Source organism: Vibrio sp. TH_r3 (assembly GCF_033101115.1).
GTDB lineage: Bacteria > Pseudomonadota > Gammaproteobacteria > Enterobacterales > Vibrionaceae > Vibrio.
This window is the reverse complement of the sequence record NZ_JAWMPW010000002.1, coordinates 1-354,647: the sequence shown is the minus strand read 5'-3', so window position 1 is coordinate 354,647 and position 354,647 is coordinate 1. Positions and strand designations below refer to the sequence as shown.

The following is a 354,647-nucleotide window of genomic DNA, read 5'->3' as shown; positions in this document are numbered from 1 at the left end:
TACAAAACGGTCACGATCTGCCCACTGTGGGTTTTGTGGGTTATGGTTTAAATGGCCACGCCAAAGTACTTCAGCGATGTCAGCCATCCCCATTGGTGCGCCTGGGTGACCTGAGTTGGCTTGTTGTACGCCGTCCATGCTAAGCGCGCGAATTGCGTTTGCTAGCTCTTGCTGAGAAGGTTGTTGAATTTCCATGGGTCTAATTCCAAATATTTAAAAAGATAGGGTTCTATATTATCGACTCGGATAAAACAATGCCCCTTATGAAAGGAGCACGGTAGAGTTAGTATTGATATTAAAGTTTCTCAGCAATCATTTTCTCAAGTTTACCTTGGTCAACTGCGAAATTGCGGATACCTTCAGCCAGTTTCTCAACAGCCATTGGATCTTGGTTATGTTCCCATAAGAACTCAGCTTTCGTCATGCGCTCAGGGCGAGGTTTCACCTCGGTGGCCGCAACCAGTTTTTCTACTACGTCGCCTTGTGCGTCTTCAAGCTCTTGTAAAAGTTGCGGAGCAATCGTTAGACGGTCACAACCAGCAATTTCTAGAATTTCGCCAATATTACGGAAGCTTGCTCCCATTACAACGGTCTCATAACCGTATTCTTTGTAGTAATTGTAGATTTTTGTTACTGACAGAACACCTGGATCTTCCTGAGAATCGAAATCACGACCTTCTTTCGCCTTGTACCAATCCATTATACGGCCAACAAATGGAGAGATTAAGAAAGCGCCAGCTTCAGCACATGCGCGAGCTTGAGCGAAAGAAAATAGTAGGGTTAGGTTACAATTAATCCCTTCTTTTTCCAGTATTTCTGCTGCACAAATTCCTTCCCAAGTAGAAGCTAGTTTGATCAAAATGCGATCATTTGAAATGCCTGCATCATTATACATCTTAACTAACTGACGAGCTTTGGTTACACTGCCTTCGGTATCATAAGATAAACGTGCGTCAACTTCTGTTGATATACGGCCGGGAATCGTCGTTAGAATTTCTTTACCAATATTGACCGCGAGCTGGTCACATGTATCTTGAACTTGTTGGTTTTTGTCGTTGCTTTGAGATTTAGCATACTTAATTGCATCGTCAATAAGAGGTGCATATTGTGGTATTTGAGCTGCTTTTAGAATAAGAGAAGGGTTAGTGGTCGCGTCTTCTGGTTTGTATTTACGAATCGCTTCAATGTCACCTGTATCGGCAACAACGGTGGTTATTTTGCGAAGTTGTTCTAGTTTGTTACTCATATCCATTGTCCTATTCTGTAAGGCAAAACATGGTTAATTGCTATGTGATTAACCATAAGTGTCATCATTAAAATATTGTTCTTTTCAACCGCAAACAATGACCAGTGAACATATGGATCATTGCTGAGGAATTGATAACTCCAAACTAGCTGAATTATATCGAAAGTCAATTAGTTCGTTATATAAAAACTGCTATTAATCGATTTTCAAGCTATTTTTATACTATAAACGTTTTATCTGCGACTCATTTGAGCATTTTTAGTAAAAATCCTATAAATCTTATGATGATCATTTGTAATGCAATGTGTCATTTGTAATAGTAGTGGCGATGAAGTTAGCCTTGAATTTGGCATAACAATGTTTAATAAGGATGGCAGCAATATGACCAGTAAAAATCAACAGACGGTTGATAAAGAGACTGATCTTCTTACCGAGATATCAATTGCTTATTATCAAGATGGTGCGACACAGGAAGAAATATCTAAAAAATATGCGATTTCGCGTGCAAAAGTAGGTCGAATGCTTAAGCAAGCTCGTGATGAAGGTATTGTTGAAATTACGGTTAAATATCATCCCGTGTTTAGCGCCAAAATTGAACAGCGCTTAATGGAGCGATTTGGTGTGCAAAGGGCATTGATAGCATTAGATCAAGCTAATGAAGAAGCGCAGCGCATTCAAGTAGCAAGTCTGGTTTCAAACTACCTATCTAATACTTTAAAAGATGGAATGGTCGTTACCGTTGGACAGGGTAGAAATGTGTCTGCGGTAGCGCATCATGTTGGTGTAATCACGCCGAGGGATTGTAAATTTGTTTGTGGTATAGGTGGGATTCACCCTCGGGGCGGTATGTATAACGCTGATCATATTTGTCGGCAATTAGCTAAAAAATATGGTGGCACTTCAGAAACGCTGTATGCACCTGCCTATGCGGAGACCAGAGAACAAAAAACAGCTTTTATGGAAAATAGTACGGTAAAACAAACTTTAGATCTTGCCCGTAAAGCGGATGTCTCTTTAGTTGGTATTGGTGATATGAGCGAGAACAATTATATGGTGGATCTAGGATGGTTTACCACTGATGAAGTGGTTCAAGCAAGGTTACAACAAGGTGTTGTAGGAGACTTTGCTGGCTACGATTTTTTTGATATTCAAGGCAAGACGGCGAACACAGTAATGAGTGATAGAGTGATAGGTTTAAGTATGCAAGAATTTAAGCCGATTGCTGAAGTCATTGCTATTGCAGCAGAAAATAGTAAGCCGTTAGCATTGTTAGGTGCGTTGCGTACTGGTGTAGTTGATGTAATTGCAACCAGTGTGAGTAATGCATTAACGGTTTTGAACTTAGATGAGCAGTTAAAATAATTACTAAAAATCAATGCTATGATTTTTAGTTGGCTCCTCTAGATAACGTCGATCACTTTAATTGCATACAGGACAGTTTAGATTTTTGTTTAACTTCATTTCTCTCCAGCTTAGACTTATTGCATCAAATATGAGTAATCGGCCTTTTTTATGTTGCCCATAGTTGGATATGAGTTTAATCGCTTCTAAAGCTTGCATATTACCTATTATGCCCACAACAGGTGACATGACTCCGGCTTCTACACAGCTAAGGGCAGTGTTACCAAATAAAGTGCTTAAACATTCATAGCAAGGTTCGTCGTCTTGATAGGTAAAAACGGACAATTGCCCCTCCATACGAATGGCTGCTCCTGATACTAGAGGGACTTTTAATTGCTGACAAAGGCGATTCAATTGATTTCTTGTTTCAATGTTGTCGGTCGCATCTAAAACAACATCGTGCTTTTCTAGTAGCACTAAAAGATCATCATCATTCAGTTGTTTTGCTACGGTATTGACTACTAAGTATGGATTAAGCTTAACTAGGCTTTCAGCGGCGGACACAACTTTTAATTTACCGATATCGGCGTCCGTATGCAGAACTTGTCTTTGTAGGTTAGATGGCTCAACGGTGTCGAAATCAACCAGAGTGATTCGTCCAATCCCTGCTGCCGCAAGGTATTGACTCGATGCGCAGCCTAATCCTCCTGCACCAACGATTAAGACTGACGCTTGTTTTAACGCCTCTTGTCCTTCGAAATCAAAATTTTTCAGGATAATTTGCCGATTGTAACGCAGCATTTCTTGGTCGGATAGAATTTCCATTGATTGATTCCTAAACTTTAACAGACAAATAGCTGAGCCATATTAAACAGCGGCATTCTGTCAAAAAGACGCTGCCGCTTATGTCACTATTGATTAATGTTAAGTATGGTTAAATATTAATATTGAGTATGGTTAAAAGGTTGAATTTGTACCGTGTCGCCAATATCTACTCGTCCTCGATCATGCTCTAAAATTACGAAGCAATTTGCGACGCTCATTGACGTAAATGCGCCCGAACTTTGATTACCGGCGCTAACCACTTCAAACTTGCCATCTTTTACAGTGTAAACTCCCCGTTGATAATCCGTTCGTCCAGGCTTTTTATTGAACGCAGATTTTGTCGTTGCAGGGATGTTTTGTGGTGGAGCCCAGTTAGATTCTGCTGACAGTTTTGCTAGCATAGGCTGCACTAAAACATAAGTGGTAAGAGCTGCGGAAACAGGGTTGCCTGGTAAACCACAGAACCAAGCATCGTTTAGTCGGCCAAAAGCAAAAGGTTTACCCGGTTTTATGGCTATTTTCCAGAAGCTTACCGAACCTAGTTGCTCAAGTATGTCTTTGGTGTAGTCGGCTTCACCCACACTGACACCTCCAGATGTCATGACCACGTCAGCTATCTGTTGTGCGTGATTAAATGCGTCGCGCAACTTTTCTGGCACATCAGGAATTATCCCTAAATCAATGCCTTCACAGCCAAATTTTTCCAGTAATATTTTTAAACCATAACGATTACTATCGTATATCTGACCTTGTTTGAGTTCTTCGCCTAACGAAATTAATTCATCTCCTGTTGAGAAGAAAGCAACTTTGGGTTTATCGAAAACGGTTAGATGACTGATACCTAAAGACGCAATCATTGGGATATCTCTAGGGGTCAATCTTGAACCTTTGGCTAATACAATATCACCACGTTTAATGTCGTCACCAATAGGGCGGATGTTATTGCCAGCTTTGATATCGATATTATTGAATTCAATACCATTATCAGTTACCACGGTATCCTCTTGCATAACAACCGCATCGCAACCTTGTGGTATCTTCGCTCCTGTCATTATACGAATACACGTTCCAGTAGGCCAATTCCCTTCAAAAGGTTGTCCTGCAAAAGATTTACCAGCCATTTGAAGTACGTTTGTCGCCACTAAATCATTGCGTTTTATTGCGTATCCATCCATTGCCGAATTATCAAAAGGCGGAACGTTAATAGGGGATAGAATATCTTCTGCCAACACAAAACCAACGGTATTTTCTAATGCTAGTTGCTGAGTTGTCTTTATTTCCGTAACACTCGAGAGCATTTGTTCGATCGCATCATCAATTGGCATTAGACCGGGGGCGTCACAACATCCCATAGTAAATCCTTATTATCAGTAGCAAATTTTATGGGCGAAACCATACCACATATCGTCATTGGTCTATAGAGCGTCGAAATCACAATTTATAAAATAAGTGGCAAGTCTATGTAAATAGAGTAGAAGCATTGCTATCGAGCGGCTTAGTGGACAAATTTACTTTAAATATCCGTCAATCCTAGTATGCTTAGCAGCCTTAAATATTGGCAATTATAGTTGTGAGTAGGAGTGCATATGTCGGGTATTAGTGAATCAGCGAAATTGGTAAAGGATGCGCTGGAAAAAAGAGGCTTAGAAACCCCGATGCTACCGAACGAGGTGAGTCGAGAAGAGAAAAAAGACCGCATCGAATACCATATGCGTGAAGTGTTAAACCTGCTTGCATTAGACCTATCTGATGACAGTCTTGAAGAAACACCTGCACGTATTGCCAAAATGTACGTTGACGAGCTATTTTCTGGTTTAGATTATGCGAATTTCCCTAAGATTACGGTTATTGAAAATAAGATGAACGTAAGTGAAATGGTACGGGTAAAAGAGATTACCGTCACCAGCACCTGTGAACATCATTTAGTGACGATTGATGGTAAAGCTGCGGTAGCATATATACCAAGAGGGAAAATAATTGGTCTTTCCAAAATCAATCGTATAGTGCGTTTTTTTGCTCAACGACCTCAAGTCCAAGAACGAATGACACAGCAAATATTAGTTGCGTTGCAAACCTTGTTACAATCAGACGACGTGGCAGTAACTATTGATGCGACTCATTATTGCGTTAAATCGCGTGGTGTAATGGATGCAACCAGTGAAACTACCACCACTGCATTAGGTGGGATTTTTAAATCCAACGCGGCAACTAGACACGAGTTTTTATCTGGTTTGAAATAGTGTTTTGAGCATTGAGAGAACATAGACAAGTGATTTCTCTCAATGCAATGAGAGGGAGATTTATCCTCAACGATTTTCAAATCGATTGTAATCTAGTAAACCAAATTCTACTGGTTGATCGTCTTGATACCATTGATGGAGAGCATCACTAAATGGCCAAAATTGCTTAGAACTTCGACGTACCGCAAACCTATCCAGTAATTTGATGTAATCTTGCTCTGTTCTCATCACGCTTAGCATTTGATACAGCTCGCCAATCTCATCTTCCTTTACATGCCAAAAAGCGGCAGGGTAACTACCAATTACACCTCGTACTAGGGTTAAATCATCTTCAAGTGGCGTTCGTGTTTCTGCTTCATTGAATAAACTACTGATGTTTTTATGGGCATTGTTTCTTAATAAAGAGAATAGCTGTTGCTGTCCATTTTGTGCCTCAACCATAATCATGCTGATTTGTGGAAGGGCGTTTTCATCCATCCCAGTAATGTGGTCAAATTTCCTGAGTATCGCTTCGTTTTCAGCTTTTAGCCCCGTATTATTAATGGCATATCTCTGGTCTAGAACGGGAGACAATTTACTTTTAATCATCTCAAATAACTCAGCTTGATAATCAGTTGTTTGATAAGGCACTTGGCTTGGTTGATCAAAAGGCTGCACATTTCGAGTCATAAAATCATTTAACTGCTTACTTTTATCTTGATACCAAGACTGATGCACTTCGTGGCGTATCTCTTTAGGCAGCAAACTTAAAAAGTTACTTTCCCCTTCTAAACGTAAAAAGTCCATATATAGTCGAGTCACTAATTGATGTCCGTAATTACCATAAACATCAAAGCCAGCAACGAGTAAATAATGGATACGCTCTAATAATCCATAATCTATAATCCAAGCCGTTTTAGGTTGCGTACCTACCATCCCCTGAACTACTGAAGCGCTGTCAAAATGTCTAAAAATAGTCAGTGCTGCATTCGGGTTCACGTTATCCCCAGTCCAAAGAACATCCGTGGTTAAATTCGCGCCATTACTAAACCATTTATTAGTAAATTCAGATTTTGCTGCGAGATAATCAGCTTGTTGTTTAGAGTAAGAAATCCAGTTAGTAATAGGATTGATAATGGTTTCTTGTTCTCCAGGTAGCTTTAAATTTGCTTTTTGTTCTGTATAAAATTGATTGATTTCAGGTACATTGGCTTTTTCTGGATCAATGAAAAATACCCAAAATCGATCATTAATAACATTCAGTGCGAGTTGCCCACGACATACTGGCCCTTTAATAAACGCCATGATAGTTTTTTGAGCGTTATCGACTAAAAAATTAAACCGACTTTTAACTGGAAGTTGAACGAATGCCGTCATCGGATTGGCTGCTATTTCTGGTTGATAACTTGGCATGGCATCGACATTATATTCAGAGTCGATGAACCATTTGCTCCAATCGTTAAAACGTTGTTGATTGAGTGCATATGGCATATGCGTTTTATCTACAATAGTGGCCTGTTCGGGTATCAATCGATAATAAACTCGGTCTACCTGTGGCGGATCATAAGGGCGACGAGTGGATATTCGTTTTACTGGTTGGCTTGGTGGTGTCGATGACCGAACCAATGTAAAAAAACGTGGTTGTTGGTCTATTTCAGAAAAATACAGATGAAATAAAAATAGATGTTCGTACAAATAGCGTGCACTAAGCTGAGTTTTTAAATCGCTTTTGTTGAGAAAAGTCTCCCATTTAACAATATGTTGCTGTTCTTCATCAGAGATTGGTTTGTCACTCGGCATTAAACCACCTTGCTCCAACCAACTCATCAAGGTGTTGAACTCCGAGCTTGATAAATTAGGCATGCCATAAGGCATTCCCCATTCAGGGTAATCTTTCTGATAAGCAGCATGTTCTTCTACTGTTGGACATTGCTCATTTCTATAAATGGAAAAATCAAATCCTTCTAATTGCTCTTTTTCGGGTAATGGATAAGCTTCTTTCTGAAGCAACATTTTTGCCATTAATCCTGCTTCTAGATTCGCTTGGCGAGTTTGATTTCGTTCATTTAATACTGGATGAAATTCCGCGTCTCTCCATTGCTGAGTAGTTTGCGCGTCTTCGAATAGACGAGTAGGGGAGCTCGCTACCAATCGAGTACCATTATAAACTGGATTTTTACTTGCTCCGCGATCAATACCTTGCGTCGATGACATTTTATATTGACACGGCGAGTCGTAGCAGGCGTGACAAACCACACAACGCTGTTCAATAACCGGTTTAACGTTATTGACGTAATGCTCTGCTAACGCGGTGCCATAAGGTACTTGACGTTCTCTGACAGATTCTTCACCAAATAGTTGATCAAAATTGAGTCCAGCGTAAGTTGCGCAGCCAGAAAAGACTATAACGCTGAAAATAATAATGCTTTTACGTAGACTCATATATTTACCGTGTGTTATTTGATAATAGTTCAAAAGTTATAGGCTGAATCCTACGCAAAATCTAACGTTAATGTAAGTAATCTGAGTTAAATAACCTCAACTTATGGCAACTTAGCGATTTTGGGAAGGCGCTCTTTTTACAAAGTGAAAAGTTTAAACTTTACGCAATAGAAGCGATTATTGCGTTAAAACGGGCAATTTCATTAAATAATAGCAAACGTTTTCTTATGAGTTAGAGCCGGTTTTTTTAACCTTAGATTAAATTAATAGTAGGTTTTATATCAAAACTGTCATATAACAATGTTATCTCTATTCAAAGACGACTAAGAGGTAACACGTTATGAATGAACAATATCTAGAAACTGATGGATTAGAATTACTAGATGCACTAGAAATTGGTTTTGATTTGTCAGATTATGATTTGGATGATGATGCCTTTGATGAGGCGTTGTAAATGTAACCATCGCAATAAAAGCGAGCTAAAATTCGATAAAAATATAAACCATTTTATCAATTTTGATACTAATCCTTGATATCTGCTACACTCTTAGGCCAAATTTCTAAGAGCTATAAGCAGATGTCTAATTCCCAACTCTCTTTTTCTGATCTAAATCTTGATCAACACCTCATTGATACCTTAATTAAGCTTGGATTCAAACAGCCAACAACGATACAAGAAAAAGCGATTCCTCATGTGCTTCAAGGAAAAGATGTATTGGCTGGAGCCCAAACGGGAACAGGCAAGACAGCCGCTTATGGTTTACCTATTATCCATAATTTGATGCATCAAACTAAGCTGAATCAAGACCTTTCGGCACGAAGGATAAGAAGTTTGATTCTTGTACCAACACGAGAATTAGCGCAACAAGTATTTGATAGCTTAATAAGTTATGCGCAACATTGTGATTTGCGCATTGTCGTCGCGTATGGAGGTACCAGTTTACAGGTACAAAGAAATAATTTAAAAAATGGTGCTGATATTTTAGTCGCGACACCGGGGCGCTTGCTCGATCACGCCTTCACTAAAACAGTCGATTTACGCCAGATAGAAACCTTAGTTTTGGATGAAGCAGATCGTATGTTAGACATGGGGTTCCTGCCTGATATAAATCGAATTTTAAAATTACTACCGACTGAACGACAAACGTTGTTTTTTTCGGCGACGTTTCATGAACGAGTAAAGAAAATTGCTTATCAAATACTGACTAATCCACAAGAAGAACAAGTCTCACCAAGCAATAGTACTGCGCTTACTGTGTCTCAAATCGTTTACCCAGTTGATAAAAATCGGAAAAGTGAACTATTGGCGTATTTAATTGGCTCACGTAATTGGCAGCAAGTTTTGGTTTTTACTAAAACCAAGCAGGGCAGTGATGCATTAGTTGAAGAACTCAAGCTCGATGGTATTAAAGCGGCTTCTATTAATGGTGATAAAAGCCAAGGAGCACGACAAAAAGCCTTAGATGATTTTAAATCCGGTAAAATACGCGCTTTAATCGCTACTGATGTTGCAGCTCGAGGGCTCGATATTCATGAACTTGAATGTGTTATTAACTACGATATGCCATATCAAGCAGAAGATTATATACATCGTATTGGGCGTACAGGACGAGCTGGCAATACGGGTAAAGCAGTATCGCTATTGGCGCGCAATGAAGAATACTTATTGAAAGCAATAGAAGATTTGCTAGATGAGCGTTTACCGCAAGAGTGGTTAGAAGGCTACGAACCGAGTCTGATAGAGGAAAGTGAGCATGACCAACCGAAGCGTAAACAGAGTCGTTCTGCAGAGAAACGCAAAATGAAGTCAAAACTCAATATTCATCGTCAAAGAGGAAAGCGCAGTTAGGAATATTTTCTGAGTTCTTCGCTACAGGCTTCTGAATTAGAAAAATCACAAGCTATAGGCAACAAAAGCGAACGCAGATTAGTTGGCTGAAGCTTATCTTGTGATTCTATATTTAGCATTGTGGATATTTGCTGGTCAAATAGTGACCAGTGTTTGAGTAGTATTTCATCTTGATTAGCGGTTTCTGGTTGCCAAACTTTATTTAGTAATGGTTTTAAACTAATGGCAGCGTGGGCAGTATATATTAGTTGCCATTTCATTTCCCAAAGTACTATCTGATGATCTGGATTATTTTCGTTGTGTTCACAAATTAATTTTTGAGTGGCGTGTTCAAATGTGCCTGACTGGTCGATGAAATAATCAAAAAATTCACCTTCTTGCCTAACCGCGTCAGCGATAAATTGCAAAGGCTCAGGATTAAGTAACATATGCGCCATTAATTTCATAATGAAATTATATAGTACAACTTGTGCCGGCTTATCTTGAGGGAATTCATCTATTAAGGCTTGCAGATAGTTTTGCATGTAGGCATTTAACGTATCACTTACGGTATACCAGATTTGTTCTTTACTGCCAAAGTGATGGCGTATCAAGCTGTGAGATACCCCAGCACACTCACTAATATTGCGTAGCGATACTTTCTCATAGCCTAACTGGCAAAACATTTTTCCAGCAGTGGCTAAAATTAGGTGTTTCGTCTCTTCAGCCGTTTGTGCACTTCTTTTGCCTTGTTTTCTGCAAATCATAATCTTATCTCAAATGTTGAGTATGTATTTTAGTAAAAATAATCTGTGTCGTCATTACTTTATTATCCATTTGGAAAGTATAGTTAGTTTTTATTATCAATAAGTTGAACTTGATAACAGTTCAACCGTAATAGATTCTATGCCACTCTAAACACTACTGAGTTAAATAGCTTGGCAATAATGATTGCTTGATAAAAGTAATTTGAGCGAAGCGGTAGAGAACAGAGGTGACAATAGAATGACACCTCCGGAGAGACCTAGTTACACAATTTTTCGAGTTGTTCTAGTAGTTGGTCGATATCCTCAGAGTTTATATCTTTGTGAGTGGCAAATCTAATTGGGTTGCTTGGTGTGATGAGTATATTTTGTGTTTGTAAAGACTGCGCTATTTGTTCGAGATTGACTGCACTGTCTACTTTGGCGAAAACCAAATTAGTTTGGACATGTTCGGGCTTGAGTGAAAAGCCTTTGATGTTTACTAAGCCGTTAGCCAGTCGTTTCGCATTAGCGTGATCAGTAGACAACTGAGTAACTTGTTCTGTTAGCGCAAGTTTTGCGGCTACGGCTAACATACCGGCTTGACGCATACCACCGCCTAACATTTTTCGTATTCTACGAGCTCTCAAAATAAATTCATTTGAACCAAGCACGAGTGAGCCAATTGGGGCGGCTAATCCCTTAGACATACAGATAGTGATTGAATCAAAGTATTTTACGATTTCGGTTATATCCACATCTAAAGCAACGGCAGCGTTGTAAACTCTCGCACCATCTAAGTGCAGTTGTAACCCATGTGAATCCGCAAATTCTCTAGCTTGTTGTAAATAACTAAGCGGTAATACCTTGCCATTTATAGTGTTTTCCAGGCTTAGTAAGCGAGTGCGTGCAAAATGAAAATCATCCGGTTTAATGGCAGCACGTAATTTTTCGAAGCAGATCGTCCCGTCTGGATTGTTTTCTATAGGTTGAGGTTGGATTGAACCTAATACGGCTGCACCTCCAGCTTCATATTTATAGTTATGCGCTTGTTGTCCGCATAAATATTCGTCGCCTCGTTGACAATGAGCCATAAGTGCTAACAAGTTTGCTTGGGTACCCGATGTTGTGAATAAAGCCGCTTCGAATCCATGTCGTTCAGCGGCCCATTTCTCAAGTTCGTTAACGCTTGGGTCATCACCATATACATCATCACCGACAAGTGCCGTTTGCATTGCATCACGCATTGCTGCGGTAGGTTGCGTCACTGTGTCTGAACGGAAATCCATCATAAGTTTTCTCTCTTATTACCAGTTGTAGCCGAAAGTCGTTAAATATAACCGCAAAGCTTGGCTTTTGAGAGGCAAGCAATCGTCTTGGAATCAATAATATACCCTTCTACAATCATATTTTCGAGCTGCTTAACTGAAAGAGACATTACTTCAATAACTTCATCGTCATCGCAAGCATACCTTGAGGTTTTTTGTAGTTGGCTGGCAACAAATAAAGTTTGGATCTCGTTACAAAATCCGGCCAACGGAATGAGGTCACCAAGCGTTTTGAACGAGCCTGCACTGTATCCGGTTTCTTCTTCTAATTCTCGCTGCGCACATTGCAAAGGGCTCTCACCTTTTTCTACTGTTCCGGCAGGGAATTCATACAGCCAATTATTTATTGATGGTCGATACTGTTGAAGCAACAAAATTTCGCCATTGTCAAAAATCGGTAAAATAACCGCTGCACCAGGATGTTGGATAGTGGTGTGCAATACCTGTTTTTTATTGGGTAGGGTAATCTCATTTTCGACCAGAGATAAACTTTTCCATTGATGAATGAGTCGTGACATAGTGAGTTTCTTCTCGTTATTTAACTGCGCGATGAAAATGGACGTTGTGTAATGATTATTGTCGTTATTCGACTTATATTCGAGTCATAAATTTAATATTGAAAACAAACTATTCAAAATAATAATATTGTTTACTGTTATTATTTGCATTGTATTTATTTTACATATTGATATTTAGATAGGCTGATGTACAGATCACAGTGCCTAATAACACACTTATCTAGGTTACCGACTGGAATCTTAGTTGTTGTTCCGTGCCATTATAGGCAATACAATAACTTTAATGATACTACGTTCTGTAAAATAACAATATTGTTCGGTTTTCTATATACGTCACAACGATGGTTTTTCTATGACAACGTCTCAAACAACGTCTTATGCTAAAAAAGCACTATTGTCTGAAAGGATAAATAAATTGGTTAAAGCCCTTTCCTATGGGGTATATGAACGAGAAGATACCATTAAACTGTGTCTCCTAGCGGCATTATCTGGAGAGAGTGTCTTTCTGTTAGGGCCTCCGGGCATTGCAAAAAGTTTAATTGCAAAACGATTAATTCAAGCATTTGATCGTAGCAGTTACTTTGAATATTTGATGACGCGGTTTTCCACGCCAGAAGAAGTATTTGGCCCATTGAGTATTCAAGAATTGAAAGATAACGGACGATACGTTCGGCTTACTGAGGGGTATTTACCCCAAGCAGAAGTGGTGTTTTTGGATGAAATATGGAAAGCAGGACCAGCAATTCTCAATACATTGTTAACTGTTGTAAATGAAAAAACATTTAAAAATGGTAATGAAATAGAAAACGTACCGATGCGCTTACTTGTTTCTGCGTCCAATGAGTTACCTGATGAAGACAGTGGACTAGAAGCGCTTTATGACCGAATGTTGGTTCGAGTATTTGTTAATCGAATTCAAAATAAACAAAACTTTAAAGCAATGTTGATGGTGGGCACAGAACAAGAAACCAGTGTACCCACGGAACTTACGATAACCGATCAAGAATATCACTTGTGGCAGGCCGAGCTTGACAAACTTGAGCTAAACGACGAGTGCTTTGAAAAATTATATGAACTTAAACGCTTACTTGAAGAAAAAGACCAATCGGTGGATAGCGAATCAACAATCAGTGCGCTATACGTTTCGGATAGGCGTTGGAAAAAAGCAGTTAAGTTATTGAAAGCTAGCGCTTATTTCAATGGTAGAGACACAATAAACCCATTGGACCTTTTACTGCTTAAAGACTGTCTATGGCATAGCCCAGAATCACGTAAAGTTGTGCACGATGTTATTAGAGATTTCGCCACCAATTATGCTTTTGACCAACATACTATTAAGCAACGTATCGTTTTATGCCGTGATGGGTTAACAGACATTCAGCAAACACTGGAATCACAATTTAGTATCACCTTACAAGGGGAAGGTGCTTCAGGCCTTTTGAGAAAAGGCGGTTATACCTTTAACCTATCGAATGCAAAAAGCTATACCGTTGGCAGTGCACGAGGGTTGATAAAATTGGTTCTTTTACAAAGTAACATGTCGGTAAGTGAATCAGAAAAAGGCGATAGTCGTTGGGTCTATATTGCTAAAGGCGAGCTAGAAAAGGTGATCCGAGAAGGTGGAGGAGACGCTTACGGTTATGTGAACCAGAATACTAGTTTATGCCGATTACGTTTTGACACTAATGTTTCTGATAGTCTAGTGATTAAAGATATCGCCAATCGCTCAGTATTAGTCGGTCTGGTTACCACTTCTGGATTGGAACCTGCGCTGTATAGTGATTGGTGTGATCGTGCACAAAATGCAGTCGAACAACTGACTCAAGCGGAACATCATTTTCGTAAAGTTCGTTCTGATTTTCATGGTGCATTACCACACAGTTTTATTGATGCTGACTTACCTACTCAAATGGAAAGTAGCTTGCAGTCGTTAATGGATGAGTTAGAAGAGGTGAAACGGGACAGTGACAAAGTAACCCAGCGCATAATCAATTTGAACCAATTTTTTGCCTAGGGAAGTATTATGTTAGGAGCTGATGGTTTAAATTTAGTTATGATGGTAGCGGAATCTGGCATCATTGATAGTGCAGTAAACGATTTAATCGGGCGTTCTCAATTGCTTATGATACCAGAAAATAAAGCAATTCGAGCCTCAGTGAACAATCAGGTCAATAAGTGGCGCAATGGAATTAAGCGAAAAATCACCAAAGCTTGTGAAACCGATCGTCTATTAAATGAATTAAACACCTATCAAGAAGTGATTCATTTTGATGAAGACACTTTTTACCAAAAAATTGGCTCAATAGTCGAAAAGCTGGAATGGCACTCACCGTTTCATACCAAAGCGAAAAAGTTATTAGAGCGAAATAACGGGGTGCATAATCCTATGTTTGCTCACTATTTTTGTGAACAGTGGTATCAAAGTTTATCGAAAGCAATAAAAGAGGCTGAAATCGCTCAACTAGAGTCAGATAAAGAACAGTTTTTAGCGGATCTTTACCAACGTGTCGAAACTATGAAAGAGATGCAAAGTGTGACCGAAGAAGGTGATATTGCTAAACTTGGCCGTTTGTGGGATATGGCCGCTGCAAAATTATCAAAAAGTGATGTCTCCGCCATGAAGCGTTATGCTGATTTTTTGAAACGTAATAAAGAATTAAAGGGAATTGCAGAAAAACTAGGTCGAATGGCGAGTGAAGTGAATAACCCAGATCTATATAAAAATGCGGCTGAAGATTTAAAATTAGTTGAAGAAAAAAGCGATCATGCAGCAGATGATATTGTCGGTATCCACGAAAGTGATGATATTAGTCGAATGTTGCCCAATGAAACGATGTTTTTAGCTTACCCTGAACTTGAGGTGGTTTTTTATAAGCATTTAGTTGATAAAAGATTACTGAACTACAAAGTCAAAGGTAAAGCCAGAAAACTTAAAAAAGTCACTTCTCAAAAACCCAACGCCAGTCATATTGAAATAGAGAAGGGGCCGTTCATTATTTGTGTTGATGCTTCTGGATCCATGTCAGGTTTTCCAGAACAGTGCGCAAAAGCCATGGCTTATGCGTTAATGCAAATAGCATTGGCTGAAAAAAGAGACTGTTATGTTATCTTATTTTCCACCGAGCAAATTACTTATCAGTTAACTAAGAATGATGGCTTGCGTGAAGTCAGTGATTTTCTATCTTACCAGTTTCACGGCGGAACCGATTTACAGCCGGTATTAATAAAGTCGGTAGAATTAATGACCTCAGCCAGATACCGAAACGCGGATATGGTCGTGATTTCAGATTTTATTGCACCTACTCAACCAGACACGATTTTAGATATGGTGTCTTCTCTCCAGGCGAAAAATAACCGCTTTCACGCTATCAGTTTATCAAAGTATGGTAACCCTCAGTTGATGGCTATGTTTGATCACTGTTGGCGCTATCATCCGAATATGATGGGTAGACTACTTAAAAAATGGTAGTCACTTAGGTACTCTGATTATTTAAAAGAGTAGACTATTTATCATTTGCTCAATGATTGAACTGACTTCTTGAGCTGATTTTATAAAAATAAAGATATATAGAGGGCTATTTTGAGTGTTTTTTGAACATTTAATAAAATATTGTTTTATTGGATAACCTTATGAATATTATATTTAATATGGCGTTCGGAATACACTTGTACGCTCGAAAGTATTTGCATGGAATTGTGAACAAGGTCAAAATTAGGGGGTATCAAGCTCAGTCTATGAGCTTCCACTAGCAGAGGTTTTTATGAAAGTTGTTGATATTCTCAAGCACAGAGGAGAATCTTTGACCAAGCATCACTTGGAAATCAAAGAACTTATGTCGCCTGTGATTAAAGATTACTGGAGTGACTTTGTTAACAAAGCGAATCAAAGTTCTATTTTACATTGGTTTCGTGACAGTACATTAGTTCCAGCTATTAATGAAGAAATTAAGCCAAGTGAACAAGAAAGCTTTGACCTAAGTGATAACGCCATAGCATTTCTAGAGGAGATGCAGGAAAAAATTGGTGAAGAGATTCACGTAGGTGATTGGGTTAATATAAGCCAAGAGCGAATCAATTCATTCGGTAAAGTGACTGAAGATATGCAATGGATACATACTGATCCTGAAAGAGCAGCTAAAGAGTCACCTTTTAAAACTACTGTAGCACACGGTTTCTTAACTCTATCGATGCTTTCTAAAATGACCGATAGCGTTGATAGCGAAACACCGATGTTTCCTACCGCACGTTTAGTCGTTAATGTTGGCTTAAATCAAGTACGTTTTCCTTATCCGGTTAAAGCGGGCAATAATATTAGAACTAGAAGTAAATTACTGAAAGTCACGCCTATTAAAAAAGGTGTTGAAGTTGAACGTGAATTGAAAGTAGAAATTGATGGAGTAAGACGTCCTGGATGTGTAGTAGTGTCAGTTATCAGACTGTATTTTTAATTTAATATCACCACCTTGTCTCGTCGACATTTATCAGTACAGCTAAACAGAAACAAGTAAGCCACCGACTTAGTCTAAGTCAGTGGCTTTTTTATTGGTTATCTAAAATTAGCGTTTTTTACTTTTAAGTGCGAGTAGTATTAACTTTACAATATGGATACTACTTATTTTAAATAATCGAACGTTATCGAGCTAATTTAAATCAACTATTATTGGTTAGTAGGAATGTACCCGTATTGTAGGATCAGCTCTTTTGCTCGTTTGGACTGAACAAAATCGATGAACTTTTTACCATCTTGACTGATTTTTTCTGAGTTGTAGAAAACGATAAACGGTCGTGATAATTGATAGGATTTATTGGCGATGTTGCTGGAATTTGCTTCAACTCCTTCGAACATTATTTCTTTGATCGTGTTATCGACCGAACCGTCAGAAATAAAACCGATAGCTTGTGGGTTGTGATTGACGATAGTTTTTACCATGCTATTACTACTGACAACTAGGTTGGTTGGATTAATATCAGAAACCAGTTGGTTGTTTATTATTCTGGTTAATCCTAACAATGATTCAAAGCTAGCTCGAGAACCAGAAGATTGTTCGCGCGTAACCACAGCGATATCTAAATCTTTTCCGCCAATCTGTTTCCAATTAGTAATGGTTCCTTTGTATATATCAAAAAGCTGTTGACGAGAAATATCATTGATTGGGTTTGCGTGGTTTACCACGACACCTAAGCCATCATAAGCAATGGTTAATGTGGTTAAATCCTGTTTATATTCAGCCTCAGTTAAGTAACGTGAGCTCATACCAATTTCCGCAACACCTTTATCTACCATTGTGATTCCAGCTGTCGAACCGATACCTTGAACCGCGATATAACTGGAATCATGCGTTGTATTGAATTCTTCAGCTAATACATCCATGATGCGAGATACAGATGTTGATCCTGAAATGTTCACCTCTTTTGCTTGTGCTGAAGGTAGTAGTAAACTTGCAGACAATAGGGTGGTGAGTACAACACGGTACATAAAAACTCCTGACAATTATTTGGGTTCGATAAATTGTATTTCTATGGTATTACATTTTTATGAATAGCCATTAATTAGCGTGTTTGATAACGATAAATCCCACATTTCTTTAAATAGTAAGGATATAGGTTATACTCAAACAGGTCGATAATTGATTATGGAGATGTGAATGCATATATCTGAAATCGAGCAATTCCGTCTTGAGAAAGCGGTGAGAGCCATGTGCTCCAATAGAAATCAAAGTGTAGTTGCTGAGATGGGTAAAGTTCAATATGAGATATATTCCGAAGGCGTAATATTTTCCAAGTTATGTTTTTTGTTAGATTCATCACATGTGAATGAACAGTACTCTATCGCTAAGTTAGAATACGATTCGAATAAAAATGTTTGGTCGTTATATATTGCTCAGCGAGAAGAGGGTAGCTGTGAACTGTTAGCATGGAAACTTTATCCTCACTTAAAACCTAATGAAGATTACACACTACTGTTGAACGAAATTGAATCAGACCCATATCAATTAATTTGGTGATATAAAGAGAACAGTAGTGCTCTCTTTTTACTTATGGTTTGACATGTTGTCTAAACTCTTTCGGTGTCATTCCCTGCACACCTTTAAAAGCGGTACTAAAGTGTGCCGCACTTTTAAACCCAGACTCTGTAGCGATCTCAGCAATGGACTTATTGCTTAGCCTTAATTTAGTTGCTGCATAATTAACACGTTTAATTTTTAAAATTTGTGAGAAACTTAAGTTTTCAGCGGCGAGTCTTCTTTTAAGGGTAGCAATCGACATACCTAAAAAATGTGCTGTTGATTCAAGAGAGACATCGTTTTCAATATTAATCTCTATAAAAGCGATCACTTTTTCAGCCGTTCTTTGGTTGCATGCGCTTTCGATGATCGGTAAAAAACCCGGTTCGATCGATACAACTTCAGATAGTAATGCTTGCGCTAGTGATTCGAGTGTCGTTTCTGAACTTGTTTCAGTTTTTTTTGCATGTAACAACAATGCTAATATTTTTTGGGCAGTGTAATGCTGCTCAGTTAGTGAAAAATGTTGTAACTCATGTTGGTTAACAATTGTTGTGGATGGCTCTAACTTGTCACAAAACTGTCTAAGCAAACTCGGCTCAAATGTAACGATTTCTGCGCAAAACTGTCCAGCATCACAATGTGATTCAAGATGATCAAGGCGATCTGAATGGTAAATGGTAAATTCGCCAGCTTTGAGAATTCGAGGTTCTTGAGCTTTAGTTTGGTAAGTGACTTGTCCGCAGGAAACATAAATGATGCCGCATTGAGTTATTGGGTAGCGGTTGGTTTTTCTAGCAACAAAAACGTCATGCTTATAGACTTTAATTCGAGACATATATTCACATTGTTTTGGAAAAGGTGCGATTAACACACCTTTTAGTAGTTTAAGTGCGTAACTAGCGCGAATTAGTTACGCCGTTATGTTTAGCCAAATTGTTGAACTGGTTTTGCAACAATATTGCGACTTTCGATATTAACATCGCTCAATATTATTTCTAGCACATCACCAAGTTTGTAAACGTGATCATCGTCTATAGATACTATACCAAGTTCGCTATTGAAATTGATCCGTTCTTTATCTGCAACAATCAATGAGCTTGGTATAAAGGCAGTTGCGCCATTTTCTATAATACGAACTCTTACTCCGGCTCTGTTAATATCAAATATTTCACCACTATACTTGGTTGCCTTTTGTGGTTCATTAACTAAACTCCGAGCATATAGCCAATCGGATACATTTCTTTCCGCAAATTTATGATGCTTGCGGATCAATGCCAGTTCTTCACCTATGTTACTTTCTAGTGTAATGGTTGGCGATACGCCTAATATGTGCGCTTTTAGTAATCTATGATTAATCATGTCACTATATTTCCGAATTGGAGATGTCCAGGTTGCGTATATTTCCAATCCCATCGCGTAGTGTTCTGATGGCGCGGTACTTATCTCACTATAGGCTTGTGATTTTCTTAATCGATTATCTAAATAGGCTGTTTTTTGCGTTGTAAGCCAACGCCTTAACGCACTAAACCCTTCTAGTGTTGTTAGCTTTTCCTCAGTAAAGTGGTGTTCATCATCTGAATGGCTTAATTCGGAGTTAATTAACTGTACGACATCTTTCAGTTTTTCTGTTTTAAATCCTGAATGAGTATTGAAAATACCCGTCGAAAATTGTTGTTTTAGAATAATACCGGCACAAATATTAGCGGTGATCATGCATTCTTCAACAATTTTATTTGCCGTTCTTCTAATTTCAGTATGAATGGCAATAACGTCATTATCGTCACTTAACTCGAAACGGTAGTCTGGACGATCTTGGAAAACTACGGCATTATTTTTACGCCAGTTTGCGCGTGCGGCAGCTACTGCAGATAGGTCATTGATGACTTTCGCTTCTGTGCTATCAGGTTGCCAATTTGGGCTTGAACCGTTTTCAAGCCAATCTGATACATGATCATAAACTAAACGTGCATGAGATTGTATGCGAGCAGCGAAAAACGAGATGTCATCTTGTATAACTCCGTCTTTAGAAATCGTTACCGCGCAACATAAAGCAAGACGAGTCTGTTTTTCAACTAATGAACAGAGTTCATCGGCTAACTCTCTTGGTAACATGGGAATATTTCGCCCTGGTAGATAAATCGTAAAGCCTCGTTTACGTGCTACCTCATCCATTTCACTATCAGCAGGAATATAAGCGGTTGGATCCGCTATAGCGATCATCAACTTGAAGTCACCAGATTCAAGTTGCTCTGCATACAAAGCATCATCCATATCTTTGGTTGATTCACCATCTATAGTAACAAATGGCACATCAGTCAGATCAATTCTCTCTAGATTTTCATCATCGACTTGCTGCCACTCATCTATTCCGGCGGGTTCACAATTAGGAAGGTCGTTCTCGGCTAACGTCACCCACCATGGGGCAATTTTATCGTCGCCATCTGTAATCTTACTATTAATCTCAACGAGAAACCCTTTGTTATCGGATAAAGCGTGTTGAATAAGATGTACTACAACCCAATCACCATCATTTAATTGTTGTGGATTAAGTCCTTTTTTTGTTCTGGCTTTGAATGTGATGTTTTTAAATTGAGCTTTGTCGGCGACAACATTAAGCCGACCTTTAATCATTTTAATACGACCGATAAAACGGTCTAAATTTTGTTCGACTAATTGATCAGGTTCAGCAACTTCTTTGTCGTTTTCCGTTCTTATTAATGCCACTACTTTATCTCCGTGCAAGCATTTTTTCATGTACGGAGGCGGAATGAAGTAACGGGTTTTATTATCCACTTCAAGAAAACCAAAGCCTCGTTCGGTTGCTTTGATAATACCTTCTTTCTTTGGAATGGTTTCCTTTATTTGTTGCTTTAACTGAGCGAGTAGGGGATTGTCTTGAAACATGTTGTATTTGTCTACTTTGATGTACTGCGCGGTTAGTAGTTTGCGCAAACTAAACGGTAGTAACACTATATCACTGCAGTAATCTATTACTACTATCTATTTCTGATAGCACTGCCTATTTCTGATACTAGTCTCTATTTTTGACACGAACAGCTGTTTTAGATATTTATATCTTTTGTTTTATACGATTGACTATTTGCAAACAGACGCCGTTTACTACCAAATTTCTAATTATTAATATTGAATTAATTTGTGATACAAGGAGATTTGATTATATTGACGTTATGCCGTGACATGAAACTTCTTTACCGATTTTAAATTAGCGAATAACTGTCTATCTCAATGAATACTAATGAATTTTATAAGGTTATTATTAACTAGAATTCTGGAACATAGAGATTTATGTTTGATTTTGATGTTTTGTTGAACAAATTTGATTAAATTAGATAAAAGTGTGATGTATTTCAATTTTTTCTGGATTTTTTCCTCGAATTAGTGCATTATTCGCCCCCCTTAGATATGTCCCTAATGGCTTGATGCGTTTTTATACTCTTGGCTTCTGAATGGAATTGGTGCGAATGGTTCGTGCAATCATTGAAGTATTGGAATTGGAAGAGCACACGGGACCGATGAATTATTAGCAAAAATAGGATCCGAATGCAAGATTCCAATGTAAAGTTCAGTGATTTGACACTGAATGACCAATTATTGTCCGCGTTAAATGACATGGGCTTTGTTTCTCCAACTCCCATCCAAGCAGCTTCAATACCATTTCTTTTAGAAGGCCGTGATGCACTAGGCAAAGCACAAACAGGTACTGGTAAAACAGCCGCGTTTTCTTTACCGATTCTAAATAAAATTGAATTAAAACAGTATAAACCTCAAGCTATCGTACTTGCGCCAACTCGTGAGCTTGCGATTCAGGTAGCTGCTGAGATTAAAAATTTAGGCCGTAATATCAAGGGGCTGAAAGTCCTTGAGATTTATGGTGGCGCTTCTATCGTTGATCAAATGCGTGCATTGAAAGCTGGTACACACATTGTTGTTGGTACACCAGGGCGTGTACAAGATTTGATTAATCGAGATCGTCTGCATCTCGGTGAAGTAAAAACATTTGTTCTCGATGAAGCGGATGAAATGCTTAACATGGGTTTTGTTGATGATGTTACCGCTATTATGGAACATGCGCCTGAAACAGCACAACGTGTGCTATTTTCAGCAACAATGCCGCCAATGCTTAAGAAAATTGTTGACCGTTTCTTACGTGATCCAGCACGAGTTGATGTTGCTGGTGCCAACCATACTGTTGATAAAGTAGAGCAAAAGTATTGGGTCGTTAAAGGTGTAGAAAAAGACGAAGCAATGACACGTCTACTTGAAACTGAAGAAACAGACGCATCTATTGTGTTTGTTCGTACACGTCAAGACACCGAAAGACTAGCCGATTACCTTTCAGCACGCGGTTTTAAAGTCGCAGCATTACATGGCGATATACCGCAATCTCTGCGCGAACGCACTGTAGACCACATAAAGAAAGGCGTAATCGATATATTAGTAGCAACAGATGTTGTTGCACGTGGACTTGATGTCCCACGTATTACGCACGTTTTTAACTACGATATTCCGTTTGACGTTGAATCTTATATCCACCGTATTGGTCGAACTGGCCGTGCTGGACGTAAGGGAACGGCAATCCTACTTGTTCGTACCAATCAAATTCGTATGCTGCGTACCATTGAGCGTGTTACGAAATCAAGCATGAAAGAAATTCAACTTCCACTTCGTGATCAAGTGGCTGAGTCTCGTCTTGCTAAACTTGGTGCTGAGTTAGAAAGTGAAAAAGAAAACCCGTCGTTAGTTAATTTTTCTGAACTAGTTGAAAAACTGCAAACTTCTTTAGAAATTGACACCATGACTCTAGCCGCTATGCTGCTTCAACGTGCTCAAGGTAAAACACCTTTATTCTACAAAGGTCCAGATCCAATGATTGCCGCTATAGAACGTGATAAAAAACGTCGTACAGAGCGTCGTGATACTGATCGTCGAGGTGAGGGCCAAGGCCGTAGTTACGGTGGAGCAACCAAAGATTGGGATACATATCAACTGCAAGTTGGTCGTGAGCAAGGTGTTCAGGTTAAAGACATTGTTGGTGCACTAGCGAATGAACTTGGTTTAACCAAAGGTTCTATCGGTGCTATCAAGCTGGCTCAAGGCCACACTTTTGTTCAGCTGCCTAAAGCTATGAATTCAGATACGACAGGTAAACTACGTAAATTACGTATTAGACAAAAAGAAGTGTCTGCTGTTGTTTGTGATTTTTCTGATTTCCGCGAATCACGCGGTGGTCGAAGTGAAGGCCGTCGTGATGGTGGTGGTTATCGTGGTAACCGTGAAGGTGGACGCGGTGGAAACCGAGGAGCAGGCAAAGATGGCGAACGCCGTTTTGATCGCAACCGCGGTGGAGATAACCGAGGTAGTTACCGTGGTGAACGTTCGGCGCGTGGTGCCAATACCTCCGCCCGCAGAGATGCCTAATAGCGATTAGCTACAAATAACCAATAAAGCCGAGCCAATGCTCGGCTTTTTGTTACCTAAAACTTTACAATTCCTGTTCGTTAACGCCATATATATTCATACAAATTATATCCACTTCTTCTTTGTTAGTGGAGGTTTGTGTGCTCCATTAAATGTACTGTTTAGAAAAATATGTATGACTAAATAATAGTTATTGCATGTTTTTTGGGCCTCTGTGTTCTACTTCGCATATCAATAACATCATTAAATCCAATAAATTGAGCCTTGTCGTTCCAAAACGTTAAATACTTAAGTAATAAATTATTTGTTGAAAACGGTTATATTTTTAATTTGTATTGTTGTATGATTAATAAAGCGGTTTAATTTCATGCTAGTAAAAAATATAAACATGATCTTAATCAACAAAGTTGATGCTCAATGTGATTTATTTTCAATAAAAGTTGAAAGATTCAAAAATTATTGAATAATGGGCATAGGAAATGGGGCACTAAAGGTGCAGAGCTAGCTAACAAAGGATATCTGTCTTATGGCAAACAAGTTTGTACTCGTAATTAACTCTGGTAGTTCGTCTTTGAAATTTGCAGTAATTGAATCAGAATCAGGAGACGCATTATTAAGTGGCTTAGGCGAGTGTTTTGGTCTTGATGATTCACGGATGAGTTGGAAATACCAAGGTGAAAAAACAGAAGTTCCAATTAACGATGCTGGTAATCACCATCAAGCAGCTATCGCAATACTTGTGGATTTAGTAACTAAACTTGGCTTGACTGACAGTATTGTTGCTGTAGGCCACCGTGTAGTCCATGGAGGCGAAATATTTAAAAAATCAGTATTAATTGATGAGGCAGTGATAAAAGATATTGAAGCTGTACAAGACCTTGCTCCATTGCATAATCCTGCTAATTTATTAGGTATTCATGCTGCACTAAAAGCTTTTCCGTCGCTACCTCAAGTCGCTGTTTTTGATACTGCGTTCCATCAAACTATGCCTGCGAAAGCATTTACTGGTGGTATCGCCCATGAACTTTACGAGCAGTATGCGATACGTCGTTATGGTTTTCATGGTACTAGCCATTTTTATGTTAGTCGTGAAGCAGCCAAAATGTTAAATAAACCAGTAGAACAGTCGAGTTTTATTTCTGTTCACTTAGGTAATGGTGCGTCAGTATGTGCTATTAATAATGGCGAAAGTGTTGATACCTCTATGGGCTTTACACCGTTAGCTGGCTTGATGATGGGAACTCGCAGCGGCGACTTAGACCCAGGTGTTATTGAGTTTCTACTTAAGAAAGGTTGGAGCCAAGATGAAGTTTTCGACACGCTAAATAAGAAATCTGGTTTCTTAGGTGTCTCAGGCTTAACTAGTGACGCTCGTGGGATTCTTGATGCGATGGAAGAAGGGCACCAAGGCGCAAAACTAGCATTTGAAGTATTTACTTATCGAGTAGCTAAGTATATCGGTTCTTATATGATTTCATTAGACTCACTAGACGGTATTATTTTTACTGGTGGTATCGGTGAAAACTCGTTACCAATTCGCAGTGAAATATTGAGCTATTTGAATCTTCTAGGTTATAAAGAAGATCGTGCAAAAAACGAGGCTGCAAGATTTGGCGCGAGTGGTATTATTACTCAAGAAGGAACACCAGTCGCAATGGTGATCCCAACTAATGAAGAGTTAGTCATTGCCCAAGATGCGATTGCTTTAATCTAATCGATTGCTTCACTTTAAGTGATTGTGTTAACTGCATAGTATGGTAGTTAACAATATAAACATTTGTTTTATGAAAAAGCGGTTATCAATTTGATAGCCGCTTTTTCATGTATCTAGAATTAAGTTGTATCTGTAAACGTTACGCGGCCACTGACTATTTGTATGTTTAATCAATTTTAAATGTTGTTAGTTAGCAAAATTAATGTACTATCTGATGTTACATAAAAATTATGTATAATTTTTAGCCGATTATAATTTATGGCTATATTAATGGTGAAAGTAAAACGGTTTACATCATTTGGTTGAATATATGGATATAGTAATCGCTGGCTTGGGTATTGTTATGCTTGCTGGACTAATGTTGTTTAGTTATCACTTTGCGGCAACTAGAACCGCTATGAGTCAGCCTTCCACAGTAATTTTAAATGCTTCTGGTCAAGTACTTTATACAAGCAAATATCTTAAAGATACGACATGTTTTGGAATCTCATCGGAAGAACTTAAGCACCCAGATTCCGATTTTGTGCATTTTCTCCAGCAAAATTTAGATAAGTCATTTCACTATCAATCTCAAGTCTCTAATTACTATTACTCCTTTATTGGGCATAAGATATATTTTCGAGGGAAAAAATGTTGGCAAGTTACGGTTAGCATCGATTTATCTTGCGTACAACAGGCGGAACAATATTTAGATGATTGTTCTGCCCATAATAAGAAGTTTTTGCAGAACATAATTCGTAATATTCCTGATGCAGTAGGTATGACGGACGAAAGTTTGGTGTATGAAGCATGTAATCAAAGCTTCGTTGAAGCATTGGGCATAGATAATCCTGAACAGTTAATCGGAAAACGTTTAGACGAAGTAGCGGATAAAAGTATCGCTGATAAATTTTCTGATTCAGATCGAAACGTTTTGCAAACAGGAGAAGAGTTTCACATTATTGATGAGGTGGTTGATAAGTTTGGTAATAAACAATGGATTGAAGCTCGTAAATTTACTTATGTTGATGAAATGAGTAATAAGCGTGGGTTGTTTATTGTCGCTCGAGATATCACCGAGCGAGAGTTGGCGAAACAAGCATTGCAGAAAACCAAAGAAGAATTTAGACGTTTAAGCCTGATTGATGGCCTTACTAATATCGGTAATCGACGCTATTTTGATGAAACCTTGCATTCGGTTTGGAATTCACATTTTGCTCAACAAACACCTGTCACTATAATGTTTTGTGATATAGATGAATTCAAAGGCTTAAATGATAAATATGGCCATAGTGAAGGCGACCGAACCTTAATTAAGGTAGCAAGCGCGTTACAAAAATCAATAACTAATGAGCAAGATCGAGTGTTTAGGATTGGTGGTGAGGAGTTTGCATTTATATTGCCAAATACCGACAACAAACAAGCTGATATAATTTCTACCCGAATACATGAGCAAGTTGAAGCGCTTCAAATTGTTCATGATGAATCTAATATAAAACCTGTGCTAACCATTAGTGTTGGCGTTGTTACTTTGATTCCCCAATGTTTAGATTCTGTCGTTGATACGTTAGAAATTGTTGACCGAGCGCTCTATCAAGCTAAATCCAATGGTAAAAACCAAACCTCCTATGCGGCATGAATAACATAATTTCAATGTGAAGTTAACACATCTTCATTCCCTCTACAGGTTTACTATCAAAGATAGCATTTTGTGTTAGCGATGCGTATTACGTCGAATAATTAGGTCGGATAGCCGCAGAGTAATTTCAGTAAGACTAGAGTAACTACTATGACAAAAATTGATCTTGATAAAGACGTTGATAGGACAGGCAGTAATTCCCTGAAATGGGAGTTTATGACAAAAATCTCACCTCATGCTAATGAGGACACGTTGCCGCTATGGGTTGCTGACATGGATTTTCCTTGTGCTCCCGAAATTATTGATGCAATGAATTCTCGAGTTAATCAACAAATCTTTGGTTACAGTATGGCCGACTCAGAGTATTACGAAAGTGTACAAAGTTGGTTTCAGTCGCGGTTTAATTGGTTTGTTGATACTGATGATATAGTGACTACCAGTGGTGTCATTCCTGCACTAGAAAGTCTAATTTCTATATTTTCCCAGCCGAATGAGGGCGTGATTATTCAGCCTCCGGTTTATCATATGTTTGCCACTGTTATAAACAGAACAGGACGAGTAGTAGTAGATAATCCTTTGATCAATAAGCAAGGTATCTATTCAATTGATTTTGACGACCTAGAGAGAAAAGCTAAAGTAGCAAGCAATAAGGTGATGTTGTTTTGTAGTCCGCATAACCCGACTGGGACCGTTTGGTCTCCGGAAGATCTGATTAAAGTCGCAAATATTTGTTTGGAGAATGATGTATTACTTGTAAGTGATGAAATTCATTTTGATTTAGTCAGAAAAGGAGTAACACACTATCCTCTAGCATCATTACTCCCCAATGAAGATAAAATTATTACCTGCACAGCGCCTAGTAAAACATTTAATTTGGCTGGCTTACATATCTCGAATATTGTGATTCAAAACCAACACTTTAAACAGAAGTGGAATGAGAAAGTTGGTCTTTCGTTACCATCTCCTATCGCTATTTCAGCCGTTAAGGCGGCCTATGCTTATGGAGAACCTTGGTTAGAGCAGGTGATTGATTATATCGACAACAACTTTCATTGTGCTAAAAGATACTTAGAAAAAAACTTGCCGAAAGCTCAATTTATCGTGCCCGACGGTACCTATTTTATTTGGTTAGATTTGACTGCTTATGGTTTAACGCCAGCCAAGATAGATGATTTGATGATCAAAAAAGCTAACGTCTTATTAGAGGGCGGAACAATGTTTGGAAGAGAAGGCAAAGGTTATCAAAGAATCAATATTGCCTGCCATCGTGCGATTGTGATGCAAGCGTTAGAGCGAATATGCAGCGCTTTTAACGAGTAAATTATCAATAACTGATCTGTGCTCATCCGTCACACCAGCTTGTCGTTGGTATTTCGGTTGAGTTCTATCGTTTTCGAAAGGATGCTGCCATCCTAGGGTAGTCTCAATAAAATGAATCGCGAAATCTTCAGAAATTTCAAGACATCCGGCTAAAACCGTATCAACGTAGCTTTGCACAATGGGAGCATGTACAGTGGGGTTTTTTATACTGTTCGTTACGTAGACCCATACTGGCTTAGTTGAATCTAATTTAACGGACACATCAATTTTATTATGATTGATTTTAATACGAGAATAGCCTGCCTCTCTAATATCGAACTCACCGAGTGAGCTATCATCAACTTCGAGTAAAACACCGTTAACTTGACCCTCACCAATCTCTATCGCCAAAGGTGATAGTTGGTAGCTATCATCAATCAAACTCCAATGACGAACCAATCCACGGACAACTACTGGGATAGCATCACCAGTTTGTCCGGTCAGTAGGCGTGAGTGAGTGTTGAGTAAGCTTCCATAGCCAAATATATACATAGAGCGTCAGTTTCCTAATTAATATTAAATTACAGAATAAGGTCTTTTATTGTAAAAAATTTTCAAAGATTAAATTTGTACATTAATTGAACATGACTTACATCACATTAACAAATCAACTATGTGATTTATATCACTATTAATCTTGTGTAATGGGTTACAAATAATCATAATGTGATCTATATCTCAACATAATTTTTATTTAAATTTTATAAAGTGTGACATTGATTCTTATTTAGTTGTTGACTTTAACTAAATTAGATAAATGTAATTAAATTACATTAAGTTTTTGCAAGTTGAATCACTTTATTTTTTCTTTGTTATTTATTTATTGTGACTGCCATCACGAATGTTCGGCTCTGAATGAAAAACGCATTTTATGTGTTAAATTTATTGTGTCGAAAAAAAATACGGTTTTAGCGAACCGACAACATAAACTTTTAGAACATCGAACGGGGAACTCTTATGTTATCACCAGAAGCGAAGGTCAAAGTACAGAACTTTGGTCGTTTTCTCTCCAACATGGTAATGCCAAATATTGGTGCATTCATTGCTTGGGGTTTTATTACTGCTCTATTCATTCCAACAGGTTGGATTCCAAACGAGACTTTGTCTTCAATGGTTGGTCCAATGATTACTTATTTGCTTCCTCTACTTATCGGTTATACCGGTGGTAAAATGGTTGCTGGTGAACGTGGTGCCGTCGTTGGTGCTGTTACAACAATGGGCGTTATCGTTGGTACCGATATCCCAATGTTCATGGGTGCAATGATTGTTGGTCCACTAGGTGCACTTGCTATTAAGAAATTTGATGCAGCGGTCCACGGTAAAGTGAAAAGCGGCTTTGAGATGTTAGTTAACAACTTCTCTGCTGGCATCATCGGTATGATCTGTGCGATTTTAGCTTATGTTGTTGTTGGTCCTGCTGTTAAAGCGCTATCTACTGCAATGGCATCAGGCGTAAACGTTCTGGTTGAAACAGGTATACTACCTCTTACATCAATTTTTGTTGAACCAGCTAAGATTCTATTCTTAAACAACGCAATTAACCACGGTATCTTCTCGCCACTTGGTATCCAACAAGCAGAAGAAGCGGGTCGTTCAATCTTCTTCTTAATCGAAGCAAACCCAGGTCCTGGTTTAGGTTTACTACTTGCTTACATGGCGTTTGGTAAAGGTGCTGCAAAACAATCTGCTGCTGGTGCTTCTATCATTCACTTCTTGGGTGGTATCCACGAAATTTATTTCCCATACGTATTAATGAACCCTCGTCTAATCCTAGCTGTTATCGCTGGTGGTTCTACAGGTGTATTCGTTAACGTAATGTTTGACTCTGGCCTTGTTTCTCCAGCATCTCCTGGTTCTATCTTTGCTGTATTGTTGATGACTCCGAAAGCTGCATTCGTTGGTGTTATTCTTTCAGTAATCGCATCGGCTGCTGTTTCATTCTTTGTTGCATCGTTACTGATGAAAACTCAAAAACAAACAGACGATGACGATTCTCTAGAAGAAGCGACTAACCAAATGAAAAACATGAAGTCGACTTCAAAAGGCGCTGCTGGTGCAGACATCAACATGGCTCAAGTGACGAAAATCATTGTTGCCTGTGATGCGGGTATGGGTTCAAGTGCAATGGGTGCGAGTCTTCTACGTAAGAAAGTTGAAGCTGCTAACCTAGAAATTGAAGTTACAAACCTAGCGATTAACAACCTACCACAAGATGTTGATATTGTTGTTACGCACAAAGATTTAACTGATAGAGCGCGTAACCATGCTGCTTCTGCTAAACATATTTCACTGTCTAACTTTTTAGATAACGCATTATATGACAATTTAGTTGCTGAACTTGTTGCTGCTCAAGAGGGTGCAATAAAAAAGCCTGAAGCATCAGTAGACACAAACTCTAGTGATGAAGGAACACTAAAGTTATCAACTGACAACATCTTCTTAGGAATGGAAGCATCGACTAAAGAAGAAGTTATCAAGTTTGCTGGTGAACAACTTGTTAAGTTGGGCAATGTTGCTCCAGAATATGTTGCCGGTATGTTGGCTCGCGAAGAATTAGTTTCTACCTACTTGGGTGAATCTATCGCTGTTCCACACGGTACAATTGAAGCAAAACAACACGTACTAAAAACAGGTATTGTCTTCTGTCAGTTCCCTCAAGGTATTCAATGGGGTGAAGATGAGGATGATGTTGCTAAGATGGTTATTGGCATTGCGGCTCAAGGTGATGAGCATATCCAAGTTATCTCAGCAATTACAAATTCACTTGACGATGAAGAAGCGATTGAATGTCTGAAGTCTACATCTAACCCAGATGATGTTCTTCGAATTTTAAACGGCAATTAATTTCTTGTAATCGACGCTCCTAAGCGAAGTGAACGAGGTCGGCCTTTGCCCCCAATGGCTGACCTCATTTTTTGATTTTAATAACTTTTATTTTTTTGGAATACATATTATGAAAGCACTACATTTTGGCGCAGGTAACATTGGTCGTGGTTTTATTGGTAAATTGCTAGCTGATGCAGGGGTAGAAGTTACTTTTGCAGATGTTAACGAAGAAGTCGTTAATGGGTTGATTGCTCGCAACGAGTACCCTGTTAAGGTGGTTGGCGCTGACTGTAAAGTTGAAACGGTTACAGGCGTTACCGCGTTAAACTCTACTAGCCCTGAAATTGTTGATGCCATTGTAGCCTCAGATTTAGTTACTACAGCAGTTGGACCAACAGTATTAAAAATCATTGCGGGAACAGTGGCAGAAGCAATTGAAAAGCGCTTAGCTCAAGGCATTTCGACTCCGCTTAATATTATCGCTTGTGAAAATATGGTTCGCGGTACTAGTCAACTTAAAGAAGCTGTATTTGAAAAATTAAGTGACGAAGTGAAACCAAAAGTTGAGCAACTGGTTGGATTCGTTGATTCAGCGGTTGACCGAATTGTTCCTCCAGCAGAAGAGGGAGAAACCGATCCTCTAGCCGTTACGGTAGAAACATTCAGTGAGTGGATTGTTGACCAAACGCAATTTAAAGGTGACATACCAAATATTCCAGGTATGGAGTGTACAGATAACCTAATGGCATTTGTTGAGCGTAAATTGTTTACCCTTAATACTGGTCACTGTGTGACTGCTTATTTAGGCTGTCTTGCTGGTCACAATACTATACGTGAAGCTATTGAAGACCAAGCGATTAAGGCTGACGTAAAACAAGCTATGGAAGAAAGTGGTGAAGTTCTAATTCGTCGTTACAGTTTCGAACCTGCCGCACATGCCGCATATATTGAAAAAATTCTAGGACGTTTTGCTAATCCATATTTGGTTGATGAAGTTGATCGTGTTGGTCGTCAGCCATTACGTAAACTTGGTGCCGGTGATCGCTTGATTAAACCGTTACTCGGAACGATAGAGTATGGCACAGCAAACAAAACGTTACTTAAAGGTGTTGCAGCTGCATTGAAATACACCAATAATTCAGACCCACAAGCCGTAGAGCTACAAGAGTCATTAAAAGCTGAAGGTGTGAAAGCTACACTTGCTAAATATACTGGCCTTGACATTGATGGCGAAGAAATAGCCTACGTTGATGCGTTATATGCTCAGCTTTAAGTAATCTTATAAGGAGGGACACTGAGTCCTTCCTTATACTCTATGTAGTAAAGACAAAATATGGTAGATACAGTAGACGAAACAGAAGTAATTGAAAAACTGAATAGTACCACCTCTGTTAGGGCATTTTTTGTCGTAGCTGTCAGTGTTTTCAACGAAGCAGTTGAAGGTCTAATGCATAGAATATTTCAAAAAGATAACTTTGCCGTTCAGTCAGTTGTTGGTCCTTTGCTACATGATACTGGGCCATTGGGTGACGTTAGTGTAAGGTTGAAATTACTTTTTGGTTTAGGTGTTATTCCCGACGCTGTATATCATGATATTGAAGATATAATTAGGTTGCAGAATAGTCTCAACGCTGATTTGTCAGATCATGCATTTACAACTCCTATGGTTTTAGAGTCAATTCAAAACTTGAGGCTGATTAAAAAAATGGGCGTGGTTCATTTTGAACAGCTAGAGCCAGATGGTGATGTTGATATCGAGTTTTACCAAATGCAACAAGCTAGACAACAACAGGTTATAAAATCCAGTTTAGCACTTGCGGTGGTGGAGATATGTCACGAACTAAATAAGGATAGTCCTTTCTAATCTTGCTATGTAAGCTCCGAACAGTCATAGGAGACGTTTAGATTGGGAAGGGCATTTTTTACTATTTCATTTGTTTACCTCAAAAATTATACGTTCAAGTTATTCACCAATACTTAATTTACTTTCCTTTTCTATACTTAAATAATTTGACTGTATAAATACACAGTAATATGATTGCACTGTTCTGATTGATATTCAATCTGTGTGGCGGCAGTTCGCCTTACTTAACAATAAGTGTACATTATGGACTTTATTGAAACCCAGAATTATAAAACGCCCTATGGTGAATTGCTGCTTGCCAGTTTTCAAAACAAGTTATGCATGTGTGACTGGCGCTATCGAAAAATGCGAAGCGCTATAGATAATCGTATTGCAACGAAATTGGGCGCAACATTTGTCGAAAAAGATAATGTTGTACTTCAACAAGCTAGAAACCAGTTTGAAGAATACTTCCAATCAAAACGTCGTGAATTTGATTTACCTCTGCTATTTGTAGGCACAGCTTTTCAAAAGCAAGTTTGGCAGCAACTTATGCTAGTTGGATTTGGTGATACAGCGAGTTATTTAGAATTGGCGCAAGGAATAGGCAATAAAAATGCAGTACGTGCTGTTGCTAACGCCAATGGCGCCAATGCTTTGTCAATTATAGTTCCTTGCCATCGTATTATAGGTAGTAACGGCCAGTTGGTCGGTTATGCGGGTGGCTTAGAAACTAAACGAAAACTACTCATGTTAGAGCAAGATATGTTTGCTTCACTATAATTTCCAGTCTTGCTGTTTTAGCTCAAGTAATGAAGCATATAGAGGACGTCCGCCTATAGCTTGGGCTATAAATGTCGCACCGAAACAAGTGACCATAGTTGGTAGAATGAGTTGATAATTATTAGAAATTTCCACTACTAATACAACACCGGTAAGCGGGGTGCGTAAGCTTCCTGCTATTAATGCTCCCATACTAGCGACAGCGTAAATACCCGCATCAGTTGCAAGAGCAGGTGCAATATCATGGATAAGCACACCATAAGTTAAACCGAAAAATGTCCCTAAAGTTAAAATTGGGGCAAAAATACCACCCGGAGCGCCAGAACCAAAGCACGCAATCGTACCAAACATTCTTAACGTAAAAAACAGAGCCATCACCATCCAAGGAGCAGGTGTAGAAAACAGCTGAGTGATAGCTGGTAAGCTGCCCCCAGATAGAATTGGATAAGTCACATGTAATAGAGAGAAGAGAGCGCCAAACAAAGCGCCTGTAGTTACTAGACGAATCATGCTTGTTCCGTGGTAATGTTTGAACCAGCTGGTGGTACGAAGAATCGTTTTATTAAAGTAGACGCCAATGATTCCGAATAACATGCCCAAAGCCGCAAATGTAGGTAAAGATTGAAGTTGTGGCGTATCAAAGGTAGGAATTAATAAAACAGCGTTTTGGCCATTTAAATATTCCATCACAATAGTGGCGGCTATTACGGCTAACGTAACACATTTTACTGAGGTGAAATTATAACTAAACTGCCTTCGCATCTCTTCATTTACAAATAGAATGGCGGTTAAAGGAGTATTAAATGCGGCGGCAAGACCAGCAGCCGACCCTGCTGCCACTAGGATATGTTGGGCATGTTCAAATTTATGTGCCTTACTTGCTACCATTCGGCCAACTGCACCACCTAATTGAATCGAAGGCCCCCCCCTTCCTAAAATCATACCGGATCCAATCGCAAGTGTTGCTGATACAAACTTAACCGGCAAAATTCGATACCAACGGATATCGTGTTCGCCAGCCAATGCTCCTTCAATATGAGGAATACCACTACCTTCAGCTTCAGGAGCGAATCGATAAGTGAGCCAAAATCCGAGTGCAGCCATAGAAGCCCCACTGAAAACGATAGTGGCAGCTTGAACTAAGAATTGGTCTGGTGAACTATAATCAAGTAGAGATATGCGAAATTCCAGTATCCAATTAATAAAAATATTAAAGTAAGACACAACTATTCCGGCTAATGTTCCAACGATCCCTGATAATAGTACCACAGCAAAGTAATCACTTTGATTAGAGAAAAAATTAGGGATTCGTGTTGGCCGAGAAATTTTTGCCATAATATAAACATCATCTCTATAGTTGGTCGTTAAATGAAGCGTGCTGCATAAGTGACGAAATAATAACATATATTTCTAGTGGATTTATGCGTAATAATTTTTTAAAGCGGTAAACTTACATCACAGTTTTGCTATTTCATTTCGGCAACTATTGCTTTTTTGTAAATATCTACCAGACTTAAAAAGTAAGGCAAAGTCAACCTACTTACATGGAGTTAATTTAATCCGCCTTACATAGATTTTGTTGTTACACACAATATGGATTTAGTGAAATATTATTTATAATCCTCGTTATTTGTTGGAACGTTTTGTTGATTGATTCCATACGCGAACTCACGATTGAGTCTCGAGGTGTTTTAAGGCGTACACAAAGTTGTGCGCCTTTTGCATTTTATAATCGTCAAATATCTCTTATACTCCTTAGCCTATACAGGAGTACACTATGTCACAACAGGTTCCAACCAATATTATTACTGGCTTTTTAGGCACAGGAAAAACAACAGCTATTTTAAGTTTGCTCAAACGTAAACCAAGTAACGAATCATGGGCGGTATTAGTCAATGAGTTTGGTGAGATTGGAATTGACGGCGCAATGCTTTCTGATAGTGGTGCATTCGTAAAGGAAGTACCAGGAGGCTGTATGTGTTGTACTGCCGGCGTGCCTATGTCGGTCGGTGTAAATGCACTACTGCGTATGAAGCCTGACAGGTTAATTATTGAACCCACTGGTTTAGGCCATCCTAAAGAAGTCATAGCGATCTTAACTTCACCACAGTATCGTGATTATGTTGATCTTAAGGCTACTATTGCGTTGGTTGATCCAAGTTATTTTTCTGATGATAGATATACCACTAATCAAAACTTCAATGACCAATTGGATAGTGCTGATATTGTTATTGCTAATAAAGCGGATACCAGTTCAGATTCCGACTTAGCAGAATTTCAAGCCTGGTTTGATAAACAACAACCGAGCAAAGCCGCCTCGAGTCTGGCCACTCAAGGGGAATTTGATTTGCAATTTCTGGATATGGTTCGAAGTGAACAAAATCAACCTTCACATATCGAAACGCATCATCATGACCATGCCAGTATGGAGCCGCAATTTTCGATACCGCCAGGTCAAAACTACACTCGAAAAGAGAACAAAGGGCAGGGGTATTTTAGTTGTGGATGGTTATTTGCACCAGAAATAGTGTTCAGCTTTGACGATATGTTTTCAATGTTAAGTTCGTTAACAGCAGAACGAGTAAAGGGAGTGATCAACACTGAGAAAGGGTGTTTTGCCTACAATGTATCCAATGGCGTTGTGTCAGTAAATGAACTTTCATTAAGTGGTTTTGAATCACGAATTGAAGTTATTGATAGTTGTTTATTGCCGTGGGATCAATTGGAAGGCGTGTTATTACAACTAACAGAAATGTAATGCTCCAAAAATAGAATAATGAGAATTAACAATAGAGAGCTTGTGCCGAGCTCTCTATTGTTCAGTGATAATAATTACCTATTTGATAAAACAGAGTTAATGATGTTAACGTTTATTTCTTAAGTAACGCTTACGACGTTCTTCTTTTTTCTTTATCTGAGCTTCTTGTTTACGCGCTGTTTCAATTTCAACTTCAATCAATTCTTGAGTTATCATACTTGGTAACTCTAGTGTCACTTTACCTAATGTTCCGCTACGCAATTCATGCAACAAGATTTCTGATGCTTTATGGAGATCGACTCTGCCTCCCGCTCGTAAACAGCCACGTTTAGCCCCAATTGCTTCCATTAATTCAATTTCACTATCAGAGAGACTGTCAAGTTGGTAACGTTCTTTTAACAGCTCTGGATACTGTTTGGCTAAATATTCAACAGTGTAAAATGCCACATCTTCATATTCCATTGCCGTATCTTTCACTGCACCAGTTGCTGCTAACCTGAAACCACTATGAGGGTTTTCTACCTTTGGCCATAAGATGCCAGGCGTGTCCGACAATACAATGCCATTTTGCAGGTTGATGCGTTGTTGTCGGCGTGTTACCGCTGGTTGATTACCCGTTTGTGCAATCGTGCGGCCTGCTAACGAATTGATAATGGTTGATTTACCAACGTTTGGAATGCCCATAATCATAGTGCGAATGTTTTTTCCCATATCTTCACGATGAGGGGCAAGTTTACGACACAACTCCATAATTTTTTGCACTTCAGCAGGATTAGACGTGGTAATCGCCATTGCCTTAACGCCTTGCTCTTTTTCTAAGTGTTCGATCCAAAGCTGGGTTAACTCTGGATCAGATAAATCACGTTTATTTAAAACTTTGACACAAGGTTTGTCCCCACGAAGTGAAGATATCAATGGGTTCTCACTACTAAACGGTATTCGAGCATCTAAAACTTCGATAATGACATCGATCTGAGGAATAACTTCTTCAATTTCCTTACGAGCCTTGTGCATGTGGCCCGGAAACCATTGAATCGCGTTGTTAACCATTTGAGTTTATTACCTTTACGTTTTTATGTGTCGCTATGAGGTGCTAACAATTGAAATGAACCTCGATAGTAGCACCATTAGCAATTAAGAATTGTCGGCATTGTACCAGTAATGCTTTTTGAAAGACATTTGAAAGTATGCGATGAAAATTTACTACGAGGTGATTTGTACTAGATGCAACAAGTAAAAGTGGAATGCAATACCGACCAAATAATAGAAGTAACGAAGTGAAGAATATCGAAAGCTGATAGAAACGATAGTTTGTTTAAATCAGCTTGTATTGTTGTTTAGTTGTTATACATGTTGAGAAACGGTTGGTGTCGCATCTGTTTCTTTTTTCGCCCAATAACCGGCGAGAACTGAACCGCTAATGTTGTGCCAAACTGAAAAAATGGTTCCAGCAATTGCCGCGGTAGGTGCAAAGAATTTCATTGCTAACGCGGTTGCTAAGCCAGAATTTTGTAAGCCTACTTCGAAAGCAATCGTACGACATATCTTTTCATCGAAACCAATTTTCTTTGGTATCCAATACCCCATCAACAAACCAATAGAATTATGCAGTACTACCGCTAACGCAACCATAGGGCCGACTTCAACCAGTTTCCCTGCATTTAGAGCTACAACAATAGCAATAATAACCACAATCGCTGTCATTGATATTAAAGGAAATACTGAGTTGAATTTCGCGATGTGTTGGTGGAACAAAGAATTGATGACGACACCGATTAATACTGGAACCAGTACTACCTTTATCAAACTAATGATCATACCTGTTACCGGAATATCAACCGCTTTGCCTGCTAAAACCTCTACCAACAATGGGGTAAATATTACGCCAAGAAGCGTACTAATTGCGGTCATAGTTATAGAGAGTGCAACATCGCCTTTGGCTAAAAAACACATGACGTTACTGCTGGTACCGCCAGCCACGCAACCCACTAAAATTAAACCAACCGTCAAGTCGGCATCAAAGTTGAGTAATATCGCGATAGCGAGCGCAACCAAAGGCATAACGGAGAATTGCAAAATGATTCCAGTGGTTACGGCGCCAATATTTTTACGAATATTACTAAAATCTTTAGGTCTTAAAGTTAAGCCCATTGCTAACATGATAAGGGTTAACAATGGAACGATGGCGCTTTTTAGTCCAACGAACAAGTTTGGCTGTAGAAAAGCAACCGTTGAAAAAAGAATCGCCCATAAAGGGAATAAATTGGTAAACATCCTGATCATATTATTATCCAGTTAAAAGTGTTCTACGAGGGAGCATGTATTGATAACATGCTTTACTTACTTACGCTAGTTTCTCACCAGATAGTTGGATATATTTCTCAATAAATTAGTAAGTTATCAATAATTGTGCCTCATAGTTTAATCAAGCATCTTATTAGGGTTGCAACGCTAAGTCTGCATGCAGAAATATACCTACTCGTGTTAAATCATCTGATGGTGTTAAAGAATCGGATCATTTCAGCTTATCGCTTGGTGGTAACTAAACCAATTGTTGTCAATGTTAAAATCAAAACTATTATTGTTTTGTAACTCAATTTTGTGCATTTTTAGTTGAGCGTACAGTTGTGCGCTGATATTCTGGCGCACAACTGTTCTCTCAATTGATAAGGATAGCGGCAAAGGTTATGGATATAAGTAACAAACCACCGTTAATTTGGTTAAATGTTTTTGTTTTTGCACTAACAGCTATATTGGCGTTAGTTGCAGCCCCTGTATATGGATATTATCAAGGTTATGGATGGGAGCATGCAATTTGGCTAGCTATTGCTTACAGTTTTTGTAACTTATCTATTACCGCTGGCTACCATCGTTTATGGGCGCATAAAGCCTATCAATCACACTCAGCTTTACGTTATATTTACGCGATAGGTGGCGCATTTGCTTTACAAAATAGTGCATTGCACTGGGCGTCAGATCATCGTCCACATCATAAATTTGTCGACCACACAGATAAAGACCCTTATGCAGCAACCAGAGGTTTTTGGTATTCGCATATAGGTTGGATGTTGAGAAATTATTCTGAACAGGATTATGATGATTACAGTAATTGTCGCGATCTACAAAAAGATAACGTGGTTATGTGGCAACACAAGCATTACTTATCGCTGGCGTTACTGACTAATCTTGGTATACCGATCGTGCTCGGTCTTATTTATCAAGATGTGGTCGGTATGTTACTTATTGTTGGTGCTCTGCGCTTATTCTTGAGCCACCATTCTACCTTCTTTATTAATTCATTGGCTCATATTTGGGGGTCGCAACCTTACACAACCAAAAATACCGCACGTGACAATGGGTTTTTAGCTATTTTGACGTTTGGCGAAGGCTATCACAACTTCCACCATATTTTCGAAAGTGATTATAGAAATGGTATTCACTGGTGGCAGTATGATCCAACCAAATGGTTAATTAAAAGTTGTTCGTGGTTAGGTTTAGCTACCAATCTAAGAGTTACACCAACACTCAGAATTGAAAAAGCTAAAGCGTTAGCGTTATTAAGTAAAGTTAACCGCAAGTTAGATGCTGAGCCTAGTAATGCACAGATCAAAGTACGTTTACAGGAAGAGTGCGAGTTGTTGGTTAAATATATGAACGATTATTACGATATTAAGAAAAAGTTACTTGAAGGAAAGAAAGAGACGTTAATTAAACATTATGAACACTCTGTTTTAAAAGTAGAGTACCAACAAATTAAGATGCGGTTTTACCAGCAACGAGTGTCTTGGAATCAACTGGTAAAACAGTATGCATAAGATAAGCCGTTCCAATTATACAGACGCCAAGTACCAGATCTAAGCAAACGTTGTAGATGGCTACGATAGAAAACCAGAACGTTATTACGTTCTGGTTTTTTACTTATAGTGTAATTAATCTGTGTAATGGTAACTATTATTATAGGTGTTTTTGTGCATATATTTTTGTTGTTAAGTAGCTTTACACTTGAATTTATTAAGGTTTTTAAAAGGCCCTGCTTATAAGACTAATAGGCAGTTCCTAATTTAATTTAGTGCAATTAACCTGTAATCTAGGCATCTTAAAGTCTTGAGTATCGAACTAAGTTACTATACATTACTAATGTTACCCGTAACGCAGTGCTTGACTGAACGCATGCCTTTGATGTTTTGGTCGTATATATTTAACAAACCGACCCTAGGCTACAGACTCAAAAATGTTTCAATTAACAGTTAAAACTGTATGAGAGTACTATGAACAATATAGAAGATATAGTGAATCCAGAAAACAATACTATTGTAATATTCGGTGCTTCTGGCGATTTAACTCATCGAAAACTAATTCCAGCCTTGTATCATTTGTTTGCTAATAAAATGTTACCAGAAGACTTTGCCATACTTGGTGTCAGTAGAACATCATTTGATGATGCGACCTTCAAGGCTAAATTAAAGCAATCATTAATTGATAATGAAAAAGTCGATCTTGAGTTACTGGATGTATTTTGCGACCACTTGTATTACGTGGCCATTAATACTTCAGAAACGAGTGAATACGCCATATTGAAAGAAAAATTGTCGGCAATTAAAGATAAACATAACACTAATGGTAATACGGTCTATTATCTCTCAACTCCGCCTAGTCTATACGGAATTATTCCAGAATGTTTAGCCGAAAACGGTTTAAATGATGAAACTGAAGGCTGGAAAAACTTAATCATAGAGAAACCATTTGGTTATGATTTAGAGTCTGCACAAAGTCTTGATAAACAAATCCATGCTTGTTTTAAAGAACACCAAATCTATCGTATCGACCATTACCTTGGTAAAGAAACCGTACAAAACTTGTTAGTTATGCGCTTTTCCAACGCTATGTTCGAACCGTTATGGAATATGAGATTTATTGACCACGTTGAAATTACTTCTGCCGAATTTTTAGGAGTAGAAGAACGCGGAGGGTATTATGATGGCGCGGGCGCGGTTAGAGATATGTTCCAAAACCATTTGTTGCAAGTCCTTGCTATGGTCGGAATGGAACCTCCTGCAGTTATTAATGCCGATTCTATCCGAGATGAAGCAGTTAAAGTTATGCAATGTTTTAGGCCACTTAGTGAAGATGACCTACAGAACAACCTAGTATTAGGCCAATATACAGAGTCCGTCGTTCGTGGCAATTTGTTGCCAGGATACAGGGAAGAACACGGTGTTGCCGATGATTCTCGTACCGAAACTTACGTTGGATTAAAAATGTTTATTGATAACTGGCGTTGGGCTGGCGTACCATTTTACGTACGCACAGGAAAGCGTTTGCCAACTCGCGTAACCGAGGTAGTCATCCACTTTAAAAATACTCCGCATCCGGTATTTGGTATTAATGCGCCTGAAAATAAACTAATTATTCGTATTCAACCAGATGAAGGCATACTACTTAGTTTCGGTTTGAAAAAACCCGGTGCTGGTTTTGAAGCAAAAGAAGTATCAATGGACTTTCATTATGATGACTTAGAAGAAAGTAATATGCTTACTGCCTATGAACGCCTGATACTGGACTGTATGAAGGGGGATGCGACTTTGTTTGCTCGTTCGGATGCAGTTGAAGCTTGTTGGGAATTTGTGCAGCCAATTCTAGATTATAAAGAAAACCTAGAGCACTTATTTGGCTATGCTGCAGGTACTTGGGGACCGATAGAAGCGGACAAGTTACTCACCGATGACGGACGCAAATGGCGTTTTCCATGTAAAAACTTAACTAACACCGATTACTGTGAATTATAAATATGAACTATAAAGTATTCAAAACTCCTGAAGATGTTGTTAAATCTCTTGCTGACACAATGCAAGAACTGAGCTTAGAGAATCGAGCCATCCATATTTCACTTTCAGGTGGAAGCACGCCCAAGTTGTTATTTAAAACACTTGCCGCTGCGCCTTATAATCAATCAATTGAGTGGAAAAATCTCCACTTTTGGTGGGGAGATGAGCGATGTGTCGCTCCAACCGATCCTGAGAGTAATTATGGTGAAGCTAATTCACTGTTATTCAGTATTGTTGATATTCCTGAGCAAAATATTCATAGAATTATTGGTGAAGACGATCCGCAAGCAGAAGTCTCTCGATTTTCTGCCGAAATGGAACAACTTATTAACCATAAAAATGGCTTGCCGGAATTTGATTGGATTTTATTAGGTATGGGAACGGACGGCCATACTGCCTCTTTATTTCCAAAACAAACTGATTTTTCTGAACAAGCCATTGCCGTGGTTGCAACGCATCCAGAAAGTGGCCAAGTACGAGTGTCCAAAAGCGCAAGATTATTAGAAAACGCCAAGCGATTAACCTACCTTGTGTTAGGTGAAAGTAAAGCTGAAATTTTACGAGAAATAGAAACGACGCCAGCAGATGAATTAGTTTATCCTGCGGCAAAAATTCAATCAAACCATGGTCAGACGGAGTGGTTTTTAGATTTACAGGCAGCAAAAATGCTGACGAAAGGAGAGTAGAGAATGAAAGGTGATATCGGTGTAATCGGCTTAGCGGTTATGGGACAGAATTTAATCCTTAATATGAATGACCATGGCTTTAACGTTGTTGCATATAATCGTACCGTATCTAAAGTGGATGAATTTATTGAAGGGCCTGCTAAAGGAACGAATATTATTGGTGCATCTTCAATGCAAGATTTAGTCGATAAATTAGCCTCGCCTAGAAAAGTGATGTTAATGGTGAGAGCTGGTGATGTCGTCGACCAGTTTATCGACCAACTTGTTCCTCTTCTAGACGTAGGTGATATCATCATTGATGGTGGTAACTCAAATTACCCAGATACCAACCGTCGGGTTGCATCTCTTAAAGAAAAAGGCATTCACTTCGTCGGAACTGGTGTTTCTGGTGGTGAAGAAGGTGCTCGATTTGGACCTTCAATCATGCCAGGCGGTTCGCCAGAAGCATGGCCATTTGTTAAGCCTATTTTCCAAGCAATTTCTGCAAAAACTGAATCAGGTGAAGCGTGTTGTGATTGGGTTGGTAAAGATGGTTCTGGTCACTTTGTTAAAATGGTCCACAATGGGATTGAATATGGTGATATGCAACTGATAAGTGAAGCGTATCATTTTATGAAAGAAGGTTTACAGTTATCTCACCAAGAGATGCAAGCCATTTTCGAAGAGTGGAAGTCAACAGAATTAGATAGTTACCTCATTGATATCACTACCGATATTCTTGGATATAAAGACGAAGATGGTGAGCCACTGGTTGAGAAAATTCTTGATTCCGCTGGTCAGAAAGGCACTGGTAAATGGACAGGGATCAATGCACTGGATCTTGGTATTCCGTTAACTTTAATCACTGAGTCTGTTTTCGCACGTTGTCTTTCTTCACTAAAAGAGCAAAGAGTTGATGCTGAAGCACTATTCGGTAAAACCATTGCCCCAATAGAAGGTGACAAAAAAGAGTGGGTTGACGCAATTAGACAAGCACTTTTAGCGTCAAAAATTATCTCTTACGCTCAAGGCTTTATGTTAATTCGTGAAGCGTCAGAAGAAAATGATTGGGATCTTAACTTTGGTAACGTTGCATTAATGTGGCGTGGTGGCTGTATTATTCGTAGTGCTTTCTTAGGTAATATTCGTGATGCGTACCAAACCAATCCAGATATTCAATTCTTAGGTTCAGATTTGTACTTTAAAGAAATCTTGATGTCTTCTATGCCTGCTTGGCGTAAAGTTGCTTCTAAAGCAATGGAGATAGGCCTACCAATGCCAACGATGACTTCTGCATTGACGTTCCTTGATGGTTATACGACATCACGTCTTCCTGCAAATATGATCCAAGCACAACGTGATTATTTTGGCGCACATACTTATCAGCGCATTGACCAACCAAGTGGTGAGTTTTTCCACACTAACTGGACTGGTACCGGTGGTGATACAGCGTCAACAACTTACGACGTTTAATCACTCATTACCTTGTTAAATTAATAAGATTAAAAAAGGGATGTGGCTTGTTAGCCCATCCCTTTTAATTTATTTGTAGTAACTCACAGTGCTATGTTTGGTCTGATGGAGTTTTATGTGTGTACAGGCCGATCTAAAAGTTAAAACGGGTTTGAACCATTAACTGACTGCCGTAAACACCATTGTTAAGTAGTGACGCACCAACGACCAGCTGTTGGGTTGAATGGAATCTAGCTCCACCTTCCCAAATGAAATGTGTTTCTTCACTGTCTATCAACATGCCTGCTTTACCATGTAGTTCAATATTTTCTAAAAACCACATCCTAAGACCGAAATTAAATTCAGGTAAAATATCATCGCCAATTATATCGTGACTGTCGTCTTTGATATTATGAACTAACATTTGTCCAGTAATATCAAAGAACTGATCGATAGGACCATTAAAGCCAATACCACCAGCAAAATCATAGTCGCCTTCAAATTCACTATCTGCGCGAAGAATAAAATGGGCATTTTCCATAAATTGCATACTATAACCCACACCAAAGGTTGTTGGTCCAACACCCAACCTAAAGTCTAACGTATTGTAAGGAAAATTGTTTGCCGAAGCATTACTGATTGAAAATAAGCATAAACTTAGCAGTGCAAGTGTACGAGCCGTTGTTAACATGAAAACTCCATTTACGAATTAGGCATTATTATTTATCCCAAGCAAACTATATGCCAATGTTTGATGAATGATTTATTCCTTTGTACAACTGACTTCGCGATAATAACTTGAGAACAAAAAGTTGTTTTTTTGACGCCAATAGATAGATGACAATTACTTGACGTATTATTGACGTGACCGTTTGAAGCTTTAATGTTGATTAACTTCGTCAATATCATGCCTTTGCAATAGCAACACCTTTTGTTTCGTGATAGTTCTTGGTTCACCGATAGTTTGCCTTGTGCATTAATTTTAGTCACAACTCTAAATAAACACTAGTTTTGGCGAAAAATAATCGCGATTTAGTTATCATGGCGAATCACTGCAACTACATTGAACTTAATTGAAAGGAAAACAATGAGTAAACAAATCACATTGCTGTTAATGTGGGCTTGTTTAGCGCTTAATGCTAAAGCCGCAGAGACGCGGATCAACATTTATGCTGCCGCCTCGATGACCAATGTTATTTCTCAACTTGCCGAGGATTATTCTCAAAAGACGGGAACTCAAGTTGTAACCATTTTTGCCGGATCCTCGTCTTTGGCAAGGCAAATTCAAAACGGCGCACCAGCGGATATATTTATTTCTGCCAATAACAAATGGGTTGATTACCTAGTTGAAAAAGACGTAATTACCAAAGAGCACGTGCAAAAATTAGTGGAAAATGAGTTGATTTTAGTCAGTCCTAGTTCAAGACCCGTTGACGAATTTGATCTGTCGGACGCGGACCAATGGCGAGAGTTGTTGACCCATGAAAGGTTGGCTCTAGGACAGACCGAATCGGTACCTGCCGGTATTTATGCGAAGGAGTCACTGATTAATTTAGGTGTATGGCAACAAATAAACAACAGAATCGCACCAACTAATTCGGTTCGTTCCGCATTAGCTTTAGTTGAAAGAGGTGAAGCAGGCGTTGGTATTGTGTATAAAACAGATACTTTTCAAAATGATAAAGTAAAATTGGTTGCTGACTTTGCTAGTTCATTACACCAACCTATTATTTATCCGCTTGCACTATTAAATGACCAACCAGAAGTCAGGGCATTTGCCCAATACTTATTGAGTGATGAAGCTAAACAAGTGTTTGGTCAATTTGGATTTTACTAACTATCGGATGCAAATAATTATGCCTATTCGTCGTCAGGATAAATGGATTAAAAACGGAGTGATGAATCTTGTCTGACTTTGAAATACAAGCGCTCATTTTGAGTATGAAAATTGCCTTTGTTGCGGTTATCGGATTAATTCCTATTGGAATTTTATTCGCGTGGTTGTTAGCTAAAAAAAATTTCGTAGGCAAGCGGTTGTTAGATAGTGTTATTCATCTTCCTTTAGTTCTGCCACCGGTTGTGATTGGCTACTTATTACTGGTTTTAATGGGTAGAGAAGGTGTTATTGGTTCCTTTTTACTTGAAACGTTTGGTATTAGCTTTAGTTTTAGTTGGCGTGGTGCGGCTTTAGCTTCTGCGGTTGTCGCGTTACCTTTGATGGTTCGTGCGGTTCGATTAAGTATTGAATTGGTCGATCCTAAATTAGAACAAGCAGCAAGAACATTGGGCGCATCGTCTTTTAAAGTGTTTTATACCATTACCTTGCCATTAACATTGCCCGGTATTGTAACGGGTACCATGCTTTCCTTTGCTCGAAGTTTGGGAGAATTTGGTGCCACAATTACTTTTGTTTCTAATATCCCAGCAGAAACACAAACCTTACCTTTAGCGATGTATAGTTTTATTGAAACGCCCGGCGCAGAATTTGCTGCTGCTCGTTTATGTGTCATTTCTATTGCCGTGGCTTTAGTGTCGCTATTTATTTCTGATTGGTTAAGCCGTCGGACTCAAAAACGGTTAGGGAATGTAAAAGCACAATGATTAATATAAAATTAAACCACAAGCTTGGTGATATTTGTCTCGACGTGAATGAAAGTATTCCATCCCGTGGTATCACCGCAATATTTGGTCGTTCCGGCTCAGGAAAAACGTCACTGATTAACGCAATAGCAGGTTTGATTGTACCAGACCGCGGTCAAATAACCGTCAGAGAAAAGCGGCTATTTGATGATAAAACCAACCTTAATGTTGCAGTCAACAAGCGTAATATTGGTTATGTATTTCAGGATGCAAGACTGTTTCCTCATTATCGCGTCAAGGCTAACTTACTCTATGGTGCAAAGAGTTCTATCGAGCGGACTATGTTTGATCGTATTGTCGATCTACTCAATTTGTCACATTTATTAAAACGTTACCCTGCTGAGCTTTCTGGTGGAGAGAAGCAACGGGTTGCCATTGCGCGGGCACTATTTTCTCAGCCAGATATGTTATTGATGGACGAGCCATTGGCTTCTTTAGATTTACCAAGGAAGAAAGAGGTCATGCCGTTTCTAGAAAAACTAGCGCAAGAGGTTGATATTCCGATTTTGTATGTGACGCATAGCTTGAGTGAAATACTTCGCTTAGCCGATCACATTATACTGTTAGAGCAAGGGCGAGTTGTAACCAGTGGTCGCTTAGAAAATATTTGGGGCTCTGATGTAATGCGACCTTGGCAACCTTTTTCGGAACAAAGCTCATTATTTGAGGTAAGGTTACAACGCCATCATGACAAATATGCACTTTCACAAGTCAGTTTGAATAAGCAAACAAGTTTGTGGGTTCAACGTGTGCATCAACCGCTAAATTCGGCGTTACGCATGCAGATTAGAGCTAATGATGTGTCAATCATGCTAACAAGAGCACAGCAAACTTCTATTCGTAACATTTTATCCGCTAAAATTACCACAATCACCCCTATAGAAGCAGAACAAGGCGAGCAGAACATGGCGGTAAAACTCGACCTTGGCAATGATTGTTATTTGGTTGCAAATATCACTCGATGGGCATTTGATGAGTTAGCTCTTATTGAAGGACAAGCGGTGTTTGCACAGATAAAAGGAGTAAGTGTGACGCAAAAAGATATGGCGATGAAACCAGCAGTTATCGCTAATGTACTATAGAAATGCCCCTATAGAGATCACTGATAGACCTGTTGAGATAAATAGGTTGGCAAAGGGATTGAAGTCGATTTTATGTCTTTCAATCCCGTGTTGTTTTTAGATTATCGACTTCATCTATTACTGGATTGTAATTATTTGTTAAGTGCAGTATCAAGCCATTGATTAAACTGAGTCTTTGCCACCGCTCCGTTTAACATGTCTATTTGTTTACCATTTTTAAATAGCATTATCGTAGGAATACTTCTTATTCTATATTGACTAGCAATTGCTTGATTGGCTTCGGTATCCACTTTCACAAATCTCATTGACCCCATTCTTTCGCTAGCGACATCTTGAAAAACAGGTGCAAAACCAACGCATGGGTTACACCAAGGGGCCCAAAAATCTATCACTACAGGTTGCTCTGATGTTAAAAGGGCGGCCAAGTTTGCTTCTGTACCTTCTATTGGTTTTCCGTCGAATAGGGCAGATTTACATTTTCCACACGTAGCCGCTTCTGAAACCCGTTGTAACGGAACTCGGTTGAGACCGTTGCACGATGGGCATCGGGTGTTGAATGCTGTCATTATTTTCTCCTTTAAATTCACTCTTATAACTGAGCGTATATCAGCGTATACTTGTATAGTATAATCAAACACAAAAAAATAACATACGAGCAGGAGATTATATGGCGCAGCACTATGCAGAAATAACGGGGTGGGGAAAGTGTATCCCTCCAGCGGTTTTATCGAACGATGATCTTAGTACTTTTTTACAAACGTCCGATGATTGGATCCGCTCCCGCACCGGTATAGAAAATCGTCGTATAAGTCATGTCGATACATCTGAACTGGCAACAGTGGCTGCAAAACAAGCACTAGCGTGTGCAGGTATTACAGCCGATCAGCTTGATGTAATTATTGTCGCAACGTGTTCTGCTGATTCGCTTATTCCCAATATAGCGTCTAAAGTTCAACAAAACCTTGGTGTTGTTGGGGCCGCAGCTTTTGATTTGAACGCGGCCTGTACCGGGTTTGTTTATGGGTTGGAAACGGCCACTCGCTTAATTCAAGCCGGTAACTATAAACACGCACTGGTTATTGGCGCAGAAAGATTGTCGTTTTTTATAGATTGGAGTCAACGAGATACTGCAGTACTGTTTGGAGATGGAGCAGGTGCGGCTATATTAAGCCGAACAGAGCAACCGCTTGGATTACAGCAGGCGCGTATTGGCTGTGACTCGGCTGGCCGTGATATTTTATCCGTGCCTAAATTCGGTACGAGTATGGATCGATTTGCTGCGGAAAATGGCTATTTTGATTTTAACTTTATTGGACGAGATATATTCAAACGCGCAGTGAAAGGAATGGGAGGAGCCGCACAAACCGTTTTGCATTCGTCCGGTTTAAAAATCGAAGATATTGATGTACTTATTCCTCATCAAGCGAATATCCGTATTATTCAAACGTTAGCTGACTTGGCGGGTATCGATCAACAGCGTGCCTTTGTTAATATACAAAAATATGGTAATACTTCGGCTGCGACAGTGCCTATTGCACTATGTGAAGCGGTGGAACAAGGTAAAATTAAAGCAGGTGATAACATTTTGCTAGCAGCATTTGGTGCGGGATTAACTTGGGGCGCGGGCTTAGTTAAATGGGGTAATAGAGTCACAGCGATTAATCAAAGCGATGCAGCACTTCCTCCATGTGATAAAACCGCCTTACAACTGATAGCCGATAATAAAAATCACTGCTTTAACCGACCAGAATAGAGTAGTAGTTGGCTTAATAAAGTAGAAGTTTTAGTAAAACTGAGAGGTTCTGAAAATAGCTTTGTGAATTTACTAATTATTTGTAACAAGCCCACTTGGGGCTTGTTACATTTTGGTCAAACCGAACTTACTGTTGTGCAAACATAACCGTTCTGTAGCCACCAATTAAATTACGTGCTTGATAACCATTATTTACTAATTGACGGTAAGCGACGTTACCGCGTAACCCTACAGCGCATAAAATTATGATTTCTTTATCTTTATCCAACTCATTCATGCGATATCTCAGCTCATCTACAGGAATATTGATTGCACCTGAAAGAGTACCAAACTGTTCTATTTCTTCATGTACACGTACATCTAAAATTATGTGATTGTCTGTTAAGGTATCTAACTCATCGAAATGAATTGCTTTGGCATCGCCATTTTCAATGTTGTTAGCCACAAAGGCCGCTTGGTTAATGACGTCTTTTGCACTACCAAACGGAGGCGCATAAGTTAACTCAAGGTGCTGAAGTTGCTCGATAGTCATACCTGCACGTTGAGCTACTGCCATAATATCAATACGCTTATCGACGCCGTCTTTACCTGCTGCTTGAGCACCAAGAATTTTCTTTGTGTCTGGACAATAAAGCATCTTAAATGAAACAATCTCCGCACCCGGATAATAGCTCGCATGACTAGCAGTATGTACATACACTTTTTTGTACGGAATGCCTTCACGCTTTAGAGTCTTCTCGTTCTTACCAGTAGAAGCAACGGCTAAATCGAAAATCTTACAAATGGCTGTTCCTTGTGTCCCCTGATAAGTTTGCTGACGGCCAAACATGTTGTCAGCGGCCATTCGACCTTGACGATTAGCAGGGCCAGCAAGCGGAACGATAGTGGGATTACCTGTAATAAAATCGGCTTCTTCAATTGCATCACCCACTGCATAAATAGATGGATCGCTGGTTTGCATTGTTGGCGTAGTCCAGATACCACCTAGATCTCCTATTTTTAAACCTGCTTCTTGAGCTAGTTTTATTTCTGGTCGAACGCCAATAGCCATAACCAATATCTCAGTCTGGATTGTTTCACCATTGCTCAGGTTGAGATTCAAGTGTCCTTGGATATGAGGGTGTTGGTCTACTTCTCCGCTTTCAATGTTTGGTACGTGCGGTTGTTGAATATATTCCACTGCTTCTAGTGCAACGCCTAAACGTAAATCGACACCTTTCTCTTTGATTTCAGCGTGAGCAAAGCCCGCCATTTCACGGTCAACAGGTGTCATTACTTGGTCGGCTAATTCTACAAGCGTTGTTTTAATACCAAGTTGGTGAAACGCTTCCATCATTTCTAAACCAATGAAACCGCCGCCCACAACTGTGGCATGTTCTGGGCGATTCATGCGGATCGTATTTAAAATTTTGTCCATATCAGGGATATTACGCAGTGAGTGCGTAATGGGGTTATCAATACCTGGGATAGGGGGAACAATTGGGCCTGCACCTGGACTCAGTACTAAGAAATCGTAGCTTTCAGTGTAATCAGAGCCGTCTAATACATTCTTAACAGTAACGGATTTGTTTGCTTTATCTATGCCAACAACTTCGCTCATCGTACGAACATCAACATTGAATCTCGCAAGGAAACTCTGCGGGGTTTGCAGCAGTAAGTTTGCTCTTTCGGTGATATCGCCGCCTATATGATAAGGTAAGCCGCAATTGGCAAACGAAACAAATTCACCACGCTCAAACATAATAATTTCAGCATTTTCGCTAAGGCGGCGAGCACGAGCAGCTGCAGACGCGCCACCTGCTACTCCACCAATGATGACTATTTTTGTCATTGTTAATAACTCCAAATTATATAAAAAGATAAACAATAACTACGCAATATATAGGCGGTTATTGTTTATCTCTCCAAGTTAATATTTGTTGTGGATAGCCTTACGGTTTATTTTAGTCCAATCTTTTTTAATAAGAATGCAGCGGGGCAAAATCCAGTAAATGCACTTTGAACTAAGTTTAAACCGATAAAGACGGTTAACCATAGGAAAGAAGAGTGAACGAAAGTAGTCAAAATAACCGATAGTAAAATCATAATTCCTGCTGCTATTCTAACGCCATTTTCTATTGTCATAATATGCCTTCCTTGTTTTGTTGCTATTTTGTGTAACCGAAGAGTCTCAACTTGAACTGCAAAAACTATAAACCTCTAAATTAGAATTGTCTAATGTTATTTTTAAAAAATCCTAATGTTCTAATTAAGCATTGACTAATTAACATATATTAGTAAAATCTAAACAAAAAGCTTAACAATAAAAAGCTTTGTGCTCAACAGTTGCTACCAACAGTAACAATAGGCCGCTGCTGATAACAATGAGTGGTTAACTATCTTGAGAGAACAGTGTTATGGATATGATTAAAATGCAACAAAACACACAGAAAGTGTCTGAATTGCTGAAAACAATGGCGCACCCTGAAAGACTGATGGTGTTATGCCAATTAACACAAGGTGAAGTAGGAGTTGGCGAACTGCAACAGAGATCAGATCTTAGTCAATCTGCTTTTTCACAGCATCTCACTGTATTACGTAAGCATGGTCTGATTAATGCCAGAAAAGAGTCACAACATGTTTACTATTCATTGTCAGATCAGCGTATTTCAGCGTTGATTAATAATTTACATCAACTTTATTGCGTTTAATTAAGAGGTTACTAGAGGTATATGATGAGTTTTTCCATTCCGTGGGAGTCACTATTTGGCGGTGTACTATTAGGCATATCAGCTTCGGTGTTGTTGTTAATGAACGGCAAAATTGCTGGAATCAGTGGAATTGTATCTGGCTTATTAACCCCTAAGCGAAAAGATTATTCATGGCGTTTACTTTTTTTCATTGGAATGATGTTGGGCGGCATGTTGGCTGGGGTGATGTTTAATGTGTCTATCCCGGGGGAGTTTTCTGCTAGTCCGTGGCTGCTAGCGGTATCGGGGTTGCTAGTTGGTATTGGTACCAAGATTGGTAACGGTTGCACCAGTGGTCATGGTATTTGTGGTATCGGGCGTTTCTCGTTTCGTTCTATCGTTGCCACGTTAACTTTTATGCTGGTTGCTGCGTTAACGGTATTTTTTCGTCTACACGTCATATAACTCACGGTGTTTTGGAGCGATTATGTTTGCTTTTGTTTCTTTATTTTGCGGTATTTTATTTGGCTTGGGTATGGCCGTGTCCGGAATGGTTGACCCAGCTAATGTAGTTGGGTTTCTTGATGTAACTGGAAATTGGTCGCCCGACGTTATGTTTGTGATGGGCGGAGCACTTTCAGTGTTTATACCGGTTTACTTATTTGTTATTAAGACAAGGAGCAAACCGATTTTTGCAACTGAATTTGGTTTGCCTATCCGAGATAAAATTGATGCTCGCTTAATCATTGGTGCCACAATATTCGGGCTCGGTTGGGGATTGGTAGGTTTGTGCCCAGGACCAGTCGTTTCTTCTTTATTAGCAGGTAACATTGGTGTGGTGATTTTCTTTGCCAGTATGATGGTTGGGTTAGGGGCGGTAAGTTTATTGACCTATATCAATAACAATTCAAATTCAGCAGAGCAAGTTGTAACGAGTAGCTAATCTTTAACAAACAGCTTAATGAGTGAAACCTTGCGTCAATTGTTGAGGAGTACTAATGAAAAAGGAACTAAGTGGTGGATTTGTTCATAAAGTAATGAACAGTTATTTTCCACCAATATTGATTGTACTAACCTTGGCTATTGGCGTGATGTCGTTAATTCTGACGCCAAAAGAAGAAGATCCACAAATTATTGTTCCGATGGCGGATGTGATTATCCAAGCTCCCGGTTTAAGTGCCAAGCAAGTCGAGAAACAAGTTACAGAACCCATAGAAAAACTGCTTAGTCAAATTGATGGTGTTGAAACGGTTTATTCGACATCAATGCATGGCGCAGCACAGGTAATTATTAAGTTTTACGTAGGCCAAGATAGAGAAGAGGCATTGGTTAAGCTATACAATAAGCTTTATTCTAATCAAGATAATGTCCCGACATCGGTTACTAGTTGGATTGTAAAACCTATTGAAATTGACGATGTACCTATCGTTGTTGCGGCATTGTATTCAGAAAGTCCGGCTGATCTATCCAATTATGAATTACGACGTATTGCCCAACAAACCACTCAACGTTTAAAGGCGCTTGATAGCACCAATGTGGTTGAAGTGATTGGCGGTCAATCTAGGATCATCGAGATTGAACTCGATAGCTCAGCAATGGCAAGCCGAAAAACAACCATAGATGACTTAAAAAGTGCTTTTTCTGTTAGCCATACTAAGCAAGATGCAGGGTTGATTCATCAATCGGGTAACGCGTACCAGCTTGAGTCGGGACAATTTTTTACCCAGGCAAAACAGCTTGAAGCATTAGTGGTTAATGTAGTCGATGGTAAACCAGTTTTTTTGCGTGATGTTGCCGACATTTCAGATGGACCAGAAGAAGCGGTAAATGATACTTGGTTTCAGCTGTCCTCTAGCAATCGGGAGATAACTGAGCCATTACCTGCGGTATATATTTCAGTGGCTAAGCAGAAAGGAGCGAATGCGGTCTCTGTTGCGCATGACGTTCTACAAGAATTAGACCAATTAAGTTCTCGGCAGCTTCCCGAAGGCGTCAAGCTCAGTATTATTCGAAATTACGGTCAAACGGCTGACAATAAGGTCTCTAATCTAGTATCTAGCCTCGCTATTTCAATTTTAACGGTGGTGGTATTTGTCGGCCTATTTTTAAATTGGCGAAGCGCACTGGTTGTTGGTATTGCAATTCCAATCAGTTATGGTGCTGCGCTTGGTATGGACTTAGCATTTGGCTACTCTATTAATCGAGTCACGCTATTTGCCTTAATATTGGCGCTTGGTCTAATCGTTGATGATCCAATCGCTAGCATAGATAACATCGAGCGTTATTTAAAACAGAAATCAATATCTCGCACTAAAGCTATTGTATTGGCAATGATGGAAATTCGTAGCGCATTGCTAATGTCGACGGTTGCGATTGTCATTGTATTTACGCCGATGTTTTTTATTACAGGAATGATGGGACCTTACATGGCTCCACTCGCTTTCAATGTGCCCATTAGTGTAATATTTAGTACGATCGTTGCGTTTATGATTACGCCATGGTTAGCTCGTAAACTTCTAGTCAGAGCGACAAATGAAGGGATATATGATGTAAAAAATAGCCTCCTTTTCAAAGGTTATCAGGCTGTTTTGTTGCCGTTATTGAAAAGTCGTACCAGAAGTTGGCTATTTCTGGGGTGTGTTGCAGCGTTATTCATCGGCGCGGCTTTGCTTCCCGCTTTGCGGCTCGTTCCATTGAAGTTGCTTCCTTACGATAATAAAAATGAATTCCAATTGGTACTCAACATGCCAGAGCAAACCAATTTTGTAGAAACATCTAATGTGTTGCGTGATTTTTCGAATTACCTAGTTAGCGTACCTGATGTTGTTTCCGTGTCAGCATTTGCCGGTATTGCTTCACCGATGGACTTTAATGGTATGGTTCGACATTATTATATGCGCAACCAAGCTCATCAAGGTGAATTAAGAATTGTGTTGGCGGATAAAGATGAAAGGCGTCACCAATCTCATCAATTAGTTACTAGGCTTAGATCTGACCTAGAACGTATTGCTCAGCAATATAACGCCGATATTCAGTTAGTTGAAGTCCCTCCCGGTCCGCCCGTTATCGCGACACTGACTGCGGAAATTTACGCAGATGAAACCACAAGTTATCAGGATTTACAGGCGCAAGCGTTAAAAGTGGCGGCAAGATTAGAACGAGAGCAATTTGTCTCTGAAGTTGATACTTCAATTCAAGGTAAGTACGACACCTGGCGTTTTATTGTCGATCGTGAAAAAGCCGCCTTATCTGGTGTTTCTGTTTACGACATTAATCAAACCATCATTGCGGCCAACAATGGAGTGGTGTTGGCTAATTTACAAGCTGAACGAGAAATTACGCCGCTTTCAGTGAAATTAAGGTTGGCTCACAATGATCGTGACCAGTTGAATAAACTGACCGACTTATACGTGAGGGGCCGAGCTGGCATCGCTAAGAATGAAGTACAAGGTTCGTTAGTTGATGCGCCTCAACCTCTTGTTCAGCTTTCAGAACTGGGCACTTTTGTTAAGCAAGCCAGGCAACAACCTATTTATCACAAGAACCTCGAACCTGTTGTTTATGTTTATGCTGAATCAGTTGGTCGCGTACCCGGAGAAATTGTTGCAGACGTTTTAGCTGATCAAGATGAACCTGAATCGTCAAGTCAAACCAGTATAGCGCAGCGAACTTATTTTAATAACGGTGCAGGAGATGGTTGGAGTGTGGCGCAAGGTATCAAGGTAGTGTGGAGTGGTGAAGGAGAATGGAAGATAACGGTTGATGTATTTAGAGATCTCGGTATTGCGTATGCCGTTGCTTTATTAGGTGTGTTTGTCGTTATGTTAATTCAAACCGGTCTACCTGCGGTATCGGGAATTATTATGTTAGCCATTCCGTTAACAGTAATAGGCATTATGCCGGGGTTTTGGCTACTAAACTCGATAAGTGAAGATATAAATGGCTATCCAGACCCTGCTTTGTTTACTGCTACCGCAATGATCGGCATGATTGCACTTGCAGGAATCGTAGTAAGAAACTCTTTGGTTCTTATAGAATTTATTCAACAATCGTTAGCCGAAGGCAAAGCGCTCACCGAGGCTCTTGTCGAGTCGGGAGCGGTACGAATGCGACCGATTTTATTGACTGCAGGAACAACGTTACTGGGTAATGTTGTGATCACGTTAGACCCTATTTTTAATGGTTTAGCATGGTCAATAATATTTGGTATCACCGCATCTACTGTATTTACTTTGTTGGTTATACCTGTGGTGTATAAGCTCGCGTATGGCAATGTAAACGGCCACGGTCTATCGGTACAAGATGAGGATCTAACATGAACAAGTCAAAAATTCTTCTAGGCCTTGCGTCATTCACGGTTTTAGCGACTCTGTTTTTGTATATGTCGGGTTACTTTACCGATAAGTTACCTGAGCAAAGAATAGTGGTTGTTAGTGATTATCCAGAGTTAGAGACGGCGATAATCGAACAACAATTAATACCGGTTGATTATCAATTCACCGGCACCGTTGTAGCTGACCAAAAGGCGATCATCTCTGCACGACTAACAGCGAGTATAGCGGAGGTTATGGTTAATGTAGGGGCGAAAGTAAAGCAAGGCGATGTGTTAATGCGTCTAGAAAGTAGAGACCTGAATGCGAGATTACAACAAGCAGAGCAAACTCTCTTTTCTGCGCAAGCACAATTGAGCGCAGCAAAAAAAGAATATGACCGAGTAAAAGAACTGGTGGCTAAAAAACTACTATCGCAATCTCAATTTGATCAGGCGGAAAGCCAACTAAAAATCGCTCAAGCAAATGTTAAACAAGCGCAAGCAACCGTAACTGAAGCGGAAACAACATTAAGCTTTAGTGCCATAACAGCGCCGTTTGACGGTCTGATTACACAAAAAAATGTCAATATGGGTGATACCGCTTCACCGGGAATGCCATTGTTGACAATGTATAACCCCAATAGACTTCAGCTTGAAGTTTATATTTCTGAAGCACAAATTAAAAATGTCACATTGGGTATGAATCTACAGTATCAATTACCAACGTATGCTATTCAAGGTGAAGGCGAGGTTGTGCAAATTAGTCCTTCTGCCAATTCACTTTCACGAAGTTTTATGGTTAAGCTGAATATTGATTCATCAACCTTAATTTATCCGGGCGTATATGGAAAAGTGATAGTGTACGGAGAAAAACAACCCGCTTTGCTGGTACCTAAAAACGCAGTTTATCAAGTGGGCCAACTAGATTATGTCAAAGTGGTGCAGAATGGGCTGATTGCTAGTCGATTAGTACAAATCAACGATAATTTTTTGGTTAGAAAAGGGTTAGCTGTTGGTGATGAAGTTGTCTTACAACCCTTGCGTTATCATTAAATTAACTATGTCAATAAAAATAACTATGTCATTAAAAACAACCATGTCATTTACGTCGCTGTGTTACGTATATCGCTAAATCAAAAAGAGATGTAACTACGGAAATATAATGGTTGATAATGGGCAATGATCACTTAATCGGTAAGTTAGCACATCATCGGGTGAGAATATCTGCTGTTTAACGGCACCATGAGTTAAATGTTTACTGAGTAGAATATGATCAATAAGCGACCTAAATTGATAGGTGGCTTTGTTGTTTCTATTGGAACGGACGATACAGTTTGGTTGGCTAGTTTTACTGGCAAGATTAACGTGTTGTTTGATATCAGTACTTATATCGACATACAACCAATCATTTGGATAGGCGAGATTGTGGTTAAAATCTCCAGCAACAACGAACCTTTGTTTTGCTTCGACTCTTTGCTTAAGCCATTTATTAACTAACAAAGCCTGTTGTTTAAGTAAGTTACAGTCTCTGGTTCGTTTGTATTGAGCTGGACACCCTGCTTTTAAATGTACTGAAAGCAAATGTATATCTGAAGCCTCGTTTGAACCTTGTACGATTACATAGGATGCAAATCTCAATTTGCTAGTGTTTTGCGTCATTACGAGGTCGGCAGGATCGATAACATTGATAGTTTGTTTAATAGCAAAACCAGTGTACTGATTGATATCGTCGAATTGACGAGATTTGAAGGTCGGACTAGTACGATCGGACAGGTAGATAACGTAACGATTACCAACAATATTTTTTATCGCTTGAATTGAATCTACTTCTTGAAATGCCAATACGTCGGGTGAAACTTTGTTAAAGTATTGGGCGAGAACTTGCGTGTCTCGGCTATTTCTATTAGTCAAAGGGGCAACGGTATTCTTATCAGTGGTTAACCATTGTAAATTCCAACTTGTTACCACTAACGGTTTTGTGGATAACTCAAGCGCGGCATTCAGGGTTTGTGGATGAAATAGCCACAGTAGTAAAAATAGCCTGACATAGTTAAATTTGGTCATATTTTGTGCCATTGTAATAATGAGTTATCGATAACGCCCATCTTATCAAGAGATTAAAAATTTCAAGTATTTTTCGCTCAATTTTGCATAAATGATGTATTTATTTTCGCATTGAGATCTTATACAAAAAGATCGTCTGTTGTTGTCATTCACTTAGTTTTTATTGATCTAAATCAAGACCCTAGAAGCACTCATCCTTTTAAATACACGCACAATATGTAGTGTGCATTTTTAATATTAATACCCTATATTGTGCTTTGTTAGTAATCTGTGGATATCTAGGGTAAGGAGATACAGTGAATACAGTCGTGATTAAACGGGATGGCTCCCGTGCCCCATTTGCAAAGGATCGCATCGTTACTGCCGTTAAAAGTGCGTCGAGCTTTATTGATAATGATGTGACGGCCTATGCAGAACAAGTGGCACAGGCAGTAGAGACCAAACTACTTGATCACGCTGAAGTTGATATTGTCGAAATACAAACGTTAGTTGAAAACGAAATGATGCAGGGACCTTATAAGGGAATGGCACGTTCTTATATTGAATATCGTCACGATCGTGATATGGCCCGCGACAAAAAAAGCGCCTTAACTAAAGAAATTCAAGGCTTGATAGAACAAAGTAATGCTGATCTCCTTAATGAAAATGCCAATAAAGACGGCAAAGTTATTCCTACTCAACGCGATCTATTAGCCGGTATTGTCGCTAAACACTACGCTAAAACTCATATTTTACCGCGTGATATTGTTAAAGCACATGATGAAGGTGATATACATTATCATGATCTTGACTATGCGCCTTTCTTTCCAATGTTTAACTGCATGCTTATTGATCTCAAAGGCATGTTAACTCATGGCTTTAAAATGGGTAATGCGGAAATCGATACGCCCAAGTCGATTTCAACCGCAACGGCTGTCACTGCTCAAATTATTGCTCAAGTTGCGTCTCATATTTACGGTGGAACGACTATCAATGCTATCGATGAAATTCTAGAACCTTATGTACTTGCTAGTTATCAGAAGCACTTAAAGGTGGCTAAAGAGTGGAATATTGATAGTCCGGAGTCATTTGCAACATCACGCACAGAAAAAGAATGCTACGATGCTTTTCAATCGTTAGAGTATGAAGTAAATACTTTGCATACTGCAAATGGGCAAACGCCATTTGTGACTTTTGGTTTTGGTTTGGGAACCAGTTGGGCGGCTAAATTGATTCAAGCATCGATACTTAAAAATCGTATTGCGGGTTTAGGTAAAAACAGTAAAACAGCCGTTTTTCCCAAATTGGTGTTTGCTATTAAAGATGGCTTAAATCATAAAGCGTCCGATCCTAATTACGATATTAAGCAGTTGGCACTAGAATGCGCATCTAAGCGTATGTACCCCGATATATTGAATTACGACAAAGTAGTGGATGTTACTGGCTCTTTTAAAACTCCTATGGGGTGTCGCAGTTTTTTGAATGTGTATCAGGAAAATGACGAATTGGTTCACGATGGACGTAATAACCTCGGTGTGGTCAGTCTTAACTTGCCACGTATTGCAATACAAGCAAATGGAGATGAAGACAAGTTCTATGATTTGCTGGAGGATAAACTAAAACTTGCTCGCAAAGCACTAGAAACACGTATCAACCGTTTGGAGTCAGTAAAAGCCAGAGTGGCGCCTATTCTGTATATGGAAGGGGCTTGTGGTGTTCGTTTAAAACCCGATGATTCTGTGGCCGAAATTTTTAAAAATGGCCGTGCTTCTATTTCTTTAGGTTACATCGGCATTCATGAAACGATCAATGCGTTATATAAAAGCAAAGAACATGTTTATGATAATCCAACTTTAAATGCCAAAGCAATTCAATTGGTTAGAAGGATGAAGGATGCGGTTGATGCATGGAGAGACGAAACGGGCTATGCCTTCAGCTTATATGCAACGCCAAGCGAAAATTTGTGTAATCGTTTTTGTCGCATTGATGCTAAAGAATTTGGTGTGATAGAAGGTGTTACTGATAAAGGTTACTATACGAATAGCTTCCATCTCGATGTAGAGAAACAAGTTAACCCTTACGATAAAATAGACTTTGAAATGCCTTATCCAGAGTTATCGACTGGTGGTTTCATTTGCTATGGCGAGTTTCCAAATATGCAACGGAACATTGAAGCATTAGAAAATGTTTGGGACTACAGCTACAGTAGAGTGCCATATTATGGCACGAATACTCCAATAGACGAGTGTTATGAATGTGGCTTTACTGGCGAATTTGATTGTACTAGTAAAGGGTTTACTTGCCCTAAGTGTGGTAACCACGATTCGACTAAAGTATCCGTGACGCGACGCGTATGCGGATATTTAGGTAGCCCAGATGCACGACCTTTTAACTTGGGCAAACAAGAAGAAGTTAAACGCAGAGTTAAGCATTTGTAATTGTTATGAACTATTATCAATACCATCAAATTGACGTTGTAAATGGCGAGGGGACACGTTGTACTTTATTCGTGTCCGGTTGCGAACACAATTGTAAAGGTTGTTATAACAAAGCAACGCATAATCCAAACTCTGGTCTTTTATTCACTCAAGCGATGGAAGACCAGATCATTGCTGATTTGCAAGATACGCGAATTTATCGACGCGGACTTTCGTTGTCTGGCGGTGACCCTCTTCACCCGGCAAATCTAGCAGCAATTTATCAATTGGTGTTGAGAGTAAAGAAACAGTGCCCAGATAAAGATATCTGGATGTGGACAGGTTATACGCTCGGGGAATTGTCCCAACAGCAGCACAAAATTGTACAGTTAGTTGATGTATTGATTGATGGCAAATTTGAGCAAGACAAGTATGATCCAGAACTACTGTGGCGTGGTTCTAGCAATCAAGTTATTCACCAGTTCAAGTCAGATCAAATTTGAGCTTATTTTCATGTCGTTTCCATTATCAAAACAAGCTTTTTTACTTCGCTTCGTTTTTTGTTCGTATCACTCATATTTTTAGCTAGCGTTAAAAAAGTGGGGTGGTTATGAGACTTGGCGTTCATGGTTTAAAGTATAAATAGTCCTTTCACTTGGCTTAATCTATGTGTATGATTTTTCCATGCTTTAATTTGCTCAATCAAGGCGAGCGCAATAGTGTTTAGGCAGTATATTCGTTCGTGGTTATCTACTATTTATCAAGGAATGTGATTCAATGTTTGCATATTTACCAACGCCTCAGCAGGACGCTATTCTTTCTCTTTCAGTTGCTTATCGTAGTGATCCTCGCACAGAAAAAGTTGATTTAGGTATTGGCGTATATAAAAATAACTTAGGTGAAACACCAATTATGCAGGCGATTCAAGAGGCGCAAAAAAAGCTACTTGAAAGTCAAACCACTAAATCGTACGTAGGATTAGCGGGTTGTGAAGAATTCAACTCTAGTATGGTTAAGCTATTGCTCTCAGGAACTTCGGCGTTTGACCGTGTGAGTGCCATTCAAACTCCCGGTGCAAGTGGTGCTTTACGTATGTTAGCTGACTTGATGAAAGTGGCTAACCCTAAAACCACCGTTTGGTTGAGTAATCCAAGCTATGTTAACCATAAACCAGTGATGGAAGCGGCAGGTTTAAAGGTGAAATATTACCGTTACTTTAATCCACAGACTAAGCAGGTTGATGTTGATGGTATGTTAACCGATATCGCAACTGCTGGCCCTGATGATGTTGTTCTAATGCATGGCTGTTGTCATAACCCAACTGGGGCAGATGTTGATTTTTCGGTTTGGAAAACGGTAACTGAACTTTCGCAAAAAAATGGCTTTATACCGTTTGTCGATATAGCCTACCAAGGTTTTGGTCAAGGCTTAGAAAAAGACGCTGAAGGCTTGCAATTTATGGCGGACAATATTGAAGAAATGTTAATTACAACATCGTGCTCAAAAAACTTTGGTTTGTATCGAGAACGCACAGGCGCAGCCATGGTTGTTGGTAAATCATTAAAGCATGCAGTCAATGCTAAGGGTAAATTGCTTCAATTAGCTAGAGCCACCTATACCATGCCACCTGATCATGGTGCTGCATTAGTTAAAACCGTGCTCAACGATTCTGATTTGACTCGTATGTGGAAAGAAGAGCTTGTATCTATGCAGTTAAGGCTAGTGAATTTAAGAGATCTTTTGTGTAATGAATTACGTGTTTCTCATCAATCGGAACAGTTCGACTTTATAAAATCGCATCAAGGTATGTTTACTGTTTTAGGCTTTTCTGCTCAACAAATGCAGGTTTTAAAAGATGACTATGGTATTTACGGTGTTGCTGATGGCCGAATTAACATTGCTGGTTTAACAGAAAAAGATATTCCTTATGTAGCAAATGCTATTGCCAAAATAGCCTAAATTAGTAGCTATACTGTATAAAGATAACATAGAGTTAGAGGAATAAACCGTGAATAAATCCTTGTTACCAGTTTGTTTGTGTTTCGGTTTGGTTGCGTGTACGAGTAATCAATCCGATACTTCACAACAATCGTCTACGGATAATGTAGCGAAACAGATGGTTGTTGCTGAAAAAACCGATAATTCATCAGTAAGCGGAGTGTCTACTGGTGACAAAGCTGACGTTTCGCAATCAAATACTTCTACAGTGACAAAGGAAGTAGACAAACCTATAGTAAAAGCGAAAGCAAAGGCTGAACCAACAAAAACAGAACAAGGTAAACTTATTTTAGGCTCGGAAGAGTGGGTGTATCTTCCTGGCTTAGATAAAAGCTTTATGGCGAAAGTGGACACAGGAGCAACGACTTCATCCATTAGTGCCGTTGATATTTTACCTTTCGAAAGAGAAGGGAAGGAATGGGTTAAATTCCGAGTTGAGCACAAAAATATTTCTACAGATGAGATCAGCTTACCTGTTTTGCGTTGGGCAAAGATCAAACAAGCGAATAGTACTGAAGCCGAAAAGCGTCCTATAGTTACTGCATGGATACAAGTCGGTGACGTTAAAGAAAAGGCAGACTTTACTTTAACTGACCGCAAGCATTTATCTTATCCCGTTCTTTTAGGGCAAAGTTACGTGCGTGATATTGCAGTGGTGGATATAGGTCGCAAGTTAGTGCAACCTAAGAAAAAATAAGCATTTTAGCTGATAAAAAATCGCAATTCTTTTGCTCGGAATTGCGATTCTATTTGATTTTTTCAGTCGTTCGGTAAGTGAAAATAACTAAGGCAACTAATGCACCTAAGGTATCGCATAGCATATCTTTTTGCGCGTCCCATATATCGCCCTGAGACCCTAAAAAGGCAATACCTTCGTCACCTCCAGCAAGCTCTGCATACCACCACTCAATAATTTCATAAGCAGCGGCAATACTCATAATAGCGAAGAGACTAAATAAAGCAGCGATTAACTTATTACATTGATTATAGCGATACAGATATTCGGCAATAGGGTACGCATACAAACCAATTGAAAAATGGGCGACTCGGTCAAAATGATTACGTTCAGAGCCTACCAAATTATTGAACCAGTCGAATGGCACCTCAGCAAACGTGTATTTGGCACCAATTGTGTGTAAGCCAAGCCATATAAACATGCAGAAATAGGCAGTGGAGCTAAATTCTAGCGTTCTACTTAGTAGTAGAATGGCTAAAAGAATTACAATGACCGGTATGATTTCAGCAATCCACACTGCTCTCAACGCAGGGTCAAAGGCAGAAAATATAAAAACCAACCCATAAAGTGAAACCAGCGCTATCAAAGTATTACTAAAGCGTCGTCGTCGCGTAAAAGAGGTGTGATTCATAAGCTACCATGGTAATTAATTCTTAAAATTTGCTTTACGCATTCGGTTAAGAATAGCTAAAACCTCAAGAGCCCTTGGTTTGGCAAGGTCGCCATAATTAGGCATCGACAAGAACCAGTCTTCTTGTAAAAGCGTATTTATTTCTTGTAATGGCTGTTTTGCCCAACCGGGTTTTTGCGCTAATTGAAACCAAATCCAACCCACTGCATTAACTTGACTTGAACTTTCTATTTGAGCGAGTGCTGTGATATCGACAAACTCTTTACCAAATCTTAGCGACTCTTTTCCTTTAGCTGTCACCCTAAATTTACCATCGGATAAGATTTTCTGTAAGCCAAGTAAATGTAATGAACGCGGTGAAAACTGACCTAAAGATTGCTCGTTTTCTTGAAGACGTTGGCTAGGGTGAAGTTTTACCACTTGTTTCGCCTTGGCTGTCACGTCGATTGGTTGGTAGTCGTGCATTTGTATTACGGTATCAGCGTGATCGAGGTAATCGCCAGATCCCCCCATAACAATTAAAGTAGAAATATCACAATCATCTCTTAACTGACCAATTCTATCTACTAATGGTGTTATAGGTTCATCACCCTTATTAACGAGTGCCTGCATACGTTCATCGCGAATCATAAAATTGGTTGCTGAGGTATCTTCGTCGATTAAAATTGACGTTGCACCTGACTCTATAGACTCTTGTAGCCAAGCGGCTTGAGAGGTCGAGCCCGATGCGTCTTGAGTAGAAAAATCAGCAGTATCTTTATTCATCGGTAGATGATTAATGTAATTAGACAGATTTAGCGCGTGCACACAGCGTCCGTCTTCTGCCTTAATTTTCATTGCCCCCGCATCGGTAACAATGCCCTCTCGGCCATCACCAGGTATATGATTATAAATAGAACGCTCTATTGCAGTAAGCAAAGTTGATTTACCATGGAATCCACCACCAACAATTAAAGTGATCCCTTTTTTAATCCCCATTCCTGTCACAAGGCCTCTGTTTATCGTTTCCAACTGGACTTCAAGAGAGGCTGGAGTGGTAAATTTTACAGCATCCTTCATAGGTAAATCACTGTTACCAGCAAGTCTAGGCAATAAGCTGCCATTTTCGACAAAGGCAATTAAATTGTGACTGGCTAGCTGCTGGCGTAGATGATCTTGGTCTTCAGCGCATTGGCAGTGTTTGATAAGAGCATCTTTATCGAGCTCTCTTTCGATAGTCGATTTTCGAATATATTTTGGCAAGTGGAAAGTTAAAATATTCACCGCTTTCTTAGCTAGGATACTGCGTCCTTCCGCGGGTAATTTAATGCGGAATCGTAACTCAATCCCTTCTTCAGTAAATAACACGGTAGTACTATCAAGTATTGTTTGCCCTGACAATGCAATAGAGACACTGTTTTCTTGTGCCGCAAAAGACGCAAAGCTACGGGCAATGAAATCTCTTGCAGCAATTTGAAATGAACTTGATTGACCTTTTAACCATGCTAAGCCAGTCAGTGGCCAAGGCCTTACCGCTCGAACGCGAGAAGCGGATGCATAAGGGTCAGCCTGAACGTAGTCAATATAAAAAGTGTAATCATCAAAGGAGTACTGACCTTTAACTGACTGATAAGCCCGATAGTTTTGCTTTTCGAGTTTTTTTAATTTCGCTATTAGTTGATCCATAACTCAAATACTTCTATGTTCGTATGCGTCAGATTTGCACACTAATAATTATGTAGGTGGCGAATTATAGGTAACGACAAACAAGATAGCCAGTTTAATCTTATTTACGGATATTTTGAATAAAGTCACTATCCGTCATAGGCTTACCGTATAAGTACCCTTGAGCGAAATCACAACCTTCATTTAATAGAAAACGTTCTTGATCAATATCTTCTACGCCCTCAATGGTAACGTCTAATTCTAGCTTTTTCGCTATCTGCACTATTGAATGGACAATCTCTTGGTCACTAGAATTTTGAGTTAGGTTTTGCACAAAACTTTTGTCAATTTTTAAACTATTAAAAGGGTAGTTTTTAAGATAACTAAATGACGCATAACCGGTACCAAAATCATCGAGTGACAGTGTAATTCCTAGGTGGCTCAGTTTATTGAGTATCTTCCGTGCTAAGTATTCATTTGAAATTAAACAGCTTTCTGTTAATTCTAGTTCTAGTTTTGAGGCAGGAAAATCATAAGTTTGTAATAGATTCTCTACGTAGCTAACAAAGTCGATATTTTGTAACTGCATAGCAGAGACGTTAACAGCAATTTTAAAATCATCAGCTAGAGCCCATTCGCTGACGTTTTCTATTGCATTACGTAGAGCAAAATTACCCACCTCAAATATTAATCCATTTTGTTCAGCAAGTTGTATCAGGTTATCATTTGAAATCGTACCAAGTATTGGGTGGTTCCAGCGTATTAGTGCTTCTGCACCAACCCAAGCGCCAGTATTTAAGTTTACTTTAGGCTGATAATACAGCTCTATATCTTCATTTCTTACCGCTTCTAATAAATAACTTTCTATTTCATTGGTATGCATTCTTTGTTCTGTATCAGTTTCTGAATAGTAGCTATATTGACGTCCAGTATCTTTACATGCGAATGCGGCTTCGTTGGCAAAATAGACCAGGTCTTCTGCATCTGTTGAGTCTAGATTAGTAGAAACACCGATAAATGTATGTAAATGAACATGTTCTTGTTCAACCAGGAAGTCAGAATGGCAAATCTCTATACATCGGTGACAAAAGTGTTCAATGAACGGTTGAAGATGTTTACTGCGGATAACTAATATAACGTTCGCAATACCAATACGAGCGGTTACAGAGTTAATGCAATCTATTTGACCAATTCTGTCTCGAAATGCAGTAAGGAGCTCATCAAGTATGCTATCCCCATGACGCTCTTGAATTTTGCGTCCATTGGAAAAGTTGACATGCACAACGGCAAGCTTTTGCTGATTACTTTGCGCAACGGAGAGCATTTCGTTTGTTCTCTCTATTAATGCTTGTTGGTTGAGAAATCCTGTGCCGATATCATGACTCTTATGGTAACTAACCTGTTGTTCTGCCGCTTTGCGTTTATTAATTTCCTTGCTTAATGTGTAATTTAAATTAGCAATGTTTTTAGTTTTGTTGTCACTTCGAATTCTCAATTGTTCGGTTAATGATTCTATTCGAATGTGTTGATAAACGGTCTTTAAATGCGCTTCAATTGATTGCTTACAGCTTAATAATAGTTTTTCATTATCTACGATTGTTGGTATTTGACTATGATTACCAATTATTATTGCCCCAAAAACACTATTATCAGGCCAAAATAGTATCTGAGCGACATAATAAATAGTATCGTCTTCTGAGTTACTGTGGTTTTTTATGCTAACAGTGCCATGTAATGTGGTGCCATTTTTAGAGTGGAAATTTTGTGTAATGGTTTGAACTAGTGATGTTAATTTATCAGGAGATTGGTAAGGAAAGTTATGACTGCTACTAATAACAGAGGGTGAACGAATGTCTTGTACGATACATGAATAATTGGCTTTACCAAAGTCGTGTAACAACTCAACCAAATTTTTCAAACGACATATAACATCTGGAGGCAAATTAAACTCCGAGATATTTATATTTGTCATATAGTGCTTATTTACCATGTACTTTACACTCCCTAAAGTTAATCTATCCATTCCGTATGGCTTATGTTTATATGTATGTCGAATAACTAACTGTTTTTCATTAACTATATTGTGTAAGTATATGCGATAACTTTACTATTAATAGAAAAACCCTCCATAGTGGAGGGTTTGTTGCAAAATTGAGACTGGTTGTTTGCTTTGAAGGGTAACGCTATGGTTTGAGTTTTTTAAGCTGGTCTATATCGAAAACCTGTTGGTAATCGACGCCTTTTAGGCCAAAACCATTCAGTTTAAGGAACTCATTTTTGTAGCCGGAATAGTCTGCAAGCACTTTAAAATTGTCAGCATTCATTTCAGCCATAATTTGCTTTACTTGATTTTGTACATCTTTATCGAGTTCAAATTCATCCAGCCTCAACAATCTTTGGCCATCGACAGGTACCACACTTTGAAAAAGCTTATCGCTGAATAACCGTTGCATTTGTTGAATACAAGTTTCGTGTGTCCCTTTTTGTTTCATTACTTTATAAAGTGCTAAAATATAGGGGGTAAAACCAGGTATAAATACACTTGCTTTGGTTACCAATGCCTTACAAACGGTTGCGTATGCACCACCTGAATATTTGGCCAGTTTAAGATTGAGTGAGTGACTTGTTTGGTGCAGATCTACTTTAGCGCGGCCTAACGTTCCTTCATGGTAGATTGGGTAAGTGAGTTCGGGGCCTATATAGGAGAATGCGATAGTTTTGCACCCTTGTGCAATAGAGTCGGAATTAATTAATGTATCAATCCAAGACTCCCAGTCTTCCCCTCCCATTACTTTTATGGTGGAGTCGATCTCTTCGTCTGTTGCTGGCTCTACAGTAGTAGCGTGCCAGCTATCGTCTTCTAAGATAACACTGGAGCCCGTATAGCTCTCACCGATTGTTTTTATAACAGAGTGCCACATACCTTCACCTGAAGGTTTTGGTCTTACCCCTGTGGCTAGACTGTAAATGATAAGATCGACTTCGCCTTCAAAATAGGTTTCTATGGCCTCAATAACGTTGGCTCGGACTTCTTCTGAGAAAGCATCACCGACAATATTGATAGCTTTGTGTCCTTCAGCTTCAGCAAATTGACTAAAATAAATATTGTTATACCAACCAGCAGATCCTACCCCTTTTTCTGAAGGGGGGCGCTCAAAAGAAACACCAATAGTATCGGCTTCGCTTCCGCCAAATGTTGCTGCAATTCTGGCCGCAAGCCCAAACCCCGATGAAGCACCTAAAATGAGTACTTTTTTCGCGCCGTTGTTAGTCGGTTGTGTTGATTTAATATAGTCTATTTGTTCTTTCACTGCTTGTTTACACCCAGTAGGGTGTGCAGATTTGGCGATAACACCTTTAATAATGGGTTCTATTATCATCAGTCTGTATTCTCGGTTTTTTCGTCTGGACCTCCAATATATAAGTACGTTATGCGATAAGTTTTGAGCTAGGGCATTTTTTTGGCGACTAATCTAAATATAACGCTAAGCTATCTGCCACATAATTTGAAATCCATGGCTGAGCTACCTCTTTAGGGTGAAGGCCATCTTGTTTCATCCAATCGTCCTTTAAGATGATTTGCTCTAGGAAGAATGGTAAAAGTGGTATTTGGAACTGTTCCGCTAAGTTTGGGTATATATCTTCAAAGGCTTGACTGTAACGTTGGCCATAATTCGGTGGGATCTTTATTTGCATCAATGCTACTTTGGTACCGAATTGCTGACTAAGTGAAATAATTTGTTGCAAATTTTTAGTGATGATTTTTGGATGAAAACCGCGTAACCCATCATTTGCGCCTAGTTCTACTAGTATCCACTGTGGTTCATATTGTTTGAGAAGGTCAGGCAGTCTATCTAGCCCATTACCGGAGGTATCGCCAGAAATACTGGCATTGACCACATTGTAATCAAAGCCTTTTTTTGTAAGGTCTGACGACAGTTTTGTTGGCCAACTGCTTTCAATTGGCATTTGATAACCTGCACTTAAGCTATCACCTAACAGCAAAATTGTGTTACTACTTGCAGTACAGGAAAACAGTAGAAAAAGTAAAGAGAGTAATCGAGTCATGGCAAATCCCATTATAAAAGCTGAATCATTAAGTAAATTAGTTTCTACTAAACAAGAGCAATTAACAATCCTTGATGATGTAAATTTACAAATTGATGAAGGAGAGTGTGTCGCGATTGTTGGGACATCTGGTGCAGGTAAGTCAACATTAATGACCTTATTAGCAGGGCTAGATGTGCCGACTAAAGGCGATGTTCATCTAATGGGAAAAGCAATTTCTCAACTAGATGAAGAACAGCGAGCAGCAATACGTAGCCAGTCAGTTGGATTTGTTTTCCAAAGTTTTCTTTTAATACCTAGCTTAACTGCGATAGAAAATGTAACGCTTCCTTGTTTATTGAAAGGACAAAATGAAGATACAGCGAGAGCAACGGAGTTACTTGATTCTGTTGGTTTAGAGAAACGTATTGACCACTTACCATCTCAATTGTCAGGTGGAGAGCAACAGCGAGTAGCTCTAGCTAGAGCTTTTATGATCAAACCTAAAATTCTATTCGCTGATGAGCCAACCGGCAATTTGGATCAGCATACGGCGGAAAAAATTGTTGAACTGCTGTTCGAGCTTAATAGCAAGCACGGCACGACTCTGGTTCTTGTGACTCATGATCCAGAATTAGCCGAGCGATGTGACAAGACATTCCACATGCAAGCAGGCAAGTTGGTGAACTAACTATGACGCAGAAATCAATATTATCTCTTAATCGACGTTTATTCAGTTGGAGTATGGAAGAAATCCGCCATGGTCAGCTGTGGCCTATTTCTATTGCTCTAACTCTTATCATCGCGTGTGTATTTGCTTTGTCTGCACTCGCTGAGCGAATGGAGCAAGTTATTGTCAAACAGGGTAAAGATGCCTTAACAGCAGACCTTGTTTATGCTTCATCTAACCCTGTTCCAGATACTCTGTTTGATTCAATTCGTGCTCAGCCTGAAGTGTCTGAGTCACAATTGGTTAGGTTTTCCACCATGGCATTTAGCGAAAATGAAATGCAACTGGTTACGGTAAAAGCGGTAGATTCCACTTATCCACTGCGTGGCAACTTAATTTTAAACAATGGGTCTAGCCAATTACATCAAGTGAGTGCAGGGGAGCTTTGGCTGGACGAAAGAGTCTTTTCATTGCTCGATATTAAAGAAGGGGATACTGTCACCCTTGGAGATGCGGATTTTGTCGTTAACGGTAAGGTTGTACAAGAGCCTGGGTTGTCTTTTAATCCTTTCCAACAAATGCCGGCTGTTTATATCCATAGTTCAGATATAGAAAAAACGGGTGCTTTGCGCTTAGGTAGTCGAGTACGATTTAATTTATATCTAACGGGTAATGAACAGAGTTTAACGCAAATAAAAGATTCGGTGACGTTAACCCCCAGTGATCGCTGGCGCGATCAAAGTAACGGTTCAAGAAGTAATGAGATGTTTGAACGCACAACGCAATACTTGTCTCTTACGGTTGCTATTGTCATTATCATGGCTGCAACCACTTTGGTTTTAACTTGCCAAAATTACGTTGCAGGTAGACGAAAAACAATTGCGATGCTTAAAAGCTTAGGTGCGAGTAAATCATGGTTGAGGCACTGGTTGTTAATACAGGTGGTGATTCTTTTTGTAATAGGTACGGTTTTCGGTATTTTTTCTGGTTATTTATTGGAAATATTATTAAGGATCCCATTAACCGATTTGTTACCTGATCCATTACCGAGTTATGGAATAAAACCATATTTAGTAGCTATGGTTTCTTGCGTACTTATTGGTATCCCTGCGTTAGGAATACCACTTTTAGGGTTAATCAACACATCGGCAGCCAATGTGATGCAAGCTCAGGGAGATAAAAAGTCGTGGACAGCTTATTTACTTGTGTTGGTGCCAATTATTCCGATGATTATTGCTTATCACAATAATACATTAGTATGGATTGTTCTTGCAGGTATTGTGCTGCTATTTGCATTGCTAGGTGTTTTAAGTCTTCTCATCATAAAGCTAATTAATAAACTGCCCATTAGTGCCTCAATGAAACTTGCAGTCAGCCGAATTAATCGTTCTGGTTTAGCTAGTACACTTCAATTTGGAGCGCTAGGCCTGTCCTTAATGTTATTGGCGGTAATTTGGTTGGTTAGAACGGATCTATTACAAGATTGGCAGCAAGCGATTCCTGACAATGCGCCGAATGTGTTTTCTATTAATATCGCTCCTTACGAAATTGAAGATTACCTTAAAGTGTTAGATAGCGAATCATTAGAGCGCTCAAAGGCTTATCCAATAATTCGCGGTCGAATCAGTGAAATCAATGATGTAGCCGCAAAAGATTATCAAGGTGTTAAGCCTGATGCTGAATCATTAAGCCGAGAACTTAACTTCACTTGGGTAGATGATACGTGGGCAAATGATGCGGATAATCAAGCGACTATTATTGAAGGAGAATGGACTCCAAGTGCAGGTGTTTCGGTTGAATCAGAAGTCGCTGCCGATTTAAATATACATATTGGTGATCAAATGAGTTTTGTCATCAACAGTAAAAAGGTCAATGCGACGGTTAATAGCATTCGACACGTTGAATGGCGAGAAATGAAACCTAATTTTTACTTTATTTTTAGTGAAGATGTACTTGAATCATTACCGGCTACTTGGATGGTGAGTTATAAAGTAGACAATAATGACAACCAGCTACTCAGTGATTTGTCACGTAATTTTCCGACCGTTAGTCTATTGGATATTCGAGCCATGGGAGAAAAAATTCGAGGTTTACTCACTCAGCTTATTTGGTCGATTACTGTATTGGCATCGTTAGGAGTAGTTGCTGGGCTTTTGCTTATTTTTACATTATTACGATTAAGTTTATCGCAACGACAAGATGAAATACGTCTTTACCGGACTTTAGGTGCTTCTAAGCGAAGAATTAAAAGTACGATTTGGAGTGAATATGGTTTGATGGCGGTCGTTGCTGGCTTAGTAGCAAGTTTAGGGGCAGAAGTCAGTGTTGTTAGTATTATGAAGGTTGGTTTTGAACTAGAAGGGCGAGCACATCCTGTATTGTGGGTTGCATTACCTGTGCTTTCATTTATTGTTTTGGCTATTGTGATACGAACCTTGATTAAGCAATTATTGCTGCCGATAAAATCGGCACAATAATACTTTTTAACCAGATTATCCTCAATTCCTCATAGTAATGTGATAATTAGATGACGTTATTATGAGGGTGCACTTACAAGAAGTGAGGTTAATCGATTGTTTATTATAAAGTTAATTTATGTTAGAACTGTAAAATGTCATAATCATTGCTTGTTGGGTCAGTTATCCACAGATTCGGTGGATAAAGTTTTGGATAACTTTAGGTCAACTAGACTAAAATTTTTACCATCCCCCAACAGGCTTATTTCTCAGCAAAGCGCTTATACACAAACCAGAATAAATACGTTTTCACACAATTTGAGTCAAGTGTTTTTTTATAAAAAAATTAGTTTTTTTCAGTAAAATATTCCACTGAAAATAGGTTAAATTTTAGTGTTTATTATTAGTAATATCTCCCAAGGATAAATGAGCTTAGTACGTAAATGAACAAAACAAATAAAACGTCATCAGCACTTAAAATTGGTATAGTTGGCGGTGGTATCGCCGGCGCTACAGCTGCGATAAAGCTGGCCGAACTCGGCATACAGACATATCTTTTTGAGCGCAAACCTAGTTTAGTTTTTGGTCCACCAATATGCCACTTACACGCTGGTGGAAATTTATATCGCGACATAGATGAACAACAATGTATTGACCTGCTAAGACAATCGATACAATCAGTTAAGCTTTTTCCACATACTATTAATATACGTCCTACCATTATTGCCGTACCTAAAGTGGATCAAGGAGAGCCTGAATCTCTTATTGTTAGGTTAGAAGCAATTCAAAAGCATTATGCTGACTTAATAACAGTAGATGAAACCAACAAAGTGTTGGGTGAGCCGGATCAGTATTATAAAACCTATTCAAAACACCAATTGATAGCATTGAAAGGACAAGCGCAAAAAGGCGTCCCCAAAATTCTGGACGACTGGATGATACCTTTCGTCAATTCGGTTGATCTCGAATCGTTAAAGTACCCAGTTGTATTGGTGCAAGAGTATGGTTGGAGTCTATTTAGACTCGCGTCTACAACAAGGCTTATGTTGCAAGATTTTGCAAATGCACAGGTGTTCTTATCAACGGAAGTAACCGATATTCAAGCAACAGAAGACCAGTGGACCATTTGTTATAACAGGGAAGAAACAGGAAGTGCAGAGATTACGGTTGATTATTTAGTCAACGCATGTGGGTATGAAACAGGTACATTAGATAACTTGGTTAAAGCCCCACGGAATAGATTAGTAGAGTTTAAAGCCGCTTATGTTACTCATTGGGCAGAGAGTAATGATGTGTGGCCAGAAGTTATCTTTCATGGTGAACGAGGAACCGTTGATGGAATGGCACAGCTAACGCCTTATGCAGATGGTATTTTTCAACTGCATGGGATGACAGAAGATATTACCTTGTTTAAAGATGGGCTAGTGGCTAGTGATGCCAGCCGATCAGCACAACCTCAATTACCTGATCATTTATTGACTAAATTGAGAAAAGGGTGGGATAAAACTCAAACGAAGCAAAGAACAGAATTAGCCATCAAACATATGAGCAGGTTTATTCCTTCTTTTGCCAGTGCATCGATAGCTGGCGAACCTCTTTATGGTGCACAACAAATCCCAGGGTTAGACGCATCTTTACGCTCAGCTGATGTTTCTTTTCATGGTAATAACTACGCACGAGTAGAGATAGTGAAAGGTTCTTCTGCTATTGAAGCAGCGATGAAGATAGTAGAGCACCTACAAGAAAGTAATATTATCGAATTCAATGAACCACAATTTGTTACGCCGTCACTTAAAGAGGGTAATGTAGAGATGGATGCGGTGAAATTAGCCCAAGAACGTGGTTATCCAGTCGGACTTGCAAAAATCTGTGGTTTAAAAACTTGAATATCATAGCTGACATTTTAGTCTGTGACTAACTAGTTAGCTTACATTGTTAATAATGACTTAACGGATATTAATAACCAAATAGAATGGCCCAAGCACACCAAATATCTTGCAAGTGTTTGCGATTTCCACGTATAAATTTGACTTCTTGGCCTGGTTTAGCTTGCGCAATTCTTGCGTGATCAATTCGAGCTAATACGCCAATTTTTGGATAACCACCTAAGGTTTGACGGTCATTGAGTAAAATTATAGGTTTACCGTCGGGTGGAATTTGTACCGACCCTAGGGCGATTCCTTCAGATATTATTCCTTCGTTAGGGATATCAATTGGTGTTCCCTCGAGGCGATAGCCCATTCGGTCACTATGTTGACCGACTTGATAAGTTTGATTATAAAACTGATGTTTGGCTGATTTACTAAATAAGTTTGCTTGATAAGACTCAATCAGCCTTAACCGTAATGGCAAATTGTAATCGGGAGTGAAACGAAATGTGAGCTGTTTTGATTCTAGCGGGACAGAAAGTTTTCGGTAAGGTAGGCGATCATTTTTAGCCAGAGATCGGCCATCTTGATGAATACCGCCTAAAGATTCGCGCATTACAGTACTCGTGCTGCCTAGGTGCGGCTCTATTTGAAAACCATCGTTAATTGCTAAATACGCTCTTAATCCGTTTTTTGGTAGAGAAAATGTCAATGTTTGCCCAGCACGGACGTAAAAAGATGTCCAATTTCGTATAGCAACACCATCTAGTTTTGCTTGTAAATCACCGCCACAAATCGCGAGCATGCAATGATCACTGAATTGAAATTCAGCTTGGCCCAAGGTTATTTCAAGCGTAGAACAATTAGGTGGATTACCAAGTAAATGGTTTGCCCAACAATAAGCGTATTCATCAATTGGGCCACCTGGAGTTACACCTAAAGGTGAAATTCCATAGCGACCAAAATCTTGAATAAGACTAAGTTGGCCGGGCTTAATTACCTTTAAATAGCCCACAATTTACCTCCTAACTCGATGAAATGTTCTCGTGTTATTGATTCAAATTTCACTTTATCACCAACCCGAAATGGTGACAGAGTATCACTAGTTGGATCAAATAGTTTACTTGGACAATTTCCGATAATTTTCCAACCGCCTGGTGTAGCAGATGGATAGACCGCTGTTTGATTATTTGCTATTCCAACGCTCCCTGCCGCAACTTTTAATCTTGGGGTGTTATGCCGGGGTGATTCTAGTTCGGGAACCAGTCCAGAAAGAAAAGAGAAACCCGGGGAAAAACCTATCGAACATACTCTGTATTCAGGTTGAGTATGTTTGTCAATTAAGGCTTGTAACGTGATGGATTTGTCTTGTAATAGTGAAAGTAAATCAGGTGCGACATCTTCGGCGTAGTAGACGGGTAAATGAATGACTTTGCCGACTTTTGTTAATGTATCTGACTCGACCTTTTGTTCTATTTGAGCAACGATGATAGTTAAATTCTTTATTAATTCTTTTTCACCCGTTCTGTACGGCAAATAATCTATCAGTAACGTTGTGTAAGAAGGGGTTAAGTTCATTACGCAATCAGAATGATGGGAATATATTAACTCAGCAACTTGGTTAATTAAAATAGCCAATTGATCATCTATTTTATCTGAAAACCGAATTAATATGGATGACTCGGAGACGGCATCGATTGATATTGATTGTTTCAACATAGTCTCCTCATAATGTGGTTAGAGATTGTTTTATTTTCTGAATACAGGCAATAGAGTAAGGGTTATCGCCATGGATACAGACAGTATCTGCTTGTATGTCGAGTTTTTGACCGGTAACGGTTGTCACACTACCATATTTGGCTATTTGCATAACTTGATAGTAGATATCATCGCTATTGGTTAGAACCGATTGCGGATGATCTCGTGGAGAAAGTTGCCCATTATCGGAATAGGTTCTATCAGCAAACGCCTCAAAAAGGAGTGGAACATTAAATCCGTCTGCCAACTCAAGATATTGGGAGTTGTCCGCGCTCGCTAGAATCATTAATGGTAACGAATACACTTGTGCAGCTTTAGCAATGGCTTTAAATGTTGAGGTTGATCTCATCATATCATTATAAAGAGCGCCATGAGGTTTTATGTAATCAACGGTTGTCCCATGTAAATCTGCCAGTGCTTTAATCGCTCCGACTTGATACAAGATAAGATTGGTTATTTCTTTGTCGCTGTGCGGGATTGAACGTCGACCAAAACCTTGAATATCGAGGTAACCAGGATGTGCGCCAATTTTTACCTTGTGTTGTTTCGCCAACTGAATGGTATCGGACATAACATTGGGATCGGATGCATGAAAACCGCATGCGATATTGGCCATATCAATCCATGGCATAACATTGTGATCTTCACCGAGCGTCCAAATCCCGAAACTTTCGCCCATATCGCAGTTAATGGTTAACTGATCCGAATGCATTTAAACCCCTTGTCTGTTTGAAATATTGCCAATTGGAAATCATAGCGAAAAAAAAGATTATTTTCGGACACGGTCCCAATTGAAAATATCACCACTTATATGAAAGAAATACCCTTATTTAACTAACAATCATTGTTTTTATAACATTAGTAAGACTAATCTTTTAGATATAAGTCGATATTTATAATAAAACTTAGCATTTATGTGTATTTTAATTAATCAATCTGTTAATGTTGCGCCGATCCTTACTTACACTTTTTTAAAACACATTTTAAGGAAATATTATGGAACTGGCTCTTATAGTCACGTTTATTATCGCGGCAGCTGTAATGGTACGCAAAGAGATGAAAGCTAATAAATAGTCTTTGCACTCATAGTTAAAAAAGACCGTTATACGGTCTTTTTAATTTTCGGTTATGTTTAATTTAATATCAGCAACATATCGGCAGTTCCATCTTCAAATTGCACATCAATTTCAAATCCTAGTTTCTGCGCTAAAGTGAGCATGCCTCTATTGGTGGGCATTGTCATTCCAGATATCTGTTTGGTTCCCTTATTTTTACAAAAATCAATGATTCTAGTCATTAACAACTGACCCAAACCTTGTCCTTTTAGATCAGAGCGAATTAAGACTGCAAATTCCGCATCGGTATTTTCTGGATTAATTAACGCTCTAGAAACGCCCAGAATATCACCATTTTTTCTGACGGCGACAAAAGCAATTTCCCTGTCGAAATCTATTTGGGTTAGATTGGCTAATGCTTCATGGTTAAATTCGCCAACTTCAGTAAAGAAACGTTTGTATAAATCTTCTTTAGACACATTTTTTATAAATCCAGCGTGTGCGTGTTCATCTTCAGGAAGAATAGGACGTAATATGATTGTTTCCCCGTTATTTAAGGTGACTTTTTCCTCAAGTTCGACAGGATACGGCCGGATGGCTAACCTTTGATGAGGATCGCCCGAGAATGGTTTTAAGGTCAAATCGGCATCAATAATGGTCAGCGACTTGTTACCAACCAATAGCGGGTGAATATCTAATTCATGAATTTGTGGGTTATCGATAACCATTTGAGACAGCCTAACGATAAAATCGCAAAGAAGGTCGATATCGAGGTTACTGGTTTTTTGAGGCCGGATTGAATAACCTTTGATCGCTCGAATAATAAGATAGCGCGCCAACGCCATATTCAAAGGTAAGATTCCGACTGCAGCATCTATACTCTCGTCCCATTCAGATCCTCCTTCACCTAGCATAATGACAGGGCCGAAGGTTTGGTCCGTTTTTACTTTAATTCGTAGCTCATATGCACCGATTCGGCTCGCCATCGCTTGAACTAATAAGCCTTGGATATTTGCAGATGGGTAGTTAATTTGGACGCCATCTAAAATCGCTTGGGCTGCATTTTGAACTTCTGTTCGGTTACGTAAATTTAAAACAACACCGTTTACGTCAGATTTGTGGGCGATATCGGGAGAGCGAAGCTTTACTGCAACCGGATAGCCTATCTTGTCTGCAATATAGACGACTTCGGCTGGCTCTTGTGCAATCCATGTTTCTAATACTGTAAAGTTGTATTGTGCTAATAGTGGAGCAATTTCGTGGGTATCAAGAACGAAACTACGCTCACTATTACTTTCAAAACGCTCTCTAGTACTCTCATCTAAGTGTGGCATGTTGTTATTTGGAATTTGAGAAGTTATCCATTGCGATGCGAATTTTTTATTCTGTAAACTTACCTGTTCCGAGTTTCTAGGGGTTTCCATTAATTGTTTTTGGTTTCTCCTGTACTCGACTAAATGCATGTAAGCCACCACGGCACTTTCTGGCGTTCTGTAAGTAGGAATGCCTGCTTGAGTGAAGAGTAATCGTGCTTGTTTTGCTGTTTTTTCTCCGCTCCAATTAGTAAGAATATTGAAACGTTTATGCCTGGGATGAGCCTTGATACAGTCAATAATTGCTTGGGCTGTTTCTACTGAATGAGCGACAGCTGAAGGGCTATGCATAATCAATAGTGCATCAATGTCATCGCTATCAAGTAATGCTTGTATTGAATGAACATATCGATTCTTATCGGCATCACCGATCATATCAATGGGATTATGTTTTGACCAAGCAGATGGTAATACTTGGTCTAATTTCTCAATGGTTTCAGGGCTGAGTTGTGCGAGTTTACCACCTCTTTCTAGCAGAGTATCTACTGCCATAATAGAAGGACCGCCCCCATTTGTTATAATACCTAGACGTTCTCCTTTAAGAGGCACTGCATGAGTAAGAGTTTCTACCGCTGCAAACAATTCATGGGTATTGTTAACTCTTAACATGCCGGTACGTCTTATCGCTGAGTCATAAATGATATCTAAGGTATCATTACCACCAGTATGTCTTTGAGCAGCTTGTCTTCCCGCGTGGGTTCTACCACCTTTTAATACTAATATTCGCCGGTTTCGAGATGCTGCTCTAGCAGCTGACATAAACCGCCGAGCGTCCTTTATTGAGTCAATATAAAGGAGAATAGCGGAGGTTTTACTGTCGGTACAGAGATGATCAAGTAGTTCAGCAACATCAACATCCACACCATTTCCAATAGAAATAAACGCAGAAAACCCGATATCTTTATCATTAGCCCAATCCAGAATAGTGGTGCATACCGCAGCAGACTGAGATATAAACGCGATATTGCCACGAGCGGCACTGACCGGCGAGAAAGAGGCATTGAAATTTAGCCAAGGAAGGATTAAACCTAGGCTATTAGCTCCTAAGATACGAATATTATGTTGCTTAGCAATGAGTAGACATTCGTCTTCTATAGTTCGGCCAGGTTGGGTTTCCATATGCATGTCAGAAGACAAAACAATAGCGGCAGAGACTTTTTTCCTCGCTAAGGCTAAGAATATTTCTTTGTTCCGAGTTGCGCTGGTACAGAGAATGGCGACGTCAGGCGTGATTGGTAAACTGGATATATCCGAATAGGCTAACACTCCACATACCGCTTTGTATTTCGGTGTTACTGGCATAATTGCGCCTTGAAAACCACTATTGAGTAGGTTTTTCATAACAACTTCACCCGCTCTGTATGGCTTATTCGACGCACCGACAACGGCAACAGAAGTAGGATTGAGTAGTTTTGATATCGTATTCATGAGTAACCTCAGTATGTCGCTTTCTTAGTGCATAATAATCGATTTAATGTCGTGTGAGTTGTCTATACTTTAGACATGTGACCGAGTAGGCTAAGTTGTCATGTTATAGTGTGTCTCAGTTCACATACTCAATTGAATAGATCTAATTATCCGCTTGATTATATTGGATTCAGTAGGCATGATTTGCATAGAATAACAAAAGGAAATTGGTTTTTGCTATGAGAAATATTTCGATACTCGCATTGTCTGTTTTATTGACAGCTTGTTCTTCTGGGGAATTAATAACAGAAGTGACCAGTGAAAGTTACCAAGAAGAATATAACACTAAACAAGTAGTCGCTCCTATTAAAGAGATTGATGTTAATAAACAGTCAGAATCAATAAAAGCGAAACAGCAGGTTGTAGGTTCTAAAGCGAGTGATGTTCGCTCTACATCTGCAGCGTACTCCAATAATACAATGATCAAAATAATTCCACCTTCTGAAAAACAGAAAGTAGTAGCAATGCGATTTGGTTACACAATTCAAGTTGTTGCGGTCGGTACTCCTCAACAAGCGGAGAATTATGCTAATCAATTACCTGCAGGCAATTCTGTATGGGAACATCATAAAAAAGTTAACGGCACAGATTGGTATGCGGTGTTGTATGGCGATTACGCGACTAAGTCCGAGGCAACAGAAGCGATTCAAACGTTACCATCGAACATACGCGGCTTGAAGCCATTCGTTAAAAGTTTGGATGAAATTAAAATTTCGTCTTATCCTAAATTAGTTAAATTAAAATAATTTCGCTTAAGCCCAGTTGAAAAAGGATCTTATTAAAAAATAAGATCCTTTTTTTGTACGCTTTTTATTCGAAAAATAGCTTGGCTAAGGTTTATTGTTATATTTTACTGTACCTAAACGACCAAATGGTTATGATTGAAATTGGTTTAAATGCGTTGTTTTACGGGTTGTTTTCAAATGAATAAAATTTCTGTACTTCTTTTATGCGGCGGGGGCGGTTCTGAACATGAGGTTTCATTACTCTCTGTTGCTTTTTTAGCTGAACAACTCAAGATACACTCTGAGTTTGACGTTCATTTAGTCGAAATCACCCAAGGCGGCTGGTTTCTAAATAAGGAACATGTAAATTTAGATATCAATAAACGCGTTTTAGTTTGTGGTCAAAATGAACTGTCTATTGACTACATTATTCCGTGCGTTCACGGATATCCGGGAGAAACCGGAGATTTGCAATCAATGTTTCAGTTATCTGGGATTCCATATTTTGGTTGTGATTCAGAAGCAAGTAAAAATAGTTTTAATAAAATTACTTCAAAGCTTTGGTACGATGCGATTGGTATTCCTAATACACCGTATCTATTTTTAGTTGATCTCAAGACAAAGTCAGTGGATAGAGCTTATAAAGCATTTGAACAATGGGGCAGTGTCTTTGTTAAAGCGGCGAGTCAAGGATCTTCGGTTGGGTGTTACAGTGTAACAAGTAAGCGGGCATTAATACCAGCAATTGAATCTGCATTTAAATACTCAGACCAGGTTTTAATTGAAAAAGCGGTCAAACCACGTGAACTTGAAGTGGCGGCTTACCAATACCAAGGACAACTGTATATTTCTAAACCAGGAGAAGTTATTGCACCTGACAACGCTTTCTATAGCTATGAAGAAAAATATAGTCCAGACAGCCATTCCCAGACAGAGGTTGAAGCCAAAAATCTGACAGTAAAACAACTTGACGATATTGAGAAATACAGTCGTTTGGTTTTTCAGCAGATGAACTTAAAAGATTTATCAAGAATCGATTTTTTCTTAACGGAAACGGATGAATTGTTTTTAAATGAAGTTAATACTTTTCCCGGAATGACACCAATTTCAATGTTCCCCAAAATGTTAGAGAATAATGGCCATGACTTTAGTCTTTATTTGGCGAGTGCAATAAAACAGTCGGTTTGTTCTAATCCCAAGGCTTAATGATTTTAAATTTACTCATCTCTTGTTCTGCCATACGAGTCATCTGTAAATACTGTGCCGGCATTACAGGGCTTAGCCAACGACCAAAATCTTGAATATCTTTGATATTAAAACCCTGTCTTTTTAACTCTTGAGTAGCGCCAACACGAGCAGATTGACCAGTAAACCGGTGCGAGTGATCCAGTCCTAATAGGTCACTTGCTCGGCGTAATATTCGGTATATCGACGAATCATCAAGTTGATTACTACCGATATTATCATGCTTATCTATACGCCGAAAAATATAACCACTTGAATTATTTAAATAATCTAGCCAATTTTTTAAAGCTTTACTCGCCACTATACTTAATTTGTAGTGATGTCCTTTGATTATTAGTTCGTAGGATTGTTCCGACAATATTAAGTCATCGAGTAATACTTTTTTTAACTCAGAGCGTTTTAACGCACATTCAAACATTACGTAGTAAATAGCTAAATCTCGTATTGAACGTACTGAAGCGTCTTTCTTTAAAATGGAGTTTAGTTGTTCAAGATGTTGAATCGTTAGTGCATTAGCTTGTCTTGCATCCCCAGCCTTCATATTTCGCAATTGGGCCAAAGTAAAATGAATTTGCCTATGTGAAGTAGGGCACGGACAGTTGTGTAATTGATGGATTACTGTAATAGTTACGCTGTAACGTTTAATCGAAGCGAATTTACGTATCCTAGATTCACGTTCAAGAAACATACGTACGGCAGTGATTGATGCTGGTAGAGCGTGTACATGCTTACTCTGGCAGAAATCAACAAATCGGTTCCAGTCTGAAGTTAATGCTAAGATAGTACTAGAGGAATATTGATATTGTGTGAGTTTTTCTATTTCTACTTTGTTTATCTTTGAATTAAAAGTAGTAACACTTAATGCCCTCTGGGCACTATCACTAATTGGTTTAATATTTTTCTTAACCATCACGCACTATAACTTAATGTATTTGGATAAAATATACTTGAATATACAGATATTACAATTATTATATAAATATGAAAAATCAAATATAGATTCACTATGGCAACTAAGTTTCATAGAGGTTATTGTCTTCAATCAGGAAGCGGCAAAGATTTATGGCATGTTAGAATTAAAAAACAAATTTTGTCTGGCGAACTATCTGCGGTTAAAAAATCTATTGATTGGTGGTGCGACACAGCGACTATCATACAGCCAAGTGAGTTTTCTTCTCTTGCTCCGCCCAAAGGCGAAGTCTCAAATGAGCAACAAGAAGAATATAATGGAGAACTATTGAAAAGTGATTCAGGAGATAAAAATTCTTGGTATTGTTTTTTTAATGGTAAGTTAGTAAAAGGCTCTAAAGAAGCGATCAAAAAGCATATTGATAAACATTTAGCCGTAGCAGCAAAGAGAAATAAATAACATGTCATTAGTTTACTCAACAGAATTAGGCCGAATTAAACCAGAAGAAACCAAAGTAGAGCGTCCATCAGGCGATGGTATCGTTCGAATACAAAGAGAAACCAAAGGGCGTAAGGGGAAAGGTGTTTGCGTTGTCAAAGGACTAGATTTGGATGACGCTCCACTTAAATTGCTAGCCGGAGAATTAAAGAAAATTTGCGGCTGTGGCGGTGCAGTAAAAAATGGCGTTATAGAAATCCAAGGCGATAAGAGAGAAAAAATAAAAATGCACCTTGAGAAAAAAGGCTATAACGTAAAGTTAGCTGGTGGCTAGCAAGCGATTTACTCTTTATTATCAAACATACAAAAAGAAGAAGACTCCAATACTGTTGAATTCTTCTTCTTTTTTATTACACTGTAACGTTTTAGCTTTTTAAGGCTGTTCTGGAAAACTTAGCCAACCCAAAGAAGTATAGCTAACAACTGTGGCAATAAAATTCTTAAACACATAACTAATGGATAAACCGTAGCGTAGGATAAGGCGGAAGCCCCACTTGTGCTATGTAATCCATTAGCAAATGCTAACGCTGGTGGATCGGTCATAGAGCCAGCGAGCATCCCGCAAATAGTTAAATAATTCAGTTGTCCGAACATTCTAGCAATGACGCCAACTGTCATTAGCGGTATAAATGTGATTGCAATACCATAACACATCCAACTCAGTCCATCGCCATCAACTAAAGTATCAACGAATCCGCCACCTGATTTTAAACCGACGACGGCAAGAAATAGCACAATACCAATTTCCCTCAAGGCTAAGTTAGCACTTGGTGGCATAAACCAATATAACTTGCCGATACTACCGATTCTAGCGAGAACTAACGCTACTATCAAAGGACCGCCAGCTAAACCAAGTTTAATAGCAGCAGGCAAACCAGGTAAATAAATAGGAATAGAGCCTAATAATACACCAAGCCCGATGCCCAGGAATATGGGTAACATTTGCACCTGATTAAGTTTTTGTCGAACATTACCTACAATACTCGCAACCGATTCTATCGACTCTTTTCTACCGACTAAGTTTAATATATCTCCAAATTGTAAATGCGAGTCACCGGATGGAACCAACTCTACCCCTGAGCGGTTAAGACGAGAGACTACAACATCATATTTCTCTTTAAGGCCGAGTTCATTGATTTTCTTACCAAGAACTTTCTCATTGGTAACGACTAGACGTTGCGAACGCATATCGGTACCTTTGGTGGAAAGATTAGCATTTACTTCTTCACCAATGACTAATACGGCATTTTTTAGTGCTTTTTTGCTACCTACTAAATGAAGAAAATCGTTCAAATCAACACGGGTGTCTTCTCGAGGTACAATGAGTTCTTCACCACGTTTAAGGCGGGAACAAATCACGTCGTCACTAGTGAGGGCAGGGATTTCAGACAATTTTAGGCCAATTAAATTGGCGTTCTTGACTGACACGTTCTTTGAAAGCAAACCGTCTTTTTTTTGTCCGCTAGATGCGTCAAATTCCTGAGCTTCTTGTTCGAGATCGACTTTAAATACCACGCGTAATAAATACATAGTCAACAAAATACCGCATATACCAAAAGGATAAGCAACGGCATAGCCCATACCGGTCATACCTAGCATATGTTCGGTCACACCAAGTTCGCCCAATATTTGTTGGCCAGCACCAAGTGAAGGTGTATTGGTTACTGCTCCGGAAAACACGCCCAAGATAACAGGCAATGGTACATCGAATAATTTAAAAATAATTACGGTTACTATGCCGCCAAGAAGAACAATTAATGCGGCAAACCCGTTTAATCGTAGCCCCGAACTTCTTAACGAAGCAAAAAAACCTGGTCCAACTTGAATCCCGATAGTGTAAACGAATAAAATAAGCCCAAATTCTTGGATAAAATGTAAAGTATGACTGTCTAGGCTAACGTTCAACGACTGCGCAAAATGTCCAACGAAGATGCCGCCGAATAAAACGCCGCCAATGCCTAAGCCAACCCCTCTAATTTTCCAATTACCTATCCATAATCCAAGCACAGCTACTAGCGATAAAATGCTAATAGAAAGTGCAATTTCACTCATGATGAGCCTCCTATAGTTATTAAAACTTGCGATCCACTTTTGCGCCTAAAAAGCAGTGATAGACATAATATTCGTGGATTAATTTGTTATGGCAGCAGTGGTATCACTATATGCTCGGTAAGAACTGAATTCGTAATAGAGAACGAAAGGAGTGGTTAGAGAGTATTTTTAACTACTTTTGGTACTGTGTGCCACGTAATTTATAGGGAATATAATACGCTTTAAACTGAACCAACTAGTTAATGGGAATGTTGTTGTGTGCTGTAGAGCAAAAAGTAATGTTTTAAAGCGAGAGGTTGATCAAAATATTAGTGGCATAACAAATACTTTATTTAAGTTGCTGTATTTAAAGTCATTTAATTTATTAACATATAATTTAACATCTCAACATATTCTGTTTTAATTTTTACAATTTAGCTAAGACGCCAATCTTATAATGAGGAATGGGATTTATAAAAGCAAGTAGTGTGCGGATGTTATACAAGCTGATGTTATAACTATTTATTTAACATAATATACATAATGCGTACTTAATAGTATTAGTACAACGTTGCGATTTTAATGAACTGAAAACATGTATTTTATAATCGTACTCAATTCTTGCTCTCAGCTATATATCTAACAATGCTGAGAAAACTTGTATCAGTTTTAATTGATCGAGCCTAGCGTACTCACATGCTATTTTTATCATTAATGCAAACACACCATTATCAATTTAGGTTTAGCTATTCATCGCAAGTAATGGCTGAGATCAGTATTGATAAAATTAAACGGTGCACACATTTACTCACACAGAATATAAATACATCTGAAAAACCAACTCATAGTATATATGCAGAGCGGAATTTGCGATTTATATTCATTTATTAGAGGCGCTATCTAGCCCCAAATGTTGTTGAATTAGAATAATGACACTTCAAAAGTAACGCTAACATCGATAACTGTAATCTGCCGTAATCCTAGATACTTTCTAATTTGCATTGGTCAATATCGCTAATACTAATATGACTAAAAGGAATAGCAAGCGCTCACACCTAAACAGAGTAATACTGATTATGGAATATAAAGAATCAATAAAATCTGCAAAAGTAACAACGTTACATGTAGTTTTTTAAATGTCCATTTGCAAATTTTTTAACGTAATGAGAAATGCACCAATGCATATTTATGCACTGTTAAGTTATTGAAATAGTATAAAATGTACTGTGTATTGGAAAGATTATGCTGCGGACGTTTCTGATTAGCTTAAGTTTTTGTAGTGGCTTGATAATTTTATGTTTCATATACATTTAGTTATAATGCGCTAAGGTGTCGTGATACTTAGACTATGACAAAACTATCACTGTAGCTATTCTGCTTTTTCTTTCCGTATTTGTTCTGCAATAATTTTTATAGCTTCTGCGGTACTAATGCCCTGCTCCATTAATGCTTGAATTTTTTCTACTGCTTCTTGTTGTTCTTGGTGTGATAGTGAAGGTAAATCATTAAACATGTGTCAGCCCCTTTTCATTTAGGGGCTGACTATAAATTGATTTTTAATAGGTAGCAAGGAAGTTTGCATACGCCCCTACTGAGTTTTCATTCGTATAGCTTATTGCTAAATCTAACTCGAACAACCCTAAAGGTGATAAGCCTATTCCACCGGTAACAGTCCCCTCTGAATTATTGTAAGCGAGGTTTTTCTTATAACCACCTCGTAATTGAAGTTGGCGTAGAACATCAATTTCCATACCAACACGAATCCATTGAGTGTTATCTTCGAATTGATCAAATCTTTTGTCTTCATTAACATCATAGTCAACGCTTAATGAAAAGTAATCAGCAACAAAGCCTGCACCAACCGTATATTGAGGGCGTAATTGATAGGTATAAGCGCTTGATCCAGATGTGGTCGAGATAAGTTGAGTTTCAACATCACGCGATATTAAATTCACACCCGATACGCCGACTCTAAATGGGCCATAGAACCACATAGCACCTAAATCTAAATTGAAAATACTCTTTGAAGTACTGTTTTCAAATGCATCTAATAGATCATAGTCTTCTACCGAAGCAGAGTAAGCATAAGTATTGATTCGTTGAATTTTTGGTGAAAGACCAAAGGACATATGCTGACCAAATACAGTTTGATATCTTGCAAATGACGCTCCAGCCTCTAAAATACCGACCGAAACCATATTGATTCGACTTCTTTCTGCTTGGTCAACTGTGGCGGCGTTACCCGTTAGACTGCTGTCTTTGTTTGCTATGTCTGGGGCGACAAATGTTTCTGCGTAGGCTTTGCCAAAAATTGTCGTTGATAAGTACGGATTAGGGATACCGAACGCAGCAACCGCGCCAAATTCTAACTTAGCATTGTCCCCTTGCATATCGTTCATAACAGTATCAAGATCGTCAATATCTTGTGGTGTGTAGCTTGAAGAGTCACTAAGGTCTATGCTGTCAATAAAATCTACCATTGTATCAATATTATCAGCCAACATATTTTCATCACTGTAACTAATCCCAACACCTGGAAGTAACATACCTACATCATCATTTCTGCGATAAATAGCAGCCAAAGCAGGGTTATAGAAAGGAGCGGTAAGATACGTGGCAGAAACAACTCCTACTCCGCCCATCGCATCACCTCTAGCGTCTACTGCATAACTCGCTGCTAACGTTGGAGATGATGCAATTGTAATTACTATGACAGTAGTTAACTTTAGTTTATTCATTTATAGTGCCGATTTATCAAAAGATTTGATATGTTATCGGCGATTTAAAGCTAAACTTTAGGATTAATCAGCTGATATATCGTATGTTTTACTAATGATTTGTTGATCTTCTATAATGACAGGTCCTTGCCATCTATGGTGAGTTATTCCAACAGCTAACACATATCTATCCGCGTTAAGCTCACTGATAGGCAATTGTTTCGGATAGTTACTTTCATATTCTCTGTGCCAAACTCGTACATATTCGTCAGCGACGTAATCATACAATGACACAGTCAGTACCGGTAACACACAATACGGATTTAACAATCCAATTTTATCTACCGCCCAAGTATCTTTAGAGTCCCATCTTACTACTTGTTTTGAAATTGATTCTGACATAACAACCCATACACTCCAGCTATCGTTGTTTTGCGCTGTGACCTCGATACGATACAAACCATTAGCTAATCTCTGTGTTAAGTCATATGTCACCGTATAAGTATTTCTTTCATTCTCTTGCTGAACAACAAAATTACTCTCATTGGATACAGAACCATCGGGCCAATTTAACATTTTAACGCTAGTTATTTCTTCTGGAGATGTAATTTCAACAATTGCCCTTGCAACACTTCGTCCCGGACTTTGTATCGATTGTCTTTTTATAACAACACTGTGGATCCAAGCGGCTACTGGTTCATTAGATATGCTTTTACCACAATCACTTTCAAGCGATTTGAGAAGCAATTCATTTAAATGTTGTTTTACGTAGTCATCAGGATCCGCTTGCCACACATTGATTAAGTCCCGAAAGCTCCCTTCTAAATCATTGTTCAATAATTTTTGATGAGCTTGATTAAGAGGAGAACTGCTTTCGAACCACTCATTCGCGGCAATAGATGTATTAAAACAAAACGTAAACAATAACAAATAAAGACGCATGTTATTAAGCTTTCATTTTATAACCGACGCCACGTAGCGTTTCGATTTCTAGACCAGGGATTTTCTGTCTTAGTTGCAAAACGTGAGTATCAACTGTTCGCGTAGTCGGGAAATGGTTATAGCCCCACACATGGTCTAGCAGTTCATCTCTTGTGAACACTCGACCTAAATTACTGGCTAAAAACAATAGTAAATCAAACTCTGTTCGAGTTAGCGTAACGGATTCGCCATCTTGAAATACATCTCGGGTTAATTTGTCAATCGTAATAGAACCAGCAGTAACCGTATTCGACTCGTCATTTTCACCGTCTTCTTTTGGGTTACGTAACTGTGCTCGAATTCGAGCAAATAACTCTGCTTCAGCAAAAGGTTTAGTTAAGTAGTCATTGGCTCCAGCGTCTAAGCCAGATACTTTATCTTTGATTGTAACCAACGCAGTTAATAAAATAACCGGGACTATTTTCAACTCTTTCCATGAAGCTAAATGATCAACAGTATCTCCATCCGGTAATTGTCTATCTAAAATAACCAGGTCAGCTTGCTCCCATAATGGAGCGACTTCGGCAATAGTTTCAGCATGTAAGCATTCATAACCAGCCTGCTCTAAACTAACTAATAATCCATCCGCCAAATTCTTGTCATCTTCAACGAGTAGCAGTGTCTGTTTCACAGGGTATCTCCAATTTAAATGTCGTCGGTGGCCCAATTAGTGTCATTGTGCCTCCCATTCTTCCGACCATAGATTCAACAATGGTTAAACCGAGGCCTAAACCAGCCTTACTAACAAAAGGTTTCTTGACTGTTTTCCAATCTCTTTTAGTTAAGTTACCTTGATCAATAACACTAAACACCACCGAATTATCTTGTGAATCAACTCGTAATTGAATTGGTTCTACTCCATACTTCTTGGCGTTGTTTATCAAGTTATCTAAACAGGTTCCTAACCAGTACACATTGACTTTTACTGCTATATCTTGCTTTACAGCTAAGGTTACTGGTATTTTACTTTCTTCATATCGATAACCCAACCACTCTTCAACAGACGGTATCCATTCGGTTGCTAGGTTATGATGTTCAGATTGAAGATAATCTTTACTCGCTTCAGCGAGTTGCCTTAATCTTCTCGTATCTTCACATAATCGTCGAAATTCATCGTAAACTGTTTCCGGCAATCTCTCGAATTCTCGTCGAAACCCTTCAACAGTCAAGGATAAACTGGCTATCGGTGTGCGTAATTCATGTGTAAGTATCTGTAATACTAACATACGATTCTTTAGTTCATCGCGTTTTACATTCCAACGATATATTGTCCAGCCAATAACTAACGTAATATTTATTACGATTAAAGCGATCATACTTTGCATTACTAAATCAGATTGATCTGACAACTCCCAGCAAAGATTGCCTCGCTTGACAAAGCAATACACGTCTTTATCAACAATAGAAAATTTCATTTCCGACTTGATAACGTTTTCTTGCCAAACATCTTGCGGAAAAATGTAATATTTACTGCCTCTTTTTAACCAAAGATCATCATTATCAACAAACATTCGTTCGCCGGCTATCAATGCAAAAATAGCGTCATAACGCATCCTTTGTAGTTTACCAAGCAAGGTGTCAACTTCTGCTATAGGGCGCTCTTTAATGTGCATGTAAGAACGTAATTGCTCAAAATTTTCAGGGTAATCATTTACATATCGTTGCGCATACGTACCACCACCGGGATGAATTAACCCACTACGCGCAAACCATTTAGCTGTTAAAGGCGTTCCTCTACAAATAGCTCGCACAAATACAAGTGGTTCAGTAACCAATGGGCTTACTGGTAATGTGCCGGTGCAATCTGTCGATAATTGATACACCTGTTGAATATCTTTTAATGGGTATTTCGCCGTTTGAGGCAACATGTATTCTGGTGAAAGTAATTTTGTTGGAAAATCAGTTTGTAGATTACGTACATCATAACTGTCAATTGCTTTATTATAGTCAAATAAATCAATGAATTGGCTGATTCGTTCGGGCAACGTCATCGCTACCACCTGAAACGGAATTAACAGGACAACTACAAAACATACCATATAACGTAGTGACAATTTATCGGCCAAAAAATTTTTAAATACAATAGTAATAATATAAACCATTAACGTCCAAAAGCACATATATGTAAGGCAGTTAGCTAATAGTAAATAGATTTAAAAAAGCCAACCTAAAATAGGTTGGCTAATTCACAAATGGTAACTTAACAAGGCTCAGTTACAAAGCTTTTGAAATCGCATCGACGCTGTCTTTAGCGTCACCAAATAACATTTGGGTATTCTCTTTAAAGAACAATGGGTTTTGTACCCCTGCGTAACCGGTATTCATTGAACGCTTAAACACGATTACATTTTGCGCATGCCATACTTCAAGTACTGGCATACCTGCAATTGGACTATTAGGGTCTTCTAACGCAGCAGGATTGACTGTATCGTTAGCGCCAATAACTAACACGGTATCTGTAGTAGCAAAATCGTCATTTAACTCATCCATTTCCAAAACAATGTCATATGGAACCTTCGCTTCCGCTAATAACACGTTCATGTGACCGGGTAACCGACCAGCTACTGGATGAATACCAAAACGAACATCAACTCCTTGGTTCCGTAATTTTTCAGTTATTTCATGAACAGGATACTGAGCTTGAGCAACAGCCATCCCATATCCTGGAGTGATAATCACTGATTTAGAGTTTTTCAACATTTCCGCAACGTCTTCAGCGTTAATTTCACGATGCTCACCATAGTCAGTATCGGAATCAACCACTACTTCTTGACCAAAGCCACCGGCGATCACAGAGATAAATGAACGATTCATTGCCTTACACATGATGTAAGAAAGAATTGCACCAGAAGAGCCCACTAGAGCACCAGTGACAATCAACAGATCGTTGGCTAACATGAAACCTGCTGCTGCTGCTGCCCAACCCGAATAAGAGTTAAGCATAGAAACAACCACTGGCATATCGGCACCACCTATAGAAGCTACTAAGTGATAGCCAAACACAAACGCAATTAATGTCATTACAATAAGGGCAAACATACTGCCTTCTGCGTTAACAAAAATAATCATAAGCAGCAACGATGAAACAACTGCGGCTAGATTCCATTTATGTTTATGAGGAATATTTAAAGGTGACGAAGAGATAACTCCACGAAGTTTACCGAACGCTACTATCGAACCAGTAAAAGTTACCGCACCGATAAATACGCCAAGAAACACTTCAACTAAATGTATATTCAACATCGCTTGGTCAAGAATAATACCGTGATCTAAATAGCTATTATATCCAACCAATACTGCCGCTAAGCCAACGAAGCTATGTAAAATAGCAACCAGTTCTGGCATCTGTGTCATTTCCACTTTTTTAGCAAAGTGGATTCCTATCGCACCACCAATAATCATGGCAACAATAATCCACGCTAAGCCGGATGAATCTGGTGAAAAAATTGTTGCTATAAGAGCAATGGTCATACCGGTAATACCATAATAGTTACCAGCACGAGCGGTTTCTTGCTTAGAAAGTCCCGCTAAACTCATAATAAAGAGAACGGCCGCAACAATGTAAGCGGCTTGTACTAATCCTGCAGACATGTATTACTCCTTAGTCTTTACGGAACATTTCAAGCATACGTTTGGTCACAGTAAATCCACCAAAAATATTAATACTTGCAATTAAAACAGCAATAAAGGAAAGCACTGATACGGCAGTATTTCCTTGCCCAATTTGTAAAAGTGCACCTACAACGATAATGCCGGAAATCGCGTTCGTTACCGACATTAAAGGTGTGTGCAAGGCATGTGAAACATTCCAAACCACGTAGTATCCAACTACGCAAGCAAGGATAAAGACCGTAAAGTGAGCAAGAAATGCTGCAGGAGCAACACTAGCGATCCAAGCAAACGCACCAACCGCAATTGCAATGCCCGCTATTTTTTTAACAGGAGAGGTTGGTTCTTCTACTTTAACTTCCGCTTTCGCAGGCTCTTTAACTTCAACCTTAGGCTGTGCTGAAACTTTAATCGGTGGTGCAGGCCAAGTAATCTCGCCTTCTTTAACTACTGTGACACCTCGAAGTACCACATCATCAAAGTTGATGTCGATATTACCGTCTTTCTCTTTACAGAGCAGTTTAAGCAAATTAACTAAGTTAGTTCCGTATAGTTGAGATGATTGAGTCGGTAAACGCCCTACCATATCAGTGTAACCAACAATTTTTACGCCATTATCCGTGGTAATAACTTGATCTGCTACGGTGTATTCACAGTTACCGCCATTTGCTGCGGCTAAATCAACAATAACACTCCCAGAGGCCATGCTATCGACCATTTCTTTGGTAATAAGTTTTGGTGCTGGACGTCCAGGAATTAGAGCAGTCGTTATAATAATATCAACATCTTTTGCTTGTGCCGCGTATAGCTCTTCTGCTTTTTGATTAAAAGCGTCTGACATCTCCTTCGCGTAGCCATCTCCAGCACTAGTATCTTCCTCAAAATCCACTTCAAGGAATTCTGCCCCCATGGATTGCACCTGTTCTTTTACTTCTGGCCTTACATCGAAAGCACGAACCACTGCACCTAAACTACCGGCAGCACCAATTGCAGCAAGACCGGCAACACCTGCCCCTGCAACTAACACTTTAGCTGGGGGTACTTTTCCTGCTGCAGTGATCTGTCCGGTAAAAAAACGTCCAAATTCATGAGCAGCCTCTACTACCGCACGATAGCCTGCAATATTGGCCATCGAACTTAGCGCATCCAATGCTTGTGCACGAGAAATGCGTGGAACTGCGTCCATGGCCATAACATTAATATTTTTGCTTGACAGTTTTTCCATTAAGTCAGCATTTTGAGCTGGCCATATAAAACTGATCAAACTTGCGCCTTCTTTCAGAAAGCCAATTTCACTATCTGATGGCGCATTGACTTTCAGTATCAAGTCAGCCTGCCATACCTCTTCAGTTGTTACTACTGAAGCACCTGCTGCTGAAAATGCGTGATTGTCAAAACTCGCTAACGCACCAGCGTTTGATTCAACTGAGACGTCAAATCCCAATTTTATTAGCTGCTCAACCGTTTTAGGTGTTGCAGCGACGCGTGTTTCACCTGTGAGTATTTCTCGTGGCACACCAATTTGCATAGTTATTCCCTACTATTGGCACAATTAAAAAAATTTGTGTATAAATATAAACAACCTTTCAAGTTAATGCATTTTGTAACAAAAATACAATCATTCATGACAAGTCGGAGCTCATATCGAGGACATGATTATCTCTGATGTTTTCATTTTATTGATCGAAGTAATGTTTTTACCCAAATATCGAGTGACTAGTTTTGAGTTACATTAAAAACACAAAAGAGCCATCAGAATATACGCTAATGACTCTTGAAAAGTTGATAAAAATCAAATCGATTGTTTAATTATCTCGTTTAGAAGATCTCACCTCTCATTTGATCAATAAACATCTTCGCCTTAGTTAACATAAGCTCGTTAGCCGTTTCTTTTGAAGCAACAACGTCTGAACGAATAAAGTTATGCTCTTGAATTTCACCATCACGTTCTTTTGTTATTCGCCCTGCGATTCGGTATTGGCTTGACTCTGGTTTTGCGTCTGGATAAATGAGAAAACCTTCATATTCAACAGGCTCAACTTGAACCTTAGGTGAACTGACAGTATTTGAGCCAAACAACTTAGAAAAAAATCCCACATCTACTCCTAACGTTTATGTTGCACGTATAATTAATTGATACTTGTAACCTAAAAACAAATCCATTTGATGGCTGTGCATATGCGGATTAAACGATGCACTATCTATTATAAATAGACGTAATTTAATAAAATTATAACGCTTAACCATGACATACATTTGTTTAGCGACAGCACACCACACATTTAAATCAATTTGGTAATATTGGCTTTTCAAACCACTCTAGCGGACGATCATTAGACGAATGATTGCTATTAACAGAGTATAAAGAAAGATCATCTTGTTCTCTAACTTCTCGACGATCATTCGTAATCATTGTTTCTGCTGCTTCGATAGCGGCTTGGGCCTGCTGTTTAAATATCAACAATCTCTCTTCTGCTAAACGAGACAAAAAATCAATATCATAACGAATATAAACCGGACGTAGCTGATTGAGAGCAATACAGGCTAAGTCGGCAAGTTGCTCGTTACTATACTTAGTTATGAACTCATCTTCCGCAAGAATGGCCCCGACTAGCGTTTCCATATAATTGTGTACATCAACACTTATCTGCATACTTTACAATCCACCTGTCTCCGAGATAATACTCATTTAAAACTAGCACTATAGTCAGCTAACCTCAAGGTTAACAATTGTTAACACTGCTTGAAAAAAACACAACAATTAACTCTAACGCAGCAAAAAATAAAATTATTAAGCAAACTAGTTTTGCTATTGTGAAATTCAAAGTATGCTATACGAATAAAATATATCAATCACAGTTCTGATACCCGAAACATGTCTTTTATCCATTCGAACTTATTTAGACTCTTATTTCCTTTGGTCTTAACGTTAATACTGTTCGGTACAATGAACAATGTTGTTGTATTGGTGCAATCAAACTTTACTATTGCATCACAATTACCTTATTTTCTATTTGCCATATGTGTGCTCCTTTGCCAAGGATTTAATCAAGGTAGAATCGGTATGATTGCACTGACAATGGCACTCGCCTATTGGATTATACAAACGCAATTACAAAGTTCATTAACATCGGGTAGCACAAAAGTCGAGTTTCTCCTGTTAGCCTTCTCTTTTCCTGCGGCTTGCGTGTCTGTTTATCTTTTCCCAGAAAAACGTTTTTTCAGTTTGATCAGCTTACTGTATATCGTCATATTAGCTGCTCTTTGTGGTTGGGCGTATATGACGGTGCAACATGTCCAAAATAATGGGATGAGCGAATTATGGAACGATATATTGTTCGTAATTCCGCAAATTTCAGTTCTCCCGCTGGTGATAATTTTATATAGCACATTTTTGGTCGGTCTATTGGCTATTTTTGTATTAAGAAATAATCGCCCTGTTGATGTTGCAGTGTATTCGAGCCTTTGCATGTCAACGATGACGTTTATATTTTTTCAATATCCATTTATTTCTAGTATTTTGTTTTCATTAGGCGGTGTATTACTCATCGTTGATATTATTACCACGAGTCACCAACTAGCCTATATTGATCAACTAACAAATATTCCGGGAAGAAGAGCATTAGATACAGAATTAAAGCATCTCGGTAAGAAATTTACTATTGCCATGCTAGATGTTGACCATTTCAAAAAGTTTAATGACAATTTTGGCCACGACACTGGCGATGATGTTTTAAAATTGGTCGCATCTCTTATGAATAAGGTAAAAGGCAACGCAAAGGTGTATCGTTATGGTGGAGAAGAATTCGTCGTATTGTTCAAGAATAAAACCACTCAACAAGCAACAAACTACCTCGAAGATCTGAGAGAAAATATCGCGCAGTACCCGATGATATTGCGAAATAATGATGATAGGCCTAAAAATAATAAAGTTGGCGCCAAGAAACGGGTCCATAGTAATAGAACAGAAACCGTTAGCGTAACAATTAGTATTGGAGTTGCCGATAGCGCTAATATGCGAAATCCGGCCGACGTGATCACATTGGCTGACCAAGCACTTTACAAAGCTAAACAAGCAGGACGAAATAGAGTAGCACTGGCCAACGAACAACCATAATATGGGTAAATTATATTCGGTCTACCCGTTAGCACCTGTTAAAACTACTCACATATCTTTACCTTAGTTTATCGTTACATATCGACAGATTTTAGTTTAATAAAATAAAAGGAAACCTCAATGTTATATAAAGTCGCACTCACTCTAGTCTCTGCTCTCGTTGTTTTTATGCTTTATAAAAATAATACTACACCTTCTTACCTTGGCTTACACGATTCAAAGTTAGCACCAATGCCTTCTACTCCAAACGCTGTTTCGAGCCAAACTGATGATAGTGAAAAATACGTCGATCCTCTTTCTTTTGAATCAACTGAAGATGCAAAGAAAAAAGTGAAGCGTGTACTGGCTCAACTATCGAGTAACGTAGTACTGACTGAAACTGATAATTATCTACATGTTATATTTACTACCGATACAATGAGATATAAAGATGATGTTGAGTTGTACTTTGATCAAGACCAAAACCTCATTCATTACCGTTCACAGTCCCGTGTTGGTTATAGCGATAAAGGCCTAAACCGCGCGCGTTATAATAAATTTGCAAAACTGTATAACGAATTAAACTAACTCTTAAATAATATTTCTCGAGTTAAAAGCTAATCAATAGATATAAGTGCATAAGGTATGTTAGTCGCTCAAATAACACACTACTTACGTGACATTGTAACTTTTTTACTATTTAAACACGCACAAAATCATGTAAGCTAGCGGAATTAGTTGACTTTTACTCGGTTCTTTTTAGCATGGCTGCATCAATCCTAAAAACACGAAATTATTATGTCGAATGAAAAAAATATCTCTATTGATGAAAACAAAGCAACAGCAGATGTTATCGATCTAGAAAGCGTATCAGCAGAGCTGAAAAAAGTAATCGAATTTGATCAAGTGCCCGATGAAATGTTGAATATGGTTGTTTCTATTCACGAAGTATCGGAACAAGCCGTCCGGGAGTCATGGGACAGCTTGCCTGCCAGCGCACAAAATGTCTTAGACAATTTTGAGCAATTTCACGCGTTGATTTCAGTTAGCCAAGCTTTTGCAGGCATAAACTTTATGGATGAATACAAAGATCTGGAACTGCCTAAAGGTATGTCAGAACAGGAACAAGAAGATTATCGCACTCAGTTACTCGACCAAGTACTTTATAATTGCGTAAAAGACATGGTAAAGCAGATAAAAAAAGCGCGTAGAGACCCTGTTCTTAAGCGAGATTTTGTTAAAGTATTTGAAAAATAACGCTCAATAGAATTGCCATTATTAAACTTAAATTTCCGGCTAATGATTAAGCAGAACATCAGCATATCAAGCAATATCATGTATTATTCGGTCACCGACTCGTATTCGCCCTCTTTAGAATACGGTTTATTATGCTGAAAACATGGCTTGTTACGCTGAAAATACTGTTAGTTACAGCGAAAATGACGAATATGTGACCGAACGTTCAATAATATGGTCCTATATTAATTAAAATCGTTGACTATTATCCATGCTAGCTATTAAAGTTAACCCCGCCATAGATAGAAATGTAAGGTCGTATTTTGACTGCTAAAAGTAAAAAAAAGTCTAATGACAAAGGTAGCGTTTTGACTACAAAGAGTAAAAAAGAGTCCAATAAAAAGGACAGCCAATTAATAATTCGTATTAATGGCGAGCAGAGAGATAAATTTGTTTCTATGTGTGAGGATATGGATACCTCAGCAGCGAGAGAAATAAGGCGTTTTATTAAAACCTTTTTAGCAGAACATAAAGATACCGAACAAGAGTAATTACTAAGTAACAGTGGAGGTTCACACGCCTCTACGCCACAGCGGTGATGAATACAACAGTCATGTATAAAGCGGTAATTCTCGTTGACAATATGACAATCTACAGACAACTAACTTCAAAAATCGAATCAACTTATTGGGGTTTGACCCATACTTCACTAAAATCAAACCAACCTAAAGCATTGCAAGTTGCATTTTGTAATGTGCCAAATTGTCCTTTATTCACACCTAACCAACAATGAAACAACGGTATAATTTGTTGTGCTTCCACTAATTGTCTACCTAATGCTCTAGCGTCGAATTTTTCCGAACGTTGCTCACGCCAATCAAAAACTAATTTGCACCACTGTTGATACTCTATTGGGTCACTCATTTGGGCCAAATGACTATACTCCATTAACCACCCAACAAGCGCATCGTCCCTACTTGTGCCAATTCCCATCGGTTTTAACCATAAGTCGACAGAAGAAAAATCATCTAGCACATGTTTATATTTAACAAATTCTACCGTCAAACCATCGCTATTTAATAGTGAACCAATTTTCTTTGCCAACTCAGGAAAAACCGGATGCTCATCATGATAAGCAATAGTAATACTCTTGCTACCAGCTTCAGATAACCTATTTATTGGTGGCGGTAACTTCTTCGTGGGCAAAAGAGAATGCTGCCACCCCGGCTTTAAACCATAAGCAGGTAGCAATCCTAGGTCGGTAATAGTTTGCTCATCTAATAAACGATATAGATTTAGGCTTGTTAATGTTGAACAAAAGTAATGCGCCCATTGTTCATCTTTCGCTAATCCATTATTCCGATTTAATAATAAAAAGATACAACCTGGATCCAGTTTAACTTCATCGTCATTAGCCGAGCCACTATTAGACAAATTACCTTTCTTGTCTTGGATAGGATGGGAAAGGCTAGGAAAAACCATCGCAGAATACACTTCATCTATAACCCAAACTTCTACTCTATCGATCAATGCTCTATAACCAAAATATGAATCAAACGCTTCTAATATCAAGCGTTTATTATCATTATCGTTTACCTTGTACGGACCTGTTCCAATAGGTTTTAGGTCAAAGTCGTCGCCTCTCCAATCGATAGGCGGCATTATCTTTGCGTTCGTTTCTGTTAGTAATAGTGGCAACTGCCAATCGGTAGAGTTCAATGAAATATCAATAACCCAAGGTTGAGGAGATGTCACCGTTTTAAGATGAGCAAACATAGAGTAGTCAACTAATGCGGAAATAGAATCAATCACATGATCAATTGTTAACAAATCACCATTATGAAAACGAACACCTGAACGCAAGTAAAAGCGCCAATTTTTACCGTTATCTGATTCCCAATTATGAGCAAGGTCAGGCTGAAGTTCTTCATTGCCATCTAACTTGGTTAAGCCACTGAAGATCTGCCGGATAATATTTTGTTCTGAACGTCTATGCGGTTTAACTGGATTAAGCATAGATAATTGACGATAGTATGGCAGTCTGACTATTTGGCGACCTTCGGTATGAGAAACCCCTAAATAATCTTCAATTACTTTGGTTAGTTTACCGGTATCTTCATTTAGGACAGCAAACGCTCGCTCTATCCTACCTGTTTCTAAGTACTTCTTAGCTAAGTTTTCAATTACATCTTGTTGATTACGTTTAAAAATAATTTTTGAAAGATTACCTCGACCTGCGGCTGGATGCCATTCAATCCACCCTTCCTCAGACATTTTATTTAGAACTATGCGAGCGTTTCTACGAGTACAAAACAGTATAGAGACAATATCTTCTAGCTGAACATCACTATTTTTACCTTTAAAATGATCGAACAGTATTTCAAATTGGGTTCTAAGACGCGGGCTACTCATAAAGAGGAAATCTCAACAGGAATACTTTAATAATTAATGCCACTACTCTAACACATTACCAAACCAACGGTTATCTATTCCCATGCAATACCAATGGCTTGCGAAAGATTTTCTAACTGTTGTTGATTATCAAGTTTAACTGACCACTTACAGTCACCAGAATTGGCAACCACCACATTCGCTCCTCGGCCAAGCAACTGAATGGCTTCCACTTGAGCCTGCATGGACACACTATGTTCACCATTCAAACGAATAGATATTTCGTATTGATTAGCGACAATTTTGCCTAGTGAGAATTCAATTAACATTACGTTCTCTTTTATGTTTCATCACCGAAATTGTGAGCCGACTGGTACACACTAATCTATCTCGTTGGTCAACTATGTTAATCTGCCAAACTTGAGTACTTACACCAAGATGAACAGGTGTCGCTGTCCCCGTTACCGTTCCATTGCGCATTGAGCGGACATGATTGGCATTAATATCCAATCCGACACAAAAATATTCATTGCTAACACTAAAGTTTGCGGCTACAGAACCAAGTGTTTCAGCCAACACAACAGACGCACCTCCGTGCAACATTCCCAGTGGTTGATGCGTAAAATGGCACACAGGCATGGTGGCGGAAACAGAGCAGTCAGTTATTTCAGTGTATTGAATTTGTAAATGTTCAATCAATGTGTTTTTGGAACTATTATTCAGAGTATCTAATGAAATCGGCTTTTTCCATATAGACATAAATAATCCTTAAATGATATGTGAATAAAAATAGAGAGCTGTTATTATCCGGCTAAATTCACCTTAGCGCTAGGATGTTATACGTGATTAAAATTCAAAAAGCATTACTTTATACCCTACTACCTTTGTCCTTGATTAGTTGTAGTTCTTCACCCACGGGCCGATATCAACTGGTCATGTTTTCTGATCAGGAGATGAGTACCCTAGGCACTGAGTCTTTTGAATCAATGAAACAAGAACAAACTATCAGTACTGACCAACAGACTATCGACTACGTGCAATGCGTCACCAACTCTATTTTACCGTACGTAGATCCACAAGAAAGCTTTTCTGAATGGGAAGTCGTGGTATTTGAAAGCGAGCAGGTGAACGCCTTTGCTTTACCAGGTGGAAAAATAGGGGTTTATACTGGGCTGTTAAACGTCGCTAAAACTCCCGACCAACTCGCTACCGTCATAGGACATGAAATTGCCCATGTTTTGGCCGATCATAGTAATGAACGAATGTCTCAATCTCAGCTTGCCAACGTTGGTTTACAAGTAACCAATGCAACATTAAGTAATTCTGAATATCAGCAAGTCACCATGACAGCGCTTGGTCTTGGCGTTCAATATGGCGTCATTCTGCCATATGGTCGAACTCAGGAGTCTGAAGCCGATATTATTGGCCTTGAGTTGATGGCGAAAGCGGGATTTGACCCTTATCAGAGTATCGAATTATGGAAAAATATGGCATTAGCGTCGGGCGGCAGTCAACCACCAGAACTCTTGTCTACCCACCCGTCGCATGACACACGTATTAGTGATTTATCAGATAAAGCAGATACACTACCAGAGTCAGGTACTGGCTCGCCTAAATGTACTATTTAGCGTCTTCGTTCATTTACTATTTAGCGTCTTCGTTCATTTACTATATGTTTATTAGCGATAGCTACGTCAAAGGAATGAGATAATTTAATAAAACACCGTTTTGCAATAGTGATACTTTTGCTACTTCAATCCATTAAAAATTAAATAACCACTTTAATTACAAGCGATAAAGTGGATAATACAGCAAAATTTAAATTTACTTAGGTAATTACATTATGTCTACAGAAGCAACTCTACTCGAACGCTGTAATTCAGCATGTGAACTATGCGGCTCCACTACCACTTTAACGCCATATATCGTTGCTCCACACTCACAAGTTACCGTTGACCACGCAATTATGTTGTGTAAAACCTGTCAAAACCAAATAGACGAACCAGATACGGCTGACGCGAACCATTGGCGTTGCTTAAACGACAGCATGTGGAGCCAAGTTCCACCAGTACAAGTTACTGCATGGCGTCAACTAAAAAGATTATCGGATACAACAGACTGGGCTAATGACCTATTAGAAATGATGTATCTTGAAGAAGACATCGCTAAATGGGCTGAAATTGGCATGGATGACGACGATGAAAAGCCACGTGATGTAAATGGTGTTGAACTTAAGAAAGGTGACGACGTAACAGTTATTAAAGATCTTCCAGTTAAAGGAACAAATCAAGTGATTAAACAAGGTACGGTTATCCGTGGAATCAGCCTCGGTGATGATCCTCGCTTAGTTTCTGGTAAAGCAAATGGACAATCTATGTTCGTTATTGCTGAATTCTGCCGAAAAAAATAACTATTTGAATTGGGATTTCGTTTTTAGCAAGCTCACTTTAAATACAACGGCTACATTCGTTTACTTCTATGTAGCCGTTTATCATTACTGGCCTTTGTTGTTAACAATCTAGCTATTTAACAAAGCATGGTCAGGTCAATATTATCTAATCAATCCTAGATCTTTTTGCATGTGGCTAGAAAGCTCTGTTGTATAATAGCTTCTATCTAGTGGTTCTTTCACAAAAAAAATATCGATTAAATGCGTAATCAGTCCTTTGATATTAAGTGAATAACTTCTTCTGTCCGTAGAGGGTGTTGCTATGATTGTTTGCGTGTGTAGTACTTGCGTCATAATCGCCTCTTTGGTTAATCTTAATTACGATGAGTATGACGGTAAGTTTAAGCGGTTATTTATCGATATTTAAATGACATTATTTGGTTATTCGAATTAAAAAAACTAATGTCAAAAATAATCATCAAGCTAAAATTTAATTATGCATTAATAATGACATAATCTCGCATAAAACCTAATTTAAATGCATAAAAAGTCTTATTAATTACGATACCTGTGTAACGGTTAAACAATCTCTTTAAGAAAGATATTGTAAAACATGACATAACTTCAGTTTTAGATAAATAATAGTAATTAAATTCTGCTATTAAAGACCTGTTAAAGGAACAAAATAGACCAACACGGACCATGCAGCTACCCAGCCAACAATCATTAATGTATCCATCAAATCAGTACTCCACATAATAACACCCTCTGCAAATTGGTTTGGTTAAAACGGCAGCCACTTAAACAAATGTCAAAATAAACAGGTTGTTGATTTCGACATTTGTTCCGCTAAAGCATTTATGAAAAAACGACGTTCTTCTAATCCACAAATAAAGCAGCTGACAGTAAATAAAGCAAAATGGATGCCAGTCGATGTTACCTTACTGTTTTATTGTTTACTTAAACTCAATTATTTAATCATTGGTCTAAACAATTTAGCCTATCTGGTTGATCTGTTAATAGTCTAATAAAGCAATCTGCCATGGAGTATTGAGTAACAATTCCAGTTCCTTCCATTTGTGTTAGCGCGTGATAGCCCTCTTTACCTTTCATAGTGTACGCAGAAGATGTACCACAATAATAAACGTCATTCTCAACCGTGCGCCAGCCAAATTCTTTGTGATAAATCTTTAAACTCTGAATTCTTTCTCCTAACTTATTTTCATAATAGTATTTGAAATCAAGGTTATAGGTATATGGATAACTTCCTGACCCCGTTCCAGAAACACCATTGTTTAACGCGTTATTTATAGCTCCTTCTAACGCTAACGCTAAGTGTCTTCCTTTGATTTTATACAAACCGATTGGTACCACAAAAGGCAGTAGTTTGCCGGCAATATCGGCAATTGAAAGAGGCCCCGGAGCAATTGAGCTTCTTACACCACCGGCATTATGCAGGGCAAACTCAACGTTATGACCCGCTTGTTGTATGGTATGGTAAAAAGACTCAGTTACTAGAGGCATAATCTGACTACCACCCGTTTGATCTGGAATCCTAATATGTCTTAAATGCGTGGTCACATGCCCTACAATCGTTTGCTGTAGTTCTCTCACCTTTGGAATATACTTATCCTGTAACAAACTATGTACTGCGTGGTCTCGTTTACAAACCACAACATTTACGTTGTTATTTAAATATTCACCGGCCTTTTGATGTAACGTATCGGAGTTAACCTTTGATAAACTTGCGTCAATACATAGACGACGTCCAAACAGCAACTCGTTTTTACCTTCAAAGCGGCTCACGTTGCCATCAGCATCAAAATCTATTTCACAGTGCCCTAATGCCTGAGCATGTAAACCGGCCTGGACAATGCGAGTATTATTTATACATAAACCATATTCTCCACCATCATTTAATCCAATATTGCTAAAATCACCTTGTAAAGTATGAGAATGCCCACCAATGATAATCCCTAACCCATTAACGCTTTGCGCCAGTTGTTTATCTGTGTCAAATCCGAGGTGACTCAATAAGATTATTTTATTAATACCATCGGTTCGAATTGCATCTATGGTTTTTTGTACCGTTTCAAAAGTATTTTCAAAATAGGTATCTGGATCTGGATTAGAAATATCTGCCATTTGGTCCATCGATACACCAAATATCGCAATAGGTTCACCTTGTACTCGCTTGACTAACCAGTTGGCCGTTTTTTTTTGCGCACAATAGGACAATAGATTTGTCTGTTGTTGTAAGCGATGACTTTTATCATGCCGCTCGTCAGATAAATTCCAATTACCAGCGAGTAACGGAAAATTAATTCGTTGTAATAGCTCGGCCACAGGTTCATTACCCATGTCCAGTTCATGATTTCCTAATGCCATTGCATCAATTTCTAATGCATTCAATAGATCAGCATTGGCTTTTCCTTTAAACAGAGAGAAATAGAGTGTACCTTGAAAGCAATCCCCCGCATGAAAGAACAGATATTCTCGTCCTTCAGATAGCGCTTTGGCTTTAATTTGTTTAGCTCTTGTTGCTATACGCGCAAACCCACCGTTGCTAACGTATGGGGCAATGGATTGTCCGTCTATATTAATTTGAAGCTGTAGTGACTGAGGCTCAAAATACGAATGAGTGTCATTAATGTGTGCCAAGGTTAACTTAGCGGGTTTATTGTTTTTAGTCATAGTTCATTTGATTTTTTATCATACCCATTAATGGTAAACCTTCTTTTATGACAATGTAATGAATTATTGCTCTCGCCATAACCAAAAGTACAAATAGAAGTATTTGAATCGAACGTTTGATTTTAATTCTTGCAGGTCAGGTTGTTATGTCACTTTTTGTCGGTTAAAACACACACATAAATTTATTCTCATATAAAATAAATGGACGAGGGAGCATATATGCAAATACAAAGTATTGAGATCTCAGGTTTTCGTGGTATTCAAAGATTGTCACTCACATTAGATGATTTGACGACTTTAATAGGTGAAAATACATGGGGAAAGTCTTCACTGCTAGAAGCTTTATCCGTTGCACTACCATCCGATGCAAGTTTGTATCAATTTGCAAAGAAAGACTTCCATGTTAATTATGCCATTGCTCAGCCTCAAACTCAGCATCTGCAGATTATTATCACTTTTGTCACCACGTCCCATAACGAAGAACGATCTGGCCGTTACAGAAAACTCAAGCCTATTTGGTTAGATTCGCCATCTGGCTACAAAAAAATCATTTATCGGGTCAGTGCTACGCGTGAAACGCATAAGATTTACACGAGCTACGCTTTCCTCAATTTAGAAGGCAAAGTGTTTGGTTTACATGACCCAGAAAAATTGGCTAAAGAATTGGTAAGTTTACATCCCGTAATCCATATTCGAGACTCACGACGTTTTACAAAGAATCATACCAATACTTTAGAAAAATTTTCGAATTCAAAAACAGAACAACGATTAGAGAACACCTGTCGTCGTTTACTTTCCATGCCCGGTCACGTCAATAAAGGAGAAATGAAAAGTAGCCTAAGATCGATGGAGAATCTAATTGAGCATTATTTTTCATTCAGCAATAAAACCACGCTTAACCCTAAAGTAAAACGTGAAAGTTTATTGTTTTCTGCCTCGTCAGCCGGGAATAACAACCTTATGCAAGTGATAGAGAATACCAAAGATTCTCAAACTCGGCTGTTAATCTTAGTACTGCTCAATACTTATCTTAGAGCAAAAGGGCCACATCAATTACGTCGATATGCAAGACCAATTTTAATTATAGAAGATCCTGAAAGTCGTTTACACCCTACTCATCTATCCAGAGCATGGGGATTGCTACAATTAATACCAATACAAAAAGTACTAACCACCAATAGCGCAGAGCTTTTAGCCGCTGTACCTATTCATTCGATTCGGCGTTTAATAAGAAAATCGGACAAAACCGAAGCAAAATTTGTTTCGCCCCATTTACTCAGTAAAGACGAACTTCGGCGTATTAGTTTTCATATTCGATTTCATCGTTCGAATGCATTGTATGCTCGATGCTGGTTATTAGTAGAAGGAGAAACGGAAGTATGGTTATTTAACGAGTTAGCCAAGCTGTGTGGCTATAATCTTGCAGCAGAAGGTGTACAAATTATTGAGTTTGCACAATCAGGTCTTAAGTCTCTCATTAAAGTCGCAAAAGCCTATGAAATTGACTGGCACGTAGTGACCGATGGTGATGCCGCGGGAAAAAAATATGCGACAGCAGTAAAAAGCTTACTCGGTGTGGACTTAGAAAGGCATAGGTTAACCGAATTGCCAAACAAAGACATAGAGCATTATTTATACGTGAATGGCTTTGAACTATTTTTTAAAGATATGTTGAAAATTCCTTATGATCAGCCAATTCCTGCTAAAAAAGTCATCGCTAGAGTACTTAAAAAACATGCAAAGCCTGATGTGGCACTCGCCATCGTTTCCCAGTGTGAGGAAAAAGGCTCTACATGTATTCCGAAACTGATAAAGCAGATACTTAAACGCGTCATCATGATGGCGAATGGAAATGCCTAAAATTTGATGATTAAAACTAGAAAATATTGATCGTACAACAACTATCAATAAATCTTATAATTCAGTTTTTACTTGATTAGAACTTGTAGGAGTTAAGGACATTATTGATCGATGATTTTTATTTAAGCGTTGGCTCAATTGTAAACCTGAAGCTTTCATTAAATAACCAAAAATAGCGCCAATAACAATAGATGGTACAACTAGTTGCCAGTTTCCATCTGTGGCAAAAGTTGCGCACGACCCAATAAACGTACCGGGAATATAGTTAAGTAATACTTGTTTAGCCTGTATACACATAATAAATGCGATTAAACCTGCGACAACATAACTCATAACGTCGATAGATATATATTCAGAGCCATGAATGGCAACCATCGCCCAAAACACACCACTCAAATTGGTCAATAAGCTCATATATAATCCTTTAATCCCGTCAATCGGTGAAGCAAAAAAACTAGTGCAGCCTAAAAATCCAACCCAAGTTAACAGCCCGATAGTGACAGACAACCAGCCCCAAATACCAGAAAGAATGCCGGTTGTGATCGCAATAGCTAATAGTGTACTCATTGAATGGTTCCGCAAAATTTATATATTGATTTTATACAGCGGATATTAATGTAACGAAATCATTATAAATGAGATCTTCATCACTAAATCAGGATCGATTTTTCACTTATCTCATTAAAAGTGTGACGTAAACGTATGCGCAACAAAAACAGTAACTTGACAACGCCAAGTTTAACTACAATACGGTAGGCCTTCCCTTCATCATCCTCAAACCTTCACGTTTTATACAAGTTGCAAGCGGATTTTCTGCCATGTCTGCTCGCCAAATAAACGATAAGGTTCGTTCCATCTTTAACTCGGGTACGTTGAGCGCGACTAGTTGTCCATTTTCTATGTATTTTTCTACGTCTAAATACGGTAAGCAGGTAACATATGGTCCATTCGCTACCATACTGCGCAATACAGGTACATGTTCATATTCTCGCCACACATCTAAATCAGCAATCAAGTGATGAATAGAATTATCAAAGATCTCTCGTGTGCCAGAGCCTATTTCTCTTAATACCCACTTCGCTTGCTCTAATTGTGCCAAGCTGACGGTTTCTCGCTTAGCAAAAGGGTGATGAGAAGACACAACTACAGTGAGGTGGTCTCGGCACCATGTTTCTTGGTGAATACGGCTATCATCACAACGCCCCTCGATAATACCTAGTTCATATTTATAGTTGAGCACATTTTCAATCACCCCATCAGTACTTTTTACTGATAAGTTGATTCTGATTTCTGGAAAGTCATTATCAATTGTACTGATAAGGTCAGGAATCAAATGTTCTGCAGGTGTTTGACTGGCACATAAACCAATTTCACCACTAATTAAATGTTGCTCGGTGAACCCTAATTCTATTTGTTGTGCATCTTGTAATAGTTTTTTTGCTTTAGGACGTAACCACATTCCCCAGTGAGTTAACGCCATTCTCTTACCTTGCCTTTCAAATAGCGGTCGTCCCAACATTTTTTCTAACTGAGCCAGAGACATACTTGTTGCTGATTGGGTTAGAGCCAATTTATCAGCAGCTTGGCTTACGCTGGCGGTTTGAGCCACCGCTTCAAAAACAGCAAGCTGTTTTAGTGAATATCGCATCGAATCAACCTTATATATGTAGAACGTATTTTTAATGCTGTTGGTTGAAAATTATTATATCAGTAAATCTGATGTGATTTATATATATTATCAATTTTACACATAGTACCGCAGCGCATTATTCTTAATTAAAACAAACCCATTACCTTTAGAACTAAAACTTTCTTTATCTAGCAAGAGGCGATATATGCAAATTATAACAAGGAGCAAGAAATGAATTCTTCGAATGATGCAACGGAGTTAAAACAGTTGTTCTCTCCCAAAGAGATGATGCAGCAGGCTGAACTGTTTGCATTAAGTAAAACAAAAAAAAGTACCAGTATGACAGTAAGCCTAGCGATTATGGCTGGTTTGTTTATTGGTTTAGCTTTTCTTTTCTATATAACAGTCACGACTGGTAGCTCATCAAGCAGTTGGGGAATAAGCCGTTTTGCCGGTGGTTTAGCCTTTAGCATGGGGCTAATCCTAATTGTTTTAATGGGTGGAGAATTATTTACTAGTTCTGTTCTTTCAAGTATTGCTTGGGCTAACCGTCAAATTAGCTTCAAACGTATGGTCTTAATATGGGGCAAAGTATATGCGGGTAATTTTGTTGGTGCACTATTACTTCTAACATTAGTGTTGGCTGCCGGTCTATACCAATCAGGACATGGTCAATGGGGACTTAACGCGTTAAACATTGCTCAACACAAACTTCATCACACTCCAGTCCAAGCATTCTCTTTAGGAATATTATGTAACCTACTTGTTTGCTTAGCTATTTGGTTAACATTCAGTACCCAAAGTGCAATCGGCAAAGCGTTAATGGTTATGCTACCTGTTGCGATGTTCGTAAGTAGCGGTTTTGAACACTGCGTCGCAAACATGTTTATGGTTCCTCTTGGAATAATGATTCACGCAACTGCTCCTGAATCGTTTTGGTTAGAAGTTGGCGTATCTGCTAGCCAGTACTCTGACCTTACCTTCTCTAACTTTTTAACCGCTAACCTAATTCCGGTAACCCTTGGCAACATCGTAGGTGGTTCGGTACTGGTCGGACTATCTAACTGGACAATTTATGTTCGTCCAGAACTGAAACAAGCACAAACATTATCAATTAAAACAACTACTCTAACAACATCACTCAAGGAACTCGCTATGAACACTAATCTAACTGCAAACGATATTATGAATAAAGACTTCTATTCACTCCAAGCTGATATGCCAATTGAATTAGCTATCGATGCACTGACAGATAGAAATATTCAAGGCGCGCCAGTAGTGAATGTACAAGGTAATCTTGTAGGTTTTTTCTCAGTACACGATGCGATGGTTGATCTATGGTGTCAAGACTACCTTCCTTCTAAAGGACAAAAAGTGGTTGATTTAATGACTCGTGATGTTGTTGCGGTTAACCACAATGAATCGCTAGTTAATTTAGTTGAATTCTTGTGTATTGATAAAGAACAACTCTACCCAACGACAGGTATGGGTATTGCCACTCAATTTGCATCATTGTCTGTAGAAGAAAGAGCTAAAAGTATGAAAATCAATAAACCGCAAACGCTACCCGTGTTGAGCGACGGAATATTGGTAGGTGTAGTATCAAGAATGGAAGTAATGAAAACACTACGCTCAATATATGGCGAAAGGTTTAATGTTGTGGCGGAACAACAACAGCAACAAACACTAGAAACAGCGTAACGCTAGATATTTGACATAAACCGATACATTTATATCAACCTATGGTATCTGAATCGGTGACTGCTGTTAAACCGTACAGCAGCAAAATCGGGCTACAAATATCGGTTTAACATATCCAATTTTAGAGTAAATGTTGCGGAATAAAAGAGAGTGAATTTTCATTTAGAAATCACTCTCTTTTTCTATTTGATACAGTTCGTCATTAATGTCTAGTAACTTAGTATCCAGTATTTTCTGTGCATCTCGGACACCTTGGTTATAAAATGCAGGCCCTATTTTACTAGCGATGAAATCTAATAAGAAATCTGCATCAAACTGTTCCAATTCAAAATCTAATTCATCTTCGAAGTATTTTTGTAAAGCGAATACAATTTCTTGCTTCTGCTTATCGGTAAAAGATATTTCATTCATTTAACTTTCTCTTTTATGTTAAAAATCAGCTTTCTATAATCAAATTTCTGTCGCTAACTTTCTATAGTAATTCAGCGTAAACACAGTATTATAATCTAATTAATAATGTTCTACCTAAATTACCGACTGCTGTGGAGTATCAAATTGCAAAAGGATCTGGTTATACGTGCTATCCATGATTTTCAAAACGATTGTTTAAAGCTATGTGAACAGCATTACCCTACCGTTCACAATAGAGGAATGAGTGAACATCATTTAGGCCGAGCTTTTGCCAGACGACTGGCAAGCACGTTAGAAACGTTCAATTTACCCAGTCAATTTGAACCTATTGATACTATGCGTAATTCTGACCATCCGCATCATTATAGAATAGCGTCTAGTGAAGGTACCGTTTGGGTGTTAACGCACCACCTTGCTAGTGCGAGTAGTATATGCAAAGAACACCTTTTGTCCGATATCAGTGAATGGCAAGCGGAATATGGTTTTGCCATTCAACCAAATGACCTTTTAGTCTTGCTAGGCGACCACTGGATATCACGGAGTAAAAAAAGTAGAGAGCTTATCGACTGGTGGATGGGGGAAATACCTGATGATTTTTCAGAATATATCGCCCAAGGAATCACTTTATATAAAAGCGATTCAAAACTAGTTAATGAGCTCGATTGCCGTTTTCATATCCGTCCTTGCTATTTGCGGTTTGGTCATCCACTTGTTCGTTCGCAAGATCAACAACTCGTACGTAAATACATCCAGCTGTATGCCATCTTAGAATGGCAACATTAGCGATTATTCTATTCTCGTAACTTTTATTTCATATTGATCTGGCATCTTTAGTCTTTTCTAGCCAAATACATTGTTAAATAAGAGTTACTTTAGAGTGAAAAAACTGAAGCGCTACCAATACGAACGCTATGCCGTTTTGTGTAAGCTCGCTTATCCACGAGTTTTCAAACAAACTAATTACGGCTTTGATCCTACCGGTCAGCGAGTTATAAAAAACAAACATGGCAAAATATTGATCCGTATTTTGTGGAGTAAAAAGAACGAAGAAGTAGTGGTGGTTATCAAAGGCTCTCATAGTCTGTTTGATTGGTTAGTCAATCTCGCTTTTTGGTTAAAAAGTTGCCGAAAATACCAACTGAATTACTCTATCCACAGTGGCTTCTATCATCTAATGACACAAGAAAGTGTACCAGCACATAAACAAGATAGTCTCGGATTAACCGTATGGGAACGTTTAGAACAGATCCTTGAGCCGCTTATCAAGGACGGTAAAAGAGTCTCATTTACTGGACACTCTTCAGGAGGAGCGATTGGTTGTGTATTTGCCGACTATATTGAAATGAAACACCCGAAATCGGTAAAACGAGTCGTGACATTCGGACAACCAGCAGTAGGAAGTTGGCATTTTAAAACTCGTTATAACTTGGCACATAAAACCTATAGGGTATGCTGTGATATTGATATGGTTACTTTTATGCCACCCATACCAATTATATATTGGCACGTAGGTAAAATGCTGTGGTTATATAATGGTAGAATATATGAAAATACGCCATCACTAATCCGATTAAGTCGCTCGATAATCAGTTGGATTGTGCGACCATTTTCTTATCACTTGATGAGTAAATATATACGAAATAAAGATTTTTTTGATGAAAGGTAATGCACTGCTAGTTGAATATGATTAAACACATTAAAATGCACTGTTATTGATACTTGATTAACTCCTCTACTGGTACTGGTTTGGTATAGTAATATCCTTGACCATAACGACAGCCGTAAGACGCGAGCATATCTGCATGCTGTTGTATCTCGATTCCTTCAGCAACCACTTTTATACCTAACTCTTCCGCCATATTAATCATCGCTTTACAGAGTGCTTGGCTATTCATATCAGAGCAAAGGTTTTGCACAAACGAGCGATCAATCTTCAATATTTCTACATTGATTTTTTGTAAATAAGAGAGAGAAGAATGCCCTACTCCAAAATCGTCTATGGCAATATCAACCCCTAGCATTTTAAGTTGATTCAAACGTTCTCTCACCACTTCATCACTGGTCATAAGTAGATTCTCGGTAATTTCAAAACAGATCAACTTTGTATCCAACTGACTTTTTTCACAGTCACGTAACCATGAATCTATCCATTTAAAATCCCCTTTAAATTGGGCTGGAGAGACATTAATATTGATTTTGATTGGGCGCTGAAAAAGGTTAAATAAGATAGGCAGATGACGTGTCGCGTTTTTAACTACCCATTCACCAATATCGGTAATAATGCCAAACTCTTCAGCTAACGGAATAAAATCATCAGGAAATACTAATCCTTTTACGGGATGATTCCAACGAATAAGCGCCTCAACTTTGTCTACTTCACCAGTTTGTAGATCAACTATGGTTTGAAAATAGAGTTCAAATTGGTCTTGCTCTAACGCTATTTTTAAGTCGGCAACCGCTCGTCTTTTGTCAATTAATTTGTTCATCATGACAGAATCAAAGTAACTAAAACAATTTCTACCAATACTCTTTGCTTCATACATCGCAAGATCTGCACATTTGAGTATAGTTTCAACATTTGTACCGTTAACAGGACAAATAGCGATTCCAATACTTACGGTGACTACGACATCTTCGCCATTAATACAAAATGGGTCACTTAGCGTGTGATGGATAGCATTAGCTGTTTGTGTGATTAGTTCTTTATCAATAGTATTAGGCATAAGTACGGTAAATTCATCTCCACCTAATCGTGCAACAAGGTCAGATGAATCAATTACTTGCTGTAACCTATTCGCAACCGATACTAAGAGTTTATCACCTTGATCGTGGCCTAACGTATCATTAACTTCTTTGAAGCCATCCAAATCTAAGAACAAGATTGTAAAACCCTCTATTTCGCCAGAATTATACGAGATAACATATTGTTGCAATGACTCGTTCAAATAACGTCGATTAGGTAGATTTGACAAGCTATCAAAATAAGCCTGCCTGTGAAGAAGATCATTGGCATCTTTTAATTCAGTCGTTCTCTGTTTTACTTCTGATTCAAGTGTTTTATCTCGATATTCAATATTTTGCAGCATTAAATTAAAGTAATCAGTTAACGCGCCTAATTCATCATTAGTGGTTTTTACCGCACGCAAAGAATAATTATTACTTTTAGTTACTTGGTTAGCTAACTGCCCTAAACTAGCAATGGGCTTAACAATGTAGCGACTAAAAAATATCGCTAATACTAGGCTAATCGTCAACGTGATGGCACCAATGAACGCAATAAACAAAGAGTAAACATTAACGTGCTGTCTAATCGAAAGATCATTGGCTCGAATAACAAGTTGACCATAGTCGGTAGCATCTAAAATGAGCGCTTTATTTACCACAATAAAACGCTCATTCTGTATATTAGAATCAACATGAGGCGAGGTAATACTGATAAACGACTGACCTGTCGTTGCCGTAACATTGACATCCACAATAGTATGATCAGACATTAACGGAAGTAATAATTCATTTGCAGAATATTCATCTTCAAATATTACTGATGCAGTTAGAGCGGGAGCCAATATCTCTGCGATGGACTCTAAACGATGCAGTTCTTTCGCTTCCGAGTTATTTTTTTCATAATTAATAATGGTCAAGGCTGACGTCAATACAGCAAACAAGGCTATAACCATAAAGAACGCGATTACTTTTATTTCCAGCGAACGCAGTTTAGGGATAAAATTAATCACGTTTATTCCCCTTAATAACTCGACCCAATCGCAAAACTTTAGAGCTCATTTTTATATCAGCTTTATTAAGGGCATATGAATCCACCTCAAAACGAACTTTACCACCAGTAATAAAGAAATTGATATGTCCGCCAGACTTAACAAAATCTTTGCTCTCACCAATTAACATCGTTTTGGAAAAGTTAGGATTAGCCAGCACCTCACTCAGCATGTAGCTATTCTGATTACTAAAGAAAAATGTATTACAGTGACTACTAGAGATTCCATCTTGCGAAACGAGCTGTACTTCGACCAAGCGATTTTTAACTTTCTGGGACACTAACGTTTTTGCTGCAATTAAGACAAACTGAGGATCAAAACTACAAATAACATAACGCTGAGCAGTATTAGGATTAAACCAGTCTCCTTCACTGTAGCGAGCAAAATTATAAATAAAGCCGGATTTCACTGCATATTCTCGGTCATTAGCCATCGACAACGTCGGTGACATGAAAATGACAATCAAGAGTATTAGGCGAATCGATTTCAATATGTTACTCATCCTATTACATCAAAAACTAACAGAAATACGTGCAGCAATAGATTGCTCTATGTAAGTAGGGACTGTAAATGCCTCATTGGTATTAGCGTATTCCAAATGATCACCAGCAAGCAAATTGTTACCAGTAAGAGAAAACATCCAATTCGGGTCAAGCATCCATGACCAACTTATATCTAACACACCAAAATCATTAGTTTGATAAGCATCACCTTCTTCGTAGCGATAAAGTGCAAATAGGTAGTGATCAGGAGTTAATGCAAACGAAGACTTTAAAAACAGCTGAGACAAATACGCGTCAGAACCAATCGCAGCTTCATAGCCATCGTCTAAGTCATATTCTATCGAAGTAAAACTATAACCAATTTCAGCTTTAAATCTATCAATAGGTTGCCAACCAAACACGATTTCGGAACCATAAGATTTTAACTTAGCATTTGATACAAATGTATAATTCAGTGATGTCTGACTTAATAATGCCATTAATGTACTAAAATCATTGGTTAACATTGCCTGACCATAAGCAGCGATAAGTGCGCTACTATCGACAGCATTTTCATCAAAATCAAGTGCTAAGACATTGTCTGACTGATTGTGGAAAAAAGAAAGGTCAATATTCCATTTAGACTGTAAATAACGATAACCAATTTCACTGGATAAAGTGGTTTCAGCTTCTATATCTTGGCTACCATACAGATAAAAAGGTAAATGAATATTAGCAACAGAGTCAGAAAGTGTAACGTCGGTGTAACTAGAAACCACATCACCAACTCGCTTACCTGTCAGTCTTGTTTCCCCACTAAACTCAACCAATGAAGGAATTCTCACCCCCTGAGAAACAGAAGACCAAAAGACATGATGCTTATCGGGTAACCAAGTCAAACGAGCGATCGGTTGATGTTCCCAACCAGTAAAGTCGTTATATTCTGAGCGGTTACCTATAGAGAAGTTAAGTTGTTCTGGAATAAGTTCAAACTGAGCTTGTACAAAGGCTCCGTATGTCTCTGTGCTATTAAAATCGTCTGCATATGTCACATAAAATTTGTCGTCATCATTACTACTAATTTTACTGTATTGGTAATTTAATCCCCAATCAAAACGTACATTACTCAGTAAAGTGTTCATCTGATATTCAAGTTCAACAACATCAAAATTTTCATCGTTATAAGCCGATTCACTGTTTAATCCGCTATAACTGAGCTGAAGCATTTGATTCGACAAATCGCTCATTCTATGTTCAAGACGACTCATCAACTTGACATCATTACGCTGGTACTTCGATTCAAATATTTCACCTTCGTTAGTTTGAAGGTTGGCAAGTGACACTGTTTGGCCGTTATTTACCCTTGTATAATCACCTTGAAATATAAATGAAACATCATCACTGACTATTAGATCCGTTCTTAAACCAAAAGAACTGGTATTGCCATAATCACTCGGGTTTACGTTGTTGTCAGATCGTCGACTACGTAACCTTGACGAACTATCAGATTCTCGATCCGACGCATACACTCGAAATGAGCCTTTGTCACCCAAGTCGGAACCAAATCGTCCTACGACCTGATGTTCCAATTGAGAACCCATCTCTAGTTGAACTTTACTACCGCGTGTATCTTCAGAATGTTTAGTGATGATATTAACTACGCCACTGGTAGCATTGCTGCCCCACAACAAACCCGATTGGCCTCGTACCACCTCAATTCGTTCAATATCAAATATTGGAACATTGATGCTTTCCCAATCTACACCGGCAAAGCCTGGGTTATGTACACTTTGCCCGTCTACCATAACCAACAATTTACTGGAATATCTGCCTGCTGTGGCGCGTGCGGTGATCGCCCAAACGTTATTGTCTATTTTTCGAACTTGTATGCCCGGAACCATAGTCAATGCTTGAGGAATAGATGTGACACCCGATTTAACCAACTCATCATTCGACAATACATATATTGATGCCGCTGTTTCTGATGTTGATTGAAGCCTTTTCATAGCCGCAGTGACCTGAACGTCAGTAGCCATAAGGGACTCAAGATCCAAGCTAGGGATATCTAGCGAATCTTCATTTGCATATACAAAACCTGAAAAAGCCAATGGGGCTAAGTAAATAAAACGCATTAGCACTGCTACCCTAATAAATATTGTTATACTAGTTGTGAGCTTAAAATATAATTAAGCTATTTATAATTATGATATTCGACACTCTTTATATTTAATATACCAATAATATGAGCGATGTACCAATTTGAATCATTAAGATGTTTATGCGCTAGTAGACAGTATCCAATCGTAAAAATCATTTAGTTGCATTAGCGTTGCCAGCAGATAAGCTTAACCTATGTAGTCGGAACATATAGACGCTCAAAGCAAAGCACTTTATACTGTTTTTAATCAAATAATTAAAACAGAATAACAACCAATTATGGAAATACTATCTTGAATCGTAAAAAGAAAATTAATCAAACTTTCTTAAAAAAACAGAAAAAGAAAAATGCGAAATTACATAAAAGTAATAAAGAGAAGTATGTATCTAAAGCTGAGCGTGCAGCACTAGAGCAAACTGAAGTAGACAGAGAAAAGGATCATGAATAGATCCTTTTTGTCCTTTATTTAATCAATAAATTTTGGTCAATTTCAATAAAACGGCTCGATGATTCGATTAATGATTGGGCAGTTAAGTCTTTGACACCATAGACTTCCACTTGTTTTTGATATTTATTAGTAATTCTCTGAGCAAGCAAATCAAAGTCACCATCACCAGACAGAATAATTACCACATCAGCCTGCATAGCCAATTCTATCGCGTCCAGTGTGATACCGACATCCCAGTCCCCTTTTGCTGAACCGTCCATTCTTTGAATAAACGGCTTTAACTTCACATCAAAACCTATACCTCGTAGGATATGGTGGAATTGACGCTGCTTTGGATTATTGCTAGCAATTGCATAAGCATTTGCAGCGATGACTTGTCGATTTAAGGTAGCCTTTCGCCAAAAAGCATTGTAATCAAAATGACTATTAAAACGATCTCTGGTCGTATAATAAATATTTTGAACATCCACTAGTATTGCTACTGATTCCATTAAGATTCTCTTTTTAATTAATTTGTCCGTGCTATTCCCTGTTATACAGCAATTTATCTAAAACATTTGATTTGCAGCAATGTTTCAAGCTAATGCTATAAGTTTTTCCTTAATTGCGCTAGCGGATAGTCAAGACACTGAGGTATAAACCTACTTTTTTCAATTAACTATTGCGAAAATACTCTTTTTTACTATTTGATTTATATTAGTATTTACAATACATCAAATAGCAATAAGTTGAATTTAATGCTTCATTTTAAGCCGTTTAAAACGATTAGAAGCATTAACAGGTACAGTAGTTGGTACTTTGCGCTTTTCGTAAAATAGATGGCGCAATGCTAATAATGGATGAGATAAAAGCATTTGTGGTCCTGAGTAGCGCATAATGATTCGCATCTGTTCTTTGGGTTCAGGTTTGTAGCAATGAATAGGACATTTATTGCATGTAGGTTTTTCTTGTCCATATGGACAACGGTCTAGTTTAGTTTCGGCATACATAAGTAATTGATGACAATCCTCACATAGACCTTGTTTGGTCAAATGAACACGGCGACAATAATTTTCTACCATCGCGGAAACTGTTTTAAATTCGGTATTTAGCCGACCTTGTAATATCTCACTTTGCTTCATTTTTTTACCATATCACGCAATTTACATACTTAAAATTGCTGAAATTATTAAGCTACCATTAATTATTTTTGTTTTCATATAAATGATCAATTCTTATTTTATCATATATAAAAAACCGAGCCTAAGCTCGGTTTCGTCATATCACCAATTCACTAAAGCAGATAACTAAAAGTTATCACTCAAACCCTGTATTAAGGACACCAGCTCATCTTCTGTTTTCGGTTCTCGTTCTAGTAACACTTCCGGTGACGCTCCACCTCTTAAAATATATGCTTTTGTACCACAGTGATCATAATGGTACCAAAGTCCATTTACGCATACATCCGTATAGCATCTTGGGTCTTGCTTCAATTCCATAATACAACCCTCTTTAGATTCCTTTGCATTAAGCCTACTTTTTACATGGTTATATTTAACGTGAACTTCGCGTTTAATCTATACTCCTTTAGTATAATACCCATCCAAATGTGCGGTAATTCTGTAGAACGTTAAGCTAAATATTTCGATAACGGCTCGTAAATGTATAAAAAACGTTCAATCGCGTGTAATTACTCTATTGTTTGATTTTCTAATGCGTTAGTCTTAGCTGGTACACAGTTTTGGAAAACATAAGATGCATCCACAAAGCCTATCTCAACACTTAAATAACACCTTACCGCAAAGCATAAACAAGCCTTGGCTTGCTAGTTACCCTAATGACGTTCCAGAAACGATTGATTGCGATAAATACCAAAATATCACCGAAATGTTTGAAGCTACTTTCGCAAAAAATGCAGACAAAGCTGCGTTCGTAAATATGGGACATTCTCTTAGTTATCAAGATTTAGACGATAAAGCCACCGCCTTTGCTGCGTATTTGCAAGTCACTCTAAAAATGAAAAAAGGTGAGCGTATTGCTTTAATGATGCCCAATTTATTGCAATATCCCATCGCTATTTTAGGTGCACTTAAAGCTGGATTAGTGGTTGTTAATGTTAATCCGCTCTATACACCCCGAGAACTTCAACATCAATTGAGAGATTCAGGTGCAAAAGCAATAGTTGCAGTAACCAACTTTGGTAACAACTTGCAAAAAGTTATCAGCAAAACAAGCCTAGAACATGTCATCTTGACGCGCATCGGCGACGAACTGGCTCCATACAAACGAACACTAGTGAATTTTGCAGTCAAGTATGTGAAAAAAATGGTGCCAAAATACAATTTACCTGGCGCTATCTCATTCAAGCGAGCCTTAACACAAGGAAAAAATCTATCGTTTACGCCACCTGAAATAAAAAATAGTGATCTTGCTTATTTACAATACACTGGTGGAACAACTGGTTTAGCCAAAGGGGCTATGCTGACACATAGAAATATTATTGCTAATGTGTTGCAAGTCAATGGCCACTTTTTACCCAGAACATTAGGGGAAAATGAACACGCCGTTACCCCTCTCCCGCTCTATCATATTTTCGCTAACTCCGTAAGTATGATGCTCATTATGTATTTTGGCGGTACCAATTTACTGATTACTAACCCTAGAGATCTGGATAGTTTCGTCACCGACTTAAAGAATTATCCATTTACTATGATGTTTGGTTTGAATACCTTATTTAACGGTTTAAATAATCACGCTGGTTTTCGCTCTTTAGACTTTAGTAGTGCTAACTTTACTATTGCTGGCGGTATGGCGACGCAAAAACATGTTGCGGATGAATGGCAAAAAATCACTGGAATGCCAATAATCGAAGGATATGGTTTAACAGAATGTTCCCCTGTAGTAGCGGGTGGCGTGCATACTCAGCAATCTTTTGTTCCATCTATTGGTGTTCCTTTACCGAGCACAGAATTACGTGTGGTTGATCCCGAGGGTAACGCTTTAGCTACCGGTGAAATTGGCGAAATCCAAATTCGTGGCGCGCAAGTAATGAAAGGTTATTGGCAACAGGAACTTGAAAGTAACGAAGTAATGAAAGCCGATGGATGGATAAGTTCAGGTGATATTGGCAGAATGGATGAACACGGTTTCTTTTTTATTGAAGATAGAAAAAAAGACATGATACTTGTCTCAGGATTCAACGTATTTCCTACTGAGATTGAAGAAGTAGCCACGTTGCATCCTAAAATTGTTGAGGCTGCGGCTATCGGTATTAACGATGATATTGCAGGGGAAAGAGTGAAACTTTTCGTTGTTGCTAATGGACATGTCACCATTGATGACATCAAAAAGCACTGTAGGCAACATTTGACTGGTTATAAAATTCCTAAAATTATCGAATTCAGAGATGAATTGCCAAAGACTAACGTAGGAAAAATACTGCGCCGAGAATTAAGAGAAAGTTAACCTCTAAACGCCACATCAGCACTGAGTGTTCAATGTGGCGTTTGCATTTCTGCTCAAACCAACTAGTTCGTATGAACATGCATTTCTTGATCAGTTTACTGAAAAGTCATGGTTTAAAAAATCAACGAAAATAGTGTTTTCTCACACATTTTTATAAATCTCGCCAAAATTTATTTGTAAATTAATTTATTTGTCATACAATAATATGTAGTATTTATTTAATAAACCATCGACCAAAATTTTTAACCAGAACACAACTAGTGGTTGTTAGAGTTTTGGTTGGCTGAAACATCAATCAAGGAGAACATCAATATGTCTAAAAAAGTAGCGTTTATTTCTGGTGCAACAGGTGGTATTGGCTTTCAAGTTGCTTTGCGTCTTGGTAAAGATGGTTACGCCGTTGTACTTAACGGAATTGAAGATGACAAAGGCGCTGCCCGTGTAGCAGAGTTAAAAGAAGCAGGTATTGAAGCAGAATATTACGGTTTTGACGTAACGGATGATAAAGCAGTAACTGAAAATATTACGGCTATTGGTGAAAAATATGGTCACATCGACGTTGTGGTAAACAATGCAGGTGGTTTAGGTGGTCGTAGCTCTATCGAAGAAATGACAACCGAATTTTTCCGTTTCGTTATGGCACTCAATCTTGATAGCGCGTTCTTTGTTTCCCGTGCTGCTATTCCTTATTTGAAAAAGTCTGACAATGCGTCAATTATCAACTTTACATCAAATGCAGCTTGGAATGCGGGCGGACCAGGTGCGGGTATCTATGGTACATCTAAAGCTGCAGTTCACACACTAACTCGAGCGCTAGCGAAAGAACTTGCTCCTGCAAAAATCCGTGTAAACGCAGTTTCTCCAGGTACAATTGACACGCCTTTCCACGCACAAATCAAATCAACAAAACCAGAAGTTTTTGCATCTTGGGCTGATAGCATAATGTTAGGTCGTCTAGGTCAACCCGAAGAAGTAGCTTCTGTTATTTCTTTCCTTGTTAGTAAAGATGCTTCATTTATTACTGCTGAGACTCTACAAATTGGTGGTGGTCAAGCGTTAGGCATCTAAGGTTGTCTAATCTTTAACACGATAAACCTAGAGTTAATTACTTTCGATAATATCAAAGAGCATAAGGTCATTTATGCTCTTTGTCATTTTAGTTAACATCCTTAATAGAGGCAAATAAACAAACTGATTAGTCCATGCCCATTTATCGTTATTTACATAATTGACTTTGCTCACAAACTAGCGAGTTAATTATCAATTCTATGTCAAATTGCCCTACGCCATATTGTATTTTAGTAATACAAATGATATAAAATTCATCAATAATATAGAGTTTATTTTAAGCTCTTAACCGCACCAATTGACGTTAGGTTAAAGGTATTTATTACTTCTAACTTCATGCTGAGCAATGTAGTCGTTCAGTAATCTGTTTACGTTTACGTGCGTTCTATTCAAATGCTATAGAAACCCTCAATTTTACTGTAATGATGAGAACAATTTCTTTAGCAACACCTAAATTTATTAACGCTATAATTAGAGGTTTTAAATGTCTACTGACAAGTCTTTTGACGCGATTAAAGCGATCAAATTAGAAAACGACAAGTCTGCTGGTAATCTTGTTGATTGCATGCCTATTAAAGTCCAAGAAGTTGATACTGATCTTTCATTTCTTGATAACTTAAGCACAGAGCACCCTCGCCTACTTGTTCAGAGCAAAGATATTGCCGCATTTAGAGCAAAGCTTAAGACCGATCCTAGCTACTGTAAATTTGACGCCTTTATGAACAATTCAACTAATAAGTTCATAGAGACAATACCTTATTCCGAGCCTAAACCATATCCTGAAGAAACAGTTGGTAAAGCCTCGTTATGGCGCCCTTATTGGCGACAAATGTATGTAAGTTGCCAAGAAGCATTTAATGCCACACGTAATTTATCCATTGCAGGTGTCATCCTTGATGATGCAACCATCATTGCTAAAGCAAAAGCATGGACATTAGAGTTAGCCTCTTACGATCCAGAAGGCGTTACTTCTCGTGGTTACAACGATGAAGCGGCTTTCCGTGTTATTGCCGCAATGGCTTGGGGTTACGATTGGCTACACGCTTATTTCACAGAACAAGAACGTGAAACCGTTAAACAAGCGTTAATCACACGCTTAGAAGAGATTATGCATCACCTTAAAGTAACGGTGGATCTGTTAGCTAACCCACTTAACAGTCATGGCGTACGTAGTATTAGTTCTGCTGTAATTCCAACTTGTATTGCACTGTATAATGAATACCCTAAAGCACGTGAATATATAGAATACTCGCTCGAGTATTATGCTATTCATTACCCACCTTGGGGCGGAAAAGATGGTGCTTGGGCTGAAGGACCAGATTACTGGAATACTCAGATGGCATTTTTAGGTGAAGCATTTGATTTAATTAAGAGTTACACCTCTATTAACATGTTTAATAAAGAGTTTTATAAAAACACTGGTGACTTTATTCTTTATTGTATGCCTGTGCATTCTAAACGTGCTAGCTTCTGCGACCAATCAAGTATTGGTGATTTCCCTGGTCTAAAACTCGCTTACAATATAAAGCATTTTGCGGGTGTAAATAATAAGCCTGAGTACATCTGGTACTACAACCAACTTAAAGCTCGCGATACCGAAGCGCATACTAAGTTTTACAACTTTGGTTGGTGGGACTTTGGTTACGATGATCTACGTTTTGACTACCTATGGAATGATATGCCAGAAGTCGCTCCATCGAATGATCCACTGCTAAAAGTATTTCCTATTACTGGTTGGGCCGCTTTCCATAATAATATGCTTGATAGAAAAGAACACATTCACATGGTTTACAAATGTAGTCCATTTGGTTCTATCAGTCATTCACACGGTGACCAAAATGCCTACACGTTACATGCCTTTGGCGATACATTAGCGGCAATCACTGGTTATTACGGTGGTTTTGGTGTTGATATGCACATAAAATGGCGTCGTAGAACTTTCTCTAAAAATCTACCGTTATTTGACGGTAAAGGTCAATACGCAGAAAACACCACAACCAATTTCGAAGGCGAACACCAAGATCGTTATTGTATTGAAGCGGGCGGCAAAATTAGCGACTACGATACTGAATCAGACGTTTTATTTGTGGAAGGTGATGCCTCAACGTCGTACCAATTCCATAACCCTGATTTAGAATCTTACAAGCGTAAAATTTGGTTTGCGAAAGGTAAAGTGTTCGTTATGCGCGATACTGCAACAATGAAAACCGATCAGGATTTAACTTGGTTGCTGCACACTACTTTTAAAACCAAAACAGCTGAAGATACATTCCAAATTATTGGTGAAAATGGATTACTCGATGTTGCCTTTATCAATGAAAGCAAAGACGCTTTACTATCGATTGAAAACGTAGAAGGGTTTGGCGAAGTTGATCCTAGTGAGTACAAAGATCTTGAAATTCATCGTCACGTAGAAGCGAAATTTAAAGCCCGTAAATCACACAACATTTTAACTCTACTTGTCCCGAGTAAAGTTACTGGCCCTAAAACTGAAGTGAGCTACACGCTAACTGATGATGTTTTAGAGTTAATGATTGATGGTGAACAAGTTACTATTCAATTGTAATTTGTTGCTCTACTGTGAAACACTTGCACATCGCTTTGATATGCAAGTGTTTTTTTATAGCTAAATTGAAAAAATCAGCACAGCCCAACGCAATAAACACATCGCTTGTTAAGCAAACAAAAAAGTGGCGAACCGTTACAGTCCACCACCTTTACCTAACCATTCTGTTACGACACTCATTAATCAGTTTATTAAACTGACTGCCAAGTTAATTCTATCGTCTCTCTCCGAGAAAACATTTGCGCATGAGATGCCAGAACGTTTTGCACCGCATTTAAGCCTTCTGGCGAATCGGACTGGCACTCTAATCTCAATCGTTGCCCATCATTCTCTAAAGATAGTAGGCAATCTCCCATAGCAAAATTAACTTCCCCATGGCTTTCGTCCCAACGAGATGGCACTTTACGTGCAAAGTGACGACAAAGCGTGACAATGTAACGTGAGCTATGTTCTGATTCTATATAAACATAGCTTTTGTTGGTTTTATCCATGAGTTATGCCTCTTGTATGAAATAAATCACAGTTATTAAAACTGGTACGATGCAGATAATTTATAGTTAACACCTGGTTCATAGTCATCCAGAGTTTCATTTTTGGCCGACCCTGTTCTAGATGCATGAGAAACATACAGTTCATCAAAGATATTATCGATACCAAATGTCACTTGTAAATCTTCTATACTTGACGGTTGCCATTGAGCGTATAAATTATGCGTATCGTAACCTTCTTTTACCGCGGAGTCCTCTTCAACATTATCTTCTTCCAATACAACAATAGAGGTCCAACCTAGAGTAGTGTTAATTGAATCTATTTGATAATCCAAACTTAGCGCGATGCTATCCCCAATATCCGCGCTACGCCCATTTCCATCTAGCAATGGTCCACCATTGGTTTTATCTTTGCTATCCGATTTAGCATAAGATAACTTAGAGAAAAATGCATCGTATCGGTAGCTAACACTCAATTCGAAACCAGTTAGTTCCGCATCACCAATGTTCTCAATTAAGTAACTGCCGTCACTTTGGTAAGTTTCAGAAATATAGTTATCAATATCAGTTTTAAATACCGTCGCACTTGAACTGATCAAATGTGGTCCAAAATCTTGCGAATATTGAATACCAATCTGTTGGTTCAAGCCTGTCTCTGGTTTTATATCGTCGTCTAGATAAGCAACATCTTGATAGTTAACAAACGTTTCTAACAATTCAGGTCCTTTAAACAGACTTCTTGCATTAGCAAATAGCGTCACTTGATCGGTTACAAGCCAATCAACACCAAGACCCCATGTTAATGCATTGAAATCTGTGTCACTGGTTTCTGCATCTCTAGCAAAATTCTCATAGCGAACACCCCCTGTCCATGCTAATTGATCGGTTAACCACAATTTATCTTCTACAAACAAAATGCTTGATATTGCATTTTCATCCATGGCTTTAACACCACCATATGTGCTGGTGCTATTTTGATTAAGATATTCGGCGCCATAGGTAAAGGTATTGGCTAAACCGGCTAACAATAAATCAGATTGAAATTTAGCTGTAACACCAATGTTTTGGTTCTTTGCCGTATTGAGAGATTGACGATCACTCGGCCACGGGTCCATCTCTGATTCATCTCGAGTAATTTCAGTTGTACTGCTGTACACATTCACTTTACCAGTGTGTTTTTCGCCTGACAGTTCATAAGAAAGACTGATGGTATCGCGATCGTAATCGGTTGGAATTAACGAGTCATCACTGAACGCTACATTAGTCGCACCAGACATATCCGGTCTAGGGCTATAATCTCCAGAATCACGATACATATCATAGCTGAATTCAAAACGGTGCAGATCCGACGACTCATAACCTAATTTGAATAACATGTTGCCAACATCACCGGCAGAACCATACGTTTTATCGCCAGCACCATCTTCAAAGTTTTTTCGTTCAACAAAGTTACCATATACCATTGCATCAACATGATCACCGAGCAACCCATAAAGTGTTAACGAACCTTGTTGACTTGCATTAGTGGCGTAACCACCAAACACACGTGCACCAAAGTTTTCATCATAACGTAGTAAATCTTTTGCATCTTTTGTTTCAAAATAGACTGCGCCACCAAGGCCTGACTGCGTAACAGAGTTATTACCCACTTGTATATCGGCAGACTTCAAAATATCTGGATTTAAGGTCAAGTTACCAATGTGATGGAACATGTTAGCGTGTTGAGATGCACCATCTAGACGTATGTCTAAGTCCGATTCACCTAAGCCACGAATGTTAATTCGTTGATTAACCGAGTGTGTTCCGCCTACATCAACTCCGGGAATATCACGTAACAAGTCAGACATATGGTCGGCTTGTTTTAACGACATATCTTGATCTCCCAAGTATTCAGAACTACTAGAAACTTGTGTCCCCCAGACCGTCATCTCCTCCTGGCTTTCAGTTTCATTAGCAAAACTTTGTCCACTGAGTACTAACGCCACTGCTAAATATAGCTTGTTATAAGCTAATTTATTACTCGTTCTCATTCTATTACCTTTTTTGTATTAATATGTGTAATGATATTCATTATCATTTATAATAATTTCAACAGGCATAAATGGACACTGAAATGTGTTATGCAAAAACATCAATCTATTATGAGAAAAAGGCACTATGAGTAACGATTGCACAAAAAAATTAACAAGTAACCAAGGCACCTTTACTCGCCGTATTCAAAATGCAGATAAACAAGTCATTGTTGTTGAAAAAAAGCAGCATAGGTTGAATTTAGTAGAAGGAAGGTTCGTTTCTTATCGGGTAAATAATGGGTTAGTGTTGCACGGTGGAACATTAAACGAATTGGAAGATTACGAGATCATCTCGATGGCTGAAAGCTCGATTATCATCACGGTATTATTAGAAGGGAAACTTGCTTTTGGTTATGACCATTTATCATTTGATCTAAACTCTGATAACCATGGCATGAAAGCGGTTGTGGTAAACCTAAATCAACCATCAAATTTTCGCCGAGTAATGCATCACAAAAACAAAGTCGCTAAATTAAATATCATGTTGCCTGCACAGTGGGTAAAAGAACGCTTAGAGCCAACCAGTAATATTCATCAATTCATCAGCCAACATTTAGCTTACTTACCCTTACACGTTAGCGACGCAATGATGACTTTAACCTCTCAAATACTTAAACATCCTGAACCAGAAAAAATCACCGATAAACTCCGAATGGAAACCTTAGCGCAGTTGATTATTGTAGAAGCATTCGAACAGGTTTCACAGAATTATCATTCTAATATAGTGAAAGCTCAACCAGATAGATCATCAGACGCACTAGACGCCCTGTTAATATATATAGAGGAAAACCTGCAACAAGCCTTAACATCAGAACAACTCGCAAACACAGTATCTATGAGTGTCTCGAGTTTACAAAGGAAATTCAAACAACGTTTTGGTGTGAGCATGCAGGTGTATGTTCGACGACGTAGACTGAACATCGCCAAACAAAAACTTGAAGCAGGATTAATTGGTATTACGGAAGCGGCATACGCCTCAGGTTATAAACACCCTTCTAACTTTACTTGTGCCTTTAAAAAAGCGTTTGGTTACCCACCTGCGCTAACGACTGATAGACATTAATGTAAACAACAACTTAATCTTTACGTCAGTAATAGACGCATACTTTTTGCTGGGCTAAACTCACTACTTTAAAAGGTGTTTCATAAATAGCTTGCAAAACATCTTCTCGGATAACCTCTTCTACACTGCCTTCTTTTATTATTTCGCCTGATTTCATCGCAACTATATGATCTGAATAACAGGATGCAAAATTAATATCATGGATAACAATCACGATCGCTTTATTCATTTCATGTGCTAGACGTTTAATATTACGCATTATCTGAAGTGAATGTTTAATGTCTAAATTGTTTAATGGCTCATCGAGTAGCACATAATCGGTATCTTGAGCCATCACCATTGCTATAAAAGCCAGTTGCCTTTGCCCTCCACTCAATTCATCTAAATAATTAGATTCAATCGCGGCTAATTCTAAATACTCAATCGCATTACTAATAATATTTTGATCAACAGAGCTTAATTTTCCACCAGAATATGGAAAACGGCCAAACGCAACCAATTCACGCACAGTAAAACGCATGCTTAAACTATTCGACTGGCGCAAAACCGCTAACTTCTTTGCCAATAGTTTGGTGTCCCACTGCTCTATTTCTGTTCCGTCTATAAAAACAGTGCCAAAATCTTTATCTAATAAGCGACTAATCATCGACAATAAAGTGCTTTTCCCCGCCCCGTTCGGGCCGATAATAGAGGTGACTTTCCCTTTTTCGAAACTTACATTGTTATCGACAACGACATTTTTACCTGAAAAACGTTTCGCTAAATGTTCAACTTTAATCAATTTACACCTACATTATTTTATTGGTCAGTAAGATACGAAGGAAATACAGACCACCTAAAAAGTTAATTACAACGCTCAATGTGGTTTGAAAATTAAGCAAATTCTCTATCACAAACTGTCCGAGTAATAACGCGACTATCGCTAGCAACGAACAGGCAATAAACAACATGTTATGTTGGTATGTACGCAACCATTCACGCGCCAAATTAGTCACTAATAAACCAAAAAACAGAACCGGCCCGACTAGTGCGGTAGAAACAGCGATAAGAATGGAGCTCAGTATTAAAACCCGCATAGAAACATTTGCCACGTCAACACCAAGACTGGTTGCATTATCATGGTCTAACCAAAAGACATTTAGCAGTGCATTCATACGGAATAAACATATTGCACAAAACAGGATAATCGGAAGACTGATATAAATAAGCTCAGCCTGAACGTTGTTAAAACTAGCAAACATGGTTGATTGAACCATAGTATATTCATTTGGATCGAGCATCATGGCAAACATAGTAGAAAAATTTGAAAACAACTGACTAAGAACAACCCCCATGAGTAATAGAATAATGATATTTTTTCTACCCGAACGAAAATAGAATTTAAATAGCGTTAATGAAAAGCCAATCATAAGTGAAACACAAATGATAAAATTCAAATATGGATTCAATAAAAATTGACTCAAACCACCAACAAAAAACGCAATCATTACTTGAATCAAAACGTACAATGAATCAAAGCCCATGATACTAGGCGTCAATATCCGATTGTGAGTAATGGTTTGAAATGCCATAGACGATAACGCAATTGCCGTTCCAGCCAAAATCATCGCTAACACCTTTGGCAAACGCCGAGATAAGAAATATTGATAGTTATCCGGTGTTAAACCTTTACCAACTAATGTCACAACAAGCACGATGGCTATAACCGTTAATAATACAATTTTGAATTGATCATTACGCAGTTTATCTACCGGTCCTTTGTCGGCACAAGTATTATTATCTAATACTTTGGCATTAATTGTTTTTTCAACCATGACGTTCTCTCTTTAATAATAAACTCATAAAAACGAGCCCACCAATAATGCTAATGACAATGGATATAGGCATTTCATAAGGGAATATAATAATTCTACTTAGCACATCACAAACCAATACAATACAAGCACCTAACAGTGCCGTTGGCGCGATATTTTTTCGTAGATTATCACCAAAGAAATAACTGACTACATTGGGTACAATGAGTCCAAGAAATGGTAATTGACCAACAATCATCACCACTGAAGCTGCCATAACCGACACCAACACCACACCAATTGAAACGATTTGGTTGTATTTTAAACCGAGATTAATAGCGAAACTTTTACCGATTCCCACTGCAGATATGCTCGTCGCGTAAAAATAGGTAAATACCGCAACAGGTATCGCAATATAAAGTAACTCAAAATCCCCTGTCAAAATATTAGCGAAGTTAGCCATCGTCCATCCGGACAAATTTTGCAAAGCGTCGTACTTATAAGCGATAAATATAACAATGGAGTTAATAACGTTGCCAAAAATTATACCGATGAGAGGTACAAATACCGCATTTTTGAATTGAATAGACTGAATGAGTTTAATAAATAATAACGTACCAAGTATGGCGCATAGAAATATAAGCCAAAGCGCGTTTCCATGACCAAATATCAATAAACTTAGCATGTAACCGAACATCGCACATTCTATTGTTCCGGCGGTAGAAGGTGCAGCAAATTTGTTTTGGCTAATCTGCTGCATCACTAATCCTGCAATGCTAAGCCCTGCTCCAGATAGTAATATCGCAAACAATCGTGGCAATCGGCTGGTGAAAACTAAATCCCAGGCGTCAGAGTTTCCATTGAATAAAGCGTAGAGTGATAGATCACTTATTCCAACAAATAGTGAGGCGAAACTCAGCCCCACTAATCCAATCAATAACCATCTCACTGTGCTATATCATCAATCATTTGTTGTGTAGCATTAACGCCTGCAATCGCAAGATACCATGCGTTAATATCTAAGAAAATGACCCGATCATTTTTGTAAGCAGGTGTGGCTTTCACTAGATCATTATCAAAGGCGGCACGTGTATTACTCTTTCCTTTGTTGACCAATTTGTCTCGGTCAACCACAAATAGTATCGAAGGTTTAGCATCACGAATAAATTCATAAGACACTAAGTCACCATGTCGGCTATCTTTAATGTCATGCACGCTTTCTTTGAAGGCGAAATCAGTATAAATAACCGAGAATCGTGAATGTGCACCAAATGTTGTCACGTTACCACCTGAGCTCATCACCGTTAACGCATCATATTCATTCGCTTGATTATGTTGTTTTATTTTTTCGATCTGAACGTCAAAATCGGCAATCGTCTGTTCTACCTGTGATTCAATGTTAAACAAAGTACCAAGATTACGCCACTGCTGCTGAGTGCTCTCCCAATACGACTTTTTATCATCTAACGTAAACACAAGTGTCGGCGCAATCTCTTGTAGCTCTTTGTAAAACTTCGAGCCACGTGCACCCACCACTATGAGATCCGGTTTTAATGTATAAATCGCTTCAAAATCCGGTTCGAACAATGAACCTGTCGACGCAAATTTATCACCATTGTATTTTTCTAAATATTTCGGATACGTCGTACCATGAGAAACAGCGATAGGAGTAATAGCAAAGTAATCTAATGCATCCAGTGCACCTACCCCAATTACCGCAACACGTTTAGGTGGAGTATCTACCGTAGTGGTTCCAAAAAGATGATTAACAGATGCTGCGTGCAGAACTGACGAAGCCATAGATAAGCAACTGACGAGTAAAACAACGATTTTTTTCACTTTAACTATTCCTTAATACGGATGATAAGCATTATTATTAAGATTTAGATAATAAAGATTACTGAAGAATGATTCAAGTATTTGTTTGAATGGTTAGATGATGAAGAAGACACATATTAAAATAATTCCGTCGTTACACACCGAACAACCAATAAAAAGTGATCACTTTTTATTGGTCAATCGAGTCGAAACCATCTCATGTTTTGTATAGAAAATTTAGTTACTATCTTGCTTTATTAAAACCGTAAAGCACGGAACAACGTGATAACAATTGTTGTGTGATTATAATGGTTTTTGAAAGCCACCTTTTGGCATAAATCGCGAAGCGAAACACAGAGGTGACGCATTGTTTTACATCACTTAAACTAAGTTTTGTTATCTGCTTACGCAGATCCTCCTAGGTTACCTATTTACCATAAAATAATATAAATTTTACATAACTCTAACTGATCCATTGATATTTTATATTAATTTCCAGTCCTGACTGATCAGTAGGAATCAAAGCATGAAAATTTCTGAATATTTACCCGACCTAGAATTGGACAACTGCATAGAGTGTGGACTTCCTACTAAGGTAACTGGGGTCGTTTACAAAAACATTCAAAGCAATCAGATTTTAGATTGTTTATGCATGTGGTGTTTAGAAAGTAGCAAAGAACAGTTTATTGCGATTTCTCCGTCAATACACTCAACAATGAGGTGACTGAAGGAGTGAACTAATGCTATTAACAACAAAAATTGCCAAGAGACTCTAAAAAATAAGGGTGTACTCCGTTGATGCCACCTCGAAAGAATGTAGCTCTTTGGGAAGACTGCCATCCCAGAAACGGGGCGGTAACGGCTCTTAAACATTGGACAATAGCGGAATGGAAAACTGAGTCTGGTTATCACTATCGTTCAATATCCGAGACCGAGATATCCCGATATAAAGGACTAACAAGCGGTAAATTAAGCTTGAAATGCTACAACGCTCAAGTGGGCGAAATCATGGCGAATGTCAAAGCGATTAACAAAGTCATAGGACTAGGTATGCCCGTTAGAAGCTAACGGCTCGCAATGTATGATGTCGTTGATCTTCAAGCTGATTAGATCAACAACGCCAGAGGAAACTGACTTAAAAAAGTTACAATAACTTCTAGTCAGCAATTGAAAATATAACGTATAAGCTAGTTTGGCACGACAAAATCGTTTGATGTTCACACAGATCTGACAGACTTTACTATCACGTTTTTGCCCCGAAATGTGTTTAAGTTTTAACCTAGTAGGCAGTTTGTCTTACATTTTTTATCTCTGTTTGGGAAAAACAGTGACTGTTCTCTTCAGACGCTGTGTAAAAACAACACTGGTAACAAGAAATATTTAAACACATATTTACTAGAAAGTATGTTTCTCCCTCCGACAATTTTTCAACTCAAAACATTCAAAAAAAGAGCTGTAGTTAGATAATTTTCACACTGTTAAGTTAGCAATTGCTGTGGGATAATGCACTAAAATTAAAAACTAAACCCCACTAAGGTAATGATCAATGGACAAACCAATTTGGATTTATTGGGAAAATTATAGAGGTCAACCTGATCCAGCGTATATTACTTTATGTAGATGGACGATGCTCCATAACTGGTCTGATTCGAATATTATTTTCATTAATACATCTAATATAGAATATTATATCCCAAACATCAGAATAAGAACGTGTAATATTAATGTTGATGTTCGAGGAAGGCTGGATAAACTAAAGCGGAACATCTGGCCTAACAAATCTGATCTGGCAGTTAAATGTGATGTTTATCGGGCAAATCTTGTTAATACTTATGGAGGTATATACTGTGATGCTTCAGCAATAGCGCTTAAAAGTATAGATAATTATTTTGATATCATAAATACAGAGAAAAAATTTCTAGTTTCTAAGAGGCAGAGTCACGGTAAAGATCACTACCCCGTTAGTTTTTACGGTGCACCACCTGGTTCAAAAGTTATTTCCGAGTACGTATTAAAAATTGATGACTTGTTAAGTAAAAAAAAGAATTTTCACTATAATGAAATAGGTGCAGGATCTTTGACACCTATAGTAAATAGAAATCTCTCGCAAACAATTGTTCTAGACGAGAGAAAAATCATGCCGATTACATTTGAAAACTGTGATGGTCTATATTTGGACAAGACAATCAAGGTAGAAGATATTGTAGATGACCAACAATGTGTGTTTAAGCTCTTTAATAACCCATTTAAAACGACTTTAGCTGAAATGAGCATTAGAGAACTATATTATTCAGATTATTTTATAGGGAAGTTATTTCGTCATGCGCTACCAGAAGAAGTATTTACGAGATATCTAAAGGATTTTAATGTGTAATGGTACGATTATCTTGGATAAGCATTAAGTCTTATAATCAGATGATTCATTAAGGTTTATTATGCAACGAAAAAGAAAAAATTATAGTTTCCGAACAGCAATAGCTGGAAACGACAATATAAAGCTGAAAAGCAAGGCATTACCCTACAAAAACTTTACGCCTGAGACATGCAAGGTTCATTGGGTGACAGACGTGACGTATATTCGTTCTAATCAGGGGTGGAGCAATCTGGTTTGCGGCCTAGATTTAGCAACAAAAGATGCTGTGGGTTATGCGTTGTCGCGCTCGTCTGACACAAAATAAGAGGTTGATAACTCGATGAGGACGGTAGGTGCGCAAACATCAAAGGCTATAAGGTAGCTCCTTCACTAAGAAGCCGAAAATACGTACGCATCTTAACTTTTATTACCAATAATCACTTTGTAAATACGTGGATTCCATATACATTTTGGCATACCATCGCATCAATAGTGACTAAAGCACCCTTGATATCAACAAGTTTAATGAATTCAGGTATTGCCGCTATCTCATTGCTTTTTTCTTCGATTTTAAGTTTCCCTAGAATAAGCTTGTTCGATGAAGCATAGGCGCTAATCATGTGGATAGTGCCAACTCGAACATCTCGGTTATATGAGCCCCGAAGTGCCTTCCCATCAGTTAGAGAATTTACCGCTGACATCCAGTTTATAAAACAGGCGTGAAATGGCTCGGGGTCAATCCTAGAAATAATTCGTGCTATCGTGTCGTCGACAGGGATATCGCTAATAAACATGCCATTACGTTTAAACCACTCATGATGGCCGAGAATGGATTCACGAATATCAAACCAACCTTTAGCACCTACAATAACAGCACACAATGAGCCGAAGAACACCTCAAACAAGTAATAACTTACCTTTGTGACTGGCGTTTGTCTGTGACGGTGTGAAAGTGTTCTCTAAACTTATCAATGAGCATTGCTGGCTAATCTCTTTCGTAAAAAAGAGTATATGACACAGCTAATTATGATCGTAAATCGATCGTTCTAAATGGTCAAAAGACATTCGCGATCTTACACTGTACGCTTAATACCTTATAACAGACGCGACTAACATTAACCAAGCCTTCGTACTTAAAGGGAAGTTCCATATTAAAGATAGCGATTTCTGTGTTGCCTTAATATAGTTTTTGTTTTCTCTAAAGAAATAAATATTCTTCATTAAACTATCAAATAATGCACGTTTTGTTATTTGTCTATTGTGAAGTAACCTAGGATCCTTAAGGAATTTTTTTAATACATATTCTCTATAAATTGAACCAGGCTCACCCTGAGTTGTAATACTTGTATTCCTGTCACGTCGATATGACATTAAATTATCATCTATATATAGCATCTTCTGTGATTTTAGTGCCACAGTTAAGATAAAATCTGTATCTTCAGCCATCTTAAGGCTTTCATCAAATCTTACATTATTAGCTATTGAAGATGACACTAATATGGTACCAACATTAACATATGATAGCGTTTCTAATATTTTATTATATGCATCCTGTAATATGAACGATTCACTATTTTTCTTAGTTAAAATTTTTTTTAAATTATTATCTGTTTCCTTAATGGGAATTTTTCTATTATCTAATGGATACCAATCATAATAGCCACAAGATACAAGTTTTACGTCATTTTTATAAGCTAACCTAAGTTTCTTTTCAATTGAGTTTGGCAATAATATGTCATCACTATCTAAGAACGAAATCCAGTTTCCCTCCGCAAGTTCCAGTCCAGTATTTCTTGCACCAGATACTCCTTTTTTGTGGCTATTACTAATAAGTGAAAAATTAGAACACTGCTTTGACATTATATAATTTTTACAAACATTAAAGCTGGAATCTGTAGAAGAGTCATCAATAATAATGACTTCAAGTTCATATTTTGTATCTTGAAATAAAATAGAGTCTAGGGTATCAGTGATATAATTTTCCATATTATACATTGGTATAATTATCGATACATCAACTTTACTCTTAAGAGGCATTCCACTAACTCCTTGTTTAACATGTTCTAAAAGCAAGCACATTTAGTATGTAATTATGACGATTTAATACTCTGCATAAGTTTAACTCACTAGTGAAAATTTTTCCAACTACGATATCTCTAGGTGCTCTCAACCCGGGGAGAACGTGTAATGATCCACTAGTACTGGAGAGTTCTTAAGCCGCTTTTTATCATCTGAACATACCTTGCTTTTCGGCTTTATATTGTCTTTTCAATCTAACCAAGGCAGAGAACATGCCCCCGATACTTGTTGTATTTGTTGATTAGAATATCCATCTTCAACCATCATTTTGCATATTCTAGTTTTTGTTAGTCGGAATAATTACTCGTTCTTTTCGTTTCATAATTTGGCCTCATTTATCATATAATTATAAGGCTTAAATAGTCTCCAGGATAATCGTACCATTACAATTGCCTCTTTAAATAAATGTCTAAACTTATATAAGATTATAAAATAAAAAGGCAATATCGCTTTATGCTTATTTGTACAAACTGTTGAAACAATGAAAATAAGTAAACATTATTCTTTTCCGTAAACGTTATTTTCCTGTTCTTGCACACGGATAAATGTTGTTCGTTTAGTTAACTCTTTGAGCCTTGCTGCACCCACATAGGTACAAGTTGAACGTACACCACCAAGAATATCAGAAATAGTAGTGTGCACAGTGCCACGAAATGGAATTAACACCGTTTTCCCTTCTGCTGCTCGATACTTGGCAACGCCACCTGAGTGCTTGTCCATTGCAGACTGTGAACTCATTCCGTAGAATTTCATGAATAATTCACCATTCACTTCTACTTTATCACCGCCTGATTCCTCATGACCAGCCAACATCCCACCTAACATAACAAAATCTGCTCCGCCGCCAAACGCTTTAGAAACATCGCCAGCACAAGCACAACCACCGTCGCCAATTATACGACCACCAAGACCATGAGCCGCGTCTGCGCATTCAATAATTGCCGACAGTTGCGGATAACCTACACCGGTTTTTACTCGAGTTGTACAGACTGAACCTGGACCAATACCTACTTTTACAATGTCTGCACCTGCTAAGATCAGTTCTTCGACCATATCTCCCGTCACCACATTACCTGCAGAGATCACTTTATCTGGAAATGCTTGGCGAACTTTGGTTACATACTCGACCAAATGTTCCGAATATCCATTGGCAATATCAACACAGATAAAAATAATATCATCGGTTAATGCCATAATATCTTTAGTTTTTTGAAAGTCATCTTCCGATGTACCCGTAGATACCATAACGTTATTTAACGTTGTTTCATCTGCATTTTGTATAAACCTTTTCCAATCATCAACATTGTAATGTTTATGTACTGCTGTCATAACATTATGTTCAGCCAATGCCGCTGCCATTTCAAAACTTGCAACCGAATCCATGTTTGCGGCTATAACAGGCACACCAGACCATTTACGCCCACTGTGCTTAAAGATAAATTCACGCGTTAAATTCACTTGAGAACGACTTTTTAATGTGGAACGTTTGGGACGAAAGAGTACGTCTTTAAATCCTAGTTTAAGTTCTTGTTCGATACGCATATCCATTTCCTTATTTTTATTAACTTTGCCATGCCGTTAATCTTGATTGCATCTGAATACTTGAATGGCCATGAATGTCTGGCAAATATTTTCAGGCACAAAAAAACCGGAGCGTTTGCAAGCACTCCGGTTTTAAACATTATAGCGAGCATTTCCTTGCTTACAAGTCTGATAATTTCATAAAATTTGTGCTACCATTTTGTACGTTACAAACTTAATTCCCACCGCTTGATCTTCTCATTTTTCGAACATATTTTTACGCGGATAACTAATAAAAAGGAATAGAGTTAGGGTATAAGCAATTAAATCGATCTACTTCAAGTTCTGATTCCCGAATCTTGCTACCATAAATTACTTTAAATTTTTCGATGATACTTATGGCTGACCCTCATATTAAATCCAAACTAGACTGGCTTGACCACCTCACCGTTATTATCTACAGACTAGGTTTTACATTCTGTTTTCCGATTGTCGCATTGTTACCTTGGAATACTGGATATCCGGTGCAAAACTGGTTATTCATTTGCGCGATAATGTGTGCTTCTTCGTTACATATTTACCTAAAATCATTCCGATTATTGCTACAAATGGCAACTTGGATAGGATTAATTTGTGTTTTACTTGGTTACCCAGAAGTAGGCCTTGGCGGTGCGTTTATAACGTTAGGAGGTCTATGTTTTAAAGAATATTTTTGTTTCAAAATACCAGGATTACCTTTGCAACCTTTTATTTTAGCCGCTCTGTGGTTTAGCTTACAATTAGACGCAGAGCTCATGGCTAAAGTATTAGCTATGGTCTCTGCTGTATTATTTCTGATAGTAAGTATTGCTAAATGGCGTATGCCGAGGCATTTCGATATTGGCGATAAAACTAAGTATCAAAGTTAATATTATCTGTTACAACGTTTTGTCGCAAAGTGGATGCTCATGTCGAAAAAACCTCACTCTATAGATTCACGAGCTGCCTAATGTAAGGAAACAAATCAGAAGCCAGTAGACCGCGCTCGCCTTCTTTTTTTGCACACTGATCAGCTGCCGTTGAATGCACCCAGACTCCAATTATGGCCGCTTGAGATATTGTGAAACCTTGCGCGATTAGCCCTGCTATTACACCTGTTAGTACATCGCCCATGCCTCCAGTTGCCATGCCGGGATTTCCTGCGCCACAAACCCAGAAGCTATCGCCGTTATATACGATTGTTCCTGCACCTTTCAATACAACAACACCGCCGTATTTTAATTGTAACGCTCGTGCAGCTGCAAAACGATCTTGCTCGACTTCTTCAACAGTTGAATTGAGCAACCTTGCGGCTTCACCAGGATGCGGTGTTATGACTCTTCGGCTGTTAAAATCAGGTGTGTTAGCCAATATATTTAGCCCATCAGCATCAACTACCATTGGTTTTTCAGCGGTTCTAGAATAACCGACTAACGACCTTCCCCAACTTGAATTTCCCAAACCTGGGCCTAAAGCAATCACGTCAGCCCACCAAAGGTGGTCATTGATTTCGCTACTATTGCCCCGCCAGTCGAAAACCATCACTTCAGGTCTTGCACTGACCAATGCAGAAACGTTTTCCGGTTGAGTAACCACTCTGGTTAAACCGGCGCCAACTCGCATACATGCTTCCGATGCTAAACGGATTGCTCCGAACATTCCACGGTCACCCCCTAAACAGAGCACCCGCCCATTTTGACCTTTGTGTACTGTTTTACGTCTTGGTGTTAACCATGCTTCAATATCGTTTTGAGACAATAAATAGCATTGACTGGAAGGGAGTTGCATGCGGTTGGGTTCAATCGACAAATCATCTAAGATGACGTCACCACAAAATTCTGCAGCGTTACCAGTAAATAAGCCCCTTTTTAAAGCAATTAAACAGATGGTTTGCGTCGCTTTTATGCACTGATTATCAATTGTACCTGAATCGGAACACAAGCCAGACGGAACATCTATTGAAACAACATCTAATTCGGAATCATTTATATGATCAGCTGCTTGAACATATTCGTTTCTTAATCCCCCTTTTAAACCTGTACCAACCAATGCATCGACTATTAAATCAGCTTTGACTAAATTACAGTCTTTTAAATGCGTTATCTTACCACCGGCTTTAAGCCATAAGTTTTTTGCTAAATGAGCATGACCCGTTATTTTTTGGCTATCTCCTAATTGCACCACGGTTACAGTGTAACCAGAAAGGAGTGCAAGTTGAGCGACAATATATCCATCGCCTCCATTGTTGCCAGTCCCACAATAAATTTGCAAACTATTAACGTCAGGATATAGTGCCTGCAACTGGGAAAATACACCTTGTCCTGCTTTCATCATCAACTCAAACATGTCTATGTTGAGTTCTGTGACTATATTTTGTTCACCTGTCTTTATCTGCTCTGCCGTATATAAAGGCATACTCAATTGAGTCACTCTAGTTGCTCCTTAGCAAATTTTAGTTTTTATCCATCATTGCTTCAGCGGTTACATCTTGTATAGAAAGAAACAGTGAATTCACTTCGCCTGTAGGGGTTCGCATGGGATTTAGCGTTACATTCTGGTACATGAAGTCGGCTTGCTGGGTAATTGGTCGGACGTTGCGGCATTTAAACAAATAAGGACGCTGCCTCCATGTAATAAAGCTTCGACAACCTAAATCAAAAACAGGCTTAGATTTAATAACAAACCAATCACGTTGTATTTCGGGAAAAATATCAAATATAGATTGACCAATTACATCGTGAGACTGTTTACCACTGTGATGAGTCATAAACCCATTCCATACTTGCACGTTAAAATCTTTGTCCAAAACAATTAAACCCAAATCGACGTTTTGAACCATATCGACCATCCAATGAAACTGTTCAAATTCCGCCGGTAACCCTATCATTACAAGTCCTCCATTAAATACGACAATTTATTGTCTAAAATAGGTAATGATTCATCGACAAACATAAATAAAAGGTCACAACGAATACTGGTTTTGTCAATATTGTACGAAACTTCAAACGTCATTGTTTTTTGGAAAGAACCTGTTGTCGATTCAATAACAGACTCTATAGGGATGTGTTGGCCTAATAAGACCGGCTGGCTTTGAAAAAACCGCACTTCGGCTTGCTGACCTAAACCGTTTAAAAAAGAACCAACTAAAATATTAGAAACGTCCATTAACAACTCTAGTTCCTCTAGTTCATCACTCTGTGCTGGCACTTTCATCAAATTTTTTAAATCAGTAATACTAGAATCACTGAGCAGAACCAACGCCTCTCCAGCAATGCCTTCACCACTAAACCCTTGGCAAACACCAGAAACCTGATCATTGGCGGCTAAATCAGACAGTGCCATATGTAGTTCGGTTACTTCAAAAATATTTACATTAGGTAACGGTAAATGAACAAACACGTCAAAATGCCGCGCTAAAGCATCAGCCGCACGTCCTATCGACACATTGGCAACTTCCATATAAATGTCGCGACGTTTAAGTACTGGTAGATGGGTAATACTGGTTGAAATGACAGGAGGCACTTGTTCACGTGGAACTAGAGTGTGCAACAGTTTTTTTAAATGCTCTTTATCCATCGGTTTTTGGATAAAATCTTTGGCACCAAGCGATTCAACTTTCGCTTTCGCTTTAGGTTGTATATCGCCAGATACGACCACTACATCAATGGGCAATTTTTTTTGCTGAATTCTCTTTAATGTTCCGTAACCATCAAGCACAGGCATAGTCAGGTCTAAAAACATAAGCTTAAACGTCTGTCGTTCAAGTAATTCTAGCGCCTCTAAGCCATTAACCGCAAAAGTAATATCGGCGTTCAACCAACTTGGTAATGAACGAGCCATCTGTTTACGAGCTAATGCTGAATCATCACAAATAAGCACTGAGTAGGACATGCGTCACCATTATTTAACTACAACGTATATAAGCAATATAGTACCAGATATACATCAACGCATTATAATAAAAGCTGACTGAAGCTAAAAACAGAATAAAACCTTATTTAGCTTAAAAGAAATGAGATTGACTTTGAATTTATGGCCAAAGCGTTAAACCGACAACTCGTAAAACAACCGCAAAAAAGACTAAAGCTATTCCTAGCCGATACCACTTATATTCAACAATAGACAAAGGAACCCGTCGATAAAACATAGTAGCAACGCCTTTCCAATCCTGACTTCTTTTACCGTAATGCATGATACCAGTTAGTACAAATACTACACCAAGCACTAAAAACCCTTTTTCTAACCAAAACAGACTCTCAGCCATATTTGCCACCTAATAATATTCAGTTATTTAAGGACAGTTTATGATTAATTTAATAATAACGCTGTTGGACTATAGTCTAATTTTTCGACCAGTCGTTTTGTGGATAAGCATAAGGGACTAACAGTAGAAAGCCATAGATGAAAAATTCAGCGGCTAACTAGACACAAAAAAGCCAGCGAGTACGCTGGCTTATTAACGTCATAATAATCATAGACTCAAATCGTGCGGTGCTCTGATTTGGTACCACTGTTTGATAGAGTCGTTACGCTATCGCGATAACTAAACCATAAGAACGTCACGACTAGAGAGAAGAACAAATAGGACAAAGCAAAAACTATAGGTGAAGTAATAATCTCAGTATGCACCCCTACTCCGACACCAATCACGGTAATTACTATTTTTGAAAAAATACCACAAAGCAACAATAGTAAAGCGAGTTGGGGAAAGCGCGTGGTTCTAAAGGCGAACCAATAGCAACTACCAACTGCTAAAGACGCAACCGTTAGGCCTAACATGAACGAGTGAATGTGGTCTGCAGAAATCACCCCCGCAGAAATGGAAGCCGCTAAAACCAGAAAAAGTTTCACAATTTACCTCTCATACAACTATTTGAGAATCCTTTCAAACGTGCAATCTTATATTTCAGTTTATTGTCGCTGTTTTAGCGCGAAACACAACCATAATTGGATGAGATTTTCTTATCAGGAGATAAGAAAAAATAGTGTAAATGGGTGATGGAGAATTTTATCAATATAATATGTTGTTTTAAGAGGAGTATTGATTAAGAAAAGTAGAATATCGCAACGATCTCGCAACTTACAATCAAGATAAAAAATGTAATAAAATATGTCTAGAAACAACTAAATTGAATTAGTAGAGTGTACTTGCGCTGTGTTCGTCAACTGAGAGCGATGTTATTTCTAATAGTTGCGATAGCTCCTCAAGACTTTGTATTTCTAACGCATTCTCGGACAGACAAGAATACGCGGCACCATTCGAATTAAAATGGATAGTTGTTATCCCAGCTCTATTGCCAGCGGCAACACCTTTAGCCGTATCGTCGATATACAAACACTCATTTGTGGAATACCCCATATTCATTGCTGCGTACAATAACAAATCAGGATCTGGCTTCCAACTGTTAGCTTCAAATGCAGAAAAAATTTTGCCTTCAAATCGGTCTTTTATACCAACTAACTGCAAAGATTCTTCCATTTTTTCTGTACGACTATTGGAAACAACACAATATTCAATCCCAAGTTCGACTAATTTATCAAGTAATGAAATAACCCCTCTAATAGGCTGTAATTCATTTAAAAATAACCTATTTACATGATCTCTGTAAGCTAATTCAACATCATCAATAGCAACATTAATATTCAATCGTTGGATGGCATGGGCTAAAATATCTGCTACTTTTCCACCTTGAAAACCAACCATAAAATCATTGATATTAAGTTGAGGATTATATTTGGAAAATACCGCCATCAACGCTTTACAGCATAACCTTTCACTATCAATTAACACACCATCACAATCAAAAAGGACACAACGTATTTTATACAGTCTTTTAGCCATTATAACCTCGGTATTTAACTGAATTTATTTCCCATAAAGTTGTTGGGTTTATTCAACATAGGATAATAATGAGTGGTCTCAAGAAAAGAACAACAATTTACCGAGAATAATGCTGCATACGCACACAATAAAAACCAAAAAGTTAGTGCCGATCACTTTAATTCTACGAGTGTTTACAAATAACACTTGAAAATTCAAACAGGCACATAGATGATTTTAATCACACTGTCTTGCTTATTATATTGTTCAATTACTTTGCTATAAAACAAATTAGTCAAACAACTCTGACTAGTTAATGATGCAACATCTGATATAAGCACGTGCCCCAACGGTTCCTTTGTAACGATCGCACTAATTATCGCTTTGTTATTTTTAAATCCTACGTATAAGTCATGCTGGTCCGATAATATTATTTGAGCGAAAAATTCTAATACATATTCTTGTTCACGCTGATTTTCCCATCTCAATGCTTGTAACTGAGAAAACATCACTGTAAGCCGATGAAAATCAACCAAGTACAAAGCATCGAGCAAACTAGAATCTAACCTATCATCTAAATCCAGTGGTTTGTAACGTATAGTATTGTCGTGTTTGACATAAAGATCACGGCCAAGGATACTTTCAGGAGTAGGAAAGGTAACGTCAACTTGACTTAGTAACCATTGTTGTTTTTTATTAATTAGTTGCGTTAACTCTGACATAGGTTTTAAACACTCTTATTTTGAGAACACGGAATTTGCAGAAAAGGAGTGTGAATACATAGATATTTGCGTTCTCTTATTAAACTATTCCTCAAATATCAAACAACTTAGCATTACTCATACCGTTAGAAAATTTGAGCCGTATTGTCAAAGCATACCTACCCACTAAGTTTACAACAAGCACTTCATGGAATAACGGCTGAATCTCAAACCACACGATATTAATTGTCTTTGACTTTAAGTGAGTGTGATAAACTCTGCTATCAAATTGACTTGTAGGGATTGACGATGAAAAAACTCCTCGTAGCTTTGGGCTTAACAACTGCACTATTAGGCTGCTCAGATAACGAAGTTGGTGATGTGTCTTTAGGTATTTTCACTATGAAAGATATCAAACTTGATCACATGAGTGATCCTGTCGTAACTGGCGTGACTTGTCATGTAGCCTCAATCGAAGCGAATTTTAGCCTTTCCGATCCTAGTGATAGCTCTATTGCTTGCCGACAAACTGGTGAAATCACCGCGGATATGATAGCTGAAATAGACAAGAGCACATCTGGCGATGTTATTTTGACTAAATCAAAAAGCATTTTCTTTAAAAATATGAAAGTTAGACGTATTTACGATTCAGAGAATCAAACTCTTCTCTATTTATCTTATACGACCAAAGAAACAGAAGGTAGCTTCAAACATAGCTTGTCTACGGTTCCTTTGTGGGGAACAAAAGCCTATATAGAAAAAGGACAAGAGTGATTGATTCGATCTTACAATATAAAAGGTTACGAATCATTTTTGACGTAACCTTTGGTAGACGCAATGTTCGTTATCAACATGGCAATAATGTTGTGCTTTTAGTTATTAGGAATAATCAGAGTGAGCTCAACTCGTCGATTACAAGCTCGACCTTGAGCTGATTGATTGCTGCAAGCCGGCATATACTCTCCATAACCTCGGGTGTACAATTTTGCTGAATTAATCGATTCTTTCATCAAGATAGATTTAACCGTTGCTGCTCGCCTTTCAGAAAGGCGTTCATTATTTTGTGTTTCACCAGTATTGTCAGTATGCCCATCCACGATAATTTCAATATTATTATAGTTAGACAAGACCATAGCAAGTCTATTTAGCCAACCGGTATATGACTCTGACACACGTGCAGAACCTGTCACAAAGTTTATATCGTCCTGTAGCTTAATCATAATATGGCTGCCAGAATAAACATCAAACCTAATATTTTGTTGCGATAAATAATCGGCCAGTGAATTCACTTTGCTATTGCTTATTGTTTGAGTTGACTTCGAAATGGCATTATTTCCGATTAAAGTCGACGTGCCCGCCCATTCGGGATGTCTTAATTGGTATTCACTTTGTGGCGCGGTGTCTAGCATATTGATTTGATCAATCGTGGCACAACCAGTTAGTATAAGAATAACTGCATGGACTATCCATCTCATTTCATCACCAAAGACATAATTTAAATTCAACGTAAACTGGTTATCGGCACGGATCCATTTTTCTTTATTGATTAATTGTTAGTTTGATATTTTTATTACAGGTTTCTTTTATACAGAGAAAACAAAAGGTAGTATAAACAGCAAAATCAAACTTAGGCCTAATGACATGTTAAAAAAAATCAGCTACCCATTTATGATAATCTGGGTTGTACTGTTTATAACTGCTTGTAATGACAATAGTAGTCCACAAATCGGTAAACACTATACTTTACTAGACAATGATTTAACCAGTTTAAATCTAGATCCAATTACAGAGGTTTTTTCCTTAACTTGCGGCCACTGCTGGAACATGGAAAAATCCATACCTGAAATTGAATCCAAAACTAACAATAAAGTTGGTAAAGTTCACGTTACCTTCAATAAAAATGCTCAAACTAGCGCATTACTTTATTACGCGGCAGTCATGCAATTAGATACGACTCCAAGTCACCAATTAGTTGATCAACTCTTTTCAGCTGTTCAAGCTAAAACAGATACCGTTGCACAACAAAAACAGATCATTGAAAACGTTTTTATTTCAAATAAATTAGCTAGCCCGTATGACTTTGATTCAAAACAAGGCACGAAATTAGCTGAGCATATGCGACTCGCAACAACCGTAACCAATCAAGCAAACATCAATTCTGTACCAAGTTTTATCATTAAAGGTAAGTATCTGCTGTTAAACGAAGGTCATCAAGATATTGACGATCTCGCTAAAACAATTAATTACTTACTTTCTCAACCTGAATAAAGGATTCACTGTGTCAAAATTCACTTTACCTATTGTTATTTTTCTTCTTGCAGCATTTTTCATCTATCGTACTTGGAATAATAACAAACTTGTAACGGCTAATACTCAAATAGGCCAAACATTCCTAGAGCAAAATGCGCAAGCTGAAGGCGTTATAACGACCGAAAGTGGTTTACAATATAAAGTATTAAAACAAGGCTCCGGGACCGAACACCCGAACGAAACAAGTAAAGTGCTTGTTCATTACCATGGGACTTTAATTGATGGAACGGTATTTGATAGTTCAGTTGAACGTAATGAACCGATTTCTTTTGGCTTAAATCAAGTGATTAAAGGGTGGACAGAGGGCGTTCAGTTGATGGTAGTAGGTGAAAAAATTCGTCTATTTGTTCCTAGCAACCTCGCATACGGTAAAAGCGGTACTGGTCCGATTCCTCCAGCTTCCGTACTGATTTTTGATGTTGAATTACTCGATATTAACTGAGTATTATTTTTGACTATGCAGAGTTGACTTACTAACCAAGCCAACTCTGTTGCTATTTTAATTAGGAACACGCTATGTTAAAAATTTCCAATAACGTTGAAATTGCCGATTGGGAAATTCAGCTAACCGCAATACGTGCACAAGGAGCAGGAGGACAAAACGTCAATAAAGTATCTAGCGCAATACATCTACGTTTTGATATAAACCATTCAACACTGCCAGATTTCTATAAGCAACGCTTGTTAAACAGTAAAGATGGAAGAATAACCAAAGATGGTGTGGTTATTATTAAAGCGCAACAATTTCGCACTCAAGACAAAAACCGTGAAGATGCTCTTAATCGTTTACAACAACTAATACTGTCTGCAATACAAATCGATAAACCAAGGCGGCCAACTCGTCCTACTCGCTCTTCACAGAAAAAACGAGTTGATACAAAAGTGTTGAAAGGTCGCACTAAGTCATTACGACAAAAAGTCCGAACTGATAGATAACCCAGACGAGTAGATAAATAAGTCAATAATTATATCAAATTCCTACACTGGCCTACTCTTAGTATGCCACCAATGCTTACGCTGCTTTTCATTTTTAAACGTCCAAGCAATAAATCGACTCACCTTTTGACCTTGATTCATTGCAACAACCTGAATTTCTTCTGCACCAAGTTTAACTAAATTTTTTTGTAACCAACGAACATTGTCTTTCTTTGAAATCAATGTAGAAAACCACAACACTTGCTGCGCGTATTGCTTACTTTCACTAGCCAATTTATTAATAAATTCCGCTTCTCCTCCCGAGCACCATAATTCAGCTTTTTGACCACCAAAGTTTAGCGCTGCTTTAAGGTTACTTTGCTCGCTAAATGACGATATGTTTCGTTTTGAACGATTTTTTTTCAGGTTGCTCACTTTACGCTCAGTGCCAGATTGTGCATCTTGTAAAGATTTATGGAACGGTGGATTACACATAGTTACATCATAAAACTCATTAGGTTGAATAATGTTTTTAAACGTATATTGGTGTTCTCTTTGTAGTCTGCATTGTATGCGACCATTTAGAACATTGTTATTCTGCACGATCAAGTTAGCGCAAGATACAGAGACTGGATCAATGTCACTAGCAACATATTTCCACCCATAATCAACGGAACCAATTATTGGATAAATGCAATTCGCTCCCATTCCAATATCGAGCACTTTTATCAATGAATGTTGTAAATCTGAATTATCTCTTTCCAACATCTCAGCGAGCCTATGAATATAATCGGCCCGACCTGGAATTGGGGGGCAGAGATATCCTTGAGGAATATCCCAATAAGTTACACTGTAATGAAAGTTCAATAGTGCTTTATTTAGTAATTTGACTGCCACAGGATCAGAAAAATTGATACTTTGACCACCATTTGGCGCTTTAATTACGTACTTTTCTAGTTCTGGCAAAGCATGAATCAGAGCATTAAAATCATAACGCCCAAGATGCTTGTTTCTTTTGTGTAAACCATCTACTTGTTTGAGTTTTACAATTTTAGTGGTGGTTTTTTCGGTGTTTTTCATTAGCTCAAAACTACTAAATTAGAATAAAGTAATTTATAACTCATAACGAACCCTATCGCCAATATAATCTCGCTATTAACGATCTACATGATGACACTTCGGTTATGAGTTAATCTGATCCTATGGATAATAGAACCACTTTTACTGGCGTTCTATTATCGCATTAACGGCTTGTTCAAAATCAGAAAAATAATAGTAATCTCCGACTAAGTTTAATATACCGCCTTTTGCTAACTTTTTATCTACGCGAGGATTAGCACCAGTAAGCATTACCCTTATTCCTCTCGACTGAAGCGCATTAATTACTTTTTCTAAGGCTTCGATTCCTGTTATGTCAATAAATGGTACCCAATTAAGTCTAATAATTAAATACTCTGGCTGAGTAACGGTTGCTAATAAGGTACTTTCTAGGCTGTCTACTGCTCCAAAAAAGAACGGACCGTCAACATTATAAATCAAGGTATCTTTTGGCAAAGTCGTCGCTCCATCTCGACGTCTTTGTTGATTAATTTCATCAGATGTTTGTTGTGACACTTCAACACTGGATGCCATACGGCGCATGAAATGAAGAATAGCGAGAATCACGCCAATATTAACTGCAACGACAAGGTCAGCAAAGATGGTTAAAGCAAACGTGATCAGTAACACTGCTACATCTGCTTTGGGTGCCGTGCGGATCATTTTAATAAAGTGATTCGCTTCACTCATATTCCACGCTACAACAAACAGAATGGCGGCTAACGTTGCTAGAGGGATATTGTCGGCAAGTGGTGCTAAAACAACTAGAATAAATGCAAGAGTGACAGCATGAACAATGCCCGCAATGGGGCTGTTTCCTCCATTTCGAATATTGGTTGCTGTTCTAGCGATCGCTCCTGTCGCAGCAAACCCACCAAATAGCGGAGCGACCATATTCGCGAGACCTTGCCCAACTAACTCTTGATTTGAATTATGTTTACTACCAACCATTCCATCTGCAACCACAGCAGACAATAACGATTCAATAGCACCTAACATAGCAATGGCAAACGCTGGCCCAATCAAATTAATGACTTGGCCCCATTCGAAATTTAATGGTTCAAATGTAGGGAGACCTACAGGAATACCACCAAATGCGGTACCAATGGTTTTTATTCCATCAAATTGAAATACTGCTTGAACCGACGTTGCCATGACTAAAGCAATTAATGGTGCTGGTATTTTTTTTACATGGGGTATTTTAGGCGCTAAAATTAGCACCATTAAGGACAGAGCACCAAACATGGTCGTTGTGAAATGAAGGCTAGGCAACATTTGTATCAAATGAGTTAATTTCTGGTGAAAATGTTCTCCTGAAACAGCTGGAAGACCAAAAAAGTCTTGCCATTGACCTACCCAAATAACTACCCCAATACCAGTAGTAAAACCAACGATAACTGGCGCAGGGATAAATTTGATTATCGAGCCTAGTTTAGTCAGACCAAAAATAAATAGTATTATACCTGCCATTAGAGTAGCTATCTGCAAGCCTATAACACCATGTTCTGCTGTTATCCCAGCTAAAATAACGATAAATGCGCCTGTAGGTCCGGCGATCTGGACCCTACTTCCGCCAAAAAGAGAAACAGCGATACCAGCGATTATTGATGTATATATGCCTTGTTCTGGTTTGGCGCCAGACGCAATCGCAAAAGCCATTGCCAATGGCAGTGCAACCACTCCAACAATAACCCCTGACGAGACATTTTTTAACCAATTATTTTTACTAAGTAGCCCAGCTTTATATGCTTCTTTAACCGCAATCATTTTATTTATCCTACATCACAACTTAATTATAAATAGCTCATTCATTCAATAAGCAATCCCATAGCATTGGACGTGCGCGACTATAACAACGATGTCAGACTTAAATAATGATCAAAGCTAAATAAACGTTGGTCTACACGTAAATAGCGATGTTTTTAATAAAACTGCCTATTTATCGACCTAAAAATTATTAATAACTTTATCAGTTCTTTAATAATTTAATATCCATCCCAAAGTTGTAATTAGTGAGGTTCATCGCTGTTCAATAATGAATCAATATGATTAGATGGATAATTAAAATGCGTCCGCTGTTTTTGAGACGTTAAAAGTGTACTCTTATCGGAATTGCCTGTATACATTAGATAATTCACCTAATATTATATTTATATTCAAGAGTTAACTAAATCTGTTCTATGCTGAACAGGTTCTATATCGAAGGAAAATGATCATAAAACTGTTTAGTCAAATTTGATAGATATAACTCTCAGCACTACCTGACGGTAATAACAACGGAAATAATAATGAAAGTAACCACAAGAACTCTCCCTGCGCATAAACACATCGCACTCGTTGCACACGATCACTATAAACCAGAACTTTTACGTTGGGTTCAGGAAAACAAAGATAAACTGCAAAGCCATTTTTTATATGCTACCGGAACCACTGGCAGCATGCTGAGCAAAGAGACAGGGTTAGCCATTAAAAGTATGATTTCTGGTCCAATGGGAGGCGATCAACAAATAGGTGCGCTTATCGCGGAAGGAAAAATTGATATGCTAATTTTCTTCTGGGATCCATTAAATTCTGTTCCACACGATCCTGATGTAAAAGCACTATTACGTATTGCTAGCGTGTGGAATATCCCTGTAGCGACTAACCGAGCGACCGCTAAATTCTTATTTGAATCGAAGTTGTTAGAAGAAGAGGTTGCTATTGAAATTCCAGATTATCAATCTTATTTATCTGATAGAACTTAATGTTCAATAAGTTAGGATTAAGATAGGTAACCAACAAGGCACCTAAATGTACCTTGTTGGTTACCTATATTCTCATCTGTCCTAATCTAATTGATTTATAACAGCGTATTTATCGTCTGTCAGTTCTGTAATAAAAGGTGACGGACTTATATTATACGTGATCCAAACGTGTTGTTTCGCGCGTGTCATTGCAACATAAAATAACCTTCGTTCTTCGGCAAAAGGATAATCATCACTACTTGCACAAAGAACGCTATTTAGGTGACGTTGCCGAGTTTTAGCTGGGAACTGTCCCTCATCCACCGATAATATAAACACGTAATCGGCTTCTTTCCCTTTGCTGGCGTGACAAGTCATAAACTCAATATCCAAATGCGTAAACGTTTTTTTCCAATCAATTAATAGGTCAGGTTTATGACTGTGATTTCGGCCTAGTAGTAAAACAGATTTTTGGCATTCGACCGTCCTATTCAACTGGTCCAACCATTTTTCAATCTGCTTTGCATGACATATCGTTACGCCATCTTGTTGTTGATAATGGTAACTCTCAAACTCTTTTTCTAGCTGATTTGGATTTTGTTGAATAAATTGGTTGGCAACTTCTGCAAGTTTATTATTAAATCGGTAAGTCATATCTAAACTATGGATTGAAGAACTTGCAAATCGCTGAGCAAAACCTGTGGTTAAATCAACATCAGATCCAGCAAATTGATAAATTGACTGCCAATCATCGCCAACAGCAAAAAGTGATGATAATGTCTCACCTTTTTGGTTACGACATAACGCCTCCACTAACGCAATTCTATCTGGTGATATATCTTGGTATTCATCAATCATAATATAACGCCACGGTGAGCAGAATTTACCCTTGATGATATAATCAGTAGCTCGTGTGATCATAGTATAAAAATCTATATCTCCACTCTCTTTAAGCATCGCTTGCCATGCAACATAACACGGCCAAATTAAAGACAACTCACTATTTAATTTAGGATACTCAGCTTGATCGATTAATTTTTTCTGCAAGTATTTTTTAGAACGATGAACACTGCATAGTTGATCTAACTGCGTCTCTATCCATGCTAACAATTTGCTATTTTCTGATTGCGATGCGAGCTCTTCATCGCCTTTAAGATAAGCGATTGGCCAAACCGATAAATGTTTACGCCATCTTTTTAAATTTGCATCTTTAGTCCAATGCTCTTTCAACCACTCACTGCACCAATTTCTTTTTAATTTTGAATCGGTGGCATAAGGGCTTAATTGTGCATTATTACCTTCAACGGTACTGATGATTTTAAGGCCAAGTTGATGGAACGTATTAACCGTCACCGCCGCGGCACCAGATCCAATCTTATTTTTTAATCGTTGCTGCATTTCTGTGGCTGCATCTTTACCGAATGCAAGCATAAGGAGTTGTTCTGGTTGTGCTAAGTGGCTTTGCAATAAATAGGCAATACGAGCCGTTAACACACTGGTTTTTCCTGTTCCTGCACCAGCTAAGACTAAGTTGTAATCATTGTTTAGTAAAACGGCGTGTTGTTGTGAAATATTGAGAGGTGACGATTCAATCTGAGAAAACAGAACTTCCCAATTAACTCTTTCATTTTTTAACCACAGTTCATTTCTTTCATCCACTACAGTTTCAATGTCAACCAACCACGGCGAAATATTATCCATCAATGTCGGAATTCTTTGTTCGACTTCATTCAAAGATAAATTCATCTCACTTAATTGCTGCAATACTTGGTCTCTCCAACTATGTACTTTGGAATCAGGTAAATAGGCAGGTTGTTTTTTAAGTATGTTGAGTTCTTCTTGCCACTTTGGTAAATATTGATTCAACTGCTTACATTGCTGGTTGTGCCATTGACTGTATAAAGCAGTAGCTTTGCTGGCAAATTGCTTACAATGTTCCCAAGGAAGACCTTGCACCACCCATCCAGTAGCTTTCGAACCTATCGCATAGGAATAGAAAGTAAGTGTGCCCCAAACAAGTCCTCTTTCAATCACCACCTCACCATTCCAAACCGAAAACGGAATTCTTTCTTCCTTTTGATTAGAAGAAATAACTAAATAGTCATCTTCAATTGCCACTTGATTGTATTGTTTTTGAATAAAAAACTGAGCATAATCGCTCGCTTTTAATTCCATACCCTCTCCAAAGCTTCACCTAGATCAACGCATTAACATGAGAACAACATTATTCACAAGATTGATATTTTTACACAAAATCGATCCATTTACCCGAAATCTATGCGTGATCAATTTCGATAAGTTGTAAAAACTAAAATATTAATAATAATCTAATCATATTATTGAGTTAAGATAATAATTATTCACTTTTTGATTGATTTTTTAAGTTATTAACGCAGAATTGTTTCGGTGCAAACTGATTTATCGTCAAGTGGTTAATTTTAAATCTTTCTAATGAAAAGTTGAGCTGCCGTGCATATAAAAAGTTACATCCGCCATATTTGGAGCGATCCAGCAATAAATCAAAGTATATTGATACTGATTACACTCCTTGGTGTAACTGTTCCTTGCTGGTATCTAGAAAAACAAGACTTCGCAACTTTGCTCATTCTGGGCGTAATAGCAGCCGCATTGGCGGAATCAGACGACAATTTCGCCGGACGAATTAAAGCCCAATTTTTAACCTTAATTTGTTTTGTTATCGCGACATTCTCAATTGAAATTTTGTATAATACGCCGTTATTTTTTGCTATCGGGCTTTTCGGTTCTTCTATAGCCTTCATTATGATCGGCGCAATCGGTCCACGTTACGCCAAAATCGCATTCGGTTCTTTACTTGTCGCTATCTATACCATGTTAGGTGCCAATATTAGCCCCAACATTTGGCACCAACCTGTGCTACTTTTAACTGGTTCAATATGGTATTTCTTTATTTCAACGATTTGGTTTAGCATTGCTCCACTCCGACCAGTACAACAAAATTTATCAACTGTATTTAAAAAGTTATCCGTGTACTTAGGTGCAAAACGGTCTCTATTTCATCCAAGTTTAGAATTAACACCACAGCCTTATCGAATTCAAGAGGCAAAATTGAATGCTAATACTGTTGATGCTTTAAACTTATGTAAGCAGACATTTCTATCTCGTTCAAAAAGAGGATCAGTTGATGGACCAAGTGACCGATTTTTGAAAATATATTTCTTAGCACAAGACATCCACGAAAGAATGAGTTCAACTCACTATCGATATCAAGATTTGGCGCATTCATTCATTCATTCCGATATTATGTTTCGGTTTAAATACCTACTTGAATTGCAGGCGTTAGCTTGTGCTAAAATTGCCACTTGTATTAATTCTGGAGAGTCTTATAAACACAGTGCGGAATCTAATCGGGCGCTTGAAGATATCCGAAAATCAATCGATTATCTAAAACAACAACCGACTACTAATCCAACCTCTCTACAACAATTAGGTTATTTATATCGAAACCTAACCATAGTAGAAAAATTACTTTCTAATGTTAGTAATCCAGATGCAATACAGAATAATAGTGATGATACTTTGTATGATACCGAAGCACATTCGGTCAAGGATATGTGGTTAAGAATAAAATCTAATTTAACACCTTCCTCACTGTTATTCCGTCATGCGGTCAGGCTATCCATTGCGTTAACTTTGGGTTACGGCATTATACAAGCCTTTAATATAGAACTTGGCTACTGGATACTATTAACAACACTGTTTGTTTGTCAGCCAAATTACAGTGCAACCAAACAAAAACTAACCTCTCGAGTTATAGGCACATTAGTCGGTTTATTACTCGGTGGTGGATTATTGGCTCTATTTCCCTCTGCGTTATATCAATTGATTATTATTGTTTTATCTGGCGTAGCTTTTTTTGTTTTCAGAGCCAATAACTATAGTTACGCAACCGCATTTATTACCATATTAGTATTATTTAGCTTCAATCAGCTAGGTGGAGGATATGCAGTTATTTTCCCTCGACTTGCCGATACGGTTGTTGGCTGTTTATTAGCCGTTGGCGCCGTGACGTATATTTTACCTGATTGGCAGTCGAAACGGTTACACAGTGTAATGGCCGAAACGATTGCTGCAAATAAATCTTATTTGGCTCAAATTATTGGTCAATATCGAGTAGGTAAACAAAACGATTTAACTTATCGAATTGCTCGACGCAGTGCTCATAATCAAGCATCGTTACTTAGTTCTGCAATCAACAATATGTTAGCTGAACCAGGTAAGTACCGCTCATCTGTCGATGATAGTTTCCGATTTTTGACACTCAATCATGCTTTATTAAGTTACATTTCGGCATTAGGCGCGCATCGAGAACGAATTTCAGACCAATCTACTCATCTACTTATTTTAAAAGCGCATAGAGAAATACATTTCCTGCTCGACTCACTACAACAACAACTATTAAATGATAGTGAATCAACTATAACTCAACAGAACTACAGTGATATTGAATCGAAACTATCGGAATGGCGCACTAACGAAGACGGGTCAGCGAATATGGTATTGCAGCAACTACATCTCATCTTTCGAATGATGCCAGAGTTACAGTCATTGGCGAACACTTTTGCTAAACGGACCAAAGCTTAGAAAATCAATTATTAAAACATCGTCCTATTTGACATTACTTTGATGTAATCTGACACTGCTCTCACAATTCAATCCGCTAACGCAATTATATTTGTTGATAACAAGAACGCGACATTCAACAACGTTATAGCATTTTCAATTGGAGGCGATGGTGGGACAAAAACAATTTGAAGCACTACAAACAGAAGTTGCTTTATTATCACCATATCAATTACAACAACTTCACGACGACATTGAAGCTAAACTCGATGATAAAAAACAGCCTTTGATTAATGAGGAAGAGTTAGATTTAATTGCCAGTCTATTTAGATAAGCAAGAAGCATTCACTCCGTCAGCAGACCGAATGGCATTAATGCATATGAATAGTATTTCCAGTTTGTAATTCACGTTATTTGATATTAATCTTTAATTACTATGTAAAGGAAAACTTATGTCTATTTCATCTATGAACTCTGGTGTTGCATTGCTCAAAACATCTGATTCGCTGGCGCAAAAAGCAGCGAGTGAAATAGCGCATGCTTCTGGATCATCAGATTTACAGTTTAATAAAATTAATAATACACAGTCCTCTAAACCCCCTTCTGTTGAACAGTCTATAACCGACCTTCAACAAGCAAGTAGCTACAGTAAAGCTGGAGCAAATGTCATTCAAACTTCAAATGATATTATCGGGACTTTACTCGATACTCATGTGTAATTATCTTGTTGTGATACATATCCCTTATTTTTGTTAGCTAATTATTTATATAAAATATAATTATGACTGTTAAATAAAGTCAATTAACGCTAATCTAGCGCAATGGAATGATGCAAAAAGCTTTAAGGATTATGAGCACGAAAATCAATGATATTAACAAGATGAAGAAGTATCTTGAAATGGGTATGCGGCTCTCTGTTACAATTAAGTTTGGCCCAAAAGATGAATACTCTTTTCAATGTAATCTTATTGGCCTTAAAGACAATCAGTTTTTACTCTTAGATTTAAACCAAAAAACAATTGAAGATTTAATTACCCGAAAAACAAGTAATGTTTCTATTATAGTTAGAGGTATTACCGATACCGAATTGGCACACATTATTGCATTTAAATCTCAAATTATTTCTATAACATCTCGTCCGACATGGCTTATGTTCATCAGATTACCTTATAGCTTTGAGACTAAACCTATTCGATCAAACAAACGCTTTAGATTAACGTCTCCAGTCGTCGTAACACATAACGAAGCTGAAATTAAAGGTGCCATTGTTGATTTATCTGTATCTGGCTGCGGTGTATATTTCTCTGACGAGCTGGAGCTTGAAAAAGAATCCTCAGTATCCATATCACCTGAGTTAGAACACTTCCCAACAAAAACAACCGTTTGTAAAGTAGTTAATGTTAAACGGTTCAATGGTGGAATATTAGCTGGTTTAAAATTCGATAAAGATATTTCCATGAATGACAAACTAAAGCTAGAAATATTAGAACTTGGTCTTAGTGACTAATTAATTACTCAGCTGTATTTTATTTATTATTTATATAATGCTGCTTGTAGTAAACCAGGGCAGCAAATAACGAGTCGTCTTTAATAGGTTTAACCAAAACATAATCAGCACCAGCGTTTAAAAATGCTAATTTAGTTTCTTTGAATCCATCAGCAGTACAGGCAAATATTGGCACTTGTAAGCCTATTTCTTGCCTAATAATCTTGGTCGCTTCAACGCCATCCATACTTGGCATCTGATTATCCATCATAATTAAGTCAAATGACTTTCGCTTTAACAGATCAATAGCTGATGGGCCATCCAGCACCCACTCGACTTTTAATCCATATTTTTCGCAGAGTGCTTTGGCAATAAAGGCGTTAGTTTTGTTATCTTCAACTAATAACATTGATAACGAACGATCGAACAATTTAACCGTTGAATTTTTTTGATTGATATGGGTATTCGGGATGTCACAAACTTTTTGAACCGGAATCTTTAATAAAAACTGAGTCCCAACATATTCTTCGCTAACAATACTGATTTCACCATTTAACATATCAACTAATAGTTTAACAATAGAAAGCCCTAGTCCACTGCCTCCATATTCTCTAATAGATGTTTTTTCTGATTGAATAAATGGATCATATATACTTTCTAAGTTTTCCGCTGAAATACCGATTCCGGTATCTTTAATTTGGATCATTAACATATCGCTTTGCTCATTTTGACATTCAAGCGAAAACATAACGTCAATAGAACCACTATGAGTAAACTTAACCGCATTACTCAGTAAATTAAATAGTATTTGGTTCAGTCGTACTTGGTCAGATGATAAAACGGTATCAGCATTCAAATGATTAACCACATGCAACCTGATGTTTTTTTCATCACAAAGTGGCGAATAAATATTGGTTATAAAGTTAACTACACTAGCAAATAAAAACTCATTTTTTTCAATCTTTAATTTACCTTGTTCAATTTTAGAAAAGTCTAATATATCATTCAATACGGCAAGTAGATGTTCACCACTTTGGCATAACACATCTATTTTTTCTATTTGTTCGCTATTACTTGCTGACCGTCTTAATAGCTGTGAAATTCCTAGTATACCATTTAATGGTGTCCTAATTTCATGGCTTATTTTTGCCATAAAGTCGGCTCTGGCGCTCGCTGATTTTTCTGCTTCTATACGTGCTAAATTACTTTGTCTTTCGGCTTCAACTAATGACGTTATATCGAGACCTTGTCCAATAATGGTATGAATTTCATCATCGAGCGAAATAGGCGATAAATTCCAAGAATACACTGTGTCACTAATAGGAATATTGACACCGGTTAAAACCGCACCCGTTGACACCATTTTGATATGATTAGTAACACGTTGTTGGAATGCTTGAAAATCATTATCTATATAGATGCCATCTTGTTGGAAGGCTTTTTCTGCCGCAGGATTCATTCTAATAATGACACCTTGTTCATTCCATACAAAAATAGGTGAAAGTGCGAAATTAAATAAGTCTTGGAATAACTTCTCTTTTTCTAATAATTCAGAAAACGTATGTTCCAAAGTGTTACCAATATGATCGAACTCTGAAACCATAGAACCATTAAATTTCGCGACTCTTCTCTCATCTCTAGCAATTTTAGCGTACGTCATTAGCGCAGCTAGCTCACTCGTTATTCTCTTTTGAATCAAAACTTTGGCTAAGAATGCGGTTAACACAATAGAAAATAAAGAAAAAATAAGACTGATTTTGTAATTATTTTCTAATATTAGAAAGCTCTGATTATTTTGCAAAGAGTAAACACTAATTGGGCTATCTACTCCATCAATTTTCAACTTAATAAGATTAAACACAAATGAGTTATCGTTTGTCGCCGCTTTCTGTTCCGAATGTTTAATCTTAGCTAAAATACTTTTATCTATTTGTATGGTTGAAGCGACTGGCTTCCCATGAGTTAACAGCACGACCTCTTGGGTATTACTAACCGTTTTAAGGTTATCCACTAGACTAAAATTATCGTTTAGTACCATAACAATAAACAGTTTACCTAAAACTTGACCCGATACTGCATTAACAAATGGCATTCTCCGAACTAACAATTGTTTATCACCGGACTGCTTCGTTAAAGTAACAAAGTGCCAACTGTCGCTATAAGCAACCGACGAAATCAATGTGTTTAAATGACTTTTATCAATGCCGAAAAAAGATGAATTGCCGTCGTCCCAAGATAGCCTTTGAGATTTAGAAATAAACCTAAAGTCAGGCATGTTTTTTAAATCAGCTTGGTCAACCGACGAGAAATAATCATCTATCTGATCAAACTGAGCCTTTCCCACATAATTATTCAACGTCTCACTTTTAGTTTGACTATTTTGGTTTGACTGCATAATGCCTAAGCGATAATCGATTAGATTTTGTAATAAAGCTGAGGTTTGTCTAACGTTACGCTTCATCTCCTGGTTGACAGCTGTAGAACTAAATTGATAACTAAAACCGAGTAACAGTGCAATCAATAAGGTAAACACTATAAAAATCAGACGAGCCGTCCAACTTGCCATTGAGCGAGGTTGAGTTGTTTTAGAAAAAAATTTCATTGGTCAGAGTACCTAAACGCGTATTTCCTCAAACGCTCTATTTTTTGTAGGCTGTCATTTTTACTGACAATTTCAAAATGCCCCGAATAGACTGTCGGCACAGGTTTTCCTTCAATATCCCATTTAACAGCTTCCGCCATCGCAACGCCAGTGTCATCATTCATCCGCATGACGGTTACATCAAGCTTTCCTTGTTCTATCAGATCAAGCTCATTCGCTCCGCCCCCCCAACCGTTTACTTTTATTTTTGACTTGTTTAAATCGCCTAACGCTTCTAACGCCCCAAGGGCGACGTCAGTTGAACAGACATACAAAAAATCAACATCAGGAAACTCAGCAATAGCAGATTTTGCCGCTGCGTAGCCACTCTGTTTGTTGGCTTTGGTATAAAAGGACGATTTAAGCTTGAATTTATTGCGAGATTTATCAGTGGCAGACATTGCATCAATGAATGTATCTCCACGCGCATCACTAATATAGCCTTGAGAGTAGTACAATACCGAATAGTTAGCTCCACTTGGCATAGATGCTTTAAAATAGTCTGCCAAAGCAATGCTACCTAATTGATGATCAAAGCCAAGATATAAGAAAGGTTGAGTGCCATCCCACGCTCTCACAGGCGTTGTGATATTTTGCAAGATAAGCTTAATATCGGAAGTATGCAACACGTGTTCAATAAACTTTTTATGTCTTCCTGTATCAAGCGTAAAAATCAAATAATCAGTATTTTGACTTAATGCATCATTTAAAGATAAGTTTTGTTGTCGAGTATCTAAATTAGGCCGCGTAAACACTTGCTTGAGGACATATTGAATATTGAGTTCTTTCAAGCGAGCTTCAAAGGCGATCATATTACGTCGCCAATAATCAGATTCTTGTTGTCCGGGATACACAACAGAAATATGTACCGGTTTCTTCTGGGCAATAGCAATAGGTGAAGGTGGCTGTTTGATGATCCTTGCGAGCTCAGAAGATAATTTTTTTTGACTAGGGAATGCCTCTAAATACTCGGTATACTTCCAATAAGGACTCAGTACTTGCGCTGAAAACACATATTGAGGATAAAACATCATTGATAACACCAATGATAACAACGCAAACGCCCTATTCATAAAAAACCTTAAGTCTTGTTTGTTACTCAATCATAATTGAGGAGAGCCATTTGTGCCATTTATTCTGATGCTAAACCCTATTACTGTATGCCTGACAACTAGATGGATTTATATCGACACTTCGCTTTTGTATTTCACTAGATGTTCTTTATCTACCTTTTTCATTTTCTTTATCCGATGTTCTAGCTTGAGAGCCAAGCTCTTACTAGACTGTAACTGGGACCATTCTAACGTTAAAGGCCCCTTACCTCTTAACGCTTTTGCCCCTTTACCTTGTTGATGCATTCTAAAACGTCGTGATAAATCATTGGTAATTCCACAGTATAGTGCGTTATTTTTGTTCCTTATTAAATACACCCACCAACCCTCACCTTTTGATGGAGATACGTTGATATCGTCCGCACTCAACCTTGATGTTAAATTAACCAATGTTATAGTAATTCTTCAATCAATTGACGAAGTTCAGCGACTTCAGTTTTAAGAGCGTTAACTTCCTGCTCAAGTAACTCAATTTTACTCGAATCTTGTCGATTAACGGGTTCACTACTGGCATCAGGTAGAACTGAAAAATTCGCTAAGTCCACTAAACCGGTGAATTGATGCATATAGCGTGATTCACGTTTGCCTGCCTCTCGTGGCAATTTAACTACGATAGCTGATTCGGGTGCTTTGCTGGACAAAACATCTAGCACGCTTTCCGTCTCTTTAACGTCAGTAAATTGACATAACCTATTAGTACGAGTACGCAGCTCCCCAGGAGTTTGCGCCCCTCTTAATAAAAGACAACAAACGATTGCCTTTTCTTGTTGTGAAAACTGCAAATCACCAAATTCGGTATTGCAAAAGCGGTGTTGATACTTGGACACTCTGCTATTAAAAGCGCTTTCATCACTCACCAAGCGTTTAGATATGAGCTGTTGCACTGCATCCATAACCTCGGCTTCACTTAATGCCATAACCGGATCTCGATTGCTTTTTTGATTACATGCGTTGGTTAAACTATTAAGAGTTAAAGGATACAAATCTGGCGTAGTGGCTTCTTTTTCCAGCAAGCAGCCTATGATTCTTGCTTCTATTGCTGACAATTCGATTTTCATAGTTTTTCCTTATTGATTCTGTCGTCAGATTCATTCTACGTACAGTAGTATAACTCTAGTCATGTTCAACCTTATCAATGTTTAATGGTCAGCGTTGGCTAGTGTTCATTATTACTCATTACTTTAATGAATTTCCCGTTGGCGTCAACGACAATAACCATGGTTTTACTGAGCTCTACCTCCATAAGAGATTGTCTTTCTCTTTCTTTCAAGTAGGCATTTTGTAATCTGTCTGAGTGTTTTTTACTTTCTACATTGTGCATGCTGATAAAAACCGTAACCTAATGAAATTATTGATTAATAAATCGTGCTAACCTTTACTCTGTATGTTATCAGATCTGGTTAGTGTTAAAAATTAATTTTCTTGATGACAACTATTCTCTTGTAAAGTTATGACAACTCAGATAAATAATATGCTATGAGTGATTTCCGTAATGAGCGTTAACACAAATACACGTATTTTTCATATGACTGCGTTGTGATCCTCTGATATGCTTTTATTGATTGAATATCAAAATATTAAAGGTAGGAAGATACTGTTATGAATAACGTTTTTGAAATAGTTAATCAAGCTCGCCGTAAAAACAAACTTAAACGAGAATTGCAAGATAATGAAAGGAAAGTACGAGACAATACCAAACGTGTCGAGTTACTAGACAATTTACTGGATTATATAAAACCTCAAATGAGCCCTGACGAAATTGTGCTTATTGTTAAAAACATGAAAGCTGATTATGAAGACCGCGTTGACGATTACATTATTCACAGTGCAGAAATTTCAAAATCACGCCGTGATATCAGCCGTCGTATTAGAGAATTAACTGAAGAAGACAAACAAACTCAAGGCAAAAAGTAACCTCCTCTTACGCCTGTCTTAGCGCTAATCGATCGTTAGCGCTTTTTATAAACACTATTAATTCTGTTTAAATAGTAACCACCTGTAAATAGTGGAGAGCGTGATTTTTTTTAATTTACCCTCTCCACTTTATATTAATCGTTTGCGTAATCGCTAACGCTCTAGTTTTTCATTTTTGTTGTTTTCACTCTCACTTTAACTTGATATATTCAGCGCCAGTTATTAACAGAACCATTCGAGGCACGGAGCTTCCTCGCATATCTCAAGAAGAGAAGGATGGGTGCCAAACAAAGATTAGGCATTCGAAGAGGATTAAATAATGGAATTTACTATCGTTGAAATCATGGGCTATATTGCGTCCATTATGGTCGCTATATCATTAACAATGAAGAATATCGTTAAGTTGCGTATTATTAACTTTATTGGTTGTAGTTTCTTTGTTATCTATGGGCTGATGATTGGAGCGACACCGGTCGTTTTAACTAATACGTTTATTGCATGTGTAAATGTTTATTTTATCGTAAAGTGGCATCAAAATAAGACACCGAATAACACCACCAGCGTTAGCGCTCAGTAGTTTTTTTTCAGTATATCGATTTAGCTGATACGCATTTTTACCAACGTGTTTTAGCGTACACAAACTGATTTTGGTTTATGTACGCTTACATATTTCATCACTATTTATCACTAATATTAGATAATGATCGGCCAATCAGCCATTCCAACTCTCTCTCACTCTGTTCTCCATATTTTCTTTTTAGCAATTTATATAGACGTTTAACGCCTCCTTTTGCCATTTTGTCCCCTTTATCTTTATCTAATAGGTGATGGAAAAGAATACGTAAAATGGAAGAAAACTCTGGTCTAGACAGAGATTGCTGCCAACTGGTAGAAAACTGGTCTAATTGTCCATCTAAAGACAAATAAGATATAAATTTTTTGTAAATTCTATTATCTAAGGCAACCATAAAATCCTTTTTTTTCGGGAAGTGATGACTTATCCCTGTCCTTGAAATACCGGTTTGTTGGCTTAATGTGGTGTAAGACATTCTATCGTAACCAAGTCTAAGTAATTGGTCAGCTACAGCGTCTAATATTCGTTGGACGGTTATTTTAGTTTCAGCTTTGCTTTTCTTAGGCATACACACTCCTACTCTAATGTATTACATTACGTTATAAATCAAGTTATTCGTATATGGTCAGGCATACCGATTGGCTTAGAGTAAAATATTTCAAGTGGTTTTGTATTGGCATACAAAAAGTAATGTTATTGTCATTTGCTAACTAGTGGTAACCTAATGAATAGTGGTAATCTAGTATAGTAACTCTGGTTAGCACTGATAAGTAATGATACTAATAAGGTGAATATATAAAACCAACGTCACCCTACAAAATGAGCGCTTGTAAGTATTTATCAAGTCATTAGAGTAAAGTAGAACGAATTTGAGTAAGAGGAGTCAACATGAGTGAAAAAATAAATAATCTTAACGCAGAAAATGAACTATGTGAGGCGTGTGGCGTGACGGCAGAAGTCGGCTTTATTATTGCTGAAGGTGACGAAGTAGCTGAAGTATCTGTCTTTGGAGATTCAAAGCAAAATATACAAACTGAATTTGAAAAATATCTTGCGTTAGCCAAACAAGTTTGTGAAAACGTAATTTATGAAACAACTCCAATAGATGACCAAACAACGGAACTGCATGCTAAGTTTAAATTTGAAGTTAGTGCAGAAAAGCTAATATTTGAATTGAAATCACGTTCTATCGGTTAAACTGATTAAAGGTAAAACTAGGCAAGACGAGAACATGCTCGTTTTGCCATTGTGATTATTTTAATCTTTTTTTCTTTAAAGAAGTACCCTATATTCATAATGCGATTAAATTTAAAATTGTCGATTTTATTAAGGAAAATTTTCATGTTATTTAGTCGTTATGCATTGTTGTTAATATTAATCACCCCTTCTTTTTGTTACGCAGAACATTTAGATCAATATAAAATCCTTAATCATTTAGATAATTATGGAAATCTCAATCTACGAAATAAGCCTTACACGTCGTTACCTGTTGGACTTGAAGTATTAGGTAATTTAATTATAGCGAAAACCGCTATCAGCAAACTTCCCGCAGGACTTATCATAAATGGCAGTTTGGATGCCTCAAATAGTCAAGTCAAATCAATTGCCAGCGGTACAAAAATAGTTGGTTATGCCAATTTAATTGGGTCAGAAATTGAAGTTTGGCCTGTTGGTATCAACGTTGGCGGCTATATTAATTTCACCGATACCAAGCTCAACTCCTTGCCTAATCGATTAGTGGTAAATGGCGATTTAAGTGTCATACGGACACCGTTAAAAAAATTGCCCAATAATTTAGTGGTTTCCGGAAATTTGTATATTGGTGGTTCAAACATAACTGAATTCCCAGAAACTATGACTGTCAAAGGTAATATATTCCTTGGTGGAAATACCATAACATCATGGCCAAAAAATTTGACACTTGGTGGCGCTGTCGCCAGATAACGGGTGATTTAATCCGACGTATTCAACTAATCTATCGTGTCATATTTCCACATCAGTTGCAGCTAATAATATCCGTTTAGGTAAATATGTTCTATTGAGTTACACCATAGATATACTTTACTTAATCATACAACCTGCAAACTGGCTTTTTATATAAACGTTAACTTTTGTTGTACACAGGATTTGCGTACATATCTTTTAACATTTGTTTTGCTCCATCTTCAAGTAGGCTGAGCTTCTGCTCAAAATCTTGCGTAACGGTTTCAGTAATCGAATCGTCTTTTACACCAGCCGCATACAAGTTAACTGGGTACAGTTTGTATAATTGGCGAATTTGAGTGTCTATTTCACTTGCTAAGGCTTCTGGTGTATCAAACTGGTTATCAATCACTCGACCAAACTTGACAGAAACACGTCCTTTATAACCTATGATCCCTTTAACGATGCTTTCTATATCTTCAAACTCTGATTTTTGGTAAGAGCCACGGTTACTTTTTTCATTCAGTTCTCTCGCTTTATCAAGGTCACATGGATCATGCTCATATGAAATGGCCACTGGCACGATATTTAACGATTTAACATATTCGGCAAAACTAATCTTATTTTTTCGTCCTTCGACGTAAAACATCTTTAGTATTGCAGGATCAGTAACATCATTGCCATCTTTAGCTCTACCTTCACGCTGAGCAATCCAAATTGAATTCCCGCTATTCAATGAATGCTTGATATAGGAAGAAAGTAAGCCTAATGCTTTCATCAACTCTCTTGGGGCTCGAACAGAACGTTTAACAATAAAACTTTTATTTAACTTCATAAGCTCTGTCGCGCACGGCTTTTTCAATAGATTGTCACCAATAGCAATTCTAACGGTTTTGTGTTTACTGTGATGTAAACCATAATTGATAAGGGCTGGATCCATCGCTATATCCCGATGGTTAGAAATAAACAGGTAGGTCTTACTTGGATTAAGAGACTCTAGTCCCTCAAAATCAACACCATCCGTTGTATCTTTCAAAGCTTGAGTCAGATATTTTTCCATTTCCAACTGGACATCTTCTACCGTTCTAAGTTTTCCCCATTTTCTTTTCAAATACAACTTAACAATAGGTCCTAAGCACTGCCTTAACCAAGCGGGCTTAGAAGAAAAACGGTGTTTAAGTATTGCATTCACAAATTCTTGATCACGAATCAAGCGGCTAATAGCCGCTTCAATTTCTGAATCATCATAAGGTCGAATTTCTTTGTAGATATCTTCTTGAAAAGTCATATAATTCTGCATTGTTTGGAAAACGTGTCAATTCTACTCATACTTTACGACACATTCAGCAACAGTATGTTCAATAAATTCAAGGTCAGACCAGAAGTATAACGTTTGTTCCAGATTTTGAGTTTGGTTTTCATATCGCTTTAATTGCTAATTATTGGCTTTAGAGTCAATTAAATGTAATCTAGCCACGAATAACTGGAGCCCTTATGAACTACTCGATACAATTTGAATTCGTCAATACCCCTTACCTTTCTATTTCTGCCAGAAAGAAAACACTTAAACACCAGTTATACTGTGTATTTGACGGAATTGTATTATTTAAAATAGGTAAACATGAATACGCTGTTGGGCCAGGCCAGTATTTTTGGATTCCTGCCAACTGTTTAGTTTCAATAACCAGTTTACCTATGGCTAAATACTCAAAGGTAGAATTATCTCAGAGATTAATTGCTCCGTTTGTGACTATACCAGGTTACGTATCAGAAAAACCTATAATTAAAAATGCACTTGATCTATTGCGAGATATAGATTTAGACCTAGATTATAGAAATGTATTACTCCAAGTAATTAAGTATGAACTACTTCATATTGAGCCCAAATTAACGATAACCAAACTCAGTCAAGAAATGACGCTAGGCGGCGCGAAGATAAGCAAAGAAAACAACATGGCACTTAAACTGCGAGAAGCACGTAAAAGTATCCTTTCAGGTAAAAATAAAACAACGGTAGCTAAAGAAATATTCAGTATGAATTCAGAAGAATTTGACCAATTTTGCCAAATAATATTAGGAACGAAACTGTAGTACGGTTACCAATTAGTTTGATTTAAAAAGGCAATTCAATCTGGAACATAACATCTGCTGCCTGATTTTTATGCCAACGATAATCAACTCTCATGCGAGGATCTTGGCCATTAGGTTCACCTAAACCAACACTAAACTGTAAACCGTGGCTTAATAACCAATCTCGATATTCCATTTCACTATCGGTATCATCAAAACCGCTTGGTGTCCAAATTCCCACGCCTAAATAATTATTATTTAATTGGCCGGTAACAAACGGAGAGTCTTCTACTTCTATAGCCCAGTTTGACCAATAATCTTCATTTTTCTGGTTCTGCTCAGAGGAAAAAGAGTAATCAAGTGGATCTAATTCAAGTGAATCCGCTTGGATTAATTGGCTACACAGCAATGATGGATCACTGGTGTTTTGTAGCATTTCAGAAGCGTAGAAAAAATCACATGCGTGCACTTTCACCGCTATAAATAATTGCATGACAATCGTTACGCGTATAATTTTGGTTCCGTGTATTATTCTAGCTAACTGAATCAACCGTTCTTTGCTCCCAACTATCTACTTACCGAAATAAACACACTATTCAATAAAGCGTATTTTCTAACAAATAAGCTTCAATACTTGATGTAGTTAAATGTGAAATACTGGCGTTTGTTGTTAGATTATCTCGGATCATCGTACTTCTCACACTTACTTTCTCAGGGCAAACTAATAGTGGCCATTTAGATAATATTTCGTCATACCGAGCGAATTTAGTAAAATTTAAAAAATTGTCCGGTCCAATAATAAAAGTAAACTCAACATGTGGTTGTTTAGCTTGTAACTCAGAAAGCAGCTCAAATGTTGTCACATTATGATTTTCTTTATATAGGTCTTGTTCTATTCTAGACAACGTTACCTTAGCTAGGTTCAGATCTTTTATAAACAACTCCACCATATGGCACCTAACATCGAAATCTAGCATGGTTTTGCCCCATGCATGAGAAATACTCGGTACGAGCAATATCTGGTCAAAATGTAATAAAGACTCAACAATACTCTTGTGGCCAAGGCTGGGAGGATTAAACGCACTGCCTAATACTGCTATTTTAAACTGTTTCTTTAATTTTACCGACATTAGCTCACTTTTCACTGTTATTAATTAGGTGGATTTAGGTATGATATTGGTAGTTGATACATTTTGTAGGAAAAGGAATCCAAATGGAACATCAAATTCGTGAAGAAATGCGCGTGTTACCTTCTATCGATCCTCACTTTGAGATAAATCGTCGTGTGGAATTTATCAAAAATAAACTCATCGAATCCGGATGCAAATCGTTAGTATTAGGTATTAGTGGTGGGGTTGATTCAACCACATGCGGTCGCTTAGCTCAACTTGCGGTCGATAGTTTGAATGAAGATAAAGTGCAACCTGAGTATAAATTTATTGCGGTACGCTTGCCCTACGGTGAACAGAAAGATGAAGACGAAGCTCAGTTAGCGCTTTCATTTATCAAACCAACCCATTCGGTGTCGGTAAACATTAAAACAGGTGTCGATGGCATTCACTCTGCAACGGGCGAGGCGTTAGCCGACACTGGTTTGCTACCTGTTGATGATGCAAAACATGATTTCGTAAAAGGTAATGTTAAAGCACGAGCTCGAATGGTCGCTCAATATGAAATTGCGGGCTATACTGGTGGGTTAGTTATCGGTACAGATCATTCCGCAGAGAACATTACCGGTTTTTACACTAAATTTGGTGATGGTGCTTGTGATCTCGCCCCACTATTTGGATTGAGTAAACGTCAAGTCAGAGAGCTCGCTGATACATTAGGCGCACCTCAATTGCTGGTAACGAAAACACCAACGGCTGACTTAGAAGAACTTTCCCCACAAAAAGCAGATGAAGATGCACTGCATTTAACTTATGACCAAATTGATGATTTTCTGGAAGGTAAAAATGTCTCAGAAGAAATCAGTAATAAAATTATCTCCATTTACAAAGCGACTCAACATAAACGTGAGGCTATTCCAACTATCTACGATTAAACGTAGAATTATAATCCCACAACGGGGTTATAACTAAATAAGTTAATAATATAAATTTGCCACTACCCAACATAGATAACTAAAAATACAAGTACGAATTGTTTTCGTACTTGTATTTTACTATTGAGTAAAGGTTACAAAGAATGTCTAAAAAGAGCCCTCAACTTGTACGTACTTTATCTGAGCTCAAGCCTGGAGTTCGAGTAGAAGATATGATATCTGGTGACCAATTCGTGGTGTTAGCCAATTACGGTAGTCGAGCGATTGCCGTTCAAAGTATTACTTTAGTCACGGTAAATGACCATGCTTATAAGGAGTGGTTTTGCTCTTCGAGCAACCTACCTCTTAATAAGCTAAAAGTAGGCGACATCATCACCAATAAACGAACTTATGTGATCACTGATGTTTCTGACTATATTCTTCACGCTAATAGGAGTATAGAAATAACTAATCCAACCAGTTACTTATTATTGGATTAATTTACCTGAATACTTGATATAGTCGTACTCTGAACCACACGTCCTCTGTTTGTCCGTTAAAAAATCGCCGCTACAGCCGTTATTCTGAGTCAAGGTTAGTTAGCTAACAATATCAATATTGCTCAACGGTACACTGCAGCAAGCTAAAATTTTGCCATTTTTTACATCTTCCTCTGTTAGTACAGGGGTATTTTCTTGGTCAACTAGTCCTGATTGTAACGTTATCCTACAGGTACCACATATTCCTGCTCGACAGCTACTCGCGACATATAACCCTTGTTTTTCTGCTTGCTGCAATATTGAAGACTGATTGTCGCCTTCAAATTCTTGGTTATTTAAGCGGATGGTAACGCGTTTAACTGAAGGGCTAGTTTCTTCACTAGATAAGCTATCATTAATAATTGTTTGTTCTGGGACTTGGTCATTGTATGTTACTTTTTTTTGGTACTCTAAGACTTCAACTGGATCATCAACTTGTATCCTACCTTCATTTAAAGCGACTAAATTTTGACCAAAATATACCTCACCTTTTTCATCTGCCCTAAACTGCATCAACGTTTTTAAAGGTTGTTTATTCGCTTTCATCTTTCCTGTATTAATATCAACGGTAGTTAAGATACAACGCTGACACGGTTTGACTATTTCAAATTCAACGTCACCTATCTTTATCCGTTTCCAGCTATCTTCAATAAAAGGTTCCTTCCCTGATACAACAATGTTGGGTCTAAACTGAGCCATTTCATGAACCTCGCTACTGCGCCTATTTAACTCATCCAGTGACCCTTGACTGATTACTAGAAGTGGATACCCATCAGCGAAGCTTACATTATGACCGAGTTTTTCTCGTACTCTTTGTGACTCGTCTCCAGTATAAAGTAACTGGACTTTTATACCTAAAATATCACTAAACCATTCATTAGCTACATCACTTGTAGAGTAAGCAATGAAACTGTCATTCCATACTTTGGTTGTAACTTCTTGCATTGAAAACTGAGTAAACGAAATTGTTAATGGTTCATGTTTATCAAATGTTAGCTTCATACCTTTAGGAGTTAATTGTGCATTCACTCGAACCAATTGTGGATAAGCGCGTGCGGTAACCATCACACCATTTTGGTCTGCCAACATTAAGCGACGATCAAACACTATCCCTTGTTTCTCCACCCAAGATGTCGAAAGATCTATCCCTCTAATGGACTTAATTGGATAGACACTAATTTGAGAAAGTACACTCTCTGACATTTATTATCCTTATCACTATGATACTTGAATTCATTTAAGTTACGTTGATACGACAAGCATATAACGCCTACTACGCATTGGCTACTACGTAATTAGAATAAATCAAACGATTATAGACTTGATAATCTGATGGCCTCAGCAATAACGCAAACGTTTGCGATCTTGTCTTTTATCGATAAAAATTTAATGAAATACAATAGTTTTTCCACTATTATGCCGTCGCGTATGGTGCTGATATTGGTGGCAATACAAACAGCATAATCATTTTCAATCACTTTCGGTGGAGTAAAAAATAATGACAATATTGACTATAGATCGTCCCGATGACTGGCACGTGCACCTACGAGATGGTGAAGTTTTAGCAGATACAGTACGGGATATTAGTCGTTATAATGGCCGTGCTATCATTATGCCTAATACCGTTCCACCAATTACCAATCTCGAACTTGCAAACGCATATTATGAACGAATAATGGCACATAACACTTGTAAGCACTTTCAGCCATTAATGACTTTGTACTTAACGGATAGAACCACACCACAAGATATTATAGCGGCCAAAGCATCAGGAAAAGTAGTCGCAGCAAAACTCTACCCTGCTGGTGCAACAACCAATTCCGATTCAGGTGTTACCTCTGTCGAAAATCTCTATCCAGTGCTTGAAGCAATGGAAAAAGTCGGCATGCTATTGCTTATTCATGGTGAAGTTACAACGCATGATGTTGATATTTTTGATAGAGAAAAAATGTTTTTAGACAATGTACTTTCTCCGATAGTGGCTCGATTCTCAAAGCTTAAAATGGTGTCTGAACACATCACAACGGCAGACGCTGTGGAATTTGTTAAGAACGCGGGTGATAACGTGGCGGCGACAATTACCGCACATCACTTACTGTATAATCGCAACCATATGTTGGTTGGTGGCATTCGCCCTCACCTGTACTGTTTACCAATTCTAAAGAAAAACGTTCACCAGCTGGCGTTGATTGATGCTGCGACCAGTGGAAACAAAAAATTCTTTATCGGTACCGATTCAGCCCCTCACTCTAAAGGCAACAAAGAAACAAGCTGTGGTTGTGCTGGCTCTTATACCGCTCATGCAGCGGTGGAATTGTATGCTGAAGTATTTGATAAAGCAGGTAAACTAGAAAATTTACAAGCATTTGTTAGCCATAACGGCGCTGATTTTTATGGCTTACCTCGCAACAAAGATACCATCACTTTAGTGAAAGAATCATGGCAAGTAGAGTCAAGTATGGCATTTGGTAATGACCAAGTCGTTCCAATTCGTGCCGGCGAAATTATCGAGTGGAAAATTAAATAACACCGTCCTAGTTTCGTTGTCGCTTTAGATTCAACTGTGGTGAATAAAGCGATTGAAATAAAAAGCAGTATAGCGATACGGGCGGTGTAGTCATATTCACCGCCTTTAAAATGTCCTATTTTTATATTGATCAGGCGTTTCTGCTGCATATTTCTTAAACATAGCAATAAAAGGGCTTGCTTGGTGGTAGCCTAGTGTCAATGCAACTTCTTTAACCGACATGCCTGATTTTAACAACGTCATAGAATGTAAATATTTAGAGCGAATACGCCATTCTGTAAAACTCATTCCTAGCTCTAACTGACAATATCGAGCTAACGTCCGCTCCGTAGTATGGACAGTGGCGGCCCACTCCTTTAGTGTGAAATTATTGGTTGGATCTTGCTCTAGCGTTTGTAAGATAGGGTTGAGTAATTTGTGATTGCTACTAGGTAAAAAGTGTTGTTGTTCTTCACTTAAATACAATTGATCTAATAGAACATTGACCAACCTTCGGTCAGCAACAGATGTCGCCACATTGATAGAACGACGCCTAAAATCTTCGATAATTGCAAAAAATATGGCGGTCAAATTGACTAAACAAGTATGCTTTGGCATCAATTCAGCTTTACTTGCTTCTATGTTAATTGAGCAATAATCGATTGGTTTTTGATTAAAAGTATAATGCGATGCACCAGCAGGAACCCAAACAGCCAAATGAGGAGGAGCAATAAAACGTATGTTTTCAGCGTATATTTCCAGAAATCCGCCATTAATAACTTGTAGTTGCCCCCAAGCATGAGAATGCAACCGAGTTTCGGTGTTTTCTCTAAAAGCATCAAAGTTCATAAATACATCAGAAGGTGGTTGCTCTATGGTCAATGACGGATGGATAAAAGGTGAGTTTTTCAAAATCAAAATCTATTAGCATCTATTACTCTCAATCATGGCTTTCATGTACCAAAAAATCAAGTTGTTATCTAGTCAATATAGCTATCGTGAAAGATCTCAGAACACAGTAAAACGGATTATTCAATCGAAAAAACTCAGTGTATAGTATTAGTCAACATAGCAACCAAGTAGTAAAAACAATATGCCAAAATCAGTATCATTAGTATTAGGAAGTGGTGGAGCTCGAGGGTTGACTCACATCGGAGTGATTCACTGGCTTTTAGAAAATGACTATCAAATCAAATCAATCTCTGGGTGTTCTGCTGGTGCATTAATTGGTGGGATTTATGCAGTAGGCAAGTTAGATTTGTTTGAAAAGTGGGTGACCGCAATCGATAAAGCATCCATGGCAAAACTGCTCGATCTTTCTTGGCAATCAAGTGGCTTATTTAAAGGTGATAGAATCATAAATACTCTGATTGAATTGGTTGGTGACACAAAGATTGAAGATCTAGACATTCCTTTTACTGCTGTTGCCGCTAACGTGAAAGATAAAAAAGAAGTGTGGATAAATTCCGGTCCCCTTTTTGATGCCATTCGAGCGTCCATCTCACTACCATTATTTTTTACTCCTTTTGAGATTGAGGGTGAACAACTGATTGATGGTGGTGTACTCAACCCTGTCCCTATTGCGCCAACCTTTGGCGATAAAACAGATTTAACGTTGGCGGTAAACTTGGGAGGCAATATCATCAATGTTCCCGAAGTAGTAGAAAACCACACGCCGGAAGAGTCCCAACTGTCACTGCAAGAAAAAATCAGTCATTACGTCGACAGGCTTCAAGGTTCTGTTATCGATACTATCAATATTAATTTTGATGCTTTTGATATTGCAAATCAGGCGTTTGACGCAATGCAAAGTACAATAGCACGACAAAAATTAGCCACCTACCCACCGGACAAAATCATTGAAATCCCACAAAACATTTGCGGTACATTTGAATTTAACAGAGCAGAAGAAATGATACAGTACGGTTATCAAGCAGCTGAGGATGCTTTCCGGCAAGCTTGAATCAGACAGAATACCTGAACCTGTACAAATCAAGGCCAACCTTTAACGATTTAACGAATAGAGGAAGTGGAGGCAACGTTACTGATAGTGAAGGTTTTATAACGAATAATAAACCACGTTTCTATTAATAAAATAGCACTAAGTAGCAGCTTTAATTCGATGCTCTCAAGCAGCAATACAATGGTAGAAATAATAGACAACCAACTATAAATTAAGATTTTATATTTCTCTTTTCGAGTCAAACCTTGCTTCAGTTTGATTCGAGTAACCGTTGGACCGAGATAGCGGTTGTTTTGCAACCACTTTTTAAAACGAGGCGAACTTTTACTAAAGCAAACCATTGCTAGCAAAATGAATGGTACGGTTGGTAATATCGGCAAAAACACCCCTAAGAAGCCCAAACCAGTGGCTAACCAACCAACAATAAGTAATAACATTTTTTTCAAAATAGACCCAGTTCAAAATATTTAAGCCGACTTACGACAAACAAAGTCTATTACGAATAGTTGCTATTTTCCAATCTATATGGACATTTACATTACAAGTGATGCCATTTTATTCACTATTTCTTGCTTGCTATGACGACGACTGCGTGTGCATATTTTGGCATCGTCATTACAGATAATACATTGACGACGAGGTAACCCCATATTGTCACGAGATAAAGCGAATCCATCTACGTCAATAACATCAATATCGAACAAACGCCCAAGTGGGTGTTTATCTTCTATTTGTACCATTTTAGTTTTTAGATCTTGTGCTGATATAGCATCTACCGCCGCAAAAAACTCATAACCTGTATCTAGGTTGAAACTTTGATAATGACAGATGTGAGCCCTAGTTCCGATTTGCTCAGCATTGCGATCTTCTGTAACGTTTTCATTAATGCCATCAAAGTGATGTTGCCGCTGAAAAGAACCAGTAATGACCGCCACCCCTCGTTCAAAGGCGATTTTAGAGATGGTATTAACTTTAACATCCCCTACCATATTAATGGTAAAACTAATAAGAGGAAGGGAATAGCTTTCTAACCATTCTCGTTGCCGATGTGCTCTTACTTCTCTAGAGCTAAGCAACTGCTCTAGAGAAACAACGGTACCTGAATACATAAATTATTCTTTAATTTGTTTGATCGTATCGATAACTGATCCGTCACGATAGCGAATATAACCAACAATATTATCTAAATATTCAATTGGTTTTGCTTTGCCTGTTAATAATTCTGCTCTTTGTTGTAAAGCTTCGATATCGAAAACAGTGATTCCCGCTTTGGTCAAACTTGACTTCACATCTTGTCTAACTGGATTTACCGCCACTCCATGATCCGTGACAACGACATCTATTTGAGAACCTGGCGTGACGACATTAAGCACTTTGTTGACCACTGTAGGAATACGTCCACGAATTAATGGAGCGACGACTATTGTTAAATTAGCCGCAGCAGCAGTATCACTGTGACCGCCTGACGCTCCTCGAATAACGCCATCTGAACCCGTGATCACATTAACGTTGAAATCCGTGTCTATCTCCAATGCACTTAGAACCACCACATCTAAGCGATCAACAACCGCCCCTTTAGAAGACGGGTTAGCGTATTGATTGGCAGAGATTTCCATGTGTAACGGATTTTTCTCGAGTGAATTTGCTGCCGAAGAATCAAACGACTGCACATCTAATAATGTTTTAATTAATCCTTTTTCATGCATATTGACCATTGTCGAGGTAATACCACCTAAACCGAAACTAGCCGTAATACCAGACCGAACCATCTTATCTTCTAAGAATCGTGTCACCGCTAAAGACGCACCACCAGAACCCGTTTGAAGAGAGAAGCCATCAAAAAAGTATCCCGAAGACTCAATAACATCGGCCGCCTTCCTCGCAATAAGTAGTTCTCTAGGATTAGTAGTTAATCGGGTTGCATCACCTCCGATTTTAGATGGGTCACCTACTTCTGATACTTGAACAATCGCGTCGACCGTATCTTGCCCTATTGATGCTGGCATATTCGGAAAGGCAACCACTTGTTCAGTAAGCATAATCACTTTATTGGCATACTGTGCATCTACTTTTGCATAACCTAAAGATCCACAACGAGATTTTCCCATCGTCGCGTTAGCGTTACCAAATTCGTCACAAGTTGATACCCCTAAAAACGCGACATCTATCTGTAATTCTCCTGTTTTGATCAAATGAACTCGGCCGCCGTGCGAGTGAATATGAACCGGTTGTGGTAATAATCCTCTAGAAATCTCTTCGGCTAGATCACCTCGTAGACCTGACGTGTAAATCTTACTCACAACGCCGTTTCTAATATGGCCAATAAGCGGAGAATGTATGCTTGCTAGAGAACTAGACGCTAATGTTAAATTTTTAAATCCCATCTGAGCAATAATATTCATGACCATATTAATGATCTTATCACCGCCTCTAAATGAGTGATGAAAAGAGATTGTCATTCCATCAGCTAGACCAGAAGCTTTTATTGCCTCTTGTAATGACTGGTATAGTTTTCGACTTTTTTTAGTCTCTTTGTCGAGTAAATATGGGGTAATATCGTGCGCGTCAGTATAAGGTTTCATTGTCGTCTGGCCCAAGTCCGTCATTAATTGGTTTGTGCTTATTTGATCCGTAATAGTCATCATGCCACCCTACTGTTTAATACCTGATTCCGCGCGTTTAAGTGTTAAGTGCGCACGCTGTATAATTGGACCATCGACCATTTTGCCATTTAACGACACGACTCCTGAACCCATTTCCTCTGCTTCTTCAGCTGCTTCAATTACCGCATGAGCGTAATCAACTTGTTTCTGTGAAGGGGCAAATACATTATGCAAAATCTCAATCTGACGTGGGTTGATTAATGATTTTCCATCAAATCCAAGCGATTTGATGTGTTCAGCTTCGTTTAAAAAGCCTTCCTCATTGTTAGCATCAGAATAAACCGTATCGAATGCCATAATACCTGCGGCACGCGCGGCTTGCAGTATAGAGCAGCGTGCAAACAGTAATTCAGTGCCTTCCGCGGTTCTTTCTGTTCTAAGGTCGCGCACGTAATCTTCTGCGCCCAAAGCGATACCAATTAACCTCGGTGATGCCAACGCAATTTCGACGGCATTATTGATCCCTTTTGCTGATTCTATTGCAGCCAGTAACTTGGTACTGCCAATTTCTCGACCAAATTTGCGTTCTGCAGCTTCAATCTGCTGTTCCATGTCGAATACATCCTGACGTGAATCTGTTTTAGCTAGTCTCACCACGTTTACACCAGCCTTCACTACCGCCTTGACGTCGTCTGCACCATAATTAGAATCCAATCCATTAACGCGAACAACCGTTTCTATATCTTGGTATAGTGGATGCTGCAACGCATTCATTACCAACATTCTTGCAGTATCTTTTTCACGAACGGACACAGAATCTTCTAAGTCGAACATAATTGCGTCTGGTGTATAAATAAAAGTATTGCTGAGCATAGCGGCATTGGATCCCGGTACAAACAACATGCTTCTGCGTATTTTTGTTTCCATTACAATGCTCCCCAATCTATTGCTTCCGCACCGCCTGAAGCGCGCATAACCGCCGCTTGTACTCGAGCGCGAATAACACAATCCAGAGCGCCTTTATCATTAACAACGATCGTCGCACTTTCGACACCGAGCTCATGTAATGTATTGTTAACTGTTTGTAAAATTAGATGGTCAAACTGCTTTTCTACCGAACTGGTCAATTCAATTTCTAAACTATTTGTTTCAGAGGGCAGAACCTCTACCAGTACGTCACTAGATTCGAGCGTTCCAGCGTACGAACGCTGTTTAATTTGCATGTTAACTCCTCGTGAGTTAATAAAGAGATAGAAAAATAGAGTGAATAACGAATAAGACATAACGCGACTCTATCGCTGTATGAGAGGTATTCTCCTTGATAAAGGAGACTTTTTGATGATGGGATTCAAGTTTCGTTGAAAGGTAAAAATAATTTATGTTTTTAATGAATTTTATTCATTTAGCCAGATGATAATAACTCAGTCGAGCCCAATAGAACAATCATGACCGGCTATGTACTGATAGAATGGGGTTACTTGAGACAAATAATGGCTTGTTGTTTCGCTGAAGACCGCTTTCCAAAGTTACACAACTAACTAAGTGGTATATTGAAACGATAAATAACCTTATAGGGTTATCTATCGTTTCAACAATTACTATTAGTCTGGTTTAACATAAACTCTTTCTGGTCGCCCTACTCGGCCATGTTCATTTTCCGCAACCAGAAAGCCACTAGCAGAACAGTATTCTAAATAACGACGTGCGGTTGTTTTACTAATTCCGACTTCGGCACCTAAACTTTCAGCCGTATATTTAATCGCTATATTTTGTATAAAAACCTGTTTAATTTTGTCTAATGTTAACTCGCCAATCCCTTTCGGTAGGCTGCCATTGGTTTTGTCTCTTGCCTGTATATTAAATAAATCGTCGACATGACGTTGACTTATGTTATCAAACGCATTGATAGCACTATTAAATTTCAAATACCTGTTTAAAGTTTCTTGTAAACGGTCATAAGCAACAGGTTTTAAAATGTAATCAAAACATCCACAATGCATTGCTTCTTTTACAGTTTCCATTTCACTAGAAGCGGTAACCAGTATCACATCTGCTTTATCGGTGCTTTTATCTGAAACGATTTCACGTAATAAATCGGTCCCCTTCCCGTCTGGCAAATAATTATCTAAGATAATCAACTTAGGTTTTTGTACCTTGATCATAGTCCTTGCCATTGCGAGAGAAGAAGCAATACCAACAGGCCTAAATCTCAACATTTGCCGCAAAAATTGCGCATGTAACTCTGCTATAGGTGTTTCATCTTCCACTATAAGTACATCAATGATATTCATCATTTTTCACCACTATTTGGAATAAAAATAGAAAAAATAGCGCCGGTTGGCTCTGCATTATCAACTAGAATAACCCCGCCAGCATTGGTCACATACCGATTGATCAAGTACAGGCCAATACCATGCCCCTCGGTATCGTTTTTACTGGTCACTCCGCGACTAAATATATCTGCGGCTATTTCCGGAGGAATACCACAACCATTGTCAGATACCTCAATAACGAGTTCATGGCTTGCATCGGTAATGAGTAGCGATATTACTTTATTACTATTGGGATTCTTTAGAGTTGCTTCAAACGCATTGTCAATCAAGTTACCAATAATAGCGGCCAGTTCATCAACTTCGATTCTTTCATTAAGTCGATGCAGCTGACAAGTTGGGTCAAATTCAAGTTTTAAACCCAGTTCACGCGCACGTGAATACTTACCAAGAAGAATTCCTGCTACTTGGCGACAAGTAAACCTTGAACTAATAAAATCAATTAGTTGTTGTTTTTTACTGTTTTCATAATTGATGATTTTCAATGCAGCTGCACTATCGCCGATTTCAATTAGCCCACCAATCGTTGATAATTTATTGGCGTGTTCATGACGCATTACTCTTAAGTTTTCAGTGTACTGCTTAATTTGGCTCAACTCAGCCGTCAATGAATTAATATCATTTTTGTGCCGAAAGCTGATGACCCAACCAATTAACACTTCACCATCAAATATAGCGACGCGGTTGGCAATGAGTGTTTGCTCATTGATAGAAACAATTTCATCTTTTATGTTCTTATCAAAAGGTGTCTGGAAGAAAAATTGAGTTTGGCTGACAAACTCGATAATTTGTCTGGTTTTTAAGTACTGGATTTCTTTGTCTGTTCCGAGCAGTTCTCGAGCTGTATTATTCACAGCTAAAATATAACCATTTTTGTCTATGGCGATGACTCCCTCATAAACAGAACTCAAGATAGATTTTTGTAAGTACAATGCTAGGGCGATTTCTGACGGTTCCATACCATTCATTTTGGTTTTTATATGAGCAGAGAACAGCCATGCGCCTATTAAAGTCAATGCAAATATAATTAGAACTTCAACTATCAGAGGTTGAGCGTAAAATACCAGCCATTGATCAAAACGATTTAATAAGTACCCTACAGAGACAACGCCGACAATTTCACCATCAAAATCTACGACTGGCGCTTTACCTCTTACACCATAACCTAAACTGCCTTCTCTTATCGATATGTATGACTCACCCCGTTCCAATGCACCGGCATTGTCACCTCCTTGCATAGGTAATCCAATTCTTTCTTTAACTGGATGTGAAAGTCTGATTCCGTTTTCATCACCAACGACAATAAAACTCGCATCTGAAAGGGCAAATAATCGGTTAATTAATCTTTCAATAGCAGGTAAGTTTTTTATACGGACTTCTTGTATTAATTCAGGATCACTCGCTATTTCCTCGGCTTGTATTAATGCACGCGTACCTACTTGATGTTCTAAGGTATTTATTAATGCATTATGAAAATTTGCGCCCATAAGCGCAGCTTGAAGTATCAATAGCGCAAATATGAGTATAAAAATACGCCCTCTAAAAGACATCCCTGTCGCTAATCTCTTTTTTAGACGCATGGCTGTACTATCCATAAACTCCATTTTCCATATATAGCATACCTAACAATTACCGATAAACGGTATTTGTTATTCGCAATTTAATCAACAGCTAAATGTTGTAATTTAGAAAGTAACATTAAATAAAATGTATAATTGGTAATAGATCACAAATATATAACATTGCATTAATATGAAACATATATAAAGCAACAATTAAATACTATTCAAATTACCAAATCATGGTTATCTCCAATACCAAAATTATATTAATTAAATTCATTAAAACCATTAAACACTCTTTTTCTTCAGATATCTGTTGTTATTAGCCATATAAATTCTGCTATTTTTGCTAACGTATTTGTACAACCCAGGGAGGACACATAATGAACACGTCAGTATCACTCTACGATTCCTATTTATGCAAAGAAACCAGACTCAAAAAACAGCAACAACTATTGAAGAAGTATGCTTGTCCAGTTATCACATTAAAAGCCCATATGCCAAGAGAATTGCGTCATAACAATTATGTTACGCCCTTGATTGCTCAGGGATTAGAAGCCATACAACATACACTGTCTAACCACGGAATGCGGTGTATTTCAAATGAGGAATTTCAAAGTACCGCAGGGTTAGAACACTATCTTGCAGTAAAATGCAGATCGGCTAGCGAACTGAAAAAATTAATGATGAATATTGAAAGCCAACATTATTTAGGGCAGCTGTTGGATATTAATGTGATGAATAGCGAAGGCAAAACTCTATCTCGTGGGTCTTGTGAACTATCCGCTAGGAAATGTATTATTTGTGATCAAATAGCCCCTGTGTGTGCTAAAAATCATCGTCACAGTAATAAAGAACTCGATAAACAAATCCGATCTATGATGGATTCAATAGCGACTGAAATTTAAGCTAAATTTAATTTTATCGCGCGTGTATTAGCAACTTTTTTCGCCAGAAACATATGATAAAAGACGAGTATAATAAACTAAACAATAAATAACTAAGCCGTTGCTCTGTAATGAATAGGAGCAACTCTTGCTTCTTTACAACGTAATTGATAAACATCACTATCATGACTAAATAAATCTTTAAGATAATCGAATGTAGTATTTGGAACCAAATTTTTTAGGTCATCCCACTGATTATTAAATAGAAGGTGCCTAACCAAAGAAGCGGATATCGGTTGCTGATCTTTTTCACATCTAGGTAACTCAACCAACGTTACGGGTTCACAATCAAGCGTTGGCGTAGTTAACCATTGATGCATTTGTTGGTTGTAGAAGCGTGTCACTGTACAAATCGGTTCAGTACCGACAAAACGATGAGTAATACCTAACGCTGGCGCGATATAACCTCGAAACATCTGTAAATCCACTGCCGTATGACAGTAATTAATCACACCGTCGTCTTTTAAGAAATAACTCGGGAATGTTGCCCGAGAGATAATATAGTCTGAACCGGAATGAATAATTACATTAGGGAAATCCTTTACCCCCTGTTTAATCATGTTCAATCGGTCTTCATAAGTAAAAAATGACCGATCTTCTTTTACTACAAACAAGTGAACCCAATCGCACTGGTTAGATGCTTGCTCAACCAAGAATCTGTGACCAAGGGTGAATGGATTTGCATTCATCACTATACTGCCTATCTTGTCACCCGACCGCTTTAACAAAGACAGTTTATTACAGTAATTGGCTAAGCGAGTTTTGCTGTTTTCCAACAATATAATTCTATCTTTCACCGAAGTTAATTGGTGAAAGCCTGCTTGATGGAACATTTTGTAGTTTTCAGGTTTAGTGTAGATAAATAAGTTGAATCGGCCTAAATCATACGCATAAGTAACCAGTTCTGTCAGTAGGCTGGCTGATAAACCTGATCCTTGGAACTGGTCGTCAACTGCTATCGATTTGAGTGTATTTCCCGCGAGACCACCAGTGGCAGCAATACGGTCGCCAAACAATACCACCACAAACACTTCAACATCAACATCGACGCCTAAACCCATTTTAGAAAGGAATGCTTTCACACCTTCCATTTTAAGGTTATTTTTGACACTGACTTTGACAAACCTAAAACCCGGTTCCACACACTATTCCTAAAACTTAATAACAAGTTAAGTATCGTTCAATTTAGAATTAATATCATGATTTAAATCAGAACTGAATTTAAATATAAATAATTAAATGGTGTAAATGAATTAATTAGGCATCTGACATAACACCAATTAAAATCATAAACGAGCTCAACCAGAATGTTATGTTCTAAGTTGAGCTCGTTTATAGCTTATTTATGCTGCGGCAACTTGTTTGCGCCTTCTTAGCATTCCTATAATTGGCAATAAGATTGATAGGAATGTAATAAAGATTAACGTTTGTGACACAGTAGAGCTAACAAAAATAGTAAAGTCTTGGTTAGCAATTCTATATGCCTGACGGAATGATTGTTCCATCGTTCCACCGACGATTACCGCTAGTATCATAGGAGCAGTAGGTATATCCGCACGTTTCATCACCACACCCGCTACACCAAGAATAGTTAGAATGTAAAAATCCATAACCGAACTACTAATTGCGTAACACCCAACAAACGCGAGGCCAAGCACAATTGGATATAATACTTTCGGTGGAATGGCGAGCACACGAACTAGCATTCCTGCCAATGGTATATTAACAAACGCAAGTATGAAATTAGCCACAAACATAGATGCAATAAGGCCCCATGCTGTGTCTGGGTATTGGGTAAACAGTAATGGACCAGGTTGAATTCCAAGCATTAATAGTGCACCCATCATTACCGCTGTTGTACCTGAACCAGGAACCCCCAACGTCAGCATTGGAATCATCGCACCTATAGAGGCAGCATTATTGGCAGATTCTGGTGCAGCCAATCCTTCTATCGCTCCATGGCCAAACTCTTCAGAGTGTTTAGATAACTGCTTTTCATTGTTATAACACATTAGAGAAGCCATTGTTCCACCTGCACCAGGAAGTGAACCAATAATAAAGCCTATCGGTGCACTGCGAAAAATTGGCCACTTCGAACGTTTCCAATCATCTCCGGCAATCCAAATACGTTTGAATTTGGTTTGAGCCTTTTTATTCCCTTCACTTAGAGACCTAAAGCTTTTAAACACTTCCCCCATTGCGTAAATGCCAATAATTACGACCAGAAAATCAACACCAGTTTGCAGTTCTAAATTACCGAAAGTAAAACGGTCAAGGCCAGATTGTGCGTCTATTCCTATGGTAGCTATAGCTAAACCAATAACCATCGAAAGAAAACCTTTGAGCATATTATTTTTCGACATGGACGCGGTCATCGATAACGCAGCAACCATGAGTAGAAAATACTCCGCTGGACCGAATTTTAACGCAAAACCTGCTACTGGCTCGGCTAGCAATGTCATCAATACCGCGGCAATAGTGCCACCAATTAACGACGCAATAGCAGAAATAGCCAGTGCAGATTCAGCACGACCTTGCATGGCCATCGGATAACCATCAAACGTTGCAGCAAGTGCTGCGCCATCTCCAGGTGTATTAATCAATATAGAACTTCGAGATCCACCGAACATTGCGCCGATATAAACACCGGTCATCGTAATCAGCGCTGCGGTAGGGCCCATCGCAAACGTCATAGGTAACAATACCGCGACACCAGTAGCAGGACCTAAACCAGGAAGCATACCAACAATGGTTCCCAGTACCCCTCCTACTGTTACAAGCAATAAATGATAGGGTTGCAACGCAACACCAAATCCATTAAGTAGGCTAGCTAATACATCAGTCATGATTTATGCCTTATTCAATAAATGGTAAAGGTGGAAGACTTACGGCTAACAAAGTATTAAAAATGAAGAAAACCGTACCCGAAAATAGCAGTGCAACAATTAAACTTCTTTTCCAATCACCAAAACCACTTGTAATTGTTAGCATTGCAGCCATGAATAAAAAGGTACTAATAACATAACCTAAATGTTCAAACAGCAGTGCATAAGCAACTGATATTATGCATGTATATAAAATTCTTCTGCGATCATTTTTCTTTGTCGCATCTTCATTAATAATATTTTTAAAAGCGATCAGTGACGCTTTTAAATTACTTTTAATTAGCAGTAAAATCCCTATCAATATCGCTAGTGCTGCTATTCCCAATGGAAAATATATTGGATCCATAGGATTACCAAACATAGCTCTAGGCATTGTATAGGCGTGAGCACCATATATCAGGCCAAATGCGACGCTGAAGAACCCGGTAAACGCATCCCAATTAGGGCGAACATTTTGATCTTTCATGGATTAACCTTACGTTAGAGTTATATAAAAACGTAAACAAACAGAAATGATGAGGGAGGAGACTCCCTCAGGCGTCATTTAACAATTAAACTAATTAGCAAATATTTCCGCTAATATGGTTTTATATTGTTCGTTAGTTGTTGCTAAGAATTGAGTGAAGTCTTCACTATTTTGGTAAGCGTCATCCCAACCGTTACGAGTGCGTGCTTCTGACCATTCAGGTGTTTCAACCATGTCTTTAAGTGCTTTACTCCAAAACGTTACAGCGTAATCAGGCATATCTTTCGGACCAAACAATCCACGCCAGTTCTCGAAAGTCGCATCAATACCTTGTTCTTTCACGGTTGGTATTTCAGCAACTAGACCTTCACCTACACGTTTATCAGCAGTATGTGCTAACGCTCGTAAGTCACCACTTTTCACTAAAGAAGATACATCACCTAACCCAGTAGAAATAAGGTCAACATGACCACCTAGCACCTGTGCAACTGCGCCACCATCTTGGAACGAGATATAATCAATTTGGCGAAGATTAGGTACACCTGCGGCTTTGGCGATAATTAAAAATTGAATATGGTCCATTGAACCAGCCGATGACGTGCCACCAATTTTTACTGATTTAGGATCATTTTTCAGTGCTTCCATGACCTGATTAATTGACGTGTATTTTGAGTTTTTAGAAACAACAAATGCACCATAATCGGTGATTAAACGTGCCAATGGTGTGGTATCTTTGTAGCTGTACTTGCTTGCACCAGTTAGGTTAGTTAGTAAAATAGGAGGAGAGTAAACTGAGATAAGATTACCACTACCCTTTTTGGTTTGCATGTAAGCCAGATTAACCGCACCTCCGCCACCAGGACGGTTAACAACAGGTAAATTAGATGCAACAAGTCCTGTATCTTTCAGTGTTTTTGCTACCGTTCTTATGGTTAGATCCCAACCACCACCAGCCCCAGCGGGTGCTATCATGGAAACAGTTTTAGGTGGATAATCTTTCGCTATTGCATTACTCACAGGCATTGCCGCAACAGTGGCAAGTGCGGCGCTAACCATAGCAGCCTTGAATTTTATATTCATAAATTTACCTATCTTCCTTATTAGTATTTATACTCAATCTTTATCTACAGAAGTTTCTGTGGTTAAAATTGAACAAACATTATTAAAGTTAATGAAAAAAGGTAATGTGATTTAAAACTCTTTAAATTGGTTCTTTAATGCTACAAATGGCGTAAATGATTTTAAATAAAAATAGACTTAAATAACAATAAGATAGAAATGGAAAATAAATATAAAATTAAATTGTAGGATTTAAATTTATATTATCAAAATTTATATGCACCTAATTGAACTTTAATTCAATTAAAGAGAACATGCACTACAGAAAATTTACAATAGTGTAGAAATCAATAATTCATAAACCCTTTCAGTAATATGAATAAAAGTTAATTTATAATGAGTTATGCAATATACAAATTAAAAAATTTAAATCAATTCCTTTGCTAATACATAGTATTAGAACTCTAGATATAATATGTAGATATTGAGGGGATAAAAATGAAAAAAACAGATAAAATAATAACGCTATTGAGTCAATTAGAGCAGGAAGAGTTGGACCAAATAAAATACTACCTTAAAAGTCAACTTTCTTTTTCAAATCAATCGCATAAAAACCAAAATCAGAACCTCACTACTCAAGAATTAGATTACTTGAGTAGCGTTTTTAGGCATTAGCACCTCAAAATATACTGCCCAGCAAAACATTATCGAAGTAAGTTAAATATTCTTTTAATCTTAATAAGTATTTTGTATCCTTCGTTTCACTATACATATCAATAAATTTTAACCCTTCATATAACCCTGCTGTTTTCAAGGCTCCTTTCTGTTGGTGAACAAAATCTTTTAACGTTATGTCACAATTCGGTTCTAAGTAGTGATCGATCGATGTTAATGTCGTGGTGTAGAAGTAGTCGTAGATCTCAATGAAGCTTTCTTTACCCATATCAGACAATAGATATGACACTCGACTTTTAAAAATATCACTAAAAAACTCGTCAATTTCTGATATCGGCTTAGGCATAGCATAATAGTAACCTTGGACCTCTATACCGTCTAGCTTCTTTAAAAAATTGCTTGTTTCTTCATCTTCAACGCTTTCTGCAACTATCCTACATTGCTTCTTATGAAGATAAGAATACAGTAACATAAACGACTGTTTTTCTACTCCATGGCCAAAAACTCCTTCATATGAGCGCATGTCTAATTTAACTTCATCAAACTCAACACCAATTAAATTTTCAAGATCGTCAACTGCCCCACTGAAGTTATCTAATGATATCTGTACCCCTAATAACTGTAATCGCTTAATATTAATCGCTAGATTATCCTGCAATGAAGCATCTAACCGGGTTATTTCCAATGTGATGAGACTTAAATCAATATCATAATCGCTGGCAATTAACTCAAACTTATCTACAAAATCATCACGGGCGAATATTTCACAGTCTATATTTATAGAGAAAGAAGAATAAACCCCTAGATTCATATTTAAACTTTGGAATTCAAATGTTTTATCTATAACAAGCCACTGAAATTTAGACTTCTTATCTAAAGTATCTAAGAATGGGAAAAATAAACTAGGCGTTAAAATACCTAAGTTTTCATCATACAGACGGCTTAACACTTCATAGCTAGTAATATACCCATTGTTCTCTGGAGATATTTTTGGTTGTATATAAAACCTTAACTCAGACTCTAATAACTGCATAATATTGGAACAATTAACACTTGAATTAATCTGTTCTATTTCATCATCATCAACTTTAACTTCTTCAGTTAAAAAACTTTCAATGTCGGTTTTAAAATTTTTGATTCTAGCAATGACAGAATCAGGGGTTTCTTTCGGTAGAAAACCCACTAACCTAACCTCTAAATCACCAATAGATTGCATAACAAAACTTATAAATTTAGTGTCTAATGCACTCACTATGTAGATTGGTATCTTAGGGAAATCATTTTCATCTAAGTAATTGAGCACAGCTAAACCATCGCCATCCTCCATTTTCATATCCAACAAAATAAGACCAATAGAGTCTCTTTCAATTCTTAACAAATCTATTGCTTGGTTGCCACTACTCACCTTCTTAATTGTAGTGGTAGGCGGAACGACTTTTTTCAGTGAAATTTCAAGTATCTCTTGAAAAAAAAGCTGGTCTTCTACGATGAGTACATCTTTATTAATTTTAGACATTGATTTCCCCTTGATCCCCTAACATTAATGCCGAACAATAAAATAACTCTTTGTTATATAAGGCATCATGATAAGTAAGTAATAAAGACGAAAATTCCTCTTGTTCTTTATGAGCTTTAAATCCAATAGATTTCAAAAATTTCTTCAAGCTTGATTTTCTATTTTTACTTGAAAACCCGATGATATTGACTTCACGCAGCAACAACTTTTTAATTACGTTACCTAACATGTAAGGTAGTATTTTGTCCGAAAAACAATACATTGAACAAATCTCTAAGCATAGTTCAGTTGTATTACTTAGAACGATTTTATCGTTGGATCTATTTCTCACTTTCCAAAAATCATCTTTCGGAAAAAATCGATAAGTTAACTGACCTATTGGTATTCCTTGCTCATCTACATATAAAATACAATATAAAGTATTGCCGTTGTCATCTTCAGATTCGATGCAGCTATACCTGACCGATGACAACGAAGTGTTACCAGTGTTTTCCCAAACGTAATATTTCTTGAGTAATTTGAAATCAAAATTATATTCTAGCAAATCTTCATTTGATAAAATTAATTCAAAATAAGGCTGGTTAGCAGCGTGAAATACTTCAACTTGACGTTGATGCGTTGGTATAACCACTCTATTTTCCCAACGACTAATCGTCACCACGTCTAAACCAACCAGTTTGGCATTACTGTGCGTCACTAAGTCCACAAACTCATTCTGACTTAATAATTTTGAATTACGAAATCTCTTTAAGAGCCTACCAAAATCTATCATTCTTAATAGCCACGTCGCTCTGTTATGTTAAATAAACAATTATTTTACTAAGGATATAAAGTTAGTATATAGCACCTGATCTCAGTTTTTACTAATAAAATGCTAATTTATTGATAACTATTAGTGATGTAATTATTGCATTATATAAGTTTAATATAATTTATATTATTATTTAACAAATATCCATAAAGTAACGAGGACATTGATGGAATATAAACAACTGAAATAATTAATAATAAAAATTATTAATTAAAGTTAGACACCACTTTAACTCAGAAAAAATTTCAAGGAACTGCAATATAATTAAAGGTGATAATAAGAATGGTTAGCAATAATTAAGGCCAACATAGACCTTAATTATTGTCAGTCATAAATCAAAGCGCCCATAATTTTATGACGTTTACTTTGAGTGGCAGATGCTTTTAGTGACAATTGCCATTGTGTTCTAACAATATACGCTTTGAATGCGTTCGATTCGGACTTCCGAATTTTTTAAAATAAATTATTCACTCCAGTCTCTATTTTGGATAACAATGCGATATCCCTCGATATCTTCATAAGTCTTGCCCACTCGCTTCCAATAAGGATTTCTTGCTTCGACATACTTAAAACCTGCTTCAATCATCGATCGGCAGACCCATTCCCACTCTCGAGTATCAGGCATGTAAAACACCATGTACGTGTCTGCGACTTGAAAATCCTTGTCGCTACTTTCTGGTTTAGTAGTGAATTCTAAATGATAACTATGATTTTTGTGTCCTAAAACAATAGCATCAAATCCGTCTTCATCTTTGTATTCTGATAAAACATCGAAACCCAGCGCTTTTTTATACATATCTGATATTTCTACAAGATTATCGGTCATTCTAGCGACACGTAAAACTGCATTTTTTGTAATCATGGTAATCCTCAGAGGCGAAACATAGAATAGTACGATGTTAATACTTCAAGCATCGTTTAAATGATTAATTCAACTAATTCAGTTAGTTATACTATCAACATGTCTATTCTGACTTAAATAACACTAAAAATAATATTGTATTATAATACCAATACAATCAACTAAACGATATGAGTTCTTATTTAATTCGCGGGTAAAAACAATAAAACACGGATTAGTTCACATTTTTGCAGTAAGTATACTGTTTTCATTAATTCTGTAGTCCGTTTGTTCATTTAACATAGGAAAACTAGAACCCATTGCTAGGCTTTACGCGCTTTTAAATTTAACTCCTTAATTTATCCATATTTACTATAACATTGGATCTTATTTTAGCTGCCTATATGACATGACTCTAAAGTAATAGTATTAATGGATAAAATGACACACCGCACCAAGCAGAGAACCAATAAGTTTAATTTCAAAATTCCATTCTCTTTATCTGTTTCTGCGTTAATGTTTGCTCTACCTGCTCATTCTGCGCTTTATCAAGTAGTTAAAGTAACATCGCCTACCGATAGTGTTGAGTCTTACGGTATTGCTATCGAGCCAAGTGATGATAGTAGCAATTGTTTTTCAGACCAATGCTCAGATGATTCTTACTCTTTCGCTGGTGAAACATTTAACGGTACAGAAGGCTTTTCTTATAAGGATGAAGTGCCATTTGGTATTGATAATGGATTTTATTATTTAGATTACGATGATCTGGAAGATTATTGCGACGATGAGCTTGGTTACTCCACTTGTGAATATTGGGCCTATAAACATTGGTATGGGAATACTGACCTCGATATCGGCGGACTACAAAATGAACGGGAGGCGTACTATACAACCGACTACCAAACTAATAATACTGCATTTTACGATTCAGACACCTTAACATTCGTACCTGACACTGGCGACAATGCCCCCTCTGAAAGTGACTACTATTATTCATTTGTAGAAGACACGGACGATAAAGTAGTCACGAGGCTGGTGGAATTAAATAATACTGATTATGTCATTGGTAATACCAGTAGTGGTTATTATGCCTATGATAATGCTTACATAAAGCTCTATCGTAACCGTGGGTATTATGCAACTTCAACAACACAAGAAGTATTGGAACCCGAGGCCGATACTAGTATTGATTACGGTAGCTCTGATGAAGAACAAAATATCATTGCGCAAATGGGGCAAACCATGGCGTTTGATTCATTTACTTATGATAATCAAAGTTACGTTGTTGGTAGCGCTTCTGTCGCGACATTTTATTATGATGAAGATGATGATGACAAAGACTACGACTCTGACTACACGGATGATACCGATGAAGAGTCGGTTTATAATTGCCTAAGTTATGATGAACCGGCTTTCTATCCAGAATGTCAAAACTTCGGCTTCGCTACACGCGCATTTATTTGGAATGTCTCTACCGGTATAGACCCAAATCAAGACAGTAATAGATTTGCAGTTGCCGATTGGGAAACCGACTCTGATGATGATAATTACGTTGTTGATGACAATTACGCATCGCCTCAAGGAAGTGTTCACGCGGCTACGATAGCAAGCTCTGGATCCTACGCCGACTTACCTGTTTTAGTCGGTTACAATACTGAGCTTGATGATGACTACGACGTTTTTTTCATGCAAGCTGCTATTTTTTTACCCACCAATACCACTGATTTCTCTGTTGATGAAAATGCGTGGAGCACCACGTTTATCGAAGATGTAACTGCTGAAGTAGATGATTCTTACATACACAGCAATTCTGTCGCGACAGATATAAATGAAAACCTTTTAGTGATTGGTTACGCAAAAAGAGATGGCGACTATCCATCTGGCAATTCAGCAGGTAGACGTATGTTCATTACTGATGCCAACGATTCTGAGCCTACTGCCAGTTTCTTTACTTCGCATGGTGAAAGTATTTTTTTTAGCAGTGCGGGTGGAACACCAAGGGCGATTAACAACTTTAATGAAATAGTTGGTCAAGTCGATGCAGAATCATCCAGCGAAGTTGGTGGTAAAGAACGGGATCATCGAGGGTTTATCTATCCATACTACGATACCGGAACCGACACGACACGATTAGAGCGCTTTGCTAGTCAAGCCTGGTGGTTAGACGACCTTACCAACGGTGGTACATACAGCTCTAGCAACAATCACTTTCGAATTATTGATGCTAGTGATATTAATGATGCAGGAGTTATCTCTGCAACGGCTTCTCAATGTTTTGCTTCAGACGAGAGCACAAGCTCTATAGAGTATGATTCAACCGACCATTGGGCTTACTGTAACGAAGGTGACGGTGATGAACGTGTTACAGCAGTTAAACTCGTCCCAATTAGTGGTGCAACAAGTGATGATATCTCGGAACGAGAAGAAGATACCACCACAGTGTCACGCAGTGGTGGTAGCATAAACTGGCTATGGTTAATTAGTTTATGTTTAATAACATCGCATCGATATTCGTTTTCCAGAAAGGAAGTCATCTAAAATAGGGTTTATACTTCAAGGTTTATACTTCAAGACGACAGAGAATGGTTGAGCAATTCAATTATCCGTCGTCTTTGATTTAAGCCGTTAATTATATACACTTTATTATGTTAACTGCGATCTCTATCTAAACACGAGAGTCTATCTCTGTTCTGCTATCTAAAAAGCCTTACGATACAAAAATATTGATGAGCAAAAGTAACGGTATATAAAAGTTACTAAAGCGTCGTTTAACATTTCAATTATTACTCTTTAGCCTGATACAATGTCGTATCTTTCACATTTATAAGTTTACATGATGTATCAACTGTCCTTTTCTCTTAGTGAATTTTTGCAAAAATATTGGCAAAAGCAACCTACGGTAATCAGATCCGGTTTTAAACACTTCCATGACCCAATTAGCCCAGAAGAGTTAGCTGGCCTTAGCATGGAACACGAAGTCGACTCTCGATTTGTATCCAATCTTGATAATAATTGGATTGCAGAACATGGTCCTTTTAGTGAAGATAAATTCACATCGTTGACAGAAACAAATTGGTCGTTGATTGTTCAAGCTGCCAACCATTGGCATTCGGGTGCAGCCCAACTCATTCAGCCATTTAAAACCATGCCCCATTGGTTATTTGACGACCTCATGATTAGCTATTCTGTTGACGGAGGGGGGGTTGGTCCACATATTGACCAATATGATGTATTTATTATACAAGGTTTAGGTAAACGCCGTTGGCGCGTAGGTGCTAAAGACACGGGCCAATATGTTGAAACATGTCGTGCCAGTGCATTACGACAAATAGAATCCTTCGATGCCGTTATCGATGATATTTTGCAACCTGGAGACATTTTATACATTCCACCAGGGTTTCCTCATGATGGATACGCGTTACAACCATCCATGAGTTATTCGATTGGATTCCGCTCACCAAAAGAGCAAGAACTTGTCAGCAATTTCGCCGATTACCTATTAGCGAATGATCTTGGTGACACCCATATAGATACTCCGGAATTAGCCACGCAACAAAACTTTGCTGAAATAACCGCTAATGATTTTACCGCATTAACTACAGCGTTGCGTTCTTCATTAGACAATCAAACTCAGTTAGCAGAGTTCATTGGATGCATGCTTAGTCAATCGCGACACCAACTCAATATCATTGTTCCTGACCTACCATGGCAAGCAAATGAAATTGCCGAGTATTTACAATCTGGCAATCAATTTATAAGAGTCGCAGGATTACGCGCACTTTATTTACAAGGAAATTTGAATACCATTTATATAAATGGAGAAATATTCCACCTCAGCCCACAACAAATGTCACTCGCATCAATTTTATGTAACCAAGAAACACTGTCCTTGGAGCAACTGAGTGACCAATTGAGCGATGACGAGCTAGAACAACAGATTGTTTTATTGTTCCAAACTCTAGTTAATAAGGGTTATTGGTACTGTGAAGAATAAATAATTCAGGCTGTTATTGTGGGTAGTTGGCCAAGTTTCAGACCCAATCAACCATTTAATCGCCCTCATTCTTCTACGCTGAGGGCTAAGCATTAATTATCGTCTAACTATAGATACCCATTAAAGCAACAAAAGGACACGACTTAAACGCATCTACTTTATCAATACAAAAGAAGATAAGTCAGACACTCTGCTGGGTGAACCTTATCGGTTTTTTTATTATACCGAACGATAAAAGTATCGCTTTACATTTGTTAAAACTACTATATTATATCTCTCGCTCTGGTAGACAGGGTTATTAATGAATATGTTTAGTAAAAGTAAATCCTCAGAATATCACCTTTACGTTGTATCCTTTGTTTTTTCCTTGGCTTCATAGTTACATTGAATAATTTGAGCTCTCAGTGCTATCGCAATTTAAAATGAATTTATTAAAGGGTATTACCATGTCAAAAACAACTGGTTCAGTAAAATGGTTTAACGAATCTAAAGGTTTCGGTTTCATTTCTCAAGATAACGGCGGCGCAGATGTATTCGTACATTTCCGTTCAATCGTTTCTGACGGTTTCAAAACTCTTGCTGAAGGTCAAAAAGTTTCTTTTGACGTAGAACAAGGTCAAAAAGGTCCTCAAGCTGCTAACGTTACTGCGTTATAAGTTTAGGATTAGTGCGAGCTCGGTTTTCCGCTGCTCGCACAGCATACCATCCTCTCCTTCTCTTCTTTTTTTGTTATTATCTTCAAATATCTCTATTTTCTTTGTTTTAGCCTTTCTTCTACACGTTATCCAAATGATTTTTCTGGCTAGTTCTGCCACTATTTTCATTATCTACCATATATTTTGAGCTTACATTACGATATTTTGGCCGGTCTGTTTTCGACACGAGATTCCATTTGCATTCCCTCATAAACTTGATCACAATTGACCCAGCTAAATCACAACTATAATACTATGACTACTAACATTGATATTGAATTCCTTCCCGATCCGAACATTAGTTGCACGGACTGTAAAGCATGTTGCTGCCGACTAGAAGTTATGATTCTCACTGATACCGGAGTACCAGAGGAACATATACAAGTGGATCAATGGGGAGCAGAAACGATGCGCCAACTTGAAGATGGCAAATGTTCAGCATTAAATAGAGAAACCAATATGTGTACTATTTACGAAAATAGACCTTGGGTGTGTCGTGAATTTGAAATGGGCTCATTCGAATGTCAAGATGAACGAGCTTTAGGTTTAGGCTTAGATAAGTAACAGGTAATTATTGTCTAGAAGCGAATCACATTTTCTACCGTTCCAACTCCGTCAATATTAACAGAAACGATGTCTTTGTCAGATAACGCTTGTGTTCTACCTGGTGTGCCCATAAAGATCATATCTCCTGGCTGTAAAGTAAAGTATTGGCTTAGATAACTCACTACTTTATCTACACTGTGGATCATATTCTTTGTACTCTCTTGTTGTACCACTTCACCATTCAATCGAGTAGTTAACAGAACATTTTCATAATCAATACCGCGAGTAATCATACTTGATACTGGACCAAAACCGTCCGATGCCTTTGACCTCATCCATTGTAAATCTCGACCTTGCCAATTTCTCTCAGTAAGATCGTTGCCTGCTAACACACCGAACACCACTTCTTTTACTTGGCTTGGTTCAATCTGTTTGGCTTGTTTACCGATCACTAAAACCAACTCGCCTTCGAAATGAACATTGCTTGCACCTTGCGGAACTTGAATATTCTGACCCGATAAAATCAACGAAGAAGGAAGTTTAAGGAATAATGGTGGGGCTTGGTTTGACGGTGATGATAGATGACTGGCGAAATTCATACCAACGGCAAATACTTTTTCTGGTACCGCTGGAATAAGCAGTTTGACACTATTCAAAGGAACCTTTTCTTTCGATAAGGAAAACTGATCGTACATGTCGCCTTGAATAGCAAAAACACTATCACCAACTACTTGACCATATCGTATGATGCCCTTGTCATCATATCTGACAAACTTTTCTATATCGGCCAATGCACTACAAGAGCATAGCAACAACAAACTACTGATAATCCATTTCATCACATATCCTGTTCAATAATAATTAAATTGCTAACCAATACCCAGTTGCCTTATCTAAACAAAAGCCGTTTACTCAACTCGAATGATATGTTCATGCGACAGAGTGCCACTTGCTAATATTTAAAATTAACACCATCTAGTTTGGTTATAAAATCCAAGTTAAATACATAACTAATAATATCTACGTTAGGTACTTTCAATTGGATCACTATTTATTCGATATATGACAAAGCTGTATTAATCAGCTTGTGAGGAAAACTGTTAATGGCAGATGAGTAGCCAATTTTGATTACAAGCCGAAAACCATCTAGCAATGATTTATGACCAGTCATCGCTCACCCAACCATCTATACTAGGATCATAATGATGGCCAGAAAAACGGTGCGATACGGTATTATCATTGACGTTATCTGAATGGTCACTTAGTAAATGTTGAATATGTCTAACCATAGGATCTGCACTGTGGGATCGTTGCTGTTTTTCCGCCGTTTCTTTAATTAATTGAAATCGATAGGCTTTACTGTTTCTTCTCATGTGCATATTCCTCTATTTGATTGAGTGATAATTAACCATAGAAAGAGATCCACTCAGCGTCAAATCAGAATACTAGTGCCAGTTTTAACAAATTCGCTATTATATTAGCGATGGGTGAACAACAAAAATATTTGTATAAAATATAACCTGCTCATTTGTTTGTTAATTATACTCTGACGGCATTTATAATTGAGTCATTCATAAATATCTCAAACCCAAAATTCGATTAATCTCAAAATTAATAATTTTGCCACAAAATCCAATTGCCATGTTTATGTTGCAAAAACATCCAAAAATAACAAGCACAACTTTTATTATTTTGCGTCAACTAAACAGGCTTGAAACCATAACGACTGACTAAATAGCGTACTATTAGCTATCGTTATGGCGAAAAATAAATCGCTATACCCAGAAATAATCTAACGTTTCAAAAGTTAAATATTCCAACGTATATTAGCAATAACAGCGGTCATCGTCCCTTCAGTAAAGAGCATAAAGGGAGTCACCAGATAACGAAAATCGACATCGTGACTTGATATCCGATCACATGGAATAGATACCGTAGTAAATCCCTCCCCTTCACTGGGTAAAAACGAAGTAATATCAATGTGCGGAGCGCTACTTAGTTCATTTCTGTCCATAAAGGTCTGTAATGCTAAATAAACTGGTTTATCCGTCATTTTCTCAACGTTTACATCAAAACAAATCTGTCCTGCATGATTATCATAACCTGACAGATCCTCAGAACTTCCATCACTAGTTTGCAGATAGAGACAAGCTATGCGGCCCTTAAACTCTACTTTTACCGCGTCTTGTTGCTGTTGGTAATTAAACGGAGAAGTACTAATATCGGTCAATTGCAAACTATTGTTCCTAGAAACATCAATACCAATAGGATGCAATGAGTCTGAAATTTTCAACTGGTAATCCCCAACTGTTGCCTCTACACCAAACATATGAATAGGATGTGCCGCAACGGCAATTTGCCCCTCTTGGTTGTCATCCAATGGAAGATTATCTAAATAGCGTAGATTCGATTCATCCCCATAGCTTAGGCCATAACCATATTCAAATAACGGCTTATGCTCCCCTGTTGGATCTTGTTCATTATCAGGAACAACGTAACCAGGAATATGTGCGGGAACTCGATGTACACGGGTACTGCGCTTTTTATTCGGCCAGCTAAATGATAACCGTCCGACAAAATCATAGCGCGGCTTACCAGATTCATCAGCAATTAACAAATCGCTGATGCCACGACCTTCGCTACCTGGTAAAAATCCAGCAATAAATGCTTCCGATTTAGAAATCTCTTCATTGACATACAATGGCCGCCCACTATAGAAAATGGAAATGACTTTTGCACCCGCAGCATGCAGTTGGCGTATTTTTTCTAAGTCTGCTTTATAGCTTCTTTTGAGTGCGGCAAACTCTAATGTTTGCCATGCCTTTATATCCCCCATCATTTCCGCATATGGGTCTTCACCAAAAACGACAATAGCAATATCGCCACAGCTAACCGGAGATTGCAAGTCAGGATCATAAATAATCTTATCTTGGCCAAGTTCTTCTTCTAAGGCCATTTTAACCGTCGTTGCACCAGGAAAATCAGCTAACGTATTCTCATCGCCTTGCCACGTTAAGTTCCAACCACCTGATTGTTTTTGTAGGTCATCTGCCGCACTACCAGTTAATACAATTTTTTGTTCTCTCCCAAGAGGTAAAACACGACTGTTATTTTTCAATAACACCAACGATTTTCTAACAGCATCACGAGCCACTTCTCGATGCGCTTCAGCGCCGAGCAATGCTTGATTACAAGCGTAACTACGATGTGTTGGCTGCGGTTTATCCCATAAACCCGCCCGCATCTTAACGCGTAAAATACGTGATACTGCATCATCTATCCTAGCTAAAGGGATGGCCCCAGCATTCACATCTTCAATGGTCTTGTGATACACCTTTAACCAATGCTTATGTACTGGAATCATTAATATATCGTTACCCGCATTGATAGCATAACTGGCATCATCGTCTGTACATTTGCTGACTTCAGAATGGCCGTGCCAATCGGTTACCACTAAACCATCGAACCCCATTTTCTCTTTTAAAACATCAGTCAACAGATATTTGCTGCCATGAATTTTATAATTGTATTTACCTTCAATTTCCGGATCCAAATCATAATTAGCCACATCATCCCAACTATTAAAAGACGACATCACCACTTGAGCACCTGCATTTAAGCCACTAAAATATCCCATAGCATGAATATTCCTTAGCAGATCCTCACTGTAGTTATTCACTCCGCGATCCACTCCCATCAGAGTGCCGCCATCGCCAACCCAATGCTTCACATTAGAGATAACATGCTTGTCATCTTTTAGTTGTTCAGCGGAACCTTGTAAACCTTGAACCATTTTTTCTGCATAACTGTAGACTATTTCCGGATCTTCTGAATAGCCTTCATACACTCTGCCCCAACGTAAGTCTCTTGGTGTTGCTACTGTTGGTGCGAACGTCCAATCTAATCCTGTCGCCGCAATTTCTATTGCCGTTATTCGTCCAATTTGTTCTATAAGCTCTGGATCACGTGCGCATCCTAAGCCAATATTGTGCGGGAAAACTGTCGCGCCAAAAACATTATTATGCCCATGAACAGCATCGGTTGCCCACATAAACGGGATCCTAAACGGCCTACCTTCAAAGCCTCTTTCTACTGCAAACCAATACTCATCTGACTTACTTGCCCAATCTTTAGCCGACGCGTGTTTGTCTTCATTCGGCCATCCACCGCCACCATTTAGTATTGAGCCAATTTTATACTCGGCAGCTTCTTCAACAGAGATACCTCGAATATCTGGTTGAATCATTTGACCCACTTTCTCTTGTAAGGTCATTAAACCAACAATACGTTTAATTTCTTCTTCTTGTGACACATCAGTTGGAATTGCAGATTGAATTTTAGGCCAATCCAGAAAGTATGGGGTAATAAATGGCGATGTCATAAGCGGTTCCTAATAGTCAGAGACGATAAGTCAATACATTCGAATGTGACAATAATATCGTCATAACAAGTATTATTCTGCTAATATAACGACATAAAAGAGGAATAAAACGACATGAGTTTAATCTATACCTTAGAAACCCATTTAAAATACCCACACCTCAAGTTTGCTTTGACTCATGGCACGCACTATCAAGATTTTCCTTCGCATTGCCACGATTTTTCAGAGCTGTTTATTGTGGTAAAAGGTACCGCTACTCATACGGTTGCGGATCACCGCTATCCTCTCTCTCAAGGAGATGTGTTTGTCATTAATGGTCAAGTGGAGCACGGTTTTACCAATGTAGATGAGTTGGTTTTGATCAATCTAATGTTTGAATCACACTTACCTCTTTTTGAAAATTCATCCCTTAAATTATTACCCGGCTATCAAGCGCTATTTACTATCGAACCGCTAGCAAGGCAACAAGCTGACTACACTGCAAAGTTAAACTTACATTCAAACCAGTACGCCGAAGTAGAACGCATTATCCAAACCATTGACGACGAATACAGCAATGGTCAAACAGGATTTGAAACCATGTTAACCGCGACACTGCAGCAGTTAGTCATTACGCTAGCTCGATTTTATCAAGGTGATAATGTTCAAATGAATAGCTCTACTATGATACTAAGCCGAGCATTAGTTTACTTGGAAGAACATTTTCGACGCGACGATTTACGCACAGAGCAAATAGCCAACGCCTCATATGTGAGCACTAGGCAATTAGAGAGACTGTTTCGTTTGTATTTACAAACCACGCCAAATAAATATATCAAAGATAAACGACTCAATTACGCTTACCAACAATTAGTCTCTGATTCAGAACTAACTATTCAACAAATAGCAGACCAAGCTGGCTACTCAGATAGCAATTATTTTTCAAAATGTTTCAAAGCACAGTTTGGGCAAAACCCAAGTCAATATCGTAAAGACAAAACGTCTGAACCTGTACTTATTGTTTGATGACCAAATATGATCCAAGTTTAACAACGCGAAGCATTAGCTAACCTGGCGGCTAATTCAAATAGAAGCACGATCAAACAAAATTAAACATTGTATAAGTAGAACAATCTATTCAAACTACACCAGTAAAAACCAACTCTTTAGCAATTGATATAAATCGTAACCGAATTAAGGCAAGCAGATGTTAGAAGAACAACAAAACAATCCACTACATGGTTTAAAACTTGAAGATATGGTCAAGGAACTAGTTGATTTCTATGGTTGGGATATATTGGATACCGCCATGCGTTTTAATTGCTTTCATACTAACCCTTCTGTCGCAAGCACTGTAAAGTACTTAAGAAAATCAGAATGGGCACGAGAAAAACTTGAAGCGTTTTATTTATCTCGCTTTAAAAGAATGCCAAAACCAACAGAAGCAGAGCGAGAAATTCCACCACGCATGCGAACCTATCCGGTGCACATTAAACCAAAAGAACCGATGAAATTAACTGTCGAGTCCATTTTAGACTCTCAAGCAAAAGCCGCTTCAGACTATAAAGCTAAAAAAGCACGTGAGAAAAATTTTCGCCGATAATATAAGTTGACTATCCGTCTTTTTGTATAAAATTTACCGAATCTAATTGAGTATCAACGCTTTTATTAACGTTGACACTCAATTATCAAACTAGAGTCGCTTAGGCCATGCGATAAAGCAAACGGCACAATTCCGGCAGTTGTTTAATTTGTTTTACTGTGACTGCATTCGAATGAGACTCTTCAGACGGGTTAAACCAGATCGCCTCTATACCGAGTTGTTGCGCAGGAAAAATATCATTATCTAAGCTATCGCCAACCATTATAACTTGCGTCGCATTGACAGATAATATCTGTAAGATCGCTTGAAAAAACTCACTAGAACCTTTACCTACTCCCAGATTATTTTTACACAAATAGCCCTCGATATAATCTGATAACTCTACGCGATCAAACGCGATTTTAATGTCTTCAACCGAAGAATCGGCTGCATTTGTCGCGACAACAATTCGATAATCTTGGCTTAGTAACGCCAATGTCTGCTTAGCACCAGAAACGGCCTGGACCTGATCCCACAAACGCATTTTGCCAGTCTGGTTGGGGTTATCAATCATTAAAGTATCGCCCCAATCGAAAAGCACAATTTTCATGTTATCGCTCCGAATTGCTTATACCGTTCTGCTCATAAATCGACTATTAGGATCAAGTCGATAATCTGCAAAAGGTTGGCAGTATTCAAATCCATACTTTTTATAGAGTTCTCTGGCCGGTTTAAAAAAAGCCATCGATCCAGTTTCTAGACTTAACGTTTGATAGCCTTGTTCTCGTGCGAACATTATCACATGCTCCAATAACGCGGAGCCTACTCCCTTGTTTCTAGCATTTGTTACCGTTCGCATCGATTTGATTTCGGCATGCTGACTCGTTAACATTTTAATAGCAATGCAGCCCAATAATAAACCTTGCTCCCATCCACTAAAAAAAGTGATATGCGAGGCTTTCAATTCACCAACATCTAGAGCGTGTACACTTTCTGGAGGAGAGGTCGCCAGCATATCTTTCATATGTTCTTGCAATAACCTCACGACATCGCCACTAGTTAAATCATCAATTTTAATCAACATAGTGTCTAATCTCTTTGATTAATTATAAAGTCCAACCCACCCACAATAGCCGCAACTTGAGCTCGATTACATTCATCATTCGTGACACCGTCACTATCAGGATAGACTTCAGTGGTCGTACTAAAACGACTATTTGTTATCCCCCCACATAAACCGAGTTGCTTCATCGGGTAATGAATAACTCCATGTTGCATCACTGTCGAACCGATAATATTGCCGTCTTCATCTGGCTCGGCAATGTGAGTAACCTTACTGACTGATTGGATGACCGCTTGTTGGAAATCCGCTTGGGGATTATTTGAATCGGCAACTGTGTAAAAACCATCTGGAATTTCACCTTGAAGGTAATCGGTACCGTCCCGTGCGGCTAATGCTCGACGAAATTCACTTTCATCACTATCGGTAGTTTCGTGTAAATCGAAATGAACAAGAATAGTATCATTGTACTTTTCAACGAGCTTTAAGAGAGCCGCCGCTTCAGGTGCAGGACTCTCAGGATAAAACGAGCGGTTTGGATCAATGGCTAACGCATTCCACCTATTGATTACTTCGTATGCCCATGGACTAACACAAGGCACCACTAAAAAATTGAATTCTGTTTGATAACGCTCAGATTGTTCTTTGACAAATAACAACGCGCCTTGAACTCCACTGGTTTCGTAGCCATGCACTCCACCGGTAATGAGTACCGTTGGTTTACTTGGATCCCACTGAAGTGTTTTTAATACATAAAGCGGATAAGATTTATTTTGGTATTGAATCAATCCATATTGATCAACCAGAAAACAGTCAGCTAATTCGACGATTTTTGTGACGACTTCATCTTGATAACTTCTCATTGGCCTAATTTTATTTAGCCATTGTTTTTTTTCTATTTCGCCCCATTTTTTACCTTGCGTCCCTATGGGATAAAATTCGTTCATTGTTTCACTCTCATATTAGTCAATTATTTCGCTAGGTAATGTGCATAATCACAACAAGTCTTGGTTTGGTTTAACCAATCAGGTGCCACAAAAAGTCTGATAGCCTTTATCATGGTCCAAAGGTAAATCTTGGTATAAAGCAGTAGCTTGTTGTTGGTCATAAGGCTTTCGCAATACCTCTAAAAAAGCCACAGCGGAATTATTACTGCCAGTTTGTTCACACTGTTCTAATACTTGCTCCACATGGTGATTTCGCGGAATGACCACAGGGTTATTTGTTTGCATCAATGCCAACGATTCTGCCAGGCCTGAACCTTGTATTAATTGCTCTTTCATCACAATAGCTAACCATTTATCGAGCCATTCAGGCTTCAATTGGGTTAACGAAGGATCCCCCGTACTTACCACTTGAGTAAGTTCATAAAACTGTTGCGTATAATCTAACTTATTTAACTGCATCAAATCGAGTAGTTCGTCTACTAACTCATTGTGACCTAACGTTAACAAACCTAATTTATTGTGCATCATTTGATAATAGGCTGCCTGGTATTGCTCAGTTATATTTACGATCCGTTGCTCAAGTTGTTTGATCACCGTGTCTTTATCTCCCCCTATCAATGGAATAAGACATTCAGCTAATCGAGCCATATTCCATTGCATAATTGAAGGTTGATTTGCAAAACAGTAGCGACCATTTTCATCAATGGAGCTATAAACTGTTTCAGGATGATAAATACCAAGCATTGCACAAGGCCCATAATCAATCGTTTCTCCCGAAATCGTCATGTTATCGGTATTCATCACACCATGAATAAATCCAACGCGCATCCAATGGACGATGGTATTTATCTGTTGTTCAATAACGGCATCTAAAAATAATAGAGCCCGGTGCTCATTATTTAGATCAATCTCAGGGTAATGTCGAGCAATAGCGTAATCTAAAAGGGCCGATAAAGATTGACTATCGCCTTGTGCAGCAAAGTACTGAAAAGTACCTATTCTGATATGACTTTGTGCTAAACGAGAGACCACCGCACCCGGTTCACTCAGCCCGCGGTACAATGTTTCTCCTGTGGTAACAACCGCAAGAGTACGTGTTGTCGGTACACCGAGTGCGTGCATAGCTTCACTCATCAAGTATTCTCTTACCGCTGGTTTAAACGCACATCGTCCATCTCCACGGCGAGAGAACTGAGTGGCTCCCGACCCTTTTAACTGAAGGTCGACTCTACGTCCATTTGGCAAAATAAGTTCACCTAACAGATGAGCTCGACCATCGCCAAGCTGCGGATTAAACCCGCCAAATTGATGCCCAGCATAAGCTTGAGCAAGTGGAATAGAACCATCCAAAGTCACATTACCAGAAAAATATTGTGCCGCATTTTGCTTGATATCTGGGCCAATCTGCCATTCGTTCGCTAACGCTTCATTCCACAAAAATAGCTGCGGTTGAATAACGGGTTCAGGACTGATTTGTTGATAAAAATCTGGACCCAACTGATAATAACTGTTTTCTAACTGCACAATATTTTCCATAAATACGAATCATTATCTCTCTATAATGAAGCAAATTGACCAATTTACAATTACAAACGTCAACAACAACTTATACAAAATGGTTTAGACGTAGTAAAACGATGAGTAAATAGATAAAAAGCAAAACCACTCAATAATATCCATCAGTTTGTATCAACAATAAAAAACATAAAAATTGCATACTCCCAATTTAATTCTTAGATAATTGATTACCTTTTTTACATAAATGTAATAAAATATGAACGTTTCTTAACAAGCGTCATTTCCACTAATCAAGTCTGCCAATAAGAGTTGTAAATGAATAATAAAAGCCAACGTCCCCTCTACATACCCTACGCCGGTCGCGCATTGCTAGAAGCCCCATTACTCAATAAGGGCAATGCTTTTAACAAAGAAGAACGTGCACTGTTTAATCTAGACGGTCTCTTACCAGAAGCCATCGAGTCAATAGAAGAACAAGTCGATAGAGCTTATCAACAATATCAAAGTTTTGAATCCGACATGGATAAGCATATTTATTTACGCAATATCCAAGATACCAATGAAACGCTTTTTTATCGCTTAGTAGAAAATCACATTACTGAAATGATGCCGATTATTTATACTCCGACAGTTGGGGCGGCATGCGAAAATTTCTCCAACATTTATCGACGTGCTCGCGGTTTGATCATTTCTTATCCGAACCGTGAACATATTGAAGATATGCTCAATAATGCGTCGCGTAACAATGTAAAAGTCATTGTGGTCACCGATGGTGAGCGAATTCTTGGTCTTGGCGATCAGGGGATAGGTGGGATGGGCATCCCTATTGGTAAACTTTCGTTATATACCGCTTGTGGTGGCATAAGCCCTGCTTACTGCCTTCCGGTTGTACTTGATGTAGGCACAAACAATCCGCAACGATTATCTGACCCGATGTATATGGGATGGCGACACCCTCGCGTGAGCAAACAAGAATACAACGCTTTCGTAGACGACTTTATTCAAGCAGTAAAAAGTCGTTGGCCAGAAGCACTGATTCAGTTTGAAGATTTTGCACAAAAAAATGCCATGCCACTTCTAGAACGTTATAAAGACGAAGTATGTTGTTTTAATGACGATATTCAAGGAACCGCCGCGGTTTCAGTCGGATCATTATTAGCCGCATGTAAAGCCGCTAAATCAGAACTAAGTAAACAACGAATTGCCTTTCTAGGTGCTGGGTCGGCAGGCTGCGGTATTGCTGAAGCAATAATTGCACAAATGGTATCTGAAGGAATATCAGATGAACAAGCTCGCTCCCAAGTTTTTCTTGTCGACCGATGGGGCGTGTTAGCCGATGATATGCCCAATCTATTAGATTTCCAGAAAAAATTGGTACAAAAACGCGCAGTGCTAGATGAATGGGACACCAAAGGTCACGACGTTTCTTTATTAGAAGTAATGAAAAACGGACAACCTACCGTGCTAATTGGCGTATCCGGTGCACCTGGATTATTTAGTGAAGACATTATCAAGGAAATGCATAAACATTGTAAGCGCCCAATCGTTTTCCCTCTATCAAATCCAACCAGTCGCGTAGAAGCGCTGCCAGAGGATATTCTACGTTGGACCAATGGTGAAGCATTGGTAGCCACAGGAAGTCCATTTGCTCCTGTGGTTATAGGAACAAAAACGTATCCAATTGCCCAATGTAACAATAGTTATATTTTCCCTGGCATAGGTCTAGGTGTTTTAGCTGCTCGTGCACGTAGAGTAACAGATGAAATGCTCATGGCTTCTAGCCGTGCTCTAGCAGAATGCTCTCCACTTGCTATTAATGGTTCAGGACCTTTACTCCCACCGCTAGAAGATATTAGAGAAGTATCGGTTAAGATCGCCTTTGCTGTAGCCAAAAAAGCAATGGAACAAGGAGTCGCCTCACAAAGAACAGACGATAGAATTAGGCAGAAAATTCAAGAAAATTTCTGGACGCCTAATTATCGCCCATACAAACGATCTTCTTTCTAAGCGTCTTAACAATCATTATAGGGTGAGTGAAATAGACACCACCCTTATCTCACTTCAATCGTTACAATTGCCAATCAAAATTCATCTCAAGCTGCATGTAAAGTAATTAATGATAACTAATCGTTATATTGGTAATTAATGATTTTGATGATAATTAAGCATTACAATAATAACCATGAGTTATGGTATGAAGTCAGAGTTTTGGCAGCATAATACGCTAAGAACGGCTTGATGACATAATACTAAATAGGTAGAAAGGTAGGCGTTTTTTTCTTTTTCAACCAAAAAACAAAATGCAAGTTTATGTTTTTTAAATAAAAATAACATGTTCATTGACATTACTGATCAAGTTAGTCTACTGTTACCTTAACAAGAAATTCAACAAAAATAGTAAAGATAAATGCCCCATTTAGATATAATTAAGTCAATATCATCCAATGCTGTTTCTTACGGAAAACATCGGATTGGGGTTCGTGTAATACAAATTTTTCTTCTATTTATGTTGTTATCGTTGCTGGTATTGATCCCTTTTTCTAATTATTTAGTGTCGTCAAAAACACACTCTATTCTGAAGCAGATCGAATACGAATTTTCCAATGAAATAAACCAGTTATCTTACCTGCTGAGCTCTGAAAACATTACTCTTCCTTGTGAAGATAATCTAACCAATTTAAGAAAAAGCGTTTTTAATTCAAATCGTGCTAAAGAGATTGGAATCTTCGATAAAAATGGTAAGATTTTCTGTACGAGTAATCATGGAGAGACTTCTTTTTACTTGTATCAATCGATAATTGCTCGTTTACAAAAAAGCCCACAAAATGTCACGCTCAGTTACACAGAAGCAAAATTAAGTAAATCACGTAGCGTAACCCTTCTATTTTCAAACCAAGTTGGCGAAGGTCTCAGTGTGCTCATTCCTCCCCGCTATTTAACCCGATATGTTGATCAACAGTTTATTGATGATCATATTGAATACAAATTAAGAATAATATCCCGAAGCATCCAAGATAGGGTTTACTCGTATAACTTAGTAAGATATTCCGCCAAATCAGACATCTACCCTGTGCAGTTAGAGGTAAGTACTACTCCAATGTATTACGTTACACAATTTTGGCGATACAGCTGGATATTTTTCGTTCTCGCCAGCTTAGTTTCTATTTATTATGTATTTAGAGAACAAAAATTACTCGATAAAAACAGTCTAGAAAACTCGTTACGCTCGGCAATAACGAATGATTATTTAGAAATTCATTATCAACCAATTGTCAGTTATACAACGGGCAAACCCGTCGGTTGTGAAGCATTATTACGATGGAAGGATCCTCAACAAGGCTTTATATCACCAAATATATTTATACCTCTAGCGGAAAAGCTTAACCTTATTGAAGATGTAACCAAAATAGTGATAAGTAAAGTTGTTTCCTTTATCCGTTCCAATAACACTGTGTTGAAACCACTCTATATAAGTATCAATATTAGCCGCAGCGTTATTCTAAAACCCTCTTTTGTTACTTTTGTACAAGAGATCTTAACCGTAGAACCGACTTTAGCGAACAAAATCGTATTTGAAATAACAGAAGATAACAACTTTACGTTTGACGAACTAAAATTACTGAAAACGCAGTTGGAAATATTATCTAATTTAGGTTTCAAGTTCGCTGTCGATGATTTTGGGACTGGTTATTCGGGATTAAATTTCATTCGTCAATTTGCTTTTGATTATGTAAAAATAGACCGTGTTTTCGTCAAAAACCTGAGTAATGATTCCACTATTACGGCATTATTAAAGTCCATGAAAACACTTTCAGAGCAGCTTAACATGACGGCGATAGTTGAAGGCGTGGAAGAATCATCTCAATTAGAGATACTTAACAATCTCGGGTTTGAGTACGTTCAAGGTTTTTATTTTTCAAAACCTCTTCCCAGTACTGAGTTTACTCAATATTTACAAAAACAGCCTCTCTGAATTACTGCGTTAATTCAAATTATAAAAAAAAAGAGAAGAAACAGAGTTCTTCTCTACTAAAGCATTATGGTTTAATAATATGCGGAATAAATAGTCTACCGAACTATGTCAAGTTTTTACTCTTTGTCAAAGCACGTCTCAAATAACTTATCAATAGTCTTGTCTACTTAACTACATTAATACCCTAAAAAATCAGGTATTAACCCAAGAAACAACAAATCTAATAACTTGTGCTATTTGCTTGTGACGCAAGGTGGTATTATTTTTAGTTAAAGTCATTTTTGTGGTTGATTGAGTTGCAGCTCGATATCAACCGTTTAACCAACGAGATAATAAGTCTCAAATGAAAACAAAACAAGAGATTAAATAGTCATTCGGCAATATTAAATCTCATTTGAGACATTTATCCAGAAAAATAAGTCAAACCGTATGGGCGATACTAATAAAATCCCGAACTATACATTTTTAAAAGGCCATGAATTTACTAACAACCTAAAAATATTACTGGGTTGTAAAAACTTACATGAACTTTCTGAACTAACAGGAATACCAAGATCGACATTCAGTACATGGAATATGAAAAACAGAACGTCTTACGAACTCATGCTAAGAATTCATCTGGCATTGGATATTCCGATGAAAGATATTTGTTTGGGCTACCAGAGCTCAAATGAAGGAAATAGTGCGTTGGGTATTGCAGAAACTTCACAACCTTATCACGTGAACGATACTCCCGAAGAAAAGTTAATAGCTGACAGAAAAAACGTTCCTATAATAAAAACGTTTGACCTTAAGAATGGTCAATTAACGAACAAAAGACCAACAATTTTCGACTCGGAATTACTCGTTGACTTTGATTATGATTATTTGTTTGCCATTAAAGAGAACAATTATATTTCGCTAATCGATACGTTATCTAAACAGGCAATTAACGGGACTTATCTCATTAATATAGACGGTTTACTTTCTATGAATCATTTGCAGCGACTTCCTGGTAAAAAAATCGCAATTTTATTCAATAATTCACTGCTGAACGTTGCTGAAGAAGAACTAGAAATAGTAGGAAAAAAGGTGGCAGAGATGAGTACCACTATAGATTGATAAAATATAACAATTGAGTCGTAACGAAAATAGTAATGAAGTCATGTGACGATCAACAGATGTCAAATTTGATGATACAAATAGGATGGTTTATTTGTATCATTTTGAAGGCAAAGAAATAACGCACGTTTTAACTACCCGTCATTAATCTATAATTTAATGAGTAACAACCTCAGAATCTATTATTTTTCCGAAATATCATGGAACTCTCCTTCAATAAAAACATACTTTCTATTGTCAACGTACTCTGGATCAAGATTATCTTTTATCTTTTTTCCACTAATAAGGGCTAAGAACGTTAATGGTATAGCGAATAAAAGGCTAAAGACTAAAGCAAAAACGCTTAGTATTACTACAGTTATAGTTATAAATAATTTTTTCATATCTGACCTCATAATAATTAATTAATCTGAATTCATTACTTGGTTAAATATTAGAAACAATAATTAGTCAGATTGTTCAATAATTATACTGATACAGTCTCTGCCTCTTTGCCAATTTAGTGCAAGTTTTTTGCGATCTTCTGTCAAGAATTCTCTGTAAAGGTATGTAAATGGTCAAGGTTCTGTGATGACGATAAGAAATTATTGTCATTCATTCATCAAATAAATAAGTTACAACAACTCTTTAACGATCAACTTTAATAAAAATGTTTCTCTCTCGATACTCAATCCTTTATTTGGATTATTCAGCATCGTCTGTTCATTATGAGCTATTGCTTGATGAATATTAAGCCAAACCGGCTTCATACCATTATTAACCTCATGTTCCTCAAGCGCGGTTTGCCCTAATTTCTGATTTATTTTACATGTATAACAATACGAAATTTGATGCATCACATCGGCATCATCTTTATGCCAAGAGCGATACTCCTCATAAATACCGTAAGGCTTTATATTATGAATATTGGTCGCTCCAGTTTCTTCTTTAAGTTCTCTCACCAGCCCAGTGATAACATCTTCGCCCTCATCCAGACCTCCACCCGGTATTGTGTAATCATGGTACCTTTTTGTATACAACATTAGTATATTATCGCCATCAAGCACAATCGCTCTGGCACTACGGCGCTTGTATATTATTTTATCTTCTATGCGGTCTATTTCAGGGTCAATTTGAGTATGGATATGTCTCATATATAATTGTTTTCAGTAGTGAAAGACTTTTGGGGTTGGTATGCTAACACATTCATCTAGTTTGTTTATATCAACTAACGTTATATCTGGTTTTTTCGGCAATATATTGTTTAAACAACAAATTTCCGTAAAATTCCTCTACACTTACAGAACGAAAAAGATTAAATTCAAATTTAGCCATTTTTTGGAGAAAAAAACAGATGAATAAACTCGGTTGGTCAGTTAGTTTTACCGCACTTTTAACCCTTACAGCTTGTTCAAGTCAAACGGACGAATACGATGTAGAAAGTTACGATCAAATTTCTAATCCTGCGTCTGTTTATTGTGTTCAGCAAAAAGGAGAATTAATGGCTTTCAATGAAAATGATGCTCGTGTTATGTACTGTGTGTTGTCTGAAGATGAAAAGCACGAACAGTGGGAATACTATGAAGGACGCCATGATAGAGAACAAAAACAATAAAATGCCTTCAATTTGATAAATTAGCTAATCAATTTAATAGTTAATTTTCACATTAACATGCCCTAATAGATAGAAAACTCTCTTATTAGGGCATCGTCACTACATTATTGCTATTGTCGCTTACCCTCTCTGAAAAACGACATTCGGCACTTTGGCTATACCTACTTATCTAGTTATAATTTTTACTATCATTACGCATAACCTGAGATTCTATGCAGATAGCATCATGTCGCCAATATTCTATTGCGCAATTAATAATCTGCTGGTCTTTATTGTAATTAATACGCTCAATTTGCGTGGCTGAAGTCCCAGGCGTAGCTCTAAGGGCTTGCGCAATATTACCAAATAAAGAAGTAGAACTAACGCGAAACTGGCTTTGATGTTGAATAACAGCATAATCATGTACCAATATATCGGCTAACGAAGTGGTTAAATCGCAACTAAGAAGATTAGAAAATAGCTCTGATTTAATATAATTAATGACAAAGGCTACCGGTCTATTTTCAACAAGGTGCAATTGCTCAATTGAGTAACAATCGCTAAACGGTTTTAACTGTAATAAAAGAGAAGCTTGATGACTTGCCAGCTCTTTTTTTGCTGAAATTAACTGTATATTAGGCGTTCTATTTTGTTCGATTGTCATCTCGGTAAAACTCGCCATTTTTCCTAAATCGTAACGCAGGGGTTGTGGTGAAACAAACCAACCACGCCGATCTTCACGATAAATCTTACCTTCCGCTTCTAGCAAAGATAAGGCTTCTCTAAGCGTTACTCGTGTCGTTGAGAACAATTCTGCAAACTTTCTTTCTGTTGGTAATTTTTGTCCTGCTAGTAACAGACCAGAATCTATTTGATCAACAATCGTTTGTTTAATTTTTAAGTATTGCACTTAGCTTCCACCTAGCAATTATCTACCTATCCGAACATTATTTACTTAGCATCATTTAGCCACTGTTGCCCCGTTGTCATAAATTGCGCGACTGACTACCAAGAGTGGCCGTTAAAGCTAACCTACTATTGTCAAATAGTACAATACAATAAATTGTTAATATACAACCTGTTTTCCATCAGTAATAATCTGATCTGCTTACATGATTTTTAGGAGAATCGATCATGAGTCATTTTATCTATTTTTAGGCTCGGGTATCTCATCCTTGCTAATTAGCCCATCATTGTTGCTATCTATCTTTGTAAAATCTTTAGCCAGCGGCCCTTTTAGCTCCTGTTGTGATAAGTAACCATCATTATTGGTATCCATAGAGGCGAACAAATCATCAGGTTTCATTGCTCTATTAGGTCGAGAACCCTGCGATAGCTTGCTCATCCCCATACTAGGTAGCCTACTACTGGTGTGGGGGCTTTCCTTGTTAATATGAGGACCATTGCCTTCCATCTGAATAGAAGAAAAAACTTTACCTTTACGTTGAATGAATTTCGGTGATTGAACAAAAGTCGCTTGTCCCCCAGTGACACAACGTACGTAGTTATTGATTCGTATTGCATCACCTTGCGGTCCATGACCGGTAGGGTATTGAGATGGGTTGCCCACTTTAGGGTCACTTCGCTGAGAGCCCGCGCCATGAACATCTATCCAATGATCTTGCATAAAACCTAATGACCGACCAAACGCAATATACGCAGCGTTTCTACCATTTTTTAAATTCTTATGAGTGGTACTTGACCAGTAATTGGCATAATCAAGTTGGTCATTTTCATTTAGAATTGAGCTAGAATCAAAAATTGAATTGATTGAAGGGCTATTTGTCGTATCAGGTGATCGAGAATAATCGACGATAGACTGCAATTCTTTTACATTAGGCAAACGCCAATCGGTTCTATTTGCTAACGTTAAGTTTTCACAATATGAAAGCGCAACAGGCCAGTTCATGGCCATTCCACTATCGCTTTTTTGCCAAATTAACCCTGTTGCATTATCCGAAACTGTTTGGTCGCCATTATCAATAAAATCATTAATGCCATAATCAATATTACTTCGAACGGCTAATACGTAAAATTTTTTTGCTCCACCGTCTCTGCTTTTTAGACCATAACCTTTTATTCTACCGTCAATAAAATTAACACCAAATACCGTGTCATCTCCATTCATAGTAGTCGAAACATATTTCGTACTAGTAACATACTGTGAATCAATTAAACGCTCACCTGACTGTGTATCGCCAGAATTGAAACCAAACACAGATTGATCAATAAACGGAATAATAGACACGCTACTTTGAGTATTTAATCCACTCGGGTCTTCTCCATCAAATAATATTAATGAATAGAGCTCTTTTATAGTTGGCAGTCGCCAATCACTATATCCCGCTAAGTTAAGCTGCATTACGTAGGCTTGCGCCTCTTGGTAACTTAATTTATCGGCGATATTAATTTTACCATCGCTATTTATATCTACCGTCTGAGACCAAATTAAACGGGTATTATTATCTGTTACCGTCCCATCTTGGTTGTCGGTATAACTAGCAACAAAACCTTGGTATTGACCATCTTGGCCGACATTGTTTTCACCTTGAGCAGGGCATTTCTCTAACGGTTCTGCAATAGAAAAACAGCGGCTTTGATTAGTATCGACAATAGGATACGTCAAATCTACCACTGGCTTATTTATGCCAGGCTCTACATCATTCAAAGGTTTCGCAACAACATCAACAGGTAGCGTGCCAATTGCCAATATCACGATACTTAAATTAACCTTGAACCACACTACTTTATTTGTCATTTTAACTCTCGCTAAGACTGGTATATATGAGCGGAGTATAAAAAAAAATAGAGTAGAAAATGTGGAGCAATAATGAAGTTAAACACGGAAAATTAGATTGTTCAGACCAACTCACCAAGTAAATAAGTAATTTCGAACTAATTGCTTACAGATAGTTAATGATTACACTCAAATTTATAACCGATACTATAAATAGACTTTATATAGTCACATTCCTTATCTATCTCTACCATTTTCTTGCGTAAGTTCTTTATATGGCTATCAATGGTTCTATCGGTAACAACTCTACCATCATCATATATACGGTCCATAAGTTGTTCTCGACTAAATATTTGTCCTTCACGCTGAAAAAGAAAATTAAGTAATTTAAATTCAGCTGGCGTTAAACACAGTTCACAACCATTCAGTTTTACTTTCATTTTTTCTACATCAATCGTTAACTTAGCTTCCGTTTCACGTTGCAATGATCCATTGGCACGCCTCAACACGTTTTTGATTCTGGCAATGACCTCTCTAGGACTATAAGGTTTGCAAATATAATCATCTGCGCCTAATTCTAATCCTAATAAACGGTCGATTTCATCTACTCGTGCTGTTGCCATAATAACGGGGACATTAGAGAAAGTTCTCAGTTCGCGATAAATATCTAATCCGTCACGGATTGGTAACATTAAATCTAAAATAATAAGATCAGGATGATGACGTTTTACCCAATCTATGACCTCGCCTCCATTATCAATGTGATGAGAAATCATTCCAGAATGATTTATATATTCACATAGCACGTTGGCTAATGTTAGCTCATCTTCAACAACTAAAATTTCTTTACTGCTTTGCATTTTTACCACTTTCCATCATGAATAATTGTTTGTTGTTGGTAACGTTATGTCTATTCTCACCCCACCTCTTGGCCCGTGACTGGCTCGAATTGTTCCGTTATGTGCTTTGACGATATTGTTACAAATAGATAACCCTATTCCTGAGCCTCCACTCGATCGACTTCTCGACTTATCTACTCGATATAATCGGTCAAACAATTTTGGTAACGATTCATCTGGAACACCCGGTAAGCTATCTTCAAATACTATTTTTATATTTTGTTCATCTTGCTCAACAATAACATCGATATTGCCGGGAGCGTCGGTATATCTGATGCTATTTTCCACTATATTCAAGAATAACTGTTTAAGGGATTGGCTATCACCAATCAGTGAAACCTTACTACTTACGTTACAACGCAAATCCATTGTTAGCCTATTATGTTTACACCTAAGTTCATTTTGATTAATCACCTCATTTAATATTTCAGCAATATTATCGATGGGTTTTAGATCAAAATTCACACCAGAGTCAGAAAGGGACAACTCATACAAGTCATTTACTAGTTTACCTAATGTCATCGTCTGTTGATGTAACGATGTTATCCGTTTAGGTTCGGGCTTACGAATACCATCTTGTATCGCTTCAATTTCACTACGTAATACTGCGATTGGCGTCCTTAGTTCATGAGAAATATCAGATAACCACTGCTGCCTATCTATTTGCTGTTTTTTTAACGACATCGCTAGCTGATTAAATGCCGTTGTCAGCGCCGCCAGTTCATCTGAACTTTTAGATTCAATATAAACATCTAAGTTGCCCTGTTCGATAGCCTTAGCACCTTCATGTAGTGCTTTCAGTGGGTTAAGAAAATGCCTTACTAAGAAAAAAGCAATGATAAAGGAAAAGAAAACGGCGAGTACCGCAACTGTGACAGTATATTTAGTCTGCTCATGAAAGAAACTTTCCGCTAAATTTCCCGAAATACTTCTACTTTGAAGCACGGTAATCCAACCTACCAACTTGTCATCCACAATAATATCAACTTTAACTTGCTTAAAACGTTGCCGATCATAGTGCAGGTTTTCATCAAGACCAAAAAGTGAACGTCCATCGGCATCAAATAGATTAGTTCTGACACTTAAAGGCACTAAAACGGAATCTTTCTGCTCCAAGTTAACCATCGCTTGTTCTGAAAATTCAAAATTTGGTTTAGGTTCAGGTCGGTAGCGTTCAATAGCACTTCCGCTTTCTGGTCGAGGAGGATATTGGCTTAATTGTCTGTTATTAGGCGGAGGTGGTTCACCAAATTGAGTCAAAATACTCGCCCATAAATACGGTGCAGAGTTGAGTCGTTGCCAACCAAAGGTGGGAGAATAGTAATTCTTAACTTTTTCGGCTATTAATTGCGCTTTATCCACTTCCTCACTATTTAAATAATTTTGCAATCCTTGTTGAAAGCTAGAATTAATTAACCACACCATGCTTGCGAGCATGACTACACTGACGAGTAATATCGAAACAAACAGTTTAGTAAAAATAGACAAATCTACTCGACCTTATAAATGTTAGAACCCAGTGAGTATACGATCGGCAGGCTATTTTGCTAAGGATAAAGAGAAATCTTCACGATTTCTCCATAATTTTCTATCATTCATCCAGTCAGCATCAAGTGCTAGTCCTTCATGCATTAATTACATTCTGCAACTTACCGTCGAGATAACATTTCACATTATCGGCTACCGTCGCCATGATACGCGCTCTAGCATCCAGCGTTGCCCACGCAATATGCGGTGTAATCACACAATTTTTTGCAGTCAATAGTGGGTTATTTTCCGCAGGAGGCTCGTGTTGTAAAGTATCTAGACCTGCACCAGAAATAACGCCATTATTTAGGGCGTTGGCAAGGTCTTGCTCAACAACGAGTTGGCCCCGTGAGGTATTAATTAAAAACGCACTATTTTTCATCAAGGTTAACTTATCGGCGTTGATCATGTTCTTCGTATCCGCAAATACAGGACAATGAAGCGAAACAATGTCGGACTTCGCCAGAAGTTCGTCTAATTCAACACATTGATGTGGATAATCAGGAGAAACACGATAAGCCTTATCATAAGCAAGAACGTTCATTTTAAAAACACTCGCAATTTCGCCCACGCGGCGTCCAATATTTCCAAAGCCGACAATACCAATAGTTTTACCTGAAAGTTCCATTTGTGGATTTAACCAATAGGTCCAGTCAATATTATTGGTCCAACCAAGGTTCTCACGTACATCCTGACTGTTTAATTCAATCGCTCTAGCTAAACGGAAAATCATAGCGAATGTCATTTCAGCCACTGTATCTGTGCCATACTGTGGAACGTTTAGCACTACGATACCTTTTTCTTTTGCATACTGGTAATCAACCACGTTGTAGCCTGTAGCAAGTACAGCAATACATTCGAGGTTTGGACACTGGTCTATAATTTGTTGGTTAATAACTGTTTTATTTGTCAAAATAATGTGCGCATTGTTTGCTCTTTCGATAGTTTGTTCAATGCCATCTAATGTTCGGTCATAACAAACAAAATTGCCCAGTTGTTCAATCGCATCCCAAGGATTATCACCTGGGTTGAGCGTAAATCCATCTAAGCAGACAATATTTTTCATTGGCTCCATATCATTGTTGCTGGCTGTTTTATTCATTACCTTTCCTTTCAATAGTTATCCCTTAAATTTACCTATTCTCTTTAATAAAGAGATAGTAAACAACATTCAGTGATCTAAAATAGACCTAACTAATCTTAATTGCTACACAACAAACCTCTCCCCTAGAAAAGAAGTATGCTATAAACTACCCATTAATTAATCGTTCAAATAAAAATGGCTAATGTGAGTAAAACAATGAAAATAGTCGCAGTAACCGCCTGTCCTACAGGTATCGCGCACACCTATATGGCTGCCGATGCCCTACAAAAAGAAGCCCACAAAAAAAATATTCCAATCAAAGTCGAAACCCAAGGTGCGATGGGTATAGAAAACCAGCTTAGTGCCTCAGATATTGCTTCTGCAACTGTGGTATTAATCGCTTCAGATATTGAAATAGAGCAACGAGCAAGGTTTACTGGCAGTAAAATACATTGCGTCACAATAGAAGAAGTGCTCGCTGACGCAAGTTCGGTATTACGTCGCTGTCAGCAACTCTAACTAAACTAGTTAATTATTAATCGCGCAATTAAATGTGATAGTCAATCTAAAAATCACCGAAGTGAAAATGATAGATTTATACCATTAAAACTGTTGATACGAATAAAACTTCTGTTCGAAATACAATTTCTGATATTAAAGTATGACTAGCACCGATAGTATAGCTAACACAAACCAAAACGGTTACCCGAATAAAATGCTTATGCAAATAGAAAGACGAATTACCTTTATTATTGGCAAAGATGGGTTCGCGGCATGGAAACTAAACCGCTTAAAAACGCTTTCTAGTTATTTTCGGTCCGTTGTTATTATTCAAAACATTACTAATCAATTGCATGCCAACGCAGAACATACATTGAAAGTAATGACTATTGCTTGTCAACAAAATCATCTTTGCCAACTATGGATTGAAGGCTCGGACGCCGAGCTAGCTTGCATGGTTTTAACCGATTTTATTGCCGATCAGTTTGAAATTGTAAATACTGCCCATCGAAAAACGGAAGAGTTTAGCTATTCCGTTATTGGCACACACCCAACTTTCGCTTTACCTTTTTCCATTACCTACAGTTATAAAAAAATTGCCGACAAATCGATAGAAAAATACGCCCTACTTTCTAAATTATGCACCATGCTTAATGCACGAAATGCTCAGCCAATATTCGATGCTATGTTAAAAAGAGAAGCTATTGCTACCACATATATTGGTCATGGCATCGCGCTACCACATGTAATGATAGAAGGGGTTAGTCAACCATCATTAGCAATAATGAAACTCGACACATCGATAGATTGGCACTCCCCAAGAGGAGACGTCAATACTATCATAGCGGTACTCATACCTAGTTCTGCCGATATGACGATAATAAAAGCATGTACTCAATTAACCCGTCGTTTAATAGACGTCGATTTCTGTCACCTACTCACTTCTACCGTTGAACCAGAAGCATTTAAAGCAATTTTATTACATGTGATGTCGCGCACTTATCAGAAACCTTAATCGTTACGCCTTATTCCTGTATTCGCTTGGCGTATGGCCGGTTTTACTTTTAAACACACGAAAAAAATAGTTAACATCCTGAAAGCCACAACGAGTTGCTACCTCAGCTAAACGAAACTCGTAACGTCTCAACATGAATTTTGCTCTATCAATTCGGACCCAGGTAATATAGTCAGCCAAAGTCATATGACCTTGAAAGCGAAACAGTCTTGAAAGGTGATTAGGCGAAATATTAAAACGTTCTGCAATACTTGAGCGAGTGATTGTTTTATGAAAATTCTCTTGGATATAGATACAAATCCCATGATATACATCGTCTGCTCGTTTTTTAGATGCGTGAGTAGGGTCTGAAATCATAGATTGAGCATAACTCATCAACGCCAAAAGCAAATGTTCATCCATTGGGCTTTTTCTTGCTTCACTACCCAACGCGTTGAGTGCATCAAGTATGTGGTCGATAGCATGACCTGTTCGAGTTTGAATACTGTGTTTCTGCACATCAAAAAAACCGGCTTCATTTTTATGTTTACTAACTAAACTAAAACCGAGCTGCCGCTTACCAAAAAGTAAGCTGAGCACCGAACAATCCGTACTCCAATCAGGTTTATTCCAACAGTTTGGTGGCACATATAAAGCATCTCCCGCTAAAACTTGGATGCTAACAATTCCTTGTTCGGGATCTTCAATTTGATTGATATATTCCCCACTAAGTACTAATTCCAACCGTGGAAAGTTAACCTGATAACTAAACTGCGGAGGAGTCAACTTATCGCTGGCAAACCATATACGATTAAACGTGGCTCTTTCTGCTAACAAGGTTTCGATTAATCCATGAAAAACACTATTCATCATTTTACCACTCAACTTTAGTCCACTGTTTACTCTAAAAACTCAAAAAACATGTGATATAAAACACATAATCGCTGCGATTATTATCATCACTTCAGTCTAGAAAACCTCTTTAACATAAAAATTAACATTTATATGATTATATTTAACAAGAAAAAACACCAACTTAATTAATTGAAAAATAACAAAATTAATCATAAATAATCTTTAATTAACATAGAATTCGTTTTATGACATACATCACACAAAAATAACGATGGTACAATAATCCAGTAAATGTCTTTCTTATACACTATCTCAATTCATTGTAATCAACCAAACTATTTAATAACAAACGTAAGTCAACAACACACAAAAATAACAATGGGGACACAGTTATGATCACTGAATTGATTAATGAAAAATTGATTCGTCTTGATCTTGCCGCGACGACGAAAGAAGAAGCATTCATCGAGTTAATCGATGTGCTTCATGCGCAAGGACGTATTAACGATAAGTCACAATTTCTTGCTGATGTTAAAGCAAGAGAAGAATTAGGCAACACAGGGTTTGAAGATGGCGTAGCGCTGCCACACGCTAAGAGTTCTGCAGTTATCAAACCAGCTGTTGTTATCGGTATCAGTAAAACTGGCATCGAATATGGCGCTGAAGATGGTAAACCTTCAAAACTTTTCTTTTTAATTGCCTCTCCGGATGGCGGTTCAGATCACCATATTGAAGTCCTTGCCGAATTATCTTCCAAACTTATCCAAGATGGCTTTATTGAAAAATTCTTAAAAGCGACCTCAGAGCAACAAGCATTGCAGTTGTTAGTAGAAAAAGTTGAACCAGCAGCGGATACACCACCAGCCGATAAAGGTTTTCTTATTGGCGTAACGGGTTGCCCTGCCGGTGTTGCGCACACCTATCTTGCTGCAGAAGCGCTTGAAAAAGGTGCTGCGGAGCTTGGCTATAAAATTAAAGTAGAAACCAATGGTTCAATTGGTGTTAAAAACGCACCAACCGAAGAAGAAATAGCACAAGCTGACGCAATTGTTGTCGCGTGTGATAAACAAGTCGACATGAATCGTTTTGCTGGTAAAAAAGTCATCGAAACTGGTGTAAAAGCCCCTATTAGTGATGCGAAAGGCCTTATTCAAAAAGCGTTAGTTGCTCCTGCCTATGTTGCTGACGGCTCACAAACCAGTTCATCATCAAGCAAAGCTTCTCAAACTCGCGGTGATTTATATCGTTATTTGATGAATGGTGTATCACATATGATCCCATTCGTCGTTACTGGTGGTCTATTAATTGCGCTAGCTTTGGCAATTGGTGGCGAACCATCCGAAGCCGGAATGGCGATTCCAGCTGACAGTTTATGGAATAAAGTGCTAGATGTTGGTGTAGTCGCGTTTACTCTAATGATTCCGATTCTTGCTGGTTACATCGCTTATGCTATCGCTGACCGTCCAGGACTTGCTCCCGGTTTAATTGGTGGCTGGATAGCAAACAATGGCTCTTTCTATGGTGCTGAAGCAGGTACCGGCTTTATTGGTGCTATTATTGCTGGTTTGTTAGTGGGTTACTTTGTTCGTTGGTTAACCAGTATTAACTACCATAAGTTCATTCAGCCATTAGTGCCAATTATGATCGCGCCTATTGCTGGTTCGCTCTTTATCTCTGCACTGTTTATTTTTGTTATCGGTGCGCCAATAGCCAATTTAATGGACAGTTTAAACGCCTTACTAACGAGTATGAGCACGGGTAATGTCGTGTTACTCGGTATTGTTCTAGGTGGTATGGCTGGCTTTGATATGGGTGGTCCGTTTAACAAAGTTGCTTTCTTGTTCTCCGTCGGAATGATTGCCAGTGGCCAAACTCAATTTATGGGAGCGATGGCTTGTGCCATTCCAGTTGCACCTTTAGGCATGGGATTAGCGACCGTGTTGGGGCGTAAGTTAGACCTATTCGAACCATCAGAAACCGAAGCCGGTAAAGCCGCTGGGGCAATGGGCTTAGTAGGTATATCAGAAGGTGCAATTCCATTTGCTGCACAAGATCCAATGTCTGTTATCCCTGCTAACGTACTCGGTTCGATGGTTGCCGCTGTTATGGCCTTCTCATTTGGTATTACTAACAGTGTTGCTCATGGTGGTCCGGTAGTCGCATTACTTGGTGCAATGAATAAACCTGTACTTGCTTTAGTATGTATGGCCGCAGGCTCTATTGTCACCGCGCTAGTTTGTATTACGCTAAAAAAAGTGCGTCAAGGAAAAACTGCAACAGCTACCGCATAACAGCAAACGTCAATTTTTAAATATTTTTGATTATTACATTCCAAGTCCCTCATTATGTGAGGGACTTTTTGCTACAATCAATAAAATTTAATACAAATATTAAAAATGTATTAATTTGGTATTACACTTACACATTTTATAAAATTTAGCGTAAACTAGTTGCAATTGACACCATAAAACTTTTATCCATTTATTCAAAAGGGAACGTAATGACACAAGCAATCACACAGTGTTTTTTCCCAATGCAAAATGTCATCCAAGACTACGCATGGGGAAGCCGAACTTCAATTAATCAACTATTTGGTATAGATAATCCAAACAATGGTCCTCAAGCTGAAATCTGGATGGGAGCACATCCAAATGGATGTTCAAAAATCACTGAGAATAATGAGGTGCAGTTGCTTTCCGATTTCATTAACTTGGATAAATCCGGTATTTTAACCATTGGTACTGACACACAATTTGGTGAGTTACCGTACTTATTTAAAGTGCTCGCCGCCGAAAGTGCTTTATCAATTCAAGTTCATCCAAGTAAAGAACAAGCAGAAATAGGTTTTGAAAAAGAAGAGCAAGCCGGTGTTCCAAGAAACGCAGCCAATAGAAACTACAAAGATCCCAACCATAAACCCGAATTAGTTTATGCGCTTACACCGTATCAAGCGATGAATGGATTTAGAGAATTTTCCGAGATCATTGCGCTATTTGATAAAATCAATCTGACTTCTATTCAAAGTATTGTCGATACATTCAAATCGTCTGTTGATGAAAAAGGCTTAGAGAACTTCTTTTCCGCGATGCTATCACTACAGGGTGAAACAAAAGAATCTGCATTGTCCGATTTACTTAGTTTTGCAACACAACATTCAAACGATGATTTGTTCGCTCTAATTCTTGAGCTCTCTGAGTTGTATCCAGGTGATATTGGTTTATTTGCACCATTAATGTTAAACGTTATTACACTTCAGCCACGTGAAGCAATGTATCTAGATGCTTGTACACCGCACGCCTATCTTAAAGGCACAGGCTTAGAAATCATGGCCAATTCAGATAATGTGTTACGAGCTGGATTAACGCCCAAGTTTATTGATGTGGATGAACTAGTAAAATGTACTATTTTCAAACAAAAGCCGGCTAATACATTACTTGCCTCTCCTGTTGATGAAGATGGCGGACTATTTTACCCTGTTCCTGTTGATGACTTTAAGTTCGCAGTTTACGAAGATATCGAATTGCATACCTTACGAACCAATAGTGCTGAAATCCTACTGGCATTAGATGCTTCCGTAACCTTGACTCACCTTACGGGAGAAACCGTAACGTTTGATAAAGGGCAATCCGTGTTTATCCCTGCCTATGCTGGCAAATATCAAATAACCACGAAAGGTAGAGTCGCGAGAGCGTTTAACTAAGTTGTTACGTACAACTTGGCTTTTTTGTTTATCACATTGATAATTTTAATCCTCTTCTATAATTCTCAACGAATTATAGAAGAGGATCTTTCCAATATTACTGCTAGTTTGTAAACTGAACCTACCTTGAACCAGATCATACTCTAGAAATAAACAATCAACCCAGCTCAAACTTTTATCGTTAAATCATCCCCGTGTTCGTTAAGCTCGCTAGAATTAAAGTCAACCGTACTGATTAAATTCTAGAACGATTTTAGATGAATGCCGATCATCTTTATGTGTGAACAAAGGAAGGTAAATGAAACAACAAGCGCATATTTTAGTCGTTGATGATGATTATGAAATAAGGGACTTGCTCGATAAATATCTTACTAAATCAGGTTATCAAGTATCCGTTGCTGAAGACGGTGAAGCGATGCATACCCACTTAGCATCTTATGGCTACCCAACGTTAATTTTATTGGACGTGATGCTTCCAGGGGATGATGGCTTTGCTCTGTGCCAACAAGTTAGAAAGAACTCTAACGTCCCTATTATCATGCTTACTGCAGTATCAGATGAAACCGATCAGATCATTGGCTTAGAAATTGGTGCCGATGATTACATCGCTAAACCCTTTAATCCAAGACAACTTATTGCACGAATAAAAGCGGTTTTAAGACGCACCAATATTGAAGAGTCAGGAGAAAAAGCACCGAAAGCGATTAATTTTGGTGGTTGGCATTTAGACATTCTTGCCCACGCGCTTATTAACCAGGAAACCAACGAACAATTTGAGCTGTCAGGCAGTGATTTTTCTCTATTGATGTTGTTTCTGTCTCGGCCAAACGAAATATTAGATAGAGATACCATATCTTGCGCCACAAGAGGTCGCGAAGCACTACCGTTTGAAAGAGGTATCGACGTACAACTGAGTCGTTTACGGTCAAGACTTGGTGACAATGGGAAACAGCATCAATACATTAAAACCATGCGAGGCAACGGTTATATTTTTACCGCAGCCGTCACTTATGAACATTGAATTAGTTATCAACATTGAGTTACTTATGAACACGACTTTACTTATAAAATGAAGCGGCTTTTTTTTCCTCGTTCACTAGTCGCTCGTACATTATGGCTCACGTTGATCGCTGTTATCTTTGCTCAAGGGCTGGCTACTTCTATTTGGTATTCTCAATCAAAGCAGAGAGAAATCGACGGTATAAGTTCAACTTCAGCGAGTATGGCGACTATGTTCGCTTCAACTATTAACTTTTTCCAATCTCTACCCGTTGAGTATCGACATATCATTTTAGATCAACTGAGAGATATGGGAGGAACACGGTTCTTCGTATCATTTAACAAACAACGGCTCATCGTCGATACCATACCTGATAACTACTTGGAAAAAGTTGCCGTGTCATCGGTGGAAAAGGTTTTGGCTTCAAAGCTCAATAATGTAAATCAAATTGTAGTGCAATTTTCTAAGCCAGAAAATCTTCGTATCCTCAAAAATAATATATATTTACAAGATTTACCTCGGTCATGGGCTCATTACACTCTAACATTAGAGCCGATTAATCCTCCAATATTAGTAGTTCAAATCCAACTAGATAGTGATGAATGGATTTACATTGCTGCCTTGCTTCCTTCTCCTTACGTAAGCTTAGACGATACAATTATTGGTTCCGAACAGCTTCTGTTTCTTATTTTATCAACAACCTCTCTTATGCTGGTAGTTTACCCCTTGATCCGCAGACAAGTTAGACCGTTAAACAATTTAGCCAAAGCGGCCAACCAAATGAGCATGGACATAGAACAGGCAGAATTGGTCGAAGAAGGCGCGAATGAACTAGTTACTGCAACCCGAGCGTTCAACCGCATGCAACAACGTATTCGTCGATACGTAAATGATCGCGAAACGCTTTTTTCAGCTATATCCCACGATCTAAAAACCCCCATTACTAGGCTACGACTGCGCACCGAATTGCTCGATAATGATGAAGAAAGAGAAAAATTCAGCCAGGATCTTGATGAATTAGAAATGATGGTTAAAGGAGCATTACAAACGGTTAAAGATACAGATATCCATGAAAATAATGGATTAATCGATATAAAAGAAATGCTACTATCCATCGCGGAATCTTACAACCTACAATCCAATCGAGTACACATCGAAAAAAGCGCCATTAAACCGATTGTCGGAAAGCCTCTGGCAATCAAACGATTGTTGACCAATCTAATAGAAAACGGCATTAAGTATGGTCATCGAGTAGTGGTTACGCCAAACGAAAGCGCTAAGGGTCTCCATCTTAGCATTCAAGATGAAGGTCCAGGGATCCCTGACAACAAGTTAGAAGCGGTATTTGAACCTTACTGTCGTTTAGCAAAAGACAATGACGGTCACGGTTTAGGTCTCGGAATCTGTCGCAATATTTTGCATGCACACGGCGGAGATCTCATATTAGAAAACTCACCTCAAGGCGGTTTATCGGCGCAAATCGTTATACCACGCAACCTCTCACACTAATGTAACTAGATTGTTACATTCAAGTTACTCTTTGTTTCATTATGTTCGGTCTTTTCTTATTAATCTAATTATCGAAAGGATAACTCACTATCCAATCAGCAAATAATAATCATAAATTCAACCATGGATGAGAACGATGAACATAAAAAAAACCCTACTTACTCTATCCCTACTCTCTGCGGCACAATTTGCTAACGCTGGCGAAGTTGAAGTCCTTCACTGGTGGACATCAGGTGGCGAAGCAAAATCCGTATCGGCACTGAAAGACATGCTTGAAGAACAAGGACATACTTGGAAAGATTTCGCTGTAGCAGGTGGCTCAGGTACCAGTGCTATGACGGTACTTAAGACCCGCGCGGTATCGGGTAACCCACCAGCAGCAGCACAAATAAAGGGTCACGACATTCAAGAATGGGGAAGCCTAGGTTTTTTAACCACACTTGATGATGTTGCCAGTGAAAATAATTGGGACGCGATAGTACCGCCAATGGTTTCAGATATTATGAAATTTGATGGTGAGTATGTAGCGGTACCAGTTAATGTGCACCGAGTGAACTGGTTGTGGGCCAATAAAGATGTCTTCCAAAAAGCAGGCGTAAAAGTTCCAACCACTTTAGATGAGTTCTTCATGGTTGGTGATAAGTTAAAAGCTGAAGGCTACATTCCTCTTGCTCATGGCGGGCAAGCATGGCAAGACGCCACTATATTTGAAGCGGTTGCATTAAGTGTGCTTGGAAGTGATGGTTACCGCAAAGCATTCGTTGATTTAGATATGGATGTATTAAGTGGCGAACAAATGGCAGAAACTTTCCGTTTATTCCAAAAAATGCACAATTATATCGACAAAAACTCACCAGGACGCGACTGGAATGTTGCCACTTCAATGGTAATAAACGGCGAAGCTGCAATGCAAATAATGGGTGATTGGGCTAAAGGTGAATTCACCGCAGCCGGTAAAATGGCAGGCAAAGATTATTACTGTGTACCTGCACCAGGTACCGCAGGTCAATTTACTCATAACGTAGATAGCTTTGCCTTCTTCCAGTTGTCCGATCCTGAGCAACAAAAAGCGCAAAAAGCATTAGCCGCCACTATTCTTACTCCAGAATTCCAAGAAGTGTTTAATTTAAACAAAGGCTCGATTCCAGTTCGTTTAGATGCCGACATGTCTAATTTTGATGCTTGTGCAGTTGAGTCAATGAAAGACTTCAAAGCAACAGCGCAAAGTGGAGATCTAGTCCCAAGTATGGCTCATGGTATGTCTACCACTAGTTATGCTCAAGGTGCTATTTATGACGTAGTGACCAACTTCTTTAATGACGAAAATGCAGACCCTAAAGAAGCAGCTGAAAAACTCGCCAAAGCCGTTAAATCAGCGATGTAAACTAAGTTAATGGGCGGTTATCTGCCCATTAAACTCACTAAATGTAGAGGGTGTTAGAGAGTTAATACCCTCTTTAGGGCTAATAATTATATTCGAACCATTCGTCAACACGGAAACACTTTCAACAATAACGGGTACATGATTTACCAGTAACAAGCTTGTTGACTTGGATCGAGTAAACAAAAATTTTGGAGTATATTTTGACGTCGCCTAACTCCCCTCCTGTTGCTAAACGTAGGTTTAGCGATCGATTGCAAAATTGGCTGCCTAAGATCGTACTGGCACCAAGTATGTTGGTTGTCATTGTGTGTATCTACGGCTATATATTTTGGACTGCGTTTTTGTCGATGACAAACTCGCGTTTTTTGCCAACCTATAAATTTGTCGGTTTTGCTCAATACGAAAAGCTGATGGACAACGACCGTTGGACCACTTCAATTATCAATCTAGGCATATTCGGCGTGATGTTCATCCTAATCGCGATTTTTCTCGGTGTTGCTTTAGCCATTTTTCTTGACCAAAACATTCGTCAAGAAGGCGCAATTAGGACCATTTATTTATATCCCATGGCGCTCTCTTTTATCGTAACGGGTACCGCTTGGAAGTGGATCCTCAATCCCGGTTTAGGGATAGAAAAAATGATGCATGACTGGGGATACACAAACTTTACCTTCGACTGGATAGTCGATTCTGAAATGGTGGTTTATACCCTTGTTATTGCTGCGGTGTGGCAATCTTCCGGTTTTGTTATGGCGATGTTCCTTGCAGGGTTAAGAGGCATTGACAATTCTATAATCAAAGCGGCTCAAATCGATGGAGCAAGTCTTCCTACTATTTACTTTCGCATCATAATGCCATGCTTAAGACCGGTATTCTTTAGTGCCGTGATCATCACCTCACATATTGCCATCAAAAGCTTTGACTTAGTCACAGCATTAACGGCTGGAGGTCCAGGTTACTCGTCTGATTTACCGGCTTTATTCATGTACGCCCATTCGTTTACTCGAGGGCAGATTGGCTTGGGTGCAGCTAGCGCAATGATGATGTTAGGCGGGATCTTAGCGATATTGGTTCCTTATCTCTATTCTGAATTAAGGGAGAAGAAATCATGAGTAATAAGTTTACCTTAGGCCGAGTTTTTATTTATTCGGTCCTGATTTTCTTTTGCATTCTCTATTTAATGCCTCTTTTTGTGATGTTAACTACATCACTTAAAACATTGCCTGATATTAAAGCGGGCAACTTACTGTCGCTACCTAACGAATGGGTATTCGACGCATGGATAAAGGCGTGGAGTACAGCTTGTACCGGCGTGAAATGTGAAGGCGTTCAAGGTTATTTTTGGAATTCATTCCAAATGGTTATCCCTGCTGTTGCCATTTCAACATTATTAGGCGCATTCAACGGTTATATAATCAGTAAATGGCAATTTAGAGGATCGAACTTGTTCTTCAGCGCCATGTTATTTGGTTGCTTTATTCCTTTTCAAGTCGTACTGCTTCCTATGGCGACAACTCTTGGCAAACTTGGTTTAGCCAACACCACTACTGGCCTTGTTATTGTGCACGTTATTTATGGTTTAGCGTTTACCACTCTGTTTTTTAGAAACTTTTATGTTGGCATCCCTGACGAATTAGTCAAAGCAGCAAAACTAGATGGCGCCGGCTTTTTTACAATCTTCTTTAAAATCATGCTACCGCTATCGACACCTATCATCATGGTTACCGTCATTTGGCAGTTTACTTCTATTTGGAATGACTTCTTGTTTGGCGTTGTGTATTCGGGATCAGAAACTCAACCGATCACCGTTGCTTTAAATAATTTAGTCAATACCAGTACTGGCATCAAAGAATATAACGTCGATATGGCAGGCGCTATTATCGCTGCGCTACCAACCTTAGTCGTGTATGTATTAGCTGGTAAATATTTTGTTCGTGGTTTAACCGCTGGATCAGTAAAAGGATAATAATAATGGCGACTCTCGATTTAAAACAGATCCGCAAAACTTACGGCAATGCGGACGTAGAAACCCTAAAAGGTATAGATATCAGTATTGATTCTGGTGAATTTCTTATTTTGGTTGGCCCTTCCGGTTGTGGAAAATCCACACTAATGAACACCATCGCAGGCTTAGAAGAGATAAACTCAGGACAAATTCTAATTGATGGCATCGATGTTTCAAACGTCGAACCCAAAGATCGCGATATTGCCATGGTCTTCCAATCTTATGCTCTCTATCCAAATATGACGGTGAGAGGTAACATTGCATTTGGCTTAAAAATCAAAAAAATGCCTCAAGATGAAATCGATGCAGAAGTCAAACGCGTGGCTGAAATGCTGCAAATGGACCAACTACTCGATCGTAAGCCATCGCAACTTTCTGGAGGCCAGAGGCAACGAGTAGCTATGGGACGCGCACTGGCTCGCCGACCTAAACTTTACTTATTTGACGAACCATTATCAAATCTTGATGCAAAGTTAAGAGTAGAAATGCGCCATCAAATTAAGCGCTTACATCAGCAATTAAATACCACTATTGTTTACGTTACCCACGATCAAATAGAAGCCATGACACTGGCTGATCGTATTGCTGTAATGAAAGATGGCGTATTACAGCAACTTGGTACACCAAAAGAGATATACAATAAACCAAGCAATATGTTTGTAGCCGGTTTTATGGGGTCACCATCAATGAACTTTATTCACACCATGGTTGATCTGGATGAACAACAAAACCCGATAATTAAAGTGGTTGGCAGTGCCAATAGTGAACATCATATTAAACTGCCTAGCTCTATGCGCAGCCAAGACGGGCATAAGGTCGTTATTGGTTTACGCCCTGAACATATTACCGATACAGACAGTGAGGATACAAGTGCCTCTACTCGCCTTAATCTACAAATTGAAGTGTTAGAACCGACCGGTCCCGATACCATAGCAATGGTAAAAGTGAATGGTCAAGAAGTCGCATGCCGACTTTCACCCGAGTTCGACGGTCAAGTTGGAGAACTGGCATCGCTTAACTTTGACTTATCCAAAGCAGTATATTTCGATGGTCAAACAGAACAAAGGATAGACTTTTAAGATAATTACCGCCTAACAGTCCAGAATACCAACTATTCTGCATGGGTAAATTCGTGTTGTTAACGCGTATTCTGGACTTTGGGTTGTTTTCCCTATACTGCATATCTGCGCCATATTTACATTTTTATCAATACTGGGCCACTAATAGGATTCTTTAACCTCATATAGCTTTACTCTATTCAACCAGCTTAATAAAATTGACTTTAATGATGAGGAAAAATTGGGTGTACACAGCCAGATAACATCAACAAACAGCCTAAGGCTAGCAACAGGATCACAACTCGACTATTTTTCATACCATGCTCCAAGTTAGAACGTTAAGCATTACTTCTTATGTTTAAAAAGAATCGACTATAATTGTGGAGAGAATATGAATAAAACCAGAAACTTTACATATTGTTAGTAAAACCGAATCGGCAAATAAAAGTCTAATTCAAACTGTTCATCTATCGTTAAAAAATGGTTTTTAATATAATGCACATAGGCCGGGGTCGACGCTAACTTAAAACCAGACTCAGGTAACCATTGCTCTAGAATATGACTAATTTGTGGCAACAATTCACCATAAACACCATGTAATCTAAACACGGCATGTAGCCCGCTAGGAATCGTAAGTTGATTGACCACTCCTCGGTATGTGAGCCGTTTATCTATTTCTATACATGCTACATAACGACATTTTTCTAACGGAACTAACGCTGGGTTTGAATGATGTAAGCCATATTGAGCCGAGAAATTTCGACCTTCTGACTCCGCCCAAGCTTGTAACACCAACCACGCTCTTTTAATCGAACGGTTATAACCTTGATGGCGAACATAGGCCACATCTCTTTCTTCAACCTCAACAATGGTCGGTTTAGGAATGCCAACTTGAGAAACTCTCACATAACCTGCGGCTATCTCATCATCGGCTAAATACGATTTATCAGCGGTGTGATAATCGTGCTTTCTCCATTCCCCAGGTGACAAAATAAATGTCGCTTTAAAAGCACGGGTAAATGATGATACCGAACTGAATCCGCAATTATTCGCAACCTGTAATACTGAAGACTTAGAATCGAACATCAAAAGATTAGCCGCATATTCCATTCGTGTTCGGCGAATATATTGATGAATAGATTCACCTACTACTTGCTTAAATAAGCGATGAAAGTGCTGTTCAGAATACGCCGCAACGTCCGCTAACTGTTTGGCAGGTAGTTCTCTTGTAATATCTTGATGGATATAAAACAAGACATCGTTTATTCGTGACAAGTGTTGTTTATTCATAACTCCAACGTATTTTCAAAGAAAATTTATCAATAGAAAGCCCACCACAAAAATTTACGCGAACATAAACATACATCCGAAAAACTATTGTTCCAAAAGTGAATTAAAAGCATAAATGGACATGTTGATAAGCATAAACGGACATGCAACAAAGCACAACTCCCTGTAACATTTATCAACTCACTTTATTTGCTAGTTCCCTCCCTAGCTTCACCAAAACAATAACGGACAAAAATATGGAAATCGCTCAATCACTGCAACAAATTAAATCCTCATATATTCGTGAAATACTCAGTGCCGCCAGTGATAAAAACGTGATTTCTTTAGCCGGTGGATTACCTGACGAAAGCACATTTCCAATTGATTTAATGAAGCCAACACTTGAAGCATTATCCGATATGCCTGAAGTGTTTCAATATGGCAACACAGCCGGTTATCAACCACTGCTTGACCACTTAACCGAACGATTTCAATTGCCTGATAGTCACAGTGTCATGATGTGTACTGGCTCGCAGCAAGGCTTAGATTTAATTGCCCGAGCGTATATCGATCCCAATGACGTGGTAGTCATGGAAGCACCAAGTTACCTTGGTGCCATGCAAGTATTTGGCTTAGTCCAAGCAAATATTGTTACCGTCGCACAAACAGAATTCGGCCCAGACTTAAAACAACTAGAGCAGTGCTTTGCCAAGCAATCACCTAAAATGTTTTATGCAGTACCTGATTTTCATAACCCAACCGGAGTATGTTGGTCGTTACAAACACGCCAACGTGTTGCAGAACTATGCATTCAATATAATGTTGCCCTAATTGAAGATGCGCCTTATCGGGAGCTACGATTTAGTGGCGATGCCATCGCCATGGTCTCTGACTTTTGCCCTGATCACTCTATTGTACTTCGTTCATTTTCTAAAATTGCTTCACCAGGATTAAGACTTGGTTCTGTTACCGGTAAAAGCCGTTATTTAGAACCTCTAATCAAGGTCAAACAAGGCGCAGATCTACATTCAAGTGTTCCAATGCAAGCGCTATTACTGGGGTTACTCAATGACCACCGTTTTGATCAACACATCGACAATATTCGCGCGTTATACAAAACTCGATATCAGAAGTTATATTCTGAATTAAACGCAAAATTACCGGCTGACTGTCAATTGCAATCCGTTGATGGTGGGATGTTTATTTGGTTATCGTTACCGCAGTGCGATACTTTTGAATTGGCGACAGCTTTATTGTCCAAAGGTGTTGCGGTAGTACCAAGCCCTGTATTTTATCCTAATCCAGACCAATCAAAAGCAGCATTAAGGTTAAACTTTACTAACTCAACGCTGCCAGAATTAGAACAAGCCGTTGATTGCTTAACTTCGGTTCTTCTCACATTTTTGACAGAATAACGTTTTTGCTAGTTAAAGGGTTTTACTTAGTAAACCTTATGCAAAGTTTAAAGGTAAAAGTGTTAAGCAGTCAGACTTGGCTGCCTTAACACTGTCAAAATAACAAATCTTTACTCTTGTCTTAAAGACAGTAAACTTGTGACCTTACCAAGTAGGCCAGAGTAAAGTAAACATGATGAGTAACCTAAATAGAGAATGGGCTCAAATTGCCTTAGATTTAACCTCAGGTATTTCTGACCAGGATAGATTTGCCAGACTATTATCTAGTATTAGAGAAGTGGTTAAATGTGACGCATCTGCACTACTTTACTTTCAAGATCAACAATTTGTACCTCTGGCTATCAATGGTCTTTATGATGATGTTCTTGGGCGACGATTTGATATTCAACAACACCCAAGATTAGAAGCCATTGCGCGAGCCGGTGATATAGTGCGCTTTCCTTCCGATAGTGACTTACCCGATCCGTACGACGGATTAATACCCGAACATAAGCACGATTTCCGAGTCCACTCATGCATAGGATTGCCACTATTTGTTAACGACAGATTGATTGGTGCAATCACTATCGATGCGTTTGATCCAAAGCAATTTGATTCATTCCAAAATCAAGATCTTAGAGTGATCAGTGCCTTAGCTGCGAGTAGCTTAAATACCGCCCTGTTAATGGAACAACTTGAAAGCCAAGTCGAATTTGATCCACCTGTCACTTCAACCAATAACAAAAGTATTGTTCCAAGCGAAATCATTGGCGATTCAGACGTTATGCTGCAACTTAAATCCCATATTTCAGCGGTTGCCGATACCGATCTTTCGGTATTGATCATGGGAGAAACGGGAGTCGGTAAAGAGCTAGTCGCTGCGGCTATTCACGCAGGGTCAAGCCGAGCAAACAAGAATTTAGTCTATTTAAACTGTGCTGCATTACCAGAATCTGTAGCAGAAAGTGAACTGTTTGGTCATGTAAAAGGCGCATTCACAGGGGCGATAAGCAACCGAAAAGGGAAATTTGAACTTGCTGATAACGGCACACTATTTCTCGATGAAATCGGCGAACTCTCTCTGGCATTACAAGCAAAACTTCTTAGAGTACTTCAATATGGCGATATTCAACGCGTTGGGGATGACAACAACATTAAGGTCAATGTGCGTATCGTTGCTGCAACCAACCGTATTATGCATGAAGAGGTAAAAGCCGGACGTTTTCGTTCAGATTTATACCATCGTTTAAGCGTATTCCCTATTTTCGTGCCTCCCTTGCGGGAACGAAACAGGGATGTAATTTTACTGTCCGGTTTTTTTGCTGAACGTTGCCAACATAAACTTGGCGTGACAAATATAAAGATCGACCCATTAACCAGTGTATTACTGCAAAATCACAGCTGGCAAGGCAACGTAAGAGAGCTAGAACACGCGATTAATCGAGCGGCGGTATTAGCTAGATCCGAAACAAAATCGGACATTATTGTCCTACTACCAAATCACTTTAATCTCGAAAAACACACCTCATCAAGTGCGTCGATCTCTACTGAAAATTCAGAGCTGAGCCCAGTAATTAGTTCGCTTTCTTGCGATAATTCATCCCTTTCTATCAATCTGCCATTGCAAGCAACCGATTTAAAAAGTGCGACCAATGAGTTTCAAATAAACCTGATAAATCATGCTTATAGCCAAGCCGGTAACAACTGGGCAGCCGCCGCACGATTGTTAAAAGTCGATTCAGGCAATCTGCATCGACTGATGAAACGCCTTGGAATGAAATAGGTTCATTTTCTGCATAAGTGGCACTTTATTAGTTGACATGATCAACTAATAACCCTAATATCGTTGACTCAGTCAACTAATAACAGCATTCACGCACTAACTAACGATAATAATTATTCGAGAGATTTCTGTGTCAACATCAACTTACCGCCAAATCCATCATGCATTACGCGAAATTCACATGAAAACGCGTTGTAAAATGGTCGCTGAAGTAACCCGTCAAAAAGTCGAATTCTCGCCTATTGAGCATAAAGCAATGAGTAGTATTTTACGTTTAGGTGCAGTTTCACAACAAGTTCTTGCACAATCGATGAACAGGGATAAAGCGCAGATTGCTCGAATTATTGCCAGACTATTGAAGCAAGATCTGATTACTAAACAAGAAAACCCTGAGGATAAACGTTCGGTGCTTTTAGCGTTGACGGAGAAAGGCCTCACTCTGCTTAAGCGACTGGATGAAGTTGAAGCGGCCTTTATCCACGATATGTTAATCGATTTTAATCAACAGGAATCTGAAATGCTCCGCTCGTTATTACAAAGAGTCAACAATAACCTCAAATGAAGCGTTTTGGCTTTCTATGAGGTGAATCATTTACACAATTATTCTGAAGATATAACACACCTTATTGGCGATACATCAACCAATATAAATTAACAACATTCTGAAAAGCAGTGTCATTCTAAAAATGTCTCATTCGGAATAATCCAACTTTATTTTGGAGTAACAACTTGAAAAAAGAACAACCCATTTTGGGCAAAAATGGAACCCTGATTTTTTTAGTATTGATCAGCGCTTTTCCACCACTGACAACTGATCTCTATTTACCCGCGCTGCCGCAAATGGTCGAACTGCTGAATACCAACCAAACCATGGTAAATCTAACCTTGAGTGTTTATTTTGGAACCTACGCATTTGGCTTATTATTTTGGGGACCATTAAGCGAGAAATATGGCAGAAAACCGATAATGCTAATTGGAATCGCAATTTATGTTATCTCAAGTGTTTTATGCTCATTAACCAGTAGTATTGAGTGGTTAATTGCCGCTAGAGTGGTACAAGCTTTTGGAGGCAGTGCAGTTACCGTTGTCGCCACCGCCATTGTAAAAGATTTATATGATGGCAGAGAAAGAGAAAGAATCATGGCAACTATAATGTCACTGGTGATAATCGCCCCGATGGTCGCGCCAGTAATTGGTGCCTTTTTACTTAAAATCGCGTCTTGGCATATGATGTTTATTGCTCTGGCTGTTTTTGGTGCGTTGTCGTCGATATTCGCTTTTTGTTACCAAGAGACATTAGAAGATAGATATACCGGCTCAATGTTACGCTCTTGGGGACGTTTGGCTGTGGTATTGAAAAACCCACGTTTTTTATCTCTATTAGCTATTTTTTCTATTGCACCAATGGCAATGATGGCATTTTTGGCGGCAGGGTCGTACATTTATATTGATGGTTTTGGATTAACCGAGCAACAATTCAGTTATGCTTTTGCTTTTAATGCCCTGTTTGCTTCATTTGGCCCTAGAATCTATATAAAAATATCACAGACGATCGCCATTCCAAGCATAATATCGGCTTGCTTTGCTTTACTCACGGTATGTGGAATATTGACCTACACGATAGGTGATTTGTCGCCTTGGGTATTCGCGTTTATCGCTGCACCCGCAACATTGACGGTAATAACCAATCGAGTGCCTGGTACCAATTTGATGTTAAACCAACAAGATAAAGATACGGGTTCAGCCGTCGCTATTATTCAGTTTTCTGGAATGATGTGCGGCTCAATTGGCATGCTGTTAGTTTCCTTACGTCCTGAATCTTTAATTGAGAATCTTGGTACTATTCAGTTTGTTATTGGTGCTATCGGTAGTCTGCTGTGGTTTTTAGTGAAGAAACGTCCACATGTGGTTAATAACCTGCCAGATATGAGACATTAAGTACGAATATTGTTTTACTCAAATAATACCGTCGTTCACCAAGTTAAGGTCTAGAATTAACTATTATTTACACGACTAAAAATATCATGGTCTATTTATTAACTTTGGTGATGCAATGAAGAAACGACTCAATGCAATAAAGATAGTAATACTGATTATTTTTTCCGTTAATAGCGTTCAAGCTTATGAAACAGTAAAGATTGCGGAAGGGATGGATATCCCTTGGGGCTTAGCCTACATTGATCAAGATTCGATGTTGGTTACGGAAAAAAGTGGCACAATTAAACACGTCAATCTACTTACCGGCAAACAAACCGTTGTCGCGAATGTGCCTGATGTATGGGATAAAGGTCAAGGTGGACTGCTTGATATTGCTCGTTCACCTTTTAAACAAAACCAGATTTACGTTACTTATAGCAAAAATGTTGAAGAACAAGGAGCCACTGCACTAGCTACCGCACGTTACTCTGATGGTACTATCTCCGATTGGAAAACTATATTCGTGTCGATTTCCACTACCGAGACAAATCGCCATTTCGGCAGTAGAATTGCCTTTGATGATAGCCACGTTTATTTTTCCATTGGTGATCGTGGAGAACGAAATAACGGACAAGACCTCACCTCTCACGCTGGCAGTATTGTACGCTTAAATCCAGATGGTAGCACGCCTTCAGACAATCCCTTTATCGGAAAGCAAGATGCCTTAGCGCAAATATGGAGCTATGGTCACCGTAACCCACAAGGTCTATATTTTGATTCTAAGACTCTAAACCTCTGGTCAATTGAACATGGTCCTAGAGGGGGTGATGAAATTAACTTAATTAATAGAGCAAACAATTACGGCTGGCCAATAACCTCTCATGGTAAAGAGTATTGGGGACCAATTAGCGTGGGTGAATCAACCGAAAAACAAGGTATAACCTCACCAACTAAGGTGTACATACCGTCAATCGCACCAAGCAGCCTACTTCTCTATCGTGGCACACAGTTTCCTAAACTCAATGGCAAATTATTGTCTAGTGCGTTAAAGGCAATGCATATTAATGTTGTAACCTTGGACGGTCAGAACAATGCAGTAAAAGAAGAGCGGATTCTAGTCAATCTTGGGGAACGCATTCGAGATATTGAAACGTCTCCTAGTGGGGAACTATTTTTTAGTACCGACAACGGTAACCTATACAAACTTGCACTATAGTAGGTCTCCTTGTTGTTATGCCTAAAGATGATATAACCGACTAAACTGTAATGAAAATCTTGACCATTATTGTTTTTAACCGTGTAATAATAGTCATTATTAAATGTTTCATTAGGATAAGCATTAAATGCTAGATAACTTTAAAAAGAATTTACGAGGCCACTTAACAGGAATTACAGTTGGATTTTGGATGACAACCATATTAGTAGCAATAAACAACCCGTTAGATTTTTACGGTACTTGGATTTGTGTGGCGATTGCCGCTACGTTAACGACAGGTTTGATTATTACTCACAAAAAAACAACCAAATGTAATCAATCATCATAAATAAACATGGATAGTTCTAATTCTCAGCCGTATGGCTGAGGTTGTTAGACCCAAAATTAACCTAACCGACTTATTTTAACTCAAAACTGTCAACTGTAGATTTCAATTTAATTTTATTAGTTTTCCAAGACTCTTGCTCGTCAATAGCAGTAACAAGGTAAATTGAGCTATTTGCTTTAATAGCTTTAGCGTACCAATGTAGTCTCCTACCTTGAGATTCACCAGTGTACTCCCATATAACTTGTTGCTTATTAAATTCAGAAGAAAGAACTTTAAAGTCAAGTTGTTTAAATTGAGATTCTGATAACTCAACATATTCATCCATCGGACCATCAAAGGTTTGGATCTGAACATTTACATTCGCATGAAAATTATTATTTATTGGTAGAAACATCATCAATGGATGGTTTGCTTGTCCAGTAGGCTTAGCATCTAACATATCTATCGAAAAACCATATTGAGGGAATGTTACGCTACCTGCAAATGCTGTTGATACAGACAAAAATAAAAATACGATACTCTTTATACAATTCATCTTAGTTCCTTGGATTTAATGGCTTGCTATTCAACAGCGGTGATAACTAAGCGCTGTGTCGTTGTTTGGCTATGGTTAGCAAAAGGGAAACAAGTTATTAAGATAAGCTGCTGAGTCGTATTGTTGGACGAATCAACCACTAGTTGATGTTGTTCAATATCGAATACATCAATATTAATAACAGTAAATTGTTTGGCGATAAATTGCTCTGCCTCAAATAAGGTTAGTTCAAGTTCATCGCCGACCTTTAATTCACCAAGTCGCCTAAAATGTGTGTCGTTGTGTGCGGATATAACATGTAGGTTGTTATCGCTCATTCCATTTAATCCGGGAGCAAACGCCAATGCTTGTCCAGAATCAGTATTGGCGACAACAAATGATTGGTTCAGTGGCGTCATTTGTAACTCCGCGACTGGGTACATATCCGCCCAAGACCAGGGTTTAATACCCAGTAAATTTTTCTTTTTCTGTTTTTGCCAAGCTTGCTCCAAAAGAAATTGAGCGACTACTGCTTTTCCTTGCATATAAAGCCCTTGACCAACAAGAGAAAAAGTCGCTAGTACAGAAATCGCTAGACTAATAACAATCCCTTTTTGCCACAGGCGACTTGCTAACTTTGCAACCATGTTATTTCAGCTACAAGTTATTTATAACGCAGCTTCAATCGGCCAAGGTAATAAACACCCGCTATAAATAACGAAACTAACAACATATATAACGCCAGTGTCATCGTGTACTGAATACCCAACGACGTATTGGCCATTGGCACCACTGTTAATTGTGACCCTTTTGGCATCAAGTTGTTAATTTGTAGACTGTTTAACTTATCTTCTATCGGACGAGATACTTTTTGTTCTATTGCAACGAAGCTTGTGTACGGCGACATTATCTGATGGTGAAGAGACAAGGTTACAATTTGTTGTTGTAGCGATTCACGCTGTTCTTCTCCAGTACGGCGATATTCTTGGGTTAAATCTCTTACTTTCTCTCTTGCCCAAATTTTATCAATACCATTTTGTTTACTCGACTGGGCTAAGTTTACCGATTGTTGCCAATTGTTGTTAGCCAGTCGCCCTGAAATAGACAACATTTTGGCTGTATCACTAATGCTATCTTTCGGCCAGCGTGCGGTAATAACCAAAGGCTGACCTTCATAAAGGTCGGGGATTTTTTTCGGATAGAACTCAACCTTATCAGCGGGCCAATTCAGCTTAAGGTTTTGCATTAAGGGACGACTAATATCATTAAATAACTCCGCCATCTGTAGCTGAACTTTATTTAAATCACTTATATACCGATAACTTCCCCTGCCTGCTTTCGCTGCTTCCGACATAAAATAACTGTTTGGTGCCGAACCAATTCCTACAGTATGTAAACGGGTATCCATTAAATTTGATTCAATGAAGTTAAATAGTTCAACTTCATTATCGACAGAACCGTCAGTAATAAAAATGACTTGTCTTAACCGATCATTTTCACTTCTAGTATTCAATGCCAAAGACAAAGCGGACGCCATATTCGTACCACCATCCGCATGCAACTGTTCAACCCAATGTGTTGCCGTATAAATATTGCTGCTATTAGCAGGAAGACTTTGAGAGAACATGACCGAAGCTTGATTATCAAACTCAATAATATTGAACGTATCATGTTCATCAAGAGTGGTTAATCCAAATTTAAGCGCCTCTTTAGCCTGACGTATGCTCGTTCCACCCATCGAACCAGAGGTATCAATGATATAAATCACTTCTTTTTTAATAGACTGAACTTGCTTACTGTTTGGTGGCATCAACATTAGTAAAGCAAATTGGTCGTGGTCATCTGTTTTACTAAATAATGCAGCCTGAGGTACATCGTGCATTTTAGGTTTCCAGCGCAATACAAAATCAGCATCTAACCTTACTTTTTCGTCATGCTTAGATGTTAGTTTAATTTGGTAACTATCCGTCTTCGCTTGGACTTTTGATTGCTGAATTTTGTGATTATCACTAGTGATACTGTGCAAGGACAATCCTACAGTCAATGCCACATTAATATTAACTCTTTGAAAGTCTTTATTTTCATCTAAGAGCGATGAACTAACGGCTACTACTTGTGGAAGATGTTCACTTTGACTTTGCTTAGTGGAAGCCCACCCAGAATCGCCTGAAAACGATAACTCCTCACCTACTAAGTCAATCTGATTCTGCTCAATGTTATGAGGAGTGAATCTTGGGGTAATGGTCAGCGGTAAACGTAATGAAAATTCGTCATTATTAAAAGTTACGGGCTGTAAAATATGAATAGTGACTTTAATAGTCTCGCCAGGCGCAATATTAGCAACTTCACTGACAAACATGTTCGGACGTTTTTGGCTCAATAGGCTGGCTTTTTTTCCTTGTTGTTTAGCTTGTTGATAAAGTTGATCCGCTTGTTTTCTTTCACGGATTTCACCGACTATCGTTCTTTCACCGATAACCATCTCCATTGCATCAACCACTGAATCTTCCGACAACGGAAATAGATAAATGGCTTCCATCCACTGATCAGAGCTATTTTCAAATGATTGAGTCAACACTGTTCTAGCCAACATACCAGTAACGTCAACTTGAAAATCGCTTTGTTGTGTCAATTGATATTGATAGCCGTTTTCCGATTTTAAGAATAACGTGCCTGACTTTATGTCGCTATAAGGTAATTCGCTAAATTTGACTATTCTGTTACTAGGCATGGCGTTGACTTCCGGTATAGGAACAAAAATCAGAAACATTAAAGCTATTATTGATAGGTTTTTTTTCATCATACTCTCGCTATCCAATTAATTTTCATAGCAAAAATAATTCGAGACAAGCACGATTCGCTTTGTTAACGAATATCATCACTAAATGACGATATTTTAATGGATGCCTATAACCTCTCACATAGCATATCTACACCAATAGAACACTCATATGCCAATTCTTACTTATCTCATTAATTAACTCGTATCGATTTAAAAAGTTCGTTCTTGTGTGAAAGAAAATGTGATCTAACACGGTCTTTTTAATTTAACTTATCATCAAGGAAATCAGTATGCTTCAAAAGGACCAAGTAACATTAGAAAAACAATTAGGCGTTTGTTTGCTCGCTTTGCGAGTCGGTATCGCGGTAGTATTTATGGCGTGGGCATTAGATAAAGTCATGGTACCAGAACACACTGCTAGAGTTTTTTCTGCATTCTATAACATCAGTTTACCAACCAATGCGGCGGTAGGATTGGGTATCGCGCAAGTGTTATTTATCGGCGCATTTACATTAGGGCTATGGAAAAAAGTCACCTATTTGGCTGTATTGGTGCTGCACACAGGCTCAACTCTGTCGGCTTTTGGTAACTATTTAGATCCGTTCAACAACCTATTGTTTTTTGCTGCTTGGCCAATGCTAGCAGCATGTTTTACGTTATACGTACTTCGTGACTACGATATCTGGGTATTAGGTAAAAACAAACTTAAAACTCAAACTAGTGTAGCTTAATAATAAGGGCTTATTTACATTTCAAATAAGCCCTTTCTTTATTGTTATTTGTTTATTAACTTTGCTTGTTCTTCCGCTAACACGACATTTTGTAGGGCTTTAATCTCTTGCCATTGTTTACCGGCTTCGATTCCCGACACTCGTTGCTCATATTTATTACAAGCACGTTGCAAAACAGAAGCAATATTTATCCCTTTTTCTTGCTCTAAAGCGACCAGCATATTTAGGTAATCCCATAAAACATCGCCTAATTCATCTTCTAAATAACACACTCTTCCTTGAGGCAATTCTTCGACCACTTCATCAATTTCATTTTTAATTTCATCGATATAAGTCTGCGCACCGTTTGACCAGCTACTGGTTTTATCAAACTCAGCTTTGCGCTGTGCAATTTTAAGTAATGTTTCAAACGCTTCCATTAGCTATCTCTCTTTGAAAAAAGGTATGTTACTTGGTGATAAAACAATAATTTTACCTTTATTTTTGGAAGCTAATACATCTTTTTTGCTACAAATAACCAATCAAACCTAATGGTTTAAGACTGATGGTTAAATTGTTGCTTTAAAACCGGTTTGGTAAATAATCCTCTTTCAACTCCTATCCTTGCATTAGCGAACGCTAAAATCGCAATAGAGCTACAACTTCCAACTATAATTGAGCTCACTATCATTTTCATTGCTATTGCGCTGTAAGGAATCGTAAAAGAAAGAACGATAAAAACAAAACATAGTAGAGTAATGCCTTCTAGAAAAAATAAAACGCTGTATTTTTCATTAGAATCATTTACTGCTATGGTCTGGATCTGATTATTTTTTTTCATGTTTATCCCCTTAGATTTGCGGTCGTATTTATACTGTCATTTTGTATGACAAATAATTTCTGTGAATATCTTACTACGCAAATCGAGGGAACTTGGTTCGCTACTGGTCAGCTGAATGTAAATTCCGTGTTGATTATGATGGGTTAATTGTCTCAGGACAATTATTTACTCTCTAGACAAAATACTAACGACAAACTTCAAGTTTAACGTCCGTATGATTGAGCACTTCTTGAATATGCTGCGGCGGCAAATCGTCGGTAAAAAAGACCGTTGCTTCACTTATATGACCCAATTCAATCGATCCTTTCGGTGTATATTTGGTTGAATCGATCGCAACAAACACATTTCTTGCCGACTGCATAACAGATTGCGCAATGGCCGTTTCATTAAGGTCATATTCTAAAAGTGTTCCGTCTTCATCGATAGAGCCCGCACTAGTAATGAGATAATCAAATCTAAAGTTCTTTACAAAATCGAGTGCTTTTGTACCGACAATGCCTCCATTGCTCGCACGAATTTTTCCACTAGGAATTAAAACATCAAAACTATTATTACTATGCAGTACATTGGCTACACGTAATGAATTGGTAATAATTTGCAGATTATTTTTTTTAACTAAGTGAGTCGCGATTATCTCAGTAGTTGTTCCAATAGTTAAAAATACGGTCGAGTTGTCTGGAATCATTGCTGCGATTTTAGCTGCAATGGCATTCTTCTCGTCAGTTTCAGATACTTTACGTATTTCATAGTCTAGGTTAACCGTACTAGAAGGAGAGCTGGCTCCTCCATGGTGGCGAACAATCAATCGAGCATCACTTAATCTTTTAATATCGCGTCTGATTGTTTGGGTGGAAACCTGTAAAAATTCAGCTAAATCGTCAACCGTACAGTAACCTTTATCAATAACCAATTGTAGAAGTTTGTCTTGTCTCGGATTAGTCATGGTAAACCTTGTCGTTAATTTTTAATTTCGGCGTTAACCGTATCTCTATTTGGGATACCTTCTCGCCCACCTAATTTTGTACATTTAACAGCAGCAACGGTATTGGAAAAAATAATTGATTCCCTCGCTGCCATCTGTTCACAGACGGCGACAGCAAACGCACCATGAAAAACATCACCTGCGCCAGTTGTATCGACAACATGCACTTTTTTACCTGCTTGGTGTTTTAGGTCACCTTCTTCTAACCAATAACAACCTTTTGAACCGACTGTAACATAAACCTTGGATTCTGTCCTTTTTTGAGCAATTTTCAACCCTTCAATTGGATCGCTGTTATTCGTGTATTTTTCTAGCCCTGGCTCAGAAAAGACTACATGATCAGCTAGTTGCACTAGTTCATCAATTGGATCAGGTGATAAATCGGCATCAAGCACAGAAGGAACATGATGTAATTTCGCTTGCTGTAGCGCATATTTTGCTCCTTCAGGCCATCGAACATCACATAAAAGCGTAGAATATGTGGAAAAATCAACACTTCTTAATGGCTCGATATCACGGTTCAATAGCTTATCTTGGTAATTAATGATCATACGTTCACCCGAATCATCAACCAACACGGCAGAAAATGCCGAAGAAGCGTTTTCAATTCGAATTACATTACCAATATTCACCCCATAACTGGCTAATTCTTTTAACATTGTGTCCGCAACAGAATCGCCACCGACACGACCAATAAAGTCCACTTCTTTACCTAGTTTTGCAACGGCTACTGCAGCGGTAGCCGCTGGCCCTCCTCCAACTTCAAAGTATTCATTAGCAACAAATTTTCCACCTTTTGTAGGCAGTTCGTTTACTCGTTGAATCCTGTCGAGCACAGTAATTCCAAGACACGCTATCGGCATTATTTCGTTCTCTTTTAAATTAAACGTTATATAACGTCACAACTATGGTTTGTATTGAGCAACATTATAAGATTTTGCCAACGCCTTATGGGATTACAATCACAAAACAACAACAAACGAACATAAAACAACAAAATGTGACATTCATTACGGTAGTTTTCGTAAAAAAGGTTATATTTAGCCAAAATCGTATTACACAGTTTGAGGAAACAAACATGTCAACTATCGGCTTTATCGGTCTAGGTCAAATGGGTAGCCCAATGGTGGCTAATCTAATTAAAGGTGGTCACAGTTTAAAGGTCTTCGATATAAACGAACAAGCGGTACAAGCAGCAGTAAGCGTTGGGGCGACAGCGGCAACTTCTCCCGCAGATGCGGCTCTTAATAGCGAATTTATCGTCACCATGTTGCCAAACGGGGCATTGGTTCGAAATGTTGTGTTCGGTGAAAATAGTATTACATCCACTATGAGCAAAGATGCGCTATTGATTGATATGTCGACCATTCATCCTTTTGAAACCGACAAGCTGATTAGTGATATGGAAGAGCTGGGTTTAGAAATGATGGAAGCGCCTGTAGGACGCACATCCGATCACGCGATTAAAGGTGAACTGCTGATTCTGGCAGGCGGAAGCAAACAACAAATTGCTAAAGCTCAACCTCTTTTTGATTGCATGGGTAATGAAACCGTAGATGCTGGTGGTGCAGGCAAAGGCATTCGAGTGAAAATTATTAATAACTATATGAGTATTGCTTTGAATGCTTTATCTGCGGAAGCCATTACTTTAGCAGAGGCGATTGGGCTTGATTTCGACACAGCAATGTCGGTGATGAGCGGTACACCTGCTGGAAAAGGCCACTTTACCACCACCTGGCCAGGCAAAGTGCTTTCTGGTGATTTGTCACCCGCTTTCATGGTCGATCTTGCTCATAAAGACATTGGTATTGCTCTCGATCTTGCTAACCAAGTAAATGTGCCTGTTCCATGCGGCGCGGCCTCACGTGAACTGTACAACATCACTCGAGCAGCTGGGCGCGGCCAACAAGATTGGTCGGCAATCTTAGAGCAATTACGCGTCACATCAGGACTTGAGCCGAAAATAAAATAGTACCTGAGAACCTAAGTAGTAGCTGACAACTTAAAGAACGAATTAGCCCATATAAGAACGATAGTTAAATCAACTATCTAGTTAATCATTGATATAAAAGGCAGTGCCATGCAATTTACTGAAACCCAATGGGGAAAAGTACCAGGCCAAGATACACCCGTTAAGCTTTTCACTCTTTCCAACAGCAATGGCATGAAAATATCAGTAACAAACTTTGGTTGTATTGTTACTTCTATCCAAGCTCCGGATAGAAATAACCAGATAGCAGATATCGTTCTGGGCTACAAAACGTTAGACAATTACCTACAAGGTCATCCATTCTTTGGCGCTATTGCTGGCCGATATGCCAACAGAATTCGAGATGGTCGATATTCTCTAGATGGAAAAGAATTCCAATTAGAGACCAACGAACCCTCCACCCAGCAACATTTGCACGGTGGAACTAAAGGGTTTGATAAATATGTTTGGGATTATGCTATTGAACAAAATGAGCAACAAATACTCATTCATTTCAGTCGCGTATCGCCTCATGGAGAGTCTGGTTACGGAGGCACACTTAATGTTGTGCATACCATTGGATTAGACCGAAACAATCAAGTTCACTACAACTTCCGAGCGGTGACAGATCAACCTACTGTTATAAACCTAGTTAATCATAGTTATTATAATCTAGCGGGTCACGATTCAGGTAGCGTCGATAAACATAAATTGAAAATATATGCCGATTTCTACACCCCTGTGGATGAAAAATCGATCCCGACAGGCGAGTTATTATCCGTGCAAAATACTGGACTAGATTTCACTTCCATGACCAGTATTGAGGAAAATATGTCCCTAATGCCAAATGGCTGTATTGATCACAACTACGTCTTACACCAAAGAAATAAGCACAACGGCTACTCTATCGCGGCTGATCTTTACGAAGCAGATAGCGGTCGGTTAATGACAGTACTGACCACTCAACCTGGCGTTCAGTTCTACAACGGTTGCAAATTATCTAATAAGCCTTGGATTGCCCGCAATGGATACCGATACCAAGCATTTTCTGGTTTATGTCTAGAAACACAGCACTTCCCAGATAGCCCGAACCATGCTCACTTTCCTAGCACGCGTCTAGATCCTGGAGACGTTTATGAACAGAAGACCATTCATCGTTTTAGTGTCAAATAGCCTAGCACTAATAAACTGATATTCAATCGGGAAAAAATGCGTCCCTAACGACAAACCGTGTTCAATGTTTAAACCTCTTTGGCCGATTTTTTAAGGAATCTAATGGACAGTACAATTATCATCATCTCATGCATCATTTTACTTGGTGGTTTTACCCAAGGGCTAACTGGCTTTGGGCTTGCTTTAGTATCGGTGCCTCTGCTGTCTATGACCATCGACGCTAAAATGGCCGTGCCCATTGCTGGAATTTTCGGTTGGATAGTGACATGGCCTATCGTTTGGAAAATGCGGCATCATGTTCAATACCGTGCAGGATTAATTTTAGTTGCAGGCTCTGTACCTGCCTCTTTTATCGGCGCAAAATTACTTGCTAGCCTGCCCTCTTCCTACATTTTAGTTAGCATGGGTGTAGTGTTGATCATCTCTAGTCTGCACTCAATGCGCTCATCCAAGCCCTTATTTAATAAAACCTCGGTTCCTGTAACGCTTGGCGCTGGATTTGCGTCTGGTGTATTAGGAGCAAGTGTTGGAGAAGCGGGACCACCTGTCATTGCTTACACTTCAATGCAACCATGGACCGCCGACCAAGCCAAATCTACCTTAGCATTCTTTTTCATGCTGCAAATGATCGGCGCTATCGTCAGTTTTCAATACGAGGGACTGATTACCGCAGAAGTAAAACACTATGTCTCTTGGGCTATGCCGGCATTTTTAGTTGGTATGACGGGTGGAATGGTGGGCTATCACCTACTACAAAAATACAAAATTAATTACCACCATATCGTCCATAGCTTACTTTTTGTTATTGGCTGTGTATTGGTACTCAAAAACATTCATTTGTAATGGCTACAAGCATGTTACGACATAAAAATAAAGTCATATATATTAACAACTTACCGATTAGTAACTTATCGATTAATAATCAACAAATTTAGTTGCTATGAACTCTATCGAATTATTTGTTTTAAAGAGAGGAAATATTGTATGAAATGGATTAACACCCGATCGCATAATTCTTGGTTGGAAACAGAAACAGACCGCATTTTTGAATTTGGCAGAAACGCCATTGTGCCTAATGGATTCGGCTGGATAGGTAACAACGGCAATATACGCGAAGAAATGGGAACTCGTCTGTGGATCACAGCCAGAATGCTACATTGTTACTCTCTTGCTGCCTTAATGGGACGTCCCGGCGCATATGACTTAGTGGAACATGGTATTGCAGCATTAGAAGGTCCACTAAAAGACAAAAAATACGGCGGTTGGTATGCAACAATAGATAACCAAGGCGACGGTGTTTCTGATCCTTCAAAACAAGGCTACCAACACTGTTTTGTGTTGCTAGGCGCAGCCAGCGCTGTGACAACCGGTCACCCTAGAGCTCAAGCATTATTGGATGAAGCGATAAAAGTAGTTGAACAATATTTTTGGAGTGAAGAAGAACAGATGTGTTTGGAATCGTGGGATGAAAAGTTCTCTGAGACCGAAGACTATCGTGGTGGTAATGCAAGTATGCACGCTGTTGAAGCGTTTTTGATTGTATACGACGTAACAAAAGACCAAAAATGGCTAGATCGAGCGCTGCATATTACTGAATTTATGATTCACAAAACAGCCAAAAGTCTTAACTATCGAGTCAATGAACATTTCGATTCAAACTGGAATCCACTACCTGATTATAATAAAGAAACGCCTGCTAGCCACTTTAGAGCTTATGGAGGTACTCCGGGGCACTGGATTGAGTGGGGACGTTTGATTTGTCACCTAAGAGCAACATTACTTGAAATCGGTGCAGAAGCACCTGAATGGCTGTTGGAAGATGCCAAAGGACTATTTGATGCAACCGTTCGAGACGCTTGGTCTGTGGATGGCGCACCCGGCTTTGTTTATTCCGTCGATTGGGACGGAAAGCCAGTGGTTAGAGAACGTATTCGATGGACACCTGTAGAAGCTATTGGTACCGCTTACGCACTGTATACTGTTACCAAAGATGAAAAATACGAACAGTATTATCAAACTTGGTGGAATTATTGTCGCACGTACCTAATGGATTACGAAGGCTGTTCTTGGTGGCAAGAACTTGATCCTAATAACCAAGTATCGGCAAAAGTATGGGACGGAAAACAAGATATTTATCATCTCATGCATTGCCTACTAATTCCTAGATTGCCATTAGCACCAGGATTAGCACCAGCGTTAGCGGAAGGGTTATTAGACAAAAATGTAAAATAATGACCAAATATGAATTTATGTCAATCGCTGATATCGGCCGACTTATTGTTATAAATCCATAACGTCTATATAAATAAGTCGAACATATAAATTAACAAGATGGCCACTAAGTGCCATCTTTTTTCGTGTTTTTTATGCTATTCGTTAAGTTTTACCTTCATTTCTTCCTTCAACTATTCTCTCTTTTCTTATTTATTTAAGAATGTGCCCAAACGCTCATTTTTGTCCATTAATGTACATTTATGTCATAAAATGAGTTTTACTTAACATAAATGAACTCGAATAGCTGATAATTTCTACATTAACGAACAAATAAAAAGGACAACTGGTAATGCCTTACTTATCTGGAAAAACAATGATTCAACAGGCGTGGGATAATGGCTACGCAATTGGTGCTTTCACCGCACACAACTTAGAAACAATCAAAGCGGTCCTTCTTGCTGCACAAGAAGAGCAGTCTCCTATCATGATTCAGATAGGCCAAAAAGCTATAAATGAGATGGGGATGAAGCCACTACGAGACGCCGTAGACTCGCTTATTCAGCATCACAATATTACTGTACCAATCTGTATTCATCTCGATCACAGCCGTAAATTCGAACAGTGTATGGAAGCAGCAACTCGAGATTTCCAGTCCCTAATGTTTGATGGCTCGGCACTCCCGTTTGAAGACAATATACGCATAACCAAAGCCGTAGTAGAAGTCGCTAATGCGCTTGGTCTTGGCTCAGAAGGTGAAATAGGCAAGATAGGTGGAACAGAAGACGACATCACCGTTGACGAAAAAGATGCCATGATTACAACGGTTGCGGAAGCACTCGACTTTTCAGATAGAACAGGAGTGGATTATTTAGCCGTTTCTATCGGTACCGCTCATGGTGTCTATAAAACAACACCAGAACTTAAATTCGAACGACTATCCGAAATAAAACAAGCTGTAAAAAAACCGATTGTGTTGCATGGCGGCTCCGGCGTACCTGATGACCAAGTACTCGAAGCGGTTAAACGCGGTGTGGCTAAAATTAATGTCGATACTGAATTACGCCAAGGTTTTATTCGTGGAGTCCAGGCTCATTGGGCTTCTAACCCTGACGACTTCATCTTAGCGGATGTCAATAATTCTGGTATTTCATCAATGATGAAAGTGGTTAAACACAAAATCAGATTATTCGGCTCAAATGGCAAAGCATAGTAGCCATTCTTACCGGGGGCCTGCCGCCCCCAAAACGGTTAAAATGTGACACGCAATAGACAAATAATGACAAAAATTGTTCGTTTGAGAAAGGCATCACGGCTTAATAAGCTTCAAATGCTATTATTTTGCTCGATAAAATGAACAAAAAAGAAAATTGGATTGGTCATAAACAGTACAGGAAGTGCTTACCGCGTGAACTAACTATGACAGCGTGAACTGACTATAAAGAATATCAGCAGACACATTTAAGTTAATGCGAAAACATTGAGTTAACAACAAAGCCAATGTGCTAACGATAGTTTCGAATGGTGATTATATGTTTAAGGGTATTGAAAACGCATTGAATAAAATCAACGCGCCCATAGCAACATTTACTGCTCAATTTTCAGGTATTTTATTATTAATAATGACAGCAATCGTACTATTGCAAGTTGGTTGTCGTTATATATTTAACATTCCTTTGAGCTGGACCGATGAATCATCTCGCTTTTTGATGATCTACATGACCTACCTTTGTCTCCCTATTGTATATTTGCGCGATCAAAATATTGCAATGACATTTATTACAGACAAATTGAAAGATAAGCGCGTTTACCATGTATTTATGATTGTTGCACACATTGCTGCACTCATTCTGTTCGCAATCTGGATTTATTATGGTTACGCCTTTTATAAAACAGGCGGTGTTATGGCAGATAGCTTGCCTATTCCTATGTACACCATTTATATCATTCCTCCTGTTATGTTGGCGCTCTCCTGCTTAACTGCTTTAGAAAAATTAGCCGCCTCTTTCCACAACCTCATTCACTTTGCTGACCTTGAACCGTTAGCCAAAGTAACAGAATAGGACGCTGTATTATGATTTCGCCTATTTTTCTATTTTATTTTATGACGTTTCTACTTATTGGTGTGCCGGTTCTATTTGCGTTAGGGCTTTCACCAATTATTACCTTTATCCAAGATGATCAAGTGTTGTTTATCAACATGCTTTATCAAAGGCTTTATTCCGGGTTAGATAACTTTCTATTACTTGCTTTACCATTTTTTATGTTAGCCGGTGAGTGTATGTCCAGTGGGGGTATTACACCGCGAATTATTTCCTTTGCTCAAACTCGCGTTCAACACATGCGTGGAGGGTTAGGCCACGTTGTGATTATTGCGGCAACCATGTTTGGTGCATTAACAGGCTCGTCTGTCGCTGCCACTTCTGCGATCGGCAATATGCTGATCCCTGAAATGAAAAAGTATAAATACGAGCCAGCTTATGCGGCTGCATTAACTGCCGCAGCTACCGTGCTTGGTACGATCATTCCACCATCGGGTATCATGTTAATCTACGCCTTTGTGATGAATACGTCTGTCGCGGCTATGTTCATTTCCGGTATTGTTCCGGGGCTGATTTTTTGTTTGGGCTTAATGTTAGTTAATCGCTTCCAAATTCGTCACTACCCAGAAATACAACCGTTCGAACGTGCATCAAAAGAAGAGCGCCGCAAAAGCATGAAGATGGCTATATTGCCACTGATGACTCCAGTGATCATACTCGGTGGTATTTATGGTGGTATCTTTACCCCAACAGAAGCCGCAGCAGTTGCGGTACTGTATGCCATTATACTGTCTGTTTATATTCTTAAAGTAAGCACAGTAAAAGCAACTTACGCTTTGTTTGCCAAAGTTGCTGTTAATGCATCAGCTATATTAATTATCGTCGCCGCAGCCAGTGGATTTGCTTCTGCTATCAGTTTTTCTGGCATATCGAACAGCGTTGCCGATTTCTTTAACGGCATAACAGATAACCCTTATTTACTGTTCTTTATCATCAACATATTCCTATTTATTGTCGGTATGTTCCTGGATGCAGGTCCAGCAATATTAATCTTTGCTCCAATCATCGCTCCAATCATGATTGCAGCAGGAATTGACCCAGTTCACTTCGGTGTTGTCATGGTATGTAACCTTTCTATCGGCTTGGCTACGCCGCCTATGGGTTTAGTGCTGTTCGTTGCATCCGGCGTGTCAGGCGTACCATTGCAACATATTTCGAAGGCGATTATTCCATTCTTAGCGATTGAATTTTTAATCATCTTCTTAATTTCATTCTTCCCACAATTAGTTATCGGCTTACCACAGCTACTAGGAGTTATGTAACTCGCAGCTATAAACTGCAAATTTAAACGTGAAATAAACCTACAACTTTAAAATAATATAATGATATTTAAAGGATAAAAAAATGAAAAAGACACTACTTGGACTCATTACTACCGCAATGTTAACCTCAGGTGCCGTGGCAGCCGCTGATTATAAATTGACGGTACCTCATGTATCGAACCTAGACAGCTACAATCACCAATCACTTCTGGTTTTCAAAAACTATGTAGAATCACGTTCAAACGGTGCTATCTCTGTCGATATTTATCCATCAGGCCAGTTATGCAGCAACGCAAAAGAATGTCTTGCGGGTATCCAAGCCGGTATGTTTGATTACTTCCAAACCACTATTGCTGAGTTAGCAAACTATTGGCAGCCAATCGGTGCATTTGATTTGCCTTACATGTTACCTAACGACCGTGTCGCAGAGTGCGTTTACGATGACGAAGAGTTTTTGAGCGATATACGTGGCAACATTCTCAAAAAAGCACCTAATTCAAGGTTAATGATGGTATCTAACTCGGGTGGTTGGCGTAATATTGCTACTACCAAAAAACAGGTCAAATCGCCTGACGACCTCAAAGGTTTAAAACTACGTACCGTTCCAGCAAAAATCCAGCAAGAATTGGTTAAAGAGCTAGGCGCGGCGCCAACGCCTATCGCTTGGCCTGAAGTGTATACAGCGCTATCGACTGGCGTGGTAGATGGCACTAAAAACGGTATCGTAGATATTGTACAAAACCGTTTCCAAGAAAGCCTAGACTACATCATTCTTGATGGTCATGCGTATATGGGCGGCGCGTGGGTGTTCAATGACATGAAGTTCAAGTCTTTCCCTGATGATTTGAAAAAGGTCATCATCGATGGTATCGATGCACAAAACCAATATTTACGTTCTTATCCAAAACACCGTGAATATACGGCTTATGAAGAGTTCAAAAAAGCCGGTGGTACGGTTTATAGCCCAACAGACAGCGAAAAACTTGCGTTCCAACAAGCCGCCGCACCAGTACGCGATTACTTCAAAAACACGGCCGGCGCTGAAGGCCAAGTCTGGTTAGAGCGCTTCCAAAGTGAAATTAAAACATGTAATGAAAAAATCGCAGCTGAATACAGCGTTCAGTTCAAATAACCGCGTTATGGTGTTCATCACCCCTCGATATCTGCGAGGGGTGAATCGGTAAAGACCACTGACTACTTGGCCGATTTTTAGTTACTTTTGTTTACCGCCAACATCTAATTATTTACAACCGACATCTATAAATACAAATAATGTCTAATTAGACCAGAAATTAAATTGTTTCCCCTATTACTCTTTTGGAGCCACAAAATGAACGTATCCTACAACCCAAATGCGCTCGTTGTTACGCATAAGAATCGAACTTTATTAACCCATTCTGCTGAGAATCCTTGTTTATTTTTAGGCACTGGCCAGGCCAACTTTGATATGTATCGGGGTAACTTTGATATTACTGATTACGTATGCGAGCGATTGCCTCTTCGCCAATATACCGTAGAGGAAATGGCCGATAAATCGGTTGTAACCTTCTATTTTGACAGCCAACCAGTCATTAAAATGTTGCTCTCTGAAACCCCAGAGTCTCGGCTTAAAGCGGAGTTTGAAATTATAGACACTAAGTACAACCGCTTTTGGTTACGCGTTGCCGCCACTAAAGAAGAAAAGGTCTATGGCTGCGGTGAACAACTAACTTACTTCAATCTACGAGGCAAGAACTTCCCTCTCTGGTCATCAGAACCGGGTGTAGGTCGTAATAAAAACAGCTACGTTACTTGGCTTGCCGACACCAAAGATAAAGCCGGTGGTGACTATTACAATACCAACTATCCTCAACCAACGTTTGTGTCCGATCAAAAATCTTTTTGCCACTTAGAAACAACAGCGTATGCTGATTTCGATTTCTCGCATGAAGAATTTCACGAATTACAGTGTTGGGAGATCCCAGAGTACCTCCTTTTTGATGCAGAAAAGTCTTATCCTGCTCTTATGCAGAATATTACCGACGTATTTGGTCGACAACCTGAAATACCAGATTGGGTACTCAACGGGGTTATTTTAGGCATCCAAGGCGGCACCGATATTACCGTTGCAAAAATAGAAGCAGCTAAAGCGGCGGGTGTGGAAGTATCAGGAGTTTGGTGTCAAGATTGGCAAGGTATAAAAATGACTTCGTTTGGTAAGCGCTTGCAATGGAACTGGCAATGGAATGAACAACTCTATCCTGGCTTAGACAGTAAAATTCATCAACTTAAACAGCAAGGCGTTCGTTTTTTAGGTTACATCAACCCTTATGTGCTAGAAGACTTCCCTCTTTACAATGAAGCGTTAGCAAAAGGTTACTTAGCCACTAAACAAGACGGTTCAAATTATACGGTTGATTTTGGCGAGTTCTATTGTGGCGTTGTCGACTTTACCAACCAAGCCGCGTGTGAGTGGTATAAAAACGTTATAAAAACTAACTTAATAGATTTTGGCCTCGATGGTTGGATGGGCGACTTTGGCGAATACTTACCAACCGATTGTGCACTAAGCAACGGTGTAAGTGCGGAAATCGAACATAACAAATGGCCTTATCGCTGGGCTAAAGTGCAACACGATGCAATTGAAGAATCAGGAAAAACAGATGACATATTATTCTTCATGCGTGCAGGCGGAACCGGTATTCAAGGTAAGTGTCATACTTTATGGGGTGGCGATCAGTTAGTCGATTGGTGTTTAGATGATGGTCTGGCTTCGGTTATTCCTGCTGCTCTTTCTTCAGGTTTAATGGGCAACGGTATTCATCACAGCGACATTGGTGGCTACACAACCTTGCATGGCTGCAAACGTTCTAAAGAATTATTTCAACGATGGGCTGAAATGGCCGCATTTACACCAATAATGCGTAGCCATGAAGGGAATCGACCAGATGATAATCATCAATTTGATTCCGACGGTGAAACCTTAGCTCACTTAGCCCGTATGACAAAAATATTTAAACATCTAAAACCGTATATAAAAGCGGCATCTAAAGAAAATGCGCAACAAGGCATGCCCATTCAAAGACCGCTATTTATGCACTATGAACAGGACACGCAAGCTTATGAAATAAAATACCAATACTTATTTGGTCGAGATTTGTTGGTTGCTCCGGTTTATAACCAAGGTGAAACGATTAAAAAAGTTTATCTTCCTCAAGACGAATGGGTGCACGTATGGACAGATAAAATCTACACAGGTGGTTGGATAGAGGTTGATGCACCTATAGGGCAACCAGCTGTTTTTTATCGTAAATCATCTAAAGATGTACAACTATTGAGCCAGATAAAACAGTTCTAGTCTGTCATTAGCCAACCAACTCAAATAAAAAACTAATTGAACAGCCTGACATAAAGTCAGGCTGTTTTTTATCGGTCAACAAAGAATAGTTAGTACAACAAAGAGTTATTGATAGAGCAAATAATTATTAACACAGTAAAGAAACAATCGTGATTTTCCGTTATCATTTATACAACTAATGCTTAACCTTAAATTTAAAAGGCTTCCACTCAGATGTCAAAAAGCAAACAGATGCTAGAAATTGCACTGTCAAAAAAAGTAGCGATGAGATCATTCAAAGTCGCACTTGTCGTTGGCGCTAGCTTAATGATAATTAATCATGGCGATGCTTTAATGAATGGCAATATAGATAACGAACGATTAATCAAAATTTTGCTGACTTTTTGCGTTCCTTATTTGGTCTCTACTTATTCTGCCGTTTCCGCAACCATAGAAATGAGCAAAAAATAACAAAACAAATCAACTTGCAGGTTACTTTATTAATAAAGTTTGCTACTTTGACCTATCGTTCAAGAAAAGGAATTTCTAATGTCTTCAAAAACAAAACTTTATTATGTCTACGATCCTATGTGTTCTTGGTGTTGGGGTTATAAACCTACTTGGAATCAAATAGAACAAGCCTTAACGTCAGAAGTCGAGATAGTGTATCTAGTCGGTGGTTTAGCACCTGACTCTGATGTACCGATGCCGATAGAAATGCAGCAACAAATCGCGTCTTATTGGAAAAAAATTGAAAATTACCTAGGTACAGAATTTAATTACGATTTTTGGCAAAAAAACACCCCTCGTCGCTCGACTTACCCATCATGCCGAGCGGTTTTAGCAGCACGTTTACAAGACGCAGAACGCCCAATGCTCAAGGCAATTCAGCATGCTTACTATTTGAATGCCAAAAATCCAAGTGATAATGAAATTCTTATACAAATTGCGCAACAAATTGGTTTAGATTCTGAGAAATTTGCGGCGGATCTTGTATCAGAACAAACTAATCAAAATTTGCTTAACGAAATTAGCTTTACCCGTTCTTTAGGCAACAGCGGTTTCCCTTCTCTATTTTTAGAAAAAAACGATACAGTTACTGAACTTAAAATTGATTATCAAAACGCCAACAATACAATTAGCCAAGTACAATCGCTGTTAATATAAGTTGCGCTAAACTTAATTTATAGTAAGAAAACTGAATAATATGGCAGGATGCCAGAGCATAACATGGAGTTGACATGTCTGATTTTTCTCATATTTTTGGAAATTATTATCCCAAGAATCAGTGGATTAACATCGACCTTGCAGAAACGAACCCTGACTTAGATTATGACCGTACCGCTGATCCGGATTATTTAAGTCAATTCGTACAATCTCACTTAACCGAGCAACACCATGTTGCCATTGGGGGATATGCTGAAAAACGCGCAACCTATAGAAACGCCGCTCATTTTTCACAATTACCTGAACAAGAGATTCGTTGTATTCACTTAGGATTAGACTTATGGGTAAAAGAAGGAACGGCGATTCATGCCCCGATAGAAGGCATTGTGCATAGTTTCAATTTTAACGACTTACCATTTGATTACGGACCAACCATTATTCTACAACATGAAATTAACAACCAAACCTGTTTCTGTTTGTACGGCCACCTGTCCAAAGACTCACTCGACAATCTTAAAGTTGGTCAGGTTATCGCTAAAGGACAACCGTTCGCTTATGTTGGTGACGCTAGCGTTAATGGTGGATGGTCACCACACCTGCATATTCAACTAATAAAAGATATGTTTGAATGGCAAGGTGATTTTCCGGGTGCAACAAGCGCAAAAGACCAAGCTGTCTACCTGGCAAATTCACCAGATCCTAGCTTTTTCCTTGGTCTTTAATCAGCGGCGTATAATGGACCATCTAATTGCAACGATTCGATTACTGACTATCTTATTTAGTCAGTAATCGGTAATGGAAACGCTATAACCCTTTTACATATTGGTTATTAACCGTCCCCACAATATTTTGCTGTAGTGGTTGCACACTGTTTTCTTGACGGTGGATAAACTGGTTAAACATAGTAACGAGTTCTGGTTTGTCGACTTTGACGCTTGTATGAGTCTTAATGTCTCTTAGATCAATCATAAAACCCGTAAATAACTCCGGCAATTCATTTACAACATTAGGGTTAAAAACATGTTGGTTGCCATAAATAGTATTGAAATTACCTTTTTGTTTATCAATTACGTACGCAGACTGATTAAGATTAATAATCGACGTGTACTTTTCGCATCGAGGTAAACACCCTCTATTAATTTTCATTTTCTTACAGCCACTGGTTTGTTGGAACAAACACTGACGACTGGTTAACAAGCCATTAGGATGATAAATACTGTGCAAAATTTGAAAGTTATCAGGACGCACTAAACGCCTCATTTGAATTCTTGTAATCTCATTAGAGATAAACGCCCCACTACAATTAAATTCTTCTTTCAAACATTTTAGCGCATAGGAGTTAGTAATATTCGTTTGTGGCCCGGCTATCCATGCAATGCCTTTTTCTGCCGCTATGTGCCCGACGCCCATATTATTAGTCACCACAAGTGCCGGTGCCACTTTATGTAAAAACTCTTGTGCCGCATCATAATCTTTATCAATCAACACAGATGGAAACCATGGGATCAAGTTGCTATTTTGTTGGAATAATTCAATCAACGTTGTTAATGAACTAGACAACGCATTAGGTAATTCAAAATAGACATCCACATTATTGGCTTGTACTTGGGCAATATCAGCCTCGCTGGCAATTAATACTGACAATCTCTGGTTATCTTCACTTGCCGTATGCGGTGTTAATTTAGGAATAGTATTAACGCCACCAGCCTTCAAGCTCAGAGCTTTTACTGGTTCTGAATTGGGCAATAGGTTTTTGGTTTTTTCTTCTACCTTTTGCATTATGGCCGTTTTTTTATCAAATAGATCTTGCTGTACTTTCTTTATATCTTGTTCCGCTGTCACTCCGTAAATTTTCACAAAGTGCCTAGAAGCGTTATCTCTAGGATGATTAATATACATATTTCGACTGATATCTGACTGCAAATAACCATCTGAAAAATCTCGATTAAAAACAGTATAAAGTTCCGAGGTATCGGTAAGAAGATCTTTGCCATCACAATACGCATCAATTTGTTTGCGCCAATTATCGACCACGGTATAAACGTAGTGCGCTTTCTTGATCCGTCCTTCTACTTTTAACGAATACACACCGGCGTCGGCGAGTTGCTGTAAATCACCGAAAGCTGAATTATCTTTCATATTCAGCGGGTAATCGCTACCTACTTCGGTGGTTTGGTATTGGTCTCGACAAGGCTGACTACAACGACCACGGTTGCCAGAAGCGCCATTGCGAGCCGAACTCATATAGCAAAGGCCAGAAAAGCCAATGCAATATGAACCATGCACAAACACTTCCATTAACACATTATGCTTTAAGCCAAACTGTGTTAAGCGTTTGATCTCTTTTATGTTTAACTCTCGAGACAAATTCACTCGGCTGACACCTAATTGATGCATGAAAAGGATTTGCCCTTCATTATGAGTGTTTAACTGTGTGGAAGCATGCACATCTAATTGGGGAAAATAGTGCTTAAGAATGTAAGCCAAACCGATGTCTTGCACGATAACACCATCCACTTTGGTATCGACAAGTTCTTTCAGTAATCGAGTAATGGCGGGGATTTCATTTTCTAGGATAATGATATTCAAAGTCAGAAAAATCTTACAGTCATGCTTATGAGCAACCTCTATCACTTGATTAAGGTTATCTAAACTTAAATTCTCAGCTCGATTACGGGCGTTAAACCTATCTAATCCGCAATAAATTGCATCAGCACCCGCAACAATCGCTGCTTTTATTGACTCTAAATCTCCACCTGGTGCTAACAACTCAAATTGACTTTTATCCACGATTTACCTACTTTGCAATTTTAGAAGCGGTATTTTACTGTGCTACAAGAAAAAATTATTGTGGCATATCAAATAAAGCTTGGTTTACTTAGGTATGAGCGTGTTGTAGATAATATTAAATAGACACAGAAAACCCCATCAACGACAAGCGCCAATGGGGTTGTATCTGATCAGTTGTGCGATTCTATACTAGTGCTAAAACCGAAATAACAACGGTTAATGAAAACAAGCAAATACGCCCGATGACACCTAGAGATTGGTTATTAATCATTATTGGTTTCATTGTTATATCTCCTATATATATTTTGTATATACATTGTATTACTTTTTCCCGATACTGTCTAGACAGTTTTTTGATCAAGATAAATTATTAGTCAATTCAAAGGAAAACACGGCTCAAGTTCTTTTGTACTGGTGGAAATTCCTGATATGCTCAAACAACAAATAGTATCTTTGCTTATAATCAATGAGAGAAAAACATGCATATTGGTAATTTAGATAACCTTAATATATCGTCACAGCTTCATCCTGAACTGCAAAACATCCTCAATATCGTTGCTGAAAAAGTGAAAAATAACGACTTACCAACGGAAAAATTCTTCCTTCAAGATGATGTTTTTGTTCTTCCTTTAGAAGTTACAACAGAAACATTAGACATGAGACGTTCTGAGATCCACCACGACTTCATCGACATTCAAATACTATTGCAAGGTGAAGAGAGATTTGGTTACAGCTTCAAAGGTTTTGAAACGATTACTGACGATCAGTTAGCAACCAATGACGTTGCCTTTGTGGATAATGTTATCGATGAAAAATTCGTAGATTTAAAAGCCGGTGACTTTGTGGTTTTCTATCCTAAGCAAGCACACAGACCGATGGTGTGTATCGATAGCCCGAAAAAAATCAACAAACTGGTCGTAAAAATCAACAAAAGCATTCTTGCTTAGTAGCCGCCAAGCTTAAAGTAATAGCAGACTAGAAATGATTTAGTTAGGTTATTTGTAACCTAACTAATACGCACATGATGGCTAGCTGAACCGCAGCTAAAAAATCACTATTTTTTGCATGCGGTTTATTCAATCAACCAGACTAAGCTCACTAAATAGATGCACTAATGGGTTATATTTACATCGATTAAGCAAGTTAGTCTTCGCTAGTAGACCTGTAACCAGTTATGTCATAAACAACCAAACACCAACGCCCATCATTAATGTACCCGAGACTCTATTCATAAATCGAACATTTTTCGAATGGCCTAGCACGCGTTTCAGCCCTTTACCACCAGTGGCATAAAGTGTCATACAGACAAATTCTGAAACCATAATAATGGATACCAGCAAGGCCAGTTGCAGAGTTAACGGCTTACTATTATCAATAAAAGGAGGTAATAGAGAAACCATGAACGCCCACCCTTTTGGGTTAGCAATCGCGGTAACAAAACCTTGTGCAACTAAATCCCAATTCTTGCCTACGGGAATATCCGTAGTTTCGCTACTCAAGGCTAGCTTACCTTTTGACAGCCACATTTGAATACCAAGATAAAATAAATAAGCCGCACCGATTGCTTTAAACGCCACAAACAACCATGGATAATTTAACATCACCGCAGCAATACCTAACACAGCAGCAATAGCAACCAATGCCACCCCTACCACTTCTCCAGCCATCATCCATAAGGTACGCTTATACCCTATGCTCATTCCTAAGCCCAAAGCTAAAGTCATGCACATGCCGGGAGTAATTGAAACAAAGAAAAATGTGGGGATAAAAACGCTTAACAAAGCCCAATTCATTGCGATATCCTTTTCGCTAATTGATATTCAAGATTGATTAAAATAACCATATTAATTACAAAAAGATACAAAAAAAACGAGCGAAAAAGGCTTAATTAATAAACCGGTTTATCACTCGCTATTTTTGTATGATTGTTAACCAATATTATTACCACTACACAGTGCCAATAGCAGTTATTGATCAAGTTTATCTTTAAGCAATAACCTTTAATCAATAGCCACAACTACTACACTTCTTTCAATTGAGCCGTGAAATGACGCAACACTGGTGGCTCATAGGTGAACTCTAGCCCTTTCACCTTCGGTGCACTCTGTTTTACTTTTTCAAACGCTTCGATAATAAAATCCATGTGTGTTTGAGTATAAGTGGCTCGTGGAATAGTTAAGCGTAATAGTTCTGCAGGACACGGATGTTGCTTGCCTGTAGACGGGTCACGCCCTAACAACAACGAACCTATTTCCACTGCGCGAATGCCTGCCACTTTATACAATTCGCATGCTAATGCATGAGCTGGGAATTGTTCTGGTGGAATATGAGGCAGCAGTTTGCCCGCATCAACAAAGGCCGCATGGCCGCCAGCTTGCTGACAAACGATGCCGATTGATTCCAATCCATCGACCAAATATTGGACTTGACCAATCCTGTAGGCAAGCCAATCTTGGCGCATGCCATCATATAAACCAACCGCTAGACGTTCCATCGCACCGCCTTCAAGTCCACCATAGGTTGGAAAGCCTTCTTGAATAACGCATAAAGTACGACATTCGGTGAAAACATCCATCATAGATTGATCTTTAAAACACAATAACCCGCCCATTTGAACCATGGCATCTTTTTTGGCTGACATTGCAAGACCATCAGCGTATTTATATGCTTCTTTGGTGATCTGTTCAATGGTCCAATCCTGATAACCCTCTTCACGCTGTTGGATGAAAAACGCGTTTTCTGCATAGCGAGCTGAATCCATGATCACTGGAATATCGTATTTTTGTGCAATGGCATAAACCGCCTTTAAATTTGCAATCGACACCGGTTGACCACCTGAGGAGTTACAAGTAATTGTACTCACAATATAAGGAACATTCTGCGCTCCCACCTCTAAGATCGCCTGTTCTAGTTTTTCCAGATCAAAGTTACCTTTGAAATCCGCATTTACTGAGGTATCAAACGCCTCTTCGGTATACACATTTTTGGCCACACAACAATTTATTTGCGTGTGTCCTTGTGTGGTGTCAAAAAAATAGTTCGATAATGCCACCATTTTATTACGATCTAAGCCTTTCTCTAGCTCACGTTTTTTGATTAAAACCGGAATATAGATCTGTTCAGCACCACGCCCTTGGTGAGTTGGAATGGTTAACTCGTAGCCAAAAATATCTTTAACCGCGTTTGAGAGCGCGTAATAGCTACGGCTGCCACTGTACGCTTCATCACCACGGAACATGGCCGCTTGCATTTCTTGAGTTATCGCGCCTGTCCCGCTATCGGTAAGTAGATCGATAAACACATCTTCACTGTCCAATAAAAATGGGTTCATGCCTGCTTTTACGATAGCGGATTCACGATACGCTCGAGTAGTGCGTTTTACTGGTTCAATAACACGGATTCTGAATGGTTCAGGTAAATGCTTAAAATTTTCCATAATAATGCCTTAATTGTTGTTTGTTCGGAATTGAACTTAAAATTAAAAAATCAATTTTGATAAGAAAAAACTTATAAAACCGATGATTAATCAACAACTAAACATCATATTGTACGAGATTCGATGATCTTCGTTGTACCAATGCCTGCCAGGTACGTTATTGAAGTACTCGTTCACTTGATACTCCTAAAAAGTAGATATCTTTGCCAAAAACAATATTAAATTGCGTAAAATCAAGATGGCCAAACTTTTAGAACGGCAACAGAACTAGTGCCTAAATGAACTATCGAATAAAGAAAAGAATAGAAAGCTTATGATCGAGGTTAAACCACGCCATAACGGTTTGGAAAGAGGTGGATTGCCATTTGAGGTACATGTTCATTATGTGTTCTCGTTTCGGTTAGCAATATAAGACGGCAAAGAACGCTACTCTATGCCGGTGATTTAACACCACGATAATAACAATTAACACAAACAATCGGTAGTCTGTTTATGCAGATTACCTATGATTAATTGTCCTACTTGTACACTAATCCCACCGCCACGATAGTATTATCATACCCTGCTATACTTTCACTAATTGAGTGCAACACCACTTAATTGAAGCAAGTAATAGTGATTAATAACAAAAAACGGCATAACTTGTTGATTTTTATTTGAATAGATTTGGAACAACAATTGCTTGAAGTTTCTTTATTTCGACAAGTTAATAACCATATAAGGACGTATATGTACCAGAAATCAATCGCCTCAGTTGGTTTGTTTCTTATTTCAATCAACACCAACGCAGCACAGCAAATCACCGACGCTGTCGCTCCAGAACTTACCAGTAAAGTATCGGCTAAACAGCAAGTCGTCGCTGAACAATATATGGTTGCGGCAGCAAACCCGTTAGCGGTACAAGCCGGTTATAACATATTGAAAAGTGGAGGCAACGCTGCCGACGCGTTAGTTGCAGTTCAAACCGTGTTAGGTCTAGTTGAGCCACAGTCCTCTGGATTAGGGGGCGGCGCATTTTTGGTTTACTACGACGCACAAACTAAAAAGATGACCACTTTTGACGGCAGAGAAACTGCACCGCTTAATGTCAAGCCAGAATTATTCCAAGACGAAGATGGCAAGCCTCTAAAATTTTATGATGCGGTTGTGGGTGGCCGATCGGTTGGTACACCCGGAACCGTAAAACTGATTGCAACAATGCACCAAAAGTATGGAAAGAAAGAGTGGGCCGAATTATTTGAACCAGCTACTAAACTCGCAACTAATGGCTTTGCTGTATCCGAGCGGTTAGCTTCTTCTATACGTAATGATAAAGATCGTTTAAGTCGATACCCCGAAACCAAAGCGTACTTTTTTACCCCTGATGGTGAGCCTTTATCGCAAGGCAGTCTTTTGAAAAACCCCGCTTATGCCCAAACATTGACCACTTTAGCAAAACAAGGTGAAAGCGCTTTTTATCAAGGTCAAATTGCCAAAGATATTATCGCCAAAGTGACCGGGATTGACGATAATCCGGGCTATCTTTCTCAACTCGATTTTACTCATTATAGTGTCGTAGAACGACCAACAACTTGTGCCCCTTATCGACAATACGATATTTGTGGTATGGGTCCACCAAGTTCAGGCGCATTAACTATAGGGCAAATTCTTGGCATATCAAACCGGTTTGATTTGAGAGAAATGGGGCCAGACGATCCAATTTCTTGGCAAATACTGGGCGACGCTTCCCGACTTGCCTTCGCTGACCGAGGTCGATATATGGCCGATACCGATTATGTCCCTGTTCCTGAAGGATTATTAGACCAAGACTATTTGGCCAGTAGAGCTTGGTTGATAAAAAAAGGACAAGCATTAGAAACGGTTAGCCCAGGTGAACCACCATGGGCAGATAAAGTCGCACTCGCAGATGATCAATCTCTTGAACTACCGAGTACCACACATATCGTTATTGCCGATCAACAAGGTAACATTATCTCAATGACGAGTACTGTAGAAAACGGTTTTGGCTCTCGGGTGATGAGTAATGGATTTATCCTAAATAATGAACTGACTGATTTTTCATTTGCCACTCATAAAAATGGCTACCCTATTGCTAATCGAATTGAACCGGGCAAACGTCCACGCTCATCAATGGCACCGACGATTGTAATGAAAGATGATCAACCTTATATGGCAATAGGGTCTCCAGGCGGTTCTAGAATCATCGGTTATGTTGCTCAAACCTTGGTGGCACACCTTGATTGGGGAATGGATATTCAAGAAGCGATTAATATGCCGCATATGCTAAACCGCTTTGGCACTTATGATATCGAACAAGGTACCTCGGCAGAAAAGTTCAAGCAACCACTTGAAGAGATGGGATTCAAAGTTAATATCCGTGACTTAAATTCTGGCTTACAGGCTATTTTATTTAAAGATGGTCAGTTAATTGGCGCTGCAGATCCACGCCGCGAGGGAATAGCTTTAGGTGATTAAGCTTCTACTTTAGGTGATTAAGCTTCTAATAGCGATAACAGTTGAAAATTAATATATCGTTAAGAATCGATATATCTTTAAGAATTGATAAAAAATTAAAACCGTCAAATAGCTAAAAAGGCCTGTTATCTTAAATGATAACAGGCCTTTTCTTTTAACTAAATTCGACAATAATAACCTTACTAATATTACTCAGCATGGAAATCAATTTTGTCTAACCAACCTTTCGCTGCGTCCGCATCTTCAGTTAGGCTCAAAATACAGCGCAATGAGTTAGGATGATTAGCCACATTTTTTTCAATCCTAAAAGTATGCTCTCCAATTTGTTCAAGGTGATCCTGAACTAGATCAACCTCTTTACTGATGCTGCCCGCTGTCGTTTGTTTGACTAAACTTTTAACTAATCGTTTAAATAGAGATTCTGATTGTTGCTGATATTTTTTATCTTCAATAGACGTTGTAATCAACAGGGCTTTGACTTGTTCTTTTTGACTACAAATATAATAAGCATAACCGTTAGAATTCATCATATTGTTAGGGTCAACTTTCAACAACTCACTGAGATAAATTGTGCCGTCTTCAACACTTATTCTGCTACGTACCGGTTTCAGTCCAAACTCTGACAGATAACGCGTTGTACCTAAAATTGTCCAGCTCATTGCAAACCTCTAAAATGATAGTCGATGGAATGGGATCTAAACACGTCAATCAAGCTGAATATATAATGAATTTTACATAATAAATTCTCATATTTGAAAACAATGCTATAACAGCTACTCTAATTAAACATCTCATCCACTATAACGGAAATAGTCAAAACTGTGCTAACAAACTAACCGCAAAGTAGACAGCTAAAAAGGAATGCCAACCAGCTTAACCTCCGAAACCGGCCAGTGTTGATTGAGTGGACGAACCATCGTATGCCCCGTCACAGTCCATACATAATCAGTGTTCAGTGCTTTCAGATTATTCACACTCTTATAACCACTGGAACCGTACACCTCAACATCGCCAAATAACACTGAAAATGCATCACCTTGCGCTAACCGATCTAGATGAATTTTGTCCAACAGATTTTTAACTAAACCTTGCTTTCTATATTCTGCGGTCACACACACTTCAGCTATCCCACAAATAGGAACCGCTATTTCATTTATCTGCACTTGTTTGTCATGCACCGCTATATGGGCGGCTAATTGATCACCAGCCCAAAGGATATAACGGTGTTGTGGCATATCATTATAGTAACGTTGTTGGCTGAATATCTCCGAATCGTTATTTTGAACAAAGCAATGACTCAACAAGTGCCGTAATTTTAAATCTAGACTATCTGAAACATCACTATCTTTAATGTATTGAAATTTCATTCATCTTGTCTCTCATATTAACTTGGCTAACGGTTAACTAGACTAACGGGCTAGACTGATGTGGTCATTAATACCGCTTATTCACACGGTGGAGCAAAATGAATCACCGCTAGACCACCTAAAGATGTTTCTCGATATTTCTTGTTCATATCTTTACCAGTTTGATACATAGTATCAATTACTTTATCTAATGATATCAAACCTTTACTTGTTCTTTTTAACGCCATTCTGGAAGCATTTATCGCTTTAACTGCGCCCATTGCATTTCTTTCAATACAAGGAACTTGCACAAGGCCACCAATAGGGTCACACGTCATTCCTAGTGAATGTTCCATTGCTATCTCTGCGGCAATGCATATTTGTTCATTGCTGCCACCTCTTAGCGCAGTTAATCCTGCTGCCGCCATTGAAGAAGAAACACCAATTTCACCCTGACACCCTACTTCGGCGCCAGAAATAGAGGCATTCATTTTATACAACATACCAATGGCTGCTGATACCGCAAGAAAATCTTTAATCTGGTTTAAATCAAGTTCTTTGATAAAGGTATGGTAATACATTAATACGGCAGGAATAACCCCTGCGGCACCATTGGTTGGAGAAGTAACAACCTGACCACCCGCTGCATTTTCTTCACTTACAGCAAAAGCGTAAACATTAATCCAGTCCATGATTTCCATAGGATCGCTATGTAACGCATGATTTGCTTCGAGCTTTTTTAACAACGCCGGCGCTCTACGAGTTACGTTTAAGCCCCCTTCCAGAATCCCTTCCGTTTGCAATCCTTTATCAACACACGCGGACATAATCTGCCATATTTGTTCTGCTCTATCATCAATCTGTTGTTGTTCACGAAAAGCGAGCTCATTTCTCAGTACTAAACCACCAATACAGTAGCCATTTTTCTCAGCTTGTTTGAGTAATTCTTCGGCAGATTTAAAAGGAAACGCAAGTTGAACCGATTGTTTATCCGAACCATTGAGCATTTCTGATTCTGTTGCAATAAAGCCACCACCAATCGAGTAATACGTTTCGTTAATTAACTCGCTACCATCTGAAGAAAAGGCCGAAATAACCATGCCATTTTCATGCAATGGAAGGTTGTCAGAATGGAAGATAATATCGTGTTCAAAACTAAAGGTTATGACTTGATCGTGTGGTAAGACTAATTGATTGTTCTCAACACAGTGAGCATATTTTTGGTTAACTTGCTCAATATTGATATTATCTGGTTTGTTACCCATTAAACCGATCACCGTGGCTCTATCGGTGTGATGTCCACGACCGGTTAGTGATAATGAGCCATACAAATTGATATTAATCTTATGCACTTGATTGATAATAGATGCAATTTTTTGACTAAATTCAAAACCTGCAATCATAGGTCCATTAGTATGTGAACTGGAAGGACCAACACCGATTTTGTAGATATCAAAGATGGATAACATTGTCTTTACTCTTTAAGGTGAAATTAAGTGGATGAGTTCATCACATGTAATACTGGCTCGTTTTTAATGAGCCGAATATAAAATAAACGATAAAAAAATGACAGCTTCGCAACTGTCATATTGAGCAACTTACAAACAATAAACCGCCAAAACTACAAATGTTGTGCATACTGATTTCAACTGCACGTAATTGACGCTTCGAATATTTAATGACCTTTTTGGTTAACTTATTATCGATAGGTTGTTAATTTTACGTCAGCAAACCGCTCTAATAACTCAGCTTTAGACAAATGCGCGGTTTCTTCAATAACTGTTCGAGTTAGATGCGGAGCAAATTTTTCTATAAAATCATACATATAGCGCTGTAAATAGATGTTTTTATTATAGCAAAGCCATGCGTAACAATCCGGAACCAAACCTTCTAGAGAGCGAACGGTAATAGAATCGCCCATGGTATGCTTCGCAACCGAGGCAATGATTCCTACCCCAACACCAAGACTGACGTATTCTTTTATCACGTCAACGTCCATTGCGGTCACGATATAGTTTGGATCAAGACCTTTTTGCTGGAAGGCATTATCAATCGCGGTGCGACCTGTCGATTTCAATTCATAGCTAATCAGTTTTTCTTGTGCAATTTGCTCTAGCGTAATGTTTTCAACGGTTGCGAGCGGATGGTCCGAGGCAACAATCAAGCTTAATGACCACTTATAGACAGGCAACATCACTAAATCGGTATGTTCCTCAACATCTTGAGCCACAATAAAGAGATCCGATGGCCCAGTAGGTAAAGTCTTACCGCGCGAACTTGGTTCAATAGTTCCCATATGAAGCGATACTTTGGGGTAACGATTCATAAAATAATGCACGCTGTTAGGCAGCAGAAATTTGGCGATAGCATTGGTCGTATAGATATTCAGACGACCTTGATCTGGCGAGGTCATACTGGCAGAAATAGACCGAATTCTCTCTTCTATATGCAGCAATTTTGTTGCTTCATGAATGATCTCTTTGCCAACCTCTGTTGAGCCAGACAAGTGTTTACCACTTCTTTCAAAAATTTGTACACTGAGCTCATCTTCTAACAAAGCAACCTGTTTGCTTATGCCAGGTTGAGAGGTAAATAACTTCTCTGCGGTTAAAGAGATGTTATACCCATTTCGCTGTATCTCACTAATATAACGAAGTTGCTGCAGCTTCATTGTTGAATCCTTATTGTGGCTATTATCGCCCGACAAACACTTATCTATGGAATTACTGGTTATAACAAGATTAGTCTAATAAGAGCAAGCAAATCCGTAAACTCACTGAGCAAATTGCTTAGCGGTACACTATTGTTCAGACGGATAAAAAGTGACTTAACCCAACGTTAAGCTCTAACACTACACATTAAAAGCATCCATGCTGTTTATGATACAAGATTGAATTTCTCGGGTGGAAGCACTTTGCACTCTTCCCTTACGCATAACCAAATCTATAGAAGTATCAAGGGCATGCATTCCCTCCACTGCAACAGCAGTAAAGAGCCCTGCCCGTAACTCTTTTGTTACGCATACTTTAGGTAATAAAGTCCCACCTAAACCCACTTCAACAAAGCTTTTTAACGCTTCAAAAGAGTTACACTCTAACGAGGTTTTCAAGCGTATGTGTTGGCGCACTTCATACAAGTCAACGGCTCGGCGAATACTAAAACTGTCATTAAGTAACGCTAATGGGATATCGGCTAACTGTTCTGGCGTGCATTTGTCTAATGCAGCCCAAGAACTAGCGTTGGGAACAAGTAAACTTAATTCCTGAAATGGGCAAGAATATAGAATATCGACCTTAGGATCAGGTTTAGAATTGAGCAACAAGCCAATATCCGCTTGTTCATTCTTGATACTATCGATGACGTCATCGCCACCACCAATCTGTAAAACCAATTTAACGCCGGGATGTTTTTGAGAAAACTGAGCTATAACGGTATTAATCAAATCAGGAATAAAACCGCCACCAACAGAAATTCTCAACGTGCCTGTCTGCAAATGCTCAAGTTCTGAGATTTGCGAAATAAGCACATTTCTTCTTTTATTTACATCTTTAATGTATTTCGCAAGATATATTCCAGATTCTGTTATCTGAATACCGCGACCCACTCGATCCATCAAACGAACATCGAGTTGAGATTCGAGCTGAACTATTTTGCGACTGATAGCTGAAGGAGAAACGTGCAAAATTTCAGAGGCTGCGCGAATACTCTGCGTTTTAGCCACCACCTCAAAATATTTTAATGCACGTTCGTCCATAATATCCTTACAAAAAGTTAGTTCGAAAGTAAATTCTGTACCAATTTAATCCAAAAATTGGCACCAATCGGCAATACATCATCATTAAAGTCATAGTTTGGACTATGAAGATTATGACAATGATTATCGCTGCCATTTCCCAACCAAATATACGCACCGGGACATTTCTCTAGCATGAAAGAGAAATCTTCACCGCCCATACTTGCTGGTGGATTGAGGTGTACCTGATTAATCTCTGGCATACTTTCTAATACAGTACGACATTTTTGCGCTTCTTCAGCTGTATTTATTGTTGCAGGATAACGCCTTGTGTACAGAATCTCGGCTTTACAGCCTTGAGATGCACACACACCATCTACCACTTCTTTCATACGTGTTTCTATTAAATCACGCACCTCTGGGCAGAATGAACGGGTGGTTCCTTTCAATGTTACTTCTTCAGGAATAACGTTATACGCATGGCCACCATTCACCTGTGTAACACTGATAACACCAGATTTTTGCGGATCTAAGTTTCGACTAATTACGCCTTGAAGCGCATTAATAATCAAACTAGAGGTATAGACCGGATCGATCGTATCATGTGGCATAGCCCCATGGCCGCCATTACCGATTACACGAATGTCAAAAGTATCAAACGATGCCATAACAGCGCCATCATGAACGGCAGCACTGCCCGCAGGCAATGCTGGCCAATTGTGTAGGCCATAAACTGCTTTCACCGGAAATAACTCGAACAAACCATCTTCGATCATCGCTTTCGCACCCGCTTCATTTTCTTCTGCAGGTTGAAATATAAAATGAACGGTACCCTTAAAGTCTGGCGATTCAGCTAACATGATGGCAGCACCTAACAACATAGTTGTATGCCCATCGTGGCCACAAGCATGCATTTTGCCTTCATGTTTAGAGCAATGCGAAAACGTATTCAACTCACTTAAATCTAACGCATCCATATCCGCTCTGATAGCAATTCGTTCACCTGAACCTAAATTACCATGCAAAGTTGCAACAACACCAGTGCCACCTAATCCTCTATGGACTTCCATTCCTGACTTAGTCAGGATGTCTGCAACGATTTCGGATGTTCTAAATTCTTGGTAAGCCGTTTCTGGGTTAGCGTGAATATCTCGCCTCCATTGTATAAGTTGCTCATGGAGTTCAGAGTTTTTTTCGATGTATTCTGTCATAGCCTTTACTTTCTTAGTTGTTGTTTATTTTAATGTTAATTGTTAGCTATCAAACAACGCGAATTACAATAGCGCGTTTGCAACCAATGTTGAACCAACAAATGTTCCGGTAAAAATCAAAATAGCAATGACTACAATCTTAATACCTGCTGTTTTAAAGGTAGTAATTTCTTGCTTAGTAATGGCAATACCCGCATAGGCTAATACCGGACTAACTAAACTTAGAAAATCAATGTCTCTAACATAGGTAAGAATTGGTTCAGACAACGGAGAAGCAGGTATCGTTAGTAACACACTTACTAATGATAACCACGCAACCGAAGGTAAATAGAAAGGCATGATTTTAGCGATTGCTAAGCTAACGATCACCATAGCAAAAATTATGGCCATACCAGGGAGTGCTGACAGCGGATTGATTCCTGTACCAGCCCAGTTACTAATAAGTGCAATAACACAAACGATGGCTAAAACCATAGCGTAATCAATAAGGTTAATGCTTGAGTTTATGTTCTTTTTAACTGCTGTAGTCGTCATGTTGATTACTCCGCTACCGTTTTAGTTTCTGGTTTATTCTTTATTGTCAAAAGCGTGTATAGTTTTTCTGTTAACGGTAATGCGATAAACAGACCAACAAATAGACCCGTTGCATTGGTCAGCAAGTTACTCGCGCCAGCCAGTGCTAAGATTTCATCTTTCATTGCAGGAACTGTCTCACTTAATGCAGCAGAACAAGCCGCAGTCATACTGCCACTACCAACACCACAAGCCATAGCTAATGCACGGATATCAAACCATTCAGTAGAAGCCAATACCGAAGCTAACACAGCGAAATACAAGGTACCAAACATGGTTCCCATGACATAAATGCCCATTACACCGATACCTTCTGGGCTTTTCAGTCCGTATTTATCAGAAATAAGAGCGATATTTGGCTCGCGTGCGATAGAGAAACAAGCACCAACAGATTCTCTGCCCATTTTTAATAGTAAAATAGCAACAGGCATTGCAACTAAGATTGTTCCCAAGTTGCCTAGTTCCTGAAAAATCATTGCTGGACCAATAGCCAATATTTTATTTAACGACGGTCCAATAAGAGTGCCGAATTTAGCTAAAAAAGGGAGAACCGAAATAATAATGATTGGTGTAGCACGTTCAGCTTGTTTTGAGGTCAAAATGACCTTAGCTTTACTGATAACATTTGGGTTAAGCAGTAAACCAATAATAAAGGCATAAAATAGAGGTAAAAGCACAACTACAATACCACCACTTAATGGTATTTTTGCTACGCCAATGAGCTCGGCAATAACCGATATTCCTATCACCAAAAGGTGAAGCTTCCAGTTGGTTAACTGGTTTTTCAAACTGTCCATAGTTATATTCCTAATTTAAATACATAAAATTACTCGCGCAAACGATTAAATCATAACTATGTTGACAAAACTAACACTATAAAACCAACGAATCGTTCTAAAAAACGCAACAATAGAGTAAATAAACGTAAAAAACATCAAGAGACATATTAAGACTGGTAGCCAAAAATTGAATAAAAAAAACGTACACACATAGACATGTGCATACGTTTATTTATTTTTTGAGATTAATTGTGACTTGATTTAAGCTTTTAGTCGCATAAAACGTAATTATTCTTCGTTCGCAACTTCTGACCAAGCAAGTACTCCACGTACCGCTCTTTTCCAGCCATTATAACGTAGCGCACGTTTTTCTTCGTCATGAGCAGGTACAAATGTTTTGTCAATTTCCGCCTTGTTAGACACTTCATCAATACCGTCCCAGAAACCTACCGCTAACCCTGCTAGATATGCGGCACCTAACGCGGTAACTTCAGTCACTTTCGGTCTTAGAACATCAGTATCTAAAATATCGGACTGGAACTGCATCAAGAAGTTATTGGCTACTGCTCCACCGTCAACACGTAAAGTCGCCAATTTTATACCCGAATCCGCTTGCATTGCGTCAATAACATCACGGCTTTGGTAAGCAATACTTTCTAATGTTGCACGGATAAGATGGTTTGAATTAGTGCCACGAGTCATACCAACGATTGTACCGCGAGCATAAGCATCCCAATATGGCGCTCCAAGCCCAGCAAAAGCTGGTACGACATACACACCATTTGATGAATCAACTTTAGTTGCAAAATATTCAGAATCTTTTGCATCTGAAATTAACTTCATTTCATCTCGAAGCCATTGAATAGAGGCTCCGCCCATAAATACAGACCCTTCTAGCGCGTAAGCTACTTCGCCTTTTGGCCCACAACCTAGCGTGGTTAACAAACCATTTTTAGACGTGATTTTTTCTTTACCTGTATTCATTAACAAGAAACAACCTGTACCGTAAGTATTTTTCGCTTGTCCAGGTTCAACACACATTTGACCAAACAACGCGGCTTGCTGATCTCCAGCAATACCTGCTAAAGGAATACGAGTACCACCTTTACCACCAATGTTAGTTTCACCGTAGACTTCCGACGATGATTTAACTTCTGGCATCATAGATAGAGGAATGTTGTATTCTTTAAGGATTTTTTCATCCCACTTCAATGTATTGATGTTAAATAACATAGTACGAGAAGCGTTTGTATAATCAGTAACATGTACACGACGTTGAGTCATTTTCCACAATAGCCAGGTATCGACTGTACCAAACAGTAATTTACCTGCTTCTGCTTGCTCTCTAGCACCTTCAACATTATCAAGGATCCATTTTACTTTTGTGCCTGAGAAGTAAGGGTCAAGAACAAGTCCTGTATTTTCTTTAACGTAATCTTCGAAACCATCAATTTTTTTCAAATCATTACACATATCGGCTGTACGACGGCATTGCCACACGATCGCGTTGTAAACAGGTTCACCCGTTTCTTTGTTCCAAACGATAGTTGTTTCACGTTGATTGGTAATACCAATTCCTGCCACTTCATCCGAACGAATACCTTTTTGTCCAAGGGCTTCAATTAAAGTCGAACTTTGAGTTGCATAAATTTCTAATGGATCATGTTCCACCCAACCCGCTTGTGGATAGATTTGAGTGAACTCTCGCTGCGCAACACTAACTATATTTGCATCGTGATCTAAAACCACAGTGCGTGAGCTGGTTGTACCTTGGTCTAGCGCAACAATATATTTCTTAGTCATATTAGGGTCCTTCGTTTCACTTTTTATTTGGAGTTTATTATTTTGTTTAGATTACTGGATTTATTAAGCTTTTGCTTTCTCTTCGGTGTCTTCAATATCACACTCTTCGCATTGATTTGGGATAGTACAGCCAATTCCTTCTGTTGGTAAATATGCACCGATCACTTTTGGATATAACCATCCACCGAAACAACCACCTAAAATTGGAGCGACAATTGGAACGATGAAATACGGAATATCTTTGGCACCTGTTAACGCATAATCCCAGCCAGCAAAATAAGCAAACAATTTTGGTCCGATATCACGAGCAGGATTCATTGCAAACCCTGTTAGTGGACCAAGAGAGCCACCTATAGTCGCCACTAGAATACCAATAAGTAATGGGTTCATTGGCCCACGATTTGCACCATTATTCTCATCACCTAACGCTAAAATGCCGAACACTAATACTGCAGTAATAACAAACTCAACAGCAAATGCCCCAGAAAATGAGAGTGAAGGGTTAGGATAAGTAGAAAATATGCCCGCAGTAGCAAGTGCTTCTGGCGTGTTACGTGCAATACCGTTTGCAACTTCCCAGTCAACAAATAAGTTACTGTACAAACTATATACTAACGCTGCAGCACAGAATGCACCTGCTACTTGCGACGCAATATAAGGGAGTACTTTATGTTTTTCAAAACCATGGAATGCAGCCAGCGCAATGGTAACCGCGGGATTAATATGCGCACCTGAAACACCAGCGGTACAGTAAACGGCAAGCGCAACAGCTAAGCCCCATACAATACTGATTTCCCATTGCCCAAATTGTGCACCCGTTAGAACCAAAGCAGCAACACAGCCGACACCGAAGAATATAAGCAAACCGGTACCTATAAACTCAGCAATGCACTGCCCCATTAATGTATGATCTTTTTTAATAGCCATAATCTTTTCCTTGGACGTTGAATCACTACTCAGCAATGAGTAATGTGTTGGCTATTTTATACAGAAACGTTCGCATAGGAATTCGCTCAGATCTCAAATGTGCGTACGAGCATGAAAAATGTTCCAATTATGTTCTAATTTGTTAAATAACGCACACTTTGCCTATTTAATTAGGTTTTAAGCACTTTATTCATGTTCATTCGCTATATAGAGCCAATGAATTCGATAACGCTCTCACAATTAAATAACATTTAGTTAAACATTATTTAGTGTTTGAATTTATACATGTTCGCAGTAAACTCTAGATTACTAAAAGAGTGAATGGAGTGGAGTTATTGAAAGCAATTAAACGTCACCAAGAAATTATTGAATTAGTCAAAACTCACGGTTATGTGAGCACCGATGATCTAGTTGATAATTTTAATGTTAGCCCGCAAACCATTCGTCGCGACCTAAACGAACTTGCGGATTTGAATAAAATTAAGCGTAATCATGGCGGCGCAACGATAGTAACCAGTTCTGAAAACTCGTCATATCAATCTAGAAAAGTCTCTAACCAAGCAGAGAAAGAACGAATAGCAGACAAACTCATCGAACATATCCCTGATGGATCGACGCTATTTATTGATATAGGGACGACACCGGAAGTTATCTCTAAAGCATTGATTAAAAATCACCAAAACTTACGCATTGTAACCAACAATATAAATGCGGCTTCTATCCTTATGATTAAAGAGGATTTTAAAGTCATTTTAGCGGGCGGTGAAGTACGTAGTCGCGATGGCGGAGTGACAGGTGAAGCGACAATGGACTTTATTTCTCAGTTTAGATTGGACTTTGGTATTTTGGGTATCAGTGGTATTGATTTTGATGGTTCTCTGCTAGATTTTGACTACCACGAAGTGAGAGTAAAAAAATCTATTATAGAAAACAGTCGACGCGTTATCCTTGGAGTTGACCATACCAAATTTGGTAGAAATGCCATGGTAAAATTAGGTGGAATTGAAGAAGTTGATCTAGTGATTACTGACCAACAACCCGCAGAAGAAATTTGCTCAATACTAAAAGAACATAACATTCTGTTAGAAGTCGTCTAAATTTCACTCAAAAACTATGCTCGTTTGTTGAAGCCAGTTATATATTTTACTGGCTTTTTTTGTTCCTTCGCATGAAATCACACAAAACCCTATCATAGATCACTATTTCTTCACTTAGATATCAATTTAAAATGCTCATACGAACATTTGTGACTAAAATCTCGAACATTATCGAAAACAAATGACACAATTACCGTGCGTTAATGATAAGTGAGATTGGCAATGAAACCGACAGCTCGATACGAAACCGACGTTATTATAATTGGTGGTGGTGCCACCGGGACGGGCATAATGCGAGACTGTGCCCTGCGAGGTATAGATTGTATATTACTCGAAAAAGATGACCTCGCATCAGGAACAACTGGGCGAAACCACGGCCTCCTTCATTCCGGAGCTCGTTACGCCGTCACAGATCAACATTCAGCCAAAGAGTGTATTCAAGAAAACAAAATCTTAAAAAATATTGCTCGTCATTGTGTTGAAAGTACCGACGGCCTATTTATCACCTTACCTGAAGATGATCTTGGTTTTCAGGATACCTTTATCAAATCCTGTAACAGCGCAGGAATAGAAACACAAAAACTCACCCCAAAAGAAGCTCTATTATTAGAACCAAACACTAATCCTGAATTAATCGGCGCGGTTAAGGTTCCTGACGGAACACTTGATCCGTTTCGACTATGTGCTTCTAATGTCCTCGATGCTAAAGAACATGGCGCACGCCTATTTAGCCATTCTCTAGTGACATCACTAATACGAGAAGGCGATCAAGTTATTGGGGTTAACTGCATTAATTCGCGCTCTAAACTACCATTTCAAGTTTTCGCTCATGAAGTCATTAATGCGGCAGGAATTTGGGGACAAAATATCTGTGAATACGCTGATTTGAATATCAAAATGTTTCCGGCTAAAGGTGCATTGCTCATTTTAGATTATCGTATCAATAACTTGGTAATCAATCGATGCCGTAAACCCTCGGATGCGGATATTCTCGTACCGGGCGATACTATCGCTATCATAGGTACGACTTCTGAACATATTGATTATGATAAAATTGATGACTTGCACGTTACCGCCAAAGAAGTAGATCTATTACTTGAACAAGGCGCAAAACTTGCTCCAATTATGAACAATACTCGCGTACTACGTGCGTACGCCGGGGTTAGACCACTGGTTTCTGTTGATGATGATGGTAGCGGCCGTAATATCAGCCGTGGAATAGTCTTACTTGACCATGCTGAACGCGACGGATTAAATGGGTTAACTACAATTACCGGCGGTAAATTAATGACTTACCGCTTAATGGCAGAACAAGCGACGGATGTTATCGCCAAAAAACTTGGCAATAACACGCCATGTGAAACACACATCCAACCTCTTCCTGGCTCAAATGAATCACCAAAACAGATTAAAAAAACCGCAAGCATTGCTAAGCCAATTTACGAATCCGCGGTCTATAGACACGGTGAAAGAGCCATTTCTTTTTTATCCGAACAACCTAAAAGCCAAGCTATTATCTGCGAATGCGAAATGGTAACTGCTGGTGAAATTGAATACGCGATAAAAAAACTCGATGTGCATAATTTGGTTGATTTACGCCGTCGAACCCGTTTAGGAATGGGGCCTTGCCAAGGTGAACTTTGTACTTATCGCGCCGCAAGCTTGTTTGAAGAATATGGCAACATCTCGGGGCACCAATCCGGGCAACTATTAGTCGATTTCTTAGAAGAACGCTGGAAAGGTATTAAACCTATCTTCTGGGGAGATGCCTTACGAGAAGCTGAATTTAGCTATTGGATTTACCAAGGATTGTTTGGTGCAGGTGACATTCCTGCGGATCAAACCTCAATGCTAGCTAGCCAAGAGGAAGAAATTTAACATGTTAAATTACGACGTAATTATTATTGGTGGCGGGGTTGCCGGATACGCTGCGGGCATGCAATGCCTTGAGTATGGATTAAAAACAGCAATTATCAGTAGTGGCCAAAGTGCGCTGCATTTCTCTTCTGGCTCAATAGATTTGCTTTCACATTCTCCAATTACAAATCAACCTATTCGCTTCCCTATCAAAGAAATAGCTAAACTTGAACAACAGTTACCAAACCATCCGTATGCAAAATTAGGGGTAGGTAAAGTAATAAACGCTTTGGACTGGTTCCAAGCAAAAATGGAAGATGAAGGGCTACCATTAAGCAAACTTGATTCACTACAGAATCATTATCGCATCACCACAATGGGGACACTAAAACCTACTTGGCTGTCACAGCCTTTTGTGCGAAAAATTGATTATAATTTTGATAACTTAAAAAGTATCAAACGTATTGTTATGCTCTCTGTGCAAGGCTTCCGAGATTTTCAGCCACAAATTGCTCAAGACAACTTAAAAAGATACGCTGAATTCTCCGCTATCCCCATCGAAACCATTAATGTAACGCTTACTGCATTCGGCCAATTAAATCGAAATCCTCATGATTTTCGTTCGATAGATATCTCTCGAATATTGAGAAATGACCATCAATTTAAAGAGTTTGCCGACCAACTTATGTCAGCTGCAAATACGGACGATCTGGTTGTACTACCTTCTATTATGGGCAACGGAGATGGACTGACTTTATTAAACAAACTGAAAGACTACACTAAGCTAAATTTCCATGAAGTACCCACTATGCCCCCATCTTTATTAGGCATACGCATTGAAGATACCATGATGCGTACTTTTATCAAAAATGGCGGAGGACTGCATAAAGGTGATGAGGTACTCAATGGCAACTTTGAAGAAAATAACGGAACCTTAGCGCTATCTAGCGTGAATACCAAAAAAATGGGTGAGTTCCCCTTGTCAGCCGAGCACTTTATTTTTGCGACGGGTAGTTTTTTCAGTAAAGGCCTTGTTGCTCAACAACAACAAATCGTCGAACCGATTTTTGATTTGGATATGTGCGATATTGGTGAGCGCCCTAACTGGCACCAAAGTGAATTTTTCAGTCACAATCCGCATGAATTCCTTTCGTTTGGAGTGCAAACAGACGAACAATTTTTGCCCTATATACAAGGAAAAAAAGTCCGTAATCTTTTCTGCGCGGGTGCAGTGTTGTCCGATTACAATCCAATCAGTCATGGTTGTGGGAGCGGTGTCGCGATTAGTACCGCATTTAACGCCGTAGAGAACATTATTACCGACCGAACAAGAACCATGCAACTGAAGGAGGCGACAGTATGAATATCGCCAATAGAGACACCACATTTGACCAATGCATAAAATGCACCGTTTGTACTGTATATTGTCCGGTCGCCAAAGAGAACCCCGACTACGCCGGTCCAAAACAATGCGGCCCTGATGGAGAACGTCTCAGAATCAAAAGCCCTGAATTTTATGACGATATGTTAAAACTCTGTACCAACTGCAAACGTTGCGAGACTGCTTGCCCATCTGGCGTGAGAATTGGCGATATTATTGCTGTGGCTCGTGGAGAATATGGTAAAAAACCAATCAACCCCAAAACCGTACGAGATTATGTATTAAGCCACACCGATCTGTTTGGTTCTATAGCCACACCATTTGCTCCAATAGTGAACAAAATCACTGAAATCCCAGTGGTTAAAAAAGTCATGCATAAAACCATTGGTGTGCATGACCACAAATCGCTACCTAAATATTCACATGGGACGTTTCGCCGTTGGTACAAAAAACAAGCACCAGACCAAACGGCCTTTAAACGGTATGTTAGCTATTTCCATGGATGTTATGTAAATTACAATCATCCGCAATTAGGCAAAGATTTTATCCAAGTATTAAATGCGATGGATTTTGGCGTTCGCTTACTGGATAAAGAAAAATGTTGCGGTGTACCGTTAATTGCGAATGGCTTTCACGATAAAGCCAAAAAAAACGCCGAATTAAATGTTAAAAACTTAGAGAAAGCAGTAGAGGAAAACACTCAAGCGATCTTATCTACCTCGTCAACTTGCTGTTTCACATTACAAGATGAATATCCTCATGTACTAGGTGTAGATAATCAAAAAGTAGTGAAAAAAATCAGCTTCTTTAGCCGCTTCTTACTGCAACAATTTATGAGCGGCAATGTACCAAAAATGAAGCCGCTAAACAAAACTATTGTCTACCATACTCCATGCCATTTAGAGCGCAGTGGTGATGTTGTTTTCACTATAGAAATATTAAAAATGATCCCTGGGTTAAACGTTATCATTTTGGATAGTGAATGCTGCGGTTTGGCAGGAACCTATGGTTTTAAAGAAGAAAACTATGATGTATCGATGAGAATAGGCAGCGGTTTATTTAAGCAAATCAACGACTCGTCTGCCGACTATGCGATTACCGATTGTGAAACGTGCAAATGGCAAATAGAGGAAAATACCAATCTCGATTGTATCCACCCTATCAGCCTAATTGCAGAGGCATTAAGCCAGTAAGTTGATTGCCTACGTCCGCTAAAAATTATAGTGAAGTCCTAAAATGCTCGTTTTTGACCTCTTAGGAGGTCTTTTTTTGCCCTACACTGAGCATTCAAACAAAGCCATGTAGAATACCTAAAATCCATAAGGTAGTAACTGCAAACCATAGCCAAAATAATTACCATGATTTAAAAAACATTAACTTTGTTTTAACCCTACCTCTATACTTGGCTCACATCACATATTGTTTGAACCGTTAAAAAAACTGAATCGATTTACGACCTTTACCGTTTTTCACCTGCTGCTCAGGTTGCTCTAGTTGGGAGGCATCTTTCTCTTGTTGAGGTTCACCCTGTTCAGTAAAGTCACTTTGTTCGCCCTTTAATTCTGCATCATTTTGTCGAGGTGAACCGTCATGTTCAAACGCTTGTTTTTCATGATCACTTAGTTGATATTCTTCATCCACTAAGTCGTGCTCAAACACTTCTGGCAATTCATCATCAACGTATTGCTGCTCTTGTCCACATAAAATCACGTAGTACTCTTGGTTAAATTCCACCAAATCACCGTCGTACATCTTTCGACGCTTTCTAGTTTCTATTTCTCCATTTACCGCTACATAACCTTCAGAAATAATGTGTTTAGCTTCACCGCCACCATTAACCAAGTTTGCAATTTTAAAAATTTTATATAGTTCAATAGGTTGGCTACTAACTTCGACACCAATTGCTTCAATTTCTACTTCATCGGATGCCAAATTTTCCGGCTGTTTATCGTACATTTCAGTGTGACCTATGGGAATAATTGCCCTTAGTGTAGCAAAAATTTATACACAGGGGGCGAAGGATGTGCAACCCAAGTAAATACAATACGCTGAACGCTTTTTATTAGCAAAAGCCTTGCTTTTGATCTTGTGCCTGCACTATTTGAAAGACGCCAGCAAGCTAAAAAACTTAACAAGATCTTAGTACAAAAATGAACCATTTTAGTAACAAAATAATTAAAACCACTAGTTACATTTGCGATAAAGTATTAACATAATACAAATAAAAAATGTACGCAGATATAAGATAACGTTATCTGTACAAATGTCGTTTTCACTGCCATCTATTTAAGGCGGTAATATCTAACCTAACGAACGGGCTTCTCTGCTCCAATTGGCCCATCTAACGAAAATATGAAGGAACATATGAAAACTCTTGATGAATTTATATTAGAGAAACAACACGACTTTCCAAATGCTAATGGTGAGTTAACCAGTTTACTGGGTTCAATAAAGTTAGCGGCTCAAGTGGTTAACCGAGAACTAAATAAAGCTGGGCTTGCCGATTTGTTAGGTCCCGTAGGTGGTACTAACATACAAGGCGAAGAACAGAAGAAAATGGATGTATTTGCCAACAACATTTTTACAGCCGCACTTGAAGCAAGAGACCAAGTGTGTGGTGTCGGAAGTGAAGAAGATGACGAAGTTGTTATCTTTAATAAAGAAATGAATCAAAAAGCCAAATATGTCGTATTGATGGACCCGTTAGACGGGTCATCAAATATCGATGTTAATGTCTGCGTTGGCACTATTTTCTCTATTTATGAACGTGTATCGGATGTCGGTACGCCTGCAATAATAGACGATTTCCTTCAACCAGGCTCAAAACAAGTCGCTGCAGGTTACGTTGTTTACGGTTCTTCTACTATGTTAGTTTACACGACAGGAAAGGGCGTACACGGATTTACGTTTGACCCATCTTTGGGTGTATTTTGTCTTTCGCATGAAGATATTAAGACACCTGATAACGGTAATATCTATTCAATTAATGAGGGCAACTACATTCACTTCCCTGATTACGTGAAGAAATATCTCAAATACTGCCAAGAAATTGACCAACAAGAAAACCGCCCTTATGTTTCTCGCTATACCGGCTCTTTAGTTTCAGATTTTCATCGAAACCTTTTGAAAGGTGGTATTTATATGTACCCAAGTTTTGCCAACTACCCTAAAGGCAAACTTCGCCTGCTTTATGAATGTAACCCACTGGCTTTTATTGCCGAACAAGCAGGTGGATTGGCGATAGACGGAGCAAACAGAATACTAGATTTAGACCCCAAAGAACTGCATGAAAGGTCACCATTTTTTGTTGGTTCTCCGTCTATGATAAATAAATTGCAAAACTTCGTCGATAACCAGTAAAAATCAATGAATCAGAGATCGTAATTTATATTATTAAGGTCTCTGTTATGTTTCAATGCCTGTTCAGTCTACCTTGCTGAGCACTGTACAATTTGGCTAATCTGATTAAATAATCATAACCAACACTTTTTGTAAAAAAACACAAACAACAATGGTATAAGATCCACCATTTGAAGTATCCTTGTGCGCCTAACGATTAATACGCTACCCAGACTATTCAGCTAACATTGAAATGGGTACATTAAACAATTAAGAGTAAATTCAGTGGGCGAGTTAAAGAAAGAAATTACCTTATGGAGTGGTTTAGGCCAATTATCTACCACTTTATTGGGTACCGGTTTATTTATGATACCTGCTATTGCTGCCGGCATAGCCGGAGAGGCTTCGTTATGGGCATGGTTAATTCTTTTTATTGCTGTCATTCCAATTGCACTCACTTTTTCTGCTCTAGGTAAACGTTATCCGAGTGCTGGCGGCACCGCTTTTTTTGTTCGTAAGGCATTCGGCACAAAATTAGAGCGTAGTGTGGGATGGTTATTTCTTAGTGTTACTCCGGTAGGCATACCTGCTGCAGTTGCTCTAGCCGGTAGTTTTGGCCAACAATTGCTACCCAACGCTCTCAATCAAAATCTTAGCGCGGAACTGATTACTATCGGCTTGCTGGTTACCGTTAATCTTATTGGCAGTAAATCATCGGCGCGCTTGCAAACTGTTATTGCCTTGGCCATTTGTGCGTTAGTGTCGCTATTTTGGATTTACGGCGACGTCAGTACTAACGATATAAACATGCCACCGTTGACGACCAATTCTATTATCCCTATTGCTTCTGCCTTAGGGGTTATGTTTTGGTGTTTCGTTGGCATTGAAGCCTTTGCTCATATGGGTGAAGAATTCAAAAACCCAGAAACTGATTTCCCACTGGCAATTATCTTGGGGTGTCTTTTTGCCGGAGCTATTTATTGGTGTTGCTCGGTGATCATTCTTAAGTTCCAAGCATATGGTACAGAAGAGCTAGCCTCCGGTTCAATTCCTTGGATAAGTGAACAAATTTTTGGTAGCAAAGGCGCTGTGCTTATCAGTGTTGTCGGCTATTTTGCATGCTTTGCTAGCTTAAACCTTTATGTACAAAGCCTATCACGAATGGCTTATGCCATTGCAAAAAACAACCACCCAAGCAATAAAATAGCTCGTGTCTCAAAACGTGGTGTCCCTGTGTTTGCCACTCTCAGTATTGCTGGTATTTTAATCTTAAGTGCCTTAATTGGTGAGATATTTGGTATAGATTTAGAAATGTTGGTTAAGTTAGCTAATGGTGTTTTTGTGCTGGTCTATCTATTAGCTATGTTAGCGGCGTATAAGTTGCTAAAAGGAATAAATAAAGCTTTATCTATGATCGCATTAATCATCACCGTTTTGGTATTCGCCTGTTTAGGATGGGCATCGTTATATGCGCTAACCGTGCTATTTTTTGTTTATTTTTCAGTTAGTTACATTGAGACCAACAAAGTAACTGCTTAACGGAAAACTTGCTTTATAATAGAGCAACCCACAAAGCCAACAGAAAACTACTGACAATGATTGAAGGGTCTCAATAGCGTAACACTTCAATCATTGTGGAGTGTTATCATCATTTGGCAAGTGTTCGCGGGTATAACAAAATGCAATTGACCTTGTTCAATCCTGTGTTCACAGCCGGTTAACAGGTCACTCATATCTGAATACCAATCCAGACTAACTGGAATGGCTTGCTCTGATTTATTGATAGCCACGAGCCCTTTATCACCTCTAGAAAAAATCAAGCAATCTTTATCACTCAGCATATTTATCATGGTTTCTCCATGAGTAAAATTATGAAAAGCTATCATTCTTGCCATTCGAGGATCTCGCCAACTGTTTAACCAACGAGGTTCGTTTGCTCGGTCTACGATACTACTGGTATTTAAATCGGTATAAATTAACGGCACCCCACCATCTCGACCTAAAATATAGCTGTAAGCTAACCATTCATTCTTTTCATCAAAAATCAGGTCTTGGAATACTTGATTATTGGGAATGTCGTGTGTGATAGCAAACGTTATGGCTCTCGAACTTGATAGAGCTTGACCGAAACTATATGGGTTAACCAAAGTGGTTAAATCGCCATCTTCTTGAAATGATTTGAAAACTGTAGTGAACAGTGGAAAATCATACGCTCCAAGTTGAGTACTCTCTAAATACGGTTGTAGAAAGGTCTTATATTCTTCTTGCGTCGCGCCACCATCAGTAATTATTTCACCAAAAATATGCACATCTTCCGTGATATCATTGGTCCACACCTTAGTTAAGTGTTCAATACTCATATGTTTCGCTGCATCGATACGAAAACCACTTACACCCATCGCTTTAAGCGCTTTTAAATATGCTTGTTGCATTGCAATCACGTGTTCATTCGGTCTCAAGGTAGGTAAACCTGGATCTTCTTGCCCTGCAGATATTCTACCGTTTTGCACTTGCCATTTATTTTTCCAATCTTCAATACCAAATGCTTCAACAAAATCATCTTCGGTAAATAATGGTTGGCTTAAATCACCAAATAACTTGAGCGCATGAACCCTCTGCCAATCTTGCTCATATAAGTGCCTATCCTTTTCAGATGGGTAATCCAAATCAGAACGCAAATACGCTTCATTTGCCATATGATTAAACACAACATCAGCATACACTCTGACACCGACTTCATTTAACGCCGCAACCATTGCACTGAAATCTTCAGTATTACCCAACTGATTATCAATAATACGATAATCTTGAGGCTGATATCGTTGCCACCAAGCAGTACCACTTTCATGCTGAAGAGACTTCATCGCAGGTGAAACTAATACGGTTTTATAACCTAATTGACTTATTTCTCGCGCATTTTTAGCAACTTGAGCATACGGCCAATCAAATGCATGCAGAATCACATCCGTCTTTTCGAAATTCGGACCGCTATTATTTAAAAAATCACTTAAATTCAAATTTTCAACCTTATTTGAGCATTGCATAACGCTCTCCTTTTATTAGTACTTGCTTTGAATAGCATCGGTTTGACGTCCCGATTAAGAGAGAAGCAAGTAACTTAGGTCAATATAACGCAAATTAGTCGGGCGAAATTCAAAATACTCAGCCCCATACGTAACCATTTCTCCCTAGTATAAGCACAAAAACGAGAAGTAAATCACCCTTTTTATGAAAAAATAAGGAGTAGGTACACAGGCGTAGATGGATTTTAACCTAAATAAACGCAACAATATGGCTAAGCTTGAGACACAAGCAATACTTAATTCCTTTATTCTGCTAACCAACATCGAGTTTGTCATATGTTAAATCCTCTTTGGTTAAACACTTTTCGAACCTTAGTCGAAGTGGAACATTTCACTAAAACGGCTGAGCAACTTTTTATGACCCAGCCTGGCGTTAGCCAACATATTAAAAAGTTGGAAGCTCAGTTAGGTACAGAATTACTACAAAAAATGGGCAAGCAATTTGAACTCACCGAAGCGGGTAAGCAAGTTTATCAGTATGCTTTATCACTACAAAACAACGAAAAAGCGCTAATAGAATCAATAAAAATCGACTCTCCCTACGTCGGTGAATGCCTGTTTGCTATGTCCGGATCATTGTGCATGCAATTCCAACCCATTTTTCTCGATAGGCAATTACAACATCAAGATTTGTTAATTTCATTAGAATCTGCACCAAATCATCGCATCGTAGAAGGATTACTCAGCGGTAAAGTTGAGATTGGTATCGTTACACAAAAAATTCCTACCTTACAATTAGAATATAAATTAATAGGTAAAGAAAAACTGTGCATTATTGTTCCTCAATCATTTGACACTCAGGAATGGACGTTAGAGAGTTTAAAAACGTTAGGGCTCATCCATCACCCAGATTGTGAACATTATCTACTGCAATATTTATCTTCGTTTAATCAAGAACATGAATTAAAAAACATTCGCAAAAGTGGTTATATTAATCAGTTGAGTCAAATACTTTACCCAGTAGCAAAAGGACTAGGTTTCACTATCTTACCAATGAGTGCCGTGACTGCCTTCCCTCAACAAAATGAAATACAAATTCTGCCCCTTAAAAAACAAATTGAAGAGCCTCTATATCAAGTAACAAAACGTTCACGTGAGCTCCCTGTCAGATACCATTGGTTTATCAATACGATGCAAGAAAGGCTCACTAGCACATAAATGACAACCTGCGCCTTTAATTGGTGCGCTGGGAATTTAAGCGTGCATTAATATGGTGCAACTCAAACATAACAAAAATAAATGACCATATATTTCAAAAGGTTAATTATTGGCTCGATCCTTGAATTGACTATAGTGAAACCACCCGTAAATAACCAAATGCACATAATCAGGGAGTGATAAAATGCTAGAGACATTGACGGTAGTACTTGCTGGAGGTATGGGGTCACGCCTTTCTCCATTAACCGATAATAGAGCCAAACCAGCCGTTCCTTTTGGTGGGAAATACCGCATTATAGACTTTACGTTAGCCAACTGTCTTCATTCTGGTTTACGACGTATTCTTGTTCTCACGCAATATAAATCTCATTCACTGCAAAAACATCTTCGCGATGGGTGGTCAATATTTAATCCAGAGCTCGGAGAATACATCACCGTTGTCCCCCCACAAATGCAAAAGGGTAATAAATGGTATAGCGGTACCGCGGATGCTATTTATCAAAACTTATGGTTACTTTCTCGCAGTGAAGCCAAATATGTTGTGGTCTTATCTGGTGACCATATATATCGTATGGATTACGAACCAATGTTACAGCGCCATAGAGAAACCGAGGCAGACTTAACGATTGCTTGTATGAAAGTTCCAGTACAACAAGCAACTGCATTTGGTGTAATGTCGATAGACAATCAAGATAAAATCGTCGCTTTTGAAGAAAAGCCTGATCAGCCGACTCCACTCCCTGGTGATTCTGATCATAGCCTAGCGTCAATGGGCATTTATATTTTTACAACTAGCGCATTGATAGAAGCATTAGAAAAAGATGCCGAAAACATCGAATCTAATCACGATTTTGGTCAAGATATTATCCCGAATTTAATTAATAAAGATAAAGTCTATGCGCATAAATTTGGTGGCAAGGAAGGCCGCGTAACTAACGATGCTTACTGGCGTGATGTGGGGACAATCGATTCGTTGTATCAAGCGAATATGGATTTGCTACAACCTGTCCCACCAATGGATTTATACCAAAGAAGTTGGGCTATCCGAACCTATGAACCACAACTCCCACCCGCGAGAACTACATCGTCAGCAACCGGTAATGAAGGAATTTTTATTAACTCTCTGATATCAAGCGGGGTAATAATCTCTGGTGGCTCGGTGCAAAATTCGGTGCTTTCGCCTAATGTTCGTATTAACGACGGCGCAACAGTGGCAGACAGCATACTGTTTGATGATGTAGAAGTCGGCGAAAACTGCCAACTTAAAAATTGCATTATAGATAAACACGTAAAAGTACCAAATGGGACCAAAATTGGGCTAAACCCAGTGGAAGACGCTAAACACTTTGCCATTTCTGACAACGGAATCGTGGTAGTGCCAGAATCTTATGCATTCAGCTAAGCGGGTTCGGTAGTAGTTGGTATATTTGAATTAACCTTTCATCATCAAAAAGGTCGCTTTAATAAGCGACCTTTTTAAACTGCGATTTTTAGCACGTTAGCGAGCGTATATTATTAAAAACCGAAATGAAGCTATTTTGTATTTAGCCTAATGTGTTTTTAAACTGCTCTAGAAGTGATTTCTGCTCATCAGTCAGATTTATCGGCACCAGTACTTTTATTTTTACCAGTAAATCGCCTGTTTCACCTTGACGACTGGTGATCCCTTTACCGGAAACTTTAAATTTTCTGCCGTTTTGCGTGCCCGCAGGAATTTTAAGTTTGAAGCGGTTATCCAGCGCTTTAACTTCTAATTCTCCTCCAAGTGCTGCTGTTACAATATCGATTTCTGAGTTGCAGATTAAATCATTGTCTTCACGCTGTAGAAAAGCATGTGGTCGAATGGTTATCTTAACGAACAAGTTTCCCGCAGGGCCGCCGTTACTTCCCAAACCACCTTTACCAGAAAAGCGTATTCTTTCATCATCTTTAATTCCTTGCGGAATTTTAATGTTGATTTTCTTTTGCTTACCATTAACGGGTAATTCCAGCACTTTTTCGGTGCCTTGAACCGCTTCTACAAAATCAATAGTCACGGAAAACTCAACATCTTGTCCTTTCTGTGGCCTAGCTTGACGACTTCTCGACTGCGAAAAAATATCATCAAAACCACCACCAAAGCTTGAACGGCGCTGACCAAATGCGTCACCAAAGATATCTTCAAATCCCCCGCCAAAACCTTGAGAACGTCCCTGACCAAAACCATGCTCAGAACTAGCATGTCCGAATTGATCATATTGGCGACGTTTAGCTGAATCAGTCAGCGTTTCATACGCTTCTTTTACTTCTTTAAAACTATCACTTGCCGATGTATCACCAGGATTTTTATCTGGGTGATATTTCATTGCCAGTCTTTTATACGCCTTTTTAATGTCTTTTTCGGAGGCGTCTTTTGCAACACCAAGCACGCTATAGTAATCGCGTTTAGACATGTTTTACCTCATTAATATAAAAATAGAGAAAGGATTACTTTTCAAAATTCATTTTAGATAGCAGAAGTGTATGGATTTATCCAATGAACACAACTATTAGTTACTATTTAAACGCTATTTATACCAAGCAACAAGTACCAGTTACACAACCGTCTCACTCAAGGGCGGGAAAAATTATTTTTCTCATCTGAAATTAATCTGTGGTGGAAAAGGTCTTGTAAAGAGTTAGTGAATAAATAGTAAAGGAATCCAATGATCGATTGGCTAATACAAAGCATGGAACTATCAGCAAACTTAGGCGTTGCTGAAATATTTCTATCCATTATTTTACTTTCTTATTTATTGGAAGACTTAGCTATCGTAAGTGCTGCACTGTTAGCCGCAGACCACGCTATTCCACCTTCACTTGCTCTCGCCGCTATTTTCATTGGTATAGCCACTGGCGATGCAGGCTTATACGGACTAGGACGACTCGCCGCCAACTGGCGAGCATTGCGATTCCGCCTACTTAAAAATGGTCGCATGCGCATGGTTCGCACACGCCTTAAATACCGTCCATTATGGAATATAGCCTTAATCCGCTTTATACCCGGATTGAGAACCATTGGCTTTACATTAAGCGGTTTATTCCGCATAAAATTTTACCAGTTTATGGCAGCCGTGCTTCTCGCTACTGCTTGCTGGACTACATTAATATTCATTTGTATCTATCAGCTTGGATCAATCGCTTGGTTAGTTGATAGTCAATGGAAATGGATGATTGCCCCGTGCGCCATTGCCGGTTTGTGGTTGCTTAATCGTAGTTCTGTTAAAAAAATAAATATTCATCAAAAAGGAATATCGCTTTGAGTCTCGTAAATCAATCTGCTGCATCTAGACAAAATACAGGCAGAAATAATGTCCACTACCTAACAAAGACACCAATAGAAGGACAGTCCATTCAAGTTAGGTTAGGAATGCCTGAAATGGATAAATCAGGCCCAGAAATCTCACGCTATGAATTTTGGCCTACCTGGTTTTTTTATGCACCTGTGGTTGTACAGAGCCTTTGGCACAGTCTCAAATATCGCGACATCGGTTTGCCATTGATTGCTAATCCATCAATTTTACTGAGTGGCATGGTCGGTGAATCAAAAAAAGACATTCTCAATCTAGCAGGAAAAAAGGCTAAACAATGGATACTGCCCTTTTGTACTTTGAGAAAAAATAACCAAGCAATGGCTATTCAACTCAAAGATGCCTTAGAAGCAATGGAATATCAAAATCTAAAATTTCCTGTAGTGGCCAAACCAGATAAGGGATGTCGTGGTGCAGGCGTAAGATTAGTTCACAATGAGAAACAACTTATTGACTATATCGAAAAATTTCCAGTCTCTGCGGATTATCTCTTACAAAAAAAATCCGATTATGACGCCGAAGTGGGTGTTTTTTACATGCGATACCCGGGTGAAAGCCAAGGGCAAGTATTTTCAATCACTCTGAAATATGCTCCGTATGTTGAAGGCGATGGTCAACAAACACTTGAACAACTTATCCACAATGATCCTAGAGCTGGGCAACTTTCTCATATTTATAAACAAAGACATCAACACAAATTAAAATGGGTTATCCCTAAAGGACTCGAATTTAGATTAGCTTTTGCTGGCAGCCACAGCCGTGGAAGTATATTTAAAAACGGAAACCAATATATTTCTAAACAGCTGACTCAGCAACTTGACCAAATTTTTGATGATTTCGACGGTTTTCATTATGGACGATTGGATATTAAATTCAAAAATATCGACAGCTTAATGGCAGGCGAGGATTTTCAGATTATCGAAATTAATGGAGCAAGTAGCGAAGCCACACATATTTGGGATAGTAAAACCTCACTCAAAGAGATATTTTCGACGTTACTGTTCCAATATCGCTCACTATACAAAATCGGTTATTTACAAAAAAAAGCGGGGCATAAGACACCTAAATTACGCACCTTATTCAAAGCGTTAAAAGAAGAACGTAATTTAACCAAACAGTATCCATCAACCGATTAATATCGATAAAAATCAATAGGTAAACAACATGAACAACCAATCAACATGCCCATCTGTAGCGGGCAACTTGGAAGCAATAGAACAAAGTATAACCTTATGTGATTTACTCGATAGCCACAGCTATACATACAGAGCCGCTCCCTACATACAAAGCTCTATAGGCGAACACTTTAGACATATTCTCGATATGTTTTTCGCATTAGCACACTTTACCCAACGAGGTATTATCGATTATGACTTAAGACGTCGAGGAGCACCGGTAGAATCACAATTAAGCGTTGCAACAGAAGAACTTAAACAAGTCAAAACTTGGTTAGAAACACTAAGTTTGCAACAATTAGATACACCAGTAACGATGCTGTCAGAAGCAACCATTCAAACGCAAACAATCTGCAAAGTGCCTTCGTCATTAAGACGTGAACTCCTTTTTGTTGCCAGTCATACTGTGCACCATTTAGCTATCATAAAGATCATCACTAAACATTGCGGCATTAAAACCGACGAACAATTGGGCTACGCCCCTGCGACTGCAACTTATTTGAGAGGACAAGCTTAATGCTCCTATCGCCAAGTTTATCAATATTATTAAAGGGACAGCCCCGTTTACAAGGACAACGTTTACGAGGACAGTCCTAATGTGTACGGCATCATGGTTATTAGATGAAAGTGGTTATCAAGTTTTTTTTAATAGAGACGAACAAATTGGTCGTCCTAACGCTCAACCGCCAACGTTGTTTATGAGTGAAAATGGTACTCGCTATTTAATGCCTGTTGACCCTGTTGGGCAAGGGAGTTGGATTGCGACTAATGAATATGGTTTGACCTTATGCCTCCTTAACTTCTATCAAGGAAAATTACCGGAAGGGGAATTAATTAGTCGAGGACAGCTAATAAAAAACTTTGCTGGATTTATGTGTGCCGAAACCATAATGGATTATTTTAGCCAGTTAAATTTGCAACAATATGCGCCTTTTACTTTTGTTATATTTGATCCAGAATTGACTTCCAAACAAGGGCATGTACGAACACTTCAGTGGGATGGAGACATGCTTATTAGTACCCTACCCTCACCACCGCTTATTTCTAGTTCGGTTGACGCGGAAAATGTGAAAACTTCGCGTGAGAGGGCGTTTGTTCAGTTTAACGCTCAAGCTGAGACAACAGAGTCAAGATTAGCTTTTCATCATTGCCATTATCCCGAGAAAGGCCATCTATCACCTTGCATGCACAGAAGTGATGCGAATACCGTTAGTTTTACTCATGTGGTCTTAAACCCGAAACAGGCTACTGTTTACTATCAAGATGGTTCACCTTGCCAGCAAGCACCTTACCAACAAAGCAACTTGTTACGTCGCGCTAGTTTTCAAAGCCCTAGTCACTTTTTAGCGACGGATGAATCCGTAGATAACTCAATCGTCAATCCGGCCTAAATCTAATAAATAAAGACAAAATAAATTGAAAGTTTTCCGCTTTAAATACTGTCTTATTATTTAGCTATAAATGATTTTTAAAGGGTAAGATAATGAAAAAATGGTTCACAGGATTTCTTATACTATTGAGTGGAATATTTTCTGCATTTTCTGCGCTAGCGGAAGAACCCATTTACACTGGCTTTTTTAGTAATAAAGCCGTAGACGGATATGATACCGTCGCCTACTTCACTCATAATCGCGCGATGAAAGGCGAACAAAAATACATGCTCGAATACATGGGTGCGGATTGGTATTTTATCAGTCAAACCAATTTAGATAAGTTTAAAGCCGACCCAACCAAATATGCACCGCAGTACGGTGGTTATTGTGCTTGGGCGATTGCAGAAAAGAAAGATTTTGCACCAGGAGACCCAAATAATTGGAGCATAATCGATGGTAAACTGTACCTGAACTACAACCGAGAGATTAAAAATAAATGGTTAGAAAATAGCGACAACTTCATTCAGTTAGGCGACCAACACTGGCCTATGCTATTCAGTATCAATGACTGATTAAATGACAACTAGCCAAAATGAACGATCACTTTTGGCTAGTATAATTTTTCAAGCAATTATACGCTACTTTTGCTGATTCAAATGCAAATTGATTAACATCTACATCCTCTATTTTTACCCATTCAACTGCTGCCACGTCATCTTGTGCGTTGATCAATGGTTTTTCAGCTAATTCCACGACGAAAAAACAATCGCATGTTTTATAAGTAATACCTTTATATGGGTAAGTATTGGGTATCGAATCAAGCAATTTGGCCGACGTTACATGAATATCGAGTTCTTCTAACAGCTCTCTTGCGACCGCTTGCTGTAACGATTCATTTGGATCAACAAATCCACCGGGAAAGTCCCACATCCCTATACCTGGGTTTCTTCCACGAATTGCGATCAAGATTTCATCCTTACATACTATCCCCACCATTACCGCAGCAGCAACATTATGAAATAATGAAAATGAACACTGATTACAACGAAACAACACCGCTGGCAATTGTTCGGTTACCAGCGATTCTGCACCACATTGAGGACAAAACTTCAGTGTGTTTCGATGAACAGCTTCACCTGAATTCACGTTTTTACTTTGAGAGACTAACGCCAACTTAAAATCCTCACTTCATTTCCTTCTTCCGGTGTACGAGGCACATTTAATGCTAATAACAGCGATATCACCGCCATTACCGCGCCTAATAAGAAAACGGCAGATGGAGAGATAAGCCAAATCATCCCAAAAGTAACAGGGATAACTACTGCGGCAATATGATTAATGGTAAACGCAACACCTGCGGTTGAGGCCATATCAGCTGGGTCTGCGATTTTTTGAAAATAGGTTTTTATGGCTAACGCCAAAGCAAAAAACAGATGATCAACAACATAAAGGGCTGCGCCCCATTCAGGCGACTGTACGAAGGCATAACTGATAAACACTACAATTAAACCAATATATTCAAAAGTGAGTGCTTTACGCTCTCCAACACGACCAATCAAACGACCAATTTTCCGAGCAAACAACCAGTTAAAAAGATAATTAATTAAAAACAGCAGAGTAATGTCTGCCGCTGAGTAGCCAAACTTTTCAACCATCAAGAAACCAGCGAAAACGGTAAATATTTGACGTCGTGCACCACTCATAAAGGTAAGCGCGTAGTACAGCCAATATCTTTTTCTCAATACTAATTTTTTATTCTGGGGCGTATGTGTAGGAAATGCAGGAAATGTAAATGCTAATACCAAAGTAATCGTAAAAGCGACCCCACCAGCGATAAGATAGACCCAGACAAAATCAAGCTTTAACTGTTCTAATGCTAGCCAAAGTGCAGCATAAGTAAATAATGACGCAAAAGCACCGACCGAAATTAGTTTCCCTAGCATTTCAGGCGCTTCTTCTTTACTAAGCCATTGTAATGAAAGTGATTGCTTTAATGTTTCAAAATAATGAAAACCAATAGACATCACCAATGTAGTAAACAGTAGCCCGCCCAACGACGGAAAAAATCCTGTCATTGCAGTGCCTAGCGCGCACATCGCTAAAGCAATAATAATGAACTTTTGTTCGCGTATAAAAAGCAGCACAAATACGGCGGTAAAAGCCAAAAATCCGGGGATCTCGCGAACACTTTGCAGCAAACCTATATCAGATCCATCAAAATTTGCCCGTTCTACAACGAAATTATTTAGCAAGGCTTGCCAGCTTGAAAAAGCAATAGTGACAACCACAGAGATAAGTATCAAAAAATTCTGAGGTGTTTGCCAACTAGGGCGACTATCTGTTGTTGTATCCACTGATTGTCCTTATCGGATAGATTTTAATAGTTGTAACGGTTATCTAATGATTAAATGACAGCTTGTCAGATCAGAAATGCCATTTAATTTATGATAATAGCTTGTTAATGTCGAGCATGGATATCACTTACCGGTGCACGCTTACGCCCATTAGTAACAGCCAGTATTCCTATGCTGCTAATTAACATTTAAGTAAAAAATCATGTTATGTCTGTTCGATGTAACGCATAAATTGCATGGTCAACAACCCTTCCACCTAGGTTTTCGTTACGAGTAATAATGCCTTCAAGTGTCATACCCAAACGTTGACACACCGCACGGCTAGCGGCATTTTCTGTGGCGGCTGATATTTGAATTTTCTGCATATTCCACTGTTCAAATGCCATATTAATTAAAGCTCGACATGCACGTGTAATAATACCATTGCCTTGGTAAGGCTCGGCTAACCAATAACCAATTTCAACTTTTTCCAGTTGGTGATTAATTGTATTAAAACCAATATTACCGACTAATTGATCGTGATAGAAAATAGCACAGACCATCGATTTTCCATTGGCATAATCGAGCAATGAGTGTTGAATAAACTCTTCAAAATCGTATTTGCTTTTGCAGTGTGGCGGCCAAGATAACCATTGTTGTAAATGATTAAAATTGTCTCTTGCTAGTTCAGCATATCGTGGTGCAAATGATTTATGCATCAAGGCCAGTTTTAACTCATAATCTATTTCACTAAAAAACACCATTTCGGTCTCCATTATATCGGAAAGGTGGGCTAACTGAGCTATTCGTATCGACGCTAGGTTATCGTTAAAAGATATATTCACGAGCATCAATTGCGTGACTTTAAAAGCAGGAAATAATTAAACCTTGGTTCTTGCAACAATACCTGAGACAATTGATTATTATATAATATACAAAGGTTCATTATGAAACTTTTAGTTCGTAACCTATCTCGTTCAACCACAGAACAAGAAATCCGCATACTATTTTCTGAATATGGTTCAGTAAAACAGTGTAACTTAGTCCTTGACCAAGAAACTGGGCTTTCTAAAGGATTCGCATTTGTTGAAATGCCAGAAATAACCGAAGCTAGAGCGGCTATTGCTAAGTTAAATCAAACAACTGTCGCGAATAACAAAATTAGAGTAAAAACAGCCGATCAATAAAGCCGTATATAAGTAACTTATGTTCAGTAACGTTACTTATAAAGTAATACCTAATAATTAAGCCATCCTGAGACTTTTGTTAAAATCAAACCGTCTTTCTATTAAAATTACGCCGTACCACTGGATACTTTTATATAGACGATGGCAAATAAACCTGCAAACACGGCAACAGTAAGTAGTAATTTTAGCCAAAGATATTTCAATGTTTCTCTCCCTTTACAAATAACCAAGTTAAATGTTAACGCTAGTGTGTACTCTACCTAAATAAAAGACTAGATCTAAAAAATCCCGATGGCTGTTCACTTGTTAATGAAAGCACATCGGGAGTTAAATTTAAGCTAGTATTTTACAATACGGTTTATATTACAATGCCGTTTGTAAAATCTTACGACTCACATCTAAAGTAACATCACCATGTTCGCCTAATTTTACCATGCCATGTTTTTCGAGGTTAACAATAAGGCCATCAATATCAGACTCACTTAGATTAACTTCAGACAAACGAACTGGTACTTTCATTTCTTGGAAGAACGCTTCTGTTTTAGCGATCGCTAAATCAATTTTTTCTTCGTCTGAACCTTCTGTTATGCTCCAAACATTTTTCGCGTACTGTAATAATTTATCTTGTTTATTCTCACGACAAACTTTCATTACCGCAGGGAGAACGATAGATAGTGTTCTTGCATGATCTATTTCATATGACGCCGTTAACTCGTGACCAATCATATGTGTTGCCCAATCTTGCGGTACACCCGACCCAATTAAGCCATTTAAAGCCATGGTCGCCGACCACATAATATTCGATCTTACTTCTAGATCGTCACGCGTTTTTTCATCGAGTGCTTTAGGCCCTTCTTCGATCAAGATGCGCAATAAACTTTCAGCAAAGTAATCTTGAACCTTAGCGTTAACGTTATAGGTTAGATACTGTTCCATAACGTGAATAAATGCATCGATAACCCCGTTAGACACTTGTCTTTCTGAAAGTGACAAGGTTGTCTTAGGATCTAATACTGCAAACACAGGACGAACCAGTGGGCTCATAAATGGTAATTTGTTACCATCGCGAGTGATAACCGAACCACCATTACTCTCCGATCCGGTCGCTGGTAAAGTTAGCACAACACCAAGTGGAATCGCAGAGTCGACCGGCGCTCTTTTCGCAACGATATCCCATGGGTCTTCACCCTCAAAACGGGCCGCAGCTGCCACAAATTTACTGCCATCAACAACCGAACCACCACCAACAGCTAAAAGAAAATCAACATCATTTTCTTTTACCATTTTAACAGCCTTCATTACTGTGTCGTATTTTGGGTTTGGTTCAATACCAGAAAACTCAAAAAAAGTATGATCTTTTAATGCTTCTACAACTTGATCATAAACACCATTTGATTTAATTGACCCGCCGCCATACAGCATCAGTACTTTAGCGTCTTTAGGAATATCCGTTGTAATGGCTTGAATTTGCTCTGGTCCGAAATGAATTTGCGTCGGATTTTGAAAGCTAAAATTAAACATAGTACCTTCTTTTTTTGGTTGAATTTGGATTGGCTTACAGCATTTCTAGTAGTTTTGTTGCCGTAGATTCTGAGCTAGCCGGGTTTTGTCCGGTGACTAACAAACCATCTTGAACGACAAATGGGCTCCAATCACTTACTTTTTGATAATCTGCACCACGATTTTTCAGTTCGTCTTCTAATAGAAAAGGAACAATATCCGTTAATTGTACTGCATCTTCTTCTGAATTACTGAACCCTGTTACCGCTTTAGACTGAACAACATAGTTACCTTGCGCATCTTTTATATTGAGCAATACCGCTCCTGCGTGACATACCGCGGCGACAGGCTTTTGTGTAGATAGGAAGGACTCTATCAAACCAATAGAATCAGAATTGTCGACTAAGTCCCACAATGGACCATGTCCACCAGGATAAAACACCGCATCATAATCACTAGAATCAATATCACTCAATATAAGTGTATTACCAAGTTGAGTCTGTGCAATATTATCTGCATCAAACCGCTTAGTTGCGGCTGTTTGAAAATCTTCGAGTTCACTTTTTGGATCAATAGGTGGCTGTCCACCATTTGGTGAAGCGAGGGTAACCTCAATACCTGCATCCATAAATAGATAATAAGGAGCAGCAAACTCTTCTACCCAAAAACCGGTTTTCTCGCCTGTATTACCTAATTCTGAATGAGACGTTAATACCATAAGAATTTTCTTACCTGAGAAGTTAGCCATGATGTGACTCCTTTGATTTGAATGATGACCTTTACGATCTTGAGCCCACTATAATACCGATAGATTATTTAGACAATGAAGCAAATATCAACTACATTAGTTCAAAATTTGAAACAATAAGGTACGCCAACAGATGAATTTATCTATTGAGCAACTTAAAAGCATGGTGGTATTTGCACATACAGTTGAACAAGGCAGCTTTAGTGCTGCCGCCCGGCAACTCGGCCTTTCTCGAACCGTTGTGAGCTACCATATAAAGAAACTCGAAGGAAGTTTAGGCGTTAAACTCATCAATCGATCTACACGAAGTTTGTCTCTTACCGAAGCAGGCAAAGCGTATTACGACAGTTGCAGAGTGATCACTGAACAAGCTAATTTAGCTCAGCAGAAAATGGATAACTTCAAAAACGAACCGCAAGGATTATTAAAGATCACGTGCCCTGTCAATGTTGGCCTTCAGCTGATTGTGCCTGCGCTGAACGAATTTAAGGAGCGGTTTCCAAAAATTGATTTAGATGTCATGTTGTCAGACGATGTCGTCAACATTATTCAGGAAGGTATCGATCTAGCTATTCGTGGCGCACCGTTACCCGACTCCCAACTCCAAGCGACAAAATTATCTACCTTACCTACTTGCTTGGTAGCATCTCCAGCGTATTTTGAGCGATATGGACGCCCTAAAACGCCAGTAGAGCTAGACGGTCATAAATGGGTAATCTACAAACAAACCTCCTCAACGTTAGAATTAACCAAGGGAACTCGTTCTTATCGAGTGAAATTAGAAGGTGGAATATCTACCAACAATGCGGCGGCACGTACTGCGTTTGTTGAAGGAGGACATGGCTTAGGAAAAATCCCATTGTATGATGTTGCTCCAAAAGTCAAGCAAGGTCATCTCGAAGTGATATTAGAAGATTACCAACTTGCACCGATTAATGTTTTTGGTGTCTTTCCACCCGGCGCATCTAAATCAAAAAAGCTGCGCGTGTTGCTCGATTTTTTAAAGAATTATTTTACCAATATGGATTCAATTGAAAGGAACAGTATTTTATAACTATGGTGATGGTCTCAACATGAAATACAAAGAACCTATCAATATAGGCTCTTTGATATCGGTATTGCTGTTAAAACTAACTGACCGTTACGACTAGATTACCGTTAAAACTAGTTTGCCATTAAACAAACACGCTTCAACGGATTACTTAAAGAGTTAGTAAGTAATTTACCAGATCATAATATTCGTCAACGGTTTTAATATCACCAGACTGAACAATATATTTGTTATTCACTACCACACCAGGTACGCCGCGCAATCCAGTAGCAGCAAACTGCTTATCGAATCGTTTCTGCATAGAATCTACCGAAAAACCATTAAATGCAGCATCAAATTTCTCTCCTGAAACACCGTTATCTACAAATATTTGACGTAGTTCTTGCTCATTTTTAGGCGTGTTTTTAAAGTCATGGATCTGCTTAAACATTGGCATTACAAGCTTATCATCAACCTTTAATGCCACCATGGTAGCGTAAGCTTTAGCCATTGGTACTGCCATATTATTACCCATAAATGACACATGTACTTTCTGCACCGGAACATTACTTGGTAACTGATCTTTTAAACCATCAATAACCGGTTCGAATCCATAACAGTGTGGGCAGAAAAACGAAAAATACTCGGTAACAACCGGTGTAGAAGATTTTTTTGCATCCAGTACTGTGTAATGTTGTCCTTCATTAAATTGAGCAGCGTGAGCCACTACGCTTAATAACACACTTGATACTAACAATAATAATTTTTTCATTTTTCTTTTGCTCCTAAAATCGTTAATCGATTTTATTCATTTTGTATACATCGTTGTCCGCTACATACAGACAACGGAAATAAATTATCTTAGTAGAAATTGACTATACGCTTAATCGCATTTTCGTTTACTAGCAATGTCCATTTACTAAGAATTTGCATTTAATAACCATTTATCTTTATTGATAAATCAAGCAATGGGAGGTTTATATAAAGATTGAGAAAAATAATTAGTTTTAATTATCAACTCATCTTCAATAGGCGCTAATGAATAGGCAGGTAAAATAATTGAACTATGCACGAACGCTGAAGGAGGATACAAAGTGCACATTGCGGAACCGCAACTGTGCGAAACTGGTTTGGTTTTGACATCTAATGAAGCGGAAATCATACTCACATCAACATGATGTACGCCGTCTATCGATTCAGAATAAATATCGCCACTCGTTTCTGCATCAATAGGACATATATTATAATGACTGAACACAAGAACCACTGAAGCACTCGCACTGAAACTCATCATTACTAATGAAGTAAGCAAAGTACAAATAACTAGCATGGATTGAGTTCGATAATACATATTAATACTAAAAACAAAAAGTTGTTGTCATAATACATAATCATTTTACAGTGTACAATGGCGAACTATTTTCCTTAACATTGAAAATCTATGTTTGTTGTGCAAATCTGGTATTAACCACGACACTCACCGTTAGCTCATTGGACAATTTATGCACAGTGATACGAAAGCAGCAAACGCATTACCGACTCACATCGATTCTGTTAATCAGCATTTGTTGCAAACTTGCCGATTCTTCATTCGCTTTTTTCAGTATTCGGATCTAAACGCCTTTACAAAATATAGAGCCGACAAAGATGTCGCTCGTTACCAAAGTTGGTCAACCTACACGTTCCAAGATGCCTTGGACCTATTCAATAAAATGGACTATTCATCTTTCGGCCAAATAGGCAGTTGGTACCAACTTGCCATTGAAGATCGTAAATCACACCAGTTGGTTGGTGATCTTGCACTGCATTTTGTCGATCATGAAAAAATGGAAATTGGTTATACCATCGCAGCAAAAAATCACAGAACAGGTATCGCATTTGAAGCAATTTCCGCATTACTGGATTATCTTTTTTTAACCTTAAACAAGCAGAAAATCGTCGCTTTTGTCGATAAAAGAAATATCGCATCCTATCGACTTTTAGAGAAGGCAGGATTTAAACGAGTCGCCGATCTACAAGCAAATTCATCTGTTCTAACTGGTTGGGGTGATGAATATTTATACATGAAATTACGTTCTGCCCATTTACAGTAACCGTTACTATTTGTTTGAGCCAATCCATGCACATATCACTAAAAATCTTTGGACTAGAGTGTGGTAAAAATTCGTTTAAATATTTATTTTTATAGAGAAAAATCATAAAACCTGTTAGGTTTTTCATACACAGATAAAACAAACGGCCGTCACATGGAATCATTATTTTCTCAGCTAAAAACCTATTTATCTCAACTCCCTGCCTATTTGTCTCAATCAAATCTAAATTGGGGAACTGACGTCCTACTCATCACCTGTGTTAGCTTAATTGCTTGGGTCGCTTGGCGAGTAATCTATGCCCGACTAGAAGCCATTGCAACTAAAACCAAAGTTCATTGGGATAACGTTCTCATCCATGCTTTAAAAACGCCAATTAGTGTCTTGTTGTGGTCTTGGCCTGCAACGGTGTCTATTGGTTTAGTGATGGAAAACTATATCACCCACTCGCTCGATTGGTTGGCAACATTAAAGACGCTATTGATTATATCGATTTTCATTTGGATCGTACTTAGGTTAATCCATAACGTAGAAGAGCATGTTCTAAAACAAAAAAACCGCGACGAAACCACTGTCCAGGCTATTGCAAAAGTTGCCAGACTGCTTTTCATTGTCATGGGTTCCTTGTCAATAATGCAGACGTTGGGCTTGAGCCTTTCCGGTCTACTAACGTTTGGTGGCGTCGGTGGTTTAATCGTTGGTTTGGCCGCTAAGGATTTATTGTCTAACTTTTTTGGTGGCATGATGATTTACTTTGATCGCCCATTTAAAGTTGGTGATTGGATACGTTCACCAGACAGGGAAATAGAAGGCACTGTAGAGCGAATCGGCTGGAGAATGACCATCATTCGAACCTTCGACAAAAGACCATTGTATGTTCCCAATTCTATATTCAGCAATATCGTGGTAGAAAACCCATCCCGCATGTTAAACCGACGTATCTACGAAACTATCGGGCTTAGGTATCAAGACGCACACAAAGTCGACGACATTATTAAAGATGTTAAAATAATGCTTCAGAATCATCCCGATCTGGATATGTCCCAAACCTTAATTGTAAACTTCAATTCCTTCGGCCCATCCTCGTTGGACTTTTTCTTATACTCTTTCACCAAAACGGTTAACTGGGTGCGTTTTCATGAAGTAAAACAAGACGTGTTATTGAAAGTAATGGAAATTATTCATGAACACGATGCCGATGTCGCCTTCCCAACTCAGACATTAAAAGTAGAACAGGCTACACCGCCCAATGGTTTTCCATTATCTACTGTTGGACAGTAAAAATACGCATAAAAACAGTTAGATTGTCATTGTTTGAAGCAGCGCTCAAATAACATTACCTCATTATTGCAAAATATGTGTTTGTTAAAAAATGAGCTTGATTATAAGTGAGATAGCTTCAGTCACAGTGGACACAAATCTAATATGGAAAAGAAAATTAACTGGGGTATTATCGCTCCCGGAAGAATAGCCCATCGTTTTGCGCAAGGTTTTTCAGCTATCGAAGATGGAAAATTGTTTGCCGTCGCGAGCAGAAACACTGAGCGAGCACAGAGTTTTGCTCAACAATACGATATAGATTATGTGATGGATAGCTATGAAGAATTAATTCAGCATCCCGACATCGATGTAATCTATATCGCCAATCCACATCGTTATCACCATGAAACCGTGAAACAGTGCTTAATGGCCGGAAAAGCGGTGCTTTGTGAAAAACCCTTAACCGTCACTGCACAACAAAGCATAGAACTGTTTGAGTTAGCTAGAACGCAAGAGGTCTTTTTAATGGAGGCAGTTTGGAGCCGGTTTTTACCTTGTTGGGTGCAGGTAAAACAGTGGTTAAATGAAGACTTAATTGGTGATATTCGGTTACTACAATCCAATTTTGGCTTTCAACCGAAGAAAGATTCAACTGATCGGTTGTTTGATCTTAACCTTGCGGGCGGTGCTTTACTCGATACCGGTATCTATAATATTGCGCTGTCCGAATTTGTGCTTGGTAGGCAGCCGAGTAATGTTCAATCAGCTGTATTAATTGGAGAAACCGGTGTGGATGAACGCTGTAGCGTTACCATGGATTATGGCGAGGTCACGAGTCAATTTACCTGCACCTTTTTAAGTTGTTTAGATAATGAATTTCATATCGTAGGCGAAAAAGGAACCATCATTGTTGCGGGTAATTTTTGGGATGCCAAAAAAGCGACGTTAAAAACCAACGTTGGTGAAGTTTTAGTATGCGACAAACCTCATCGCGCTAGTGGCTTTGAATATCAAGTTGAAGAAGTTCATCGATGCCTCAAAAATAAACAATTATTTTCTACCAACATGACCCCTGAAATTACTATTGCCAATATGCAAATAATGGATAAAATTTTACATGAAGCAGGGATTGTGTTTCCGTTTGTGGAAAGAGATTTATCCGCTATTTGTAAGTAAATGATATATATGTAGATGAAAATCAAAGGGCATGTTTGCCCTTTGATTTAGCTGATTAATTTAAGCAATATGAATAACGTTTTGCTTACTTCGCTTTTCGGCGCGCTTCTACTGCATCCGCTAATTGACGCAACACCGCTTCGGTATCATCCCAACCAATACAAGCATCAGTAATGGATTGACCATAACAGGCTGCTTTTCCATCAACTAAGTCTTGACGGCCTTCTACCAAATGAGATTCGATCATTACACCAAAAATAGCCTCTTCGCCATTAGCCATTTGCTGTGCAATATCTTCCGCAACAACCATCTGACGTTGGAACTGTTTAGAGCTATTCGCATGGCTAAAATCTATCATTACTTTTTGTGGTAATTTAGACGCTTCTAATTGAGACTTTATAGCCGAAACATGTTCCGCACTATAGTTTGGCTCTTTACCGCCACGCAAAATAATATGACAATCAGGGTTCCCTGCCGTTTCTACAATTGCAGAATGACCATATTTGGTTACTGATAAGAAATGATGCGACGCTTCTGCACTACGAATAGCATCCGTAGCAATCTTAATATTACCGTCTGTTCCGTTTTTAAAACCAACAGGACATGAAAGACCAGATGATAACTCTCGGTGAACTTGAGATTCTGTCGTTCTTGCTCCAATCGCTCCCCAACTGATAAGGTCGGCAATATATTGTGGAGTGATCATATCTAAAAACTCACTCGCAGTTGGAATACCCATATCAGTCAGATCTAAAAGAAGCTTACGCGCAATTCTTACGCCATCATTCAACTTATAAGTATCATTCAAATAAGGGTCATTAATCAGACCTTTCCAACCCACCGTGGTACGTGGTTTTTCGAAATACACACGCATGACAATTTCTAGCCGATCACCAAGTTCATCGCGCAATACTTTCAGTTTTTTCGCGTACTCTACTGCAGCTTCCGTATCATGAATCGAACACGGACCAATCACCACCAACAAGCGGTCATCTTTATCCTGTAATATATTAGATATTGCTTTGCGAGCTTTATAGGTTGTCGAAGCGGCTGTTTCAGTCGCTGGGAATTTTTCTAATACAGCTACAGGGGGAAGTAATTCTTTTACTTTATTAATTCTTACGTCGTCAGTTTGATGCATTGCTACTACTCGTCCTATGTTTTCTTATAATAAGGCTTATGTCATTCTCTAAGCGGTAACTTATCGGCTAAAAAAGATAACTTCAAGCACTTTTTGAAACAAATTTCAATATCAGGCTATAATTTACACTTTACACGAAATGTATAATTAAATTTACACTCATTTAGAGGGACAAAGAGGTCGCTTTTTGTTCAAATCTGTACATATTGTTATCACTTACCAACCTTTGCAATTGATGACTGAAGGCAAGCACTGATGATTCAAGTTAAATCAGTGAAGGTGAATTATCTACTAGTGCCACATAACCAAAATAGCGGCAATCGCTACCATCACAAGCGCTACTATATCCTTACGTTTTACACTTTCTTTTAACCAAAAAAATGAGATTAACATGGTAAAGAAAACTTCTACTTGCCCTAAGGTTTTTACGTAAGGCACTACTTGTAGTGACATTGCACTGAACCAACCAAATGATCCAATAACACTGGCTATGCTTGTGGCTATGACCAATTTAGGGTTAGCAAACATTCTTGCCAGAGTTTCTCTATCTTTTACGTACAAGTAGCTAGATAACATGACGGTTTGTAACGAGATAACTAAGAAAAGAACCCACGCCGCCCGATGAGGGAAAGGCAACGAAAGACTCAAGCTAGCTTCTCTAACCCACAGCGAAGTCAACGCAAAACTAGTACTGCACGCAAAACCGAGCAATGCTGTCTTTAAAGATATGCTACGGAAACCGTGTGGGCAGCTTAACATCAGCACAGCAAATGCCCCGATAGCGATCCCTAACCAGCCAATCAACGTAATTGATGTGCCAAAAAAAACCACCCCAAGCAGTGCTGCAACTGGTGCTTCACTTTTCGCTAAACCAGCTCCAATAGCAAAATTTTTCTGCTTAAAAAGAACCACCATTAACGCTGTGGCGACAATTTGCATTACCGAAGCTGCTACAATAAAAAAATAGGACGAGCCGCTGAAACTAGGCAAGGCGACTGGCTGCCACCAGTAAATCACCATAAGATAGAGTAGCGCAATTGGACTTGCCCACAGAAATCGCGCGAGTGTTACACCTAAAACGTTAAAATCAGCACTCAACTTGCTTTGGAAAGCATTACGCCAAGATTGACTAAAAGCGGCAAGTAACGTCAATAATATCCAAGTCACAGCGGTAATCACCCATATAAAATGTACTGCCTATGTTAAGGTATAAGGGTAATTAAGTCATTAGGTTAAAGCAGAATGATAGCGAAGATGTAAGTTATTCTAACTGATGGATATATTCTACCACCACTTCGTTACCTTCAATGTAAGCTCGTTGAATTTCACCATCCACCGTCATTTTTGTCTTTAAGTAAGCCTGTTTGTGGCTATGTTCTGCCCGTCGCAAAGAAGAAATCGCATCTTTGGGGTCAATATGTAAAATCTGGCAAAATTGGTTAATAAAACTCATCGTCAAAGGAGCATCCCCGCGTAACAGCTCTGAGAACTCTTTTTGATTCAATCCAAGCCGTTTTACGACTTCCATTTGCATCAATCTCATCGTCGCTTTTTTTGACATCCAAACTTGGTTAAGTTCAGCCCGATCTTGTTCAGTAAACTTCACATTCATTCCTCGTATATATTCAACGGAAATGACTATGCCTATTGATATATCAAACGTGTCAAATTTAAGTGAAATTTTATCCTAAAAAGCATTTTTTATAAAAAATGGAAACAAATCAGCTTATTCAGCCAACCATTCCGCTTCTACCACGGTTTGACCTGCACATTTAATCCGCCCAGTAAATAAATCGCCTTGATACACTACGCCCACTCCGGCCGGAGTTCCGGTCATCACAATGTCATTATTCTTCAATGTAGTATAACTGCTGAGTTCAGATAAGATCACTCTTGGAGGATACAACATTTGGCCAACGTGACCACTTTGAATTCGAACACCATTTATAAACAGCTCGATACTAAGGTCGTTAATATCCAGTCCATCTAGAGGTACAAAGCGACTAAGAACCACTGAACCATCAAAGGCTTTGGCTCGTTCCCATGGTAAACCCTTGCTTTTTAACCGGCTTTGTAGCTCTCTTTTTGTCAGATCTAATCCAAAACCGATTGCGGCTAGTTTCTTGCGCTTAACTAAGAAGCAAATTTCAGCTTCATAGTGCAACGGCTCTTGATGAAAGGATGAAAGATGCTTAGAAATAGACGAATTGGGTTTATTAAACACCACCATCTCATCAGGTATGGCATTATTTAACTCGTTAATATGATCAATATAGTTTCTACCAACACAGAGTATCTTGCTTGGTTTCACTTTTTTGTTACCTAGTACCACGATATTCATTTTAAAATCCTTTTTATAATGTTGGCACAACCGCCAAATTACCTAAATGCAGGTTAGTGGCAAGCAAGTATGAATTATGTTGACAGTTTTGCTAGCAACTTTTCACACAATCGCTTCAACTCGATTAGCTCTTCTATATCCATATTAAGTTTACACATCATACCATTAGGGACAGCCAGCGCCTGACTTTTTAGCTCAATGCCTTGTTTAGTTAACGTCAGCATTCTCACTCTTTCATCTTCTAGTCCTCTTGTCCTGCTGACTAAGCCTTTACCTTCTAATCGTTTTAATAACGGCGTTAATGTTCCGGAATCAAGATATAACCTGGCGCCTAATTCTTTCACATTTATCCCGTTGGTTTGCCATAAAACCATCATTACAAGATATTGCGAATAAGTCAGATCAATTTCAGTTAACAAAGGTCGATAAGCTCGTACTACCGCATTCGCTGCGCTATATAAAGGAAAACAAACCTGATTATCCAACTCAAGTAGGCCATCAGTTTGAACGGTATTGCATGATGTCATAACATCCTCCAAATAAATATTGTGCGCAATATACTTGCAATCGTGCATAAATTCGATTTATACTTTACCACAACTTAATTGCACACAATTTAATTGACAAGGAAAATATCATGACAACATTATATAAAACTCAAGCAACTGCATTAGCTGGTCGCAATGGTAAAGTAGCAACTAACGACGGGCTGCTAGAATTAAACCTAAGCTATCCAAAAGAAATGGGCGGTTCAGGTACGGCTACTAACCCAGAACAATTATTTGCTGCAGGCTATTCAGCTTGTTTTTCAAACGCTATTTTACATGTTGCCCGCGAAGCTAAAATTAACATTGATCAAGCGCCTGTAACCGCAGAAGTGGGCATTGGACCCAATGATGAAGGTGGGTTTTCTTTAACCGTAAGTTTGGCAGCAACACTAGATTTACCGCAAGAAAAAGCACTAGAAGTTGTACGTATGGCACATAAAGTATGCCCATATTCAAACGCAACTCGTAATAATATTGATGTGGATGTGACTGTGAATGGCGAAGCTATTTAAGCCTTTCAAGTACCGCTTAATTAACCTGTCAGCCTATCTATTTTCTGACCTAAGGATTAAGAAAAGAAGTGATAAACAATAAGCCTGAATATTTCAGGCTTATTGTTTTAATCTAGAACGTGTGGCTGGATAACGCAATTAGCCGTTAAAGATACTCACAAAGATAAGCGGTTTCTTGCTCGACTTTCACGTCAAAAGATGAATCGCCGATAACATCAAAAGCTTGTCCAGCGACAAAGGTCAGCCACTCGCTATCATCCACTCTTTTTATTGTTAGTGCACCTTTAATAACCGTCATTTTCTCTGGTGCACCCGTACCAAAAGTATACTCGCCAACCGCCATAACACCCACACTGCTATCGCCATCATCTTGTGTAAAACCTAACGATTTAACACCACCATCAAAATACGTATTTTCCTTAATCATCTTACCGCCTCGTTAATTGAATAAATCTGTTTTATGGCTAATTTTCTCTACGTTAATAGTTATAGCTAATTCTCTTTAAATGAAGCTGCTTTAATTTAAGTGGCTTCAAGCCAATAAAATTAGTGGATCGGTTTATCCGAATCTTTAAACTGGCCAAAATAATGTTCTAACACCTCAGGGGTTAATTTTCCTTCAGCTTCAAGTTTTTTCAGCTCATCAACCACTGCTTTTTGTTCGTCAAGTGAAGGAAGCTTCACTTCAGCTTCATCCGACACTTCTAACGCCATATTTTCCAGTTCTTTTTCAAAATCGCTCATTGCTATTCCACTTGATGGTAATGTATTAATAATTAATTTGTAGATAGTAATCTATTAATAAGAAGTCTACCTATTTCCGGTGGCTGATTCTAGAAAAACTCATCTTGGTAATATTACTTTTTGCAATTTACTACTTGTGTTTGACTCAATTAACCACATATTGAGCGTAGAGGTTAACGTAGTTATTGCTGATTTGTTGAGCACTTAAACTTAGTAACGGGAACTTATTCGAATTTATAGCGACAAAGTTTAAACAAAGTAGGAGATATGTCGTCATATGTATTCAGAAACATTTCAAAAATTACAACACTATCTAGACTCTCAAGTTATTGGGCAATCAGAACTTGTACAACAACTTTTGATTGCACTGCTAGCTGATGGTCATATTTTAGTTGAAGGACCTCCGGGTATCGCTAAAACCCGAGCGGTTCAAAAACTATCTGACTGCATTGAAGGAGATTTTCATCGTATTCAATTTACCCCTGATTTACTTCCGGCAGATCTAACGGGGACTGATATTTTCAGACCTGAAACCGGTGAATTTACTTTTCAACCCGGACCAATATTTAATTCATTAGTATTAGCAGATGAAATAAATAGAGCACCTGCCAAGGTACAAGCTGCAATGCTTGAAGCCATGGCAGAAAAGCAAATTTCAGCAGGTAGAAAGACCTACCCTTTACCGCAATTATTTTTGGTCATGGCGACTCAAAACCCTATTGAGCAAGAAGGGACATACCCGTTACCAGAAGCGCAACTTGACAGGTTTTTAATTCATTTGGATGTTAAATATCCAGATGCTGAAAGCGAACTCGAAATACTTCGGCTCAACCGAGGCGAAGTATTAGGAACCAATCAGATTGAAAAGGCATTAGTTAGCCAACAAGATATTTTTCAAGCAAGAAAAGAGGTCATGTCAGTGCATATGGCTGACACAATTGAACAATATATTGTAAGGCTGATTGTGGCAACACGCCATCCTGAAAACTATAGTCAACAACTAACAGAGTGGTTAGAAATGGGCGTAAGCCCAAGAGCCACGATTGCGTTAGATAGATGCGCTCGTGCACGTGCTTGGTTACAAGGTAGAGATTACGTCACACCAGAAGATGTACAAGAAATGGCCTTCCCCACCTTGAGGCATAGATTACTGTTAAGCTATTCGGCTCAAGCTCAAGGTATTCATCCAAACCAAGTGATACAACATTTGCTTTCTATGGTCGCCAGTGCTTAGCGAATGTGAATACTAGCCAATAAAAAATGAATATACGTTAACGTAATTCGACAAGAACGAATGAGTGAGTAACCGGTGTTTGTAAAAGAGAAAACATTTACATCTGAACTGCCTGAAGGAGCGAATGGAGTAACGCTATCACTGAGTGAGTTACTGCATTATAAAAGCCAAACTGTGCGCTGGCTTCCTCCTGCCAAAAGCTTATGGTCACAGCTTAATGGTCAACATATCAGTGCTCAAAAAGGGCGCGGTATGAATTTCTCTGAAGTCAGACAATATCAACCGGGCGATGATATTCGCTCAATAGACTGGCGAGTTACGGCACGAACAGGAAAGACACACACCAAGTTGTTTACCGAAGAAAGAGAACAGCCCGTGATGCTGTACTTAGATTTTTGCAAATCGATGCGTTTTGGTTCACAGATGATGCTCAAATCCATACAAATGGCTCATATGGCCAGTTTGATTAGTTGGCTAGCTATAGATAAAAAAGATCGCGTCGGCGCAATTTTAGATTCAGGAACAGAATTACTTGATATAAAACCGACATCTCGTAACAAAGGACCATTGCAACTATTTAACCAACTTATTCAAATGCATAATCAAGCACTCACTGATGAAATTGGTAAGGAAAAACCGTTATCAGATGGTCTCACTGCTTTACATAGACTTTGCCCAAAAGGAAGTGACATTATTATCTGTAGTGATTTCACCAGATTAAATTGTACGCATGACAAAATACGTTTATCACGCTTACGTCAACACAACAGAGTAAGTATAGTTCAATTTTATGATCCGTTAGAACTTGGTCAAACGCATTATCGTGGAGTAGAAAAGGTCACCAATGGCCAACAATCTTTGTGGTTAAATTTTGCAACAAAAAACAACCGCCAACAGCTAAAAAATGCATTTAAATCAGAGCAGAACAAGCTTACCTCCTTGTGTAACTCGCTTGCTATACCGTATTATTCGATATCTTGTGCTCAACCTCTTGTCTCTCAAATTACCGGAACGACAAAATGACGGATAATACCGCTAGCAATTCAACCACCGACCTTGGACTTTCGTTAGAAGCCATTCATTTACCACCAACACCAGATTTCTGGCCATTACAATGGGGATGGTGGACACTTTTGGCTGGCATTATTGTTACGCTACTGCTGATTGTATTTCTGTTTAAGTGGCGTAAACGTAGGCTTAGAGCGAAAAAAGCGGCTCTCGCGCTACTGCAATTAGAAAAGCAAAGTATTACTCCTTCTGGTGCGATGGAAATCGTTCGCCAAGCAGTTCTCAGTTATTACCCAAGAAACCGAGTAGCTAATCTTTCTGGTCAGGAGTGGTTGTCATTTCTTGACTCGCAAGTCGCTAACCCGATTTTTTCTGACAATGAACAAGAATGGTTAGTCTCTCTGTATCAGAAGTCGGCAAACACCGACACGGAAAAATTGGTTTCACAGTGTGAAACTTGGTTAATCACCGCACTGCCACCAAAAAAAGGAGGCCGCGAGTAACATTATGATTTGGGGTGACTTTATGCTTTTGCAAAACATAGAATTTGTCTGGTGGGAGATACTTATTCTCTTACCCCTCCCCATCTTAGTTTATCGATTTGCTCCTGCTGTAAAAGAACACCAAGCTATAACGTTAGCCTATCTGCCGAATGACGGTCAGCCCCCTGCTCCCTCTAATTTAACCAGCAAGCTAGCGGTGTCGTTAATTTGGCTCTGTTTGGTGTTAGCGAGTGCTCGGCCAGTTTGGTTCGGCGAACCAATACAAAGCCAACCCAAGCATCGGGATATGATGCTAGTAGTCGATTTATCCGGTTCGATGGATATCGAAGACATGGCGTTTGAAGGAAAATATTTCGATAGATTAACCACAGTAAAACGGGTATTAACAGATTTTATAAATAAACGTTCAGGCGATCGTTTAGGATTAATCCTTTTTGCCGATCATGCGTACCTACAAACCCCCCTCACGTTAGATCGTACAACCGTTAATACACAAATAGATCAAGCGGTACTTGGGCTGGTTGGCAATAAAACCGCTATTGGAGAAGGGTTAGGCCTAGCAATTAAGACTCTAATTGATAGCGATGCCCCTCAACGAGTTATCATTTTGCTAAGTGATGGCACGAATACGGCTGGCGTTTTAGACCCTTTAAAAGCGGCAGAAATCGCCAAAAAATATCAAGCAACCATATACACAGTAGGAATTGGTGCTGGCGAAATGACGGTGAAAGATTTTTTTGGTAACCGAAAAGTCGATACAGCCAAAGATCTCGATGAAACCACACTGAACGCAATCGCTCAAATGACAGGCGGACAGTATTTTCGTGCTCATAACGAACAGGATTTGCAAAATATTTACCAAACTATTAACGAGTTAGAGCCTGTTTCAGGCGCACAACAAATCTGGCGACCGCAAACAGAATGGTTTGGTTATCCATTAAGTGTGGCATTTTTATTATCATTAATTTTGATTATTTTGAGAAAAGTCCGTGTCTGATTTTAAATTGTTAACTCCTATTTGGCTCTTGGCATTAATTCCTGTATTTGTTGTGGTTTTCTGGTTGGTAAAAAGTCAATCATCATCAGGGTTAATTGCTGCACATATCGCACGTAAGCTAGGCCTAACTCAAACTAAAACCCACAAATGGGCTGTTTTTCTACTTTCGGTATCATGGACAGTTGCCGTAATTGCTTTGTCTGGACCCAGTTTAGAAAAAACCACAAGGCCTGTATATGAAACCGGTAATTCCCGCATATTACTACTGGATATGTCTCGTTCAATTTATGCCCAGGATATTAAACCTAATCGCCTAACTCAGATAAAATATAAAGCGTTAGATCTGCTGCCTTATTGGTCGGAGGGTAACACCGGTTTAATCGCGTATGCTGGCGACGCTTATACCATTAGTCCGCTAACCTCCGATTCGGCAACTTTAGCTAACTTAATCAATAATTTATCGCCTGACATTATGCCTTATCAAGGTGCAAATGCAGTTAAAGCAGTAGAACTTGCGATAAATAATTTGCAGCAAGCAGGCCACAATAAAGGCGATATTATATTAATTTCCGATGATCTAGATGATCAAGAATTAGCGGGAATACAGGCTTTATTAACTAACAAAGATTGGACGCTTTCGATACTTGCGGTAGGCAGTGAAGTAGGTGCACCAATTCCGTTAGCAGATGGCAGTTTGTTAACCAACAATCTTGGTAGCACCGTGATAGCGAAAACCAATATGCGTAATATGCAACAGGCGAGTCGAATCACTTTCGGCGCTTTCGCACCCGTGCAAACTGATAGCTCCGACGTTGAATTAATTGCAAAAAAAACAACACAAGACGATCTATCCGCTAAAAAAGCAGGCCAGCAGGAGATAGAAGAACCGACCAATAATGGTTACTGGTTGTGCTTATTTTTGCTCATTCCGGGCTTGTTATTATTTAGAAAAGGCATCGTTTTTGTCTTGTTAGTCAGTACAATAACCTTATCGGGCCTTAAACCCGTTGAAGCCTCTGCTTGGTTAAACGATGATCAGCAAGCCTTGCAAAGTTTCAACTCGAAGGATTATCAACGAGCACTAGAACAATTTGATGACCTTCGTTGGAAAGCCGCGGCAGCTTATGAAGCAGGTGATTATCAGCAAGTGATTAAACTGTTGCAAGATCAACAAGATTTAGATTCACAATACAACTTAGCCAACGCTTACGCTCAGTCTGGACAGTTTGAAAAAGCGATAGAAGGTTATGAGAAAGTGCTAGCCTCGGATGAAAATTTCATCGACGCTAAAACAAATTTAGATAAGGTTAAACAGCAACAGCAACAGCAACAGCAACAGCAACAGCAACAGCAACAGCAACAGCAACAGCAACAGCAACAGCAACAGCAACAGCAACAGCAACAGCAACAAGATAAGAACTCATCGTCAGAGAGTCAACCGTCTTCAGAGCAAAGCGATAACCAACAAGATCTAGCAGATAACCCGAGCCCTCAGGAATCTCAGGAATCTCAGGAATCTCAGGAATCTCAGGAATCTCAGGAATCTCAAAATAAACCCGAGCAGCTGCAGCAATCAAGCGCGCATGATGAACCACAAGACAACAATGAAAATAACGATGATACTGGACAAACAAGACCATCCGAGCCAGATAAGCGCTCCGAAACAGAACAAGAACCTTTATCAGAAACAGAGGTTTCCGCAGACAAGGATAACAGCCAGTCTGTTGATCCAGAATTACGCAAACTTGAACAGGTCGAGAATGCTCGTGACCCAAGCCATTTGATTCGCGCTCAAATGTTATTACAAGCGCGAGAAAAACAAACACCACAAGATACAAGTAAGAGTTGGTAACATGAATCAGAGTATCCGCACTACTATTTTTACCGTCGGCACCACACTACTGATATTACTCAGTCAATGGACTCAAGCTGCAGTACTCGCGACGGTTTCCACCAACAAAGCCGCCAAAGGGGAAGTGTTTTTATTAAAAGTCGTCTCTGACCAACGAGCCGATTCTAGTGACATCGACTTTTCTTCACTAGAATCTGATTTTTATCTAGGTAGTCCACGTTTTTCATCTTCACTTAACAGCATTAATGGCAAACGTTCGATTCGCAGTGAGTGGTCATTATCGCTTGCTCCGCTTCGCGTGGGAATATTAACCATCCCTTCTTTTCAAGTGAAAGGTGAATCAACAGCACCAATAGCGATTCAAGCCACCATTGATTCCTCAATGCCTAAAGTAGAAGATTTGCTCTCGTTTGAAACAAAATTAAGTAAAAGTGAGTTGTATCCCGCTGAAATTGCCCAACTCGATACCAAATTGATAATAAAAACCGATGTAAGACGGATCCAGAATCCAAAATTAACTGCACCCACTTCTGTTGGACCAGTTGATATCGAGCCAATTGGTGACTCTCATCAGTACATTGGCTCTATAGATGGTGTTGAAGCGACCATCGTAGAGCAAAGTTACCGTGTGACCGTATCCGAAGCGGGTTTATACGACATAACGGGTCCTACTCTATCTGCCACTATTTTAGATAACAATAACCAAACTGGCTCAACTCGATTAATTCCTATCAACTTAGAGGCAAAAACCATACACATCGAGGTATCAGAAAAGCCGACTAATTTTAAAGGCAGCTGGTTACCAAGCCCTAATTTGAATCTAACACAAAAGTGGTTGGATGCAGACGGCAGTGAAGTCACAGACTTTGCTCAACAAACTGGCCTAGTGGGTTCTCCGATTACCCGTGAGATAACCTTAACCATCGACGGTATTGCGCAATCTCAACTACCAAATATTATTGTAGATTATCCAGATAATGTTCGATTCTATGAAGAGCCAGCCAAAATAAATCAGAACGGCAATCAAGTATCAATGACACTGAAACATGTGTTAATCCCCAAAATAGCTGGCCAAGTAACCTTGCCACCAATCAGTTTGCACTGGTGGAACACCAACAAAAAGCAATCAGAAACAGCTAAATTAACCGGCGCAACGTTTGCTGTTGAGCAAAGTGACACGCCAACAATTAAACTCGATTCTAGCCCACAACAGGCACAGCCTATCGCAACCGATACACAAACAATTACTATTAAAGATGCAGGATTATGGCCTTATATTGCAGCGTTCTTTGCCATTCTGTGGTTGCTTACTCTGGTCATCTTAATAAAACGCCCCACTATAAAACAAAGTAAAGTGGCTAAACACGATCTCAAACCAGACACATTCAATGCGTTACTAACGGCGGTTAAAAATCATGATGGTATGGCGACTCAATCCTATTTGACAGAATGGTATCAACAAAAACCTCAATTAGATTTAACCACCAAGCAAAAAATCAACCAACAGGTACAGGCGTTAATGGCATCAATTTATGCCAATGATTCAACACCTTGGAAAAATGACGAGTTATTAGCATTGTTGAAAAAAGCCAATAAGAAAACATCAAACAAAAACAATGATCAAGATAGCTTAGCGCCATTGTAGTTTCTATTTGCCAATAAAAAGCCACCTGCAATAACAGCAGGTGGCTTAAAGTATTCATGCTAAACTCAAGTTATACAGTCAAGCTTTGTTATGATTCATCGTTGCTCAATGCCAACTTTACTTTGAATGTTTTTACTTGGCATGGGGCAAGTCCCCCTATCGAACCAGCTTGTACACTATCCTTGTCCCATTCATTTAAAGCAACTTCATCCAAGCCGACTTCAATCCATTCTGACAGGCTTGAACACCATTCAAGTTTATCGGTAATCGTGTCACTCTCCGATGGATTATACATCCTTACAATCAATGCATCTTCATCTTCGGCTTTCTTAAATGCACTCAGCACAGCCCCTTCAATCGGCTTATTTAGCACGCTATATGTCATTGGTAAGTTTTGTTCGCCCACATTTAGTTTCATGGCGTTATAAGGAATTTTGTTGTAACACACGACAGGAGTAACATACTCACGCGCTTTGGTCATCACGTGAGCCGAAATGTGGTCACCATCAAAGGCATACAAAGCAAATTCACAAACCAATTTACCACGTACTTGAGAATCTGGCGTTGGAATTTTGATTCCTGATGGTCGGCCCGGACGAAGCAATAACTCTTCTTTGCCCAATACCCCCACCGAACGAAATAACGTTAGAGCAAAAGTGTTGCGTATTTCACTGTTATGACCAGGTATCACTTCGAACTCACGTAATCCATTGGTAAATAAAGCTATTCCTCCCTTGTCACCTTTATCATTTTCCAATGCTGCAAAGTTCATTAATTGATAGATAGGGACAGGCGCTTCTTTCCAACCTTCTTGTTGCCACACTTGCATTGCTGGATCATCGACAGGGCGAGTGATACAACCAAATTGATTATCCGCAACCACGGTTTCAGGCGTGAACGGAGTAGGAATAAGTACGCGCACGCGATGATCATCCGCTTGATTATCTAATTCCATACGTACTTCAATTCGGCGTGAATTTTGTTTTAATACCACTTGAGCGGTCACATCGACGTAGCCGTTTTGACCGGTCCGTTGCTCACGTTCCATTAAGTTTTCTGGCACATTCATTCTAAACGCAATATTCGCTACCGATTGAAAGCCTTGATGTTTAATGCTGGTTTCAACCTCAAATTGATCTGAATACAGCAGCCACTCTTGGCGTGATGGCGAGTAGTCATATTCATCCCCATCATCAGAGCCATCTTCAATGCGCAAAACTTGGTCATATGTTTGCTGAGTTTCCTTGTCAAAAATAGACAAGGTACCATTGCTATTTAGCTTAATTTTATAGTATGTATTTTCTAACGTGTCACTTGCTTGCGATGCTGTCTTTATCGATGCCGATTGATTAGCCCGAATATGCAATGTGGTATAGCCCATCGCTGGAACGTTAATATTAAGCTGAATATCATATTCCATGAATGGGTCATAATTACCATAGTGGACAATTTGACGGTCAACTTTGCCGGGATCAATTTCACGTTTATCTTGAATAAAATAGTCAACAGGATTGCCATTTTGATCAAAAATAGCAAACTCTTGGGCGCGGATAGTGACCATAGTGTTAACGACTTCTTCACGCGCATAAGGCATAAGGTTAAAGAAAGCCAATTTATCATCACTACCTTGTGCTGGCATGTGGTCTACGATTTTTCGCTTATAAAAGTTGATAAGATTAGTTGCCATGTCATCAGCTAAAATATAGCGATTTAAAATTTCAGCATGCACTTTGTCAGAGCAGCAACAGCCTATAGAATCATGTGCATGATTTTTCATGCTTTCTTTCCACATTTTTTCAATCAAGCCATGGTGGTATTCAAAACCTAAAGACCAAGCAATTGATGCCAATGGTTCGAGAATATTGACAATTTTATTCTCAATTTGCGCATGAATCAGTTTAATATCCATACGCGTAGACGAAATAGAACGATGGACACGCATGTATTTGCCATCGTTGAACTCGCCCTTAATCGTGTCCAATTGATCACGCATTGCTTCAATTTTTTCAAACACCTCTTCGAAACGACTCATATGAAATTCGCGGTCAGGATAAATTTCACGCAATGTATCCATCACATCAAAAATATCGTTTTGAATCGGCATCTGGTCATGACCATTAGGCAATAAAATATCCTTGGTAACCGATGCCTTTTCAAGTACAGGAAAGTACTTATCCAATCGCGCGCGTAAACCTTCTTCATCCGTCGGTAAGTATTTACCAATAGCGTAGCCTAACGGTAAAACCTGTGCTGTTACTTCACTACCATCATTGCTTTGCCAATTAAATTCAGTTTTATTACTGCCATGACGTTCGCTACAACCACGCCAAAACATAGCCCGATTAATACCAAAACCATTATAAATCATCGGCAATTGCGAACTCATTGAAAATGAATCGGGTAAATACCCTATTCTCATTGGTTGACCTAATTTAAGACAATCGCGCATACCGTACATCATATTACGTACAATAGATTCGCCTGAGACTTGCATAGTATCGGTTTGTGAATACCAAGGGCCTATAATCAACTTACCTGACTCAACCAATTTCTTAACTCGATCGATATTTTCAGGTTTGATGGCAAAATAATCTTCTAATACGGCCGTTTGTCCATCGAGAACATAGTATTTATATTGTGGATCATTCTCTAAACGAGTCATGATCTCTTCCATGTTGTTTACTAGCAGAATGCGTGACTCTTCTGTTGTAAAATACCATTCACGATCCCAGTGCATGTGTGGAGTAATATGAACGCGTGATGTTGTCATTATTTGTACCTGATCTTGTTAGAAAAAATAAAGATGTAATTAAAATATTCAAAACTGATTGTTAGCGTCATGCTAATAACATCAGGATTTAAACCAACTCGATACCTTGCCAAAAAACGAAGTTGTATTATCTTTTTCGGCGGGTGAAGGCGTGGTTTGTAATGAAACTGGTTGCTCCTCTTCACTTTCCGCATCAAAAATAGCCAAAATTTCTTCTGCATTAGACGCGTTCAAAACCGCTTCACGTACTTGGTCATCAACCAATGTGGACGTTAGCGCCGTGAGTAGGTGCATATGAGTTGAGCCCGCCTCTGCATCTGGTATTGCAATAAGAAAAATCAAGTTAACGTCTTCTTCTTCGTCGTCTTCATCAATACCTGGCCATTTTATATCGTGTGTTAATGTGGCAACGGCAAATGCGGCTTGCTTTACTGCATTGGTTTTGCCATGAGGTACTGCCAACCCTTCGCCTAATGCCGTTGCGCCATGGGCTTCTCGCTCAAATACTGCTTGTAAGTAATCGTCAAGATTATGCAGTTTACCTTGTTGATTTAATTGTTCTGCAAGTGCCTTAATCGCTTCATCTTTGTCATTAAATGTTGTCTTAATATTGATTAGCGATGCATTAGTAAGTGTTGTTAGTTTCATGGTGTGCCCCATCGTCCAAGAAATGAGTTAAATGATAAGTGTTCAGTAATATTGCTCATCATCGATTATCAACAGATCATACGTAAATAATACAAATTATCCGTGATCAAGCGCTCATTTTTCTCATAATTTGTATTTATGTTGTATTGTTAATTGCAAATTTAACTTGGTTTATGAGTTGTTTTATCAGCCTAAATTTGTATTATGTATAGGTGAAAAGACAATTTATTCTGCCACAACGAAAGAGGTAGGCATGGCTAGACTTCCTATGTATCGACAAATTGCCGATGCAATTAGAGAAAAAATAAGCGGCGGCGAGTACAAAGTTGGAGAAGCTTTGCCTACTGAAGCCCAATTACGTGAAGAGTTTTCAGTAAGCCGAGTAACCGTTAGACAAGCATTAAAATTACTAATAGAAAATGACGAATTAGAAAGTGTACAAGGCAGTGGCACTTACGTTAAAGCTAATAAGGTAAATTACGATATTTATCAACAAACAAGCTTTAATGAAAAATGGGCTCATCTGAATGTCGCCACGCACAGTGATGTGATAGCGTTTGAAATAACCTTGCCGAGCATCGCAATGGCAGAACATTTAAACATTAGCGAAGACGAACGTATTTTTTACATTAAAAGAGTACGTTACTTAGATGACAACCCGATCACAGTGGAAGAAACTTGGATGCCGTTGCGCTTATTCCCAGATTTAACTTACGAGGTGATGCGTAACTCCAAATATGACTATATCGAAAACCAAAAAGGTTTAGTGATCGATCGCAGTGAGCAAGAAATTGTCCCTGTACTTCCTTCAGAAAAAGTATCTGCATTATTGGGGATTGATCAGGCACAACCAATAATAGAAAAACGAACTCGTGGTTATTTAATAGATGGAACAGTGTTCGAATACAGTCGAAATTACTTTAAATCTACGGATTACAAATTTACCTTGGTGGCTAAACGCCATAAGAATTAATGCTGTAAAAAACTCACCGTCACTTCATCATTCGGTTGTAAGTGAGTCCACCACGCATTTATTGCACAGCATAAAAAACCCCACTCATTCGAGTGGGGAAAGGTTTCCATCGCATATTGTTATAATTAGTTGCCAGTAAATTCGTTAACCAAAATCGCCGTTCACATAGCCTTTTGTTCTATCATCTTGAGGATTGCTAAAAATATTTTTAGTCTCATCATGTTCAACCAGTTCCCCCATCAAGAAAAACGCCGTGCGATCAGATATACGACGAGCTTGCTGCATCGAGTGTGTCACGATCACGATGGTGTAGTCTTTTTTCAACTCTTCCATCAACTCTTCAATTTTATGCGTGGCAATGGGATCAAGTGCTGATGTAGGTTCATCCATTAAAATAACGTCTGGCTCCATTGCAATCGTACGCGCAATACACAAACGTTGTTGTTGTCCACCAGAAAGACCAAATGCATGTGATTTCAAACGATCTTTTACTTCGTCCCAAAGTGCAGCACCGCGTAGTGAGTTTTCCACGACTGAATCGATGTGTTTTTTATCTTTGATCCCTTGAGCACGAAGGCCATACGCCACATTTTCATAAATGCTCATTGGAAATGGATTAGGCTTTTGGAATACCATGCCGACTTTAATACGCAAATCCGCAACGTCGATATTGCCGTAAACATCGGTACCATCCATTTCTAGTAAACCAGTAATCCGCACACCTTCAATCAAATCATTCATTCGATTTAAACAGCGCAACAGTGTCGACTTACCACAACCGGAAGGCCCAATCAAAGCCGTTACTTGACGTAAGGGAATAGGTAAATTAATAGATTTAAGTGCTTGGTTTTCACCATAAAAAAGGTCAAGATTTTCGATATTAAACTTGTTCATATTGTATTCTCTAAATTGGTCAATTCTGTTAGTAAGTCGCGGTGTTAAAACGCTTTGCAATGAGCTTAGTGACCATATTGATCAACAATACAAGTACAATAAGGACAGTCGCCGTACCGTAAGCTTGATTCCACTCGTCAATGGTAAATAGCTCTGTTGTCAGTTTATAAAGATGAACGGTTAATGTACGCCCCGAGTCAAGTAAAGACTCAGGTACACGCGCCACCATACCAGCAGTTAAGAACACAGGAGCGGATTCACCGATTACCCGACCAATACTAAGAATGACCGACGTTAAAATACCAGGCGTTGCACTTGGTAAAATTAAACGCCAGATAGTATAAATTTTAGAAGACCCTAGCGCATACGACCCTTCACGATACGTTTGCGGAACAGCCATTAGGGCTTCTTCTGTAGTACGAATTATCACAGGCAAGATAAGAATACTTAAGGTTAATGCACCAGATAAAATCGAGAAGCCCAAGCCTAAAACACCGACAAAGAAGGTCATGCCAAACAGACCAAATATTATTGACGGAATACCGGCTAACGACTCGGTACAAAAACGTATCACCTTAACTAGGCGGCTGCCTACTTGAGCATATTCAGTTAAGTAAATTGCCGTCATGATCCCTAAAGGAGCAGCAACAGAAATAGACGCTATCACCATATAAATGGTCGCAATAATCATAGGGAAGATACCTTTATCTTCACCTGTCGCGGTATAATCTGTGGAAATAAATTCCCAATCCACGTATTGAAGCCCGTTGGAAAGAATGTACCAAATAATCCAAAATAAGAATCCAACGGTTAAGGCAGCGGCCCCCCAAATAAAACTATTCAAGATTTTATCTTTGTTTTGACGCGCTTGTTTTAATTTTACTTTATCCATAATTAATTACTTCGCTTTTTCACGGTTCAAGTAAAGCAGTGCTGCATTGAGCACCATAATAAAGACCAATAACACAACACCGGTCGCGTACAGAGCATTAGCATGAACGCCACTTGCATAAGACATTTCTATTGCGATATTTGCGGTTAATGTACGCGCAGCATCTAAAATGCCTTCTGGCATTGCTGGCGCATTACCCATCACCATAATAATGGCCATTGTCTCTCCAAGGGCACGACCAATTCCCAAAATAACGCCAGTCATGATACCTGAGCGAGCCGCAGGAACGAGTAACTTAAAAATTGTGAATATTCGTGAAGCTCCTAAAGCGAGCGAACCTTCCTTGTATGAATGTGGTACGGCTCGAATAGAGGTTTCCGAAACAGTGATAACGGTGGGTAGAATCATAATACCGAGCACAATAATACCCGCTAATATGGTGTTGCCAGCAGGTACTTCGAACACATTCTGGATAAGAGGAACGATAATAACTAGGCCAAAAAAGCCATAAACAACCGATGGAATACCAGCCAGTAATTCAACAGCAGGTCGAATAACATCCGCCAGTCTTTTCGGCGCGATCTCGGCAATAAAAATAGCGGTTAATACGCCGATAGGCACACCAACAATCACGGCTCCAAAAGTAGAAACAACTGAGGCTACTATCATTGTCGCTACACCATAAAGTGCAGGTGGAAGCCAATGTGTGCCGAAAACGATACCAGTAACACCCGCTTCTTGGAAAGCAGGAATACTTTCTATAATGATAGAATAAGCAATCAAAGCAAGAGACAAAGTCCCTATAATCGCACTGGTTAAAAATAAACCATGAAAAATGCGTTCTTTCCAATCAACCCCTCGTTTGGTGCGTAAACCGTTTGATTTCACACTAGGCGTTGAGCTTTGACTATTCGTTGCGATGGTCATATATAAAACTCTCACATTTCGATGTATTCGATATGAAAAAGGAAAAGGCTCAGTCCTAAAAAGTAGTGGACTGAGCAATCTTTATCGCTAGGAGGTTAAAATTTGTATTGCTTATAACATCCCAAGCTTAGCGAATACGTATTGATTAAAAAGGTATTCGCTAAAAACGTATTAGTTAACTGAGATGTAACCTTTCGCTGCAACCAGTTTTTGAGCGTCGTCAGCAACCATCCAATCTAAGAATTTTTGCGTTTCAGCAGAAGGCTTGCCTTCTCTGTATAGAACTAGGAAAGGACGAGCCACTTTATATGAACCACTCTTAACGTTGTCAACGGTTGCTGCAACGCCGTCAATAGCCAATGCGTGAACTGAAGAATCAACCGTGCCTAAAGAAATGTAGCCAATTGCATATGGATTAGATGCTACGTTAGTTTTAAGTGCACCATTACCTGCTGCAACTTGAGCACGTTGAGAAATAGCTGATACTTTCTTGCCGCTGATAGTTTGCTTAAGGCTCATAATATCTTCAAACGCGCCACGAGTACCTGATGCAGTATCACGAGTAATTGCAACGATTGGCTTGTCTTCTCCACCAACGTCTTTCCAGTTTGTTACTTCGCCTTTATAAATTGCAGTCACTTGATCGGCTGTTAGACCTTGGATTTTATTTTTTGGGTTAACCACTACAGCGATACCATCGCGAGCAACAACCAATTCTTTCAACGTATCTTCTTTCTCAGAAGCTTTCAAATTACGAGACGCCATGCCTAAATCAGCAGAACCATTTTTAGCGGCTTTAACACCCGCCGATGAACCTGGTCCTTGAACTTCAATGTACACATCTTGATGTGCTTTCATGTAAGTTTCACCAAAAACTTCCATCAGTGGAGTAACACTTGAAGAACCTACAGCTGAGATAGTTTCTTTCGCTGAAACTGGGTTTAGTGTTAGAGCGCCAAGAAGTGCAATTGCACCGATTACTGTCTTTTTCATCACAATTTCCTTTGAGGGCGTAGTTGCCGTATTTGTTTTTTAGAACGGGTGTAACTTTAGAACTTATATATGACAGTTATGTTTCAGTATATTGAACACTGTGTGACAAAGCTTGTTGGATAGAAAAAGTACAATTCATCTTTACTAGTTGAATTAAAAAGAAAAATAAAAAAAAACGCCTTGCTTAATCACTTAAGCAAGGCGTTTCAAATCAGGATTATTTTATTTCTACGATGAACTAGTGTCGGTTTTTACGCTTTTTTTCTTAGGAATAAAGACCTCATCACCTACCGCGACGTTTTTATAATACGTCTTATCACGTTTAACTGGCTTTTTAACCTGTTTCTTCTGCGTTGGACCTTTTTTCTTCACTGCTGCGCCGGTCTTTGCAACATTAGGCTTACGCGGTTTTATACCTTTAAATTTACCTTTAAGGCCTTCTAATTCAGAGAAAGTCATATCTTGCTGCAGATACGCTTCGACTCGCTTAAAGCTGTCCCAATCTTTAGGTCCCACAAGGGAAATAGCGTTTCCTTTGTTTCCGGCACGGCCTGTACGTCCCACCCGGTGCACGTACTCTTCGGTATGTTTCGGCATATCAAAGTTAATAACATGAGTAACATTGGCAATATCTAAGCCACGAGAAGCGATATCGGTAGTCACTAAAATCTTAAACACACCACGTTCAAATTGACTCATAATGGTATTACGCTGAGTCTGGGTTAAATTACCGCTGAGCGCCATAGCCTTGAGGTTGTTGCTGGTTAACTCTTTGGTTAAACGATCGGTATCTGCTCTTGTGGCGGTGAAAATGATTACCTGCTTATAATCAGCCTCACTAATAACGCGATTTAAAATCGCTTCTTTATGATCTAAGTGATCACAGAGATAAAAAGACTGAGTGATATCTTTGTGTTCTTCGTTAGACACACCAATTGAAATACGTTTAGGCTTATTCAACATCTCAGCAGCAATACTGTTTACTTCTGCATGATCGAGTGTGGCTGAAAACATTAATGTTTGACGACGACGATGTTTCGCTACTTTATGAATACGAAGCAACTCAGCAGCAAAACCTAAATCCAGCATCCTATCCGCTTCATCGAGAATTAAGGTATCTAAACCGTCAAGGAAAAGTGAACGATGCTCTAGATGGTCGGCCAGTCGTCCAGGCGTTGCAACAATAAATTTCGGATGTTTACGCAAAGACTTTACTTGGTCGTTAAAGTTTTCGCCACCAACAATCAAGGACGCGGTATAAGAAAGGCCACTCAACATGCCACGTAATTCACCATACACTTGCTTAGCTAATTCTCGTGTTGGCGCAAGAATCACCGCTCTAGGATCTCGCGCTGAGAAAGCCTTGCTCTTAAGAGATTTATGCAGCATTGGCAGGACAAAAGCCAACGTTTTACCAGACCCAGTTTTCGAAGACGCGATTAAGTCTTTGCCTGCAATAGCCACAGGAATTGCTTGCATCTGAATGTCAGTCGCTTTTTTAAATGCATAGTGGTCGAGGTTTTTAAGTAACCGATTATCTAAGCCGAGGTCTCTAAACTGCAAAAGTGTGTTCTCCAAATATAAGGTAAAAAATAGCGCGCTATAGTACCTCAAATCTTTGTTGAATAGATAGAGATGACAGACATTATTATCGGTTATTTATTAACCGGCAATCATTTTTTATTGTCATTTATATTAAACTGCTTTTATAATGCGATTATCATTTCAATTATTCTTGAAATATTGAATTATTAACACGAAGAAAATGAATTATAGAAAGGGAGATAAAATGGACACAGGTAACGCAGCCAAAATCTTTGACTCTTTATCATCTGGCACACGCTTAGACATTTGGCGAAACCTTATCAAAGTCGGTCAAGACGGAAAAGTAGCTGGAGATTTAGCCAAAGAACTCGGCATTGCACCAAATTCTCTTTCTTTTCATCTTAAAGCTATGTTACACGCTAATCTGGTTTCTGTTCAGCAAGAAGGTCGGTTTCAACGCTACAGAGCCAATCTCAATCTAATGGTCGAATTAGTCGCCTATTTAACTGAGGAATGCTGCGCTGGACAAAATAGTAATAGTATAGACAGTCCCAATCAATGTACAAACGTTAATAACGTCAATATATGTAGTTAACGTTACGCTAAAAACACTAAAACCAACTCACAAATTTAATCGTAATTAAGGAGTCAAGCATGGGAGTTTTTGAACGTTTTCTCAGTGTATGGGTCGCCCTGGGAATGCTTATTGGTATCGGTGGAGGATTAATTTTCCCTGATCTATTTAGCTTTTTAGGCAGCATTCAATACGCACAAATTAATATGGTGATTGCGCTGCTCATTTGGCTCATGATTTACCCGATGATGTTACAGATCGACTTCTCGTCAATAGCTAAAATCCATCAACGGCCAAAAGGTCTGTTCATCACTATCGTTATAAATTGGCTCGTCAATCCTTTTACTATGGCTCTTATTGCCATGTTATTTATGCGCACTATTTTTGGTGATTTTATTTCACCACAATTGGCTGATGAATATATCGCAGGCATGATTTTATTAGGTGTTGCGCCTTGTACCGCTATGGTTTTTGTCTGGAGTCAGCTCACTAAAGGTGACGCAAATTACACCGTGGTACAAGTCGCTATTAATGACTTAATCATGGTGGTGGCATTTGCACCAATCGCTGCTTTTCTATTAGGTGTTACCGATATTACGGTTCCTTGGGATACATTATTATTGTCGGTATCACTATTTGTGGTTGTTCCACTTGTTGCTGGTGCAGCGACTCGTTACGTAGTGAAACAAGAGCAAAAAATTAATGCAATTACCTCAAGTATCAAACCACTTTCAATTGTTGGCTTAGTTGGTACGGTTATTCTTCTATTTGGCTTTCAAGCGGAAACGATTATTTCCAACCCAATGGATATTCTATTTATCGCTATTCCGTTATTAATCCAAACCTACTTAATATTTGCTGTTACTTATATTTGGATGCGTAAATGGAAACAGCCACACAACATTGCCGCTCCAGGCGCAATGATAGGTGCGTCTAACTTCTTCGAACTGGCGGTAGCGGTAGCTATCAGTCTATTTGGTATTCATTCAGGTGCTGCGTTAGCAACAATCGTTGGCGTATTAGTAGAAGTTCCGGTAATGCTTTCTCTGGTCGCTTATGCCAACCGCACCAAAGATCAGTTTGTTACTCAACCAGTTAATCATTAACGTAAATAATGTGGTGAATAAACAGCTACAACGTGGCATGTTACACTTCAATTAGCCTACTAAATAGCGATAGATTGACTGCGACTCTGAAACAAATTTTTGCTTTCAGAGTCGCTTTGTATTTTTCGTAGTAAGTACACAATGGAATAATAACGTTATTCAGCTATTTTTTCGCTGGTGATTGCAGCAATTCAACTAACTGTGCATTAGTTTTATTAGTTTCTTGTAAAGACTGAGCAGTAATCTGTATTGAGTTAGCCATACTGGCCACATTCGTGGTTGCATTGATAACGGTACTTTGCATTGGCTTAATAACAAACCAGTATAAACAGACTATCACTACCACTAACGCGATGACCACAATAACTAACATGATCAGAATATCTATTTTCAAATCATGTAGAAAAACCTGACTATTCTGAACAAGTGATTGTTTTGTACTAGCGACCACTTCCGGTAGAGCATCGACAACTTGAGCGGAAGCAATAGCCAGTTGATTGATATTTTGCGTGGTAGAAAGCATTACCTCAGCTTGTTCTGGCGTTAATTCTTGGTTATCGGCTATGTTTTCAAGTACTTCCACTACCTGCAACATTGATTTATTGGTCGTCAAAATAGCCTCTGTTATTCCATCCGTATCGACCACAACATCTAGATTTATTAAAGGACGATTCAATTCACTCTCACTCAACACACCGCTATCTACTTGTGTGGATTTATTTTGCGTATTCACACCCTGCACATCTGTATTCTCTATATGGGCGTCTTTAGCATAGACACTATTAACGTTCAGAAAGGCACTGCAACCCATCAAAATAACGCTACTTAACAAGATCCGAAACATAATATTATTTTTCCTATAATGTATTTTACTTATCACTCTTTAGGACTTTAACTGAACTTGACAATAAATATATGTTTTTCGATATTTTTCAATGTTTTTACAGAATATCTTATCTACTTACCATAAACAAAGAGAGGGGTTAACGATTCGCCGTTAACCCCTCTCTTTAAGGTCACCTGTACTCTGCTAAAGCATTGAAGGACGTCAGTTATGCATGAACTTTATCTTTTGCGCTAAACATCTTAAGAGCAATAGTTAAGCCCATTGAAACCGCCACACCAATAACAAAATAAGTTAGCCATGCCATAGGTTCGCTAATCACTGGCAACATAAATACGGCACCACCGGCAATGGTTCCAATTTGAATTTTAGAAGATAGAATCAAAGCCGCTGCCACACCACCACCAATCATATGAGCTGGAATAATACGCATTGGATCTTTTACAGCGTAAGGAATCGCACCTTCCGTGATACCGCAGAACCCAAGAATGGCAGTTGACGGGCCCGCAAGGCGATCTTCTTTATCAAAGAAACGAGGGAACGCAATAGACATAATACCAAGTGACATACCTGGGATACATTTGGCCGCGGTAAATGCCGCATAGAATTCAGTATTGCCATTGGTGCCAGCACCAATACAAAACAGATAGGCTGCTTTGTTTATTGGGCCACCCATATCAAGATTGGACATACAACCTAAAATGAAACCAAGAATAAGTAAGTTAGAGCCACTCATTGCATTAAGCCAGTCGGACAATGAAGTGTTTAGGAAAGCAAAAAACTTACCCGGACCAACAAGCATAAATAGTATAGTAAGTACGCCAGCCACAAGTGGGGTCACAATAAGGATTTTAACTGACTCTAGTACTTGCGGTACTTTGATTTGACGAACAAGCATGACAAACAATGCAGCCGCTGCACCAGCAACAAGACCACCTATAAAGCCACCACTCACTATCGTCAACTTACCGAAAGATCCACCAACCGCTACGTAACCGCCCATAAAACCGGGAGCTAGACCTGGCTTACCAACCATACCGTAAGCGGTAAAGGCTGCAAGAACACAAATCAGTAACGGATTAAACGCCTTAAGTGCAATGTAATACAAATAATGCACAATACCTTGCTGAGTTGTAGCAAAGTCGGCCATAAACTCTTTATCGGCAATTTGTTCACTGGTTAGATTATATAAATGAGTGTAATCATACCCATAGAAAAGATTAAGTAACCCAACGCACAGACCGCCAATAATAACTAACGGAATAATATGAGAGACACCAGAAAGCGCTCCTTTATACCAATCCTTAAAGAATTTGACCACAAAATTGCTATTATCATCTTCCTCTTGGTCAAATTCTGTTTTATGTGGCTTTGAAATATCCGCTGCATCAGCACCTGTCGCTTCGATTTTTTGTATCAATGCGTCGATCATTTCGTCCGCTTTTTTAACTCCATCTTTTACTTTACCCTGCACAGAAACTAGGCCATCGAAACGCTCCATTTCAGTGACACCAACATCCGTAGCAAAAATAACACCGGACGCTTCTGCAATATCTTGTGCGGTAATACGGCCATCAATACCGTTGGCACCTTGCTTTTCTACTTTAATATCATAACCACGAGCTTTAGCCTTGTTCTCAAGGTTTTTGGCTGCCATATAGGTATGAGCGACCCCAGCGGTACATGCAGTAATTGCTAAGATTTTCATCTTTTTATCCTTTGTCTCGTCTCTCTCAGTCTCAAATTGGTCATGCCAGTTGTTCATCATGCTTTGCTAAATACAAAACCAATTCAGAATTATATGAGTCAGCTATCACTCACTCATTAACTGTATCATCGTATTATTTGTCTTACTTGTCCGTGATACCAATCACACAAAATACAACTTATGTATTTAAGTTGTATTGTTAATTATTACTCATACAATACAACTTAATGCTCACAAAAAGTCCTGAAAATAGAGATTAAGTCAGGGTTTATCTTAAATACATCCAAATTTTATAGAATATTAGATAGCACATAAATTATGACATCAAATATATGTAATAATAATCAATCAAAATTAACATGCCGTTTTTAAAACAAATTAAAGACAAAACCATAACTAAAAGAGGTATTTTTTTGTGATTATAAAAACAATGAGAAAGATTGGACGTTTGATACCAAAATAGATAAAAATAACCTTATGAACACGTCTTATAATCGAGACAAGTCAATTTTTACAGTGTAAATAGTGACATTAATTCGTGAATTTTCAGCTTTCCCCCCTAGAGAATAAATTAAATCGGGTCTACACTATAAACGAATCAGTTAGACTACATTACACAACAGGAGTGTGCATGAATAAGAAATTACTAGTAGCAGCAGGTATGGGTTCTCTTCTTTTACTCGGTGGCTGCGCATCTGGACCTGATGAAGCAACAACCAGCCAAATGAGTGCATTGTCTTCTAAAATTGACGAGTTGAGCAGTGAGATCGCATCACTAAAATCAAGTCAATCGGATGCAGAAATGCAAGCAAGCAAAGCATCAGACGCTGCTATGTCAGCAAAAGATGAAGCAATGCGTGCTAACGAGCGCATCGACAATATCGCTCAGTCTTACACTAAATAGTACTGTGTTCCCCAAATAGTATAGACAAAGCAAAAAGTCACTTATTATTGACTAGCCCTGATATCTCTATTAGGGCTTTTTTATTGGCAAAGAAAACCAACAAATAGTTTTAGCTAAATCAACATGTGTTAATTGAATTCGCTGCCAGAGTATAATACATTCGCCCTGTATTTAATTTACTGCGTTTAGGTGTGTAATTTGGCTAAGTTCTATGTGGTTTGGAAAGGGCGTGAAACCGGTATGTTTTCTGACTGGGCAACGTGTAAGAAACAAGTCGATCAGTTTCCTGGTGCTCGCTATAAGTCGTTTCCGACTAAAATAGAAGCTGAACAAGCTTTTTCTGGCTCAGCAAAAGCGCCATCTCACCAATCAACACATAACAAGCCTACCCCAGGTACTAGAGCTAAATCTGTCGTAAAAAAAAGTAAACCGGCTGCACTAACCGATGAAAAAATAATGGCCATGCCGTTTGATATTAAAATTTTTACCGACGGAGCATGTGAACCAAACCCAGGTGAAGCAGGTTCTGGCCTCGCAATTTACCAATCAAACAAATTATATGAGTTGTGGTACGGAATATACCAAGCTCATGGAACCAATAACACCGCTGAATTAAACGCTTTATACCAAAGTTTATTAATCGGTAAACAGTATTTGCAACAAAACAAAACCGTCAGTATTTTTAGTGATTCCAGTTATTCAATTCAATGTATAACTACATGGGCAAAAGGATGGGCAAGCCATAATTGGCAACGCAAAGGCGGAGAGATAAAAAATGTCGAGCTAATAAAAGAGATGTACGCACTTTATCAGACAATGTCTCACCAAATAGCGATCCATCATGTGAACGGACACGTTGGTGTAGAAGGTAACGAATTGGCAGACAGAATGTCTATACTGGCGATAGAAAAACAACAACAGTCGCTGACTTTATATTCTGACCCACTTGACGTTGAATCTATCTTAGAAAGACGTCGCGGATAAAGCGATATAAAACGTAAGCACTAGGAAAGCAGATAAATGCATAATAATGTTAAAGCAGCACAACAAACGTTACATCAAGAGCAAGCGTTGGCGACGTTAAAAGCGAATCTTCATCTCCCAAACGGTGGTTTTCATAAGCTAATTCTCGAACTTTGTATTGAATTTCAGCTACCTTTTCAAAAAATAAGGTCGGTACTCAAAAAATCGCAACGATCAATTGAAAAAAACATTAAACAAAGTACAGGCCCTGTGGATCGAGCAATTTTGACTAAAGAAAGTTGGTTACAACAAGTAAAACAAACGCTGACATTGCTTGCTGAGGACAACCAACCGTTGATGGAGTGTTTGGTTAATGATGTTCATTATGTACGTGCGATTAGTGCATCTGAGCAACCAATGATGTGTGAAAGTGAACGTGAAGCTATTTTAGCTGATTTAGCTCAAGCCTATGAAAGCCAAGTGTTCAAATCTCTTTCAGCAATGCTCTATACGTCTGATCTGTTTTGGTTGCTATCAAACGAATTAATTGAAATGACCCAGCAACGCTGCGAGGTATTTGATCAATACCCGCAACATATTGAAGCTATAAATCATTTACTATCAGTATATGACCAAGTTTCTGCACAACCTTTGCAGAATACCCATTGAAGTGACAGCACGTACAATGGGCTAATAAGGCTGCACTATCTGAGTTGGTACGCCACTTTGAATCGCTATTGCCGCTCTAGCTTTATTCTTAGATAAATTAAATTCGTCCATCCAACCTTCTAAATTTTCTGGTAACACCAACACTTTTTTGTCACCGTTACTGCGAGTTAAAGGTTCATGGACTTCAATAAATACACTGCTGTCTGGTTCCATAGTCATTTTAACTGGTTTATTCAATACTCGAACTTTTTCTTTACGTTGTACTTGGTTAAATAGCCATTCGATATCTTGCGGCTCCAATCTAATACACCCTGAACTCACACGAAGTCCAATACCGAAATCTTTATTAGTTCCATGTATAAGGTAGTCCCCTACTCCATAAGCTAACCGCAAGGCAAACAAACCCAATGGGTTATTTGGGCCAGCAGGAACAACTCTAGGTAATTCAATGCCTTTTTCTAAATACTCATTCCTAATATTTTGTGTAGGAGTCCAAGTCGGATCTTTAATTTTTTGACTAATATAAGAACTCATCTCTGGTGTATCTCGACCAATTCGACCGATACCAACAGGAAAAACATGCACATGCTTCTTATCTTGATCAAAATAATACAGCCGTAATTCAGCAAGGTTAATGACTATTCCTTCTCGATCGTCTGAAGGTAGAATAAACATAGAAGGTATAACTAAAACGGTCCCTTCTTGAGGTAAAAATGGATCGATGCCTTTATTTGCTGCCATCAATGATAAAAATCCGACATCATATCGTTTGGCAATTTCCGCCATGGTTTCTCCTGCTTCGACCATGTGGTTTTGCACCCGACCAACCAAACGGCTGCCATCACTCGGCAGTTCATAGCTTGCAGCATAAACGGGGAAAACAAAAAACAAAAACAGCAGTATCAAATAGTTAAACATCATCAAACCTATTCTCATTTAAAACGTATCCTCATATAAAAACCGGCACCTTATAATACATCATTCTAAGAATTGGATAATTCGTTAACCCAAGATTATCCAAATTGGTCAGATTTACACAATAAGCTTTAATATAATAGTGATTATTCAAAATTTTTTATATCAAAAATAAGCATGGCACGAATACAACTCCGTTCCGTTAGTCTCAATCTTGGTGCTAAGTTTATTTACCCCAAATCTAAAATGATTATGCATCGGTGGTTTCCAATGCATTAAGGACTTTATATAATTAGAATCGCATTAAATTAGACTCGTTAATCACATAGATATAAAAACCGGCTAAGGATCGAACATCTGGACACGTAGAATTTTTATAATGAATGATTAGAAACGGATAGAATGAATATTTACCGGCCATCGCCATCAAGGACTACTATGAAACCGCAGCATAAACCAACTAACCCCAACTTCTCTTCTGGCCCTTGTGCCAAACGCCCAGGGTACGATGTAAGTCAGTTAGATTTGTCCACGTTGGGTCGCTCTCATCGCAGTGCACTCGGTAAAGCTGCTCTACAAAGTTCGATCGAACAAACCATTGAACTACTTGATCTTCCTGAAGGATACCGTGTTGGTATCGTACCCGCGTCAGACACAGGTGCAATGGAGATGGTGCTTTGGTCACTTTTAGGACAACGTCCTGTCGATGTTTGTTCATGGGAATCATTTGGTGATGGTTGGTTAAATGATATAACCAAACAATTAAAGCTTAACAATGTCCGTCATTTTTCTGCAGATTATGGTCAATTACCCGATCTAACCCAAACAGATTCGACGCATGACATTGTTTTTACTTGGAACGGTACTACGTCTGGCGTTTGCGTTCCTAATGGAAACTGGATAGACGATGAGCGAGATGGCCTCACCATTTGCGATGCGACTTCTGCGATATTTGCTATGCCGATGCCTTGGGAAAAATTGGATGTTACCACTTACAGTTGGCAAAAAGTGTTAGGTGGAGAAGGTGGGCACGGTGTTATTATCCTTAGCCCACGAGCAGTAGAGCGCTTAGAAAATTACACTCCTAGTTGGCCTATGCCTAAAATCTTCCGTTTAACCAGCGGCAATAAATTAATCGAAGGTATTTTTAATGGCGCAACCATTAATACCCCATCAATGCTTTGTGTTGCAGATTATCTCGACGCGTTAAAATGGGTTAAATCCATCGGTGGCGTATCTGCTTGTATCAGTAAATCAAAAGAAAACCTCGCGGTTCTAGAACAGTTTGTCGAGAGTAATGATTGGATTAACTTCCTAGCCACCGACGCTGAAATTCGCTCTAACACTAGCGTATGCCTTTGTCTAGACGCAACACCAGAACAAGTAAAAGCGTTGATCAAGCTACTTGATACTGAAGAGGTAGCGTTTGATATTGGTGCCTACCGTGATGCGCCTGCTGGCCTAAGAATTTGGTGTGGTGCGACGGTCGAAGCGAGCGATCTTAAAGACTTGCTGCCATGGTTAAGTTGGGGCTATCACCAAGTCATAGAATCACAGCAAAACTAATTAATTTAATAGCAAAACGATTTAAAAATATAAGCAAATATTGTGCTTTTCCATCAGATGAATTATTGCAATATTCAAAGGTAACATTAGTATTTTTTATCTACTGACCAAATAAAAAGGAGAAGTCGATACTTCTCCTTTTTGACTTTTCAACGTTCATAACGCAAATTAATGATTAATAAGAGAGCGTTCCACGAATAGGATAATCATCTTGATTACGAACAAAAGTCAGCCCTCTTAACACTACACTGATTTCTGGACGTAAGAATGGAGTGTTAGAAATATCAACCGCTTGTACGTTGCCTTGTTCATTAACAATAAACAAACCTGGTTCAGCGAAATTATGATCGGTCTCTTTTTCAGAGCGAGGCATAGAAATATACAAACCTAGTTGCTTCATCTGATCTTCTGTTAAGCCATAAGCGACTGGATAAGTTACATCAAGTTGTTCGCTGTGCGTTTGCAATTGCTGTTTTGAATCTGCTGATATAGCGACGATATCGACACCTATTTCAGAAAATTGAACTTTAAACTCTTCCAAAATATTTAGATAACGAGTGCATAAAGGGCAATGTACACCACGGTAAACAATAACCATTTGCCAAGTCGCCTCCCCTTGGGCAGCGCCCAATTGAATGCTAGAACCATCCAATAAATCGGCTTTAATTATCGGAAAGCTATCTCCAGCAACCAGTTTTGGTGAAGTTGTCATGTTATCCCCTTATTTTTAATTGAAGTCACATAATGTTTGTTACCCATGAATAAATCAAGGCAAATCAATCAGTTTATTTTATATACTAAGTAATTTTCTTGTCTTAATTATAAGGACACACACCTCTCTCATGGAAATATTTTTGCAAGGACAATATTTTTGCAAGGACAGACCCAATATGTTTCGAGGACAGACCCAAAATCCACATACTGAATCTAGTAATTTTCACTCCTGAAGCGGTGTGTGTCCCTTTATAATGGCGTACGTTGGGCTACTAGGAAATGTGTATCTTCGTCACAATCCAATGCTTGATCATCGTTGTCCAAAGATCGATCTTTTAAATTAATGCCTGATATATTTAGCCGCATTGATTCGCGAATGAGGTAGTATGCTTTTTCGCTAGCTTCATCGTAATCAAGACCTTCTGGACGTATATTTGAAATACAGTTTCGACCTGAATCTAAAGCACCACGTTTAGGGTTCCATGTCATATAAAGCCCCATGCTATCGGGTGAGGTTAACCCAGGCCGCTCTCCAATAAGAATAATGGTAATTTTTGCTTTAAGGCACTCTCCAACATCATCTCCTACAGCCACTCGACCTTGACTCACTATCGTTAACGGTGCAAAAGTCCAATTATGATTTTCATCATTAGCCAATTTCGACAGTAACTTTGTTAAAAAGTTAGTTGCATGGTTTTGAATCGCTTTAGATGACAGGCCATCTGCTACAACTACCGCGAGGTCATAACCTTCTTGTACATGCGATGAGTGATCCAGCAACGTCTGCCAAGAGTGTTCATTCAATTGACGTCCTAAGTCAGGTCTTTGTAAATATTCCATTCTGTCTCTGGCCTTGCTATTAACCACAAAGGGATCCGTTGGAAATACCTGCTGCAATTCAGTTTCACTGGTCACTTGTTGGTATAGTGCTTCTATATCTAATGCCTTATGAACTGCATCTATCGCTCTCGCATGATCAAGTTGAAAGTCCAAAGACTCATCAGTTGGAATACTATTGCCAGCACGACCTAGTGCAATCCGAGCAGAAGTAAACTGTTTTAAATTTCGCCATTGATTATCAATAACGTGCTGCTCAATTTCTTCTGCAAGTTGGTCTGTCACGTTGTTTTTACACGCAGAGTTTTGTTTCTCAGATGATGTTTTCATTGGTGATTTTGCTCCAACTACCGTTACTGTTTGTACTGTAACAAATGTCACTATTTCTATATAACAAAGGTATTTTGTGTAACAAAGAGCCCTATCTCTTCTCTATCACGGCAAGCGAAGCCTGAAAAGGTTTCGCCAATTTAGAGTTCAATTGTACTTGATCGACATCGCTGAAAATTTCCATCTCCGTCAGCCAATGTTCAAATTCCGGCGCAGGTTTTAGGCCAAGTACTTTGCGAGCATAGAGCGCATCGTGGAATGAGGTAGTCTGGTAATTAAGCATGATATCGTCAGACCCAGGAATACCCATTATAAATGTACAGCCAGCAACGCCTAATAACGTCAGTAAATTGTCCATATCATTTTGGTCTGCATAAGCATGGTTGGTGTAACAAATATCACACCCCATTGGTAAGCCAAGTAACTTGCCACAAAAATGGTCTTCCAACCCTGCACGCATAATTTGCTTTCCATCAAAAAGATATTCTGGGCCAATAAACCCTACCACCGTATTAACAAGTAATGGGTCAAAATGCCGAGCAACCGCATAAGCTCTCGCTTCACAAGTTTGTTGGTCAACACCGAAATTAGCATTTGAAGAAAGCGCTGTTCCTTGCCCAGTTTCGAAATACATAACGTTGTGACCGACTGAACCTCGTTGTAGCGATAACGCTGCATCCTGCGCTTCTTTTAGTACGTTAAGATTAACCCCAAATGTATCGTTAGTTCCTTGAGTACCACCTATTGATTGGAACACCAAATCAACTGGTGCACCTTTTTCTATAACTTCTAACGTATTGGTTACATGAGTAAGCACGCAGGACTGAGTCGGAATCTGGTAGTGTTGAATCACTTCGTCAAGAAATGATAATAACTTGATGGTCTGAGGCACGTTATCTGTAGCAGGGTTGATGCCGATAACGGCATCACCATTACCATACATCAGTCCATCAAATAAAGTTGCTGCGATGCCGTCTAACGAGTCGGTAGGGTGATTGGGTTGCAAACGCGTGGAAAATCGACCTTTTAACCCGATGGTATTGCGAAAAGCGGTCACGACCCTGCATTTTTTTGCAACCAGTATAAGATCTTGATTGCGCATGATTTTACAGACCGCAGCGACCATTTCAGGCGTGAGTCCGGGTCGTAATTTTGTTAGGGCTTGTTCATCTGCTTCTTTACTAAGTAACCAGTTTCGAAAATCCCCAACGGTCATATGAGAAATAGGAGCAAACGCGAGCATGTCGTGTGTGTCCATGATCAAACGTGTTATCTCGTCTGATTCGTAAGGAATAACCGCCTGATTCAAGAAAGTTTTAAGAGGCAAGTTGGCTAGAGTCATTTGCGCGATCACTCGTTGTTCAGCTGTTTCAGCACTTACTCCTGCGAGCATATCACCAGAACGTTCTGGTGTAGCCTTAGCCATTAACTCCGCCAATGAGTTAAAGCGGTACACTTTGTCTCCCTGTTGCCAGCGGTATGTTGCAGTCATAGCTTTCCCTCTAACTGACTTGTCTTGTATAAGATCAACAGCGACCGCGGTCGCTGTTGATAGTAACAAATAGCATCCAATCGATGGTAATGAGCTATTTATATTACGTGATGCTTTGATACTAATTAGAGATGTACTAATTAGCTATAACGATAAGGTCTGCCGGCTTTTTCCATGTCTTCATTATACTTCTTAAATATTTCGACAATCTTAGCTTTGGTCGGCGATTCTTTGGCTATCTCATCCCAGAATTCGTGTGCTTGCGATTCAACTGTCGCCCACTCTTCATCTGGAATAGTGGTTAATTGCATGTCACTACCTTCCACACGCAGTTTGGCTTCTCCTCCCCAATACCACCATTGGCGATAATAGTGTGAACTATCCATACATAACTCAAGTAGCTCTTTTAAATGGTCTGGAAGTTCATTGTAACGATCCATGTTAGCAAAGAACGAACCAATCCAAGCACCTGAAATATTATTAGTTAAGAAGTAATTAGTCACTTTAGACCAACCAACCGTGTAATCCTCGGTAATACCAGACCACGCGATACCATCTAGCTCACCAGTTTGTAATGCGACTTCTACGTCTTCCCAAGGAATAGAAACTGGTACCACGCCAAATTTGGCTAAGAAACGACCTGCCGTTGGGAAAGTAAATATTCTCAAGCCCTTAAGGTCGGCCAAACTGTTCACCGGCTCTTTAGTTGCGAAATGACATGGATCCCAAGCACCTGCCGAGATATGTTTAACCCCTACTTTTGCATACTCTTCTTTCCAAATTTCATCCAGTCCATACTGATTAAACAGGACAGGCACATCAAGTGAGTAGCGACTACCAAATGGGAAATATCCACCAAACGTAGTGACTTCAGTTGGCGATGCCATTGAATCATCATCAGATTGAACTGCATCGATTATGCCTTTTTGCATAGCGCGGAATAACTCACCCGTTGGGACAAGTTGGTCGGCAAAATACAGTTCAATCTGCATTTCTTCACCAGCGATGCGGTTAAAGGTTTCAATAGCAGGTTTGATCACATGCTCGGCAAGTGCTGGGCCTGCGTAAGTTTGCATACGCCATTTAATTTTAGGGCTAGCGGCAAATGTTTTAGCTGGAGCCAACATGGTTCCTGCGGTCAACGCTGCCGCGCCTGTTAAAAATTTACGTCTTGAGTTCATAGCTATCCCTCCGGTGGATTATTTTCTTGGCGAACTGTTTTCGCCCAGAAACTGAATTTTTTATTCGTTAATCGTTAAATAAGCATTCGCTTGTTTATTAGCCGTACACATATTCTGGTAACCACATCGCCAAACTTGGAAACACCATAATAAGAATGAGTGAGAACACCATGATGGCGACAAAAGGCCCTACTGAACCGTATATATCACGCAAGGTTATTTCTGGTGGTGCCATAGCTCGCATTAAAAACAAGTTGTAACCAAATGGTGGTGTCATGTAAGCAATTTGTGAGGTTATGGTGTAAAGAACGCCATACCAAATAAGATCAAATCCAAGTGAATGAACGAGTGGGACATATAGCGGCGCAACAATCACTAGCATTGCTGTATCATCAAGGAACGTACCCATGATAAGAAATGATAGCTGCATCAAGATCAAAATGGCCCAAGGGCTTAATCCGAGTTGTTCTGTAAACAGTTGCTCTATTGCTTTTACCGCACCTAGACCATCAAAAATAGCCCCGAATCCCAGTGCAGCAAGTATGATCCACATAAACATACATGAAATAGCAAGCGTGCTACGCACGGAATTTTCAAACACCACTTTGGTCATACGTTTTTTAATAATCGCGGCGAGTAAAGCGGCCATAGCACCAATAGCAGAACTTTCAACCAAACTTGTCCAGCCATTAACAAAAGGGATCATCATTACTGCAAATATACCAATAGGCAAAATTCCAGCACCAAGAAGGCGTAATTTTTCAGCCCTAGGAACGTTGCGCTCTGCATCACTCAAAGTCGGTCCTAAACTTGGATTAAGACGACAACGAACGGCAATATACACAATGAACAGCACTGCCATAACTAATCCAGGTACGATGCCCGCCAACCAAAGTTGGCCTACCGGCTGACGAGCTATCATGGCGTATAAAACCAGAACAACAGAAGGAGGAACTAATATACCTAGCGAGGAACCGGCTTGAATAACCCCGGTAACCATTTTTTTATCGTAATTACGCTTAAGTAATTCAGGCAATGCTATCGTTGCGCCAATCGCCATGCCGGCAACCGATAAACCGTTCATTGCAGAAACAAGAACCATAAGTCCAATGGTTCCAATAGCTAAGCCACCGGGCATTGGTCCCATCCAGACGTGAAACATTTTGTACAAGTCATCCGCTATTTTCGATTCTGAAAGGATATAACCCATAAAAATAAACATGGGTAAAGTAAGCATCGGATACCAGTTCATTAATTTCATTGCGGAAGTGAACGGAATTTCAACCCCTCCTGTCCCCCACAACATAATAGCGGCGATAGAGGCCACTGCACCAATTGCAGCAAATACACGCTGACCAGTTGCCATTAGCAACATCATCAGTGAGAACATCAATGTTGCGATCATGCCATAGCTCATTTGATTTCTACTCCTCGAATAACGGCAATATCTTTAATAAATTGTGAAATAGCTTGTAAGATCATCATTAAGAATCCAGTACACATTACGGCTTTAATCGGCCAAAGTAACGGGCGCCATGCGGAGCGAGTTCTTTGACCATATTCAAGCGAATAAAGCGTACTTTCTAAGCCTCCATAAAGCAGAACACACAAGTAAAAAATCAAAAAAAAGACAGTAAATGCGTCGACCCATGCTCTTTGTTTTACTGACCATTCACCGTAAAACAAATCCATACGAACATTTGCATTAAGCTGAATCGCATACGCGCCACCAAGGATATAGTAGGCAACCATCATGAATTGAGCAGATTCAAGCGTCCAAAGTGATGGCATAAAAAAAGTTTTGGAGATGGAGGACCACATAAGGACGCCCACAATCAGAAATATCCCATAGGTCATAAATCGGCCAATACAACGATTGAATGCATCCACATATTTAACGTAGGCAACAATAAAGCCAGGCATTTCATTTCCTTTTTACAAAAACGGCAGCAAACCGTAAAACAGCAATGTCTGCCAAATTAATCCTGTGAGCAGATGAAGCGCAATTGTCTTTACTTGGTTCAATTTTTGCTGCTTCAAACATTAATCACTCTGTCATTATTGTTATGCGAACTTTATTCCTAACTAATATCAATAATTGGCAAATATAGATAAATCATAAATAACAACAAGATAAGTAAGGGGTTGCCCTATATCGGCACAATTATCGATACGAGGACAAACATATGGAGAAATTACCACTAATGAGCAATGAACCATCTTTGTGCACGCTTCTCTCAAATGATGCAAACCATCAAGCCGACAATTTGATCAACTGGCAGCAAGAATACGATCAACTCAGTTCTGGTGGGTTTAGTGGTGTGATCAATGAAATTAACTTTCCTCATTTACACGTATTTCGCGAAGATACCAACCGTAAATTGCGGCAACAATGCCGAGTAGAAGATGGCGGCTTATGGTTAGGTTTAAGCGCAAATAACAAAAATTGTCGGATTAACAATGAACAAAATACTCAGTATCAATTTCTCTGCCGACCTGGAAGCCAGGATTTTGAATTACTAACGCCTGAGGATTTTTCGATTTTTGGTATAGTCTTACATAGTAGTTTGTTTACTAAATGTTTAGTCGATAGTGAAGATACACGTTTAGCGCAATCTATTGATAACCTGTGGCTAGAGAATATTCCCTCACACGTTCTAAATGCTTTTCATCAGTATCTATCAATACTTTTACGACCTACCTGTCGTTGGAGTCGAAGCACTCAAGAGGCTATTTTACAAGATGCTGTCCTCGATCTTCTCAATCAGGCACAATGCTCACCTACTATTCAGGTAGGCTTACATCATCGCCAATTGATCATGAAACGTGTCAATCAATATCTCACCGAATCACGGCTCAAATCCCCAGTGACAATCAACGAAATTTGTGAAGCGGTTCATGTCAGTCGGCGTACGTTGCAATACACCTTTACTCATTGCTGTGATATTTCACCTAAACAATACATAAAAACAACTCGTCTCAATCAAATTAGACGTGCTCTACTCAGTAGTGAAAATATTAAAACCATCGGTGAAATCGCGTTTGAACATGGGTTTTTCCATTTGGGCCAATTTAGCCAAGACTATAAACGCTTATTTGGTGAAACGCCTTTGCAAACACGTCAGCGCCGCTAACCTTCTGTGCGAGTTTAATAGCCTAACCTTTCCGCCAAACGTTGCTGCATAAACTCTAGAAACACCGTTACTTTTCTAGAGCGGCTCAAACGTTCAGATGATAACAACGCGACAATATCGGCGCTTTCAAGCTGATACGAAGATAGCACTCTTACCAACTGACCATTTTCAAGCTCTTCTTGTACATCCCACTCGGAGCGTTGAATAATTCCTTGTCCTGCCACACACCAATCTTTAGTGACTTGGCTAACATTGCTTGATAACACAGGAGAAATTCTAATGTTCATTTCTGTCCCTTTTGGCGCTTGAGTAAATCGCCACATTGTCGCATCTTCATTATTTTCTCTTAACGCTATACATCGGTGGTTACCAAGATCTTTAGGAGTATCTAACAACGGCGCACGGCTAAGATAGTCGGGAGACGCAAGTAAAAAACGTCGGTTTTTTGCCAATACAATACGTTTTAAGGATGAGTCTTCTAAATGCCCAATATAAAGCATGATATCGGGGCTATTGTGCACCGACCATTGAGGAATATCGGATAAATTCAATTCGATCTTAGTAAGAGGATATTGATTTTGAAATTCCGCAGCTATCGGTCCAATATGTTTTTCACCAAAACCGATAGGCGAGAGCAATCTTAAGTGGCCAGAAATTGCTATTTTTTTATTAGAAATATTTTCTTGTAAACTTTCCAACTCGGTCAGTATTTGCTGCCCTTGCCGAGCTAGAATCTCACCTTCGTTAGTGAGAGAAATTGAACGCGCATTTCTTTCAACCAATTTCACCGCGAGTTTTGCTTCAATATATTGCAAACGCTGAGACACACTCGGAGGGGTAACATTCAGAGTTCTGGCCGCAGCAGCTAACGAAGGGCTTGCTGCAACAACAATAAAAAACTCAATATCTTGTGAAGATACCATTAAGTTCAACCTTAACTATAAAGTAACAAAGCATTAATTTAACTTTATCTCGTCCCTTTATAAAGTATCAGCACTTAAAATATTTAAAGGGCAACACATAATGGAAAATATATTAAACAGCAGTTTCAGTGAATCGATAACTATCATCTTATTCTTGGTCGCTATCGTCGCTGGGTTTGTCGATGCGATTGCTGGCGGTGGAGGGTTGATAACCATTCCTGGCCTGCTGTTAGCTGGCTACCCTCCCATGGTTGCATTAGGAACAAACCGACTACAAGCAGTTATTGGAGAATTAACAACATCGGTGGTCTTTATCCTGAGTAAACAACTGCCAACCAAAGGAATTTTATTAGGTATTGTATGCACTTCTATTGGTGCTTTTTTAGGATCGATTAGTGTGAGTCTTATCGATAATGAATCCTTACAAGCACTACTCCCTTTTTTGATGATCGCAATAACCATCTACTCCATAACGTCAAGCAAACTGAAATCAACAAAAACCTCTACACCGTTATTATCTACAACACATTTTATGGTCTACAGCGGACTACTTATTGGTTTCTACAATGGTTTTTTTGGCCCTGGAACAGGTTCATTATGGATGGTTGCGTTTGTAACATTGCTCGGATATACCGTGAAACAAGCAACCATGGCGACCAAACCGGTTAATTTGATTGGCAATGTCATATCACTGATTCTATTTATTATATTAGGGCAAGTAGACTACAGCATAGGTTTACTAATGGGGGCAGGACAAATAGTTGGGTCAATTATCGGGGGTAAGTTCGTCATTGTATTTGGAACAAAATTGGTTCGTCCAGTTTTTATCGGTGTGACATTAGTCATGACGGCTAAACTGGTCCATGAAAATGTTGCTAATGTTTTGTTTGTTTAAGTTATCTAATTGCAGACTGTTGTTTTTGACCAAAAGACACAACAATTTACTCTTTACCTCATCACTTTTTCGTCGCAAAATTAGCGCATACAAAATGAATAAGAGTTGAATTCAATGTTTAAAAAATCAGTAAAATTACTGTGTGTATTAATCGGTACTTCTTTACTTGCTAGTTGCGCAAGTTACAGTATAACCGAACAAGATATGAGCCAATACCTGCAAGATAATGTTAGTTTTCAACAATCTGTTGGTATAAAAAATGTCATGTACGCCCAAGTTGATGTGAATGATTTACAGGTTAAAATTGGTCAGGTAGCAGAGGACAGAGTGTCTATTTTCGCCAACACTAAAGCGATAATACAAATGTTAAGTGTGCCTGAAATGGGTTTAGATCTAGACATTGAATTTAGCGCGATTCCAGAATATGAGCCGGAAACAGGCAAAATTTTTGTTAATTCACTGCGTTTAGAACAATTTAGTGAACTTAATGATCAATTAACACCGGAGATAGCCCAACTATTAAAACCTGCTGTTTCAATGATTGGTCAAGCGCTGTCTCAACAACCAGTTTATGAGCTAGACAGCAATGATGTAAAACAAGCATTACTTAAATCAACCAATCCTAGCTTATCAGTCAAAGACAATAAATTAGTAATCGAGCTGTTCAATTAGTACCTATTAATTAAAAATCAAAAGGGGTGAATCAACTGATTCACCCCTTTTTTCAATGCTGTTTTTGATTACTACCAGTATCTAAACCGAAACATCAGTTAGCCCTTTAGCATATCTAACGCAACCGCTTGTGCTATTTTAATGCCATCAATACCAGCCGACAAAATACCACCCGCGTAGCCTGCGCCTTCTCCGCCCGGATACAAACCACGAGTATTGATACTTTGCATGTCCGTTCCACGTTTAATCTGCACAGGTGATGAAGTACGAGTTTCGACTCCCGTTAACATCGCATCTTTACTATCAAAACCACGAATTTTTTTAGCAAAAGCAGGTAACGCTTCACGTATCGCTTCAATAGCAAAATCTGGCAGTGCATCGGTCAAATCGGTCATTTTAACATTTGGCTTGTAAGAAGGTTCAACTGCTTCGAAAGGCTTACCTTTTCCAGCTGCTAAAAAATCCCCCACCATTTGTGCCGGTGCATTATAATTACTGCCTCCCATCACATAAGCATTACGCTCCAATTTACGTTGTAACGCAATTGCTTGTAGAGGGTCGTTATTAAAATCTTCTGGTGAAATGCCCACCACAATGGCACTATTGGCGTTACGCTCACTACGAGAATACTGGCTCATACCATTGGTCACAACCGCATGTTCTTCAGAAGTCGCTGCAACTACAACGCCCCCCGGGCACATGCAGAAACTATAAACCGAGCGGCCATTTTTACAATGATGTACAAGTTTATAATCTGCTGCACCAAGTAAAGGATGACCGGCATTTTTGCCAAAACGGGCTTGATCAATCATCTCTTGTTTATGTTCGATACGAAATCCAATCGAAAAAGATTGTGCAATCATATGTACACCTTTATCGGTCAACATTTGAAAAGTATCACGCGCACTATGACCCACCGCGGCGACCACATGTTTACTGTTGATCACCTCTCCATTGTTTAAGGTAACACCCGTCACTTGTCTCTGTTCGCCATCACCTTCAATATTGATCTCATCGACCCGCGTTTCAAAACGAATCTCACCGCCTAGATCTATGATTTTTTGGCGCATTTGTGCCACCATAGTCACTAACTTATAGGTTCCGATATGCGGCTTACTGACGTAAATAATCTCAGATGGCGCACCTGCAGCAACAAATTCTTGCTTAACTTTTAATCCAAGGAAACCAGGGTCTTTAACTTGGCTATACAGCTTACCATCGGAAAACGTTCCGGCCCCACCTTCTCCAAATTGAACGTTTGACTCGGTATTTAATTCACTACTACGCCAAAAACGAAACGTATCTTTTGCTCGCTCATGGACCGATTTTCCTCGTTCCAAAACAATCGGCTTAAAGCCCATTTGAGCTAAAATTAACGCAACAAACAATCCACATGGGCCCATACCTATCACTATTGGACGCTCAGTCAATTCATCCGGCGCTTTGGCTACGTATTTATATTCGGTATCTGGAGAAACTCGCACGTTAGGATCATCATTAAAACGTTGCAATAACGCTTCTTCATCGACTTGCTGTAACGTTACATCTAGCGTGTAGATTAATGTGATTTGATTCTTTTTACGTGCGTCATAACCACGTTTAAATATATGGATATCAACCAATTGTTGTTCAGAAATAGAGAGTGTATTTAAAACATGGTCCTTTATTTCATTTTCAGCATGATCTAAAGGTAGTTTTACTTGGTTGAGGCGTATCATAATTCACCAGATAATTAGACGAAAAAATTAGCGCGTAGTTTACGTGATCTATCGACAAAATGTAATAAACATTCCTCTAGCGGCACGATTAAATAAACCATTTCCTGCCAACCAAAGAACAAATCGATCGGATTATTTAAAATAATTCACCCCTTTTGCAATTCCATCCGTTTATATAAAAAACGCATGAAAACACATAAGGACAAACACCATGAAATTAACATCAATATATGGCCTAACAGCGCTTCTCGGAACGATAACGATAATCACCGCCTGTGATAAACAAAGCAACCAACAATCTGATCTGTCCATAAACCCAATTGTCGACTCTTCAACAGCCGTTCAGCAACAAGAGCAAGAAGTGCCTGTCCCACAGAAACCAAACATTACCATAGAAAAAGAATCACACGTTATCGAGACCACAACCAAGCACGCCAGTCATTCTCTCTCTCAAGATTTATCAATGTCTAAAATGGCGATTTCTCAAGTAATGAGCAGACCTAGAATGATGCCAACTAACGATCAATTTATGCTACAACAGCAAGGTCAAGATACTTACCTGAAAAACACCAGTAATGGAGTTTTTCAGGTAATCAACACGCCACTTTCTACTTTTTCTATTGATGTAGACACAGGCAGCTACGCCAACATTCGCAGCTATCTCAACATGGGACAGACCCCTCCCGTCGACGCGATTAGAGAAGAAGCCTTTATCAATTACTTTGATTATGATTACCTACCACCTGATAATAAAAACCAACCCTTTTCAATCAACAGCGAAGTTGCACCCTCACCATGGAATGAAAAGCGTCAGCTACTTCGTATTGGGCTACAAGGCTACGATATACCTAACTCCTCACGTCAAGCATCTAACTTGGTGTTTCTAATTGATGTTTCTGGGTCAATGAATCAACCTAACAAATTACCCCTGCTGCTGCGTAGTCTGTCCACACTAGTAAACGAACTCAACGACAATGACAGCGTTAGCTTGGTCACGTACGCGGGACAGTCCCAAGTAATATTAAAACCCACTGCGGGGAGTGAGAAACAAACCATCATTAACGCACTTAAAAATCTATCGGCGGGAGGCAGTACTTATGGTGAAAGTGGAATAAATCTGGCTTATCAACAAGCACAGTCAAATTTCATTGAAAATGGGATTAACCGGATAATTCTAGCAACCGATGGAGATTTCAATGTCGGCACGACCAACATAGATTCACTTAAACAGTTAGTTGCCACAAAGCGTGAACAAGGTATTTCTCTTAGTACACTCGGGTTTGGTCGCGGTAACTACAACGATGCTATGATGGAGCAACTAGCCAACATTGGTGACGGTAATCATGCTTATATAGATACCTTACACGAAGCCAAAAAAGTACTGGTTCGTCAAATGAGTGGGACATTACAAACCATTGCTTCAGACGTGAAAATACAAATCGAATTTAACCCTCAATTAGTTAAAGAGTATCGTTTGATAGGCTATCAAAATAGACTTCTGAAAGATGAAGATTTCAATAACGATAAAGTAGATGCTGGTGAAATTGGTGCTGGTCATACAGTTACCGCACTATATGAATTAACACTTACAGGAGAAACGGGCCAAATTGACAACTTACGTTACACTGAAAAAAATACTGTTGAGACCGGTTTTATTGATGAATTAGCTCAAATAAAAGTTCGTTATAAACTTCCTCGTACATCCGTTAGTACGCTAACCACTCAAGTTATAAAAGCTAGCCAAATGAAAACACATTTTGATCAGGCAAGTCGAGATTTTCAGTTTAGTTCAGCGGTTGCTGCATTTGCTCAAAAAATTAAAAATAATCAATACATAGATCACTTGTCTTATGAAGAAATCGCCGATATTGCGCGAGAAAACCGAGGAAAAGATCCGTATAATTATCGAGGTGAATTTATCAACTTAGTGGAAATAGCGCAGACTCTTTAATGGAAAATAGATCCGACGAGCAATTAATGACCGCATTTGGCAAAGGCGAACAATCCGCTTTTGCCATACTGTACCAACGACATAAAGATCCACTCTATCGTTACTTTGTTAGACAGCTTAATAGCTCACAAAGATCGCATGCCGACGAGTTATTTCAGGATGTGTGGTTCCGTATAGTGGATAAACGTGATTCCTATATACCTTCGGCAAAATTTACTACTTGGTTATACCAGATAGCTCATAATCTTATCGTTGATGAGTTTCGTAAAAACATGTCTAGACAAGCGCACAGCTTGCAGGCTGAAAGTGAACCATTTGAAAACTTGGATGATTCCTTAGAATTAAAAAAAACGGCGCTCAAGCATTGTCTGTCTTTGCTTGCTCCTCTTCAGCGAGAGGCATTTTTACTCCGTTACGATTCAGGCTTCGAGCCAGTACAAATTTGCCAGATTGTTGGTGCTAAGTCAGAAGCAATTAAAACCCGGCTTCGCTACGCCTTAGAGCAATTACGCCAGTGTTTGACACGCAAGCTAGGGGAACGAGAATGAAAAAATTAACAGAAGATCAAGATATTATATCGCTCTATAAAAGTGATGCCAAAGAACAACCATCTGAAAAAATCAACAAAACCATTCTTGATTACGCCAAAGCTCAAAGTAAAGGACAGACCCAAATACCACAGAATAAACCACACAAGGGACAGACCCTAGAAATTAAAGGACAGGCCCAAAAAAACCTAAACTGGTGGCCGTACTTAAGCTTGGCTGCATCAGTAACTTTTATTTCTATTCTAACTCCGTGGCAATGGCTCGACCAAACGAATATTTCTCCGTCAATACCTGAAAGAAATGAAACCATTCAATTAGACAGTGTAGAACATAAAGCTATTGATTTTAATGAACTTAAAGCTCATTCAAGTCAAACTAAAACTTTTCGAAACCCATCACCAATGAAACCAGATAGCCACTCTGAGGAGTTTGAAACGATGGATAAGGTAACTCAAGGACAGTCAGCTAAAGGACAGACCGAGCCCAAACAAATAGCACAAAATACTGATCTAATATTTTCAAACATTGAACGTTTGCTAGCTGAAGGCAAACAGGATAAAGCTAGGGAGCAGTTATTGCAGTTGATCGATGACAACCCCAAATTAGAACAGCAAGTACCAGAAAGTTTGAGAGCAGCTTTACTTAAACCTGAATATGAATAGTTTCTTAAAAAGAAATAGGATAATTCAAAGGGAAAATTCAAAAGGACAGACCTAAAAAGACTGACAAAAAGACTGAGTATCCATCAAATCCATTCCAAGTTGGATCATTTTATATAGCGTTTTTATTCTTGGCGAGTATCTTATCCTTACCACTTGCCCTCTAC

323 protein-coding genes and 6 pseudogenes are annotated in these 354,647 nt (G+C 38.7%); 158 read left to right on the top strand and 171 right to left on the bottom strand.

Going from position 1 to position 354,647, the window contains the following annotated elements; translation table 11 throughout:
- The coding region (locus R3X26_RS04100) for a hypothetical protein (protein ID WP_317715919.1) at positions 1-195 on the bottom strand (195 nt) is incomplete at its 3' end.
- A 100-nt stretch (positions 196-295) separates the two neighbouring features.
- On the bottom strand, positions 296-1,246 hold the full coding sequence (tal, locus tag R3X26_RS04095; protein ID WP_317715918.1) for a transaldolase: 951 nt from the start codon (positions 1,244-1,246) through the stop codon (positions 296-298).
- Positions 1,247-1,627: 381 nt separating this feature from the next.
- Here tal and R3X26_RS04090 point away from each other — a divergent pair, with 381 nt between their 5' ends.
- Positions 1,628-2,608: a sugar-binding transcriptional regulator gene (locus tag R3X26_RS04090; RefSeq protein ID WP_317715941.1), complete on the top strand. Its 981-nt coding sequence runs from the start codon at positions 1,628-1,630 to the stop codon at positions 2,606-2,608.
- Between the two features lie 57 nt (positions 2,609-2,665).
- On the opposite strand, the gene moeB is transcribed toward R3X26_RS04090, so the two are convergent.
- Together moeB and moeA are read right to left on the bottom strand one after the other, a co-directional pair.
- A complete protein-coding gene (moeB, locus tag R3X26_RS04085) occupies positions 2,666-3,412 on the bottom strand; it encodes a molybdopterin-synthase adenylyltransferase MoeB (protein WP_317715917.1) in 747 nt (248 codons plus the stop codon).
- Between the two features lie 116 nt (positions 3,413-3,528).
- The gene (gene moeA, locus R3X26_RS04080; RefSeq protein WP_317715916.1) at positions 3,529-4,764 is read right to left on the bottom strand and encodes a molybdopterin molybdotransferase MoeA; all 1,236 of its coding nucleotides are present in this window, start codon (positions 4,762-4,764) and stop codon (positions 3,529-3,531) included.
- A gap of 234 nt (positions 4,765-4,998) precedes the next feature.
- On the opposite strand from moeA, the gene folE reads away from it, so the two are divergent.
- On the top strand, positions 4,999-5,652 hold the full coding sequence (gene folE / locus R3X26_RS04075) for a GTP cyclohydrolase I FolE (protein ID WP_317715915.1): 654 nt from the start codon (positions 4,999-5,001) through the stop codon (positions 5,650-5,652).
- 66 nt (positions 5,653-5,718) lie between these two features.
- On the opposite strand, the gene R3X26_RS04070 is transcribed toward folE, so the two are convergent.
- On the bottom strand, positions 5,719-8,073 hold the full coding sequence (locus tag R3X26_RS04070; protein ID WP_317715914.1) for a fatty acid cis/trans isomerase: 2,355 nt from the start codon (positions 8,071-8,073) through the stop codon (positions 5,719-5,721).
- Between the two features lie 577 nt (positions 8,074-8,650).
- On the opposite strand from R3X26_RS04070, the gene R3X26_RS04065 reads away from it, so the two are divergent.
- Positions 8,651-9,922: a DEAD/DEAH box helicase gene (locus tag R3X26_RS04065; RefSeq protein ID WP_317715913.1), complete on the top strand. Its 1,272-nt coding sequence runs from the start codon at positions 8,651-8,653 to the stop codon at positions 9,920-9,922.
- Here the strand turns inward: R3X26_RS04065 and R3X26_RS04060 are convergent.
- From R3X26_RS04060 to R3X26_RS04050, 3 genes are all read right to left on the bottom strand, one after another.
- Positions 9,919-10,668, bottom strand: a complete 750-nt coding sequence (locus R3X26_RS04060) for a TetR/AcrR family transcriptional regulator (protein ID WP_317715912.1) — start codon at positions 10,666-10,668, stop codon at positions 9,919-9,921. The two genes, R3X26_RS04065 and R3X26_RS04060, sit on opposite strands and share 4 nt — an antisense overlap.
- Before the next feature lie 257 nt (positions 10,669-10,925).
- Positions 10,926-11,933, bottom strand: a complete 1,008-nt coding sequence (gene ltaE / locus R3X26_RS04055; protein ID WP_317715940.1) for a low-specificity L-threonine aldolase — start codon at positions 11,931-11,933, stop codon at positions 10,926-10,928.
- A 41-nt stretch (positions 11,934-11,974) separates the two neighbouring features.
- Positions 11,975-12,490, bottom strand: a complete 516-nt coding sequence (locus R3X26_RS04050; RefSeq protein WP_317715911.1) for an NUDIX hydrolase — start codon at positions 12,488-12,490, stop codon at positions 11,975-11,977.
- A gap of 352 nt (positions 12,491-12,842) precedes the next feature.
- On the opposite strand from R3X26_RS04050, the gene R3X26_RS04045 reads away from it, so the two are divergent.
- The 3 genes from R3X26_RS04045 (at position 12,843) to R3X26_RS04035 (ending at position 16,938) form a co-directional block, all read left to right on the top strand.
- Complete coding sequence (locus R3X26_RS04045; protein ID WP_317715910.1) at positions 12,843-14,504, top strand: ATPase RavA domain-containing protein; 1,662 nt, start codon at positions 12,843-12,845, stop codon at positions 14,502-14,504.
- 9 nt (positions 14,505-14,513) lie between these two features.
- Positions 14,514-15,959: an ATPase RavA stimulator ViaA gene (gene viaA, locus R3X26_RS04040; RefSeq protein WP_317715909.1), complete on the top strand. Its 1,446-nt coding sequence runs from the start codon at positions 14,514-14,516 to the stop codon at positions 15,957-15,959.
- A gap of 292 nt (positions 15,960-16,251) precedes the next feature.
- Positions 16,252-16,938, top strand: coding sequence for a MaoC family dehydratase (locus tag R3X26_RS04035; RefSeq protein WP_317715908.1), 687 nt, complete (start codon positions 16,252-16,254; stop codon positions 16,936-16,938).
- Positions 16,939-17,147: 209 nt separating this feature from the next.
- Here R3X26_RS04035 and R3X26_RS04030 read toward each other — a convergent pair whose 3' ends face one another.
- Positions 17,148-17,966, bottom strand: a complete 819-nt coding sequence (locus R3X26_RS04030) for a phosphate ABC transporter substrate-binding protein (RefSeq protein WP_317715907.1) — start codon at positions 17,964-17,966, stop codon at positions 17,148-17,150.
- 169 nt (positions 17,967-18,135) lie between these two features.
- Here R3X26_RS04030 and R3X26_RS04025 point away from each other — a divergent pair, with 169 nt between their 5' ends.
- Positions 18,136-18,495, top strand: coding sequence for a DUF3024 domain-containing protein (locus R3X26_RS04025; RefSeq protein WP_317715906.1), 360 nt, complete (start codon positions 18,136-18,138; stop codon positions 18,493-18,495).
- A gap of 31 nt (positions 18,496-18,526) precedes the next feature.
- Here R3X26_RS04025 and R3X26_RS04020 read toward each other — a convergent pair whose 3' ends face one another.
- A complete protein-coding gene (locus R3X26_RS04020) occupies positions 18,527-19,333 on the bottom strand; it encodes an AraC family transcriptional regulator (protein WP_317715905.1) in 807 nt (268 codons plus the stop codon).
- An 89-nt stretch (positions 19,334-19,422) separates the two neighbouring features.
- Entirely contained in the window at positions 19,423-21,402 is a 1,980-nt protein-coding gene (locus R3X26_RS04015; protein ID WP_317715904.1) for an exoribonuclease II, read from the bottom strand.
- A 657-nt stretch (positions 21,403-22,059) separates the two neighbouring features.
- On the opposite strand from R3X26_RS04015, the gene R3X26_RS04010 reads away from it, so the two are divergent.
- From R3X26_RS04010 to R3X26_RS03995, 4 genes are all read left to right on the top strand, one after another.
- On the top strand, positions 22,060-23,937 hold the full coding sequence (locus R3X26_RS04010) for a DEAD/DEAH box helicase (protein WP_317715903.1): 1,878 nt from the start codon (positions 22,060-22,062) through the stop codon (positions 23,935-23,937).
- A 526-nt stretch (positions 23,938-24,463) separates the two neighbouring features.
- The gene (locus R3X26_RS04005; protein ID WP_317715902.1) at positions 24,464-25,651 is read left to right on the top strand and encodes an acetate/propionate family kinase; all 1,188 of its coding nucleotides are present in this window, start codon (positions 24,464-24,466) and stop codon (positions 25,649-25,651) included.
- A 310-nt stretch (positions 25,652-25,961) separates the two neighbouring features.
- A complete protein-coding gene (locus R3X26_RS04000) occupies positions 25,962-27,269 on the top strand; it encodes a diguanylate cyclase domain-containing protein (protein WP_317715901.1) in 1,308 nt (435 codons plus the stop codon).
- A gap of 150 nt (positions 27,270-27,419) precedes the next feature.
- Complete coding sequence (locus R3X26_RS03995) at positions 27,420-28,589, top strand: MalY/PatB family protein (RefSeq protein WP_317715900.1); 1,170 nt, start codon at positions 27,420-27,422, stop codon at positions 28,587-28,589.
- Here R3X26_RS03995 and R3X26_RS03990 read toward each other — a convergent pair.
- Positions 28,557-29,120, bottom strand: a complete 564-nt coding sequence (locus tag R3X26_RS03990) for a gamma-glutamylcyclotransferase family protein (RefSeq protein ID WP_317715899.1) — start codon at positions 29,118-29,120, stop codon at positions 28,557-28,559. The two genes, R3X26_RS03995 and R3X26_RS03990, sit on opposite strands and share 33 nt — an antisense overlap.
- Before the next feature lie 465 nt (positions 29,121-29,585).
- On the opposite strand from R3X26_RS03990, the gene R3X26_RS03985 reads away from it, so the two are divergent.
- The 4 genes from R3X26_RS03985 (at position 29,586) to R3X26_RS03970 (ending at position 34,080) form a co-directional block, all read left to right on the top strand.
- On the top strand, positions 29,586-31,472 hold the full coding sequence (locus R3X26_RS03985; RefSeq protein WP_317715898.1) for a PTS mannitol transporter subunit IICBA: 1,887 nt from the start codon (positions 29,586-29,588) through the stop codon (positions 31,470-31,472).
- A 109-nt stretch (positions 31,473-31,581) separates the two neighbouring features.
- Positions 31,582-32,727 (top strand): mannitol-1-phosphate 5-dehydrogenase, encoded by a 1,146-nt coding sequence (locus R3X26_RS03980; protein WP_317715897.1) that lies wholly within the window; start codon positions 31,582-31,584, stop codon positions 32,725-32,727.
- A 60-nt stretch (positions 32,728-32,787) separates the two neighbouring features.
- Positions 32,788-33,318, top strand: coding sequence for an MltR family transcriptional regulator (locus tag R3X26_RS03975; protein ID WP_317715896.1), 531 nt, complete (start codon positions 32,788-32,790; stop codon positions 33,316-33,318).
- A gap of 243 nt (positions 33,319-33,561) precedes the next feature.
- Positions 33,562-34,080 (top strand): methylated-DNA--[protein]-cysteine S-methyltransferase, encoded by a 519-nt coding sequence (locus R3X26_RS03970; RefSeq protein ID WP_317715895.1) that lies wholly within the window; start codon positions 33,562-33,564, stop codon positions 34,078-34,080.
- Here the strand turns inward: R3X26_RS03970 and clcA are convergent.
- Positions 34,075-35,415, bottom strand: coding sequence for a H(+)/Cl(-) exchange transporter ClcA (clcA, locus tag R3X26_RS03965; RefSeq protein WP_317715894.1), 1,341 nt, complete (start codon positions 35,413-35,415; stop codon positions 34,075-34,077). The genes R3X26_RS03970 and clcA overlap by 6 nt on opposite strands.
- Before the next feature lie 442 nt (positions 35,416-35,857).
- Between clcA and R3X26_RS03960 the strand changes: the two genes are divergently transcribed.
- On the top strand, positions 35,858-36,838 hold the full coding sequence (locus tag R3X26_RS03960) for a GTP-binding protein (protein ID WP_317715893.1): 981 nt from the start codon (positions 35,858-35,860) through the stop codon (positions 36,836-36,838).
- A 105-nt stretch (positions 36,839-36,943) separates the two neighbouring features.
- Here the strand turns inward: R3X26_RS03960 and ylqF are convergent, their stop codons facing one another.
- Together ylqF and R3X26_RS03950 are read right to left on the bottom strand one after the other, a co-directional pair.
- Entirely contained in the window at positions 36,944-37,888 is a 945-nt protein-coding gene (gene ylqF, locus R3X26_RS03955) for a ribosome biogenesis GTPase YlqF (protein WP_317715892.1), read from the bottom strand.
- A 294-nt stretch (positions 37,889-38,182) separates the two neighbouring features.
- Positions 38,183-39,121, bottom strand: a complete 939-nt coding sequence (locus tag R3X26_RS03950) for a bile acid:sodium symporter family protein (RefSeq protein WP_317715891.1) — start codon at positions 39,119-39,121, stop codon at positions 38,183-38,185.
- 404 nt (positions 39,122-39,525) lie between these two features.
- Between R3X26_RS03950 and R3X26_RS03945 the strand changes: the two genes are divergently transcribed.
- From R3X26_RS03945 to gnd, 4 genes are all read left to right on the top strand, one after another.
- Positions 39,526-40,653, top strand: a complete 1,128-nt coding sequence (locus R3X26_RS03945; RefSeq protein WP_317715890.1) for an acyl-CoA desaturase — start codon at positions 39,526-39,528, stop codon at positions 40,651-40,653.
- A gap of 471 nt (positions 40,654-41,124) precedes the next feature.
- Entirely contained in the window at positions 41,125-42,624 is a 1,500-nt protein-coding gene (gene zwf / locus R3X26_RS03940; RefSeq protein ID WP_317715939.1) for a glucose-6-phosphate dehydrogenase, read from the top strand.
- 2 nt (positions 42,625-42,626) lie between these two features.
- Entirely contained in the window at positions 42,627-43,349 is a 723-nt protein-coding gene (gene pgl, locus R3X26_RS03935) for a 6-phosphogluconolactonase (RefSeq protein WP_317715889.1), read from the top strand.
- Positions 43,350-43,352: 3 nt separating this feature from the next.
- The gene (gnd, locus tag R3X26_RS03930) at positions 43,353-44,801 is read left to right on the top strand and encodes a decarboxylating NADP(+)-dependent phosphogluconate dehydrogenase (protein ID WP_317715888.1); all 1,449 of its coding nucleotides are present in this window, start codon (positions 43,353-43,355) and stop codon (positions 44,799-44,801) included.
- 133 nt (positions 44,802-44,934) lie between these two features.
- On the opposite strand, the gene R3X26_RS03925 is transcribed toward gnd, so the two are convergent.
- A complete protein-coding gene (locus R3X26_RS03925; protein WP_317715887.1) occupies positions 44,935-45,471 on the bottom strand; it encodes a hypothetical protein in 537 nt (178 codons plus the stop codon).
- Between the two features lie 396 nt (positions 45,472-45,867).
- On the opposite strand from R3X26_RS03925, the gene modA reads away from it, so the two are divergent.
- The 3 genes from modA (at position 45,868) to modC (ending at position 48,502) form a co-directional block, all read left to right on the top strand.
- The gene (gene modA, locus R3X26_RS03920; RefSeq protein WP_317715886.1) at positions 45,868-46,617 is read left to right on the top strand and encodes a molybdate ABC transporter substrate-binding protein; all 750 of its coding nucleotides are present in this window, start codon (positions 45,868-45,870) and stop codon (positions 46,615-46,617) included.
- A gap of 104 nt (positions 46,618-46,721) precedes the next feature.
- Positions 46,722-47,381, top strand: coding sequence for a molybdate ABC transporter permease subunit (gene modB / locus R3X26_RS03915; RefSeq protein ID WP_317715938.1), 660 nt, complete (start codon positions 46,722-46,724; stop codon positions 47,379-47,381).
- A complete protein-coding gene (gene modC, locus R3X26_RS03910; protein WP_317715885.1) occupies positions 47,378-48,502 on the top strand; it encodes a molybdenum ABC transporter ATP-binding protein ModC in 1,125 nt (374 codons plus the stop codon). Before modB ends, modC begins: the two co-directional genes overlap by 4 nt.
- Positions 48,503-48,633: 131 nt before the next feature.
- On the opposite strand, the gene trxC is transcribed toward modC, so the two are convergent.
- Positions 48,634-49,068 (bottom strand): thioredoxin TrxC, encoded by a 435-nt coding sequence (gene trxC / locus R3X26_RS03905; protein ID WP_317715884.1) that lies wholly within the window; start codon positions 49,066-49,068, stop codon positions 48,634-48,636.
- A gap of 101 nt (positions 49,069-49,169) precedes the next feature.
- Here trxC and R3X26_RS03900 point away from each other — a divergent pair, with 101 nt between their 5' ends.
- On the top strand, positions 49,170-50,255 hold the full coding sequence (locus R3X26_RS03900) for a ketoacyl-ACP synthase III (RefSeq protein ID WP_317715883.1): 1,086 nt from the start codon (positions 49,170-49,172) through the stop codon (positions 50,253-50,255).
- Positions 50,256-50,382: 127 nt separating this feature from the next.
- On the opposite strand, the gene R3X26_RS03895 is transcribed toward R3X26_RS03900, so the two are convergent.
- Entirely contained in the window at positions 50,383-52,086 is a 1,704-nt protein-coding gene (locus R3X26_RS03895) for an FAD-dependent oxidoreductase (protein ID WP_317715882.1), read from the bottom strand.
- Between the two features lie 107 nt (positions 52,087-52,193).
- On the bottom strand, positions 52,194-52,379 hold the full coding sequence (locus R3X26_RS03890) for a DUF2892 domain-containing protein (RefSeq protein WP_317715881.1): 186 nt from the start codon (positions 52,377-52,379) through the stop codon (positions 52,194-52,196).
- Between the two features lie 272 nt (positions 52,380-52,651).
- Between R3X26_RS03890 and R3X26_RS03885 the strand changes: the two genes are divergently transcribed.
- The 5 genes from R3X26_RS03885 to R3X26_RS03865 are packed head-to-tail and all read left to right on the top strand — an operon-like array spanning position 52,652 to position 58,289.
- A complete protein-coding gene (locus tag R3X26_RS03885; protein ID WP_317715880.1) occupies positions 52,652-52,945 on the top strand; it encodes a metalloregulator ArsR/SmtB family transcription factor in 294 nt (97 codons plus the stop codon).
- 24 nt (positions 52,946-52,969) lie between these two features.
- A complete protein-coding gene (locus tag R3X26_RS03880; protein ID WP_317715937.1) occupies positions 52,970-53,389 on the top strand; it encodes a YeeE/YedE family protein in 420 nt (139 codons plus the stop codon).
- A 22-nt stretch (positions 53,390-53,411) separates the two neighbouring features.
- Positions 53,412-53,867: a YeeE/YedE family protein gene (locus R3X26_RS03875; RefSeq protein WP_317715879.1), complete on the top strand. Its 456-nt coding sequence runs from the start codon at positions 53,412-53,414 to the stop codon at positions 53,865-53,867.
- A gap of 55 nt (positions 53,868-53,922) precedes the next feature.
- A complete protein-coding gene (locus tag R3X26_RS03870; protein WP_317715878.1) occupies positions 53,923-57,243 on the top strand; it encodes an efflux RND transporter permease subunit in 3,321 nt (1,106 codons plus the stop codon).
- On the top strand, positions 57,240-58,289 hold the full coding sequence (locus R3X26_RS03865) for an efflux RND transporter periplasmic adaptor subunit (RefSeq protein ID WP_317715877.1): 1,050 nt from the start codon (positions 57,240-57,242) through the stop codon (positions 58,287-58,289). Before R3X26_RS03870 ends, R3X26_RS03865 begins: the two co-directional genes overlap by 4 nt.
- A gap of 96 nt (positions 58,290-58,385) precedes the next feature.
- On the opposite strand, the gene R3X26_RS03860 is transcribed toward R3X26_RS03865, so the two are convergent.
- Positions 58,386-59,300: an endonuclease/exonuclease/phosphatase family protein gene (locus R3X26_RS03860; protein ID WP_317715876.1), complete on the bottom strand. Its 915-nt coding sequence runs from the start codon at positions 59,298-59,300 to the stop codon at positions 58,386-58,388.
- A 296-nt stretch (positions 59,301-59,596) separates the two neighbouring features.
- Between R3X26_RS03860 and nrdD the strand changes: the two genes are divergently transcribed.
- The 4 genes from nrdD (at position 59,597) to R3X26_RS03840 (ending at position 64,391) form a co-directional block, all read left to right on the top strand.
- Positions 59,597-61,717 (top strand): anaerobic ribonucleoside-triphosphate reductase, encoded by a 2,121-nt coding sequence (nrdD, locus tag R3X26_RS03855; protein ID WP_317715875.1) that lies wholly within the window; start codon positions 59,597-59,599, stop codon positions 61,715-61,717.
- A 5-nt stretch (positions 61,718-61,722) separates the two neighbouring features.
- Positions 61,723-62,199, top strand: a complete 477-nt coding sequence (gene nrdG, locus R3X26_RS03850; protein WP_317715874.1) for an anaerobic ribonucleoside-triphosphate reductase-activating protein — start codon at positions 61,723-61,725, stop codon at positions 62,197-62,199.
- A gap of 274 nt (positions 62,200-62,473) precedes the next feature.
- Entirely contained in the window at positions 62,474-63,655 is a 1,182-nt protein-coding gene (locus R3X26_RS03845) for an amino acid aminotransferase (RefSeq protein WP_317715873.1), read from the top strand.
- Between the two features lie 49 nt (positions 63,656-63,704).
- On the top strand, positions 63,705-64,391 hold the full coding sequence (locus tag R3X26_RS03840) for an ATP-dependent zinc protease (RefSeq protein WP_317715872.1): 687 nt from the start codon (positions 63,705-63,707) through the stop codon (positions 64,389-64,391).
- Between the two features lie 49 nt (positions 64,392-64,440).
- Here the strand turns inward: R3X26_RS03840 and R3X26_RS03835 are convergent, their stop codons facing one another.
- The 5 genes from R3X26_RS03835 to R3X26_RS03815 form a co-directional block, all read right to left on the bottom strand.
- Complete coding sequence (locus R3X26_RS03835; RefSeq protein ID WP_317715871.1) at positions 64,441-65,061, bottom strand: DUF2238 domain-containing protein; 621 nt, start codon at positions 65,059-65,061, stop codon at positions 64,441-64,443.
- A gap of 15 nt (positions 65,062-65,076) precedes the next feature.
- Positions 65,077-66,726 (bottom strand): ABC-ATPase domain-containing protein, encoded by a 1,650-nt coding sequence (locus R3X26_RS03830; protein ID WP_317715870.1) that lies wholly within the window; start codon positions 66,724-66,726, stop codon positions 65,077-65,079.
- Positions 66,727-66,826: 100 nt separating this feature from the next.
- On the bottom strand, positions 66,827-68,677 hold the full coding sequence (locus R3X26_RS03825; protein ID WP_317715869.1) for a bifunctional diguanylate cyclase/phosphodiesterase: 1,851 nt from the start codon (positions 68,675-68,677) through the stop codon (positions 66,827-66,829).
- A 211-nt stretch (positions 68,678-68,888) separates the two neighbouring features.
- The gene (gene fabV / locus R3X26_RS03820; RefSeq protein WP_317715868.1) at positions 68,889-70,085 is read right to left on the bottom strand and encodes an enoyl-ACP reductase FabV; all 1,197 of its coding nucleotides are present in this window, start codon (positions 70,083-70,085) and stop codon (positions 68,889-68,891) included.
- Between the two features lie 88 nt (positions 70,086-70,173).
- Complete coding sequence (locus tag R3X26_RS03815) at positions 70,174-70,773, bottom strand: arylesterase (protein WP_317715867.1); 600 nt, start codon at positions 70,771-70,773, stop codon at positions 70,174-70,176.
- Here R3X26_RS03815 and R3X26_RS03810 point away from each other — a divergent pair.
- The 3 genes from R3X26_RS03810 (at position 70,772) to R3X26_RS03800 (ending at position 75,764) form a co-directional block, all read left to right on the top strand.
- A complete protein-coding gene (locus R3X26_RS03810) occupies positions 70,772-71,443 on the top strand; it encodes an ABC transporter ATP-binding protein (protein WP_317715866.1) in 672 nt (223 codons plus the stop codon). The two genes, R3X26_RS03815 and R3X26_RS03810, sit on opposite strands and share 2 nt — an antisense overlap.
- 2 nt (positions 71,444-71,445) lie before the next feature.
- Positions 71,446-73,899, top strand: a complete 2,454-nt coding sequence (locus R3X26_RS03805; RefSeq protein WP_317715865.1) for an ABC transporter permease — start codon at positions 71,446-71,448, stop codon at positions 73,897-73,899.
- A gap of 422 nt (positions 73,900-74,321) precedes the next feature.
- Positions 74,322-75,764 (top strand): NAD(P)-binding protein, encoded by a 1,443-nt coding sequence (locus tag R3X26_RS03800; RefSeq protein WP_317715864.1) that lies wholly within the window; start codon positions 74,322-74,324, stop codon positions 75,762-75,764.
- A 70-nt stretch (positions 75,765-75,834) separates the two neighbouring features.
- Here the strand turns inward: R3X26_RS03800 and R3X26_RS03795 are convergent, their stop codons facing one another.
- From R3X26_RS03795 to R3X26_RS03780, 4 genes are all read right to left on the bottom strand, one after another.
- On the bottom strand, positions 75,835-76,761 hold the full coding sequence (locus R3X26_RS03795; RefSeq protein ID WP_411572385.1) for a biotin-dependent carboxyltransferase family protein: 927 nt from the start codon (positions 76,759-76,761) through the stop codon (positions 75,835-75,837).
- Positions 76,749-77,465, bottom strand: coding sequence for an allophanate hydrolase subunit 1 (locus R3X26_RS03790; protein WP_317715863.1), 717 nt, complete (start codon positions 77,463-77,465; stop codon positions 76,749-76,751). The genes R3X26_RS03795 and R3X26_RS03790 overlap by 13 nt, the downstream gene beginning before the upstream one ends.
- A gap of 7 nt (positions 77,466-77,472) precedes the next feature.
- Entirely contained in the window at positions 77,473-78,216 is a 744-nt protein-coding gene (locus tag R3X26_RS03785) for a 5-oxoprolinase subunit PxpA (RefSeq protein ID WP_317715862.1), read from the bottom strand.
- 420 nt (positions 78,217-78,636) lie between these two features.
- Positions 78,637-81,360: a bifunctional acetate--CoA ligase family protein/GNAT family N-acetyltransferase gene (locus R3X26_RS03780; protein WP_317715861.1), complete on the bottom strand. Its 2,724-nt coding sequence runs from the start codon at positions 81,358-81,360 to the stop codon at positions 78,637-78,639.
- Positions 81,361-81,578: 218 nt separating this feature from the next.
- On the opposite strand from R3X26_RS03780, the gene R3X26_RS03775 reads away from it, so the two are divergent.
- The gene (locus R3X26_RS03775; protein ID WP_317715860.1) at positions 81,579-82,145 is read left to right on the top strand and encodes an SPOR domain-containing protein; all 567 of its coding nucleotides are present in this window, start codon (positions 81,579-81,581) and stop codon (positions 82,143-82,145) included.
- 177 nt (positions 82,146-82,322) lie between these two features.
- A complete protein-coding gene (locus R3X26_RS03770) occupies positions 82,323-83,330 on the top strand; it encodes a D-alanine--D-alanine ligase (RefSeq protein ID WP_317715859.1) in 1,008 nt (335 codons plus the stop codon).
- On the opposite strand, the gene R3X26_RS03765 is transcribed toward R3X26_RS03770, so the two are convergent.
- The gene (locus R3X26_RS03765; RefSeq protein WP_317715858.1) at positions 83,314-84,279 is read right to left on the bottom strand and encodes a tyrosine-type recombinase/integrase; all 966 of its coding nucleotides are present in this window, start codon (positions 84,277-84,279) and stop codon (positions 83,314-83,316) included. The genes R3X26_RS03770 and R3X26_RS03765 overlap by 17 nt on opposite strands.
- Positions 84,280-84,375: 96 nt before the next feature.
- On the opposite strand from R3X26_RS03765, the gene R3X26_RS03760 reads away from it, so the two are divergent.
- Both R3X26_RS03760 and yciH read left to right on the top strand, forming a co-directional pair.
- Entirely contained in the window at positions 84,376-84,738 is a 363-nt protein-coding gene (locus R3X26_RS03760) for a DUF3319 domain-containing protein (RefSeq protein ID WP_317715857.1), read from the top strand.
- Between the two features lies 1 nt (position 84,739).
- Positions 84,740-85,051, top strand: a complete 312-nt coding sequence (gene yciH, locus R3X26_RS03755; protein WP_317715856.1) for a stress response translation initiation inhibitor YciH — start codon at positions 84,740-84,742, stop codon at positions 85,049-85,051.
- Positions 85,052-85,170: 119 nt separating this feature from the next.
- On the opposite strand, the gene R3X26_RS03750 is transcribed toward yciH, so the two are convergent.
- The 10 genes from R3X26_RS03750 to R3X26_RS03705 all read right to left on the bottom strand — a co-directional run bounded on the left by R3X26_RS03750 (position 85,171) and on the right by R3X26_RS03705 (position 96,768).
- Complete coding sequence (locus R3X26_RS03750; protein ID WP_317715855.1) at positions 85,171-86,829, bottom strand: putative transporter; 1,659 nt, start codon at positions 86,827-86,829, stop codon at positions 85,171-85,173.
- 1,348 nt (positions 86,830-88,177) lie between these two features.
- Positions 88,178-88,321, bottom strand: coding sequence for a YoaH family protein (locus R3X26_RS03745; RefSeq protein WP_317715854.1), 144 nt, complete (start codon positions 88,319-88,321; stop codon positions 88,178-88,180).
- A 43-nt stretch (positions 88,322-88,364) separates the two neighbouring features.
- Complete coding sequence (locus R3X26_RS03740; RefSeq protein WP_317715853.1) at positions 88,365-89,546, bottom strand: conjugal transfer protein TraF; 1,182 nt, start codon at positions 89,544-89,546, stop codon at positions 88,365-88,367.
- A 63-nt stretch (positions 89,547-89,609) separates the two neighbouring features.
- Entirely contained in the window at positions 89,610-90,467 is an 858-nt protein-coding gene (locus R3X26_RS03735; RefSeq protein ID WP_317715852.1) for a DUF2861 family protein, read from the bottom strand.
- Between the two features lie 4 nt (positions 90,468-90,471).
- Positions 90,472-91,137, bottom strand: coding sequence for a response regulator transcription factor VxrB (gene vxrB / locus R3X26_RS03730; RefSeq protein ID WP_317715851.1), 666 nt, complete (start codon positions 91,135-91,137; stop codon positions 90,472-90,474).
- Positions 91,112-92,545 (bottom strand): sensor histidine kinase VxrA, encoded by a 1,434-nt coding sequence (gene vxrA, locus R3X26_RS03725; RefSeq protein WP_317715935.1) that lies wholly within the window; start codon positions 92,543-92,545, stop codon positions 91,112-91,114. Before vxrA ends, vxrB begins: the two co-directional genes overlap by 26 nt.
- Positions 92,546-92,720: 175 nt before the next feature.
- The gene (gene pntB, locus R3X26_RS03720) at positions 92,721-94,097 is read right to left on the bottom strand and encodes a Re/Si-specific NAD(P)(+) transhydrogenase subunit beta (RefSeq protein ID WP_317715850.1); all 1,377 of its coding nucleotides are present in this window, start codon (positions 94,095-94,097) and stop codon (positions 92,721-92,723) included.
- A gap of 10 nt (positions 94,098-94,107) precedes the next feature.
- Positions 94,108-95,643, bottom strand: a complete 1,536-nt coding sequence (pntA, locus tag R3X26_RS03715) for a Re/Si-specific NAD(P)(+) transhydrogenase subunit alpha (RefSeq protein WP_317715849.1) — start codon at positions 95,641-95,643, stop codon at positions 94,108-94,110.
- A 290-nt stretch (positions 95,644-95,933) separates the two neighbouring features.
- Positions 95,934-96,212 carry an HlyU family transcriptional regulator gene (locus tag R3X26_RS03710; RefSeq protein ID WP_317715848.1) on the bottom strand — a complete coding sequence of 93 codons (279 nt, stop codon included), beginning with the start codon at positions 96,210-96,212 and terminating at the stop codon, positions 95,934-95,936.
- 190 nt (positions 96,213-96,402) lie between these two features.
- Positions 96,403-96,768, bottom strand: coding sequence for a late competence development ComFB family protein (locus tag R3X26_RS03705; RefSeq protein WP_317715847.1), 366 nt, complete (start codon positions 96,766-96,768; stop codon positions 96,403-96,405).
- A 294-nt stretch (positions 96,769-97,062) separates the two neighbouring features.
- On the opposite strand from R3X26_RS03705, the gene R3X26_RS03700 reads away from it, so the two are divergent.
- The 4 genes from R3X26_RS03700 to R3X26_RS03685 all read left to right on the top strand — a co-directional run bounded on the left by R3X26_RS03700 (position 97,063) and on the right by R3X26_RS03685 (position 99,998).
- On the top strand, positions 97,063-98,232 hold the full coding sequence (locus tag R3X26_RS03700; RefSeq protein ID WP_317715846.1) for a GGDEF domain-containing protein: 1,170 nt from the start codon (positions 97,063-97,065) through the stop codon (positions 98,230-98,232).
- Positions 98,233-98,352: 120 nt separating this feature from the next.
- Positions 98,353-98,799, top strand: a complete 447-nt coding sequence (locus R3X26_RS03695; RefSeq protein ID WP_317715845.1) for a DUF1499 domain-containing protein — start codon at positions 98,353-98,355, stop codon at positions 98,797-98,799.
- 210 nt (positions 98,800-99,009) lie between these two features.
- Positions 99,010-99,468 (top strand): DUF3069 domain-containing protein, encoded by a 459-nt coding sequence (locus tag R3X26_RS03690; protein WP_317715844.1) that lies wholly within the window; start codon positions 99,010-99,012, stop codon positions 99,466-99,468.
- A 302-nt stretch (positions 99,469-99,770) separates the two neighbouring features.
- A complete protein-coding gene (locus tag R3X26_RS03685; RefSeq protein WP_317715843.1) occupies positions 99,771-99,998 on the top strand; it encodes a hypothetical protein in 228 nt (75 codons plus the stop codon).
- Between the two features lie 133 nt (positions 99,999-100,131).
- Here R3X26_RS03685 and R3X26_RS03680 read toward each other — a convergent pair whose 3' ends face one another.
- The 3 genes from R3X26_RS03680 to R3X26_RS03670 all read right to left on the bottom strand — a co-directional run bounded on the left by R3X26_RS03680 (position 100,132) and on the right by R3X26_RS03670 (position 102,597).
- On the bottom strand, positions 100,132-101,859 hold the full coding sequence (locus R3X26_RS03680; protein ID WP_317715842.1) for an SgrR family transcriptional regulator: 1,728 nt from the start codon (positions 101,857-101,859) through the stop codon (positions 100,132-100,134).
- A gap of 74 nt (positions 101,860-101,933) precedes the next feature.
- Complete coding sequence (locus R3X26_RS03675) at positions 101,934-102,167, bottom strand: DUF3389 domain-containing protein (protein ID WP_317715841.1); 234 nt, start codon at positions 102,165-102,167, stop codon at positions 101,934-101,936.
- A complete protein-coding gene (locus tag R3X26_RS03670; RefSeq protein ID WP_317715840.1) occupies positions 102,157-102,597 on the bottom strand; it encodes a hotdog fold thioesterase in 441 nt (146 codons plus the stop codon). The genes R3X26_RS03675 and R3X26_RS03670 overlap by 11 nt, the downstream gene beginning before the upstream one ends.
- Positions 102,598-102,689: 92 nt before the next feature.
- Between R3X26_RS03670 and R3X26_RS03665 the strand changes: the two genes are divergently transcribed.
- Both R3X26_RS03665 and R3X26_RS03660 read left to right on the top strand, forming a co-directional pair.
- Positions 102,690-103,466 carry a M48 family metallopeptidase gene (locus R3X26_RS03665; RefSeq protein ID WP_317715934.1) on the top strand — a complete coding sequence of 259 codons (777 nt, stop codon included), beginning with the start codon at positions 102,690-102,692 and terminating at the stop codon, positions 103,464-103,466.
- Positions 103,467-103,681: 215 nt separating this feature from the next.
- The gene (locus tag R3X26_RS03660; protein ID WP_317715839.1) at positions 103,682-104,248 is read left to right on the top strand and encodes a PhnA domain-containing protein; all 567 of its coding nucleotides are present in this window, start codon (positions 103,682-103,684) and stop codon (positions 104,246-104,248) included.
- Between the two features lie 141 nt (positions 104,249-104,389).
- Here the strand turns inward: R3X26_RS03660 and R3X26_RS03655 are convergent, their stop codons facing one another.
- Positions 104,390-104,581 (bottom strand): hypothetical protein, encoded by a 192-nt coding sequence (locus tag R3X26_RS03655; RefSeq protein WP_317715838.1) that lies wholly within the window; start codon positions 104,579-104,581, stop codon positions 104,390-104,392.
- Positions 104,582-105,205: 624 nt separating this feature from the next.
- The gene (locus R3X26_RS03650) at positions 105,206-106,921 is read right to left on the bottom strand and encodes a bifunctional metallophosphatase/5'-nucleotidase (protein WP_317715837.1); all 1,716 of its coding nucleotides are present in this window, start codon (positions 106,919-106,921) and stop codon (positions 105,206-105,208) included.
- A gap of 219 nt (positions 106,922-107,140) precedes the next feature.
- On the opposite strand from R3X26_RS03650, the gene R3X26_RS03645 reads away from it, so the two are divergent.
- Positions 107,141-108,781 (top strand): DUF2813 domain-containing protein, encoded by a 1,641-nt coding sequence (locus tag R3X26_RS03645; protein WP_317715836.1) that lies wholly within the window; start codon positions 107,141-107,143, stop codon positions 108,779-108,781.
- Between the two features lie 54 nt (positions 108,782-108,835).
- Here R3X26_RS03645 and R3X26_RS03640 read toward each other — a convergent pair whose 3' ends face one another.
- Both R3X26_RS03640 and R3X26_RS03635 read right to left on the bottom strand, forming a co-directional pair.
- Positions 108,836-109,348 carry a DUF1097 domain-containing protein gene (locus R3X26_RS03640; protein ID WP_317715835.1) on the bottom strand — a complete coding sequence of 171 codons (513 nt, stop codon included), beginning with the start codon at positions 109,346-109,348 and terminating at the stop codon, positions 108,836-108,838.
- Positions 109,349-109,523: 175 nt separating this feature from the next.
- Entirely contained in the window at positions 109,524-110,429 is a 906-nt protein-coding gene (locus R3X26_RS03635; protein ID WP_317715834.1) for a LysR substrate-binding domain-containing protein, read from the bottom strand.
- A 213-nt stretch (positions 110,430-110,642) separates the two neighbouring features.
- On the opposite strand from R3X26_RS03635, the gene focA reads away from it, so the two are divergent.
- Positions 110,643-112,112, top strand: coding sequence for a formate transporter FocA (focA, locus tag R3X26_RS03630; protein WP_317715833.1), 1,470 nt, complete (start codon positions 110,643-110,645; stop codon positions 112,110-112,112).
- A 162-nt stretch (positions 112,113-112,274) separates the two neighbouring features.
- Here the strand turns inward: focA and R3X26_RS03625 are convergent, their stop codons facing one another.
- Positions 112,275-112,523 carry a DUF2164 domain-containing protein gene (locus tag R3X26_RS03625; protein WP_317715832.1) on the bottom strand — a complete coding sequence of 83 codons (249 nt, stop codon included), beginning with the start codon at positions 112,521-112,523 and terminating at the stop codon, positions 112,275-112,277.
- 144 nt (positions 112,524-112,667) lie between these two features.
- Here R3X26_RS03625 and R3X26_RS03620 point away from each other — a divergent pair, with 144 nt between their 5' ends.
- Positions 112,668-113,306 (top strand): hypothetical protein, encoded by a 639-nt coding sequence (locus R3X26_RS03620; RefSeq protein WP_317715831.1) that lies wholly within the window; start codon positions 112,668-112,670, stop codon positions 113,304-113,306.
- A 94-nt stretch (positions 113,307-113,400) separates the two neighbouring features.
- The gene (locus tag R3X26_RS03615) at positions 113,401-114,189 is read left to right on the top strand and encodes a lipase family protein (RefSeq protein WP_317715830.1); all 789 of its coding nucleotides are present in this window, start codon (positions 113,401-113,403) and stop codon (positions 114,187-114,189) included.
- A gap of 43 nt (positions 114,190-114,232) precedes the next feature.
- Here the strand turns inward: R3X26_RS03615 and R3X26_RS03610 are convergent, their stop codons facing one another.
- Genes R3X26_RS03610 through R3X26_RS03600 form a run of 3 tightly spaced genes read right to left on the bottom strand, consistent with a single transcriptional unit; the run spans position 114,233 to position 118,910 of the window.
- Positions 114,233-116,257, bottom strand: coding sequence for a putative bifunctional diguanylate cyclase/phosphodiesterase (locus tag R3X26_RS03610; protein ID WP_317715829.1), 2,025 nt, complete (start codon positions 116,255-116,257; stop codon positions 114,233-114,235).
- A complete protein-coding gene (locus tag R3X26_RS03605) occupies positions 116,250-116,747 on the bottom strand; it encodes a YfiR family protein (protein ID WP_317715828.1) in 498 nt (165 codons plus the stop codon). Before R3X26_RS03605 ends, R3X26_RS03610 begins: the two co-directional genes overlap by 8 nt.
- 60 nt (positions 116,748-116,807) lie before the next feature.
- Complete coding sequence (locus R3X26_RS03600; protein WP_317715826.1) at positions 116,808-118,910, bottom strand: TonB-dependent receptor plug domain-containing protein; 2,103 nt, start codon at positions 118,908-118,910, stop codon at positions 116,808-116,810.
- Positions 118,911-119,228: 318 nt separating this feature from the next.
- Here R3X26_RS03600 and R3X26_RS03595 point away from each other — a divergent pair, with 318 nt between their 5' ends.
- Positions 119,229-119,384, top strand: a complete 156-nt coding sequence (locus R3X26_RS03595; RefSeq protein ID WP_317715824.1) for a DUF2986 domain-containing protein — start codon at positions 119,229-119,231, stop codon at positions 119,382-119,384.
- Positions 119,385-119,398: 14 nt separating this feature from the next.
- Here R3X26_RS03595 and R3X26_RS03590 read toward each other — a convergent pair whose 3' ends face one another.
- From R3X26_RS03590 to R3X26_RS03580, 3 genes are all read right to left on the bottom strand, one after another.
- Entirely contained in the window at positions 119,399-119,875 is a 477-nt protein-coding gene (locus R3X26_RS03590) for an NYN domain-containing protein (protein WP_317715822.1), read from the bottom strand.
- A gap of 243 nt (positions 119,876-120,118) precedes the next feature.
- On the bottom strand, positions 120,119-120,505 hold the full coding sequence (locus R3X26_RS03585; RefSeq protein ID WP_317715820.1) for a nitrous oxide-stimulated promoter family protein: 387 nt from the start codon (positions 120,503-120,505) through the stop codon (positions 120,119-120,121).
- A 165-nt stretch (positions 120,506-120,670) separates the two neighbouring features.
- Positions 120,671-120,862 (bottom strand): hypothetical protein, encoded by a 192-nt coding sequence (locus R3X26_RS03580; RefSeq protein ID WP_317715819.1) that lies wholly within the window; start codon positions 120,860-120,862, stop codon positions 120,671-120,673.
- A gap of 307 nt (positions 120,863-121,169) precedes the next feature.
- On the opposite strand from R3X26_RS03580, the gene R3X26_RS03575 reads away from it, so the two are divergent.
- The 3 genes from R3X26_RS03575 to R3X26_RS03565 all read left to right on the top strand — a co-directional run bounded on the left by R3X26_RS03575 (position 121,170) and on the right by R3X26_RS03565 (position 126,462).
- On the top strand, positions 121,170-122,828 hold the full coding sequence (locus R3X26_RS03575; protein ID WP_317715933.1) for an AMP-binding protein: 1,659 nt from the start codon (positions 121,170-121,172) through the stop codon (positions 122,826-122,828).
- Positions 122,829-123,140: 312 nt separating this feature from the next.
- On the top strand, positions 123,141-123,896 hold the full coding sequence (locus R3X26_RS03570) for an SDR family NAD(P)-dependent oxidoreductase (protein WP_317715817.1): 756 nt from the start codon (positions 123,141-123,143) through the stop codon (positions 123,894-123,896).
- Positions 123,897-124,380: 484 nt separating this feature from the next.
- Positions 124,381-126,462 (top strand): DUF4962 domain-containing protein, encoded by a 2,082-nt coding sequence (locus tag R3X26_RS03565; RefSeq protein WP_317715815.1) that lies wholly within the window; start codon positions 124,381-124,383, stop codon positions 126,460-126,462.
- 191 nt (positions 126,463-126,653) lie between these two features.
- On the opposite strand, the gene R3X26_RS03560 is transcribed toward R3X26_RS03565, so the two are convergent.
- Both R3X26_RS03560 and R3X26_RS03555 read right to left on the bottom strand, forming a co-directional pair.
- Positions 126,654-126,953 (bottom strand): DUF2218 domain-containing protein, encoded by a 300-nt coding sequence (locus R3X26_RS03560; RefSeq protein WP_317715813.1) that lies wholly within the window; start codon positions 126,951-126,953, stop codon positions 126,654-126,656.
- 35 nt (positions 126,954-126,988) lie between these two features.
- Entirely contained in the window at positions 126,989-128,980 is a 1,992-nt protein-coding gene (locus tag R3X26_RS03555; protein ID WP_317715811.1) for a TonB-dependent siderophore receptor, read from the bottom strand.
- 127 nt (positions 128,981-129,107) lie between these two features.
- Between R3X26_RS03555 and R3X26_RS03550 the strand changes: the two genes are divergently transcribed.
- Positions 129,108-130,085 carry an AraC family transcriptional regulator gene (locus R3X26_RS03550; RefSeq protein ID WP_317715809.1) on the top strand — a complete coding sequence of 326 codons (978 nt, stop codon included), beginning with the start codon at positions 129,108-129,110 and terminating at the stop codon, positions 130,083-130,085.
- 25 nt (positions 130,086-130,110) lie between these two features.
- Here the strand turns inward: R3X26_RS03550 and R3X26_RS03545 are convergent, their stop codons facing one another.
- From R3X26_RS03545 to R3X26_RS03530, 4 genes are read right to left on the bottom strand one after another with little or no spacing between them, the layout of a single operon-like run.
- Entirely contained in the window at positions 130,111-130,866 is a 756-nt protein-coding gene (locus R3X26_RS03545) for an ABC transporter ATP-binding protein (RefSeq protein ID WP_317715807.1), read from the bottom strand.
- A 7-nt stretch (positions 130,867-130,873) separates the two neighbouring features.
- Positions 130,874-131,899 carry an iron chelate uptake ABC transporter family permease subunit gene (locus tag R3X26_RS03540; RefSeq protein WP_317715805.1) on the bottom strand — a complete coding sequence of 342 codons (1,026 nt, stop codon included), beginning with the start codon at positions 131,897-131,899 and terminating at the stop codon, positions 130,874-130,876.
- The gene (locus R3X26_RS03535) at positions 131,892-132,827 is read right to left on the bottom strand and encodes an ABC transporter permease (protein ID WP_317715804.1); all 936 of its coding nucleotides are present in this window, start codon (positions 132,825-132,827) and stop codon (positions 131,892-131,894) included. Before R3X26_RS03535 ends, R3X26_RS03540 begins: the two co-directional genes overlap by 8 nt.
- On the bottom strand, positions 132,824-133,678 hold the full coding sequence (locus tag R3X26_RS03530; RefSeq protein WP_411572387.1) for a siderophore ABC transporter substrate-binding protein: 855 nt from the start codon (positions 133,676-133,678) through the stop codon (positions 132,824-132,826). Before R3X26_RS03530 ends, R3X26_RS03535 begins: the two co-directional genes overlap by 4 nt.
- A 772-nt stretch (positions 133,679-134,450) precedes the next feature.
- Here R3X26_RS03530 and R3X26_RS03525 point away from each other — a divergent pair.
- From R3X26_RS03525 to R3X26_RS03515, 3 genes and pseudogenes are all read left to right on the top strand, one after another.
- A pseudogene (locus R3X26_RS03525) lies at positions 134,451-134,764 on the top strand (transposase); the annotation flags it as partial.
- 478 nt (positions 134,765-135,242) lie between these two features.
- A complete protein-coding gene (locus R3X26_RS03520; protein WP_317715800.1) occupies positions 135,243-136,070 on the top strand; it encodes a capsular polysaccharide synthesis protein in 828 nt (275 codons plus the stop codon).
- 148 nt (positions 136,071-136,218) lie between these two features.
- Positions 136,219-136,368, top strand: a pseudogene (locus tag R3X26_RS03515) (IS3 family transposase); the annotation flags it as partial.
- A 151-nt stretch (positions 136,369-136,519) separates the two neighbouring features.
- On the opposite strand, the pseudogene R3X26_RS03510 reads toward R3X26_RS03515, so the two are convergent.
- The 3 genes and pseudogenes from R3X26_RS03510 to R3X26_RS03495 form a co-directional block, all read right to left on the bottom strand.
- Positions 136,520-137,028 (bottom strand): annotated as a pseudogene (locus tag R3X26_RS03510) (ISAs1 family transposase); the annotation flags it as partial.
- Positions 137,029-137,135: 107 nt separating this feature from the next.
- A complete protein-coding gene (locus tag R3X26_RS03505) occupies positions 137,136-138,086 on the bottom strand; it encodes a glycosyltransferase family A protein (protein WP_317715798.1) in 951 nt (316 codons plus the stop codon).
- Between the two features lie 540 nt (positions 138,087-138,626).
- Entirely contained in the window at positions 138,627-139,670 is a 1,044-nt protein-coding gene (locus R3X26_RS03495) for a GMP reductase (protein WP_317715796.1), read from the bottom strand.
- Positions 139,671-140,047: 377 nt separating this feature from the next.
- On the opposite strand from R3X26_RS03495, the gene R3X26_RS03490 reads away from it, so the two are divergent.
- Complete coding sequence (locus tag R3X26_RS03490; protein WP_317715794.1) at positions 140,048-140,557, top strand: DUF2301 domain-containing membrane protein; 510 nt, start codon at positions 140,048-140,050, stop codon at positions 140,555-140,557.
- Between the two features lie 58 nt (positions 140,558-140,615).
- Here R3X26_RS03490 and R3X26_RS03485 read toward each other — a convergent pair whose 3' ends face one another.
- The 7 genes from R3X26_RS03485 to R3X26_RS03455 form a co-directional block, all read right to left on the bottom strand.
- Complete coding sequence (locus tag R3X26_RS03485; protein WP_317715792.1) at positions 140,616-142,097, bottom strand: NAD(P)H-hydrate dehydratase; 1,482 nt, start codon at positions 142,095-142,097, stop codon at positions 140,616-140,618.
- A gap of 22 nt (positions 142,098-142,119) precedes the next feature.
- A complete protein-coding gene (locus R3X26_RS03480; RefSeq protein WP_317715790.1) occupies positions 142,120-142,554 on the bottom strand; it encodes a PAS domain-containing protein in 435 nt (144 codons plus the stop codon).
- On the bottom strand, positions 142,554-143,558 hold the full coding sequence (locus tag R3X26_RS03475; protein ID WP_317715789.1) for a response regulator: 1,005 nt from the start codon (positions 143,556-143,558) through the stop codon (positions 142,554-142,556). The genes R3X26_RS03480 and R3X26_RS03475 overlap by 1 nt, the downstream gene beginning before the upstream one ends.
- Before the next feature lie 139 nt (positions 143,559-143,697).
- Positions 143,698-143,931 (bottom strand): hypothetical protein, encoded by a 234-nt coding sequence (locus R3X26_RS03470; RefSeq protein WP_317715787.1) that lies wholly within the window; start codon positions 143,929-143,931, stop codon positions 143,698-143,700.
- A 215-nt stretch (positions 143,932-144,146) separates the two neighbouring features.
- Positions 144,147-144,518 carry an NADH:ubiquinone oxidoreductase gene (locus R3X26_RS03465; RefSeq protein ID WP_317715785.1) on the bottom strand — a complete coding sequence of 124 codons (372 nt, stop codon included), beginning with the start codon at positions 144,516-144,518 and terminating at the stop codon, positions 144,147-144,149.
- A gap of 283 nt (positions 144,519-144,801) precedes the next feature.
- Positions 144,802-145,509, bottom strand: coding sequence for an HAD-IA family hydrolase (locus R3X26_RS03460; protein WP_317715783.1), 708 nt, complete (start codon positions 145,507-145,509; stop codon positions 144,802-144,804).
- 194 nt (positions 145,510-145,703) lie between these two features.
- Positions 145,704-146,210: a hypothetical protein gene (locus tag R3X26_RS03455; protein ID WP_317715781.1), complete on the bottom strand. Its 507-nt coding sequence runs from the start codon at positions 146,208-146,210 to the stop codon at positions 145,704-145,706.
- 288 nt (positions 146,211-146,498) lie between these two features.
- Between R3X26_RS03455 and R3X26_RS03450 the strand changes: the two genes are divergently transcribed.
- On the top strand, positions 146,499-146,963 hold the full coding sequence (locus R3X26_RS03450; RefSeq protein ID WP_317715779.1) for a CreA family protein: 465 nt from the start codon (positions 146,499-146,501) through the stop codon (positions 146,961-146,963).
- A 98-nt stretch (positions 146,964-147,061) separates the two neighbouring features.
- On the opposite strand, the gene R3X26_RS03445 is transcribed toward R3X26_RS03450, so the two are convergent.
- Positions 147,062-147,664, bottom strand: coding sequence for an OmpA family protein (locus tag R3X26_RS03445; RefSeq protein ID WP_317715777.1), 603 nt, complete (start codon positions 147,662-147,664; stop codon positions 147,062-147,064).
- 166 nt (positions 147,665-147,830) lie between these two features.
- Here R3X26_RS03445 and R3X26_RS03440 point away from each other — a divergent pair, with 166 nt between their 5' ends.
- The 3 genes from R3X26_RS03440 to arfB all read left to right on the top strand — a co-directional run bounded on the left by R3X26_RS03440 (position 147,831) and on the right by arfB (position 149,435).
- The gene (locus R3X26_RS03440; protein WP_317715775.1) at positions 147,831-148,457 is read left to right on the top strand and encodes a thioredoxin domain-containing protein; all 627 of its coding nucleotides are present in this window, start codon (positions 147,831-147,833) and stop codon (positions 148,455-148,457) included.
- 10 nt (positions 148,458-148,467) lie between these two features.
- Positions 148,468-148,941 (top strand): FKBP-type peptidyl-prolyl cis-trans isomerase, encoded by a 474-nt coding sequence (locus R3X26_RS03435; protein ID WP_317715773.1) that lies wholly within the window; start codon positions 148,468-148,470, stop codon positions 148,939-148,941.
- Between the two features lie 74 nt (positions 148,942-149,015).
- Positions 149,016-149,435, top strand: a complete 420-nt coding sequence (gene arfB, locus R3X26_RS03430; RefSeq protein WP_317715771.1) for an alternative ribosome rescue aminoacyl-tRNA hydrolase ArfB — start codon at positions 149,016-149,018, stop codon at positions 149,433-149,435.
- A 42-nt stretch (positions 149,436-149,477) separates the two neighbouring features.
- Here arfB and rlmF read toward each other — a convergent pair whose 3' ends face one another.
- Positions 149,478-150,494, bottom strand: coding sequence for a 23S rRNA (adenine(1618)-N(6))-methyltransferase RlmF (gene rlmF / locus R3X26_RS03425; protein ID WP_317715769.1), 1,017 nt, complete (start codon positions 150,492-150,494; stop codon positions 149,478-149,480).
- 141 nt (positions 150,495-150,635) lie between these two features.
- On the bottom strand, positions 150,636-152,279 hold the full coding sequence (locus R3X26_RS03420) for a SulP family inorganic anion transporter (RefSeq protein WP_317715767.1): 1,644 nt from the start codon (positions 152,277-152,279) through the stop codon (positions 150,636-150,638).
- A 521-nt stretch (positions 152,280-152,800) separates the two neighbouring features.
- Between R3X26_RS03420 and R3X26_RS03415 the strand changes: the two genes are divergently transcribed.
- Entirely contained in the window at positions 152,801-153,256 is a 456-nt protein-coding gene (locus R3X26_RS03415) for a methylglyoxal synthase (protein WP_317715765.1), read from the top strand.
- An 81-nt stretch (positions 153,257-153,337) separates the two neighbouring features.
- On the opposite strand, the gene helD is transcribed toward R3X26_RS03415, so the two are convergent.
- Entirely contained in the window at positions 153,338-155,410 is a 2,073-nt protein-coding gene (gene helD / locus R3X26_RS03410) for a DNA helicase IV (protein ID WP_317715763.1), read from the bottom strand.
- A 294-nt stretch (positions 155,411-155,704) separates the two neighbouring features.
- On the opposite strand from helD, the gene yccS reads away from it, so the two are divergent.
- The 4 genes from yccS (at position 155,705) to R3X26_RS03390 (ending at position 159,344) form a co-directional block, all read left to right on the top strand.
- Positions 155,705-157,858 carry a YccS family putative transporter gene (gene yccS / locus R3X26_RS03405; protein ID WP_317715761.1) on the top strand — a complete coding sequence of 718 codons (2,154 nt, stop codon included), beginning with the start codon at positions 155,705-155,707 and terminating at the stop codon, positions 157,856-157,858.
- A 148-nt stretch (positions 157,859-158,006) separates the two neighbouring features.
- On the top strand, positions 158,007-158,171 hold the full coding sequence (locus R3X26_RS03400; protein WP_317715759.1) for a hypothetical protein: 165 nt from the start codon (positions 158,007-158,009) through the stop codon (positions 158,169-158,171).
- Between the two features lie 118 nt (positions 158,172-158,289).
- A complete protein-coding gene (locus R3X26_RS03395; RefSeq protein WP_317715757.1) occupies positions 158,290-158,556 on the top strand; it encodes a hypothetical protein in 267 nt (88 codons plus the stop codon).
- Positions 158,557-158,663: 107 nt separating this feature from the next.
- On the top strand, positions 158,664-159,344 hold the full coding sequence (locus R3X26_RS03390; protein ID WP_317715755.1) for a PilZ domain-containing protein: 681 nt from the start codon (positions 158,664-158,666) through the stop codon (positions 159,342-159,344).
- Positions 159,345-159,363: 19 nt separating this feature from the next.
- Here R3X26_RS03390 and R3X26_RS03385 read toward each other — a convergent pair whose 3' ends face one another.
- The 5 genes from R3X26_RS03385 to R3X26_RS03365 all read right to left on the bottom strand — a co-directional run bounded on the left by R3X26_RS03385 (position 159,364) and on the right by R3X26_RS03365 (position 164,397).
- Positions 159,364-161,925: a LuxQ periplasmic sensor domain-containing protein gene (locus R3X26_RS03385; RefSeq protein WP_317715753.1), complete on the bottom strand. Its 2,562-nt coding sequence runs from the start codon at positions 161,923-161,925 to the stop codon at positions 159,364-159,366.
- Entirely contained in the window at positions 161,922-163,037 is a 1,116-nt protein-coding gene (locus tag R3X26_RS03380; protein WP_411572383.1) for a substrate-binding domain-containing protein, read from the bottom strand. Before R3X26_RS03380 ends, R3X26_RS03385 begins: the two co-directional genes overlap by 4 nt.
- 108 nt (positions 163,038-163,145) lie before the next feature.
- A complete protein-coding gene (locus R3X26_RS03375) occupies positions 163,146-163,430 on the bottom strand; it encodes a GIY-YIG nuclease family protein (protein ID WP_317715931.1) in 285 nt (94 codons plus the stop codon).
- A 38-nt stretch (positions 163,431-163,468) separates the two neighbouring features.
- Positions 163,469-164,134 carry a YceH family protein gene (locus R3X26_RS03370; protein WP_317715751.1) on the bottom strand — a complete coding sequence of 222 codons (666 nt, stop codon included), beginning with the start codon at positions 164,132-164,134 and terminating at the stop codon, positions 163,469-163,471.
- Positions 164,135-164,232: 98 nt separating this feature from the next.
- Positions 164,233-164,397: a hypothetical protein gene (locus R3X26_RS03365; RefSeq protein WP_317715749.1), complete on the bottom strand. Its 165-nt coding sequence runs from the start codon at positions 164,395-164,397 to the stop codon at positions 164,233-164,235.
- Positions 164,398-164,675: 278 nt separating this feature from the next.
- On the opposite strand from R3X26_RS03365, the gene R3X26_RS03360 reads away from it, so the two are divergent.
- Positions 164,676-164,990 (top strand): DUF496 family protein, encoded by a 315-nt coding sequence (locus tag R3X26_RS03360; RefSeq protein ID WP_317715747.1) that lies wholly within the window; start codon positions 164,676-164,678, stop codon positions 164,988-164,990.
- Positions 164,991-165,309: 319 nt separating this feature from the next.
- Positions 165,310-165,567: a YgjV family protein gene (locus R3X26_RS03355; RefSeq protein WP_317715746.1), complete on the top strand. Its 258-nt coding sequence runs from the start codon at positions 165,310-165,312 to the stop codon at positions 165,565-165,567.
- 100 nt (positions 165,568-165,667) lie between these two features.
- On the opposite strand, the gene R3X26_RS03350 is transcribed toward R3X26_RS03355, so the two are convergent.
- Entirely contained in the window at positions 165,668-166,132 is a 465-nt protein-coding gene (locus tag R3X26_RS03350) for a TetR/AcrR family transcriptional regulator (protein WP_317715744.1), read from the bottom strand.
- Between the two features lie 320 nt (positions 166,133-166,452).
- Between R3X26_RS03350 and R3X26_RS03345 the strand changes: the two genes are divergently transcribed.
- Together R3X26_RS03345 and R3X26_RS03340 are read left to right on the top strand one after the other, a co-directional pair.
- Positions 166,453-166,761, top strand: a complete 309-nt coding sequence (locus R3X26_RS03345) for a YfcZ/YiiS family protein (protein WP_317715742.1) — start codon at positions 166,453-166,455, stop codon at positions 166,759-166,761.
- A 144-nt stretch (positions 166,762-166,905) separates the two neighbouring features.
- A complete protein-coding gene (locus tag R3X26_RS03340) occupies positions 166,906-167,508 on the top strand; it encodes a hypothetical protein (protein ID WP_317715740.1) in 603 nt (200 codons plus the stop codon).
- Positions 167,509-167,668: 160 nt separating this feature from the next.
- Here R3X26_RS03340 and R3X26_RS03335 read toward each other — a convergent pair whose 3' ends face one another.
- On the bottom strand, positions 167,669-168,775 hold the full coding sequence (locus tag R3X26_RS03335; protein WP_317715738.1) for a lysophospholipid acyltransferase family protein: 1,107 nt from the start codon (positions 168,773-168,775) through the stop codon (positions 167,669-167,671).
- Between the two features lie 206 nt (positions 168,776-168,981).
- Between R3X26_RS03335 and R3X26_RS03330 the strand changes: the two genes are divergently transcribed.
- Entirely contained in the window at positions 168,982-169,578 is a 597-nt protein-coding gene (locus tag R3X26_RS03330; protein WP_317715736.1) for an AraC family ligand binding domain-containing protein, read from the top strand.
- Positions 169,579-169,600: 22 nt separating this feature from the next.
- On the opposite strand, the gene R3X26_RS03325 is transcribed toward R3X26_RS03330, so the two are convergent.
- Together R3X26_RS03325 and R3X26_RS03320 are read right to left on the bottom strand one after the other, a co-directional pair.
- Positions 169,601-170,050, bottom strand: coding sequence for a hypothetical protein (locus tag R3X26_RS03325; protein ID WP_317715734.1), 450 nt, complete (start codon positions 170,048-170,050; stop codon positions 169,601-169,603).
- Between the two features lie 103 nt (positions 170,051-170,153).
- Positions 170,154-170,687, bottom strand: a complete 534-nt coding sequence (locus R3X26_RS03320) for a nicotinate-nicotinamide nucleotide adenylyltransferase (protein ID WP_317715732.1) — start codon at positions 170,685-170,687, stop codon at positions 170,154-170,156.
- Between the two features lie 83 nt (positions 170,688-170,770).
- Between R3X26_RS03320 and nadE the strand changes: the two genes are divergently transcribed.
- Together nadE and R3X26_RS03310 are read left to right on the top strand one after the other, a co-directional pair.
- Complete coding sequence (gene nadE / locus R3X26_RS03315) at positions 170,771-171,601, top strand: ammonia-dependent NAD(+) synthetase (protein WP_317715730.1); 831 nt, start codon at positions 170,771-170,773, stop codon at positions 171,599-171,601.
- 143 nt (positions 171,602-171,744) lie between these two features.
- On the top strand, positions 171,745-172,080 hold the full coding sequence (locus tag R3X26_RS03310) for a hypothetical protein (RefSeq protein ID WP_317715728.1): 336 nt from the start codon (positions 171,745-171,747) through the stop codon (positions 172,078-172,080).
- Between the two features lie 99 nt (positions 172,081-172,179).
- Here R3X26_RS03310 and R3X26_RS19055 read toward each other — a convergent pair whose 3' ends face one another.
- Positions 172,180-172,425 (bottom strand): 2Fe-2S iron-sulfur cluster-binding protein, encoded by a 246-nt coding sequence (locus tag R3X26_RS19055; RefSeq protein ID WP_411572386.1) that lies wholly within the window; start codon positions 172,423-172,425, stop codon positions 172,180-172,182.
- A 75-nt stretch (positions 172,426-172,500) separates the two neighbouring features.
- Positions 172,501-173,322 (bottom strand): annotated as a pseudogene (locus R3X26_RS03305) (MOSC domain-containing protein); the annotation flags it as partial.
- 295 nt (positions 173,323-173,617) lie between these two features.
- Between R3X26_RS03305 and pyrC the strand changes: the two are divergent.
- Entirely contained in the window at positions 173,618-174,646 is a 1,029-nt protein-coding gene (gene pyrC, locus R3X26_RS03300; RefSeq protein ID WP_317715724.1) for a dihydroorotase, read from the top strand.
- Positions 174,647-174,751: 105 nt separating this feature from the next.
- Here pyrC and R3X26_RS03295 read toward each other — a convergent pair whose 3' ends face one another.
- On the bottom strand, positions 174,752-175,540 hold the full coding sequence (locus R3X26_RS03295) for a helix-turn-helix transcriptional regulator (RefSeq protein ID WP_317715930.1): 789 nt from the start codon (positions 175,538-175,540) through the stop codon (positions 174,752-174,754).
- Positions 175,541-175,718: 178 nt separating this feature from the next.
- Between R3X26_RS03295 and R3X26_RS03290 the strand changes: the two genes are divergently transcribed.
- Positions 175,719-176,588, top strand: coding sequence for a patatin-like phospholipase family protein (locus R3X26_RS03290; RefSeq protein WP_317715722.1), 870 nt, complete (start codon positions 175,719-175,721; stop codon positions 176,586-176,588).
- A gap of 50 nt (positions 176,589-176,638) precedes the next feature.
- On the opposite strand, the gene R3X26_RS03285 is transcribed toward R3X26_RS03290, so the two are convergent.
- The 7 genes from R3X26_RS03285 to R3X26_RS03255 all read right to left on the bottom strand — a co-directional run bounded on the left by R3X26_RS03285 (position 176,639) and on the right by R3X26_RS03255 (position 183,116).
- Positions 176,639-177,025, bottom strand: a complete 387-nt coding sequence (locus R3X26_RS03285) for a YbaN family protein (protein ID WP_317715929.1) — start codon at positions 177,023-177,025, stop codon at positions 176,639-176,641.
- Between the two features lie 96 nt (positions 177,026-177,121).
- The gene (citX, locus tag R3X26_RS03280) at positions 177,122-177,697 is read right to left on the bottom strand and encodes a citrate lyase holo-[acyl-carrier protein] synthase (protein WP_317715720.1); all 576 of its coding nucleotides are present in this window, start codon (positions 177,695-177,697) and stop codon (positions 177,122-177,124) included.
- A 3-nt stretch (positions 177,698-177,700) separates the two neighbouring features.
- Positions 177,701-179,170: a citrate lyase subunit alpha gene (gene citF / locus R3X26_RS03275; protein ID WP_317715928.1), complete on the bottom strand. Its 1,470-nt coding sequence runs from the start codon at positions 179,168-179,170 to the stop codon at positions 177,701-177,703.
- Positions 179,171-179,239: 69 nt separating this feature from the next.
- Positions 179,240-180,118, bottom strand: coding sequence for a citrate (pro-3S)-lyase subunit beta (citE, locus tag R3X26_RS03270; protein ID WP_317715718.1), 879 nt, complete (start codon positions 180,116-180,118; stop codon positions 179,240-179,242).
- Positions 180,118-180,414, bottom strand: coding sequence for a citrate lyase acyl carrier protein (gene citD, locus R3X26_RS03265; protein WP_317715716.1), 297 nt, complete (start codon positions 180,412-180,414; stop codon positions 180,118-180,120). The genes citE and citD overlap by 1 nt, the downstream gene beginning before the upstream one ends.
- Before the next feature lie 378 nt (positions 180,415-180,792).
- Positions 180,793-181,485 carry a response regulator gene (locus R3X26_RS03260; protein ID WP_317715714.1) on the bottom strand — a complete coding sequence of 231 codons (693 nt, stop codon included), beginning with the start codon at positions 181,483-181,485 and terminating at the stop codon, positions 180,793-180,795.
- On the bottom strand, positions 181,482-183,116 hold the full coding sequence (locus R3X26_RS03255; RefSeq protein ID WP_317715712.1) for a sensor histidine kinase: 1,635 nt from the start codon (positions 183,114-183,116) through the stop codon (positions 181,482-181,484). Before R3X26_RS03255 ends, R3X26_RS03260 begins: the two co-directional genes overlap by 4 nt.
- Positions 183,117-183,466: 350 nt before the next feature.
- Here R3X26_RS03255 and citX (R3X26_RS03250) point away from each other — a divergent pair, with 350 nt between their 5' ends.
- Complete coding sequence (citX, locus tag R3X26_RS03250) at positions 183,467-183,991, top strand: citrate lyase holo-[acyl-carrier protein] synthase (RefSeq protein ID WP_317715710.1); 525 nt, start codon at positions 183,467-183,469, stop codon at positions 183,989-183,991.
- A gap of 92 nt (positions 183,992-184,083) precedes the next feature.
- Here the strand turns inward: citX (R3X26_RS03250) and citC are convergent, their stop codons facing one another.
- The 4 genes from citC to R3X26_RS03230 form a co-directional block, all read right to left on the bottom strand.
- The gene (citC, locus tag R3X26_RS03245; RefSeq protein ID WP_317715708.1) at positions 184,084-185,172 is read right to left on the bottom strand and encodes a [citrate (pro-3S)-lyase] ligase; all 1,089 of its coding nucleotides are present in this window, start codon (positions 185,170-185,172) and stop codon (positions 184,084-184,086) included.
- Between the two features lie 201 nt (positions 185,173-185,373).
- Positions 185,374-186,876 (bottom strand): tripartite tricarboxylate transporter permease, encoded by a 1,503-nt coding sequence (locus tag R3X26_RS03240; protein WP_317715706.1) that lies wholly within the window; start codon positions 186,874-186,876, stop codon positions 185,374-185,376.
- A gap of 10 nt (positions 186,877-186,886) precedes the next feature.
- Positions 186,887-187,381, bottom strand: a complete 495-nt coding sequence (locus R3X26_RS03235) for a tripartite tricarboxylate transporter TctB family protein (protein ID WP_317715704.1) — start codon at positions 187,379-187,381, stop codon at positions 186,887-186,889.
- Between the two features lie 90 nt (positions 187,382-187,471).
- On the bottom strand, positions 187,472-188,461 hold the full coding sequence (locus tag R3X26_RS03230; protein ID WP_317715703.1) for a Bug family tripartite tricarboxylate transporter substrate binding protein: 990 nt from the start codon (positions 188,459-188,461) through the stop codon (positions 187,472-187,474).
- A gap of 477 nt (positions 188,462-188,938) precedes the next feature.
- On the opposite strand from R3X26_RS03230, the gene R3X26_RS03225 reads away from it, so the two are divergent.
- On the top strand, positions 188,939-189,115 hold the full coding sequence (locus tag R3X26_RS03225) for a hypothetical protein (protein WP_317715701.1): 177 nt from the start codon (positions 188,939-188,941) through the stop codon (positions 189,113-189,115).
- A gap of 4 nt (positions 189,116-189,119) precedes the next feature.
- Here the strand turns inward: R3X26_RS03225 and R3X26_RS03220 are convergent, their stop codons facing one another.
- From R3X26_RS03220 to R3X26_RS03210, 3 genes are all read right to left on the bottom strand, one after another.
- Positions 189,120-190,631: an EAL domain-containing protein gene (locus R3X26_RS03220; protein ID WP_317715699.1), complete on the bottom strand. Its 1,512-nt coding sequence runs from the start codon at positions 190,629-190,631 to the stop codon at positions 189,120-189,122.
- Positions 190,624-191,403, bottom strand: coding sequence for a helix-turn-helix transcriptional regulator (locus tag R3X26_RS03215; protein ID WP_317715698.1), 780 nt, complete (start codon positions 191,401-191,403; stop codon positions 190,624-190,626). Before R3X26_RS03215 ends, R3X26_RS03220 begins: the two co-directional genes overlap by 8 nt.
- A 502-nt stretch (positions 191,404-191,905) precedes the next feature.
- A complete protein-coding gene (locus R3X26_RS03210) occupies positions 191,906-192,304 on the bottom strand; it encodes a VOC family protein (protein WP_317715696.1) in 399 nt (132 codons plus the stop codon).
- A gap of 411 nt (positions 192,305-192,715) precedes the next feature.
- Between R3X26_RS03210 and R3X26_RS03205 the strand changes: the two genes are divergently transcribed.
- The 4 genes from R3X26_RS03205 to R3X26_RS03190 all read left to right on the top strand — a co-directional run bounded on the left by R3X26_RS03205 (position 192,716) and on the right by R3X26_RS03190 (position 197,536).
- Entirely contained in the window at positions 192,716-194,821 is a 2,106-nt protein-coding gene (locus R3X26_RS03205; RefSeq protein WP_317715694.1) for a DUF3466 family protein, read from the top strand.
- Positions 194,822-195,119: 298 nt separating this feature from the next.
- A complete protein-coding gene (locus R3X26_RS03200; RefSeq protein ID WP_317715927.1) occupies positions 195,120-196,277 on the top strand; it encodes a cupin domain-containing protein in 1,158 nt (385 codons plus the stop codon).
- Between the two features lie 446 nt (positions 196,278-196,723).
- Complete coding sequence (locus tag R3X26_RS03195) at positions 196,724-196,933, top strand: cold-shock protein (RefSeq protein ID WP_272140489.1); 210 nt, start codon at positions 196,724-196,726, stop codon at positions 196,931-196,933.
- A gap of 294 nt (positions 196,934-197,227) precedes the next feature.
- Positions 197,228-197,536, top strand: a complete 309-nt coding sequence (locus tag R3X26_RS03190) for a YkgJ family cysteine cluster protein (protein WP_317715690.1) — start codon at positions 197,228-197,230, stop codon at positions 197,534-197,536.
- 14 nt (positions 197,537-197,550) lie between these two features.
- On the opposite strand, the gene R3X26_RS03185 is transcribed toward R3X26_RS03190, so the two are convergent.
- The 3 genes from R3X26_RS03185 to R3X26_RS03175 all read right to left on the bottom strand — a co-directional run bounded on the left by R3X26_RS03185 (position 197,551) and on the right by R3X26_RS03175 (position 201,899).
- Positions 197,551-198,357 carry a fumarylacetoacetate hydrolase family protein gene (locus tag R3X26_RS03185; RefSeq protein WP_317715688.1) on the bottom strand — a complete coding sequence of 269 codons (807 nt, stop codon included), beginning with the start codon at positions 198,355-198,357 and terminating at the stop codon, positions 197,551-197,553.
- Positions 198,358-198,675: 318 nt separating this feature from the next.
- The gene (locus tag R3X26_RS03180; RefSeq protein WP_317715686.1) at positions 198,676-198,891 is read right to left on the bottom strand and encodes a hypothetical protein; all 216 of its coding nucleotides are present in this window, start codon (positions 198,889-198,891) and stop codon (positions 198,676-198,678) included.
- A 434-nt stretch (positions 198,892-199,325) separates the two neighbouring features.
- Positions 199,326-201,899, bottom strand: coding sequence for a glycoside hydrolase family 3 protein (locus R3X26_RS03175; RefSeq protein ID WP_317715684.1), 2,574 nt, complete (start codon positions 201,897-201,899; stop codon positions 199,326-199,328).
- A gap of 114 nt (positions 201,900-202,013) precedes the next feature.
- On the opposite strand from R3X26_RS03175, the gene R3X26_RS03170 reads away from it, so the two are divergent.
- Positions 202,014-202,904 carry an AraC family transcriptional regulator gene (locus tag R3X26_RS03170; protein WP_317715682.1) on the top strand — a complete coding sequence of 297 codons (891 nt, stop codon included), beginning with the start codon at positions 202,014-202,016 and terminating at the stop codon, positions 202,902-202,904.
- Between the two features lie 181 nt (positions 202,905-203,085).
- Complete coding sequence (locus R3X26_RS03165; protein ID WP_317715680.1) at positions 203,086-203,481, top strand: VF530 family DNA-binding protein; 396 nt, start codon at positions 203,086-203,088, stop codon at positions 203,479-203,481.
- Between the two features lie 100 nt (positions 203,482-203,581).
- Here the strand turns inward: R3X26_RS03165 and R3X26_RS03160 are convergent, their stop codons facing one another.
- The 4 genes from R3X26_RS03160 to R3X26_RS03145 all read right to left on the bottom strand — a co-directional run bounded on the left by R3X26_RS03160 (position 203,582) and on the right by R3X26_RS03145 (position 207,003).
- Positions 203,582-204,070, bottom strand: a complete 489-nt coding sequence (locus R3X26_RS03160; RefSeq protein WP_317715678.1) for an HAD family hydrolase — start codon at positions 204,068-204,070, stop codon at positions 203,582-203,584.
- Between the two features lie 18 nt (positions 204,071-204,088).
- Positions 204,089-204,544, bottom strand: a complete 456-nt coding sequence (locus R3X26_RS03155; RefSeq protein WP_317715677.1) for a GNAT family N-acetyltransferase — start codon at positions 204,542-204,544, stop codon at positions 204,089-204,091.
- Between the two features lie 5 nt (positions 204,545-204,549).
- The gene (locus R3X26_RS03150; RefSeq protein WP_317715676.1) at positions 204,550-205,467 is read right to left on the bottom strand and encodes a M14 family metallocarboxypeptidase; all 918 of its coding nucleotides are present in this window, start codon (positions 205,465-205,467) and stop codon (positions 204,550-204,552) included.
- Between the two features lie 78 nt (positions 205,468-205,545).
- Entirely contained in the window at positions 205,546-207,003 is a 1,458-nt protein-coding gene (locus tag R3X26_RS03145) for a protein adenylyltransferase SelO (RefSeq protein WP_317715674.1), read from the bottom strand.
- Between the two features lie 297 nt (positions 207,004-207,300).
- Here R3X26_RS03145 and R3X26_RS03140 point away from each other — a divergent pair, with 297 nt between their 5' ends.
- From R3X26_RS03140 to R3X26_RS03130, 3 genes are all read left to right on the top strand, one after another.
- A complete protein-coding gene (locus R3X26_RS03140; protein WP_317715673.1) occupies positions 207,301-208,992 on the top strand; it encodes an NAD-dependent malic enzyme in 1,692 nt (563 codons plus the stop codon).
- 400 nt (positions 208,993-209,392) lie between these two features.
- Complete coding sequence (locus tag R3X26_RS03135; RefSeq protein ID WP_317715672.1) at positions 209,393-210,958, top strand: cyclic diguanylate phosphodiesterase; 1,566 nt, start codon at positions 209,393-209,395, stop codon at positions 210,956-210,958.
- Positions 210,959-211,387: 429 nt separating this feature from the next.
- Complete coding sequence (locus R3X26_RS03130; protein WP_317715671.1) at positions 211,388-212,059, top strand: helix-turn-helix domain-containing protein; 672 nt, start codon at positions 211,388-211,390, stop codon at positions 212,057-212,059.
- Between the two features lie 182 nt (positions 212,060-212,241).
- On the opposite strand, the gene R3X26_RS03125 is transcribed toward R3X26_RS03130, so the two are convergent.
- Together R3X26_RS03125 and R3X26_RS03120 are read right to left on the bottom strand one after the other, a co-directional pair.
- Positions 212,242-212,442 carry a hypothetical protein gene (locus R3X26_RS03125; protein ID WP_317715670.1) on the bottom strand — a complete coding sequence of 67 codons (201 nt, stop codon included), beginning with the start codon at positions 212,440-212,442 and terminating at the stop codon, positions 212,242-212,244.
- Between the two features lie 231 nt (positions 212,443-212,673).
- Entirely contained in the window at positions 212,674-213,192 is a 519-nt protein-coding gene (locus R3X26_RS03120) for an NUDIX hydrolase (protein WP_317715669.1), read from the bottom strand.
- A gap of 200 nt (positions 213,193-213,392) precedes the next feature.
- Here R3X26_RS03120 and R3X26_RS03115 point away from each other — a divergent pair, with 200 nt between their 5' ends.
- Positions 213,393-213,653: a DUF333 domain-containing protein gene (locus tag R3X26_RS03115; RefSeq protein WP_317715668.1), complete on the top strand. Its 261-nt coding sequence runs from the start codon at positions 213,393-213,395 to the stop codon at positions 213,651-213,653.
- 169 nt (positions 213,654-213,822) lie between these two features.
- Here R3X26_RS03115 and R3X26_RS03110 read toward each other — a convergent pair whose 3' ends face one another.
- From R3X26_RS03110 to R3X26_RS03090, 5 genes are all read right to left on the bottom strand, one after another.
- A complete protein-coding gene (locus tag R3X26_RS03110; protein WP_317715667.1) occupies positions 213,823-214,542 on the bottom strand; it encodes a UTRA domain-containing protein in 720 nt (239 codons plus the stop codon).
- Positions 214,543-214,776: 234 nt separating this feature from the next.
- Positions 214,777-216,390, bottom strand: coding sequence for a DUF1566 domain-containing protein (locus R3X26_RS03105; protein ID WP_317715666.1), 1,614 nt, complete (start codon positions 216,388-216,390; stop codon positions 214,777-214,779).
- Positions 216,391-216,545: 155 nt separating this feature from the next.
- On the bottom strand, positions 216,546-217,229 hold the full coding sequence (locus tag R3X26_RS03100; protein WP_317715665.1) for a response regulator: 684 nt from the start codon (positions 217,227-217,229) through the stop codon (positions 216,546-216,548).
- 15 nt (positions 217,230-217,244) lie between these two features.
- On the bottom strand, positions 217,245-218,756 hold the full coding sequence (locus tag R3X26_RS03095; protein ID WP_317715664.1) for an ATP-binding protein: 1,512 nt from the start codon (positions 218,754-218,756) through the stop codon (positions 217,245-217,247).
- Between the two features lie 136 nt (positions 218,757-218,892).
- A complete protein-coding gene (locus tag R3X26_RS03090) occupies positions 218,893-219,897 on the bottom strand; it encodes a D-2-hydroxyacid dehydrogenase (protein ID WP_317715663.1) in 1,005 nt (334 codons plus the stop codon).
- Positions 219,898-220,095: 198 nt separating this feature from the next.
- Here R3X26_RS03090 and R3X26_RS03085 point away from each other — a divergent pair, with 198 nt between their 5' ends.
- Both R3X26_RS03085 and R3X26_RS03080 read left to right on the top strand, forming a co-directional pair.
- Positions 220,096-220,398 carry a PTS fructose transporter subunit IIB gene (locus R3X26_RS03085; protein WP_317715662.1) on the top strand — a complete coding sequence of 101 codons (303 nt, stop codon included), beginning with the start codon at positions 220,096-220,098 and terminating at the stop codon, positions 220,396-220,398.
- A 142-nt stretch (positions 220,399-220,540) separates the two neighbouring features.
- Positions 220,541-221,395, top strand: coding sequence for a PTS sugar transporter subunit IIA (locus R3X26_RS03080; protein WP_317715661.1), 855 nt, complete (start codon positions 220,541-220,543; stop codon positions 221,393-221,395).
- Between the two features lie 3 nt (positions 221,396-221,398).
- Here R3X26_RS03080 and R3X26_RS03075 read toward each other — a convergent pair whose 3' ends face one another.
- Positions 221,399-222,244, bottom strand: a complete 846-nt coding sequence (locus R3X26_RS03075) for an AraC family transcriptional regulator (protein WP_317715926.1) — start codon at positions 222,242-222,244, stop codon at positions 221,399-221,401.
- Positions 222,245-222,621: 377 nt separating this feature from the next.
- Between R3X26_RS03075 and R3X26_RS03070 the strand changes: the two genes are divergently transcribed.
- The 8 genes from R3X26_RS03070 to R3X26_RS03035 all read left to right on the top strand — a co-directional run bounded on the left by R3X26_RS03070 (position 222,622) and on the right by R3X26_RS03035 (position 232,906).
- The gene (locus tag R3X26_RS03070) at positions 222,622-224,520 is read left to right on the top strand and encodes a fructose-specific PTS transporter subunit EIIC (RefSeq protein ID WP_317715660.1); all 1,899 of its coding nucleotides are present in this window, start codon (positions 222,622-222,624) and stop codon (positions 224,518-224,520) included.
- Between the two features lie 209 nt (positions 224,521-224,729).
- On the top strand, positions 224,730-225,929 hold the full coding sequence (gene manA, locus R3X26_RS03065; RefSeq protein ID WP_317715659.1) for a mannose-6-phosphate isomerase, class I: 1,200 nt from the start codon (positions 224,730-224,732) through the stop codon (positions 225,927-225,929).
- Between the two features lie 298 nt (positions 225,930-226,227).
- Positions 226,228-226,950, top strand: coding sequence for a response regulator (locus R3X26_RS03060; RefSeq protein ID WP_317715658.1), 723 nt, complete (start codon positions 226,228-226,230; stop codon positions 226,948-226,950).
- A 48-nt stretch (positions 226,951-226,998) separates the two neighbouring features.
- Positions 226,999-228,438: an ATP-binding protein gene (locus R3X26_RS03055; RefSeq protein WP_317715657.1), complete on the top strand. Its 1,440-nt coding sequence runs from the start codon at positions 226,999-227,001 to the stop codon at positions 228,436-228,438.
- A gap of 136 nt (positions 228,439-228,574) precedes the next feature.
- The gene (locus tag R3X26_RS03050) at positions 228,575-229,822 is read left to right on the top strand and encodes an ABC transporter substrate-binding protein (protein ID WP_317715656.1); all 1,248 of its coding nucleotides are present in this window, start codon (positions 228,575-228,577) and stop codon (positions 229,820-229,822) included.
- A gap of 188 nt (positions 229,823-230,010) precedes the next feature.
- Positions 230,011-230,934: a carbohydrate ABC transporter permease gene (locus R3X26_RS03045; RefSeq protein ID WP_411572382.1), complete on the top strand. Its 924-nt coding sequence runs from the start codon at positions 230,011-230,013 to the stop codon at positions 230,932-230,934.
- Positions 230,931-231,788, top strand: coding sequence for a carbohydrate ABC transporter permease (locus R3X26_RS03040; protein WP_317715655.1), 858 nt, complete (start codon positions 230,931-230,933; stop codon positions 231,786-231,788). The genes R3X26_RS03045 and R3X26_RS03040 overlap by 4 nt, the downstream gene beginning before the upstream one ends.
- A gap of 5 nt (positions 231,789-231,793) precedes the next feature.
- A complete protein-coding gene (locus R3X26_RS03035) occupies positions 231,794-232,906 on the top strand; it encodes a sn-glycerol-3-phosphate ABC transporter ATP-binding protein UgpC (protein ID WP_317715654.1) in 1,113 nt (370 codons plus the stop codon).
- 399 nt (positions 232,907-233,305) lie between these two features.
- Here R3X26_RS03035 and R3X26_RS03030 read toward each other — a convergent pair whose 3' ends face one another.
- Positions 233,306-234,175 carry an AraC family transcriptional regulator gene (locus tag R3X26_RS03030; protein WP_317715653.1) on the bottom strand — a complete coding sequence of 290 codons (870 nt, stop codon included), beginning with the start codon at positions 234,173-234,175 and terminating at the stop codon, positions 233,306-233,308.
- Positions 234,176-234,411: 236 nt separating this feature from the next.
- Here R3X26_RS03030 and R3X26_RS03025 point away from each other — a divergent pair, with 236 nt between their 5' ends.
- The 6 genes from R3X26_RS03025 (at position 234,412) to R3X26_RS03000 (ending at position 240,792) form a co-directional block, all read left to right on the top strand.
- A complete protein-coding gene (locus R3X26_RS03025; RefSeq protein WP_317715652.1) occupies positions 234,412-235,569 on the top strand; it encodes a PLP-dependent aminotransferase family protein in 1,158 nt (385 codons plus the stop codon).
- 175 nt (positions 235,570-235,744) lie between these two features.
- Positions 235,745-237,331, top strand: a complete 1,587-nt coding sequence (norR, locus tag R3X26_RS03020) for a nitric oxide reductase transcriptional regulator NorR (RefSeq protein ID WP_317715924.1) — start codon at positions 235,745-235,747, stop codon at positions 237,329-237,331.
- A 130-nt stretch (positions 237,332-237,461) separates the two neighbouring features.
- Positions 237,462-237,893 carry a MarR family winged helix-turn-helix transcriptional regulator gene (locus tag R3X26_RS03015; protein WP_317715651.1) on the top strand — a complete coding sequence of 144 codons (432 nt, stop codon included), beginning with the start codon at positions 237,462-237,464 and terminating at the stop codon, positions 237,891-237,893.
- Positions 237,894-238,060: 167 nt separating this feature from the next.
- Complete coding sequence (locus R3X26_RS03010; protein WP_317715650.1) at positions 238,061-239,269, top strand: multidrug effflux MFS transporter; 1,209 nt, start codon at positions 238,061-238,063, stop codon at positions 239,267-239,269.
- A 115-nt stretch (positions 239,270-239,384) separates the two neighbouring features.
- Entirely contained in the window at positions 239,385-240,464 is a 1,080-nt protein-coding gene (locus tag R3X26_RS03005) for a PQQ-dependent sugar dehydrogenase (protein WP_317715649.1), read from the top strand.
- 127 nt (positions 240,465-240,591) lie between these two features.
- Positions 240,592-240,792: a hypothetical protein gene (locus R3X26_RS03000; protein ID WP_317715648.1), complete on the top strand. Its 201-nt coding sequence runs from the start codon at positions 240,592-240,594 to the stop codon at positions 240,790-240,792.
- 70 nt (positions 240,793-240,862) lie between these two features.
- Here the strand turns inward: R3X26_RS03000 and R3X26_RS02995 are convergent, their stop codons facing one another.
- From R3X26_RS02995 to R3X26_RS02985, 3 genes are read right to left on the bottom strand one after another with little or no spacing between them, the layout of a single operon-like run.
- Complete coding sequence (locus tag R3X26_RS02995) at positions 240,863-241,327, bottom strand: hypothetical protein (protein WP_317715647.1); 465 nt, start codon at positions 241,325-241,327, stop codon at positions 240,863-240,865.
- A 26-nt stretch (positions 241,328-241,353) separates the two neighbouring features.
- Positions 241,354-241,953: a sortase domain-bontaining protein gene (locus R3X26_RS02990; RefSeq protein ID WP_317715646.1), complete on the bottom strand. Its 600-nt coding sequence runs from the start codon at positions 241,951-241,953 to the stop codon at positions 241,354-241,356.
- Between the two features lie 17 nt (positions 241,954-241,970).
- A complete protein-coding gene (locus R3X26_RS02985; protein ID WP_317715645.1) occupies positions 241,971-244,109 on the bottom strand; it encodes a marine proteobacterial sortase target protein in 2,139 nt (712 codons plus the stop codon).
- 269 nt (positions 244,110-244,378) lie between these two features.
- Here R3X26_RS02985 and R3X26_RS02980 point away from each other — a divergent pair, with 269 nt between their 5' ends.
- On the top strand, positions 244,379-244,819 hold the full coding sequence (locus tag R3X26_RS02980) for a hypothetical protein (protein ID WP_317715644.1): 441 nt from the start codon (positions 244,379-244,381) through the stop codon (positions 244,817-244,819).
- 44 nt (positions 244,820-244,863) lie between these two features.
- On the opposite strand, the gene R3X26_RS02975 is transcribed toward R3X26_RS02980, so the two are convergent.
- The 4 genes from R3X26_RS02975 to R3X26_RS02960 form a co-directional block, all read right to left on the bottom strand.
- A complete protein-coding gene (locus R3X26_RS02975; protein ID WP_317715643.1) occupies positions 244,864-245,238 on the bottom strand; it encodes a MazG nucleotide pyrophosphohydrolase domain-containing protein in 375 nt (124 codons plus the stop codon).
- Positions 245,239-245,354: 116 nt separating this feature from the next.
- Positions 245,355-245,639, bottom strand: coding sequence for a hypothetical protein (locus tag R3X26_RS02970; RefSeq protein WP_317715642.1), 285 nt, complete (start codon positions 245,637-245,639; stop codon positions 245,355-245,357).
- Between the two features lie 184 nt (positions 245,640-245,823).
- Complete coding sequence (locus tag R3X26_RS02965) at positions 245,824-246,582, bottom strand: DeoR/GlpR family DNA-binding transcription regulator (protein WP_317715641.1); 759 nt, start codon at positions 246,580-246,582, stop codon at positions 245,824-245,826.
- 14 nt (positions 246,583-246,596) lie between these two features.
- Positions 246,597-247,484, bottom strand: a complete 888-nt coding sequence (locus R3X26_RS02960; protein WP_317715640.1) for a PfkB family carbohydrate kinase — start codon at positions 247,482-247,484, stop codon at positions 246,597-246,599.
- A gap of 215 nt (positions 247,485-247,699) precedes the next feature.
- Between R3X26_RS02960 and yihU the strand changes: the two genes are divergently transcribed.
- The 12 genes from yihU to R3X26_RS02900 all read left to right on the top strand — a co-directional run bounded on the left by yihU (position 247,700) and on the right by R3X26_RS02900 (position 260,543).
- Complete coding sequence (yihU, locus tag R3X26_RS02955) at positions 247,700-248,593, top strand: sulfolactaldehyde 3-reductase (protein ID WP_317715639.1); 894 nt, start codon at positions 247,700-247,702, stop codon at positions 248,591-248,593.
- 108 nt (positions 248,594-248,701) lie between these two features.
- The gene (locus R3X26_RS02950; protein WP_317715638.1) at positions 248,702-249,763 is read left to right on the top strand and encodes an aldose epimerase family protein; all 1,062 of its coding nucleotides are present in this window, start codon (positions 248,702-248,704) and stop codon (positions 249,761-249,763) included.
- Positions 249,764-249,865: 102 nt separating this feature from the next.
- A complete protein-coding gene (locus R3X26_RS02945) occupies positions 249,866-250,606 on the top strand; it encodes a sulfite exporter TauE/SafE family protein (RefSeq protein ID WP_317715637.1) in 741 nt (246 codons plus the stop codon).
- A 141-nt stretch (positions 250,607-250,747) separates the two neighbouring features.
- Positions 250,748-251,995 carry an AGE family epimerase/isomerase gene (locus R3X26_RS02940; protein ID WP_317715636.1) on the top strand — a complete coding sequence of 416 codons (1,248 nt, stop codon included), beginning with the start codon at positions 250,748-250,750 and terminating at the stop codon, positions 251,993-251,995.
- Positions 251,996-252,326: 331 nt separating this feature from the next.
- Positions 252,327-253,187: a class II fructose-bisphosphate aldolase gene (locus R3X26_RS02935; RefSeq protein WP_317715635.1), complete on the top strand. Its 861-nt coding sequence runs from the start codon at positions 252,327-252,329 to the stop codon at positions 253,185-253,187.
- Between the two features lie 319 nt (positions 253,188-253,506).
- Positions 253,507-254,037: a TRAP transporter small permease gene (locus R3X26_RS02930; protein ID WP_317715634.1), complete on the top strand. Its 531-nt coding sequence runs from the start codon at positions 253,507-253,509 to the stop codon at positions 254,035-254,037.
- Positions 254,038-254,048: 11 nt separating this feature from the next.
- Entirely contained in the window at positions 254,049-255,338 is a 1,290-nt protein-coding gene (locus tag R3X26_RS02925; protein WP_317715633.1) for a TRAP transporter large permease, read from the top strand.
- An 82-nt stretch (positions 255,339-255,420) separates the two neighbouring features.
- Entirely contained in the window at positions 255,421-256,470 is a 1,050-nt protein-coding gene (gene dctP / locus R3X26_RS02920) for a TRAP transporter substrate-binding protein DctP (RefSeq protein ID WP_317715632.1), read from the top strand.
- 198 nt (positions 256,471-256,668) lie between these two features.
- Positions 256,669-258,675 carry an alpha-glucosidase gene (locus R3X26_RS02915; protein ID WP_317715631.1) on the top strand — a complete coding sequence of 669 codons (2,007 nt, stop codon included), beginning with the start codon at positions 256,669-256,671 and terminating at the stop codon, positions 258,673-258,675.
- 213 nt (positions 258,676-258,888) lie between these two features.
- Positions 258,889-259,125: a nitrate/nitrite transporter NrtS gene (gene nrtS / locus R3X26_RS02910; RefSeq protein ID WP_317715630.1), complete on the top strand. Its 237-nt coding sequence runs from the start codon at positions 258,889-258,891 to the stop codon at positions 259,123-259,125.
- A 78-nt stretch (positions 259,126-259,203) separates the two neighbouring features.
- The gene (locus R3X26_RS02905) at positions 259,204-259,821 is read left to right on the top strand and encodes a DsbA family protein (protein WP_317715629.1); all 618 of its coding nucleotides are present in this window, start codon (positions 259,204-259,206) and stop codon (positions 259,819-259,821) included.
- A 74-nt stretch (positions 259,822-259,895) separates the two neighbouring features.
- Positions 259,896-260,543, top strand: coding sequence for a peptidoglycan DD-metalloendopeptidase family protein (locus R3X26_RS02900; RefSeq protein WP_317715628.1), 648 nt, complete (start codon positions 259,896-259,898; stop codon positions 260,541-260,543).
- Between the two features lie 82 nt (positions 260,544-260,625).
- Here R3X26_RS02900 and R3X26_RS02895 read toward each other — a convergent pair whose 3' ends face one another.
- Entirely contained in the window at positions 260,626-262,611 is a 1,986-nt protein-coding gene (locus tag R3X26_RS02895) for a peptidase U32 family protein (RefSeq protein ID WP_317715627.1), read from the bottom strand.
- A gap of 479 nt (positions 262,612-263,090) precedes the next feature.
- Here R3X26_RS02895 and R3X26_RS02890 point away from each other — a divergent pair, with 479 nt between their 5' ends.
- Complete coding sequence (locus R3X26_RS02890; protein ID WP_317715626.1) at positions 263,091-263,558, top strand: YhcH/YjgK/YiaL family protein; 468 nt, start codon at positions 263,091-263,093, stop codon at positions 263,556-263,558.
- A gap of 225 nt (positions 263,559-263,783) precedes the next feature.
- On the opposite strand, the gene R3X26_RS02885 is transcribed toward R3X26_RS02890, so the two are convergent.
- On the bottom strand, positions 263,784-264,404 hold the full coding sequence (locus R3X26_RS02885) for a LysE family translocator (RefSeq protein WP_317715625.1): 621 nt from the start codon (positions 264,402-264,404) through the stop codon (positions 263,784-263,786).
- Positions 264,405-264,631: 227 nt separating this feature from the next.
- Positions 264,632-266,047 (bottom strand): tryptophanase, encoded by a 1,416-nt coding sequence (gene tnaA, locus R3X26_RS02880; protein ID WP_317715624.1) that lies wholly within the window; start codon positions 266,045-266,047, stop codon positions 264,632-264,634.
- A gap of 729 nt (positions 266,048-266,776) precedes the next feature.
- Between tnaA and ggt the strand changes: the two genes are divergently transcribed.
- Complete coding sequence (ggt, locus tag R3X26_RS02875) at positions 266,777-268,522, top strand: gamma-glutamyltransferase (RefSeq protein ID WP_317715623.1); 1,746 nt, start codon at positions 266,777-266,779, stop codon at positions 268,520-268,522.
- 188 nt (positions 268,523-268,710) lie between these two features.
- On the opposite strand, the gene R3X26_RS02870 is transcribed toward ggt, so the two are convergent.
- The 10 genes from R3X26_RS02870 to R3X26_RS02825 form a co-directional block, all read right to left on the bottom strand.
- Positions 268,711-269,181, bottom strand: coding sequence for a hypothetical protein (locus tag R3X26_RS02870; protein WP_317715622.1), 471 nt, complete (start codon positions 269,179-269,181; stop codon positions 268,711-268,713).
- 192 nt (positions 269,182-269,373) lie between these two features.
- Positions 269,374-269,889 (bottom strand): GNAT family N-acetyltransferase, encoded by a 516-nt coding sequence (locus tag R3X26_RS02865; RefSeq protein ID WP_317715621.1) that lies wholly within the window; start codon positions 269,887-269,889, stop codon positions 269,374-269,376.
- Positions 269,890-269,966: 77 nt separating this feature from the next.
- Positions 269,967-271,337: an L-serine ammonia-lyase gene (locus R3X26_RS02860; RefSeq protein ID WP_317715620.1), complete on the bottom strand. Its 1,371-nt coding sequence runs from the start codon at positions 271,335-271,337 to the stop codon at positions 269,967-269,969.
- A 230-nt stretch (positions 271,338-271,567) separates the two neighbouring features.
- Positions 271,568-272,539: a LysR substrate-binding domain-containing protein gene (locus R3X26_RS02855; RefSeq protein WP_317715619.1), complete on the bottom strand. Its 972-nt coding sequence runs from the start codon at positions 272,537-272,539 to the stop codon at positions 271,568-271,570.
- Positions 272,540-272,719: 180 nt separating this feature from the next.
- Positions 272,720-273,622 (bottom strand): LysR family transcriptional regulator, encoded by a 903-nt coding sequence (locus R3X26_RS02850; protein ID WP_317715618.1) that lies wholly within the window; start codon positions 273,620-273,622, stop codon positions 272,720-272,722.
- A gap of 17 nt (positions 273,623-273,639) precedes the next feature.
- Positions 273,640-274,812: a M20 aminoacylase family protein gene (locus R3X26_RS02845; RefSeq protein ID WP_317715617.1), complete on the bottom strand. Its 1,173-nt coding sequence runs from the start codon at positions 274,810-274,812 to the stop codon at positions 273,640-273,642.
- A 63-nt stretch (positions 274,813-274,875) separates the two neighbouring features.
- Entirely contained in the window at positions 274,876-275,346 is a 471-nt protein-coding gene (locus R3X26_RS02840; RefSeq protein WP_317715616.1) for a hypothetical protein, read from the bottom strand.
- A gap of 5 nt (positions 275,347-275,351) precedes the next feature.
- Complete coding sequence (locus R3X26_RS02835) at positions 275,352-276,182, bottom strand: DUF3100 domain-containing protein (RefSeq protein WP_317715615.1); 831 nt, start codon at positions 276,180-276,182, stop codon at positions 275,352-275,354.
- Between the two features lie 270 nt (positions 276,183-276,452).
- The gene (glpK, locus tag R3X26_RS02830; protein WP_317715614.1) at positions 276,453-277,967 is read right to left on the bottom strand and encodes a glycerol kinase GlpK; all 1,515 of its coding nucleotides are present in this window, start codon (positions 277,965-277,967) and stop codon (positions 276,453-276,455) included.
- Between the two features lie 63 nt (positions 277,968-278,030).
- Positions 278,031-278,894, bottom strand: a complete 864-nt coding sequence (locus tag R3X26_RS02825) for an MIP/aquaporin family protein (RefSeq protein WP_317715613.1) — start codon at positions 278,892-278,894, stop codon at positions 278,031-278,033.
- Between the two features lie 335 nt (positions 278,895-279,229).
- On the opposite strand from R3X26_RS02825, the gene R3X26_RS02820 reads away from it, so the two are divergent.
- The 4 genes from R3X26_RS02820 (at position 279,230) to glpC (ending at position 284,422) form a co-directional block, all read left to right on the top strand.
- Positions 279,230-279,991 (top strand): DeoR/GlpR family transcriptional regulator, encoded by a 762-nt coding sequence (locus R3X26_RS02820; protein WP_317715612.1) that lies wholly within the window; start codon positions 279,230-279,232, stop codon positions 279,989-279,991.
- Positions 279,992-280,213: 222 nt separating this feature from the next.
- On the top strand, positions 280,214-281,869 hold the full coding sequence (gene glpA, locus R3X26_RS02815) for an anaerobic glycerol-3-phosphate dehydrogenase subunit A (protein ID WP_317715611.1): 1,656 nt from the start codon (positions 280,214-280,216) through the stop codon (positions 281,867-281,869).
- Between the two features lies 1 nt (position 281,870).
- On the top strand, positions 281,871-283,211 hold the full coding sequence (gene glpB / locus R3X26_RS02810; protein ID WP_317715610.1) for a glycerol-3-phosphate dehydrogenase subunit GlpB: 1,341 nt from the start codon (positions 281,871-281,873) through the stop codon (positions 283,209-283,211).
- The gene (glpC, locus tag R3X26_RS02805; RefSeq protein ID WP_317715609.1) at positions 283,208-284,422 is read left to right on the top strand and encodes an anaerobic glycerol-3-phosphate dehydrogenase subunit GlpC; all 1,215 of its coding nucleotides are present in this window, start codon (positions 283,208-283,210) and stop codon (positions 284,420-284,422) included. Before glpB ends, glpC begins: the two co-directional genes overlap by 4 nt.
- Before the next feature lie 504 nt (positions 284,423-284,926).
- Here the strand turns inward: glpC and R3X26_RS02800 are convergent.
- Positions 284,927-285,185: pseudogene (locus R3X26_RS02800) on the bottom strand (RNA-binding S4 domain-containing protein); the annotation flags it as partial.
- Between the two features lie 408 nt (positions 285,186-285,593).
- Between R3X26_RS02800 and fbp the strand changes: the two are divergent.
- Together fbp and yjeH are read left to right on the top strand one after the other, a co-directional pair.
- The gene (fbp, locus tag R3X26_RS02795) at positions 285,594-286,589 is read left to right on the top strand and encodes a class 1 fructose-bisphosphatase (RefSeq protein WP_317715608.1); all 996 of its coding nucleotides are present in this window, start codon (positions 285,594-285,596) and stop codon (positions 286,587-286,589) included.
- 264 nt (positions 286,590-286,853) lie between these two features.
- Positions 286,854-288,107, top strand: coding sequence for an L-methionine/branched-chain amino acid transporter (gene yjeH / locus R3X26_RS02790; RefSeq protein ID WP_317715607.1), 1,254 nt, complete (start codon positions 286,854-286,856; stop codon positions 288,105-288,107).
- An 86-nt stretch (positions 288,108-288,193) separates the two neighbouring features.
- On the opposite strand, the gene R3X26_RS02785 is transcribed toward yjeH, so the two are convergent.
- Entirely contained in the window at positions 288,194-289,612 is a 1,419-nt protein-coding gene (locus tag R3X26_RS02785; RefSeq protein ID WP_317715606.1) for an alpha-amylase family glycosyl hydrolase, read from the bottom strand.
- Between the two features lie 315 nt (positions 289,613-289,927).
- On the opposite strand from R3X26_RS02785, the gene R3X26_RS02780 reads away from it, so the two are divergent.
- On the top strand, positions 289,928-290,809 hold the full coding sequence (locus tag R3X26_RS02780; RefSeq protein WP_317715605.1) for a LysR family transcriptional regulator: 882 nt from the start codon (positions 289,928-289,930) through the stop codon (positions 290,807-290,809).
- Positions 290,810-290,993: 184 nt separating this feature from the next.
- Positions 290,994-292,211: a glucose-1-phosphate adenylyltransferase gene (gene glgC / locus R3X26_RS02775; RefSeq protein WP_317715604.1), complete on the top strand. Its 1,218-nt coding sequence runs from the start codon at positions 290,994-290,996 to the stop codon at positions 292,209-292,211.
- A 142-nt stretch (positions 292,212-292,353) separates the two neighbouring features.
- On the opposite strand, the gene R3X26_RS02770 is transcribed toward glgC, so the two are convergent.
- Entirely contained in the window at positions 292,354-293,241 is an 888-nt protein-coding gene (locus R3X26_RS02770; RefSeq protein ID WP_317715603.1) for a DnaJ C-terminal domain-containing protein, read from the bottom strand.
- A gap of 252 nt (positions 293,242-293,493) precedes the next feature.
- On the opposite strand from R3X26_RS02770, the gene R3X26_RS02765 reads away from it, so the two are divergent.
- The 5 genes from R3X26_RS02765 to R3X26_RS02745 all read left to right on the top strand — a co-directional run bounded on the left by R3X26_RS02765 (position 293,494) and on the right by R3X26_RS02745 (position 297,258).
- A complete protein-coding gene (locus tag R3X26_RS02765) occupies positions 293,494-294,090 on the top strand; it encodes a DedA family protein (protein ID WP_317715602.1) in 597 nt (198 codons plus the stop codon).
- A 107-nt stretch (positions 294,091-294,197) separates the two neighbouring features.
- A complete protein-coding gene (locus R3X26_RS02760) occupies positions 294,198-295,274 on the top strand; it encodes a D-alanine--D-alanine ligase (protein WP_317715923.1) in 1,077 nt (358 codons plus the stop codon).
- Positions 295,275-295,302: 28 nt separating this feature from the next.
- A complete protein-coding gene (locus R3X26_RS02755) occupies positions 295,303-295,830 on the top strand; it encodes a DinB family protein (RefSeq protein ID WP_317715601.1) in 528 nt (175 codons plus the stop codon).
- Positions 295,831-295,909: 79 nt separating this feature from the next.
- Entirely contained in the window at positions 295,910-296,704 is a 795-nt protein-coding gene (locus R3X26_RS02750) for an NRDE family protein (RefSeq protein ID WP_317715600.1), read from the top strand.
- Between the two features lie 92 nt (positions 296,705-296,796).
- Entirely contained in the window at positions 296,797-297,258 is a 462-nt protein-coding gene (locus R3X26_RS02745) for a YHS domain-containing (seleno)protein (RefSeq protein ID WP_317715599.1), read from the top strand.
- A 28-nt stretch (positions 297,259-297,286) separates the two neighbouring features.
- Here the strand turns inward: R3X26_RS02745 and R3X26_RS02740 are convergent, their stop codons facing one another.
- The 3 genes from R3X26_RS02740 to R3X26_RS02730 all read right to left on the bottom strand — a co-directional run bounded on the left by R3X26_RS02740 (position 297,287) and on the right by R3X26_RS02730 (position 299,780).
- Positions 297,287-297,859 (bottom strand): NUDIX hydrolase, encoded by a 573-nt coding sequence (locus R3X26_RS02740; protein ID WP_317715598.1) that lies wholly within the window; start codon positions 297,857-297,859, stop codon positions 297,287-297,289.
- Entirely contained in the window at positions 297,850-299,040 is a 1,191-nt protein-coding gene (locus R3X26_RS02735; protein WP_317715597.1) for an MFS transporter, read from the bottom strand. The genes R3X26_RS02740 and R3X26_RS02735 overlap by 10 nt, the downstream gene beginning before the upstream one ends.
- A 200-nt stretch (positions 299,041-299,240) precedes the next feature.
- Positions 299,241-299,780: a GNAT family protein gene (locus R3X26_RS02730; protein ID WP_317715922.1), complete on the bottom strand. Its 540-nt coding sequence runs from the start codon at positions 299,778-299,780 to the stop codon at positions 299,241-299,243.
- Between the two features lie 186 nt (positions 299,781-299,966).
- Here R3X26_RS02730 and R3X26_RS02725 point away from each other — a divergent pair, with 186 nt between their 5' ends.
- The gene (locus R3X26_RS02725) at positions 299,967-300,206 is read left to right on the top strand and encodes an RNA-binding protein (RefSeq protein ID WP_317715596.1); all 240 of its coding nucleotides are present in this window, start codon (positions 299,967-299,969) and stop codon (positions 300,204-300,206) included.
- A gap of 363 nt (positions 300,207-300,569) precedes the next feature.
- Here the strand turns inward: R3X26_RS02725 and R3X26_RS02720 are convergent, their stop codons facing one another.
- Positions 300,570-301,727: an iron-containing alcohol dehydrogenase gene (locus tag R3X26_RS02720; protein ID WP_317715595.1), complete on the bottom strand. Its 1,158-nt coding sequence runs from the start codon at positions 301,725-301,727 to the stop codon at positions 300,570-300,572.
- Between the two features lie 34 nt (positions 301,728-301,761).
- A complete protein-coding gene (locus R3X26_RS02715; RefSeq protein ID WP_317715594.1) occupies positions 301,762-302,454 on the bottom strand; it encodes a type 1 glutamine amidotransferase domain-containing protein in 693 nt (230 codons plus the stop codon).
- Positions 302,455-302,587: 133 nt separating this feature from the next.
- Here R3X26_RS02715 and R3X26_RS02710 point away from each other — a divergent pair, with 133 nt between their 5' ends.
- Positions 302,588-303,508, top strand: a complete 921-nt coding sequence (locus R3X26_RS02710) for a LysR family transcriptional regulator (protein WP_317715593.1) — start codon at positions 302,588-302,590, stop codon at positions 303,506-303,508.
- Between the two features lie 148 nt (positions 303,509-303,656).
- On the opposite strand, the gene R3X26_RS02705 is transcribed toward R3X26_RS02710, so the two are convergent.
- Both R3X26_RS02705 and R3X26_RS02700 read right to left on the bottom strand, forming a co-directional pair.
- Positions 303,657-304,256, bottom strand: a complete 600-nt coding sequence (locus R3X26_RS02705; RefSeq protein ID WP_317715592.1) for a thiol:disulfide interchange protein DsbA/DsbL — start codon at positions 304,254-304,256, stop codon at positions 303,657-303,659.
- 189 nt (positions 304,257-304,445) lie between these two features.
- The gene (locus R3X26_RS02700) at positions 304,446-304,835 is read right to left on the bottom strand and encodes a hypothetical protein (protein WP_317715591.1); all 390 of its coding nucleotides are present in this window, start codon (positions 304,833-304,835) and stop codon (positions 304,446-304,448) included.
- Positions 304,836-304,986: 151 nt separating this feature from the next.
- On the opposite strand from R3X26_RS02700, the gene R3X26_RS02695 reads away from it, so the two are divergent.
- The 3 genes from R3X26_RS02695 (at position 304,987) to R3X26_RS02685 (ending at position 308,010) form a co-directional block, all read left to right on the top strand.
- Positions 304,987-305,577, top strand: a complete 591-nt coding sequence (locus tag R3X26_RS02695; RefSeq protein WP_317715590.1) for a GNAT family protein — start codon at positions 304,987-304,989, stop codon at positions 305,575-305,577.
- A gap of 153 nt (positions 305,578-305,730) precedes the next feature.
- Positions 305,731-306,855: a mechanosensitive ion channel family protein gene (locus R3X26_RS02690; RefSeq protein WP_317715589.1), complete on the top strand. Its 1,125-nt coding sequence runs from the start codon at positions 305,731-305,733 to the stop codon at positions 306,853-306,855.
- A gap of 144 nt (positions 306,856-306,999) precedes the next feature.
- Positions 307,000-308,010, top strand: coding sequence for a Gfo/Idh/MocA family oxidoreductase (locus R3X26_RS02685; RefSeq protein WP_317715588.1), 1,011 nt, complete (start codon positions 307,000-307,002; stop codon positions 308,008-308,010).
- 85 nt (positions 308,011-308,095) lie between these two features.
- Here R3X26_RS02685 and aroG read toward each other — a convergent pair whose 3' ends face one another.
- From aroG to R3X26_RS02660, 5 genes are all read right to left on the bottom strand, one after another.
- Positions 308,096-309,151 (bottom strand): 3-deoxy-7-phosphoheptulonate synthase AroG, encoded by a 1,056-nt coding sequence (gene aroG, locus R3X26_RS02680; RefSeq protein ID WP_317715587.1) that lies wholly within the window; start codon positions 309,149-309,151, stop codon positions 308,096-308,098.
- A gap of 291 nt (positions 309,152-309,442) precedes the next feature.
- The gene (locus R3X26_RS02675; protein WP_317715586.1) at positions 309,443-310,318 is read right to left on the bottom strand and encodes a DMT family transporter; all 876 of its coding nucleotides are present in this window, start codon (positions 310,316-310,318) and stop codon (positions 309,443-309,445) included.
- 94 nt (positions 310,319-310,412) lie between these two features.
- On the bottom strand, positions 310,413-310,757 hold the full coding sequence (locus R3X26_RS02670; RefSeq protein WP_317715585.1) for an XRE family transcriptional regulator: 345 nt from the start codon (positions 310,755-310,757) through the stop codon (positions 310,413-310,415).
- A 120-nt stretch (positions 310,758-310,877) separates the two neighbouring features.
- Positions 310,878-311,492 carry a fumarylacetoacetate hydrolase family protein gene (locus tag R3X26_RS02665; RefSeq protein ID WP_317715584.1) on the bottom strand — a complete coding sequence of 205 codons (615 nt, stop codon included), beginning with the start codon at positions 311,490-311,492 and terminating at the stop codon, positions 310,878-310,880.
- Between the two features lie 74 nt (positions 311,493-311,566).
- Positions 311,567-312,019 carry a MarR family transcriptional regulator gene (locus R3X26_RS02660; protein ID WP_317715583.1) on the bottom strand — a complete coding sequence of 151 codons (453 nt, stop codon included), beginning with the start codon at positions 312,017-312,019 and terminating at the stop codon, positions 311,567-311,569.
- A 110-nt stretch (positions 312,020-312,129) separates the two neighbouring features.
- On the opposite strand from R3X26_RS02660, the gene R3X26_RS02655 reads away from it, so the two are divergent.
- Positions 312,130-312,552 carry an organic hydroperoxide resistance protein gene (locus tag R3X26_RS02655; protein WP_317715582.1) on the top strand — a complete coding sequence of 141 codons (423 nt, stop codon included), beginning with the start codon at positions 312,130-312,132 and terminating at the stop codon, positions 312,550-312,552.
- 145 nt (positions 312,553-312,697) lie between these two features.
- On the opposite strand, the gene R3X26_RS02650 is transcribed toward R3X26_RS02655, so the two are convergent.
- Both R3X26_RS02650 and R3X26_RS02645 read right to left on the bottom strand, forming a co-directional pair.
- Complete coding sequence (locus tag R3X26_RS02650; protein ID WP_317715581.1) at positions 312,698-312,979, bottom strand: pyrimidine/purine nucleoside phosphorylase; 282 nt, start codon at positions 312,977-312,979, stop codon at positions 312,698-312,700.
- Between the two features lie 119 nt (positions 312,980-313,098).
- The gene (locus R3X26_RS02645; protein WP_317715580.1) at positions 313,099-313,296 is read right to left on the bottom strand and encodes a restriction endonuclease subunit S; all 198 of its coding nucleotides are present in this window, start codon (positions 313,294-313,296) and stop codon (positions 313,099-313,101) included.
- Positions 313,297-313,573: 277 nt separating this feature from the next.
- Between R3X26_RS02645 and R3X26_RS02640 the strand changes: the two genes are divergently transcribed.
- The 6 genes from R3X26_RS02640 to R3X26_RS02615 all read left to right on the top strand — a co-directional run bounded on the left by R3X26_RS02640 (position 313,574) and on the right by R3X26_RS02615 (position 320,535).
- Entirely contained in the window at positions 313,574-314,530 is a 957-nt protein-coding gene (locus R3X26_RS02640) for a MoxR family ATPase (protein ID WP_317715579.1), read from the top strand.
- A gap of 75 nt (positions 314,531-314,605) precedes the next feature.
- Entirely contained in the window at positions 314,606-315,553 is a 948-nt protein-coding gene (locus tag R3X26_RS02635) for a DUF58 domain-containing protein (protein ID WP_317715578.1), read from the top strand.
- The gene (locus tag R3X26_RS02630; protein WP_317715577.1) at positions 315,550-316,041 is read left to right on the top strand and encodes a DUF4381 domain-containing protein; all 492 of its coding nucleotides are present in this window, start codon (positions 315,550-315,552) and stop codon (positions 316,039-316,041) included. The genes R3X26_RS02635 and R3X26_RS02630 overlap by 4 nt, the downstream gene beginning before the upstream one ends.
- 22 nt (positions 316,042-316,063) lie before the next feature.
- Positions 316,064-317,038 carry a vWA domain-containing protein gene (locus R3X26_RS02625; protein ID WP_411572381.1) on the top strand — a complete coding sequence of 325 codons (975 nt, stop codon included), beginning with the start codon at positions 316,064-316,066 and terminating at the stop codon, positions 317,036-317,038.
- Positions 317,031-318,890, top strand: a complete 1,860-nt coding sequence (locus tag R3X26_RS02620; protein WP_317715576.1) for a VWA domain-containing protein — start codon at positions 317,031-317,033, stop codon at positions 318,888-318,890. The genes R3X26_RS02625 and R3X26_RS02620 overlap by 8 nt, the downstream gene beginning before the upstream one ends.
- Before the next feature lies 1 nt (position 318,891).
- Positions 318,892-320,535 carry a BatD family protein gene (locus R3X26_RS02615; RefSeq protein ID WP_317715575.1) on the top strand — a complete coding sequence of 548 codons (1,644 nt, stop codon included), beginning with the start codon at positions 318,892-318,894 and terminating at the stop codon, positions 320,533-320,535.
- 88 nt (positions 320,536-320,623) lie between these two features.
- On the opposite strand, the gene mngB is transcribed toward R3X26_RS02615, so the two are convergent.
- Positions 320,624-323,305, bottom strand: a complete 2,682-nt coding sequence (gene mngB / locus R3X26_RS02610) for a mannosylglycerate hydrolase (RefSeq protein ID WP_317715574.1) — start codon at positions 323,303-323,305, stop codon at positions 320,624-320,626.
- A gap of 141 nt (positions 323,306-323,446) precedes the next feature.
- Positions 323,447-323,953, bottom strand: a pseudogene (locus R3X26_RS02605) (fructose PTS transporter subunit IIA); the annotation flags it as partial.
- Between the two features lie 253 nt (positions 323,954-324,206).
- Between R3X26_RS02605 and R3X26_RS02600 the strand changes: the two are divergent.
- A complete protein-coding gene (locus R3X26_RS02600; RefSeq protein ID WP_317715573.1) occupies positions 324,207-324,926 on the top strand; it encodes a GntR family transcriptional regulator in 720 nt (239 codons plus the stop codon).
- 144 nt (positions 324,927-325,070) lie between these two features.
- On the opposite strand, the gene pstB is transcribed toward R3X26_RS02600, so the two are convergent.
- From pstB to R3X26_RS02575, 5 genes are all read right to left on the bottom strand, one after another.
- On the bottom strand, positions 325,071-325,820 hold the full coding sequence (gene pstB / locus R3X26_RS02595) for a phosphate ABC transporter ATP-binding protein PstB (protein ID WP_317715572.1): 750 nt from the start codon (positions 325,818-325,820) through the stop codon (positions 325,071-325,073).
- A gap of 28 nt (positions 325,821-325,848) precedes the next feature.
- Positions 325,849-326,712: a phosphate ABC transporter permease PstA gene (pstA, locus tag R3X26_RS02590; RefSeq protein ID WP_317715571.1), complete on the bottom strand. Its 864-nt coding sequence runs from the start codon at positions 326,710-326,712 to the stop codon at positions 325,849-325,851.
- A gap of 6 nt (positions 326,713-326,718) precedes the next feature.
- The gene (pstC, locus tag R3X26_RS02585) at positions 326,719-327,639 is read right to left on the bottom strand and encodes a phosphate ABC transporter permease subunit PstC (protein ID WP_317715570.1); all 921 of its coding nucleotides are present in this window, start codon (positions 327,637-327,639) and stop codon (positions 326,719-326,721) included.
- 171 nt (positions 327,640-327,810) lie between these two features.
- On the bottom strand, positions 327,811-328,632 hold the full coding sequence (locus tag R3X26_RS02580) for a phosphate ABC transporter substrate-binding protein (RefSeq protein ID WP_317715569.1): 822 nt from the start codon (positions 328,630-328,632) through the stop codon (positions 327,811-327,813).
- Between the two features lie 228 nt (positions 328,633-328,860).
- Positions 328,861-330,195 (bottom strand): DEAD/DEAH box helicase, encoded by a 1,335-nt coding sequence (locus tag R3X26_RS02575; protein WP_317715568.1) that lies wholly within the window; start codon positions 330,193-330,195, stop codon positions 328,861-328,863.
- Positions 330,196-330,421: 226 nt separating this feature from the next.
- On the opposite strand from R3X26_RS02575, the gene R3X26_RS02570 reads away from it, so the two are divergent.
- Both R3X26_RS02570 and arsB read left to right on the top strand, forming a co-directional pair.
- Positions 330,422-330,772, top strand: coding sequence for a helix-turn-helix domain-containing protein (locus R3X26_RS02570; RefSeq protein ID WP_317715567.1), 351 nt, complete (start codon positions 330,422-330,424; stop codon positions 330,770-330,772).
- Positions 330,773-330,831: 59 nt separating this feature from the next.
- Positions 330,832-331,857 (top strand): ACR3 family arsenite efflux transporter, encoded by a 1,026-nt coding sequence (arsB, locus tag R3X26_RS02565; RefSeq protein ID WP_317715566.1) that lies wholly within the window; start codon positions 330,832-330,834, stop codon positions 331,855-331,857.
- Between the two features lie 163 nt (positions 331,858-332,020).
- On the opposite strand, the gene R3X26_RS02560 is transcribed toward arsB, so the two are convergent.
- Complete coding sequence (locus R3X26_RS02560) at positions 332,021-332,701, bottom strand: hypothetical protein (protein WP_317715565.1); 681 nt, start codon at positions 332,699-332,701, stop codon at positions 332,021-332,023.
- Positions 332,702-332,909: 208 nt separating this feature from the next.
- On the bottom strand, positions 332,910-334,409 hold the full coding sequence (locus tag R3X26_RS02555; protein WP_317715564.1) for a fructose-specific PTS transporter subunit EIIC: 1,500 nt from the start codon (positions 334,407-334,409) through the stop codon (positions 332,910-332,912).
- A gap of 631 nt (positions 334,410-335,040) precedes the next feature.
- On the opposite strand from R3X26_RS02555, the gene R3X26_RS02550 reads away from it, so the two are divergent.
- The 3 genes from R3X26_RS02550 to R3X26_RS02540 all read left to right on the top strand — a co-directional run bounded on the left by R3X26_RS02550 (position 335,041) and on the right by R3X26_RS02540 (position 336,945).
- Positions 335,041-335,313, top strand: a complete 273-nt coding sequence (locus tag R3X26_RS02550) for an Lpp/OprI family alanine-zipper lipoprotein (RefSeq protein ID WP_317715563.1) — start codon at positions 335,041-335,043, stop codon at positions 335,311-335,313.
- A gap of 198 nt (positions 335,314-335,511) precedes the next feature.
- Entirely contained in the window at positions 335,512-336,297 is a 786-nt protein-coding gene (locus R3X26_RS02545; RefSeq protein WP_317715562.1) for a ribonuclease H family protein, read from the top strand.
- Between the two features lie 36 nt (positions 336,298-336,333).
- Positions 336,334-336,945: a hypothetical protein gene (locus R3X26_RS02540; protein ID WP_317715561.1), complete on the top strand. Its 612-nt coding sequence runs from the start codon at positions 336,334-336,336 to the stop codon at positions 336,943-336,945.
- Positions 336,946-336,966: 21 nt separating this feature from the next.
- Here the strand turns inward: R3X26_RS02540 and R3X26_RS02535 are convergent, their stop codons facing one another.
- Positions 336,967-337,863, bottom strand: coding sequence for a L,D-transpeptidase family protein (locus R3X26_RS02535; protein WP_317715920.1), 897 nt, complete (start codon positions 337,861-337,863; stop codon positions 336,967-336,969).
- Between the two features lie 435 nt (positions 337,864-338,298).
- On the opposite strand from R3X26_RS02535, the gene R3X26_RS02530 reads away from it, so the two are divergent.
- Positions 338,299-339,426, top strand: coding sequence for a phosphoserine transaminase (locus tag R3X26_RS02530; RefSeq protein WP_317715560.1), 1,128 nt, complete (start codon positions 338,299-338,301; stop codon positions 339,424-339,426).
- A gap of 175 nt (positions 339,427-339,601) precedes the next feature.
- Here R3X26_RS02530 and R3X26_RS02525 read toward each other — a convergent pair whose 3' ends face one another.
- The 6 genes from R3X26_RS02525 to R3X26_RS02500 all read right to left on the bottom strand — a co-directional run bounded on the left by R3X26_RS02525 (position 339,602) and on the right by R3X26_RS02500 (position 345,903).
- Positions 339,602-340,138, bottom strand: coding sequence for a redoxin domain-containing protein (locus R3X26_RS02525; protein WP_317715559.1), 537 nt, complete (start codon positions 340,136-340,138; stop codon positions 339,602-339,604).
- Positions 340,139-340,389: 251 nt separating this feature from the next.
- Positions 340,390-341,307, bottom strand: coding sequence for an ethanolamine ammonia-lyase subunit EutC (eutC, locus tag R3X26_RS02520; RefSeq protein ID WP_317715558.1), 918 nt, complete (start codon positions 341,305-341,307; stop codon positions 340,390-340,392).
- Positions 341,308-341,398: 91 nt separating this feature from the next.
- Positions 341,399-342,799: an ethanolamine ammonia-lyase subunit EutB gene (locus tag R3X26_RS02515; RefSeq protein WP_317715557.1), complete on the bottom strand. Its 1,401-nt coding sequence runs from the start codon at positions 342,797-342,799 to the stop codon at positions 341,399-341,401.
- 140 nt (positions 342,800-342,939) lie between these two features.
- Positions 342,940-343,980, bottom strand: coding sequence for a TRAP transporter substrate-binding protein DctP (gene dctP, locus R3X26_RS02510; protein ID WP_317715556.1), 1,041 nt, complete (start codon positions 343,978-343,980; stop codon positions 342,940-342,942).
- Between the two features lie 97 nt (positions 343,981-344,077).
- Positions 344,078-345,397 carry a TRAP transporter large permease subunit gene (locus R3X26_RS02505; RefSeq protein WP_317715555.1) on the bottom strand — a complete coding sequence of 440 codons (1,320 nt, stop codon included), beginning with the start codon at positions 345,395-345,397 and terminating at the stop codon, positions 344,078-344,080.
- On the bottom strand, positions 345,394-345,903 hold the full coding sequence (locus R3X26_RS02500) for a TRAP transporter small permease subunit (RefSeq protein WP_317715554.1): 510 nt from the start codon (positions 345,901-345,903) through the stop codon (positions 345,394-345,396). Before R3X26_RS02500 ends, R3X26_RS02505 begins: the two co-directional genes overlap by 4 nt.
- 263 nt (positions 345,904-346,166) lie before the next feature.
- On the opposite strand from R3X26_RS02500, the gene R3X26_RS02495 reads away from it, so the two are divergent.
- Positions 346,167-347,114: a helix-turn-helix domain-containing protein gene (locus tag R3X26_RS02495; RefSeq protein WP_317715553.1), complete on the top strand. Its 948-nt coding sequence runs from the start codon at positions 346,167-346,169 to the stop codon at positions 347,112-347,114.
- Positions 347,115-347,128: 14 nt separating this feature from the next.
- On the opposite strand, the gene R3X26_RS02490 is transcribed toward R3X26_RS02495, so the two are convergent.
- Entirely contained in the window at positions 347,129-348,037 is a 909-nt protein-coding gene (locus R3X26_RS02490) for a LysR substrate-binding domain-containing protein (RefSeq protein ID WP_317715552.1), read from the bottom strand.
- Between the two features lie 100 nt (positions 348,038-348,137).
- On the opposite strand from R3X26_RS02490, the gene R3X26_RS02485 reads away from it, so the two are divergent.
- Both R3X26_RS02485 and R3X26_RS02480 read left to right on the top strand, forming a co-directional pair.
- A complete protein-coding gene (locus R3X26_RS02485) occupies positions 348,138-348,932 on the top strand; it encodes a TSUP family transporter (protein WP_317715551.1) in 795 nt (264 codons plus the stop codon).
- Positions 348,933-349,046: 114 nt separating this feature from the next.
- The gene (locus tag R3X26_RS02480) at positions 349,047-349,604 is read left to right on the top strand and encodes a DUF1439 domain-containing protein (protein ID WP_317715550.1); all 558 of its coding nucleotides are present in this window, start codon (positions 349,047-349,049) and stop codon (positions 349,602-349,604) included.
- A 98-nt stretch (positions 349,605-349,702) separates the two neighbouring features.
- Here the strand turns inward: R3X26_RS02480 and R3X26_RS02475 are convergent, their stop codons facing one another.
- Positions 349,703-351,322, bottom strand: coding sequence for an NAD(P)/FAD-dependent oxidoreductase (locus tag R3X26_RS02475; RefSeq protein ID WP_317715549.1), 1,620 nt, complete (start codon positions 351,320-351,322; stop codon positions 349,703-349,705).
- A gap of 211 nt (positions 351,323-351,533) precedes the next feature.
- Here R3X26_RS02475 and R3X26_RS02470 point away from each other — a divergent pair, with 211 nt between their 5' ends.
- Genes R3X26_RS02470 through R3X26_RS02460 form a run of 3 tightly spaced genes read left to right on the top strand, consistent with a single transcriptional unit; the run spans position 351,534 to position 354,483 of the window.
- Positions 351,534-353,273, top strand: coding sequence for a VWA domain-containing protein (locus R3X26_RS02470; protein WP_317715548.1), 1,740 nt, complete (start codon positions 351,534-351,536; stop codon positions 353,271-353,273).
- On the top strand, positions 353,273-353,821 hold the full coding sequence (locus R3X26_RS02465; RefSeq protein WP_317715547.1) for a sigma-70 family RNA polymerase sigma factor: 549 nt from the start codon (positions 353,273-353,275) through the stop codon (positions 353,819-353,821). Before R3X26_RS02470 ends, R3X26_RS02465 begins: the two co-directional genes overlap by 1 nt.
- Positions 353,818-354,483 (top strand): hypothetical protein, encoded by a 666-nt coding sequence (locus R3X26_RS02460; protein WP_317715546.1) that lies wholly within the window; start codon positions 353,818-353,820, stop codon positions 354,481-354,483. The genes R3X26_RS02465 and R3X26_RS02460 overlap by 4 nt, the downstream gene beginning before the upstream one ends.
- Positions 354,484-354,647 lie beyond the last annotated feature (164 nt).

Bases quoted from the DNA above. Each gene is read 5' to 3' on its own strand.
- R3X26_RS02700 (WP_317715591.1), bottom strand. From the start codon at position 304,835: ATGTATTATCGAACTCAATCCATGCTAGTTATTTGTACTTTGCTTACT.
- R3X26_RS02655 (WP_317715582.1), top strand. From the start codon at position 312,130: ATGACAACATTATATAAAACTCAAGCAACTGCATTAGCTGGTCGCAAT.
- R3X26_RS02885 (WP_317715625.1), bottom strand. From the start codon at position 264,404: ATGAATTGGGCTTTGTTAAGCGTTTTTATCCCCACATTTTTCTTTGTT.
- R3X26_RS03390 (WP_317715755.1), top strand. From the start codon at position 158,664: ATGATGCAAAAAGCTTTAAGGATTATGAGCACGAAAATCAATGATATT.
- R3X26_RS03690 (WP_317715844.1), top strand. From the start codon at position 99,010: ATGTCGAATGAAAAAAATATCTCTATTGATGAAAACAAAGCAACAGCA.
- arsB (WP_317715566.1), top strand. From the start codon at position 330,832: ATGGGAGTTTTTGAACGTTTTCTCAGTGTATGGGTCGCCCTGGGAATG.
- moeB (WP_317715917.1), bottom strand. From the start codon at position 3,412: ATGGAAATTCTATCCGACCAAGAAATGCTGCGTTACAATCGGCAAATT.
- R3X26_RS03625 (WP_317715832.1), bottom strand. From the start codon at position 112,523: ATGAATGAAATATCTTTTACCGATAAGCAGAAGCAAGAAATTGTATTC.
- arfB (WP_317715771.1), top strand. From the start codon at position 149,016: ATGTTAAAAATTTCCAATAACGTTGAAATTGCCGATTGGGAAATTCAG.
- aroG (WP_317715587.1), bottom strand. From the start codon at position 309,151: ATGCATCAAACTGACGACGTAAGAATTAATAAAGTAAAAGAATTACTT.
- R3X26_RS03675 (WP_317715841.1), bottom strand. From the start codon at position 102,167: ATGTTAATTGAATTCTCACTAGGCAAAATTGTCGCTAATCAATACGAA.
- R3X26_RS03450 (WP_317715779.1), top strand. From the start codon at position 146,499: ATGAAAAAACTCCTCGTAGCTTTGGGCTTAACAACTGCACTATTAGGC.
- R3X26_RS03060 (WP_317715658.1), top strand. From the start codon at position 226,228: ATGAAACAACAAGCGCATATTTTAGTCGTTGATGATGATTATGAAATA.
- R3X26_RS03310 (WP_317715728.1), top strand. From the start codon at position 171,745: ATGTCTAAAAAGAGCCCTCAACTTGTACGTACTTTATCTGAGCTCAAG.
- R3X26_RS02640 (WP_317715579.1), top strand. From the start codon at position 313,574: ATGTATTCAGAAACATTTCAAAAATTACAACACTATCTAGACTCTCAA.
- R3X26_RS03540 (WP_317715805.1), bottom strand. From the start codon at position 131,899: ATGGTTGAAAAAACAATTAATGCCAAAGTATTAGATAATAATACTTGT.
- yciH (WP_317715856.1), top strand. From the start codon at position 84,740: ATGTCATTAGTTTACTCAACAGAATTAGGCCGAATTAAACCAGAAGAA.
- fabV (WP_317715868.1), bottom strand. From the start codon at position 70,085: ATGATAATAGAACCCATTATTAAAGGTGTTATCGCCAAATCTGCACAC.
- R3X26_RS02720 (WP_317715595.1), bottom strand. From the start codon at position 301,727: ATGTTTAATTTTAGCTTTCAAAATCCGACGCAAATTCATTTCGGACCA.
- R3X26_RS03165 (WP_317715680.1), top strand. From the start codon at position 203,086: ATGTTAGAAGAACAACAAAACAATCCACTACATGGTTTAAAACTTGAA.
- R3X26_RS03555 (WP_317715811.1), bottom strand. From the start codon at position 128,980: ATGAGAACGAGTAATAAATTAGCTTATAACAAGCTATATTTAGCAGTG.
- R3X26_RS03115 (WP_317715668.1), top strand. From the start codon at position 213,393: ATGAATAAACTCGGTTGGTCAGTTAGTTTTACCGCACTTTTAACCCTT.
- R3X26_RS03810 (WP_317715866.1), top strand. From the start codon at position 70,772: ATGGCAAATCCCATTATAAAAGCTGAATCATTAAGTAAATTAGTTTCT.
- R3X26_RS03735 (WP_317715852.1), bottom strand. From the start codon at position 90,467: ATGCGTCTTTATTTGTTATTGTTTACGTTTTGTTTTAATACATCTATT.
- R3X26_RS03875 (WP_317715879.1), top strand. From the start codon at position 53,412: ATGTTTGCTTTTGTTTCTTTATTTTGCGGTATTTTATTTGGCTTGGGT.
- R3X26_RS03285 (WP_317715929.1), bottom strand. From the start codon at position 177,025: ATGTTATTACTTATTGTTGGTTGGTTAGCCACTGGTTTGGGCTTCTTA.
- R3X26_RS04070 (WP_317715914.1), bottom strand. From the start codon at position 8,073: ATGAGTCTACGTAAAAGCATTATTATTTTCAGCGTTATAGTCTTTTCT.
- R3X26_RS03070 (WP_317715660.1), top strand. From the start codon at position 222,622: ATGATCACTGAATTGATTAATGAAAAATTGATTCGTCTTGATCTTGCC.
- R3X26_RS02940 (WP_317715636.1), top strand. From the start codon at position 250,748: ATGAAATGGATTAACACCCGATCGCATAATTCTTGGTTGGAAACAGAA.
- citE (WP_317715718.1), bottom strand. From the start codon at position 180,118: ATGGAAACAAAAATACGCAGAAGCATGTTGTTTGTACCGGGATCCAAT.
- R3X26_RS03350 (WP_317715744.1), bottom strand. From the start codon at position 166,132: ATGCCTAAGAAAAGCAAAGCTGAAACTAAAATAACCGTCCAACGAATA.
- R3X26_RS02475 (WP_317715549.1), bottom strand. From the start codon at position 351,322: ATGATACGCCTCAACCAAGTAAAACTACCTTTAGATCATGCTGAAAAT.
- R3X26_RS03785 (WP_317715862.1), bottom strand. From the start codon at position 78,216: ATGCATTCGGATCAGTTAACCATTAACTGCGATATGGGCGAAAGTTTC.
- R3X26_RS03175 (WP_317715684.1), bottom strand. From the start codon at position 201,899: ATGACATCGCCATTTATTACCCCATACTTTCTGGATTGGCCTAAAATT.
- tnaA (WP_317715624.1), bottom strand. From the start codon at position 266,047: ATGGAAAATTTTAAGCATTTACCTGAACCATTCAGAATCCGTGTTATT.
- R3X26_RS03925 (WP_317715887.1), bottom strand. From the start codon at position 45,471: ATGTTAACAACGGCTCGTACACTTGCACTGCTAAGTTTATGCTTATTT.
- nrdG (WP_317715874.1), top strand. From the start codon at position 61,723: ATGAACTATTATCAATACCATCAAATTGACGTTGTAAATGGCGAGGGG.
- R3X26_RS02755 (WP_317715601.1), top strand. From the start codon at position 295,303: ATGAACAACCAATCAACATGCCCATCTGTAGCGGGCAACTTGGAAGCA.
- R3X26_RS04060 (WP_317715912.1), bottom strand. From the start codon at position 10,668: ATGATTTGCAGAAAACAAGGCAAAAGAAGTGCACAAACGGCTGAAGAG.
- R3X26_RS04065 (WP_317715913.1), top strand. From the start codon at position 8,651: ATGTCTAATTCCCAACTCTCTTTTTCTGATCTAAATCTTGATCAACAC.
- R3X26_RS03970 (WP_317715895.1), top strand. From the start codon at position 33,562: ATGGACTTTATTGAAACCCAGAATTATAAAACGCCCTATGGTGAATTG.
- R3X26_RS04045 (WP_317715910.1), top strand. From the start codon at position 12,843: ATGACAACGTCTCAAACAACGTCTTATGCTAAAAAAGCACTATTGTCT.
- R3X26_RS02690 (WP_317715589.1), top strand. From the start codon at position 305,731: ATGGAATCATTATTTTCTCAGCTAAAAACCTATTTATCTCAACTCCCT.
- R3X26_RS02685 (WP_317715588.1), top strand. From the start codon at position 307,000: ATGGAAAAGAAAATTAACTGGGGTATTATCGCTCCCGGAAGAATAGCC.
- R3X26_RS03890 (WP_317715881.1), bottom strand. From the start codon at position 52,379: ATGACAATAGAAAATGGCGTTAGAATAGCAGCAGGAATTATGATTTTA.
- R3X26_RS03860 (WP_317715876.1), bottom strand. From the start codon at position 59,300: ATGACCAAATTTAACTATGTCAGGCTATTTTTACTACTGTGGCTATTT.
- R3X26_RS03520 (WP_317715800.1), top strand. From the start codon at position 135,243: ATGGACAAACCAATTTGGATTTATTGGGAAAATTATAGAGGTCAACCT.
- R3X26_RS03740 (WP_317715853.1), bottom strand. From the start codon at position 89,546: ATGAATAAACTAAAGTTAACTACTGTCATAGTAATTACAATTGCATCA.
- glpB (WP_317715610.1), top strand. From the start codon at position 281,871: ATGTTAAATTACGACGTAATTATTATTGGTGGCGGGGTTGCCGGATAC.
- clcA (WP_317715894.1), bottom strand. From the start codon at position 35,415: ATGGCAAAAATTTCTCGGCCAACACGAATCCCTAATTTTTTCTCTAAT.
- R3X26_RS03975 (WP_317715896.1), top strand. From the start codon at position 32,788: ATGGTAGATACAGTAGACGAAACAGAAGTAATTGAAAAACTGAATAGT.
- R3X26_RS02835 (WP_317715615.1), bottom strand. From the start codon at position 276,182: ATGGACAGTTTGAAAAACCAGTTAACCAACTGGAAGCTTCACCTTTTG.
- R3X26_RS03750 (WP_317715855.1), bottom strand. From the start codon at position 86,829: ATGAGTGAAATTGCACTTTCTATTAGCATTTTATCGCTAGTAGCTGTG.
- R3X26_RS02890 (WP_317715626.1), top strand. From the start codon at position 263,091: ATGCATATTGGTAATTTAGATAACCTTAATATATCGTCACAGCTTCAT.
- pstC (WP_317715570.1), bottom strand. From the start codon at position 327,639: ATGACCATCGCAACGAATAGTCAAAGCTCAACGCCTAGTGTGAAATCA.
- R3X26_RS03140 (WP_317715673.1), top strand. From the start codon at position 207,301: ATGAATAATAAAAGCCAACGTCCCCTCTACATACCCTACGCCGGTCGC.
- R3X26_RS02560 (WP_317715565.1), bottom strand. From the start codon at position 332,701: ATGTTTCGGATCTTGTTAAGTAGCGTTATTTTGATGGGTTGCAGTGCC.
- R3X26_RS03145 (WP_317715674.1), bottom strand. From the start codon at position 207,003: ATGGAAAATATTGTGCAGTTAGAAAACAGTTATTATCAGTTGGGTCCA.
- R3X26_RS03470 (WP_317715787.1), bottom strand. From the start codon at position 143,931: ATGGCTGAGAGTCTGTTTTGGTTAGAAAAAGGGTTTTTAGTGCTTGGT.
- rlmF (WP_317715769.1), bottom strand. From the start codon at position 150,494: ATGAAAAACACCGAAAAAACCACCACTAAAATTGTAAAACTCAAACAA.
- R3X26_RS03090 (WP_317715663.1), bottom strand. From the start codon at position 219,897: ATGAATAAAACAGCCAGCAACAATGATATGGAGCCAATGAAAAATATT.
- R3X26_RS03440 (WP_317715775.1), top strand. From the start codon at position 147,831: ATGTTAAAAAAAATCAGCTACCCATTTATGATAATCTGGGTTGTACTG.
- R3X26_RS02970 (WP_317715642.1), bottom strand. From the start codon at position 245,639: ATGAAAAAAAATAATCAGATCCAGACCATAGCAGTAAATGATTCTAAT.
- R3X26_RS03670 (WP_317715840.1), bottom strand. From the start codon at position 102,597: ATGTCTATATGGAAAAAGCCGATTTCATTAGATACTCTGAATAATAGT.
- R3X26_RS03370 (WP_317715751.1), bottom strand. From the start codon at position 164,134: ATGAAAATCGAATTGTCAGCAATAGAAGCAAGAATCATAGGCTGCTTG.
- R3X26_RS03825 (WP_317715869.1), bottom strand. From the start codon at position 68,677: ATGACAAATATAAATATCTCGGAGTTTAATTTGCCTCCAGATGTTATA.
- R3X26_RS03985 (WP_317715898.1), top strand. From the start codon at position 29,586: ATGTTATCACCAGAAGCGAAGGTCAAAGTACAGAACTTTGGTCGTTTT.
- R3X26_RS02780 (WP_317715605.1), top strand. From the start codon at position 289,928: ATGTTAAATCCTCTTTGGTTAAACACTTTTCGAACCTTAGTCGAAGTG.
- R3X26_RS03340 (WP_317715740.1), top strand. From the start codon at position 166,906: ATGTTATTTAGTCGTTATGCATTGTTGTTAATATTAATCACCCCTTCT.
- R3X26_RS03080 (WP_317715661.1), top strand. From the start codon at position 220,541: ATGACTAGCACCGATAGTATAGCTAACACAAACCAAAACGGTTACCCG.
- R3X26_RS03255 (WP_317715712.1), bottom strand. From the start codon at position 183,116: ATGGATAGTACAGCCATGCGTCTAAAAAAGAGATTAGCGACAGGGATG.
- R3X26_RS03395 (WP_317715757.1), top strand. From the start codon at position 158,290: ATGTCTATTTCATCTATGAACTCTGGTGTTGCATTGCTCAAAACATCT.
- R3X26_RS02630 (WP_317715577.1), top strand. From the start codon at position 315,550: ATGACGGATAATACCGCTAGCAATTCAACCACCGACCTTGGACTTTCG.
- R3X26_RS02930 (WP_317715634.1), top strand. From the start codon at position 253,507: ATGTTTAAGGGTATTGAAAACGCATTGAATAAAATCAACGCGCCCATA.
- R3X26_RS02505 (WP_317715555.1), bottom strand. From the start codon at position 345,397: ATGAGCTATGGCATGATCGCAACATTGATGTTCTCACTGATGATGTTG.
- R3X26_RS03580 (WP_317715819.1), bottom strand. From the start codon at position 120,862: ATGGAATTGAAGCAAGACCCAAGATGCTATACGGATGTATGCGTAAAT.
- R3X26_RS03880 (WP_317715937.1), top strand. From the start codon at position 52,970: ATGAGTTTTTCCATTCCGTGGGAGTCACTATTTGGCGGTGTACTATTA.
- citD (WP_317715716.1), bottom strand. From the start codon at position 180,414: ATGCAAATTAAACAGCGTTCGTACGCTGGAACGCTCGAATCTAGTGAC.
- R3X26_RS02980 (WP_317715644.1), top strand. From the start codon at position 244,379: ATGCTTCAAAAGGACCAAGTAACATTAGAAAAACAATTAGGCGTTTGT.
- modB (WP_317715938.1), top strand. From the start codon at position 46,722: ATGAAAATTGCCTTTGTTGCGGTTATCGGATTAATTCCTATTGGAATT.
- R3X26_RS03125 (WP_317715670.1), bottom strand. From the start codon at position 212,442: ATGAAAAAATTATTTATAACTATAACTGTAGTAATACTAAGCGTTTTT.
- R3X26_RS02945 (WP_317715637.1), top strand. From the start codon at position 249,866: ATGGACAGTACAATTATCATCATCTCATGCATCATTTTACTTGGTGGT.
- modA (WP_317715886.1), top strand. From the start codon at position 45,868: ATGAGTAAACAAATCACATTGCTGTTAATGTGGGCTTGTTTAGCGCTT.
- ylqF (WP_317715892.1), bottom strand. From the start codon at position 37,888: ATGGTTAACAACGCGATTCAATGGTTTCCGGGCCACATGCACAAGGCT.
- R3X26_RS03805 (WP_317715865.1), top strand. From the start codon at position 71,446: ATGACGCAGAAATCAATATTATCTCTTAATCGACGTTTATTCAGTTGG.
- R3X26_RS02860 (WP_317715620.1), bottom strand. From the start codon at position 271,337: ATGTTATCCATCTTTGATATCTACAAAATCGGTGTTGGTCCTTCCAGT.
- R3X26_RS02650 (WP_317715581.1), bottom strand. From the start codon at position 312,979: ATGATTAAGGAAAATACGTATTTTGATGGTGGTGTTAAATCGTTAGGT.
- glgC (WP_317715604.1), top strand. From the start codon at position 290,994: ATGCTAGAGACATTGACGGTAGTACTTGCTGGAGGTATGGGGTCACGC.
- R3X26_RS02480 (WP_317715550.1), top strand. From the start codon at position 349,047: ATGTTTAAAAAATCAGTAAAATTACTGTGTGTATTAATCGGTACTTCT.
- R3X26_RS02525 (WP_317715559.1), bottom strand. From the start codon at position 340,138: ATGACAACTTCACCAAAACTGGTTGCTGGAGATAGCTTTCCGATAATT.
- R3X26_RS04000 (WP_317715901.1), top strand. From the start codon at position 25,962: ATGGATATAGTAATCGCTGGCTTGGGTATTGTTATGCTTGCTGGACTA.
- R3X26_RS02715 (WP_317715594.1), bottom strand. From the start codon at position 302,454: ATGGCTAACTTCTCAGGTAAGAAAATTCTTATGGTATTAACGTCTCAT.
- R3X26_RS03775 (WP_317715860.1), top strand. From the start codon at position 81,579: ATGAGAAATATTTCGATACTCGCATTGTCTGTTTTATTGACAGCTTGT.
- R3X26_RS02950 (WP_317715638.1), top strand. From the start codon at position 248,702: ATGCAATTTACTGAAACCCAATGGGGAAAAGTACCAGGCCAAGATACA.
- pyrC (WP_317715724.1), top strand. From the start codon at position 173,618: ATGACAATATTGACTATAGATCGTCCCGATGACTGGCACGTGCACCTA.
- R3X26_RS03645 (WP_317715836.1), top strand. From the start codon at position 107,141: ATGCAAATACAAAGTATTGAGATCTCAGGTTTTCGTGGTATTCAAAGA.
- R3X26_RS03870 (WP_317715878.1), top strand. From the start codon at position 53,923: ATGAAAAAGGAACTAAGTGGTGGATTTGTTCATAAAGTAATGAACAGT.
- R3X26_RS04025 (WP_317715906.1), top strand. From the start codon at position 18,136: ATGCATATATCTGAAATCGAGCAATTCCGTCTTGAGAAAGCGGTGAGA.
- yihU (WP_317715639.1), top strand. From the start codon at position 247,700: ATGTCAACTATCGGCTTTATCGGTCTAGGTCAAATGGGTAGCCCAATG.
- R3X26_RS02960 (WP_317715640.1), bottom strand. From the start codon at position 247,484: ATGCCGATAGCGTGTCTTGGAATTACTGTGCTCGACAGGATTCAACGA.
- R3X26_RS03415 (WP_317715765.1), top strand. From the start codon at position 152,801: ATGAAAGTAACCACAAGAACTCTCCCTGCGCATAAACACATCGCACTC.
- norR (WP_317715924.1), top strand. From the start codon at position 235,745: ATGAGTAACCTAAATAGAGAATGGGCTCAAATTGCCTTAGATTTAACC.
- R3X26_RS03035 (WP_317715654.1), top strand. From the start codon at position 231,794: ATGGCGACTCTCGATTTAAAACAGATCCGCAAAACTTACGGCAATGCG.
- R3X26_RS02905 (WP_317715629.1), top strand. From the start codon at position 259,204: ATGTCTTCAAAAACAAAACTTTATTATGTCTACGATCCTATGTGTTCT.
- R3X26_RS03150 (WP_317715676.1), bottom strand. From the start codon at position 205,467: ATGAACGAATTTTATCCCATAGGGACGCAAGGTAAAAAATGGGGCGAA.
- R3X26_RS03900 (WP_317715883.1), top strand. From the start codon at position 49,170: ATGGCGCAGCACTATGCAGAAATAACGGGGTGGGGAAAGTGTATCCCT.
- R3X26_RS02495 (WP_317715553.1), top strand. From the start codon at position 346,167: ATGGAGAAATTACCACTAATGAGCAATGAACCATCTTTGTGCACGCTT.
- R3X26_RS03135 (WP_317715672.1), top strand. From the start codon at position 209,393: ATGCCCCATTTAGATATAATTAAGTCAATATCATCCAATGCTGTTTCT.
- R3X26_RS02765 (WP_317715602.1), top strand. From the start codon at position 293,494: ATGATCGATTGGCTAATACAAAGCATGGAACTATCAGCAAACTTAGGC.
- R3X26_RS02745 (WP_317715599.1), top strand. From the start codon at position 296,797: ATGAAAAAATGGTTCACAGGATTTCTTATACTATTGAGTGGAATATTT.
- R3X26_RS02460 (WP_317715546.1), top strand. From the start codon at position 353,818: ATGAAAAAATTAACAGAAGATCAAGATATTATATCGCTCTATAAAAGT.
- R3X26_RS03360 (WP_317715747.1), top strand. From the start codon at position 164,676: ATGAATAACGTTTTTGAAATAGTTAATCAAGCTCGCCGTAAAAACAAA.
- R3X26_RS02840 (WP_317715616.1), bottom strand. From the start codon at position 275,346: ATGACGACTACAGCAGTTAAAAAGAACATAAACTCAAGCATTAACCTT.
- R3X26_RS03220 (WP_317715699.1), bottom strand. From the start codon at position 190,631: ATGTCTAAAATTAATAAAGATGTACTCATCGTAGAAGACCAGCTTTTT.
- modC (WP_317715885.1), top strand. From the start codon at position 47,378: ATGATTAATATAAAATTAAACCACAAGCTTGGTGATATTTGTCTCGAC.
- R3X26_RS03495 (WP_317715796.1), bottom strand. From the start codon at position 139,670: ATGCGTATCGAACAAGAACTTAAACTAGGATTTAAAGACGTACTCTTT.
- R3X26_RS03105 (WP_317715666.1), bottom strand. From the start codon at position 216,390: ATGACAAATAAAGTAGTGTGGTTCAAGGTTAATTTAAGTATCGTGATA.
- R3X26_RS02770 (WP_317715603.1), bottom strand. From the start codon at position 293,241: ATGTCTAAACGCGATTACTATAGCGTGCTTGGTGTTGCAAAAGACGCC.
- R3X26_RS03190 (WP_317715690.1), top strand. From the start codon at position 197,228: ATGACTACTAACATTGATATTGAATTCCTTCCCGATCCGAACATTAGT.
- R3X26_RS03770 (WP_317715859.1), top strand. From the start codon at position 82,323: ATGAATAAAATTTCTGTACTTCTTTTATGCGGCGGGGGCGGTTCTGAA.
- R3X26_RS03845 (WP_317715873.1), top strand. From the start codon at position 62,474: ATGTTTGCATATTTACCAACGCCTCAGCAGGACGCTATTCTTTCTCTT.
- R3X26_RS03455 (WP_317715781.1), bottom strand. From the start codon at position 146,210: ATGTCAGAGTTAACGCAACTAATTAATAAAAAACAACAATGGTTACTA.
- R3X26_RS04030 (WP_317715907.1), bottom strand. From the start codon at position 17,966: ATGTACCGTGTTGTACTCACCACCCTATTGTCTGCAAGTTTACTACTA.
- R3X26_RS02540 (WP_317715561.1), top strand. From the start codon at position 336,334: ATGCATAATAATGTTAAAGCAGCACAACAAACGTTACATCAAGAGCAA.
- R3X26_RS03640 (WP_317715835.1), bottom strand. From the start codon at position 109,348: ATGAGTACACTATTAGCTATTGCGATCACAACCGGCATTCTTTCTGGT.
- R3X26_RS03760 (WP_317715857.1), top strand. From the start codon at position 84,376: ATGGCAACTAAGTTTCATAGAGGTTATTGTCTTCAATCAGGAAGCGGC.
- R3X26_RS04090 (WP_317715941.1), top strand. From the start codon at position 1,628: ATGACCAGTAAAAATCAACAGACGGTTGATAAAGAGACTGATCTTCTT.
- R3X26_RS03695 (WP_317715845.1), top strand. From the start codon at position 98,353: ATGTTATATAAAGTCGCACTCACTCTAGTCTCTGCTCTCGTTGTTTTT.
- R3X26_RS02660 (WP_317715583.1), bottom strand. From the start codon at position 312,019: ATGACATCATGCAATACCGTTCAAACTGATGGCCTACTTGAGTTGGAT.
- R3X26_RS03040 (WP_317715655.1), top strand. From the start codon at position 230,931: ATGAGTAATAAGTTTACCTTAGGCCGAGTTTTTATTTATTCGGTCCTG.
- R3X26_RS02615 (WP_317715575.1), top strand. From the start codon at position 318,892: ATGAATCAGAGTATCCGCACTACTATTTTTACCGTCGGCACCACACTA.
- R3X26_RS02975 (WP_317715643.1), bottom strand. From the start codon at position 245,238: ATGGAAGCGTTTGAAACATTACTTAAAATTGCACAGCGCAAAGCTGAG.
- R3X26_RS03400 (WP_317715759.1), top strand. From the start codon at position 158,007: ATGGTGGGACAAAAACAATTTGAAGCACTACAAACAGAAGTTGCTTTA.
- R3X26_RS03000 (WP_317715648.1), top strand. From the start codon at position 240,592: ATGCTAGATAACTTTAAAAAGAATTTACGAGGCCACTTAACAGGAATT.
- R3X26_RS03490 (WP_317715794.1), top strand. From the start codon at position 140,048: ATGGCTGACCCTCATATTAAATCCAAACTAGACTGGCTTGACCACCTC.
- fbp (WP_317715608.1), top strand. From the start codon at position 285,594: ATGAAAACTCTTGATGAATTTATATTAGAGAAACAACACGACTTTCCA.
- R3X26_RS03005 (WP_317715649.1), top strand. From the start codon at position 239,385: ATGAAGAAACGACTCAATGCAATAAAGATAGTAATACTGATTATTTTT.
- R3X26_RS03585 (WP_317715820.1), bottom strand. From the start codon at position 120,505: ATGAAGCAAAGTGAGATATTACAAGGTCGGCTAAATACCGAATTTAAA.
- R3X26_RS02470 (WP_317715548.1), top strand. From the start codon at position 351,534: ATGAAATTAACATCAATATATGGCCTAACAGCGCTTCTCGGAACGATA.
- R3X26_RS03100 (WP_317715665.1), bottom strand. From the start codon at position 217,229: ATGCAAAGCAGTAAAGAAATTTTAGTTGTTGAAGATGAGCTAACATTA.
- R3X26_RS03885 (WP_317715880.1), top strand. From the start codon at position 52,652: ATGGATATGATTAAAATGCAACAAAACACACAGAAAGTGTCTGAATTG.
- R3X26_RS03210 (WP_317715696.1), bottom strand. From the start codon at position 192,304: ATGATTACAAAAAATGCAGTTTTACGTGTCGCTAGAATGACCGATAAT.
- R3X26_RS02995 (WP_317715647.1), bottom strand. From the start codon at position 241,327: ATGAATTGTATAAAGAGTATCGTATTTTTATTTTTGTCTGTATCAACA.
- eutC (WP_317715558.1), bottom strand. From the start codon at position 341,307: ATGAAAACATCATCTGAGAAACAAAACTCTGCGTGTAAAAACAACGTG.
- R3X26_RS03050 (WP_317715656.1), top strand. From the start codon at position 228,575: ATGAACATAAAAAAAACCCTACTTACTCTATCCCTACTCTCTGCGGCA.
- pgl (WP_317715889.1), top strand. From the start codon at position 42,627: ATGAACTATAAAGTATTCAAAACTCCTGAAGATGTTGTTAAATCTCTT.
- glpC (WP_317715609.1), top strand. From the start codon at position 283,208: ATGAATATCGCCAATAGAGACACCACATTTGACCAATGCATAAAATGC.
- R3X26_RS02725 (WP_317715596.1), top strand. From the start codon at position 299,967: ATGAAACTTTTAGTTCGTAACCTATCTCGTTCAACCACAGAACAAGAA.
- R3X26_RS02485 (WP_317715551.1), top strand. From the start codon at position 348,138: ATGGAAAATATATTAAACAGCAGTTTCAGTGAATCGATAACTATCATC.
- R3X26_RS03260 (WP_317715714.1), bottom strand. From the start codon at position 181,485: ATGATGAATATCATTGATGTACTTATAGTGGAAGATGAAACACCTATA.
- R3X26_RS02865 (WP_317715621.1), bottom strand. From the start codon at position 269,889: ATGAAATTTCAATACATTAAAGATAGTGATGTTTCAGATAGTCTAGAT.
- R3X26_RS02500 (WP_317715554.1), bottom strand. From the start codon at position 345,903: ATGCCTGGCTTTATTGTTGCCTACGTTAAATATGTGGATGCATTCAAT.
- R3X26_RS03635 (WP_317715834.1), bottom strand. From the start codon at position 110,429: ATGCGATATTCACTAAAACAGCTTGCTGTTTTTGAAGCGGTGGCTCAA.
- R3X26_RS02855 (WP_317715619.1), bottom strand. From the start codon at position 272,539: ATGAAGCTGCAGCAACTTCGTTATATTAGTGAGATACAGCGAAATGGG.
- R3X26_RS03550 (WP_317715809.1), top strand. From the start codon at position 129,108: ATGAGTAACGATTGCACAAAAAAATTAACAAGTAACCAAGGCACCTTT.
- R3X26_RS03325 (WP_317715734.1), bottom strand. From the start codon at position 170,050: ATGCAATTATTTATAGCGGTGAAAGTGCACGCATGTGATTTTTTCTAC.
- R3X26_RS03830 (WP_317715870.1), bottom strand. From the start codon at position 66,726: ATGGATCAACTAATAGCGAAATTAAAAAAACTCGAAAAGCAAAACTAT.
- nrtS (WP_317715630.1), top strand. From the start codon at position 258,889: ATGTCAAAAAGCAAACAGATGCTAGAAATTGCACTGTCAAAAAAAGTA.
- R3X26_RS04005 (WP_317715902.1), top strand. From the start codon at position 24,464: ATGGCAAACAAGTTTGTACTCGTAATTAACTCTGGTAGTTCGTCTTTG.
- pstA (WP_317715571.1), bottom strand. From the start codon at position 326,712: ATGGATAAAGTAAAATTAAAACAAGCGCGTCAAAACAAAGATAAAATC.
- R3X26_RS03765 (WP_317715858.1), bottom strand. From the start codon at position 84,279: ATGGTTAAGAAAAATATTAAACCAATTAGTGATAGTGCCCAGAGGGCA.
- gnd (WP_317715888.1), top strand. From the start codon at position 43,353: ATGAAAGGTGATATCGGTGTAATCGGCTTAGCGGTTATGGGACAGAAT.
- R3X26_RS03530 (WP_411572387.1), bottom strand. From the start codon at position 133,678: ATGGCTTCGTCAGTTCTGCACGCAGCATCTGTTAATCATCTTTTTGGA.
- R3X26_RS02550 (WP_317715563.1), top strand. From the start codon at position 335,041: ATGAATAAGAAATTACTAGTAGCAGCAGGTATGGGTTCTCTTCTTTTA.
- R3X26_RS02985 (WP_317715645.1), bottom strand. From the start codon at position 244,109: ATGATGAAAAAAAACCTATCAATAATAGCTTTAATGTTTCTGATTTTT.
- R3X26_RS03075 (WP_317715926.1), bottom strand. From the start codon at position 222,244: ATGAATAGTGTTTTTCATGGATTAATCGAAACCTTGTTAGCAGAAAGA.
- R3X26_RS02625 (WP_411572381.1), top strand. From the start codon at position 316,064: ATGCTTTTGCAAAACATAGAATTTGTCTGGTGGGAGATACTTATTCTC.
- R3X26_RS03215 (WP_317715698.1), bottom strand. From the start codon at position 191,403: ATGATAGATTTTGGTAGGCTCTTAAAGAGATTTCGTAATTCAAAATTA.
- R3X26_RS02785 (WP_317715606.1), bottom strand. From the start codon at position 289,612: ATGCAATGCTCAAATAAGGTTGAAAATTTGAATTTAAGTGATTTTTTA.
- focA (WP_317715833.1), top strand. From the start codon at position 110,643: ATGAATTCTTCGAATGATGCAACGGAGTTAAAACAGTTGTTCTCTCCC.
- R3X26_RS03365 (WP_317715749.1), bottom strand. From the start codon at position 164,397: ATGCACAATGTAGAAAGTAAAAAACACTCAGACAGATTACAAAATGCC.
- R3X26_RS04035 (WP_317715908.1), top strand. From the start codon at position 16,252: ATGAAAGTTGTTGATATTCTCAAGCACAGAGGAGAATCTTTGACCAAG.
- R3X26_RS03200 (WP_317715927.1), top strand. From the start codon at position 195,120: ATGTATCAACTGTCCTTTTCTCTTAGTGAATTTTTGCAAAAATATTGG.
- R3X26_RS03945 (WP_317715890.1), top strand. From the start codon at position 39,526: ATGGATATAAGTAACAAACCACCGTTAATTTGGTTAAATGTTTTTGTT.
- R3X26_RS02915 (WP_317715631.1), top strand. From the start codon at position 256,669: ATGAACGTATCCTACAACCCAAATGCGCTCGTTGTTACGCATAAGAAT.
- R3X26_RS03745 (WP_317715854.1), bottom strand. From the start codon at position 88,321: ATGTTTAATGATTTACCTTCACTATCACACCAAGAACAACAAGAAGCA.
- R3X26_RS02705 (WP_317715592.1), bottom strand. From the start codon at position 304,256: ATGAAAAAATTATTATTGTTAGTATCAAGTGTGTTATTAAGCGTAGTG.
- R3X26_RS02870 (WP_317715622.1), bottom strand. From the start codon at position 269,181: ATGAGCTGGACAATTTTAGGTACAACGCGTTATCTGTCAGAGTTTGGA.
- R3X26_RS03650 (WP_317715837.1), bottom strand. From the start codon at position 106,921: ATGACTAAAAACAATAAACCCGCTAAGTTAACCTTGGCACACATTAAT.
- R3X26_RS02935 (WP_317715635.1), top strand. From the start codon at position 252,327: ATGCCTTACTTATCTGGAAAAACAATGATTCAACAGGCGTGGGATAAT.
- R3X26_RS03460 (WP_317715783.1), bottom strand. From the start codon at position 145,509: ATGGCTAAAAGACTGTATAAAATACGTTGTGTCCTTTTTGATTGTGAT.
- R3X26_RS02580 (WP_317715569.1), bottom strand. From the start codon at position 328,632: ATGAAAAAGACAGTAATCGGTGCAATTGCACTTCTTGGCGCTCTAACA.
- R3X26_RS03230 (WP_317715703.1), bottom strand. From the start codon at position 188,461: ATGAATATAAAATTCAAGGCTGCTATGGTTAGCGCCGCACTTGCCACT.
- R3X26_RS03355 (WP_317715746.1), top strand. From the start codon at position 165,310: ATGGAATTTACTATCGTTGAAATCATGGGCTATATTGCGTCCATTATG.
- R3X26_RS03680 (WP_317715842.1), bottom strand. From the start codon at position 101,859: ATGAGTAGCCCGCGTCTTAGAACCCAATTTGAAATACTGTTCGATCAT.
- R3X26_RS03980 (WP_317715897.1), top strand. From the start codon at position 31,582: ATGAAAGCACTACATTTTGGCGCAGGTAACATTGGTCGTGGTTTTATT.
- citX (WP_317715710.1), top strand. From the start codon at position 183,467: ATGAACACGTCAGTATCACTCTACGATTCCTATTTATGCAAAGAAACC.
- viaA (WP_317715909.1), top strand. From the start codon at position 14,514: ATGTTAGGAGCTGATGGTTTAAATTTAGTTATGATGGTAGCGGAATCT.
- R3X26_RS03120 (WP_317715669.1), bottom strand. From the start codon at position 213,192: ATGAGACATATCCATACTCAAATTGACCCTGAAATAGACCGCATAGAA.
- R3X26_RS03235 (WP_317715704.1), bottom strand. From the start codon at position 187,381: ATGAAAGATCAAAATGTTCGCCCTAATTGGGATGCGTTTACCGGGTTC.
- R3X26_RS03170 (WP_317715682.1), top strand. From the start codon at position 202,014: ATGAGTTTAATCTATACCTTAGAAACCCATTTAAAATACCCACACCTC.
- R3X26_RS03950 (WP_317715891.1), bottom strand. From the start codon at position 39,121: ATGATCAGGATGTTTACCAATTTATTCCCTTTATGGGCGATTCTTTTT.
- pntA (WP_317715849.1), bottom strand. From the start codon at position 95,643: ATGCAAATTGGTGTGCCACGAGAAATACTCACAGGTGAAACACGCGTC.
- R3X26_RS02535 (WP_317715920.1), bottom strand. From the start codon at position 337,863: ATGTTTAACTATTTGATACTGCTGTTTTTGTTTTTTGTTTTCCCCGTT.
- moeA (WP_317715916.1), bottom strand. From the start codon at position 4,764: ATGGGATGTTGTGACGCCCCCGGTCTAATGCCAATTGATGATGCGATC.
- R3X26_RS04050 (WP_317715911.1), bottom strand. From the start codon at position 12,490: ATGTCACGACTCATTCATCAATGGAAAAGTTTATCTCTGGTCGAAAAT.
- R3X26_RS03800 (WP_317715864.1), top strand. From the start codon at position 74,322: ATGAACAAAACAAATAAAACGTCATCAGCACTTAAAATTGGTATAGTT.
- tal (WP_317715918.1), bottom strand. From the start codon at position 1,246: ATGAGTAACAAACTAGAACAACTTCGCAAAATAACCACCGTTGTTGCC.
- R3X26_RS03445 (WP_317715777.1), bottom strand. From the start codon at position 147,664: ATGAGATGGATAGTCCATGCAGTTATTCTTATACTAACTGGTTGTGCC.
- R3X26_RS03605 (WP_317715828.1), bottom strand. From the start codon at position 116,747: ATGTCACCGACGTTGTCGATGGCTAATGACCGAGAATATGCAGTGAAA.
- R3X26_RS02515 (WP_317715557.1), bottom strand. From the start codon at position 342,799: ATGACTGCAACATACCGCTGGCAACAGGGAGACAAAGTGTACCGCTTT.
- R3X26_RS02850 (WP_317715618.1), bottom strand. From the start codon at position 273,622: ATGGACGAACGTGCATTAAAATATTTTGAGGTGGTGGCTAAAACGCAG.
- R3X26_RS03240 (WP_317715706.1), bottom strand. From the start codon at position 186,876: ATGACTGATGTATTAGCTAGCCTACTTAATGGATTTGGTGTTGCGTTG.
- R3X26_RS02465 (WP_317715547.1), top strand. From the start codon at position 353,273: ATGGAAAATAGATCCGACGAGCAATTAATGACCGCATTTGGCAAAGGC.
- mngB (WP_317715574.1), bottom strand. From the start codon at position 323,305: ATGACAACATCACGCGTTCATATTACTCCACACATGCACTGGGATCGT.
- citX (WP_317715720.1), bottom strand. From the start codon at position 177,697: ATGTATTCAGGTACCGTTGTTTCTCTAGAGCAGTTGCTTAGCTCTAGA.
- R3X26_RS03660 (WP_317715839.1), top strand. From the start codon at position 103,682: ATGTCTACAGAAGCAACTCTACTCGAACGCTGTAATTCAGCATGTGAA.
- R3X26_RS03480 (WP_317715790.1), bottom strand. From the start codon at position 142,554: ATGATAGGGTTACCGGCGGAATTTGAACAGTTTCATTGGATGGTCGAT.
- R3X26_RS02925 (WP_317715633.1), top strand. From the start codon at position 254,049: ATGATTTCGCCTATTTTTCTATTTTATTTTATGACGTTTCTACTTATT.
- glpA (WP_317715611.1), top strand. From the start codon at position 280,214: ATGAAACCGACAGCTCGATACGAAACCGACGTTATTATAATTGGTGGT.
- R3X26_RS02665 (WP_317715584.1), bottom strand. From the start codon at position 311,492: ATGAATATCGTGGTACTAGGTAACAAAAAAGTGAAACCAAGCAAGATA.
- R3X26_RS03130 (WP_317715671.1), top strand. From the start codon at position 211,388: ATGGGCGATACTAATAAAATCCCGAACTATACATTTTTAAAAGGCCAT.
- R3X26_RS02990 (WP_317715646.1), bottom strand. From the start codon at position 241,953: ATGGTTGCAAAGTTAGCAAGTCGCCTGTGGCAAAAAGGGATTGTTATT.
- R3X26_RS03030 (WP_317715653.1), bottom strand. From the start codon at position 234,175: ATGAATAAACAACACTTGTCACGAATAAACGATGTCTTGTTTTATATC.
- R3X26_RS03185 (WP_317715688.1), bottom strand. From the start codon at position 198,357: ATGAAATGGATTATCAGTAGTTTGTTGTTGCTATGCTCTTGTAGTGCA.
- citF (WP_317715928.1), bottom strand. From the start codon at position 179,170: ATGAAACCTTATACTGACGCGCACGATATTACCCCATATTTACTCGAC.
- R3X26_RS03345 (WP_317715742.1), top strand. From the start codon at position 166,453: ATGAGTGAAAAAATAAATAATCTTAACGCAGAAAATGAACTATGTGAG.
- trxC (WP_317715884.1), bottom strand. From the start codon at position 49,068: ATGACAGCATTCAACACCCGATGCCCATCGTGCAACGGTCTCAACCGA.
- R3X26_RS04015 (WP_317715904.1), bottom strand. From the start codon at position 21,402: ATGTTTCAAGACAATCCCCTACTCGCTCAGTTAAAGCAACAAATAAAG.
- dctP (WP_317715556.1), bottom strand. From the start codon at position 343,980: ATGAACTCAAGACGTAAATTTTTAACAGGCGCGGCAGCGTTGACCGCA.
- R3X26_RS03655 (WP_317715838.1), bottom strand. From the start codon at position 104,581: ATGACGCAAGTACTACACACGCAAACAATCATAGCAACACCCTCTACG.
- R3X26_RS03225 (WP_317715701.1), top strand. From the start codon at position 188,939: ATGAAAAAAACAGATAAAATAATAACGCTATTGAGTCAATTAGAGCAG.
- R3X26_RS03195 (WP_272140489.1), top strand. From the start codon at position 196,724: ATGTCAAAAACAACTGGTTCAGTAAAATGGTTTAACGAATCTAAAGGT.
- R3X26_RS03160 (WP_317715678.1), bottom strand. From the start codon at position 204,070: ATGAAAATTGTGCTTTTCGATTGGGGCGATACTTTAATGATTGATAAC.
- R3X26_RS03475 (WP_317715789.1), bottom strand. From the start codon at position 143,558: ATGTCCTACTCAGTGCTTATTTGTGATGATTCAGCATTAGCTCGTAAA.
- R3X26_RS03420 (WP_317715767.1), bottom strand. From the start codon at position 152,279: ATGATTGCGGTTAAAGAAGCATATAAAGCTGGGCTACTTAGTAAAAAT.
- R3X26_RS04010 (WP_317715903.1), top strand. From the start codon at position 22,060: ATGCAAGATTCCAATGTAAAGTTCAGTGATTTGACACTGAATGACCAA.
- R3X26_RS03320 (WP_317715732.1), bottom strand. From the start codon at position 170,687: ATGTCGGTAAAATTAAAGAAACAGTTTAAAATAGCAGTATTAGGCAGT.
- R3X26_RS03025 (WP_317715652.1), top strand. From the start codon at position 234,412: ATGGAAATCGCTCAATCACTGCAACAAATTAAATCCTCATATATTCGT.
- R3X26_RS03705 (WP_317715847.1), bottom strand. From the start codon at position 96,768: ATGCAGATAAGTGTTGATGTACACAATTATATGGAAACGCTAGTCGGG.
- R3X26_RS03815 (WP_317715867.1), bottom strand. From the start codon at position 70,773: ATGACTCGATTACTCTCTTTACTTTTTCTACTGTTTTCCTGTACTGCA.
- R3X26_RS02750 (WP_317715600.1), top strand. From the start codon at position 295,910: ATGTGTACGGCATCATGGTTATTAGATGAAAGTGGTTATCAAGTTTTT.
- R3X26_RS03385 (WP_317715753.1), bottom strand. From the start codon at position 161,925: ATGAAATTTTTTTCTAAAACAACTCAACCTCGCTCAATGGCAAGTTGG.
- R3X26_RS03330 (WP_317715736.1), top strand. From the start codon at position 168,982: ATGAACTACTCGATACAATTTGAATTCGTCAATACCCCTTACCTTTCT.
- R3X26_RS02645 (WP_317715580.1), bottom strand. From the start codon at position 313,296: ATGAGCGATTTTGAAAAAGAACTGGAAAATATGGCGTTAGAAGTGTCG.
- helD (WP_317715763.1), bottom strand. From the start codon at position 155,410: ATGGAATTAAAAGCGAGCGATTATGCTCAGTTTTTTATTCAAAAACAA.
- R3X26_RS03790 (WP_317715863.1), bottom strand. From the start codon at position 77,465: ATGTTGAAACAATCAATATCAATCGATGCCGTCTCCGAGTCATCCATA.
- R3X26_RS03505 (WP_317715798.1), bottom strand. From the start codon at position 138,086: ATGCCTCTTAAGAGTAAAGTTGATGTATCGATAATTATACCAATGTAT.
- R3X26_RS03180 (WP_317715686.1), bottom strand. From the start codon at position 198,891: ATGAGAAGAAACAGTAAAGCCTATCGATTTCAATTAATTAAAGAAACG.
- R3X26_RS04020 (WP_317715905.1), bottom strand. From the start codon at position 19,333: ATGTCTCGAATTAAAGTCTATAAGCATGACGTTTTTGTTGCTAGAAAA.
- R3X26_RS02490 (WP_317715552.1), bottom strand. From the start codon at position 348,037: ATGGTATCTTCACAAGATATTGAGTTTTTTATTGTTGTTGCAGCAAGC.
- R3X26_RS03895 (WP_317715882.1), bottom strand. From the start codon at position 52,086: ATGACAAAAATAGTCATCATTGGTGGAGTAGCAGGTGGCGCGTCTGCA.
- R3X26_RS02965 (WP_317715641.1), bottom strand. From the start codon at position 246,582: ATGACTAATCCGAGACAAGACAAACTTCTACAATTGGTTATTGATAAA.
- R3X26_RS03565 (WP_317715815.1), top strand. From the start codon at position 124,381: ATGTCTACTGACAAGTCTTTTGACGCGATTAAAGCGATCAAATTAGAA.
- R3X26_RS03560 (WP_317715813.1), bottom strand. From the start codon at position 126,953: ATGGATAAAACCAACAAAAGCTATGTTTATATAGAATCAGAACATAGC.
- nadE (WP_317715730.1), top strand. From the start codon at position 170,771: ATGGAACATCAAATTCGTGAAGAAATGCGCGTGTTACCTTCTATCGAT.
- R3X26_RS02695 (WP_317715590.1), top strand. From the start codon at position 304,987: ATGCACAGTGATACGAAAGCAGCAAACGCATTACCGACTCACATCGAT.
- R3X26_RS03960 (WP_317715893.1), top strand. From the start codon at position 35,858: ATGTCACAACAGGTTCCAACCAATATTATTACTGGCTTTTTAGGCACA.
- R3X26_RS03990 (WP_317715899.1), bottom strand. From the start codon at position 29,120: ATGTATATATTTGGCTATGGAAGCTTACTCAACACTCACTCACGCCTA.
- R3X26_RS02555 (WP_317715564.1), bottom strand. From the start codon at position 334,409: ATGAAAATCTTAGCAATTACTGCATGTACCGCTGGGGTCGCTCATACC.
- R3X26_RS03995 (WP_317715900.1), top strand. From the start codon at position 27,420: ATGACAAAAATTGATCTTGATAAAGACGTTGATAGGACAGGCAGTAAT.
- R3X26_RS02600 (WP_317715573.1), top strand. From the start codon at position 324,207: ATGGCTAGACTTCCTATGTATCGACAAATTGCCGATGCAATTAGAGAA.
- R3X26_RS02900 (WP_317715628.1), top strand. From the start codon at position 259,896: ATGTCTGATTTTTCTCATATTTTTGGAAATTATTATCCCAAGAATCAG.
- R3X26_RS03865 (WP_317715877.1), top strand. From the start codon at position 57,240: ATGAACAAGTCAAAAATTCTTCTAGGCCTTGCGTCATTCACGGTTTTA.
- R3X26_RS03380 (WP_411572383.1), bottom strand. From the start codon at position 163,037: ATGAATAGGGCGTTTGCGTTGTTATCATTGGTGTTATCAATGATGTTT.
- vxrA (WP_317715935.1), bottom strand. From the start codon at position 92,545: ATGGTATGTTTTGTAGTTGTCCTGTTAATTCCGTTTCAGGTGGTAGCG.
- R3X26_RS03835 (WP_317715871.1), bottom strand. From the start codon at position 65,061: ATGAATCACACCTCTTTTACGCGACGACGACGCTTTAGTAATACTTTG.
- R3X26_RS03570 (WP_317715817.1), top strand. From the start codon at position 123,141: ATGTCTAAAAAAGTAGCGTTTATTTCTGGTGCAACAGGTGGTATTGGC.
- R3X26_RS03780 (WP_317715861.1), bottom strand. From the start codon at position 81,360: ATGAATACGATATCAAAACTACTCAATCCTACTTCTGTTGCCGTTGTC.
- R3X26_RS03290 (WP_317715722.1), top strand. From the start codon at position 175,719: ATGCCAAAATCAGTATCATTAGTATTAGGAAGTGGTGGAGCTCGAGGG.
- ltaE (WP_317715940.1), bottom strand. From the start codon at position 11,933: ATGGATTTCCGTTCAGACACAGTGACGCAACCTACCGCAGCAATGCGT.
- ggt (WP_317715623.1), top strand. From the start codon at position 266,777: ATGTACCAGAAATCAATCGCCTCAGTTGGTTTGTTTCTTATTTCAATC.
- R3X26_RS03085 (WP_317715662.1), top strand. From the start codon at position 220,096: ATGAAAATAGTCGCAGTAACCGCCTGTCCTACAGGTATCGCGCACACC.
- R3X26_RS03155 (WP_317715677.1), bottom strand. From the start codon at position 204,544: ATGTTGATTAAAATTGATGATTTAACTAGTGGCGATGTCGTGAGGTTA.
- glpK (WP_317715614.1), bottom strand. From the start codon at position 277,967: ATGACTAAGAAATATATTGTTGCGCTAGACCAAGGTACAACCAGCTCA.
- dctP (WP_317715632.1), top strand. From the start codon at position 255,421: ATGAAAAAGACACTACTTGGACTCATTACTACCGCAATGTTAACCTCA.
- R3X26_RS03335 (WP_317715738.1), bottom strand. From the start codon at position 168,775: ATGACTTTTCAAGAAGATATCTACAAAGAAATTCGACCTTATGATGAT.
- R3X26_RS02710 (WP_317715593.1), top strand. From the start codon at position 302,588: ATGAATTTATCTATTGAGCAACTTAAAAGCATGGTGGTATTTGCACAT.
- R3X26_RS02845 (WP_317715617.1), bottom strand. From the start codon at position 274,812: ATGACAGAATACATCGAAAAAAACTCTGAACTCCATGAGCAACTTATA.
- R3X26_RS03700 (WP_317715846.1), top strand. From the start codon at position 97,063: ATGAACAATGTTGTTGTATTGGTGCAATCAAACTTTACTATTGCATCA.
- manA (WP_317715659.1), top strand. From the start codon at position 224,730: ATGACACAAGCAATCACACAGTGTTTTTTCCCAATGCAAAATGTCATC.
- pntB (WP_317715850.1), bottom strand. From the start codon at position 94,097: ATGTCTGCAGGATTAGTACAAGCCGCTTACATTGTTGCGGCCGTTCTC.
- R3X26_RS02570 (WP_317715567.1), top strand. From the start codon at position 330,422: ATGGACACAGGTAACGCAGCCAAAATCTTTGACTCTTTATCATCTGGC.
- R3X26_RS03055 (WP_317715657.1), top strand. From the start codon at position 226,999: ATGAAGCGGCTTTTTTTTCCTCGTTCACTAGTCGCTCGTACATTATGG.
- folE (WP_317715915.1), top strand. From the start codon at position 4,999: ATGTCGGGTATTAGTGAATCAGCGAAATTGGTAAAGGATGCGCTGGAA.
- R3X26_RS03600 (WP_317715826.1), bottom strand. From the start codon at position 118,910: ATGCGTTTTATTTACTTAGCCCCATTGGCTTTTTCAGGTTTTGTATAT.
- R3X26_RS03205 (WP_317715694.1), top strand. From the start codon at position 192,716: ATGGATAAAATGACACACCGCACCAAGCAGAGAACCAATAAGTTTAAT.
- R3X26_RS02760 (WP_317715923.1), top strand. From the start codon at position 294,198: ATGCCTGAAATGGATAAATCAGGCCCAGAAATCTCACGCTATGAATTT.
- R3X26_RS02825 (WP_317715613.1), bottom strand. From the start codon at position 278,894: ATGGCTATTAAAAAAGATCATACATTAATGGGGCAGTGCATTGCTGAG.
- pstB (WP_317715572.1), bottom strand. From the start codon at position 325,820: ATGAACAAGTTTAATATCGAAAATCTTGACCTTTTTTATGGTGAAAAC.
- R3X26_RS02530 (WP_317715560.1), top strand. From the start codon at position 338,299: ATGAAACCGCAGCATAAACCAACTAACCCCAACTTCTCTTCTGGCCCT.
- R3X26_RS03590 (WP_317715822.1), bottom strand. From the start codon at position 119,875: ATGGAATCAGTAGCAATACTAGTGGATGTTCAAAATATTTATTATACG.